This is a genomic window from Algoriphagus marincola DSM 16067, from assembly GCF_000429405.1.
In the GTDB taxonomy this organism is placed as follows: Bacteria; Bacteroidota; Bacteroidia; order Cytophagales; family Cyclobacteriaceae; genus Algoriphagus; species Algoriphagus marincola.
The window spans coordinates 8031-446020 of record NZ_KE386897.1 but is presented as its reverse complement, the minus strand read 5'-3'; the positions used below and the strand labels follow the sequence as shown (position 1 = coordinate 446020).

Annotated in this window: 378 protein-coding genes and 7 tRNA genes; 211 read left to right on the top strand and 174 right to left on the bottom strand. The window is 41.6% G+C overall.

The genetic code is table 11. The annotated features are described in order from the left end of the window. From G457_RS0117095 to G457_RS0117085, 3 genes are all read right to left on the bottom strand, one after another. A partial coding sequence (locus tag G457_RS0117095) for a relaxase/mobilization nuclease domain-containing protein (RefSeq protein ID WP_026947542.1) occupies positions 1–431 on the bottom strand: 431 nt, incomplete at its 3' end. Further along, entirely contained in the window at positions 416–805 is a 390-nt protein-coding gene (locus G457_RS21820; RefSeq protein WP_155847184.1) for a hypothetical protein, read from the bottom strand. The genes G457_RS0117095 and G457_RS21820, both read right to left, overlap by 16 nt. 225 nt (positions 806–1030) lie before the next feature. Further along, positions 1031–1231: a hypothetical protein gene (locus G457_RS0117085; protein WP_248602877.1), complete on the bottom strand. Its 201-nt coding sequence runs from the start codon at positions 1229–1231 to the stop codon at positions 1031–1033. Between the two features lie 190 nt (positions 1232–1421). On the opposite strand from G457_RS0117085, the gene G457_RS21815 reads away from it, so the two are divergent. Further along, a complete protein-coding gene (locus tag G457_RS21815) occupies positions 1422–1721 on the top strand; it encodes a helix-turn-helix domain-containing protein (RefSeq protein ID WP_051260881.1) in 300 nt (99 codons plus the stop codon). Between the two features lie 533 nt (positions 1722–2254). Here the strand turns inward: G457_RS21815 and G457_RS0117075 are convergent. The 8 genes from G457_RS0117075 to G457_RS0117040 form a co-directional block, all read right to left on the bottom strand. Continuing rightward, positions 2255–3001, bottom strand: coding sequence for a hypothetical protein (locus G457_RS0117075; RefSeq protein WP_026947540.1), 747 nt, complete (start codon positions 2999–3001; stop codon positions 2255–2257). A 5-nt stretch (positions 3002–3006) separates the two neighbouring features. Further along, entirely contained in the window at positions 3007–3573 is a 567-nt protein-coding gene (locus G457_RS0117070) for a YdeI/OmpD-associated family protein (protein WP_035484149.1), read from the bottom strand. Positions 3574–3575: 2 nt separating this feature from the next. Beyond that, positions 3576–4541, bottom strand: a complete 966-nt coding sequence (locus tag G457_RS0117065; protein ID WP_026947538.1) for an alpha/beta fold hydrolase — start codon at positions 4539–4541, stop codon at positions 3576–3578. 138 nt (positions 4542–4679) lie between these two features. Beyond that, the gene (locus tag G457_RS21810) at positions 4680–5336 is read right to left on the bottom strand and encodes a VOC family protein (protein ID WP_051260880.1); all 657 of its coding nucleotides are present in this window, start codon (positions 5334–5336) and stop codon (positions 4680–4682) included. 12 nt (positions 5337–5348) lie between these two features. Next, entirely contained in the window at positions 5349–5981 is a 633-nt protein-coding gene (locus G457_RS0117055) for an NAD(P)H-dependent oxidoreductase (protein ID WP_026947537.1), read from the bottom strand. A gap of 13 nt (positions 5982–5994) precedes the next feature. Then, positions 5995–6714 (bottom strand): GNAT family N-acetyltransferase, encoded by a 720-nt coding sequence (locus tag G457_RS22365; RefSeq protein WP_026947536.1) that lies wholly within the window; start codon positions 6712–6714, stop codon positions 5995–5997. A gap of 7 nt (positions 6715–6721) precedes the next feature. Next, entirely contained in the window at positions 6722–7183 is a 462-nt protein-coding gene (locus G457_RS0117045) for a DMT family transporter (protein ID WP_248602876.1), read from the bottom strand. Then, positions 7180–8163, bottom strand: coding sequence for a cyclase family protein (locus tag G457_RS0117040; RefSeq protein ID WP_026947534.1), 984 nt, complete (start codon positions 8161–8163; stop codon positions 7180–7182). Before G457_RS0117040 ends, G457_RS0117045 begins: the two co-directional genes overlap by 4 nt. A gap of 101 nt (positions 8164–8264) precedes the next feature. Here G457_RS0117040 and G457_RS0117035 point away from each other — a divergent pair, with 101 nt between their 5' ends. Both G457_RS0117035 and G457_RS0117030 read left to right on the top strand, forming a co-directional pair. Beyond that, complete coding sequence (locus G457_RS0117035; protein ID WP_026947533.1) at positions 8265–8843, top strand: Crp/Fnr family transcriptional regulator; 579 nt, start codon at positions 8265–8267, stop codon at positions 8841–8843. 36 nt (positions 8844–8879) lie between these two features. Continuing rightward, complete coding sequence (locus G457_RS0117030; RefSeq protein WP_026947532.1) at positions 8880–9452, top strand: Crp/Fnr family transcriptional regulator; 573 nt, start codon at positions 8880–8882, stop codon at positions 9450–9452. Between the two features lies 1 nt (position 9453). Here the strand turns inward: G457_RS0117030 and G457_RS0117025 are convergent, their stop codons facing one another. The 6 genes from G457_RS0117025 to G457_RS0117000 all read right to left on the bottom strand — a co-directional run bounded on the left by G457_RS0117025 (position 9454) and on the right by G457_RS0117000 (position 15682). Further along, the gene (locus tag G457_RS0117025) at positions 9454–10413 is read right to left on the bottom strand and encodes an NAD(P)-dependent alcohol dehydrogenase (protein ID WP_026947531.1); all 960 of its coding nucleotides are present in this window, start codon (positions 10411–10413) and stop codon (positions 9454–9456) included. Positions 10414–10513: 100 nt separating this feature from the next. Further along, positions 10514–10957, bottom strand: coding sequence for a GNAT family N-acetyltransferase (locus G457_RS0117020; RefSeq protein WP_081701476.1), 444 nt, complete (start codon positions 10955–10957; stop codon positions 10514–10516). A gap of 15 nt (positions 10958–10972) precedes the next feature. After that, a complete protein-coding gene (locus tag G457_RS0117015) occupies positions 10973–12055 on the bottom strand; it encodes a serine hydrolase domain-containing protein (RefSeq protein ID WP_026947529.1) in 1083 nt (360 codons plus the stop codon). Positions 12056–12068: 13 nt separating this feature from the next. Continuing rightward, positions 12069–13418, bottom strand: coding sequence for an amidohydrolase family protein (locus G457_RS21800; RefSeq protein ID WP_051260879.1), 1350 nt, complete (start codon positions 13416–13418; stop codon positions 12069–12071). 30 nt (positions 13419–13448) lie between these two features. After that, on the bottom strand, positions 13449–15116 hold the full coding sequence (locus G457_RS0117005; protein WP_026947528.1) for a serine hydrolase domain-containing protein: 1668 nt from the start codon (positions 15114–15116) through the stop codon (positions 13449–13451). Beyond that, a complete protein-coding gene (locus G457_RS0117000; protein WP_248602875.1) occupies positions 15113–15682 on the bottom strand; it encodes a DUF7010 family protein in 570 nt (189 codons plus the stop codon). Before G457_RS0117000 ends, G457_RS0117005 begins: the two co-directional genes overlap by 4 nt. 181 nt (positions 15683–15863) lie before the next feature. On the opposite strand from G457_RS0117000, the gene G457_RS0116995 reads away from it, so the two are divergent. From G457_RS0116995 to G457_RS0116980, 4 genes are all read left to right on the top strand, one after another. Continuing rightward, positions 15864–16556, top strand: a complete 693-nt coding sequence (locus tag G457_RS0116995; protein ID WP_051260878.1) for a DUF4386 domain-containing protein — start codon at positions 15864–15866, stop codon at positions 16554–16556. Positions 16557–16587: 31 nt separating this feature from the next. Continuing rightward, complete coding sequence (locus G457_RS0116990; protein WP_026947525.1) at positions 16588–16881, top strand: Bor family protein; 294 nt, start codon at positions 16588–16590, stop codon at positions 16879–16881. A gap of 329 nt (positions 16882–17210) precedes the next feature. Then, the gene (locus tag G457_RS0116985) at positions 17211–18101 is read left to right on the top strand and encodes a hypothetical protein (RefSeq protein WP_026947524.1); all 891 of its coding nucleotides are present in this window, start codon (positions 17211–17213) and stop codon (positions 18099–18101) included. A 172-nt stretch (positions 18102–18273) separates the two neighbouring features. Beyond that, on the top strand, positions 18274–18621 hold the full coding sequence (locus G457_RS0116980) for a 5-carboxymethyl-2-hydroxymuconate Delta-isomerase (RefSeq protein ID WP_026947523.1): 348 nt from the start codon (positions 18274–18276) through the stop codon (positions 18619–18621). An 8-nt stretch (positions 18622–18629) separates the two neighbouring features. Here the strand turns inward: G457_RS0116980 and G457_RS0116975 are convergent, their stop codons facing one another. Beyond that, on the bottom strand, positions 18630–19325 hold the full coding sequence (locus G457_RS0116975) for a LytR/AlgR family response regulator transcription factor (RefSeq protein WP_026947522.1): 696 nt from the start codon (positions 19323–19325) through the stop codon (positions 18630–18632). Then, positions 19316–20479 (bottom strand): sensor histidine kinase, encoded by a 1164-nt coding sequence (locus tag G457_RS0116970; RefSeq protein ID WP_155847183.1) that lies wholly within the window; start codon positions 20477–20479, stop codon positions 19316–19318. The genes G457_RS0116975 and G457_RS0116970 overlap by 10 nt, the downstream gene beginning before the upstream one ends. Positions 20480–20633: 154 nt before the next feature. Here G457_RS0116970 and G457_RS0116965 point away from each other — a divergent pair, with 154 nt between their 5' ends. Then, the gene (locus tag G457_RS0116965) at positions 20634–21521 is read left to right on the top strand and encodes an ABC transporter ATP-binding protein (RefSeq protein WP_026947520.1); all 888 of its coding nucleotides are present in this window, start codon (positions 20634–20636) and stop codon (positions 21519–21521) included. Continuing rightward, positions 21518–25078, top strand: coding sequence for an ABC transporter permease/M1 family aminopeptidase (locus G457_RS0116960; protein WP_026947519.1), 3561 nt, complete (start codon positions 21518–21520; stop codon positions 25076–25078). Before G457_RS0116965 ends, G457_RS0116960 begins: the two co-directional genes overlap by 4 nt. Positions 25079–25102: 24 nt before the next feature. Here G457_RS0116960 and G457_RS0116955 read toward each other — a convergent pair whose 3' ends face one another. The 9 genes from G457_RS0116955 to G457_RS0116915 form a co-directional block, all read right to left on the bottom strand. After that, complete coding sequence (locus tag G457_RS0116955; protein WP_026947518.1) at positions 25103–25489, bottom strand: hypothetical protein; 387 nt, start codon at positions 25487–25489, stop codon at positions 25103–25105. Positions 25490–25523: 34 nt separating this feature from the next. Beyond that, positions 25524–25976, bottom strand: coding sequence for a GNAT family N-acetyltransferase (locus G457_RS0116950; protein WP_026947517.1), 453 nt, complete (start codon positions 25974–25976; stop codon positions 25524–25526). Positions 25977–26197: 221 nt separating this feature from the next. Beyond that, positions 26198–27868 (bottom strand): serine hydrolase domain-containing protein, encoded by a 1671-nt coding sequence (locus tag G457_RS0116945; protein WP_026947516.1) that lies wholly within the window; start codon positions 27866–27868, stop codon positions 26198–26200. Beyond that, positions 27865–28842, bottom strand: a complete 978-nt coding sequence (locus G457_RS0116940; protein WP_026947515.1) for a TolB family protein — start codon at positions 28840–28842, stop codon at positions 27865–27867. Before G457_RS0116940 ends, G457_RS0116945 begins: the two co-directional genes overlap by 4 nt. Then, on the bottom strand, positions 28823–29227 hold the full coding sequence (locus G457_RS0116935; RefSeq protein ID WP_026947514.1) for a DUF5367 family protein: 405 nt from the start codon (positions 29225–29227) through the stop codon (positions 28823–28825). Before G457_RS0116935 ends, G457_RS0116940 begins: the two co-directional genes overlap by 20 nt. 13 nt (positions 29228–29240) lie before the next feature. Continuing rightward, entirely contained in the window at positions 29241–30083 is an 843-nt protein-coding gene (locus G457_RS0116930) for an NmrA family NAD(P)-binding protein (RefSeq protein WP_026947513.1), read from the bottom strand. A gap of 22 nt (positions 30084–30105) precedes the next feature. Then, positions 30106–30609, bottom strand: coding sequence for an anthrone oxygenase family protein (locus G457_RS0116925; RefSeq protein WP_026947512.1), 504 nt, complete (start codon positions 30607–30609; stop codon positions 30106–30108). Beyond that, positions 30609–30968 carry a hypothetical protein gene (locus G457_RS0116920; RefSeq protein ID WP_026947511.1) on the bottom strand — a complete coding sequence of 120 codons (360 nt, stop codon included), beginning with the start codon at positions 30966–30968 and terminating at the stop codon, positions 30609–30611. Before G457_RS0116920 ends, G457_RS0116925 begins: the two co-directional genes overlap by 1 nt. Positions 30969–31071: 103 nt before the next feature. Then, positions 31072–32058, bottom strand: a complete 987-nt coding sequence (locus tag G457_RS0116915; RefSeq protein ID WP_026947510.1) for an AraC family transcriptional regulator — start codon at positions 32056–32058, stop codon at positions 31072–31074. A 208-nt stretch (positions 32059–32266) separates the two neighbouring features. On the opposite strand from G457_RS0116915, the gene G457_RS0116910 reads away from it, so the two are divergent. Both G457_RS0116910 and G457_RS0116905 read left to right on the top strand, forming a co-directional pair. Further along, positions 32267–32593, top strand: coding sequence for a PadR family transcriptional regulator (locus G457_RS0116910; RefSeq protein ID WP_026947509.1), 327 nt, complete (start codon positions 32267–32269; stop codon positions 32591–32593). Beyond that, complete coding sequence (locus tag G457_RS0116905; protein WP_026947508.1) at positions 32593–35211, top strand: ABC transporter permease; 2619 nt, start codon at positions 32593–32595, stop codon at positions 35209–35211. Before G457_RS0116910 ends, G457_RS0116905 begins: the two co-directional genes overlap by 1 nt. 133 nt (positions 35212–35344) lie before the next feature. Here the strand turns inward: G457_RS0116905 and G457_RS22620 are convergent, their stop codons facing one another. From G457_RS22620 to G457_RS0116845, 9 genes are all read right to left on the bottom strand, one after another. Next, positions 35345–35515 carry a JAB domain-containing protein gene (locus G457_RS22620; RefSeq protein WP_081701475.1) on the bottom strand — a complete coding sequence of 57 codons (171 nt, stop codon included), beginning with the start codon at positions 35513–35515 and terminating at the stop codon, positions 35345–35347. 112 nt (positions 35516–35627) lie between these two features. Beyond that, positions 35628–36587 carry a HipA domain-containing protein gene (locus G457_RS0116890; protein ID WP_026947507.1) on the bottom strand — a complete coding sequence of 320 codons (960 nt, stop codon included), beginning with the start codon at positions 36585–36587 and terminating at the stop codon, positions 35628–35630. A gap of 3 nt (positions 36588–36590) precedes the next feature. Continuing rightward, the gene (locus G457_RS0116885) at positions 36591–36905 is read right to left on the bottom strand and encodes a HipA N-terminal domain-containing protein (RefSeq protein WP_026947506.1); all 315 of its coding nucleotides are present in this window, start codon (positions 36903–36905) and stop codon (positions 36591–36593) included. Continuing rightward, the gene (locus G457_RS0116880; protein WP_026947505.1) at positions 36892–37104 is read right to left on the bottom strand and encodes a helix-turn-helix transcriptional regulator; all 213 of its coding nucleotides are present in this window, start codon (positions 37102–37104) and stop codon (positions 36892–36894) included. Before G457_RS0116880 ends, G457_RS0116885 begins: the two co-directional genes overlap by 14 nt. Before the next feature lie 359 nt (positions 37105–37463). Continuing rightward, on the bottom strand, positions 37464–37934 hold the full coding sequence (locus tag G457_RS0116875; protein ID WP_026947504.1) for a JAB domain-containing protein: 471 nt from the start codon (positions 37932–37934) through the stop codon (positions 37464–37466). Positions 37935–38270: 336 nt separating this feature from the next. Further along, positions 38271–39506 (bottom strand): site-specific integrase, encoded by a 1236-nt coding sequence (locus G457_RS0116865; RefSeq protein ID WP_026947503.1) that lies wholly within the window; start codon positions 39504–39506, stop codon positions 38271–38273. A 382-nt stretch (positions 39507–39888) separates the two neighbouring features. After that, positions 39889–39963: transfer RNA gene (locus G457_RS0116860), tRNA-Pro, on the bottom strand. 454 nt (positions 39964–40417) lie between these two features. Next, entirely contained in the window at positions 40418–40771 is a 354-nt protein-coding gene (locus tag G457_RS0116850) for a DUF4174 domain-containing protein (protein ID WP_248602874.1), read from the bottom strand. 75 nt (positions 40772–40846) lie between these two features. Then, positions 40847–41131, bottom strand: coding sequence for a hypothetical protein (locus G457_RS0116845; protein WP_026947501.1), 285 nt, complete (start codon positions 41129–41131; stop codon positions 40847–40849). A gap of 202 nt (positions 41132–41333) precedes the next feature. On the opposite strand from G457_RS0116845, the gene G457_RS21790 reads away from it, so the two are divergent. The 7 genes from G457_RS21790 to G457_RS0116810 all read left to right on the top strand — a co-directional run bounded on the left by G457_RS21790 (position 41334) and on the right by G457_RS0116810 (position 53263). Continuing rightward, positions 41334–43613 carry a sodium-translocating pyrophosphatase gene (locus tag G457_RS21790; RefSeq protein ID WP_051260875.1) on the top strand — a complete coding sequence of 760 codons (2280 nt, stop codon included), beginning with the start codon at positions 41334–41336 and terminating at the stop codon, positions 43611–43613. Between the two features lie 538 nt (positions 43614–44151). After that, complete coding sequence (locus tag G457_RS0116835; protein WP_026947500.1) at positions 44152–47238, top strand: SusC/RagA family TonB-linked outer membrane protein; 3087 nt, start codon at positions 44152–44154, stop codon at positions 47236–47238. A gap of 20 nt (positions 47239–47258) precedes the next feature. Continuing rightward, positions 47259–48671, top strand: a complete 1413-nt coding sequence (locus G457_RS0116830) for a SusD/RagB family nutrient-binding outer membrane lipoprotein (RefSeq protein WP_026947499.1) — start codon at positions 47259–47261, stop codon at positions 48669–48671. Positions 48672–48732: 61 nt separating this feature from the next. Further along, complete coding sequence (locus G457_RS0116825) at positions 48733–50031, top strand: D-alanyl-D-alanine carboxypeptidase/D-alanyl-D-alanine-endopeptidase (RefSeq protein WP_026947498.1); 1299 nt, start codon at positions 48733–48735, stop codon at positions 50029–50031. Between the two features lie 3 nt (positions 50032–50034). After that, positions 50035–52104 carry a S9 family peptidase gene (locus G457_RS0116820; RefSeq protein ID WP_026947497.1) on the top strand — a complete coding sequence of 690 codons (2070 nt, stop codon included), beginning with the start codon at positions 50035–50037 and terminating at the stop codon, positions 52102–52104. A 2-nt stretch (positions 52105–52106) separates the two neighbouring features. Next, positions 52107–52532 (top strand): DUF1801 domain-containing protein, encoded by a 426-nt coding sequence (locus G457_RS0116815; protein WP_026947496.1) that lies wholly within the window; start codon positions 52107–52109, stop codon positions 52530–52532. Next, complete coding sequence (locus G457_RS0116810) at positions 52529–53263, top strand: DUF1835 domain-containing protein (protein WP_035484146.1); 735 nt, start codon at positions 52529–52531, stop codon at positions 53261–53263. The genes G457_RS0116815 and G457_RS0116810 overlap by 4 nt, the downstream gene beginning before the upstream one ends. 8 nt (positions 53264–53271) lie before the next feature. Here the strand turns inward: G457_RS0116810 and G457_RS0116805 are convergent, their stop codons facing one another. Both G457_RS0116805 and G457_RS0116800 read right to left on the bottom strand, forming a co-directional pair. Further along, positions 53272–53868 carry a hypothetical protein gene (locus G457_RS0116805; protein WP_026947494.1) on the bottom strand — a complete coding sequence of 199 codons (597 nt, stop codon included), beginning with the start codon at positions 53866–53868 and terminating at the stop codon, positions 53272–53274. A 2-nt stretch (positions 53869–53870) separates the two neighbouring features. Beyond that, on the bottom strand, positions 53871–54368 hold the full coding sequence (locus G457_RS0116800) for an RNA polymerase sigma factor (protein ID WP_026947493.1): 498 nt from the start codon (positions 54366–54368) through the stop codon (positions 53871–53873). A 123-nt stretch (positions 54369–54491) separates the two neighbouring features. Between G457_RS0116800 and G457_RS0116795 the strand changes: the two genes are divergently transcribed. From G457_RS0116795 to G457_RS0116775, 5 genes are all read left to right on the top strand, one after another. Then, positions 54492–55478 (top strand): GSCFA domain-containing protein, encoded by a 987-nt coding sequence (locus G457_RS0116795; RefSeq protein ID WP_035484145.1) that lies wholly within the window; start codon positions 54492–54494, stop codon positions 55476–55478. An 88-nt stretch (positions 55479–55566) separates the two neighbouring features. After that, positions 55567–57594 carry a thioredoxin domain-containing protein gene (locus G457_RS0116790; RefSeq protein WP_026947491.1) on the top strand — a complete coding sequence of 676 codons (2028 nt, stop codon included), beginning with the start codon at positions 55567–55569 and terminating at the stop codon, positions 57592–57594. Positions 57595–57598: 4 nt separating this feature from the next. After that, the gene (priA, locus tag G457_RS0116785) at positions 57599–60118 is read left to right on the top strand and encodes a replication restart helicase PriA (protein WP_026947490.1); all 2520 of its coding nucleotides are present in this window, start codon (positions 57599–57601) and stop codon (positions 60116–60118) included. Between the two features lie 76 nt (positions 60119–60194). Then, positions 60195–60461 carry a DUF6364 family protein gene (locus tag G457_RS0116780; protein ID WP_026947489.1) on the top strand — a complete coding sequence of 89 codons (267 nt, stop codon included), beginning with the start codon at positions 60195–60197 and terminating at the stop codon, positions 60459–60461. Continuing rightward, positions 60445–60867, top strand: coding sequence for a type II toxin-antitoxin system VapC family toxin (locus G457_RS0116775; protein WP_026947488.1), 423 nt, complete (start codon positions 60445–60447; stop codon positions 60865–60867). The genes G457_RS0116780 and G457_RS0116775 overlap by 17 nt, the downstream gene beginning before the upstream one ends. Here the strand turns inward: G457_RS0116775 and G457_RS21785 are convergent. Further along, a complete protein-coding gene (locus G457_RS21785) occupies positions 60813–61712 on the bottom strand; it encodes an alpha/beta hydrolase (protein WP_035484206.1) in 900 nt (299 codons plus the stop codon). The genes G457_RS0116775 and G457_RS21785 overlap by 55 nt on opposite strands. A gap of 120 nt (positions 61713–61832) precedes the next feature. On the opposite strand from G457_RS21785, the gene G457_RS0116765 reads away from it, so the two are divergent. The 4 genes from G457_RS0116765 (at position 61833) to G457_RS0116750 (ending at position 66282) form a co-directional block, all read left to right on the top strand. Beyond that, the gene (locus tag G457_RS0116765) at positions 61833–62915 is read left to right on the top strand and encodes an efflux RND transporter periplasmic adaptor subunit (RefSeq protein ID WP_026947487.1); all 1083 of its coding nucleotides are present in this window, start codon (positions 61833–61835) and stop codon (positions 62913–62915) included. 2 nt (positions 62916–62917) lie between these two features. Next, positions 62918–64174 carry an ABC transporter permease gene (locus G457_RS0116760; RefSeq protein WP_026947486.1) on the top strand — a complete coding sequence of 419 codons (1257 nt, stop codon included), beginning with the start codon at positions 62918–62920 and terminating at the stop codon, positions 64172–64174. Further along, entirely contained in the window at positions 64171–64860 is a 690-nt protein-coding gene (locus tag G457_RS0116755) for an ABC transporter ATP-binding protein (protein ID WP_026947485.1), read from the top strand. The genes G457_RS0116760 and G457_RS0116755 overlap by 4 nt, the downstream gene beginning before the upstream one ends. A gap of 219 nt (positions 64861–65079) precedes the next feature. Next, positions 65080–66282 (top strand): serine hydrolase domain-containing protein, encoded by a 1203-nt coding sequence (locus tag G457_RS0116750; protein ID WP_026947484.1) that lies wholly within the window; start codon positions 65080–65082, stop codon positions 66280–66282. Positions 66283–66331: 49 nt separating this feature from the next. Here G457_RS0116750 and G457_RS0116745 read toward each other — a convergent pair whose 3' ends face one another. Next, a complete protein-coding gene (locus G457_RS0116745) occupies positions 66332–67405 on the bottom strand; it encodes an agmatine deiminase family protein (protein WP_051260874.1) in 1074 nt (357 codons plus the stop codon). Positions 67406–67407: 2 nt separating this feature from the next. Continuing rightward, a complete protein-coding gene (locus tag G457_RS0116740) occupies positions 67408–68283 on the bottom strand; it encodes a carbon-nitrogen hydrolase (RefSeq protein ID WP_026947482.1) in 876 nt (291 codons plus the stop codon). 150 nt (positions 68284–68433) lie between these two features. On the opposite strand from G457_RS0116740, the gene G457_RS0116735 reads away from it, so the two are divergent. After that, on the top strand, positions 68434–69351 hold the full coding sequence (locus tag G457_RS0116735) for a nucleoside hydrolase (RefSeq protein WP_162142717.1): 918 nt from the start codon (positions 68434–68436) through the stop codon (positions 69349–69351). Between the two features lie 155 nt (positions 69352–69506). Then, positions 69507–70238 (top strand): hypothetical protein, encoded by a 732-nt coding sequence (locus tag G457_RS21780; RefSeq protein WP_155847181.1) that lies wholly within the window; start codon positions 69507–69509, stop codon positions 70236–70238. A 68-nt stretch (positions 70239–70306) separates the two neighbouring features. On the opposite strand, the gene G457_RS21775 is transcribed toward G457_RS21780, so the two are convergent. Further along, positions 70307–71659, bottom strand: a complete 1353-nt coding sequence (locus G457_RS21775; RefSeq protein WP_051260872.1) for an amidohydrolase family protein — start codon at positions 71657–71659, stop codon at positions 70307–70309. 145 nt (positions 71660–71804) lie between these two features. Between G457_RS21775 and G457_RS0116720 the strand changes: the two genes are divergently transcribed. Next, positions 71805–72824 carry an alpha/beta hydrolase gene (locus G457_RS0116720; RefSeq protein WP_026947480.1) on the top strand — a complete coding sequence of 340 codons (1020 nt, stop codon included), beginning with the start codon at positions 71805–71807 and terminating at the stop codon, positions 72822–72824. A gap of 86 nt (positions 72825–72910) precedes the next feature. After that, positions 72911–74101 carry an esterase gene (locus G457_RS0116715; RefSeq protein ID WP_026947479.1) on the top strand — a complete coding sequence of 397 codons (1191 nt, stop codon included), beginning with the start codon at positions 72911–72913 and terminating at the stop codon, positions 74099–74101. A gap of 172 nt (positions 74102–74273) precedes the next feature. On the opposite strand, the gene G457_RS0116710 is transcribed toward G457_RS0116715, so the two are convergent. Further along, positions 74274–74933, bottom strand: coding sequence for a hypothetical protein (locus G457_RS0116710; protein WP_026947478.1), 660 nt, complete (start codon positions 74931–74933; stop codon positions 74274–74276). A 237-nt stretch (positions 74934–75170) separates the two neighbouring features. On the opposite strand from G457_RS0116710, the gene G457_RS21770 reads away from it, so the two are divergent. The 6 genes from G457_RS21770 to G457_RS0116665 all read left to right on the top strand — a co-directional run bounded on the left by G457_RS21770 (position 75171) and on the right by G457_RS0116665 (position 82576). Then, positions 75171–78251, top strand: coding sequence for a VPS10 domain-containing protein (locus tag G457_RS21770; protein WP_051260871.1), 3081 nt, complete (start codon positions 75171–75173; stop codon positions 78249–78251). 135 nt (positions 78252–78386) lie between these two features. After that, on the top strand, positions 78387–79643 hold the full coding sequence (locus G457_RS0116695; protein ID WP_026947477.1) for a cation:proton antiporter: 1257 nt from the start codon (positions 78387–78389) through the stop codon (positions 79641–79643). Between the two features lie 193 nt (positions 79644–79836). Further along, positions 79837–80451, top strand: a complete 615-nt coding sequence (locus G457_RS0116685) for a hypothetical protein (RefSeq protein ID WP_026947476.1) — start codon at positions 79837–79839, stop codon at positions 80449–80451. A 1-nt stretch (position 80452) separates the two neighbouring features. Further along, a complete protein-coding gene (locus G457_RS0116680; RefSeq protein WP_026947475.1) occupies positions 80453–80746 on the top strand; it encodes a winged helix-turn-helix domain-containing protein in 294 nt (97 codons plus the stop codon). Positions 80747–80807: 61 nt separating this feature from the next. Continuing rightward, positions 80808–81134 carry a hypothetical protein gene (locus G457_RS22360; RefSeq protein ID WP_051260870.1) on the top strand — a complete coding sequence of 109 codons (327 nt, stop codon included), beginning with the start codon at positions 80808–80810 and terminating at the stop codon, positions 81132–81134. A 194-nt stretch (positions 81135–81328) separates the two neighbouring features. After that, a complete protein-coding gene (locus tag G457_RS0116665; RefSeq protein WP_026947473.1) occupies positions 81329–82576 on the top strand; it encodes a DUF4153 domain-containing protein in 1248 nt (415 codons plus the stop codon). A gap of 92 nt (positions 82577–82668) precedes the next feature. On the opposite strand, the gene G457_RS0116660 is transcribed toward G457_RS0116665, so the two are convergent. Beyond that, positions 82669–83334 carry an FAD-binding oxidoreductase gene (locus G457_RS0116660; protein ID WP_026947472.1) on the bottom strand — a complete coding sequence of 222 codons (666 nt, stop codon included), beginning with the start codon at positions 83332–83334 and terminating at the stop codon, positions 82669–82671. Positions 83335–83500: 166 nt separating this feature from the next. Between G457_RS0116660 and G457_RS0116655 the strand changes: the two genes are divergently transcribed. Continuing rightward, on the top strand, positions 83501–84400 hold the full coding sequence (locus G457_RS0116655) for a sugar phosphate isomerase/epimerase family protein (RefSeq protein WP_026947471.1): 900 nt from the start codon (positions 83501–83503) through the stop codon (positions 84398–84400). A 66-nt stretch (positions 84401–84466) separates the two neighbouring features. Here G457_RS0116655 and G457_RS0116650 read toward each other — a convergent pair whose 3' ends face one another. Further along, the gene (locus G457_RS0116650) at positions 84467–85963 is read right to left on the bottom strand and encodes a hypothetical protein (RefSeq protein ID WP_026947470.1); all 1497 of its coding nucleotides are present in this window, start codon (positions 85961–85963) and stop codon (positions 84467–84469) included. 297 nt (positions 85964–86260) lie between these two features. Between G457_RS0116650 and G457_RS22845 the strand changes: the two genes are divergently transcribed. Together G457_RS22845 and G457_RS0116640 are read left to right on the top strand one after the other, a co-directional pair. Next, positions 86261–86446, top strand: coding sequence for a hypothetical protein (locus G457_RS22845; protein ID WP_134202762.1), 186 nt, complete (start codon positions 86261–86263; stop codon positions 86444–86446). Positions 86447–86553: 107 nt separating this feature from the next. Continuing rightward, a complete protein-coding gene (locus tag G457_RS0116640; RefSeq protein ID WP_035484143.1) occupies positions 86554–87327 on the top strand; it encodes a glycerophosphodiester phosphodiesterase in 774 nt (257 codons plus the stop codon). Between the two features lie 76 nt (positions 87328–87403). Here G457_RS0116640 and fahA read toward each other — a convergent pair whose 3' ends face one another. Then, positions 87404–88663: a fumarylacetoacetase gene (fahA, locus tag G457_RS0116635; protein WP_026947468.1), complete on the bottom strand. Its 1260-nt coding sequence runs from the start codon at positions 88661–88663 to the stop codon at positions 87404–87406. 230 nt (positions 88664–88893) lie between these two features. On the opposite strand from fahA, the gene G457_RS0116630 reads away from it, so the two are divergent. From G457_RS0116630 to G457_RS0116610, 4 genes are all read left to right on the top strand, one after another. Then, positions 88894–90780: a CocE/NonD family hydrolase gene (locus G457_RS0116630; protein WP_026947467.1), complete on the top strand. Its 1887-nt coding sequence runs from the start codon at positions 88894–88896 to the stop codon at positions 90778–90780. 189 nt (positions 90781–90969) lie between these two features. Beyond that, positions 90970–93948 (top strand): SusC/RagA family TonB-linked outer membrane protein, encoded by a 2979-nt coding sequence (locus tag G457_RS0116620; RefSeq protein WP_026947466.1) that lies wholly within the window; start codon positions 90970–90972, stop codon positions 93946–93948. A gap of 12 nt (positions 93949–93960) precedes the next feature. Continuing rightward, a complete protein-coding gene (locus tag G457_RS0116615; RefSeq protein ID WP_026947465.1) occupies positions 93961–95340 on the top strand; it encodes a RagB/SusD family nutrient uptake outer membrane protein in 1380 nt (459 codons plus the stop codon). Positions 95341–95465: 125 nt separating this feature from the next. Beyond that, complete coding sequence (locus tag G457_RS0116610) at positions 95466–98099, top strand: valine--tRNA ligase (RefSeq protein ID WP_026947464.1); 2634 nt, start codon at positions 95466–95468, stop codon at positions 98097–98099. 125 nt (positions 98100–98224) lie between these two features. Here the strand turns inward: G457_RS0116610 and G457_RS0116605 are convergent, their stop codons facing one another. Continuing rightward, on the bottom strand, positions 98225–99373 hold the full coding sequence (locus G457_RS0116605; RefSeq protein ID WP_026947463.1) for a DUF4221 family protein: 1149 nt from the start codon (positions 99371–99373) through the stop codon (positions 98225–98227). A gap of 169 nt (positions 99374–99542) precedes the next feature. Between G457_RS0116605 and G457_RS0116595 the strand changes: the two genes are divergently transcribed. Further along, positions 99543–100067 (top strand): hypothetical protein, encoded by a 525-nt coding sequence (locus tag G457_RS0116595; RefSeq protein ID WP_026947462.1) that lies wholly within the window; start codon positions 99543–99545, stop codon positions 100065–100067. 1 nt (position 100068) lies between these two features. On the opposite strand, the gene G457_RS0116590 is transcribed toward G457_RS0116595, so the two are convergent. The 9 genes from G457_RS0116590 to G457_RS0116550 all read right to left on the bottom strand — a co-directional run bounded on the left by G457_RS0116590 (position 100069) and on the right by G457_RS0116550 (position 104406). Further along, the gene (locus G457_RS0116590; protein WP_026947461.1) at positions 100069–100629 is read right to left on the bottom strand and encodes a 1-acyl-sn-glycerol-3-phosphate acyltransferase; all 561 of its coding nucleotides are present in this window, start codon (positions 100627–100629) and stop codon (positions 100069–100071) included. After that, positions 100626–101429, bottom strand: coding sequence for a patatin-like phospholipase family protein (locus G457_RS0116585; RefSeq protein ID WP_026947460.1), 804 nt, complete (start codon positions 101427–101429; stop codon positions 100626–100628). Before G457_RS0116585 ends, G457_RS0116590 begins: the two co-directional genes overlap by 4 nt. Further along, entirely contained in the window at positions 101419–102258 is an 840-nt protein-coding gene (locus G457_RS0116580; RefSeq protein ID WP_026947459.1) for an MBL fold metallo-hydrolase, read from the bottom strand. The genes G457_RS0116585 and G457_RS0116580 overlap by 11 nt, the downstream gene beginning before the upstream one ends. A 47-nt stretch (positions 102259–102305) precedes the next feature. Then, positions 102306–103253 carry an acetyl-CoA carboxylase carboxyltransferase subunit alpha gene (locus tag G457_RS0116575; RefSeq protein ID WP_026947458.1) on the bottom strand — a complete coding sequence of 316 codons (948 nt, stop codon included), beginning with the start codon at positions 103251–103253 and terminating at the stop codon, positions 102306–102308. Positions 103254–103506: 253 nt separating this feature from the next. Then, entirely contained in the window at positions 103507–103725 is a 219-nt protein-coding gene (locus tag G457_RS21760) for a GIY-YIG nuclease family protein (RefSeq protein WP_035484197.1), read from the bottom strand. A gap of 100 nt (positions 103726–103825) precedes the next feature. Beyond that, positions 103826–104083, bottom strand: coding sequence for a GIY-YIG nuclease family protein (locus G457_RS23180; RefSeq protein ID WP_026947456.1), 258 nt, complete (start codon positions 104081–104083; stop codon positions 103826–103828). Between the two features lie 47 nt (positions 104084–104130). Beyond that, positions 104131–104204: transfer RNA gene (locus G457_RS0116560), tRNA-Asp, on the bottom strand. A gap of 27 nt (positions 104205–104231) precedes the next feature. Next, positions 104232–104305, bottom strand: a tRNA-Asp gene (locus tag G457_RS0116555). Positions 104306–104332: 27 nt separating this feature from the next. Beyond that, positions 104333–104406, bottom strand: a tRNA-Asp gene (locus G457_RS0116550). A 241-nt stretch (positions 104407–104647) separates the two neighbouring features. Between G457_RS0116550 and ggt the strand changes: the two genes are divergently transcribed. Further along, a complete protein-coding gene (gene ggt / locus G457_RS0116545) occupies positions 104648–106342 on the top strand; it encodes a gamma-glutamyltransferase (protein WP_026947455.1) in 1695 nt (564 codons plus the stop codon). Between the two features lie 40 nt (positions 106343–106382). Here ggt and galE read toward each other — a convergent pair whose 3' ends face one another. The 3 genes from galE to G457_RS0116530 form a co-directional block, all read right to left on the bottom strand. Further along, a complete protein-coding gene (galE, locus tag G457_RS0116540) occupies positions 106383–107390 on the bottom strand; it encodes a UDP-glucose 4-epimerase GalE (RefSeq protein WP_026947454.1) in 1008 nt (335 codons plus the stop codon). A 61-nt stretch (positions 107391–107451) separates the two neighbouring features. Next, on the bottom strand, positions 107452–110589 hold the full coding sequence (locus G457_RS0116535; RefSeq protein ID WP_081701473.1) for a PKD domain-containing protein: 3138 nt from the start codon (positions 110587–110589) through the stop codon (positions 107452–107454). A gap of 8 nt (positions 110590–110597) precedes the next feature. Beyond that, entirely contained in the window at positions 110598–113732 is a 3135-nt protein-coding gene (locus G457_RS0116530; RefSeq protein WP_026947452.1) for a PKD domain-containing protein, read from the bottom strand. Positions 113733–113896: 164 nt separating this feature from the next. Here G457_RS0116530 and G457_RS0116525 point away from each other — a divergent pair, with 164 nt between their 5' ends. The 4 genes from G457_RS0116525 (at position 113897) to G457_RS0116510 (ending at position 118584) form a co-directional block, all read left to right on the top strand. Continuing rightward, the gene (locus G457_RS0116525) at positions 113897–115516 is read left to right on the top strand and encodes an ABC-F family ATP-binding cassette domain-containing protein (RefSeq protein ID WP_026947451.1); all 1620 of its coding nucleotides are present in this window, start codon (positions 113897–113899) and stop codon (positions 115514–115516) included. 5 nt (positions 115517–115521) lie between these two features. Further along, positions 115522–116919 (top strand): sodium:solute symporter family protein, encoded by a 1398-nt coding sequence (locus tag G457_RS0116520; protein WP_026947450.1) that lies wholly within the window; start codon positions 115522–115524, stop codon positions 116917–116919. Next, positions 116906–118087: a class I SAM-dependent rRNA methyltransferase gene (locus G457_RS0116515; RefSeq protein WP_026947449.1), complete on the top strand. Its 1182-nt coding sequence runs from the start codon at positions 116906–116908 to the stop codon at positions 118085–118087. The genes G457_RS0116520 and G457_RS0116515 overlap by 14 nt, the downstream gene beginning before the upstream one ends. A gap of 62 nt (positions 118088–118149) precedes the next feature. Continuing rightward, positions 118150–118584 (top strand): hypothetical protein, encoded by a 435-nt coding sequence (locus G457_RS0116510; protein ID WP_026947448.1) that lies wholly within the window; start codon positions 118150–118152, stop codon positions 118582–118584. 62 nt (positions 118585–118646) lie between these two features. Here the strand turns inward: G457_RS0116510 and G457_RS0116505 are convergent, their stop codons facing one another. The 4 genes from G457_RS0116505 to lpxK form a co-directional block, all read right to left on the bottom strand. After that, positions 118647–119891, bottom strand: a complete 1245-nt coding sequence (locus G457_RS0116505; RefSeq protein ID WP_026947447.1) for an ABC transporter permease — start codon at positions 119889–119891, stop codon at positions 118647–118649. Between the two features lie 92 nt (positions 119892–119983). Next, positions 119984–120595, bottom strand: coding sequence for a tRNA-(ms[2]io[6]A)-hydroxylase (gene miaE, locus G457_RS0116500; protein ID WP_026947446.1), 612 nt, complete (start codon positions 120593–120595; stop codon positions 119984–119986). Between the two features lie 71 nt (positions 120596–120666). Continuing rightward, complete coding sequence (locus G457_RS0116495) at positions 120667–122640, bottom strand: putative porin (protein ID WP_026947445.1); 1974 nt, start codon at positions 122638–122640, stop codon at positions 120667–120669. Then, entirely contained in the window at positions 122615–123676 is a 1062-nt protein-coding gene (gene lpxK / locus G457_RS0116490; RefSeq protein WP_026947444.1) for a tetraacyldisaccharide 4'-kinase, read from the bottom strand. Before lpxK ends, G457_RS0116495 begins: the two co-directional genes overlap by 26 nt. A 40-nt stretch (positions 123677–123716) precedes the next feature. On the opposite strand from lpxK, the gene G457_RS0116485 reads away from it, so the two are divergent. From G457_RS0116485 to G457_RS0116475, 3 genes are all read left to right on the top strand, one after another. Continuing rightward, complete coding sequence (locus tag G457_RS0116485; RefSeq protein WP_026947443.1) at positions 123717–124817, top strand: Nif3-like dinuclear metal center hexameric protein; 1101 nt, start codon at positions 123717–123719, stop codon at positions 124815–124817. Positions 124818–124820: 3 nt separating this feature from the next. Then, positions 124821–125588, top strand: a complete 768-nt coding sequence (locus tag G457_RS0116480) for a zinc ribbon domain-containing protein (protein ID WP_026947442.1) — start codon at positions 124821–124823, stop codon at positions 125586–125588. Positions 125589–125679: 91 nt separating this feature from the next. Then, on the top strand, positions 125680–126090 hold the full coding sequence (locus G457_RS0116475) for a hypothetical protein (protein WP_026947441.1): 411 nt from the start codon (positions 125680–125682) through the stop codon (positions 126088–126090). Here G457_RS0116475 and G457_RS0116470 read toward each other — a convergent pair. Continuing rightward, positions 126077–126697 carry a histidine phosphatase family protein gene (locus tag G457_RS0116470; protein WP_026947440.1) on the bottom strand — a complete coding sequence of 207 codons (621 nt, stop codon included), beginning with the start codon at positions 126695–126697 and terminating at the stop codon, positions 126077–126079. The genes G457_RS0116475 and G457_RS0116470 overlap by 14 nt on opposite strands. Before the next feature lie 50 nt (positions 126698–126747). Here G457_RS0116470 and G457_RS0116465 point away from each other — a divergent pair, with 50 nt between their 5' ends. The 4 genes from G457_RS0116465 (at position 126748) to G457_RS0116445 (ending at position 133362) form a co-directional block, all read left to right on the top strand. After that, positions 126748–127170, top strand: a complete 423-nt coding sequence (locus G457_RS0116465; protein WP_026947439.1) for a hotdog fold thioesterase — start codon at positions 126748–126750, stop codon at positions 127168–127170. Further along, positions 127167–128375 carry a chorismate-binding protein gene (locus G457_RS0116460; protein ID WP_026947438.1) on the top strand — a complete coding sequence of 403 codons (1209 nt, stop codon included), beginning with the start codon at positions 127167–127169 and terminating at the stop codon, positions 128373–128375. The genes G457_RS0116465 and G457_RS0116460 overlap by 4 nt, the downstream gene beginning before the upstream one ends. A gap of 2 nt (positions 128376–128377) precedes the next feature. After that, the gene (gene menD / locus G457_RS0116455) at positions 128378–130060 is read left to right on the top strand and encodes a 2-succinyl-5-enolpyruvyl-6-hydroxy-3-cyclohexene-1-carboxylic-acid synthase (protein ID WP_248602873.1); all 1683 of its coding nucleotides are present in this window, start codon (positions 128378–128380) and stop codon (positions 130058–130060) included. A 419-nt stretch (positions 130061–130479) separates the two neighbouring features. Beyond that, entirely contained in the window at positions 130480–133362 is a 2883-nt protein-coding gene (locus tag G457_RS0116445) for a two-component regulator propeller domain-containing protein (protein ID WP_026947436.1), read from the top strand. Here the strand turns inward: G457_RS0116445 and G457_RS22355 are convergent. The 6 genes from G457_RS22355 to G457_RS0116415 all read right to left on the bottom strand — a co-directional run bounded on the left by G457_RS22355 (position 133351) and on the right by G457_RS0116415 (position 141125). After that, a complete protein-coding gene (locus G457_RS22355) occupies positions 133351–134151 on the bottom strand; it encodes a helix-turn-helix domain-containing protein (protein ID WP_162142716.1) in 801 nt (266 codons plus the stop codon). The genes G457_RS0116445 and G457_RS22355 overlap by 12 nt on opposite strands. A gap of 198 nt (positions 134152–134349) precedes the next feature. Then, complete coding sequence (locus tag G457_RS0116435; protein WP_026947435.1) at positions 134350–137295, bottom strand: FAD-binding and (Fe-S)-binding domain-containing protein; 2946 nt, start codon at positions 137293–137295, stop codon at positions 134350–134352. Between the two features lie 93 nt (positions 137296–137388). Further along, a complete protein-coding gene (locus tag G457_RS21750; protein WP_051260868.1) occupies positions 137389–137718 on the bottom strand; it encodes a nucleotidyltransferase family protein in 330 nt (109 codons plus the stop codon). 2 nt (positions 137719–137720) lie between these two features. After that, positions 137721–138125, bottom strand: coding sequence for a nucleotidyltransferase substrate binding protein (locus G457_RS0116425; protein ID WP_026947434.1), 405 nt, complete (start codon positions 138123–138125; stop codon positions 137721–137723). Positions 138126–138375: 250 nt separating this feature from the next. Further along, positions 138376–140433, bottom strand: coding sequence for a methionine--tRNA ligase (gene metG / locus G457_RS0116420; RefSeq protein ID WP_407637280.1), 2058 nt, complete (start codon positions 140431–140433; stop codon positions 138376–138378). Positions 140434–140492: 59 nt separating this feature from the next. Next, the gene (locus tag G457_RS0116415) at positions 140493–141125 is read right to left on the bottom strand and encodes a TetR/AcrR family transcriptional regulator (protein WP_026947432.1); all 633 of its coding nucleotides are present in this window, start codon (positions 141123–141125) and stop codon (positions 140493–140495) included. A gap of 113 nt (positions 141126–141238) precedes the next feature. On the opposite strand from G457_RS0116415, the gene ligA reads away from it, so the two are divergent. From ligA to G457_RS21745, 27 genes are all read left to right on the top strand, one after another. Beyond that, positions 141239–143692, top strand: coding sequence for an NAD-dependent DNA ligase LigA (gene ligA, locus G457_RS0116410; protein WP_035484138.1), 2454 nt, complete (start codon positions 141239–141241; stop codon positions 143690–143692). Between the two features lie 100 nt (positions 143693–143792). Continuing rightward, a complete protein-coding gene (locus tag G457_RS22840; protein WP_155847180.1) occupies positions 143793–143963 on the top strand; it encodes a hypothetical protein in 171 nt (56 codons plus the stop codon). Between the two features lie 478 nt (positions 143964–144441). After that, the gene (dapA, locus tag G457_RS0116395; protein ID WP_026947429.1) at positions 144442–145323 is read left to right on the top strand and encodes a 4-hydroxy-tetrahydrodipicolinate synthase; all 882 of its coding nucleotides are present in this window, start codon (positions 144442–144444) and stop codon (positions 145321–145323) included. Further along, on the top strand, positions 145323–146645 hold the full coding sequence (gene xseA / locus G457_RS0116390) for an exodeoxyribonuclease VII large subunit (protein WP_026947428.1): 1323 nt from the start codon (positions 145323–145325) through the stop codon (positions 146643–146645). Before dapA ends, xseA begins: the two co-directional genes overlap by 1 nt. Further along, positions 146632–146814 carry an exodeoxyribonuclease VII small subunit gene (gene xseB / locus G457_RS0116385; RefSeq protein ID WP_026947427.1) on the top strand — a complete coding sequence of 61 codons (183 nt, stop codon included), beginning with the start codon at positions 146632–146634 and terminating at the stop codon, positions 146812–146814. Before xseA ends, xseB begins: the two co-directional genes overlap by 14 nt. 124 nt (positions 146815–146938) lie before the next feature. After that, positions 146939–147640, top strand: coding sequence for a hypothetical protein (locus G457_RS0116380; RefSeq protein WP_248602872.1), 702 nt, complete (start codon positions 146939–146941; stop codon positions 147638–147640). A gap of 118 nt (positions 147641–147758) precedes the next feature. After that, the gene (typA, locus tag G457_RS0116375; protein ID WP_026947425.1) at positions 147759–149564 is read left to right on the top strand and encodes a translational GTPase TypA; all 1806 of its coding nucleotides are present in this window, start codon (positions 147759–147761) and stop codon (positions 149562–149564) included. Positions 149565–150700: 1136 nt separating this feature from the next. Beyond that, complete coding sequence (locus G457_RS0116365) at positions 150701–150967, top strand: tyrosine-type recombinase/integrase (protein WP_282705554.1); 267 nt, start codon at positions 150701–150703, stop codon at positions 150965–150967. A gap of 61 nt (positions 150968–151028) precedes the next feature. Further along, on the top strand, positions 151029–152528 hold the full coding sequence (locus G457_RS0116360) for a DUF4339 domain-containing protein (RefSeq protein ID WP_026947423.1): 1500 nt from the start codon (positions 151029–151031) through the stop codon (positions 152526–152528). Further along, positions 152529–153377, top strand: a complete 849-nt coding sequence (locus tag G457_RS0116355; RefSeq protein WP_026947422.1) for an RES domain-containing protein — start codon at positions 152529–152531, stop codon at positions 153375–153377. It abuts the gene before it with no gap. 177 nt (positions 153378–153554) lie between these two features. Further along, positions 153555–155138: a sulfatase-like hydrolase/transferase gene (locus G457_RS0116350; RefSeq protein ID WP_026947421.1), complete on the top strand. Its 1584-nt coding sequence runs from the start codon at positions 153555–153557 to the stop codon at positions 155136–155138. Between the two features lie 137 nt (positions 155139–155275). Next, positions 155276–155764, top strand: a complete 489-nt coding sequence (locus tag G457_RS0116345; protein WP_026947420.1) for an NUDIX hydrolase — start codon at positions 155276–155278, stop codon at positions 155762–155764. Then, complete coding sequence (locus G457_RS0116340) at positions 155761–156414, top strand: phosphoribosylanthranilate isomerase (protein ID WP_026947419.1); 654 nt, start codon at positions 155761–155763, stop codon at positions 156412–156414. Before G457_RS0116345 ends, G457_RS0116340 begins: the two co-directional genes overlap by 4 nt. Positions 156415–156527: 113 nt before the next feature. Beyond that, positions 156528–157265 (top strand): hypothetical protein, encoded by a 738-nt coding sequence (locus G457_RS0116335; protein WP_026947418.1) that lies wholly within the window; start codon positions 156528–156530, stop codon positions 157263–157265. 33 nt (positions 157266–157298) lie between these two features. Continuing rightward, positions 157299–158744, top strand: a complete 1446-nt coding sequence (locus tag G457_RS0116330) for an ATP-dependent nuclease (RefSeq protein WP_051260867.1) — start codon at positions 157299–157301, stop codon at positions 158742–158744. Between the two features lie 166 nt (positions 158745–158910). Next, positions 158911–159720, top strand: a complete 810-nt coding sequence (locus G457_RS0116325) for an HNH endonuclease (protein ID WP_026947416.1) — start codon at positions 158911–158913, stop codon at positions 159718–159720. Positions 159721–159864: 144 nt separating this feature from the next. Next, positions 159865–160326: a GNAT family N-acetyltransferase gene (locus G457_RS0116320; RefSeq protein WP_051260866.1), complete on the top strand. Its 462-nt coding sequence runs from the start codon at positions 159865–159867 to the stop codon at positions 160324–160326. A 4-nt stretch (positions 160327–160330) separates the two neighbouring features. Then, the gene (locus tag G457_RS0116315) at positions 160331–160864 is read left to right on the top strand and encodes a dihydrofolate reductase family protein (protein ID WP_026947414.1); all 534 of its coding nucleotides are present in this window, start codon (positions 160331–160333) and stop codon (positions 160862–160864) included. A gap of 164 nt (positions 160865–161028) precedes the next feature. Further along, positions 161029–162168, top strand: a complete 1140-nt coding sequence (locus tag G457_RS0116310; protein WP_026947413.1) for an FAD-dependent monooxygenase — start codon at positions 161029–161031, stop codon at positions 162166–162168. A 280-nt stretch (positions 162169–162448) separates the two neighbouring features. Continuing rightward, complete coding sequence (locus tag G457_RS0116305) at positions 162449–162838, top strand: hypothetical protein (RefSeq protein WP_026947412.1); 390 nt, start codon at positions 162449–162451, stop codon at positions 162836–162838. A 57-nt stretch (positions 162839–162895) separates the two neighbouring features. Then, on the top strand, positions 162896–163654 hold the full coding sequence (locus G457_RS0116300) for a type 1 glutamine amidotransferase domain-containing protein (RefSeq protein WP_051260865.1): 759 nt from the start codon (positions 162896–162898) through the stop codon (positions 163652–163654). 11 nt (positions 163655–163665) lie between these two features. After that, positions 163666–164478: an oxidoreductase gene (locus tag G457_RS0116295; protein ID WP_026947410.1), complete on the top strand. Its 813-nt coding sequence runs from the start codon at positions 163666–163668 to the stop codon at positions 164476–164478. Between the two features lie 19 nt (positions 164479–164497). Beyond that, entirely contained in the window at positions 164498–165412 is a 915-nt protein-coding gene (locus tag G457_RS0116290; protein ID WP_026947409.1) for a helix-turn-helix domain-containing protein, read from the top strand. A 140-nt stretch (positions 165413–165552) separates the two neighbouring features. Beyond that, positions 165553–167034, top strand: coding sequence for a nucleoside hydrolase-like domain-containing protein (locus G457_RS0116285; RefSeq protein WP_248602871.1), 1482 nt, complete (start codon positions 165553–165555; stop codon positions 167032–167034). A 160-nt stretch (positions 167035–167194) separates the two neighbouring features. Then, positions 167195–167761 (top strand): class I SAM-dependent methyltransferase, encoded by a 567-nt coding sequence (locus G457_RS0116280; RefSeq protein WP_026947407.1) that lies wholly within the window; start codon positions 167195–167197, stop codon positions 167759–167761. 319 nt (positions 167762–168080) lie between these two features. Beyond that, positions 168081–170240, top strand: coding sequence for a S9 family peptidase (locus G457_RS0116275; RefSeq protein ID WP_026947406.1), 2160 nt, complete (start codon positions 168081–168083; stop codon positions 170238–170240). A gap of 173 nt (positions 170241–170413) precedes the next feature. Next, the gene (locus tag G457_RS21745; protein ID WP_051260864.1) at positions 170414–171169 is read left to right on the top strand and encodes a carbon-nitrogen hydrolase family protein; all 756 of its coding nucleotides are present in this window, start codon (positions 170414–170416) and stop codon (positions 171167–171169) included. A 117-nt stretch (positions 171170–171286) separates the two neighbouring features. Here the strand turns inward: G457_RS21745 and G457_RS0116265 are convergent, their stop codons facing one another. Beyond that, positions 171287–172654 carry a hypothetical protein gene (locus G457_RS0116265; protein WP_211230239.1) on the bottom strand — a complete coding sequence of 456 codons (1368 nt, stop codon included), beginning with the start codon at positions 172652–172654 and terminating at the stop codon, positions 171287–171289. A 271-nt stretch (positions 172655–172925) separates the two neighbouring features. Continuing rightward, positions 172926–173813, bottom strand: coding sequence for a nuclear transport factor 2 family protein (locus G457_RS0116260; RefSeq protein ID WP_026947404.1), 888 nt, complete (start codon positions 173811–173813; stop codon positions 172926–172928). 117 nt (positions 173814–173930) lie between these two features. Between G457_RS0116260 and G457_RS0116255 the strand changes: the two genes are divergently transcribed. The 13 genes from G457_RS0116255 (at position 173931) to G457_RS0116170 (ending at position 188091) form a co-directional block, all read left to right on the top strand. Beyond that, positions 173931–174359: a winged helix-turn-helix transcriptional regulator gene (locus tag G457_RS0116255; protein ID WP_026947403.1), complete on the top strand. Its 429-nt coding sequence runs from the start codon at positions 173931–173933 to the stop codon at positions 174357–174359. Between the two features lie 245 nt (positions 174360–174604). Continuing rightward, the gene (locus G457_RS0116250; RefSeq protein ID WP_246628768.1) at positions 174605–174913 is read left to right on the top strand and encodes a Dabb family protein; all 309 of its coding nucleotides are present in this window, start codon (positions 174605–174607) and stop codon (positions 174911–174913) included. A 49-nt stretch (positions 174914–174962) separates the two neighbouring features. Further along, entirely contained in the window at positions 174963–176282 is a 1320-nt protein-coding gene (locus tag G457_RS0116245) for a S41 family peptidase (RefSeq protein ID WP_026947401.1), read from the top strand. 77 nt (positions 176283–176359) lie between these two features. After that, on the top strand, positions 176360–176920 hold the full coding sequence (gene purN, locus G457_RS0116240) for a phosphoribosylglycinamide formyltransferase (RefSeq protein WP_026947400.1): 561 nt from the start codon (positions 176360–176362) through the stop codon (positions 176918–176920). A 787-nt stretch (positions 176921–177707) separates the two neighbouring features. Next, complete coding sequence (locus tag G457_RS0116225) at positions 177708–179579, top strand: CBS domain-containing protein (protein ID WP_026947397.1); 1872 nt, start codon at positions 177708–177710, stop codon at positions 179577–179579. Continuing rightward, positions 179572–180774 (top strand): succinylglutamate desuccinylase/aspartoacylase family protein, encoded by a 1203-nt coding sequence (locus G457_RS0116220; RefSeq protein WP_051260863.1) that lies wholly within the window; start codon positions 179572–179574, stop codon positions 180772–180774. The genes G457_RS0116225 and G457_RS0116220 overlap by 8 nt, the downstream gene beginning before the upstream one ends. 94 nt (positions 180775–180868) lie before the next feature. Then, entirely contained in the window at positions 180869–182395 is a 1527-nt protein-coding gene (purH, locus tag G457_RS0116215; protein ID WP_026947395.1) for a bifunctional phosphoribosylaminoimidazolecarboxamide formyltransferase/IMP cyclohydrolase, read from the top strand. A 148-nt stretch (positions 182396–182543) separates the two neighbouring features. Further along, positions 182544–182756 (top strand): hypothetical protein, encoded by a 213-nt coding sequence (locus G457_RS21740; protein ID WP_211230238.1) that lies wholly within the window; start codon positions 182544–182546, stop codon positions 182754–182756. A gap of 39 nt (positions 182757–182795) precedes the next feature. After that, positions 182796–183014, top strand: coding sequence for a type II toxin-antitoxin system HicB family antitoxin (locus tag G457_RS0116200; protein ID WP_026947394.1), 219 nt, complete (start codon positions 182796–182798; stop codon positions 183012–183014). 307 nt (positions 183015–183321) lie between these two features. Continuing rightward, positions 183322–184815 carry a cysteine--tRNA ligase gene (gene cysS / locus G457_RS0116190; protein ID WP_026947393.1) on the top strand — a complete coding sequence of 498 codons (1494 nt, stop codon included), beginning with the start codon at positions 183322–183324 and terminating at the stop codon, positions 184813–184815. Further along, positions 184805–185782 (top strand): M28 family peptidase, encoded by a 978-nt coding sequence (locus G457_RS0116185; RefSeq protein ID WP_026947392.1) that lies wholly within the window; start codon positions 184805–184807, stop codon positions 185780–185782. The genes cysS and G457_RS0116185 overlap by 11 nt, the downstream gene beginning before the upstream one ends. 133 nt (positions 185783–185915) lie before the next feature. Continuing rightward, on the top strand, positions 185916–186941 hold the full coding sequence (locus G457_RS0116175) for a LacI family DNA-binding transcriptional regulator (protein WP_026947391.1): 1026 nt from the start codon (positions 185916–185918) through the stop codon (positions 186939–186941). A gap of 1 nt (position 186942) precedes the next feature. Further along, on the top strand, positions 186943–188091 hold the full coding sequence (locus G457_RS0116170; protein WP_026947390.1) for a galactokinase: 1149 nt from the start codon (positions 186943–186945) through the stop codon (positions 188089–188091). A gap of 58 nt (positions 188092–188149) precedes the next feature. Here G457_RS0116170 and G457_RS21735 read toward each other — a convergent pair whose 3' ends face one another. Further along, entirely contained in the window at positions 188150–190471 is a 2322-nt protein-coding gene (locus G457_RS21735) for a glycoside hydrolase family 3 protein (RefSeq protein ID WP_051260862.1), read from the bottom strand. Positions 190472–190736: 265 nt separating this feature from the next. Between G457_RS21735 and G457_RS0116160 the strand changes: the two genes are divergently transcribed. The 4 genes from G457_RS0116160 to trhA all read left to right on the top strand — a co-directional run bounded on the left by G457_RS0116160 (position 190737) and on the right by trhA (position 196492). Next, positions 190737–194183 carry a ThuA domain-containing protein gene (locus tag G457_RS0116160; RefSeq protein WP_026947389.1) on the top strand — a complete coding sequence of 1149 codons (3447 nt, stop codon included), beginning with the start codon at positions 190737–190739 and terminating at the stop codon, positions 194181–194183. 120 nt (positions 194184–194303) lie between these two features. Then, positions 194304–194903: a DUF2911 domain-containing protein gene (locus tag G457_RS0116150; RefSeq protein WP_026947388.1), complete on the top strand. Its 600-nt coding sequence runs from the start codon at positions 194304–194306 to the stop codon at positions 194901–194903. A 93-nt stretch (positions 194904–194996) separates the two neighbouring features. Continuing rightward, on the top strand, positions 194997–195836 hold the full coding sequence (locus G457_RS0116140; protein ID WP_026947387.1) for a sulfurtransferase: 840 nt from the start codon (positions 194997–194999) through the stop codon (positions 195834–195836). Then, positions 195833–196492 carry a PAQR family membrane homeostasis protein TrhA gene (gene trhA / locus G457_RS0116135; RefSeq protein ID WP_051260887.1) on the top strand — a complete coding sequence of 220 codons (660 nt, stop codon included), beginning with the start codon at positions 195833–195835 and terminating at the stop codon, positions 196490–196492. The genes G457_RS0116140 and trhA overlap by 4 nt, the downstream gene beginning before the upstream one ends. 37 nt (positions 196493–196529) lie before the next feature. On the opposite strand, the gene G457_RS0116130 is transcribed toward trhA, so the two are convergent. Then, a complete protein-coding gene (locus tag G457_RS0116130) occupies positions 196530–197561 on the bottom strand; it encodes a proline iminopeptidase-family hydrolase (protein ID WP_026947385.1) in 1032 nt (343 codons plus the stop codon). A gap of 268 nt (positions 197562–197829) precedes the next feature. Between G457_RS0116130 and G457_RS0116120 the strand changes: the two genes are divergently transcribed. Next, positions 197830–198759, top strand: coding sequence for a DMT family transporter (locus G457_RS0116120; RefSeq protein WP_051260886.1), 930 nt, complete (start codon positions 197830–197832; stop codon positions 198757–198759). Between the two features lie 58 nt (positions 198760–198817). Here G457_RS0116120 and G457_RS0116115 read toward each other — a convergent pair whose 3' ends face one another. From G457_RS0116115 to G457_RS0116040, 16 genes are all read right to left on the bottom strand, one after another. After that, a complete protein-coding gene (locus tag G457_RS0116115) occupies positions 198818–200179 on the bottom strand; it encodes a TolC family protein (RefSeq protein WP_051260885.1) in 1362 nt (453 codons plus the stop codon). Beyond that, positions 200166–200840 carry an ABC transporter ATP-binding protein gene (locus G457_RS0116110; RefSeq protein ID WP_026947382.1) on the bottom strand — a complete coding sequence of 225 codons (675 nt, stop codon included), beginning with the start codon at positions 200838–200840 and terminating at the stop codon, positions 200166–200168. The genes G457_RS0116115 and G457_RS0116110 overlap by 14 nt, the downstream gene beginning before the upstream one ends. 133 nt (positions 200841–200973) lie before the next feature. Beyond that, the gene (locus G457_RS0116105; RefSeq protein ID WP_026947381.1) at positions 200974–203385 is read right to left on the bottom strand and encodes an ABC transporter permease; all 2412 of its coding nucleotides are present in this window, start codon (positions 203383–203385) and stop codon (positions 200974–200976) included. A gap of 11 nt (positions 203386–203396) precedes the next feature. Beyond that, positions 203397–205808, bottom strand: coding sequence for an ABC transporter permease (locus tag G457_RS0116100; protein WP_026947380.1), 2412 nt, complete (start codon positions 205806–205808; stop codon positions 203397–203399). Positions 205809–205925: 117 nt separating this feature from the next. Further along, a complete protein-coding gene (locus G457_RS0116095; protein WP_026947379.1) occupies positions 205926–208370 on the bottom strand; it encodes an ABC transporter permease in 2445 nt (814 codons plus the stop codon). A gap of 85 nt (positions 208371–208455) precedes the next feature. Then, positions 208456–210816: an ABC transporter permease gene (locus tag G457_RS0116090; protein WP_026947378.1), complete on the bottom strand. Its 2361-nt coding sequence runs from the start codon at positions 210814–210816 to the stop codon at positions 208456–208458. Positions 210817–211313: 497 nt separating this feature from the next. Then, on the bottom strand, positions 211314–212009 hold the full coding sequence (locus G457_RS0116085) for a head GIN domain-containing protein (protein ID WP_081701468.1): 696 nt from the start codon (positions 212007–212009) through the stop codon (positions 211314–211316). 28 nt (positions 212010–212037) lie between these two features. Next, complete coding sequence (locus G457_RS0116080; RefSeq protein ID WP_026947376.1) at positions 212038–214464, bottom strand: ABC transporter permease; 2427 nt, start codon at positions 214462–214464, stop codon at positions 212038–212040. Between the two features lie 77 nt (positions 214465–214541). After that, a complete protein-coding gene (locus G457_RS0116075) occupies positions 214542–215231 on the bottom strand; it encodes a head GIN domain-containing protein (protein ID WP_026947375.1) in 690 nt (229 codons plus the stop codon). Between the two features lie 180 nt (positions 215232–215411). Further along, positions 215412–217829, bottom strand: coding sequence for an ABC transporter permease (locus G457_RS0116070; protein ID WP_026947374.1), 2418 nt, complete (start codon positions 217827–217829; stop codon positions 215412–215414). 186 nt (positions 217830–218015) lie between these two features. Then, positions 218016–220424: an ABC transporter permease gene (locus G457_RS0116065; protein WP_026947373.1), complete on the bottom strand. Its 2409-nt coding sequence runs from the start codon at positions 220422–220424 to the stop codon at positions 218016–218018. Positions 220425–220447: 23 nt separating this feature from the next. Then, positions 220448–222901, bottom strand: a complete 2454-nt coding sequence (locus G457_RS0116060) for an ABC transporter permease (protein WP_026947372.1) — start codon at positions 222899–222901, stop codon at positions 220448–220450. 148 nt (positions 222902–223049) lie between these two features. Next, positions 223050–225410 carry an ABC transporter permease gene (locus G457_RS0116055; protein ID WP_026947371.1) on the bottom strand — a complete coding sequence of 787 codons (2361 nt, stop codon included), beginning with the start codon at positions 225408–225410 and terminating at the stop codon, positions 223050–223052. Between the two features lie 180 nt (positions 225411–225590). Beyond that, entirely contained in the window at positions 225591–226289 is a 699-nt protein-coding gene (locus tag G457_RS0116050) for an ABC transporter ATP-binding protein (RefSeq protein WP_026947370.1), read from the bottom strand. Positions 226290–226356: 67 nt separating this feature from the next. Then, positions 226357–226725 carry a four helix bundle protein gene (locus G457_RS0116045; RefSeq protein WP_026947369.1) on the bottom strand — a complete coding sequence of 123 codons (369 nt, stop codon included), beginning with the start codon at positions 226723–226725 and terminating at the stop codon, positions 226357–226359. 162 nt (positions 226726–226887) lie between these two features. Next, a complete protein-coding gene (locus G457_RS0116040; RefSeq protein WP_026947368.1) occupies positions 226888–228138 on the bottom strand; it encodes an efflux RND transporter periplasmic adaptor subunit in 1251 nt (416 codons plus the stop codon). 305 nt (positions 228139–228443) lie between these two features. On the opposite strand from G457_RS0116040, the gene G457_RS0116030 reads away from it, so the two are divergent. Continuing rightward, positions 228444–229832, top strand: coding sequence for a sigma-54-dependent transcriptional regulator (locus G457_RS0116030; RefSeq protein WP_026947367.1), 1389 nt, complete (start codon positions 228444–228446; stop codon positions 229830–229832). Beyond that, positions 229822–231174 (top strand): sensor histidine kinase, encoded by a 1353-nt coding sequence (locus tag G457_RS0116025; protein ID WP_026947366.1) that lies wholly within the window; start codon positions 229822–229824, stop codon positions 231172–231174. Before G457_RS0116030 ends, G457_RS0116025 begins: the two co-directional genes overlap by 11 nt. A gap of 99 nt (positions 231175–231273) precedes the next feature. On the opposite strand, the gene G457_RS0116020 is transcribed toward G457_RS0116025, so the two are convergent. The 9 genes from G457_RS0116020 to trxA all read right to left on the bottom strand — a co-directional run bounded on the left by G457_RS0116020 (position 231274) and on the right by trxA (position 239758). Next, entirely contained in the window at positions 231274–231909 is a 636-nt protein-coding gene (locus G457_RS0116020; RefSeq protein WP_026947365.1) for a peroxiredoxin, read from the bottom strand. Positions 231910–232042: 133 nt separating this feature from the next. Beyond that, positions 232043–232300, bottom strand: a complete 258-nt coding sequence (locus G457_RS0116015) for a hypothetical protein (protein WP_026947364.1) — start codon at positions 232298–232300, stop codon at positions 232043–232045. A gap of 232 nt (positions 232301–232532) precedes the next feature. Continuing rightward, positions 232533–234332, bottom strand: a complete 1800-nt coding sequence (locus G457_RS0116010) for a glycoside hydrolase family 2 protein (RefSeq protein ID WP_248602870.1) — start codon at positions 234330–234332, stop codon at positions 232533–232535. Positions 234333–234953: 621 nt separating this feature from the next. Next, positions 234954–235038 (bottom strand) — tRNA-Ser (locus tag G457_RS0116005). A gap of 270 nt (positions 235039–235308) precedes the next feature. Further along, on the bottom strand, positions 235309–235800 hold the full coding sequence (locus G457_RS0116000; protein ID WP_026947362.1) for a DUF6691 family protein: 492 nt from the start codon (positions 235798–235800) through the stop codon (positions 235309–235311). Between the two features lie 10 nt (positions 235801–235810). Next, on the bottom strand, positions 235811–236392 hold the full coding sequence (locus tag G457_RS0115995) for a YeeE/YedE family protein (protein ID WP_026947361.1): 582 nt from the start codon (positions 236390–236392) through the stop codon (positions 235811–235813). A gap of 23 nt (positions 236393–236415) precedes the next feature. After that, positions 236416–237822, bottom strand: coding sequence for a hypothetical protein (locus G457_RS0115990; RefSeq protein ID WP_051260861.1), 1407 nt, complete (start codon positions 237820–237822; stop codon positions 236416–236418). A 107-nt stretch (positions 237823–237929) separates the two neighbouring features. Then, a complete protein-coding gene (locus G457_RS0115985) occupies positions 237930–239351 on the bottom strand; it encodes an MBL fold metallo-hydrolase (protein ID WP_026947359.1) in 1422 nt (473 codons plus the stop codon). Positions 239352–239437: 86 nt separating this feature from the next. Next, on the bottom strand, positions 239438–239758 hold the full coding sequence (trxA, locus tag G457_RS0115980; protein ID WP_026947358.1) for a thioredoxin: 321 nt from the start codon (positions 239756–239758) through the stop codon (positions 239438–239440). Positions 239759–239923: 165 nt separating this feature from the next. Here trxA and G457_RS0115975 point away from each other — a divergent pair, with 165 nt between their 5' ends. After that, positions 239924–242905: a glycosyltransferase family 117 protein gene (locus G457_RS0115975; protein ID WP_026947357.1), complete on the top strand. Its 2982-nt coding sequence runs from the start codon at positions 239924–239926 to the stop codon at positions 242903–242905. 47 nt (positions 242906–242952) lie between these two features. Here the strand turns inward: G457_RS0115975 and G457_RS0115970 are convergent, their stop codons facing one another. The 3 genes from G457_RS0115970 to G457_RS0115960 form a co-directional block, all read right to left on the bottom strand. Continuing rightward, complete coding sequence (locus G457_RS0115970; protein ID WP_026947356.1) at positions 242953–244152, bottom strand: DUF4221 family protein; 1200 nt, start codon at positions 244150–244152, stop codon at positions 242953–242955. A gap of 70 nt (positions 244153–244222) precedes the next feature. Continuing rightward, positions 244223–244420, bottom strand: coding sequence for a hypothetical protein (locus tag G457_RS0115965; protein ID WP_026947355.1), 198 nt, complete (start codon positions 244418–244420; stop codon positions 244223–244225). A gap of 229 nt (positions 244421–244649) precedes the next feature. Beyond that, the gene (locus G457_RS0115960) at positions 244650–245429 is read right to left on the bottom strand and encodes a class I SAM-dependent methyltransferase (protein ID WP_026947354.1); all 780 of its coding nucleotides are present in this window, start codon (positions 245427–245429) and stop codon (positions 244650–244652) included. A gap of 61 nt (positions 245430–245490) precedes the next feature. On the opposite strand from G457_RS0115960, the gene G457_RS0115955 reads away from it, so the two are divergent. Then, positions 245491–246726: a GWxTD domain-containing protein gene (locus G457_RS0115955; RefSeq protein WP_026947353.1), complete on the top strand. Its 1236-nt coding sequence runs from the start codon at positions 245491–245493 to the stop codon at positions 246724–246726. Further along, positions 246699–247475, top strand: a complete 777-nt coding sequence (gene rlmB, locus G457_RS0115950) for a 23S rRNA (guanosine(2251)-2'-O)-methyltransferase RlmB (RefSeq protein WP_026947352.1) — start codon at positions 246699–246701, stop codon at positions 247473–247475. The genes G457_RS0115955 and rlmB overlap by 28 nt, the downstream gene beginning before the upstream one ends. On the opposite strand, the gene G457_RS0115945 is transcribed toward rlmB, so the two are convergent. After that, entirely contained in the window at positions 247472–248545 is a 1074-nt protein-coding gene (locus G457_RS0115945; RefSeq protein WP_026947351.1) for a mannose-1-phosphate guanylyltransferase, read from the bottom strand. The genes rlmB and G457_RS0115945 overlap by 4 nt on opposite strands. Positions 248546–248553: 8 nt before the next feature. Continuing rightward, a complete protein-coding gene (locus G457_RS0115940; protein ID WP_026947350.1) occupies positions 248554–249522 on the bottom strand; it encodes a KpsF/GutQ family sugar-phosphate isomerase in 969 nt (322 codons plus the stop codon). Between the two features lie 89 nt (positions 249523–249611). Here G457_RS0115940 and recQ point away from each other — a divergent pair, with 89 nt between their 5' ends. From recQ to G457_RS0115920, 4 genes are all read left to right on the top strand, one after another. Further along, positions 249612–251792 carry a DNA helicase RecQ gene (gene recQ / locus G457_RS0115935; RefSeq protein WP_026947349.1) on the top strand — a complete coding sequence of 727 codons (2181 nt, stop codon included), beginning with the start codon at positions 249612–249614 and terminating at the stop codon, positions 251790–251792. A 15-nt stretch (positions 251793–251807) separates the two neighbouring features. After that, entirely contained in the window at positions 251808–253097 is a 1290-nt protein-coding gene (gene purD, locus G457_RS0115930) for a phosphoribosylamine--glycine ligase (RefSeq protein WP_026947348.1), read from the top strand. 130 nt (positions 253098–253227) lie between these two features. After that, positions 253228–254538, top strand: a complete 1311-nt coding sequence (gene ricT, locus G457_RS0115925; protein WP_035484132.1) for a PSP1 domain-containing protein — start codon at positions 253228–253230, stop codon at positions 254536–254538. Then, complete coding sequence (locus G457_RS0115920; protein WP_211230237.1) at positions 254531–254980, top strand: gliding motility lipoprotein GldH; 450 nt, start codon at positions 254531–254533, stop codon at positions 254978–254980. The genes ricT and G457_RS0115920 overlap by 8 nt, the downstream gene beginning before the upstream one ends. A 2-nt stretch (positions 254981–254982) precedes the next feature. On the opposite strand, the gene pgi is transcribed toward G457_RS0115920, so the two are convergent. After that, a complete protein-coding gene (gene pgi / locus G457_RS0115915; RefSeq protein WP_026947345.1) occupies positions 254983–256629 on the bottom strand; it encodes a glucose-6-phosphate isomerase in 1647 nt (548 codons plus the stop codon). Between the two features lie 119 nt (positions 256630–256748). On the opposite strand from pgi, the gene G457_RS0115910 reads away from it, so the two are divergent. Beyond that, positions 256749–257798, top strand: a complete 1050-nt coding sequence (locus G457_RS0115910; protein WP_035484131.1) for an endonuclease/exonuclease/phosphatase family protein — start codon at positions 256749–256751, stop codon at positions 257796–257798. 17 nt (positions 257799–257815) lie between these two features. On the opposite strand, the gene G457_RS0115905 is transcribed toward G457_RS0115910, so the two are convergent. The 4 genes from G457_RS0115905 to G457_RS0115885 form a co-directional block, all read right to left on the bottom strand. Beyond that, positions 257816–258799: an MlaD family protein gene (locus tag G457_RS0115905; protein WP_026947343.1), complete on the bottom strand. Its 984-nt coding sequence runs from the start codon at positions 258797–258799 to the stop codon at positions 257816–257818. Next, the gene (locus G457_RS0115900) at positions 258796–259548 is read right to left on the bottom strand and encodes an ABC transporter ATP-binding protein (protein ID WP_026947342.1); all 753 of its coding nucleotides are present in this window, start codon (positions 259546–259548) and stop codon (positions 258796–258798) included. Before G457_RS0115900 ends, G457_RS0115905 begins: the two co-directional genes overlap by 4 nt. A gap of 2 nt (positions 259549–259550) precedes the next feature. Beyond that, entirely contained in the window at positions 259551–260348 is a 798-nt protein-coding gene (locus tag G457_RS0115895) for an MlaE family ABC transporter permease (RefSeq protein WP_026947341.1), read from the bottom strand. A 409-nt stretch (positions 260349–260757) separates the two neighbouring features. Beyond that, on the bottom strand, positions 260758–261120 hold the full coding sequence (locus tag G457_RS0115885; protein ID WP_026947339.1) for a response regulator: 363 nt from the start codon (positions 261118–261120) through the stop codon (positions 260758–260760). 372 nt (positions 261121–261492) lie between these two features. On the opposite strand from G457_RS0115885, the gene G457_RS0115880 reads away from it, so the two are divergent. Further along, a complete protein-coding gene (locus G457_RS0115880) occupies positions 261493–262869 on the top strand; it encodes a TIGR00341 family protein (RefSeq protein WP_051260884.1) in 1377 nt (458 codons plus the stop codon). Positions 262870–262881: 12 nt separating this feature from the next. After that, positions 262882–263337, top strand: a complete 456-nt coding sequence (locus G457_RS0115875) for a YciI family protein (RefSeq protein ID WP_026947337.1) — start codon at positions 262882–262884, stop codon at positions 263335–263337. Positions 263338–263350: 13 nt separating this feature from the next. Here G457_RS0115875 and G457_RS0115870 read toward each other — a convergent pair whose 3' ends face one another. Further along, positions 263351–264265, bottom strand: a complete 915-nt coding sequence (locus G457_RS0115870) for a glutaminase (RefSeq protein WP_026947336.1) — start codon at positions 264263–264265, stop codon at positions 263351–263353. A 501-nt stretch (positions 264266–264766) separates the two neighbouring features. Between G457_RS0115870 and G457_RS0115865 the strand changes: the two genes are divergently transcribed. Beyond that, positions 264767–265894: a 6-bladed beta-propeller gene (locus G457_RS0115865; protein ID WP_026947335.1), complete on the top strand. Its 1128-nt coding sequence runs from the start codon at positions 264767–264769 to the stop codon at positions 265892–265894. A gap of 217 nt (positions 265895–266111) precedes the next feature. Here G457_RS0115865 and ctlX read toward each other — a convergent pair whose 3' ends face one another. Both ctlX and G457_RS0115855 read right to left on the bottom strand, forming a co-directional pair. Beyond that, positions 266112–267041, bottom strand: a complete 930-nt coding sequence (gene ctlX, locus G457_RS0115860; protein ID WP_026947334.1) for a citrulline utilization hydrolase CtlX — start codon at positions 267039–267041, stop codon at positions 266112–266114. A gap of 1 nt (position 267042) precedes the next feature. Further along, the gene (locus tag G457_RS0115855; RefSeq protein ID WP_026947333.1) at positions 267043–267915 is read right to left on the bottom strand and encodes a hypothetical protein; all 873 of its coding nucleotides are present in this window, start codon (positions 267913–267915) and stop codon (positions 267043–267045) included. A 63-nt stretch (positions 267916–267978) separates the two neighbouring features. Here G457_RS0115855 and G457_RS0115850 point away from each other — a divergent pair, with 63 nt between their 5' ends. The 25 genes from G457_RS0115850 to G457_RS0115725 all read left to right on the top strand — a co-directional run bounded on the left by G457_RS0115850 (position 267979) and on the right by G457_RS0115725 (position 293093). Next, a complete protein-coding gene (locus tag G457_RS0115850; protein ID WP_026947332.1) occupies positions 267979–268401 on the top strand; it encodes a hypothetical protein in 423 nt (140 codons plus the stop codon). Positions 268402–268482: 81 nt separating this feature from the next. After that, complete coding sequence (locus tag G457_RS0115845) at positions 268483–269346, top strand: hypothetical protein (RefSeq protein WP_026947331.1); 864 nt, start codon at positions 268483–268485, stop codon at positions 269344–269346. A gap of 203 nt (positions 269347–269549) precedes the next feature. After that, positions 269550–269623, top strand: a tRNA-Asn gene (locus tag G457_RS0115840). 167 nt (positions 269624–269790) lie between these two features. Next, positions 269791–271011 (top strand): site-specific integrase, encoded by a 1221-nt coding sequence (locus tag G457_RS0115835; RefSeq protein WP_035484129.1) that lies wholly within the window; start codon positions 269791–269793, stop codon positions 271009–271011. Positions 271012–271310: 299 nt separating this feature from the next. After that, a complete protein-coding gene (locus G457_RS0115830) occupies positions 271311–271721 on the top strand; it encodes a hypothetical protein (protein WP_026947329.1) in 411 nt (136 codons plus the stop codon). A 1-nt stretch (position 271722) separates the two neighbouring features. Then, a complete protein-coding gene (locus tag G457_RS0115825; RefSeq protein ID WP_026947328.1) occupies positions 271723–272142 on the top strand; it encodes a hypothetical protein in 420 nt (139 codons plus the stop codon). A gap of 10 nt (positions 272143–272152) precedes the next feature. Next, positions 272153–272686: a hypothetical protein gene (locus G457_RS0115820; RefSeq protein ID WP_162142714.1), complete on the top strand. Its 534-nt coding sequence runs from the start codon at positions 272153–272155 to the stop codon at positions 272684–272686. Between the two features lie 110 nt (positions 272687–272796). Next, the gene (locus G457_RS0115815; protein ID WP_026947326.1) at positions 272797–273597 is read left to right on the top strand and encodes a hypothetical protein; all 801 of its coding nucleotides are present in this window, start codon (positions 272797–272799) and stop codon (positions 273595–273597) included. Between the two features lie 158 nt (positions 273598–273755). Next, positions 273756–275324 (top strand): type I restriction-modification system subunit M, encoded by a 1569-nt coding sequence (locus tag G457_RS0115810; protein WP_026947325.1) that lies wholly within the window; start codon positions 273756–273758, stop codon positions 275322–275324. A gap of 1 nt (position 275325) precedes the next feature. After that, on the top strand, positions 275326–276477 hold the full coding sequence (locus G457_RS22350; RefSeq protein WP_051260860.1) for a restriction endonuclease subunit S: 1152 nt from the start codon (positions 275326–275328) through the stop codon (positions 276475–276477). 2 nt (positions 276478–276479) lie between these two features. Continuing rightward, positions 276480–277646, top strand: a complete 1167-nt coding sequence (locus G457_RS0115800; RefSeq protein ID WP_026947324.1) for a pentapeptide repeat-containing protein — start codon at positions 276480–276482, stop codon at positions 277644–277646. A 145-nt stretch (positions 277647–277791) separates the two neighbouring features. Then, on the top strand, positions 277792–278022 hold the full coding sequence (locus G457_RS0115795) for a hypothetical protein (RefSeq protein ID WP_026947323.1): 231 nt from the start codon (positions 277792–277794) through the stop codon (positions 278020–278022). Further along, entirely contained in the window at positions 278019–278309 is a 291-nt protein-coding gene (locus tag G457_RS22345) for a type II toxin-antitoxin system RelE/ParE family toxin (protein ID WP_026947322.1), read from the top strand. Before G457_RS0115795 ends, G457_RS22345 begins: the two co-directional genes overlap by 4 nt. A 117-nt stretch (positions 278310–278426) precedes the next feature. Next, a complete protein-coding gene (locus G457_RS0115785; RefSeq protein ID WP_026947321.1) occupies positions 278427–281297 on the top strand; it encodes a type I restriction endonuclease subunit R in 2871 nt (956 codons plus the stop codon). A 224-nt stretch (positions 281298–281521) separates the two neighbouring features. Next, positions 281522–283540 carry a hypothetical protein gene (locus G457_RS0115780; RefSeq protein WP_026947320.1) on the top strand — a complete coding sequence of 673 codons (2019 nt, stop codon included), beginning with the start codon at positions 281522–281524 and terminating at the stop codon, positions 283538–283540. 195 nt (positions 283541–283735) lie between these two features. Continuing rightward, on the top strand, positions 283736–284152 hold the full coding sequence (locus tag G457_RS0115775) for a hypothetical protein (RefSeq protein ID WP_026947319.1): 417 nt from the start codon (positions 283736–283738) through the stop codon (positions 284150–284152). A 97-nt stretch (positions 284153–284249) separates the two neighbouring features. After that, complete coding sequence (locus G457_RS0115770; RefSeq protein ID WP_026947318.1) at positions 284250–284618, top strand: hypothetical protein; 369 nt, start codon at positions 284250–284252, stop codon at positions 284616–284618. A 455-nt stretch (positions 284619–285073) separates the two neighbouring features. After that, a complete protein-coding gene (locus G457_RS0115765) occupies positions 285074–285967 on the top strand; it encodes an AAA family ATPase (protein ID WP_026947317.1) in 894 nt (297 codons plus the stop codon). Beyond that, positions 285948–286934 carry a DUF3871 family protein gene (locus G457_RS0115760; RefSeq protein WP_026947316.1) on the top strand — a complete coding sequence of 329 codons (987 nt, stop codon included), beginning with the start codon at positions 285948–285950 and terminating at the stop codon, positions 286932–286934. Before G457_RS0115765 ends, G457_RS0115760 begins: the two co-directional genes overlap by 20 nt. Positions 286935–286983: 49 nt before the next feature. Then, a complete protein-coding gene (locus tag G457_RS0115755) occupies positions 286984–287433 on the top strand; it encodes a JAB domain-containing protein (protein WP_026947315.1) in 450 nt (149 codons plus the stop codon). 117 nt (positions 287434–287550) lie between these two features. After that, positions 287551–287613: transfer RNA gene (locus G457_RS0115750), tRNA-Asn, on the top strand. Positions 287614–287677: 64 nt separating this feature from the next. Continuing rightward, on the top strand, positions 287678–288043 hold the full coding sequence (locus G457_RS0115745; protein ID WP_026947314.1) for a DUF3703 domain-containing protein: 366 nt from the start codon (positions 287678–287680) through the stop codon (positions 288041–288043). Next, positions 288040–288423: a hypothetical protein gene (locus G457_RS0115740; protein ID WP_026947313.1), complete on the top strand. Its 384-nt coding sequence runs from the start codon at positions 288040–288042 to the stop codon at positions 288421–288423. The genes G457_RS0115745 and G457_RS0115740 overlap by 4 nt, the downstream gene beginning before the upstream one ends. A gap of 762 nt (positions 288424–289185) precedes the next feature. Then, on the top strand, positions 289186–292386 hold the full coding sequence (locus G457_RS0115730) for a chemotaxis protein CheB (RefSeq protein WP_035484126.1): 3201 nt from the start codon (positions 289186–289188) through the stop codon (positions 292384–292386). A 266-nt stretch (positions 292387–292652) separates the two neighbouring features. Next, positions 292653–293093 carry a hypothetical protein gene (locus G457_RS0115725; protein ID WP_026947311.1) on the top strand — a complete coding sequence of 147 codons (441 nt, stop codon included), beginning with the start codon at positions 292653–292655 and terminating at the stop codon, positions 293091–293093. Positions 293094–293198: 105 nt separating this feature from the next. Here the strand turns inward: G457_RS0115725 and G457_RS0115720 are convergent, their stop codons facing one another. Continuing rightward, on the bottom strand, positions 293199–293588 hold the full coding sequence (locus G457_RS0115720) for a DUF302 domain-containing protein (RefSeq protein ID WP_026947310.1): 390 nt from the start codon (positions 293586–293588) through the stop codon (positions 293199–293201). 777 nt (positions 293589–294365) lie between these two features. Here G457_RS0115720 and G457_RS0115715 point away from each other — a divergent pair. The 4 genes from G457_RS0115715 (at position 294366) to G457_RS0115700 (ending at position 299358) form a co-directional block, all read left to right on the top strand. Continuing rightward, the gene (locus G457_RS0115715) at positions 294366–295721 is read left to right on the top strand and encodes a dihydroorotase (protein WP_026947309.1); all 1356 of its coding nucleotides are present in this window, start codon (positions 294366–294368) and stop codon (positions 295719–295721) included. Further along, entirely contained in the window at positions 295703–296554 is an 852-nt protein-coding gene (locus G457_RS0115710) for a DUF6671 family protein (protein WP_026947308.1), read from the top strand. The genes G457_RS0115715 and G457_RS0115710 overlap by 19 nt, the downstream gene beginning before the upstream one ends. An 86-nt stretch (positions 296555–296640) precedes the next feature. Then, a complete protein-coding gene (locus G457_RS0115705; protein WP_026947307.1) occupies positions 296641–297015 on the top strand; it encodes a hypothetical protein in 375 nt (124 codons plus the stop codon). Positions 297016–297099: 84 nt separating this feature from the next. After that, positions 297100–299358, top strand: a complete 2259-nt coding sequence (locus G457_RS0115700) for a TonB-dependent receptor domain-containing protein (protein WP_026947306.1) — start codon at positions 297100–297102, stop codon at positions 299356–299358. A 50-nt stretch (positions 299359–299408) separates the two neighbouring features. Here G457_RS0115700 and moaCB read toward each other — a convergent pair whose 3' ends face one another. Continuing rightward, entirely contained in the window at positions 299409–300320 is a 912-nt protein-coding gene (moaCB, locus tag G457_RS0115695; RefSeq protein ID WP_026947305.1) for a bifunctional molybdenum cofactor biosynthesis protein MoaC/MoaB, read from the bottom strand. Next, positions 300321–301580, bottom strand: a complete 1260-nt coding sequence (locus G457_RS0115690) for a pyridoxal phosphate-dependent decarboxylase family protein (protein WP_248602869.1) — start codon at positions 301578–301580, stop codon at positions 300321–300323. Positions 301581–301888: 308 nt separating this feature from the next. On the opposite strand from G457_RS0115690, the gene G457_RS0115680 reads away from it, so the two are divergent. The 5 genes from G457_RS0115680 (at position 301889) to madM (ending at position 306829) form a co-directional block, all read left to right on the top strand. Further along, positions 301889–302377: a DoxX family membrane protein gene (locus tag G457_RS0115680; protein WP_026947303.1), complete on the top strand. Its 489-nt coding sequence runs from the start codon at positions 301889–301891 to the stop codon at positions 302375–302377. 13 nt (positions 302378–302390) lie between these two features. Continuing rightward, positions 302391–304019 carry a Gfo/Idh/MocA family protein gene (locus G457_RS0115675; protein ID WP_026947302.1) on the top strand — a complete coding sequence of 543 codons (1629 nt, stop codon included), beginning with the start codon at positions 302391–302393 and terminating at the stop codon, positions 304017–304019. Positions 304020–304230: 211 nt separating this feature from the next. Then, positions 304231–305706: an acyl-CoA synthetase gene (locus tag G457_RS0115670; RefSeq protein WP_026947301.1), complete on the top strand. Its 1476-nt coding sequence runs from the start codon at positions 304231–304233 to the stop codon at positions 305704–305706. Positions 305707–305709: 3 nt separating this feature from the next. Next, positions 305710–306078 carry a malonate transporter subunit MadL gene (gene madL / locus G457_RS0115665; protein ID WP_026947300.1) on the top strand — a complete coding sequence of 123 codons (369 nt, stop codon included), beginning with the start codon at positions 305710–305712 and terminating at the stop codon, positions 306076–306078. Continuing rightward, complete coding sequence (madM, locus tag G457_RS0115660) at positions 306071–306829, top strand: malonate transporter subunit MadM (protein WP_026947299.1); 759 nt, start codon at positions 306071–306073, stop codon at positions 306827–306829. The genes madL and madM overlap by 8 nt, the downstream gene beginning before the upstream one ends. A gap of 55 nt (positions 306830–306884) precedes the next feature. Here madM and G457_RS0115655 read toward each other — a convergent pair whose 3' ends face one another. Together G457_RS0115655 and G457_RS21720 are read right to left on the bottom strand one after the other, a co-directional pair. After that, positions 306885–308258: a hypothetical protein gene (locus tag G457_RS0115655; RefSeq protein WP_026947298.1), complete on the bottom strand. Its 1374-nt coding sequence runs from the start codon at positions 308256–308258 to the stop codon at positions 306885–306887. After that, positions 308251–308931: an RNA polymerase sigma factor gene (locus tag G457_RS21720; RefSeq protein WP_051260859.1), complete on the bottom strand. Its 681-nt coding sequence runs from the start codon at positions 308929–308931 to the stop codon at positions 308251–308253. The genes G457_RS0115655 and G457_RS21720 overlap by 8 nt, the downstream gene beginning before the upstream one ends. Positions 308932–308955: 24 nt before the next feature. Between G457_RS21720 and G457_RS0115645 the strand changes: the two genes are divergently transcribed. The 4 genes from G457_RS0115645 to G457_RS0115625 all read left to right on the top strand — a co-directional run bounded on the left by G457_RS0115645 (position 308956) and on the right by G457_RS0115625 (position 311641). Further along, on the top strand, positions 308956–309588 hold the full coding sequence (locus G457_RS0115645; RefSeq protein WP_026947297.1) for a hypothetical protein: 633 nt from the start codon (positions 308956–308958) through the stop codon (positions 309586–309588). A gap of 4 nt (positions 309589–309592) precedes the next feature. Continuing rightward, positions 309593–310021 (top strand): hypothetical protein, encoded by a 429-nt coding sequence (locus tag G457_RS0115640; RefSeq protein ID WP_026947296.1) that lies wholly within the window; start codon positions 309593–309595, stop codon positions 310019–310021. A gap of 42 nt (positions 310022–310063) precedes the next feature. Further along, positions 310064–310681, top strand: coding sequence for a hypothetical protein (locus G457_RS0115635; protein ID WP_026947295.1), 618 nt, complete (start codon positions 310064–310066; stop codon positions 310679–310681). Positions 310682–310786: 105 nt separating this feature from the next. Next, a complete protein-coding gene (locus tag G457_RS0115625; protein WP_026947294.1) occupies positions 310787–311641 on the top strand; it encodes an N-acetylmuramoyl-L-alanine amidase-like domain-containing protein in 855 nt (284 codons plus the stop codon). A 163-nt stretch (positions 311642–311804) separates the two neighbouring features. On the opposite strand, the gene G457_RS0115620 is transcribed toward G457_RS0115625, so the two are convergent. The 4 genes from G457_RS0115620 to G457_RS0115600 all read right to left on the bottom strand — a co-directional run bounded on the left by G457_RS0115620 (position 311805) and on the right by G457_RS0115600 (position 318049). After that, positions 311805–313451, bottom strand: a complete 1647-nt coding sequence (locus G457_RS0115620; protein WP_035484123.1) for a M1 family metallopeptidase — start codon at positions 313449–313451, stop codon at positions 311805–311807. Positions 313452–313521: 70 nt separating this feature from the next. Then, positions 313522–315711, bottom strand: coding sequence for a S9 family peptidase (locus tag G457_RS0115615; RefSeq protein WP_026947292.1), 2190 nt, complete (start codon positions 315709–315711; stop codon positions 313522–313524). 89 nt (positions 315712–315800) lie between these two features. Continuing rightward, the gene (locus G457_RS0115610; RefSeq protein ID WP_026947291.1) at positions 315801–317252 is read right to left on the bottom strand and encodes a CotH kinase family protein; all 1452 of its coding nucleotides are present in this window, start codon (positions 317250–317252) and stop codon (positions 315801–315803) included. 302 nt (positions 317253–317554) lie between these two features. Further along, positions 317555–318049 (bottom strand): cupin domain-containing protein, encoded by a 495-nt coding sequence (locus tag G457_RS0115600; protein WP_026947290.1) that lies wholly within the window; start codon positions 318047–318049, stop codon positions 317555–317557. Positions 318050–318189: 140 nt separating this feature from the next. Here G457_RS0115600 and G457_RS0115595 point away from each other — a divergent pair, with 140 nt between their 5' ends. The 3 genes from G457_RS0115595 (at position 318190) to G457_RS0115585 (ending at position 320890) form a co-directional block, all read left to right on the top strand. After that, positions 318190–319488 carry an aminotransferase class I/II-fold pyridoxal phosphate-dependent enzyme gene (locus tag G457_RS0115595; RefSeq protein ID WP_248602868.1) on the top strand — a complete coding sequence of 433 codons (1299 nt, stop codon included), beginning with the start codon at positions 318190–318192 and terminating at the stop codon, positions 319486–319488. 10 nt (positions 319489–319498) lie between these two features. Beyond that, positions 319499–320578, top strand: a complete 1080-nt coding sequence (locus G457_RS21715) for a serine hydrolase domain-containing protein (protein WP_081701466.1) — start codon at positions 319499–319501, stop codon at positions 320576–320578. Between the two features lie 120 nt (positions 320579–320698). Next, positions 320699–320890 carry a hypothetical protein gene (locus tag G457_RS0115585; protein WP_026947288.1) on the top strand — a complete coding sequence of 64 codons (192 nt, stop codon included), beginning with the start codon at positions 320699–320701 and terminating at the stop codon, positions 320888–320890. Between the two features lie 74 nt (positions 320891–320964). Here the strand turns inward: G457_RS0115585 and G457_RS0115580 are convergent, their stop codons facing one another. From G457_RS0115580 to G457_RS0115570, 3 genes are all read right to left on the bottom strand, one after another. Continuing rightward, a complete protein-coding gene (locus tag G457_RS0115580) occupies positions 320965–322620 on the bottom strand; it encodes a sulfatase family protein (protein ID WP_051260883.1) in 1656 nt (551 codons plus the stop codon). 62 nt (positions 322621–322682) lie between these two features. Next, positions 322683–324377 (bottom strand): sulfatase family protein, encoded by a 1695-nt coding sequence (locus tag G457_RS0115575; protein ID WP_026947286.1) that lies wholly within the window; start codon positions 324375–324377, stop codon positions 322683–322685. 138 nt (positions 324378–324515) lie between these two features. Further along, positions 324516–326942 (bottom strand): TonB-dependent receptor, encoded by a 2427-nt coding sequence (locus G457_RS0115570; RefSeq protein WP_026947285.1) that lies wholly within the window; start codon positions 326940–326942, stop codon positions 324516–324518. A gap of 218 nt (positions 326943–327160) precedes the next feature. Between G457_RS0115570 and G457_RS0115565 the strand changes: the two genes are divergently transcribed. From G457_RS0115565 to G457_RS0115555, 3 genes are all read left to right on the top strand, one after another. After that, positions 327161–328591 (top strand): sulfatase, encoded by a 1431-nt coding sequence (locus G457_RS0115565; RefSeq protein WP_026947284.1) that lies wholly within the window; start codon positions 327161–327163, stop codon positions 328589–328591. Positions 328592–328593: 2 nt separating this feature from the next. Continuing rightward, positions 328594–330051, top strand: coding sequence for a sulfatase-like hydrolase/transferase (locus G457_RS0115560; protein ID WP_026947283.1), 1458 nt, complete (start codon positions 328594–328596; stop codon positions 330049–330051). Between the two features lie 70 nt (positions 330052–330121). Next, positions 330122–331285 carry a sialidase family protein gene (locus G457_RS0115555; protein ID WP_051260882.1) on the top strand — a complete coding sequence of 388 codons (1164 nt, stop codon included), beginning with the start codon at positions 330122–330124 and terminating at the stop codon, positions 331283–331285. A gap of 53 nt (positions 331286–331338) precedes the next feature. Here G457_RS0115555 and G457_RS0115550 read toward each other — a convergent pair whose 3' ends face one another. The 3 genes from G457_RS0115550 to G457_RS0115540 all read right to left on the bottom strand — a co-directional run bounded on the left by G457_RS0115550 (position 331339) and on the right by G457_RS0115540 (position 334924). Beyond that, positions 331339–332376, bottom strand: coding sequence for a WD40/YVTN/BNR-like repeat-containing protein (locus G457_RS0115550; protein WP_026947281.1), 1038 nt, complete (start codon positions 332374–332376; stop codon positions 331339–331341). 111 nt (positions 332377–332487) lie between these two features. Next, positions 332488–332703 carry a hypothetical protein gene (locus G457_RS0115545; protein WP_026947280.1) on the bottom strand — a complete coding sequence of 72 codons (216 nt, stop codon included), beginning with the start codon at positions 332701–332703 and terminating at the stop codon, positions 332488–332490. A gap of 88 nt (positions 332704–332791) precedes the next feature. Further along, a complete protein-coding gene (locus G457_RS0115540; protein WP_211230236.1) occupies positions 332792–334924 on the bottom strand; it encodes a glycoside hydrolase family 97 protein in 2133 nt (710 codons plus the stop codon). A 118-nt stretch (positions 334925–335042) separates the two neighbouring features. On the opposite strand from G457_RS0115540, the gene G457_RS0115535 reads away from it, so the two are divergent. The 14 genes from G457_RS0115535 to G457_RS0115450 all read left to right on the top strand — a co-directional run bounded on the left by G457_RS0115535 (position 335043) and on the right by G457_RS0115450 (position 353121). Next, positions 335043–336473, top strand: coding sequence for a PhoPQ-activated pathogenicity-related family protein (locus G457_RS0115535; RefSeq protein ID WP_026947278.1), 1431 nt, complete (start codon positions 335043–335045; stop codon positions 336471–336473). Positions 336474–336485: 12 nt separating this feature from the next. Further along, the gene (locus G457_RS0115530; protein WP_026947277.1) at positions 336486–337679 is read left to right on the top strand and encodes an alpha/beta hydrolase family protein; all 1194 of its coding nucleotides are present in this window, start codon (positions 336486–336488) and stop codon (positions 337677–337679) included. A 56-nt stretch (positions 337680–337735) separates the two neighbouring features. After that, on the top strand, positions 337736–338737 hold the full coding sequence (locus G457_RS0115525) for a sialidase family protein (RefSeq protein ID WP_026947276.1): 1002 nt from the start codon (positions 337736–337738) through the stop codon (positions 338735–338737). Continuing rightward, entirely contained in the window at positions 338734–339666 is a 933-nt protein-coding gene (locus G457_RS0115520; protein WP_026947275.1) for a dihydrodipicolinate synthase family protein, read from the top strand. Before G457_RS0115525 ends, G457_RS0115520 begins: the two co-directional genes overlap by 4 nt. Then, positions 339666–341150 (top strand): sodium:solute symporter, encoded by a 1485-nt coding sequence (locus tag G457_RS0115515; protein WP_081701465.1) that lies wholly within the window; start codon positions 339666–339668, stop codon positions 341148–341150. Before G457_RS0115520 ends, G457_RS0115515 begins: the two co-directional genes overlap by 1 nt. Before the next feature lie 98 nt (positions 341151–341248). After that, positions 341249–341875, top strand: a complete 627-nt coding sequence (locus G457_RS0115510) for an ABC transporter ATP-binding protein (protein ID WP_026947273.1) — start codon at positions 341249–341251, stop codon at positions 341873–341875. Between the two features lie 314 nt (positions 341876–342189). Next, entirely contained in the window at positions 342190–342936 is a 747-nt protein-coding gene (locus G457_RS0115505; protein ID WP_208325309.1) for a hypothetical protein, read from the top strand. A gap of 238 nt (positions 342937–343174) precedes the next feature. After that, positions 343175–344641, top strand: coding sequence for a Gfo/Idh/MocA family protein (locus G457_RS0115495; protein WP_026947271.1), 1467 nt, complete (start codon positions 343175–343177; stop codon positions 344639–344641). A 684-nt stretch (positions 344642–345325) separates the two neighbouring features. Continuing rightward, positions 345326–347761 carry an ABC transporter permease gene (locus G457_RS0115485; protein ID WP_026947269.1) on the top strand — a complete coding sequence of 812 codons (2436 nt, stop codon included), beginning with the start codon at positions 345326–345328 and terminating at the stop codon, positions 347759–347761. 121 nt (positions 347762–347882) lie between these two features. Then, positions 347883–349289 (top strand): ADP-ribosylglycohydrolase family protein, encoded by a 1407-nt coding sequence (locus G457_RS0115475; RefSeq protein WP_035484120.1) that lies wholly within the window; start codon positions 347883–347885, stop codon positions 349287–349289. A gap of 10 nt (positions 349290–349299) precedes the next feature. After that, complete coding sequence (locus tag G457_RS0115470) at positions 349300–349497, top strand: hypothetical protein (RefSeq protein ID WP_026947267.1); 198 nt, start codon at positions 349300–349302, stop codon at positions 349495–349497. A gap of 134 nt (positions 349498–349631) precedes the next feature. Continuing rightward, on the top strand, positions 349632–350138 hold the full coding sequence (locus G457_RS0115465; RefSeq protein ID WP_026947266.1) for a heme-binding domain-containing protein: 507 nt from the start codon (positions 349632–349634) through the stop codon (positions 350136–350138). Between the two features lie 51 nt (positions 350139–350189). Next, positions 350190–351194 carry a Gfo/Idh/MocA family protein gene (locus G457_RS0115460; RefSeq protein WP_026947265.1) on the top strand — a complete coding sequence of 335 codons (1005 nt, stop codon included), beginning with the start codon at positions 350190–350192 and terminating at the stop codon, positions 351192–351194. A gap of 526 nt (positions 351195–351720) precedes the next feature. After that, positions 351721–353121, top strand: coding sequence for a DUF6600 domain-containing protein (locus G457_RS0115450; RefSeq protein WP_035484119.1), 1401 nt, complete (start codon positions 351721–351723; stop codon positions 353119–353121). A gap of 56 nt (positions 353122–353177) precedes the next feature. Here the strand turns inward: G457_RS0115450 and G457_RS0115445 are convergent, their stop codons facing one another. Both G457_RS0115445 and G457_RS0115440 read right to left on the bottom strand, forming a co-directional pair. Further along, entirely contained in the window at positions 353178–354251 is a 1074-nt protein-coding gene (locus tag G457_RS0115445) for a hypothetical protein (RefSeq protein WP_026947263.1), read from the bottom strand. Then, positions 354208–355374: a DUF4221 family protein gene (locus tag G457_RS0115440; RefSeq protein WP_026947262.1), complete on the bottom strand. Its 1167-nt coding sequence runs from the start codon at positions 355372–355374 to the stop codon at positions 354208–354210. The genes G457_RS0115445 and G457_RS0115440 overlap by 44 nt, the downstream gene beginning before the upstream one ends. 130 nt (positions 355375–355504) lie before the next feature. On the opposite strand from G457_RS0115440, the gene G457_RS0115435 reads away from it, so the two are divergent. The 11 genes from G457_RS0115435 to G457_RS0115375 all read left to right on the top strand — a co-directional run bounded on the left by G457_RS0115435 (position 355505) and on the right by G457_RS0115375 (position 364233). Beyond that, on the top strand, positions 355505–358645 hold the full coding sequence (locus tag G457_RS0115435; RefSeq protein WP_026947261.1) for a VPS10 domain-containing protein: 3141 nt from the start codon (positions 355505–355507) through the stop codon (positions 358643–358645). 193 nt (positions 358646–358838) lie between these two features. Beyond that, positions 358839–359402: a DUF2975 domain-containing protein gene (locus G457_RS0115430; RefSeq protein WP_026947260.1), complete on the top strand. Its 564-nt coding sequence runs from the start codon at positions 358839–358841 to the stop codon at positions 359400–359402. A 17-nt stretch (positions 359403–359419) separates the two neighbouring features. Then, the gene (locus tag G457_RS0115425) at positions 359420–360178 is read left to right on the top strand and encodes a DUF2975 domain-containing protein (protein ID WP_026947259.1); all 759 of its coding nucleotides are present in this window, start codon (positions 359420–359422) and stop codon (positions 360176–360178) included. 3 nt (positions 360179–360181) lie between these two features. Then, positions 360182–360388: a helix-turn-helix domain-containing protein gene (locus G457_RS0115420; RefSeq protein WP_024283048.1), complete on the top strand. Its 207-nt coding sequence runs from the start codon at positions 360182–360184 to the stop codon at positions 360386–360388. Positions 360389–360912: 524 nt separating this feature from the next. Next, a complete protein-coding gene (vap15, locus tag G457_RS0115410) occupies positions 360913–361143 on the top strand; it encodes a type II toxin-antitoxin system VapB15 family antitoxin (protein ID WP_026947258.1) in 231 nt (76 codons plus the stop codon). Continuing rightward, the gene (locus G457_RS21710) at positions 361124–361438 is read left to right on the top strand and encodes a putative toxin-antitoxin system toxin component, PIN family (RefSeq protein ID WP_211230235.1); all 315 of its coding nucleotides are present in this window, start codon (positions 361124–361126) and stop codon (positions 361436–361438) included. Before vap15 ends, G457_RS21710 begins: the two co-directional genes overlap by 20 nt. 393 nt (positions 361439–361831) lie before the next feature. Further along, the gene (locus G457_RS0115395) at positions 361832–362032 is read left to right on the top strand and encodes a hypothetical protein (protein ID WP_026947257.1); all 201 of its coding nucleotides are present in this window, start codon (positions 361832–361834) and stop codon (positions 362030–362032) included. After that, positions 362019–362327 (top strand): hypothetical protein, encoded by a 309-nt coding sequence (locus G457_RS0115390; protein WP_035484114.1) that lies wholly within the window; start codon positions 362019–362021, stop codon positions 362325–362327. Before G457_RS0115395 ends, G457_RS0115390 begins: the two co-directional genes overlap by 14 nt. A 107-nt stretch (positions 362328–362434) precedes the next feature. Then, complete coding sequence (locus G457_RS0115385) at positions 362435–362788, top strand: hypothetical protein (protein WP_155847178.1); 354 nt, start codon at positions 362435–362437, stop codon at positions 362786–362788. A gap of 30 nt (positions 362789–362818) precedes the next feature. Next, a complete protein-coding gene (locus tag G457_RS21705; protein ID WP_035484112.1) occupies positions 362819–363667 on the top strand; it encodes an alpha/beta hydrolase in 849 nt (282 codons plus the stop codon). 110 nt (positions 363668–363777) lie between these two features. After that, on the top strand, positions 363778–364233 hold the full coding sequence (locus tag G457_RS0115375; RefSeq protein ID WP_026947254.1) for a nucleoside deaminase: 456 nt from the start codon (positions 363778–363780) through the stop codon (positions 364231–364233). Positions 364234–364245: 12 nt separating this feature from the next. Here the strand turns inward: G457_RS0115375 and G457_RS0115370 are convergent, their stop codons facing one another. From G457_RS0115370 to G457_RS0115360, 3 genes are read right to left on the bottom strand one after another with little or no spacing between them, the layout of a single operon-like run. After that, the gene (locus G457_RS0115370) at positions 364246–365232 is read right to left on the bottom strand and encodes an MlaD family protein (RefSeq protein ID WP_026947253.1); all 987 of its coding nucleotides are present in this window, start codon (positions 365230–365232) and stop codon (positions 364246–364248) included. Further along, positions 365229–365975 (bottom strand): ABC transporter ATP-binding protein, encoded by a 747-nt coding sequence (locus tag G457_RS0115365; protein ID WP_026947252.1) that lies wholly within the window; start codon positions 365973–365975, stop codon positions 365229–365231. Before G457_RS0115365 ends, G457_RS0115370 begins: the two co-directional genes overlap by 4 nt. Before the next feature lie 4 nt (positions 365976–365979). After that, positions 365980–366753, bottom strand: coding sequence for an MlaE family ABC transporter permease (locus tag G457_RS0115360; protein ID WP_026947251.1), 774 nt, complete (start codon positions 366751–366753; stop codon positions 365980–365982). Positions 366754–366976: 223 nt separating this feature from the next. Between G457_RS0115360 and G457_RS0115355 the strand changes: the two genes are divergently transcribed. From G457_RS0115355 to G457_RS0115315, 8 genes are all read left to right on the top strand, one after another. Beyond that, positions 366977–367879, top strand: coding sequence for an NAD-dependent epimerase/dehydratase family protein (locus G457_RS0115355; protein WP_026947250.1), 903 nt, complete (start codon positions 366977–366979; stop codon positions 367877–367879). 140 nt (positions 367880–368019) lie between these two features. Next, positions 368020–368907, top strand: coding sequence for a sugar phosphate isomerase/epimerase family protein (locus tag G457_RS0115345; RefSeq protein WP_026947249.1), 888 nt, complete (start codon positions 368020–368022; stop codon positions 368905–368907). Continuing rightward, positions 368904–370067, top strand: coding sequence for a mandelate racemase/muconate lactonizing enzyme family protein (locus tag G457_RS0115340; RefSeq protein WP_026947248.1), 1164 nt, complete (start codon positions 368904–368906; stop codon positions 370065–370067). The genes G457_RS0115345 and G457_RS0115340 overlap by 4 nt, the downstream gene beginning before the upstream one ends. A 5-nt stretch (positions 370068–370072) precedes the next feature. Then, positions 370073–370564: a VOC family protein gene (locus G457_RS0115335; protein ID WP_024283060.1), complete on the top strand. Its 492-nt coding sequence runs from the start codon at positions 370073–370075 to the stop codon at positions 370562–370564. After that, on the top strand, positions 370561–371520 hold the full coding sequence (locus G457_RS0115330) for a 2-hydroxyacid dehydrogenase (RefSeq protein WP_026947247.1): 960 nt from the start codon (positions 370561–370563) through the stop codon (positions 371518–371520). Before G457_RS0115335 ends, G457_RS0115330 begins: the two co-directional genes overlap by 4 nt. A gap of 213 nt (positions 371521–371733) precedes the next feature. Next, a complete protein-coding gene (locus tag G457_RS0115325; protein WP_026947246.1) occupies positions 371734–374403 on the top strand; it encodes a ligand-binding sensor domain-containing protein in 2670 nt (889 codons plus the stop codon). After that, a complete protein-coding gene (locus tag G457_RS0115320) occupies positions 374400–374795 on the top strand; it encodes a response regulator (protein WP_026947245.1) in 396 nt (131 codons plus the stop codon). The genes G457_RS0115325 and G457_RS0115320 overlap by 4 nt, the downstream gene beginning before the upstream one ends. Positions 374796–374921: 126 nt before the next feature. Further along, positions 374922–375827 (top strand): peptidoglycan DD-metalloendopeptidase family protein, encoded by a 906-nt coding sequence (locus G457_RS0115315; RefSeq protein WP_026947244.1) that lies wholly within the window; start codon positions 374922–374924, stop codon positions 375825–375827. 105 nt (positions 375828–375932) lie between these two features. Here G457_RS0115315 and G457_RS0115310 read toward each other — a convergent pair whose 3' ends face one another. From G457_RS0115310 to mce, 5 genes are all read right to left on the bottom strand, one after another. Continuing rightward, positions 375933–377000, bottom strand: coding sequence for a globin family protein (locus tag G457_RS0115310; RefSeq protein ID WP_026947243.1), 1068 nt, complete (start codon positions 376998–377000; stop codon positions 375933–375935). A 7-nt stretch (positions 377001–377007) separates the two neighbouring features. Continuing rightward, positions 377008–377433 (bottom strand): hypothetical protein, encoded by a 426-nt coding sequence (locus G457_RS0115305; RefSeq protein WP_026947242.1) that lies wholly within the window; start codon positions 377431–377433, stop codon positions 377008–377010. Positions 377434–377500: 67 nt separating this feature from the next. After that, positions 377501–378502, bottom strand: a complete 1002-nt coding sequence (locus G457_RS0115300; protein ID WP_026947241.1) for a radical SAM protein — start codon at positions 378500–378502, stop codon at positions 377501–377503. A gap of 115 nt (positions 378503–378617) precedes the next feature. Continuing rightward, positions 378618–379646 carry a thiamine-phosphate kinase gene (thiL, locus tag G457_RS0115295; RefSeq protein WP_026947240.1) on the bottom strand — a complete coding sequence of 343 codons (1029 nt, stop codon included), beginning with the start codon at positions 379644–379646 and terminating at the stop codon, positions 378618–378620. A 95-nt stretch (positions 379647–379741) separates the two neighbouring features. After that, positions 379742–380146: a methylmalonyl-CoA epimerase gene (gene mce, locus G457_RS0115290; protein WP_026947239.1), complete on the bottom strand. Its 405-nt coding sequence runs from the start codon at positions 380144–380146 to the stop codon at positions 379742–379744. Positions 380147–380237: 91 nt separating this feature from the next. On the opposite strand from mce, the gene G457_RS0115285 reads away from it, so the two are divergent. The 8 genes from G457_RS0115285 (at position 380238) to G457_RS0115245 (ending at position 386727) form a co-directional block, all read left to right on the top strand. Continuing rightward, positions 380238–380564: a HesB/IscA family protein gene (locus G457_RS0115285; RefSeq protein WP_026947238.1), complete on the top strand. Its 327-nt coding sequence runs from the start codon at positions 380238–380240 to the stop codon at positions 380562–380564. A gap of 285 nt (positions 380565–380849) precedes the next feature. Next, positions 380850–381944 carry a glycine cleavage system aminomethyltransferase GcvT gene (gcvT, locus tag G457_RS0115275; RefSeq protein ID WP_026947237.1) on the top strand — a complete coding sequence of 365 codons (1095 nt, stop codon included), beginning with the start codon at positions 380850–380852 and terminating at the stop codon, positions 381942–381944. Continuing rightward, positions 381941–382645 carry a 2-phosphosulfolactate phosphatase gene (locus G457_RS0115270; RefSeq protein WP_026947236.1) on the top strand — a complete coding sequence of 235 codons (705 nt, stop codon included), beginning with the start codon at positions 381941–381943 and terminating at the stop codon, positions 382643–382645. Before gcvT ends, G457_RS0115270 begins: the two co-directional genes overlap by 4 nt. Before the next feature lie 226 nt (positions 382646–382871). Then, on the top strand, positions 382872–383348 hold the full coding sequence (locus tag G457_RS0115265) for a hypothetical protein (RefSeq protein WP_026947235.1): 477 nt from the start codon (positions 382872–382874) through the stop codon (positions 383346–383348). 76 nt (positions 383349–383424) lie between these two features. Beyond that, positions 383425–384972, top strand: coding sequence for a M81 family metallopeptidase (locus tag G457_RS0115260; protein ID WP_026947234.1), 1548 nt, complete (start codon positions 383425–383427; stop codon positions 384970–384972). Positions 384973–385029: 57 nt separating this feature from the next. Beyond that, the gene (locus G457_RS0115255) at positions 385030–385968 is read left to right on the top strand and encodes a hypothetical protein (RefSeq protein ID WP_155847177.1); all 939 of its coding nucleotides are present in this window, start codon (positions 385030–385032) and stop codon (positions 385966–385968) included. 213 nt (positions 385969–386181) lie between these two features. Then, entirely contained in the window at positions 386182–386418 is a 237-nt protein-coding gene (locus G457_RS0115250) for a YdcH family protein (protein ID WP_026947232.1), read from the top strand. A gap of 75 nt (positions 386419–386493) precedes the next feature. After that, positions 386494–386727 (top strand): hypothetical protein, encoded by a 234-nt coding sequence (locus tag G457_RS0115245; RefSeq protein WP_026947231.1) that lies wholly within the window; start codon positions 386494–386496, stop codon positions 386725–386727. A 223-nt stretch (positions 386728–386950) separates the two neighbouring features. Here G457_RS0115245 and G457_RS0115240 read toward each other — a convergent pair whose 3' ends face one another. Next, positions 386951–387298, bottom strand: coding sequence for a nucleotide pyrophosphohydrolase (locus G457_RS0115240; protein ID WP_208325326.1), 348 nt, complete (start codon positions 387296–387298; stop codon positions 386951–386953). 82 nt (positions 387299–387380) lie between these two features. Between G457_RS0115240 and G457_RS0115235 the strand changes: the two genes are divergently transcribed. Both G457_RS0115235 and G457_RS0115230 read left to right on the top strand, forming a co-directional pair. Continuing rightward, the gene (locus G457_RS0115235; RefSeq protein ID WP_026947229.1) at positions 387381–388421 is read left to right on the top strand and encodes a zinc-dependent alcohol dehydrogenase family protein; all 1041 of its coding nucleotides are present in this window, start codon (positions 387381–387383) and stop codon (positions 388419–388421) included. Position 388422: 1 nt separating this feature from the next. Continuing rightward, complete coding sequence (locus tag G457_RS0115230) at positions 388423–388809, top strand: iron chaperone (protein ID WP_026947228.1); 387 nt, start codon at positions 388423–388425, stop codon at positions 388807–388809. On the opposite strand, the gene G457_RS0115225 is transcribed toward G457_RS0115230, so the two are convergent. Both G457_RS0115225 and G457_RS0115220 read right to left on the bottom strand, forming a co-directional pair. Next, the gene (locus tag G457_RS0115225; RefSeq protein ID WP_026947227.1) at positions 388792–390036 is read right to left on the bottom strand and encodes an aminotransferase class V-fold PLP-dependent enzyme; all 1245 of its coding nucleotides are present in this window, start codon (positions 390034–390036) and stop codon (positions 388792–388794) included. The two genes, G457_RS0115230 and G457_RS0115225, sit on opposite strands and share 18 nt — an antisense overlap. Positions 390037–390104: 68 nt before the next feature. Continuing rightward, positions 390105–391520 carry an ATP-binding cassette domain-containing protein gene (locus G457_RS0115220; RefSeq protein ID WP_248602867.1) on the bottom strand — a complete coding sequence of 472 codons (1416 nt, stop codon included), beginning with the start codon at positions 391518–391520 and terminating at the stop codon, positions 390105–390107. A gap of 323 nt (positions 391521–391843) precedes the next feature. Between G457_RS0115220 and G457_RS21700 the strand changes: the two genes are divergently transcribed. Then, the gene (locus G457_RS21700) at positions 391844–392944 is read left to right on the top strand and encodes a leishmanolysin-related zinc metalloendopeptidase (protein WP_051260854.1); all 1101 of its coding nucleotides are present in this window, start codon (positions 391844–391846) and stop codon (positions 392942–392944) included. A gap of 51 nt (positions 392945–392995) precedes the next feature. On the opposite strand, the gene dtd is transcribed toward G457_RS21700, so the two are convergent. The 5 genes from dtd to G457_RS0115190 are packed head-to-tail and all read right to left on the bottom strand — an operon-like array spanning position 392996 to position 395782. Then, positions 392996–393448, bottom strand: a complete 453-nt coding sequence (gene dtd / locus G457_RS0115210) for a D-aminoacyl-tRNA deacylase (RefSeq protein WP_026947225.1) — start codon at positions 393446–393448, stop codon at positions 392996–392998. Between the two features lies 1 nt (position 393449). Then, positions 393450–394175, bottom strand: coding sequence for a Rossmann-fold NAD(P)-binding domain-containing protein (locus G457_RS0115205; RefSeq protein ID WP_026947224.1), 726 nt, complete (start codon positions 394173–394175; stop codon positions 393450–393452). Continuing rightward, on the bottom strand, positions 394172–394801 hold the full coding sequence (locus G457_RS0115200) for a thioredoxin family protein (protein WP_026947223.1): 630 nt from the start codon (positions 394799–394801) through the stop codon (positions 394172–394174). Before G457_RS0115200 ends, G457_RS0115205 begins: the two co-directional genes overlap by 4 nt. A 37-nt stretch (positions 394802–394838) precedes the next feature. Continuing rightward, the gene (locus G457_RS0115195; protein ID WP_026947222.1) at positions 394839–395252 is read right to left on the bottom strand and encodes a YkvA family protein; all 414 of its coding nucleotides are present in this window, start codon (positions 395250–395252) and stop codon (positions 394839–394841) included. A 5-nt stretch (positions 395253–395257) separates the two neighbouring features. Then, positions 395258–395782: a DUF7935 family protein gene (locus tag G457_RS0115190; protein ID WP_026947221.1), complete on the bottom strand. Its 525-nt coding sequence runs from the start codon at positions 395780–395782 to the stop codon at positions 395258–395260. Positions 395783–395895: 113 nt separating this feature from the next. On the opposite strand from G457_RS0115190, the gene G457_RS0115185 reads away from it, so the two are divergent. The 3 genes from G457_RS0115185 (at position 395896) to G457_RS0115170 (ending at position 398113) form a co-directional block, all read left to right on the top strand. Continuing rightward, on the top strand, positions 395896–396210 hold the full coding sequence (locus tag G457_RS0115185) for a HesB/IscA family protein (RefSeq protein ID WP_024283086.1): 315 nt from the start codon (positions 395896–395898) through the stop codon (positions 396208–396210). A gap of 34 nt (positions 396211–396244) precedes the next feature. Next, positions 396245–396745, top strand: coding sequence for a DUF6265 family protein (locus G457_RS0115180; protein ID WP_026947220.1), 501 nt, complete (start codon positions 396245–396247; stop codon positions 396743–396745). An 831-nt stretch (positions 396746–397576) separates the two neighbouring features. Continuing rightward, complete coding sequence (locus G457_RS0115170; protein ID WP_026947219.1) at positions 397577–398113, top strand: DUF4136 domain-containing protein; 537 nt, start codon at positions 397577–397579, stop codon at positions 398111–398113. An 11-nt stretch (positions 398114–398124) separates the two neighbouring features. Here G457_RS0115170 and G457_RS0115165 read toward each other — a convergent pair whose 3' ends face one another. From G457_RS0115165 to G457_RS0115145, 5 genes are all read right to left on the bottom strand, one after another. Further along, complete coding sequence (locus G457_RS0115165) at positions 398125–398583, bottom strand: DUF4268 domain-containing protein (RefSeq protein ID WP_026947218.1); 459 nt, start codon at positions 398581–398583, stop codon at positions 398125–398127. 1 nt (position 398584) lies between these two features. Next, on the bottom strand, positions 398585–399448 hold the full coding sequence (locus G457_RS0115160) for a ChaN family lipoprotein (RefSeq protein WP_155847176.1): 864 nt from the start codon (positions 399446–399448) through the stop codon (positions 398585–398587). Further along, positions 399441–399806 carry a dihydroneopterin aldolase gene (folB, locus tag G457_RS0115155; RefSeq protein WP_026947216.1) on the bottom strand — a complete coding sequence of 122 codons (366 nt, stop codon included), beginning with the start codon at positions 399804–399806 and terminating at the stop codon, positions 399441–399443. Before folB ends, G457_RS0115160 begins: the two co-directional genes overlap by 8 nt. Next, positions 399806–400744: a DivIVA domain-containing protein gene (locus tag G457_RS22340; RefSeq protein ID WP_051260853.1), complete on the bottom strand. Its 939-nt coding sequence runs from the start codon at positions 400742–400744 to the stop codon at positions 399806–399808. Before G457_RS22340 ends, folB begins: the two co-directional genes overlap by 1 nt. Positions 400745–400847: 103 nt before the next feature. Then, positions 400848–401771, bottom strand: coding sequence for a WD40 repeat domain-containing protein (locus tag G457_RS0115145; RefSeq protein WP_026947215.1), 924 nt, complete (start codon positions 401769–401771; stop codon positions 400848–400850). Between the two features lie 34 nt (positions 401772–401805). On the opposite strand from G457_RS0115145, the gene G457_RS0115140 reads away from it, so the two are divergent. Both G457_RS0115140 and G457_RS0115135 read left to right on the top strand, forming a co-directional pair. Next, a complete protein-coding gene (locus tag G457_RS0115140) occupies positions 401806–402435 on the top strand; it encodes a 4'-phosphopantetheinyl transferase family protein (RefSeq protein ID WP_026947214.1) in 630 nt (209 codons plus the stop codon). 1 nt (position 402436) lies between these two features. Further along, the gene (locus G457_RS0115135) at positions 402437–403006 is read left to right on the top strand and encodes a redoxin domain-containing protein (protein WP_026947213.1); all 570 of its coding nucleotides are present in this window, start codon (positions 402437–402439) and stop codon (positions 403004–403006) included. Here the strand turns inward: G457_RS0115135 and G457_RS0115130 are convergent, their stop codons facing one another. The 3 genes from G457_RS0115130 to G457_RS0115110 all read right to left on the bottom strand — a co-directional run bounded on the left by G457_RS0115130 (position 403007) and on the right by G457_RS0115110 (position 407386). Next, on the bottom strand, positions 403007–403849 hold the full coding sequence (locus tag G457_RS0115130; protein WP_026947212.1) for a transglutaminase-like domain-containing protein: 843 nt from the start codon (positions 403847–403849) through the stop codon (positions 403007–403009). Positions 403850–404039: 190 nt separating this feature from the next. Then, positions 404040–405665: an acyl-CoA carboxylase subunit beta gene (locus tag G457_RS0115125; protein WP_026947211.1), complete on the bottom strand. Its 1626-nt coding sequence runs from the start codon at positions 405663–405665 to the stop codon at positions 404040–404042. A 920-nt stretch (positions 405666–406585) separates the two neighbouring features. Next, positions 406586–407386, bottom strand: a complete 801-nt coding sequence (locus G457_RS0115110; protein WP_026947209.1) for an N-acetylmuramoyl-L-alanine amidase family protein — start codon at positions 407384–407386, stop codon at positions 406586–406588. A 106-nt stretch (positions 407387–407492) separates the two neighbouring features. On the opposite strand from G457_RS0115110, the gene G457_RS0115105 reads away from it, so the two are divergent. Next, positions 407493–410168 (top strand): putative LPS assembly protein LptD, encoded by a 2676-nt coding sequence (locus tag G457_RS0115105; protein WP_051260852.1) that lies wholly within the window; start codon positions 407493–407495, stop codon positions 410166–410168. A gap of 1325 nt (positions 410169–411493) precedes the next feature. On the opposite strand, the gene kdsB is transcribed toward G457_RS0115105, so the two are convergent. From kdsB to G457_RS0115085, 3 genes are read right to left on the bottom strand one after another with little or no spacing between them, the layout of a single operon-like run. Then, complete coding sequence (kdsB, locus tag G457_RS0115095) at positions 411494–412222, bottom strand: 3-deoxy-manno-octulosonate cytidylyltransferase (protein ID WP_026947206.1); 729 nt, start codon at positions 412220–412222, stop codon at positions 411494–411496. Between the two features lie 12 nt (positions 412223–412234). Further along, positions 412235–414694, bottom strand: a complete 2460-nt coding sequence (locus tag G457_RS0115090) for a GumC family protein (protein ID WP_026947205.1) — start codon at positions 414692–414694, stop codon at positions 412235–412237. Positions 414695–414699: 5 nt separating this feature from the next. Further along, a complete protein-coding gene (locus G457_RS0115085) occupies positions 414700–415530 on the bottom strand; it encodes a polysaccharide biosynthesis/export family protein (RefSeq protein ID WP_026947204.1) in 831 nt (276 codons plus the stop codon). Positions 415531–415809: 279 nt separating this feature from the next. On the opposite strand from G457_RS0115085, the gene G457_RS0115075 reads away from it, so the two are divergent. Beyond that, positions 415810–416742, top strand: a complete 933-nt coding sequence (locus G457_RS0115075; protein ID WP_026947203.1) for a GNAT family N-acetyltransferase — start codon at positions 415810–415812, stop codon at positions 416740–416742. A gap of 1231 nt (positions 416743–417973) precedes the next feature. Further along, on the top strand, positions 417974–419308 hold the full coding sequence (locus G457_RS23085; protein ID WP_026947202.1) for a glycosyltransferase: 1335 nt from the start codon (positions 417974–417976) through the stop codon (positions 419306–419308). 10 nt (positions 419309–419318) lie between these two features. Here G457_RS23085 and G457_RS0115065 read toward each other — a convergent pair whose 3' ends face one another. The 17 genes from G457_RS0115065 to G457_RS0114980 form a co-directional block, all read right to left on the bottom strand. Beyond that, entirely contained in the window at positions 419319–420290 is a 972-nt protein-coding gene (locus G457_RS0115065; RefSeq protein ID WP_035484106.1) for a polysaccharide deacetylase family protein, read from the bottom strand. Between the two features lie 936 nt (positions 420291–421226). Next, positions 421227–422336, bottom strand: coding sequence for a hypothetical protein (locus G457_RS0115055; protein WP_248602866.1), 1110 nt, complete (start codon positions 422334–422336; stop codon positions 421227–421229). Between the two features lie 508 nt (positions 422337–422844). Beyond that, positions 422845–423969 (bottom strand): glycosyltransferase, encoded by a 1125-nt coding sequence (locus tag G457_RS0115050; protein ID WP_026947199.1) that lies wholly within the window; start codon positions 423967–423969, stop codon positions 422845–422847. Further along, positions 423970–425592 (bottom strand): glucosamine inositolphosphorylceramide transferase family protein, encoded by a 1623-nt coding sequence (locus tag G457_RS0115045; RefSeq protein ID WP_026947198.1) that lies wholly within the window; start codon positions 425590–425592, stop codon positions 423970–423972. It abuts the gene before it with no gap. Then, positions 425570–426691 carry a glycosyltransferase family 4 protein gene (locus G457_RS22335; RefSeq protein ID WP_026947197.1) on the bottom strand — a complete coding sequence of 374 codons (1122 nt, stop codon included), beginning with the start codon at positions 426689–426691 and terminating at the stop codon, positions 425570–425572. Before G457_RS22335 ends, G457_RS0115045 begins: the two co-directional genes overlap by 23 nt. Beyond that, positions 426688–427785 (bottom strand): glycosyltransferase family protein, encoded by a 1098-nt coding sequence (locus G457_RS0115035; RefSeq protein WP_026947196.1) that lies wholly within the window; start codon positions 427783–427785, stop codon positions 426688–426690. The genes G457_RS22335 and G457_RS0115035 overlap by 4 nt, the downstream gene beginning before the upstream one ends. Next, positions 427782–428660: a glycosyltransferase family 2 protein gene (locus tag G457_RS22330; RefSeq protein ID WP_051260851.1), complete on the bottom strand. Its 879-nt coding sequence runs from the start codon at positions 428658–428660 to the stop codon at positions 427782–427784. The genes G457_RS0115035 and G457_RS22330 overlap by 4 nt, the downstream gene beginning before the upstream one ends. Then, positions 428660–429559 carry a glycosyltransferase family 2 protein gene (locus G457_RS22325; RefSeq protein ID WP_051260850.1) on the bottom strand — a complete coding sequence of 300 codons (900 nt, stop codon included), beginning with the start codon at positions 429557–429559 and terminating at the stop codon, positions 428660–428662. Before G457_RS22325 ends, G457_RS22330 begins: the two co-directional genes overlap by 1 nt. Continuing rightward, positions 429556–430545 carry a glycosyltransferase family 2 protein gene (locus G457_RS21675; protein ID WP_051260849.1) on the bottom strand — a complete coding sequence of 330 codons (990 nt, stop codon included), beginning with the start codon at positions 430543–430545 and terminating at the stop codon, positions 429556–429558. Before G457_RS21675 ends, G457_RS22325 begins: the two co-directional genes overlap by 4 nt. Before the next feature lie 3 nt (positions 430546–430548). Continuing rightward, on the bottom strand, positions 430549–431367 hold the full coding sequence (locus G457_RS0115015; RefSeq protein ID WP_026947195.1) for an FkbM family methyltransferase: 819 nt from the start codon (positions 431365–431367) through the stop codon (positions 430549–430551). An 82-nt stretch (positions 431368–431449) separates the two neighbouring features. Beyond that, on the bottom strand, positions 431450–432319 hold the full coding sequence (locus G457_RS0115010) for a beta-1,6-N-acetylglucosaminyltransferase (protein WP_026947194.1): 870 nt from the start codon (positions 432317–432319) through the stop codon (positions 431450–431452). Next, positions 432319–433803, bottom strand: a complete 1485-nt coding sequence (locus G457_RS0115005; RefSeq protein ID WP_162142712.1) for a glycosyltransferase — start codon at positions 433801–433803, stop codon at positions 432319–432321. Before G457_RS0115005 ends, G457_RS0115010 begins: the two co-directional genes overlap by 1 nt. A gap of 5 nt (positions 433804–433808) precedes the next feature. Then, positions 433809–434342, bottom strand: a complete 534-nt coding sequence (locus G457_RS0115000) for a class I SAM-dependent methyltransferase (RefSeq protein WP_026947192.1) — start codon at positions 434340–434342, stop codon at positions 433809–433811. Continuing rightward, positions 434326–435588: an ABC transporter ATP-binding protein gene (locus G457_RS22610; RefSeq protein WP_035484104.1), complete on the bottom strand. Its 1263-nt coding sequence runs from the start codon at positions 435586–435588 to the stop codon at positions 434326–434328. Before G457_RS22610 ends, G457_RS0115000 begins: the two co-directional genes overlap by 17 nt. Then, positions 435581–436387 (bottom strand): FkbM family methyltransferase, encoded by an 807-nt coding sequence (locus G457_RS0114990; protein WP_026947191.1) that lies wholly within the window; start codon positions 436385–436387, stop codon positions 435581–435583. Before G457_RS0114990 ends, G457_RS22610 begins: the two co-directional genes overlap by 8 nt. Continuing rightward, positions 436388–436786: a hypothetical protein gene (locus G457_RS23175; protein WP_407637279.1), complete on the bottom strand. Its 399-nt coding sequence runs from the start codon at positions 436784–436786 to the stop codon at positions 436388–436390. Between the two features lie 673 nt (positions 436787–437459). Next, positions 437460–437837 carry an endonuclease domain-containing protein gene (locus tag G457_RS0114980; RefSeq protein ID WP_026947189.1) on the bottom strand — a complete coding sequence of 126 codons (378 nt, stop codon included), beginning with the start codon at positions 437835–437837 and terminating at the stop codon, positions 437460–437462. Positions 437838–437990 lie beyond the last annotated feature (153 nt).

The following is a 437990-nucleotide window of genomic DNA, read 5'->3' as shown; positions in this document are numbered from 1 at the left end:
TCCTTTCTTGCTTTTTCTGATTGATTCTTCCCTAGATTATGGGTTTCAATCCGCTTACCTTCCCGATCAATATTTACCGTGACTAGATGAACATGGGGATGACCTGCATCAAAATGCTGATAAATCAGACAAGGCTGATTTCCAAATCCAATTTTATCCAAATAGGTTTTGCTGATCTCTTCCAGACGATCATCAGTAAACTTTTCACCTGAAGCAAAATTGAGGGAAATATGAACCGCATTGGTTTTTGTTCTTCGATTCAAAGAGGTTAAATCCTGAAACCGATGAACCAATTGAGTTAGGGTAAGCTTTTCTACTCCTGAACTAAAACCCTGATGGGATATCAGTTTGGCAGAAGACTCTTGGCGTTTGGCTTCATTGTATCGAATTAATCCATAAACTGATTTCCCGGTACTTATTCTGACAACCATTTGATCTGAAGTTTTCCCAAGACCTCCTCAATTTTCTTTATCTCAAACTCCAGACTTTTACCAAAATCCAACAGCTTTTTAGCCAAAAGGAATTTCTGAATGGAGCCCGAACTTCCATGAAATTCTTTAACAACCTGATTCAGATTTACTCCTATTTTCTTCAATTCAAATTCAATCGCTATCAGCACTTCCATGGTGTTGGATAGTCCTCTTTCCTGAACCTGAATTCTTATGGGTTGACGCTGCAAAATTCTTCGAATCAATTCACTCATGGAAAGGCTTGGGTCCCGATCAAGAATCTTCTTTAATTCTTGATAACGAGACTCGGATATCCTCCCCTCTACTCTTCGAGGGAAACCTTTCTCAATTTTCATTCTTTTATTTTTTACCATCTTGATTACCTTTTTTAAGTTCTAAAATGCGACTCCGGAGCAGGCCCAAAGGGGGGTTGTTGTAGACAATCCTACATCTTGCTTACTGCACCACAGCGCAGTACTTCCCTTTCAGGGCTTTTTCTCAAAACCTGTCAGGCTTTCAAACAGACTCCTAAAAATCATCTTTCAGATAATTGCTAAAATCGGGCACTAATCAGATCAACATTAGTTTTCAAGATTATAAAGCCAAGTCGCAGCAGCAGCTTTCCAGTCTCTAAGCGGAGACCCAGATTCTGTTCTCCAACCTAAACCTTGATAGTAAAAGAAAAAGACTTCGCTCTCCTCCAACGGATAATCCAATCCGATAAAAAAACGATTCACTTCTTCCAAACTGGGACCAGGACAAGGGGTCCGTAATGTTTCCATGTGTTCATGTATCATAGCATTTGAGTTTTTTGATTGGGTGAACTTCCGAAGAGATAAAAACAAACATTCACCATCACTTATTGACTCAGGTATTTTTTTAAAAAGATTCAGAAAAATCCCCCTACTCCTATTCTACTGGTGAAAAGCCTTCAAAATCATTCTTTTAATTAGAATCCCTAAAATTTAAACTATGGAAATTGAACTGATTACCCTTGCTGATTTGCAATCCCTGAAACAAGAAATCCTATCTGAAATCAGGGAATTGATCAAACAAAAAAATCCAGATTCGAATAAAAAATGGCTCAAATCCAAAGATGTCCAGAGAATTCTTCAAATTTCACCCGGCACTTTACAGACCCTGAGAAACCGAAAATTGATACCCTTCACCCGGCTGGGAGGTGTTATTTATTACAAGCAGGAAGACCTTAAAAAAGTAATGGATAAGAAAGGAGAAGATGAATTTGAATTTTTGAAAAGAGGAAGGTTTTGAATAAGGCTGGTAAAACGCAATATTTCTTTGATTAAAAATAGTAGTTTAAGTTACTCGCCAAGCATTACAACCTGACTTGCATTGAAAAAAAATAGGCGAAAAAAGAAATTGGATTAAATGCCAATTTTCCAAATCTCCCTAATCATTCTTATTCAATTTCCTTTTCGCCCTGGAGGTATTTAATACTTATTTGTTTATTTCATCTATTTTCTAATTCAACCCTCTTGTTTGTAATACTTGATTCAACTTAGGCTTCATCCCAAATTAAAACCGTATTCCATTAAATTATCAGTTTGGCCAATTTGTCAGAAGCTATCCAAATTCCGAGCTACAGGATCTCTGAGGTTTTGGGAAAATACAGAGAGGGTAGTATCCGGTAAAATCTACCATTGGTTTTACAATTCAACCAAAAAAAACATACTCCTTTCGGGGAATGGAGAACAAGTAAAGTCAACCTGATTCAAATGGAAACAGGTTGACTTTAAGAATAAAATTCCTACACCTAGCAATTCCACCCAGATCAAATTGATCTATTAATCCAATGGAATGAAAGTTAACAACGTAAATAAAATATTTGTCGCCATATGTGTGAATAAGGGGTATTTAAATCCAAATGCTATTCTGGTATACCCTGCAATTGTTGCACTAAATAGCTGAGGCAATGTAATTATTGGCAGCAATAAAAGATTAACCATACTTAATTCGAAATTAAATATATGGAGCCAAGCAAAACTAACACATGACAAATAGTAAATAAATTTGAAATTATCTTTCCAAAAACGATCAATTAACTTTTTGACTTTTTCTCTACTAAAAATTATGTAGGTAATTATTATGAATAATATTCCAATTAACACCCTAAACAAAAATGTTTCGTCTACAAGGGATATTCTAGATTTGAAAACAGCTTTTGTTAGTATGTAATAGATAAAAGTTCCTGAAGTTACCGCAAGATAAGTAGGTTTAAATTTCAATGACAACCTGAAAGTGATTTCCTCATATACTGGCAAAATAACTCCTGCAACTAATACTAAAACAAAAGGGCTAAATCTTTCTAACATATTGATTGAAGTAAGATTTTCTGGCTCGTAAATAAATTGGAGTAAGGATGCAATACTAATTGAAAAGCAAATTTTAATAAAGAATAAGCCAATTGTGTCATAGACCTTTTGTTTTACTGTTTTTACTTTTAACGGATTACTGTAAGGACACCTAATGAAGTTTAATAAATCCTTAATAAGAGATAGATAGTATTTTGGTTTTAGTAAAGGGTAGTTCATTTTGTTTACCTAAACTGTTTTGGCTTTAAATTCTTGCTGGCATTTTCCACAATTTCTTGAACTCTTTTTTGCCTTGTCACTTCTCTTTTGGCTGAAACAACCCAGTGCAATAAAATCTTTTTATCGGACTTCGATAGCTTAGAAAAATACTGGATTGCTTCTTTGCAATTGATAAGTTGTTCGTTTAAGTCTTTGGGAATGACCAATGCTTCAACCTGATCTAAATTGGTCCAAGAGCCATTTTGCTTTGCAATTTTGATACAATCATATCCTGCTTTCGTCATTCGGTTATTTTGAATGAGATTAGCCACTTTTGCTTTATTAACATTTGACCAATTACTGGTTGGCTTCCTTTTTGAAAAGTATTGCATGTATCTCTCTTTGTCAATAGTCTTTTTGGTACTATCTATCCAGCCAAAACATAACGCCTCATCCACGGCTTCGCTCCAAGTAATAGAAGGAATACATGAATTTGACTTATAATAAATGAGCCAAACTGACTTCTTGAATTGATGGTTTTCATGTAACCAGTTCCGCCATTCAGTTGGTGTTTTCGGACAAAATGTTTCCATATTTATAACTCGTTCTGCTGTCCAAGCCAGTTTAAAATAGCTTGATTTGTTTCCTCAGGCTTTTCTTGCTGGATCCAATGTCCGCAATCAAGACTTACCTCTTCTAAGTTTGGAACAATCTTTCTAAGATTTTCAGATTTTGGAATCGTATCCTGTTCACCATAGATCATCAAAGTGGGCTGGTAGATTATTGGCTTGATTTCTGCCATTAAATGCCAGTTTCGGTCCATATTTCGGTACCAATTGATAGCACCTGTAAAGCCGGTTGACTCAAAAGTGGATATGAATACGGACAATTCACCTTCTTCCATTATGGGCTCGCCAAGTGGTCTTTCACCTTTTGCAAGATTGATCATTAACATTCCCGGTTGAGGAGGAGCCATAGGTATATTTTTGCGGAATAGGTTAAGGAAAAATCTGGACACATTCTCATCCATGATTTGATCGGCAACCCCATGCTGTCTGTTAAAATGAACAAAGTAAAAGTCCGGCCCAAAAAACTCCTCCATCATTTCAAGCCATGGTTTTTCACCTCGCCCCTGATAAGGCAAAGCCAAATTGATTATTTTGTTTACTCGCTTTGGATGAAGAAGCGCCAAGTTCCAAACAACATTTGCACCCCAATCATGCCCAACAAAGATGGCCTCCTGATATCCATAATAGTCAAGTAAAGCGACCAAATCACTTGTCAGATGCTCGGTATCATAGTCTTCTACTGTAAGTGGACGAGATGAATTCCCATAACCTCTCTGATTAGGAACGATGACATGATACCCAGCTTCAACCAAAGCTGGTATTTGATACCGCCATGAATAGGCAAGTTCCGGGAAGCCGTGACAGAGTACGATGGGATTACCTTTGTTTTCTATACCTGCTTCAAATACTTCCAATTCAATCCCATTTATAGGAATGAAGATTGGCTTTGGAAATTCAACTGAATTTTGATTTTGAATCGGTGTATTTTTCATAAAATTTTATTTTTCGCCTAGTCTTAAACTGTTGTTTATTTATACATCATTCCATAGCATTTTCACGGAGACCAAAACGAACTCCGTTCAAACTGGAACTGTATTTTTATCTAACTCAAATTATTTTCAAGGTTTCAATTAATTGAATTCGAACCAGGTAGACTTATTCCCAACCTGGATTTCAAATCTTACCCTACTAGGTTTTGAAGGTGATTTGGTAGGGTACCAATTGCGTCCCTTCTTAGAAATCACCAAGAGACCTGAGTCCTCACCCATCGCCAAAAAATCAGCATCCTTTGGGCCTTTGGGGAAATAATCCAAACCAGATTTGGCTTTAATTATTTCAGCCATTTCCAATGGAGAATCGGCAACTACCCCAATTTCATTTATCCCAAGAATGCTTTGGGTTGAAAAATTGCCAACCATGTCAATTTGTAGGTCCCTCCGTGAAATGAATTCCAAAATATTCCCATGGGAATCTTCGAAATAGACTGACTTTGCTTTCCAGTTTTCAAAATCTACAATAGGACCAGCATCAGAATTCAGAATTTTAATTCCTCTTTCTTTCAACCATTGAAATGCCAATTCACTTGAATGATTGGGGATAAGAAATGCAAAATGATACTTCGGGGCAGACCTTGTAGTCTCTTTTTCAAAGAGCAGTTCTGAGGAACCTACCCGAAAAACCACTTGATTCTTTTTCCTGGAAAGAAGCTCAAAGCCTAGTGCTTCTCTATAAAACTTCACCGTTTCCTCTAAATTTTCACTTTGCAATACAAGTGTTAAAATCTCCATGCCTTCTTTTCCTCAAATGAGTTCAAATAGCTCTTCGGTGCTTCGCCGAACTTTCTTTCGGAACTGTGCCAAATCGTCCGCTGCTCGAAAACCTACCGGAGCTACTAAGACAGCATGTAATCCCTGCTCATGTAAGCCCAAAATTTCATCATATTTATCCGGCTCAAATCCTTCCATGGGGCAGGCATCCAATTTAAGTTCTCCAGCCGCAATCAACAGATTATTCATAGCCAAATAGACTTGTTTTTCCGACCAAGCTTGTTTCTCTGACTCTCCCATCGAGTCAATATTTTCCTTAATACTTTGTCCATAAGCTTGAATGCCGGGTTTCTTGGATTCATCTACCCCCTCCTGCAAAAGGTGGATATAGGAATCTACCCCTTCATTGAAATTTTGCTTGTAACTACAAAAAACAAATAAATGAGATGCATCCGTGATTTGCGATTGGTCCCAAGACGCTTCCCGAAGCAATTCCTTCACTTTTGGATCTTCAATAATCAAAACCTTATACAGTTGAAGCCCATAGGAGGAGACCGAAAGTCGAACAGCCTCTTTAAGCAATTCCAAATGAGTTGGATCAATTTTTTTGGTTGGGTCAAATTTCTTAGTGGCATAGCGCCAGTTTAAGGTGTTTATCAAGTTCATATTTTTTTCTTTTTTAGTTTTTATAAAATCTGATTTTAAAATCCGACTGAAATCCGTATTTCAAATACAATCCCATCCCCATGGTAGAGGCTTGGAGGACAGCTCTGCTGGCACCATCTTTCTTCAGCTGAGCTAGCGTTGCCTCGAATAAGTGATTTGCCAGACCTTTTCCCCGAAAAGAGGGAATCACTCCAATCGAATAAATCCCAGATATACTCCTGGAATCTTTAAAGATCATGCTGGTTCCAATAGGCCTACCTTCAAATGAGGCAGTGAAAAAACTCACTTTTTCCCCGAGGGCTAACACTGTAATAGGTGGTATTTCATACCCGAAGGCCTCAAAGAACACCCGAGACCAAATCGATGCTTGTTCAGGAGTTTTTACCAATTGCAGTTTGATCGGCGAATCGGATCTGAAGGAAAAAGAAGCCAAATCACGGGACATCCCCACCAAATCGGACGTAGAATGGAAGCCACATTCACCTAGTAGATCATCCTTGTTTTCATCCTCCCAAATTGCCAGACTAAAGGGTTTTCTCAGTGATAGCGATGGGACAGTCAACAGCTTTTGGGAATTCAATGAGCCTTTTATCCATACCTTATTCGGCCAATCTCCCTCAGTTCCGAAACTGGCAAAAACCCCATTCTCTGAAATGAATTTACCGGATAAAAGCCCTCCTATTTTCCATAATTCAGTAAGGTTGAATAGATTTTGATATTTCAACACATTCATTTTACCACTAGGATTTAATTAGTAATACTGAAAGAATCATCAGGGAGATTCCCATCATTCTTTTTAACGTGATGGGCTCAACAGGTAATCCAAACCACCCAAAGTGGCTAGCCAATCCAGCAAAAATCAATTGACCGCTTAAACCAAAGGCGACCGTAGTAGAAATCCCGATTTTTGGAATTACATAGTAAAAAGAAGCAATTGCAAGAAAGCTCAGAACTCCCCCCAAGAACAATAAGTACAATGGAATGGTCTGAATTTTTTCCAGCACAGCCATATTCTCTTTAGTAAGTAGCAATACCAATACACCGAGTGAAGCACTGACTAGGAGACTTATAGAAGATGCTACTAATGCATTGTCTAACCTTACCCCAAGCTGCGCATTTAGACTGCCTTGCAAGACAATCAGAATTCCAACTCCAAAGGCCCCCACCATCAAATGAAGATTTTCCATTTTCAGATCAATCATTGGATAGGTATAGCTATTGGACGCATTGGTGCTGCAGAAGCTCCTCTCAACTTTAGTGAGCTACCGATAAAAGCAAATTCATAAACCTTATCTTGGGCTAAACTCTCCAGATTCATTTGCTCGATAAACATGACACCTTTTTCGGCCAACAAATAAGTATGGACTGGAACCCAATTGTCTTCCCTTTCTGGAGGAAATGCTTCGAAACTTAAATTATCTGCACCCAAAAGCATGATCCCTTGATCTTCCACTAGCCATTTAACTGCGTCTAGGTTGATCCCGGGGTAGTTATCCAGATACTGGTCAGCATGTTCGTAATGCCTAGCTTGCCCGGTTCGAATGAGTACAATGTCTCCTTTCTCCAGTTTCGTTCCTTGCTTTTCGAGCGCTGATTTCAAATCAAAAGAGTTGATTCGATAATTATCAGGCAGCTGTTCTACTCCTTTCAGAGCCAGGACGTCTATTAAAACACCTCTTCCGATTATGGGAGGAATAGTTTCAGCCCCAGTTTTTTTCCAACCCTTGTCACCTAAGTATTCATCAGCTGAAAAGCCATTCCAGATTTTATTATTCAAGCCAAAGTGATTCAATGCATCGATATGGGTTCCCATGTGGGTATACATGGAAATAGCATCGCCGGTATAGCTGACTTTGGAATTCATCGCCTCTCCCATTCCATTGGGATTGTCAATGAGCGTACCTTTGGGAGTGTGGGTCATCCAAAATTGATAGGCTGGATCTCCCAAAGCATGAAAGCTGGGCATTCCAACAAAATACTCCACACTCAAGTCATAGATTTTTCCAGACCCAATCCGGCTCAACACCACTAATCTACTCTGATCGCTCATCAAATTGAGCGTACCTATTTCATCTTCGGGGCCCCAAGGGCTGATTCCAACTTCTTCAGATAACATGACCTGTGAAAGGCCAAAACCTGCCTGAAAGGTTAAGAAATAGGAAATGAACATCCATTTTTTCATGATATTATAATTTTTTGGTTTATAATGACCCTTCAAAGGTCCACCATTTGCAATCCCTGTCGAATGACCTGGATTAAGTCTTTCACTTAACCTAGATCAAGATGAATCCTGAGCTCCTATGGCAAAGTCTGGATAAATATATCTCGCTCTCTGAGTCTGAAAAGGCATTGATCCTATCCAAACTCAGCAACCGCAACTTCAAAAAAGGTCAGTTTTTGGTTTTTGCAGGAGGCAAAAGCAAAGTGACCAATTTCGTCATTGACGGCTCTGTCATGGCCTATTTTACTGATTCCAAAGGCCTCGATCATATCATCCAATTTGCCTTTGAAGGTTGGTGGATCAGTGATTTGAAGAGCTTTATTACCCAGAAAGAGGCTATTTTCAATGTTCAGGCCTTGGAGGAAAGTACGGTTTTGGAACTATCCTATGAAGACCTGGAAGAGCTTTATGCACAAATCCCTTCCTTAGAGCGCTTTTTCCGAATCGTCACCCAAAGGGCTTTTGTGGCCTTTCAAGAGCGAATTTTAGAAACCATCAGTCAATCAGCCGAAGAACGGTACCGGGCATTCCATGATAAATTCAGAAAGTACGAAACCCGAATCCCTCAGAAATTAATTGCCTCCTATCTGGGTGTCACCCCCGAGTTTTTCAGCCGAATGAAAAAGAAAATGGACTGGTGAAATCCCTAAGTTTTTTGAAAACCCTTATTTTGTGTCATGGTTACGCGAAGCTCATCCCTATTTGAAATCCCCCTGACTGATCAGGAGGCTCAAATCATCGACGAATTAATCCCCATCAAGACGTTCAAAAAAGGTACTATCCTTTTGAAAGAAGGCCAAGTGGCCAGAGAATCCTATTTCAATCTCAAAGGATTGGTTCGCCTGTTTTACCTGATCGATGGAGAAGAAAGAACCATCCACTTTTTTGAAGAAGGCCAACCCATTGCTTCCCTTTCCAGCTACCTGAATAAAACGCCGGCCAATCATTATTTGGAATGTGTAGAAGACAGCACGCTGACCATTCTGAGTTACGATAACGAACAGGAATTAATAAAGAAAGTACCAGTTTTTGAATCGGTTTGTCGGGTATCCATAGAGCAGGAGTTTGGGAAAAACCAACAAATGCTCGCTGATTACATGATCAAGTCACCGGAGAAACGCTACTTGGAACTTCAGGAAAATCAACCAGAACTCCTCAACAGGGTTCCCCAGTATATTCTTGCTTCTTATCTTGGAGTAAAACCAGAGTCTCTTAGCAGAATTCGAAAACGGTTGGCCACCAAAGCCTGACCTATGCAACATGAATAGCCACATTCCCTGCTTTTCTTCCTTTTTCCACATAAGTATGGGCGGCAGGGATTTCGTTGAATGAATAAACTCTATCCAAGTAAGGTCTGATTTTTCTTTCCGCCAGCAAAGATTGAATCACTCTCAAGTCAGTCTTTTTTTGCTCAGCAATCCCGACAATGATTTGCTCTTTTTTACCTCCTAAGGTCTGTGTCAGCAAATCCAAATAATCGGATAAGGCGGCATCATTTGACAAATATTTCCCCTCGGGATTAAGTAAATGCTTGATCTCCCGAAAAGAAGTTTTTCCTACCGCATTAATAATCAGATCAAATTTTTCAGAAAGTGACGTAAAGTTCTCTTTATCGTAGCTAATTACCTGATCAGCTCCCCATTTTTTCACCCAACTCGCATTTTTTGAACTGCAGACCCCTATTACGTATGCATCCTTTGCTTTAGCCAATTGAAGCATAGCTGACCCAACCGACCCGGATACTCCATGAATCAATACCTTCATTCCCGGCTTCAGATTTACTTTTTGAAGAAAATGATATGCAGAAAGAAAGCCAATCGGAACCACCGCAGCTTCCTCAAAGCTCAAGCCGTCGGGTATTTTTGCCAAAGGCGACTCAACATCGACTGCTACGTATTCGGCATAAGTCCCTGACTTCATCCCCATGCTTCCAAATACGCGGTCCCCAACCTGAAATTCGACCACTTCCTCTCCGACCATTTCAACTACTCCGGCAAACTCATGACCAAGCAAAGTATTCTTTGGCTTTAAAATCCCGGAATGAAACCGAATAGGAAAAGGAGTTGCGCTACGGACTCTCCAGTCTCCTGCAGTCACGGAAGTGGCGTGGATTTTCACCAAAAGCTCATTGGCTTTTGGCTCAGGTTTTTCCAGTGTATCGGGATTCAACACAGTTGGTTCCCCATATCTTTTGAAAGTAAATGCTTTCATTTTCAAAGAGTTTTGATTTACACTTCAAAAGTAAAATCCACTTCTCTCCCAAAAATTGACTTGGGTTAAGAAGTGGAATTTTGGAAAAAAAATGATTGAATTAATGCTTCAATGCTAAATGCAAAATTGGAAAAGGCTTTCCCTGTGGATCCAATTCAGAACGTCCGATTATTTTAAACCCACAGTGTAAATAGAAGCCCAAAGCCTGCTCGTTCTGCTCATTGACATCTAATTTCTCAACTCCCATTTCACTTATAGCATAATCTAGGCAGAATCTCCCCAGTCCTTTGCCAAAAGCATCCGAATGTAAAAATAACATCGCCAAATTTCCTTCGGCAACCCCTAAGAAACCTAAGATTTGATTATTGGAATCACGAACTACCCGTAGGTCGACCGCATATAAATAAGAATCCAGTATCAATGGTTTGAAGTAAGCAATATCCTCTTCTGACAAAAAATCATGGGTTTTTCTTACAGAATCCTCCCAAATCTCCACTAAAAGTGGAAAGATAGAAGGCTCACATGTTCCTATTGTATAGTTCACTTTACAGGAGTTTTATTAAAATTGGTCTAAAGCCAGTTTGGCAATTTCCCGGGTGATCACTGTAGGAGAGTTACAATCGCAATTACTCAATCCAACAACGTAAATATCCTGCTCTGGAAGATAAACCCCCATGGATTTAAATCCAAAAACACTTCCCCCATGCTCTCTGACCGGAACTCCATCGAAATCTTTGAGATGCCAGCCATATCCGTATGTCAAAGTCTCTCCATTGGATAAAGCCCCTGGAGTAAAGGCCTTTTGCAGGCTTTCCTGCTTCATAAGTACATCTGTATTCAAGGCATTTTGCCAAATCAGTAGATCATCTACAGTAGACATCAACGAGCCTGAGGCATAGGGAATAGTCAAACTCACCCACATTTTATTGGTGTATCCATTTCGATCATGGTAACCATAAGCACGCATTTTCACCAATTCCCGATCGGAAGCATAGCGGGAATTCCTCATACCCAATTTTTGAAAAATTCGCTGCTCAATAAAATCCTCATAGCTCATACCAGAAACTAGCTCCATTACATGACCCAAAACCACATAACCTGAATTATTGTATTCAAATTTTTCCCCCGGAAGAAAATCCACTGGTTCATCCTTGAAAAAATCAACCAACTCCTTTGGACTTTGATCAGTTCTGGCAATCGACATGATTGATCTCATTTTTGTAAAATCCTTGATTCCGGATGTATGATTCAATAAATGTTGAATGGTCAATTTTTCCCCTTGAACAGGAAAATCTGGAATGTACTTTCTCACATCATCTTCTATGCTGAGTTTTCCTTCTTCTGCTAACATCAAGATTCCAACTGCTGTAAACTGCTTGGTCATAGAACCGATCTGGAAAACATTTTCAGGAACCATTGTCACTTCCAATTCCAAATTGGACATACCAAATGCTTTTCGGTATATCGGCTCACCGCCTTTGGCTACCATAAAAACCGCTCCCGGTCCTTCCGAATCAAACATCTCGTTCAGAAGGCTGTCGATTTTTGCCTCTATTGATTGTGCCAGAAGTGGATTAGAAAGGATTGAAACGGATGTAAAAACAGCCAAAAAGGCTAGACTGAATTTTCTGAATGTGTACATTTTTATTTTTGGTTTAGTTTTTAATGTTTTCTGATACAGCATTGATTTCCAAAACCTCTTGTAAGAGGGAGTCCAATGCATTTCGATCCATAAATTTTCCATTTAGGATAACTGCGGCTATTTTCTGGGTGGACTGAATATCCTCTAGAGGATTGGAGTTGAGAAGAACGAGATTCGCGTTTTTCCCTGGAGAAATGCTTCCTTCCAGTGCCTGAGTCCCAAGGTATCGGGCTGGAGTAACTGTTGCTGCTTTCAAAATTTCGAAGGGTTCCATCCCCAAGTCTTGCAAAAGCGCCATTTCTTCATGAAGGGAAAAGCCTGGAACAACTAAGCCGAAGGTATCGGAACCGATCATAAGCGGCACTCCAGCATCGGAGAGTCGAAGGGTGAAATCCTGCATCCATACCAGCCATTCGCTTACTAAAATCTCGGCATCTTTATCGAAAAGCACTTTTCCCTTCAAGTCCCTTCGATATGGATTTTGCTCCGAAAGCCAATAATTCCTATCACCGGGAAGCATGTATTTTGCATATTCCACTTTACCCAACTTTTCGAACTCAGAATCATGGAGGTAATTTACTATCCGCTCGAAAACCTTTAGCGTAGGAACAACGGTAATCCCGCTGGTCTTAATTTCCTCCACCATTTTGGCCAGAAAATCCCCATCATTTCGCTGAGTTTCCCCAAAGAGATAGACAAATTCCTCCACATGCTCGATGGACTTCATTCTCAGGGAGTAGTCTAAATCCATTGCCCGTTGCGCATGTCCGATGACTGGAAGCCCTTCTTTTTCGGCTTCCTCCAAGAGACTCAGGTAGGTATTTTCTGGGAGATTGTCTGCGATTTTCAGGAAATCATATCCCTTTTCGACATGGAGTTGAACCATTTCTCTCGCCTCCTCCTCACTTTGCAGCATGGAGGAATTCAAGTAAGGTCCTGTGGTGAAATATCTGGGACCCAGAACTTCACCTGAATTAATTTTTTCCCGGATAGCCACCTGATCCTGCCAGTCATATTCTGCCATATTCCGGACTGTGGTCACCCCATTGGCCAGCAAAAGATTCAGATCGCGCTCGATACCTCCTAGTTGATTTCTCCAATGAAAGTGCATCTCATGAAATCCTGGAACCAAATACTTTCCCGAAGCATCCACTACTTGGTAATTGCCTGATTTCGGACTATTCGATGCAGCTTGAATACGTTGAATTTTCTGATTTACAATCAGAACTTCTTGGTCTTCCAATACCTGATTAGAGGTCATGCTAATCACATTCACATGATTAATTAGCAGTGTATCAGACTTTTGACCCTGAATAACCTCATTTAGAAAAGGCAATAGTATTCCCAGAATGAATAATTTCATTTTTAAATTGAATAAGGTGTCTTAGAAATTTTAATCTATCCGGGTAAGCATAAGATTTTTAACTCTGCTATTTGACAGCTTAACTTGATTTACATACCCTTTTGTGTCAGTAATAAATTCTACAATATTGACAGGCCAATTTCCTCTAAAAGCATTTGCAGTAATTCTTTCCAAGGATATATCACCATGCCTTGGATGATAGACCATCAATGAATCTCCAACTACTTTAAATTTATACGAAGTTTGTAGCTCCTCACTGTAATACTCTCCTTCAAAATCCTTCAGGTCAGATGCTGAAAAGGAATTTTCCCCAAGAGGAACCCAGATGTTTACTATGCCTTCTTTTGAAATCGACTTGGCACTACTTACTTCTCCATTTTGAATATCAAACCTCAATTTTCGTCCATCAGCGTCTTTTATATTGAATTTTCCATCACCAAAATACTCAAGTATACGTTCAGAAGTTCCGACAATTGCAATGAGTTCTTCTCCCTTTTTTTGAATCTGAAATACCCTCTTTTCGTAGGTATCCCAGTAATATCCTCCAATAAGTTTCGCAAGTTTTGGATCTACACTTTGCTTCACTTGCTGCGGAGATGCTGATTGGCTATTGGATGTTCCATCGATATCCAAAAGAATTTCAGAAACCCCAATGAGTTTTTGTCCCAAATTTGAAGAACTGAAGTTGGAAAGGATCGAAATGCTCAGATTCAAGTCTGGAAAAGTGGCAATCTGAGCTCGAAAACCTCCAATCGATCCGGAATGATGGATTCTCTTTTGGCCCCTATATTTATCTACAAATAATCCAAAGGCATAATTGCCAAGCTGCCCATTGGAATACCTTCCAAGCTCCTTCATTTGCTCAAAAGTATTTTCCCATCCTGGTTTTGGATCATAAAGATTTTTAGCCCAAAGCAGTAGGTCTTCGGTGGTTGAATGGATATTTCCTGCCCCGGTGTAGTTCCAATAGTCCATGGCTCGCTCAAATACGTTCTCCTGACTGTGATAATAGGAAGAGGCATTTCCCGGAACTACCCGTGTATAGTTATCTTCTACATAGGTATGGTTCATACCGAGTGGTTCAAAAACCTCGCTTTTCATCCATTCAGCAAATGACCTCCCGATAAGCCGCTCTACCACCAAAGCCATCAGGACATAACCTGAATTACAATAGCCATATCGTTCCCCAACCGGATAATTCAAGTCTGTTTGCAAAGTCAAAAATCGAAATACATCTTCATTGGTTCGGACATCATCTCCTCTCCAACCAGCTAAACCCAACATGTCATGCACACTTCTTAATCCACTGGTATGATGAATTAAGTGACGAAAATTGATTTTTTGGCCAAAATCAGGCAATTCGGGCAGGTATTTCCGAATATCATCGTCCAGCGAAAGGAGTCCTTTTTCCGCCATTCTGAGAATAGCAATCGCTGTGAATTGCTTGGAAACCGAAGCTATATTATATAGAGTGCTCGGTGTGTTAGGAACCTCAAAATCCAAACTGGCCAAGCCGAAAGCTTTGGAATAAATGATTCTACCGTCTTGCATCACCCCAACCGTTCCCCCAGGCATCCCCGACTGATTCCATTCCTGAAATATGGAATCTAGAAGCAATTCCTTTTCAGAGCTTAACTGTGCAAAGGAAATCCCGCATGCAATGATATAAATAGCGAAACTGAAGACTAGCTTTTTCATTGGGTCTGATTTTTTTTAGATCTGTTCAAATTAGCTCTTCTTCTTTGAAGGATGAGAATGGATATCATATAAATTAATACAATCCATGCGGGGATAAAGGAAAAGCGATCATCTGGAAAACCATATCCCAAAATAAGAATCCCTGCTGTCCTTAAAACTGCATGAAAAATACCTATCCAATGTTTGAGAATCCAAGAAACAGGAACCCACATGGAACCAGTCAAGATTCCTATGGAAATCGGTAAGGAATTGGAATCCATAAGGAAAAAGGGAATTGCTATTCCATAGGATAATATTGACTGAAAGACTGCAAACAAGAAGAGCCTGTCAAATTCATTTGGAGCCTTACTTTGATCCAAAAAATTCTCCCCAGTAAACCTGGAAATGAAGATACCAAAATAAATAATGGAGCCAGTTCCGATAAATAAAATCCAAACTCTCCAGAATTCTGAAACAAAGAGAGAGGAAAGCCCAATCAGAGTCCATACCAACATCCCTGCTAAAGGGGTGGCTAAAAACAATCGGCTTGAGTATTCCAATCGTTGTTCCTCTAATGTTTGCTCCATCTTTATCATTGATTTACAGTTAGTTTCACTCGAATTCCCAAAAGTAAAAGGCTACTGATTGAAAAAAATTGATCTGGGTTAAGAAGTGATTTTTAAATTTTTCAATCCTCTGGACATTCTTAACCTAAGTCAATTTCCCGCCTTTTTTTCCGCCCTAGGTTTGTAAAAAATTTAGGACGAAATGAAAAATCTCATAGATCAAAGCGACCGAAACCTCATTCTCGGGCTGACAGGCGTACTTTATTTAGCTGTGATAGTTTGCGGACTTTTCAGTGAAATGGGAGTTCGGGGAGTTTTATTCCTGCCAGAAGACATACAGCAGACGATGGAAAACATCAAGGGAAACCAAAGTCTCCTTAGACTGGGAGTAGCATCAGACATGCTCATGGTTTTGGCTGATATCGGATTAGCTTGGTGCTTCTTCATCTTATTTCGGAAGAATTTTCCAAAATTATCCTATTTGGCTGCATTCTTAAGACTGGTGCAGGCAGCCCTAATAGGAATCAACTTGATTCATCTTTTACAAATCCCTGCGCTTTTCCAATTTTTTTCTAATCCAACAGAACCTCTTTGGGTAGCCCAAAAAGTTAGCTATCTAATCGAATCTCATCGTCTTGGCTACTTACTCAGCGGAATTCCTTTCGGAATGAGCTGTGTGGTTTTGGGCTATATGATGTACAGATCCGGCTGGTTTTCAAGAATTCTTGGAGTCATGGTATTCATCGCCGGCTTTGCTTATCTAATTGATTCCTTCACCAACATCCTTTTGCCGCAATACGCATCACAAAGTGAAATCCTGGTCTTAGCCACTGCGGTGATCACAGAATTATCCCTTTGCATTTACCTGATAATTAAAGGATTGAATAAAAACTAAACCAACTATTACATACTTAAACACAAGTAAAATGAGAAAAATCGTTTCAACTTTCGCCGTGGTTCTAGCCACAACTTTGCTTCTGAGTTCATGCCACTCTTACACCGTCACCGTAGGAGAAGGTTCACAAACGGGCATAGAGTACAAAGAGAAAAACCATTACCTGATTGAGGGATTGGCTCCTTTGAAAATATCCGATCCCGAAAAAATGGCCCGTGGTGCAAAGAATTATGAGGTAACCACTAAGCATACTTTCGTGGATGGATTGATTCACGTTTTGACGTTCGGGATTTATGCTCCCACTACCACCATTGTGAGAAAGTAAATTACTTGGGATTTATGAATTTATGAGGTATCCGCATTTTATCCTGTGGATACCTTTTTCCTCTCTTTATCCTCTTTGATTAACGTAGAATGCTCCTTGGCTGCACAGGCTTGAAATCCAATGATATGATCTTTTCTGTGGGTAAAATTTATAATTTATAATCAATGAGTTCCTTGTGTTAATGAGGATTGATCTATTCTCATCAAACGAGAAAAAACTGGGGTTAAAATTAAAATTGATTCAAAAGATTAGACTAGACTAGTCCACTTCAAGCATAAATCAGAACCTATACCCTGTAAAAATGCAGAGCTAACTAAATACAATTTCATTTGAAAAACAGTATTCTAAATATCCTATTCATAGCCATTTTAGTATTCATATACGCCTGCAAAACGGAGATCTCAGAAGACAATCAGGCTGATTCTTCTACTGAAGAAAACCTATACTTTGGCTATAAACCACCAGGTTTAATCCCCGAAGTCTTTGTTCCTAAAAATCAATCTGCCGAAGATTGGAAATTGGGAAATCCAGACCAGTTGGACATGAATGAGTTTTATTTCGCTTACACAGGAAATAACCCTTTTGAGGATCCCGTAATTGTATTCCGAAATGAAGGAAGCTATTACCGGGTCAATAAATACAACTTTAAACATAATCCTGGCGATAGTACCATCTTATATTCCAGATGGAACTACATTGAACGCACTGATTCGGGTTGGTCAAAAATGAAAAGTTTGGGACCCATGTTTGAAAGAGATGATTGGGGGATTATGGTGATGTCAGTATCTTCTAAAGGCACTCTAGTTTTTGATGATTATAAGAGTAATGATGTAATCCGAATATCAAGGATTATAAATGGTAAACGTGAAGAACCAAGATTACTTGATGAACACATCAATACAGGAAAATGGACTGCTCATCCATTTATCGCACCAGATGAATCCTTTTTGATATGGGGTAGCGAGCGAGCTGAAGGATACGGATTGTCTGATAATTATATCAGTTTCCGACAGCCGGATGGTTCTTGGGGCCCTGCCATAAATATGGGGGATCAGATAAATTCAGAACTGGTAGAAAATGGTGCTCGATTAACACCTGACGGAAAGTATTTACTTTTTGGAAGATCCGAAGAAAAAGAAGGAGAGGATGGAAAAAAATATTGGGAGACCACCAACTATTGGGTCGATGCCAAAATTATTGAAACTCTCAGACCACAATAGTCTATTAGAAAAATAGAAGCATCCTAGTTTTATTGGTGTTTTATGCTCAATGGTCATTTAAAAGAGGATGCTTATTTTCAACCAATTGGCTATTCATAATAAGCAGATTAGTACAATAAGTATACTGAATAAAAAAAGGTCCATTTTAAAAAAATTAAACACAAAATCAGCTATGCCTCACTTCATTATTGACTGCTCAGAAGAGCTATTGCAAAAGCAATCTGCGGAAAAGATCATGAAAACAGTTTACGAAACTGCGAATTCCTCAGGCCTTTTCCTACCGGAGGACATCAAAGTCAGAATTAGACCTTTCCACTATTTTTATGGATCATTTTCCCCTAAGGAATTTATTCATGTTTTTGCCAATATCATGGAAGGAAGAACAGCTGAGCAAAAAAATACCCTTTCAAAAAATGTGGTGACACAACTCAACAAGCTTTTTCCAGAACTCGCTATTGTATCGATGAATATCAGGGATTTCGAGAAGAAAGGATATTTCAACAAAAATATGATTCCCTAAAATCGGTCTTAATTCAAAAACCCTTGAAGCTTGGTTTTGTATGTCTGACCAATAGGGATCATCACCTTTCCAATCTTGAGCTGGTTGCCTTCCAAAAAGTCAATTTGATTTCGATTGATCAGGTAGGACTTGTGAACCCGAATGAAGGCTGGAGCAGGCAATTTCTCCTCCAGATCTGAAATTTTATCCGGACAAATCAACATGCCCCCAGAATGAAAGACTTTAGTGTAATTCCCCAAGGCTTCCACATAAAGAATCTCTTTCAACTCCAGTTGAACATATTTTTTATCTGATTTCAAGAAAATTTTACTTGGAAAACCCTCTTTTAGCTGATCCTCATCTTGCACTTTGGTAATCCTTAATTTATTGATTGCCTTGATAAACCGGTCCAATCCAAAGGGTTTTAATAAATAGTCAGTGATATCGAGCTCATACCCTTCCAAGGCAAATTCCTGATAAGCTGAAGTAACTATCACTTTTGGAGGATCTGAAATCGACTTGAGCATTTCAAATCCGGTCAACTTGGGCATATTGATATCCAAAAAGAGCAAATCAGCATTTTCTTTCCTAAAAAACTCAAGTGCCTCAAATCCATTGTAGAAATTCCCAACCTTATTCAAGAACGAAAAATTTTCGCAATAGCCTTCAATAATTCGATGTGCAATAGGCTCATCATCCAAAATCACATAATTGATTAGCTCCATAAAATTTCCAAAATCACTTGATGAACTTGTTTGTTTTTACTGATTTGCAAAATATGAGCCTCAGGATAAGCCAACTCCAATCTTCTTTTCAGGTTTTCCAACCCTATTCCCGGTTGATGACTTGTTGAATCGGGATCGAAGTTATTTTCCACTTGAAATCTTAATTTCTCATCGTTTGATTCAAGCAAGATGTTAACAAAAGCCCCTTCAGTTAATTTCTCCACTCCATGCTTAAATGCATTTTCTATAGGGACCAACAAAAGTAGTGGTGAAATCATCCTATTCTCAAGAATGCTCACTTCAAAGCTGATAGTAGGAAGATTCCTATGTCTTAATTTCTGCAATCCCAGAAAGTTTTCCAAATACTCCACCTCTTTAGCTAGAGTTACTTCTTCCTTTCTTCCCTCATAAATTGTGTAGCGCATCATATCTGAAAGCTTCAACACCACTTCCGGAGCTTGATCGGATTTTTCGACACTTAGTCCATACAAATTGTTTAGGGTATTGAAAAGGAAATGGGGATTGATCTGATTTTTTAGCATGGCCAATTCGGCTTGATTCTTTTCAACTTCTAAATCCCTTAGCCTTTTCCACTGCTCAAAAATCCAAAGTAGCAGGAAAAACGGAATGGGAAGTAGTAGCATTAAAATAGCCAGCTCGCGCTGATCAGAAAAGTAGTTTTCGGTGAATCGAATGTACAGAAACAAGCCCCAAATCAAACCATAAACTGGTAGAATGAGCTTTTGGTATTTTTTGAAAAAAGCCGGGGCTACAAATCTTGCCACTCCCACCCAAAACAAAATCAATAAGGCAATAGAAACCGGATTGTCTGGAAAGTCCATCCATCGATCTAGAAGCAGAATTCCTGAAAAGAAAAGTCCCAAATACAAGACCTCGAGTAAGCTTTTACTTCGAAAACGGATCTTTTTTCCATAATAAAATAAAAGGCTGACAAGAATCCACCATGAACCAAGGATCAGGATATTTTCGAGGTATTCCTGTGGATCAATTCGAATCAAGCCCAAATAATGAAGTAAAAGAGTGGCCAGAAGTATCACTCCTAATCCCCATCCCAAGGCTCTATAAATGGCAGCTTTTGCGAACATACTCCTAAGGTAACCATTGCCTGTTTTCCAAAAAATAAAGATGATCAACAGGTCGATTTTAATGACCAACACCACCAACCCCCCTTATCTTCCCAAAAAATCCTCCATTCCATCAGTTCATCCTCATTTCTGACTGCTTTGACATCTTAATTCGGTAGGCTCATGTGATTTATCCAGATTCGTCAAGTCAAAAAAATGAGACATGAACAACTCACTTGAAATACGAAACCTGAGCAAAACCTATTCAAATGGGGTCAAAGCCCTGAATGACATTTGCATCACTATTGAGAATGGAATGTTTGGTCTCTTGGGACCAAATGGAGCAGGGAAATCCAGTTTGATGAGAACCATCGCCATGTTACAAACAGCCGAATCAGGTAAAATTCTCTTCAACGGTTTGGAGGTTTCACAAAATCCCCAGAAAATCCGATCCGTCTTAGGCTATTTACCCCAAGAATTTGGCGTATATCCCGGCATATCGGCCTGGGAACTGATGCAACACATGGCAGTACTCAAAGGAATTGGAAGCCCGTCGGAAAGAGGCAAACAAATTGAACAACTCCTGCATCAAACCAATCTTTTCCAACATCGAAAAAAAGCCGTTTCCTCTTTTTCAGGTGGAATGCGTCAGCGATTTGGCATTGCTCAAGCACTCCTTGGCAATCCCAAAATAATCATCGTCGATGAGCCAACAGCCGGATTGGACCCAGAAGAGCGCAACCGCTTTCTAAATCTTCTGGCAGAAATCGGAGAGCAGGTCATTGTGATCCTTTCTACCCACTTGGTTGATGATGTACAGGAGCTTTGTACGCAGATGGCTATCCTGAATCAGGGCAAAATCCTATCCAAAGGAAATCCTCAAGCCTTAACCAAGAGCCTTACCGGAAAAATATGGGCCAAGAAAATTGAAAAGCCCGACTTACCCCGACATCAATCTGAACTCGATGTGATTTCCTCCAAATTGATCGCAGGGAAAACCAAGATTCATGTTCAAGCTGAAAATTGCCCAGGTCTCGATTTTGAGCCGGTAAGTCCAAGCCTGGAAGATTACTATTTCAGCACTTTAAAAAACCAAAACCAAAAAGCATGAACCAGTTTATTCAATTAATCCGATTCGAATTGCTGATTCAACTCAAAACTTGGACAGCTCCAGTCTTTGCGCTAGCCTATTTTGGTTTTGCCTTTCTGATGGGAGCCCAGGGTACTCCCGCCTCTGAAACAGTGTTTAACTCTGAATATCAACTCTTTTTCAAGATGGGATTGCTTAGCCTAGGAGCGGTTTTTTCCATGATGTTTTTTGTGGTGAAGGCTACTCAACGGGATACTCAATCCCAAATGGAAGAATTGGTATTTGTGACACCAATTTCCAAAATAAGCTTTTTTATAACCCGTTTTTTTGGCACCTGGCTCACTTCCTTGATGGTCATTCTTCCAGCCCTTATTGGATTTCATTTTGGGGTCGCATTCTCAGATCTTGATCCAAGCAGAATCCTAGAATTTCAATTCGGCAGCAGTCTTTCAGTAGCCTTTAAGCTTCTCATCCCCACGGTCACCACACTTGCTGCTTTGCTTTTTACAGTTGGAATTTTGACCAAAAACCCGCTTGCAACCTATGCAATGGCTGTGGCTATCTATGCCGCGTACTTTATCTGCTCCATTTTTCTCAACTCACCCCTGATGGCAAATGCAACACCTGTAGCGAGCGATAATTTGATTTGGGCAGCGGTCCTGGATCCATTCGGACTTTCCGCATTTTTTCATCAGACAAACCTCTGGACAAGTTTTGAAAAAAACCATTTAGGAGTCCAACTGTCAGGCTTTTTTGCCTGGAATAGGCTGATTTGGTTTCTAATTTCAATCAGTCTCTTGACCATGGCCTACCAACGCTTTTCATTTAGAAAGTCGAAGGGGAAACAAAAAGTCAAAAAGGAAGAGATTACTGAAGCGTTAGAGCCAGCTCAAGTAGAAAAACTGATTCCAAAAACAGGTCAATACCGAGCAGTCTTTGCATCTCACCTCCGGTCCTCTCTTCAATTTGTCTTCAAGAGTATTCCGTTCTGGACCATCTTAGCTGCCTGGCTAATCATCGCAGCAACTGAGATCTACTTTAAACTCTTCTCAGGAGGCTCTTACGAAGAAAGCTTTTATCCTGCCACCCAAATTCTCTTAGACAGAGTGCAGCAACCGCTGTTGATCTTCGGGATTATCCTCTTATTGTTTTACAGCGCATCCCTCACTTGGAGGGAAAAAGATAGCCGGATGAGCGACCTAATCCATGCTACTCCTGCCCCAAAAGGACTGCTGTTTTTAGCTAGCTGGACTACCTTGGTAATCCTAATGCTCACCATGATTAGCCTGACCGTTTCTATTGGCTTGATTTTCCAACTGGCCCAACAGCCATTAAGCAGCCATTCCTGGGCCCTACTCTCACTTTTCCTGAGCCCCGGCCTGAGTCTGGTCTATTTCAGTACACTGTTTTTACTGATTCAGCGGTTCATACCACATAAGTACTTGGGAATAGGCCTCTCTGCTATCAGTTTCGGACTTTTTGCAGGTCCCTTGAGTTCTACTGTGGGTTTGTCACATCCGCTATTTCAATTTGGAAATATCCCATTCTTAACTTACAGCGAACTAGCTGGATTTGTCATTCAAGTGAGGCCTTTCTTGCATTTAAGCCTGATTTGGGGAGTATTTACCCTGGCACTTGGGACTTGGCTTTATTCGGTATGGGACCAAACAATTTCTCTTCGAGGTCTAAAAATACTGAGGAATACAAGCACTCGACTGGCACTTCTTTTTTCTACCCTTTTTCTGGGATTTTGGACAGGCATGTATTTGAAAACAGAACGCGAAGAAAGCTTTCCTTCAATGACCAAGCTATTGGATCAACGGGCATGGTATGAGAAAGAATTCAAAAAATATATTGATGCACCTGTTTTGGCCTATGCAGATTTACATTTTGAAATAGATATGAAGCCTTCTCAGGGAGCTTACGAGGCAATCGTGCGTGGAAAACTAGTTAACCCCAGCACACAAGCCGTTCAGGAATTATTGATTCAGGAAAAAGAAAGTTTGCATGATTTAATTCTAGAAAAAACAGAGGACTATGGCTATGTCGAAGAATTAAAGCTGTACCACATTCGCTTTAAAGAGCCAATTTTTCCCGGCGATAGTCTAGGCTTTTCATTTACCGTCAAGCCACAAAAAAACATTCTTGGTTCTCAAAAAGCCCTCGTACCGAACGGATCCTACCTCAATTTCAGGGATTTCGCTCCATTCTTTGGATACTCTGAATCCATGGAAATCAAAGATTATGCAGAACGGAAAAAGCGAAATCTTCCTCCAAAACCCTTAGCCAATCGGATAGACACGCATAGCGGAAGTACTGAAAAAAACCTGTTTAAAGTGACTTTTGAGGCTATTGTGAAAACAGAAAAAGATCAGACTGCCTCGACGTCTGGAAAACTGATTGAAAGAAGAGTGAAGGAAAATCGAAGCATTTACCATTTCAAATCCAAAGAGCCTATACTCCCTGCTCTTGCATTTTTTTCAGGCCATTACCAAAAGGATAGCCTGGATAATGGAAGCAGTCAACTCGAAGTCTACAGCCTTGAAACTCATAGCCGATTCAATTCAAAAACCCTTCAGATTATGAAGGAAGCCTTAATCTATTGCAATGAAAACTTTGGCGAATATCCTTTCAATCACTTGAAATTGGTAGAAATCCCAGGCTTTTGGGGAATTGGTGGCTATGCCCATCCCGGCGTGATCAGCATGACGGAAGACAAATATTTCCTTGTCAAAGAGGGTTCTCCTCAATTTGACCTTCAGACCAAGCGAGCAGTTCATGAAGTCGCGCACCAATGGTTTGGCCACTTATTGGCTCCACGAAATGTGCCGGGAGCCTCGTTATTTGTGGAAGGCTTAGCCAAATATGCGGAAGTGTTGCTTTTGGAAAAAATGATTGGGAAATCAGCTACTTGGTACCTAAGTGACCAAGCCAACAGAACCTATTTTACAGGGAGAGCCATTTCCACAAAGCCAGAAAACAGTCTTGCCGAACAGGAAAATCAAGGCTATTTGGCCTACGGAAAAAGTTTGTCAGCCTTACTTGCTGCTCGAGATTTTTTGGGAGAAAAAGAACTCAACAGCATCATTCGCGAGCTGGTGGATACTTCCCGAAGTCAAGCCAAGCCGGTCGTTGATTCTGAGCTTTTCCTAAAGAAAATGAAGGAAAAAATATCTCCTGATAGACAAAAACTCATAGAAGACTGGTTTGAAAAAATCATCACCTATGACATCCGAATCCTAAAATCTGAAATCGAAAAAACCCCAGAAGGTCAAATAAAACTAAGCCTAGACTATGAGGCTACCAAATTGGAAAGACAACTTGACGGTTCGGAGCGGGAAGTAGCTATGGAAGAGGAAATCAAACTGGCTGCATTTGAAGTACACCCTAAAAAACTGGTCTCTGACCACCAAAACCTTTTCACTCAAAATGTAAAAATCCGATCAGGCAAAGGTCGGTTTACGCTCTCACTGGATCAAATTCCTTCCTGGATAGCATTGGATCCTTGGGGTACTCGCCCAGATCAAAACCGGGAGGATAATTTTATAGAGATTTCTGGCAATGAAGAAAATCGCTGAGTCCACTATGAATTTAAATACCGATTAATCCTCTTTACTTCTCAGTATAATCCCTAACAATACCACGATTGTCATCGTGATTAAAGCAAAAAATTTCTCAGTAGCGGATTGCGCAAGTAGATTCCCCAGGGTATTGAGTAGAAATAGAATAAGGAAAACCCAAAGAGAGACTTTCACCACCTTATGAGGGAGTAATTGCTTAATGAAAGATCCTTTAATTAATAAAACGAAGATTAAGTAAAAAGTGGCCAATAAAGAAATACTTTCGAGGAGATAGGTATTATCCCTAGCCTCTGAACTTCCTCCCCATACAATGTCTTCTGGAATAATCTTTAGAAGAACACTGACATGAAAAAATACCAGTGAGACAAGAATTAGCAATAAAGTTTTAGTGGCAATATTTGGTTTCATTTTTTCTCCTTTTTCTCAAACTATAGAAGGTCAATCAAAGTACTAACTTCATACCCTCATGACTTGCTACAAACCCGAGACTTTCATAAAAACTTTTTGCCTTTGTTCGCTTCTTGTCAGTAGTTAGCTGAAACAAATGAGCCCCTTTTTCCTTTGCTCTGGAAATGGCCCACTTGATCATTTCAGTTCCAAGCCCAGTTCCTCGATGATTTTTATGAATCCTTACCGCTTCCAACTGGACCCGAATACCACCCTGATAAGTCAAATACTGAATAAAAGTCAATTGCATGGTGCCAATAATCTCTCCTTTCAAATTTTCAACTACCATCAATTCTTGATTGGGGTCCAAGCTGATATTTTCGAAAGCATCCTTATACGAGGCAGGAACTGGAAATCGAAAGTCCTCACGGGTGCTTCCAAGGTCATCGTCCGCCAGCATTTCCACAATATACCTTAGGTCCCCCCTTTTTGCTTTTCTTACTTGCATGTCGTTGTTGAAAATAATGTTATCGTTTGATTTATTCGTTCAATTATTTCAATTATTAAAAAGAGTTACTGCAGCAAAATAGAAACCTGTGAAACCATTTGCTATCCCAACCTGTGGAAGCTAGACCATTTTTTGTGTTTCGGAGCAGATCTTAAAATAGGAAAATTCCCTTGAATCATTCCGATTGAACAAAAGCTGTAAACTCAAGGATAAATCAATACCTATTCAAGTTTCAAAAAAGAAACATTTTTAGCTCTGCTACTGGATACTTCAAATCCTGTGAGATCATTGGATGTATTCCTTCTAAAAACCACCTTTAAAAAAGATCCTTTGTTACCGATGAAATAATCCTTTTTGATCGCTTCCAAATAAAATTCTCCAAGCCTGGTGTGTTTTGCGACTAACTGATTCCCAATTATGGAAAATGAGTAATAGGCGTTCAATTCAGGGCTGTAATATCTTCCCGTAAATTCATGTAGTTTGGTGGCATTGTAATTTGCAGGAATATATTTCTCAGAAATGATTTGATACCCATCATCCAGTGTAATAATCATCTCCTCTTCCAAAAAAGAAACTGCAACATAATCCTCAATATCCAATTCAAAACTATGTTCACCGACAGGGACCAATGCAGTTTTACCATTGCTTGTAATAAAGCGTAAGGTATCATTCTCAAATTTAATCTCCCTGGAGTAACTGTCACCCTCATCCCAATAATGGCCTTGATAAGGCTTTAATTTATCAGGTGTAATTGAGATAGGTTCTTGATGGGTCAGCTTATTGGGAATTGTATTTATGGCAATTTTATCATTGGCATATACCTCCAAACAAATATCCATGATATCATAAACCATCCTTGCACCATTAATTTCGCCGTTGATATTTGTAAAAATCACACTGAGATTCAATTCTGGAAAAGTTGCCAAATAAGCCTGATAGCTCGCATCTTGACCACTATGCTCTAGGCGTTTAAAGCCTCTGTAGGTATTGATAAACAAGCCATTAGCATAGGCATAGTTTTCACCATTATTCAAAGGTCTCAAGGTCAGCATTTTATCAAAAACAGCTTGGCTACCTATTCTTTTGGTCTGATAATTAATAGCCCATTTACTCAAATCTGTAATAGTCGTATTCAGATTAGTGGCGCCAACACTGAAATTATTAAAAAGATCTTCCACGTAAATTGAATCAACCTTATAATAAGAAAGACTTTTGTTTTTGACCACCTGTCCTTTTTGATCGACAAATTTTGAATCATTCATTTGCAGGGGTTCAAAAATGCGTTGCTGCGTAAATTCTGCAAAAGACATCTTCGACACCCTAGCCACAATTTCTGCCAACAAGGCATAATTGGCATTACTATACATATGTTTCTCATTAGGCTGGAAATTCAATGTCTCTTGATTGAAAATGATATCTAATACCTGTTCATTGGTGATCACATCATCTAGCGTCCATCCAGAAAGTCGTAAAAGGTTGTACTTATCCTTTAGCCCACTGGTATGATTTAATAAATGACTGATGGTTATTGTATTCTCAAATTCATGCATCTCCGGAAGATAGGCTCTAATATCATCGGCTAAGGAGAGTTTTCCTTCTTCTTCCAATAAAAGGATGGCAAAAGCTGTAAACTGCTTTGAAACTGAGGCCACATGGAACGTGGTGTATTTATGAATTGGTATTTCATAATCAAGATTGGCCAATCCAAAATACTTTTCATAAATCAATTGATTTTCCTTTACAAGTCCGATAGCCACACCAGGTTCATTCTCATGATAATTAGCTAGCAGGCTATCAATTTTAAAAGAAATGGATTCTAAGTCTGAATTTACTTGAGCTTTTGCACAGTGAATACATGCAAATTGTAGAATTATTAAAAACCTGAATTTCATTTTTTTGAATTGTTTTTACTTTGATGCTCCAATTGCTTTTTTAGAGAATTGAATTTTACCCAATAAATATCTCCTCTGATACCATCTCCCCGATGGAAAAACAAATACCTCCCATCAGGGGAAATACTCGGGCACATTTCGTTTAGATGGCTATTGACTGATGGCCCCATGTTCAAGGCTTTAGTCCATTGTCCATTTCTTTTGAAACTGATGTATAAATCACTTTCTCCATGCCCAAGATCACGTTTTGCATCATAAATAAGATAGCTTTCATCAGGGGCTATGTAAGAATGGGCTATATATTTTCCATGAAAGTTGATCGCCTCTCCCATCCTTTCAATCGATCGATATATTCCATTTTTCTTAATTGAACGATAGATTACCCAATCTTCAGGCTTATCCCCTTTTTCTCCTGTGGTAAAGAACAGGTTTTCTTTTAAAGAAGCGGTCAGATACATGATCACTGACTTTTCTATCATTGGACTTTCTAATGGAACCGGATCACTCCATCCATTTGGAGTTCTCGTGCAGTACCATTGATGAAGTCCGTTGGATTTAGCAGAATCAGGCAAGGGCCTTGTGCTGCCAAAATAAAGCCGGGTTCCCTGTGGGTTGATGTGTGGCTCAAAATCCCATCCCGATTCTGCCTTAAAAATCACAGGTTCCGGTTCAGACCAAACCTCATTTTCCAATTTCATCATCCAAATCTCATTTTGGGAATCTGGCTGCCTTTTTGTCCAAAACACTTCATCCATTTCAGGACTGAAAGTGATCGCAAATTCAAAGGCATCAGTTGAAATTGTCCCTTTGCCAAAGACTAAAGCTTTTTCATTTGGAAGGCTGTCACTTAATAAAGTAACCTTCGAATTCTCTATGATTTGCTTTGAACAGGCAAATAGAAATAAGGCGAAAACAGGAATACTCGAGACCCTCTTGAGATTCTTCACAGCAAAATCACCCCATCTTGATTTCATTCTTACTGAGGAATAAAGTAGCTAAGCCTACCAGTACTAAATATTCGACTCCCAAAACCCAAAAACCGGGATCCCCAAAAAAGCTAAGATGATTACCTCCCGCGGGAATAATGAATAATGGAACTGTAATCATTGCATCCAAAATCATGGTTAGAAAGAACATATAGCCACCTAATATCATCCAGTTTATTCGCGGATTGCGTCTGTAATAGATGTAGACCCCCATAAAAACCGCTGGTACTAAAGCCACAGTCAATGCCCAATTTGCCTGGTCATCCAGATTATCCATTATAGGAATGAAATAAGAGCCAATAAAAGCACTGACTCCTATTACCCATACGACCAATGCTGAAATACTAGCTTGTTTAATATTTATTGCCTGCATGATCCTCTCCTGTTTAAATGCTACCGGACACCGTTTGATTCCAAACCCCTGTCAAAGCAGTCTTTTGTACGTATTCTTCAAATGAAGTAGCTCTTCTCCCCAGAACTCTTTCCACATCCTTGGAGACAAGCTGATTAGCAGGATTTCCAAGAACATCTTGAAACAAATAACTGAAAAGCCATACATAAGAATCAGGGAGTCCTGCAGCTTTCATTCCTTCCTTGAATTCTTCAATAGAAATTGGAAGGTATTGTATGTCTTTTCCTGTTCCCTTCTCCATCATTTGAACAACCTGCTGAAATGTCAATCGCTCAGGGCCGGTTACAGTAATGATTTCTCCATTGTAGGAATCATCAAGCAATACTTTTGTAACCACCTCTGCTATGTCATCAGCATCCACAAATGGGATTTCTGCCTCTGGCATTGGTAAGGCTACCTGCCTCGCCAAAATAAAATCCAAGAATGCCCCTTCGCTAAAATTTTGGTTAAACCAAGATGCTCTCACGACAGTATAATTCAAGCCTGAATTCGCAACGATTTCCTCACAGGCTTCCGCTTCCCTTTCACCTTTTCCGGATAGAAGCACCACTTTTTCTAACCCTTCATGCAAGGCAGCCTCTGTTAGGGCTTCAATGGCTTCTTTAGCACCTGGCACCGCTAAGTCAGGATAATAGACGATATAAGCTCGATCTATTCCTTTTAGAGCCGGGGCGAATGTGCTGAAATCATCCCAATCAAATGCAGGAGAGCCTTTTCTTGAGCCCACGAATACATTCTGGCCCAGTTGAAACAATCCTTCTACCACTCGGTGACCAGTCTTACCGGTCCCTCCTATTACTAAAATATTTTTCTTCATAGTTCGTATTTTATTTTTGTGATTAATTCTTCAATTGAAAGTTGAGAGCTATAACAGTCATTAAAAAGGACAGGACTGAAAACAGCATCCGGTAGGTGTGGAACTTGTTCCATCTCAATTCATAATATTCCCTGAATTCGGTAATTTCTTTTGTACTTAGTTTAGCTAAATTCAATAGCTCCAACTCATTATTAAGGGGTATATTACCCATCCCTGTCACACCTATTGTTCCAAGCAGATACGTCAAAGTCGCAGCTACCAGAATCCAAAAACCGTTCGTACCCTGCCCATAAATGCTATAGGTCGAATAGGATAGTGCTGCTATACTCCCGAAAAAGACCAAAAAGAAAGCAGGGTTGATAATTTCCCGATTAATACTTTGCATGGTCTCCAAATAGCTGAGGCTATCCACTTTTTGGGTTCCCGGAATTACCGAAACCGACCAAGCAAAAAATAACCCCGCTGATAGTCCCGTGAGAACCAATGCTACATTGAGTGAAATATTCTGAATCTGAACTTCCATCATTAATTGATTTTTTGTTTTAAAAGCCAGTTTTTTAATTGACTGTATTCTTCCTCCGTCAGTTGATAATCAGTTCCCTTAGGCATGCTCCTTTCAATGAATACCATTTGATAGATTTTACCTGCTCTCCTAGAAATATTCTGTTCTTTAAAGACCATAAATGGGTTCTGTCTTTGATGACAGACATTGCATTTGGTTTGGAGAATTTTCAAGACTTCTCTTTCTATCTGCAGGTCTTCACTGGCAGCATACTGAAAGTTTACCGGTTCCAATTCTTCTAGAGGAATGAAGCTTGACCCTAGAAATAGGACAACTGTCAGAACACTGAAAAACAAAGACTTATATGTGAGATTTTGATTCAACTCAATTAACTATTGATATGAATACAAAGGTATAGGCCATGAGTGTCCTGCTATTGACAAGTTAAGCCAATGATTTAGCACTTTGCGCCAAACTGAAAAATTTCTACTTTTTTTTGAACTCGGAGGGTGAACAGCCTACCCAACGCTTGAATGCTCTATTGAATGTACTTTGCTCGGAAAAGCCTGTCTCATAGGCAATTTCTCCTATACTTCTATTGGAGTTTTTAAGCAGATCCTTGGCAACTTCTTCTTGAGATTTTTGTACCAACTCGCGGAAAGTGATCCCTCTTTCTGATAATCTTCGGTTAAGCGTACGATTACTCATGCCAATGTGACTGGCTATTTGGGACAATGACGGAATGCCACTTGGCAAGGCATTCTTGATAAGTATCTCAACATCAGAGGAAATTTTCCCTATACTAAATTCTATTCCACGCGTCTCTTCTTCCACTCTGTCCACCAAAAATCGATTGATACTTATATCAGCTTTTGCGGTACGCATCTCCAAATCTACCGTTCGGTAGGTAATGGAGTAATAGGGTTTATTGAAAAATATTTTACAGTTGAAGGCTTTTATATAACTCGATAAATCACCCGGTGAGTCATGCTTAAACGTAACTTGCGTAGGAGATAAATCCGTTTCGGTCATTGCCTTGAGCACCACTATCGTTGCAGAAATAGTAGCCTCATTAGAAAGTTCGACTCCTCTTCGATGAGGTTCCCTCAATAAATAGATATGCGAAAGTTCACCATCTCTTTCCATTTTAAAAAAGTACGTGTTCGATAATAATTTGAAATATCGCTCACTTCGCTCAAAGATCTCACCTGCCCAAGAACAAGTCCTCCATGATAAACCCAGGACACCGTAATCTTCAATTTCCATTTTTTGTCCTACTCTTATTGCAAAACCGGGCCCAAGCCTTTCATCAAGTAGTTCATGCAATCCGAAAAAATGGTCTGCCGGTACCGCCTTAATTGAATCAATTACATCAATCGAGGTTGGGAGATTGGTAAAATCCTCCTTGGCCATACCTTCCTCAATAGCACAGTCAATTATTTTTTTATAAAGATTGATAGAGATGTATTTCACTTCAGGATGTGATTGCCTTTTGCAAATAGACAAAAGCAGGAGATAAAATTTAGCTTTTTAAAGATAAAGGAATCCCTGAGAAAGTAGAATCAACAAAAAATCTTGGTAAGCATGAAATTTATTTTATTTATGAAAGACAAAAAGATATTTATTTAACAAATATGAAATAAATGATTACTTTTATATTTGTTAATTAAATCACACCAAAATGAAATCTCATTCAATTGGGGAGTTTGAAGAATTGGTATTACTAATGGTTGCTGCCTTACATGATCAGGCTTATGGGGTATCCATATTGACTGAACTAGAAAAAGAATCAGGTAAATCTATGAATATCAGCGCGGTTCATGTGGCACTGAAGCGAATGGAAGAAAAGGAATTCGTAACGTCCAGATTTGGAGGAATAACAGGTGAAAGAGGTGGAAGACGTAAAAAGTATTATGTTATTACCGCCTTGGGAAAACAGGTCCTAGATCAGCAATTCACCCTCAGAAGTAGTCTCTACAACAGAATCCCAAAAATCTCCTTTGGCTGATGCATCCACCCCGAAAAGCACTTAAATTCCTCCGCTGGTTCTGTCGAGAGGATTATCTCGAAGAAATCGAGGGAGACCTTGTTGAATTATTTGAGGAAAGATATAATTCGTTATCCCCCACTCAAGCAAACCGAAAATTTATCTGGGATGTAATCCGTTCCTTCAGGCTAAGAAATATTAAAAAGGTTGATTTAAGCCATCTAAAAGACTTCATGATGTTCCAACATTACTTAAAGATTGGAGGAAGACAACTCATTAATAATAAGGGCTTTTCAGGAATAAGCATTCTGGGACTTTCCATGGGGATAGCGTGTTGTCTGGCCTTATTTGTTTTTGCCGATTATGAATCAAGTTTTGACAGCTACCATCCATACACCGAAAGAAGCTATCGGGTAGTTCAGCAAACTCAATATGTCGATCAAACCCTATACTGGAACACAACTGCTTATCCACTGGCAGAAGCGTTGCGGGAAGACTTTCCAAATTTAGAACTCGTCACTCAAACTGCAGGACCATTCAACAGTCTATTAAAAGAGGATAAGGAGGGGACGGATAATTACAGTTTTGAATCCAAGTACACCCTCTATGTCGACTCCCACTACCCAAAGGCTTTTGAACTGAACTGGCTTTCGGGTGATAAAAACACCGCATTCAACGCGCCTTATTCCATAGTGCTCACCGAAAGTTTAGCAAAAAAAATATATGGAAGTGCTTTTTCATTTGATACACTACTTGGAAAAAGATTGGTATTGGAAGGAAAAGAAGCCCTAGAAATAACAGGTATCATCGAGGATGCACCAGGGAACAGTACCCTTCAATATGAAGTATTGATTCCATTTGAATTATTTAGACTCAAAAATCCAGCCCCTTCAAGCAATTGGTCAGGAAATTATGGTGGAACTACCTTCATTGTTACATCTGAAAATCAAACTCCTGAAGAAATTGAATACGCTATTCGTATTTGGAAAGGGAAATATCTAAGTGAAGAGGATAACAGCAGAATTCAGTACAAATTACAGCCTCTTGATCAAATGCATACAGAGGCACGGTATGGCAGCAGTCCGGGAAGCTATAATATAAATCGCTCAACATTGATGAATGCCAGGTATGTTGGAATTTGTATTTTGCTTATTGCCATCGGGAATTTTGTCAATTTGGTAACAGCTCGATCAGTCAATAGAGCAAAAGAAGTTGGAATACGAAAATCAATAGGAAGCAGCAGACTCGATCTGTTCCAACAGTTTACTTGGGAAAACAGCTTTATCGTTGTAATCTCGATTATATTCTCCCTCCTTCTTTCATCGATTTTATTCAACCAAGCCAATCAAGTATTTTCCTCCATCAACCTTGAGTTAAACCTAAAATTGAGCCACATTGGAGTAATTTTAATCATAGGGTTTCTAACCGTTTTACTGGGAACATCCTACCCTGCTCTGATTCTTTCAAGATTTAAACCCCTTCAAATTATTAATAACCAAATCCCATTTTCAAAAACCCGGGGTATTTCAAGCAGAAAGGCTATCACAGTTTTTCAATTTATGATTGTCCAGATATTTGTGATTGCCACCATCATTGCTGCTTTCCAGATGGATCTATTCAAACATAAACCACTGGGATTTTCTTCAGAAAGGGTCTTAATGACTCCCGTTCCCCAAGCAGATAATACTGAACTTTTTAAAAACCAATTGCAGCAAAATTCAAACGTTGTGGATGTCACAATTGGCTCAGGCCCTCCCATGGCGGTAAATGGCCTTCAATTAGGTTCCCGTTTTAGAATTCCTGAGATGCCAGAGAATGAGGGCTATGAGACAGAGTTAAAAATTGGAGATGCCAATTATTTGAATTTCTATAACATAGAATTACTTGCAGGTACGAATTTCACAAAAAAGGCTGCCACCCTCAATGAGTTTATAGTCAATGAAAGCTTGATTAAAACTTTTGGCTGGACCCCGGAAGAAGCTATCGGAAGAAAAATCATTACCAATGAAGGAGAAGCTACCATTATCGGGGTGATGAAAGATTTTCACAATAATTCCCTTCAAAACGAAATTTCAGCCTGCATTCTCATAAACTGGGAATACTTTAAGGACAAAGCTTTTATCAAGTTAAATAAAGTGGATTCTCAGTCAATCCAAGATATTAAAGATATGTGGAAAAAGTCCTTTACCGGTTTGGTCTTCTCCTACGAATTTGTGGATGATTCGATTAGCAATGAGTATTTCGTGGAAACCCTCATATTCAATGGCTTTACCATATTTTCAATAGTAGCAATACTAATAGGTATCCTAGGACTAGTTGGATTGATGACCTTTTTGACCACACAAAGAACCAAAGAAGTGGGAATTCGAAAAGTCTTTGGCGCGAGTGTATCTGAGATTATCCTTTTCTTCTCAAAAGAATTCACCGTTCTAATAGGGTTAGCCTTTCTCCTTGCTTTACCCACAACATACTATCTAATGGAATATTGGCTTGAAAACTTCACCTATCGGATCACAATGACTTGGTGGATGTTTATTTGTGGAGGCTTGGCAACTTTACTTATTGCGGCAGTAAGCTCAATCACCCATGCAGTCAGAGCAGCTAATGCCAATCCTATTGTTTCAATTAAAACGGAATGATACACAATTTTTAAGTGGATAAATATTGGCAAGCATATCCCAAAAAAGTTAATTTATCTTCTTGCTTTCTTGGAGAAAAAGAAAAAGACCAAAAGCAAAACAATAACCAAAATGAACAACAAAAAAGGGGAGCCTATAGCACCCCTTCATCAGCAAAGGAATAATAGCCTTCCCGAGTAACGATCACATGGTCCAGCAAAGGCAGATCCAAGGCTCTTCCGATCTCAGTCAGTCGCTTAGTCAATCGCTTGTCCTGCTCGGAGGGAATCAGATTTCCTGAGGGATGGTTATGGGCTACGATCATCAAAAAACAAAACTAAACGTACTCATATTTTGAAAAACCATCTCAGGTTTTAATTTTCCAACTGCCCCCTCCTTTTGGAGTGCAACCCGAAATAATACAAGTATGAACATTTTTAAAATTTTAATTGATTTGATTTCCGTTCAATTAGCTCTATATATTCTTCCTTCATTTTCTCAGGTAGAAAACTTTCCAGAATAAACTGATTCCACTTGGGGATTAGTTTTTTGTATTTCTTAAATATATTCTCGATTACTTTTTGATCCATACCTGCTCTTAGCATGGCAGTTTCAAAATCCTTTTTATTGATTTTTTTCTTTTTGCCATTTAAGGTCAATGCCAGTTCTTCATCATCCCCCTCCACAACTAACTCAGAGGCAACTAAATCATAAGCAGGGCAGAAATCATATTTCAGATTTCTTTTTAGCAATGAGAAATTTTTCAAATGCATGTCATTGTTTCCTGTTAAAAAGCAAAATAGAACCAATTCGTAAAAATCTGTTACTCCCAATCCAGGATTGGAAGCATACTTTAGGATAGCCTTTGCAACCTGCTCATAAGATCCTTTGTATTTATGTTCAGTAAGTCTTTCTGTTAACTGACACATGTCCTCCATGTGCAATTTTTCACCATTATTTCGATCAATTCTTTTGGTGATATAAGCCCGCTGTCCTGACTTCAATTTAATTAATGAGTGTTCTACTGTTTTTATTTTACTTAATTCTGCCAAATGCATCGTTAAATCTTCAATTTCAGGCAGGTTTTGATAATTTTCGGATTGAGGCTTCAATATGTATTCTCCCCATAGCCCAACTATAGTAAAACGCTCGAATTCACCATTTTTTTCATTCAATCCTAGAGATAGCTTTGGCTGTACCCCAGTTACGGTTTTTTGGCTTTTAATTACTTGTTCTGCTAATTGTACTAGTTGATTTTCCGTAAAGTCCAATATTGGAGGGATAAGCTTATCGTAAAACTTCTTGCTACATTTTGGATGGTAACCATTTAAACCAGCAGTAGTATTTAAATCAGAGGGGCTTATCGTTTGGTAACAGTATAGGCATTTGTTCTTCATGTCTTACATTTCTTTAATAGATACCGCACCTATACAATCCTGGCAGGTCTTTAGTAAAACATCCATTCGGTCTCTAGGATCTAACTTCCAATTCTTTTGGGCAATATCGAGTAACCAACCTTCAGGTATTAAGCCATCAAAAAAAGGAAACATCACCTTGCTTGTATAAACTTTATCTGAAAGAGGCAGCGTTAAACTTATTGGTTCAGCTTGATCAGACTGTAGATATGAGGGGTCATATTTAAAATGGAATCCATTTTCGTCTTCCGTTAATATCCCCGAGAACTTATTATACATATATACTTCAGCTTTCTTCATCTCTTTCAGATTGTACAGGACCCAATTCGTGGCCAAATAATTTTAGAACCTGATTTACCTTATCCATTCGCAAACTTTCTTTTCCTTGCTCCAAATCCCTAACAAACCTTAATCCCACACCGGCTTTGAAAGAAAGATCTTCTTGAGTCAGACCAAGAGACTTCCTTCTTTTTTTAACAAATTCACTTAAATTTTTCATGAACCTATACCCTTTTGGGTATAAATATACACTATTATCGATTAAATATACCTTATCGGGTATAATAAAATAAAAAAACCAATAAATACACCCTATCGGGTATAATTCTAACTAATTCGAAACTCCTATACCTGATCAGGTATAATTAGATATATCATAGGTTAATTCTACTGCAAAGACAAACCATCTTCAGTCCAAAAGCAGAAATGCAATCCTACCCCCTTTTTTTGACATCATGGCATTTAAGAATGGGCTTTACCTAGCGGCAAATATGATGATATTGAATTCTATCGATACGAAATAAAAATTATTCAATTCAATGAGTAATATCAATCCAAAATGAACAAAAAAAAGGGAGCTTAAAGCCCCCCTTCATCCGCAAAGGAATAATACCCCTCAGGTGTCACTATGACATGGTCCAGCAAAGGCAGATCCAAGACTCTTCCGATCTCAGTCAGTCGCTTAGTCAATCGCTTGTCCTGCTCGGAGGGAATCAGATTTCCTGAGGGGTGGTTATGGGCTACGATCATCGAAGAAGCATTTGCTTTCAGGGCTGTGGCAAAGACCATTTTGGCATCCACTACCGTTCCTGATGTTCCTCCACTGCTGATGGTACAGATTCCCAAAACTCTGTTGGCCCGGCTGAGCAACATCAGGTGAAAATCCTCCACCAACTCGATCCGATCGTCTTCCCAAAACTCCAAAAATACCTGATACACCTGTCGGGAACAGTTCACCTTCGGTCTGTCACTGGCCTTTATCTTGCTGCTATACCCGATGGTAATTTCAGCTACTGTACCCAAATCGATTTTTTCTCTTAAAGCTTCCATAATTGTTTTTGATTTTGTGAAACATGAATTATGGAATGACCCCAAGCCTGTCCTGAGCAAGGCCAAGAGGCAAAGGAATAAATAATGAGCCGCAGGCGAATGGCTTTATGCCGGAAGCTCTTGGCCGCCTCCGAAGAGACAGGCTTACCTTATTCCGGAATTCAGGTGAATTTTTAAACTTTACCCCTTTAAAAATCTCAAGCCTTGGGTTTGAATGGATATCGGATATGCCATTATCCTTTCAAACCAAGGGCTGATAAAAACTGGCTTTAAGAAAAATCTATTTTCCAATTGAAGAATGAAATTGGGAAAGTGATTTAGAATGAAAACATAGCTTTACATTTTCCTCCCTTTCATGGATAATCGCTCCTTCAATTTCCCCATATCCTCTTTTACTTTTGCTTCAACTACTCGGGCATAGATCTGTGTGGTTGAAAGTTTATTATGCCCTAATAATTTACTTACCGTTTCCATAGGCACTCCATTTTTTAGTGTAACAGTAGTTGCGAAAGTATGCCTAGCCACATGAAAGCTGAGATTTTTATCGATTTCACAAACATCTGCAATCTCTTTCAGGTAGGAATTGAGTTTTTGATTGGAAAGGACCGGTAAAAGCAGACCCTTTGAGGAAGCCCTAGGATGGTCAGAATACTTTTCAATTAAATCCAATGCCTTGGGCAGAACAGGAATCTTTACAGGCGTATTGGTTTTTATCCTTTCGGTATAAAGCCAATAATCTCCTTCAGATTTAACCAAACAATCCTTATTCAAAGAAGCCACATCTATGTAAGCCAATCCTGTATAGCAGGAAAACACAAAAAGGTCACGAACAAGATCAAGCCGTTGATTGGCAAATTCCTTTTCCTCTAGCTTTTTCAATTCATCGCCGTCTAAAAAATCTCGCTCATAGCGTTTAAACTTAAATTGGTATTTCTCAAATGGATTCTTTTCCAATAGGTCCATCTTCACAGCCAGGTTAAGAATTTTCTTAAGCCTTTCCATGTGTTTAAGAATACCATTATGCTGGAGTGGACGCTGATGATCCGTAGGCTGATGTCTTCTGAGAAAATTCTCAAAACCCATGATAAATTTATAATCCACTAACCGAAACGATATGTCCTTTTTGCGAAGTGATTTTTCAAGATACTCCAAAACATACTTTTTGGTTGTTTCATAATTTTTTAAGGTTCCAGGTTTGAGGGTAGACTCCATCATCTCCTGATGATAATCTATCAGTTCCCGCAATGAAAAGTCCTCTTCCTCAATCCCTAGGACTGCAGATTTAAGATCTTCCACAGTAAAGGGAAGATCCCTAACCATCATTTCATGATACTTTGAAATGACAAAAGACTTAATCTCCTCTAATGCATCATTGATTCGCTGACTTTCCAAAGAAGTCCCTTTCACAGTACCTTTTGCACTGTTCCAGGAGTGTTTTGGAATGGACTTTTTCATGCTAAATTCCGATCGCCTACCATCCACAGTCAGACGTAAAAACAGTTGCAAAATCTTCGGGTCTGCTTTTGAATGCCTCCCAACAAATTGAATCCCCAGTGTTTTTCTACTTTTCATAATTTTTTCAATCAAAATTAATTTACAAAACTTCTGATTTTCAGCAGTTTACAACAAGTCATGATTTTTTTTATGATAGTGAGACCCCAAAAGTGCCTTTAAAGGCTTCTAGAGGGGTTAGGAATCTTTACTTTTTCAAGTACTTTTTTCCAGAAACAGCTGAAAACAGGCTATATTTTACTTTAGTTTGATTAACCTATCTACTTGTATTTCATTTAATTAAAGCACTTCTGGTGAGTATCGATTTTTATAGTTCTCGGGTTCACCGATTTACTCACCAGTTTTTTAGCTTGTTTTGATTCCTTTTGGTAAGCCTAAAAATGAAAAAGCCTTGAAAATCAGTGATTTACAAGGCTTTGATTTCTTTTAAAATCCTATTTTGTCGGGGTGACAGGATTTGAACCTGCGACCACACGCCCCCCAGACGTGTACGCTAACCGGACTGCGCCACACCCCGATTTTATGATTTCCGAGACCTAATCGGCTCCCTGAATCGCGAGGCAAATGTAAAATTTTCAGCCAAAATATCCATTTTCAATTCGAAAAATTCCCAAGATTCTAAACCCCAGCATTAACTCTTTTTCTTCAGAAGAACCGAACTCGTAGAAACTTTACAGCAGTGAACACACAAAGTGACATTTTCACTAATCAACTTCGCTTTCCGAATTGCCTCTGCCCCATTATTAAATGGGCCCAAATAATCTCGATCCAAAGAATCAGGAATGTTGCTGCATTCCCTTTCATGAATCTCAAGCATATTGTCTTCATTGGGGGTATTTGACAAATAAAAGAATTTCATAATCGGCTATTGTAAGGGGCTACTTAATTCACTCCGTTAAATCGGCCCCAAAATACGAATCAAAAAAACACAAAAACATCCCCTAAAAAGGGTATTTTTCAACCTTTTTTTGTCAATTTTTCCCGTCTTTTCTCATTTCACTCTGTCTCATCGGCATTGAATCTATCCGTTTAAAAGTTTTCAATAAATCCAAATCCCCTGATTTACCTGAAGATTTTACTCCGCCATCGAGACCTATAAGCATCCAATCTGCCCGAGGATTTTTTGATTTTAACTTCAAAAATGATTCAACTTTTATATCCAATGTATCTGTCGAATAAACCAATTCTTCATTTTGAAATCGCATGATGATCAGTTTCCGTTCTTGAATCTCATCTAACTGAGTCTCGAGAAGTTTTTTATCAATTGCTTCTTCTCCAAAAATCACTAGCAGCCTGTTCTTCCATCTAAAATCTTCTAAGCTCAAAGACGGATTACTACTCAAAACTACCATAAGAAAAACACTCCAAATTAGACTCATGATTATTCAACTTACTAATAGTTAGGATGTTTGAAGAAAATCAAGAAGCAAATCCTCCCACTCATCATCCAGCGAAACTGAAGGTCGACTGACACCTGCCCTTCTATACCAATACTCTGCATTCCAATCATCTCCTTCCTTTCGGTGGAGATAGGCATGGACCTTAGCTGCTGACTTACCCGGCAGTTGGTCCACTTCAGCATGGGCCATATCCCAATTTCCTCTGAAATCCCACCAAAGTGAGCGTAGCTCTGGTGAAAAACTTGGCAGCGGTTGTTCTAAATTTTTGAATTCTTTGACGGTCATTAGGTTGATCGTTTTATTTGATTTTCAATTTTATTTTCCAATCTCTAAAAAAAATAAAGCTTTCGCATCGAAACATTGCCTGTTTTTCAAAAAACACATAACAATAATCACAAAATAGAAAATTTTTTACCTGTTGGCTGGAAAGCTAGAAGTTCTATATTTGCCCAATTATTTAACCAAGCAGTCTAAAGAAAAAAAATAAATGGAAAACTTAATCTACATTTTACCAGCCTTCGGGTTGGTCGGATTAGCATACATGTTTTATCTGAGAACATGGGTGAACAAGCAAGATCAAGGCGAAGAAAACATGAAGAAGCTTGCTGGCTACATAAAAGAAGGTGCAATGGCATTCTTAGCAGCCGAGTACAGAATGTTGGCGGTCTTCGTGGTCATTGCCGGAGCTCTTTTAGGTGTCGTTTCAATGTTGGTTGAAACCACCCACTGGTTCATTGTTGTAGCATTTGTTATAGGAGCCGTTTTCTCAGCTATTGCGGGAAATATCGGGATGCGGATCGCCACAGACGCTAACGTAAGAACCACGCAAGCTGCAAGAACAAGTCTGCCAAAAGCTCTTCAAGTTTCTTTTAGAGGTGGTACTGTCATGGGTCTAGGTGTTGCTGGATTGGCCGTATTCGGTCTTTCACTATTACTTGCCCTTCTCGTCCAATTTTTTATTACCGGTGAGCAGTCATTCTACATGGAAATGACCATCGTTCTCGAAACGCTTGCCGGCTTCTCCCTAGGAGCTGAATCTATTGCCCTTTTTGCACGTGTGGGTGGAGGTATTTACACTAAAGCTGCTGACGTAGGCGCTGATCTTGTAGGTAAAGTGGAAGCTGGAATTCCTGAAGACGATCCTCGTAACCCGGCTACCATTGCAGATAATGTGGGGGATAATGTAGGAGATGTTGCTGGTATGGGCGCTGACCTTTTCGGGTCTTATGTAGCCACCATGTTGGCAGCGATGGTATTGGGTAACTATCTGATCAATGATATCAACAATGGCACAGCTATGAATGACGCCTTTGGCGGAATGGGTCCAATACTATTACCAGTTTTGATTGCTGGCATCGGGATTGTTTTCTCGATCGTAGGGTCTTGGTTCATCAAGATCAGTGACAACAATGCCAAGGAGCCGCAGGTGCAGGCTGCATTAAACAGAGGAAACTGGGGATCAATCATCTTAACAGGTATTGCTTCTTATTTCATCATTGACTGGATGCTACCTGCAGAAATGCAAATGACATTCTTCGGTAAAGGTTTGCAAACTGTAACCTCGTTCAACGTTTTTGCTGCCGTATTGATCGGTTTGGCTGTGGGAGGTTTGATTAGCTACTTTACTGAGTATTACACTGGTATGGGTAAGAAGCCTGTAATGACCATCATTCAAAATTCATCTACCGGAGCTGCAACAAATATCATCGCAGGCCTTTCTCAAGGTATGATGTCCACTTTTGCTCCAGTATTGCTTTTCGCTGCTGCCATCTGGGGAGCCTATGCTTTTGCAGGTTTCTATGGAGTAGCCATTGCTGCATCTGCTATGATGGCTACCACTGCGATGCAGTTGGCTATCGATGCGTTCGGACCTATTGCTGATAATGCAGGTGGTATTGCGGAAATGAGCGAATTGCCAAAAGAAGTACGTGAGCGTACTGATATTTTGGATTCTGTTGGTAACACGACTGCTGCTATTGGAAAAGGTTTTGCAATTGCTTCTGCAGCCTTGACTGCCCTTGCCCTATTTGCAGCTTATGTAACATTTACAGGTATCGATGGCATCAACATTTTCAAAGCACCTGTTCTTGCAGCGCTTTTTGTTGGAGCGATGATTCCAGTAGTATTCTCTGCCTTGGCCATGAGTTCCGTTGGGAAGGCTGCCATGGCGATGGTGAAAGAAGTAAGACGTCAATTCAAAGAGATACCCGGTATCATGGAAGGCAAAGCCGAACCTGAGTATGACAAGTGTGTGGAGATCTCAACGACGGCATCTTTGAAGGAAATGATGCTTCCAGGATTATTGACAATTGTATCTCCGATCTTGATTGCCTTTTTGACACAGTTGTTTACTGGAGACACCCTATTGGCTGCTGAGGTTCTCGGCGGATATATGGCGGGTGTTACAGTTTCCGGTGTGATGTGGGCTATCTTCCAAAACAATGCCGGTGGTGCTTGGGACAACGCCAAGAAATCATTTGAAGCAGGTGTGATGATCGACGGAGAAATGACCTATAAAGGATCAGAAGCGCACAAAGCAGCTGTAACTGGCGACACTGTCGGAGATCCATTCAAAGATACGTCAGGTCCATCCATGAATATCTTGATTAAGTTGACCTGTTTGGTTGGATTGGTAATTGCACCGCTTCTATCTTCACATGATTCTCATGGTGAAATGGCAGATGCCAAAGTAATCGAGGTTAAAAAAGAAATTAAGGTTGAGGAAGGGAAAGAAATTGTCACTGTGACCGAGAAAATCGTCAAATAAACCCTCCTTGATTAATCATAAAAAAAGATCGCCGTTAAATACGGCGATTTTTTTTGCCTAAATTTTAATTACTGCAAAAAACAGCAACTCTATTTTTTACCTGAAAATCAAAGAAAACTCACTTTTAAAAGAAATTTCAGGCCAAATCTTCGGATTTTAACCATTTTGTTTAGTAAATTAAAATCTGTTCTACAAAATAGGTTTCCTAAGTCAGGATAAAAGACAAGAAATCTGCCAGTTTTATTGCAGTATTTGCTGCTTTTTAGAAATTATATTTGGTGATTTGCCTGTTTTGTATTTTAAAAATTGCATAAAAAAGCAAATTAATGTTTCACTAACCCTAAACTACATGCACGTGAAATCGAGCACAACGCTAGCAACACTCAATCGGATGATTGTAAAATGTGCGAGATTCCATCTGACCTCTCAAAAACAAATTATAAACAGATGAAATCGAGCTTGACGAAAAACCCAAAACCTTGGATGATTGCCAAATGCGAGATTCCATATGTCCTTTTTAAAACCAAATTTTAATCATATGAAAAACTACTACAAGTTCATGTTGCTTTTCTTGCTGAGTTGCTCGACCGTGGGACTATCCATGGCCCAGCAGACAGTCACAGGAAAAGTTACTACACAAGAAGACGGTCTACCCCTACCGGGGGTCAGCGTCGTGGTGGACGGTACGACCAACGGTACCGTTTCAGACATCGATGGAAACTACTCCATCTCGGTTCCCAATTCCGATGCGGTTTTGGTATTCTCCTTTATTGGATTTGAGACTCAGCGAGTATCTGTCGGAAATACCAGTGTGATCAATGTCATCATGAAAACAGAGGAATCTCAGCTTGATGAAGTCATTGTCACGGCCTTCGGTATTTCTCAAGATAAAAAAGCACTTGGCTATGCTGCTCAAAGTATTGATTCAGAAGCAATCACCAAGACCAGACAACAAAATGTGGTTAACGCCCTTCAAGGCCAAGTAGCCGGTGTGCAAGTCACTAATTCCGGTGGTGCTCCTGGCCAATCTGCCCGAATCATCATCCGAGGAATTAACTCATTGGACCCTTCAGCAGACAATCAACCTCTATTCGTAGTGGATGGTGTGCCAGTAGATAACTCTACGGTAGAGTCAGGAGGTACACCTCGTGGTATGTCAAACCGTATTGCTGACATCAACCCGAATGATATTGAGTCCATGTCTGTACTAAAAGGTGCAGCCGCTACAGCGCTTTACGGTGTACGAGCGGCAAATGGGGCAGTCATCATTACCACTAAGAAAGGTAAAGCAGGTCAGGTTCGAGTTGATTTCAATTCCTCTCTAGGTTTTGATCGACTAGTGAAAAAGCCTCGACTTCAAGACGAATATGGACAAGGCTTTAGCGGTGAAAGAAACGATTCTAGTTTCTGGCCTTCTTGGGGTGCTAATATTGCCGAAGAAAATGACCCGGATTACGTTTATCAAAACAACTGGGAAAGAGCTTTTGATACTGGTATCCAGTTTGATAACTCCATTTCTGTATCCGGAGGTAATGAAAAAGCGACTTTCTACGGTTCATTCGGTAGACTTGATCAAAACGGCATCATTCCTTTCTCCAACTGGGATCGTACCAGTGCCAAACTCTCCGGCACGATTAAAGTGAGCGAGAAGTTCAACTTCTCAGGTTCAATGAATTATATCAACTCTGGAGGTAATCGAGTACCTCACGATCGTTTCCTGGAGAGAATGATGTACTGGTCAGAAACGACAGATGTCCGAGACTACATCAACGAGGACGGTACCATGCGTACTTATGGCAACACCAATCCAATTTACGATGCCCGATTTGCAACTTATGAAGATAATGTGAACCGAATCATTGGAAACATCAATTTGAACTACAGCCCTACTGAGTGGATGACATTGTCTTACCGATTGGGAGTGGATAATTATTCGGATTCCAGAACTGAAATCACTCCAGGTCCAAAAGGAATCGATGGAGAGCGAGCATTGAGCTCTACAGGCTTCATCGAGGAGACGCGAATCAACAGCCGTGATATTACCTCCAATTTCTACATTACCTTGCAAAAGCAGTGGAATAGCGACTGGAATACCACGCTAAGATTAGGAAATGATATTTTCGAGCGTAAGTTTGACAGAGTTACTGCTACTGGAACAAATTTCGTAATTCCAGATTTCTTCAATCTAAATAATACCACACAGATTTTCGCTTCTCAGGGAAAGAGCATTCGTCGATTGGTAGGTTTGTACGGTGACTTGATGGTCGATTACAAAAACTTCCTATTCTTGAACGTGACCGGAAGAAATGACATCTCCTCCACTCTACCGAAGAATAATAACTCCTTCTTTTACCCTTCAGTTAACTTGGGGTATGTATTTAGCGAGAATTTTGACTTGCCATCATGGGTGACCTTCGGAAAGCTAAGAGCATCTTGGGCGCAAGTGGGTAAAGACACCAATCCGCATATTCTAGGATCATTCTTTGTGTCTCCAAGTGTATTCCCACTGAATGGACAGGTTGGTTTCTCCCGAAACTCTGTATTCGGTGATCCAAATCTCCGTCCTGAGTTGACGACGTCCTTGGAGTTCGGTGCACAGTTTGCCTTTTTCAATAACAAAGCAAACTTGGATGTAACCTACTATAAGACAAACTCCAAAGATCAGATTATTCCAGTGCCGATTTCTGATGCTACAGGATTCTCCTCTTACATCACAAACGCGGGAGAAATCGAAAACCGTGGATGGGAATTTGTCATCGGAGGTACACCGATCGAAAGAGGCGATTTCAGATGGGATGTTTCAGCTAACCTAACTACCAATGCGAATGAAATCGTGGCGATTAGAGAAGGAATCGAGCAAATTGTCGTAGGTTCCCAATTTGGATATGCGGGAGCCACAGTAACCATGATTCTTGAAGAAGGAGAAGCTTATGGAAATATCTTTGGTAGCAGCTATGTAAGACCTGGGGCACCTGAGGGAGCAACAGAACTTGACAGAGGCCTTACACAATTGATCGGAGCTAATGGCTTTCCAGTTAGAAATGGAAACCAACTGGTTTTAGGTAATGCAGTTCCTAAGTTTTTTGGAGGTTTGAGAAATGATTTCAGCTACAAAGGTTTCGAGTTTTCATTCTTGATTGATTTCCGCTCCGGACTTCAGCAGTATGATCAGTTTGGCAACTTCCTATCTGCCTTTGGCAAGCAAGAAGATTCTGAAAGAAGAAACGACTTCGTGGTATTCCCTGGAGTCTTGGCTGATGGTTCCCAGAACACTCAAGAGGTTTGGTTGGGTCAAGGCGTAGGTCCTGACGGCGTAAATTATGGTGCAGGTTACTGGAGAAATCACTATCGAGGTGTATCCGAAAACTTCGTGAAAGACGCGGATTTCATCAAGCTAAGAAATATCACTTTGGCTTATAATCTCCAGCCTAATGTTTTGGGAAGAACACCTTTCAGAACAGCTAGAATATCGCTTGCGGCAAACAACATCATCCTTTCTACCCCATGGGATGGATTCGATCCTGAATCTTTCTCTGCAGGTGCTGGAGGAAATGCCGTTGGATTTACCGGTCTGGGATTCCCAGGAGTACAGAGCTACTTTGTGACTTTGAATTTGGGACTGTAACACTTTAAAAAACGACAGATATGAAATTCAAAAATAAATTATATACCATACTGGGTGCCGGAATTTTACTTACAGCTTCAGCCTGTGAGTCCTTCTTGGATGTCAATGAAAATCCAAATAATCCCGAAGACGCCCCTATCTCTGGTCTGATGACCAACAGTACTTATGAAACTGCGCTCAATGTGCAGCGAATCGGAAGTGCTACTAGCAACTATGTGCAATACCTTGCTTCGCCAAACCCAGCTACCTCATCCGATACGATGGATCCGGTGAACTTCAGTGGTACTTGGTTTAGCCTATACAATGTGATGACGGATGTCAATGAAATCATTCGCAAGGCAGAGGAATCAGGAGCAAATCATTACCTCGGTGCAGGTCAAATTTTGATGGCCCTCAACTTGGGAATGACCGTGGATATTTTCGGAGATGTTCCATTCTCTGAAAGTTTCAACTTCGAAACAGTGACCCCAGCATATGATAGCGATGAGCAATTGTACCAGCAGGTTCTTTCTCTTTTAGATCAGGGCATTGCCAACCTTCAAGGCGAGACGGCGATCTCAATTGGTGCAGACGACTTTATCTTTGGTGGTGATATCGACAAATGGATCAGATTTGGAAACTCACTGAAAGCCCGATTCCTTTTGCATACCAAAGAAACCTCTACCTACAACGCCAATGAGGTTTTAGCAGCTGTTTCGGCAGGATTCCAGTCGAATGATGATGATGCTGCTGTTACTTTCTTTGAGCAGCGATTCAACCCATGGGCGCAGGTTGCGATCAACAATTCCAATTTACTTCTTGGAGGATGGATTTCAGAGCAATTCGTTCAGGCACTGGATGGAACCAGCTATCCTACCGTGGATCCTAGACTTCCTTTGATGATCGGAACTACAGACGAGGGTGAATTCATCGGTACAGTCAATGGAGCTGGCCGAGGAGATGCTCCGGAGCAAGGAGCTAGATCCACCTTGATCCCTGGCCAATTCTATACTTCCACCACTTCTCCCCTTTTGATCGCTACTTACGCTGAATTGAAATTCATCGAAGCAGAAGCAGCTTTGGCATCTGACCCGGCAAGAGCCTATGCGGCTTACCTGGCAGGAATCGAAGCCCATATGGATATGTTGGGTGTATCAGAAGAGGACAAAGTAGCCTACCTAGCTGATGAAAGTGTCAGCGTGGGAGCAGGGTCCTTGACCATGGATCAGATCATGAAAGAGAAGTGGGTTGCCATGTTCTTGCATCCTGAAACCTGGAATGACGCTCGTCGATTCGATTATGCCTACAAGGATATGACTCTTCCAGAAAACCTAAATCCAGAATTAAACGGAAACTATATCCGAAGACTGGCCTACCCTGATAGTGAGGTTAGCCGCAATGGAAATAACGTTCCAAATGTGACCTTGCTGGATAGAATCTGGTGGGATCAATAAGTATTTGACCATTAACCTAAGTCTCCTGCCCAAAAGCAGGAGACTTTTTTTATTTTACATCATGAAGAAGATCTATTTCATTGCTCTCATAGCACTATGCTCCTGCACGGTCCAAAAAATCAACAAAACCCTGACTAAGTCGGATGTTTTTAAAAAAGGACACTTGGGATTTATGCTCACGGATCCGGCAAAGGAAAAACCTCTAGTCGCCATTAATGAGGATAAATACTTTATTCCTGCCTCCAATACCAAGCTCTTTACCTTCTACACCTCCTACACTGTATTGGGTGATGAAAAGGTAAATGGACTCAACTACTTGGAGCGTGGAGACTCCTTGATCTTTTGGGGAACAGGAGACCCGAGTTTACTCCATCCTGATTTGCAGGATAGCACTGTCATAGGTTTTCTTCGAAAATCAGATAAGAAACTTTTCCTAATTGACAACTTTGACCAAGTGGATGCTTTTGGTCCAGGCTGGTCCTGGGATTGGTATAACGCCTACTATGCCACCGAGCGCTCGGCTTTTCCGATTTATGGCAATGTCGTACGATTCTCCAAGGACTCTACCCAATCTGGCTTTGATACTTATCCCTCCTATTTTGAAGATAAACTGATTCCAGCCTCAGGACCTCCCAGCTACCTTACTTTTCGCCGTGATCGGTTCAAAAATGAATACCAATATTTCACACCAGAATCTGAGAAAAACTTTGAGCGGGATATCCCATTTGTCACCTCGGCAGAATTTGCCGCTCAGCTTTTGAGCGAAAAATTAGATAAAAAAGTCAGCCTCATTTCTGGCGAAAACTACTTGAAGCTTGATCCTAAAAAACTCCAAAGCGCTCCAGCCGATAGCATCTATGCGCAAATGATGAAAATCAGCGATAACTTTCTTGCTGAGCAACTGATGCTTTTGGTCTCTGACCAACTCAACAATCGCTTAAGCACTCGGGAAGCAATTGATTATGCCAAGGAGAATTTATTGAATGACCTTCCCGACGAACCCATGTGGTATGATGGCTCGGGGCTTTCTTCCCGAAATATGTTTACTCCACGGTCAATTATTGCCCTTTTGGGCAAAATCAGAGCAGAAGTGCCTTTGGAAAAAATCAAAGCCTACTTCCCTGCGGGTGGAGAATCCGGAACTATCCGAAACTGGTATCCTGCCGATGAGGGACAACCTCCTTACATCTATGCCAAAACGGGAACGCTTAGTATGTCCAATGCACTGAGCGGCTATTTGATCACCAAAAGCGGAAAGATTCTTCACTTTTCCTGCCTGATGAATAACTATCAGATTCCCTCCAGCCAATTGAAAACGGAATTACAAAAGGTGCTTTACATGATTCACGAAAAATATTGATCCATGAAAAAATTATTCGGTTTATTAGTTCTTCTTTTCGTTTTTTATTCCCAGCTATTCGCCCAGTCCTTCACTATGGAAGAGATAGGAAAATTCACCTTTCCCTCTGAACTCACCTCAGATCGATCAGGCACTCAACTCGCCTGGGCTATGTATGAGCAGGGAATGCGAAATGTGTATTATGCAAAAGCCCCCGATTTCAATCCTGAGAAACTCACTTCCTTTGACAAGGATGATGGGCAGGAAATCACCGGCTTGCGTTTCTCCCAGGATGGAAATTGGTTGATATTCGTACGAGGCGGAGATCACGGTGGCTACCTATACTCCTCCACTGTGAATGTGGACAATCTTCCTTCGCTTCCGAAAGTGGAAATCTGGAAAATCAACCTAACCACTCAAGCAATAAGTATCATCGGTGAGGGCGATGATTTGGTGGTAGGCCCTGGTTCTACTTTGGCTTTTTTGAAAAGTGGGAAAGTCTTTACCATCGATCTAGCAAAAGATTTGGAGCCCTCCCAATTATTTGACATTAAAGGATCCGTCAACTCCATGGAATATTCTCCTGACGGAAAAAGCCTAGCATTCACGGTCAACCGAGGAGGTAATCAGCTGCTAGGCATTTATCGGGATGCCGAGAATCCCATTCAGTTTATCGCACCTTCATTTCACCGCTATTCCCAACCGAAATGGTCACCCGATGGCAGTAAACTCGCCTTTATCAAAACTCTTGGTGGAACAGGTGCGGCTTTTCCGCTTTTGGAGCCAAGACATGCTCCTTGGGAAATCTGGCATGCATATGTAGCCACCGGAGAAGCCAAAATGCTTTGGAAAGCTCCTGAGACTTTGAGAGGGTCTTATCGCTCTTTCTTTTTCTCTTATCCCAATGAAAATGAGCTGGTTTTCGAGTCCTACCATGATGGTTGGCAGCATCTCTATGCCTTGGATTTGCAAAGGAAAAAAGAAACTCTGCTCACCCCAGGTGATTACATGGTGGAGCAAATCAAGCTAAGTCCGGATGGCAATCGAGTGATCTTTTCAGCAAACTATGGCCCGAGTGAAGCGGACAAGGATCGCAGGCATATTGGTTCGGTAGATTTAAAGAGTAAACAACTGAACTGGGAAACTACCGGAGAAGGAATAGAAGCCTATCCGGTCGCTTTGGCAAATGGAAACTTGGCATACTTCTCCGCTACAGCACAAAGACCTCATTTGGTTACGGTTAAAAAAGAAGATAAAACTCAAGTACTTCAATCCAATCTAATCCATACTGATTTCCCACAAAACAAACTAGTGGCCCCAAAACAGGTCAAATTCACCGCTGCAGATGGGACGACTATCTATGGGCAGCTCTTTGAAAAAGAAGGCGGTTCTTCTCAAAAGCCAGGAGTAGTTTTCGTCCATGGAGGTCCTCAGCGACAGATGCTTTTAGGTTGGAGTTATATGGATTATTACACCAATACCTATGCGCTGAATCAGTATCTGGCTGAAATGGGTTTTGTGGTCCTTTCAGTGAATTTCCGCTTGGGAATTGGTTATGGCTATGAATTTCACAGACCTGCATACGGCTACTATCAAGGGGCAGTGGAATACCAGGATGTGAAGGCCGGAGGAGAATTCTTAGCTAATTTACCTCAAGTCGATGGGGATAAAATCGGAATCTATGGAGGAAGCTACGGAGGCTATCTCACGGCTTTGGCTCTGGCTCGGGATTCGGACTTGTTCAAAGTGGGCGTGGATATCCACGGAGTACATGACTTGGATGGAAGATACGATCTGCCTGAAGGCTATGAGATAGCTCCTGATTATGAAAAAGCAAAAGAAATAGCTTGGAACTCCTCTCCGATCTCAGATTTGGATACTTGGACCAGCCCGGTTCTTTTCATCCACTCCGATGATGACCGCAATGTCAACGTATCCCAAACCACCAATTTGATCAGACGCTTTGATGAATTGAAAAAGCCCTACGAATTCATCCTAATCCCCGGGGATACCCACCATTGGATGAAATGGGAAAATATGATTCGGGTTTCTAATGAAACTGCTAACTTTCTCCAAAACCACCTAATGGACTAGCCATGGCAGAAAACAAAACCCAACCTACCGATGCCTCAGTGGATGATTTTCTCAATCAGGTAGAATCGCTCAAAAAACGGGAAGATGCATTCCGACTCAAGCAAATCATAGAAGAAGTCACGGGAGAAAAGCCTATAATGTGGGGACCTTCTATCGTAGGCTTCGGACAATACCACTACAAATATGAAAGCGGTCGAGAAGGTGACTTCCTCATCGTTGGCTTTTCTCCGCGCAAAACTTCCCTTTCCTTGTACTTATTGGGCTGCATGGAAACTAGTTTCGAAGAGCTTTTCTCAAAGCTTGGCAAACACAAGACTGGTTCCTCTTGCCTGTATATCAACAAATTGATCGATGTAGATGAGCAAGTTTTACGGGAGCTGATCAAAAAATCCTATGGCTATATGAAGTCAAAATATCCAACCGAATGACTTTTCACATTCTGAATGGAGACTCCTTAGCTGAGCAATTCCCAAAAGAAATACCGGGTGAGAAAATCATGTTCAGGGAATGCCTGATCGATGGACCAGTTTATGCACATTCGGAAGATGAGTTTTGGAAGATCCGAAAAGCGTTTCTAGAAAAGCACTATGGAGAAAAAGACTACATTTCCTTTTCTAAAGCTGAGATCCTAAGGATTACTCAAATCCCCCGAGGAGCAAGGGTTTATCTTTGGTTTGAGGAAGATCTCTTCTGTCAGCTCAATCTTTGGAAAGCCATAACTCTTTTGCCTGATTCTCTTGAAGAAGCTCATCTGGTGCTTCCCGGTAATTCTTCCCCCTACTCCTTCGCACACCTGACTTCCAAACAGTTGATTGATCAATTGAACCAAGCAACCGTTTTGGATTCATCAGATTTTGAAGCCTTCGGCAAGCTTTGGGCATACTTCCAAAAAGAAGAACCTGACAAAGCGCTTGAAATTTCGGAATCTTTGCCTGAAAAGTTTTCATTCTTAGTTCCTGCGATTCAGGCTTGGAAAGCGATGATTCCATCGAAAGACTCAGAGGGGCTTCCTTTCGAAACTTTGAAAGAAATTCAAGCTGCTTATCCAGATTGGGGCTTTGGAAAGACGTTTCAGGAATTTCAGAGAAGGCTTCCAATCTATGGTTTTGGAGACTTGCAGGTGCATCGGTTTTGGGAAGGGATAAAAAAAGGGGACTAGCCCCTTTTTCACTCTTCAATCCCTTCGATTACTTCCTGCGCTTTGTCCAAGGCTCGGGTATACTTTTTTACTGTCCATCTTCCAAAGAAGAAGACACAAATCACCCCTATTGGCACATAAATCATCCAGAAATTTGGATTGGACACCATATCCACTTTGCCCATTAACTCAGCAAGCGGGGGTAAAACAGTCATGGCAAAAAGTCCGGAGAGCACTACTGTCACTATTTGGAAATCACGGTAAAACTGCTTGTCTTTTTTGAACTTTTTAAGCAGCTCCATCGGACTATTATCACTGATGTTGAGCCGGCTAAATCGATAGAGCATCACCAAACTGATAATCGGTAAGACGATCATCAAAACTGTGTTGAATACCGCGAATAGTTGATTGGCAAATATCTCTAGCTTGTCGATCTGAAAGACAAAGAATCCTGCATAAGTAAAGCAAATCACTGCTCCCAATATTTCTGGAAAATAGATGGTTCCCAGACTGTTATGATATTTCTTTTTAGTCATTTTCATGAGTTCTTCTTTTTTGATTTTTTCTTGATTTTCTACTTTTCCACTGAGTTCACCCCAGATTGATTTCATTTCCTCGAGTTCCATGATTAGTGGGCTTTAGTGGTTTGTACTCCTTTTCTTAGCTTTTCCTTGATTCGCGATAGTCGTGTTCCCACATTGCTGGAAGTGATGCCGACGATCTCGGATATTTCCTCATGACTTTTTCCCTCCAGAAAGAGAAAAACAATTCCTCGGTCCAGCAATCCCAACTTTCGGATTTCCGCATAAAGCTGTCGGATTTGCTCTTCCTTTTGAGAATCAGTCTCATCCATCAAGTCAAACTCCATCCCTTCCATGGGTACTGCAGCTACCCGTTTTTTGGAGCGGTTGAGATGAGTGATCGCCGTATTCATCCCAACTCGATACAGCCAAGTGCTAGGCTTCGCAGCTTTTTTGAATTGATCAAAAGATTTCCAAGTCTGATAGACCACCTCTTGATACAAATCCTGCTGCTCTTCCCGATCCCGGGTATAAATCGTCGCGATCTTATAGATCAATGCTTGATTTTCCTGAATGAGTTGAATGAATTCGTCCTCGCGCTTCATGAATTAGCTTTTGATCTATTAGTCTGGACTTCACATAAAAAATCACACATCTTTCGAATTATTTTTTAAAAATCTAATGAATAATATTTAAAAGGACCTCCGGAGAATCTGTAAATTCGATGTATGAACTGGTTTACTTCATTCGAAATACCTCCTGCATCCGCTCCGATTTCTCATCAATCTAAAATCCTCAGCATGGGATCCTGCTTTGCAAAAGTAGTAGGAAGCAAACTGGAAAGCTGCAAATTTGACGTTTTAACCAATCCTTTTGGTACCATATTCCATCCCACTAGTTTATCCCAAATCCTCAATCATGCTCAGTTTGAAGATTCGATAGATGAATCAGGGATTTTGGAGCGTGAAGGATTGTTTTTTCATTACTCAGCCCATTCGGATTTGGTAGGAAAAAGCAAAGCTGATCTAAATCAAAAATGGAATTCAAAAATCAAGGAAACCCATGAGTATCTTTCTTCAGGCACCCACTTGATTTTGACCTTTGGTACAGCCTGGATTTACGAGCACCAGGATTTTGGATCGGTTGCCAATTGCCATAAGCAGCCGCAAAAGATTTTCGAGAAAAAACTTTCCTCCATGCAAAAAATGCTCTTGGACTTGGAAATTACTCTTGGAAATATCTCTCGGAGCAATCCAAACTTAAAATTCATTCTCACGGTCAGCCCTGTGCGGCATATCAAAGACGGGATTCCAGAGAATCAATTGAGTAAAAGTATCCTTTGTGTGCTTTGCCATGAGCTGGAAAAAAAACTAGAATCTGTCAGCTATTTCCCCGCATACGAAATTATGATGGATGAATTGCGGGACTATCGATTTTACAAGGAGGATAGAATTCATCCCACGGCAGAAGCAGAAAACTACATCTGGAAGCGATTCTCAGAGACCTATTTTCTAAAAGAAACCCAAATCAAGATTTCCGAGATTCAAAAAATCCAACGGGAATTGGCTCATCGTCCCCTGAACCCCGAAAGTGACTCACATCTCAAATTTCTTCAAAACCTAAGGTCCAAACTGGAACAAATGGGTACGGAATTCGACTTTTCAAAAGAGTTAGAGGATACTAATCAGGCGCTCGAAAGGCTTATTAATCCTTGATAACTTTACGAATTCCTCAAATAATCCAAGAGATTTAAAACCCTTGAAGGCCAATCTTTCAACTTTACCACCTTTCAACTTTCCAACTATGCCAAACCGCCTCGCTAATTCCCAATCCCCCTACCTTCTCCAACACGCCAACAACCCCGTCGATTGGTTTCCTTGGGGTCCGGAAGCACTCGAAAAAGCCAAAAAGGAGAACAAACCTATTCTAGTTTCCATCGGCTATTCCGCTTGCCATTGGTGTCATGTGATGGAACATGAGAGTTTTGAAGATGAGCTGACGGCCGAACTGATGAATGAGCATTTTGTCTGCATCAAAATCGATCGGGAGGAGCGGCCCGACTTGGATAATATCTACATGGATGCCGTGCAGGCCATGGGATTGCAGGGAGGATGGCCCTTGAATGTTTTTCTGATGCCCAACCAAAAACCCTTTTACGGAGGTACCTACTTCAAAAATGAGCAGTGGACACGCTTGCTTGCCAATATCGCAGATGCTTTTAAAAAGCACGAGGATCAGTTGGCGGAAAGTGCCGAAGGATTTGGGCGCTCCCTCAGCCGCTCTGAGATAGAAAAGTACGTAATCAAGGAATCAGAGGAGGATTTTAGTGCGGATGACTTAAGCGAAGTGATCACCAAACTCAGCGCGCAGTTTGACAAGGAATGGGGTGGTATGAACCGCATCCCCAAATTTCCCATGCCGGCAATTTGGGATTTTGCCTTGGACTATGCCATCACCTCCAAAAGGGATGAGCTAAAGGAAGCGGTCTTCTTTACCCTCAAAAAAATCGGAATGGGAGGTATTTATGACCATTTGAGAGGTGGTTTCGCACGCTACTCGGTAGATGGAGAATGGTTTGCCCCACACTTCGAGAAGATGCTCTATGACAATGGGCAACTTTTAAAGCTTTTTGCCAAAGCCTATCAAGTGAGCGGAGACCCATTTTTCTTAGAAAAAGTGAATGAAACGGTCGATTGGCTGGAGGCTGAGATGCTGACTAGCGAAGGAGGTTTCGAAGCAGCCCAAGATGCAGATAGCGAAGGAGTGGAAGGTAAATTCTATACCTGGCGCTATTCCGAATTAGAAAAACTTGTGGGCGATGAGATGCCTTGGCTTCGAAAGCTTTACAATTTGAAAATCCACGGAAATTGGGAAGACGGAGTCAACATCCTTTTTCAAACCTCCTCCTATCGGGAAGTAGCGGAGGAATTCAACATGAGCGAAGCGGAATTGCTCGAAAAATTGAAAGCAATTAAGACTACCCTTTTAGAAAATCGAAATCAGCGCATTTTCCCTGGAAAAGATGATAAGATTCTAGCCGGTTGGAATGGCTTGATGAGCACTGGTTTGATTCAGGCTTATATCGCCACTGGTGAAAGGCGGATGCTGGATTTAGCTTTGAACAATCTGAAATTCATTCAGGAAAAACTGATGGTGGATGGTGTATTATTTCGAAGCTATAAAAATGGACAAGCCTACACTCCTGGATTCTTGGAAGATTACGCAGCCGTCATTGAAGCTGCGCTAAAGGCTTTCGAAGTAAGCGGAAAAAGTGATTTACTGGACTTTGCTAGAACTTTGACGAACTTTAGCTTGGAAAACTTCTATGACGAAAAGGAGGGCTTTTTCTATTTCAATAACCCCAAGGCCGAAAAACTCATCGCCAACAAAAAGGAACTTTTTGACAATGTGATTCCTGCCTCCAATTCCATCATGGCCAGAAATCTCCATCGATTGGCACTATTCACTTATGAGAAAAAATATGGAGAGTTTGCCGAGGCTATGCTTCGAAAGATGAAGGAGCTCATTCTCAAAGAGCCTGGTTTCCTGTGTAATTGGGCAAGTTTACTCTTGGAAACGGTGGTTCCGACGGCAGAGATTGGAATCGTAGGAAAGGGTGCAGAATCCTTGGCATTGGAACTTTTGGAAAAACAGCCCAGCAATATTGCATTGGCTTGGTCAGAAAAATCGACAGAAACTGCCCCGATTTTGAAAGGAAAAACTCCGGATTCGACCGGAAATGCCTTAATTTATGTTTGTTTCGATCATGCCTGCCGAAGACCGGTAAGCCGTGTAGATGAAGCTTTATCGCAAATCCCTTATTTGAACTGACCTAGTGCTGAGCCTTTTTGGAGAAAATGAGATCACCCAAAATGAATCGGGTTTTTCCTTTGCGGACATCATTTTGCCGGTACCCATTCCCAGGATGTTTACCTACAAAATACCCCGAAATCTCTCCTCGGAGATCCAAATCGGTGCACGGGTAATCGTCCAGTTTGGAAGAAAAAAGATTCTAACCGGAATCATCGGAAAGGTTCACAATAAAGCTCCTCAAGCCTACGAGGCCAAGCCTATTTTGGAAGTCCTGGATGAGCGCCCCTCTGTCAATCCCCTTCAGATCCGATTTTGGGCTTGGATGGCCGATTACTATTGCTGCCATATCGGGGAAGTAATGCATGCAGCGCTCCCTTCGGGGCTTCGACTTTCCAGTGAATCAAAGATTCAATCCAATCCGGATTTTGACCGGGAAAACGCTGCCTATCCCCTTGATGAGCGGGAGGAGAAAATCCTCGATGCCCTCGAAAATCAGAAGGAGCTAACTTATGAGGATTGCGAGAAAATCCTTGGAATCAAAACGGTCACACCGATTTTGAAAAGCTTGGTGGCCAAAGAAGCTATTCTGATTTTTGAAAAAGTTCAGGAAAAATACACACCGAAAATCGAAACCCGCATTCGTCTTCGAGAGGATTTGGCTCAGGACAAGAAGGCTTTGGAGGTAATCTTTGAGCAGCTTTCCGGAAAGGAAAAGCAGGAATCCATCCTTTTAAAATACCTGCGGGATGTACCGGTTTTCCAAAAACCTGAACTCAATGAAACGGGACTGGACAAGGCCACGATCTTGGAAGAAGGAGATTCGGAAAGTTCGCTTAAGACCCTGATCAAAAATGGAATATTTGAAAGCTTCAAAGTCACCGTCAACCGCCTCCAAGAGGTAGAACCGGAGCGGGTTCCAGCCCAATTATCTCCTTCTCAGCAGGAGGCTGTAAGTCAAATCAAGAGTCATTTTGAAGAGAAACAGACGGTACTTCTGCATGGGATTACCGGAAGCGGAAAAACAGAAATCTACATCCAACTCATTCAGGAAGTCCTTGAGAGCGGTTCACAAGTTCTACTTTTACTTCCAGAAATTGCTTTAACCACACAGATTGTCAGCAGGTTACAGGAAGTTTTTGGTTCCAAAATGGGAGTCTATCATTCCAAGTATTCCGACAATGAGCGGGTCGAAGTGTGGAATGGGGTTTTGAGCGGACGTTTTTCCTTTGTGGTAGGTGTCCGATCCTCCATCTTTCTACCTTTTGACTCTTTAGGGATGATCATCGTGGATGAGGAGCATGAGGCTAGTTATAAGCAATTTGACCCGGCTCCCCGCTTTCAGGCTCGGGATGCGGCCATTATGCTTTCCTACTTTCATCAGGCTAAGACCTTATTGGGTTCGGCTACTCCTTCCTTTGAATCTTTTTACAATGCCTCGCAAGGGAAATATGGATACGTCGAACTGAAGTATCGTTTTGGTGAAGCCGAACTCCCCGATTATTTTTTGGCAGACTTAGGAGCTGATCGAAGGAAAAATCTTTTGAAACTCGATTCCACAAGACTTTTGAGGGAGAAGATTCAGGAAGCACTGGACAAAAATGAGCAGATATTGATTTTCCAGAACCGAAGAGGATATTCTCCCTATGTGCAATGCGAAGATTGCGGCTGGACTGCGGAATGTGTACAGTGCGACGTCAGTCTGACCTACCATCAATTTACCGAAGAGCTGCGCTGCCATTATTGTGGCTACAAGGAGAAAGTTCCTACCTCCTGCCCTGCTTGTGGCAGCACACAACTTTCTACCAAGGGAATGGGAACCGAGCGGATTGAGGAATCGCTGACCTTACTTTTTCCTGAAGCTCGATTAGGCCGTATGGATTTGGATACGACCCGGAATAAATATGGCTACCAGCGAATTTTAGATGAATTTGGATCGGGACAGATCGATATTTTGGTAGGCACACAGATGATTACCAAAGGCCTGGACTTTGGAAGAGTGACGGTGGTGGGAATTTGGGATGGAGATCGAATCTTGAATTTTCCGGATTTCAGAGCAGGAGAACGGGCCTTTCAGCAGATCACCCAAGTCGCTGGACGAGCCGGTCGAAGAGCCGAAAAGGGAAAAGTCATCATCCAAACCCGCAACCCGGATCAGGATATTTTCGCAAAAGTGATTGCAGGGGATTATGGCTCATTTTTCCAACAGGAAATGGTGGAGAGGCGGAAGTTTTTCTACCCTCCCTATGTCAAACTGGTGAAAATCACGACCCGACATGCAGACTTCAAAACTGCGGAAAAAGCTGCCATCGCCCTTCATCGGGAAATGGCCCAAATTGCTGTCAAAAAGATTGTCTTGGGGCCTGAAAAGGCCATTATTGGAAGAGTCAAAAACCAGTACCAATTCGAAAGCTTAATCAAACTTGATCGATCTGGTGCTACCCAAACCACCTTTAAGGAAAAACTTGCAGAGATCACAGAAGAGCTTCAATCCCGACCAGAGTTCCGGTCCGTTCGCTGGATAGTGGATGTGGACCCGAGTTAGGATGACAACTAACTGAAAATGAACTTTTTGTAGAAAATCTAAATTATGCGTATAATTATAAATAAATACGCATTAAATGAAGAAGCGCCTAAATATTACCATTGACGAAAAGCTGCTTGAGAAAATCAAACAGTATGCAGCCAAAGAAGAAACCAGTATTTCAAGTTTGGTAGAAGAGCATTTTGAAAAGCTAGTTAGCCGGAAAACAGGACTTCCCGAAGGAATGTCCCTAGTTGAGTACATGCAGTCACTGCCAAAATTTGATTTTCCCGAGGATTTCGACTACAAAGAAGAGTACTACAAAGCTAAAGCTAAAAAATGGGGCTATGAAGATCTTCTTTGATGTAAATGTAGTACTTGATATTGCAATTAAGAGGACAGATAAACCTGAAGTTTTTGGGAAAATTACGAGAAGCTTAGAGACAGGAAAAATTACCGGATTTATCACAACAGGTCTTATTCAAACTGCCTCTTATTTCCTTTTAAAATACCTAGACTATGAAAAAACTAAGGAAATATTAAAAGTAATAGTCCCTCTTTTTCAATTTGTAGAAGGTGATGGCAATGATGTCTTAAATGCTCTTCGCATGAATTCAAAAGATATTGAGGACACTATTTTTTACCAAATTGCTTTTTCAAATCAGATAGAAGCCATCGTTACTTCCGACCGGGATTTTCTCAAGCTCTCCAATACTTATTTACCCGTGGTCTCTCCTGAGGAACTCGTACGCATGCTTTCCTCAGACTGAGATTGAATAAAACCTAAAACATCATCGTAGCCTTTGCTCCATGTCCAGAAGTATTGCGTGACCATGGGAATATGCTTGGTTTTAGGATAAAAAGAATAGGTCAAGTCCACTCCTTTTTCCTCAGCTGCCTCCCGAAATCGCTCCACTGTCAATCGAATACCCGGGTAGGTCTTTTCTCCCTCCATCAATAATAGCGGCACTTCATTTTCATCCAAAAAATAAACTGGAGAGTAAGCTTTCCAAACTTCCGGATTGTCTGTAAAAGCGTCATAATTATCTGTGCCATTGGGTCTGTCCCGCATCTGCTCTAGAAACCAATACCAATCCAAACCCGCCGGATCATTCAGGATGGCACCTTTGATAGGATTGGATCTGCCGAGTTCTTCCCAAGGCTCCTTTTTGATGGCTGCTAGAGCCGCCAAATGACCACCTGCCGAATGGCCCGAAACAAAGATTTGATCAGGATCTCCACCAAAGTCGGAAATATTCTTTTCTACCCATTCTACTGCTAAAACTGTCGCTTTTTCCATATCGTCTACCTGATAATCAGGCGCCAAAGGATAATCAATAATTACCGTCACCACATCTCTTCGAGCCAGTCGATTTCCCATAAAATCATAAATCTCCTTCCGCCCCTTATTCCAACTTCCCCCATGGATAAATATCAAAACAGGAAGATTCGAGGCTTTTCTGGGTGAAAAGACATTCAACTCTTTGGCAGGTAGGTCATAGGAATTATCAGCTTCGATGTAGGGAATATTCTTTTCCCGAACCACACCTTTGAAAGCGCATGACTGAATAGCGAAAAGAAAAACTGCCAAGAAAAGCGGAGAATATTTTTCCATCCTTGAAGAACCGTGATTAGAATCCTTTGTTTGATTTGAATTTGTGAGTAAGTTGACAATTATCATGAAAATCCTGCTAAAAACAGGTTTCTTTTGGTAGATATTCTTTTCAAAACAAACATGAGCCGTTCGAAACTTCTAAGCATCCTGGCATTTTGGGGTCTTTTCTCCTGTATGCCGTCCGAGGAAGAAACCACTACCCCTTTCATTAGCGACATTACCGAATCTGTCTATGCTTCAGGCAATATCAAAGCCTTAAATCAATATGAAGCTTTTGCCAACGGAACAGGGCCTATTCAAGAAATTTTTGTCAAGGAAGGTGACTTGGTAGAAGTTGGGACACCTATTCTGGCGGTGTATAATGAACGGGAGCGATTAAGCAGAGAAAATGCCGAATTGGCTCAGGCATTTGCTGATTACCAACAGAATCAAAGTAAGCTCCGCGATCTACAGTTGGCCATTGATTTTGCCAAAAGTAGGTTGCAAAATGACTCCCTACTCTACGCCCGTCAGCAAAATCTCTGGAAGCAAAATATCGGAACCATCGTAGAATTGGAGCAACGGAAACTGGCCTACGAAAACTCCAAAAACAACTATCAGTCGGCACTGCTTCGATATCAGGATGTGGAGCGTGAGATTCAGTTTAACTCCCGAAGTGCCGCCAAGTCTGCTGCCATCAGCCGGGCCTTAGAAAGTGACTTCGTGCTGAAAAGCCAAATTAATGGTCGAGTCTATTCTCTTCCCAAGGAAAAAGGGGAAATGGTGGGACCGCAAACAGTAGTGGCAGTCATTGGTGATGCTGAAAAATTTATCATGGAGTTACAAGTGGATGAATATGACATTGCCAAGGTAAAGCTCGATCAGGAAGTAGTGGTGAGTATGGATAGCTACGCAGGCGAAGTTTTTGAAGGAAAGGTGACGAAAATCTATCCCTTGATGGACACCAAATCCAAGAGTTTTCAGGTAGAGGCTACATTCACCAATACCCCAGCTTCCTTATACCCTAATCTGAGTCTAGAAGCAAATATTCTGACTTCTGCTGTTGAAAATGCGCTAGTTATTCCTAGAAGTTACCTGATTGGCGATTCAGAGGTGATTCTCTCTGATGGAGATACGGTCGCTGTTAAAGTGGGGATCCGAAACTTCCAGTATGCCCAAATTCTGGAAGGAATTACCGAAACCACCGAAATCATCAAGCCATGAAGATGAAGTGGTCACTGATTTTTGAAATTTCCACCGCTTTGATGCTGGCGAGATTCAAACAGACCGCTATTGCAGCAGTTGGCGTACTTTTCAGCATCACCATGTTTGTGGCCTTGCTGGGATTTATGAATGGATTGAATACTATGCTCGATGGATTAGTGCTCAATCGTACACCGCACATCCGCTTTTACAATGAAATCAAACCCAACCCCAATCAACCTATTGATCAGAAGGGAGAGTTTGCCGATGGCTGGAATGTGATCCGATCCATCAAGCCTTCTACCAGTCGCTTAGCCATTCACAATGCCAGTAAAATCATTCAGGATTTGGAGGAGGATTCAAGGGTTTTGGGGGTCAGCCGAAAGATTTCCTCGCAGGTTTTTTTCAATGTCGGCACCATCGATCTCACTGGCTTGGTCAATGGTATCGATGTGGAAAAAGAAACCCAACTTTTTGCGTTTTCAGACTATGTAACGGCTGGAAATCTGGAGGAATTGGTTCAAAACAATACCATTATACTCGGTAAAGGACTGGCAGATCGCATGCTCGCTGATATCGGTGATGTGATTCAGGTTACCACCTCCCAAGGCAATCGAATCCAATTGAAGGTAGTGGGCTACTATCAATCCGGATTGGGAGACTATGACAATGCCAATAGCTTTGCCTCCATCGCCACTGTACAAAAAATGCTGGGTGAGCCTCCCTCCTTTATCACCGATATCCAGGTAAAACTCAAAAACTTAGATCTCGCCCCTTCCATGGCACGGGAACTAGAGTCCATTTACGGAATCGATGCAGACGATATTCAGACGGTGAATGCTCAATTTGAAACAGGCACACAGATTCGTTCCCTGATCAGTTATGCAGTTGGCATTACCCTCTTGGTCGTTTCCGGTTTTGGGATTTACAATATTCTCAATATGATGATCTATGAAAAGCTGGACACGATCGCCATTTTGAAGGCTATTGGTTTTAGCGGTTCAGATGTCAACCGGATTTTCATCACCATCGCCTTGACTATTGGATTGGTAGGCGGGACTTTGGGATTGCTCTTTGGTTTTTTGGCCTGTCTGGGGATCGATCAGGTTCCTTTTGAGACAGAGGCTCTCCCGACGATCAAAACCTTCCCGGTGGACTACAATCCGCAGTATTACCTTATCGGAGGAATATTTAGCATTATCACCACCTATCTGGCCGGGTATTTTCCGGCCAAAAAAGCCAGTGGAGTAGATCCTGTAGATATCATCAGAGGAAAATGAGCAAGACTAAAAAGACGGTTCTACAAGCCGAAAATATCGACAAATACTTTTACAGCCCAGTGAAGAATCAGGTACTCAAGCAGGTCTCCTTCACCATCAATCGGGGAGAATTCGTGTCGGTTGTCGGCAAATCAGGCTGTGGCAAATCTACGCTGCTCTACATCCTATCTACCATGGACACGGATTATCAAGGCAAGCTGCACCTGGATCAGGAATTAATCAGCGACAAAAACCATGACCACTTGGCACGTATCCGAAATGAGAAAATCGGATTTGTGTTTCAGTTTCATTATTTGCTGAATGAGTTTTCAACTTTGGAAAATGTCATGATTCCAGGCTTAAAACTAGGTAAGTACTCCCGAGAAGAGTTGGAGCATCGCGCGATGGAAAAGCTAAAAATATTCGAAATGGAAGACCATGCGCTGAAAAAGGCCAATCAGCTTTCCGGAGGCCAAAAGCAACGCGTAGCCATTGCCCGTGCGCTAATCAATGACCCCTTGCTAATCATGGGCGATGAACCTACCGGTAATTTGGACAAGAAAAACTCCGATATTGTCTTTAATAAGTTTAAAGAACTGGCTGAAGAATTCAACCAAACCATGCTGATCGTCACCCATGATCCGGAATTTGCAGCGGGAACCCATCGAATTATTGAGATGGAGGATGGACGAGTTATCAAATCGTAAATACCACTAATTTTAAATTAACTATGAAATCGAGCATGATGTGGCCATTACACTTTGATATGACTATCAAGATGCGAGATTCCATCTGACCTCTAAAAAACAAATTATAAACAGATGAAATCGAGCATGACCCAAAGCGAAACACAGTGGTATGCCCCGATGGATCGGGGAATGCTTGCGAAGATTCCATGTGGCCATTAAAAATCAAATTATAAACACATGAAAAAATTAACCCTTTTTGTTCTTTTCTTAGCCATCAGCGCTTCCGCCCTACTAGCGCAAAGTCAATTATCACAGGAACGACTCAAACGCTATGATCAATTCTTAGAAACCGAAATTAATGCAGGGAAAATCCCCGGTGCAGTCGTCCTGATTTATAAAGATGGAGAAAAAGCTTATGAAAAAGCTTTTGGAATGAGCGATATAGAAGCTCAAAAACCCATGCAAAGCGATCAAATTTTTTACATTCAGTCTATGACCAAGCCTATTGCTACCGTGGCTTTGATGATGTTATATGAGGAGGGGAAATTTTTCTTGACAGACCCAGTCGAAAATTATATTCCAGAATTCAAAAACCTTCAAGTTCTGAAAGATCCTGAGGATGGAAAAAATGGAGAAACAGTACCAGCAAAACAAAAGATCACGATTTCACAAATTCTAAGTCACACTGCTGGCTTTTCTCACGGATTGGGATCTACACAACAAGAAATTGATGTAAGGGATGCACTCTATGCTCAGCCACATGCAACTATTGAATCCCGGGTAAAAGCACTTGCCAGTATTCCATTAATTGGGCAACCGGGGGAGCAGTGGTATTATTCTGCTTCTCCAGACATAGCAGCTAGGATGGTGGAAATTTTCTCAGGGAAGCCATTTGATCAATTCTTAAAGGAAAGACTTTTCGATCCTTTGGGCATGAAGGATACGGGCTACAACCTTAACGATGAACAGGCAAAACGCATGGTGTCCCTTCATGGGTATTCCAAGGAAGGGGTACTTATCAAAATGCCAAATCAAACCAAAACTTCTGGAAATAGGGTTTTTGGAGGTACTCATGGGCTATTTTCTACAGCGCAAGATTACTCCATTTTTGCCAGAATGCTTCTCAATGGTGGAGAATGGAATGGTAAACAATATCTTAGTCCAAAAACAATTGAACTGATGACCCAAAATCATATTGACGGACTTAGCTACAACCCAGGATATGGCTTTGGCTTAGGTTTTGGGCTATTGGTCGATCTGGCAGATGCTGACCTAATAGGGTCTGAGGGACAATATTTTTGGAATGGAGCTTATTGCACTTACTTTTTTATAGATCCTAAGGAAAACATAGTATCCTTTCTCATGACCCAAAACAGTCAATTCACTAGCTTTTATGGTGATAAAATGAGACAAATGGTCTACCAAGCTATTATTGAGTAAACCAAAAGGCCCTTGAATATCAAGGGCCTTTTTAGCTTATAATATATTTCTAAACAGCCGGTTCCTGCTGACTTAGACAGTGAAAACTCCCCAATCCCCAGATGATATCCGTACTATCGATTCCAATAACTCGTCTTTCCGGAAAGCAATCATTCAGGATATCAAGAGCTTTCTGATCCTTTTTATCCCGAAAAGTCGGCACCACCACCACTTCATTCCCTATGTAGAAATTGGCATAGGAAGCAGGAAGCCGCTGATCTTCCCAGATCACGGGACTAGGCATGGGAAGCTCTACAATATTCAACTGCTTGCCGTTTTCCAGACGCATCTTCTTTAGCATTTCAAGGTTTTCGGCCAGAATCTCGTGGTTTTCGTCGGATTTGTTTTCCTCCACCACGGTCACCACGGTATCTTCATTTACGAATCGGGTGATGTCGTCGATATGCCCATCCGTATCATCCCCGATGATGCCATCTCCAACCCATAAAATATGCTTCACTCCATAATAGTCACAGAGGTATTTTTCGATTTGAGCTTGGCTGAGGTGTGGGTTACGGTTCTCATTCAGGAGACAAGCCGTCGATGTCAAAAGTGTTCCTTTCCCATTGAATTCCACCGAACCGCCCTCCATGACAATTCCCGGCTTGAAGCAGGGAAGGTTCAATTCTTCTGCTATTCGGATGGGAATCTGATTATCCAGATCGTAAGGAGGATACTTATCTCCCCAGGCATTGTAATTCCACTTGACGATGGCTTTTTTCTGTTCTGATTTGGGATTGATCAGAAAGGCAGGTCCATGGTCTCTACACCAAGCATCATTCGTTGGGAAAAAGTGAAAGAATATCTTGCTCAGGTCCGCTCCGGCTTTTTCCAGATGTGCCAAAGCAAAGGCTTTCATGGCTTCATCAGCCACATTGATATTCACTTTTTGGCCTTTGGCTACTTCGGTGATAAACTGGGAATAGGGTGCAAAAATCGTCTCGATTTTTCCCGGCCAGCTTGCCTCCTTATGCGGCCAAGACAACCACATGGACTCCTGAGGAGCGAATTCCGCCGGGAAATAATAACCCAATTCGGCAGGAGTTGCTGCGCCGGTTTTCGCCAATTCAAATACATCAGCCATCTTTATTCCTCGTCTAGGTAACGCTTGGTAATCGGTTCGTAACTATCAATGCGGCGATCTCGGAGAAAAGGCCAATGCGTACGGTATCGATCCGACCCAGTCAGATCCAGTTCTTCCACATGCACTTCCTCCTCCAGATGAGGGGCTTTGTACACCACCCGACCAAAAGAGTTGGCTACAAAAGACCCTCCCCAAAACTGCATCTCACCTTCTACGCCTGTACGGTTAACAGATACCACCGGAACTCCATTAGCGACGGCATGGGAGCGCTGAATTGTTTGCCAAGCGCCATATTGCTCATCATTGGTGAGTTGGTCCTGATCCTTATGCCAACCGATGGCCGTAGGATACACCAAAAAGTCTGCGCCTTTCAAAGCAGTAATACGAGCCGCCTCCGGATACCACTGATCCCAGCAGATCAGCACGCCGATCTTGCCAAATTTGGTTGGGAAAACCTTATAACCCAAATCGCCCGGGGTGAAGTAAAACTTCTCAAAATAGCCCGGATCGTCAGGGATATGCATTTTTCGATATTTGCCAAGGTAAGTTCCGTCAGCATCTAGAACTGCTGTGGTATTGTGATAAAGCCCTTCCGCACGCTTTTCAAAAAGGGAAGCGACAATCACTACGCCTAGTTCTTTGGCCAAAGCACCCAGGGAATCTGTAGAAGGTCCAGGAATAGCTTCCGCTAATTTGAAGTTTTCATAATCCTCCACATCGCAGAAGTAGAGCGATCTAAAAAGTTCTTGCAGGACAACCACTTGAGCGCCTTTTTGGGCGGCAGTACGGATTCCTGCGATGGTTTTCTTCATATTTTCGGCCACATCCCCAGAGCAACTGAGCTGAACGAGACCTACTTTGACGTTTTTATTTGACACGGCTGAAGGGTTTAATTTCTGCTGTAAAGGTACGGGAGTGAAAAGGGAATGGCAAATAGGATTTGGAATTGGAAAATTGAAAAATTGAAAAATTTAAAGATTTTCGCATTTTGGATGAAAGTTCAGAAGGAGAAATTAAGAACAAATCGAATGAATCAATTAGTAGTATTTTTAAGCATTTATTTCTATATAAACTTTAATTATCAAGAGATAAATAAGATCCCCTTAATTATCGATGCTGACACAGCTAATGAAGTAGATGATTTGTTTGCTTTGGTCGGAGCTATGAGCTCAGAAAAATTAGAAATCAGAGGAATCAGTTCTGCTCAATTTCACATTTCTCCATTAGCGAGTGATTCGACTGTCTTGGAAAGCCAAGAAATCAATGAGCGCTTGGTAGAACTGGCAAACCGAAAAGATATTCCTCTTCCCATTGGTTCGAATTTTCCACTTCGATCCAAATCAGAAGCACAGCGATCGCCGGCCTCTGATTTTATCATTCAGGAGGCTATGGCAATGAAAGGGAATGAAAAATTGAATTTGGTCATTTTGGGAAGCTGTACCAATGTTGCTTCTGCCATTTTACAGGAGCCCCGAATCATTCCTAAAATCAAGGTTCACTACTTAGGAATCTGGCATGATCCTGAAAAAAACACATTTGACAAGAAGGAATTCAACTCAGGAAACGATACGCTTGCGGTTAATATTCTCTTAGATACGCCTAATTTGGATCTGACGATTATGTCCGCTACCACTAGTCAGCATTTAGTTTTTGAAAAGGAAATAGTGGATCAACACCTCAAGGGTAAATCCGAATTAGGGGACTATTTGGTAGATCGATGGGAGAGTTACCATCGCTGGTGGACACAGGAAGATCCCGAAAAAAAGCGCTGGATCATGTGGGATGTGGCGATCATTGAGGCGCTGATTCACCCTGAATGGGCAAAAGCCGAGGAGTTTTGGACACCTGAGGAAAACACCCGTCGGAAAGTGAAAATATATACCTCGATTGAAACAGAATTAATGGAAGAAGATTTTTGGAAACGATTAAATGAAACTATTGAATAAGGTAGGTTAATTATAATTCAAAGTGTTCTATGCAGTTAAGGTTTTCTTTACTCCTAATTTTTCTATTTTTATCATTTTCGGTTATTGGCCAAACCGAAGAAACCTTTCTTAAAATTCCTGAAAGAAAAGCAAATGCAGAAAGGGGTTCAGAGTTTATGCACCGAATCAAATCTCTGCCTCTTTCTGAGCGAGAAGAAGAAATCTATAAGGCCTTATCCTCAGGTAATTTGCCTGATTTTTTAAGAAAACCGGTCATATTGAAGGGGAGTTTTAAAGATGCATTAGGAGAGGAGCATGAAGTGATTTACCAGGCTATGCCCGACTATTTAGCGGTAGGTTCAAATGAAGATTATTGCCGAATCCCCATGAATCCACATACAGCTCAAAAACTTGCCGATTTATTTGGAGGATCGTTGATTACTGCAAAAATCAGCGATCATATTTACGATCATGCCACCATCAAATTGGCTCCATTTTTTTACAAACCAGTGGCCAATCAAAATGAAAGCGTAGAAAAATTTGTCGAACACAACAACCAGATCGAATTGCAAAAAAAGGAAGCAGGTGGGCAAAACGGACAACTCATTGCCGGAATCAAAAAGGACATTATTCTATCCCATCAACTCAGTGACTTATCCAATAAAGTTATCATCTATGGATGGCATCAATTGGATGGAAAACCCATACAGCCAGTCTATGCGGGGCACGTTGAGTGGTATGTGGATTACAGCCATGGAATTCGGCTGGTCAGTCAACTAGTCAAAGTTGATGGAAAGGAAATTCCAATTTCCCGGATTTTGAGTGATCCGATTTTATTTAAGCTCATAAGTGATGAAGAAGAACCGGTGCTCCAAACCAGATATCTTGAAAAAAATAGTCAGCAATAATCTGAAGATAACACTTGAACCAAACTTCTTTTGATTTTTCACAAAGGGAAGTCATCTCAAGACCCAAATTACTCCAAAGGCCCCAGCTTCCCCTTAGCGGCATTTTTCAGATCATGCGAGGAATAAAACTTCCCTCCTTTGATCACCGTGTGTACACTGCGGGTTCGATTAATATCTTCGATAGGATTTCCCCGAATGACCATTATATCCGCCCATTTGCCAGGGCTGATGCTACCCGCTTTGTCAGCTATTCCAAGAGCCTCCGCATTTTGTTGAGTGGCTAAATAAATCACCTCTCCAGCAGGAATCCCGATCTCGACCATTGCTGCCATTTCCCGATGAATGAAAAAACCACCTATCCCTCCACCCAGGTAATTATCCAAAAGTAAGGGTCTATCGGTACCTACGGTAATTAAGCCACCGGCATCATAAAAGCGCTTGAGTGTTTGCTGCTTCACCGGATAGATCAAAGCACAAAGCTCATTAAAGGCAGAAGCTGTTTTGGATCGAATAATATCACGGGTATAGGGCGTGAAATATTCATTCTCAATCGCGAAGTCAAAGAAAATGGGCGAATCAACCATGCCAATTGCTCCATAGGTAGCCAATGTGGCGTCAAAGTAAACCCCATTATCGATATACAATTGAATAATCTCATCCAACCTTGGATCTGAGGGATCTAGAGACTTTAAACTTTGATAGGCGTCTACCGAATCCGCTAATAATCTTCCACCCAAAAAATGTTCGACACGATCAATTCCCATTTCAATGGCTTCCTGAGGATTGACGGAGTTTCGGTAGCCGGAATTCAAATGCCCGGTGACAGTCAGTCCATGCTTGTGAGCCTGATCGATCAATACTTTGAGTTGCTCTGCATTTACACCCTTGGCTTTAAAACCATAAGCTCCCCGCCTAGCCCACTCATCGACTCGTTGCCTAATTTGAGACTCTGAAATATCCGGGTTCCAATCGGGTGCTGCTGTGCCAAAGTATGGACCCGAGTGGAGTATTCTAGGCCCAGGGATTTGTCCTGCATCGATTTTTTGCTGCAAATCCCACATTTTCTCCGGTTCAATTTCACCTGCGGGAAAGGTGCTGGTGACTCCATTTGCCAGAAAAATCTTTGGCATCGCTACCGTATCATCATAGGCCTTCCCCTCATAGCTTACCCGATAGTGGGCATGCAGGTCGATTAGACCCGGCAGAATATAATCCTCATCTGAAAGCTTCTTGACCTGCCAGTTGGTGATATTTTCGCTGCCCGTTCCAAATAAGCCGTTGACCACATAAATGGCCGAATTCTTTTTAAAGGCCTTAGTCTCGGTATCATAAACCCAGCCTCCGGTGATTATCTGATATTGGGAAAAAGCTGGGAATGTGGTGAAAATCAGAAAAAGCGAAAGGAAAAGAGGTTTTTTCATTTGTGAAATTAAAAATATTAGACGATTGAATTTAAGTAAATCTTTATCAAAAAAGCGAATATCAGTATAAATCCATATTTATAAATACCCTTTGCCAATCTCCCGATAAAACCTACTTTTAATCAACCTTAAACCCATTAAAACCATGAAAAAACTACTTTTACTCACCGCTCTAGTGATGATGAGTTTCTCCTTTGTAAATGCTCAAAAAGGAACTAAAGAACGAATCAAAATCCATAGTCAAGCTTTAGAAGGCAACCTCATTGGCGATCCTGCCGAACGAGATGTAACTGTCTACCTCCCTCCCTCCTATGCCTCCAATCCTAACCAACGTTTTCCCGTGCTATACATGCTCCACGGGTTCACTGATACCGATTCCCAGTGGTTTGGTTGGGAAGATCATTGGATCAACTTGCAGGATGTAATCGAGGAATCCATAGCGGAGGGACTTTCCAAAGAAATGATTGTGGTTATGCCCAATGCCTACAACACATTCAAAGGCAGCATGTATGCAAGCTCAGCCACGATCGGCGACTGGGAAACTTTCGTCACCCAGGAATTAGTCAGCTACGTGGACGAAAACTACCGAACCATCCCGGATAGAAATAGCAGAGGACTTGCCGGTCACTCCATGGGAGGCTATGGCACCTTGCGATTAGGTATGGAAAATCCGGATATCTATGCTGCTATTTATGCCTTGAGTCCTTGCTGTATGGATGGAGCAGCGTCAACCAATCCAGAATTGATGAAAAAACTCGAAAGTCTTACTCCGGATCAATTGGCAGAAACTTCCTTTTTCGAAATAGCGGCTTTGGCTACTTCAGCGGCTTTTGCTCCAAATCCACAAAATCCACCACTCTATCTTGACCTTCCTGCAAAAGATGGGGAGCCCCAGCAAGAGGTCATCAATAAAATAATCGCAAACCGTACCCTTAACTTTGTAGATCAGTACATTATGAATCTGAAAAAATTCAAGGCAATCGGGATGGATGCTGGACTCCAGGATCGAGGAATCAGCGAGGCTACAAAAAAGCTGCACGAGCTGCTGGAATCTTTCGAGGTTCCTCATTTCTATGAAAGTTATGAAGGGGATCACCTCAATCGGATTGCCGAACGCATCAAAACCAAAGCTTTACCTTTCTTTTCAGAAAGCCTCCTCTTCTAAATAGGTCTATTTCCCAAAAAAGACGTCTAGGTTTTCTGAAATTGAATTCCTATTTTTCCAAAATGAAACAATAGACTTAGAAATCCATGAAAAAATTACTTCTTCTCTCCAATTTCCTTTTTGTGCTTGCCTTGAGTTCGACCGCTCAGGAAGCCTTATTTAATGCGCAGCAAATCGTTTCTCCGGAAACCCATGAGGACAATTCAGTTACATTCCGCCTTTTTGCTCCCAATGCTGAAACTGTGGAAATAACCGGTGATTTCCTTCCAACAACCAAGGTGGAGACGCCCATGGGAGAAATGGACGGTCCTGGTAAAGTAGAATTGAGCAAAGATGAAAACGGCCTCTGGAGCTACACTTCCGAAACACTAGGCCCTGAGCTTTACAATTATGCATTTTTGATTGACGGGTTCCGGACAACCGACCCCAACAATCCATTCTTAATCCGTGATGTCGCAAGCTCTACGAATATTTTTATCATCGGAGGCGGACATGCCGAACTCTACAAAACCAATGACATCCCCCACGGCTCTGTCACCAGGAGATGGTATGATTCCCCGGGACTGGATATGGATAGAAGAATCACGATTTATACACCGCCGGGTTATGAAAAATCATCTGCAGAATATCCTGTACTTTATCTATTACATGGAGCAGGTGGAGACGAGGAAGCCTGGATATCCTTGGGCCGTACTGCCCAAATCATGGATAACCTGATTGCCCAGGGAAAAGCCAAACCCATGATCGTCGTGATGCCAAATGGTAATGTGATTCAGGACGGAGCTCCCGGGGAGGGAAGCAGAAATTATTACAAGCCACAATTCATGATCCCCAAAACAATGGATGGAACCTATGAAGGAGCTTTTGAGGATATTATCAATTTTGTGGAAAGCAATTATCGGGTAAAAGCGAATAAAGAAAATCGCGCTATTGCAGGCCTTTCAATGGGAGGTTTCCACACGCTTCATATTTCCAGATACTATCCAAATACTTTTGATTATATCGGCCTTTTCTCGGCAGCCATTATGCCACGGGAAGATGCTACTGGAAAGGTTTACAGCGATTTTGATCAAACCCTGCAAGTCCAAATGGAAAATGGCTACAAACTCTACTGGATCGCTATCGGAAAAACCGACTTTCTATACGATGCCAATACTGCTTATCGAGCCAAACTGGACGGAATGAATATGCCTTACGAATATGTAGAATCTGAAGGAGGACATACTTGGAGAAATTGGCGAGTCTATTTAAGTCAATTTGCTCCACAGCTTTTTTAAAAAAAATCAAACAACCACCAACGCAAAAAACGCTGCCTCAAAAAAGGCAGCGTTTTTTATTGGAAGGTCAAGCACTAAATAAGCTTCTTGTTATAATCACTAGAGTTTCCAACCACAAATTTTAAATGTAGTAATTTCTATTTGGGAGAATATCAATCCTTAATGCCCTTTATCATTCAACCTCTTCCGCTCCCGGAGGAAGCTTTTGGACAATTCTGAATTGCCCTTTGGTCACTTTTACTTCCTTGCCATCTTTCGTTTTGAATGTACCGGCAAACTGACCTTCCACCGTACCAATAAACTGGCTAAAAGTCCCATTCATAAAGTTGTAAGTCGTCTGCTTTCCGTCAAATGTGATGATTTTGACGGTGGCAGAAGATTCTGGAATTCGCTCCTCCTCCAAAAAGCCATAATCATGTGCAGAATAAGCGTAATACTTGGTTCCCACTTTCTTCACAAATCCCATCATAAAAAGATTGTTTCCAAAAGTACCATTACCAGGACCCAAATCATGCCCGGCCTCATACGTTCCGGTACCCAAAGGTATCCAGTTGAAGCCAGCAAAATTAAAATCATTACTTGGTCCCCACATATTGACAGAGATCGATTTGTCCGTATTCAGCGTGTTGAGAATTTCCGCATAATTACTCACTTCCACCCCGTCGATTTCCATTACATAGCGACTTTCATCTCCCGAAAGTGTAAAGGGAAAATTCAAGTCATTCGTCAACTGCTGATTATCATCTGGCTCCATATCTTCCCCCTCCGTACAGGAGATCATTACAAACCCAAATGCAAGAATCCAAATCCAGTTAAAAAGCCTTTTTTTCATTTTTTGTCATAGTTAAATCCTTGTCAAAATTGATTGAAAAGCAGTTTATTGCCTATACGGCATTTGCCCTAAATTCAGATTTTAAATACAGTCCTTACCTTTTAGGAGAAAAATTATTAGAATTAGCTTTGGCTTAGATTTGAGCCTTGGACATATTTAGAAGCCACCATTCCTCAAAAAGAATTTGTACTCTGACACAGGCTGCTTAATTTCCAGCTTAAGTAGAAATATTCTCATATGAAAAATAAATACCTCTTACTCCTGCTTTGTCTAGGCTTTTCGATGACAAGTCAAAGCCAAGAACTAACAAGCGAACTACTTAACGGGCTAAAACTCCGAAATATCGGACCTGCGACGATGAGTGGGCGAATAGTAGATCTTGCCGTACTCGAATCTGATCCTTACACCTTCTATGCTGCCACTGCGACAGGAGGCGTTTGGAAGACGACAAACAATGGGGTCACTTTTGAACCTGTATTTGAAAATGAAGGAACTCACTCAGTGGGTGCCATCGCTCTTCATCAAAAATATCCCAATATCGTATGGGTCGGCACCGGAGAGCGAGCCAATCGCCAAAGCTCTTCCTGGGGAGATGGTGTCTACAAGTCACATGATGGCGGTAAGACTTGGGAAAATGTAGGATTAAAAGACTCGCATCATATCGGTCGAATCGTACTTCATCCCACGGATACCTTGGTCGCATACGTCGCTGCTATCGGGCATCTTTGGGGACCCAATGAGGAACGAGGTCTTTACCAAACCAAGGATGGAGGCAAAACCTGGGAGCGAATCATTTATGTGAATGAAGATACCGGTGTCACAGACGTGGCCATGGACCCTTCAGACCCAAACATCCTCTATGCAGCCACCTATCAAAGAAGAAGAAGACCTTATGGATTTCATGGTGGAGGACCTGGAAGTGGACTTCACAAGTCTACCGATGGAGGCAAAACCTGGAAAGAACTGAAAAACGGACTACCTGAAGGGGATTATGGCCGAATTGGGATCTCCATCTATCGAAGCAATCCTGAAGTAGTCTACATTTCCTTGGAGCAAGGCTTTCAATACAACGCCTCCACAGCCTACAATGAGCGTCGGGCAGGATTATACCGGAGCAAAGACAAAGGAGAAAGCTGGGAACTTATGAGTGATTGGAATCCAAGACCAATGTACGCTTCCCAGCCATTGGTGGATCCCAGCGATGAGTCTCGCATTTACATGATGAATCAGTATAGCTATTCTACCGATAGCGGTCGAACATTCATCGCTCCTCGCCAAACCCTCCATGGAGACGATCGGATTCTTTGGGTTAATCCCGAGGATTCCAGACATGTCATCAAAGGAGATGATGGAGGTATCGGAATATCGTATGATCGAGGTATCAAATGGCTATTTATTAGCAATTTACCAGTCAGTCAGTACTATCGAATAGCCGTTGACAATGCCAAACCTTACAATGTGTATGGAGGCCTTCAGGACAATGGAAGCTGGGTAGGCCCAAGCGAAACTTACCGAGCTGACGGAATTATCAATGAGGACTGGAGACGACTGGGAGGCGGAGATGGTTTCTTAAACCTAGTCGATCGAAATGACCCGAATGTAGTCTATACCGAATCACAATACTTGGGACTTTCCCGACTCGATATGAAGACGGGACAACGTCAGGATATCCGTCCAGGCGACCCTCAAGGAAAAATCAGTGCCCGCAGAAATTGGGATGCCTGGGGTCCTGGGATCCCGGAACCGGAACTTGGCAATGCCATGGCGCCTGCCAACTGGGACGGTCCGTTTTTCCTCTCACATCATGATCCCAATACGATCTATGCCGGCACCAATGTCCTTTGGAAAAGTACCGACAATGGAGCGACCTGGACTTCACTGGGAGATTTGACAACCAAAGTAAATCGTAGAGAACTCCTCATTATGGGACAAAGACCTGATGAAAACACAGCTTCATTGGATGATGGAATCCCCTACTACCCCACCCTAACCGCTGTGGCTGAAGATTTATTCAAACCCGGTGTGCTGTATGCAGGAACAGATGACGGATTGCTTCAAGTCTCTTGGGATGATGGACAGACTTGGAATGATGTAACTTCCCAACTTGCGGGATTACCCAAAGAAACTTGGATCAATACCATCGAAACATCCAGCCACCAAGCAGGAAGGGCCTACGTCGCCATCAATAACTACCGGAATGATGACTTCAATAATTACATCTACCAAACCGATGATTATGGCAAAACCTGGAAATCCATCGAAGGAAATCTACCAGAAAACCGAGTAGCCAGAACCCTTCGAGAAGATCCTAAAAACCCTAATCTACTCTATTTGGGAACAGAGCTTGGCCTATTCATTAGTATCGATCTGGGAAAGAATTGGGTGGAACTCAAAAGCAATATGCCTTTTCTCCCATTCAATGACTTAGTGATTCATCCACGAGATAATGATTTGGTTTTGGGTACACATGGACGGGGAGTTTGGATTCTTGACCATGTAAATGCACTTCAGGAAATGACTCCTGAGGTCCTAAGGCAGGATGCCGTACTCTTCTCCATTGCTGAGGCGGAAATCATCAATTACACTCGCGATGGAGCGCATACAGGAGATATGTACTACCGAGGCGAAAATCCTGATTTCGGAGCAGCTATTGATTTCTATCTTCGAGAATCAGTTTCCTCTGATGCGATCAAACTGACGATTTTTGATGCGAATGGAAAAATGGTGGATGAAGTCAAAGCACCAACTAAAGCAGGATTGCATCGGGTGATGTGGAACCTCCGATACCAAACAGAGGCATCAGGCACGGGACGAGGTAGAATCTCAGGCCCTTTTGTCAACCCAGGACTTTACACTGCCAAACTGGAAGTCAATGGAAAATCACAGGAGCAAAAATTTCAAGTCAGCGATGATCCGAGATTGAATATTCCGATAGATATCCGAAAGGAATGGACCGCCTCCCAAATGGAGGTTTTGGCTCTTTATGCTGAGGTAGCTGAGGATCAAACAGCCATCAATAAACTGGATGACCAACTCGAAAAATTGGAAAAGGACGGAATTTCTTATGATAAAAGTACTGCTGCACCCCTAAAGGAAATCAGCAGAAAATACGGAGAATTGAGTCGGAGAATCCGATCGCTGTACTCTGAAATTGGTGACTATATCGGACCTTGGACAGCAGATCAAAAGTCCCAGTTTGACTACTACCAATTGATGAAGAATAAACTACGAGAAGAACAAGAGGATGTAATCCAAAATACCGTTCCAAGAATCAACCGCGGACTTAAGAAGGAAAACAGGTTAACAGTTTCTCAATAGGTCCCAAAATTGAGAGTTTTCACAAAGCACTGACATTTGACAGGTCAGTGCTTTTTTTGTTTGCATCTTTCTCACCGAAATATAAAGTCCATTCAAGAATTGCTTGTATTTTGGAATTCTTAAATCTAGATCGACATGAACATTTTCAATATCATCACGATTTTGACCATTCTTTCAGCTGGTTTTGCCTTTATCAATACCAAATTCTTGAAGCTTCCCTTCACGATAGGCTTGATGATCATCGCCATCGTTTTCACCATTGCGGTGTATATACTGGGATCTTTTAATCCCTTCATCTTAGAGGAAGCCAATTTACTGATCAACTCCATCGATTTTGAAACTGTCTTGCTAGATGTGATGCTGAGTTTTTTACTTTTTGCGGGAGCCCTTCACACCAAACTAGATGCCCTCAAAAGACAAAAAGGCCCCATTGCGTTATTCGCCACCATCGGTGTAGTCATCTCCACTTTTTTGATAGGGACGCTGATGTACTATTTATTTCTGGCATTCAGCTATCCCATTGATTACATCTACTGCTTGTTATTTGGGGCCTTGATTTCCCCTACTGACCCGATTGCGGTTTTAGGGATTTTGAAGGAAGCTAATGCACCAAAAAAACTAGAAACCAAGATCGTCGGCGAGTCACTTTTCAATGATGGAGTGGGTGTTGTTGTCTTTATTGTGATTTTCAAAATCGCCCAACAAGGCTTGGACTCGATGTCATTTGGAGATGTCGGACTGCTGTTCGTTGAGGAAGTTATCGGAGGGATAGCTCTTGGGTTGATTGCCGGTTGGTTGGCTTTCAGACTGATGAAAGCCATCGATAATTTTGAGACCGAAGTGATGATCACCCTCGCTTTAGTGATGGGAATATCGGCTTTAGCGCATTATTTGCATGTTTCAGGGCCTCTCGCAGTGGTCGTGGCGGGAATCTTCATTGGCAACAAGTCCCCTGAAATCGCTTGGTCGCCCAATACTCAAAACTATGTAGATAAATTCTGGGAGCTAATCGACGTTTTACTCAATGCACTACTATTTGTATTGATCGGCTTAGAATTGTTAATCGTTTCGCTGGATAGCACCTATGTGATTTTTGGAGTATTTGGAATCGTGATTTCGCTTCTGTCAAGATTTGTTGCCCTTTCTGGACCAGTTTCCCTATTTCAAAAGAAGTTGGACTTTATCCCAAAAACGAATCTGATTATGACATGGGGAGGAATCCGGGGTGGCATTTCCATAGCCTTGGCGCTTTCACTCGAGCCGCAGATGGGACGAGAATTATTTTTGACCATTACTTACCTCATTGTGATTTTCTCCATCATCGTTCAAGGATTATCCATCGGGCCCTTGGTCAAAAAAGTCATTTCCAAATCTGGAGTAAACAATGCTTAACAGAGATTTTTATAGAATACAATCAATTGATAATTTGCAATTTGATTACTTAAAAATAAAGTAATCAAGAAGCTTTTCCCAAAAACAGAGCAAACTATGCGGGGAGAAGTCCAGCTTCGATTTCAAAAAAATCATGTAGCCAAATATTTTTTTGTAAAATTTCATTTACTTTGCATTACAAAGTACTTTTAAAATGAAAAAACCTGAACAAGAATTAGCCGAAATCAAGTCCATGATGGAGCGAAGTACGCGTTTCCTTTCTTTGAGTGGACTATCGGGTGTATTAGCTGGAATTTATGCATTGATTGGTGGCGGGTTCGCCTGGTATTGGCTTTACTTTCCACAGAGCCAATGGGGGGATTCAAGCCAATTATTGAGCAGTTCTTCCTTGTTGCCCCGATTATTACTCTTGGCGATTTCGGTCCTTTTATTGGCTATTGGTTCTGCTTTGCTTCTCAGCAAGCGAAAAAGCAAACAAAAAGCCCAGGTGTTTTGGAACAGTGCTAGCAAGCGTTTTATGCAAGCGCTGTTTATACCCGTCTTGGTTGGTGGGCTTTTCACCTTTGCGCTGATTCATGAATCAGCTTTCCAATTGATTCCTGCCAACCTATTGATTTTTTATGGTTTGGGACTCTTCGCTGCCTCTAATTTTACCTTAGGGGAAATACAGAAACTAGGCTTTTTTCAGTTGATTTTGGGAATAATGTCAGCTTTCTTTCCTGATTATGGCTTGTGGTTTTGGATTTCCGGCTTCGGAATCTTACACGTGATATACGGCGCTTTGATGTATCAAAAATACGATCGCTAAGGTGAAGGGGAATTACGATAAAGCATTTGAAAATGTCGTCAGACTGCGTGTCATGTCCATCCTGATGGTCAATGAGCAATATGACTTCAATTCCTTCAAAGAGATCCTGGAGGTGACGGATGGAAACCTCGCTTCTCACCTACGATACTTGGAAAACCAAGACTATGTAGCAGTAGAAAAGACCTTTGTGGGCAGAAAGCCGCAAACCAATTATTCGGCTACAGCATCAGGAAAAAAAGCCTTTCAGGATCATTTGGATTTTCTGGAGCAATTGATCAAAGAAAACAAAAACTAAAAAAATTTATCCATTCACTTTGAAATACAAAGTACTTTCATTTAAAATAAAATCTAAAATCATGAACACAAATCAAGCCCCCTTTCTTCCTCGCAACCTAAAAGACTTATTACTCCCAGCTGTACTAGGTGCAAGCCTTCCTTTGGCCTGGTTGGCTTTCATTATCCTTATGAAAGAAGATCTATTCGAATCTTGGATGTATTATCCTCTAGTCATCATCCCTTTGGGTGGGGCTGGTGGTGGCTTTTTCTTGTATTTGATGGGATTTCATTGGTTTCCCGAAGGAAATAAAAAATTAATAGCGGTGATATTCAGTATCATTTTCTATTTCTTTTCACTTTGGATAAGTGCCGTAACTGCCTTTGCCATTCCAGGACATTGGAATTGAAAATCATGCATATAGATATCCGAAATCTGACCACTACCCTAATTCGTTTTGCTCGCCACGCTGGAAGCCGGAAGAATGAAGATCGAAGCAACAACCATCTAAACTTCAAGACGAATTTTAAGCCGTATCAATTTCATACTGCCAGAAAAGCAGAAACTCAGAATCATTAAATTTAATCTAAAGCAGCACCTAATATGAAAAAAGAAATCCTATCCCATCTCGACCAGGCAGAAGAGTTGGAAAAACTTTATAGAAAGAATAAATCTGAATTCAAAAAAGCATTCTTGGACATCTATCCAAGTATTCAAAACCAATCTCCGGTTTCGGATTTTTGGAAAGCACGGCTCCAAACTCCATCGGATAGCATTCAATGGGGAGAAAAATCAGAATGGATATTTTTAATTGTAGCATCTTTAGCAGCTGGAATTTATGCTAAGCTCCCAGCTATTTTCCCCATCAATGAGGATTTCTTTTATCCCAAAAATCTTGGACTGATGGTTTTCCCTTTTGTTTCAGTCTATTTTGCTTGGAAAAATAAGCTTTCACAGAAAAGCAACATCATTCTTACCCTATCTTTTCTCGCTTCGCTGCTTTATATCAACCTTCTACCTGATAATGAAAGTAGTGACACGCTGGTTCTGGCCTGTATTCATTTACCTATTCTTCTGTGGGGACTATTGGGATTTGCATTTGGAGGAGAAAATTGGAAAAGTTCTGAAAGCCGATTGGGCTTCCTTCGATTCAATGGTGATGCCATTATCATGGGTGGATTATTGGTCCTTTCGGGAGGAATCCTTTCGGCAATTACGATTGGACTCTTTAGCCTGATTGGTTTGAGAATTGAGGAATTTTATATGGAATACATTGCCGTTTTCGGATTGGCTGCTATCCCTTTAATTGCCACCCACCTGACCCAAACCAATCCCCAATTGGTCAATAAAGTCCCACCGATTATTGCCCGAATCTTCAGTCCACTTGTATTGGTAATGCTCTTGGTTTATCTGGGAGCAATCGTATATGCAGGCAAAGACCCTTACAATGACCGGGAGTTTCTATTGCTCTTTAATTTGCTTTTGATTGGCGTGATGGCATTGATTTTTTTCTCGATTGCAGAGAATAGCCAAGGAAAAAATCAAGCTTCCCAAAACTGGCTTTTGCTGCTTTTAGCCTTAGCTACTTTGCTTGTAAATGCTGTTGCCTTGTCAGCCATCATATTCCGGATCAACGAATGGGGATTCACCCCTAACCGCACGGCGATTTTGGGAATTAATATACTTATGATGGTACATTTGATTTGGGTAGGAAAAGACCTCTTTTTGACTGTTAGATCCAGGAAAAGCATTAATCAGTTCGGCCAAACTATCTCCTATTTCTTGCCGGCTTATCTGGTGTGGGCTGGATTGGTAACTTTCCTCTTCCCAAATGTATTTGGTAACGGGTAAAAAGTCTACCCATAAAAAAATTTGGCGAATTCGATCCCTCATTATTATTTGGGGGATTACTGAATTCGCTCAATTTTAATATTGATCAAAAATCACTTCTCAAATACAATCGCCTCCGGATTGGCTCCCAGCTCTTCCAGCGCTTTGCTGACTGCTTTGATCATAGGTTCGGGTCCACAGACATAGAATTCCTGCTTGAAATCAGAAACATGTTTCTGTAAAAATTCTTTGTCAATTCGACCATGGGCATGACCTTCTTTTTCTTCTTGATCCAAGATGGAAATGAAATTTTCCCCAAGGGTATTTTCAAACCAATCTTCCAGAATCACATCCTTGGAAGTTTTATTTGCGAAAAGCAAACTATTTCCGTCTACTTTTCCCTGAGCTTTCAAACTTTTGAAAATCGCTATAAAAGGCGTGACCCCGGCTCCACCGGCAATGAAAATACCTTTCCCTTGGTACTGAATTGCTCCCCATGATTCATCGACCAAAAGTTCATCGCCCACTTTGAGACTGTCAATCTCCTTGGTCACTCCATCGTGATCGTGGTAGGATTTGATGACGAATTCTAGATGATCGTCCTCAGGAAGACAGGTAAAAGTGAATGGTCTCTTTTCTTCTGTCCAGCCTTCCTTATTGATTGCTACCTCGCAAGCCTGACCTGGCTCAAAAGAATAGCCGTTTGGCTTTTCTACTTTAAACTGCTTCACATCATGCGTAAGCTTCTGAATATCTACTATTTTGGCTTTATCTGGCATAAAAATTTAAAGGTTAGTTCTATTATAGAAAAGGATTTGAGTACAAATTGTTCCATCGAATCTAACAATCAGGGATATACTCTACTCATTTCCTTCCTTCCATTTATCCAAAAAAGGGATCATTTTCATGTATATGAATTAACTTAGGGTCAAATTAAAAATCACTATGAAGACACTCCTATCAAACCTTGGAATTGCTGGTCTTTTGGCTTTAAGCCTAGGATGCAGCCCCCAATCCAATGAACAAACCGAATCAAACGAAGAGACAAGTATGGAATCAACAAACTTCGGAGGCTTGGCCCTTTACACCCTTCGAGATGCAATGGGCACTGATCCGAAAGGCACACTCCAGAAAGTAGCAGATGCAGGCTATGCCTACGTAGAGGCTGCAGGCTATGCAGATGGAAAGTTTTATGGAATGGAACCGGCTGAGTTCAAAAGCTATCTTGAATCTATCGGCTTGGATGCCAGAAGTACGCACATGGGTGGCGTGACTCTGGAAAATGCCGATGAGCAAATTGCAGCCACTAAAGCAGCTGGATTTGAATACTTTGTGATTCCAGTTCCTCCAATGGGTATGTTTACTTTTGGTCCTGATGGAATGGGAATGAAAGGAACACCAGAAGAATTGGTGAGTATTCTGACGCAAATCGGTGAGAAATGCTTTGCTGCTGGACTCAAGCTTCTATATCACAACCATGACTTTGAGTTTAAGCCCATGGAAGATGGCACGATCCTAACAGATTATATTCTAGAAAACACAGACCCTGCTCACGTCAACTATCAGATGGACCTTTTTTGGGTAACTAAGTCAGGTGCTGACCCATTGGCTTACTTTGAGAAGTATCCGGGTAGATTCAAAGCTTGGCATGTAAAGGATATGAGTGAAGCGGGAGAATTCGCACCTGTTGGCACCGGCACAATTGATTTCGCTCGAATTTTGGCGGAAAAGGACCAATCGGGAATGGAATATTACCTAGTTGAGCAAGACAATACTTTTGATCTTGATCCACTTGAAGCCATTAGAATCAGTCATGATGGATTGAAAAAGTTTGGATTTAACTAATCGAAAAAACTACGAGAAAAGGCCACCTTGTTTGATTTCAAGGTGGCCTTTTTCATTAATATTCAATCATTTCAATAGCAGCGTCAAATTTCTATGGGTAGAATTATGGCCGATGTATCCATAGCCATTGGTGGTCCTGGCCCAGGCTGTAAGCACAAAGCTGTAGGCACATGTTTGAGGTGGACGCCAATTACCACTAGATGGTATCAATAGATTCGTATGACCTGCCCAATTACCTTTCGAGAGACCATAACTTTCACTGAAAATTCCAGTGGCTTGATTTTCACCGTAGGTGGCTCTGAATTGAATTGCACGAAGGTTTCCTTGTGGATCGTGTGCTGTAATTCTAAAATTCAATCCATCGGGTGCAGGTCCAATTGTTTCGATCGCACAGGCAGACACCTCACTCCTTCCGTGTTTGATACTTTCTATGTTTACTCCCGGTAGATGATTATCGATGTAAATATTGACCGTATCCGTCGCAGCAACCGTTCTTCCTTTGTAAAATATCACAGTGATTTTGTGAATTCCTGGAAGCAAAGCTATGGTAGGAAATTGGATCAATAAGTCATCGATGGAGTAATCTATTGCAGGATTTGCCAATTGATAATAGCCCAAAGCTGAAGCGGAAAAGGTCTGGAGCACATAAGAAGATCCATTCCACCGATAATTGGACCAATTGCTAAGTAACTTCTGAGCAGAGCCGGTAGGTGGGTCAATGAGAACCCGGTATTTTCTTGCTCCCTGCGCCCAAAGCTGCTGTAGTTTGGTACGATTGCCAATCACATTCAATGTCCCTCCAAAGGCAGCATTTTGAACGTGAGTGTAATAGCCTGCATCTGTAGTCGCCCTCCCTGTAGATTGATTGATATTCGATTTTGGAATCAAGCCAATGCCTCCAATCACAGGGCCAGCTAATTTTTCAGGGATTCCAGGTTTTCTGGACAAAATAATCTGTCTCAGCTTTTTGAAATCCTTGAAAAAATTCCCTGGGAAATCTGTCGTAAAACCAGGTCTAGTGGATTTGACCCGAAAACCGAAATAGGAATAAGGCGGACTCAAGGGCCATGAAAGGGCGATATTGATTTCTTTTAGATCAATTTTAAACTTCCAAATACGATGGGATGCTGAGGATGCCTCGCTTGAGCCAAATTCTTGAACCACTTCCGAACTACTAGGGTCATTCAAAATACCTGTCCACCTCGCTGGCCCGAGGTAATACTGCCGCGCAAGTTTATTCGGCTGGCCTGGGTAAAGGGCATAGTTGATGTCATAATTAGCAGTGATGGCCCGGTCTCTATTTCTGTCAAAAGAAAGCCAGAAATAATCACCGGTACCAGAATCATTACCTGTGTCCTGAACTACATCAATTGCCATGTAGAGAAATTGTGCATCGTTCTTTGCCAAAACTTCTCCTCGGGAGAATTTCAGCTTTCCTGCACCATCCCAAGCACCACCGGAGAGCGGACTATTGATGTCGATCGGAGTGACAGCCCAGGTACTTTTTAGTGGAAGCGCAAAAAGGATGGGCGATGTGATGGTTAAATTTTTGATTTTTGCCATGATAATATGGGGGTTAAAATAAGGGAAAGAAAAGGTGTCCAAGTGGACATGTTCGAATCAATATCCCGAAGCTCTACCTGAAGGTGGTGAGTGGGAACCGTAAACAATCTAGCCAGGAAGGCTATTTATTAGTTTGAAAATCAGTGTATTAAAAGGTAATTATTTTTAAAGCAAAAAGAAAGAATTCGAAAGTTTTTAACTTTACTATCTATAAAAAACGACATATCAAATTGATTTTATACAAAGAAAAGTCCTCCTAAAAGTATCTTCAAACAAGAAAACTGGCTAAGGATTTTTTTGAAATTGATTTACTCCCAAGCGCTTTTGTTAATTTCAACTGTAAACCGTCGATTCAAGAAATCCATGCAAGGCAATACCACTTTGATCATCGTAGTCGTAGTTTTGGCCCTCCACTTCTTGGTTGGTATTGGATGGCTACTCTACAAAATGGCAGGACCAAAAAAACCTGATAATGATTCTTGATTCCAAGGCTGATCCTGAATGAAGTTTCTATGAACTTTTTTAAAAAATTGCCATAATTCCTAGAAAGGGAATAATTTCCGCTTTCGAAATCCAAAATCAATCCTAAAATGCAAGCATTTCTAATCTCACTGGCTCTCTGTTTTCTAAGTCTCAGCCTCAGTGCACAGAGCTCTTTTATCCAAAATAAAGTCATAGCCCACCGCGGTGCTTGGAAAAAGAATGAGCTTCCGCAAAATTCAATCGCCTCCCTAAGAGAAGCCATTCGGCTGGGTTGCGAAGGATCTGAATTTGATGTATGGATGACAGCGGATGAAGTGTTGGTAATCAATCATGATGCAGACTTTCAGGGATTGGACATAGAGCATGAAACCTATGAGACCTTACTGAGCAAAAAACTCCCAAACGGAGAAAAAATACCCACTCTTGAAGAATACCTTGGAGAAGGAATGAAGCAAAAGAAGACGAAACTGATTTTGGAATTTAAGCCCTCAGAAATTAGCACTGAAAGAAGTGAGCGAGTGGGAGAATTGGCCGTGCTTACGGTTCAGAAACTTCAGGCGCAAGATTGGGTAGAGTATATCACCTTTAGCTATGAAGGTGGCTTGAAAGCCATCGCTACCGACCCTAGCGCAAAGGTGGCCTACTTGACCGGAGACAAATCGCCTGCAGAACTCAAGGAAGCAGGGTTTTATGGCTTTGATTACAACTTTAGAATTCTTCAACTGAAGCCAAACTGGATTGAGGAAGCCCGCCAACTGGGACTTACCACCAATTCTTGGACCGTTAATGACCCGGAGGTGATGCAATTTCTGCTTGATAAAAAAATAGACTTTATCACCACAGATGAGCCAGAGACACTTTTGAAAATGGTGGGAAAATAAATTTTGACTCGAAATAAAAATCCCGAGAAAGGTTCAGAGCACATCTCAGGATTTTATTTATTTCTTTTTGAAGTTATTATTTGGCTGGAAGGAGCTTAGATCGAACTTCTCCAAAGCCAACTCGCACACCATCTTTTTCAGCATAGCCCTTGAGGATCACCGTATCTCCATCTTCAATGAATTTTCGCTCTTCGCCAGTATCCAGTTTGACCGGTTTGCTTCCTTTCCAGCTGAGCTCCAGCATAGAACCAAAAGAATCCTCTGTAGGTCCAGAAATTGTACCCGATGCCATCATATCTCCCACATTGATATTGCAGCCATTGACGGTATGATGCGCCAACTGCTGTGCAATATTCCAGTACATGTATTTGAAATTGGATCGGCAGACTCGACTGGCTTGTTTTACTCCATCAGGCTGAATGTATGCTTCCAGATTGATATCAAAGCTATGCGGCGTTTCACATTTCAAGTAAGGCAAAACCTCCGGATCTTGGGTTGGGCCGTCTACTCGGAATTGATCCAAAGCTTCCATGGTAACTACCCATGGTGAAATGGAGGAGGCGAAGCTTTTCCCCAAGAATGGACCCAATGGAACGTATTCCCAAGCCTGAATATCCCTTGCAGACCAGTCATTAAACAAGACAAATCCGAAAATATAGTCTTCCGCTTCTTCTGTAGATATTGAGTCCCCAAGCTTGGTAGATTTTCCCGTGATGAATGCTAATTCCAACTCAAAATCCATTCTTCTGCTCGGACCAAAAGAAGGGCTCTCCATATCTGGATCCTTGAATTGGCCTTTTGGGCGATGAATATTTACACCTGAAGGAATGATGGATGAAGCTCTTCCATGATAGCCTACGGGTAGATGCTTCCAATTTGGCAACAGTGCATTTTCTGGATCACGAAACATCTTTCCTACATTGGTAGCATGCTCCATGGAGCTATAGAAATCCGTGTAATCTCCGATTTTGACAGGCAAAAGCATTTCGGCTTCTTTTCGGTTGACCATTACTTTTCCACGGATGGAATGGTCACGAAGCTTTTCATTATCAGCCAGAAGCAATTCTTGTACGCGCTCTCTGATTTTTTTGGTTTGAGTTTTACCCAAGGCAATCAAATCATTAAGTGCTTCGCTTAAAAAGATACCTTCTGGGAGAAAAAGATCCGAAAAGAATCCTTCCTGATCCAAAATGCTCAAGTCAACAATCTTATCACCAATTGCAATTCCAACCCTAGGACTTAGCCTTTTATTCTTGAAAATGCCAAATGGCAGATTATAGATGGTAAAATCGGAATTTTTGGGAATCTCCACCCACGTTTTTAGCTCGTTCATCATTTATTGGCTACTGATCAAAAATTTGTGAGGGCAAATTTAAGCCTTCTCAATGAATACAAAAGATAATTACCATTTCATTGAAAAGAGTTTAAAGAAACTAAATCCCTAACTCTTACTTTCTTTAATTAACCTTATTTCCTAAAAACCCTAAGAAATACCTCTTATCATTATTTTTTTAGAATTATCAGATTGTAAAGGGTAATTTAATGCAAATAAATTTTAGCAGCACCATGAACAGAATAATACCCAAGACACTATTTACTGTCCTGATTTTTCTTTTCTCTATCCAGGTTTTTGGACAAGAAAAATCCATTTTGGACCAATTGGAGGAGATCGCGATCGTCGATCAGAAAGTAATGATGCCAATGCGAGACGGAATCCGCCTAGCTACTGACATCTACAGACCCAAAACTGATGAGCCTGTCCCGATCGTATTCTCAAGGACTCCTTATAATTTTAACACCTATGGAGATGGTGAACTTCGTACCCGAACTATGCAATCTGCCCTTTCCTGGGTCAAAAAAGGATATGCCTATGTCGTTCAGAATGAAAGAGGGCGCTTTTTCTCTGAAGGTGAATGGGATATTCTCGGCACACCGCTGACAGATAGCTATGATGCTTTTGACTGGATGTCTGAGCAAAGTTGGAGCAATGGGAAGATTGGTCTCCTTGGCTGTTCCTCCACTGCTGAATGGCAAATGGCTGCTGCTTCTTTAGATCATCCTGCATTAGCAGCTTTGGTCCCACAAGGATTTGGTGCTGGAGTTGGTAAAATTGGAGACTTTGTAGAGCAAGGCAACTGGTACCGAGGAGGTGCTGGGCAGATGCTGTTTACAGCTTGGCTTTATGGAACACAACATGACCCAATGGCTCCAAGACTTCAGCGAGGAATCGCTCAGGAGGACTTATTGAGATTGCAGCGCTTCTATGACATGGCTCCGGAATACCCAAGAGTGGACTGGAAAGAAGGCTTGGCACATTTGCCCGTTCAGGACATTATCAAAAATGTAAATGGACCAAAAGGCATCTATGAAGAAATGATTACACGAAAGCCTAATGATGCACGCTGGTATCAGGGTGGACTATATCATGACGATATGCCTTTTGACAAACCAAGTATGTGGTTTGTGTCTTGGTATGACGTGTCCTCTTCACCAAACATCGCGCTATACAATCACGCCAGAGAGAATGCTATCAGCCAACTAGCTAGAGACAACCAGTATTTGGTTATCGCCCCTGTTTTGCATTGCTCTTACACCAGAGCAACTGAAAACACCATCGTAGGTGAGCGAAGTGTAGGGGATGCCCGCTGGAACTATGATGAGGTGATTACAGCTTGGTTTGACAAGTGGCTAAAAGGAGAAGAAAGCAATACCATCAGTGAGCTTCCAAAAGTAACCTACTACACCATGGGCTCGAACAAGTGGCAGTCCTCAGATGTATGGCCTCCCAAAGAAGCTGTGATGACCAATTTCTACCTGGACTCAGAAGGTAATGCCAATACAAGAAATGGAGATGGAAAACTGGTTGCAAAGGCGCCTAAAAAAGAAAATCAAGATACTTTCACCTATGATCCGATGGACCCTGTTCCCTCCTATGGTGGAAATGTATGCTGTACGGGTAATGCAGTCCAAGGCGGTGCATTTGACCAGTCTGAAATGGAGCTAAGGGATGATATACTCGTCTACACCTCAGAGCCTCTAGAAGAAGGAGTAGAAGTTTCGGGTTTCATCGAGTCGTATTTGTATCTGAGTTCAGATGCCAAGGATACAGATGTCACCATCAAAGTCATCGACGTTCATCCGGATGGAAAAGCCTACAACCTGGACGAAACTATTCAGAGGGTTCGATACCGTGAAGGCTATGACAAAGAAGTCTGGATGGAGGATGGAAAAGTCTATGAGATCAAAATGACTCCTATGAGTACGTCCAATTATTTTGATAAAGGACATCGAATCCGTATCGAAGTGACCAGCTCAAACTTCCCACGTTTTGACAGAAATATGAATACTGGTGGAAATAATTACGACGAAACAGAGGGAGTAGTAGCAACCAACTCTATTCATCATGGAGGGAAGTTCCAAAGTAGAATAGTACTACCAATGATAAAAAAGTAATAGCGGTTTTCAATATAGAGGGGCGAGGCCCCTCTTTTCTTTTAAAAAATCCTTTTCTGCCAAAGAATATTTACAAAATATCATTTCTACTTTCCTTTCATAATATTTTTTAACAATAAGTTGAAAATTAATCGAGGAATCCATTCCCTTTTTGTAATTTCAGATTAGATAATTAAATATTTAAACCTTATGAACAAATTTTACAAACTAAGCCTTCCCCTGCTTTTTCTGTGGCTCTCCACAGGGATGGCATGGGCACAGATATCCGTCTCGGGTACTGTGACAGACGAGCGGACCTCGGAGCCGCTCATCGGTGCAAGTATCCTGATCAAGGGCACGACCACTGGAACTATCACGGACATTGATGGTAACTTTTCACTAAGCATCCAAAATGCCGATGGAGCAACTCTTGTTGTTTCTTCTATTGGATACTTGACAAAAGAGATCAATGTATCCTCCTCTATGAGCAATCTGAATATTCAGTTGAATCAGGATGCAACTAATTTGGAGGAAGTGGTAGTGACGGGTCTTGCATCTTCTGTAAAAAGAAGTAATCTCGCCAATGCAGTTTCTACCGTTTCTGCCAAAGACCTCACTGGAACAACGACTATCCAAACTACTGACGGGGCCCTCTATGGTAAAGTAGCCGGTGCTACTATCCGATCAAACGGCGGTGCTCCAGGTGGTGGTATGTCGATCCAGCTTCGAGGTATCTCCAGTCTCTCTGGTGCATCTCAGCCACTAATTATTGTGGATGGTGTTTATATTTCCAATGCCACCCAACGAACCGGTCGAGCATCTGTAACAGGAGCAGGCGGAAGTAATCAGGATGACGGAGCTAACCGTCTCGCTGATTTGAATCCAGCTGATATCGAGACAATTGAGGTTTTGAAAGGTCCATCCGCAGCAGCGATCTACGGTACCCGTGCTAATGCAGGTGTAATCATCATTACTACCAAAAGAGGTGCTGAAGGAAGAACTACCGTATCCCTTTCTCAGGATATCGGTTTTGCCGAGCCATTAAGACTACTAGGTGTAGACGACTGGAGTGAAGAGAAAATCAATTTCTTCTTCCCTGAAGCAAGAAGACCGCTTGAGCTTGAAAGATTCAGAGCTGCACAATCTTCTGGTAATTTTATCGACTATGAAGACTTCTTTTACAACAATCAAGCTACACTTCTAAATACTCGAGTGAATGTGTCGGGTGGTAATGAGAAGACCAAATTCTTCGTATCAGGTAACATTTCTGACGAAGAAGGTACTGTTCGAAATACCGGTTTTCAGCGTTATTCCGTAAGAGCAAACATTGATCACAAGATCAGTAATGCCATTCGTCTTGGAGTATCTTCCAACTACATTCAGTCTAACACAGACAGAGGATTCACTGGAAACCAGAACAATACCGGGGCATCTATCGGATACAGTATTGCTTATGTACCTAATTATTTTGATCTGAGAAGGAATGCCGATGGTACCTACCCTGTCAACCCTTACTTCTCAGACAATCCGGTGGCAGTAACAGACAATGCGGTAAACAACTCAGAAGTAAATCGTTTCATCCAAGCATTCACCTTGGATATTGATCTTTTGAAAACTGAGAACAGTTTTCTTACTGCCAACATTGCCGGTGGATTAGATTTCTTACAAAACAGAACACTCATCTATCTTCCTGAATTTTTGCAGTTCCAAAGAGCGCAGGCTAATCCAGGTGATGTATTGAAAGGAAAGCAAGAAAGCTTCAACACCAACTTCCAAGCGGCTTTGGTATATAACTGGAACCTTGGAAGAGTCAATATGAACTCTCAAGCAGGTCTAGTAAGACTAGATTTTAACAATAGTGCTCTATTCAATAGAGGTAGAGGCTTGGTACCAGGCCAAACCAACTTGGGTCAGGCTGCCATCCAAGAAATCAATCAGGAATTCAACTCTGAAGTACAAGAAGCTGGTATTTTCTTGCAGCAGGAAGCAAACTTCGAAGACAAACTGATCGGTACAGTGGGTATCCGTTGGGATAAGTCTACGTTGAACGGTAATCCAAATGAGTATTATGCATTCCCTAGAGCTTCCTTGGCAGTAAACTTGGCTAATTTCGACTTCTGGAGTTCTTCAGTTTTCAATCAAGTAAAACCAAGAATTGCTTATGGTGAAACTGCCGGACCGGTAGGATTCGGAGCAACATTTACTCCACTAGGCGGCACCAACATTGGAGGCCTTCTTGGATCTGTTGTTTCTACTCAAATCGGAAACACACAAATCCGACCTGAAACAGCGACAGAACTGGAATTCGGTGTAGATGTGGGTATGTTCAATAACCGACTTAGCTTGGAAGCAACCTACTACATCAAAAATACTCAGAACAACATTCAAAGCTTGAGACTTTCTCCGGCTACCGGTGTGAATACCACTCCAAGTAATGAGGCAGAGCTTCAAAACAAGGGGATAGAAATCGCACTTTCCGGTAATATTGTAGAGAATCCAAATTTCAAATGGTTCTCCAGAGTACTTTTCTGGCAAAATCGTATTGAAATGACTCGCCTAGGTATTCCAACTTATACTGCTGGCGCATTTGGTGCTGGTCTAGGTACTTTCTTGTATGCTGAAGGCTACTCTCCTACGACCATTGTAGGTACTCCTGCTGATCCCAATGTGCCGGGTGGATTTACCATTTGGGGTAACTCTCAGCCAGACTTCAACCTATCCTTCTTCAATAGTTTCAATATCTACAAAGGACTTGAACTTTCCATCTTGACAGATTGGAGACAAGGTGGTGACAACATCAACTTGACTTCATTCTTGACCGATAGTGGTGGTACTACGAATGGTTGGTTTGATGATGATAATGGAGATGGAATTCCAAATGGACGTCAGCGTGAGCCAGAGCCTTACAATAATGCTGGACGCTGGGTACAAGATGCGACTTTTGTCAAAATCCGTGAAATCGGTTTGTATTACACCATCCCAAGAGCTACGATTCAGGAATGGTTTGGAAGCGCAGTTCAGAATATCCGAGTAGGTGGCTCTGTCAACAATGCTTTCCTATTCACCGACTACGAAGGCTACGATCCTGAGACTTCCACTTTCGGAGCTCAAGCAGTAGCAAACAATGTGGATATCGCGCCTTACCCTACACCACGTCGCGTATTCTTCCACTTAACTATCGACTTTTAAACCCGCAACAACATGAAAAACACACTTAAAAATATCAGTAAAGTGATTGCAGTTGCAGGTGTACTTGCAGCATGTAATCCCCTACAACTAGACGAGATACAAGATCCAAACAACCCATCGGTAGGATCTGTATCAGACAATGCAACACGGGAACAAATACAATTCTTGATCACAGGACTCGAATCAAGACACAGAGGTTATGTCACCAACGTTTCGCAAGCTTGGAATACCTTTGGTCGGGAGATTTGGTACCTTAATGCTTCCGATCCTAGATTCCAGACTGACTGGCTAGGGCAAAATGGCCGAACCCCAGATCGATCTTATTTCGGTTTTGGTAACACGGGTGGTGGCTCTTATGCTTCTCCTTATCAGGCCATCAATCAAGCCAATGTCTTGGTAACTGCTTCGGAGAATACCGAGAATATATCTGCTTCTGCCAGAAGTGCGGTAAGCGGTTTTGCTAAAACAATCCAAGGATATCAATACATGATTCCAGCCAACTTCGTCTATGAAAATGGAATCCGAATTGATGTATCTGATCCTTTGAACCCAGGTCCCTTCGTACCTTATGGACAGGCATTGGATGCAATCAAGGCCATTTTGGATGAAGGTGATGCAGCCTTAGGTTCTGCAGGTTCTGGAGCATTTCCATTCACCTTGACTAGAGGCTTTGATGGATTCAGTACTATCGAAGGTCTTCGCCAAGTAAATCGTGCTATCACTGCAAGACTTAATGCTTATCGTCAGGATTGGCAGGGAGTTCTGACAGCTTTGAACGCATCGTTTATGGACCTCAATGGTGATTTGAACGCCGGTCCTTCCCATCCTTATGGAGCGGCACCCGATATTTTCAACCCATTATTTTATGTGCCTAATGCTGCCGTCAATACCATCATCGTGGTACATCCATCTGTTTTGGAAGATGCCACTCCAGGTGACTTGAGAGTAGCTTCCAAGTTCTTGGAGCGAGATACCCCTGTAACGGTTTCTACAGATGCAGGTACTTTGGTAGGAACTCACCAAGATGCACGTTGGGCTTCTAACACCGCTTCAATTCCATTCATCAGAAATGAGGAATTGATTCTCTTAAAAGCCGAAGCGCATGCTAACTTAAATCAATCATCAGAAGCTGTGGAAGCAATCAATATCATCCGAAATGCCGCAGGCCTCGGAGATTACTCAGGAGCTACCACACAAGCAGCCTTGATTGATGAAATCTTGTATCAGAGACGCTATTCGCTTTGGGCAGAGCCTTGGGGACACCGATGGATCGATGCCCGTCGCTACAATAGATTGAGTGAAATTCCAACCGACTTCGACGGAGGAACAATCTTTACCCAATTCCCTCATCCTCAGGCTGAATTGAGCTGGGAGGAATATGTAGGAAATTAATCCTCGAATTAATTGACTTAAAAGACCGGCAATTTTGTCGGTCTTTTTCTTTTTCAGCAATAGCAAAGCTACAAGGCCTTTTCCCCTTTTTCCACTATTTTTGCCAATCAAAAAAAATCACCAGAATGTCTATTGCCAGCAAATACGATCCTAGTAACACCGAATCCAAGTGGTATCAGTATTGGATGGAGCACAAACTTTTTGCTTCCAAAATTGATCCTAACAAGGAACCCTACACCATCGTAATCCCTCCTCCTAATGTGACTGGCGTATTGCATATGGGTCATATGCTGAACAATACGATTCAGGATGTCTTGATTCGACGTGCCCGCATGCAAGGCAAAAATGCTTGCTGGGTACCGGGTACCGACCATGCCTCTATCGCTACCGAAACCAAGGTAGTGCAACTGCTAAAAGAAAAAGGGATCGAAAAGAAGGACCTATCACGTGAGGAATTTCTCAAGCACGCCTGGGAGTGGAAAGAAAAGTATGGAGGAATTATCCTTGAGCAGCTAAAGAAACTGGGAGCTTCCTGTGATTGGGATCGTACTGCCTTTACCATGGATGAAGGCTTGAGCGATGCCGTGATTTCTGTTTTTGTGGATTTGTATAAAAAAGGAAAAATCTACCGAGGCATCCGTATGGTCAACTGGGACCCAAAAGGCCAAACTGCCCTATCGGATGATGAAGTGATCACCAAAGAAATTGCTTCCAAACTCTACTACATTAACTATCAAATCGAAGGGACAATAGATCAGTTTTTGACCATCGCTACTACTCGTCCGGAAACCATCATGGCCGATGTCGCCATTTGCATCAATCCTAATGACCCTCGATTCACTCATTTGAAAGGTAAAAAAGCCATCATACCACTGATCAATCGTCCCATCCCTATCATCGAGGACGAGTACGTGGACATGGAATTTGGGACAGGTTGCCTCAAGGTGACTCCTGCTCATGATATCAATGATTATGAGTTGGGAATCAAGCATAAACTGGAAGTCATCGACATTCTCAATGACAATGGAACCCTTAATGAGAAAGCTCAAATTCTCGTGGGTGAAGACCGATTTATCGCCCGAAAGAAAATCGGAAAGTTATTAGAGGAGGCAGGACAACTTGAAAAAATCGAGGACTACAAATCTAACGTAGGACATTCCGAAAGAACGGATGCCGTAATCGAACCAAAGCTCTCTTTGCAGTGGTTCCTCAAAATGGATGAAATCACCAAGCCGGCCTTCAGCTCGGTAATGGAGGATGTCATCCAACTCCATCCACCCAAGTTCAAAAACATGTACCGGGTCTGGATGGAAAACGTTCGTGATTGGTGTATTTCCCGCCAACTCTGGTGGGGACATCAGATTCCTGCCTACCATCTTCCTAATGGGGAATTTGTGGTTGCCAAAACGAAAGAAGAAGCACTAAAAATCGCCCAAGCTGAACATGATTCAAATTACACACTGGCAGACCTGAAGCAAGATGAAGATGTATTGGATACTTGGTTTAGCTCTTGGCTGTGGCCGATTTCTGTATTTGACACAGATGTCTTTACCACTGGCAAGCCAAACGAAGAACTGAAATACTACTACCCAACCAATGACCTGGTGACTGCTCCAGAAATTCTATTCTTCTGGGTAGCAAGAATGATCATCGCCGGCTATGAATACATGGGTGAAAAGCCCTTCAAAAATGTGTACCTGACTGGAATCGTACGGGATAAACTGGGCCGAAAAATGTCCAAGTCTCTGGGTAATTCCCCGGATCCACTGGAGCTGATCGCGCAGTACGGTGCGGATGGGGTCCGAACAGGGATGCTTTTCTCCTCCCCTGCCGGAAACGATCTTCCATACGATGATAAGCTCGTGGAGCAGGGAAGAAATTTTGCCAACAAAATCTGGAATGCCTTCCGATTGGTGAAAGGGTGGGAAATTGATTCCGATTTGGACGGTGGTGCGAATACTTCATCAATCCATTGGTTTGAAAACCGCTTCAATCAAGCTTTGGCAGAGATCAATGATCACTTTGAGAAATTCAGAATTTCCGATGCCCTGATGGCTACCTATAAATTGGTATGGGGAGACTTCTGCTCCTGGTATCTGGAAATGATCAAGCCAGAATATCAGAAGCCTATTGATCAGGCGACTTACAACAAGACCATTGAGATTTTCGAGGATATTCTAAAGATTCTTCATCCTTTCATGCCTTTCATTTCGGAGGAAATATGGCATCAGATTCAAGATAGGAAAGTGGAAGAATCCTTGATTTTGGCAAAATGGCCCGAAGCAAAACCATTCGACTCTAAAATCACAGAGGAAGCCAACCAAGTATTCGAGGTGGTTTCTCAAGTCAGAAATTTGAGAGCTTCCAAAGGGATGTCTCCCAAAGAAGCTTTGGACCTGAGCGTCAATACCAAGCGGCCGGAATTGTATCAGCGATTTGAATCCGTAATTGTCAAACTGGCCAATTTATCTTCCTTGAATTTCGCAGCCAAAGTAGAAAATGCGATGAGCTTCGTGGTCAAAGCAGACGAATGCTTCGTTCCAATGGGAGACTCCATCAATGTGGAAGAGGAAAAAGCCAATCTTCAAAAGGAGCTAGAATACACCAAAGGCTTTTTGAACTCGGTGATGAAAAAGCTATCCAATGAGCGATTTGTGGCTGGTGCTCCGGCCCAAGTGGTAGAGAATGAAAAGAAAAAACAGGCAGATGCAGAGGCGAAAATAAAAGCCTTGGAGGAAAGTCTAGCCAAATTAGGTTAATCTTTGAGGTCTTTAAGACCTCGAAGATTTTAAGCAAATATGAAAAAGAAAATCCAGTGCCGTCAGGTTCTGGATTTTTTTTAGGTTTAATAGATGTCAAATTTAGGATAGGATACAAGAGAGTTTTACTCCACACTAAGCCTCACAAACCCTACTTCATCCTCGATATTCTCGAAAATCCAGATTTGACCATCTTTCACAAAATGTCGTTTGGGCTCCTGAATTAACTCCGGGATAAGGGCCTCTTTGATTAAATTAAGATCCTTGCTGAAGACGCTTAAGTAAACATCTGCTCGAGTGGGGATGTATCTCCCATATTCGGTCTTTTCTTCCCCAAAGTAGTTTTTGTGAGAGAAGCGATAAAACTTTTCTTCATCTGGGCTCCAAAATAATGGCCCATAGGTGATATCAGATTCTGCATTCCTCACGATTTCTTCGATTTCACCCGTTTGACCATCTACTTGACTAGGTGGCAAGTAGGCTCGCCTGGCTCCTAGCAAAGGAGTATCCCATGTTTTGACCGTAATGCTATCTGTTTCTAAATCAAAAACCTGAACCTCATTATAGGTATTTGTTGACAGAAATATTTTGCTACCCACTCTGGTAGAATAAACTCCTGGACCATAGCTACCCGCCATATTTCCATCATAGACAATATCTACTTTATATTCTTTTATTTTCTCAAGTTGAGGCAAATCGATCTCCCTGAATTCTCCAGATTCTAGGTTAAAATCAATCATCAAATACTTACTTTCTTCCCATTTGATAAATAAACCGATCGTCCGTAAAGGATTTTCCGGGTCTATAAAAAATTGATTTGGATAAATATCTGAACTGCTCAAAAGATCAGAAGCTATTTTTTCAAGCTCCAGATCTCGGACTAATTGTCCATTTTGGTCGAAAATTTTATAAAACCGATAGTTCCAAAAAAGGATATTCTCGTCCTCATTGATCAAAAAACCAGAGGTGTATGGAGGAACGGAATTGGGTCCATCTTTGTCAAATTGTAACACCTTTTTCAACTTCAATTCATCTAAATCAATCCATTCGGCAATTGCGTCCTCTCGATTGAAATTGATCAAATAGCGTCTATCAGGGTTTAGTTTCGACAACCAAAGATTTTCTTGAAGGTAAATAAACTCCTCTCCCGCATCCACCATTACCGTGTCCAGAGAAACTGTAAAGCTGTCCGAAAGCTCAGTTTTTTCCCCATCATTCCCACCACATGAAGCCAAAAACAAGCTTATCAAAATAACGAATATTCCATTGCGCATAATCGAAGAGTAAATGTTTAAAATTAAATCCTTGATCAACTTACACACTATTCTCTTCTTTTTTGATTTTGAAAAAGGATTTTTTTGTTAAAATATTTAAACAGCAAAGTCCTTTTGAACAGGTATTTATAAAAAATACCATGTAAATTATGATCAAATCTTTTTAACAATGGAAAAACCCAATAACCCAAATTATCACAACGCAGCCAAGGATTTAGCAGGCCTCATTTATGGGGTAGCACTGGATGGAGTGGTCACTAGAAACGAATATGCAGCACTAAAAGAATGGTGTAATGAGCACGAAGGCCTGTGCAGCTATGGACCATTTGAAAAACTCTATTCTAAAATCAGGCCACTGATCGATTCTGGTAAAATCTCAGTGGAAGAACTCGACGAAATCGAAGAAACTCTGGATCAATTTCTTGAGAGTATTGGAAGTGAAAAACGAATCGATAAGCCTGATCAGATTTTTATCAATGGGATGTTCAAAGGAATACTTTCCAGCGGGGACATCAACGATCAGGAGGTTTACAAACTCAAAACATTCCTAGAACTCGAAGAGAACAGGAAGATTCAAGAGGAGTACACCGGTCTCTATGAATTGATCAAAAAAGTATGGGCTGATGGTAAAGTTGACGATCAGGAGTTTCGAATTCTCAAAGACTATCTGAATCTACTGATCAAAAGCCACTAGGCTATATTATCCCCTTATCAGGGTGCTTGGGTGTGACAGTTCTACCAAAGGCTTTCAGCTCTTCAACTTGCCCGTCTACGTCTCCATTTGGATAAATCACTGGACCTATTCCAGCTTCTTTCTTTTTGTAGTCTAGATATCCTACTACTACAGGTACTCCTGCACCTAATGCAATGTGGTAGAAACCAGTTTTCCATCGCTTGACTGCTTTTCTTGTTCCTTCAGGGGTAACCATGATCACCAAGTCATCTGAATTTTTGAGCATTTGGGTCATGGCTTCGGTGTAGGTTTGCTTCTTTCCACCCGGGATTCGCTTTCGATCAATCGCAATGCCTCCCAAGCCCTTCAAGAGCCAACCTAATGGCCCAACCATAATTTCCTTTTTAATGGTATATTTCACAGGAATATCCATCAAAAAGAAGGCGGCCCGAGCGTACAATAAATCCCAATTGGATGTATGAGGAATAGCGATCAATACGGCCTTCTTCACACCTTCAGGCCAAGCTTTTTTCATTGTCCAGCCTGTAATCCAAAAAACAAATCTTGAGAGCAACTTCATCATGCTGATAGGGATTTTTCACCAGTATTTTTCAATTCCAAAATGGAAGGATTTTCTTCGATGTATCGAAGTGTTTCTACATAGCCTGCCTGAAATAAATCGGAAGCTTTTTTGATATCAAAGACACCAAACTTCCCCAGTCCAGGAGCCTCGATAAAATAATCACACTTTGCCTGACGGCTGTATACGTTGTAATTCATCGACATAATGACCGATCGCTCAATCAATCGCTTCATATTTTTAATATCGCTTTCTTCAGGAAGGTGATTGCAGTTGACCCCAATCACAAAATCACATGTCCCATCCAAAGGCTCCACTGGAAGATTATTCAATACTCCGCCATCAATTAGGAATCGGTTTCCGATCACAATTGGCTCAAACATCCCGGGAATACAACTGGAAGCCATCACTGGAGCAATGAGCTCTCCTTCTGAAAAATAAACTACTTTTCCTTTTTTGATATCTGTGGCAGCTACAGTCAGCGGAGTTTTGAGTTGGGAAAAATCATTATGCTTCAAATAAGTTCGAAAAAGTCCTTCAATACTGCTCATTTTCAGAATACCTTTCCAAGAAATGGCAGGTCGAAGAAACTTAAAATAATTTGTCTCCACGATAATCTTGAGAATTTCCGTAGGTGAATACCCTTCGCAATACATGGCTCCTGCAATTGCTCCTGCTGACGTGCCACTGACATGAGTAGGGAATATTCCTGCTTCATTCAGTCCTTGAAGTACTCCTAGGTGAGAAATTCCACGCACTCCCCCTCCAGAAAGGGCAACACCGATTTTTAAATTAGATTTCATCGAGTCGGAAAGTTTGATCTACACGTACCCCTTTTTCAGTACGCTTTAGTGTACAGCATTCATTCACTGCATCATGTTCAAAGAATAGGATATAATCGTTGTCAACTGCCTCCTCGAGGAACCTAGCCTTTTCATCCATGGTCAACAAAGGACGGGTATCGTAGCCCATCACATAGGGAATCGGAATATGTCCTACTGAAGGGAGCAAATCTGCCACAAACACAATAGTTTTTCCTTTATAACTGAGTTTTGGAAGCATTTGCTTGTCTGTATGACCATCAACAGTGATAAAGTCAAATCCCGGGAAAAGGGTCTTTTCTTTCAAATCCACAAAATCCAGCTGATTCAATTCCTGCATAGGAAGGATATTATCCTTGAGGAAAGAAGCCTTTTCCCGCGGATTGGGTTCGGTCGCCCACTTCCAATGATCCGGGTTGCTCCAGTAAGTCGCACGAGGAAAAGTCATTTCATATTGGCCATGAGAACCATATTTGACACCACCTCCACAGTGGTCAAAGTGCAGGTGTGTCAGAAAATTATCAGTAATCTGATGAAAACCTACTCCAAGGGCTTTCAGGGATTTTTCTAAAGAGTCATCCCCATGCAGGCAATAATGGGAGAAAAACTTGGCATCCTGTTTATCACCTATTCCATTATCGATAAGCACAACTCTGTCCCCATCAACTACGAGAAGGCAGCGCATAGCCCATGTACAGAGGTTATTTTCATCTGCAGGATTTGTACGGGACCAGAGAACCTTAGGCACTACACCAAACATAGCCCCTCCGTCCAGTTTGAAAAATCCGGTATTGACAGTGTACAGTTCCATAGTATTTCAAAATAAAATCCCGAACCGGAAAGTTCGGGATGGAAGATTTATTCGACGACCACACCCATCGAGCAAAACTTCTCGATTCGTTGATCGATTCGTTTTTCGGGTTTTTGTTTATCGAGTTCTTTTAAGGTTTTTAAGATAGTGTCTTTGATCGTTTCGGACATGGTTATCAAGTCGCGATGTGCACCACCTAGGGGCTCAGGAATAATTTCATCAATTAATCCATTTCCCTTCATATCGTTTGCAGTAAGCTTCAATGCCTCTGCTGCTTGCTCTTTATAATCCCAAGACCTCCACAAAATAGAAGAGCATGATTCCGGAGAAATAACTGAGTACCAAGTATTTTCTAGCATAAAGACCCGGTCTCCGATGGCGATTCCAAGTGCGCCACCTGATGCACCCTCACCGATAATGATACAAATGACGGGTACTTTCAGCATAAACATCTCCTTGAGATTTCTTGCAATCGCTTCTCCCTGACCTCTTTCTTCAGCCTCAAGTCCTGGAAATGCTCCAGGTGTATCAATTAGCGTAACGATCGGCTTACCAAATTTCTCAGCCATTTTCATTAAGCGTAGTGCCTTTCTATAGCCCTCTGGATTGGCCATCCCAAAGTTTCGTTCCTGTCTTTGCTTGGTATTTCTTCCTTTCTGCTGACCGATAAACATCACCGTCCGGCCATCAATATCTCCCAAACCACCAATCATCGCTTTGTCATCTTTGACACTGCGATCTCCATGCAGCTCAATAAAGTCATTGGTGATCTCATAGATATAATCAAGCGCGTAAGGTCGATCTGCATGGCGACTAAGCTGAACTCGCTGCCATCTAGTCAGATTCTCGAATGTTTCCTTTTTCAAATTTTGGATCTTTTCTTCCAGGGATTCAATATCGGCACTTAAATCGATATTTCTACCCTTGGCCAAATCCTTCATTTCCTGGAGTTTTTGCTCTAAATCAGCAATTGGTTTTTCGAATTCTAATACCATTTGATTGGTTTTTATCAAAAACAAAGATAATGAATATCCTGCAGCGGCAAATTCTTTCATGGAAATTGAAAAGTATCCCTCTGAAATACTATTCAGATAACCTTAGAATCCTACTTATCGGTTGAAAAAACAAAAAAGCCCCAAATTTTGGGGCTTTGATGCGGAACGGACGGGACTCGAACCCGTGACCTTCCCGATTCTCGGGACAGACATTCTAAATCGTGGAGTTATTTTGGATAAGTTTTATTAAAAACTATTTGCTTTTTTGAGCCTTAAGAAACCGCTCTCTTAACAAAGCTTCTTTTTTGGAAGAAAATTTCTCAATATACTTTGAAGACCAAGGTTGCTTTCTTGCAGTGTATCCTTTATGCGGTCTGTTATGCTTTTCAAGTCGAGAATATGGATCGGCAGAGCTCCCAATATAAAATGAGCTATCAAGATCAGATTGAATCACGTAAACATAATATTCCATAAGCTCTTGAACAAAACAAAAAAGCCCCAAATTTTGGGGCTTCGATGCGGAACGGACGGGACTCGAACCCGCGACCTTCCCGATTCTCGGGACAGACATTCTAAATCGTGGAGTTATTTTGGATAAGTTTTATTATTAACTGTTTGCTTTTTTGAGCCTTAAGAAACCGCTCTCTTAACAAAGCTTCTTTTTTGGAAGAAAATTTCTCAATATACTTTAAAGACCAAGGTTGCTTTCTTGCAGTGTATCCTTTATGCGGCCTGTTATGCTTTTCAAGTCGAGAATATGGATCGGCAGAGCTCCCAATATAAAATGAGCTATCAAGATCAGATTGAATCACGTAAACATAATATTCCATAAGCTCTTGAACAAAACAAAAAAGCCCCAAATTTTGGGGCTTTGATGCGGAACGGACGGGACTCGAACCCGCGACCTCCTGCGTGACAGGCAGGCATTCTAACCAGCTGAACTACCGCTCCAGGAAGATTGATCAATAATAAAATATGCGGAACGGACGGGACTCGAACCCGCGACCTCCTGCGTGACAGGCAGGCATTCTAACCAGCTGAACTACCGCTCCAGGAAGATTGATCAATAATAAAATATGCGGAACGGACGGGACTCGAACCCGCGACCTCCTGCGTGACAGGCAGGCATTCTAACCAGCTGAACTACCGCTCCAATAACATTTTTTAATCCAGAGTTCTTATAACCTTGGCTTAAAGTGATGCAAATGTATCGCTTTGATTTTTCATTACAAAAACCAAGGCGAAAAAAAACACCTGCAATTTGTTATCTCCTTATTTATCAGCAAAATAATTTTCTTCAAAAATACCCTTTGAGCTTTTGCATCCTTCCATTTACAAGAAAACTATTGGACATACCCTTTCAATCATCTAAACTTGATCTAAATATTCATACAATGAAAAGACTTATTCTCTTGGCTTTAGGCCTATTGTTATTTTCAAATATTAAAGCCCAAGACCGTGTAACAGGTAAAAACTTCGCCACGCGGTCAGAAATTCTTGCTCAAAACGGAATGGTGGCTACCAGCCAACCCCTAGCGACACAAGCCGCCCTTGACATTCTTAAAAAAGGTGGAAGCGCTGTCGATGCGGCTATTGCTGCTAATGCCATGTTGGGCCTAGTTGAGCCGCATGCCTGTGGAATCGGTGGGGATGTATTTGCCATCGTTTGGAATGCCAAAGAAAAAAAGCTCTATGGGCTAAACGGCAGTGGTCGGGCTCCAGCAAGTTTGACCATGGAAGTCTTTAAAGAAAAAGGTCTACAATACGCCCCCTTCTTAGGACCTCTCCCAGTCTCAGTGCCCGGAGCTGTAGATGGATGGTTCGAACTTCACGAAAAGTTTGGAAAACTTAGCATGCAAGAAATCCTTCAACCGGCAATTGATTATGGAAATAATGGATTTCCAGTTTCAGAAATCATTGCTTGGCAAATGAATGATGACTGGCCTCGAATGAAGGATATTCCCGGATTCAAAGCTACTTACATGCCAAATGGCCAAACTACTCCCCATAAAGGAGATATTTTCAAAAATCCCGACTTGGCAAGGACCTATGATATGATTGCCAAAGGTGGAAGAGAAGCCTTTTATGAAGGGGAAATTGCGAGGACCATCGATCGGTTTATGAAGGATAATGACGGGTATTTGAGCTATGAAGATCTAAAAAACCATACATCTGAATGGGTTGACCCAGTAAGCACTAACTATCGCGGCTATGATGTCTGGGAACTGCCTCCGAACGGTCAAGGAATCGCCGCTCTTCAAATGCTGAATATTCTGGAGGGCTTTGATATCCAATCCATGGGATTTGGAAGTGCGGAGTATCTCCATGTACTTACAGAAGCTAAAAAACTTGCCTACGAAGACCGTGCAAAATACTATGCAGATCCTGCTTTTAATAATATTCCTGTCGAACACTTGATTTCCAAAGAATATGCAGCTGAGCGCAGAAAACTAATCGACCTGAACCAAGCTTCCAGAGAATACCCTGCTGGAAATATAGAAAAAGGAAACACCACCTATTTGACAGTGGCAGATTCAGAGGGTAATATGGTTTCATTTATCCAAAGTATCTATGATGAATTTGGCTCAGGCATGGTTCCTGACGGTCTTGGGTTTGTCCTCCAAAACCGAGGTCAAATGTTCAATGTTCAAGACCCTGATCACTGGAATTCGTTGGCCCGTGGAAAGCGACCTTTTCACACCATTATTCCAGCTTTTGTCACTAAAGATGGAGAGCCTTTTATGAGTTTTGGATTGATGGGAGGTGCGGTGCAGCCTCAGGGTCATGCCCAAATTTTGGTAAATATCATCGATTTCGGAATGAATATTCAGGAAGCGGGAGATGCTCCCCGCATGCGCCATACAGGCTCCTCCCAACCCACCGGATCGAAAATGACTTCAGGAGGCTCGCTTAATTTGGAAAGTGGTTTTTCTTATGAGGTAATTCGAAAATTGGAAGAAATGGGCCATCGGATTGAATTCAGCGTTGGAGCCTTTGGAGGCTATCAGGCTATCAAATTTGATCCCGTAAGGAAAGTTTATTATGGAGCCTCAGAATCCAGAAAAGACGGACAAGCTGCAGGATATTAAAAATGAATGCCCTTTGAACTGTAATCAAAGGGCTTTGGTTTTAGAGTCCTTTTTGCCAGTTCCAACTGTCACGCATGGAATCAGCAAGTGAGTATTTTGGGTACCAACCAAGCACTTCATTTATTTTCTTGGTATCAGCCCAGATTTTCACCACATCACCAGGTCTTCTAGGACCAATTTCATAGTTCAACTTGACATTGGTGACTTCTTCAAAAGTTTTGATGACCTGCAAGACAGTGTCTCCCTTCCCAGTACCCACATTAAACACATCATAGAAATTGTTCTGTTTTTCATCCAGGTAAGCTAAGGCTTTGACATGGGCATCGGCAAGATCCATCACGTGAATGAAGTCTCTTACACAGGAGCCATCAGGAGTATCGTAATCATCTCCAAATACGGTCAATTTTTCGCGAATACCGGCTGCTGTTTGCGTTACAAATGGGACAAGATTATTTGGCTTCCCTTGAGGGAGTTCGCCGATTTTACCACTTGGATGAGCTCCCACAGGATTGAAATAGCGGAGCGAGATGACTCGAATACCTGGCTTGCTTTTCACAAAATCTACTAACATATCCTCGCATACTTTTTTGGTATTTCCATAGGGACTTTCAGCATCCTTTCGAGGAGTAGCTTCTGTGACAGGAAGCACGTCTGGCTGGCCATACACAGTGCAGGATGAAGAAAAGACCAAATCCTGGATTTTATGATCCCGCATAAATTCCATAATCTCTATGAGGGAAACCAGATTGTTTCGGTAGTATTTTAAGGGGAGTTCTGTACTTTCTCCCACTGCTTTGAAAGCGGCAAAATGAATCACCCCACTCAGTTGATGGTCTTTGGCCACCTGATCCAGGAGACTCCTATCAGCACAATCTCCTCGATAACAGGCAATTTTTTTACCCGTAATCTCTTCTAATCTTTCTAAGACTTGCTCTTTGGAATTGGAGAAGTCATCTATAATAATCGGTTCGAATCCCGAATTGATCAACTCTACTGCTGTATGGGAGCCAATATATCCTGCTCCACCTGTAATTAAAATTTTCTTCATATTTCAAAAATTGCTTAACAAAAGTATCAAATACTAAGAGAAAGCATGGATAAAAATGTAATTATTGAATCAAAGTAAATGACCCACGAATTTGATCCGTCTGAAGGCCCGACTCTAAAGCATATTCATAATTGAGATAGTAGATATACACTCCTACAGGCATGGATTCGCCTTTGAAAAGCCCATTCCAGCCTTCAACTCCAGAAAACAGCAATTGTCCCCATCGATCAAAAATTAACAGCTCATAAGAGATACTACAGTTGGAAACTGGCTGGTATGGACCATCTTGTGGATCAAACCCAGTTGGCATGCGGACAGCCGGGCGAGCATCTGGAACGATACCTACCCCGCTGACTTCACAGCCATTTGCATCTATTATCCTGACACCATATTCTCCCGATGAGAGCGACTCAAGAATATCTGAATTCCCGCCTTGTTCCCAAATTATCTGATAAGGGGCTGTTCCTCCTGTAGGAATCACTCTGATTGCTCCATCTACTCCGCCCGGACATCCCGGGCTAAGTTGTTCAAAACTGATTTCCAAAGCTTCTGGAGCCTCCATTATTCCTTGAACGGGGAAGGTACAGCCATTATCATCTTGGACAAGTAAATTGAATTCTCCTTCAGCAATCCCCGAAACAGTTAAGATCCCAGAATTCCATTCGCTTTGATTTCCTAAAGCAGTAAAAGGAGCCGTTCCTCCTACCATTTCTAAGAAAACCTGTCCGTCTCCACTAGTCTTGCATAGGGGCCTACTTTGGGTGATGGAAAGTAATTCTATGGGAGCAGGGTCCTGAATTTCAACTTCAAATGGGAAATCGCCGCAACCTTGTAAATCCCGAACAAGCACTTGGTAGCTTCCTGAGGGAAGGCCTTCAGCATTGCTATCGTTGAGATCCGGATCATGGGACCATTCAAATTCGAAAAGTCCAGAACCTCCGGATATTGCCAAATCGATCTGACCGTCAGAATCACCTGGACAAGATGGGCTGATTATTGAACCAATTTCCACAGATAAATCAGGGAATTGATCCACGGTCAAAACTTCAGAGGTTCCAAAACATGTACCTCCACCCGGCAATCGCTCCTCGTAAAACAAAGTTCTAGTCGGAGCATTTGGATCCCATTCCACCTGAATAGACTCCGAAATCGTATTACCAATGATGCTTCCTCCAGTAATAAACCATTCATACTCTTTTCCTGCTTGTGGAAAAGGAACCACATAATCAAAAGGTCCGGTATTGGTTCCGCAAAGTCCTAATAGCCCTTCCGGTAAATCAGGAGTAATGGATTCATCCAAAGATATTTCTAGATCTAAAGTTTGGCCTTGACACCCGTTTTCACCTACAGTTATTGCTCGAACATAGGCAGCAGGGTTGGCAACACCCCAATCAACTACTATTTCCAGATCATTTACTTCAGAAAAGGTTCCCCCTTCTACCTCCCAAATCACATCAAAAACGCCCTCTTCATCTTCCAAAAAGTACCGCACTCCCGCCGTTTCTGGACAAAGAGAAGTGGGACCAGAAAGCTCTGCTCCAATATCTTCCACAGTCACCTCAAAATTGAATTCTGTTTCGCTGCCGCAAGAGCCATCTCCTGTGGATGCAAAAACAGTTACTTCATAATCTCCTGGCTCGGTGAAGGTATGATTGACGGCTTTTCCATCCTTTAAATCTGAATCATCTCCAAAGTCCCAGGAAAAATCAACAAAGCGGGAATCGTCCGGAAATATTTCCCATAAACCCTCTTGATCCAAGCAAGCGACCCGATCTCCCACCACTTCAAAATCATAGATGGTTTCGGTTTCAAACTGTACATTTTCCAAACTGGCCCCTATCGCAAAACCATAGGACTCAATCGACCCGGAGCCATAAACATATCCAATGAAGCCCTCTGGATTTGAAAGCGTATTCACCCCAAAGGGAACTTTGATTCGAGCATAGGAAAAATCACTATTCAAAACAGGTTGAAATTGATTTCCTACGGCTTGCCCGTTTAAAATGGTTTGATTGGCGGCATCACTTTCTACGAGAATCGTAACGAAATGCTCAATATCTTGATTAAAGCCACCGATTAGCTTTCCTGTGGAAAAGGTAATACTCTCCAGTTGCTGCGAATTGGGACTAAGAAGAAAAAGCGTTGGATCACCCAAAGGAGCCACCCCAAATTCATTACAAGCCCCACTTTTTGCAATTACGGCAACCGAGCTGGGCTTTGAGGTTTCGATCAACGCCAACTCATCCTTGGCAAATTCAAAACGGGTAAACTCGCGTGCATCAAGGGTAGCTCTTAATACTCCATTTACCCGAATTTCAGTATCATTCTCAGAAGCCAAAACTTTGACAATTTCTCCCGAAGTCCGACCTGCTAGTGGAACGTGTATATACTCTTTGCCCCAACTTTCGAGTGGGTAAGCTTGCTGAAAAATATGATCTCCACTGGTACCACAATCTCCCGCACTTGAGGTCTTATTCCCACCAAATACTGCCAAAAGCTTGCAGGAATCTGAGGTGGCATTTAGTACTCGAACACGTGACCCGGTCAGATCTCCGTTGGCTTTGATTTGATAGCTTTCACCTGCATTCAGAGTGAATTGAATCGGTGCTCCTGCTGGAATGGTATTGACAGTTGGAGCTGTAGGAATTACTTCAACTTGCGTATCATTCTCGATGGCTACCACCAGAAGAGTGCTTTCGAAATTTTGATTACTTCCGGGATCCAAACTCGGATCAACCACATCATAGTGCGCCATGACCAAATACTCACTGCTCAGAGCGGTAGTTGGTAGAATAACCGTTCCGTCTGTACTGTATTCTCGCCCATTGATGGCATGAACAGTCAAATCTCCTGAGCTAGTAACTTTAAACGGTTTGAAATCTACAGCTCCACTTCCCCTGTGAATGACTCCTTCCCCATCTCCGTCAAATTCGCGAATCAGTTGCTCCCCAGGCTCTAAGTCGAAAGTAATGCTTTGTCTTGGAGTCTGGATAGTTCCGGCTGCTTCCTCTACCGCTGTAATGATTACGACTACACGATCGGGCTGAGAGTTCCGACGATTATTATCCATAAAGCCAATGTAAAACTCCCGACCGATGGTGCTGATTTGGGCATGGGATAAAAATGGCAAAAGCATAAGCAACAAGGCTATCAACCTTTTGCCTACACTCATCTTTCTCTCCCACACTCGTCTAATCATAGTCAAATTTACCTAACCAAAAGGAAACCACCACGCTTTTCAAGTGTTTGGACTTGATCTTCAAGAGGGAATAAATAGCGCGCCAAATAGGAGTAATTTCCGGTAGGAGCTTCTTGCCCATTTTCAAGAAAACCATCCCAACCTAAAGACCCTTGATACACTAATTGTCCCCAGCGATTATAGATCCATAGTTCAAATTCTACCTCGCAATTAGAAATACCTTCGAAAAGAGAGCCATCTTCCGGATTATACCCGGTTGGCATTCTTACCTGCGGGGCAGTTTCTACCACCTCTCCATTCCCCAAACTGACACAACCTTGACTATCGATCACAGATACATTATAGGTTCCTTTTGAGAGACCTGTCAGTAGTTCTCCACTCCCTTGACCGTCCCAGTCATACACATATGGGGCCTGGCCTCCAGCCGGGAAGGCAAATAGTTCTCCATTGCTCCCACCCGGGCAGGAAGGCTTTTCCAGCCTTACCTCAACCTCTAGAGCAGGTGGGGAGGTGATTTCAAAGGAAATTGGTAAGACGCAACCATTTGCATCTACCACTTCCCAATCATAAAGTCCTTGTGGTAAATCATTCAATTGAAGATTTCCCGAAAAAGTATTTACCCCTTCATAATCAATAGTATATGGAGAAACACCTCCTGTAATACTTAAAGAAATTGAGCCATCAGGTTTTCCAAAACAAGACACACCTACGGGGTTTTGAGATTGAAGCTCAAGAGGTAAGGGTTCAACTATTTCAATATTTTCGATTAATCTTTCACAGCCTAGTTGATCGGTGATTTTCACCGTGTAGGTACCAACTGATAAATTGCCTGCCCGCTCCTGTTGTAGATTGCCGTCATGGGACCATTGGATTTCATAGGGCCCTACTCCTCCTTGGATTTCAAGGTCAATAGCCCCTGTTTCAAAACCCGAACAACTCACCGGAATAAGCTCTTCGATTGAAACCAAAAATTCAGATTCAACTCGCACATCAAGGGTTCCTGATTCACCCTCGCAAAGGGAATCGATTAAACTTCTAACAGTATATGAAACCTCACCTGTGATATCCGGTTGATCCCAGCTAACCTCAATTTCAGGACTTCCTTGCCCACTGATGATTTGTCCTCCCGTCACTGTCCAGGTGTAGGATCTTCCTGTAGGTCCGTTTGGTACGGTGTAGGTTTGTAAAGCAGCAGGATCAAAACAAACTTGATCTGGTCCTTCAGCTAGTATCGCGTCTATTCGTTGATTGATTACAACAGGATATGTAATTGGCTCTCCGGGACAGCCATTAAGGGAAATAGGCGTCACTGTTAGGCTTGCATTATCATTAGCTACACCCCATCTGACGACAGCGGAAAGATCATTGATTTCCGTCAACTCTCCCCCATCGACTTCAAACTCAACCCGTTCTACATTTTCAAAATTTTCAAAGGTGTAAAGCAGCTCCTCCACTTCGGGGCAGGCGGATTCAGAACCGACTACCTCTCCAGAGGAATCCAATACCGTCACAGTGAAGGTTACTTCCTCTTGTTGATCACAGGAATTAGGACTCAAAGCTGCTAAAACAGTCACTTCATACTCACCAGACTGGGTAAAAGTATGATTTACCTCTTGACCCTCTTGCAAATTACTTCCATCCCCAAAGTCCCAGACGAAATAGCTGAAATCAGGATTTTCAGAGTTGATGATCCAATCTCCAGTTTGATTCAGACAAGCCACATTATCTCCTGAGACGTCAAATTCGTAATTTGCCTGAGTTTCGAAGTTTAGATTATCCAAAGCTGCCCCAGCCGCATATCCATAAGACTCCAGTTCGCCAAATCCATAGGCATAGGCAGCAAATCCATCTGGATTCGTCAGGCGGTGTACTCCTTGAGAAATATTGATTCTAGCATACAAAAAATTAGGATCTCCTGGCAAGGGAAAGAACCTTCCACCTACGTTTTGTCCATCCAATATGGTACCGTCCTGCGTTCCGGCTCGAACCACCACATTTACATAATGATTCACAATGGAAGGCAAGTCCAAAGAGATGAATGTTAATTGCTTCAAAAATTGTTCGCTGGGACTGTAAGTGATCATAAATGGATCTCCTGTAGTCGATCCAGGTGCAGTCGGTTCGTTACAGGCTTGGCTTTTTGAAAAAACCGAAACTGATGCAGGCTTGCTCGTCTCTATCTTACCATGCTCATTGATCCCAAATTCAAGCGGCAACCATTCTCCTTGGTCAATAGTCCCTTCCAAGGCCCCATTTACTCGTACTTCTGTTCCATCTTCAGCAGCTAGGACTTTGACTAGCTCACCCGAAGTCCGGCCAGATAGGGCTACATGCACAAAGGAACTACCCCAAGTATTGACAGGATAAGCTTGCTGAAAGAGGTGATCATTTGCCTCCCCACAATTCCCAACTGAAGTCCATTTATTTCCTCCAAATACAGCGATCTTTTTACATTCATTGGCATCGGCACCAATCACTCGTACCCGAGAACCCGTCAAATCAGCTTTTGCTTTAAGCTGATAGCTTTGTCCCCGATTCAGCCGGATGGTATAGGGAGCTCCAGCAGGGCCACCACCAATATTGCCGACAGAAGGGGTGATTTCTACTTCCGTGTCATTTTCAGTAGCGATGACCAAAAGCGTACTTTCATCATTGATATTTCCGTTGAAATTGACATTGGCAGTGAGCGTTTCATAGTGGGAGGTGATAAAATAATCTGTACCCAAGGCTGAAACTGGTAAAATGACTGTTCCGTCCGCACTTCGAAAACGTTCATTGTAGGCATGGACTGCAATTTTCCCTGTGCTGGAAATATAAATCCCCTTATTCTGGGTGACAGCTGAACTACGGTGTAGCAAATCCAAGTCCTCCGAAGGAACACGAAGCGTGTATTGTTGCCCTGCATTCAAAGAGAAATTGGCCGTCCTGCCAAGGTATTCAATACTTCCATCGGCATCTTCATTAGCCGTGATGATCAAGACTGCAAAATCCGGCGCACCTGAACCTCCATTACTCGGGGGGATCCTGTTATTGTCCATAAAGCCTACCCAAAACTCCGTTCCAACTGTGGAAACCTGAGCTTTAACAGCATAAGACACAGAAAAAATTAAAATAAATATAGTGAGTTGGTAAAGTCTTCCCATCCGGCTTCAGCAGCATAAATTCCCGGTCAATATAAGCATAGAGACTGAAAAATGTTATCTGCTTCTTGTAAGCACTGAAATGGATTGATTAGCGGAGGAGAATAAATAGTCAAGGAAATAATTATTCCTATCTTTGCGCCTTCAAAAAAAACACAATTAGTACCATGATTTCTGTAGATAATCTTTCCCTCAAGTTTGGAAAACGAACCCTCTTCGAAGATGTAAATCTAAAATTTACACCTGGAAACTGCTATGGGGTCATCGGAGCCAATGGAGCCGGGAAATCCACTTTTTTGAAAATCCTTTCCGGTGAAATCGACAGTACCTCAGGAAGTATTCATATCACCCCCGGCCAACGGATGGCTGTTTTGAAGCAAAATCACTTCGAATTCGATGAGATAGAGGTACTGAAGACCGTGTTGATGGGTCACAAAAAACTCTACGCCATCATGGAGGAGAAAGATGCGATCTACATGAAGCCAGACTTTTCGGAAGAAGATGGCATTCGTGCATCAGAACTCGAAGCCGAATTTGCGGAAATGGATGGTTGGAATGCAGAATCTGATGCCGCAGCACTACTTTCTGGTCTAGGCATATCCGAAGACCTACATTATCAGCCTCTGAAAGCGCTGGCGGGTAATCAAAAAGTTCGGGTTTTGCTCGCACAAGCCCTTTTCGGCAATCCAGATATCCTGATTCTTGATGAACCGACCAACGACTTGGATGCAGAAACCATCGCTTGGCTGGAAGACTTCTTGATCAATTTTAAGAACCTGGTCATTGTCGTGTCTCACGACAGACACTTCCTGGATGAGGTCTCAACGCACATCGTAGATATTGATTTTGGTAAGATTAAAATCTTCTCAGGAAACTATACTTTCTGGTACGAATCGTCACAGCTTGCACTCAAGCAACGATCTGATCAAAACAAAAAAGCGGAGGAAAAACGAAAGGAACTTCAGGAATTTATTGCAAGATTCTCAGCGAATGTAGCCAAGTCCAAACAAGCCACTGCCAGAAAGAAAATGCTTGAAAAACTGAACGTGGACGACATAGAGCCAAGTTCTAGAAAATACCCGGGCATCATTTTCAAGCCTGAGCGTGAAGCGGGAGATCAGATTTTCATGTCTGAGGGTTTAGAGTTGGTGGAAGATGGAACGACCTATTTCACAGATGTAAATCTAATGGTGGACAAAGGCGATAAAATCGCTTTCATCTCCAAAACCAAGCAAGCGGTCAACAAATTCTTTGAGACCATCATGGAAGAGCAAAAGCCTACCAAAGGCACTTTCAAATGGGGGGTCACGATCAATAAAGCCTACTTACCCAATGAAAATTCCAAGTATTTTAATTCTGACCTGAACCTCATCGACTGGCTGCGGCAATATTCCAGCAATCAGGAAGAAGCTTATGTCAGAACCTTTTTAGGTCGAATGCTTTTCACAGGTGAGGAGACTTTGAAGAAATGTACAGTGCTCTCAGGAGGTGAAAAAGTCCGCTGCATGATTTCCAAAATGATGCTTCAAAATCCAAACTTCCTGGTTTTGGATGAACCTACCAATCACCTTGACCTAGAATCCATCACCGCATTTAACAATGCCGTGGTTGAATTTAACGGGACAGTCTTCATCTCCTCCTATGACCATGCGTTTGTGCAGTCCACGGTCAATAGAGTAGTAGAATTCACTCCAAATGGTGTGATTGACAGACGGACTAGCTATGATGATTACTTGGAAAGTGAGGAAATAAAAGCCTTGCGGGAAAAGATGTACGCTAAAGGCTAGTCGGGTTGCTACTGACGGCCATCATCGTTTATTTGGCAATCACCGTAGGGATCGGTATCTGGTCCTCACGGCTTGTCAAAAACTCGGGGGATTTTGTCCTAGCAGGCAGGTCTCTACCCCTCTTCCTTTCGGCTTCCGCCCTATTCGCCACTTGGTTTGGGTCAGAAACAATTTTTGGAGCATCCTCGGTCTACCTAGAAGAAGGACTTCTTGGCGTAATCGAAGATCCTTTTGGAGGAGCTCTCTGTTTGATTCTTTTTGGAGCTTTTTACTTAAAGCCCATGTATCGGATGAATGTCCTGACCATCGGGGACGTCTTTGGAAGAATCTACGGAAGGAAAGTAGAACTGACAGCATCCATTTTTATGATTCCGGCGTACTTCGGGTACGTTGCTGCCCAATTGGTCGCTTTGAGTTTAGTCTTAGGTGCAGTCACCGACCTTAGTTTATTACAGGGAATCTTAATAGCCGCTGGAGTAGTAGTCCTTTACACCTTTCTAGGAGGAATGTGGGCTATTTCCATCACTGATTTTATTCAGACCACAGTCATTGTTATTGGTTTACTTTGGGTGGCAATTATGGTAGCAAAGCAGGCAGGAGGATTTAAGGCTGTTATCGATCAAGCGCCTGAAGGTAGTTTTCGATTCATCCCTGATGCCAATCCTACAGCTTGGCTCAATTACCTAGGAGCTTGGATGATTTTGGGCTTAGGTTCCATACCCAGTCAGGATATTTACCAGCGGGTGATGTCTGCCAAAAGTCAGAAAGTAGCAGTACAGTCCACCTATTTGGCCGGAATATTCTATTTGTCATTTGGTTTGCTCCCATTATTTATTGCCTTGGGTGCTCGTGTGCTTTATCCCGAACTATCCCTAGACAATAATCAAATGCTCCTACCGAGAATGATTCTCGAGCACGGCGGATTACCCATCCAAATTGTCTTTTTTGGGGCCCTTATATCGGCCATTATGAGTACGACTAGTTCTGGCCTGCTAGCTCCCTCTGCTATCATTTCAGAAAATATCATCAAACCCTATTTTGGACAAAATTTATCAGATAAACACTTCCTTTGGATACTGAGAATCAATGTGGTTTTAGTCGCAATCATCGCTACCATTATGGCTAGTTGGAAATCAAATATTTACGATCTGGTTGCTGGAGCTTCCATTTTGATGTTGGTTTCCCTGTTTGTACCCCTCACAGCAGGATTTTATTGGAAAAAAGCCTCTCGAGGCGGAGCATTTTTGTCTATGATTGCAGGAATGCTTACTTACCTTTTCATGAATTTCATTCCTTCCGATGTAGCCGCCCATCTGTTTGGGTTGGCAGGCAGTATTTTGGGAATGGTCATCGGAAGTTTTCTATTTCCCAAATCAAAAAATCAATCCCATGAACTATCCTAAAATCATCCTCAAAAAAGGAAAAGAAATATCTCTAAAAAGAAGGCATCATTGGGTATTCTCAGGCGCTATTGCCGAGCAAGAAAGCGATTTGGGAAACGGAGCGCTTGTCAGTGTCTATTCAAGAGGAGGAGAATTCTTAGGAATCGGACACTTTTCCAATGGTTCCATTATGGTGAGGATGATTTCCTTCGAAAAATCAGAAATTGATCAGAATTTTTGGGATGAAAAAATTCAGTCTGCTTTTCAACTACGAAACAGCTTGGGCTTGGCAGATAGCAGCCATACCAATGTGTACCGTTTGATTCACGGGGAAGGTGATTTATTACCCGGCTTGATTATAGACTTTTACAATGGCACGGCCGTGATTCAATGCCATCAAATTGGGATGCACCAGCATCTTGAAAATATCAGCATCGCGCTGCAGAATTGCTTTGGAGAAAAGCTAAAAGCTATTTTCGATAAGAGCTCCGAAACGCTGCCCAAGCATTTTGGAATCCATGAAAACAAATGGGTTTATGGTAGCCCAGATACAGATTTGGTTCAAGAATACGGAGCCACCTACCGGATTGATTGGGATAAAGGTCAGAAAACAGGCTTTTTCATCGATCAGCGAGAAAACAGAAAACTTTTGGCGGATTATTCCAAAGAAAAGAAAGTCTTAAACACATTCTGTTATTCCGGTGGTTTTTCAGTTTTGGCTCTTCTAGAAGGTGCAGAAGAAGTTCATTCGGTGGATATTTCTGCCAAAGCCATCGAGCTCACAGAAGAAAACATCAAGCTCAATCCTGAGATCAAAGGCAGGCACGAATCCAAAGTGGCCGATGTAGTCAAATACATCCGTGAAATAGGAGACGATTATGATATTATCGTTTTGGATCCTCCGGCTTTTGCCAAAAACATCAAAGCCCGGCATAATGCGGTACAAGCATACAAGAGACTGAATGCAGAAGCTCTCAAACGAATTAAAAAAGGGGGAATTCTATTTACTTTTTCTTGCTCTCAGGTAGTGGACAAAAACCTTTTTGCGCATACAGTCACAGCAGCTGCCATGGAAACTGGCAGGAGAACTAGAATACTTCATCAGCTTTCGCAACCTGCAGATCATCCAATCAATATTTTCCACCCTGAGACAGAGTACCTCAAAGGCTTAGTGCTATTTGTCGACTAATTTTCGGTCTTTTTGGAAACCTTTTTCCATTTTCAGCTATTTTCACACAAACAAATCGAACTATGTACACAGGATTACAAAATGCACACTCCGGACTGGCTTACTTAGTGCTCATCGCACTGATAGTCGTGATCTTCTTAATGCTTATCGGCTCACTCAGTGGACGTGAGTTTACAGAAAAAGACAGAAAAATAGCACTGATTGCATTCATTCTTTCCCATGTCCAATTACTCCTTGGCTTGATTCTTTACTTTGTGAGTCCAGTAGGACTATCGCTTCTACAAGGCGGAGGAGCTATGTCTGATCCTGCTGCTAGATTGACGGCTTTGGAGCATCCACTTATCAACATCGTGGCGATTGTGCTAATTACTATCGGCTACAGCCGTGCTAAAAAGGCTCAAACATCCCGAGCAAAATTCAGAAGTATTTACATGCTTTACGCTGTGGGTTTGGTGCTTATTCTCAGCAGAATACCTTGGGGCGCTTGGTTGGGATAGTTTTATTAAAAAAATTAATGTCAAAAAACCCGCTGGAATTAGGTTTCCAGCGGGTTTTTTGATTATTCGTATCGAAGTGATTCGATTGGATCCAATTTACTTGCTTTGAAAGCGGGGAAATATCCCGAGAGCAAGCCAACAACCACACAAATCACGAATGCCACAAACATCCAAAGCCACGGCACCAAGAAACCTCCTGGGCCAATGAAGTTGGCGATGACATTTCCGATGGTAATCCCCAGTAAAACGCCTACCACTCCACCAAAAAGGCAAATCACAATTGCCTCGATCAAAAACTGTTGACGGATCCGAAGTGGAGTTGCGCCCAAAGCTTTCCGGATACCAATTTCACGAGTTCGCTCGGTAACTGAAACGAGCATGATATTCATAAGACCAATTGATGCACCCAAAAGGGTGATAAACCCGATTCCAAAACCTCCAATTCGCAAGTAACCTGCTACTTCCTCCAAGCTCTCAGCCACAGACTCACTTTTTGTCAGTTCAAAAGAATCCTCTTCAGTTACTCTGTCTTGACGGATTTTTCTCATAATCCCAATCGCCTGACCCATTTCATACTCCAATCTATCCGGTCCAGAAGCTACGGAAGTAGCCTGATATCGGAAGGTACCACGTTGATCCAGTCGAGAAGCATTTTCCACAGGAATCAATATCTGACGATCAGCTCCTTGATCATTACCTACACCTCCTTGCTCTTCCAATACCCCGATTACGGTATAAGGTCGGCCATAAACGGTTATCTTTTCATTGACTGGATTCTCGTTTGACTCAAATAGTATCTCCTTGATCTCCTTTCCAATGATGCAGACATTGTTTCCATAGCGGATCTCGACATTTGAAAAGTTTCGCCCGGCATCCAACTTTATGGCTTTGATAGCAAGGTAATTATCATCTGCTCCTACTACGCGGACATTTGGATCAGACTTTTTAGAGTCCCTTTTAACCTCAGCGGAACCCGACACTCGGGTGAAGACTGTGGAAATCCCATAGGCAGAATATTCATTCTTGAACTCCATGAATTCCTTGTAGGTAATGATCGGATAGGTCTTCTCCTTCTCCCCTTCTTGGATGGCTCTACCCCCGGAAAAACCCCTATTTCGCAGGTCAAAAGTATTGGCACCTAAACCTGAGAAACTCTCGGCAATCTGTGCTTTGATTCCGTCAATGGCTGTCAACATTCCAACCAAGGAAGAAATCCCAATGGCAATGATGGCACCAGTCAAAATTGTCCGCAGGATATTCACCTGCACTGACTTGGTCGCCTCACGCATATTTTCGATCAAATTCATATTCTGTCCGCTTTTAGAACAATTTCTTTATTCAAAATTTATTTCTGCCAATAAGTATAAGCATTTCACGAAGATACTTCCTAAAATATTGCTTAATGCATTCGATCACCTCGGAGCTCCATATTTTTCATTACCTCAGCCTCGAATTCAAGCCATTCCTTCCAACGCTTATTTACTTTTTCAGAATCTTGGTATTTTCTGGCTAAATCAATAAAGGTCACATAATGGCCAGCCTCCGAGATCATCAATTCATAGTAAAATTTCCGAAGCTCCTCATCCTCAATATTTTTGGACAGAAGCTTGAATCTTTCACAGCTTCTTGCCTCAATGAGTGCATTCATGAGTAATCCTTCTGTCAGCTGATCTTTTCTGCTCCCTCCTTTGCGAACAAAGTCATAAAGCTTCGCCACATATTCATCTTTTCGTTGCTTCCCAAATCGCAAACCTCTTTTGCGAAGCTGCTCCATGACCCGCTCAAAATGTCCCCACTCCTCCGCTACGATCGGAGTCAAAGTATCAACAAGTTCATCCAAATCATTGTATCGGATGATCAAGGAAATGCAGGAGGAAGCCGCCTTTTGCTCGCAATAAGCATGATCAACCAAAATATCTTCAATCTGCATCTCAGCTATTCCCACCCATCGGGGATCTGTAGGTAGCTGGAGATTCAGCATTTTTTCTTTCGTACTTTCTTGCCAACTCATCAGTCAACCAATCTTTTTCTTCAAACGTCTTTTAATCAAACACCAATTTTTCCATCGGGTTCAGGACACCATCAATCGAATAAATACCATGTGATTCCCAAATCAATAAAGGATCGAATTCCAGTGTAGTCAGGCGTTACAAAATACCCCTCTCGACTCATCATTCCCGAATTCAAATGATTGTATTTCAGCAAAACTCGAGTTCTGTTGATTCGGAAATTCAAAAACACGTCAACCACCGGATAGGCATACACATCAAAGGTGTTTTGGAGGTAAAACTGCTGATGAGATGGCCAATAGGCATCCGCAAAATAAGAAGAGTGATAGCGAATATCCAATCCAAACTGCAGGAATACATTTTCATCAAATGCAGGACTATCGAAGTAAAAACGGGTATTTGCAAATAACTCAGGAATTCGAAATGCCTCAGCTGCCCCTCCAGATACACTTGTGAAAATCACTTCAGCATCCCACTGGAATTTTTTACCTACCCGGATAGCTGATTTTACACTTGGCATCAGCATAAATGCCTCTCCGCTCGCCTGAACAGGCAACCTGTTTTCATCAAAATAGATGTAATTGTTTACTCGGTTGATAGTCAAGCCCGGTCTTATTTTAGCTTTGCCGATATCTAGTTTTAGCGTCCCGGTAACTTGGTCCACGCCAACATTGTCGAAATCATTGTCCCAGTTGAAGTGATTACCGGCATATCGCTGCTGCATGGAACTGGGTTTGTAAAGCGCCTTGGTATATTCCACATCCAGCCAGGGAGATTGAAAAACTCCATGAATCCGAAAGGCACCGGGAAGTAGGTATTCCCCATCAGCACTTAATGACCACTTCTCGGAAAGTTTGCCGATAAGTTGCCCGCCGATAAATACCTCATTGAAGGTATTGTCGCTTTCGAAAGCAGGGTTTTGCATTCTACCATTTCGGAGCTTTGCATAGGCATTATAGAAAAAGCCTCCGAAGGTTCCTTTTAATCCAAATTCATTTTTCCACTCTGAAAAATCATGGATATTTCTCGTGGTGTCGGACTCCAGTAATCTAGCAGAGGGATAAAAAAGAGAGTCAGTCGAATTCAGCAAGGCATCAAACCTGATATCCTGACTCTTTCTGTCGAAAACGTGATAGATCTGAAGGCCATCCCTTACTTTATACTCGTGATAGAAATGGTAATCCTGTCTCAGGTCTCTCGCTTGGGAGTTTCGCAACCAAACTTTGGCATCTTCATAAGTGAAATAAACTGAGGTAGAATCCTCTTCAGGAGGAATAATTCCACCAATCTCGTTTACTACATGCCTCATCCTTGAGAAATTCCCTAGAAGCCAATATCGGCCATTTTCAGAACGATAATTGGTGTGCAGCGAGTAGGATGTCTGCTCCACCATATTGTCATCCCTCGCAATTGGATTTAGCGTTTTTCGGGATCGAATAGTATGGAACTCAAATCCAATATTCCATCGCGGATTCACATTGCGGGCAAACTCCAAATCCAACATATTTCGATTCCCTCCACCAAAAAAAGCTGACATATTGGTAAAGGGAGATTTGGTATCGAAGTACTTTCGGGTTTCGGGATTATGATAGTAGATGTCGTATGCATGAAATCCAGATCGAGTACCAATTTGATCAGGTATTTCATAAAAAATAGGCTTGGCAGCGGAGCCGATATTTCCCAAGTCCTGATATTTCCAGCCCCCTTTTGCACGAGGGTCATAATTATGAAAATTGGTCAATGAAGTATCTTGGGGATAAAGCGTCAAACTGTTTCGCTTGATATCTTTTTCATAGAAAAACAAGGCAGTGGTAGGCCCAAAAACCATCCGGGTACTATCGTCCAAAAGAGTTCTCCTACCCGTTTGCTCCTCTCCTTCAACTTCTCCCTGCTGCAAAGCTTCCTGCTGCACTCGCTGATTTGGGTTTTGAACCTGCCGTCCATTTTGGGGAATAGGGCGCTGCGCAAAGGAATGCTGAATCAATCCTAAAAAAAAGAATATAAATACTGCGAGTATGGATTTATTCACCTTTGTGGTCTTTTCCAAAGACTTTTTGTTGGATTAGTTGTAATAGCGCTGTCGCTTCCTCTTGCTCAAACTGGGCCTCTATTGGTAGGACAAAAATCGGAATTTCTCCCAAAAATCCTTTCTTAAGCTGTGATTTAACTTTTACCCCATCTTTCTCTGTCGTCAAAAAGACCAAATTCTTACTTCCATGAGCTGATGCCTTTTGCTTGAGCAACTCATAATCCTTTTCAGAATAAGCATGATGATCCGGAAAATCTACCACATCCAACACTTGATAATTCTGCTCACAATAAGCCCTCAATGCACTGGAATCAGCCAAACCACTGAAAAGAATCACACGTGGAAAAAAAGCCTCTTGATGGATTAAAGCTAGAGGCTTTCCATAATCGATGGAAGAAAAGAATACAGGTGTAGTATCACCCGAATAAGAATTAATTTGCCTCCTCATCTCATCTTCTTGCTGAAAAGTCCGAGAGCTTGGACATTTCGTCACCACGATTGCATCAGCCCTTTTGGCACCTTGGCGACTTTCCCGAAGTCTTCCTGTCGGCAGGAGAAAATCCTTAAAAAAAGGATCATACCAAGTAGTCAAAAGGATATAAAACTGTGCGTGAATAGCTCTATGCTGAAAGGCATCATCTAAAATCAGTAAACTTGGGACCTTATGCTCTTTCAAGATTTCTTCAACCCCTAAAACACGATTCTCAGATACAAAAACCTGAATATCCTGTCCGTACTTTTGGTGTATTTGGTAGGGTTCATCACCTACTTCTGCCACTTTTGAGTCGGGGTTGACTTTTCGAAAACCTTTTGTTACCCTTTCATAACCTCTTGACAAGGTGGCTACGGCATGATCGGAGCGAAAGCTTCGAATCAAAAATTCCACCATAGGAGTTTTGCCGGTCCCTCCCACTCTTAGGTTACCAACGACAACCGCCGGAATCTTGGAATCAGTGCTATTGAAAAGACCCCAGTCATAAAACGCATTGCGTAGACGGGTGATGCCATCGTAGAGAATAGAAAAAGGAAACAAAAGAAAAAGCAACCCTCGCATCTAGAAGAATTCTTATTTTTGATCAAAGAAACAAAAAACCATGGAATACAAAATCCGAGACATCATTTCATTTTTAGATCAACTTGCACCTCCAGCCTACCAGGAGTCCTACGACAATGCACAGCTGATAGCAGGAGATCCCAATCAGCCTGTCAAAGGCATACTTTGTTCTTTGGATTGCACGGAGGAGGTAATAGACGAGGCTATCCAACTCGGAGTAAATTTGGTGGTGGCCCATCATCCGATTGTCTTCAAAGGTCTGAAAAGCCTCACGGGGAAAAACTACGTGGAGCGAACTGTCATCAAAGCAATAAAAAACGATGTCGCGATTTTCGCCATTCATACCAATCTCGACCATGTCTCCAATGGAGTAAACAAGCGGATCGCAGATCGTCTTTCACTTCTCAATCCGAAGATTCTTCAACCCAAAAAGGGGAATTTAAGCAAGCTTACTTTTTTTGTGCCTGAAGACTCAAAAAACCAAGTGCTAGGCGCTGTCTACCAAGCCGGTGCAGGACAGATTGGGGAATACAAAGACTGTTCCTTTCAAGTCAATGGAATGGGAACTTTTACTCCATCCGATGCCGCCAATCCATACTCAGGAAAAGCCGGGGTTCCATCCTACGAACCTGAAGTGCGAGCGGAAGTAATTCTACCCAAATATTTGAGTCAAAAGGTGGTGTCTGCGATGAAAAAAAGCCATCCTTATGAAGAAGTGGCCTTCTACCTTCAAGACCTTGAAAACGAAAATCAGGAGGTAGGTGCTGGAATGATAGGGGAATTGGAATCGCCAATGGATGAGCTAGACTTTTTGGACTATCTCAAAGAGCGAATGAACCTTCAGGTAGTGAGGCACACGGCACTTCGCTGGAAACCTATCAAAAAAGTAGCTGTTTGTGGCGGGGCAGGAATATTCCTTTTGGGAGATGCTAAAAGACATGGTGCGGATGCTTTTGTGACCGCAGACGTTAAATACCATGAGTTTTTTGATGCAGAGGGCCAGCTCATGCTTTGCGATATCGGGCACTATGAAAGCGAAATTTTTACAAAAGAGTTACTATCAGAACTATTGTCGCAAAATTTTCCTAATATTGCACTCTATTTGACGAAAGTAGTTACAAATCCCACATCCTACCGATAGTACATGGAAAGTACAGTAGCACAAAAACTCGACGCTATACACAATTTACAGCTGATAGATTCTAAACTGGATGCGATCATCAAAGTACGGGGAGCACTGCCTGAGGAGGTTCAGGATCTCGAAGATGAAATCGCCGGTTATGAGACCAGACTTGAAAAATTCCGAAATGAAATTGAAGCCTACGAACAGGACATCAAGAATTTCAAGGAAAGCATTAAAGAGTCTGAAAAACTGATTAAGAAATATCAGGAGCAGCAGATGAATGTTCGCAATAACCGCGAATATGATGCTATCACTAAGGAATTGGAGCTTCAGGATCTTGAAATTCAAGTTTCGAAAAAGAAGATCGCAGAAGCAGGCGCAAAAATTGACCAGAAAAAATTAGATCTTGATGATTTGAATGCTGTCATGAAGGACAGACAGAAAGATCTTGATCAAAAGAAAGACGAATTGTCTACAATTGTCTCCGAAAGTGAGGCAGAAGAAGATAAGTTGAGATCAGAAAGAGAAAAATCCATTAAAAAAGTGGATGACAGACTCTACAGATCTTATGAAAAAATCAGAGCTAATGCGAGAAATGGTCTTGCAGTAGTGATGGTGAAGCGTGGAGCTTGTGGCGGTTGTTTCAATACCGTTCCACCACAGCGTCAGGCAGATATTCGCGAAAAGAAGAAACTCATCGTGTGTGAGCACTGCGGAAGAATCTTGGCAGGCGTCGAAGACGAAATCGTCGAAGAAAAGCCAAAAAAGAAGCGTACCGTAAAAGCTTAATAACATTCAAACCCCGGGATATTTTCTCGGGGTTTATTTTTTGCCTTCAAACAAATTTGCTTTCCGAGGACTTTAATGTTTATATTAAGGCATGAGAAAGTTTCTGGCAGTCATATTATTCACTTTTGTAGGACTACAGGTTCAAGCGATTCAACCAGAATCCAAAACTTTTTTGGTCATCTTCCAATCTCAGGAACTCAAACAGCATAAAATAGCACTGAATCAGATAGAAGAGCAATTTTCTTCTTTTGATACCAAAAGCTACGAAGGCAACTCTGAACTTGCCCTTTTCATTGAAATTCCTTCCTGTGATTTTGACGAATGCTTTCTTGGCGACTTTTTAGTAGAAGTTTCAGGAAAAAAATCTTTAAAACTTGAAGACATTGCATTTCGAGTTTATGATTTGACCAAGAATGAATCAGTTTTTGAGAATTTTCTGAGTGAGCAAACACAAATCAAAGAGTCAAAAGCCAAAGGCCGTAAATTGCTTACAGAGCTTTAAGATGAGCTCGGTCATTTGCTTTTCGTAGCACAAATCTATCCTCTCCAAGTTGCTCCAGTAAATAAAGACACAGATTGCTGTGCTCAAATTGATCCATGTAGCGCAGGTCGTACTGAAAAATCAAACTCAAAAATATACGCATGGCTCTACCATGCATGCAAACCAGAATTGTTTCTCCCGGACCCGAAATTATTTTATCTATCCCCCGCTGCAGCCTTACCGCTACTTGATTGGGACTTTCTCCTCCGGCTATCGCATAGTCTAAATTTCCTTCCTGCCACTGATGCAGCATATGCAGGTAATACTCATTTTCCTGCGGAGTCATCGGAGTTCCTTCATATTCACCCCATGAAATCTCATTCAATTCCGCTAAAGCTGTGGTGGGAATTCCTCTATCCACAAATTGCTGAATGGACTGGCGAGTTCGAATGAGAGAAGTATGGTAGATCTGATCAAACTCGACATCCTTGTATGCTTCAAAAAATGCAGCTGCTTGAGATCTACCGGTTTCATTGATAGGTGCGTCTATCCCACTTCCTTGTACTACCCCTTTGAGATTGAAATCGGTCTGCCCATGTCTGACTAAGTAAATTTTTTTTCGCTGCATTTTCTATATTTTTGTCAAAGTTCAAATAAAATCAATTCCCAATAGAATTCATGGTTTTTAAAACAAAGCCTTCCTTGCAACAGCTCAACCAAAGCGGTCAAAACACCATGGTGAGCCATCTGGATATTGTTTTTACAGAAATTGGGGATGACTTCATATGTGCAACCATGCCCGTAGATAGCAGAACCAAACAACCGATGGGCTTGTTACACGGGGGAGCGAATGTAGTGCTAGCAGAGACGCTGGGAAGCGTAGCTGCTTCCTTAACCATTGATTTGAAAAGTCAAACTTGTGTTGGATTGGAAATCAACGCAAACCACCTCAAATCTGTCCGTTCAGGAAGAGTAAAAGGCATTGCAAAAGCCATACATTTAGGAAAAAGTACCCAAGTTTGGGAAATAAAAATCTACAACGAACAAGAGGCCCTTTGCTGCGTAAGCAGAATTACAATGGCTATTTTAGATAAAAAATGATTGAATCCTTAGCAGCCAAATCCATTTCCCAGTACGAGGCTCTTCAGCAAATTCTTCATGCAGGATTCCAATTCGGTGGTTCTTTTGCTTTATGGAAAAGACCAAAAAGTAATGAGTTGGAAATGGTTTTCGATGATTCGAAGCTGGCAAGAAAAGTCAACATTTCTCTCGAAGATGTGCCTTCCGGCTTTATAGTTCATCCTTTTGAAGATCAAGCCGATCATTCGGCCTTTTTTATAGAATCCAAGGAGTATTTTAAAGTTCCTTTTGCAAAAGATCAAAGCGAAACCAACCTACCCGAATGGATTCAAAAGTTTGCTGAACAAGGAGATAAATCTCTTCAATTTGCCAAAAAGTATTTCCCTAAAATCACGGTACAAGAACTCAAAAAAGACGGAGGAGATAAAGAACACTTTCTAGAGCTAGTTCGAAAAAGCATAGAAGCTGTCAAAATGGGATCCATGGAGAAAGTGGTTCCTGCGCGAACCAAAACCTTGGTAATAACAGAAGATTTTGACTTGGGAAAAAGCTTGCTCAATCTAATCCACACCTATCCCAATTCATTTGTGAATTTCTTCCACCTACCCGACGTAGGTACTTGGATGGGAGCTAGCCCTGAGATATTAATCGAGACCAGTGGAGATCATTTTTATACCATGTCCCTTGCTGGCACTCAAGTAGCCCAAGGAGAAAACCCTTTAAAATCAGCCGCCTGGACCCAGAAGGAAATCGAGGAACAAGCACTTGTCAGTCGATACATTGTAGATTGTTTTAAGAAAATCAGACTTCGCGAATACGAAGAACATGGTCCAAAAACGGTCATGGCCGGAAATCTTTTGCATCTTCGATCTGATTTTCGGGTGAATATGAAAGAGACCAACTTTCCTCAGCTCGGATCAGTCATGCTACAACTCCTCCACCCTACTTCAGCCGTCTGCGGGATGCCGAGAAAAGAGGCGCATGAGTTTCTAAAAGCGAATGAAGGTTTTGACAGGAAGTTTTTTGCTGGCTTCATCGGACCGGTCAACATTGAGAATAAAACATCCATCTATGTCAATCTACGGACGGCCTCGCTAAGTCAGGACACTATTACTCTCTATGCAGGTGCTGGAGTGACCGAAGATTCCGATCCAGACAAGGAATGGGAAGAGACCGAGGTGAAATGTAATATCATCGGAAAATTCATTCAAACAGTCAACAATTGACCATGCAAGCCATCGTAGATTTAGTCGCCATTTGTGCGAAAAAAGGCATTCGGCATGCAATTCTTTCTCCTGGTTCCCGCTGTGCCCCTTTGACTCTTGCTTTTGCGAGGAATCCGGAAATCCAGACACGAACAATTTCTGATGAGCGATCCGCGGCATTTATCGCATTGGGAATGGCTCAGCAACTGATGCAACCTGTAGTTTTGGTCTGCACTTCAGGTTCCGCTTCTTTAAACTATTTCCCGGCTGTTTCTGAGGCATTCTTTCAAGAAATCCCCTTACTTATTCTTACTGCTGATAGACCGCCGGAGTGGATCGATCAGTGGGATGGACAGACGATTCATCAAACCAAAGTCTACGGAAAGCATGTAAAGGAAAGTTTTGACTTTCCAGATAGCTTTCAGCACCAAGATCAACTTTGGTTTGCCCAGCGCATAGTCAATGAGGCTATCAATTTGAGCATCAGTGGTCCTAAGGGGCCTGTTCATATCAACATTCCGCTTCGAGAGCCATTTTATCCCAAAAAAGGAGAATCTTTCTATGCGTCCGCCGACCTTCCAATTATTCAAGTCCGAGAAGGTAAAAGAAACCTTTCCCATGAGGACCTTGATGACCTCAAGTCCAAACTAAATGCTTTCAAAAAAATACTAATCGTACCGGGTCAACAGAATCCAGACCCCACTATTTCTGAACTTCTTCAGAAACTTAGCGAAGTACAGCACCTGGTAGTGGTTGCGGATACGATTTCTAATCATCAGATTTCGGGCTCCGTCACTCTGCATGATCATTGGATAGGAAACGAGCCCATCAGTAAGGATTTAGTACCAGACTTGGTTATCAGTTTCGGGAAATCAGTGATTTCTAAATCATTAAAGCTTTTTCTTCGAAAGAATGAAGTCGAGCATTGGCATATTCAAGCTCATCAAGGGCTCCGTGACCCTTTTCAGGGTCTGACTGAGTTCCTTGATTGCGATGCTATATTCTTTTTAAAATGGCTTTCGGAACAAGGCTTTTCGAGCGACAAAGCCTTTCAAGAAAAATGGTCAGGCTTGGAGGAAAAAGTCAGAAATCATTTATTCCACTTTCTTGACCAAGAGGAATTTGGTGAATATCCTGCTTTCAAAAGAGTTTTAGAATATATTCCTGCAAACTCACAAATTCAGGTAGCCAATTCCATGGCGGTCAGATACTTGAACTTTTTGGGAAAAAGACCTCAAGAAATCTATTGCAACAGAGGCACGAGCGGAATTGATGGCAGCAATAGTACTGCAGTTGGAGCAGCTTGGGTCAATGATGGCTTTGTTACTTTGATTACTGGAGACTTAGCCTTCTTCTACGATCGTAATGCCTTTTGGAACAATTATCCTACTCCCAACTTGCGGATCATCTTACTGAATAATCACGCAGGCGGAATTTTCAGGCTAATTGAAGGCCCATCGCAGCAACCGGAGTTGGAGGAATACTTTGAGACCGAGCAAACACTCAATGCTTCCTATTTGGCCATGGAACAAGGGTTTGATTATGCATTAGCCCGTGATTCCGAGGAATTGGAAGCTTACCTCCAAGATTTTTACCTAGAGAGCTCACAACCGAAAATCCTTGAGATAGAAAGTATCAGTAGGGAAAATGCACAGATTATCAGCCGAATAAAAAAACGTATTGCTCAGGAGCTTTTAAGAAGTTGAGATCAAGTTCAGAGCTTTTCTTTCATCCAATTTCTCTATCTTTAATTTCCCAAACCCTGCGAACAAAATTTAAATTGTTTTGATTGGATCAAAGAATTAAGATCACATACTTGATTCTTTGGTGATGCATGATTTATCCCTGGGTGTTTTATTCCAAAGTAGCTTTGCGAAAATTCAGAGGTTTTTTTTGATTAAGATAAAATCCAAAATGAAAAAAAGCATTTTCAAGCCAATACCAAACCCACACAATAACACATCAAATAGCTAAAATAATTTTCACAGAACCATCACAGCCTATTCCAAAACCAACCTTATTTTGATTAAAATGGCATATTTTGGATCAAATGAGATAGACTCAACTCAACTTTATATACATCATGCCATTTTTTTTTAACTTTAACCAAAACCCAAAATAACAGATGATCATTCGGCTTATCATTATCCTTCTGATAGGTTCTATATCGGCAGCTCAGGCTCAGGTACCCGGTCTCCCTTTTTCGAAATACTATTCTTCCAACGACTATCAGGGAGGTATCCAAAACTTTGCTTTTACCCAGAGCACATCGGGGATGATTTACGTGGCCAATAACTTTGGACTCCTGGAATATGATGGTACTGAATGGAGGCGGTACTCTTTGCCGAATAGCACCAAAATACGGGATGTAGCCATTGATGAGTTTGGGACTATATATGTATCCGGACAAGCAGAATTTGGATATTTCAAAGCAAATTCTCAAGGAAGGCTCCAATACCAGTCACTATTGGAAAAGTTGCCAACTGAGAAGCAAAATCTAGAAGAGATTTGGAAGATCTTGTTCATCCGGGACAAGGTGGTTTTCTGTACACTGGAGGAGATCTTTATTTTCAATAAAAAACTGGATTTAGAGGAAGTTCTGGAAGCAGAGTCAGAGTTTGAGAGTTTTCACTTTGCAAACAATAACCTGGTAGTCAATCAACGTGGCAAAGGTTTACTTTCCTTAGAGACTGGAAAATTGGTCTCAATGGATAATAGTGAGCTTTTTGGTGATAAAGTAGTCGTAAGCTTTATCTCCCTTGCTGGGAACCGACACTTAGTTTTCACTCAAAACGAGGGGATTTTTGAAATCAGTCCTGGGCAAGTCAAATCATGGCCAATTAATCTACCATCTGAAACTCAGATAAACCGTGCGCTTAGGCTTAGAAATGGAAACATAGCCCTTGGTACGCAGCGACATGGGATTTTTATAGTAGACCAGAATGGCCGCATACTACTCCGCATGAACAAAGAAAAAGGGTTGAGAAATAATTCAATTCTATCGCTTTTTGAAGACACCGTCGGAAATCTCTGGATAGGTCACAACAATGGGATCACCTTACTAGAATTGAGTCTGCCTTTCCGCTTGATTGATCAGTTTTCAGGTCTTCCAGGAACAGGATATGACGCCTACCTGAAAGATGATAAACTCTACTTTGGTACCAATTATGGCCTTTTTTCAAAAGAAGAAAGCTCAGAAGACGAAACGGAGATTGAGCCTATTCCAGGTGGTACAGGGCAAGTTTATCAGATTTCGCAGATCCAAAATCTCTTGCTTTCGGCACAAAATAATGGTGCATTTAGTGTAAACAATCGGAATATATCATCCCTTGGAGGGCCAAATGGAATTTGGAATTTTCAAAGCCTGAAAGATCATCCAAATCTTATCATAAGCGGTAGCTACAATGGCCTTCTACTGTTTGAGCTTACCAATGGATCAGCTCGATTCCTTCGGAAAATCAAGGGTTTTGATGAATCGTCCCGACTGATCGAACAGGACAGCAATGGAGATATTTGGATGGCGCATGGCTACAAAGGAGTCTATCGACTTCGCCTTAATGAAGCTTTGGATTCCGTAGAGTCTAAATATTATGGAATAGAATCTGGATTGCCTACCACCTTGCTAAACAGTGTGTGGAAGCTCAATAATCAGGTTGTTTATTCGACGGAGTATGGTATTTATCGATATAATTCGGATTCAGATCGATTCGAGAAAGATCCCAATTTTGAGCCTTATTTCGATTATGATTTTTTAGCCACTAGCATGGTAGAAGATCCGGCAGGTAATATCTTTTATATCGGCAGTGACGAAGTAGGAGTCTTAGAAAAGCAAATCAATGGAACCTATCAAAAGAATCATCAGATTTTCAATAAGATCAGGCCTTTCTTAAATGATGATTTGCAGAATATATCGCTCATTCGGCCAAATGAAGTTCTATTTGCTGCCAATGAGGGATTCATTTGGTATAAACTTGATAGGAACTACCGAGTATCGACGGTATTCCCCACCATGATTCGATCGGTTTATCTTACGGGAATATCAGACTCCATTATTTCAGAAGGAAATTACTGGCTCAACGACACCTTAAATTCAAATGAGGCAAATGAGGAAATTACAACGGTCCCTTATGAAATGGCTCATTTTAGATTTGAAGCAAGCAATCCTATTCCAAACAATGAAAACACCACTCAATATCAGTTTTGGCTGGAGGGCTTTGAGGATGACTTTAGCGAATGGTCTACCAGAAGGGATAGGTCCTACACCAACTTGAGAGAAGGCAACTATATTCTTCACGTTCGTAGTAAAAATATCTATGATCAAGTCGGTCAGGAGGATCAGTTTACATTCAAAGTATTGCCACCATGGTATCGATCGACACTTGCATACCTAATTTATGCAATATTGACGATCACCCTGCTTTACTTACTCTTCCGTATAGCTGATCGAAAATTGAAAAAAACAACCGCGAAGATTCAAGCCGCTCAATCCAAAGTCATCGAGCAAAAGGAAAGTGATTTGCAGGATTCTCAAAAAGAAATCGAACGCCTCAAAACTGAAAAACTAAAATCTGAAATTCAGGGAAAAAATAAAGAATTGGCCTCAGCTACGATGCACTTGATCAATAAAAATGGCTTTATCGTTCAGACAAAATCACATCTCAACAGCATCATCAAAAAGAGTAAAAATCAAGAGGTCAAAAACGAGATCAAAAAGATCATTTCCAGCATTGAAAAAAACATTGCCGGTGACAAAGACTGGGAACAGTTTGAAATGCATTTCGACGAGGTACACGGGGATTTTATGTCTCGATTCAAGTCAAGATTCCCTGATCTTAGTCCACAGGAAATCAAATTGAGTGCATATTTGAGGATGAATCTTTCATCGAAGGAAATAGCCAATCTGATGAATATCACGATTCGCGGAGTCGAGATTGCCCGATATAGACTTCGGAAAAAAATTCAATTGGAGCGTTCTGAAAACCTTCAGGAATTCATCCTAAAATTCTGATACTTTGATTTGAGAATCGGGGGAAGACTTACCCCCGATTTTTGTTATAAAATAAATCATAAGCCCTATTTGTCCGATTTCTCCCAACGTAAGGGGAATCAAGCCCAGAAAAGCTGCAATTCCGGAAAACAAAAAAACTCCAGCTACTATGGTAAGCACTCCAACGATCAAAGGGATGAAGGAATAGCGATTTTTGAAGGAAGTAAAGGACATTCCCAACAAAATATAAAAAAATCCAAAAGAACTGATCTTAACCATGTAATAATCTCCCAGGTTGAAATAGTCAGTTTGTAAAGCAAGGATATCGACTAGACCCCAAATAAGATTAGCCCCTATCATTGCCCAGGCTGCAATTTTCAAAAAGGAATTTGAAAAAAAACCGGCTAGCCTGACCCAAGCAAACATAAATAATACGTAGCCAAAATAAGTGAAGACTTTAATCAGTGAGAAAGCTGTGCGACTGATGGCTTCTTTACCTTCTAAAAACTCTATCTCATATCCTATTTCAAAAATCGAGAGAAAGAAATAGATAATACCTGCTGCAATCCCCAAATAGACCAAGGTACTATTTTGAAACTTACTTTCATTTTGGGATCTTTCTTCTATACCTGAAAAATCCAAAGCCTCAAATAAAGCTTTTACGGTGTACGACCTTGGAGTAACTTCTCCTGCCTCGATGCGCTGAATAGTACGCACATTCAAATTACATTTTTCAACTAACTCCTCTTGTGTGAGCCCTTTGGCTTTTCTCAATTCTGAGATTTTCTTGCCTAATTCTGGTTGCTTCATTGTGAATTGTATTTTTGGTTTGACCATGGCAAGTTGTTTTGAATAGAGAAACTTTAGGACGAAAATGGGGCGGAATTGACCCGACATTTTCCCGACATTTGGGTAAAAATAGCCTTTATGCCTTTTTTAGCCATTTAAAAAAGCCAAAATCAACTTGGCTAAATAATCCGAAGCAAGGAGGAAGATTTTAATTTCTGTTTAGTTTTTCAATGCTTTCCACAAAATCTCAACCGGATGCATTGCCTTTCGTCCGGTGCCATCTGCTATCTGATGACGGCAAGAAGTACCTGGAGCGGCGATGATGGTTTCGGCTTCTGTGTTTCTCACTGCAGGGAAAAGTACCAACTCCCCTACCTGCTGTGAAACCTCATAATGCTCAGTTTCATAGCCAAAGCTACCGGCCATTCCACAACAGCCACTTGGGATCGTTTCGACGCTGTAGTTTACTGGAAGGGAAAGTATCTTCTGCGTCCAAGTCAAAGAAGAAAGCGCCTTTTGATGACAGTGACCATGAAGCTTTATTTTTTGGGTTTGAGCGGTAAAGGAAGAAGAATTGATATTCCCGGCAGCTACTTCCTTGCCCAAAAATTCATCAATCAAATGCACATGAAACTTCAATTTCTTCGCAGCATTGACCAATTCTTTGCTGACGATTCTAGGATATTCATCCCGAAAACTTAAAATAGCAGAAGGTTCCAAACCAATTAAAGGCGTATTCCCATCTACCAAATCAGCAAAAATTCGCACATTGGCCTCCGCATGCTTCTTTGCTTTCTGCAAAAGGCCTTTAGAAAGAGCAGATCGACCACTTTCCTGATGATCCACAATTTTAACTTCGTATCCCAGTTTTTTCAAAAGGGAAATAGCTTTTGTACCTATTTCAGTGTCATTGTGATTGGTAAACTCATCCACAAAGAAATAAACCGACTTGATTTTATTTGAAGGTCCTGGAAGGGAAGCGTAGTGCTTTTTGTACCACTTTCGAAGGCTGATACCGCTGATTTCGGGTAGGTTTCGCTTGGGAGCAACACCCAGGACAGATTTCATCAATCCTCCTGTCAAGGAGTTTCTCAAAAAAAAGTTGGCAATTCCCGGCACCTTCGATCCCAATTCATTCAACTCATTGATATAAGCAAAAGCTTTGGAGCGAAGCGGAACTCCGTGTGTCTTCTGGTATTGATATAGAAATTCGGCCTTCATACTGGACATATCCACGTTAGATGGACATTCTGCAGTACAGCCCTTACAGCTGAGGCAAAGATCTAAAGCTTCTTTGATCTCAGGATGGTCAAAAGCGTTCTCTTTTTTATCCAGCGTCAGAAACTCCCGAAGTGTGTTTGCTCTACCTCTAACTGTGTCCTTTTCATTCCGGGTCGCCATATAACTCGGGCACATCGTTCCTCCCGATCCCGGAAGTTTGCGACAGTCTCCCGAACCATTACATTTCTCAGCCATTCGGAGGATTCCTCCCACATTCGAAAAGTCAATAGCCGTTTGATGCACAGGTGTTTTCATACCAGTCTCATAGCGGAGAAATTGATTCATGGGAGCAGCATCCACGATTTTGCCCGGATTGAAAATATTTTTCGGATCCCAAGTGAATTTAATCTTGCGAAACAGTTCATAATTCTTTTCCCCAACCATCAGCGGGATAAAGGCTGCCCGAACCCGTCCATCTCCATGTTCGCCGGAAAGCGAACCTTGGTATTTCTTCACCAAATCAGCGGAAGCACGGGAAATTTTGTAAAAATCCTCTACTCCTTCCTGCGTCTTCAAATCCAAAACCGGACGAAGATGAATCTCCCCAGCCCCAGCGTGGGCATAGTGCACCGGCTTTTGATTGAAGGCAACCATCATCTCATCAAACTCGGCGATGTAATCCGCCAGGTCATCGATATCAACGGCCGTATCTTCAATGCATGCCACCGCTTTAGGGTCTCCGGGGATATTTGCCAACAAACCCAAACCGGCCGCTCGGAGTGCCCACGCAGAAGCCACCTTTTCAGGTTCGATGATGGGATAGGCATAGCCTAGATTGGCTTTCTTTAGATCAGCGATCAAGGCTTCCCCTTTTGTAATAGCTTCCTCCAGTGTTTTACCCCGAAACTCAATCATCAAAATTGCTTCAGGGTCACCCTCAACGAAGTACCTGTTTTTGGAATATTCGATACTCTCCTTGGTACAGTCCAAGATGATTTTATCCATCAGCTCTACCGCAGTAGCAGGATGCTTCATCGCTACTTGAGCAGACTTCATACTTTCATGAATACTTTCAAAATGAGCTGCAACCACAATGTCCACCGGGTCAGGAAGTGGGTCTAAAGCAATTTTGATTTCGGTTGTGAAAGCCAAGGTTCCCTCAGATCCGGCCAGGAGTTTACAGAAATTAAATTTTTCCTTTCCTTCGAAAAGCTCCGCTTTGAGCAATGCATCTACTGCATAGCCTGTATTCCGGCGATGGATGGACTTCTTGGGGAATTGGGAATGGATTTCTTCCCGAACCTCAGGATTATTTAATTCATCAAAAATCTGCCGATAGAGACTTCCTTCCAGATCTTTTTGCCCACACTTTCGGTCAAAATCGTCTTGAGAAATTTCTCCGAAGACGACTTTTTTTCCATCGCTGAGAATCGTGTTCAGGGAAATTACCTTGTCCCGAGTCACCCCATAGACAATGGAAGTAGTTCCCGAGGAATTATTCCCCACCATACCGCCAATCATAGCTCGGTTGGCTGTGGAAGTAATCGGACTGAAAAACAGACCGTGAGGCTTGAGAAAACGGTTCAACTCATCCCGAACGACTCCCGGCTGCACGCGAACCCAGCGCTCTTCTTTGTTGAATTCAAGAATTTGGGTAAAGTGCTTCGACACATCTACCACGATGCCATTTCCCACACATTGCCCAGCCAGCGAAGTTCCTGCAGTTCGGGGAATCAGTGAGGTACCGTTTTCTGAAGCAAATTGGATGAGCTTCTGTATATCAGACTCAGTTTTTGGAAAGGCAACGGCAAGCGGCATCTCTCGATAGACAGAAGCATCGGTAGCATAAAGCGTCCGACTCAGTCTATCAAATTGCAGGCTACCTTCAAGTTGAGTAGCTAGTTTTTCTAATTGAGGTACTAGGTTGGGTTGGTCTGAAAGCATGGGGTAAAAATAGCTTTCTTAGTCAGATAAAGGAAATAAAAAAATCAATGTGCAAAGGGCAATGATTAATGCCCCACTTCCCAATACAAATGTTTACTTTTCTTCAAAAACATTGCTGTAATGAGTTGAATAAAACACCTTCCCAACTCGTTGAATGTGTTCTCTCAAATTCTCATTTTTGATATCTTTCCAAACCTGGAGATCGACATTTAAGGGGAAATCACTGGAATTGATTTCCATCCAAATTTCACCCAAGGTCTTGCGGTCGAGATCGTCCATAATCACCAAATCCAAATCGCTTCGCTCAGTGTAGTTCCCTTTGGCCCGTGAACCATAGACTTTGATCTTGGTAAGGGTAGGATAATCCTTAAAAATTTTCTTTAGGATTTCGTAGGATTTTTCGCTTAGACCAAAGTTTTCCATCACTATTTCTTTGAAAGGTTCTTTACCAAAGAGGCTAACAATGGTGTGTAAACAGACTGAATTTCAGGAATAACTGACTCAAAGGTTTCCAAATCATAACTATGACTTAGTAAATTCCTGTCGTTAATCATTTCCAGCCATACCTCAACCTGATCTATATATTTTGCCTGAAAGGCTTCCTTTACAACTACTTTTGGAGAAATTCGATCCAAAATTAAGCCATCAAACTCCATTTTATCCTTCAGCGTCTTCCAACCTAATTCCAAAGTATACTCAAACCGCTGGATGATGCCCTCTTTTTCCAGTTGGGAAAGTTCTTCTAAATCCATCAGTTTCACCTCCGAAAGCAGACTAACTGCCTTCTGAAAGTTATCCAAACGTTGAATCCAACGAATATCCTTTTCCATAAATTGTGAATTTATATTTCAATTTACCATAAATACTTTGGTACAAAAAAAACTAAACGATTGAATAGGGATAACTTATTCTAGGTAATTAAATCAATAAAATTAATTTATACTAAAAACACCAAATGGAAATGGCATTTAAGAATAATTCAACTAGATAGAGCTAAAAATCATTTAATTCTTGATATATGAAATAAATCCCGCTATTTGATATACAAGCGGGATTTAAATTCACCTATTCCAAGTAGAATCAGCTAATCGTCGACCCACTTGCGGTTCCCTCATGCGGGGTCAGAAGCTTTAGCTTTCCATCTTTGTCCTCCGCCATCAAGATCATTCCCTCTGAGTCGATCCCCATCATTTTTCGCGGTGCCAGGTTGATCAACATGGTCACTTGCTTGCCAATCAAAAACTCCGGCTCAAAATGCTCAGAAACCCCACTCAACACGGTGCGTTGACCGATTCCGGTATCTACTTTCAACTTAAGAAGTTTTTTGGATTTGGGCATTTTTTCGGCTTCCAAAACGGTCACCACCCGCATATCTAATTTGGCGAAGTCATCATAGGTAATAATCTCCTTCATTGGAGCAACAGGTGCATTTGCAGCTTCATTCATTTTCTTGGCGTCTAATAATTTTTGTACTTGTTTTTCAACGGTTTCATCTTCGATTTTTTCAAAAAGCAATCCGGATTGCCCGATTTCCTGACCCTCGACAAGCAAGTCACCTTTACCGGCTTTGGTCCAGTTAGCATCTTCCAAATGGAAAATATCAAACAACTTGGCTGCTGTAAATGGTAAGAAAGGCTCAGAAACAATGGCCAAGTTCGAAGCAATATTCAAGGCAATATTGAGAATGGTTGCCGTCCTTGCCTCATCGGTTTTGATTGTCTTCCAAGGTTCGGTATCTGCGAGATATTTATTTCCCAATCGCGCCAAATCCATCATAATTCCCAAGGCTTCCCGGAAGCGGAATCTATCCATGGAACTCATGATTTTGGCAGGAAATTCAGCCAATTGATCCAATACTTCCTGGTCATACCCGGTCAATTCTCCTCTTTCAGGAACCTTCCCTTCAAAATATTTATGTGTCAGGACTACCGCCCGATTGATAAAGTTGCCGTATATGGCTACCAATTCGGAATTATTTCTTGCCTGAAAATCCTTCCAGGTAAAGTCATTGTCCTTGGTCTCTGGTGCATTGGCAGTCAAGACATAGCGCAAAACATCCTGCTTTCCCGGAAATTCTTCGAGATATTCATGAAGCCAAACGGCCCAGTTTCGGGAAGTGGAAATTTTATCTCCTTCCAAATTGAGGAATTCATTCGCTGGCACATTATCCGGCAGGATAAAATCCCCGTGGGTCTTCAGAATAGCCGGGAAAATGATGCAGTGAAACACAATGTTATCCTTCCCAATGAAGTGCAGGAGTTGCGTCTCTTCATCTTTCCAATAGGGCTCCCAGTCTTTTCCTTGCTCTGCAGCCCACTCCTTGGTAGAAGAGATGTAGCCGATTGGCGCATCAAACCACACATAAAGCACCTTACCTTCTGCGTCTTGTAGCGGAACTTTAATTCCCCAATCCAAATCGCGAGTCATGGAACGTGCCTGCAAGCCATCTCCAGCTTCTAGCCAAGAGCGGCATTGTCCCAAGACATTATTTTTCCAATCCTGTGCATGGTCCTCGAGAATCCACTTTTTCAAGAAATTCTGATAGCGTGCCAAGTCCAAAAACCAATGTTTGGTTTCTTTCAACACAGGCGTTCGACCACTGAGTTTGGAACGGGGATTAATTAGTTCTGTAGGGCTGAGTGAAGAGCCACATTTCTCACACTGATCACCATAGGCATGCTCAAAACCACATTTTGGACAGGTTCCCTCGATGTATCGATCAGCCAAAAACTGACCTGCTTCCTCATCGTAATACTGTTCGGTACTTTGCTCCAAAAACTCTCCTTTTTCGTAAAGATCCTTGAAAAATCCCTGAGCAGTCTCATGATGGATTTTGGCGGAAGTTCGGGAATAATGATCGAAGCTGATTCCAAATTCTTCGAAGCTCTTTTTCATCATCTCATGGTAAAAATCCACCACTTCCTGAGGCGTTTTTCCTTCTTTTTTGGCTTTGATGGTGATAGCAACCCCATGCTCATCCGAACCACCTACAAAAAGTACATCCTTGCCCTGAGACCTTAAGTAGCGCGCATAGATGTCTGAAGGAACATAACAACCAGCTAAATGACCAATATGAATGGGGCCATTGGCATAAGGCAAAGCTGCGGTAAGGGTATGACGTTTGAAGGATTTATTCATCAGGTGATAAGCTATATTCGTTTTTCAGGGGGCAAAGATAGGGAAAAGCTAGTACCTAATCAGGCATTATCAAATTCCTGTCGGGCTTCTTCTGAAAGAATACCCTGATAAATGATGGTAATAGCCTGATCAAAAATATCAGAGGGAGGAATCTGAAGGTCCTTTTGGATGGAGGAAGGGAATTTGGCTCGAAAACTTGGATCCAGAAGTGACTGCACCGCCGAGGCATAGAGCATGACCACCAAGCCTACATTCAAATTAGGACGAACTTGGCCACTTTGAATCCCTTCCTGAATCAATCGCTGAAAGCGCTCATAGGCAGATTCCTGAATGTATAGAATCAGATCCTCCCAAACTTCAGGGGCATGTTCACGAAGATCCTCAAACAGCTCAGGATTGATGGGAGCCAAATAGTTCGCGATGACAGAGAGGCTGGATTTTAGCTTCAATGGGAAAGCGATGTATCGATTATCCACGATTGCCTCCACTTTAGCGGTCATTCGGGTTTTTAGCTTTTCAAAAGCAGCCGCCAGCAGTTCGGTTTTGGAAGAGAAAAAGCGATAGAGAGTCTTCTTGCTAATCCCCAAAGACTGACAAATATCATCCATGGTCGTGCTGCGAAAGCCCTTTTCCAAAAAAAGCTTATACGCCGCATCGATAATCTTGGCTTCCTGGTTAATTTTTTGAGTCATAGAGGCTTTATTTCGAAAACAAGTGACAAAGGTATTACCCTCCTGAAACTTTTCCACCTTACAACTTTACAAGCATCCAACTTCCAGTTAATTTAGCCATCATTTCAACTATTATGACACAGCAAGAAGCCCAAAAACGCATCGCTCAACTCAGCAAGGAAATCAATCACCACAACCATCTCTACTACCAGGAGAGCCGGATCGAAATCTCGGATTATGAATTCGATCAATTGCTGGAGGAACTGATCCGTTTGGAAACTGAGTTTCCGGAGCTTCTTCGAGAAGATAGCCCGAGTCAGCGTGTGGGGGGGACCATTACGAAGGAATTTCAGACTGTCACCCATGAATACAAAATGCTTTCCCTCGGAAATACCTACACGATTGAAGAGCTAGAGGCTTTCGATGAGCGGGTCGAAAAAGGATTGGGTAGGTCTGATTACGAGTATTTTTGTGAGCTCAAATTCGATGGAGTTGCGATCAGTTTGGTCTATGAAAATGGCACCTTGGCACGTGCTGTCACCCGAGGAGATGGGACTAAAGGAGATGATGTCACTGCCAATGTGAAGACGATTCGAAATATCCCTTTAAGTATTGAAGGTGAGAATGTTCCGGATAAATTCGAGGTTCGAGGAGAGATCTTTCTTCCCCGAAAGGAATTTGATAAAATCAATGCTGAGCGGGAGAAAAATGGCGAAGCCTTACTGGCAAATCCTAGAAATGCTGCCTCGGGAACTGTAAAAATGCAGGACAGCAGCGTGGTGGCCAAGCGTCGTCTCAACTGCTACTTTTATCAATTGTTGGGAGATGAATTACCAGCAGCTACCCATTCGGAAGCTATTCACCTGATCGAAAAGTGGGGGTTCAACGTCTCCCCTACTTACCGGAAAGCCAAAACGCTCCAAGAGGTCTTGGATTATATCGAAGACTGGAGAGAAAAACGTCATGAACTACCGCTAGATACGGATGGCGTGGTCCTAAAAATCAATGACTATCAACAGCGGGAAGAATTGGGCTTCACCGCCAAAAACCCCCGATGGGCCATCGCCTACAAATACAAGGCGGAGAGTGCTGAGACGGAATTGCTTTCCATCACCTATCAGGTGGGTCGAACCGGTGCTATTACCCCGGTAGCAAATCTCTCTCCTGTCAGCCTTGCAGGCACAACCGTCAAGCGGGCATCCCTCCACAATGCCAATGAAATCGAGCGCTTGGGAATTTATGAAGGGGATTTTGTCTCGGTGGAAAAGGGCGGGGAAATCATTCCAAAAATTACGGCAGTCAATCTGGCAAAAAGAAAAGCAGGTGCTAGTCCTATTCAGTATATTGACACCTGTCCGGAATGCGGGACTAAACTGGAGCGAAAGGAGGGTGAGGCCAAGCATTTCTGTCCCAATGCAGCAGGCTGTCCACCACAAGTTTTGGGAAGGATCGAGCATTTTGTCAGCAAGCGGGCCATGGACATTGACTCCATGGGTACTGAGCGGATTCGGGCTTTGATTGATCAGGGATTCATCCGAAGTTATGCTGATATCTACGATCTCGAGGCTAAAGAAAAGGATCTCCTAGGCTTGGAAATGAGTCAAGACCAATACGAAAAAGAAGGAAGCGGCTTATTGTATATCAGCTTGGAAAAAGCGCTTTTCGCTCTGACAGAAAGCATTTCTTTCAAGCAAATCCAAGAGTACTTGACCGAGGCTGCGGAACTTCCACTCTTTGACACCCTTCGAGGATTTCAGGAGCAAATCCGAATGTGGAAAAAGAAAGTCTCCTCTAACGTGGGGATGGTGGATTACCTCATCCATGCATTGAAGGAGCATGCCGATTTGCCCAAATTGGAAGACTTCGTGCCGGTAGCCGTTGTTTTGGATATCTTTTTGGGAAGACGGTCCGACTTCGAGTCCATTTTGGAAGCCAGCAAAAAAGAAGGGACAGTTCACGGGATTTTGCTCAAACTAGAGGTAGATATTCCTGATGAGGTGAGGGAACGAATTAAAAAACTAAAGGCAAACACCTTCCAGGAAGGGGTTATTTCCAATATGCTGGATGGGATCAAAGCTTCTAAAGAACAGCCTTTTGAAAAAGTCCTATTCGCTTTGGGAATTAGAAATATCGGTGAAAATACTGCCCAGCTTTTGGCCAGACACTTTGGAAGTATCCAAAAGCTCCAAGAGGCATCAAGCGAACAGCTGCTGGATATCATTGGTGTGGGCGAAACCTTGGTTCAAAGTATTCAGGACTTTTTTGCACAGGAGGAGAACTTGGAGCATATTGAGCGATTGAAGGCACAAGGGCTACATTTTGAGATTCAGGAAGATGAAAATCAGCCCAAAAGTCAGGCATTGGCAGGGAAGCGAATTTTAGCTTCGGGAAAGCTGGAGAATTTCAAACGGGATGAAATAAAAGATTTTGTACAAGCGCACGGAGGACAATACATCAGTGCCGTGAGCAAAAATCTGGACTTCATCATCGAGGGAGAAGGAATGGGGCCTAGCAAAAAAGAAAAGGCAGAGAAACTTGGGGTGCCAATGATTTCTGAGGAGGAATTTTTGAGGATGGTGGAAGGTTGAGGATTCCATTCTCTCACCGCGAATTACAATTGTAATATACCTCACTCCGTTCGTGCCTGCCTAAAGGCCGTGGAGGGAAATATTCTGGAAAAATGAAGGCTTGAAAAAAAGAGTGCTGAAGGCACGACTTGTACAAGCCCAGTATGAGCAAAGCGAAATGCTGGGTAAAAAGACACAAAACCATCCCAGCGCTGGCCCATTATTTAAAAAAAGAAATGAATATCCAGTCCCAGCAAGAGAAAGTAAAGCCTTGAAAAAATACCGTGCGTGATGACACGAAAGGCGGCGAGAGTCATTTTTGCCAGCAAGACGGAGACGAATTAAAAACGCAGTCAGGAGACTGCCTTTTTGTAGTCCAAGCCCGTCCGGCAGGCGGGCTTGAACTATATAAGTAAAATATTATAACATATGATTTCTGGAGGAAAAAGACGCCGCAGGCGTCAAACTTTTCAATAGCCCCGGGTTTCAACCCGGGGTATATGATTTACCATATTACCAGAGCGCTGGCCCATTATCAATAAACAGAATTCTAAACTCCATGCCAGCAAGAGTGAGATGAATCATTGTAGCAGTTAGCAGAAGCCTTTTTGCAGTCCAAGCCTGTCTGGCCGGAAGGCAGATCAGGAGACCTGCATGTTCAGCAGGCGGGCTTGAACTATCTAGGAGCCGAGCTACAAGCCTATATTTCGCAAAGCATTTTTTATCAACGGAACTCAAAAAGCCTATAGACCCTTATCTTTGCATCTAATATGCAAAACAACAAGAACTCTAAATTTTACGGAACTGGTGTGGCATTGGTCACTCCTTTTACAAAAAATGAAAATATTGACCTGAAGGCGCTTGCCAAGCTAATCGATCATTGCATCGATGGAGGTGCGGATTACTTGGTGGTTTTGGGTACCACCGGGGAAGTAGCCACGCTTTCTGCAACAGAAAAACGACAGGTATTACAAGCAGCTGTCTCCTTCGTAGATCAGCGTGTACCCATTGTGTATGGCCTTGGCGGAAATAATACCTCAGGGATCCTGGAGGAGATTGAAAACACTGATTTTCAAGGAGTCGATGCAGTTCTCTCTGTCAGTCCCTACTACAATAAACCTTCGCAGTCGGGCATTCAGGCTCATTATGAAGCAATCGCAGACAAGTGCCCTGTGCCAGTCATTCTTTACAATGTTCCAGGTCGGACCGGTTCGAATCTTACAGCTCAAACCACCCTGAATCTGGCCAAGCATGAGAATATCATCGGGATCAAGGAAGCTTCTGGTGATCTTACGCAATGCATGGAAATCGCTGCCAACAAACCGGAAGATTTCCTCTTGATATCTGGCGATGATATGCTTACCGTTCCTATGCAAAGTATCGGAGGAGTGGGCGTGATTTCAGTCTTGGCAAATGCCTTTCCAGCAACTTTCCGGAAACTCACCCAAGGAGGGTTTACCGAAAAGCAGGAGGCTGTATACTCCCTTCTAGAAATCAATCCACTCATGTATGCTGAAGGCAATCCGGTAGGTTTGAAGGTGATTTTGAATGAAATGGGTCTGTGTAGCGAAGAAGTCCGACTTCCTTTAGTCGAGGCTAGCGAGGAACTCAAACAAAAAATCAAAGCAGCGCTGGAAAAGATCGATTATTAATGACCAATGCACTCTCCATTTCCGAACTCGGGCAACTCGTCAAATCCACCCTTGAAAATGAGTTGACCCCCACCTATTGGGTGATTGGAGAGATTGCAGACTTTCGGGTAGCTGCTGCGGGCCATGCTTATTTTGAATTGGTAGAAAAAAGCGGGAATCAGGTGCTAGCCAAAATGCGTTCCAACTGCTGGGCTTTCACCTACCGCTCCATTGCTTCCCGGTTTGAAAGCCTTACTGGAAGTGGTATCAAAAACGGGATGAAAGTCCTCGCTCAGGTGCAGGTGACTTTTCACCCTGTTTATGGATTTAGCCTGAATGTCAAGGATATAGACGCTTCTTTTTCTTTGGGCGAACGAGCCCGTATCAGACAGGAAACCATCGATCGCTTGACTCGGGAAGGAATACTTCGCCTCAATGCCCGGCACAATCTTCCTAAAGTCATTCAGCGAATCGGCATTATCTCCAGTCCTACTGCAGCCGGATATGGTGATTTTGTCAATCAATTGGAGCAAAACAGCCAAGCCTACAAAATCTATCATCGCCTCTTTCCATCCCTGATGCAGGGAAATGAGGCTGCCGCAAGTATCCGAGCAGCAATCGAAGTGGCTGAATCCCAAAAAGACAAGCTTGGTCTAGACGCCCTGATCATTATCCGCGGAGGGGGAGCTCAGCTGGACTTGGATTGCTTTGATGATTATCAACTTGCACTCAAGATTGCCAATAGTAGCTTACCCATCATTACAGGAATCGGGCATGAACGGGATGAAACAGTAGCAGATTTGGTAGCCCACTCCCAACTCAAAACGCCTACTGCAGTGGCGGAATTTATCCTTTCCAGTTTTCGGATTTTCGAGGAAAGTATGATGCTGCTCGTCACGAGGATTGATCGGATCACAAATCAGCAGCTTAAACTTTCCCAAAATCAATTGGGTGTGCTATCGCAACGGATTCAGTCCCTTGTTTTGTCTCAAATCCGATTAGAAAATGAGCGAATAGAAGGCCGAAAAGAGCGGGTCATCCGGGCAGCCCATTTGCAAACGAAGAATCAACTGGAGTTTTTAAACTCCTTGCAAAAATCCATTCAAAGCCTAAGCAATCAGCACATTCTAAACAATTCACAGCGATTGGAAAGCTTGGAAAAGATGCTGGAGCAACTGGATCCGCAGTCCATTCTAAAAAGAGGTTACACAAGAACTGAAATAGACGGAACCCCCATACACTTGACAAAGGCGAAAGTGGGAGACCGACTTCGAACCATCTCGGAAAATCAAGATATAGAAAGTACCATTACCCAAATAAAGGAGGCAAATGAAAACGTATAAGGAATCTGTAGAAAGACTGGAACTAATCCTCAGCCAATTGGAAGAAGGAAAAAAAAGTGTGGACGAACTTTCAGAGTTGGTCAGGGAAGCTTCTGAACTTGTCAAAACCTGCAAGGAAAAACTTCGGGCCACGGAGGAAGATATTCAAAAGGCTTTTCAAGAGCCTTGATTTTCACCCCTTCGAACAATAAAATTTGAGACTTTTGAGTTTTTAAGGATATCCAAGCAAAGACATTGGCATATTTGTTGCCAAATTTGCAGCACAGAGATTTTCCAGATAAAACGTGATGAATTTGAGCCGCCAACTTCTTTTTTTACTTCCAGTATTGCTAGCTTCTACCCTTCTGACAGAAGCCCAGAATTTTTATAAAGAGCGAATTTCAAGAAATAATATATTGACGATTGGAGCAGGTCCTTCTTTCGCGTATTTGGACAATGGTGGGCAGTACCGTTCATTAGATTTTGAGATCAAGCCTTCTGTAGCCGTCTCTTTGACCCGCAAAATCACCTCTACCATGGACGTGCGGGCAACTTTAGGCATGCAATCCATCAGCAGTGGCGGCAACCCTCCTACTGCATTGCGAGATCAATGGTTTGCCAATTTCTCTTCCTTCACCGTTAGAGGCTCTGCTTTCTATTTTGATGTGATTCCAAGCTTTAACCTCATTCGCTTTTCCAACCATATGCATCGCTCCAAAGTCAATTTATATGGCGGTGCAGGATTGGGAGTGCTTCATGCATTTACGGAGCAGACCAAATCTTTCAGTCCGGATGAAACCCCTACCAAGCATCAAACCACCACTGGCTATGTGCCGATAAGAGCTGGCTTAAGCTTTAAAATCGGTCCCTATTCAGACATTGCCGGAGAAGGAACCATGCTTTGGACATTCACAGACAACCTAGACGGCAATGTAGGATCCAATCGCTATGGAGATCATCTATTCCAAGCTCAAATCGTCTATCGCCGCTTTTTCCGTCCGAAGGAAATGGATTAAAGCAAGGAATTCAAAGTACACTTCCCAAGGATTAATTTTTTCCGATCAGGAACTTCACAGGGAGATAACCTTGATCCCACCTTTTTTCCCTACCTTTGCGGCTTGAAAAACGCAGATCATGCAGAATATCAGAAATATCGCGATTATCGCACACGTTGACCACGGCAAGACTACCCTAGTCGACAAAATCATCCACGCATCCAAAATCTTCCGGGAAAATCAGCAGTTTGACGATTTGATCCTGGACAACAATGACTTGGAGCGTGAAAGAGGAATTACCATCCTATCCAAAAACGTATCCGTACGCTACAAAGACACCAAAATCAACATCATTGACACCCCTGGTCACGCCGACTTCGGAGGCGAGGTGGAGCGTGTCTTGAAGATGGCTGACGGGGTAATCCTCCTTGTAGATGCCTTCGAAGGACCGATGCCACAGACACGATTTGTATTGGGTAAGGCACTCTCTCTTGGCCTGACCCCTATCGTAGTGGTCAATAAAGTGGATAAGGAAAACTGTCGCCCGGACGAGGTGCATGAAGCGGTATTCGACCTGATGTTTAACTTGGATGCTACCGAGGAGCAATTGGAATTCCATACGCTTTATGGTTCGGCCAAGCAAAACTGGATGGGTCCTGACTGGAAAAATCCGACAGACTCTATCCTTCCGCTTTTGGATGCGATTTTGGAATATATTCCAGAGCCAAAGATCGAAGAAGGAAGCCTTCAGATGCAGATCACCTCATTGGATTACTCCAACTTTGTAGGTCGTATCGCGATCGGAAGAGTAAAGAGAGGAAGCGTCACCGAAAACCAACAAATTGCCCTTTGCAAAGCTGATGGCAGCATCAAGAAAATGCGCGTCAAAGAGCTTCATACATTTGAAGGATTGGGTAAAAATAAAGTACAGTCCGTACAGGCTGGAGATATCTGTGCGATTACCGGATTAGAAGATTTTGAAATCGGCGACACCGTAGCTGATGTAGAAAAGCCCGAACCGCTTCCCCGAATTGCGATTGATGAGCCTACCATGAACATGCTCTTCACGATCAACAACTCCCCTTTCTTCGGAAAAGAAGGAAAGTTTGTGACTTCCCGTCACCTACGGGATCGATTGATGAAGGAAATGGAGAAAAACCTCGCCCTAAGGGTAGAACCTACCGATTCAGAGGATAAATTCTTGGTCTATGGCCGGGGAATTCTTCACTTGTCCGTTTTGATCGAGACTATGCGTAGAGAAGGCTATGAACTACAAGTAGGGCAGCCTCAGGTGATTTATAAAGAAATTGACGGAGTACAGTGCGAGCCGATCGAGACCTTGGTGGTGGATGTACCTCAAGAAACTGCCGGAAAAGTCATCGAACTGGCTACGCAGCGAAAAGGCGAATTGCTGATCATGGAGCCTAAAGGTGATTTGCAGCATTTGGAGTTCAAGATCCCTTCCAGAGGATTGATCGGACTGCGAAATAATGTATTGACAGCCACGCAGGGAGAAGCGATCATGAACCACCGATTCTCTGCCTATGAGCCCTTCAAAGGGAATATCCCTGGAAGAATCAATGGTTCGCTTATTTCCATGGAAGGCGGGCCTTGTACAGCCTATGCCATAGACAAGCTTCAGGATCGCGGCGTATTCTTTGTCGAGCCGGGAGAAGACCTGTACACCGGACAGGTGATTGGTGAGCACTCGAGAGACAATGACATCGTAGTCAATGTGCAAAAAGGAAAGAAACTGACCAATATGCGCGCCTCGGGGTCTGATGACAATACCCGAATTGCCCCTCCTAAGCGATTTTCCTTAGAAGAGTCCATGGAATACATCCAAAAGGATGAGTACCTGGAGATCACGCCCAAAAGCATCCGAATGCGAAAAATCTATTTGGATGAGAATGAGCGGAATAGAATGGCTAAGAAAGAAGCGTAAGTGAGTATCTAGTATTTGGTAGCTAGTATCAGGTAGCACTACCGGTTCGTGGAGACACGAACCTAGGTAGAAGTATCAAATACTTTGCATCAAGTACGAAGTACAAAGTACCAAGACGACCCCAAAGGTTTTTTTAGACCTTTGGGGTCTTTTTTTGACCTTTGGGTTTTCCAAGAACCTCGAAGGTCTTTCAAATCACCTCAGCCCACGTGAATGTCTTCACTCAAAGCAGAAATCTCATCCTCACAGCCCACGTGAGTGTCTTCACTCACGTGATTTAACTTAAATCCACTCCTTCTCCCCGATGAATGCACCATTCACAGCCATGAATACCGCCCACGTGAGTGTACGCACTCACAGATAGGAAAACTTGGAAGTTAGCAGACATCACTTCTAAAAAAGCAGGTCTGGACCGAGGCTAAAAAGTAGCTAGTATCAGGTAGTACTACCGGTTCGTGAAGACACGAACCGAGGCTAAGAGATTAGAGGCAAGAAACAAGAAATAAGACTCATCGCCCCTGTGAGTGTCCTCACTCACAGATCGGAAAACCACAGCCCACGTGAGTGTCTTCACTCACGTGATTTAACTTAAATCAACTCCTTCTCCCCGATGAATGCACCATTCACAGCCATGAATACCGCCCACGTGAGTGTACTCACTCACAGATAGGAAAACTTGGAAGTTAGCAGACATCACTTCGAAAAAAGCAGGTCTGGACCGAGGCTAAAAAGTAGCTAGTATCAGGTAGTACTACCGGTTCGTGAAGACACGAACCGAGGCTAAGAGATTAGAGTCAAGAGACAAGAAATAAGACTCCTTTGCCCTTTTGGTTTTCTCATTCACAGCTCTGAATTCTACAGCCCACGTGAGTGTCTTCACTCACGTGATTTAACTTAAATCCACTCCATCTCCCCGATGAGTGTCCCATTCACAGCTATGAATACTCAACTTTAGGAAATATCCCTAAGCAAAAAGCTTTACAAAAAATATTTTTTTAGGTAAAAATTCTGACTATTCCGAAAAATCCGTATTTTGAAAGTGTAATTTCTTTTTTGATTTTTCTTTTTAAACCAGATGATCGGTCAATTTCAAAAATCCAGTATCCGTATCCAAAAACTTTGGCACAGAGGAAGCTATCAGAACTTCGAGCTGTGGAGCGGTCATGCGGAGGGCTGTTGAGAAAGCAAAAATTGGGAAGAAAATGGGGATTCATACGCTTAGACACAGTTTTGCCACCCATTTATTGGAAGGCGGAACAGATATTCGATTTATCCAAAAGCTCTTGGGTCATAGTTCGATTAAGACCACGACGGTGTACACGCATGTAAGCCAGCGAAAAAAGGATCAGATCGAGAGTCCCTTGGACCGGCTGATGCGTGAGGATAAATCAAAAAAGGAATAAAAAATTACATATCATTGAGGATATTTACTAGTTACCTGCCATTTGAAAAAACGAGAACTCTATGAATAAAGAATTTTACTATCTAGACGGAAAGGAACAAAAAGGTCCTTATTCGATTGACCAATTAAAAGAACTTAATCTCAAGTCTGACACCTTGATTTGGGAAGAAAGTTTTGACAATTGGAAACCCCTGAGAGATGTCGAAGAATTAAAAGTTCTATTACGGAAAACCCCTCCACCGCCTCCAATAATTGACACCAATGTTTCCTCGAAAAAAGAACCAACCACAGACAACGAGAAAGTTATACTTGGTGACAGCAATGTAAAATTGTGGACAACATTAAAAGTCCTCTTTTTTAGCATTGTTGCAATTGGATTGGCTGCTTTGGTTGGATATAGCTTGCATAAATCGAAAAAGACAGAACTTAAAAACCAGATTTACTCTAAAATTGACAGAATATTTGATGGCAAAACTGTAATCCTCGATGGTCAAAATAGTTTGGCTGTTGGAGAACTTATAGAAACAGGATACGACCCAAATGGAACTAAGAAAAAAGATGATGATGATATCTTTTCAGGACTTTTTACGGAATGGTGGGAAAGAGAAAAGCTCTACACAATATTCGAAGCGTCAAGTGGTGGATTCACCATAAAGCAGTTGACCAGACAAAATGAAGACGGTTTCGATATTGAAACAATATACTCTGAAGATATGGGTTACAAAAAGCCGACTAGAACCTATGTACCACCAAGCTACATGGATTTGGGTTATGGTGAACGATATAAAACAGGTGGTGGCTATTGGCGAGACAATTACAGGTTGTCAGTTCGAGAGTGCTACCGGGAAGCATACAACTACTTTACTGAAGATGACAGACACTCACCAGGCGCCTATACTCCAGGCAAGTATGTTGATATTACCAATTTTCCTGACATAAGAAATGAATATTTCTACATGAGTAACACTCAACCAAAACAATATTCTTCTTCAGGTATTTTTTCTTCTCAATGGGAAAGTAGCGGAGACCATGGGGCTAACATTAATACTGAGGATTGGGCTGTTTATCATAAAACTTATGGAAAGCATTATGAACTCACTGAGAATGAAAGCGCTATTCAGAAGGATTTATTCACCAAATTAGGTATTTCTCTAGGCTCTGTGCTGTTATTAATTTTCATTCTATTGCTATCGAAACCAAAATTCTTTAGAAACCTAGCTCTATTTGGTAAGCGTTGGGAAAATCAATCTTACAACGACCAAATCCTGTATTTCGACCACTCATTTTTTGGAAAGAATAAATTCATTGAAATAATCAACGATAATGTATCTAGGGGACAATTAAAAATTACTGATGGTGGTTCAACCTTAAACCTTTCTTATCCAAATAAAGAATTATTCTATAAAATAGAAAGCATTGAAAAAAACCGCTTGACACTTGTATCGCAAAAAGACAACAATCAGATTGAATTTTTGAGAGTAGGCTCAAATGAAAAGGATTCTAGTAGTCCAATGGATGCCATTAAAACAGATAATGAACCTACAAGCGAATCTACCGAATAAATGGAACTTGAAAACCTTGAAAACGCAATAGCAAAACTTGAAAGTATTGATTCAAGTTCTGAATATGCATATGAAAAAGCTTTACTAGCTTTTATATCCATAAAGCAGTTGCCTATTTTGATTTATACTCTACCAGCAGGAACATTTTTATTCAGGACAAGAACACACAACAATGAAGATTTCTTTCATTCGGTAGATGAGATAAACTTACCTCCCAGTCAATTCATTAAAGATTTCGCTCGTTGTAACAGACCGTTTCAATCTGTTTTTTATGCTTCTGAAAATAGACCAACTTCATTCATGGAATTGGTAGAGTATTGGGCGGAAACTAAGAATTTTGGAGAAACGCTTGATGTAACAATTGGAAGATGGGAGTTACTTAATCCTTTGGACTTAATATTAGTAACAAGCCCAAATCCTAAAAATAGAATCTCTGAATTTGATAAGTATCACGGTACAGCTTTAGACGGATTTTTGGAAGAACAACAGGGTGAAGCAAGAGAAGCTGCAACGAGGTTTTTTGAATACATGTTCTCAAAATACCGCAAGCCAGCTAAGAATGACTTACTCACTTATATCATTACAACAGCTTACTCCAATCTAGCTATTCTTCATGGGAACGGTAATGTTCATGGGATTTATTATCCAAGTGTTCTATTTGGTCAACAGGGAGTGAATATTGCCATAAATCAAGAATTTTCAAGAGATAATAATCTTCGACTTACACATGTTGTAAAAAACACATTTCGAATTGATGAAAATGAACTTGGAAAACATTCATTCACAGAAACAAATCGAATAATGACAGAGAATATTGATTGGGAAAACAAAGTAATTAATTGGGAATAAAATGGAATAACGGCAGGTAACAATGTATATAAAAAATAGGCGAAACAGTAATAAAATCAAGGTTTTGGCTCATATCAAACTTTGTTCTTAACTGACAGTTTCGTGCTTCGAAATCGCCTACTTTTCATATACTAACCGTTGTGTTTCATGCAAGATTAAATATAAAATGGTAATAATATGAAAAGAAAAGCTCTCCATTTAACGTTAATCGGACTCTTTCTGGTTATAGGATATTTTGAATCAAACGCCCAAAGTTTTAATCGAGCGATTATGACGGTCGAGAATTTTGAACCCTCGATTCCTCACCCTGAACAAGATAAAGACATAACTCAAAAACTAGCTGAGCTTGAGAAAAAAACGGGTAAGAAACCAAATATAGTATGGATCATTATTGATGATTTGGGGTATGGAGAACCTGGCGCTTATGGAGGTGGAGCTGCTATTGGTGCCGCGACACCAGCAATGGATAAACTGGCTGCTGAAGGTTTAAAATTGACCTCCTGTTATTCCCAACAAACCTGTACCCCAACACGGTCAGCCATTTTAACAGGAAGGCTTCCTGTTCGCACGGGATTAACGCGTCCTATATTGGCAGGCGATAAGATAACTAAGAATCCATGGGCCGATGAAGTAAGCCTACCCAAACTACTGAGCGACAACGGCTATTATACCCTGCTTACAGGAAAATGGCATGTGGGTGAAGCTGAAGGCATGCGCCCGCACGATGTAGGTTTTGATGAATACTACGGCTATTATCCGGCCCAAAAAGAGATTACTCAAGGAATTGACCCAAGACGTTTCCCTGATTTGGTGCTTAATGAAGAACTTATTAAAGCGTTTGAAACTATTCGTCCAGCTAATCACTTGACGCATGGCTTTAAAGACGGGACAACCAACGAACTGGAGGAAATCAAAAGCCTGGGAGACATGGGACGTGCTGACCATAAATTGGCCGATTTTACCATTTCTAAGATTAAAGAATTGTCTGGATCGGATAAGCCCTTCTTTATTGAGCATTGCTTTATGAAAGTGCATGCCGATAATTTTGACAACCCTGATTATCCAGGGCTTAGTGCTGCCAAATACCCCTATAAAAATGCTGTTGTTGAAGTAGACATGCATATTGGTCGAATTCTTAAAGCATTGGAAGAAGCAGGTGAATTAGAAAACACTTTTGTCTTCGTCACTTCAGACAACGGCCCGCAAATGGATGCCTGGCCAGATGGTGGATATACTCCGTTTAGAGGAGCTAAAGGAACAACATTCGAAGGTGGTGTTCGCGTACCGGGTATTGCCTATTGGAAAGGAATGATAAGCCCTGGAAGAGCAAGTGATGATGTTTTTGATTTAATGGATCTGTTCGGCACTAGCCTACGCCTTGCAGGCATTTCTCAAGACGAACTCCCTGATGACAGATATTATGATTTTATTGACCAATCAAGTTTCCTGTTTCACGATAATGGAAAGGGGAATCGGGAATCGGTTTATTTTTGGTGGGGTACTGAACTGATGGGCATTCGAATGCGAGAATACAAAGAACACATTAAAGTCATTATCCCACAAGCACCTCATATGTGGATTGACTATGCAACTATTCAGGATGTTGGCCTAGCGCCTTGGCTGTTCAATTTATACATAGACCCAAAAGAAGAAATGCCTGTAGGGCATCGTAGGAATGCCTGGTTAGCTTCTTTAGGTGCACAGTTGAAATCGCATGCGGCAACATTCAAAAAGTATCCACCAAAAAACATTGGGCTGTAATTGGAATCAACTAGAGTTGAAATAACACCTGAAAACAAAGCACGAAAACACAACAATGTGTATGGTGCATAGCACCCTGTGGGATGCTACGACACCATACACAAACCGTTATGCCTCACCCAAAAAAAAGACATTGAATGAATAAAATTCCGATAGGACTTAAGAGAGTTGCGACACTCTGCATTCTGAGACATAAGGACAAATTCCTGTTGCTCAAAAGACTTAAAGAGCCAAACAAAGACAATTTTACACCAGTTGGCGGCAAACTTGACCCTTTTGAAAGTCCTTTAAAGTCAGCCATACGTGAGACTTTTGAAGAAACAGGAATTAAAGTTGATACAATGAAGTATTGTGGGATTTTGACAGAAACCTCTCCGACAGAATACAATTGGACAGGCTATGTATATATCGCAGATATTGATATTGTTGAACCACCAAATTGTAACGAAGGGACTTTGATGTGGATTGGCTTTGAAGACTTATTGAAAGTGCCAACGCCAAAAACTGATTGGTATATTTACAAGTATATTCTTGACAACAAACCTTTTGCATTTAGTGCGGAATATGACGGCAAACTTAACCTTTTGTCAATGACAGAAGAAATTGAAAATAAAGTAATTATATGACAAGACCAAGAGTTAAAATTTGCTGTATAAGCAGTATTGAAGAAGCAAAATTAGCCGTTGAATACGGTGCTTCTGCATTAGGTTTGGTTGGTCATATGCCAAGTGGCCCAGGTGTAATTGGAGATGAACTCATTTATCAAATTGCCAAGGCAGTACCACCACCTATTTCAACTTTTTTGCTAACGAGTGAAACAAAACCACAAAACATAATCCAGCATTATAAGAGAGTAAATACTACGACAATTCAGATTGTTGACGAATTGGAAAAACAAGAGTATCAATCACTGCGAGACGAATTGCCAAATGTGAAATTGGTTCAAGTAATTCACGTTATTGACGAAAATTCTGTAAAGGAAGCAATCGAAGTATCTAAGTATGTGGATGCTATTTTATTAGACAGTGGAAATCCAAACTTGTCTATTAAGGAATTAGGCGGAACAGGACGAACTCATAATTGGGAATTGAGCCGAGAAATAAGAAAAGCAATTCCAATTCCTTTGTTCCTTGCAGGCGGACTAAACAAAAACAACGTAAGACAAGCAATCGAAACAGTTCAACCTTTTGGGCTTGACCTTTGTAGTAGTGTTCGGACAGAAGGACAACTTGACCGACAAAAATTAAAAGACTTTTTCAATGCAATTGGGCACTGAAAAATACGACAAAAAGAAGGGCGAAGGCATAACACTGTATATGCGATAATGCTCCCTAAACGGTCGCACTACGCATATACTAAACGTTGGCATTCATATAAAACAGAACAACAATGATTAAAACAAAATTTCTTGTAATAATAGCTTCGGTATTATTTTTTCAAAATTCGTACTCTCAAAAAACAGACTTTTCTAAGTATGCCATTGCAATGTCAGAGATTACAACTTTCGCTGACAATCCAGGGTTCAAGGATGAAGTAACTCTAGAAAATTCATCTAAAGAAATAAAATGGGTAACTGGAGAAGATGGGTATAGTTACACTCAAGACATTGAATACATAAGAGTGTTTGGTTACAAGGTCTTATTTGAATCAAATAATAATTTGATAATTGGTGTTTATTATGACTCTGAAGGTACGGCTACGTATTCATACTTATTCAACGTAACAACTACAGAAAACAAATTAGTTCTTAATCAAGTCATAGGTGGCGGTGATAGATGCCACAATGCAGTAATTTTGGATGAGGTTGAATTAGAGAATAATATTTTATCATACTCAACTTTGATCACACCATTTAAGTTAATGACTTGGTTCTCAAAACCTGATAAAGAAACGAGTTTTGATGATTGTATGGTTTGTTGTATAGGATTTGCAAATTTTAAATATGACTTGATAAATCAAACATTGAATTTTGAAAGCATAAGAGTCATAAAAGAAACTCTCCAAGAAGGTACAGCTATTAAAAAGACTTATGATGATTTTGTTAAAGAACGACCTTTAAACCTTAGTTTATTATTAACTCAAGAGGAATTGAAAGAATTTATCAAAGCTTGTTTAAAAAATCACTAAGAAAATACGAAATGCCAACAAAACCTATACGCAATGCCCTTCGGGACACTGCGCATAGCTAAACCGTTAGCTGCAACCGTAAGACAGACAAAACAACAAATGAGTTATTCAAAAATAGAAATATTAGGACTTAGAGGTTTTAGCGACAAGCAAACATTAAATTTCGGTCAACCAAATGGTAATTTGGGTAGCGGGCTGACCGTTATTGTTGGCCCCAATAATTCTGGTAAATCAACAATATATGAGGCTTTTAGAGCAATTTCACAAAATAGTCCTCCAAGTTTTACAGAAGGAAGGCGAAATAAAATCGCTGGAGATAAAATTGAAATTACAATAAGTAAAAAGGACAATACTTCATTAACCTTAAAAACTGAAACGAGTGGCGGTAGCGAAACAAAATTTGAACAAAATGGACTGAAAGAAAATGAAGTGAAATTTTTCACACTACCTTCAAGACGTACGTTTGCTCCTTTCTTTGGAAAAAGTATTTGGAATAGAGAACAATATATTTCTAATTCACCTCTTCCAGCGGTTAGAGGAACGCAACTTGACAATTTTTCTTACCGACTATTTACAATCCAACAAAACCAAGCTGAATTTAATACAGTATTGAGTAAAGTGCTTGGGCAAATACCAAATTGGTATATTGAACAAGCAGACAATGGACAGTATTATTTGAAATTCAATTATAATGGTTCTTTTCACAACAGTGATGGTAGCGGAGAGGGCCTTTTAAGTGTTTTTACAATTGTTGATACACTTTACGATAGTAAACCTGGTGATTTAATTTTCATTGACGAACCTGAGCTTTCGCTGCATCCGTCATTACAGAAGAAACTTAATAATTTGCTTGTAGAATATGCAGCGGACAGACAAATAATCATCTCAACTCATTCACCGTATTTTATCAGTTGGCAATCCCTTCAAAATGGAGGAAGAATCTCAAGAACAGTAAAAGAGATAAATGGGGCAAAAATATATGAACTAGGAGAACAGACAGCCAAACAAATTCTCACACTAATTCATAATTTGAACAATCCTCACATCTTTGGATTAGACGCAAGAGAAATATTTTTTCTTGACGACAATATTATTTTAGTCGAAGGACAGGAAGATGTGGTTTTTACCGACAGAATTCTGACCATTAAAAATAGAAAATTGAATGGTACTTTTTATGGATGGGGCGTTGGTGGTGCATCTAATACAGACAAAGTTGCCCAAATGCTAACTGACCTAGGTTTTAAAAAAGTTGCTATCATCCTAGACAATAATATGGCTCATTTAAAACAAGGACTAGAATCTCAATTTAAAGGCTATAAAATTTTCTGCATTCCCACTGACGACATAAGGGAAAAAAAAGCAACCCCAGCAAAAAATACTGTGATAGGTTTAATAGATGTGAGTGGAAAGGTAATAAATGAAGAGTATCAAGCTGATATTGACAAATTGATAGACAACATTAATGACTACATGAATTGATAAAAACGGCAGCAGCTAACACGGGTTTTGCGTCAGGCGGGGTGACGTGCAAACTTGGAGCTTTGTGCTTCGTATCAAGATCAGTGATGATTGACATTTTTGTGCTCCGAAACCCGCCCGAACGCAAAGCCCGAAAACGTTACCTGCAAGCTGAAAAAACGACAATATGAAAACATTCCTATTTGCGTGGAATCCGAAAAAATGGAATTGGACAACTCTTGAACAGAGCATTGACCAAATCGAACAAACAGGTCGAGCTACAGAAAAATGGAGTGTAATAAGTCATAAAAAAATTCAACCAGGAGACAGAGCATTCTTAATGCGACTTGGCGAAGAACCAAAAGGAATAATGGCTGCGGGTTTTGTTGCGACACCACCATTTTTATCAAAACATTGGAGCGGAGAAGATAAATTAGTGAATCGTGTAATGATTGACTTTGAAGTAATTTTAAATCCCGAAAAAGAACCGCTATTGAGTCTTGATATCTTAAATCAAGGCAACTTGGCAAAAGTAAATTGGACACCGCAATCTTCAGGAATTGAGATTAATCCAGATTTAACGGACGAATTAGAAGCCGTATGGTTTGACTTTTTGACAACTCAAGAAATCAGACATAACCCTTTCAAAGAAACTGAAAAGGACGAACAGAAAGTTTACACAGAAGGAACACCAAATCAAGTATTAGTAACTAAATATGAACGAAATCCATTCGCAAGAAAAACTTGTATTGAGCATTACGGACTTTCTTGTTCAGTTTGCGAATTTAACTTTGAAAAAGAATACGGAGAATTAGGTAAAGACTTTATTCACGTTCACCATTTAAGACAAGTCGCTGACATTGGAAAAGAATATAAAATCGACCCAATTAAGGATTTGAGACCTGTTTGTCCGAACTGCCACGCAATGATTCATAAACGAAAAGAACCATATACGATTGACGAACTGAAAGAAAAAATGAAAAAAGCCAGCAGGTAACAATGTATATAAAAAATAGGCGAAATAGTAGTAAAATCAAGGGTTTTAGCTCGTATCAAAGTTCGGGTTTAACTGAAAGTTTGGTGCTTCGAAATCGCCTACTTTTCATATACTAACCGTTGTGGCTAATACAAAAGAACGACAATGGAAAAAGTTGATATTATAATTCAACTATCAAAAGATAACTACCCTTTTGATTTATTGCTTTTAGCAGACGAATCCATAGAAGCAATAAACAAGTATATCAATGACTGCAGTGTGTTCGAAATTTTACTGAATAACAAAATGATAGGTATTATGGCAGTAATGATTAATAATGACAATACTATTGAATTGAAGAATATTGCCATTTCAAAAAGGCATCAAAGGAATGGTTTTGGAAAACAAGCAATCAATTTGCTAGAAAACTTTTACAGAGAAAAAGGTGTGAAAATCATTTATGTAGGCACTGGTGACGCATCTCACAGTCAGCAAAGATTCTATCAGAATTTAGGATTTAAAAAATATGCAATAAAAGAAGATTTTTTCTTAAATAATTATCAAAGTGCAATTTTTGAAAACGGGATTCAATTAAAGGATATGGTAATGTTTAACAAACAAAATTGATTCTATGAAAAAGATAATTTATTACGTAGCAAGTTCTTTAGACGGATATATTGCAGGAGAAAATGATGACATAAGCAAGTTCATTTTGCAAGGCGCAGGTGTTGAAAAATATCAGTCAGACCTTGCGAACTTCTCAACAGTTATTATGGGACGAAAAACTTATGAATTTGGATTTAAATATGGACTTGAACCAGGACAACCTGCCTATCCAAATATGGAACATTACATATTTTCCAATTCACTAAAAGTTGATAACCTATCCAAAACTGTAAAAATTGAAAATCTTAGTATTGATAAAGTAAATAAAATACGACAAAATGCTAAGACAGACATTTATTTGTGTGGTGGCGGACAGTTTGCAGGTTGGCTATTAGAAAACGGACTGATAGACCAATTAAAACTTAAATTAAACCCAATAGTGCTTGGAAAAGGAACTAAATTATTTGGTACTTCAACTGCAAATGAATATTGGGAACTGATTGAAAAAGAATCCTTTTCAGACGGACTTCAAATATTGACTTACGACAAGAAAAAATAAAAAAGTACTAGCCACAACAATGGGTATAAAACATAGGGCGGGCAGTGGTTTCCGCAAGTTTCGGGTTTTTAGCAAGCTTAGTCTCAGTAGACAGGTAAGGAGCTCCGAAATGCCCTACGTTTCATACCCGAGACCGTTGGCAGTAACTTAAAAAAATGACATAAATGAAGATAACAATAATTGGTGGTGGAATTGCTGGTTTAACGACTGCATTATCCCTCAATAAATTAGGGTTTGACTGCGAAGTATTTGAACGAGCAAAACAGCTGAATGAAGTTGGGGCAGGAATTTGGATGCAACCGAACGCCCTTAAAGTTTTAGATTGGTTAGGGTTGGGTGAGCTTGTTAGAGAAAGTGGCACATTGTTAGACCAAGTAGACATAACAAACTCTCAATTAATCCCGATTAAAAAAACAAAACAAGAAGTAGTTCAAGACGAAAAAGGCAACAAAATTGTTGCTATACATAGGGCAACTTTACAAAAAATACTTTATGAAGCCATCCCTAAGGGTATCGTAAATTTAGGATACGAATTCAAATCATTAGAGCAAAATGAAAATCAGGTAAAAATTTCATTTGGTGGTAGGGAGATTATGTCTGATTTAGTAATAGGTGCAGATGGAATAAACTCAAAGGTCAGAGATAATATATTCTCTAATAGTTCAAAAAGATTTTCAGGTCAAACTTGTTGGCGAGGAATTTCGGACATTAGGCTACCTGATGAATTTCAAAACGCAGGAATTGAAAGCTGGGGGAAAAAGATACGTTTTGGATTTTCTCAAGTAACAGAAAATCAAGTCTATTGGTTTGCAGTGAAGAATGCTTCACAAAATGGTACCGACAATATCCTTACAATTAAAGCAGAATTAAAAAATTATTTCAGTGACTTTAATTCTCTAGTCTTAAACATTATAGAACATACCAACGGGGAGAAAATCATAAGAAACGACATTTCAGACCTAAAAAGGTTGGATAAGTGGCACAAAGATAAAGTAGTATTGGTAGGAGATGCAGCACATGCTACAACACCTAATATGGGACAAGGTGCAGGCCAAGGCATGGAAGATGCATATTATTTAGCTAACATCTTGGCGAAACACAACCAAATAGAACAAGCCTTAAGTTTATTTGAATCAAATAGACGAGAAAAAGTAGATTACGTGGTTAATAATTCTTGGATATTTGGGCAGATGGCGCATAATGGTTTCGGTCAGATAGTAATGAAAATTATTATGAAATTGACACCAGATAAGGTAATGAAACAACAAATGAATAAATTATATTCTATTCAGGAGAAGTTTTAAAAAAAGCTACTGCCAACACAGCATATAGCTTATGGCGGGTGAACGGCTGCCAGCAAGGTTTTCGCTTCGTAGCCAGCTTTAGTTTCGGGGGACAGGAAAGTGCTTCGAAACCGCCACAAGCCATATGCAAACCGTTAGGCAAAATGAGAACCAAGATTCAATTCTTTCCAAACAACCAATTCTGTAATATCATTTAGCCTTTCCGCAATATCATTAAGTGTGATGAAGAGCCAAGTTGCAATTTTGTGATGTATTTAAAAATCATCATCAAATTGAAACTATGAAAAGACTTCTCATCATCGCAGCAATTGTTAATTTGGGAGTTGCTGTCATTCACACATTTATCGGAGAAAGTGATATTATCTCACCGCTTTTGGTCACAGACGCTCCAGATACAGTTAGGTGGACACTTCATTCTGCGTGGCACATGATTTCGATAGTGCTCTATCTATCCTCTTTCTCATTGTTATACGTCAGTAGAAAGGATAAAAGCAACCCAATCAGTAAGATTTTGCCAAACTATATTGGTATTCAATACATCGGTTTGGCTATGGTATTTGTGGTAACAAGTATGATATACGGTATCTTCTTTCCACAAATCGTCATGCTGGCACCCATTGGCATCCTAGCTCTACTGGCGGGGAGAATGGCCAATAATAAATCCCAATAAGTTAAAAATAACGGGTTTTACAACCCATCTAAATCATCAACTAAAAAAACAAATACAATGGAAAATCAAGTAATAAGAAGAACTAAGCCATATAAATACCAGCAGAAAAAGGTTCTGTATTTAGTTTCAAACCCAGCGACTCTAAAGGGGTTCCCTGTAGGATTCTTTGCAGAGGAATTGACCAGACCATTCTACGATTTTATAGAATCAGGCTTCAAAGTCGACCTGGCTTCACCTAACGGTGGAAAAGTAGAATTTGACGGATTCTCTGATCCTGCTAATGAAGGAACCATTTATCCAAATGATTTAGTAACGCTAGGTTTTAGCAACCATAAAGAGTTTGGAAAACTAATGGAAAACACCCCTTCTATCAGCGATTTGAATGTTTCCGATTATGATGCCGTATGTGTTGCTGGTGGTGGTGGGCCGTTGGTGACCTTTAAAGACGACACCAACCTTCATAAATTCATTGCGGACTTTTATGAGCAAGGAAAAGTAGTAGGTATGCTCTGCCACGGAACAAGCCTATTGCTGTGGACAAAGTTGTCTGACGGCACCTTACTAGCCGATGGGAAAACATGGACTGGATACTGTGATGCTGAAGAAGAAATGAACAACCAGGCTGCTGGTGGTATCAAAATCAATGAATATACGATTGAAACAGAAGCCAAGAAAAATCCAAATACCAACTATGAAGCAAAAGCACCTTTAACACCTTTTGCCATAAGAGATGGAAGATTAATCACAGGACAGCAGCAACACAGTAGTGCATTGTTTTCTGAATTGGTTATTGAAGCTTTGACAGAATCAGAATAATCCAACTAAAAATGCAAAAAGTAGCAATAATAACAGGAGCAAGTTCAGGAATGGGTAAATCTACCGCCTTTGAACTGCAACAAAAAGGGTATAAAGTTTATGGTATGGCCAGACGTACCGAAAAAATGAACGACCTTAAAGAAAATGGGATGGGAGTCGTATCGCTCGACTTAACCAAAGACGAAACTATTGTAGATGCGGTAAATACGGTTTTAGAAAAAGAAGGTAGAATAGATGTCCTGGTCAATAATGCAGGCTATGGTTCTTATGGTTCAGTAGAAGAAGTGCCTATTGAAGAAGCTAAACGTCAGTTTGAAGTCAATATCTTCGGTTTGGCACGAATCACTCAATTGGTTTTGCCTACTATGAGAAAGCAAAAATCTGGCAGAATTGTCAATATTTCTTCCATGGGTGGAAAAATGTACACGCCATTTGGTGCATGGTATCACGCAACAAAATATGCCTTGGAAGGTTGGAGCGATTGTTTGCGCATTGAAGTAAAGCAATTTGGGATTGACGTAGCGATTGTAGAACCGGGTGGAATACAAACAGAATGGGGCGATATTGCCATGGAAAACTTACATAAAGTAAGCGGCAATGGTCCTTACGCTGACATGGTGAAGAAGGTCATAGATTCTTCAGACAAGAACAATGATAAACTAACACCAGTTGATGTATTGGGTAAAGAAATAGCTAAAGCCGCTTCCGAGAAAAAGCCTAAAACAAGATACCTGAAAGGCTATTTAGCAAAACCACTTGTAGGTATGCGTAAATGGTTGGGCGATAGTATGTTTGATAAAATACTTTTGAGCCAACTAAAATAAACCGTTGAAATGTTAAACTATGGCTAGAGAATTTATCATAAACTCGATCAGTCAAGCCCATCAATCGATGGGCTTACCTGCCCCAAAGCACCCTTTGGTCACAGTGGTTCAAACGAGAGACTTTAACACCCAAAAGGATTTCAATGGTGTCAAAATCATTAATAATCTATATCAGATTACCCTCAAGCAACTTGGATGTGGCAATTTATTCTATGGGAAAAATTCATACGATTACGAGGAAGGCACGTTGGTGTTTACCTCTCCCGGTCAGGTGACTATGTTTGAGGGTGAAATGCCAACAGAAGATGAGTCCAAAGCAGGCTGGATACTGGCTTTTCATCCAGACTTGATTAGAAAATCCAACCTTGCTGATAAAATGAGTCAGTATTCATTTTTTAACTACGAGGTAAATGAAGCTCTGCACCTTTCAGCCGAAGAATTAAAAACCATTGAAGGTTTACTCGATAAAATCGTCATTGAATACAGTCAGAACTTGGACAAGCACAGCCAGAACCTGATCATTTCTAATATTGAATTGTTGCTTGATTACTGTACTAGATTTTACGATCGTCAATTTTACACACGTTCCAATTTGAATCTTGACTATGTTTCAAAATTTGAGAAGCTTTTGAAGAGGTATTATGAAAAGGAAGATGTTTTGGAAATGGGAATGCCAAATGTAAAATACTTGGCTAGCCAGCTAAACTTCTCTTCAAGCTACTTAAGCGATTTGTTAAAGAAAGAAACCGGCAAAACTGCTCAAGAACACATTCACCTTTTTGTAATAGAGAAGGCAAAAAATCAACTTCTAAGTTCTAAAAATTCAATTAGTCAAATTGCTTACTCTTTGGGCTTTCAATATCCGCAGCATTTTAGCAATCTATTCAAATCAAAAACTGGGCTTAGCCCCAGTGAGTATAGAAATTTGAATTAAAATACTGTGCCTAACAAGGTACAAGAGCAATAACGGTTTAGGTGCAAACTTGAACCGTTTTTTGTTTAAATTAAGTAAATTGCTATTTGAAATTTAAGAGCATGAATCCGATACTGTTCTTATACAAACCGTTAGCGGAAATGAAAACGACATCATTAACATCAAGTGAAAAATCAATAAAAAAGAAAATGAAAACACTCACAATTCTTTGTATCACTACATTTTCAATTTTCTATTCTCAAACAGTACACTCTCAAAGCATCACCAAAAATAGAGTGATTATTCTCTCTGATATTGAAGCAGACCCAGACGATGCCCAGTCGTTTGTTCGTTTACTCTTATACGCCAACCAAATAGACATCAAAGGAATGATTGCTACGACCTCTTGTTGGCAAAAAAGCAGGGTGGCACCTGAATCCATAAAGAAAATTGTAAAGGCTTATGGAAACGTACAAGCCAATCTGAATAAGCACGAACCGGGCTTCCCTACTGAAAACGAACTTTTACTGACAATAAAACAAGGATTGGCAAAATACGGTATGCTCGGGGTCGGTAAGGGACAGGATTCAGAAGGTTCTGACTGGATAATAAAAATTCTTGAAGACAATGACCCAAGACCCCTACACATATCCGTATGGGGTGGGGCAAATACTTTGGCTCAGGCATTATTCAAATTAAAAGAAACGAAAAATGCCACGGAATTGAAACGGCTCATTGCAAAATTAAAGGTTTACACTATTTCCGACCAAGATGACAGCGGTATTTGGATAAGAAATAATTTTCCAGACTTACACTATGTAGTAAGCCCTGGTGATGATTACGGCAGTGCAACATGGATTGCGATAAACAATCAAATAAAAGGCATCAGTAATGAAGAAATCAGTAATAAATGGTTAGCACAAAATATACAACAAGCACACGGACCCCTTGGAGCAGCTTATCCAGATGTAGCTTGGGGTATGGAAGGCGATACCCCTGCATTTTTAAATCTAATACCAAATGGGCTGAACAATCCTGAAAACCCTAATTGGGGCGGTTGGGGTGGTCGTTATGAATTATACAAGCCCGATTTTGCAAAGTATAAAAAAGGAAGTTCAGGTGTTCCTTTTGAGCCAGAAACAAGACCTATATGGACAAATGCAACAGACAACTACCGCCATTTCATACCAAATGATTTCGGACGAGTAATTAAATTAGATACCACTCAGTACAACGACAATAAAGCTTCGCTATGGCGTTGGCGTGAAGATTTTCAAAACGACTTTGCAGCACGTATGGATTGGTGTGTAGCGGAATATAAAAATGCAAACCATCCACCTGTGCCAGTAATCAATCAGAAAGATGAAATTACCGTGAAATCGGGTCAGGGATTTGGCATTGATGCGTCAGATACTTATGACCCTGATGGCGACAGTTTTAGTTATTTATGGTTTGACTATCCCGAGGCTGGTACTTATAAAAAAGCCATCAAAGTTTCTCCTGAAAATTATAATAATATTTGGATAACGGCACCCGATGTGGAGAAAAAAGAAACTGTACATATTATTCTGAAAATTACAGACAAAGGAACACCTCAGTTATCAAGATACAAAAGAATCATTGTAACTATATTGCCGAAATAGAATCACTTCCGCTAACATCGTATTGGCAATAGTGGGGGTGACAGTTGTAAACTCAACATTTGTAATTCTATTGGGCATTTGTGCAAATGTTAGGCTGACGTTTTTCAAATGCCCCACCATCGCCAATACGTAGCCGTTGTGCTAAATGTAAAAAGACCGAATGACAGTAACCTATGACAAATACTATCAGACAGCAAACTTATTCGGAGAACCTTACCCAGAATTGATTGAGTTTTTTGCTGAATTTCCAATAAAAGGTAAGGTGCTTGACCTAGGCTGCGGACAAGGAAGAGATGCAATCGCTTTGGCGCGACTTGGCTACTCTGTGACAGGCATTGACAACTCGCGAGTCGGAATCGACCAAATGAATGAAATCGGACTAAAAGAAAAATTGGATTTGGTTGGACAAGTCGGAGACATTTACGCTTTTGACCGTTTTAGTGAGTTTGAATTTGTTCTTTTGGACAGTATGTTTCACTTCGCAAAGAAAGACAAGGAAAAAGAAATTAGACTGATTAAGAAAATCGTCTCGGATCTAAGAAAAGGAAGTCTTATGGTTGTTTGCATTCAAGACATAAAGGAAAAGGCCCAAATCCTCAACAAAGCAATTGACTTTGAAAGAAAACGAAAACGTCTTATTGAAAAGGTCTTCAAATACATTTTTGAAGACAAGGACAGCGGACATAAATCTGAAACTGATTATCGAATGATAGTAATTGAAAAATAAAGAAAAACACCAAGCACAACATCGGCTTCCATGAATAATCAAAAGTTCATTTTTTAGCAATATTTCTTTGTTTTGCCTGCCCGTCCGGTCAGGCGGGGCTATATTTGGTCTTCCTGAGGCGGACAGGCTTGATTGGCTACTTTTTGGCCTGCCTTCAATAGACAGGACTGATTGGAAGAAGTCAAGAATGGGTAAGAAGCTCCCCTAAGGATGGATTCCCCACCTCCGGTCGGCAGGTCCACTAGCCTTATTATTATTCCATCTCATTTAGCTATTTTGAGCCGAATAAGAAATTTTACCCGAATTACTAAATAAACACATGCAACAGATTTCTTTTTGGCGAATATGGTTCATGGTAGGTTTTCTGATAGCGATTTTTACAAGCCTCCAAGCGCAGGAAGCCGAGCTCACACTGGATGACCTATTTGCAAGGCCAAAACTGACAGGAACAAGCCCTTCTCAACCTGTCTGGGCACCGAACAGCGAGTACTTTGCCTTTTCATGGAGCGAACCAGGAAACTCTGGGCGTGGCCTCTGGGTATCCATGAGCGATGGGGAAGGATTACGCCTTATTTCCAATACGAAATCCCCGTCAGTACGCGATATAGCCTGGACCGACGCAAATACCATCCTCAGCCTGCGAGGTGACCAGCTATGGCAGACATCAGTCAGCAAAGGAGTTGACCTTCAGTTGATGCCCGTCGAGGCAGGTGCGAGTAATCTTTCGATATCGCCAAGCGGTAAGCAAGCGGCGTATATACAGAACGGTGACCTGTGGCTTGCTGACCTCTCTTCCAAACAGAATCGCCAACTCACCGAGATCGGCATCGCCCCTCTCTCTAGCTTACCAAAGGGACGTTACAGCCGTGCGGAACGTGAAATCGGTCCGGGCATCTGGAGTGGACCAACCTACAAATGGTCCCCGGATGGCATGACCATCGCGATTCATGTGGTGGACCGAAGAGAAATGCGAAAGGTGCCCTTCCCGGATTACCTCGATGCCGAAACCAATCCCAACGAGGTACGTCGAAGTTATCCCGGTGATCCAAACGAAATTCGAAGGGTTGGCCTACTCGATGTAGCAAGTGGCAACATCAGATACCTCGATTTGCCGGACCCGCATGCGAATCAGGTCATCGACTTCAACTGGTCACCGGATGGGGCTTTGCTAGTGGATATCGCATCCGATACGGCGGTTGAACGGATGTTGTTCGTCGTTTCACCTGGAGAAAGCCAAGTGAAAGGGATTTGGAGAGGCGTTCGGGAAAGCCGCATGTACACATCCTTTGGATCTTCTTGGCATCCGGATGGGCAGCAGGTCGTTTTCTTAAGTGATTTGGGTGATCGCTATGGACTTTATACGATCGACTTCTTATCTTCTAAGGACCGCCCGCAGCTCCTTACCGATCCATCCTATGATGTGCTCTCCTCCCCCATTATTGCTGGGGATGCACTTTTTTATGCCGGCAACGGCGTGAATCCCTACGAACAACACGTGTATCGATTGAAAATGTCCGATGGTGAACCCGAGCAGTTGACGCAGCTTGCTGGACAGAATATTGGCTATCCTTCACCGGATGGCAAGCACTTGGTGTTTATGCACAGCAACGATACCTCACCACCCGAGCTATACGTGGCAGGAAGCGAGGATGGTACTACTAAGAAAATCACCCATTCACCCTTACCCGCCTTCACGGAGCGAACCTGGACTGCTGCGGAATACGTTAGTTTCCCCAGTTTGGTAGATGACTATACGTTGCTTGCCCGGATTCTGAAACCCACCAAAATGCAGCCCGGCAAGAAGTATCCAGTGCTCTTTGGGCCCGTGTATTCGAATACTGCGAGAAACCGCTGGGCTGGCAACTACAGTCTCGTACAGCAGCTGTTGGTAAAGAAGGGGTACATCATCGTGCAGGTAGATTCACGGGGTAGTAATGGATATGGGAGGGCATTCCGTGAAGAGTTCCTACTGGGCTTTGCTGATCAGGACATTGAGGATTATGCGAGTGCTGTTGCCTACATGGAGTCCCTGGATTATGTCGATCCCGATCGCATCGGCATCTGGGGCAGCAGTTACGGGGGTACACTATCCGTTTATTCGCTGTTGATGAAGCCGGGCTTATTCCAAGTGGGTGTAGCTGCTGCGGCGGCTGTGGACCCGATGTTTTTTGGTACGGACGATGTGGCTATAGTACGTACCCCACAGACAGATCCGGAGATCTTCGAAAGAAAAGCCCTCAAGTATGCAGCAAATCTGCAAGATAAACTCCTGTTTATCCACGGTATGCAGGACCATGTGGTACCCTTTAAGACTGTAGCCGTGCTAGCGGAAGAACTGATCAAACAGGGCAAAGACTTCGATTTTGCCTTTGCACCAGGAGCAACGCATGGATGGAGCCGTGAGCAGCATTACGATCGCTACCTGTTTGGTAAGCTAATCGAATACTTTGACCGGCACCTAGCCGAGCCGTCAAAGTAAATACCTGACAGCCGGCAGGCAGGGATTGCATCCCGACCGACATGACGGGACAGGCTGTGGCATTTAAAAATCAAATGATAAAAAGATGAAATCGAGCATGACGTACCCTTCACACCGAGGTATGACTATAATTTCGAGATTTCATGTGACCGCTAAAAACAAATTATAAACACATGAAAGTCTGCATTGCACAAACGAAATCCGAAAAAGGAAATATCCAAAGGAATATTGAAAGCCATTTGGAGTTGATCAAGCGTGCAATCCAATTAAAAGCTGATTTGATCATCTTTCCTGAATTGTCTATTACAAACTACGAACCCGAATTAGCCGAGGAATTAGCGACAGACATCAAAAGCACTATTTTTGATCCATTTCAAGAGCTTTCCAATAAAAATAAAATAGCTATTGGAATCGGAATGCCAACAAAAGCAACCGAGGGAATCAATATCAGTATGTTGATTTTTCGACCCAATAAAGAAAGGACAACTTATGCCAAGCAACTATTGCATGCGGACGAGCTCCCTTATTTTGCAAGGGGCAAATACCAAACTTTCTTTACCATGGATAGAGTAAAAATCGCTGTGGGAATCTGCTATGAGACATTGCAAAAAGAACATTTCTTAAATGCCAAAAATCAAGGAGCCGATATTTACATTGCCAGTGTAGCCAAACCAAAAGGCGGAATTGAAAAAGCATACCAACACTTTCCTGGCATTGCAAAGGAGTTCAAGACGCCCATATTGATGTCAAACTGTGTGGGGCATTGTGATAACTTTTTGAGCGCTGGACAAAGTGCTATTTGGAACAAAAAAGGTGAGTTAATTGATCAACTTGACGCCACTAATCAAGGACTTTTGATTTTTGACACGAAAACAGAGCAAACTGAAAAAGAAATAATAGCCACCAAAAACATGGTATCAAATGAATAATCAAAAGTTCATTTTCTAGCACTTTTTGCTAGCTGACTTTTGAGTGGACAATAATTTATTTTCAAAAGGAAGAAAGAATTAATTGTCGTTCTTTATTCCTTCTCTTCGAATGAAAGATCAATCATTCCCAACAAAATTTGCTCTCCCGAAGAACCGTTGATTCACGAAATTATTGAGATTGGAGCCAAAGCGGTAATTAAATCCAAATCTCGTATCGATGGTATAGGCAGAGGGCAGAGTGACTCTCCCACTCAAAATATCCTGTTCGGTAAAATCTCCAGATGCAAGGTAAATCTGGTCCTTTACATAGTTGCCCTCTGCTCGTACATAAAAAGAAAAGTTACCGGTCACCCGGACTTCAGCGCTGATATTCAAACCGGTGGTCCAAAAGCTAAAATCATCCAAATAGTTTCTGAAACGGTAGCCAACTTGAAGATTTCCCCATCGCTGAGTTAATCCTAGACTGGCTCTCAGACTTTGGAGCGCTCTGGTCTCTTGATTTGCACCATAAATCGTTTCTTCGACATAGGTATTATTCCTCACCTCAATCCCATAGTTCAATCGCAGAAACCTAGAATTTTGCTCTGATTCCGGATAGAAATTGTACTCAATTGCCGGTCTGAAGCTGACTTGAAACTGGTAATTGAAGCGAGTGTTCTGCCGACCATCCAAATCGTATCCGTAAGACCATTGAGGCGAAATAGACTTTACCAACTGATGTCCAAATCCAAATTCTGATACATCAAAATCACTCTCAACTTCGTCGATAATGGGGTTGCCATTTTCATCAAGAACCGGGTTTCCATTCCCGTCGACTCTGGGTTCCTTCTGAACCGTTGTTCTTAGCCTTTCATTTATTCTGCCGGATATATTGATCTTCCAATCATCTGTGATCCGGTTGACATTGATATCTGCACCAAAATTGATGTCTCTGCTTAATTCCTCTAATTCAATATTAGCATCACTGCCAATATTAAAAACCCAGTAATCCCATGGATCTACCATTTCCAGTTCAGTGTCTTCGAGAACGCTTGGGCTAGTCTTCATATTGATATCAACTATCTCCCCTGCCTTGGTCTTTGCCACGTACGGAGCCAAACCTAATTTGATATATCGGGTCAATTTTTCACGTACTTCAAAGTCGGTATCCGTCTGTTTATTATTTACATAAAGAGTATCAGTTCTACCTGCATGAAGGTTTTGTTGACCTATGAAAATAAGTTGGTATTGTCGTCCTCCTCCACCAGATTCATTATTATTGATAAGCACAAACACATCAGCCAGTTGATTATCCCTGTAGAAGTCCACTGCCGTAATTTCTGTTCTAATAAAATCCATATCACAGCCTCCATCTCTTCGTTCACAGCCATCGATAAAGACCCGAAGTTTATTGGGAGGGGTGGTATTACCGATCAAGGTTTGACTAATTGCATAAGGAGTTAAGGAAAAGATTATCAGGACCAATAATAGTGGTGTTTTTCTCATTAGATCAAGGAGTAATTAATATGGACCGTATCCTTAAGGTCAGGCTTGGATACCAGCGGTCGCGACTATATTACCAATCTGAAGTGAGAATAAGTACACATTTCCCACAAAAGTGCAAAGGAAATGATTGTCGGTATATGAGGACAATAAATCCAAGGAATGACTTTGATAGAACTGTCGAGTTTATAATCAGCTTTTACTTCTAAACACAAAAAATCCAGAATGAATCGCTGAATTCATTCTGGATTTTATTAAAAATTCCTGAGGCTGACTAAAATCCAAGCATTCCGTTTGTATGTGCCAACCCTTCTGTGGGGATTTCTTGAATCACATCCCAATGCTCTACAATCTTGTCGTTTTTCATTCTAAATAGATCATAAAAAACGTGTTTCTTGCCCCCATTCCATTCGCCTTCACTCACCGTAAGTACAAAATTTCCCTCTCCCAATACTTTGTGGATTTTGGTGTACTTAAACATATTTCCCTGTGAACTGAGATATTCTACCGCTTCCACTATGCCAGTCAATCCATCTTTGATTTGTGGGTTGTGCTGATGATACTCTTCGGAACTGATGTACTCACCAATCTTCTCTGGATTTTTACCCATCAGAACATCTTCTACAAGCGAAATAGCCAATTTCTTATTCGCTTCAGTCTTGTCTAAATCTTCAGAAATAGTTGGTCCGTCAGTTTGGCTCCTACCACTTGCTGTTTCTTTGACCAAGACTGTCATTGCATCCCAATGCTCGGCCACTTTGCCGTTTTCAACCACGCGGATGATATCAAAAGCCACCATTTCATCTGCTCCAAAAGGCTTGGCATTTTTCCAGATGTTGTGCATAAAAACAAAGTCTCCGTCCTGGAACATCCGCACGTTTTCGGCATAAGTCCCATTTTCTTTCAAAACAGGCAATAACCCAATAAAAGGCTCTAATCCAGTCGGCACGTATGGATTATGCTGAATGTAATCGGCATTTGCAAGTTGGCGCATGGTCTCAGCGTCTTGCTTGGCAACAGCTCCTAAGAAGGTGCCTACAATTTCTTTGTTATTCATTGTTTTTTCTGTTGAAGAATCATCCTCGTCTATTGATTTACTTTGACTCATGCCACAGGAAGCGAGGATACCTGCCAGCAGAAATACAGTGATTGCTTTTTTCATTTGATCTGAATTAATTACTTTTGATTTGCAAGTAAAAGTATATAATTACTTTCAATTTGCAAGCAATAATGAAAATAAATTTCATTTTGCAAGTAATTTTCAAAAAAGCCATATCAGATGCGACAGGATTTCAGATGTGATTGTCCCTTTACTTCAGCCTTGGACATTCTAGGAGACAAGTGGATATTGGTGATCATCAAGCAAATGCTGATTGAAGGCAAAGAAACTTTCAAAGACTTTGCCGAAAGTGAGGAAGCAATTGCCACCAATATTCTATCCGCAAAACTCAAATTTTTGGAGGAAGTGGGAATCATCATCAAAACAAAACGACCGGGAAATAAAAAGACCAATCTATACTTATTGACAGAAAAGGGATTGGCTTTGACGCCTATCCTTGTAGAACTTGCTACTTGGAGCGATAGCCATTTACGAGACCTCCACCCTACTATTGTGAACGGAGAATCCATGGAGTCACTTCGCAATGATAAAACAGCATTTGCAAAAGCCCTGGATAAAAAATATAGGGAAAAGCTAGCTGGGAATTGATCTCGGTAAGTTTTCAACAGACTTCATATCAAATTGCAATATTCAGAGTCTACTTATTGTGAATTGCCTAAACTTTCACTTCTGATTCTCAAAATTGAATTATACTATTGAATATCAAATTCTGCAGAAAGCCTATCTTTAGCCATTCAACAAGCCTAAGCATGATACAGCGAAGAAATTTCTTAAAAACTATTTCCGCAGCCTCTGCAGCTGCTTTCTTACCTATTAACTCAATTGGACAAAACATGAAAAAACAACCGATGATCCACCAAGTTTATTTTTGGTTACATGATGAAAATGACACCCAAGAATTCCTAACAGCGGCAGTTCCTATGCTGGGAAAATGCAAAACTGTAGGAAGATTCATCGCCGGTACCCCTGCTGATACCGAAAAAAGAGAGGTGGTTGATCATTCATGGCAAGTATCCTGCACGCTCTTTTTCGATAGCCTCGAGGACCAATTAGCCTATCAAAAAGACCCCTTGCACTTGGAGTTTATTGATAAATATTCTTCCATGTGGAAAACCGTAAAAGTGTACGACATCGCGATCTAATGACATCCGCCTCAAAGGATATTTCGTAAATACCATAAAATCAATAGATATGAGGAAAATAAGATGGATTATTGGGTTAATGGTCTTGGTTATTTGGTCCTGTCGGACTACTGATGACCCAACTCCAAACCCGCAGTCTGATGTGGTGAAGGATGCTATATTCTCGACCATGCAGGAATGGTATTTCTGGAATATGGAGCTTCCTGGAGAAATTAATACCGCACAGTACGCGAGCAATGAGCTGTTGTTGGAAGATATTATTTACAAGCCGCTAGACCGCTTTTCATATATTACCACGCAAGAGGCGTTTCAGAATGCCTTTGTAGGAAGAAATGCGGGACATGGTTTCGGCTTTGCTTTTGACCAAGATGAGCGTCTGTTCCTGACCTTTGTATTCGACGAAGCACCAGCTGGGAAAGATGGCTGGCAGCGAGGATGGGAAATCATCGAGATCAACGGAAAACCTCTTGCCGACTACAAAACTTCCTCTGGCGGATACAATTTCGATTTAGGTCCTCCAGACCCAGGGATCAGCAATACCTTTACCTTCCGACTTCCGGATGGCAGCACGACTACTCGGACGAATACCAAAGCTGAATATCAATCCAATTCGGTACTCTACCAGAATGTCTACCCCATAGGAAATAAAAAAGTAGGGTACTGGGTCTATCAAAGCTTCAAAGCCACGGCTGGGCTTACTCCAACCCGAAGTCAGGAGGTGGAAAACTCCATGAACTACTTCACCGGCGAGGGGATTGATGAATTGATCATCGACCTGCGATACAATGGCGGGGGCTCGGTAGCTGTCGCCGAACAAATCCTCAATTACTTAATCCAGTCCTCGAACTCCGGGAAAGTGATGTACACCAATAAGCTGAACGAGGATAAATCAGAGCTAAATCAATCAGAGAATTTCTCCAAAATCGGTTCGCTGAACCTATCTCGAGTAATTTTCATTACGAGCCGTGGTTCCGCCTCCGCTTCCGAATTGGTGATCAATGCACTGGATCCCTACATGGATTTGGTCTTGATTGGAGATAATACCTTCGGCAAACCTGTGGGCTCTTTTCCCCTATCCCGATACAACCGCACCTTGGCTGAAAACGATGTTGAATTAGTACCCATCACTTTTGCCACTGCAAATGCAGAGGGTAAGGCTGAATATTTCGAAGGATTCCCTGCTACATTCTCCGTCAGTGATAGTCCGAATATTCCTTGGGGTGACACGAGAGATTCCCGACTGAATGCTGCCCTTCAATTTGTTCTAGATGGCATCATCAATGGTCGTTTACAGCAAGATTTCTACCGTCCATCTTGGGAGATGATCGACTCTTTTCATGGATTACAGCAGGAATTCCCCGCTTATTAATTTCAAAAAGATTTCAAAGGCCGCTCTTTTTCTAAAGCGGCCTTTCTTAATTTAGCCCTGCAAATAAAAACAGCACTGTGCAAAGATTAGCCATTCTCGCTTCCGGTAGCGGCTCCAATGCCGAGAAAATCATGGAGTACTTTCAAAAAAGTAAAAAAGCTTCTGTGGCCTTGATTGCTTCCAATAAAACAGATGCCTTTGTTCTGGAGCGAGCTAAAAAATTTCAGGTACCCACCTTTACTTTTTCAAGAAAGGAAATGCAGGAAGGAAAGCTGCTGGAGAAATTGAAACAAGAAAAGATCGATTGGGTGATTTTGGCAGGTTTTCTTCTGAAAATCCCGGAAGACTTGATTCGGGCTTTTCCTGATCGAATGGTGAATATCCATCCTGCCCTCCTACCCAACTACGGGGGAAAAGGAATGTATGGAATGCATGTGCACGAAGCGGTCAAAGCAGCTGGAGATGAATCAACAGGTATCACGATTCATCTGGTCAATGAAAACTACGACGATGGAAAAATCATCTTTCAGTCAGCCACAGCCATAGATCCGACTGACACTCCAGAGGATATCGCCCAAAAAGTGCATGCCCTTGAGCATCGATACTTCCCTGAGGTGATTGAGAGTCTGATCAAATAAAAGATCAAGTACTGTAAAAACCCCTCTAATTATCAGCAAAACAAAAATATACTTCTTGATCTGCCTAATCGTGACGATAAGTGTTTTATCCTTCTGGTCACTGGCTCACCTTTGCTGTCGCTTCCCTTGGATACCAAAGGTAAAATCCCAATGGGAACTCCAATCACCTGGATGGGAATCATTGCTCTTCCTTTATCGATTTATTGGGGAGTGGAAAGCCTAAGAAAGCCTGGGACTTTATTTCATACTTTTCTTGCTGCTTTATTAAAATTGCTGATTCTTTTAGCGATTCTTTGGGTGCCAATTTCCTTTTTAATCGTTGGCAATCTTTCTTTTGAGGGTCCGGGGCAAACAATGTAATGGTTTTGGAGGTTAAGCCATGGAATCGGAATCGGATCCATTTTGACACTGATTACCTATTGGGTCTCTTTGCTTTTCAAAAAAAGATAAGGATTCTCTCATGCACTTTTCGCTATGAAATTAAGACCTCTAAAAATTGGGGACTTGACCCTCAGACCCAAAATGTATCTGTCACTTTCAGGGGCTCTACTTATTTTTGGATTGGGTATAGGAGTTACAGTCGCCTCACCGGGCAATTCTAAACTTGCCTTGATATTATGTTCTCTGATAAGTTTAGCAATTGTATTCTTTGTTATTTTTAGAAAGTAAGATTACCAACGAAAATCATTATCAGGCCTTGAATTTTTTAAAATCATTTTTGATCTTGAGTACAGGGAGATAAAACCCTTCTAAAAGAAAATAGCTTCACTTTTCAATCACCTAATTTATGGGCGATCAGCAGGTCAGTTTAGAAAATAATGCTCAGGCAAGAAACCTTTTTATCAATCATCTTCTAGAGGACCTGCAAGCATTGGAACTACTCGTCAAGAAAGACCTGCTGGAAAAAGGAGTCACTCGAATAGGAGCGGAACAGGAGTTTTGCTTGATCAATGAACATTACCGTCCCTCCAATCAAGCAGCTGCTGTGTTGGAGGATGTACAGGACGAACATTTCACAACCGAATTAGCCAAGTATAATCTGGAGATCAATCTGGATCCAATCCTTTTCGAGGGGAATTGCTTCGAGGAGATGGAATCTCAGTTGCTAGAATTACTAGAAAAAGCCAAAAAAAGCAGTGCGAAATTTGAAGAACGAGTTCTGCTCACTGGAATCCTTCCAACGATATCCATGGACGAAATCAGTCTCGAATACATGACTGAAAACCCACGCTACTTGGCATTGAATACCCTGATGCGGAAAGCCCGAGGAGGAAATTTCCGGATGAGTTTTATGGGTGCCGATGAGCTTTCCATTGTCCATGACTCGGTCATGTTTGAAGCCTGCAATACGAGTTTTCAAATGCACCTTCAGATACAGCCTGATGATTTTGAATCTGCATACAACTGGGCTCAGGCGATTTCAGGGCCTGTTTTGGCTGTCTGTGTCAACTCGCCACTACTTTTGGGAAAGGAGCTTTGGAACGAAACAAGAATCGCACTTTTCCAGCAAAGTATCGATACTCGGAAAGTTTCTAAAGCACATATTACCAAGCAGGCGCGAGTTTCATTCGGTAACTCCTGGGAAAAGGGAAACATCGTAGATTATTTCAAAAAACAGCTTTCTAGCTACCGAATTCTACTCATCAAAGAAATCGAGCAACATGCTTTGGAAGAATTGGAAGCAGGCAGAATCCCCAAACTCAAAGCGCTCAATCTGCAAAATGGCACCATCTATCGCTGGAACAGACCCTGCTATGGCGTTTTGAATGGAAAACCTCATCTACGGATCGAAAATCGCTACATACCCTCGGGTCCCACAGCTAGGGACGAGATCGCAAACTTTGCCTTTTGGGCTGGTTTGATGCAGGGAAGACCAAAGGAATATGATAATCTACCCGAGCAAATGGAGTTTGAAGAAGCAAAATCCAATTTTGTAAGGGCAGCACGCTATGGAAATGAAACCTGCCTAAACTGGATGGGTAAAAGCATCCCTGCAAGCGAATTAATCCTAAATGAATTACTACCCTTGGCAGCTGCTGGCCTGCAGAAAATGGGACTTGCCCAAGATAGTATAGACAAGTATCTGGGAATCATCCGATACCGATGCCAAAAGCAAACAGGATCACAATGGATGATCAAAAACTTCAGACATCTCAAAAAGAAGTACAAAACCGATGATGCTATTGTAGCCTTGACTCAAGCCATCTACGAGAATCAACAAGATGAAACGCCGGTTCACCAATGGCCGGAAACCCATCAATTTGAAGCTTTTGAAACTAAAGCCGGGAATGTTGGACATATAATGACCACAACGCTTGTAACTGCCGATTCCTTGGATTCAGCCAAGTTGACGCTGGAATTTATGCATTGGAATAGGATTCATCACCTGCCCGTTGTGGACAATAAAGAGCGCTTGGTAGGGATCATTACTTATAGTCATCTTCGGCAGTTTTGGGATAAAATCCACGATAACTCCTCGGAGCTATTTGCCCAGGATATCATGGTAAAGGAGGTAATTGTTGCAAAGCCCTCCACACCAATCAAGGATGCCATTACACTGATGAAAGAAAAAGAAATTGGATGCCTACCGGTAGTTCAAAATGGCTATCTCGTCGGAATTATCACTACTAAGGATTTGGAAAACATCAAAAGTGTCTGAGCTAAGCCCGCCTATTCATACCGATTTTGACTTTGATCGCATCATAGACCAAATAGAGGGAGAATTGCCTGGGCCACACCTGATCTTCTTTGCCGGAATTCACGGAAATGAACCTTCGGGAGTTTGGGCCTTAAGGAATGTCCTTCAAAGAATTCGAAAGGAAAAAATCCCCATAAGAGGAAAAGTAACAGCTCTAGCCGGAAATCTCCGGGCACTCCAAAAGGGCAAGCGATTTGAAGAGAAAGACCTCAATCGACTTTGGACCAAAAAAAATATTGCAGCACTTTCAAAAGACAACTTCCAACCTGAAAATGAAGATGAAATTGAATTAGCGGAGCTATTTGCCCTGATTCAGGAGGTTATTCAAAACCAATCAGGTCCCTTGTATTTTTTCGACCTACACACGACTTCCAGTCAGTCCATCCCTTTTATACCGGTCAATGACAGCCTGATTAATCGTGCTTTTGCGCAGCAGTATCCCCTACCGCTTATTTTGGGCATTGAGGAATATATCGAAGGACCGGTGCTTTCCTATATCAATGAATTGGGTTTTGTATCCTTTGGTTTTGAAGGAGGTCAGCATACAGACCCTATTTCTGTCCAAAATCATGAACGATTCATTCAGCTTTCTCTTGCTTTTGCAGGAAGTTGTGACTCCAAAAACATGAAGGTTGAGGAGAGTTTGAAGGTCTGGAAGGAGGAATATGGTTATTTCCAGGATTTCTATGAGATCTTTTTCCGATTTGAGGTTGAGCCTGAGAGTGAATTCAAAATGAATCCAGGGTTTAAAAGTTTTCAGGAGGTGACAAAGGGAGAAAAACTTGCAATTTCTGGGGGTAAAGAAGTGCATTCACCTAAGAACACACAGATTTTTATGCCGCTTTATCAAGCTCAAGGTAGGGATGGATTTTTCCTGATTCGGAAAACACCCCAGTTATTTTTAAGCCTATCTGCCTTTCTTCGGAAAAGAAAACTAGACCGACTCATCACTTGGCTACCAGGAGTGCAATGGGCATCTCCGGAAAAAGATGCGATGCGTGTGGATTTACGTATTGCAAAATTTCTGGCCAAGCCTATCCTACACCTTTTCGGGTACCGAGCCATGCAAAAAAGCGATCATTATCTGATCATTTGGAATAGGGAATGGAGATCCCGATTTAAGGATTATCAAGAAGAGGACTGGTATCAAGTCTGATTCCCTTTGTACTAATCGAGATTTCTCACAGAGCTTTTGCCCATTTTTCCTACCTTTGCCCCTTCATTGAAATCCAAACCTATCCATTCAAAAAATGGCTGTCAAAAAAATCGAATCTGCCCTCATTTCAGTCTTTTACAAAGACAATCTTGAACCTATCATCGCCCGTCTGAAAAAACATGGAGTGAAAATCTACTCCACAGGCGGCACCCAAAAATTCATAGAAGAACAAGGAGCTGAAGTCATTCCGGTTGAAGAGTTGACCTCCTACCCTTCCATTTTTGGAGGAAGAGTGAAAACCCTCCACCCAAAGGTATTCGGTGGGATTTTGTATCGAAGGGAAAATGAAGGCGATGTATCCCAAGCAGATGAATTTGACATTCCGGCCATCGACTTGGTCATCGTGGATTTGTATCCTTTTGAGGAAACGGTAGCTTCCGGAGCTTCTGAGGCAGATATCATCGAAAAAATCGACATCGGAGGAATTTCTTTGATCCGAGCCGCTGCCAAAAACTTCAAAGATGTAACCATCATTGCTTCCAAAAATCAATATGCTGAATTGGAGGCAAAATTGACTGAGCAAGATGGAGGAACTACTTTGGAAGATAGAAGATACTTTGCCGCACAGGCTTTTCAAGTTTCTTCCAATTACGACACCCATATTTTCAACTATTTCAACCAAAGCGAAAATATTCCAGCCTTGAAGGTTTCGGAAAGCAAAGCTAAAGCACTCCGCTATGGAGAAAACCCACATCAAGCGGCTCATTTTTATGGTGATTTGGAGAACCTTTTCGATCAACTGAACGGAAAAGAGCTTTCTTACAATAACTTGGTCGATGTCGATGCTGCTGTCAATCTAATTGCTGAATTCCCTGACCAAACAGCCTTCGCTATTTTGAAGCACACCAATGCCTGCGGTTGTGCCACGGCAGATTCTGTGAAAGAAGCTTATCAAAAAGCCTTTGCGGCTGATACCACTTCTGCTTTTGGTGGCGTATTGGTCACCAATAAAACCGTCGACAAAGCCGCAGCTGAAGAAATGCATTCCTTGTTTTTTGAGGTATTGATTGCTCCTGAGTTTACAGAGGAAGCATTGGAAGTTTTAAAAGGCAAAAAGAACCGAATCCTTCTTCGCCAAAAAATGGCTTTGCCTGGCACCAAAATGATCAAGACCTTGCTTAATGGAGTTATCGAGCAGGACAAGGATTTGGCTACAGAAAGCAAGGAGGATTTTAAGGTAGTCACCAAAGTTGCTCCTTCCGATAAAGAATTAGACGCTTTGGTTTTCGCAGCTAAAGTTTGCAAGCACACCAAATCCAATACCATTGTGTTGAGCAACGATTCTCAGCTTTTCGCTTCCGGTGTAGGACAAACTTCACGAGTTGACGCATTGAAACAGGCAATTATCAAAGCGAGAGAATTTGGCTTTGACTTGAAGGGTGCGGTGATGGCATCGGATGCTTTCTTCCCTTTCCCGGATTGTGTGGAGATTGCCCATGAAGCTGGAATCACGGCGGTGGTACAGCCGGGTGGATCCATTAAGGACCAAGACAGCATCGACTTCTGCGATTCTCATGGCATGAGCATGGTAATGACGGGAGTGAGACACTTCAAGCATTAATGGACTGACTTTTGAGGTTTCAAAAACCTCGAAGGTCTTCTTTCAAAATTTCAAAGACCTCCGGTTCCATTGGGATCGGAGGTTTTTTTGTTGGGGAAACCGATTTCAAAAATGAATACCAAATTCAAAAAATAGATTAATTTAGGATATGGGTAAGTATGAAATACTTATTGCCAAAATCCTCTCAGGAAGCTCAGATAATAATATTAGCTTTCCAGAATTAAGAAATTTGATTTTGATTTTTGGTTTTTCGGAAAGGATCAAAGGCAGTCACCACATATTTAGCAAAGATGGTGTGGAAGAGATCCTTAATCTTCAAGAAAAAAATAGTAAGGCAAAACCTTATCAGATAAACAAGTAAGATTAATTATATTGAAATATCAATTAAGTGTAAAAAAAAGTGAAGACTGACCCACGATACGAAATTATTATTTACTGGAGCGAGGCTGACGAATCATTCATTGCTGAAGTTCCAGAACTTGCTGGCTGTGCTGCCGATGGAGCTAGTTATTTAGAAGCTCTTCAAAATGTTGAGATTGTAATTCAAGAATGGATTGAAACAGCAAATGAAATTGGGAGGCCCATCCCGAAGCCTAAAGGTAAATTGATGTTTGCCTAAAAGGATAATCAAGACTTGATTGGAGGTGCTATAAAAATCTATTTTTTCGTAGACAAAGATCAAGAAGTCTACCTAAGCCACATTTTTGACAAAAGTGAATTTGACAACCTCCCAAAAGAAAAGCTTCTTGAACTATTGAAGAAATCAGGGCTAGAAAATATATATTTTTGAAACCCTTAAATAAAACATGCTAAGATTCCTCCCTTACTTCAATCTACCCTATTTTTCAGCTATTTTGCGCTATCATTGAAACCAGACTACCTACTCATCGTGTTTCATCATTCGTAATTCGTACTTTTGAAGACTTATGAAGTCGCATCAACTCAAACTTTACAATACCCTTAGCAGGGAAAAAGAAGAATTTCAAGCCATCAACCCGCCATTTGTAGGCATGTATGTCTGCGGTCCCACCGTCTACGGTGATGCCCATTTAGGACATGCCCGGCCCGCAGTCACCTTTGATACGGTCAATCGCTATTTGACTCATCTAGGCTATCGTGTGCGCTACGTTCGGAACATTACCGATGTAGGTCATCTGACTGGTGATGCGGATGAAGGTGAGGATAAAATCGCCAAAAAAGCCAAACTGGAGCAACTCGAACCCATGGAGGTAGCTCAGCAGTATACGGACACCTACCATCGGGACATGGCTGCGTTGAATACCTGGAAGCCGAGCATTGAGCCTCGGGCAACCGGACATATTCCCGAACAAATAGCCTTAGTAGAAGCCATTCTTAAAGAAGGTTTGGCATACGAGGTCAACGGATCGGTCTATTTTGATGTGCTTAAATACAATCAATCCTATAAATACGGGAAGCTTTCTGGCCGTGTCCTAGAAGAACTGATGAGTGGAAGCCGGGACTTGGACGGTCAGGGAGAAAAGCGGAATGCTGTAGATTTTGCCCTTTGGAAAAATGCAGCACCCGAGCACTTAATGAAATGGGAGTCACCTTGGGGAATCGGTTTTCCGGGCTGGCATCTCGAATGTACCGCGATGAGCTCCAAATATCTGGGCAATCAGTTTGATATTCACGGTGGTGGAATGGACCTGATGTTTCCGCATCATGAATGCGAAATTGCTCAGGGAAATGCCTGCAATCATCAGGACCCTGCCCGCTACTGGATGCATAATAACATGATTACCATCAATGGGCAAAAGATGGGGAAATCTTTGGGCAATTTCATCACGCTGCAAGAGCTTTTCAGCGGCAGTCATGACTTGCTCGAGCAAGCTTACAGCCCAATGACTATTCGCTATTTCATGCTGACAGCTCATTACCGCTCCACTTTGGACTTTTCCAATGAGGCACTGAAAGCAGCTCAAAAAGGTTACAAAAAGCTGATCAATGGACTTCGAATTGCCAGAATACTTGAATTCCAGCCTGAAAACGGAGTGGAATTGGACGAAAAGCAAATCCAGCAAATCGAATCCAGTATTGCAAATGCCTACAGAGCCATGGATGATGACTTCAACACAGCTCAAGCCATCGGCCACTTATTCAACCTACTGAAAAAGATCAACTCCATTTTCACGGGTCAGTTGAAAGCAGCAGCTCTAGGAGAAGTAGTTTTCCAAAAACTCAAGGAAACTTTCATCACATTCGTGGTGGACATTCTGGGTCTTATGGAAGAAAAAAGTGAAGTACAAGAACCTATGCTTGATCTTCTTTTGAAGCTCTATGGAGAGGCTAAAACAGCGAGAGATTACCAAAAAGTAGATGAAATCCGTGCTGGATTAAAATCTATGGGATTTGTAGTCAAAGACATGAAAGACAAGATAGACTGGGCATATGAAGAATAAAATCTGGATTTTGCTTTTGTTGGCATTTGCCTGGGCTTGTTCATCTGAAAAAACTACCGAAACCAAAGTTCCCGAGGTGGTAGTCAAGCCCTACCCTACCTTTAGTGCTGATTCGGCTTATGCCTTTATTGAAAAGCAGGTAAGTTTTGGACCCCGGGTTCCTGGCACCACGGGACATGCTAATACCAAAGCTTGGATTATCGATCAGCTTGAGTCTTGGAATTGGTCAGTTCAAACGCAGGACTTTCAAGCGAAAACCTATGATGGACTCACTTGGGACCTCAGCAATATTATTGCATCCTATAATCCTCAGGCTACCAAACGAATCCTGCTGGCAGCTCACTGGGATACGCGCAGAATCGCTGATAAAGACACTGAGCGGATCGATGAACCTATCGATGGTGCAAACGATGGAGGTTCAGGTGTCGGGGTCCTGATGGAAATAGCCCGAGTAATCGGTTCCGGTGATCTCAAACCGGATGTGGGAATCGACATTATCCTATTTGACGGAGAGGACGATGGAGAGCCAGAAACAGCTCGTATAAGAGACAATTCTCAAGTTTGGTGGTGTTTGGGTTCACAGCATTGGTCACAAAATAAGCACACTCCAAACTACTCAGCATACTACGGTATTTTGGTGGATTTGGTGGGTGCTAAAGGAGCTCGATTCTACCGAGAAGGCTACTCCAGACGATACGCCTCCGGCATTCTCAAAAAAGTATGGGATCATGCTTCTAAATTGGGACATTCGGCATTTTTCATCAATCAAGACTCTCCGGAAATCTTGGATGATCACCTTTTTGTCAATGAATATGCGCAGATTCCCATGATCGACATTATTGAGTTTTCTCCACAGTATGGATTTGGGCATTATCATCACACCCATCAGGATAATCTGGACTTGATCGATAAAAAACCACTTCAAGCCGTGGGTGAGACGGTTTTATTCACTGTTTTCCAAGAATAGTAGTTTTCTGCTAAATCTTTGCAATATTGCTAATGTAAAAGGATTTGAATTGCCGAAATTCAAACATTTCGTAAGGGAATCGAGTATTCTTTTCAATTTGCTGTATTATTTGATTTTCTAAAAAAGAGTTATCATGAAAAAAGGGCATCAGGTCACAATGAAAGAAATCGCCAAGAAATTGGGGGTTTCTGTATCTACTGTTTCTAGAGCATTGAAGGACTCCCCTGAGCTCCATGAAGAGACCAAGCGGAAGATCGTAGAAATGGCGAAGGAGATGAATTACCAGCCCAATTTATTGGCACAAAGTCTTCGAATCAGCCGTACCAAAACCCTGGGGGTCATCGTACCAGAGATTACCTCGCACTTTTTTGCATCCTGTATTAGCGGTATTCAAGATCACGCCAATTCAAGAGGGTATAATGTGATGATTTGCCAATCCAATGAATCCATTGATCAGGAAATTGCCAACATCAAAACCTTGGTAGCTTCACAAGTAGACGCCTTATTGATTTCACTTAGCCGCGAAACCAACCATTACGAGCATCTTTTTGAGCTTTATAACCGTGAAATCCCATTTGTGCTATTTGATAGAGTGCAAGAGGATATCCCTGTTTCAAAAGTAACATTCAATGATGCCGGAGGAGCTTATCAAGTAAGCAACCATTTGCTAGAGACAGGTTGTCGCTCCATTGTGTATGTTTCAGGTCCTGAGGATCTATACATTTCCAAAAAACGAAAAGAAGGATACCTCAAAGCACTTAAAGAGTATGGAATGGAGGAAAATCCTGATTTCATCAAAGTATCGGATCTGACAGAAAGCGGTAATATCCAGATAGCCAAAGAAATAGCTGAAATGGATCCTTTGCCAGACGCTGTTTTTTGCATGATAGATCCAGTTGCGGTAGATGTACTCACCTACTGGAAAAGCATTGGCTTGAAAGTTCCGGAGCAGATAGCATTGGCAGGTTTCACTAATAATCCTACCTCGGCTGTAGTGGAGCCACCCCTGACCACTGTTTCCCAACCTGGATACGAGATGGGTAAGCTTGCTGTCAGTCACCTTTTGGATCAGTTGGACGGTTTGGCTTCTGATGATCCAATTTCCATCGTTTTGGACACGACACTTGTTCCAAGAAAGTCTTCCCAAAAATCAATTTGATTTGACCTCAGAATTAAAGGCTCATTTCCATCAATATTTCGGAGGAAATCCAATCATTGCTTTTGCCCCGGGACGAATCAACCTCATCGGAGAGCATACCGACTACCAAGAAGGCTTTGTATTCCCAGCAGCAGTTCAATTTGGAATTTGGACAGGAGTTCAGAAAAATGAACTTCCATTTTGTCGCTTGTACTCCATGGATTTTGAAGAGGAATTCACCTTTGACTGGAAGAGCTTTTCACCCAAAAAAGGGCATTGGAGCACTTATGTGATGGGATTTTTAGCTCAGTTGAAACAAGCTGGTTATCCCTTTGAAGGTTTTGATATGGTGATTGGGGGAAATATACCCCTAGGAGCAGGTCTATCTTCTTCCGCAGCTTTATCCGTCTCGATCGGAACAGCACTTTCTCAACTTTTCGGGTTAAAGTTCAATCCACTTTCCATTTCTAAATACGCTCAAAACTCAGAACATCAATTCGCAGGGGTCAATTGTGGGATTATGGATCCTTACGCTTCAGCTTTTGGAAAAAAAAACCATGCCCTCTTATTAGACTGCAGAAGCAATCAGCATCAGGAAATCCCAATTGATCTTGGTGAATACTCCCTACTTCTTGTCAATAGCAATGTGAAGCACTCTCTTGCAGACTCGGCATACAATCAACGGAGAGCAGCTTGTGAAGAAAGCGTTCAATTACTCCGAGCGCATTTCCCTTATATTCAAACTTTGAGGGACTTGAAAAATGAGAATCTGAATGAGGTCGAGAAACTGCTCCCCTCTTCTCTTTTCCCAAAGGCCAAACATGTGATCACCGAATGCGAAAGAGTACAGCTAGCCGCTAATTACCTAAAACAAGGTGATTTGAAAGCATTTGGAAAGCTAATGAATGAGTCTCATCGAAGCCTTAGCAGAGACTATGAGGTTTCCTGTCCCGAGCTGGATTTCTTGGCAGAAAAAGCTTGGGAATTTCCGGGTGTTTTAGGGGCTAGAATGATGGGTGGTGGTTTTGGAGGATGCACCATCAACCTGATCCCAATTGAGCAGATCTCTACTTTTCAAAATAAAATCGAGCAATCTTATGTAGAGAACTTCGGTGTAGCCCCAACATTTATTCAGGTAAAAATCAGTGAAGGAGCCAAAATAATGTCCTAGTGCATAAAAAGTCCAATCCGAATGTTTCGGACTGGACTCTTACTGTAGTTATATACTATCAGTTTTTCTTATACTTCTTTACTCGATCGTCCTGAATGACTCCTGACCAATTCATCCCAAAGGCAAAATCGTATGCATTGCCGAGTGCATCTACATGTACTTCCATATCATGAGGAACATCCTCCTGCTGAGTTTCCACGGTAGCCATCGAAGCGGGAAGCTGAATCGGCAACAGCGCTGAGGGCTCAGATTTACCTATCAACAAATCAAAAATCACTTGATCCTGTACTCCAAAATGGAAGAAAATACCATTTACCTGATTTTCAAATTCGGCCAATACCATTGGGTTGGCGGCATTGACAACTACTATAACAGGCTTTTCCCCAATCGATGCTCGGGTGTCCAAAATGGTTTTTAAGTCCTGGTGATTGGCTGTTTCCACCAGCTTTCCATTGTAGCTTCTATTAGTGATGTCTGGATCGACTACTGGATCTCCAGCAGCCAAACTTTCCTCTCGTGCGAGGGTAGCGACATAAGGTTCATATTGAAGGGAAATCGGCACGTAGCCATTACCTCCATTTGCTCTGTCCTCCTTGTCATAGCCGGTCCCTGACTCAGGACTGCTTACAAAAACCAGGGCCAGATCAGCTTCCTCAGGGGAGTCCACCAAATCTACATACTTGGAGGCGATACTGAGATTGACAGGATCCACCCATTTTGCTTCACTTTTTACACCCCACCAATTAGTCGTGGATGGGATATACTTTTTGGGGATAAAAACCTTTTTCTTTTCCTTCAAAGGAAGAATCTCTACCTCATTTTTAAGAAGTATTACTGACTTTGTTTGAGCCTCGTATCCTTCTTTCATCAAATCAGGATTACCCACAAAACCCTGACTTGCCTGCGGATCTAGGTAGGGATTTTCGAAGAGTCCAGCATTAAAAATATTCCGTAGCAAACGAACAGCAGATTGCTCAATTCGCACTCTTGTAGCTTCAGGACCAAGTTCCTTCTCCATCAGATCAAATGCTTCCAAGACAGGTATTTTATCATTATTTCCTCCAAACTGATCTGCTCCAGCCATCAACACCTGAAAGTGCCGCTCTGCGATGGTCTTTTCTTCCAAACCCCAAGGTTTGCCTGCAAAAACCTCCACGCCAGGCCCTTCATTACCTGTCACTCCCCAGTCGGTACAAACGACTCCTTCATACCCATATGTATTGCGAAGCAGGTCAGTGATCAGATATTTCGAATAACCATTGGCCACACTATCTTGGCCTACCGAGATGGTGTAGTAGGGCATCACAGCCATCGCAGTTTTGGTGGGGCCATTCAGCTTAAAAGCTCCCTCTGTAAAAGGAATCAAATGTTCCTCAAAATTATTTCCTGGGTAAACGGCAAATTTACCATAGGCGAAATGACCATCCCGACCGCCTTCTTCCGGTCCACCACTTGGCCAGTGTTTGACCATGGCATTGACACTATGAAATCCCCATCCATTTCTGATCTCTGAGGCTCCTTTGGAAGTCTGAAAACCATCCACATAAGCTCTAGCCATATCTGCCGAAAGCTGGGAATCTTCGCCGAATGTTCCTTTGATCCGATTCCAGCGGGGTTCAGTACCCAAATCTATCTGAGGAGATAAGGCCGTAGAAATCCCCAAAGCCCGATACTCCATCGAAGCTACTTCACCAAAACGCTCTACCAATTTGGGATCAAACGTTGCAGCAAGGCCTAAAGCTTCAGGCCACATGGAAATCTGTCCACCAGAACCGGCATTATATTCAGTACTGGCTACAGGACCATGACGGGGGTCAGAACTATTATTCGATGGAATCCCTAGACCCAATCCTTCCACAAAAGCTTGTACCTGATTATTCCATTCTGCGGCCACCTCGGGACTCTCAACCCGAGTAAGCAAGACATGTCGCAGGTTATCCTTTTCTAGAAATTTCCTTTGCTGATCAGAAATACTGAAAGAAGGCATACCACTTTCGCTAAATGGCTTTCCTCCATAGGTACCTGCACCAAAACCTTGAGGATTAGCGGGTATTGATTGATGCGAGCTGTAAAGCATGAGTCCTGCAATCTGCTCTTTAGACATAAGGGAGGCAAGGTCCTTGGCACGCTGATCTGAATCAAGCCGCCAGTCTTCATAGGGATCCAATCCACCACTTTTATTTAAATCTTTAAAGATCAAACCACCATCCTCAAACAAATCAATACCAGAGGTTTTAGAAAAGCCCAAAGTGGGCCCTTGACTTTGATTGATTAGAATGATATCCTCGCCGATCGGGACTTCTACCACCTCATTTTGTATACAACCGAAGCCCAGTAAGCTAAAGGATAAAAGGCTATATTTTTTCAGGAATTCAATCATGACGTATGTTGTTCAATATGTTTTTTGTTTAGGAGATTATACAATATTCAATAATTATTGTTTCATAATGAAAAAATAGAACGATTTATCACTAAAAATCACCGAATTTCAGTTATTTAGCTCTTCAATTTTCAAAATTGTCTATTTTGACAAAAATATCCGATTACATGAAATCGACACGATTTAAATCATCAATAAACAAACACAGAAATGATTATTTTAATCGTTGAAGATTCCATCTGCCCGAAAAAACCAAAATAAACTGATGAATTTTAACAAAAACCTAAGAAACCTATTCACCCTATTCACCCTAATAGTGGTCGGCGGAATTCTCTTTAGCTCTTGCTCCAGAAAGCGAGAGGGTGCGCCAAAAGTATTGGTCTTCCACAAGACCGCAGGATTCTATCATGAGTCTATCCCTGACGGGGTCGCAGCTATTCAAAAACTGGGATCTGAGAATGGATTTGAGGTAGATGCTACCGATAATTCTGAAGACATCAATGAAGAGAACCTTGAAAAATACGCTGCAGTCATCTGGTTGAGTACTACTGGCGATGTTTTGAATCACTATCAGGAAGCTGATTTTGAGCGGTACATTCAGTCCGGAGGTGGCTATGTGGGTATCCATGCAGCAGCAGACACCGAGTATGAGTGGGGCTGGTACAATAAATTGGTGGGAGGATATTTTGCTGACCATCCAGGTATCAATGATCCACATCCTAATGTTCAGCCGGGTGTCATTTCAAAAACTGCTGAAAAACATCCATCTGTGGACTTTTTGCCTGAGTCATGGGAGCGTACAGATGAGTGGTATTCTTATAAAAAAGTCAATCCTGACACGAAAAAACTTCTAATGCTTGACGAATCATCCTATCAGGGTGGCTTGGATATGGGCGATCACCCCATCGCTTGGTATCATGAATTCGATGGCGGAAGAGCATTCTACACAGGAGGGGGACATACCAAGGAATCTTACCAAGAGGAAAATTTCTTGAAGCATCTACTTGCTGGCATTCAGTATGCCATTGGTGAAAATATGGCCCTTGATTATTCTCAGGCTTCCCAAAAGCGTACTCCTGAAGAAAACCGCTTTTCTAAAACCATGCTTGCTGTAGGTGAATTTACCGAACCCACTGAATTGACGGTTTTACCTAGCCTGGATATTTTGATTTCGCAGCGAAGAGGGGAAATCTTATTCTGGAATGAGGCAGAGCAAAGCCTTCAGGAAGTAGCCAAACTGGATGTTTATTGGCAAAGTGGCGTACGTGGAGTCAATGCGGAAGAAGGATTGATGGGTATCCAAAAAGATCCAAATTACGCCTCTAACAATTTCGTATTTGTATACTATTCTCCTGCAGGAGACGAAGAGATTAATAGACTTTCCCGCTTTGTATTCAAAGATGGCGTTTGGGATATGGATTCCGAAACAGTCATTTTGGACGTGCCATCAGATCGATACATCTGTTGTCATACAGGTGGTTCCATTGCCTTTGACAAGGATGGAAACCTCTTCCTTTCATTGGGCGACAATTCCACTCCTTTCAACCAAAATGATTCTCGCTACACGCTCAATGGCTATGCTCCCCTTGATCCACGAGATGGACGCAAGCAATGGGATGCCAGAAGAAGTTCAGGTAATGCCAATGACCTAAGAGGTAAGATCCTAAGAATCAAAGTAGCCGAAGATGGAAGCTATACCATCCCTGAAGGAAACCTTTATGCTCCAGGAACAGAGGGAACTAGACCTGAAATCTACGTACAGGGAAACAGAAACCCTTATCGTATTTCAGTAGATCAGAAAAATGGATTCCTATATTGGGGTGAAGTAGGACCGGATGCGCGTGCTGACTCCATGGGAATTAAAGGTCCTAAAGGCTATGATGAAGTCAATCAAGCTAGAAAAGCAGGTAATTTTGGATGGCCATACTTTGTGGGAAACAACTACGCTTATACCGAATTTAATTACGAATCAGGACAAAGCGGACCTGCTTTCGATCCAACAAAGCCAGTGAATAACTCTCCTCACAATACGGGAATTACTGAATTGCCTGCTGCCCAACCAGCCTTTATTTGGTATCCTTATGACAAATCCCCTGACTTCCCCCAAGTAGGGACGGGAGGAAGAAATGCCATGGCTGGTCCTGTGTATTACTCGGACATGTATCCTGCCGATACAAGATTCCCGGATTACTTTGATGGAAAACTCTTCATCTATGATTGGATTCGAGGCTGGGTGAAAGTTGTCACCATGGAAGAAAACGGTGACTTCTCCAAAATGGAGCCATTCATGCCAGGAACCAAATTCAATTCCCTAATTGATATGGAAATGGGGCCTGATGGCAAAATGTACATTTTGGAATATGGTACGGGATGGTTCAGTAAAAATGTAGACTCCGGACTTGCTAGAATTGATTTCAATGGAGGAAACCGAGCTCCAATTGTCACAGCAGTCACTGCCGATAAGGAATCCGGAGTATTACCATTGACTGTGACGTTCACTGCTGAGGCAGAAGATCCAGAAGGTGATCCCATCTCCTATACTTGGAATCTTGGAAACGGAAAAACCGAAACAAGTTCAGGACCTATCTTAACCACAACATTTGAACAAATCGGTGAGTATGAAGTAACGGTAAGCGCCTCAGACCCTTCCGGTTTGGCGGGTGAAAGTCCAAAAGCTGTTGTATATGCTGGTAACAGTGCTCCTGAAGTAAGCATTACTGTTCAAGGAAATCAATCATTCTATTTCCCAGGCAAGCGAGTTGCATACCAAGTCAGTGTGACGGATGAAGATCATGCTACCGATGATATGAGCCAGCTATATGTTGCTGCGGATTACATTGAAGGATTTGATCAGGCTGAAGCAGATATGGGTCACAAGGTGATGAGTGAAGCAATGACAGGAAAAGCCCTCGTCCAATCGCTCACTTGTAAAACTTGTCACAAGGAAAATGAAAAGTCTATTGGCCCTGCATACACAGCAGTAGCTGCTAAATATAGAACTCGAGATCGTGGTTACTTGATGGATAAGATTAAAAATGGAGGCGGAGGCATTTGGGGTGAAACCGTAATGCCTGCTAATCCAGATCTAAAAGAATCAGATTTGAATGCTTTGATCGCCTATATCTTCTCACTCAAAGGAGAGCAGAAGCCAAGCCTACCTGCCACCGGAACACTCGATCCGACTATGGGTAAGACTCCGTCCCCAATGGGAGCCTTGATGATCAATGCATCCTATACAGATGCAGGCGGCACTGATGTTAAGCCAATGACAGGAAGTAATTCCTTATACTTGATCTCAAACTCTGTAGATCCTGGCCTTGCCAGTGACCTGAATGGCTATGCAGCTATGGCCTTTGGAGGTAGAAACCTGTTGACTGTTCCTTCCGAGGCGGGTCATTTTGCACTTCCTGCACTAGATATGAATGGCATCGGATCAGTTACCTTCACTGTGGCTTCCCAAGAACCGATAACCACACCTGTGGACTTTGAGATCCGACACGGAAGTCCTACTGGAGAACTCATCGGATCAGGAACTTACACCCAAGGACCAGTGGTGAAAGACCCGAATATGCCAGTCATGTATGGACAGGCTACAATACCAATGAATAAAAACTCAGGTGCTGAAAAACAGCCTATCTATATTTTGAGTAAGCCTCAAAATTCAGATCTAGGAACCTTTATCATTGCGGGTATTACATTCAACCCAAATTGATTTAAATGATCTGCAAAGAAGCCGGGCCGCGAGGTCCGGCTTCTTTTTTTGTCCCAATTCGAACTTCTCGATTAAATTTGGGTTTATTTCAAAATCAAAAAACCCATAATCCCAAATAAAATGAAACACATCAAACTCTTTACTCTTACAGCTTTTTTGGCTTTTGCATTCGCCTTTTCTGCTCTAGCCCAATTACAAACTCCTGCCTTGAGCCCTGCAGCGACCGTATCTCAGGTAGTTGGGTTTACTAAAATTAGTATTGATTACTCTTCACCTGCTGTCCGTGGCAGACAGATTTTTGGAGAGATTGAAAAATATGGTGTGACTTGGAGAGCAGGAGCTAATCTTCAGACTACCATCGAATTTAGCACTGATGTTTCAATAGCTGGTAAAAACGTTCGAGCTGGAAAGTATTCCATCTTTATGACCCCTGCCGAAACTGGAGATTGGACCGTACACATCAATAGCAAGGGTGTGTGGATTTACAATTACATGAAAGACGGAAAAATCGATGAGGAAGCTTTGGCTAAGGATGACCTAGTCTCTTTCAAAGCTACTACCGAAAGAGGTGGAAATACCGAGCGTTTGGTCTACACAATCTCTGCCAATGACAACAAAACCGCTTTGGTTTCTATGGCGTGGGAAGCAATCAAAATTACCTTCCCTGTAGATACGCAAGTAGACCAGAAAATGGAGCAGTTCCAGAATCAGATCAAATAAGGAGTTTTAATTCCGATCAAAATCCCATCTAAAAGATGGGATTTTTTATTTTCATTAAGGGTATTTTTAGCTTTACAAAAAAAGAAAAAGTCCATGTCTCCTATCCTTTCCCCTGCCGAGCTAACATTCCTTTTCACCAATCCAAACTTCATATTGGTTGATGCTAGAAATAGCGCCAACCCAAAGAAAATTTTTGAAGAAAGCCATTTGAAAGGAGCACGCTTTGTAGATCCAAATTTGGAATTAGCGGATATCAAAGAAAATCTGGCTGAAGGAGGTCGACATCCACTTCCAGAGGTGAAGGAGTTTTGTAAGGTTTTGGGAAAATTGGGAATTAGTCCGGATTCCCATGTGGTAGTTTATGATGATCAAAATGGAGCAAATTCAGCAGCTAGATTTTGGTGGATGCTTAGAGCCCTTGGTCATACCAAGATTCAAGTTCTGGAAGGGGGAATTCAAGCAGCAATTGCTGAGAATTTCCCTTTAGAAAAAGGAACATCTTCCAATAATCCAGTCGATTCCTATCCAGCATCCGAATGGACCCTTCCAATTGCCTCTATGGATGAAGTAGCTCAGAAAGCTGGAAATCCAGACTTCATGGTGATCGACGTTCGTTCAGCAGAAAGATATCGAGGAGAGCAGGAGCCCATCGATTTGATAGCAGGTCATATTCCAGGTGCCATTAATATTCCTTTGACAGAAAACATGGATGATAAGGGGCGTTTTCTTTCAAAAGACGCTTTGTACCAGAAATATTCGCCATTGCTTGAAAATAATGATCAAATCATTGTACACTGTGGATCGGGAGTATCCGCTTGCCATACTCTCCTTGCCATGGATTATGCAGGTTTGGAAATTCCTTCTCTATATGTAGGTTCCTGGAGTGAATGGAGCCGAAACAATATGCCTATTGGAAAAACCAGCCAACCGTGACCAATAAAAACACTACCCCCCGAGTCAAACGTCCACAAAGTCCATCAGAAGAATTGGCTAATACCTTTTCTCATGGGCTTGGCTTACTTTTAGGTCTAGTTGGAATTCCATTCTTGGTCAAAAAATCACTAGAGACTCAGGATATCAAGTTCACCATTGGAGCAATTGTTTTTAGCTTGGGAATCCTAATGGTCTACGCCTTTTCTACAGCTTATCATGCTGCAAAGAACCCTATTAAAAAGAATCGACTTCAAATACTCGATCATGTATCGATTTACTTTTTGATCGCAGGTTCCTATACCCCCATGGTTTTGGCTATTCTGACCACTGACAAATCGATCATTTTCCTTTCCATCATTTGGGGGACGGTATTGGTAGGCACCTTTTTCAAAATATTTTTTACCGGAAGGTTCAAGACCCTATCAGTCATTCTTTACCTGACTATGGGATGGTTAGCGGTCTTTTTTTTCAATGATCTGCTGGAAAAGCTTTCAATGGAAACTCTTTTCTGGATCGGAGCAGGAGGCTTAAGTTATACGATTGGGGTATTTTTCTATGTAAAAAGTGAACGACTGTTTTTTCATGCGATTTGGCATGTATTTGTTTTGGGAGGGACAGTCAGTCACTTCATCGCCGTCTGGAATATTTTGAACTAAAAAAAGGCCCTGATTAATTTCAGAGCCTTTTTGCCTTTTAAAATTCTCCCGAATTAACATCCTTGATAAACTTGATCACGCCCGGGAAAAAGTGCTCCGGATCGTCATATTGACTCAGATGACTGCCATTCGGACAAAGTAAAAATCTACCGTTTGCAACCTCTTTCGACATCCATTCCATATGATTTGGATCCATGGTGTCGTGGGTTCCTCCTACTACCAAGGTGGGCACCGTGATTTCTTTCAACTGATCCCGAACATCCCAGCCTTCTAGACTCGCACCCGGAGTAATTCCGAATTCACTGTGGCCTTGCATGTAGACATATACGTTTGGGTTGACCTGTTCCAAGGTCTGATTAACATCTGCCGGCCATTCATCTAAGGGCATGCGTAGGACATGCTGAGGATAATGATGCTCCATCAAGAGTTCCATGTAACGGGGATTTTCGAAGTCCTGATTTTTTTCGATTTCCATCAATTCAGCAAAAACCTCATCTGGCATCTGTGGTCCCAAGACCTCCTTGGCATATTTTTCATACTCATCCAGACTCGACATCATATTGCAAATAATGAGACCTTTGAGTTTATCCTGATGACGAAAAGCATACTCCATCGATAGCATTCCACCCCAGGATTGTCCCAATAGATAGAAATTATCTTTATCAAGCCCCAAAGCTTGCCGAACCTGCTCTACTTCATCGACAAATCGCTCAATAGTCCATAGCGAAGAATCATCGGGCTGATCCGAATGAGCCGATCCCAATTGATCGTACCAGATAAACTCAATTCCTTCCTGCGGGAAATACTCCTTAAAATTACCATACTGCAAATAGGACATGCCCGGTCCTCCATGAAGCAAAAGCACCTTCATATCGGGGTTATCCCCTACTCGCTTTGTAAATACCTCGTACTCTCCCAAAGGTGTACTAATCGGAATCATTTTTACCCCATCCTCACTCATTGTCATTTCAGCAGTGTTTTCCAGCTCAGAATCTTCACTTGCCGTTTCTGACTTGCAGGAAAGGAAAAGAAAGCTGATTAAAGCAAATGCTATCCAGTAGTTTTTCATTGGTGAATGTGATTTAATTGATCTTGGAAGGCTTTTTATCTGAGCCTAAATCACTTGGTTCTATTTCAAATGTAAAATCGCTTTCTATGAGCGAAATTTGAGTTTCCATGTTGAATTTAGCTTAAGAATTCGGTTTATCAATAAGCCTATTCGTATTCCTGACCGACTTAATTTAGTCTCGATTCTCTTTCATTTTTTATTTATGAATTTTGGGGCCCTAGAATCAAAAATCGAAAACCCTCAATATATTCGCCTGAATTTAACTTATATGACACAGGCAACCGCTTATCAGAAAATCCCCGGCATCCTGATGGCACTTTGTTCGGCCATATTTTGGGGTATTTCCGGCACCTGTGCACAGTTTCTTTTTGAGGAAAAAAACCTGGATCCTGCCTGGCTGGTTACTTGGCGATTGATCATCGGAGGGAGCATTTTGATTTTGTTTTCGCTGTCCCAAGAGCGGAAGTCTGCGTTTTCAGTTTGGAAAAAACCTATCCATATTCTTCAAATTTTGCTCTTTGGGATTGTAGGCATGGTAGCCGTTCAGTTTACCTACTTCTACAGTATCTCCCTTTCCAATTCAGCCACCGCTACCATTCTTCAATACATTGGGCCTGTATTCGTGGTAGCTTTTTATGCTGTAAAAAATAGAACATGGCCCATCACAACAGAGTACTTAGCTTTAATTCTAGCGCTTTCAGGGATTTTCTTATTGGTTACTCACGGATCCTTTGATTTGCTTGTCATATCAAAAGATGCCCTTCTTTGGGGTATTTTGTCAGCCTTAGCCTTGGCTTTTTACACCATCCAACCAGTGGGACTTCTTAGGCTATTTTCGCCAGCGGCCATCACAGGCTGGGGAATGCTTATTGGAGGGATTACTTTTTCGATTTTCACCCAACCATGGAGTCTTTCCGGACTTTGGGATGGAGAAACCTTACTCGCCTTTGCCTACATCATTTTATTCGGAACCGTACTTTCATTCTACTTCTTCTTAAGATCAGTTTCCATTATCGGAGCGACCACAGCGAGTCTACTTTGTAGCGTAGAACCCCTATCTGCAGCTTTGACGGCAGTATTTTGGCTTAAAGTGAACTTTTTAGGAATTGATTGGATAGGAACCATCCTGATTTTAATCACAGTTGCACTTCTCACTTGGAATAAAAAAGAAAAAAAAACCAAGCCCATGGAAATATAGGCTTGGTAAAGGAGCGCAAATTAGAATCTGAATAAACGCCAATTCCTATTTATATCAATTATTCGGTAGCAGGGTTTTCGGTAGGCCGAATCTCTAAAGTTCCTAAGGCAAATCGCATTTGCACTTCTTGGAAAAACAGGGTGTAAATCGCCTGAGCTTGGTCTGCTCTCGCTGCCACTAGTGTCTGATTTCCAGTCGCCAAATCAACAAAATTTGACAAACCAAGTCTAAACCGCTCATCTACAGCCACTTTTGCCTCCTCTGCCGCTTTGACTTGTACCGCTGTATTTGCACGTCGCTTGAGTGCAGCTTGATAATTTTGCTGCGCCAATTGAATATCCTGGAAAATCCTGCGATCCAGTGCCTGCTCCTGCAACTCCTGATTTTCATAGGCCATTTTGGCACGGGTCACATCCAATCTAGTCTGCCAATTAGAAAAAATAGGAATATTGATACTGAGACCCAGTGTTCTTTGAGGGTAAATACGCCAAAGCTGTTCGGTAAACCCACGCTCATCCAATGAGGTAAAGAAAGTGTTGTAATTGAAGAATGCAGATACTCTGGGATAAAACATAGACTTGGCGGCCTGCATATCTTTTTTGAAGGAATTGGAAAGTAATTGTTGCTGTTGAAAATCCCGTCGGTTAGCCATAGCCATTTCGTAGAGCGTATTGAGGGGTTGGCTTCCAAATTCACTTCCACGTTCCCGTGGATTGACCGGTTCCAATCTTGCTGTGACGCCTGCTTCGAGCTGCAGGTATTCTGCTAAAGCCCAGCGGTCATTTTCCAATTGAATCTCAGCATCTACCAAGACCGATTCCAATCTTGCTACCTCAGATTGCTGATTGTACAAATCAGAAACAGTTCGGATCCCTGCATCCACAAAACCTGTAATTTGACGAAGCTGTTCCTGCTGATTTTCTAGGTTTTCTCTCGCAATTCGTACCAATTCCTCATCAAGCAATACCTGAAGGTAGCGTTGTGCGACATCAAATATGACTTGCTGCTTAGCTCTTTCCAAGCCCTTTTCTCCTGCCTCATAGGCCAACTTGGCGGACTGCGTATCCAAAATTCTCCTACCGGCATTGAATACCGGCATATTGACATTGAGACCTCCTGAGACAATATTATTCGTCACATTGGTCACAACGATTTCGCCTTCCACTTGCTGAAATTGCTGTCCTGACTGACTCAAGACATTCGAATTAATCCCGACACTTGGAAGGTGTGAAAGCATCGCTACTTGCTTTTCCTTTTGCAAGATCTCCAGATTATTCTCTTGGATGCGATACTCCAGATTGGCTTTCATTCCAAGCTCCACTGCCTTTGGAAAGTCCAAAAGCAAAGTATCCTGAGAAAACCCTGTCAAGGGAGTCAATACGAACCAAATGAATACAATGATTTGATTAAATTTTCTCATCACTTTCGATTTTTCCATCCAATAGATTGATAAGCCTAGAACCATAATCAGCATTCTCGCGAGCATGAGTGGCCTGAATGATCGTCGTTCCCTCTCGGTGCAATTCCTGAAAGACTTCCATGATTTCCTTTGCCTGAGCAGAATGAAGATTACCCGTTGGTTCGTCGGCCAGCAAAACCCGAGGTCTTCCTGCGATGGCTCTTGCGATACCTACCAACTGCTGCTGCCCACCACTGAGTTGTGCGGGAAATAGATCCTTTTTGGCTACCATGTTGAAACGGTCCAAAAGCTCTGCAATGATACTTTTCCGCTCGGAAGAGGAGACTTTCCGGTAGAGCAAGGGGGTTTCAATGTTTTCATAGACCGTCAATTCGTCGATCAGATGATAGGCTTGGAAGATATAGCCAAACTCACTCTTATGAAGACTGGAGCGCTCACGCTCTTTCATGGAGCGGATATTCTTTTCCCCGAAAAAGTAGTCACCCTCATATTCTTCATCCAGCAGACCAAGGATATTTAGAAGGGTGGATTTTCCGGCACCGGAGGGACCCATCAAGGTTAGAAACTCACCCTCCTTTATTTCCAGATGAATACCCTTCAACAGAAAAATCCGCTGAAAACGGGACTCGATGTACTTATCTATTTCTTTTAACTGAATCATTATCGCAATTTATTTACATAGAAGTATTCCACTTCCATGCCATAAAAAATGCCTCTGAAAAAGCTTCAGAGGCATTTTTTTTAATTTTAACTTGTCAAAGTCTCGAACATTTTTGTCCGCCAGCGAACAATAACTATTCATCTTTTAAAACTTCGGCAGGATTGGATGTGGAAGCCAAATATGAATGTACACCCACAATCAGTAAACAAAGTGTCAACAACATTCCTCCACCCAAGAAAAACTGAAAATAAGGCATGGCTATCCGGTAGGCATAGCTTTGCAGAAATTGCTTTGCTAGCCAATAGGCAGGAGCCGAAGCCAAAAGAAATGCGATTCCTGTCAAGATCACATATTCCTTACTGATCAAAGCCAGTAATTGGGGAATACTAGCACCTAATATCTTTCTCAAACTGATCTCTTTAAGCCGTTGAGAAATGGTAAAACTAGAAAGCCCAAAGAGCCCCATTCCTGAAATGACAATGGCAAGAATGCTGGAAAAAGAAAGAATCTTCTGAATTCGTACATCTTCCTCATAAAACTGGGCGATCTCCTCATCCAAAAAGCGAAAATCCACTTCTTCGTAGGGATAAACACCCAAAAATGACTCTTTCAGACTCTGAAGAGCAGATTCTAAATTGATTCCTTTTCCTAGTTTGATCGAAATCACATTGTAATAATCCGGATTTTGAAGAAATACCATGGGCATAATTTCTTCTTTCAATGATCTGGAATTGAAATCCTTCATAATACCCACTACAGATTTCGGCCCTCCACCAATTGTGATCGAACTTCCTAAGATTTCCTGAGGGCTACTAATTCCGGCCTCTTTCATAAAGCTTTCATTGACCAAAACTTCTGTTCGGTTTTGTGTTAGATTTCTTCCTGAAAGGATTTCCACTCCATTGACTTTCACAAAAGAGGAATCTACATTTTTCACCTGAGTAAAGAACTCTGCCTCAGTAGTATCAACAGGCACACTCACATCAGAGGTCCAGATTCCGGAAGAAGAAATCGCATCTCCTCCCAAACTCGCTCCTTCAACAAAACTCATTTGGGACACTTGATCCTGATACAAAGAAGCTTTTTCAAAACCAGCCATAAATGGCAAGTAGGCATACACGACGGCATCCTTGTCAAAGCCCACAGGCTGACTGCTGATATATTTCAATTGAGAACCGATCACCATCACCAAAATCAAAAATACCATGGAAACGGTAAATTGTAGGACCGTCAAATTCTTTCGTAAAAAGACTCCAAAAGAAAATTTTGAAGAACCCATTTTTTCGGCCTTTAGTGCTCGCTGAGGCTGATAATTTGCCAAAATCAAGGCCGGATAAACCCCTGAAATCAAGGTCAATACAATTCCAAAAAAGAAGAGAAAGACCAGATTGTATGCTGCTAAATAAGGCAATGAAAAGCCCTCAGGAAGATAGCTTTGAAAGGTCTTCATAATCAAATCAGAGAACAAAAGACCGAGGAGGGTGGCGCCCAAAACCAATAAATAAGTTTCAGCCAAAAACTGAAACATAAGCTGTAACTTGTTTCCACCGAGTGTTTTACGGATTCCTACTTCTTTGGCCCGACCAATAGCTTGGGCGGTTTCCAAATTGATAAAATTCAGACAGGCCAAAATCAGGATGATAGCACCGATGATCAATAAGCCTTTAATCAATTGTTTGGATGCTCCTGCTTCATTGATCAATCCATAGGAAAAATGCAGTTCGGATAAAGCTTCTACATCAAATGTGGTACTACCCTCCTCTTCATCCGCATAGTATTTTCCTGCAATTCCTTTGAGCCCCTGCTTTAGGCTAGCTGCGGTCGTTCCCAAACTAGACTTGAAAAAAAGCTGACTGCTTGAGTTGATATTGGTCCAGGAGTGGAGTCCGTACCAGTCTTCTTTTTCATTTTTTGCAATGGTAGAAAAGGAGATAAAATCCTGAAAAATAAAATCCGTATTCTCTTGGTAGTCTTCCACAACCCCGACTACGGTTGCCATAATGGTGTCCGCATCCACAAAGCGGAGTTCTTTCCCGATAATTTGATCAATTGACTGATTGGGAAAATAGGTCTGCAGACTTTTTTCAGAAATGACCACTTGATTGGGTTCCTTCAGGGCAGTTTCGGGATTTCCGGCAAGCCAAGTCCTTGGGAAAATCTTAAAAAAACCAGGATCAGCAAAAGTGATATAATCTTTCCTTCCAAAATTTTTATTTTCATCAGGGATACTTGCATGAGTTTCACCCAAGTTATAAATCCTACCTACCTGTTCTATTCCTGCTAATTCCTGATCAAGAACCTCTCCTAAAGGACCGGGGGCAGCAGGATAGCTGTACTTCATTTCACCATAATCATTCTCGGTGACAATACGATAGATCCGATCTCCATCCGGATGGAAATTATCAAAACTGTAAGCATGCCAGACGATATTAAAGATCAAAAAGCAGATTGCAATCCCCAGTGAAAGACCCAAAATATGGATTGTAGTTCTGACCTTATTGCGAAGGAGGTTTCTCCAGGCGATTTTGAAGTAGTTCTTGAGCATGGTTTTGTTGGTTATTCTGATTTCAAAATTTTAGCCGGATTGACAAAAACGGTTTGAATCGTCAATACCAACGCTGTACTAAAGAAAATGAGCAAAATAGACAGTACCGGCAGGGTATAAAACCACCAGCCTAAATCGATTCTTACCGGAAACTCCTGAAGCCATTCTGTAAAAAGAAAATAGGCCAAAGGAATACCCAATAAAAAACAAGCACCTAGCCAATAGAGATAATCCTTAGAAATCATTATTAGAATCGAAGAGGCAGAAGCTCCCAAGATTTTTCTGATACTTACTTCCTTCAGTCTGCTTAGCAAAACCTGTGAAGTCACACCGAATATTCCCATGATAGCAATGAAAATGGCCACCAAAGAAGCCAAAGCAAAGAGTTTCTGAAATTGGAGCTCGGCTTTGTACTGCTTATCGAAAAACTCGTCAAGGAAAAAATACTCAAAAGGCGATTGAGGGAAATTAGCCTGGAAGGAGCTTTCAAATTTTTGCAAAAGATTTTCCACTTCATCCAGTGACTTTACTTTCAGAATATAATAATTCAGGTCACCAGGAGAATAATTTAGAACAATGGGGTCCAAGGGAGAATTGACTGCCTCCTGATAGTAATCTTCCACCACTCCCACAATTCTTGCTTCACCTCTTCCGGAAATCAAACTTTTTCCCAAAGCATCTTCTGGATTATCCAGTCCAAGACCGGCAAGAGCCATCTGATTGATAATTGCTTCCTCTCCTTCTCCAATGGGATTAAATTGCCTACCCGCTAAGATTTTAAGATCAAAAAGTTTGAAGTACTCCTCTCCTACACTCAACATGCTATACATGACCCCACTCTTTTCCTTTCCCTCCAGATGAAAATCCTCCGTTTTCCAGTATATTTCATTTCCGGGAATCTCATTAGCTGCAGCAATGGATTGAACCTCTGGCAAGGCTCCTATAGTGGTTTTCATTTTTTCTTGATAATTGCCACTCCCATCCACGAACAGCATGGGGGATCGAACGACTATTCTATTATCAAGCTCCAAACCTAAATCTCTGCTTCGCATGAAATCGATCTGCTTGTAGGTAGTTATTATCCCTGCTAGAATAACCAGACAAAAAACTAATTGAACAACCAAAAGTGGACTACCAAATGCCTGTCGAAAAGAAAGTTTGCTTTCTCCCTTGATGGCTTTGTGGGCTGAGAATGAAGTCAAAAGCAAAGCTGGGTAAATACCTGAAATAAATGACCCAAGTACCCAAAAGGATAGAATCCATCCTAGATAATTACTCAGCTGTAAGCTTTCTATTGGCAAACCCAAGTCCAAAACCTGATTGACCCAGTCACCAAAGCCAAAAATCAAAAAGCAGGCTACGATGATTGCAATAAAATGACTGAGATAAGACTCCATGAGAAACAACCTAATCAGTTGTGTCCTTGAGCTTCCAGATACTTTTCTGACTCCTATTTCTTTGCTTCTGTTTTGAGCTTTGGAAGTGGCGATATTCATGGAATTCAGATATACCATGACCAACACAAAAAAGCCGATCCAAACGAAATAGCTAAGTTTTTTACCATCTACTCCCTGATTGTACTCCCCGGAATAGGCAAGACTGTTATGGATATCATTTACGGCAATTAAATCCACATCCCATTCCGTACCGCTGGCTTGTAGCTGTTCTCCATGGTGGGCCTGAAGACTTGCATTCAGTTGATCTGTAAGACTCTCCACGTTCGCCCCCGGTGCCAACTTCAAATAGGTATACTGATTGAGCCAGTCATAGGAATTGTCGATTTCGGAACCAATAAAATGATGGAGCGTAGTGTATGAAATCATCAATTCGGGCCTAAGGTGTCGATTGGTGGGTAAATCCTGATAGACCCCTGCTACCTCAAATTCAACCGTTCCGTCGAAATTCGTACTGTTTATATCCAGGTTTTGTCCCACGGGGTCTTTGTCCCCAAAAATCTTTTTGGAAATACGCTCAGAGAGATAGACTTGAAGCGGCTGCCCCATTCCTTCTTCACTTCCTTGGGTCAGATTGATATCGAAAAATTCGAAATAGGCTTGATCGGTGATGAAAATTTGGTCTTCTCTTACGAAAGAATCACCCTGCCCTGCAATGACCTCTCCCATGATAATTACCCTGGAAAACTCCTCCACTTCTGCCAAATCTTCTTTGAAAATCATCCCCATGGCTGGAGCAGTGCGGGCGCTTTTGTCCATTTCCTTACCAGCGATTCGAGAATTTAGATTGACTCGATACAATTGTTCTGTCTGAGGCAAATCCTTATCAAAACTCTTTGAAAAATTTACATACAAAGCAATCAAGAAAACTGCGAAAAAACCGATCGTCAGGCCTCCTAGATTGATCATCGTGTCCACTCTACTTTTTAACAGATTTCTCCAGGCGATTTTTAAGTCATTTTTCCACATGGGCTTGAAAGTTTTATAGCGCTAAGGTTAGACAGTCTCGATACTTGATTTTACAATCTTTATTCCTCTTCTACTTGATACTTGGTACTTTGTACTTTGTACTTTGTACTTCCTACATCATTCATCCTTCAGCGTCTTTACCGGATTGACCTGAGTCGCTCTAAAGGACTGGAGATAGACTATCAGTAGCGTGAAGCCGATTCCCCCCAAGCCCAACAGTGTGAAACTGATCCAAGATGGCCAGGCTTTGATGGCAAACTGCGCTATCCAGCTTTGCATCAAATACATACTCAACGGCAAGGAAATCAGCAATCCAGCCAGGGTAATCAGAAGATACTCTTTCCCAAACATCCAAGAAATACTCCAGCCGGATGCTCCCAAGACTTTTCGAATTCCAATCTCCTTTGTTCTCCCAGCGATCGAAAGTGCCACCATTGCCAAAAGCCCCATGGATGCAATCAAAATCGCGATGCAGGAAGCGATAAATACCATTTTACCCAAACGCTCGTCTGCTCGATACTGAGATTCTACTGATTCGTCTAGAAATGTGAATTCGAAACTTTCACCCGGAAACACCCGATTCCACTCCTGCTCCAAGGCTGCCTTAAAGGAATCAAAATCTGAAGAACTAGCTTTCACCAATACTCGCGGATTGGTATTTGAGCGGATCATCAGATTGCTGATCCCACTAAAAACCGCCTCGGGAGTTTTGGCAAAGAGTATGGGCTCGATGGGTTGATACAAAGATGCATGATGAAAGTCCTTGACTACCCCTACAATCTGATGCGGAGCAAAACGGGTATTTGGTAAAAGTTCCTGCGTCGGGTCCTCCCAGTTAAAAGCTTCGGCAAATGCTTCATTGATCAAAAATGCACTGCTGTCCGCACCTATTTGGGGATTCAAAGCTCTTCCATCCACGATCTCCAAACCAAGAGCATCCAAGTAATCACCCCCAATAAAATTTACATAGAAATTAAATTGAGTTCCATCTTCCAAAGGAAAAGCCACCTCCCAGAATGCCTGATCTCCGTAGGTTCCAACAGTGATTCCTGCAGATGCTACCTCAGAGCGTGCAGCCAAGGCTTTTTGGTAGGTATCTGCTTGTTGAAAACTTCCTTTCAAAGAAGTCACAAAACTGGTTGACGGCACATCTGGAATATCAATCACCAAGACCTGATCGGTATCAAAACCTAGATCATAATTTCGGATCGTATTCATCTGATTGACCATAATCAGCGTAGCTGCGATCAGAAGAAAGGATATAAAAAACTGAAAGCCAACCAGTCCTTTCCGAAGGTTTTGCTTTCCAAATCGGATAGAAAGAGAACCTTTCAATACTCGAATCGGTCGCATACTGGAAAGATAAAATGCCGGATATGCACCTGCTAATGCAGTAATTAAAAGGACCAAACCAATCAAGATGGCAATCTGCGCCAAGCCATAATTCAAGTCTAGTTGCTTTTCAAAAAGGGTGTTGAAAGTCGGCAAAAGAAGTTCGGCTAGGATCACCCCTACAATGGCTGATACTAGGGTGATCAGGAATGCTTCTGTCAAAAACTGGAAAGTCAATTGGAAATAATTAGCTCCCATCGTTTTTCGAACGCCCACCTCCTTAGCTCTGGTAGTTGCACGGCCAATTGCCATGGTGGTAAAGTTGATGCAAGCAATCAAGAGTACCAGAAAGGCTATGCCGGATAAAATCCAAAGCAAAGATTTTCGGGTGGTCTCCAAGCCTCCGTCACCCTGACTTTCAGAAAAGTGCATTCCGGCAATGGGATGAAAAGTAAAGTAAAACTCGCCGGGAGCATAATCCTCTCCTAAAGCAGATTTCATAACCGCATCCATTCGCTCATGAATTACATTGACATCTTCCGGGTTTCGAAGTTTGGCGATATTCTGTCCCCATACGCTGTACCAAGAGGTCATTCCCTCAGGGTCAGAGAAAAAGTCCATATTGGCAATAGGCATCAAGATTTCAAATTGAATAGAGGAATTGGCAGGAATATCTTTCAAAAGCCCTGATACCTGATACTCTTGGAAATCCTCTCCCATCTTGAGGCTTATACTTTTGCCGACGGGATTTTCACTTCCGAAATACTTTTCTGCGGTAGCTTCAGTGATGACGATTTCATACTTATCCCTCAGTTGTTGACTGATGTCCCCTTGGATCAATTCGAAGCCAAACATTTCCAGGAAATCCGGATGAACCAGCGAAAAGCTTTGATTTTCTTTGCTCTCATCAGGAAGTTTTGCCTGCACACCAGCAGTGATGTATCCGGTTATTTTTTCGATCTGAGGAAATTCTTCCCTGAAAGTAGACTCCACAATCATGGGTGAGGAGAAAGACTCAATCATCTCTCCATCCACTTTCTCATGACTTTGAATTCGATAGATTTTATCGCTCTCCGGATGAAATGAATCAAAACTCATTTCAAACTGAACAAAGAAGAAAACCAAAATCCCAACACCCAAAGCGATGGATAATCCAATCAAATTGATTCCCGTGTGAAACTTATGCTTCAGTAGATTTCTTAGAGCTATTTTAAAGTAGTTTTTCCACATACCGTTAGAAGGTTTTTAAGATTCACTTTTCACAATTTACTTCTTACCAATTACTTCGTACTTCCTTCTTCCTACTCCCCTATCGCTACTCACTCTTGAGGATTTGTGCAGGATTCACAAGGGAAGCTTTGATTGCTTGAGAACTTACCGTGAGTAGGGCAATGAGCATAGTCAGGCCTCCTGTCCAGATAAATACTCCCCAATTCAAGCTGGTGCGATAAGCAAACGTATTCAGCCAGTCACTCATAAAATACCAGGTTATAGGAATCCCGATTAGTATGGAAATCAGCACCAATCGAGTAAACTCTGTAGAGACTAAAGTCACCAAACTAGCTACAGAGGCTCCCATTACTTTACGCACAGATATTTCCTTTTTTCTTCGCTCGGCTATAAAAGTGGCTAAGCCAAATAATCCCATACAAGAAATAATCACAGCCAATCCAGTGAAAATACTAGTGAGGTTGGCAGTACGCTCTTGAGCCTGAAACTTTCGTGCATGCTCCTGATCCACAAAACTGTATTCAAAAGGAGATTCTGGATTGAACTTGTTAAAAACAGCTTCTGCCTCAGCCAGATTTCTTGAGAGATCCTCTCCGTCTGCAAAGCGAATATGGATAAAATTCAAATCCCGCTCGGGACCAATGACCACGATAGGCTTTACTTCTTCAAATGGAGAGTCCATAATAAAATCTTTGACTACTCCCACCACAGTAAAATTATAGCCATCATCCTCGATCACCTGACCAATGGGGTCTTCAAAACCCATAATCGCTACTGTTTTTTCATTGATCAATACTGAAAGACTATCCATAGCATATGTGTAAATATCTATATCTCTTCCCGCGATCAGTTCCATTCCTGCTGTTTTCACCAAGTCCGCATCTGATCCCATTCGGCTGATACTAGGTTTGAAGCCAGGGTCTTTGCCCTGCCAATTCATTTCATTCGAATCGCTATAAATATTGGTTAGAGGAGAAAACGTATAGCTAACTGAAGTCACTCCAGGCAAGGCTAACAACTCGTTTCTGAGTGCGGCCTTATTATTCCTTATGTTTTGGGTCACAGGGTGAAAAATCAAATTATCCTTGTTCAACCCAATGTCCCGATTCTGAACGAAATTCATTTGATCTCTAACGATCCAGACGCTGGAAATCAAAATTACAACCACAGCAAACTGAAAGACCACCAAAACTTCTCTTGGCTTCACACCAAAACTCCTTGATTTATTCATTTGGGACTTAAGTGCAATTGCTGGACGATACGAGCTCATCAAAAATGCAGGGTAGCTTCCAGCCAAAATCCCAATCACCAAAACATAAGCCATAGATATCATCCAGAAAAATGGCTGGGTCATCGGGTTTTGCAAATCCCTACCAATGAGTCCATTAAACCACGGGAATGCCAGGGAAACCAAAACTAAGGCCACCAAATATGCAGCAACAGCAATCAAGGTGGATTCTGCTAAAAATTGCCCAATAAGCATCTCGCGACCAGCACCAGAAAGTTTTCGGATGCCAACTTCTTTGGATCGCTTATCGCTTTGGGCGGTGCTAAGATTGACAAAATTGATTCCAGCGATCAGTAAAACCAAAACTGAAACAATTCCAAACATTTTGATCAGTTCGATTTTACCACCAACAGACTTCCCATTTTCAAATTTGGAATACAAATGAAGATCGGCAACGGGAAAAAGGAAGTCGGAGATATCATCGTATTCAGAGTTTTTGGCAGTAAAACCTTGAAACTTCTCGTTAAAATCCGGCAATGAAGAACCTTCTTTCAGCATCGCGAATGTGCGCATGGAGTTATTGCCCCAAAAGTCCCCCAGCCAGCCCATTTGATCCAGTTTTTTCATAGAAAAAAATGTGGTGAATGGAAAATTAGTGTTCTCAGGCAGGTCCTTGATAATTGCTTTTACCTCCAGATCCATTTGTTTCTCAACAGTGACTGTTTCACCCATAGCAGACTCATTGCCAAATAACTTACGAGCCACAGACTCGGTCAACACCACGCTTTCAGGCTCTTCCATAGCACTTACAGGATCACCAGCTATCACTTCGAAACTGAACATCTTGAAAAAACCGGGATCGGTAAAGGTTGATTCTTCATAGAAACTAGTTTCCCCCACAGTCAATAATTGAGGATCCCATTCTGTAATTCGGGCCACTTCCTCTACTTCTGGATATTGATCAATTAGTGTTGGGGCATAAGGAGCCGGGGTATAATCCCAAGTGAATATTTCCCCCTGCATTTCAGAATTTCTCCAAACTGCATAAACGCGACCTGAATTTTCATGGTATCGATCTACCGAAAGTTCAAATTGAACCCAGATCAAGATCAGGATGGAAGCTGCCATGCCAATACCCAGTCCAAAAATATTGATCAGCGCATATCCCTTACTCCTTTGGATATTTCGCCAGGCTATTTTAAAGTAGTTTTTCCACATAATGTTGGAAGGTTTATAAGTTTGAAGGTTGGAAAGTTTGATAGGATATGGTGAAAACTATTTATTCCATTTTCTGGTCCAACCTTCTTATTTCTAACCTCTTGATTCTATTTTCTTGTTTCTAATCTCTTGCTTCTAATCTCTATACTCTATTGCTTCTTTCTATTTACTATTTACCACTTACTTCCCACTCCCAACTTCCTTCGCCCCACTTCCCTCTCCCAGCTTCCTACTCCCCACTCCCAACTTCCTTCTCCCCACTTCTCTCTTATCTATTCCACTTTCGTACCAGTCAAAAACCCTGTAAACAGCTTGTATTCTGCATTTTTAGAAAATCCAAGAAAGATTCCACGGACAATTTTGTTCGCTATCGGGCAGAAAGAATGATTTTACCCAGTCCAGCTTTAGCCTTTGAAATAATCACCTTGAATGAAACAGAAAGACATAAAAAAACCTGCAACAAATTCTTGCAGGTTTTTAGGGGGATTATAGTCAGCTTATCGCTTTCGTATTCTGCTAGATCCTGAAGTTCGAATCTCTCCCAGTCTTGGCGAACCGGAATACACTACATCTCCGGAGCCAGAGGATCGTACTGAGATTTCTCCCAAATCCCCAACATGCGTATCACCTGAACCTGACTTGGTAACATACAAACTACCTATTGCTAGCCTTTCTCCTTTGAAATCTCCTGAACCGGACTGCTTGATTTCAGCTGATTCTACTTCTCCATCAGCAATCCTTATCTCAGCTGAGCCGGAAATAGAAGCCGTTAACTGACCTGCTATGAGCTCCTTCATGGAAATATCTCCTGAACCTGATAGCCCAATTGAAAACTGGTCTGCTCTTACCGGGGTGTCAACTTTCATATCTCCTGAACCTGATACACTTACTCCTTCCAAATTGCGGTAGGTGACATAAAACTTAAGCTTTACATTGCTGTAGCTACCTCGTTCTAGTCCGAGGTTCAATTCATCACCCTTTATTTCAGTTTTCACCTTACTCAGGTCGACACCCCTTACCTCAATTCGGACCTCCTCACGATTTCCTTCTGTCAGGATCACCTCCCAACTTCCACCGGAACTGACTTTGGAAAAGCTTCCCAAATCACGGGTTTCGGTCTGCTGAGCCTGTACACAAGATACCATGGCCAAAAGGGCAAATGCCGAGATAAACAGTTTTAGATTAGTTCTCATAGCTATAGATTTTAATAGTGGATTATACTTATTCGTTTTTAATACTTTTTACGGGGTTGGCCCAAGCAGCACGGATCGTTTGACTGGTAACTGTCACTGCCGCTATCAGTCCTGCTATCAATCCAGCCCACAGGAAAGTAGTCCAAGATATGCCAATACGATAGGCAAAATCCTCCAGCCAACTACTCATTCCGAAATAAGAAAGCGGAATAGCAATCAAAAAACCAATTCCTACCAGCTTCAGGAAATCTTTTCCCAAAAGGACTAGAATATTGGAGGTCTCAGCTCCCATGACTTTTCGGATACCGATTTCTCGGGTTCTTTGTTCGGTGGCAAAAGTTACCAATCCTAAGAGACCCAATACTGAAATCACAATTGCAAGGACTGAAAAGAAAGTAAAGATTGTTTTGACTCTTGCCTCAGCTTCGTATTGACGATTAAATCCTTCATCGATAAAGTTTGGTTCGAAGGGATAGTCAGGTCGGAATTCCGCCCACTCTCCTCGCAAATAAGACAAAACCTGCTCCCGCTGATTTGCATCGAATTTGATGCTGACCTGATTATTTCTATCCTGAGAAATCAAAAATACGATGGGTACAATCGGCTGATGAAGGCTTTCGAAGTGAAAATCTTCCATCACACCAGTCACAAATCCTCGCCTTCCTCCATAGAGAAATTGCTTTCCGATCGCCTCCTCAGAAGAGGTCCATCCAATCTCCCGAATTGCCGCTTCATTCAAAATAAATGCTTCAGTGGAATCACTGGCACGTAGATAATCGAAATCTCTTCCCGCTGCCAGTGGAATCCCGTAAGTATCCAGAAAATTATGAGCCACATGGATATCTGCAATCCGGACATTTAATTGGGTCAACTCTCCTCCCACTTCAGCTGTTGCGCCTTGGGAATCCAGCAATCGACCGGAAGGAACCCGACTGGATAAACTCACCTCCTGAATGCCCGGGTGATTCTCCAACCTATCTTTGATGATCAGGTAGTTTTCATTGATTTGATTGGAGCTAGGAAGAACTACAATATCTTCTTTGTCAAATCCCAAATCCTTATTCTGCATAAAGCTCAACTGCCCTATCACTACCAAAACAGCGACAATAAGCATGACCGAAATGGCAAACTGACCCACGACCAAAACAGCTCGGAAGTTTTCATGACCTTTTCCAGCTTTGAATGCACCTTTGAGAACTTTTGCAGGTGAAAAACCAGATAAAAACAAAGCAGGGTAGCTTCCTGATATCAATCCCACAAAAAGCACAATACCTGCAATCCAAAGGAAATACTCCGGATTGGAAATGAAATTTAGGGAAAGTGGACTTTCTAAAAAGTTGGAGAAAGTCGGCAAAAATAAATATACAAAGCCGACGGCGATTATCATGGAAATAAAGGTCATGACGAAGCTTTCTCCCATAAATTGCCTAATCAAAACCAGCTTGTCGGCACCCATTACTTTTCGCAGACCTACCTCCATGGATCGGAGCGATGAGCGAGCAGTACTTAGGTTCATAAAGTTGATACAGGCAATCAAAAGAATGAATAGAGCCACTGCGGCATAGATGTAGACATAGTCAATATTTCCATTTGCGCCAATTTCCGAATCCAGATTAGAGTACAAGTGAATATCCTGAATGGGCCAAAGGAAAAGCTTGGTGGTTTGGGACATAGGGATACCTGAGCTGGTCTCTCCCATATGTCTATCAATCATGGAAGGAAGCTTATCTTCGAATGCCTGATAATCTACACCTGAAGCGAGTTTGAGGTAAGTTGAAAAATTATTAGATCCATAATTTCCCATAAATGCTTCCTGTCCTCCATAAAATTGGATGACCGGTATCATGGAAGCAAGGAAATTCACATGGAAGTGGGAGTTTTCAGGGATATCCTTGATCACACCCCGCACCTGCATGGTAAACTGCATCCCTTGAATTTCTACCAACAAATCCTTACCTACAGCACTTTGATCACCAAAATACCTTTGAGCTGTCTCTTCAGTAAGGATAAGTCCATCCGCCTGGGTCAGAGCATCTCGCGACTCTCCTTCTAAAAGCTCCCATCCGAAAACATCGAAAACCTCTGGGTCGGCGAAGAAAAAGTCCTCTTCCACAAATGAATCCTCCCCATTTTTTATCAATGGATCGGCATTCATCAATCGGGCTGAAGCCTCCACATCCTCTGGAAAATCAGATTGAATCAGCGGGCCAAAAGGAGGTGCTGCATGACCCAAATGAAGGCTTTCCTCTCCACTAGGGTTGAACCAAGCCCGAGATACCCGGTAAAGGCGATCGACATCCTGATGATAGTTGTCATAGCTCAATTCGTAGCGAACATAGAGCAGAATCACCAAACTGACTGCCATCCCAATTGCTAAGCCAAAGAGATTTATAAAAACATACAATGGATGCTTTTTGGCGTTCCTAAATACGATTTTGAAGTAATTCTTGAACATAAGAGGCTGGGGTTTAGAAAAAATGCCGACAAGTACGTACTCACCGGCATTTGACTTTCATAAGGCTGGGTTTAATATTATTGCTTGATCACACGAGCAGATCCTGAGACACCTACATTCAATTCTGGATTTCCTTTGTAATACACATTTCCCGAGCCAGAGGCACCTACTTTCAATGACTTGCACTCTCCGACATAGGATTTTCCTGAGCCAGATTTGCCAACATTGATTTGCTCAGCTACTAGGCCGGGTCCACTGAAATCTCCTGATCCTGACTGTCCGATCAATAATTTCTTGGTTTCTCCACCTTCAATTTTTACATCTCCAGAGCCACTGATCCCTACATTAATGGTCTCAGCAAAGACATTTCTCATCTGAACTAAGCCTGATCCGGATACTCCAAGATTCAATTTCTTAGTATCCACATCGTCCTCGACTGTAATACTTCCCGAACCAGAAGAACCCAGTCCAGTCAATTCCCGGACAGTTACATAAAAGTCAAGATCTACATTGCGATAATTTCCTTTCTCGAGCTTAAGCTTAAGCTTCCCGTCTTTTACCTCTGTGATGACTTTGTTGAGAGCGATATTACCGGATTCTATGGTCACCTCATCCCGATCACCAATGGAGACATACACATTCCAGTTTCCACCGGATTCAATACTCGTAAAAGCTCCCGGAGTACGTGTTTCCGTACCTTGAGCATTAGCAGAAAAACCTAAAAGAAAAAGGAGCAGAACTGCAGCGGTTGTTTTGATTAGATTCATAACATGTGTTGGTTTATAATTATTAATTCAGAGATGGTGCCAAGAGCAAAAAGTGCATTTACAAGCTCTTTGAGCGGGTTAATTAATATTGATTGTCCGATCTGCCTAAAATATGACCGCGAGCGGACGATCAATTAGGGATTATATCGATCTGAGCAAAGCAAGTAAATAAATGAAGCTTTACTCGTTTTTTAAGTAATCTACCGGATTGGAGGCGGCTGTTTTAAAGCTTTGATAACTCACTGTAAGCCAAGCAATAAAAATTGCCATGAGTCCTGACCCCAAAACCAGCATCCAGCCTATCGAAGTTTTAAATGCGAAATTCTGCAACCAGAAAGTGTCCATGACATAGTATGCCAAGGGACCTGCAAAAATAAATGCCACCAATACCAGGATGGTAAAATCCTTGCTCAGTAGAGTAATTAAATTAGGCATACTGGCCCCCAAGGCTTTTCTAATACTGATTTCCTTCGCTCTTTGCTCTGTGGTAAAAGCAGCTAGGCCAAATAAACCCAAACACGCAATGCTGATAGCCAAAACCGTAAATACAAGAATTATATTGCCCATATTTTTCTCCGACCTATAAAGCGAATCAAAGTTGGAGTCCACAAAAGAGTATTCGAAAGCTGCTCCATCAGCATACTTAGCCCAAAGATTTTCAATAATTTTAACCCGGTCAGTGACATCACCCGGATTCAATCGAATAGCCATTTCATAAAAGTAATCTGGCTCAATCCCCATAATCAATGGTTCTATTTTTAGCTTTAGGTTATCGTAATTAAAATCCTTAATCACCCCGATCACTGTTCTCTCTTCAATTTCTTCCCCATTGAAATAACCCGAGATTTTTTGAGAACCATCCAATCCAGTCCAGCCTATCTGCTTGAATGCACTTTCGTTGATAATCAAGGCTGTGCTGTCTGAGGGAAAGTCTTTAGAGAAAAACCTTCCTTCCAGCATTTCATAGCCCATGGCATCCAAATGATCATGGTCAACCCAATTCATCGTAAATAAGTAGTCTTGCTCGGTGTCAATGGCCCGATAAACGGAATTCCAGTCAATCTTGGGAGGAAGATTATTGGCATAGGAGGCAGCGATGAAGCCTGTATTGGCCAACAGTTCTTGCTTGAAAGCTTCCGCATTATTCCCCAGAGATCGGGTATGTAGCAGATTAATTACGTTTTCTTTATCAAAACCAAGGTTGACTTCCTGCATGTAAATAAGTTGCTTGTACACAACCAAGCTACTTATAATCAGACTTATAGACACAAAAAATTGAAAAACAACTAGTCCATTTCTAAACCCAGAACGTCTGGTTCCCTTTCTCACCTTCCCCTTAAGCACCTCTGACGGTGAAAAGGACGTCAGATAAAAGGCTGGGTAAGAACCTGCCAATAGGCCTACGAAAGCCAAAAAAGCAAAAAAGCCAAGAAGCAGAACAGGATTTAAGAATACGGTCCAACTCAAGTCCTTTCCTGATAGCGCATTGAAAGGCTGAAGTGCTATTAAAATTAGTACCAATGCAACGAAGCCAGAAAGAAAACTGTAAATCATAGATTCGGTAAGAAATTGTCCAATGAGAGGAAATCTACTTGCTCCTATGGTCTTCCTAACTCCTACTTCCTTCGCACGATTTGCAGATTTGGCAGTGGCTAAATTCATGAAATTGATACAGGCGATCAGGATTATAAAAATTGAGATCGCCCCAAAAATGTATAGATACTGGATATTTCCAGGTGTTGTGGGTTCCTCAGCAAGTTCGGAATGCAAATGAATATCCTTCACTGGCATAAAGCCATATCCAACATTATTTCCCTGAGCTCTCAGTTCATCCATTGAAAAGCCAAGGTATTGCTCGATCTCCGGCCCAAAATATTTTTCAATGAATCCATCCAGAGAACCTTGAACATTACTCATGTCCACCTCCGGAAATGTTCTGAAGTAGGTATATAGGTTATTGCTGGACCAATTTTCATTTTTCAAATACTCCCAGCTGTCACCGGACACAATCATGTCATAGGTAAGATGAGAATTGGACGGAGGATTGCTAATTACTCCCGTTACCTCGGTAGCAGTTTTTTCAGACCCGCGTAAGAGTACTTTGCCAATCGGATCTTCCTCTCCAAAATATTTTCTGGCATTTTCTTCGGTAATCACTAATTTATTTGGACCATCCAAGACAGTGGCAGGATCACCCTGTAGCAACTCAAAGCCAAAAAAGTCAAAGAAGTTTTTTTCAGCAACTAAAACATTGCTTTCAGTGAAAGTAAGATCCTCATACTGAATGGGGACAGTTTCCCATAGCCCCACTCTTAAGGTACTTTCTACCTCCGGAACCTCCTCAGCCATCGCCGGTCCTATGGGTGCACCTGTCAAGGCCATATCGAACTCATTCCCATTTAGTTTCCCTGTAAAATCGATCCGGTACAAATTTTCAATTTGTGGATGAAATTTGTCATAACTCAGTTCGTCTGCCACAAACACTACAATCAACATACTGGCAGCTATTCCTAGGCTTAGCCCAAAAATGTTGATCAACGAATAAATCTTGTTGTTACGAAGATTCCTAAAGATGATTTTCAAATAGTTTTTCAACATAGCTGGCGCGGGTTCGAATTTTATGAAAAGATGGAGTTGGTTTAGTCTCTATAGCGGAGATGCAGATTTTAAAAAGAAGGTTGCAAGCCTAATTCCAAAAATAAAAATGCCCTTCAATGTTAATTGAAGGGCTTTTTAGAATATCAATACAAGTTTAAAACTGTCCGTTTTCAGCTAGTTCGGACACTATTCCGCACGAATGGCGTCAACGGGATTGGACCAGGCGGCTTTTAGAGCCTGAAAACCAACTGTGAGCAAAGCGATGAAGATAGTCACACAGGCACCAAATAGGAAGGTCCAAACTGACAAGCCAGCCTGATAGGGAAAATCCGCTTGCCAGGTTTTCATCCCATACCAAGCCAGGGGAAAAGCTAAAATTATCGCTAGCAAAAGAAGAATCACAAAATCACTGATAATCAACTTTATTACGCTGGGACTGCTGGCACCGAGTACTTTTCGAATACCGATCTCTTTGGTCCGTTGCTCCACAGCATAGGCTGCCAAGCCAAATAAACCAAGGCAAGAAATCAAAATGGCTAAAATTCCCGCTGTGGAAAAAGCTTTGCTTAATTGTTGATCTTCAGCGTATTGCGAAGCAAACTGCTCATCCATAAAGTAATATTCAAAGGGATTTCCAGGGAAAATTTCTTCAAATGTCGCTTGCAGAGAAGTTAAATTAGCTTCCAGATTTATCGGCTCCACAATCATTGAAAAATAAGCCTGTCCTTCATTGGGGAGCAGGATCATGGGTAATATTTTCTCCTTCAGTGACAGGTGATGATAATCAGCCACTACCCCCACAATCTCATAGACGTCCTCACCCCATTTGATACTTTGACCCGATGCATCCTCAGCTCCATCAAAACCCAATGTTTCAGCAGCCGATTCATTAATCATCAGCTTTCTGCTGGCATACCAGCCTTGATTAGCTTCCCCTGAAGTAAAGCTTCTCCCAGACTTGATGTCAATTTCAAAGACTTCCAAAAATTTTTCATCGATAATTCCCATGGCATAACTCTGATCTCGGTCCTCCGGCCGAGGCACCATGGGCGTAATTCCAGCTGCGGAAAAATTATAAGATCGACCAGGAAGTACATTGGAGGAGGCTGATCCTTTTACAAAAGCAAAATTATCGAGTTGATTTTTAAAGCTTACCAGCTTCTCCTTCGCATTTTCTCCCAATTCGTCAGGGCCTGAAATAACCAATAATTGATCTAGATTCATTCCCAAGTCCCTATTTTGCATGAAGGAAAGCTGATCCTGAATGACCAAGGTAGAGATGATCATTCCCATGGATATGACAAATTGGAAAACCACCAAGGATTTACGTAGCCATTGTCCACTTTCAGGTTTGAGGTTGACTTGTGATTTTCTATCAAATTTTCCTGAAAGCACCACCACATAAAAACCCGAAATCAGCGAGCAGGTAAGGATAATAGCAGCGAGCAAAAGCCAAAAAAACGGCAGATTAAAAGCTCCAAGCCAGATGGACTTACCTAAAACCGCTACGACTAAGGGCTCCATCAGAAAAACACCAATCAAAGCCAAAAGTGCTGAAATAAGAAAGAGAACCAGGGTTTCCAATACAAATTGCTGTGCAAGCTGCCAGGTATTTGCACCAAGCACTTTTCGCATTTTGATCTCCTTGAGACGTGTCAGAATACTCGCTGCAGAAAGATTGAGGTAATTGACATAAGCAATGGCCAAAATCAGAACCGCCATAGCTCCAAAAACAAAGACACCTGCCCTACTTCCAAAAGTAGGAAGCGGATCATCGATAGATCTACCCAAATGCCATTCGCTGAGGGGTTGTAGGTGCACAGTGATCCCGTCAAAACCAGGAAACCGCTTGAAGTAGTCAGTCATTTGCTTGGCAAGTTCCTCTCCATCGGTGCCTGGATTGGTTAGCAAATAGAGGTTAGCAAATCCAGAATCTATTCCATTCGGATCGGCCCAACTGTTTCCATTTCGATTTGCTTCATTTTCCAGATAATGAATGGAAAGAAAAACCTCTGCACGAAGGTCTGAACGCATTGGAATTTCATCCAGCACCCCAGAAATGGTGTAGTCCGATTTGCCAAAATTGTTGCTTAGCGTGAAGCTTTTACCCAGCGCGTCCTCCTCCCCAAATAATTTTTTGGCAAGTTCTTGGGAAATGACGGCAGTTTGAGGGTCAGATAAATCTGCATTTCCACGCTTCATTGGAAATGAGAAAGTCTGGAAAAAGTCACCTTCTACAAAACTGATGTCTGCTTCCTTGATCGCAATATTAGCTTCCCGATTAGAAATTAATCCCCCAGCGATAAAACCCGCCGCTCTAGTCACATGATCCAAATCAGCAAATTGATCCTCTAGAATATTTGCAAAGCCCGGTGGAAGAAAAATTTCAGCCTCCCCATTTCCTTCCACTACCACCACACGATAGATATTCTCTTTTTTATCATGAAAGTCATTGTAGGTCAATTCAGTGGCTACGTAGGCAAACAGCACTAAAAAAGTGAGCAATCCCAGGGTTAGTCCCAGCAGGTTTACGGCAGAAAAAACCCGTCTCTTCAATAGGCTTCGAATTGAGATTTTTAGATAGTTGAAGATCATAAGTTCAGGATTAAGAGAAAGGATTACTCGCTTTTAAGTGATTTGACCGGGTTACTTGATGCAGCTTTAAAGGCTTGAAGGCTGATGGTGACAAAGGCTATAAATGCCACGAAAAGACCGGCCAGTAGAAAAATGGAAGGACCCAAATTCACTTTATATTCATAATCTTCCAACCATTTTGTCATACTCCACCAAGCCAGTGGGCTTGCCAATAGGAATGCAATCAAAACAAGTTTTGAAAACTCCTTGGAGAGCAATACAACTATTCCTGAGGACGTAGCTCCCAAGACTTTCCTTATCCCAATTTCTTTGGTCCTTTGCTCTGCAGTAAAGGCAGTCAAAGCAAAAAGCCCGAGACAGGCAATAAAAATGGCGAAACCGGCAAAAACCCCAAACACCTTACCCAACCGTGTCTCAGCATGATACATTTTGCTGAATTGCTCATCCATAAATTCGTAAGTCAAAGGCTGACCGGGTGCCATATCTTTCCATGACTCCTCAATTAGTTGGATGACATTCTGAGTATTTTCAGCTCTGAATTTAAAGGATACCGGCCCTCCAGGAACTTCATTGTAAAGAAGCATAACAGGAGATACAGACTCTTTCATAGATTGAAAATTGAAGTCCTTCACCACTCCTACCACTGTACGGATTTGGTAAATCTCTTGATTCCCGTCTCCCAATATCTGAGAATACACTTTTTGCCCGATGGGATCACCCTCGAAATTAAACTTTTTCACCGCGGTCTCATTCAGAATCACTGCGCTACTGTCAGAGGGAAAATCAAGAGAAAAGTTTCTTCCAGAGACTAATTCCATACCTAAGGTTGGAATATAGTTTTCGTCGACTCGCCAGTTTTGAATACTTACTGTGCTTTCCATATCAGCCAGATCCCGGCCCTCCACAAGCCATGGACTATCACTTCTATAAGATCCTGCTACTGGCAAATATCCACTGATCGTTGCCATTTCAATGCTGTTATCAGCTAAGACCCGATCCTTAAAACCTACAAGCCCATCATCCAACGCATAGGTATTAAAAACCGTGATCAACTGATCTTTCTCGAATCCTATCTCCCGGTTTTGTATAAAGCTCAACTGATTATTTACAGTGATCGTAGCAATGATCAAGATCACCGAAATAGCGAACTGAAAAACCACCAAAGTACTTCGGATAGTACCACTTTTCATCCCCATTCGGATTTTTCCTTTCAGGATACTTACAGGTTTAAAGGCTGAGAGGAAAAAAGCAGGATAGCTGCCAGCGATAAGCCCTGTAACAAGTGCACCGAGAACGATGGCTGCATAAAAACTTGCAGATTCAACAGGCATTACGAGGCTTCTTTCTGCCAAATCATTGAAGAATGGTAGCATAAGAGTAGCCAAAGGAATCGCAATCAAAAATGCTATGGAACTAAGCAGGATAGATTCCATTAAAAACTGTCGAATCAAATGAATACGAAATGAACCCATGACCTTCCTAATCCCTACTTCTTTGGCTCTACTAGCAGATTTGGCGGTAGAAAGGTTCATGAAATTGATACAGGCAATCAGCAGGATAAATAAACCTATAGCTACAAAAATGTACACATACTGCTCACTGAAATTTGCCTCAAACTCGCCTTCCAAATCACTCTTCAAGTGAATATCATGTAATGGTTGGAGAATGTATTCCAATGAGCTGCCTTGTGCAATCAAGTCATCAAAGGAAGTACCTTCACCAAAAAAGAGCGCGAGTTGGGGCTCCATGTATTTTTTGAGCATTGGGAAGAATTTTTCTTCGATGGCTTCAGGCGAAGACCCTTCATAGGCCTTGAAATAGGTCTGAAAATTATTGCTGAACCAAATTTCACCTTGGGCCTCTTGTAATCCTTCAGCACTCAATAAAAAATCAAAATGAAAATGGCTTGCCTCAGGCAAATCTTTGTAAACACCGGTGATTCTGAATTCCAATTCATTATCTAGTATCAGCGATTCTCCGACTGCTTCCTGATTTGGGAAGTACTTTTCAGCCATGGATTCACTGATAGCAACAGTAGCTGGTTCATCCAGAATTCCTTCTTGGGTTCCGCTGACCATTTCAAGATCAAAAACCTTGAAAAAATCCTTACTGGCCCATATTACTCTTCTCTCCAGTAGGTTTTCCGAATCATTTGGTCTTTTGACCAAATAGGGTCCCTGCTCACGAAAATGTACGGCGGCTTCCACTTCGGGAATTTCCTCCGGCAAAGCTCTGACCAAAGCTGCTGGAGTATATAAGTTATGGGAGGACCTCCCACCAAAAACAGTCTTGTTTGTGATTCTATAAATCCTGTCTCCATCCTTAAAATGCTTATCATAGGACGATTCATTGATCACGAAAAGGGCAATCACCATACAAACGGCAACTCCCACCGAAAGACCAAAGATGTTGATGAAAGAATAGAAACCTTGCTTGCGAAGATTTCTCAGTGAGATTTTAAAATAATTCTTGAGCATTGCTGTTTCCTTTTATTTGTAATCCTAGAACCTCTTTATATTCAGGATTTGTGCCACCCAAAAAAGGCCTCCTGATATGTAGAAGGCCTTTTTTACTATTTCACATATTTGTAGTTCGAACAAAAATGTCCGCTTGCGGTCAAAACAATTACTCACTTTTCAGAGAATTCACTGGGTTATTTCGTGCGGCCTGAAATGCCTGGTAACCAACAGTCAATAAAGCTATCAAAACAAGAAGCAGGCTAGAACCGGCAAATATCCACCAACTTAGATTTGTCTGAAAGGCATAGCTCTCTAACCAAGAATCTGCGAGGTACCAAGCCAGCGGCATGGCTATAAGAATTGATATCAATACTAAAAAGACAAAATCTTTGGACACAAGTGTCATTATCCCTACCGTGGAAGCTCCCAGTACCTTCCGAACCCCAATTTCTTTCCGACGCTTTTCTGCTGTGAAAGCTGCCAAGCCAAAAAGCCCCAAACAAGAAAGAAAGATGGCTGTAACGCCAAAGTAATTGGCTAATTGAGCGGTGCGTTGCTCTGCTTGATAGAGATTTTGATAATCTTCATCCAAAAACTTGTAAGCTAAAGGCTTTCCGGTAAAGCTCTGAAAAAGTTCATCAATTGAAGCAATGGTTTCTACCTGATTTCCAGGCTGAATCCGCACCATGATTTTTTGTGCAAAATTGGGATCAAATTTGAGGAAAGCCGGTTTGATAGTTTCTTTTAGCGATTCAAAATGGAAGTCCCGGACCACACCGATCACTTCCTTATCTTCTCCCCAAAGATTCACGATTTGACCTATGGGATTCTGAAACCCAATGGTTTTTACAGCAGCCTCATTCAGGATGATTTTTTGGGATTCCTCTCCAAATTCCGGAGAAAAGGCCCTCCCAGCCAACATTTCGAAGCCCATCGTTTCGATCAGCCCCATATTGACTGTGATATTTTCAAACTTGATTTGATCATCAGAATCCTTCCCCTCCCAAGTCAACCCAATCGTAGAGCTCCCCAAACCGACCAAGGGATGAGATAGACTGGAGGCATTTTCAACACCTGAAAGGCTTTTGGTCTGCTCTAAAAAGGAAGGAAGATTTTTAGGATTGATGCCAGAGGAGTTGATCTCTAAAAGATGAGCCTGATTGTATCCAAGGTTCTGATTTTGGATGAAATTCAACTGCTTGCTTACTACCAAAATCCCAATGATTAAAAGCAAGGAAATCGAAAATTGAAATACAACAAGCCCCTTTCTCGCCAGAAGCTCTCCAAAACTCCCTTTGACTTGAGTTTTCAAAACTTGAACAGGCTTGAACCGAGACAGATAGATTGCCGGATAAGCTCCAGCCATTAATCCTGTGATGATCCAAACTCCTCCCAAAAGAAGAATAAAACCCAGATCAAAACGGAGATTTAGACTTTTTGAAGTAAGTTGATTAAAAAAGGGTTGTAAAAGGTAAGCGCCAAGCACTGCCAAAACCAAGGCAAAAAAAGTCAAGAGCAAGGATTCTGTCATAAACTGCCCAAAAAGACTTGAAGTGCTGGCTCCCATGGACTTTTTCACACCAATCTCCTTCATGCGACTCATGGACCTGGCGGTGGCCAAGTTCATGAAATTGATACAGGCGATGAGTAAAATAAAAACGGCAATGGCAGAAAATAGACGGACGTAACTGATCTTTCCCCCCACCACTTTTCCTTGCTCGTAAGTTCCATGCAGGTAAGTATCTCCATAATTCTGTATCATCACGGATACATTGGACTCAGCTTCCTTCTTTTTGATGAAATCTGTAATCTGTTCATTAAAGAGCTCTGGATCGACACCCTCTTTCAAAAGGATATCTGTCCCAGAATTAAAATTATCCCAATGGGCTCCATCTCCAAGCATCTGCAGGAAAAAAGGAAATGCGAGTAAGTACTCAGGCTGACGGGTTTCCAGGTTCGACTGGTCCTTGTATACTCCAGTGACTTCCACCTCATTTTCGAAATCAAAAACCTGCCAATGCAATGATTTTCCCAGCGCTAGTTGGGGAGATCCAAACAATTTGATGGCCAAAGATTCGGATAAAATCACCGAATTGATTCCTGTTAAAGCTTTTTCCTGATTTCCGACCAGAAAAGGAACATCGAAGATCTCTAGATAATCCTGATCCACAAAAAACCCTGCAGCCTCCAAGACTACCTCTCCCTGCTCAAAGGTCATCCCTTCTATGAAAGGTGAAATTGCAGAGGCTTTTTCCACTTGAGCCAATTCCGCCTTCATGGCTTCCGCCATTCTAGCCGGAGTGAAAGGCATAGTTACTAGCCCATTGGCATTGTCATGATTGGTCAGGACCGTGTAGATCCGATCAATGTTGGCATGCTGCCGATTGACAGCCAACTCATCCTTAACCCAAAGCATGATCAAAATCATAGTTGTCAACCCAATGGCCAATCCAGATAGATTGATGGCAAAGATGTGTTTGTGTTTGAGGAAGCTTCGGAGGGATAATTTGATCTGATGAGGGAGCATGGGGGATTATTTAAAAATTGTAAAATTGTAAAATTGAAAGATTCATATGGCAAAACCACATGCGTTCTAATTGAGTACTAATAAGCTAGAGACTGTACCATAACCAATTTTTTCCAAATCAGTAAAAAGCACCGATATCTAATTTTACAATTTTCCAATCTTTCAATTTTACAATAGGTCTCACACATGAAACTGCTCCCGGATATTCTCGGTCACAACTTTTCCATCAAACAAATTGATGATTCTGTGGGCGTAGTTGGCATCGTGGGGTGAGTGAGTTACCATGACGATGGTCGTTCCCTCATTATTCAGTTCTTCCAAAAGACGCATCACTTCTTCCCCATTTTTAGAATCCAAGTTACCCGTTGGCTCATCCGCCAATATCACGGATGGCTTGGCGACAATAGCCCTTGCAATCGCCACTCGCTGCTGCTGACCACCTGAAAGCTGCTGCGGAAAGTGATTTCTTCGGTGCATGATATTCATACGGGTCAAGACTTCTTCTACCCGCTTTTTGCGCTCATCAGCTGGTATTTTAAGATAAAGTAAAGGCAACTCCACGTTTTCAAATACTGTTAATTCATCGATCAGATTAAAGCTTTGGAAAACGAATCCGATATTTCCTTTTCTGAGTGAGGAACGCTGCCTCTCGGAGTAATTGGCGACCTCTTGATCCAGGAAGTAATACTCTCCTTCATCAGGATTATCCAAGAGTCCGATGATATTGAGCAAGGTAGACTTTCCGCAACCCGAAGGTCCCATGATAGCTACAAATTCGCCTTTTTTGATTTCGATCTGAATACCGTCCAAAGCGGTAGTTTCTACTTCCTCCGTGGTGTAGAGTTTTCGAAGGTTGTTGGTTTTGATGACGTGTTCCATGGTGTTGAGATTTGTCCGATGTCCGATGTCGGTTGTCCGAAGTCTATAAACCGGAGTTTTAATGGTTTTATTTAATTTTTGATTTAAAAGACTGAAGCATATTCATTAGATGAAAGGCTTCTTGATATAGTTGCTTGAATGCTTCTGTATTGATGTAATTTCTTCTCTTTGCTTTGTGTAAACAAGTCACCACCTCTGCCAAGGATCTGACTGCATAGCTAATAAATTTCTTAAACTCTGGATTTGACTGAGAAATAGAACCCTCCGAAATATTCAGAGCTATCGAATCACCCGCCCGTCGTGCTTGAGAAATGAGGTTGAATGTTTCATCTTTTGGAAAAGATTTTGACTCTTCAAAAATCATTTCACCAAAGTCCATCGCCTTTTGCCAAATCAACAGATTTTCAAATTTGAAATGTGCCTTATATTTTTCCATGACTCTTACTGATTTAAAGGTTTATGCATCAATTTAGGATTTACCACCTATTTTTTTAACTACTTAAACCTTTTACTCAAATCAATCTTCATCATACTTTTTTTACCCAAATTATAATCGTGAACTAGCATCCGACATCGGACATCTGACACCCGACAATAATTACTTCATCTCCAGCACCTCATTATCCCCGAAATTCTCATATCCGGAAACGATGACTTTTTCACCTTCCACCAATCCCTCCAGCACTTCATAGTATTCCGGATTTTTTCTGCCTAGGCGGATATTTCGCTTTTCGGCATTTCCTGTTGCCGGATTGATGACAAAGACCCAATTGCCACCCGTATCTTTGAAAAAGCCTCCAGTGGCCAGCAATAAGCTTTGCTCGCTTTGACCCAATTCAAGGCGGATCCGAACACTCTGTCCCCTTCGAATTCCTTGAGGATTTTCTCCAGTGAATACCATGTCTACTTCAAAGCGACCATTGGTGATCGTAGGATAGATCTTGGATATTTCCAGCTCGTACTCCTGACCACTCAGGGTAAACTTACCCCGAAGACCTCTGCCGATTCTCGGAAGGTAAAGTTCATCGATCGGCACCCGAACTTTAAATTCATCCAATACATCAATCTGCCCGTATCGTTGCCCGGGATTGATCGCCTGACCTACTTCGATCTGCTCCATGGCCAATTGCCCGGCAATAGGAGCTGTGATAATAAGATTATTTAAAATCTTTCCAACGCCTTGCAAGGAGGCTTGCATCCGGTTCTCCGAATTACGGAGCTGATTCAATTGAATCGATCTGGCTATCGAGTCATTCTTATAAGACTCATAGGTCAGCCTTCTCCTTTTCAGATTGTATTCATATTGCTCCTTCACTTCCTCAAACTCACGGTCTGAGACCAGTTTTTTCTCATGCAATTCCTTGAATCGCTTGTACTGAGGCTCCAAAAGCGAGATTTGATAATCGATTTCAGCCAATTGACCTTGTTGGCTCAAGTCATTTTGATCCAAAAGCAAGCGAGTCTGCCGGAGATTATTGATTTGCTCGTAAAGCATGGTCTCCCGCTGCATCACGTCAAGCTGTAAATTAGAATTGGTCAAAGCCAAAATGGTATCTCCCCGATCGACGGTGGCTCCTGACTCTCGAATCACCTCTGCTACCATCCCTCCTTCTACTGCATCCAAGTAAAAAGTCTGTGCCGGCTCAATCTGACCTGAAACCAAAATATAATCGGTGAATTCCCCCGTTTTGACGGTGGTGATACTCAATCGATCCTGTTCCACATTCATCGTAGACCTGTGATCGGCAAAGCCCAATTGATAAATGATTCCAGCGACCAAAAGCGCAGCTCCGATGATATAGGCAATTCGCCTAGGAGTCCATGTTTTCTTTTCTAATTTTCTATCCATTGTGTGTTGGCCTTTTTGAGGCTGTCCATCTTATGCCAAAGGTTATGCCATGGAAAAATCTTGGCTTAGAAGCTTTTTGATGGGTTTTTGAGGAAAAAGGCAAATTCCAACTCGAACATTTTCGTCCGCCAGCGAACAATCCCTTTCAAAAGCGAAGCGAATAGATTTTCAATTCAAAAAGTCGATATTGAGAAAAAATGGCCAAAATTGTTCGGATTCGCCCATTTTCAGAATTTTGATCAAAAGTGAAATTTTCGGCAAGCTTTTAGAACTTTATACCGCCTACCACAAAAACCACAAGATGTATGGAAGAGCAACGAATCGGTAAAATTCTCATTGTAGATGACAACGAAGACCTGCTAAAGGCTGCCAAGATTTTTCTTAAAAGACACTTTGCCCAAGTAGATACCGAAACCAACCCTGATCTTTTACCAATTCTCACACATAATGAAAATTATGATGTGATTTTATTGGATATGAATTTCACAAAGGACGTGAGCTCGGGACAGGAAGGCTTCTATTGGCTGGATCGAATCTTGGAACTTGACCCATCTGCTGTCGTGGTCTTAATCACAGCCTACGGTGATGTCAATCTTGCCGTCAAAGCCATCAAAGAAGGCGCGACGGACTTTGTCTTGAAGCCTTGGGAAAATGAGCGGCTACTTGCTACACTGAATTCTGCCCTTCAACTTCGCCAGAAAAAACTTGAGGTCAACCTCCTAAAAGATCAGAAAACTACCCTTCAACAGGATATTGACAATAAATTCAAGGATATCATCGGCCAAAGCCCGGCCATGCAAAAAGTCTTCGAAACGATCGAACGGGTGGCTACTACCGATGCCAATGTGTTGATTCTTGGAGAAAACGGAACGGGAAAAGAGTTGATTGCCAGAGCTATTCACCGAAACTCCCGAAGAAGTCGAGAAGCTTTTGTAGGAGTGGATTTGGGTTCTATCACCCAAACGCTATTTGAATCAGAGCTTTTTGGGCATAAAAAAGGGTCTTTCACCGATGCCAAGGAGGACCGGGCAGGGCGTTTTGAGCAGGCTCATAAAGGAACTCTATTTTTGGATGAGATCGGTAACCTTCCCCTACCCCTTCAAGCTAAGCTTTTGGCAGCTCTCCAAAATCGACAAGTTACCCGTGTGGGTGCAAATAAGCCTGTGGAAGTCAATATCCGCCTGATTTCGGCTACCAATATGCCCATTCACAATATGGTGTATGATAATAGCTTCCGACAGGATTTACTCTATCGAATCAATACCATCGAAATCCAACTTCCCCCACTTCGGGAAAGAGTAGAGGATATCCCATTGTTGGCGGACCACTTCATTAATTTTTATTCAAAAAAATACAACAAAGACATCCGAAAAGCCTCTGAACCCCTAATCAAGAGGATGACGAAGTATCATTGGCCGGGAAATATCCGGGAACTGCAGCATAGTATCGAGCGCGCGGTCATCATGAGCAATCACAATGTGCTTCAGCCCGAGGATTTGTTTTTGCAAAAAATGGGACAGCCCGAGAAATCCGAAGAAAATGTGAGTTTGGAGCACCTGAATATTGAAGATGTGGAGCGAATCCTCATCCGAAAAGCACTGCAAAAGCACAACGGACATATCACACGAGCGGCTGAGGAACTGGGTTTGACGCGATCCTCGCTTTACAGAAGATTGGAAAAATATGGTCTATAGGCGATTTTCCGTGGGGATCACCTTCCGGATCCTTCTCATTACTACCTGTATTTTTTTGGGACTTTGGCTCTACTTTAGTCAAGGCCTGCTGCTTGCTCCCGCAATTTTGGGAATTATGGTAGCAGGAATCGTCGGTGAGATGATTTATTACGTAAACTCGATCAACCAAAAATTAGCACGCTTCCTTGACTCCATCCGGTTTGCTGATTTTTCAAGCTCCTTTACCTCAGATAGCAAAATGGGGAACTCCTTTCGAGAGGTTAATATGGCTTTCAATGAGGTGATGGAAGTCTTCAAGCAAACCCGTGCTGAAAAAGAGGAGCAGATGCTTTTCCTGCAAGTAATCATTCAACACATCAATACAGGAATCATTTCTTTCAATGCTGAAGGCAAAATCGGTGTCATCAATAATGCCGCCAAGCACTTGCTTCAGATCCCTCAGTTTCGGGATATCAGTGATTTGGGAAAGCTTTCCACAAAGCTTTTGAAGGAAGTCATGGAGATCAAACCCGGTCAACGAATCTCCCATAAGGTCAATTCAAACCTACATTTAATCATCCAAACCACTGCTTTGAAGATGGGCGGTCAAAGCTGGACTTTGCTTTCACTCCAAAATATCAATGCAGAATTACAATCCAATGAGCTGGAAGCCTGGCAAAATCTTACCAAGGTGCTCCGCCACGAGATTATGAATTCCATCACGCCCATTTCCAGCCTAGTCGAATCCCTTCGAACCATACTAGATGAAGACAGCTATGTGCAAAAAGAGGGAATGCTGATCAAAAAGGATGGATTCCAGGATATCCAAGAGGGATTGGATACCATCTCCAACCGAAGTAAAGGGCTTGTGAATTTTGTCAATGCTTATCGGGATTACACCAATATCCCCATTCCTGAAAAGGAACTGGTTCGGGTTCAGGATCTTTTTGAAAATGTGCTCAGCCTCATGAAAGAAGAGCTCAAGTCTCAGAATGTTTTTGTCAAAACAGAGCTTCATCCCAAAGAGCTGGAAATACAATGTGATCGGGATCAGATATCGATGATATTGATCAATCTGATAAAAAATGCCTCTGAGTCCATGCAGAAACTTGCCGACAGACAGATCATCCTTCGGGGTGTTTCACAAGGAGATATGGGTATCCGGATTGAAGTCGAAGATCATGGACCGGGTATTGTGCCAGAGGCTTTGGAACGAATATTTGTGCCTTTTTACACCACCAAAAAGACCGGGTCAGGAATTGGCTTGGCAATTTCCCGTCAAATAATGAATCTGCATCGGGGCAGTTTGATCGTAGAGTCTGAGCAAGACAAGCGAACGGTTTTTAGTCTAATCTTCAAGTAGCCGGTTTCTCAATAAAATCTAATAGCGAAAAACCCGCAACAAAAAAGGCAGCTCTATCTTAAGTGCTGCCTTTCCAATAAGATCCAATTGCTGACGGAATTATTTGTTCGGTTGTGGAGTCATTCTCAAATAAGGCTTGATTACTCGATGACCTTTCGGGAATTTAGCTGGAATGTCTTCCGTCTTGATCGCAGGTGAAACGACCACATCCTCCCCTTCTTTCCAGTCAGCTGGAGTTGCCACGCTGTAATTTGCTGTCAACTGCAAGGAATCAATCACACGGAGCAGTTCATCAAAGTTTCGCCCTGTGCTTGCAGGATAGGTGATGGTCAATTTGATTTTCTTATCCGGGCCGATGACAAAAACCGAACGAACTGTGAAACTCTCATTCGCATTTGGGTGAATCATATCATAGAGCGTGGATACTTTCTTGTCTTCATCGGCAATAATGGGAAAGTTCACAGCCGTATTTTGAGTTTCGTTGATATCACCAATCCAACTTTTATGACTTTCCAAACCATCCACACTTAAAGCAATCACTTTTACATTTCGCTTGGAGAACTCATCTCTCAATCTTGAGACAGCTCCCAATTCCGTGGTACAAATTGGCGTAAAATCAGCTGGGTGAGAGAATAGCACTCCCCAACTGTCACCTAGATATTCATGGAAGTTAATGGTACCTTCCGTACTTTCTGCTGTAAAATTCGGAGCTTCATCTCCTAGTCGTAATGCCATAATTATTTTTATTTAAAGTCTATAGATTTTATAGGGTAATAGACAAAAGTTAGATCGAAAAAGTTTGTAAGAATTGCATTTTTTTTAAAATGGATGAAAACAGGCGAAGCTTTGGGACAAAACTCAATGAATATTAGTCTCCTTTCTCCTCCCTTCCTTCTTGCTTCTCTTCTTTTATTTTGAAAATTCTTTTCCGAAACACAAGAAAAACGATCAGGATGATCCCAGGAATGATAATGTAGATAACCAGATCTGAAGTATCATTTAGATCAATGGGACCGCTTGGCTTTGGAATTCCTGGCTGATTTTGCGAATAAGCAAGAAGAGGCAGAAAGAAAAAAAGAGATAAAAGATACTTCGCTATTTCTTGAGTTTTTTGTTTGACAGGCATAGATTTTTAGATTGCTTTCTTATTAGTTTAGTGAAATTCTAAGCCAAAAAGAAGTAATCTGCCTCTTGATTTTAAAATATCCAGATGACTAAAGAAGTTCAAGCTACTCCATTTAGGCAAAAAAATTAAGGACTTGATTCAATCTAGTTCAATCCCCCTCAACAGATTTGGATGATAGCCTTTCAAAGGCTCGGACATAAGAATTCATACCTTCCTACCAGTCATCCATCATTCACTTATAGAGCTTTTCATGCATATTTTTCAGCTCTTCTACTGGGATTTTTATGATCTGACGGTCATAGGTCATCAATCCATTGGTTTCTATTTCCACGTCGGTGGTCTGAGTGTAAATTGCAGCAGCCAAACCTCTAGGAATGTATCCAGCCAAATCCTTAATCATTCCGGAATATCTTGCCTTTAACTCCCCAACCGAAGAAAAACTCTGATACCCCCAATTATCTTTTTGCTGCCAGGTATGTCCCTCTATCGGAAGGCCCAAGCCTCCAAATTCCCCCAAAACCATGATCGATTTTTCACCAAATATGTTCGGATCGGGCATTACTGGATCAGGATAATTGTGCAAGTCAAGAATATCTCCGACCACCGAAGCACCTTCCATTTCAAAGTTGCCTCCAGAAGCCGAGTTAATCAATCTACTCGGATCCAACTTTCGTGTCAGATTAACTATTTCACTGGTTTTGAATTGGCCCCAAGCTTCGTTGAATGGAACCCATACCACGATGGATGGGAAAAACTTAAACTCATTGATGATTTCCTGCCATTCCGTCTTGAAAATTGCTTCGGATTCAGGTGTTCTTACCTTTTCAACTCCCTCCCGAATGATACCAGGACGGACTTCCCAACGATTTCCCATGTCCCCACTAGGCATGTCCTGCCAGACCAGCATACCCAATCTGTCTGCATGAAAATACCATCGGGCAGGTTCAACTTTGACATGCTTTCTGATCATATTGAATCCCATTTCCTTGGTTTTTTCAATATCAAAAAGCAAGGCTTCATCCGTGGGTGCGGTGTATAATCCATCTGGCCACCATCCCTGATCCAAAGGACCATATTGAAAAAGTGGCTTGCCATTCAAAAAAATCCGCTGAAAGCCATCCGGTGTTTTTGACATTCGGACATCCCTGTATGCGGCATAAGATTTTACTTCCTCGATTAGCTCATTTCCTTCAAATAATCTAAGGGATACTTGATACAAAAATGGAGAATCAGGTGACCAAGCCTTGGGAGCTGCCAACTTTACCGGCAAAGGTGTGTTGGGCTTGCCCCGAAAGGAACCAACAGCTTGCTCTCCGTCAAAAACAATCACTTCCACTTCCTGCTCGGCTTTAGCTTGTATGACTTCAGGATAAAAAACTTGGAGTCCCCCTTCCCAATCAGTATTGGAGTAGATACCTGAAATATAGCTTTCCGGCACATTCTCCAACCAAACCGTTTGCCAAATTCCCGTGACTGGTGTGTACCAGATTCCTTTGGGCTCTTTGACTTGTTTTCCTCGGGGTTGAGGCCCTGAATCACTGGGATCCCAAACGCGGACCCGGATTTTCTGGGTTTTGCCGGAATTCAATTGAGAAGTGATATCGAAGGAAAAAGAATCGTATCCGCCCTGATGGGTTCCTACTGGCTGATCATTTACCCAAACCTCTGTTTCCCAGTCAGAAGCCCCAAAATGCAATAAAATCCTTTTGTTTTTGGTCGAAAGAGTCAAATCAAAAGACTTTTCATACCAGAGTTCATTTTCAGGACCTACTTCTTTTTGAACTCCTGATAAAAAAGATTCCACCGGAAAAGGAACCGTGATTTTGTCTGTAAAACTAGTCTCTGGTAGTACTCCCTTTGGTAAGATGGAATAATCCCATAGTCCATTTAGATTTTGCCATTCCGTTCTTACCAGTTGTGGCCTTGGATATTCTGGAAGCGGCGCTTTGGAGTCAACTTTTGAAGTCCAGGGAGTGGTCAGGCGTGCAGACTGAGAATACACGAGAAAGGAACCCAAAAGAAAAAAAGTCATTAATAAGATTCGCATAGGTATAGAGATAATGTAGAGACATACATTTAAGGTTTGTAATACCTAAGTTGCAAAAAACAATTATCTTTCCCTCACCACCAATCAGAAATAGCCATGGCTATTTCTCTTGATCTATCCTACCCATCCCGCTCTATCGGGATCCTGTTGCTTTATTTTCAATAGCTCCTCTACAATCAGCAAATCACAAATATCTTGAACATAAGGTTGCTTCAAGCGAATGAATGATTTTTAGCGAGAGGCCGGATTGCAGGGTAGACCCAATGACTCGAAATAAAAAACAGACTTTCCGGGATTGACTAAGGGGATCCCTTTTATGGGGAGTGACAAAAGAAAAGCCTACTCAATCGTTCGATTTGGGCTTCCTGCAATCCCATACGCTCAAGCAAGGTTGGTGTTTTAAATGCAAAAAGCCCTTTCGCGATGCGAAAAGGCTTTTCCTTGCAGAGGAGGAGGTATTGCTCATACGCGCAGGCATGCCGCACAGCCCCTCGCGAATCTCCTTTCAGTCGATTTCAAAACCAGGGGTTCTCATCCCTCCACACCATTTCCAATATTATAGAAACAAAAAAACCAGTCCATTTTATTTGAACTGGTTTTCTAATGCAGAGGAGGAGGGATTCGAACCCCCGGTACCTCGCGGTACAACGGTTTTCAAGACCGCCGCAATCGACCACTCTGCCACTCCTCTATTAGATTGAGATGTTTCCAAAATCGCCGCTCCACGATAGCTATCGGGACGACCACTCTGCCACTCCTCTATTCAACCGAGACAAATATCTCTGTTTCGGTTTGCAAAAGTAAGACCTTTCTCAATTTTGCAAAAGGCTTTCCCATATTTTTAGCAAGGAATTTTCAAGTTTAATTCCACAGCTACATCTGAAGGAAAGCTATCTTATTGACTGCTTGAATGTAAGAAGGCCGCTGCTTACTAAACAACGGCCTCTAATTCTTTGCTGGTTTAATTCGGAAGCTTATCGGCAAACTTTCCGTAAACCCAAGTTCCAGCCAAGGCAGAAATCAAAGTAACCAAAATCACGGTATATCCACTACCTATCTGAGCAAACAATGGCCCTGGACATGCTCCGGTCAAGGCCCAGCCTAATCCGAAGATAAATCCTCCGATCACCTGCCCTTTTCTAAATTCCTTATTTGGAATATTGATAGTCTCACCATGGATGGTTTTTATATTAAAACGCTTGATGATTTGAATCGAGATAATCCCCGTCACCACTGCTGATCCTATCACTCCATACATGTGGAAGGACTGAAGTCTGAACATTTCCTGAATTCGAAACCAGGAAATAATCTCTGCTTTGACAAAGACAATTCCGAAAAGAACACCCAAAATCAAGTATTTCAGCAATTCTAGTCCTTTATCTTCGTGCTTTCGCAAGTTGGGAGCCTCACAATGAGGATCCTGTATCGTTGTTGGCTTTTCTGCTACTTTCATCATTTATCTATTAAAATCCTACCAATTTCATTAAAGGCTCAAGCAAAACGTGCGTCATCAAGAAACCACCGATCATAAAGAAAACTGTGGCTAGCACTGACTGCCATTGCAGGGAGCTGATCCCCATGATTGCATGGCCTGAAGTACATCCACCCGCATAGCGTGTTCCAAAACCTACCATAAAGCCACCGATTACGAAGAAAAGAAGCCCTTTGGCAGTAAATAGATTCTCCCAAGAGAAAATGTCAGCTGGCAATAAGTTACCAAAATCAGTAACACCTAATGCCTTCAAATCTGCCTGAGTTGCTTCTGAGACAATAATTGAATCAGGGTTGGCTAGGAAGTTGGTTGCTACAAAGCCTCCTATCAACACACCAAGTACAAAGAGAAGATTCCACATTTCCTTCTTCCAGTTGTAAGAAAAGAAGGGTATACCTGCTGGTACACAGGCCGCGCAGACGTGTCTAAGTGAAGAGGAAATACCAAAGGTTTTATTTCCTAAGATCAATAGCGCCGGCACTGTCAGTCCGATCAAAGGACCAGCCACATACCAGGGCCAGGGTTGAGTAATCCATTCCATAAGTTGATTCATATTTATTTATTCGTTTTTCTAATTTAAAATCTATAATCCAATATTATTGAGGTATTTACCATATTCACCCGATTGATTACGTATTCAATAGGCGTGATTTGATTGGCATATTGCCTTTTCCCCACCACCAATAATTGCAAGTCCAATCCCTTGAAGAATCCATCAAACCGATAATCGATCAATCCGCTGAAGTGATAATAGTTTGGAATCCCATATTTATTCAACCTTACATCTTCAAAATCAGCAGTATCCGTATGGGAAGCCCCTACGCTTACTTTTAATTTGTCATGGATAAAGGTATGATCATACTGCACCATAAAGGAGTTCCCCCCACCTAGGCCTTCAAATCGCTCTCGCTGAAGGCTTACAAAGAACTGCTCTCTTCCCCATTCCCTTGGAAATAGAAAACGTCCGTGGTCGGATATTCCCAAGTAATTGAAAGTAAGAAGTGCATGTGGCCACTTCAACCCTGCCCTTAACCCCATTCCAAATGACTTTTCATTTGGGAGAATGTAAGCTTTTTCTGGTTCTGGATTTCCTCCATTTCCAAGAGCTGTTTGAGCAAAACCTTGAACACCCCAAACCCAGTCAGTAGTTCCAGAGCTTTTTGCAGAACCAGTGGCTTGCAAAAAGGAAATTCCAAAGACACCTTCAGCAAGGTAATTCCAAGATTGGATATGTAATGAATTATTCAAATACTCCACTCCAAATATCCCTATCCCCTTGGATTCGATATGATGCTTGTAAGAGTCATCAGATCCCAGTGGATTTCTTCCTGTGCTGTAGAATCCAAAGGACTCCTCTACCGGCAACCACTCTAAGGATCCTCGGGAGATCACATGAGAAAACCAAGCTCCATTGAAATGGAATTTACCTGGAGTATAATCTACAGACAGTCCACTAAATAAATTTGGACGCAATCTATTGTCGGAAGCATTCAAAAGGGGGCTTTCAAAATGGTGCCTCCCTACCCAAACTGAAAGATCTTCTTTCTGATACGAGAGGAACAACTCTTCCAGACGATCCATATCCTTGTTATTTGCTGGGTGATGGACATCATAAAGTAGGATTTCATAGCGATTTCCTACTCCGGTAATCGGATCTAGCTTTTGAATATTATTTTCATAATGCCTGAAAACAAAGAATCCACTGAAACCCAATCCAAAACCTTTCCATCTTGGACTGAAGTAACCTAAGCCTGCGCCCGTTCCCCAGGTGCTGTAATCCATCAAGTCCCCTTGATTGACGGTACTCATAAAGAAAGAACGTAAGTGGAATTCGAATGAACCCTCACGAAGGACTTTTCCGAATAATTTCTGATCTGAAGGAGTCTCTACCTCCTCTGCATGACCATGCTGAGCTGCCACATCAATAACTCCAAATCCTATACTAACTAGGCTCAGCAAAAGCACTGCAAAATTGCGTTTCATTCTTGACATAAAATTGTGACTTTGATCACATCAGATCGGGTGATATCAAAAATGGCAAGCCTTTCGGCCTGCCATTTTGGGATTAAGCAACTTTTCTAAACTTATCTTTAGAGTAAAGTAGTTGGGCAGACATAGTCAGAAACTTTCAATTTGCCTGACTCTTTGATCGCGGTAAAACCGCCTGCCACATCAATCAAATTATCATATCCTCTCGCCTTCAAAATTGAATTGAAGATCATGGAGCGGTAGCCTCCTGCACAGTGTACATAGTAGGTTTCATCCTTCTTCACTTTCAGCATGGAATCATTGATATAGTCCAATGGCGCATTTTCAGCATCAATTACATGCTCTGACATGAATTCAGAGTTCTTTCTCACATCCAGAATGTGGATACCGGGATCCCCTTCCTTGATTTTCGCCAATTCGTCTACAGAGATAGATGTGATGGAATCTACTTCATGACCACTTTCTTTCCATGCTTTGAAGCCTCCCTGTAGGTATCCAATGGCAAAGTCATATCCTACTCGTGCCAATCTGGTAATTACCTCCTCTTCACGACCTTCTTCTGCGACTACTAGAATTTCTTGCTTTAGGTCTGGGATCATTGCTCCCACCCATACGGCAAAGCTTCCGTCGATTCCGATATTGATGGAATTTGGGATAAATCCTTTGGCAAAGACCTGCGCATCACGAGTATCCAAAATCATCGCTCCCGTCTCATTTGCAGCAGCTTCAAATTCATTTGGACTCAATGGTCTGATACCTCGCTCCAATACCTCATCAATGCTGTCATAGCCTTGAATATTCATCAGAACGTTTTGAGGGAAATAAGCCGGAGGAGGAGTCAATCCAGTCAATACTTCTTTGATAAACTTTTCTTTTGTCATCTCTTGAAGCGCATAATTGGTCTTCTTTTGATTGCCCAAAGTATCCGAAGTCTCCTTACTCATATTTTTACCACAAGCAGATCCTGCACCATGTGCCGGATAGACGATCAAGTCATCTGAAAGAGGCATAATTTTATTTCTCAAGGAGTCATAAAGATGAGCTGCCAGTTTCTCCTGCGTCAAATCTTTTACGACTTTCTGAGCTAAGTCCGGACGGCCAACATCTCCGATAAATAAGGTATCACCTGTAAATAAAGCTTCCTCTTTACCATCTTCATTGATAAGAAGGTAGCAAACGGACTCCATTGTATGTCCTGGAGTGTGAATAACTTTGATTTTGGCCTTTCCTAGTTCAAAAACCTGATTGTCCTCAGCCACAATGGCGTCAAAACCCATTTTCATTCCTGTAGGACCGTATACGATCTTGGCACCTGTCTTTTCGGCCAAGTCTTGGTGACCAGAAACAAAGTCTGCATGGAAGTGAGTCTCCAATACATACTTGATTTTTGCGCCTCGGCGCTCAGCTTTTTCAATGTAAGGTTGTACCTCTCTTAGTGGGTCAATTACGGCTGCTTCGCCGTCTGACTCGATGTAGTAGGCTCCTTGAGCCAGGCATCCGGTATAGATTTGTTCGATCTTCATAGGTTCTGTTTATTATGTTTCTATCAAATAATAATCAAATTTAAGAAGTGATTAAAGCCTTTTAAATGACTTTTGTCACATCAGAATCAAGCATTTACCATCAATTGGGATTCGATGACTTTAACCAATTGATGAGCAGGCACCACACCTGACTCTCTCCAAAGGACTTTTCCCTTTTGGAATAAGATCAAAGTTGGCACTCCTCGTACTTGGAAAGTGGAAGCAGCTAAAGGATTTCTATCCACATCTACTTTGACAATTTTGATCCGGTCACCCAATTGACGGGAAGTATCTTCGAGAATCGGCTGCATCATTTTGCAGGGACCGCACCAAGTGGCAAAGAAGTCTACTAAAACAGGAGTGTCCCCGTTTATCAGTTCCTGAAAGGTTTTTGGTTGTGCGCTCATAAGACTGCTTGTTTTTAAATTACTCTACAAAAGTAAAGGCAGGTCAAAAGCAAATCAGTAATATTTATCACAGGAGCAGTTCCTCATCATTTTTTTAAAAAGTGCTAAAAAAAATTCTCTTGGGAATAAATTTCCTATTTTCGTCCGTCTAAAATTACCGTATTGATGCTCAATTTTAAGCAACTCAACAACATCACCGGCTGGGTGGTGTTTGTGATAGCGACATTAGTCTATATTCTTTCAGTAGAACAAACGGCCAGTTTTTGGGATCCGGGAGAATTCATCGCCGTTTCCTATAAGCTCCAAGTACCCCACCCTCCCGGTGCACCTTTCTTTTTGTTGGTGTATCGGATGTTTAGCTTTATGGCTTTTGGCAATGAACTGGAGATCGCCTATTGGATGAATGTGGGATCAGCAGTTTTCTCCGGATTGACCATTTTATTTTTGTTTTGGTCCATCACTCTTTTTGGAAGAAAGCTCTTCGGGGTCGTTCCGGGTGAAGAAAGCAAAGGACAGACCATCAGCCTTTTGGGAGCGGGGATCGTTGGTTCCCTGATTTACACTTTCTCAGATAGCTTTTGGTTTTCGGCTGTTGAGGCGGAAGTTTATGCCATGTCATCCTTCTTTACGGCCATTGTCATTTGGGCTTTCCTCAAGTGGGATGTCATCAAGGACCCTAGAGAGGAAAATAAGTGGATGATCTTCATTGCTTATTTGGTAGGTCTTTCCATCGGTGTTCACTTGCTCAATTTGGTAGCTTTGCCCGCATTGGCACTGATTTATTATTTCAAAAAATATCCTAATCCAAATCTCAAAGGTGCTGCAATCGCATTTGTGCTCGGAGGGGTAGCTTTGGTCATCATCAATAACATCATTATCCCAGGCCTTCCAAGTCTAGCCGGCTCGACGGAGATATTTTTCGTCAATAGCCTTGGTCTACCTTTCGGGTCAGGAATTATTTTCTTTATCGCAGCATTCTTCACTGCCTTGTATTTCGGCTATCGCTATTCCTATAAAAAAGAAATGGCAGGACTGAACACCATCCTGCTTTCCTTAATCTTTATTTTGATCGGTTACAGTTCCTACACGCTGATCGTTATTCGGGCAAATCAAGATCCTGTTATCAACGAAAACGCTCCCAAGGACATCATTAGCTATGTTTCTTACCTGAAGCGTGAGCAATATGGCTACAGACCCCTACTCCATGGGCAGTATTTCACCGCCAAACTTACCGATCAGGTAGAAGGTGACCCCATTTACCGAAAGGGTAAAGACAAATATGAAATCGCTGACTATCAACTCGTAAATACTTACGAAAAAGAGAAAACCACTATTCTCCCACGAGTCTATTCGACGCAGGAAAACCACAAGCGGATTTACCGACAAAAATTAGGACTTCGGGAAGGACAGGATCCGACCTTTGGAGACAATCTGCGCTTTATGTTCAGTCATCAGTTGGGACATATGTATTGGCGCTATTTTATGTGGAATTTCTCCGGTAGGGAAAGTGATTTTACTGATGCTCCTTGGATCGGAATTACTGACGCCTTTTCGGATAAGTTTCCGGATTATATCAAAGAAAATAAGGGGCACAACAATTACCTGATGCTTCCCCTCCTATTGGGAATCATCGGCTTGTTTTTCCAAGCCAAAGTTGATCCAAAATCCTTTTATGTGAATCTAATGCTCTTCCTGATGATGGGAGTGGTCTTGGTACTTTACCTCAATTCACCCCCTGTCGAACCTCGGGAGCGAGACTACATTTATGTGGGTAGTTTCTATGCCTTCGCCATTTGGGCTGGAATGGGTGTCTTGGCTATTGCTCATGGACTGGGGAAAGTCACCAAAAACCTGGCAACAGCCGGAATCATTGCTACTCTCCTGACTCTACCGGTAGCGGGTCTTATGGCTGCCGAAAACTGGAATGATCACAATAGAAAAGGACGCTATTTCTCAGTAGATGCAGCGAGGAACTTTCTTGCATCCTGTGCTCCAAATGCTATCCTTTTCACGGGTGGCGACAATGATACCTTCCCGCTTTGGTATGTACAGGAAGTGGAAGGTTTCCGTACGGATGTAAGGGTGATTGTACTCAGCTATTTTGATACGGACTGGTACGTAGATCAGATGACTCGACCAGCCAATGAATCTGAGCCACTTCCCTTCTCGCTTTCTCCTGAGCGCTACCAAAAAGGAACCAATGATGTCTTGTATGTCATGGAGCGGGAAGGTCTCGATGCGATTTCAGCTCGAGAATACATCAAATTGCTTAACTCCGGCTCTAATCTGCTCAAAATGCAGACGGGAGGAAAAAGCGAGATCAATATGGTGCCGTCCAGAAACCTGATTTTGGAAGTGGACAGTGCGGCTGTGTTCCAAAAAGGAATCATTCCCGAGGAATTCGAACAGCTTTTTACCCCGCAAATCAACTTGCAGATCAAAGGTCAGTATGTGACCAAAGGAACCATGATGTTGATCGACTTAATCGCTACCAATAATTGGGAGCGACCGATCTACTTCAACAATACCTCCCTAGCCACTATTGGAATCAATGTATCCGATCACGTGGTGATGGAAGGATTGACTTACCGACTGCTACCCATCCGCAAGCCATCGTTCATTCGGGAAGAATTGGTGAATGCTGACTTAGCCTATGAAAATTTCATGGAGAAGTTTGCCTTCCGTGGGATGGACAATCCAGACGCTTACTTAGATGAAGAGTATCGTAGATTCGCCTCCAATCATCGAAGTGCTGTCAACAGCATTGCTATGGCACTACTCGACCGGGACCAAATTGACCGGGCAGCGGAGGTGCTAAATAAAGGGCTCGAAGTCATGCCGGATGAAGCTATCCCTTACGACCTTTCCAGTGGACAGTCTGTACCGCTTTTCTTTGAAGTAGGTGAGGATGACAAGGCTTTGGATATCGTGGATAAGGTTTCCAAGCGCTCATTGGATATGATCGAGTTTTATCTGGAAGAAAACCGGGATTATGACCGGGATATGATGATCTCGATCGAAATGATTCGCTACTTCATCCCACTTTTGGAAGAGCGAGGATACACCGAAAAGGCAGAAGAATTACAACTCAGAATGGACTCCTTACTAGGTCCTCAAGAATCGGGAGGTTTACGTCCGACGAGATAAAAAAGAAAGGCTGGGTGGCCAATCCAGCCTTTTAAATAGCCTAATTTTCAATTTTTCCTACGAATCCGAAGCAAACCCAATTCAATCGAGTTTTCTTCATTAATTAGAGACTCCTTTGACCAAAATGCCATTCCTTCTGAATAAACGAAGCTATCCTCCAACCAATATTCTTCTGGTAACTCTATTTCATCAACCACAGCAAACCCTTCATCAAATACCATGATATATCCCGGCTTGGTCAGGGCACTGCTTGGATTGGAATCAATTTGTAATCTTGGCTGACTCCCCCAATGCGTACGAAGATAAAAACCAGAGCTAGAATCAAATATTACGCTGTTAAACCAAGTACCTAGTAGTCGAAATTCTTGAGGTGGCAAGGAAAAATCCTGCATATTTTGAGAAAATTTACTCTTGCCCCCATATATTGACCGATCACCTGTTCTTAGATCAAAAGTGTAGATATTTGATTCAAAAATAAATCCATATATGATTTTTCCTTTATGATAGGAATAGTTTGGCATTCTTTCAATTACCTCCCCATTCCTTTCATATATAACCCTTGAGTGACTTATTGGTAAAAAATCTACTTCGCCTTCTAAATTAATCCTGCCAAAAATTGAATGTGGATCTTTTGACTTAAACTTCCTCTCTTTAACTGATTCATTCAAAAAATGAAGAATGAATGACCTCTTATCTTTTTCATATACGATCCGTGCATCATTATAATTATAAAAATAACCCAAAGGCTGTCCAGATTCTGAATCAGATACCCTCAAGTCCAATTTTTTGATCACTTTAGCATCAGAGGAAACAATTTTGAGAGAAATGGAAGTATCAAGAATGGCGATCGAATCAGGGGATATAACTTTCAACTGATAGACTCTTTCGATGCCATTTGGACCATCAGATTCGAGATTAATTCTGTGGCTGAATTTCTTCTCCGTCAAGTTAAACACATCGATAGAATTTAAAGCATGATTATGACCAAAAAGCCAATCGGTATTTTCCTTAGTGTAGATATCTCTTTTGGCATAATAGGTAAGTGTTAATGAATCACCTAGTAGGTTCACTTTTTCAAAATCATATTCGATTTCAATTTTAGAAACTTTATTATCTTCTAAATAATTTTGTTCAAAGACTCCACAGGAATAAAGCAAAAATAGGCAAAGTGAGTATACAGTAAATCTCCAATAATAGATACTTCCTATGTCTTTAATCACACTAGAGAGCTTGTCTTTAATCTTCATACTATTTGATATTGATACACAAAAAAGACTACCTCAATATTGGTAGTCTTTGATTCAATTCCAGTTTAAATTAATTGCAATTGTAGCAAATGCAGGAATAACCATCCGACGCGGTATCGCAGTAGTTGTAAGTACCGCTTGGACATCTATCTCCATTTTTACATTTTTTCCCCTCATCTCCCCCCAATCCTTGAGCCTGAATACCTGGATCATTGAACATGAATACCATTCCGATAGCCATCATTCCTCCAATCAATAATTTTTTCATTTCAATCAAATTTTAAGGTTTAACATTTAGATTTGGACGAAAGAAAGAAAGAAAGAAAGAAGCAAGTTTTTAGTTTAATTTTTTTCAAATTTTCGTGCTAATCTGAAGAGCGGTTCCCTTAACAGAGTCATCTTTAGTTTGTCAATTTGGCTCTGATCGAAAAATTAATAACAGGCTAAATTCGCCATCCAAAATACATCTCTGTTATAATTGTCATTATCCATGAGAATTATAATTTCTTCCATAGCACATAAAACAAATCCAGTCCCTCTGAAGCATTTTCTACAAGCGGATAGTCTTCATGGGTGATTTGCACGACTGAATCCCCTTGCTCCTGATGCAGTTTATTTCGGTTCATCCGATTAAGGATCTCATAGGGAATCCGCAGAATCCAAGCGGGAAGTCTATGCTGTAAGTCCAGCACATCGAATCGCATGATTTTCTGAACCGACTTCCGATTGGCCTCATGATAATTCCATACTTTTTCATTGCCACCGATTCCTTTGGCTTCCACCCGGTCAAAAATACTCCCTGCCAAATCTATAAGCTCCTGCGGGACATATTCCCGGACATGCCAAGGATTTCGGGACAGGGTGTGTGTATTATTCGGAGTAGAAATAATTGCCTTTCCACCGGGCTTTAGCATCCGGTAGATTTCCTGAAGAAAAAGCCGGTCATCCTGAATATGCTCAATCACCTGAAAGCTCACAATTGTATCGAAGCTTTCATCCCCAAAGCCTTCAAAAGGCGGTATCACAGCCTGTCGAAAATCCACTCCCGGAAAGCGCTGACGTAGGTCTGAGATCACCTCTCCGATCTTATCAATCCCAACATAAGAGGTTGCCAGAGGTAATAAAGTCTCCACTCCTCGTCCTTCTCCACAGCCTATTTCGAGCAAATCTCCCTTAATCCAGGGCTTGGCTGCAATGTATGCTTTGAGTAGTCGTTGATGAATAGGATTGTCGCTCACCAACTTATCTGAGGCGATTTCCGTTGTGTAGGTAGCCATGTAAAATTTTACTATTTTGGCAAAAGTAAGTTTAATTTTTAAAACCCTAGAATTTGAACCCATGATGCAGAAAAACCTCCTCGTTCGGATATTTTTTCTACTGATTATCTCTCACCCATTTCAATCGCTAGCGCAAAAGTCCCTCAGCAATATCAACCAAGCTCTTCGATATTCCCGCTATTCCCGTTTAGGCTTGAAAATCATTCCCGTACAGATTAGTGAGACGCAATTCAAAGTGCAGTTTATCGCTGAGAAAATTGAAGAAAATCCCGAATACAATGCCTACAGCTTTTCCTATGCGCTTTTGGATAGCTATGACATCCCCATTGAGCCAGAGGATACGCAGCTTTTTGGTCCAGCTGATTTGGTCTATGACACAGATCGGCATTGGGTTTTTGAGAAAACTATCGCAATCGAAGAGGAAAAAGAGCAACTCATGGTGCTTTTTACGGCTTTAGACACACGACAAGGCGATGAATATCATTACCATATTGATCTGAAAAGCGCATTTGTTGAATCCCATCCTACCTTCGGAGCATACTATGCAAATGAAGTCCCTTTTGACCAAAATTACCTGAATGCCGGAGAGGCCCTACTTTTCAAAACCACCCAAGGGCCTACTCTTCATTCATTTTTTTATCCAATGAATTTCGATGTACCCTACCCTCCTATGGAAACTAAACCAGCACCAGTGCCAAGGGAATTGGAAGTAGTGGATCAGGGAGATTTTTTGGAAAACATCCCCAAGCAACTCGACCAATTAGGATATTACTTCTTTCAGCAGGACACAGCTGAGGCTTCAGGCCTTTTGCTTAAAACTACCCACGAAGCATTTCCGAAAGTGAAAGATTGGGATGAAATGGTAGAGATGGTTACTTACATTTCGACGAGAAAGGAACACGAAGATTTACTCGCAGCTTCCGACAAAAAGAAAGCCCTTGACGAATATTGGCTCAAACTGACTCGAAACCCAGAAACAGCCAAAGAATTGATCCGGGAGTACTTTCGTCAGGTAGAGTTTGCGAATATTCTCTTCACTGATTTCAAGGAAGGGTGGAAAACTGACAAAGGAATGGTCTATATCATCATGGGGCCTCCACAGGAGGTGACCTTCTCGCTAGATCGGGAAATCTGGAGCTATCAGGGAATCGGTGAAAGTTCGAAAATTCGCTTTACCTTTGCCCGGGTAAAAAATATACTCACCCCACACTATTACACCCTGAACCGATCCCGAGCATATCAGCCGGTTTGGTTCAAAAATATATCCCAATGGAGAAGCGGAAAGATGGCTTTTTGATCGAAAAAGGCGAACACGATAAAGATTTTATTTTTGGTACACGAGCTGTGATGGAGGCAATCCATGCAGGGAGGGAAATCGACAAGATACTCGTTCAGAAAGAGTCCAACAATGACCTGATCAAAGAGCTACTGAAAGAAAGTAAGCAGGCAGGAATCCCGATCGTAAGAGTACCCGAGGCTAAGTTAAACCGCATCACCCGGAAAAACCATCAGGGAGTAATTGCTCATCTCTCTTCGATCACCTACGCATCCCTGGATCATGTGATAGACAATTGCTATGCAGTAGGAAAGTCTCCCCTGCTTTTGGTATTGGATCAAATTACTGATGTTCGAAACTTTGGAGCGATCGCCCGGACAGCCGAATGTGCTGGAGTTGATGCTTTGGTTATTCCTGAGAAAGGTAGCGCTCAAATCAATGCTGAGGCCGTCAAAACATCAGCCGGTGCTTTGAATTTCCTTCCAGTAGCACGAGTTAAAAACCTTTTCTTTGCTTGCCGCGACCTTCAAAAGATGGGACTTTCGCTAGTAGCCGTCACAGAAAAGTCTGAAAAGGAGATGTATGAAGCGGATTTTTCAGGACCTGTTGCCATGATTCTTGGTTCGGAAGAAAATGGTATTTCAGAAGAGATTCTGAATATCGTAGATGAGCGAGTCAAAATACCGATGATTGGGAATATTGACAGCTTGAACGTGTCCGTATCTGCGGGAGTAGCGATTTACGAGGTTATCCGTCAGCGAAAAGGCTAAACGAAATCTTCGCCTTTTTTTCGGGCATTACTTACAAACTGACGGAAGCGCTTTTCCCCATCAAGCGGACAAATCAACAGCACATTATCTGTATCGCTAACTAGATAATTTTCAAGACCTTCGACTACAATGAGCTTTCCTGAGTCAGACTTGATGTAGCTCTTTTTAGTCCCGTAAAGCATGACATTGCCTTCGATAACATTTTCGTCCTCATCCTGCTCTCGAACCTCATGCAGGCTTTGCCAGGAACCCAGATCTGACCAAGAAAAATCCCCAAGAATCACATAGACATCAGAAGATTTTTCCATCAAACCATAGTCTACCGAGATGTTTTTAAACTGCAAGTAGGCCTTGGTGATAAAGTCTGCTTCACGATCGGAGCCAAAGTGCTCCTCCCCTTCCTGAAAAATCTCAGCCAAATCCGGCATGTGTTTTTCCATAGCTTGAATAAGGCTCGCACACTTCCAAATAAATATTCCGGAGTTCCAGACAAAATCACCACTATCAATAAATGCTTTGGCCAATTTGATATTCGGCTTTTCGGTGAAAGTCTTGACTTTAAGGGCATCTTTTCCACTGCCTTCCACATATTGGATATACCCATAACCTGTCTCAGGCCTGTTGGGCTTAATTCCTAAAGTCACCAATCTTCCCGGTTCATTAGCCGCCACTAGTGCTTTTTTGATAGATTTGAAAAACTTATTCTCCTGCTGAATCAAGTGATCCGACGGAGTGATAATCATCGTGGCATTGGGATCAATGGAATGGATTTTATAGCCTGCATAGGCGATGCAAGGCGCAGTATTTTTTCGGTTAGGCTCGCTAAGAATCTGATAATCCTGAAGTTCGGGCAATTGTTCCTTAACTAAGTCAACGTATTTCCGATAGGTAATCACAAAAAACTGCTCTGGACTCGCCAACTGTCTAAATCGATCGTAGGTCATCTGAAGGAGTGTCCTTCCAGTACCCAAAATATCCAAAAATTGCTTTGGCCGCTTTCTGCGGCTATAAGGCCAAAAACGGGAACCTATTCCCCCGGCCATGATGACTATGTAGGGTTTATTGTGCATGAATCATTTTAGACGATTCCTTCTTTCATTAGTTCGTGAATATGAACAAATCCTGCGATTTTTTCCCCATCTAAAGCTACCAGCTGTGTAATATTGTGTGCTTTCATGACATTCAAGGCCCGAATAGCATACTCTTCTTTTGCAATCGTCTTGGGACTTTGAGTCATGATGTCAGAAGCCTTGAGAGACTGAATATTCAAGGTTTTTTGAAGCATTCTTCGAAGATCTCCGTCGGTAATTATACCTACCAGTTTTCCTTGAGAATCCTCTACCGCAGTAGCACCTAGTCTTTTCCCGGATATTTCTACAATCACCTCCGGAATGCCGGCATCCTCGCTTACTACCGGAATTTCGTCCTGACGAATGACATCTTCTACTTTTAAATAAAGCTGCTTTCCTAAGGCTCCACCCGGATGATATTCAGCAAAATCGTCCGAGGTAAAGCCTTTGGCCTCAAGAAGACAAACTGCCAAAGCATCACCCAAGGCCAAATGGGCAGTGGTACTACTAGTTGGAGCCAAATTGAGAGGGCATGCCTCTTCCTCTATAGTTGCGTTCAATACAAATGTGGCCTGCTCGGCGAGGTAGCTTTGAGTGTTGCTCACCAAGGCGACTAGAATAGAACCTCTTTTCTTCAATAGAGGAACCAAGACTTTGATCTCAGGCGTATTGCCGCTTTTGGAAATGCAGATTACCACATCTTCTCGCTGCACCATCCCCAAGTCTCCATGAATGGCATCAGCAGCATGCATAAAAAGTGCCGGAGTCCCAGTTGAATTCAACGTCGCAACAATCTTATTGGCAATGATGGCGCTTTTCCCCACTCCCGTGATTACTACGCGACCTTTGGATTCTAAAATAGCGGAAACACAGGCCTCGAAGTCCTCATCAAGCAATGAAATCAAGTTTTTGATCGAATCTGCCTCATTTTGCAAAACTCTCGTGGCAGTATTTCTAATATTTTTCGCTAAATTCAATTTTACCTGCGTTAATCACTAATTTTGAACAAAGGTATAAAACTAATCGATCAATCCCGTTTTCAGATTACTGTAAAGCACCCGTTCCTGTGGAAGAAAAAGTCAAATCGGATTTAAAAGAAATATTTGGTTTTAGCCAATTCAGAGGCAATCAAGAACCAATTGTAGATAACCTCCTGAAGGATCGTAATACCTTCGTCATCATGCCTACCGGAGCTGGTAAGTCACTTTGCTATCAGCTGCCTGCCGTGGTCCGTGATGGTACTGCTATCGTGATTTCTCCACTGATAGCCTTGATGAAAAACCAGGTGGATCAGTTGAATGCAATTGGTATCAATGCACACTTTCTGAACTCGACACTCAGTAAGTCAGAGTCCAATCGAGTTAAATCGGAGGTTTTGGCTGAAAAGACCAAATTACTCTATGTCGCTCCTGAATCCCTCACCAAGGAGGAAAATGTAGAATTCCTAAAATCAGCTAAGATCAGTTTTGTGGCCATTGATGAGGCACACTGTATCTCCGAGTGGGGACATGATTTCCGCCCAGAATACCGGAGAATCAAATCCATTGTCTATCAAATCGCCCCCAACCTTCCCATCATTGCACTGACCGCTACTGCTACTCCAAAAGTACAGCAGGATATTCAGCGAAATCTGCAGATGGAAAGTGCTGATATCTTCAAGTCCTCATTTAATCGGACAAATCTTTTTTATGAAGTACGTCCAAAATCAAAGAATGAGACAAAAAAGCAGCTGATCAAATTCATCAAGTCGCATAAAGGAAAATCAGGCATTATCTACTGCCTAAGTAGAAAGAAAGTAGAGGAAATTGCAGATCTCCTTCGTGTGAATCAAATCAATGCAGCCCCATATCATGCTGGATTGGATGGAGCTGTACGGATCAAAAATCAAGATGATTTTCTAAATGAAGAGGTCGATGTAATCGTAGCGACCATTGCTTTTGGAATGGGGATTGACAAGCCCGATGTACGCTATGTCATCCATTATGATGTACCCAAATCACTTGAGGGCTATTATCAGGAAACAGGTAGAGCAGGAAGAGATGGCCTGGAAGGTCACTGCTTGATGTTTTACCGATATGAGGATATCGTCAAGCTTGATAAATTCAACAAGGATAAAGCCGTCACGGAGCGTGAAAATGCCCGAATTCTTCTTCAAGAAATGGCGGCATACGCAGAGACGGGCGTTTGTAGAAGGAAATTCATCCTAAACTACTTCGGAGAAACCCTTAATGAAGACTGCGGATATTGTGACAATTGTAAGCGAGACCGCGAAACTTTCGAGGGAATGGAATTCCTTCAAATCGCATTGGAAGCTGCCATTCAGACTAAAGAGCGATTTGGCTTGGAACACTTAGTGGATGTGATCACCGGTCAAATGAATGACTACATTCAAAGCTACAAGCATGATAAGCTGGCCGTTTACGGAAAAGGCTCTGAAGAAACCGCAAAGACCTGGACCTCCATTTTAAGACAAGCCTTGGTTTTCAATTTCCTAGAAAAAGACATTGAAAATTACGGAACCTTAAAGGTTTCCGAGAAAGGAAAGGCATTCCTAGAGGCTCCTTACTCGGTAGATTTCTTCAAAGACCATGATTTCGAGCGAGAAATGGAAAACGAGCAGCCTGAAGTCGAGGTGAGTTCAGGAGGAGTAGCCTATGATGAAAAGCTCTTTGAGCTTCTCAAGGCAGAAAGAAAAAAAGTAGCCCGTGCCAAAGGACTACCTCCTTACGTCATTTTCCAGGATCCTTCTTTAGAGGAAATGGCTACCATCTACCCTACTACCCGCGATGAACTCGCACAGATTAACGGGGTTGGTATGGGAAAAGTAGCTAAATTTGGTGGGCCCTTTCTCAAACTCATCGCCAACTATGTAGAAGAGAATGAGATTGAGACGGCTTCAGAAGTGGTGGTAAAAACTGCCGGTTCCCGGTCCAAAGTGAAAATCTCCATCATCCAACAAATCGACCGTAAAATCGACTTGGATGAGATTGCTGAAAACCTCAACCTCAGTATGAACGAACTGCTTCAAGAGATTGAACAGATCATCTACTCAGGCACCAAGTTGAATATCGATTATTACATCGAGCATATCATGGACGAGGAGCGCGAGGAGATTCTCCATGATTATTTTATGAGCGCAGAAAGCGATCATATAAAACCTGCCCTTGAAGAACTTGAGGATGAGGACTTTGCAGAAGACGAACTGCGGGTCTATCGAATCAAATTTATTTCAGAGCACGCCAATTAAATTAGACATTACTCAATGAATATACTCTTGCTAGGAAGCGGAGGCCGGGAACACGCCTTCGCATGGAAAATTACACAAAGTCCAAAATGTGATCAACTTTTCGTAGCACCCGGAAATGCCGGGACTGCCCAAATCGCCACCAATCTTTCCATGGGAATTGCTGATTTTGAAAAAATCAAAGAGGCCGTCCTTCATCATAAAATTAACCTGCTGGTAGTAGGCCCCGAGGAGCCCTTGGTCAAAGGTCTGGTAGACTTCTTAGCTCAAGATGAGAAAACCCGAAATCTACCGGTCGTAGGCCCCTCCAAACTGGGAGCCACTCTCGAAGGAAGCAAGGACTTTTCCAAGCGATTTATGCAAAGGCACCGAATTCCTACCGCTGCCTACGAAACCTTTGACGCCAATCAAATTGAAGAAGGTCTGGCATATCTGGAAAAACAAAACCTTCCTATCGTATTAAAGGCCGATGGATTAGCTGCCGGAAAAGGGGTATTAATTTGCCAAACATTGGAAGAGGCTAAGGACTCCTTGAAGGAGATGCTGCTTGACCAAAAATTTGGCGAAGCTTCTGCAAAAGTTGTCGTGGAGGAGTTTTTGACAGGAATCGAACTCTCTGTATTTGTGGCGACAGATGGTAAAAGCTATCGAATTCTGCCGGAGGCCAAAGACTACAAAAGAATTGGGGAAGGTGACACAGGACTGAATACGGGAGGCATGGGTGCTGTGAGCCCCGTGATCTTTGCCGATCAGGAATTTATGTCTCTGGTGGAGGATCAAATCGTTAAACCCACGATTGCAGGCTTGGCAATCGAAGATATTCCATACAAAGGCTTCCTTTTCATCGGATTGATGAATAAGGCAGGCAAACCCTATGTAATCGAATACAATGTACGGATGGGCGATCCCGAAACGGAAGCTGTCCTACCCCGTATCGAAAGTGACTTTCTGGATTTACTTTGGGCTATAGGCACTGAAAACTTGAAAGACTATAGCTTAGAGATTTCACCTGACTATGCGACCACGGTAGTGATGGTAAGCGGTGGATATCCGGGAAGCTATCAAAAAGGGCATCCAATTAGCCTTCCCGACGATGCTCAGAATGCAATTATTTTCCATGCTGGTACAGGCAGGAAAGAAACTGGTGAACTAACCAATCAAGGTGGAAGAGTCATTGCTGTCACGGGAAGAGGAAAAGATTTAGAAGAATCCCTTCAAAACACCTTCCAAGCGGTCAGTAAGATCTCATGGAAGGATCATTACTTCAGAAAAGATATCGGGCAGGATATCTTAAAATTGATCAAGTAAACCCAAAACTAATCGGAGTTTAAAAACTCTGTATACATATATGTCAGGATGTAGTAGCTGCTCCACCTCCTCAGGAGGTACCGGCGGCTGTCAAAATAACGGCAGCTGCGGCACGAGCGATTGTAATAAGATGAATTCTTTCGACTGGCTTGCCCACATGGGCATCCCGACCGTCGATAATTTTGATATAGTGGAGGTAAAGTTCAAAGGTGGTAGAAAGGAATACTTTCGAAACGTGGATTACCTTGATCTTCACACCGGCGACCCGGTAGTCGTGGATGTCCCGAGTGGACACCACATTGGCTATGTGTCCCTACAAGGTGAACTGGTACGACTTCAAATGCAAAAAAGGAAGATTCGGGACGATGACAACATCACCCGAATCTATCGAGTTGCTAATGAAAAAGACATCGAGAAATGGGAAGAAGCCAAAAATAGGGAGGTTCCCTCTCTTTATCGGTGCCGACAAATCATCCAAGAACTAGGCTTGAAAATGAAACTCTCCGATGTTGAGTTTCAGGCAGACAACAGCAAGGCTACTTTCTATTATTCCGCAGACGAGCGGGTTGATTTTAGAGAGTTGATCAAATTACTGGCTGGAGAATTCAAAATCCGGGTAGAAATGCGCCAAATCAGCCTTCGACAAGAAGCCGGAAGACTAGGTGGCATCGGAGTTTGTGGTCGGGAGCTTTGTTGCTCGACTTGGTTGGTTGATTTCAAAAACGTCAGTACCTCGGCAGCCAGATATCAGCGATTAAGTTTGAACCCGGCCAAATTAAGCGGACAATGTGGCCGCTTAAAATGCTGCCTCAACTATGAGCTTGACACCTACATTGAAGCTATCAAACACATCCCAAATGTAGAACGTCCGCTACAGACCGAACAAGGTCCTGCCAAGTTGCAGAAGACGGATATTTTCAGGAGAATGATGTGGTTTAGCTACAACAATGATAATGATTGGCACAGTATCACCTGTGATCGGGTAAATGAGATTTTGGAATTAAATGAGCAGGGTAAAAAGGTCTTTAACCTTCAGGTAAATGAATCTACAGAACTCGAGGATATGGCTGCTAAAAGCACCCTAGAGCTTGAGCTTTTGGATAAGAAGTTTGCCAAAAAGAAAAAGAAGAAGAAAAGCCGTAATCGCCCAAGAAACCAAAATCAATCAGGCGCCAATCCGAATCCTCAAAAGGAAGCTTCCAAACCGCAGAATACTCCTCAAAATAAAGGGAATCAACCTGCTGGACAAGCTGGACAAGGTCGTAGAAAAAATCCTAGGAGAAAGCCAAAACCTAGACCGGATAATAACAATCAAGCGAATACTGCTCCAAAAGCTCAGCAAAAATCACCTGAGAATGGAGGAAATAGCGGAAATTCTAAACGAAAATTTCCGCCTAGGAAAAATCAAAAGCCAAATGATAAAGGGAACAACAATGAGTAACCGCATCCTTGCTGGGCTGATTCTTCTTTTGGCTTTTACATCTTGCGTGGATAAGCGAGTCTATGAGGATTTTCAAAAGTTACCCAGCCAAGGTTGGTCTGCACAGGACAGTTTGATTTTTGAAATTGGTGAGTTGCCTGAGAGCTTTGGGCCAAATCTGATCGGAGTCAGGTTTAAGGAGGATTATCCCTACGCCAATATTTACGTCAGATTGATCACTCAAGACTCTTCCTTACAGACTTTGGAGAATCAATTGATCAATCTAACGCTATTTGACATAGATGGAGAACCGATGGGTGAAGGCTTTGGCAGTACTTACACCCTCTATGATACCCTTCCTTTCAAAATCCAGTCAGGGACAAATCAAGTCATTCTGCTTCAGTATATGCGTGAAGCAGAACTCAAAGGAATAGAAGCTATTGGACTGAAGATCCTGAAGTAATTTCAGGATCTCATTTTTTTGTAGGCATTGATGAGGCCATTAGTCGAGCCATCATGTGAGCTGACTTCTGCATCGGATTGTAATTCAGGCAAAATACTACTAGCCAAGACTTTTCCAAGCTCTACCCCCCACTGATCAAAACTGAAGATATTCCAAATGACACCCTGAACGAAAATCTTATGCTCATACATGGCAATGAGCATTCCTAGATTGTAGGGCGTGATTTTCTTGACCAAGATCGAGTTGGTAGGTCTATTTCCTTCGAAAACCCGATGTGCTGCCACCCTGTCAATTTCCTCCACTGATTTGCCAGCTTTATTCATTTCTGACCGGACTTGCTCAAGAGACTTTCCATTCATCAATGCCTCCGTTTGTGCAAAAAAGTTGGAAAGTAGCTTCACATGATGATCACCGATCGGATTATGTGAAATCGCAGGGGCAATAAAATCACAAGGAATCAGGTGCGTACCCTGGTGAATGAGCTGATAGAAAGCATGCTGACCATTGGTCCCAGGCTCTCCCCAAATGATAGGCCCTGTCGAATAGGATACGCGCTCTCCATCTCTCGAGACATATTTACCGTTGCTTTCCATGTTTCCTTGCTGGAAATAGGCAGCAAAACGATGTAAATACTGATCATAAGGCAAAATCGCTTCCGAAGTGGCACCAAGGAAATTTGTGTTCCAAATCCCGATCATCGCCAAAATCACCGGAATATTTCGATCAAACATGGAATTGCGGAAATGCTCATCCATGCTATGGGCCCCGGCTAGCAGCTTTTCAAAGTTGTCAAAGCCTATCGCACAGGCAATCGGCAAACCAATGGCGGACCAAAGTGAGTACCTACCTCCTACCCAATCCCAAAACTCAAACATGTTTTCAGGATCAATTCCAAAGGCCTCAACGCCTTTTTGATTGGTAGAAAGAGCTACAAAATGCTTTGCTACGGCTTTCTCATCTTTAGCATGATCCAGAAACCAATTCCTTGCAGTATGAGCATTGGTCATGGTCTCCTGTGTGGTGAAGGTCTTCGAAGCGATGAAAAAGAGAGTAGTCTCAGGATCTACTTTTCGAAGCGTCTCTGCGATATGAGTACCATCAACATTGGAAACGAAAAAGATTTCAAGGTTTTCAGATTGGTAGGGCTTCAAAGCCTCCGTCACCATGACAGGACCAAGGTCTGAGCCACCGATTCCGATATTTACCAGGCTTTTGATAGGTTTTCCGGTGTAGCCCAACCACTCTCCTTTTTGGATTTTAGTGGAAAAGACTTTCATCTTCTCCAATACTCGGTTGATTTCCGGCATCACATCTTCTCCATCCACATAAACTGGATGACCTTTTTGATTTCTAAGGGCAGTGTGGAGTACAGCCCGGCCTTCCGTACCATTGATGGCCTCACCAGTAAACATGGACTCAATAGCCTTGTGTAATTCACACTCTCGAGCTAAATCTAAAAGAGTATCAAAAATCTCCTCATTCAGTCGATTTTTAGAGTAATCAACAAGAGTGTCTTCTAGAGAAACACTAAATCGTTCAAACCTTTCAGGTTCCTGAAAAAGCTCTGAAATGGAAAGATTTTTATATTTTTCGGATAAGTCTTTAAGTCTTTTCCAAGCGTCGGCCTGAGTTGGGTTAATCTGTCTCATGATAGGTTTGATAGCAAGTGACAAAAATAAGAGATATCCTTTTGGAATGAAGGAAAAATAGGAATAGACTTAAATTCTAATTTAAAAAACACTTTTTCATCAGATTGATTCGACACTCTATGATTGACCTTCTCCTTAAGATTTTTAGTTTGCTTATCATCTTGCTGACTTTTTTGCCGCTACTCAAGTCTGTGAAATGGTGGATTCGTGTCTTTGATTACCCAAGGCTTCAAAAGTTGGTTTTACACTTACTCTTGATCATCTTATGGGTTGCCTCGAATAATGATCCTTCTTTTGAAACATGGATTTGGGTAGGATCTTTGACTCTTTCTGCAATCTATTTGACCTATCAAGTATGGCCTTTTACATTTTTTGGTAAAAAGATGATTGAATCCGTGAAATTTGATGAAAATAGCGGTTTACACGTCCTAGTTGCCAATGTGTATCAGGATAATAATCAACACCTTAAGATTTTGAACCTCATTCAAAAACAAGATCCTGATATCGTTTTTTTGGTGGAGACAAATCAAAACTGGGCCGATTCTCTAGAAAAGCTGGATCAGATTTATGATTATTCAATCAAAATCCCTCAGGAAAACACCTATGGCTTACTTTTCTACAGTAAGCTACCCATTGTACGGAAAGAAATTCACTACCTGGTAGATCCTGATATTCCATCCTTAGAACTGGATTTGGAGCTCAAAAATGGACAGCTAATCACTATCTATGCAATTCATCCTACTCCTCCCGTACCGGGTGAAAACGAGGAAAGCACTGATCGGGACGCCGAAATTCTGATAGTAGGCAAAAAATCAAAAAAGAATCCAAAGCCTTCCTTGGTAATCGGGGATTTGAATGATGTGGCATGGAGCTATACCACTGAATTATTTCTCAAAATCTCCGAAATGGCCGACCCTAGACGGGGAAGAGGAACTTTCAATACTTTCCACGCGAAAATCCCGTTTTTACGCTGGCCTCTAGATCATGTATTCCTGAGTAAGCATTTTGGCTTAGCTGCATTGGAAGTTCTTCCGGGGATAGGATCGGACCATTTCCCCATCAAGCTAAAAGCTGTGCTTACAAAAAGCAATGACACAGAAGTACTTTCGGCGAATGGGGATGAAAAAAAAGAAGCCCGTCAGAAAATATCTAACGGGCGAAACTCTTAAAATAATATTTTAGCTTATCAATTGCCTTCTGCTTCCTTCGCTTCTGCTTTGGCTTTTCGCTTGAATCCCTTTCTGAAAGGCCAGGTATATTCCAATGCCTCCATGCCTCTGTTCAAGTTATAGGTAGCAGAATCTGTGTTTTCCAGCGTACTTTTCAAAGTCTGAGCAAACTCAGGATCATTAAGCAATAGTCCTAATGCATTATCCTTATCATTTAACTTCTCAGAAATTTCAGTCAATTTCTGCGTTAAAACCTCCGTGTTTTCCGCTGAAGTCTTGAAGCTTTCAAGTGTAGCGCGAAGATCCTTCGCTATCTGCTGATCTGTGGCTAGATCGTTGAAAAGATTTCCCTCTTGGTTGATCTTAGAAGTGAAATCATTCAAGCCTGCGAGCATCTGATTACTGGTTCGGCTAGCCCTATCCAGATTGGAAAGAATAGAACGGAAATTCTCAGCCAAAGTACTGTCCGTCATCACAGCACCGACAATTCCCTCTCCTTGGGCCAATTTCCCAGTTAAGAGTTTAAGGTCATTTGTGATCTCAACCAAGTTTTGATTGTTTTCCTGCAGGGTCTCCATCATCTTATCGGTATCGAGCGGCATCACTGCCTCCAGTCTGTCTCCATCCTCGACAGGCGGAGCAAGGGTCGTACCTCCATAGATGACAATAATCTTATTTCCAATCAATCCATCAGAACTGATCGTGGCTTTGGAGTCTTTGCGAATGAATTCAGCTACAGCCTCTTCCACATTCATTTCGATTTCCACTTGGGAATCCCCGTAGAAATTGATTTTACGAACAGTACCGATTTTCACCCCTGAAAACCAAATGTTATTTCCTGTCTGAAGTCCTCCGATATCGTCAAATACAGCCTTGAGGCCGATCGATTTGACAAACTTTTTCTGCTGACCTCCTAAGGTCAATACGCCAGTTACCAAAATGGCGATACCCAGAAAAACAAAGATTCCGACGATTACGGAGCGTTTATTTTCGCCTCTCATGTTTCTGTAAAATTATAATCGTAAAATGATTTAATACGCTGGTCAGTGGCTCGAGGAAAAACCTCATCGAAGGTTCCTTCTGCTCTAAACTGACCGTCAAGCAATACTGCCATTCGGTCTCCCGTCATTTTAGCACAGGTCAAGTCATGCGTGATCACAATGGAAGTGGTCTTGTATCTCTCCCGCACCTCATTGATGAGGTTATTGATCTCCACACAGGTGATCGGATCCAAACCAGCTGTCGGCTCATCATAAAGCATGATTTCAGGATTGAGAATAAGCGTTCGGGCAACACCGATTCGCTTCTTCTGTCCTCCAGAGAGCTCAGATGGCATCTGATTGATGGTCTGCGGAAGTCCTACAGCATCCAGGAGTTCCTCGATACGGTAGGTGATTTCCTTCTTCGTCAGATTCTTGATATTTCTGACCAATGGAAACTCCATATTTTCGCGCACGGTCATGGAGTCATACAAGGCTGAGTTTTGGAATGAAAATCCAATTTTAAGCCTAAATGCATTCAGGTCCCTTTTGCTCAAGGTAGATACTTCTTTACCAAGAACCTCCATGGTCCCTTCATCTTGCCGCAGCAATCCCACCATGATTTTGATCAAAACGGATTTACCCGTACCGGATCTGCCTAATACAACCACGTTTTCCTCACGGAAAAGATCCAAGTCAACCCCTTTGAGGACATCCAGGTCACCAAAGCTTTTATGCAAATTGCGGATATGTACTACTCTTTCTGACATGCTTACATTCCTCTTATTGCGTTTACAATCTGAAGAGCAAGCAACTCTTCAATAAAGATCAAGAACATGGATATTACCACCGCTGAATTGGCTGCACGCCCTACTCCCTCAGTACCTTTGGATGAATTATATCCCTTGTAGCAGCCTACAATACCAATGGTGAAGCCGAAAAGGAGTGATTTGAGTACGGAAGACCAGATATCAAGAAAAGAAACAGATTCGAAGACCTGCACGAAAAAGGTGGATAAACTCACCAGTTCATTGGCGTTTACATTGAGAAAGGAACCTATCAATGCCACAAAATCAGTGTACATCACCAAAATCGGGATCATGAAGGTAGTTGCCAAAACTCGGGTAACTACCAGAAACTTGAATGGATTGGTCGCCGAAACTTCCATCGCGTCAATCTGCTCTGTCACTTTCATGGAGCCAATTTCCGCTCCGATACTCGAACCGACCTTACCCGCAGCAATCAAAGCGGTTACCAATGGCCCCATGGCACGCACCACTGCAATAGAAATCAATGATGGCAACCAAGAAGTCGCACCAAACTCAGAAAGAGAGGGTCGAGACTGATTAGTAAATACAATCCCTACGATGAAACCTGTGAGGGAAATCAAGGGAAGAGACTCCACTCCAATGCGATAACACTGATGGATAACCTCTTTGAATTCGTACGGAGGAAGGAAAACCTCTTGCCAAAAACGCTTGACAAAGTTCCAGGCATCTGCTAAACCCTTGAAAAACTTGTCAATCTTTTTTGAAATAAATGGTTTTCGGTCGCTTGCTTCTCCAGCCATAGGAAGCTTAATCTATAAGTTTTTACAAAAATACCCGCTAGGAGTAGTGCAAAGAAAACAAAAATCTAACCAAGGGGCGTAAGAATGTTTGGTTTTTTATGAAGGGCGAATAGACTTGACAATAATTAACATCGAAGAAGAATCCATTGTCTTTCACTTTCAGAAATTGTTTGCTAAGGTGAAAGTTTCTAGAACCATTATCAGTAAAGCCCAAACTGATGTCAAATTCCAAAGATTAAAGACGGCTTTGATGATCTTCCTATCGGCTAATAAAATCACTAATTCGAGGATGATTATAGGGATAGAAAGAAGGCAAAACTCTGCTCAAAAAGGATGGATATTCGACAAGAATTTAAGGTGAGTTTTGGATGAAAAGAATAGCGTGAAAAGGATCAAATTATTTTTCAAATCAACCGCCAATCATAGACAAAATTTCCTGCCATTTTTCCTCCGAAAGAGGCTTTTCGAAAAGGCCTTTTACCTGAGGAAAATCTGCTGTTTTTAATCGATCTTCAGAAGTGGCATGTCCAGTCAAAAACACAATTGGAGCCTGAGAAAGGCTAGCGATTTTAGATAAGATTTCCCAGCCTGTTTCCTCCTCCAAATTGAGATCTGAAATGATCAAATCCACTTGATTATTTTGGAGCCAAGTCATGGCTTCAGTAGGGGCGAGGAAAGCGTTAAATTCCCAAGAAGGAGCGTACATCATGAGTTGTTTTTTAAAAAGTAAATGCTGAATCCGATCATCATCTATCAAAATAAGCTTGGGCATTCTTTGTGGTATTTTATGAAAAAAGAGAAGATCCGCAGATCCGAACTGAGTAGGGACAAAATTATTCTGAATTTTTTAAGGAAAAAGAGAAATCAACATAATTTTTCATTTTTAGATTTATCTAAACAATTTAGATTAGGGTAATTTTGAATAGTCTAAAAGTGTTTTAAAATATTTGAATTCAACTATTTAAGACATCTGATCAAAAGTGAAAATTGAATTAAAAAATTGAAGTAATTCTCAAAAAACTGATTTACATTGATTGAAACTAATGATATCCATGTCAAGGATCAGGCCAAAATTCGAATAAAAAATATCCTGATAGATTTCTCCTATAAACCGTATTTTGTGCTCGAATTTAAATTGAAACACATGGAGCAAGTAGCGCCAAAACCTAAGAAACGAAACCAACTAATCCGCTTTTTGATCTATCTCAGAAATAGATTTGACCTGCAGGAAGGTAAGGAAGACGAGCTAGAAACGATCGAGTATATCCGTAAAAACGTAGAGTTTAAAGGAGCTAATTTATGGATCCTGATCTTCGCTATTTTTGTGGCTTCCGTAGGTCTCAATGTCAACTCCACTGCGGTGGTTATTGGAGCTATGCTTATCTCCCCTTTGATGGGTCCGATCATGGGTATCGGTATGGCTGCAGGCATCAATGATTTCGAGCTTTTGAAGCGCTCCCTTCGCAACCTGGGAGTGGCTGTTTTTATCTCCATTTTGACCTCTACCATTTACTTCCTTTTCACTCCACTGGATGATGCCCAGTCCGAACTTTTGGCACGGACAGAACCCACCATTTGGGATGTGCTGATTGCACTCTTTGGCGGGCTCGCCGGGATCATTGCCGGCTCCCGAAAAGAGAAGAGCAATGCCATTCCCGGAGTTGCCATTGCCACTGCCCTTATGCCTCCACTCTGTACAGCAGGCTATGGCTTGGCCACCTTGAACTTTTACTACTTCTTTGGAGCCTTTTACCTATTCTTTATTAATTCGGTATTCATCAGTCTTTCCACCTATCTGATTGTTCGCTTTATGCGCTATCCCAAAAAGGAATTTCTGGACGAGAAAAAAGAGAAGCGGGTTCAAACCTATATTACTGTATTTACGCTTTTGACCATTATACCTAGTGTCTACCTAGCATACGGCATTGTAGTGCGTACCATTTGGCAGGAACAGGCTAGACGTTTTGTAGAAGTAGAGATGAAATTCCCAAGAACGCAGGTCCTCAATGCGGAATATGAATTTTCTACCAACCCTAGAACGATCGAAGTGATGCTGATCGGTGAAGAGCTCAATCAGGATATTTTGGATATTGCTACTGCAAAGTCAACTGAATACAATCTTGAAAATACAGAGGTAATCATCAAGCAAAGTGGCAACTCCCCCACTGACATGAATGTCCTGAGATCAGATATTCTCAAAGACCTGTATGAGCGAAATGAGGAAATCATTCGAAACAAAGATGAACGGATTGCCCTTCTGGAAAAGGAGGTCGCAAACTATGGGCAGATTCGGGCTTTGGGGCCAGAAATAGCTCAAGAGGCTAAAGTTAATCATCCCAATTTGCGTAAATTCACCTTAAATCGAACTGTATTAAGTGATTTGGATTCTGCAAAAACTGATACCTTGCTGATGGCTTTTGCGCAATTTGGAAGGAAACCATCCAAAGCCGAAACCGACAAACTTCTAGCCTGGCTGAAAGTCCGTACAAAATCAGATACCGTTGCACTTATACTCCAATAAACTGTCTTCATTATGAAAAAGCTAACTATCGCCTGCTTCCTTATAGTTGGTTCAGCTATTGGCGCTATTGCGCAAAACAGCCAATATGATGAGAAACTTGCCCAAGAACTCGGAGCTGATGACTATGGAATGAAAAAATATGTCATTGCCTTTCTATACCGGGGAGAGCGAGTTCAGGAATATAGCCCTGAGAAACGAGCAGAACTTCAGCGAGGACATTTGGACAATATCACCAAGTTGGCGGAAGAAGGAAAAATGGTTCTTGCAGGTCCTTTTTTCGGAAATGAAGAACTGAGAGGCCTCTTTTTCTTCAATGTAGCATCCATCGAAGAAGCTCAGCAACTCACCGAGACCGATCCGGCGATTCAGGCAGGCATTTTGAAAATGGATCTAAAAGAATGGTACGGTTCGGCTGCTCTTCCCTTACTCCTCGAAATGCATAGCAAAATTGCCAAAGAGGATATCTAGGATAAATGAAAGCTTAAAATAGTGAGAAGGATAATTTATCGGTGAGCAACTCCAAAGCACGGATGGCTTTAACCGAGTTTCCTTTTTCATTTAACTCAGGACTCCACACGGCTATGCTGAACTTATGGGGCATGACTGCGGCCACGCCTCCTCCTACCCCACTTTTGCCGGGCATCCCTACCCGATAGGCAAATTCCCCCGCCTCATCATAAAAACCGCAGGTGAGCATAATCGCATTGACACGGCGGGCATGGCTTTCCGAGAGGATTTGCCTATTTGCAAAAATCGAATAGCCATCATTGGCAAGAAAAGAGAAGGATTTGGCCAAGTCCACACAATTCATTTCCATCGCACAGTGGGAAAAATACACGTCCAATACCTCCTCGACCGGATTATCGAAGTTTTTATAAGATTTGAGAAAATATGCCAAAGCAGTATTTCGCTCCCCGTGATTTTTTTCAGAATCCTTGACAGCTTGATTGATTGCCACGCAGTTTTTACCCGATATCTCATTGATAAAATCCGTGATTTGTTTTGTGGGTTGTTCATATTTGCTGCAAAGCGCATCAGTGATGACTAGCGCTCCAGCATTGATAAAAGGATTTCGAGGGATCCCTTTTTCATACTCCAGCTGCGCAATGGAATTGAAAGGATTACCGCTAGGCTCCACATTGACGCGATACCAAAGCTGTGTATTAAATTTATGAAAAACCATCGTCAGGGTATGCACTTTACTGATACTTTGAATCGAAAAAGTCATTTGATAGTCACCCACCCCAAAAACGTTTCCATTCAGGTCTACCAAAGCTATTCCAAACTGCTCTGGATGAATATCAGCCAACTCCGGGATGTAAGTAGCAACTTTACCCCGTAGATTTTCTTGCTGAACTTGATGGTAAACCTCTTCGATGATTTCTTGATAATCCATGAAAGCAAAATTGGGAATATCCTAAGGAAATGGAAGTATTAGTCACTATATTTTATCCTAGCCACTTTTAGCGTTAGTTTACGGTAGACAGGTTTCCAACTTTAAATTATATCCACCTGAGTGAGGACACTCACGTGGGCGGAAGTGAGAAAAACTCAGGTGGGCATAGAAAAGTGCCCCAGAATCTTAGCGGTAATCCTTTTTTTTTAGTTATAAATATTTAAGTTTAATCAATCAAAAAATATCATTAAGAAAAAAACACCTTACTTTAATTGTCAGTATTTCAGGTTTTGATTCTCAAGCTCAAGTAGTTTCAAGTGGCTAAATGATGAAAAAAGAATGGTGATCAGAATTCTCCTACCAAAAAAGACGTAGACCTGAGGATACAAAATGCAATGTATCCGACCAAACCTCCTGCGATAGCCCCATTCTTACCTGAGTTGACCTTTATTGAGGGAATGGTTTGAAATTTTGGTTTTAAAATCAAGCACCCATAAGATCATGCGGAAGCTTTTGTTTTTTATTTTGATTCTTTTCTCTTGCCAAGCAAAGGATGATTTTGATAAAGATTTCATTCAAATTGATTTATCTTCAGCAAAAGAATCAGTCAACAATTTATCGGATTTTTTTAGCTCGATCGAATATGTAATGCTAGAGGATTCAGATGAAAATCCCCTTGTCCAACCATATAAAATTGTCTCTTTTGACAGTCTCATCTTTGTGGAAGACCAGGAGCTAGACAACTTACTGATCTATAACCGGAGCGGCGACTTTCTTTTTGCGCTAAAAAGTTCCGGTAGCGGACCTAATGAGTTTAATCAAATTGAAGATTATCAGGTATCTGAAAACTCCATTATCATCAAGGACAATATCCTTATGAAATTTATTGAATTTGACTTTTCAGGAAATTTTGTCCAAGAGTCTAAGCATCAATTATTGTCAATGAATTTTGCAAAGGGCAACAGTCATGAGATTCATTTTTTTAACAACGTTATTCAGAATGAACCCTACAATTTTCTTACGATCAGTGACTCAGATAGTATTTACTTCTCCCCTATCGAAAAGGGATTCGAAGGTATAGTTTTTGTTCACCAAAGCGGCTTTACACGAAATAGGAAAACCAGCGAGAATTTTCTGAGTTTACCCTTCTCTTATGATGTTTTTAATTTTGGTTCTGAAGGAGAACTTAAAAAGAGAATACGGTTCAATTTGAATAGTCTAGGGCTTTCTGATGAAGAAAGATTACTATTCGAAAATCAAAGTCAGGAACCTTCCCAGAGTGAATTCTCATTGATGATTCGCTCCTTTTATCCAGTCGGGGAAAATTTCTTTTTTAACTATACCTCGAATCTTCAGAATTCATATTTAGGCCTTTTAGATTCTAATTATTCAGTGTCCAAAATCGGAAAAAACCTGATAAATGATTTGGATGGAGTTCCATTGATTTTAGTGCCTTGGAGCTATCATGAGGATGGTCTAATCCTCAAATTACCCAGTCGAAGATTTGCTAGCTGCGTATCGAAGCGTAGCCCAGTTGAGGAAATCAAATCCAACTTAGCCTCATTTGTAAATGCTCATCACGATGAGCTCAATTCAGATCGACATGTACTAGTTTTTTTGAATCGATGAGGTTAGAATAAAAGGTGATTTTTTCGAAAAAGGGTTTATCGCCGCTGTGAGTGCCTGCCTTCGGTAGATAGGTCCCCACTCCCCGCCGCGGTGAGTGCCTGCCTTCGTTAGACAGGTCTCTGCCGCTGTGAGTGTCTCCACTCACAGCAGATTCTTTGACGAAATATACACGTAAGTGAAGACACTCATGTGGGTATTGCTCTTTATTCCAAACCTCTCAAATTCTCGGCAAAAAGATCTCAGCCAACATACAACGAGCCGAACCCCCTCCCAACTTCTCAATCGTTGGTATCTGAGGGCTGATAATGGTCGTATATTTTTCGATCAATTGAATCTGCCCGACATTCAGTGAATCGTAAGCCGCTTGCGACATCACCGTGAATTTTTCTCCTCCATCATTACATACCTCAAGCATATTTCCAGCAAAATGAAACTTCTGCTTGGCTGTAATCGGAATGACTTTTTTCCCGGATTGAGTCAGGCTCTGCTGCACTTTCAGCTTGTCAGAAGCCTTATTGATACTTTCTAAGCAAACCACTGCCAAATCACTTCCAACATGCATCATGACATTGGTGTGATAGATTGGCACTACCTTTCCTCCAGCCTCCTGAACCGCATCAAAGGCTATTACCTTGTATCCTATCAACTTGGAGAGGTAATCCAAAGGTACCGGATGGGTTCGCTCAGAAAGACAGGCATAAATGATTTTTTGATCATGATCCATCACCATACTGCCCGTCCCTTCGAGATACTGCCCATCCTGCTCAAAAAAGCTTAAATCAATAATTTCTTTTACCTGAAATCCTGAATTCATCAGCAGCTCAATCAGGTCCTTGCGACGCTCTAGACGGCGATTAGGCGAAAACATAGGATAGAGAATGATTTTCCCATCAGGATGTGTTGAAAACCAATTATTGGGAAATACAGCATCTGTTTTCACAGGCTTTTCCGTATCCTCGACGACCACCACATTCACTCCCTGATCCCGTAGCAGCGCCACAAATCCATCAAATTCCTTCCGAGCCAATTCTCTAATCTCTTCCGGTGCACGCTCATCCCGCTGCTGGTAAATATTATTCTCCGCCGTATCGGTATTGAAACCAAAATTGGCTGGACGAATCATGACTATAGTTTGGCTGCTTTGCATTTTAACGGGTAGATGGATAACAGTAAAGAACGGGTACGATAGAGAATCGTTTTTCTGAAAGGGTGTAGAAAGTAGCTCCCGATGGACCGAAACCAATGGCTTCACCCTGAGGCTCAGGATTGTAAGGAAGTTCGATTGGATCTCTTTTCAAAACATCCAATAAATCTTCCCCTTCTTCCCGCTCCCAATAAAATATAGACTCGTAATTTTTAATCAGAATCTTGCTGCCATCAGCGGAAATGTCCCCTGCGGTAGACATGGTAAAAGGCAGGTTGAAATGGTCTTTCATCTCAGTTTCTCCAGCCTTCTCAAAAGCATCCTGATCAAAGCTATAAAGAGAATTCTTATCATCCCGCTTGGAGAGTATATAAATCCTGCCATCAAGTGGATCCACCATCATCGTTTCAGCATCCCGTGCACCTTTGGGATAGGTTAGAATCGCTGCTTCCACTGCCACTTTACCGGATTGAATTCGGTTGGGTTCGGGAAAGCGATAAACAATGACCTCGTCATGCTTTGCCAGGTTATCCCCAATTTCACCCACATAGACGTAAGATTGCCCATTAGGCCCTGGACCGACGGCTATCTCTTCCCAGTCACGATTTTCTACTCCCTCCAATTCCAATTTTCCCAATTCATTTCCTAAAGAGTCCAAAAGGTACACTGCTACCTCTCCTCCACTATCAGTATGGACATACATCAAATTGGGGTGTTTTCTGGAAAAGGCCAAACCACTAATTTCTTCCAAAAGCGGATTGGAAATAGTAGCGACCGCCTGACCTTCAGCAAAAGGAAGAGGAGATTTTTCAGACTGCTGCGCAAAAAGGGAAAAAGGCAAACAAGCCAAAACAAGAGTATAAATAATCTTTCGCATATTCAAAAATAGGGATTCATATGGGCAATGTTTTGAAATACTGGTAAATTGATAGGAAAATTCATGGACACACTACTCAAAAAACTGAACTTTAAGGAAGGGATGAAAATCCGGGTTTGGAACTGTCCTTCTGAGCTTTCCAGTCTTCAAGCAGATTGGGAAGCCCAAAATTTGATAGCGAAAGACTCTGAGGAGGTGGATTTCCTGCTAGGCTTTGTATTGGATGAACAAGGGATCATGGATCTTTTTGGCAAAATGAAGCCCCACTTGGAGGGGGATAAAATCCTTTGGATAGCCTACCCAAAGAAAAGCTCCAAGCGCTATCAGGCTTCCATCAACCGGGATAAGGGTTGGAAAACCTTGGGAGAAAACAGTTATGAAGGAGTTCGGCAGATTTCCATCAACGAGGACTGGTCGGCCTTGCGCTGGAGAAATGTGCAGTATATCAAAAAAATGACCCGAAAATTCAGTGCCAAGGATCAGTGAAGAAACACCCTTTGTGACCAAAGTCCCTAAAGGATCTCTGCAAATTCTCCTTTTTAGTTTTGATTTTAAATTAACTCACCCTTGATCAAAAACTTCTTTCAGTGGCAAATCAGGATTTTCGACCAACTCGATGAGCATTGGGAGAGTCCCCGAGTCAGTAAAATGATCAGCAATCTCGTGGTGGCCTTCTTTGTAGGCGGCCTGATCATTGGTTTGCTCAATTACCTAGACATACCAAATCCACTGACTGGTGTATCTGCCTTTTTTGCGATCGAACTCGCATTTACCGTTTTACTGATTTTCGAGATTCTCGGCTTGATCTTTCTGATCCCTCACTCGGTAGCTGATTCCGTAGGAAAGCAATTTGAGATTATTTCTCTGCTGCTGCTTCGGGATGCCTTCAAGGAATTTGGGCACTACCTGGGAGAAATTCACTGGGATGTGGACTTCCTTTGGGAATTGGGACCGATTGTTTCTGATGCTTTTGGAGCTATTCTGATCTTTTTGATCACGGGCCTTTTCTACCGAGCACAGCGACACATTCAGATCACCGGCAACTACGAAGAGCAATCCGGCTTTTCCAAAATCAAGAAATTGATCTCCACTTACTTGGCACTAACTTTCTTGGGTTTGGGTATTTATGATCTTTTTACCGCTTACCAAAATAACCATTTCAATTACAGCCTGGAGCTCTTTTACACCCTTTTGATTTTTGCTGATGTCTTTATTTTGCTTTTTTCCCTGCGCTATACCACCAAATACTTAAACCTTTTCCGGTACAGTTCTTTTGCCTTGGCGACGATCTTCCTTCGACTGACACTATCTGCACCTGCATATTTCAATGTTTTGCTGGCCGTAATTGCCGGTTTGATGGTCTTGGGAGTGACCTTTATCTACAATGGGATGCTTGACAAGCGAAAAGGAAAAATAAAAGAGGATATTTAAGTGACTGAGGGCGAAGTGGAAAGAAAAATTTATAAAATTTAGCTAAGATTTTTTTGAAGGGGTATTTGGAAAAAATGACTTAGCCCTCTACATTTGCATCACGTTATCCGAAAGGGATGACAGAAAACAAAATTCCTCCTTAGCTCATCCCGTCCCGATAGCCATCGGGATTATCGGGAGGTTAGAGCGGAAAACCAAAAAATTCCTCCTTAGCTCAGCTGGTTAGAGCACATGACTGTTAATCATGGGGTCCTTGGTTCGAGCCCAAGAGGGGGAGCTTCAGAAAAGCCTCTAGAGCATATCTAGGGGCTTTTTTCGTTTTCAGGCAAATCAGAAGCTTTGACGTTTTGTGTCAAAAACACGCCAAAACAGAACTGTTTCGACAAGTTGCCTGCAAAAAAACTGCAAATTTTTCTGAGGTGCGAAGCCATAAATCAAACGTTTATGGCAACACTCAAAATCACGCTTGACGAGCGTAGAACAAAGAAAAACGGAACCTACCCAGTAGTTATCCGAATCACACATCAATCAAAAAGCCGGGATATTCCTACCGGATTAACTGCAAATTCCAAGACCTTCTCAAAAGCAACTGGTTCGTTTCGGAAAGATGACGAAGCAAATGCCCTGCTTTTTAGCTTGTTGGAGTGCTATTCTACCCGACTGAAAGAGCTGCGAAAGTCAGGGATTGACCATCTGTCTGCACAGGAGCTCAAGAACAAACTTCTCTCCTTTCAGGCCAGAGACGAAATCACAATCAAGGGTTTTTGGGAGAAGGAAATCGAGCACCTCAGGTCTGTCAATCGGCATGGGAGCGCAGCGATCTACCAGAACACACTTCAGGTTTTTCAGCAACTGACCTCGTTAAAGATTCCGTTTGAAGAGTTCGGTTACAAAGAGCTTTTGGATTTGGAGCGTAAACTTTTTGCTGGAAAACGAAACGTAAACACCGTCGGAGTGTATATGCGCACCTTCCGGGCTATCTGCAATAAGGCCATCCATCAGGATGTGGCTTCCCGAGACTGGTATCCCTTCAAAAACTACAAGATCCGAAAGGCCAAGACCACACCCCGAGTTTTGTCACTTGAGGAAATGAAAGCTTTTTTCCAAATCAAACTACCCAAAACAGATACCCGATATCGGTACTGGTGCATGGGCAAGCTGATGTTTTTGCTACGAGGGATCAATCTCAATGATTTGCTTCTTTTGAAGCCGGAAAACGTACGGGGTGATCGCCTGATCTACCAACGGGGAAAAACCGGAAAATCCTACAGCATACAGATTCTTCCAGAAATCCAATTTCTACTGGATCAGTTCTACTCCAACCACCTACTTCTGGGACAGTTTTCTAAAGTCCAGATGGAAGACCCTATCAAATTCACGCATGTGATGGGTCAGAAGCGAAAACTGATCAACAAAAGACTGAAAGAGCTGGGTAAGGAAATCGGTACGGTGGAGGAAATCACGACGTATGTTTTCCGTTACAGTTACGCCAACATCGCCAAACAACTCGGTTTCTCGAAAGACCTGATCGCTGAGGCACTGGGGCATGAATATGGCAACTCTGTGACTGGGATCTACCTGGAACTCTTCGACCAGGAAACGCTAGATCACATGAATGAGCGGATTTGCAAAAAAGTCCACGAACCCCCATCAAAGACCCCATGATCTTTTGCGCCGTGAATTCTCGTACACTATGTTTGAAATGTTGCTTTAGGAAGTTCTAGAAACCTATGAGTGCCCAAACTACTAGCCGCCATGTACTTTGTGAGCTTACAGCAACATCAGTCGGGAAAACTGACTCGGCGGAGGTGGATGTCCTTGGTCGAGGAAAAAAATTTTCAAATTTATTAACTTTTTCGTTCCTGAGAAACAGATACTTACGAATCTGTTCGTTTAGGTGACCTAAAGAGGTATTGCAGGATTTTTGTCTTTGTGCTTTATTCGCAGAAAAAACCTTTTAGAATATGAAAAAAACACTCTCCGCACTCCTGTTTGCTACAATACTTCTCTATGGATGCAATGAAGATGAAAACCCTAAAAGTGGTGATTTTTATGTTGAAGCATCTATTACTCCCGCTTTGGAGGATCAACGCTGGTTCATTGGAAATGACACCTATGGTAACGTAGTTAATGGAGGCGATTTATTAAAAACAGATCCACTAAGAGTCAACTCCGGCGACAACATTTCCCTAGTCACAGGCATAATTGAAGCCACAGATCAATGCCATACGGTAACACTAGACTTTTATTATTCAGGTAGACGATTTGAGTCAAGAGTTTTTGAAATGGAGGGGTTTCTTGGGGTTAACCTGTTTCAAGGATCAGACTGTAAAGACGGGTACGAAAAACCTTTTAACGTAATTATTCCAGACTAATATGAATCCACTGAGAAATCTCCTTTACTTAGGCTTGTGCCTCGTTATCCTCTTAAATGTATCGTGCACAGATGAATCAACTCCAGAAGGAGGAGAGCTAGTCTTCGAACTCAGCTTTTCCAAAGATGTAGATGATCCTGAAGCATTGGTCTCTATCATTATGTTCAACTTCGAAGGTGGACTTTATAAGATTGACTCAGGCAAATCTCTGAAAACCGACAGCTTCTCTGTTAAAAAAAACCAAAACGTAGTTTTCGGTATTGATGGATCGAACCACTGGGGATGTATACCCACAACACTGAAAGCCATTTACCGTGGAAACGTTATTTACCAAAAAGACTATCAAGTAGGTTTGGACTGTGAAGGGGTTCGATTTGACATTGACGCCATCATAACTGGAAACGTAATTATCCCAGGCTAGTATGAACCTCGTGAAAAAGCAATTTTGTATTTGGTTAATACTGATACTTTTCCTGTCAGTTTCCTGCTCTGAGAATCAGGAACCATTCAACGAAAATTACTTCTTTGAGGCAGAAGTGGAGGGAAACGTGTTTCGACAGGAGTTTTCAGAAAACTTAACTCTAGACGAACTTCCCCTTGTCTTTGAAAGGGACCGCTCGGTTTCAATAGGGCAAATAAACTCCATGATCGACACCAACTGTCTAAGCAGCTGCATTTCTCCATTTTACATCAACATGGTCTTTGATGGCAGAGTTGGCACTCGAGAAGTGGAGGTTTTGGAACAACTCCAAGTTCCTATCGGCAGCTTTACCACTGATTATTGGTATGGGAGCACCAATGTAACCCCTGAACCATCCAAAATAAGTGTGACAATTACAGGAGCTGATGAGTCCAAGCGAGTCATTGCAGGAACCTTTGAAGGAGAAGCTTACAAAAACCAAACACAAACTCCTGTCAAGATCCCTATCAAAGGAACGTTTAAAGCCGGGTATCGAATCCTTTAAGCACCAGCCCTCCCAAAAAGAGGGCTTTTGTAGTTTTAATAAAACAACTAATTTTAGGTATTAGAGCTTTTTCTGTGAATCCGTCGAGGTAACTCTACCAAAACAACAGCATGAATCAAAATCTGCAAAAACTAGCTTCGGGACTAACGAGGATCAAAAAAATATTCAACAAAAAATCAAGCTTCACGGGTAAAACTTGGGTATTAATCGATGAAAGCCAAAGAGGTGTTTTTGAGATTGAGTTTTTCAGGGATGGAAGAATGCTTTATATACTTGGTAGCAATGTTACCTGGGGAAAGTGGGATATTTCGCCAAGTTCCGATCGTTTAATTCTCGACTGGGGAGAAAAATCTTTAATCTACAATGTAAAGTTCGCTGACGATTCAATCATGACAGTACAAAGCCCAGGTAGCGAAGTAGTTGAAGTTTTTGTGAACCGAAAAAAAATACCTGATCTGATTGCAGACTTCTACATTTCAAAACTTTGGAAAAAACACAAACTCCATAGAAATGATATTAAAAGAGAGTTTGGTTCGAAATCTTCATCATCTTTAGACTACAGAGACTATAATTCTTTGTACGATCCAGATCGAAAAAGAAAACAGAAGCCATCAAACAAAACCCGAACTTCAACCTCTTTTGATCATCTCGCAGGTTTTCGAACGAGGAGAGGAGAAGAAAAAACCTCTCAAGAACTGAAGCCTCAATCTGCTCCAATAAAACCGCTTTCAAGAATTAAAACTGGAGTATCACCAGTCATTAACCTGTACAGGGACTTTTTCAATATTATGTTTTCCGAGATTACCGATTCACCATCAAAAAAACACAAACAAAATCAGACAGACACAATTGTACTGGGAATTGTTGGTCTAGTCAGTCTTGGCTTAATCATTTGGAGTTTTTTTTGGTAACATTCCACCCCAGCCCTTTCCCTTTCCACCGAAAACGCTATTTTTAAGCAACCAAACATTTTTTGGAAACCCTAACTGTCCAGGCACTGCGTACAACCTTTTTTCATTCGCAATCTGGGACAGCACCAAAAAGGTTTTCAGAAAACTCAAAACAGCTTATGTCTGAAGATCAAAAACGCCAACTGGAAAGCCAGCTCTGGGGGATTGCCAATCTCCTTCGTGGAAAAATCTCTGCCGATGACTACCGGGATTACATCCTCGGCTTCATATTTTACAAATACCTTTCTGAGAAGCAGCACCTGTATGCCAACACCCTTCTGGAAACGGAGGCGGTAAAAGACTACAAACAGCTCAAAGACCCGAATCTGCTAGAAGCCATCAAGGAAGAATCTCTGGAAACGCTCGGTTACTTCCTTTATCCGCACGAACTCTTCGATGCAATCGCAGCTCGCGGTAATGCAGACACAGAAGCAGAATCAAACTACATCCTCGAAGATCTCAAAGCAATCCTCAACCATATCGAGCAAAGCACGATGGGCACTGCTTCGGAGGAGGACTTTAACGCCTTGTTCGAAGACCTGGATCTCAACTCGACCAAACTCGGGAGAACGGTAGCTGCCCGAAACAGCATCATAGCTCAGATATTAAACTACCTGAATAAAATCGACTTCAAACTGGAAGACATTGAGTCGGATGTATTGGGTGATGCCTACGAATACCTGATCGGTAAGTTCGCAGCGGGTGCGGGAAAAACAGCCGGGGAGTTTTATACCCCGCAGCAGGTCTCCAAGATTCTGGCAAAACTGGTCACCACTGGCAAAACACGCATTCGCTCCGTGTATGATCCCACTTGTGGTTCGGGTTCCCTCCTACTCCGGGTAGCCAAAGAGGTGGAGGTTTCGGAGTTTTTCGGTCAGGAGCTTAACCGAACCACCTACAACCTAGCCCGGATGAATATGATCCTGCATGATGTGCATTATCGAAACTTCGACATCCGGCAGGAAGATACTCTGGAGCATCCGCAACATAGTGAAGAACGTTTTGAAGCCATTGTCGCCAACCCACCCTTCTCTGCACACTGGAAGAGCAATACCAATCCACTTTTTGAAACGGACGAACGCTTCGCACGATACGGAAGACTAGCACCAAAAACCAAGGCAGATTTCGCTTTTCTACAGCACATGCTTTTCCAGCTCAGTGACAACGGGATCATGGCTTCTGTTTTCCCACATGGGGTGCTATTCCGAGGAGCTGCCGAGGGAGCCATCCGGGAATATCTGATCAAGGAGATGAACGCAATCGATGCGGTAATTGGACTTCCTGCCAATATCTTCTACGGCACCTCCATCCCGACCTGCATTCTGGTCCTGAAAAAGTGTCGGGAGCAGGACGACAACGTGGTCTTTATCGACGCCAGTGGAGACGACCACTTTATTAAGGTGGGCAATCAAAACGAACTCAGGGACGAGGATGTAGAACTAATCGTCAACACCTATCGCAATAGGGAGACCATCGAGAAATACAGCTATGTGGCGACCCTGGCTGAAATCGCTGAAAACGACTACAACCTGAATATCCCCCGCTATGTGGACACTTTCGAGGAGGAGGAACCAGTTGATCTGGAGGCTGTGGCCGAGGATCTCAGAAACTTAGACTCCGAACTGAAGTCCAACGAAGTATCACTGATCGGCTTCTGCAAGCAACTTGGAATCTCAACCCCTTTCTAAAATGAGTGAGAAAAGAAATGTACCGCAGTTGAGGTTCCCTGGGTTTACTAATAGTTGGGAATACTCCAAAGCAGGAGATCTTTTTAGCGTTTCTGCAGGTGGGGACATCCCTAAAGAGAATGTTAGCCAAGAGCAAACGGATGAATTTCCGTATCCCATTTTTGCAAATGCGGCAGAAGGAAAAGGGCTTTATGGTTACTCTGACGTTTTTAAAATAGAACCGCCTGCTATTACCATTGCAGGAAGAGGTGTGAATGTTGGTATTTCCCATGTTAGAACTTCTCGTTTCTATCCAATTGTGAGACTTCTTGTCCTTAAGCCAAAAAAGGAAGGAGTTGCTGATTTGAAGTTTTTTGAAAGGGTTTTTAACAACCTGAATATTTTCATCGAAAGTACGGGCGTTCCTCAACTAACTGCACCTCAAATATCCTCTTATGGGTTAGCTTTCCCCTCCCTCCCCGAACAGCAGAAGATCGCCGAGTTTCTGACAGCCGTGGACCATCGGATCGAGCTACTTCAGGCCAAGAAGGAAAAGCTGGAAGCCTACAAAAAGGGCGTGATGCAAAAGATTTTCCCTTCGACAGGCTCAGGGCAGGCTCCACAGCTCCGCTTCAAAGCCGACGACGGATCTGAGTTCCCGGACTGGGAGGAGAGGAAGTTGGGGGAGGTTCTTGATTATGAGCAACCTACTAAATATCTGGTTTCCTCAACGGAGTACAACGACTCTTACCCAACTCCAGTACTTACAGCTGGAAAAACCTTTTTGCTTGGATACACAGATGAAACAACGGGAATTTTTACTGAAAACCTTCCAACGATAATCTTTGACGACTTCACCACAGCATTTCAGTACGTAGACTTTCCCTTCAAGGCAAAGTCATCTGCAATGAAAATGCTCGTCCCACGAGAACCATCAGTCATCATGAAGTACGTTTACGAAGCTATGCTACAAATCAAATTTGTTCCCGGAGACCACAAGCGACATTGGATATCCGAATTCCAAGAGTTTGAGATTCCGTACCCAAGTGAAGCTGAGCAGAAAAAAATCGTCCAGTTTCTGACAAGCATGGACTCTACGATCAATAACCTAAATCAACAGATAACCCAAACGCAGACCTGGAAAAAGGGGCTGCTGCAAAAGATGTTTGTGTGAAAATGAAGGTAACTACAATAAAAGACGAAAACGAATTTGAAAGAATGATCTTAACAGATCCTGATTTCAAGGGGCAAGTTGGTTCTGAAACCACTCAGGTCGTTTTTGACTTCGAGTTGGTTTTGGATAAATCCTTGAGTTCTGGTACTGTACCAATCAGATACAGGTATTTTAACTGCGTTTTTAAAAAAAATCTAACACTTAGCACATCTGCAAGCTCCATTAAGTTTGAACGTTGTAAATTCGAGGGCGAGTTTCTCTGTGAAAACACTTCCTATAAGGTAAAAGTACGGCTATTAAACTGTGATTTTTTGGGCAAGACTAATTTCAAAAACTCGAAATTCCATGACCTCGCTGACTTCTGGAGAAGTACCTTCAACCAGGAAGTCATATTCTACAAAACAGACTTTTTGGGGACGGTCGTTTTCTCGGCAACAACATTTGAAAAAAACGTACTCTTTACTTACACCCTAATCGAAAAATTGATCCTTTTCCGGGGAACAGTGATCAAACAAGGGATCGATCTCTCGACATCAATCATCAGTGGATCGGTAGGAACTTTCGGGTTATCACTTTGGGACTTCAAAGCAAAAAAAGGAAGACTTACCGATCAGGAATTTGAAACTGCTGTTTCTAAGTCAGGTGAAATCCCTATCAAGAACAAGCGGGAAACCTTCCGAATTCTCAAACAAGCCAACATCCAGCAAAACAACGTAATCGAGTCTATCCCATATCAAGCACTTGAGAAAAAAACACTTTTGACTGAATTGCTGGACTCACTCCAAAAACCAGAAAACTTCAAGGAATGGTGGAGGAGTTTCTGGGATCTGATTGTCCTAGGTTTGAACTGGATGTCCAACAGTTTTGGTAAAGCACCAATGCAAGGTGTGATTTTCACACTGTGTTGTGGTATCCTTTTCTTTTACCTCAACATCACACAGACGAACAAGTACGAAATGGCTCTTCACTTAAGCTGGGATGTTTTTGTTGACGAGATTCCTAACTACTTAAAGTTTATACTTCCCACACATGGACTAGATTATCTCGGTTCAGAGTTTTACGAGAAATACTCCGTCTCTAACTGGTATTACGTGTGGGATATCGTGGGACGAATCTTCGTCGGTTTCGGAATCTACCAGACGATCCAGGCTTTCAGGAAGTTTCGGTAAAGCAACCCCCACTGTTTATTAACCGCATAACCAAACTTTTTTGGTTTAAATCTTCATCGACAAGAACCCATTCACAGAAACTTTGAAACTACCTTGGCGTTGACTATCTTAACAAAACCAACAAAAAGCGAACATTTCTAACGCCATGTCTACTGTAGAACTGAAATCACGCCTGATCAAACTCGTGGAGGAAATGCAAAATGAGGAGCTATTGGAGCTGCTCGTAGACTTTCTCTCCAAGCAAAACCAAACAGCTGGAGCGATGTGGGATGATCTCAGTGATGCACAAAAACAAGAAGTGATGAATAGCTATGAGGAGTCTGAAAGACAGGGAAATCTCGTAGAAAAAGAAAAACTTTTCCGCTTTCTGAAGTGAAAGTCGTCATCACCCAAACCGCACTTAAGCGATTCCACACCATCGTGGATTTTTTAGTGGAAGAATGGGGAGAATCAGTTGCCCGACAGTTTGAAAAACGCACCGCCAGTTTCTTGGAGCTTTTGGAGGACTTTCCGGAAATCGGTACAGTGGTCAATAAGACCAAGAAGATCCGTGGATTTCAACTCACCAAACAGACCCGAATCTACTACCGGATCAAAGGCGAGCAGATTTTAGTCCTTACCTTTTTTGATGTTCGGCAGGACCCTGATCGTATTGGCTTCTAAATTTTGTGATTTCGTTTATGAAATTTGTAGCAGAACGGGGAAATTAGCATCTTAGTCCAAACCAAACCAGACAGACTTCAATAAGCTAGATGCTTAGTCCGCTTTTTTAATTTTTACATGACCACACAACCGGAACAGACCTTAGAGAATAATCTTGTAGCACAGCTGGTCAGCTTGGGATACAAGAAAGTAGAAATCAAGGACGAGAAAGACTTACTTGCCAATCTGAAGCTTCAGCTGGAAAAACACAACAAAGTCAAGCTAAATGATCGGGAGTTTACCCAAATCCTGAATGCAATCAACAAAGGGAATGTCTTTGAGCGTGCTAAGATTCTACGGGATCGGGTTCCTTACCAGGATGATTCCGGCGAATTCCGAACAGTCGAGTTGATCAATCAGATCCACTGGTGTCAGAATCAGTTTCAAGTCACACAGCAGGTCACTATTGAAGGGAAATACCGAAACCGATACGATGTCACCATTCTGATAAACGGTTTGCCACTGGTACAAATTGAGCTGAAACGAAGAGGCTTAGAGCTCAAAGAAGCTTTCAAACAGACCCTTCGATACGGGGTGCATTCCTTCGGAGCAGGTCAGGGACTCTTTCAGTTTATCCAATTCTTCGTCATCAGCAACGGAGTCAATACGAAGTATTACGCCAACTGCAATATCAAGGATCGCGACTTCAAACAGACTTTTTACTGGACTGATACGAATAATAAGCTGATCACACAGTTAGTCGCTTTTACTGATATTTTCCTGGAGCCATGCCACCTGTCCAAAATGGTCACCAAGTACGTGGTGCTCAATGAGTCCAACAAGAGCCTGATGGTGCTTCGCCCCTATCAGTACTATGCCACAGAAGCCATTGTCAACCGGGTAAAAACGACCACCAAATTCGGCTACATCTGGCACACGACGGGTTCGGGCAAGACACTGACTTCATTTAAAACAGCTCAGATACTCACCAATCTTCCCGAAGTGTACAAGGTGGTTTTCGTGGTGGATCGAAAAGATCTGGACACCCAAACTATCAACGAATTCAACGCCTTCAGTAAAGGAAGCATCGACGGTACCAACGATACCAAAACCCTTGTAAAGCAGCTGGCTGGTGACAACAAACTTATAGTTACAACCATTCAAAAACTTAATACTGCCATATCCACGGCTCGGCACTTGGAAAAAATCAAACACCTGCAAGAGAAACGGATCGTTTTCATTTTCGACGAATGCCACCGAAGCCAGTTTGGAAAGACACACGAAGAGATCAAAAACTTTTTCGATGTTTCCCAGATGTTCGGGTTTACTGGGACACCGATTTTCGAGGAAAACGCAGGTTCCAACGCTTATGGAAAGCGAACGACCAAAATGCTTTTCGGAGACTGTCTTCACAAGTATGTGATTACCGATGCGATCCGTGATGACAATGTATTGAAGTTCTCGGTGGAGTACATCAGCACCTTTAAGAAAAAGGAACACATCTTTGACATCAACGTGGAGGATATCGATGAGGAAGAAGTGATGAATGCTCCCCAACGATTGGAGAATATCGTGGACTACATTCTCGAAAACCACAATCGAAAGACTCATAGCCGGGAGTTTACTTCGATTTTCTGTGTACCTAGTGTTCCTGTTCTCATAGAGTATTATCAGATCTTTCACAGGAAAAGACGGGAAGGCGAACAAAACCTCCGAATTGCAACCATTTTTTCATACGGTTCAAATGTGGATCTATTGGGAGACGGAGGTTTTGAAGATGACTGGGAGGAAAGTGAATTTGGGATTGCAGCGGACAAAGATCGTGAGGAGTACCAGAGTCTGGGTAGAAAGCACCCCAGGGAATATCTCGATGACTTTATCGGTCACTACAATACCGAATTCGGAACGAACTACTCGACAAAGGATAGTAAGCTTTTTTACCAGTACTACAAAGACGTAGCAGCTCGGGTAAAGAAGAAGGAAATCGACATCCTGCTGGTGGTGAATATGTTCCTGACAGGATTTGACAGCAAAACCCTTAACACGCTGTACGTGGACAAGAACCTGAAGTATCACGGATTGATTCAGGCCTATTCCCGTACCAACCGGATCAAGGGAGAACTCAAATCCCAGGGAAATATCGTCTGCTTCCGAAACCTAAAAAAAGCCACGGACGATGCAATCACCCTATTTTCCAACATCGCTGCCAAGGACGAAATCATTATGCAGCCCCTGGAGGATTACATCGGGAAGTTCAACGAGGCTTTCATCAAATTACTTCAGATCGCTCCGACGGTCAACAGTGTGAATGATCTGCCCAGTGAGGTGGAGGAAATGGAGTTTATCAAAGCTTTCCGCGAGCTCATGCGTCTGAAAAACGTGATGGCCACCTACACCGAGTTTTCATTCGAGGACCTGTCCATGCCTGAGCAGAGCTTTGAGGATTACAAAAGCAAGTACCTCGATCTGTACGACAAGGCAAAAGGTGACCACCAAAAAGAGAAGGTTTCGATACTCTCCGATGTGGACTTCGAGCTAGAACTGATCCACCGGGACGAGATCAATGTGAGTTATATCCTGAAACTTCTCGCGAAGCTGAAAGACGCACCTGAAGAAGAAAAAGAAAAGCAAGAAAAAGCCATCATCGACCTGATGGTAGGAGAAACCCAACTGCGAAGCAAGCGGGAACTGGTGGAAAAATTCATTCGTGAAAACCTGCCAAAAATCGAGGACTCCGAACAGATACCGGAGGAGTTTGAGAACTTCTGGACTCAGGAACGCATCGAAGCTGTAAAGCGAATGAGCGAGGAAGAAGGTTTGGATGCAGACCAACTCGAAGAGATCATAGCCAAGTACATTTACACCGAAAAAGAACCACTCCGAGACGAAGTGGTTTCGATCATGAAAGAGAAGCCCAGCCTCTCCAAACGAAAGACCACAGCCGAGCGCGTGATCGGCAAAATCGTGGACTTCGTGGAGACTTTTATTAGTGGGATAGCGGCGGCTTAACGGCATCACAGTTCTGAGAAACTCGATCAAAACTGAAGAATTTCTGAGAAGCGTGGCGAGAAATACAAAAACAACGAATCAGTTCTGAGAAACGAGGTAAAACCCTGAAAAACAGCGACAAATTTCTCAGAAACGTGATCATAAGGTGAGAAAATTTTTTCGTTTGAACGTTTGGAAAGTACTTTTTTAGCCACCTACCTTTGGTGAAAACTCAACCAACAAAAATGAAAAAAAGTCTACAACAACCTCTCGATTTTATCAGCAACTGGGACCTTATTGACTCGATATATTCGGATCTTGATACCCGAAAAGTGACTGTTGTGTTACACAATAAGACCAAAGGAGGAAAGCACGTTCGATTTGGTGACGCATTTAACTACCTACCTAACGGGATCATCCATAAATCAGATACTGGTATGGGAGCTACCACATGTGAATGTGTAAGTCTCCGAAATTCCATCATCGTTGAGCCACTTAGAGCAACTGCTTATTTAAAATATAAAGCTCAAGGCGGTGTATTTGTGGGGACACCACCCCCAAGTTCCGGAATCCAACCAGCAACCGAGGAAGAATTAAGGACCTACCTCGAACAACCAGGCTTCAAGAAAATATTTTGTGTGTCTGATAGCCTGCCATTCGTTATGTCACTTATACCAGATGAAAGAAAAAGCGAGTTTTTTCTTTTGATCGACGAAACAGATACCCACCAACTTGATTCATCATTCCGGTTGGCATTACACATAGCAATGGAGATCTACAAAGCCCATCCTGCAAATATGAGGGGTACAGTAACGGCTACTCCATTGAATTTCTCTGACCCGGAATTGCACGCAGAAAGTATCATCGAGGTGATCTACAATTCCCAAAACCCGCAGATCGTAAGAATTCTAAATACTCCCAGTGCAACAAACAGCCTTACAAAACTGATAATCAAACACTTTGAAGACACTCCTCACAACAAACTTGTTGTCGCACTAAACTCCATTGGTGGCATAAAACAACTCATCAGAAGTATCTTAAAGCACCCCTTCAATAAGTTGAAGAACGATGATATCAAGGTACTATGCAGTTCCAAAAGGGCGAAGGATGTGGGGGAACATTATCATGAACTCAGCTCTGATATTCTTCCCGGCAAATTGGTGTTTATAACGGCAGCATATTTTTCAGGCTATGATCTCTCAGAAATCTTCAGACTGGTAGTGGTAATTGATCCTCGTTTTCCAAACCTTGCGTTGTCTGAACATCGATATAAACAAATTGCAGGTCGCGCCAGAAATGGATTGATCGAAGGTCTGATCATCTACCAGCGATTAGAAGAATCTTGGTATGAAGAAAAGTCCATAACTGATTTGCTCGAAATATCGCAATCCCTGATGAACAGTTTTGGTTGCCTGACTTTGAATTTAGATCGAAACCCTCACTTAAAACAGCGCAAACTGAGGACATTAAAGGGTGTAGTTTCGACAAATGAAGTCCACGGAAGAAATATGCTATTCTGGTACGAAAAAGAAGGAGCGTTTAGGATTGCTTACCTTTCTATCGACTCTATTCTTGAGCTCAACAGACTCCAAAAAACGGTTTTCAGAAATATGCACGGTTTAGTCCATGCTCTTAAAAGGCTTGGGTATGAAGTGATAGACAGCTTTGATGATGTCGAATGTTCCGAGGTCCAAAATACCAACAACGAATGGTTCGAAACCTCTCTTCAGAAGATTCGGGATGCGCTCTATTCAAATGTCAACCCTACGACTTCTAGCGTCGCTTCCAAAGGAGAAAACATCTTCGAATCAGAGGTCTTCAAGGTGTTCGGAGAATACAGGTATTATGTCGACCCAGAGTACTTAACACAGTTGATCCTGAAGGCTTGCAACAAAAAAAATGGCTGGAAAACAGGCCTTAAATCGTTGAAGCTTGAACTCTTCTTCGCAACACAATCCCCAGACGGAAACTTCAACCACATCATCAATCAGTGCTTTCCGAAAGGAGGTAGTTACTCCCATACAAGAATCCTGGAGATCTGGGACAAAATCAAAACAACAACGCCTGAAATTGGGATGTTAATGGACGACCCTGTTTTTCTTTTAAACCGGGTTTTTAAAACAGTCCGAAGAAAGAGCGCATTAGATGGTGTGAGGCAATTTTACATAACCACTACGCGGAAAATTGACGAGAGAAAGGTTCTACGTTACAAAGACGAGGTATCCAACCTTAGGTTTTCGGCGCTTGATTATGAACTAGCTTAAGATGTTGCATAGAGGTTGTGTAGCGAAGTATATAAGAAAAAATCTGTGGACCTCGCTGCAAAACGCTCCTTATAACCGTGAAGTACGTGAAAAAGACACCTAATCCACTTCAAAAATCTTTGCTCAAAACAATGGCAAGAGACGTTCTCTGTCGGAACATTTTGAGTGGAACCTCTCCTTTCCCCCATTTACATTATGAAAACAAACTACCTAGTCATTTTCCTATCGAAAAACTGCTCGATCAATGGCGACACTCAAGCTACCTTTGAAAACCAACAAGACGCAGAGGCGTATATGAACCTGCTCCTAACAAAAATCGACTCCTCCATAACCAGGGCATTTTACAGGGATGCAATCCAGCTTCTGGAGGTTGAGTTTTATGTTACGTCCGAAATTTCCGACTCCATTAGCTTTTCGAGCCTTCTTTCTGCATTACCCCTCCTGCAGTTTGATCTTGAAAGAATCAAAGACGTGTTGGACAACATGGTCATAGAATACCTAGACGATCTGCTTTTGGGAGGAAAAAACCTCCCCAAGACATCGTCGCAAGAAGAAAACACTTCAGCCACTCCTGCTTTTCCCCCTTACTGGGGAGTGGAAGCTACAGCCTAATAGAGCATCAAAATCTTAGCGATATTGCTAGATAGGGGTGTACAATGCCCCCACTTTTTCGTAAATTATAGTATACACCACACCACTCAAACTACTTATGAACATCTACTACGCCCTCTTCCTTACTGACAATTTCAACTACGAGAAAACACAGCTACCTGGAGGTTTTATAAGCATCCAACTTGCTGCTGATTATCTAGATCGCCTGATCAATGAGCTAAATAGTGAGGGGTACGATTTTCGAAGATCAAACAGATTTGTCAGCTATGCAAACCTTGCTGAGATAGAGATCAAACAGACCGACCAATGTCATTGGGAAAGAGGAAATCTTCCTGAAGAATTCGCTTCGAACTTCCAAAACGATCTCCAACTGATCAGGAAATTCATTCAGGAAAGCGATGAACGAAACGATCAGTATCTTCAAGAGCTCGAAGATATGGCAATCCAAAACGTCATCACTGTTTAGAAATCTCATTCAGGAAACACTTCCGGAGAATCTGAGAAAAAGAGCCAACCATCTCTCTACCCCGACCAAATTCGTTTCGTTTCCTGTCACAAAAACCGGATAGTCTTACACCAATTAGATAGCTATCGCAGTATTGAGGGTATGTCAACTGGCTACCCTCATCGTTTTTTAGGTAGGTTCCTGGTGGAAGCAATCGATGAAGAACAGAAACACAGAAATCCGTGGTAAAAAAGCAGCGGCCAACCCCATCAGCCGCTGTCCCCGGAAAATCAAAACATATGAAGCAACACCTAGGTGACACCACCTCTTCTTTGGATTCGAGAGCAGGTACTACCCTAGAAACATCCCCCGGCCTCTAAAAACTTGGGGCTCTCCCCCCGGGTCAAGCGAAAACACTTTTCCTACCCATATTCCTACCCCCTGCAAAATCCAGTCTAAACTTAAACGATTTAAACATGACGGATTTACGTGTATCAAAACGTTCCCAAGCACGCATCAGAATTGCGATGCAGGGTCCAAGTGGGGCTGGAAAAACTTACTCCTCCCTCTTGCTTGCTTTCGGTCTTACTGGCAACTGGTCAAAGATCGCGGTCATTGACACTGAGAACCAGAGTGCTGATCTGTATGCACATCTTGGCCAGTACAATGTAATCTCTGTGGGTTCGCCTCAGACCCCTGAGAAGTATGTGGAGGCGATTGAAATCTGTGAAAAAGCAGGGATGGAAGCGATCATCATTGACAGCATCTCACACGAATGGGAAACGCTGCTGGATATTCATTCCAACATGCCAGGTAACAGCTTCTCCAACTGGGCAAAAATCACTCCCCGGCACAACGCACTACTGAACAAGATTCTGTCTTGCTCTGCTCATGTGATTGCCACTGTTCGTACCAAGCAAGACTATGTCCTGACTGATAAGAACGGAAAAATGGTACCTGAGAAGGTGGGACTGAAGGGAGTGCAAAGGGACGGGCTGGAATATGATTTCACCATCGTCTTTGACGTCAACATCAGACACCAAGCTTCTGCTTCCAAAGACAGAACGGGGATGTTTGTCGATGTTCCTGACTTCGTGATCGGAGTAGAAACAGGTCGTAAAATCGCTGATTGGTGCATGGAAGGGGCTTCAGCATCTCAAAAACAGAGTAGCTTTTCTCTGACTGAGCAGTTTGAAGAAAGTTTGACCTTCCATGATTCTATCACAAACTGTCAGACCATGGATGAGCTCATCAAACTATTCAATGCGAACCCTTCTTTGCAACAGGTTTATCGAGACGAGTTCATTGCTCAGAAAAACAAACTCATCAACCAACCAAACTTCAGACAAAATGGAACTGCTGCGCATTGATCAGACCCCAAGCCTACAAAGAATTGAGCCCGTTACCCATGTGAGTACGGGCTCTTCTTTTATCGAGGCAAACACAGAAGCTGTAAGCTTTGCAGAAATGAGAGATCGACATGTCATTCCGGTATTCTTGAAAGACAACGAACCTGCAATATCTCATTGCGAGTTTATCGAAACGGTTTCTCAGGCGACACAGGATGCGTTTGGACTGGCCACGTTTCCCAGAGCTGATATACGTGTATCCCATCCAGTCAAAGGAAGGGTTTACGAAGCACGTCACAAGAAGGCGCAGGAGTTGCTCCCGCATGAGAAAACGATCTATTTTGAGCGTATGGCTTTCATGATCTCGATTCCTGATATCCGTGATGAGGTTTCTGGGAACCTGCTTGAGCTGACTATCGGCGGTGTGAAAGCTTTCCACTTGGACAATCTCAACTCCTGCAAGGGTGGCCTAGAGCACTTTAAGGTCTTTATCGGATTCAAAAACCGAGTCTGTACCAATCTGTGTGTTTCCACCGACGGTGTGAGAACAGATTTGAAAGTGAGAACTTTGGAAGAGCTGTATCAGGGAGTATTCGATCTGATTGGAAGCTTTGACTCCGTCGACTTTCTGAGAACGTTAAACAGTCTCACAGAATACGAGCTGGAAGAACGTCAATTTGCTCAGATCATAGGACGGTGCAGAATGTATCAGTTTCTCCCGACGGTTCCGAGAAAGGAGATCCCGGAGCTGCTGATCAACGACACGCAAGTTTCACGGATTGCGGAACATTTCTACCACGACCCGAACTTCTCTGGTTCTGAGAACGGAGTTATCGATTTGTGGAGATTCTTCAATTTGTTCACAGGAGCAAATAAGCAGTCCTACATAGACAAGTATGTCGAGCGTGGTGTGAACGGTTACGAGTTCACCGAGAGAATCAGGCAGAGTCTAGATGGCTCTTACCCGGAGTTTTGGTACTTAAGTTAAACAGCACAGGCCCACCGTTCACAGCGGTGGGTTTTTCATTTCTCACATCATGAAGAACTTTCTATACGAACTGAAACTAAGTTACAACAGAACGGGAGAGTACAAGAAGTACGATCCTATTAGAACAAGCAGAGACGTACACCAAGTGTTGCGTCAGGTTTTCGATCCCGAGTTGATCGAAGCACGAGAAGAGTTTATCATCCTATACGTGAATCGTGCGAACAACTTGATCGGATATTATAAAGCCTTTCAGGGAGGTGTGGCCTCGGTGGTAGCGGACACAAAACTGATGCTTTCCATGGGGCTGAAATCTTTGGCTTCTGGGATGATTATTGCGCACAACCATCCGTCTGGAAACCTCACCCCTTCGGACCAGGACATTCGGCTTACAAACCGAGTGAAGGAAGCCTGCAAGTTGGTTGACATCGAACTGATGGATCATTTGATTCTGACAGCCGATGGAGACTATTACAGCTTTGCAGATGAGGGTAAACTCTGATTTCTGATGCGTTGGAATTCCTGTTTTGAAGCACTACTTTTGAGACAAAAGAGGCTTTGCATCGCAAAAAAACTGCAAATCACTCTCCCTCTAGGACTCAACTACTTGATTTTCAGTAGCTCAGCTGGTTAGAGCACATGACTGTTAATCATGGGGTCCTTGGTTCGAGCCCAAGAGGGGGAGCAACTTATAATGATAAAACGGTTATACTATTTTAGTGTAGCCGTTTTTTTATTTTAGGGTAATGAAACTAAACATAACAATTCCTAAAAGTCTGAAGCCCTTCTTTTATAAAGAACTAGAGTTGGCGGAGTCATGTTTATCCAATAATGACTTAAAAGCGAGTTGGCGTCATCTTGAACGCGCACACATCCTTGGGCAACCCTATCCGTACCACCACACATTGGTTCATTTGAAGATGCTACGGTTCGGAATCAAAATAAAAGACAGTAGAGAAATATTGGGCCAAATACCCAGATTGCTTGTAGGTGGAATTAAGTCTTTTATTGGCGAAATACCAGTTGGAAATACAGGTGGAGCAAACGTACCCCCCTTAAGGCCCATGGAAATTCCAAAAGATTTACAACTAATCGTCTCAGAATACAGATGAAACAGCTAGGTCCGAAGAAAATCAAGGCAATTATACTTTTAGTCGCTGTCGTCATTATCCATCTTTTATTGGATTTGTATTATCGTCCAATGGCGTATTCTAAAAATATAAATGACTTCGGACTAAAAGATTCCTTCACTCAAATCAGTTCAGTGATTGGTATATCCTTACTCATGGTTCTGTTTGAAAAAGAGAACTTCACGAAAGGAAAATCAGGTAGAGTTTTTTTGACTCTAGTACCTGTAGTGGCTATGATTAGCTATGAGTTTGTTCAGTTGCTATTACCTCCATTAAGGTTCGATACACAAGACCTCATTTTTACGCTTGTGGGGGGCGTTTTTACATGGTTTATTCAAGGAGTTTTGGGTAAGACTCATTAAAACCAAATACTTCTGATCGACTAAATCTTGTCTACTTTATTCAGTTTTGAATAAAGATTTGTGCTGCAACTTTCGTCAACAAGGGGAGCCAATTTAAAAAAGAGGTCAGAGATGACCTCTTTTTTTGTTTAAATCCCTTTCAATTTAATTCCACCAGAGATTTTTCGGTTGCAACTTTAAATGTGGTCTTGTCCCCTTTCTTGAAATTGGAACAGGAAGCCCGAATTATAAGATGGGGGCTTTAGAGGTGATTTTGAGTTTGGTCTGTGATTAAAAATCAAATAAAAAGACAAGAAGCTTATTTATTTTTGAATTCCTCCAAAAATTTAAACAGCAAATAATGAGTCACTTACAAGACTGATTACGGTAGTTTTAAATGGTTGTTTTTTGTTTATAAACATCCAAAACCATCATTAAATAGTATTTTTTTGATTCAGGGATTTATTTTGAAAGCTTTAAAAAGCTGTCAATATCCAATTTTGATATAGGCTTAAATTTTGAGAAATCATAAGGTGTTTTCACAAATATGAATTTTTAAATTACTGATAATAAGGGTTTTATAAAGTGAAAAAAGTCACGTTTTTATTAATTTATTTAGTGTACCTTACAAAGGTTCAATTCAAAAACATAAATCAGTTACTAAAGAAATTACCCAACTTTAGAAACTTAAAACTACTTCTAAGGCAAAAGCAGCAAGAGCCTAATATGATGGTAGCGGATCCAAGTTGTAATTTATTTTGAACTTACCAAAATCACAGCACCATGAAAAAAGGCGGACAGAATTTTGAAAAAGAGCCCTACATTATTGCAATAGGGGCATCTGCGGGAGGAATGGAGGCTATTCACCTCCTATTTGACCATACTCCAGAGGATGGGGTGGCTTATGTGATTATTCAGCATCTTTCACCAGATCATAAAAGTTTCATGTCAGAGCTTCTTGCGAAGCATAGCAAACTTAAAATCACGGTTGCCGAAAATGAGATGTTTGTGGAAACAAATCATGTTTACCTGATGCCGCAGGGAAAGAACATGACCATCAAAAATCGGAGATTGTTCCTTACTGATCTCAAGCCTTATCAACCTAATAAATCCATTGACGTTTTTTTTGATTCCCTAGCGGAGAGCCACAAGGACAAAAGCATTGCCGTGATCCTTTCCGGAACAGGTACTGATGGCACCAAAGGTATTGCAGCTATCAAAAGAAACGGCGGCTTTGTGATTGTTCAAGATCCTCAAAGCGCAAAGTTTAATGGCATGCCATTGAGTGCCATTGACACGGGCCATGTAGATGCAATCCTTACTCCAGATTTGATTCCAGAGGAAATTATTACCCACTTAAAGAGTCAGGATTTGGAAGATCATATTTCTGGTAATGCCAATGAAGACCTTGAGTCAGACTTATTGAAAATTCTTGAACTGATCCAAAAAAACACTCCCTTAGATTTTTCAGACTATAAGCGACCAACAATAGTAAGAAGGATCATTTTGAGAATGGCTAAAAATAAGATAGCCTCCTTAAAGGAATATGTGTCTTTTTTAGAAACCCATCCTTCTGAAATTTCAAATTTGGCAAAAGAATTCCTGATCAGTGTGACCAAGTTTTTCAGGGATAAAGAGGCGTTTGAGGTGATCCAGAAAAAAGTCATCCCAGAGATCATTGACAATAAATTGCAGGTTGACACATTTAAGGTTTGGGTAGTGGGGTGTGCAACAGGGGAAGAGGCGTATTCCCTCGCAATTCTTATCTCGGAGTGTCTTTCTGAACGGAAGAAGAATCTGGAGGTAAAGATTTTTGCGAGTGATATTGATAAAGCTGCACTTCAACATGCCTCTAAAGGTATTTATCCTGCAAGAATCGAAAATGACATTTCACAAGAAAGGTTAAGCAAGTTTTTTACAAAGCAAGGTGATCATTACCGAGTGAGAGATAACCTTAGAAAAATGCTCATTTTCGCTGATCATGATATTGTCAAGCAGCCTCCTTATGGTAAGATTGATTTGATTAGCTGCAGGAATCTCTTGATCTACATCAATCCTATCCTACAGAAGAAAATCCTTACCTCACTTCACTTTTGCCTCAATTTGGGAGGATACCTCTTTTTGGGGCCAAGTGAAAGTCTGGGAGAGGCAAAGAAGTCTTTTATAGAGGTAAATAAGAAATGGAGAATCTTTAAAAGTATTGAAGTAGCCCGGAATTTCAGAGATACTACTTACAGCACACCTGGCTTGGAAAGGCAATTAGAAAGCATAAACCAAGTCTCTGCCACACCGAAAAATACCGAAAAAGGTAACCGGCTGGATCTTTTTAATCATTCAATACTGGAACTGTCCGGTTTTGAAGCAGCAATTTGGATTAACAGGAACCTCCAAATAGTTCAGACTTTGGGTGATTATGAAAAATACCTGCTTCCCAAACTTTTCAATTTCAACTTGTTGGAGATGTTGCCTGAGGAACTCTCCATTGCCACCTCCACTACCATCCATCAAGCATTGAAAAACAATAAAGAGGCTGGTGTTAAAAAAGTAATTTTCAATAGGGATGACAAATCTCACTCTGTTAATGTTTTTGTAAAGCCTTTTTTGACTAACGATGATGCTGTTTCAGGCTACTTTTTGGTTCTTTTTAGTGATGATAAATCAAAACAGGTATTTCGGCCCGAAACTGTTGATTTTGAAAAGGAAGCACAGGTTATTGAATATGTAGATAATCTCAAAGAAGAGCTTTCAGAAACAAAGCAAAAACTGACCGAGGCAAATAATGCCTTGGAAGAATCCAATGATAATATTTCTTCCTACAATGAAGAGCTCATTTCGAGTAATGAAGAAATGCAAAGCATCAATGAGGAACTTCAGTCTGTCAATGAAGAATTGCAAACCGTCAACAACGAATACCAACTCAAAATAAAAGAGTTGGCGGAATTGAATGATGAATTGAATAATTACTTTAAGTCAACCATCAGTGCGCAACTTTATGTAGACCATGACCTTATCCTAAGGAAATTCACCCCATCTGCGATTAGGCAGATCAATCTAAAAGAGAGCGATATAGGCAGGAAAATAAGCGATATTACTACCAATATTCGTTTTTCTACGGTGATCACAGATATCCAAAAAGTAATTACTTCTTCGGAGGTAATTGAAAAGGAGGTTCAAACCCTGGATGGAAGATGGTATCAAATGATGGGCATTCCCTATGTGAAACAACAGGATAATAGGATCGATGGTGTGATAATTACCTTTAATGATATCACCGAACTAAAAAAGGTTCAGGATAAACTTTCAAGAATCAATGAGGAGCATAAGACCTTTATTTATTCAGTTTCTCATGATTTAAGAGGGCCATTAGCCAATTTGAAGGCATTTATTTCACTCTTAAAAGAGGAAATAAAGCAGGAATCTAAAGGTCTGTTGGAGTTGGTAAATATGACTGAGAAATCAATTGTAAGCCTAAATAACATTGTGCGAGAACTCACAGACGTCGTTAAAATCGAAACTGAAATAGATGTTCCGGAGTGGGTTGACTTGAAAGAATTGCTAACTGATATTGAATCAGTCTTGAAGGATAGATTTGTCAATTTAACTTCCAAAATCAATTATGATTTAAAGGAATCTAAAGTTCAATTTTCAAAAAAGAATTTAAGGAGTATTCTGTTTAATATTTTGAGCAACGCCTTGAAATATAGATCACCCAAACGGGATCTAGTGGTTAATATTCGAACAGAAAAATCAGAAGGTCATATAATTTTGACGATTCAGGATAATGGATTGGGGATTAAAGAAAGTGAAAGAAGTAAGATTTTTGGAGTATTTCACCGCGCACATGACCATGTCGAAGGAATAGGAGTAGGCTTGTATTTGGTGAAGAAAATAATCACCAACGCAGGAGGCGACATTCAAGTCGAAAGTGAGGTAGGTAAAGGCTCAAGTTTCAAGATTTACTTCCCAAAAAGTGAGGAATTGTAAAGAGTTACACTCCTAGGTTGGGAGCTTTAGAGATTAATTTGAATCGTTTTCAAGTGGACAGCTGATTCTTGATTTTACTGTTTTTCTGGAAAAATTGACTTTCTATTTCCATGTTTGACAGTCCTAATTCAGCTAGTCAGAATCCCACACGTGCGGGATTAATCATGTCCCGTACCTATGGGATTGTTTCGAGTTCCGCACTTTTCTAACAATCTCCAACACTTTCCCTCCAAAACCCTTATTTTTAATCCTCTAATCCTTCGACTATGAAAAAACCGCTTTTGATCGTCTTATCGCTAGTACTTCTACTTCTGGCCCCTAAAACCAATTTCGCCCAAACCATCCTGGAAAAGGAAACCATTACCGACCTCAACAAAACACCCAACTACGTTTTCGGAGTCAAAGACGAGGATGGCTTAAAAAACGCCCTGTCGGTCTATGATACCTTTATGGAAAATGGCATGAACATCGAAAACTTTGAAATCGTGGTCAAGGGCCCGGTCGTCAAAACAATGGTCAAAGGCTCCGAACTCGAAAAGTATTTTGAGCAATACCAAGGGAAAGTCCGGGTAAGCATTTGTAGTATAGCCATGAAGAGACTTGGCGTTTCCGAGGAGGAACTGTTTTCGGGATTGGATGTGGTCGAAACCTACACGATCCGTATCCTTCAGCTGCAGGCTTTGGGGTATAATTCGATCTCGTATTGAGGAAAAAGCTTCAAATTAGATAGCGATTGGCTAAGGTTAATTTTCGATTCTATTCTATTTAATGCAAAAGAAAGGCCCTCAGAATTTTATCTGAAGGCCTTCCTTCTACAATCCTTCCAACATCCCAACTAGCTTAGCTCTCACTTCTCCGGCAAGCGGCTCGATCTCGGGATTGTCGACCACAGACATCGCAGCGGCGGGGTCCATCATACTTACTTCGTAATCATCCCCTCCCAAACTTCGAATCGTAACATTGCAGGGCAAAAGCGTGCTCACATGGGGTTCGGTAGTCAAAACCTTATCGGCAAAAACCGGATTACAAGCCCCCAGAATCAGAAACGGAGGGTAATCTTTGTCCAATTTCTTTTTCATCGTGGCCTGAATATCGATTTCGGTCAAAACACCGAAACCAACCTCCTTGAGTCCAGCCTCCACCTTGCTACGAAGGCTTGCTAAGTCTTTTGATTTTAGAGTTTTGGATTGATAATAGTTCATGTCTTAAGGGTTAGATTGTTGTCTTTAATTGAAAATCTAAATTCAATTGTTAAGCTAATCAGATAAGTCTTGAATTACAGTAACTTCCGTTACATAGTATCTTGTTAAGACTTTCCTCAGTCTCAAAGATCAATTAATTCTATAAGCAACTTAATATAGAATCGAGATGTGAATAAGTCATACTAGAATTTCTGGAGATTAGAATCCGGATGGGTGAGCCTTTCCGGATTTTCGGTTTTGAAACACTTTGCATGCCGTTAAGAAAATGACTTAGTCCCGAGCCTGTCTTCCGCCAGGCAGGCTTTTCTCGGGAATCCAGTCATTTTTAGGGATTCAAAGCGGTTCAAAATTCCACTGTCTGTTTATATCAAGCCATAGAAAATTGATAGCAGCGGAAAGAAAAGAGCGAGGCTCAGGGCTTTTTGGTTACTTTTTGGCCGCCAAAAAGTGACAAGGAAAAAGGAGAAAAAAACGGAGGAAGTTGCTCAGAAAGCTAGATCTCCCGAGCAGCTAATTTATTTAAGTAAAAAAGGTAATTAATTCTATCCTAATCCATTTTATTCATCAACTATTTCTTAAAGCTAATTAAATCGCCAAAACCTCTATTTTTCAACTTATTGAAAGAAACTATAAATCTCTCAACTTGCCCAACAACAGAATAGCACCTTCTCCTTCTCCTTCTCCTTCTCCCCTTTTTTCTCCCATTCTTAATCCTCATGTTGTATCTTGCAGGCATTCTAAGCAAATCATTTCTTTCATCCCAAAATCCCAATATCCTTGAAGCCTACTTACCTGATCCAGCAAGCTACCCTAGTGAATGAAGGCAAGACATTTGTCGCTGATGTCTTGATCGAAAACGAGAAAATCCAAAAAATCGGATCAATTCCAGCCCAAGAAGGCTACCATCTAATTGATGGCAAAGGCAAGGTCCTTCTGCCGGGTGCGATAGACGGACAGGTTCACTTCCGGGATCCGGGACTGACCCACAAGGCTGATATTCACAGCGAAAGTAAGGCAGCAGTAGCGGGAGGCGTGACCTCTTTTATAGACATGCCCAATACCCGCCCTAATACGCTGAACATGGAGCTTCTGGAAGAAAAATACCAAATCGCTTCGCAAAAGTCAGTGGCCAATTATGGATTCTTGCTCGGCATCAACGGCGAAAATCTCGAAGAAGCCATCACATGGGATACCCGAAAACTCCTAGCGCTCACCGATGATGGGCTTTACTTTTCTGGAAAAGGAAATATCCTTGCAGACCGTCCGGATATGCTGGAGAAAATTTTTGCAGCAAATAAGGGAATTCTAGCCATTCACTCGGAAAAAGAGGAAATCGTAGAAAAAAATGAGGAGGCTTATCGGGAGAAATATGGGGATGATGTTCCGGTAAAATTTCACCCGTTGATTCGAAGTGAACAAGCATGCTACGAAGCTACAGAAAGAGCCATTGCTTTAGCTAAAAAACATGACGCCAAGCTTCACATTCTCCACCTGAGCACTGCCAAAGAAACCAGCCTTTTTCGAAATGATATTCCTTTGAAGGATAAAAAAATCACGACCGAAGTATCGGTTCATCACCTTTGGTTTAGCGATGCGGATTACGAAGAAAAAGGAACCCTGATCAAGTGGAATCCTGCCATCAAAACCCAAAAAGATGCGGATGGATTACTTCAGGCCCTGATAGATGATCGAATCGACTTGATCACCACGGATCATGCCCCACATGCTTTGGAAGAAAAGCTCAAGCCTTATTTTCAATCCATGTCGGGAGCTCCATTGGTGCAGCATTCCTTGGCCTGTATGCTGGAATTTTTTAAGAGAGGAAAAATCAGTTTGGAGAAAATTGTAGAGAAAATGTGCCACAATCCGGCCATCCTTTACAAAATCAAAAAACGTGGATACATTCGGGAAGGCTATTTCGCAGATCTCGTCTTGGTGAATATGGATAGCCCATGGACGGTGAGCAAAGAGAATACCTTGTACAAGTGTGGCTGGTCACCTCTGGAAGGAACTCAATTTCAGACTCAAGTAGAAAAGACCTTTGTCAACGGAAATCTGGTTTTCGATCAGGGTGATTTTCAGGAAGATTCAAGAGGAAAAGCGCTGGAAGTTGAATGGGAAAAGAAGGAGTAAAAGCCCTTTTCGATGGTCGCAAACTAGTCATCGCTACCAAACATCGAAAAGAAGCGGTCTTAGGGCCGTATTTGGAAAAAGAACTGGGAGTTGAAATACTAATTCCTGAAGGCTTGGACACGGATTTGCTAGGTACCTTTTCCGGAGAAATCGAACGAAAAGAGGACCCTATCACCACAGCAGCGCAAAAATGTGAATGGGCTATGGATATCACCGGTATGGACTTAGCTTTGGCAAGCGAAGGTTCATTTGGAGCTCATCCAGCAGCTTTTTTTCTTCCAGCAGATGAAGAACACCTGCTTCTGATTGACAAAAAACTGGGTTTAAAAATCCATGCACGTCATCTTAGTACCAAAACCAATTTTAACGCTCAGGAATTTGAGTCGAAAGAGGAGCTTTGGGAATTTGCCGAGAAAGCCCTTTTCCCCAATCATGGATTGATTTTGAAAGGGGAAAAAGGTGAAATTTTTAAAGGAATTGTCGATTGGAAAGAGCTACAGGAAAAGGCTCAAAGACTACTCAATCAGTACGCTAAAGCCAAAGTGGAAACGGATATGCGGGCCCTATTTAATCCCAGCAGAATGAAGGTCATCGAGGAAACTGCATTCCAATTAATCAAGCAAATCAACTCCTGCTGCCCTGCTTGTAGCAAGCCTGGGTTTTGGGTAAGCGAGCGAGAGTCAGGCCTCCCCTGCTCATGGTGCGGATCGCCTACGGAATCTACCCTAGCCCATCACTATAGCTGCGACTATTGTCAACATAGCGAGCGAAGACTTTTTCCAAATGGAAAGGAAGAAGAAGATCCCATGTATTGCAATAGATGCAACCCATAATTAGCCTTTGAAATCCCCTTAAAAAATTGAAATGCGTGATTAAAATCACCTTTTGAGTCAGAAAGAGGGAACAAATTTGTGGTCTAATGGCGAAGGCTATCACCCATATTCTACTCATTTCGCTAGTCCTGCTAAATGGAATGGGCTATACCCTTATTCAGGCTCATTTTTATTGGGACCGGGAGGAGATTACAGCCTTGTATTGTATCAACAAGGACAAGCCTGAAATGGAATGTGATGGTAAATGTGAGCTTTCCAAGAGGCTTTCCGAGGCCAAGGACTTGCCTGCCAATTCGGAGGAAATCACACTAGAAGAACTTCAGCTCAATTTCATCTCACAAAATTTGATTGAGCTCCCCGATCGCAAAATCATTCACTTTTTAGAGAATAAGCTAAAAAGTAGCATGGAATTATACCAGCATATTAATTCGGAGGACTTTTTTCACCCACCTCAAGGCTAAGATTTCATATATCATTTTTCACCCATTCACCCTTCATTTCTATGAATTGAAGCATGGGATTCTATTATCAAAAAACTTAGTCTAATGAAAACTCATTTGATTCAATTATCGGGCATACTCAGTATGCTCTTACTTACCTCATTTGCCTTTGGGCAGCAAAAAATTAATTTCCAACTCCTTGACTCAGATCAGCAGTTTCCTATCGTAGGGGTCAGCTACAGCTATGGCTCCCAATCGGGTATCAGTGACGCAGAAGGAAGACTTTATTTGACATGGGAAGAAAAAACCATTCTTTATCTAAATCATGTAAGCTATGGAAGGTGGTTTTTAAGCCCTGAAAAGATACTTGATGCAGCAAAAACCGGATTTTCCTACCGAAAAGAAACAACAATCGGATTACAACCTGTCTCTGTAATTTCCATCAAAATGACCGATGAAAAAGATAAAAAGATTGTTCTCTCTGATCAGGAAAGATTGCACCATGATGCCGGTGCGATCCTAATGCTTAATCCAGTTGTCTCGGGTATCCGAAAGGGTAGCAATTTCGCCTTTGACCCGGTGATGCGTGGATTCAAATATGACCAGCTTAATGTGGTCGTAAATGGTATTCAGACAGCCAATGCAGCATGCCCCAACCGGATGGATCCCCCGACTTCTCAGGTTGCCTTAAACCGCATTAAGCAGGTCGAAATCCTGAAAGGTCCGCATGCTTTACGCTACGGAATAGGCCTAGGCGGCACTATCAATTACATCCCGGAAAAGCCAAATTTCGGATCCAACCCTGGAACCTATGGCCAAATTTCCTCCCTCTATGAATCCAATGGCAATATCTGGCGAAATGAAGGCCGTGTAGGGTTCCAAGGTTCTAATTATGATATAGGAGTTTTAGGAAGTTATTCCTCAGGCTCAGATTATCAGGCTGGGAACGGGGAAATGATACCAGGTAATTTCAAGCGGGGAACCGTTGGTATTTATGGGGATTTGCAGGTAAGTAAGCGTGATTTGCTTCAAGTATCCCTAAATAGAAATTTTGCACGTGATGTGGATTTTCCATCCCTGGCGATGGATCTTCGCACTGATGATACCTGGATGGGAAGTGTCTTCCATACCCGCACCATAGAAGGTCAAAAACTAGTTTCCTGGACTAATTCCGCCTATTTTTCCCGGGTCGATCACTTGATGGATAATCTTCTCCGCGATCTAAATCCCCGAATGGTCAATGCCTCTACTCCTGCCATTACCCAAAATTGGGGGCTCCGAACAGAAGGAACTTGGACTTTTGAGCAAGGAAAGCTTTATGCGGGAATTGATCACCGATCGGAATCTGCAGAGGGAAGTCGTACCCGAGAAATGCTTATGGGCCCAATGGCAGGAAGAGTGTTCACTGACAATGTCTGGCAAGACTCGAATATTCAGAAAACCGGGCTATTTGCCAATTATATGTTCACCCTAGGATCCTCTACCCTCAATGCTTCTACCCGATTGGAGGTAAACCAAGCACAAGCCTTGGATCCAGCCGAAGAATTTATCCAACTGAATCCAGATACTAAAAACACCCAAGTCAATCTAGGAATCAGTTTGGGTTGGCAAAATAGCTTGGGAAAAGCTTGGTCCTTGGGTGTTTGGGCAGCTAGTGTGCAGCGAAGCGGAAGCCTTTTGGAGCGCTACATTAATTTTCTACCTGTGGGACTGGATCCTTGGGAAATGGTTGGCGATCCTCAAATCAATCCTGAAACAAATAATCAGATTGACTTGGTAGTGGGTTTTGAAAGAGAGAAAGTCTTTGCAGAAGTGACCTTATTCGGTTCCTACTTGACTAATTACATTTCCTCTGTCAAAACAGATCTAAATCCACGTCTTCCAAGTAGCCCTGGTGTTCGTCGCTTCGTTAATTTGGATGAAGCTTTAAAAGCTGGGGTTGAGGTATCATTTAGACACCAAATCATTCCCAATCTATCTCATTCCTTGGATCTAGCCTATACCTATGGCAAGGATTTGGGCTTAGATGCTCCACTTCCCGAGATCGCCCCCTTGGATGTAAGGTATCGGATGATGGGACAGTTTGTAGAGGGAAAATTGCAGACAGGGTTAAACTTCCGTTTTGTCAGTCAGCAAAATCGAGTATCTGAAGTATTTGGAGAAGGAAAAACACCCGGATTCAGTTTGGTAGACTGGGATATCAGCTATCCCCTATTTCCAAATCTACTTCTCAAAGGAGGTGTTCAAAATATCCTGGATGAGACTTACTATGAACACTTGACTCGCCCTATAGGCATGGACAAAACACCAATGTACTCACCTGGAAGAAACTTCTTCCTGATGCTGAGCTTTAAGTTTCCTTAAGTAGTCACGAGACCTTCCAGGTTTTTTAAACCTGGAAGGTCTTTAAATTCTCAATCATGCCGCGACCCTTCTATTACTTTGAAGATATGAAGGATGGCTGGGAAAACGGCATCCATGGATTCGGCAGCGCCCTTGGTAGATCCTGGTAAGCCCAATACGAGCGTATTTCCAATCAAACCAGCTATTGAACGCGAAAGCATGGCATAAGGCGTCCGCTGCTGACCATAGTCCCGGATCGCTTCCTCTATGCCCGGCACTCTTCTTTCCAAAATCGTTTCCAAGGATTCAGGCGTCACGTCTCTCGGTGACAGGCCTGTACCACCTGTAAAAATCAAAAGATCAATTCCATCCTTCGAGGAATCCTTCGCAAGACTTTGAATCTGCTGAGAATCATCCGGAATCACTGTTTTTTCCAAGACCTTGACACCATATTTTTCCAGTCGTTCACGAATCGCCTCCCCTGCTCGGTCCTCTCCTTTTCCTTGGGAAATAGAATCAGAGCAAACCACCACCCGGGCGGAAATAGTTCTTTCTGAACTTGGCGTCCGATCGGATTTTCCACCTTTCTTTTCCACTAGCTTGATCTGCTCAATGCTTACTTCCTTATCGATCGGCTTGAGCATATCATACATAGTCAAAGCCACTACGGAGGCTGCATGCATCGCTTCCACCTCTACTCCAGTCTTGTAAATAGTATGGATTTCTACCAAAACTTTCACCTCCATCTCCTCGATCTCATAGCTGACCGAGGTAAACTCCACAGGAAGTGGATGACAATCAGGAATCATGTCTGCCGTACGCTTAGCCGCAAAAAGTCCAGCCACACGAGCACATTCCAATACATCCCCTTTGGGAACGGTTCTTTGCTTGATAGCCTGAATGGTTTCGGATTTACTGACTTTGACGATAGCCTGAGCGATCGCTTTCCGAAGGGTACTGCTTTTAGGGGTAATATCGACCATCTATTTGGGATTTGGATACCCGCAAGATACCATATCCTGAATAAAATCTTTCAAATGCTCGATCTCCACATGATCCATTAGGACAATTTTGTACCACTGGTTTGTTTCATCGTGGCTTTGTGGAACTAGGTTGTATTTGTGGGCAAGTTCCTCAGGAACACACTCAGACCGGATGGTCACGATATTCATCTCAGGCTCTCGGAAATAGGTTACGCCCAACTGATCGAGCTGCTTGCAAAGCCAGTTGGTACGCATCTTAATCACTGAGATTTTCTCATACCATTTATGCGGCCCATAGGTGGTCAAAATCACCCATACTGCTACAGCATTGGCTCCGGATCGACTACCACAGAGCGTCAAATCCATTCCCTCCACATACTTAGCCTCTGAAGTGAGTACATTTTCGATCAGGCCTTTGCGGCACACAAAAATACCCGTTCCATAGGGCGCCTGTAGCATTTTATGCGCATCGATAGTGATGGATGAAATATTCGGATTGGTGAAATTGATTTGGTTTTCAAAGTCTCCAAAAGGATACACAAAGCCCCCATAAGCGCCGTCAATATGCAGTCTAAATGGTAGTTGATACTCTTTTAAAACATCAGTAAAAACTGTAGGATCATCAACTGATCCAAACATCGTGGTACCCATATTGGCTACTACGATGAAAAATTTCTTGCCTTTTTCGATACTTGCTCGAATACCCTCGCGGACCGCCTCAGAGCTAACATCTCTGGTCTCCTGATCTACCGGTATTTTCTCCCAATCCAGCATCAGCAAGTTAGCGGATTTAGGAATAGAATAGTGGGTATCCTCCGAAGCCAAAATGACAATTTCTTCGAGTTTGGCTCCTTGCTTTTTCATGAATTCATTGCGATAAATCCACATGGCCTGAGCATTTGCTTCAGTACCTCCAGGAGAGATATATCCGTCAAATTGATCCTCCTCGATTTTGAACAGGTCGACTGCCATCATTTTCAATACTTCCTGCTCGATAGCCTGAGTACCCTTAAAGGCGAATTCGGAAGTACCATATGTATGACAACCAATATGATTGGGATTAGCGATATAAGTACTGAGCACGGGCATTTCCCGAAGAAAAAGAGACTCATTGGTAAATACCTTTTCATCCAAGCGGGATGCAGGATAGCCCAAATTGGCATCTTTTGAAAAGTCTACATTGTCCTTCAAAGCCTGCTGAACCCGATTCAATCGCTGCTCAGCATTCAGCTTTTTCCAATATTTCATTTCAATCATCATGATTTCTGCTCTTTTGTACGAAACAAAGTTAGGCCTGCTATTTGGGAATAATATTGACTTTCATCAGGTTTTGGAAAAGGCTTTCATCCAGTAGTCCAAAAAATTTTCTTTCAGTTCTACGGTGCTGGTTTTTCCCCGCAAAGCTTCAAAATCACGTCTACTTTATTTTTAATATTTGGAGTAAATTAAACTGGAAATCAATCAGTTGCCGATACTAGAAAAAGGGAAACATCATTTCATCAACTGACTTTCCTCATACTATTTCAGTGTATAACACCCTAATATCGGTCAACAAAACCCAGAAAAAAATGTCGGCATCTCAACCCTTATCATCAGCACAAACCATCGCTTTGGTATTGTTGCGCCTATTTGTGGGATGGCATTTCCTCTATGAAGGAGTCATCAAACTTTACACCCCGTCTTGGACAGCCAAAGGCTATTTGCTCAGTGCGACTTACCTGGAATCTTTTTTCCATTGGCTAGGCAGTGATTCCATGATTTCGTTAGTAGACACCTTGAATGTTGCCACATTGATTTTGGTAGGTGCGGCCCTTATTCTTGGATTTTGCACCAAGCTCGCCAGTATCTTGGGGATCGGGCTATTACTTCTCTACTATTTGGCACATCCACCCTTTCCGGGACATCCTCAAGGAATCACCGAAGGCAGCTATTGGATCATCAATAAAAACCTTATTGAGGCAGTTGCCCTAGTGGTGGTTTACCTATTTCCTACCTCGATGAGCTTTGGATTGGAAAGACTATTCCATAAAAAAGAAATCAAAACTCAATCCACTTAAACCCAAAGAAATCATGTCAACAGATAAAAAACTATTTGGTGGATTTTCAAGAAGAGACTGGCTAAAAAGTGTGGCAGGTCTCCCAATCTTGGGCTCTGTTTGGGCAGCCGGATGGGATACTACCGAAAAATCAAAACTTGAAAAAGAACTGCTCTTAGAAAGGCTAAACATCAAAGCCAGTCCACCCCCACCCTCGGGATCCATGGAAGGAAACCCGGTAAGGATTGGATTAATAGGCTTTGGGATACGCGGAGAGCAATTGATGCGGGCCTTGGGGTTTGCTACCAATGAATGGTTGGAAGCAATGGCAATATCCAGTCAGGAGGACCCAAACGACAAAAGACTAGAAGACTTCAAAGCTCAGGAAAACCTCAATGTCAAATTGGTTGGAGTCTGTGATATTTTCGATGTACGGGCTGAGGATGCGCTTCGCTCCTTCAATACATCTGATAATCCCTGCAAAAGATACCCCACTTATTTGGACATGATTCATAGCGGAGATGTAGACGCTGTAATCATTGCTACTCCAGATCATTGGCATGCTCCTATGGCACAGGCAGCCATCGAAGCGGGAGTTCATGTCTATGTAGAAAAGCCCATGACCCATACGGTTTCGGAGACTTATTTACTACGCGAGGCCGTCAGAAGAAATCCAGGGGCTGTACTCGCTGTTGGACATCAGCATCGACAAACATTAAGCTTTCTGACTGCCCAAGATGCTATTTCTAAAAACACCCTGGGACACATATCACTTGTCGTCACCAATACCAATCGAAACGACGACAACGGTGCCTGGCAATACAGGATTCACCCAGATGCTTCTCCAGAAACCATTGATTGGAATGCCTTTTTGGGAAGTGCCCCTTTTGTTCCATTTAACAAGGAGCATTTCTTTCGCTGGAGAAAATGGTGGGCCTATGGTTCTGGATTATCCGGAGACCTATTGACCCATGACTATGACCGGATTAATTGTGTTTTGAATATGGGAATTCCAAAATATGTAACTGCGTCCGGAGGAGTTTATACTCATAGAGACGGAAGGAATGTACCGGACGTCATGCAAGTGAATATGGACTTTCCTGAGTTTAGCACCGGATCCAGTCAGGAGAGTGGAAAAGAAAAAGGAATGAGCCTAGTTTACAGTGCAACCTTGGGGAATCAATTCGATCGCGGTACCGTACTCATGGGGCATGATGCCAGTATGGAACTTGGAAATATCCTGACTATTTACGCTGATCCTCGATCCACCCAATACAAAGAAATGATTCAAGATGGAAGGATTGACCCGGCAGTTCCGATCTACCAATACGACCCAAGCGCAAATGGAGTGGATGCGGTGACTTCAGCCACTGCCAAGTATTTTGCCAACAAAGGGTTGCTGTGGACTTACCGAGATGGAAAGCGGGTTGACTCAACCTTCCTTCATATCCGGGAATGGCTCAGCTGTATTAGAAATGGTGGAAATCCAAGTTGTGGAATAGATGAAGGCTTTGAGGAAGCCATTACGGCTCATATGGCAGGCTTATCTTACAAAACTGGAAGAAGAATGGAGTGGGATGAGGAGACTGAAAAAATCATCACCCTCCCGGAAGAAGAATTGGATGCCATTCTTCTTGATAACTCAGTAAGCTATGTCAGCTAGTCAATTTTAATTAGTCGTTTAGGACTTACAATAAGCCGCCAACCCTAGAGGCTGAACTAACATTCAGCCTCTTTTTATTGCTCACATTTTACGAGGACGGTTGGTTTATTTCGAAAATTGCCCCGATTTTGAAGCCCTCCTTTCAAATTGAGTCCTGATAACCCAAGGAATTTTGGAATGGAATAATCATCTTTAAAAAGCCTACTCTCACATGATTCCACTAATTGAAAAAGCCTTTCAATTTCCTTCACGAATAGCTGTTTTAGATCAAGAGCAGCACTACTCCTACCAACACTTATTGGATAAAAGCGCAGCAATCGCCACGAATCTTCTCGCTACACAGAAGGATTTGAATCAAGAAAGGGTAGCTTTTATTATCCCTCCTTCTTTTGACTACTTGGCTATTCAGTGGGGTATTTGGCGGGCAGGCGGGATTGCAGTGCCACTCTGCACCTCCTACCCTCTACCTTCCTTAGAGTATGTCATTGATGACACTAAAGCCAGTTTTTTGATTGTAGCTCCGGAGTTTGAAGACTTGCTATCTCCATTGAGAGCTCGGGAAGATTTAACATATCTATCAAGCCAAGAATTTGTAAACCAGCCAACCACTCATCTTCCTGATATTGACCCCGCAAGAGGCGCTATGATTTTATACACCAGTGGCACCACGAGTTTACCCAAGGGAGTGTTAAGTTCACACCAGACCATCACCGCCCAAATCAAAAGCCTGGTTCAGGCTTGGAAATGGTCAGAAAATGATCACATTTTATCCATTCTGCCTTTGCACCATGTACATGGAATCATCAATGTTAATTCCTGCGCTTTATGGTCAGGTGCAAAAGTTCAGTTTTCACCTCAGTTTGATCCTGCAAAAGTCTTTGACATCTTCAGTGAAGGTAAGGTCAATGTATTTATGGCTGTGCCGACGATCTACTTCAAATTGATCGCTTTCTATGAAACTCTATCAGGCTCCAAGCAGGAAGAAATCCAAAAAGCACTGAAAAAATTTAGATTCATGGTCTCTGGCTCAGCTGCTTTGCCGGTTTCTGTCATGGAAAAATGGAAGGAAATTTCAGGGCACACTTTATTGGAGCGATATGGAATGACGGAAATAGGCATGGCGATAAGCAATCCCTATAATGGAGAGCGAAGACCAGGTCATATAGGACAAGCCCTCCCGGGCGTATTTGTGAGACTTTGTGACGAATATGGTAAAGAGGTTTCCCCCGGTAAATCAGGGGAAATCCAAGTCAAGGGAAACACGGTGTTTTCTGAATATTGGGGGAAGCCGGAAGCCACCGCCAAAGCCTTTACCAAAGATGGATGGTTTAAGACCGGAGACATTGCTATTGTGGAAGATGGCTACTTTCGAATCCTAGGGAGAGATTCGGTGGATATCATCAAGTCTGGAGGATACAAAATCTCTGCTCTGGAGATAGAAGAAAAAATCCGCGCACATGAGGCAATCAAAGATTGCGGAGTGGTAGGAATCCAAGATGAAGAATGGGGTGAGAAAGTAGTAGCCGCACTAGTTACGGATCAGAATATTGATATTTCAGAATTGAAAAATTGGCTTCGAGCCCAGCTCCCTTCCTACAAAATCCCTAAAGAATTTATCTTCCTGAAAGAATTGCCAAGAAACGCACTTGGTAAAGTGACGAAAAATGAACTCAAAAAACTATTCTAAATCATGACTATTTACGGAGTAGCTCTGCTTGCCCTTGCCTTTATCCTCGGACAATGGGTGGGAGTACTTTTGGGGGATTGGCTAGGAATCCAGGCAAATGTTGGTGGTGTGGGCTTTGCCATGATTTTCTTAATGCTAGGCAAGGAATGGTTGGTCCAAAAAAACAGAATGAGCCCCGCAATGACCGAAGGCATTGCTTTTTGGAGCAAAATGTATATCCCCGTTGTCATCGCCATGGCAGCTAGTTTGAATGTAAAATCCGCAGTTTCTTCTGGAAGTTTGGCACTGATTGCAGGAATAATTCCCGTTATGGCTGGTTTCCTCATCTTTCCTTGGATTATGAAAAAATTCAATCGCCCGCCACATGGATAAGCTACTTGAACTCATCGAAAAAAACGGGCTGATTTTTGGTTTCGTGGTCATTGGATTTGTTTTTATCATTGGAGATTTTCTTTCAAAAAACCTTTTCCGTTCTAAAGTCCCTGGTTCCGCGGTTTCTATCTTTCTAGGTCTTGTTTTAGGCTACTTGGGAGGGGTTTGGACTGAGGGAGAAAAAGGAATCTCTGACCTTTCACTTTTTGCCGGAGTGGGTATTTTGGGTGGCTCGATGTTTCGGGATTTTACGATAGTGGCCACAGCATTGGGAGCAAATCTGGAGCTTATTCGAAAGGCAGGTTGGTTGGGTTTAGTTTCCTTATTGATGGGCATAGTCTTGTTTTTTTTCCTGGGGGTTGGACTTGCCTTTGCTTGGGGTATTCGGGATGCTGCCAGTTTGTGTACCATTGGTGCAGGTGCTTGTACCTACATCGTCGGCCCGATCACTGGTGCAGCTGTTGGCGCTTCATCGGAGGTAATTGCCTTGAGTATTGCTATCGGCGTTGTAAAAACCATCGCTGTTACGATTTTCACCCCAATTGCAGCTAAAAAAATCGGACTCTATAGTCCAGAGTCGGCCATGGCATTCGGAGGAATCATGGGCACTTCGAGTGGGGTAGCTGCAGGATTAGCTGCAACAGACCCCAAACTAGTTCCCTATGGTGCCGTAACTGCCACTTTCTACACAGGAGTTGGTTGCCTACTTTGTCCCTCTCTTTTCTATCTAATTCTTACCTTATTTTTCTAAAACAAATGATTTAATAGATAGACCAAGGCTTTTCCAACTTAATCACCTGGAGAAATTATTTACCCAAGAAAACATTTACTCCTATCCCTACTTCCAAGCCTTGCATCCTGTCCTTTAACAGACCAGGCCGAGAAATCGGAAGCCAATAGTGACTTCTCAAGAAAAATCCAAGGCGTTTGGACATCAGGTAATTGGTACCAATGCCCATCCTCAAATGGCTAAGATTGAATTCGCTGGAAGTAGTGCTCCCCAATTGATATTCCACCTCGGAGAAATTTTCAAACTCATAGATAAATTCCTGCTTAGTCAAATAATTTCCCATCAAACCAAAACTACTTTCGAAGCTAAACCCACCATAATACAAACTTCTCCATCTAAGTTCTAGTGGAAAAAACCACTGATGATTGGTAAAATATATTTCATCCAAGGAATTAATATCGGAAGGAATATTGGGAAGCTCATTTACTACTGAAGATGGCAGGGAGAGGATTTCTTCATCGTCCAGTTCGCCTTCGACATTATTTCGAATAGCTCCAAGGTAAACACCCCAGCCACTTTCCCATTCGAGACCCAAATGAATGTTTTGTTGGAAGGGGGTATAGTATTCCACCAAATTGCTAATCGGGAAAAGCAAGGACCCACCCAATTCGAGATGAAGCATTGGCTTGCTTTTGACTGATATAGGTGCCTGATTGAGATTGCTGGTATCTCCTTCTACGAATTCCTTTTCGGATTTGAAAACATATTTTTCTTGAGGAGCAACCGATGGAGCAGCCATACTTCTTCGTACTGGAGTGGAATTGGCTTGCTGCTGAGAATTCAAGCCGGGCATCATAGGATTTCCCGTCTGCACTATTAATTTCCCAATGGAAATTTGGCTTGAATCTTCCTGATATAATTTAGGCGCAAACTCGACTTCTTCTGAAATTGAAGTAGAATCTGTGACATTCTTTTGATCAGAAATCCCTTTTTCTTTTTTTCCAAATTCAAAATCATTTTTGCTCTGCGCTGTGGATGAATTCAACGTTTCAGAAACTGAATTTTGAAAATCACCTTTATCGAAAGAACCTAAACCAAAGGCTGACTGATAGCTTTGAACTTCATTCAGATACACCTTTTTGTAAACAAAAACTGTATCGACCACATAAACCGTATCTCTTCTAAATACCGTGTCTGTAGCAGTAAGTACAGGGTTGGCCTCCATCTGAGCGATCTCCTGTGAAGTTTTTTCACCCCACTGATGCCATGCGAGGGAAGTGAGAAAGAGTACCGATGCAAATAAGTACGGCATGCTCCAATGCTTCCAAAATGGAATAGCCGGAGGATTCAGAAGCGGAGCAAAACTCTGCCACGCCTGATCGGCCTCATTACCGGAAACCTCCTCTAGTTTAGCTTTTATTTTCTCTTCAAAATTATCTCGCTTATCCATGATTTTGCTGCTTGATAATGTGCTGATTTGCCAATGCTTTTTGCAGTTTTGCCTTGGCCTTAGAATAATTTGACTTGGAAGTACCTTCGGAGATTCCGAGTTCCTCAGCGATTTCACGATGATTGTAGCCTTCTACGGCGTAGAGAGAGAAAACCATCCGATATGCCGGTGGCAACTCTTGCACAAGCATCAGAATTTCATCTGCACTGATTTTTTCCAGAATCTCTTCATCGAAAATCATAGCACTCTCCTCTCCTTCGTAGTCCGTGTATCGATCCTGATAGCGCTTGAGTCGGCGATAGTGATCAATCGAGGCATTCACCATGATTCTCCGGATCCAACCCCCAAAGCTGAGTTCGGGCGAATACTGATCCAATTGCCTGAAAACCTTCAGCATACCCTCATTGACCACTGATTGGGCTTCGTCCAAATCACGCGTGTAGCGTTTGCTAACGGAGATTGCTAAAGGGTAGGCAAGCTTGAAAAGCCTTTCCTGGGCTTTTCGCTTACCATTTTGGCAGTCTCGGATCAAATCTTGTAAATCCTGTGAGTTGGGTAGATTCATTTCAAGGGTATCACGATCAAACGTATATAAAGAGTTGCCTCCCCTTCTCAAAAAAATATTTTCTACCTCAGGCAACTGTTTGAATTGATCCCATCGTAATGGAAGCAAAACAAACTAATTGCACATACTACCATGAAAAAAGTCTTTTTGTTTATCGCATTCCTCAGTTTATCATTGACAAGCCTAAAAGCTCAGGAAGATCCAGAGACACTCTTCGATGGCAAGCTTTCATTCTCCAATTTGGGTGTATTTGTAGACCCAGGATTTCAGGCGACCCAGGTGGCAGGTGAAAACACCGGCTACTTCCTTTTCCGAGGAGGGCTTACCTTCGGCGACAAAATAAGTATAGGTGGATTTTACGGTCAAATGATCAACGATATCCGACCAGCCTCATTCGAAAACATTCTTCCGGCACGAGCCCATGTGGACTCTTACCAGGCAGGAGGTTTTATCGAGTACACGCTTCAGGCTTCAAAAATGGTACACTTTACCTTTCCACTAGCATTTGGAATCATGGAGCTCGAAGTAGATGAGGAAGGAAGAGATTTTGACTATGAGGAAACCAAGACCCTCTTTGTAGAGCCAGGCGCTCAGGTGGAGGTGAACCTACATCGCTTTGCACGTCTGCATGCAGGGCTGGGCTACCGGGTGATGACCGGATCCATCGAAGATTTCCCAGGAGTCCCTGAGGCAGGCAATGCCCTGACTTTCCAGATCGGACTAAAAATGGGCGTATTCAATTTCAAACAACTTAAAAACCAATAAAACTATGAACCGACTACCAATTGTTCTATTCTGTCTAGCCCTAATTTCCTGTGACCTGGATGGAAATAGCAGTTCCAGCACCTCAGATATTGGAGCAGAGCAACTTCGCAATGATCTGAATATTACCTCAGGACTAAGAATCGTACAATATATCGACGACGGAGAAGATGAAACGGATGAAGTTGATGATTTTCTTTTCCGCTTTTCTACAGACGGTACTGTCACCGCCACCCGAGGAAATGAAGTCATTGAAGGATCCTATCGTGTTTTCAGAGACGATGGGCAGACTGAGTTGGAATTGGACTTTCCTCCCACTTCCATTCTGGATGACTTGGATGATGACTGGTACTTCCGAGGAAAGGCCAACAATCGTCTCACCTTTGAAGACGATGACGATGATGGCGATTTTGAAAGGCTCGTATTTGAATTCTAAACCACAAAATTCCTATTAAACCTAATTTTAAACTACCTCAAAATGAAAAACCAACTAGTAGTTTTAGCCCTTTTCCTGCTTTCTGTCACTAATCCTGTTTTCACAGTAGCACAAAGCAATGATGAACCTCAGACGCTTTTCCAAAAAGGCGAACCGATCAATACTGAAAACCTCGGTGTATTTGTCGCTCCTTCATTTGGATTCACCCAAATGGACGGTGCTGGTGCTACCCTATTCAATCTGCGAGCAGGTGTCAGCATCAAAGATCAAATTTCATTTGGTGCCTATTTCAGCACTTCCATGAATGATATGGTGCCCCAAAGCGAAACAGTTCCTAATGTGTATATGGACTATTGGACTGTCGGTGGATTTGCAGAATACACCTGGAATGCCAGCAAACTAGTTCACTTGACTTTTCCGCTATACATCGGGTATGGTGAAGTGCAGATGGATAATGAAATCGGTGAGGCAGGATTGGGAGAAGCCAATTTCTTCCAGGTAGAGCCTTCAGCCCTGATTGAAATCAACCTCCACCGACTAGTCTCACTTAATGCCGGTGCTGGCTATCGAATCGTTGGAAATATGGAATATCGGAATTTCAACCAATCCGATCTCTCTGGACTGACCGGATATATAGGACTGAAATTTAATATATTCTAAGATTTGAATAGAATTGATAAAAGCGGCTTTTGGCCGCTTTTTTCTTTTCATCGAATTGATTTAAAAATGAAGGACCAAATTGAAGCAAAAGCCTAAATTTGAACTATGCACAAAATCAAAGAATTCAAAACCTTCATTCTGGTATCTTTACTTTTCATTCCTTTCTCAATACAAGGCCAAACCGTCTGCACACCCGAATCCCGAGCAAGACTGGAGAAGGCTCTTGAACTCCTGCCCACTTTAGATGCCAATTCCTCCAAAAACGAATTAGTCGTGGAAATCGGGAAAAGCTTTATGGGCACTCCCTACGTAGAAAAAACCTTGGAAATCCCCGGGCCGGAACGATTGGTCATTGACCTGCAGGGAGTCGACTGCACAACTTATCTGGAAACGGTGGTCACCTTGGCAAGAATGGCCAAAGAAGGAAAAAACGATTTTGAGACTTTTGAAAAGGAGCTCGAAACGCTACGTTATCGAAATGGCAAAAACGAGGGTTATACATCAAGACTTCACTATTTCTCAGACTGGATTGCCGTCAATCAGGAAAAAGGAATTTTGACAGATATCTCTGAGCAAATCGGAGGGATTCTCTATGAAAACAATCCGACCTTTATGACTGAAAACCCACAGTTTTATCCCCAACTTAGCGATCGGGAAAATGTCGAGCGTTTACAAAATATTGAAGCTTCTATCCGGCTTCGGGAGTATTTTTTCATCCCCAAAGATCAAATCAGTGCCCATGAAAGCCAAATCCAATCCGGTGATTTAATCGCCATCACTACCTCTATTTCCAATCTGGATATGGTACACGTGGGATTTGCCGTTGAGCAGAACGGTCGAATCCATTTGATGCATGCGAGTTCGGCCAATCAGGAGGTAGAAATCTCCGAAAAGCCCCTGCATGATTATTTGGCCGGGAATAGAAGCCAATCCGGAATTATGGTGGCAAGACTTAAGTAAATTGCCCTTTGACAGAATTTACGCTATTTCCACGAAGACATTTTTTGACTGTGTTTCAATTTCCTGAGATTAATTTTAAAAACCTACACTAAATTCCACACTTCCTACTCCTTTCTTCAAGCTCCCATCTTCCTATTTCCACCTGCCCACTTCCTTCTCCCATTTACCTCATTTTTGAAACTCCAACGTAATAATCTGGATCCAAAACCAGTTCCTCCTGCCTTTTGACGGAAATCTCCTGCCAACTAGTTCTGGGTTGCAATCGGATTTTCTCCTCTCCCAAAGTCACGTCCACCGGCATGTCAAATGCAGGCACACAGCTCGTCCAGCGATAGTTCAGCGTTTTATCATCTGAATAATAGTATTCCAAAACAGGGATGGATGTCTCTCGCAGATATTGATCAAAAAAGGGCTTAAGATCTTTCCCTACCTGCTGTGAAATGTAATTTTCTACTTGTCGAGTCGATACGGTTTGATGATAAAACTCCTCATTTAAACCTCGAAGAATGTTACGCCACTTTTCATCATCCCCAATGATTTCTCGAAGGGTGTTGAGCATATTACCTCCCTTGTAATACATATCTCCCGAGCCCCTGCGATTCACCCCATAAATCCCAATAATCGGACTTTGATTGGCAATATTCATCCGGGTTCCTCGCACATATTCCTGACCTGCCTCTTTTCCAAAATGGTAGTCCAAAAAGAGACTTTCCGAGTAATTGGTAAAACTCTCATGAATCCACATATCGGCCACATCCCGGTAGGTAATATTATTCGCAAACCATTCATGACCAGCCTCATGGATGATGATAAAGTCAAATTTCAATCCCCAGCCTGTTCCACTGAGATCACGGCCCAAATAGCCATTTTGATAGCCATTGCCATATGTGACGGCGCTTTGATGCTCCATCCCCAAGTAAGGCACTTCGATGAGTTTGAATCCATCTTCATAGAATGGATAGGGACCAAACCAATGCTCAAAAGCCTCCATCATTTTTCTGGCGTCTTGAAATTGCTTTTCGGCTTTTTTTAGATTTTCCCGAAGGACATAATAATCCATCGTCAATCTTCCCTTTTCACCTTCATACTCTTCCCCAAAGTGCACGTAGTCTCCAATACTGATATTGACTCCATAGTCATTGATGGGGTTGGAGACAAACCAATGGTAGGTTTTTTTATCTCCATTTTCTTCCACCTTTCGAAGCCGGCCATTGGACACATCCATCAGATCTTTGGGAACAGTGACCGAAATCAGCATGCTGTCCACTTCATCAGCAGGATGGTCTTTGGTCGGCCACCAGATACTAGAACCAATCCCCTGATTGGAATTGGCAATAAAATGCTTTCCATTTGAGTCTTTTTGCCAGGTAATCCCCCCATCCCAAGGGGGACGGACGGCTACCTTGGGTTTTCCTTCATAAAAAATCTCCAGCTCATTGAAGGCTCCTTTTTCCTGACTTTTCTGAAGTGAAATAAAATGCGCAGCGCCTTCCCGCCTAAAGGAAAGCTCCACCCCATCCTGCTTGACTGCAGTGATATTCAATGGCTGCTGCAAATCAATTTGAAGTGTTTGTGCAGGCTCCTTGACTTGATAGCGTACTAGATTTTTTCCCTGAATGGATTGTGTTTCGGGAAAAACCTCCACCGAAAGATGATAGTAATTCAAGTCCCACCAAGCTCGCTCTGGAGTAATACTCCCTCTTAAGGTATCTGCTCGGGTAATGACATCCTGCGCAATAGCAGTACTAAATAACCCAAAGAACAAAGGCATACAGCCGATCAATCTCAAAAAGTCTTTCCTTATAGACATAAACTAATTCCTAATTCCTAATTCCTAATTCCTAATTCCTAATTCCTAATTCCTAATTCCTAATTCCTAATTAAATTCCTCCTGGAGGACAATGTTTCTTCAAGAAATCCGTGTACAATTTTCGCAAGTGAGCATTGGTTCCTTCTCCTTCGGAGATAGAATGCGAGCGATTCGGATAGGGCATAAACTGAAATACTTTTCCATGCTTGATCAGTTCATTGACCAGCATATCCGCATTGGCGTAGTGTACATTATCGTCAGCAGTGCCGTGGATGTAGAGGAGGTTTCCTTCCAAGTTTTTGGCATGGGTGATAGGTGAACCGGCAATAAAATCCTCTAGGTTTTCCTGAGGCAATCCCATGTAGCGCTCCTGATAGATATTATCATAGGTCAACTGATTCGCTACGGCGGCAATGGAAATACCGGTTTTGTAGATTTCAGGATATTGGAAAAGTAAGTTTAGGGTTGCAGAACCTCCACCGGACCATCCCCAGACGGCAATACGGTCCGGATCTACATAGTCCCATTCCAAAATCTGTTTGGCAGCTTCAGCTTGATCTGAAATATTCAATCGCCCGATCTTTCGGTAAATACTCTTTCGCCAAGCCCGACCTTTGGGAGCAGGTGTTCCGCGATTGTCCAGAGAAATATAGATATAGCCATCCTCGGCCATATCTCCATCATAAAGGCGATTTCTACCTACACCATAGGTATCTTTGACATTGGCTCCCCAAGGCTCTGTATAGACATAAAATACGACCGGATATTTTTTCGTAGGATCAAAATTGGTTGGCTTGACCATCCAACCGTCCATTTCGGTTCCATCATCCAAAGTCAGAGTAAAAAACTCCATACCCGTATCATCAGGCTTGTTTACTGAAACTCCCATCTGCTCCCCCATCGATAGGAAATCATGATCAGGAAGTGAAATCCAATCTGCAATGGGTCGAGTGTGATGATTTTGACCACGATAGAGGGCAAACTTACCAGAGGGTGAAATCTGATAATCGTGTGTCCCTTCCCAAACCGGAGGAGTAAGCTTTTCAGCTTCTCCACTACCGTCCCAACGCGTTCGGTAAAGGTATTTTTGAGTGGCATTTTCGGGTGAAGCATGGAAATAAACCCAGCCTTCAGCCTCGTCCACATGAAGTAGATTAATCACGTCATATTCGCCAGGGGTGACAAGCTGCTCTTTTCCATCCAAGCCAACTCGATAGACATGTCGCCAGCCATCTTTTTCTGAGAGCCAGACAAACTCCTTTCCTTCGCTTACCCAAGGAAAGCGATGACGATAGGTCAAGGCGTAAACATTATCCCAAGTGGACATCACATCAATCCAAGCCTCATCTTTCTCTTCATAAATAACTCTTGCCTGATTTTTTGGAACATCCACGACATAGATCTTCGAATGATTCTGCTTCCGATTGAGCTGTTGTATGAACAATAAGTCCGGATTGTTCCACTCCATCCTTGGCAAGTAATGCTGTGCTGGATCACCCGGAATATCCAACCAAGTAGTTTTTTGACTGGAAAGATCAACCACGCCAATTTTTGCAGGAGATGGAGACTCCCCAACTTTAGGATATTCCACAGGAATGATCTGAGAGTAGACCGAATCCGTGTTGTTAATCATGTAAAAGTCTCGAATCTGATTAGCATCCAGCTGCCAAAAAGAAATCTTTTTACTATCCGGACTCCATTGAAAACCATCTCTACAGGCAAACTCCTCCTCATAGGCCCAATCAAAGGTGCCATTGATCAGTTTGCGATTTCCATCGGTGGTTAATGCGGTGATTTTTCCCGATTCCAAATCCTCCACATACAGGTTGTATGCGCTGACGTAGGCGGCCTTTTGGCCATCAGGAGAAATCTTAGCGAAGCGAAGTGAGGACTCCGGCAAACCCTTCCCAATTTGCTGCAGCTTCTTACTATCCAAGTCCAAAACCCAATAATCTCCTTGGGTATCCAATCGCCAAACTCGCTTGGTATTGGTGTAGATCAAAACCTTATCTCGATCCTGGGAAAAAGAAAAGTCCCGAATCGTCAAAGGCTTTCTTTCCAGAGTTTGAAGCCAAGAAGATGGAATAAAAGTTTCTGGAGTATTTTCTGGCAAACTATACTTTAAAATGCTGTTGTTTTCAGCAACAAAGTAAGTATTCCCATCCAAAGACCATTGCTTAGTTTGGGCTTTTGATAGGTTGATAAGAAAGCAAAGATTAAGGAAAAGGATCCCTATTAGGAGGAGGATTGATTTTTTCATAGGGGAAAATAAGCCTAAAAATCAATTCTCTCAAGAATCTAGCAAATTATAGAATCCTGTTCAATGAAATTTGCTTCAGGTCGTACCTCTCACATACTGCCGATCTCTGAATCCATCCAGCTGATGCGATTTGTTAAAAATGATTTCAAATTTGAGATTGATTCCTCGTAATTGACCCCAATTCCCTGATCCCATTTCTCATAATTCCGCTCAATAGCACCATTTTGGATCAATTGATTTACACTGGAATCTACGATTCCTTGAATTTTGGATTCACTTAACGGTCCCTTTCTGAAGAAAGCCCATCGTTCCTTTAGCTCTTGTTTGAAAGTTTCATCCTCAAGCAATTTAGACCACCAAAAAGGAACCATCCAGGGATCTTCACCTACATAATTATTGTAATTAATCACCCAATCATTAGCAGGAATCCTTCCACCTTCATCAAACCCAATATTGAAATCCCAAACGGGGCCCATAGCCAATTTTCCATCCCGATCTTTGGTGAGGAATGTACTAATCCGATATGCATCGACATTCCGGCATAGTTCATTGATAATAAAATAATCTAAAAATGAATTTAATTCTATGTATTCCAGATAAGCGGGAGCTTGACCAGGTATTGGTTCCTCTAGAAGTGATTGTTCAAATTGGTTGATATAATTTTGAATAAAGTTCTTTTGGTCTGCAGTAAGGTCCTCCGCTTTTGGATACTCATAGTTAAAATAAGTCTCTTTAAATAGCATAGGATGGTAGGGCGCTCCAAAAGGAGAAAAGTCCAATAGCTGACCGGAAATTCCAAAATCACTTCGAAAAGAATTGAATTCCGTGTAGCGGGCATCATCCTCCCAATTACCCATGAAATAGGACAAGGGCTTACCGTCATGTTCTGAACCAGCATCCGTTTTATCTATTTTGAGAATATATCCTCCTGAAATATTTTCAGATGACGGTTTCAAAGATTCAATATCGATTCGTTCTGAATCTCTTTTCAGCTTCTCGCAGAAATAATATACACCCAAATATTCTCCGTTGACTTCTAGCTCAACAAACAAACCCCTGCTGGCATACTTTCCGATTTCTAAAGAAAGGCGATAAGCTACATGGTTAAAAATCAAGGATCTATCCCAAGCAAACTTTTCTTGGAGGTTGACCACATGTCCTATCAATCGCCAATCCTCTTCCTCAGGCAATCCAAAAAAAGAAACATTTACATCCTCACCACTTTCATCTATGGTTTCAAAGTTGAAAGACTTTTTATCTGACAATCGAAAAGATGTTTTCCCCCGATATTCAATATCAATGCGTTGCTCTTGAATGAGTTTCTTTTGTTGATAAATTTTCATCCTCGCAGGAACGCCAGGCTCATAGGGAATTTCTCCATCTGTAGAAATTACTAAGTATGGGATTTTAGAATCTCCCATATCGATGGCGAATACCTGTCCATCATCGGATTTGGGTATAAGAACCTCGGTTGGCTCTTTGCAGGAGATGAAAGAAAGAAAAAGGATGAATAATATAGGGCTAAATTTAATTCTCAGCATTTGTAACGATTGATAGTAGGACAGCCCGACTAAAAAGTCGGCATTTAAATTAATCAAAAATAACTCTTCTTTTTCTACTAGGCTGCCTTATTTCAATTCAAACTTAGATTGATTGGTCTTATGATCACCCAAAAAGAGTAAACTTTCCTAAAGATGAAATTTGATAATCATAAGTACCTTCCCTATTCAGAGGAAAAAGTGTCTTCGCCTACATTCAATAGAGTTCATCATGGGCATTTTTGGGCAGCTTTTTATTGAAAAAAGTGATAATAGTAAAATTCTCGAAAATGCAGATCTAAATCTCAACGACCAAAATCATCCTGCAATCTGACAATATCGGCCTCGTCGGAAGGGTGATCTGAGTCGGTATGCTGCCAGATCTCAGCTACTACTCCCCAATCATCCAAGCCGATCAGTCGATGACGCTCCCCCTGCTGCAATTTGATTTTATCACCTTTAGCTAAGGTAGTTGTATCACCTTCCTCATCAGTCAAACTTGTGGCCACAGCAACTTTCCCCTCGATACAGCGCCAGATTTCAGCACGTCGAAAATGATACTGCCAACTCAATCTTTTTCCGGGAGCTACCAGCAAAATCTTTGGACTGAGTTTGCCAGAAATATTAATAGAATCAAAATCTTCTTCCGAAAAAAAATGGCTTGCAAATTCCTTCGCTTTACTTTCATCAATCACCAAAAATCCACCCCAGGGTCTATGAAGATCCTGTTTGACCACTTCAAAACCCAATTGGGATAGAAATGAATTAAACTGGAAAAATATTTCCTCTTTGGTTTTCATAAATTAGAATTTAAAAGTGTGACGATTCAAAAATAGAAACAGCTTTTAAAATCCCTTCATATTTTTTGAGTAAAAGAATGCTATGTGAAAATATGATTCATAAAAATTAGTGTACTTTCAAGCTAAAATCAATGAATTCAATGCTTTCTCAAATCGGAAAATCAGCTTCCAAAAAAGCCATGCGCGTAGATCTTGAAATCTACTATGAAGCCATGGAAAACCTTTATCACCCGGAGGATAATCCTGAAGGAACTTTTCCGATGAATATTGCAGAAAATCATCTTTGCTGGGATCAGCTTCGGGAAAGAATCCAACAGGTAACCCGCGATAATGATATTCCCGAATGGGTGGCGAGTTATACGGACCCGGCCGGAGCTCCTAGCTTCCGGGAAGCCACTGCAGGATTTTTGGGTAAGTTTTTATTTCACTGCCCTGTAGATCCCAAAACGATTGCCTTTTCGGGAGGTGCTACTTCGGTAATAGAGATGACTAGTTTTTTGATTGCCGAACCGGGAGAAACAGCCGTAATTCCCGCACCAAGCTATCCGGTTTACACCGGCGATATTGGCACACTTCCCGGTGTGAAGCGATATGATTTGCAGCTGCCGGGAGATTTCAGCAAAAGCGAGTATGATTTTGATTTAGAACTTTTGGATAGGACAAAAATTGAGATTGAACAGGCTAGAAGTACTTTTCGAATGCTCATTCTGACAAGTCCTGATAATCCAACAGGTAGAATCTATCGAGAGTCTGATCTGAGAAAAATCGCTGAGTGGTGCATGGATAATGAGGTCCATCTGATTGTCAATGAAATCTATGGACTTTCACAACTGGATATCACACACCCTGATCTCAAATCTGAGTATGAGCAACCTACGCAGTTTGTTTCTTTTGGCAAAATCATGGAAGAGTTCAAAAGCCCTTTCCTGCATTTCTGGTATTCCTTTTCTAAAGATTTTGGGGTATCGGGATTTCGAATAGGCCTGCTTCATTCACACAATATGGATTTGATCCAAGCCTATCGAAATGCCGGTTTGGGTCATTCTATTTCCAATTACACACAATGGGTGATGCAGGAAGTCCTGAATGATCATACCTTTCTTTCATCCTATTTCAATGATTTTCAAAAGCTGCTTACTGAAGCCTATCTGGCTTTTACAAGAGGATTGAAAAAGCTTGAAATTCAATACAATCCTTCTAGGGGGAGCCTATTCGTTTGGATGGATCTTTCCGAGTTTTTGGAAAAAAGTGAAGATGGAGAAGAGAAGCTTTGGCTGGAAATCTATCAGCAATCGGGCATTTTACTGACTCCTACCCATGGTTTTGGGCATTCTCAGAAAGGATGGTATCGGGCGGTGATTACAAGCATTCACCCATCAGAAATGAAAGTTGCGTTAGGAAGGCTGGGAAAATTCGTTCAAAAAAGGAGAAATACTTAACTGCCCAACAATGAGATTTTATTTCAGTTTATCCCTTTGTTTTTTATTGGTATCCTCCGCCTTTGGCCAAGATTTTCAGTCTATTCTTGAAAAAGAACTCAATGAAAACCTACCTGGAATAACAGTCTGTATTCAATCCGATGATGAGCAGTTCTCTTGGTCTGGAGCAGCTGGTTTTGCAGATCAGGAGTCCAAATCACCATTACGACCCGATCAGACATTCCGCATTGCCAGCGTTACTAAAACCTATGTGGCAGCCGGGATTCTAAGATTAATGGAAGAAGGTAAATTAAACTTGGAAGACCCGATTTCAAAGCATATCGATCCCGAGCTTTCCAAGATCCTGTATGAAGACTATATGCTTGATCAGATTACGATTCGGCAGACCCTAAGGCATTCTGCAGGTTTTTTTGACCACACCAATGCTCCTGACTTTTTCAAAACCATTCTGGAAAAACCTGACCATCAATGGAGCAGAACAAGTCAAATCAAACTTGGAGTAGAACAGGGTGATCCTGTAGGTACTCCAGGAGATCAGTTTAGCTACTCGGATATGGGTTATGTGATTTTGGGAGAAATCATCGAAAAATACACCAATAAATCCCTGGATGCTGGTCTCAAAGAGCTTTTGGGCCTCGAGAAGTTGGGACTGGAAAGAACAGATTTCGAAGGGGAGGATGAGCTAACAGATCAACTTAGAATTCATCAGTATTTTCAGGGAATGGACACCTATGAGTGGAGTCCAACGATGGATTATTTTGGAGGTGGTGGTTTCCTTTCGACGACCTGTGAGTTGGTGGATTTTTTCAAGGTGCTATTTCAAGGAAAAGTCTTCGAAAACCCTGAGACCCTAGATATCATGTTAGAACCAGTTACTTATTCAGAAAAAGCCAGAATGGATTATCAAATGGGAATGTATCAGGTAGAGATCAATGGAATGAAAGCCTACACCCATTCCGGATTTTGGGGGACTCAAGTCCTTTATTTTCCTGAGAAAAAAATCTTTATGGCAGCCAACTATTCCAGTGCCTGGCGAGGCGGAGCTGTTGCACCGGTTTTCGAAAAACTACTGGAAGAAATGACAAATTAAATACGTCCTAAGCGTTCAATTTACTGTCCGAAAACAGAACAATCGAAGCCACTTTAATTTTACATTCAACTCATAAATAAGCAATTACCCATTTGGCATTTGGCTTGTTGATTATTTATCATGATAAACTTTCTCCTTTGGTTAATCCTATTTGTGATTTGCTGGCCGATTGCAATCATCGCCTTGATCTTGTATCCAATCGTGTGGTTACTTCTACTTCCTTTCCGACTTTTGGGATTGGCTGTGGACATTTCCTTTGATTTGGTGAGGAATATCTTTCAGCTTCCTTTCAGATTGCTCGGGGTGAAGTAAAAAAGCCTTGATCCTTGTCTTATTGCGGATTCAGATTGATCATCCTTTTAACGCTTCAGAACCAGTGGTCAACATTATCGGGATTCGATCTCTTTTCTTCTCTGTTTAATGGCTTCGGCTCGCTCCTTATTTATTCCCCACACTTTCCCAGCCTCAGCATCTTTCAGAAGCTGATCGATATATCCTTGACTTAATTCATTCGAATCCTTGTATTTTGCCCGAAGGGCATCCAGACGCTGATGCAAATCTGCTTTGATCCCTTCATAACCAGGGTCGTCATAGACGTTTTTCAATTCCAAGGGATCCTTTTTTCGATCGATCAACTCCCACTCATCCTCCACAAAGTAATAGTGAATCAGTTTGTAATCTTTTGTCACAATGGCATAATGCCGATTGACCATATGCTCTGCCGGATATTCATAATAATGGTAGTAGACTGCATCCCGGGTCCATTGTTCTTCATTCCCGGAAAGTAAAGGAATCATACTTTCACCTTGCATTTCATCTGAGGCCGGTATTCCTGCAGCCTCCAAAAAGGTCTGAGCAAAATCCAGATTTTGTACCAAAGCATCTGATCTCGTCCCAGGTTTCACTTTGCCTGGCCAAGCCACCAAAAGTGGGGTTTTGAAGCTTTCATCATATACAAATCGCTTGTCATACCAGCCATGCTCACCCAAGTAAAAGCCCTGATCGGAAGTATATACAATGATCGTATTCTCCATCAAATCATTAGCTTCCAAATAATCTAAAAGCCTACCTACATTTTCATCTACTGCTTTAATAGTCCCAAGGTAATCCTGCATGTAGCGCTGATATTTCCATCGCATCAGCTCCTCATCAGTCATTTTTGGATATTTCTCAATAAAATCGGCACTGATCGGGTCAAAATACTTTTTAAAGTTCTCAGCCTGGGATGGAGTGAACCGCTTCATTTGATTGATAAATCGGATGGTATCATATCCTCCGACATCTGCGATTCCCAGTTGCTTAAGTACCTCCGGCTTGAGTTTATTGTCCCCTGACCAACCCATGTGATCCAAGATATTCATTTCAGCCTCAGAAGCGGGTGATGTACGTCCAGAGTAATCGTCAAATAGCGTAGCCGGCTCGGGAAAGCTCCTTTTTGTGAATTCTTCCATATGACGCTCTGCCATCAGCCAAGGCCGATGAGGTGACTTGTGCAGATACATGAGAAGGAAGGGGTCTTCGGGATTTCTTTCTTTTTCCAACCAATCCAAAGTCATATCTGTGACGATATCGGTTACATAGCCTTCCACCTGAATTCTCCCCTCATTTTTGGTGATAAAATCAGGATTGTAATAAGAACCCTGTCCCGGTAAGATTTTGAATTGATCAAAGCCTTTGGGATTATTGCCAAAATGAAGCTTTCCAAACATAGCTGTCTGATAACCAGCATCCTGAAAGAGTTGCGGAAAAGTCACATTGGTGGTATCAAAAGGAAAGTGATTGTCAATTTTTCCATTGAGATGAGAATGCTTTCCAGTCAAAATCGTCGCCCGACTCGGAGCACAAATCGAATTGGTCACAGAAGCTTGGGTAAAAAGCATCCCCATTTCTGCAATGCGGTCAATATTTGGCGTCTCAATCAAATGATCACTATAGGCCGAAATCGCCTGATAGGCATGATCATCCGACATGATAAAAATGATATTGGGACGTTCTTGACTTGCATTTTGCTCCCCAGATTGACAGGCAGTCAACAGACCCATTCCTGTGAAGAGTCCGAGTGCAGCTAGTGATTTTTTCATAAGTATAAGTTGATTTTCCCGGCTTATTCCTGCTCTGAACTGAGCTTTCTATCCTTGAATATTTTATCCAAGAGATCCGTGTTTTTCCCTCCTGCGTAGGAATTGTTTTTCTGAAGGTAATCTAGGTATTCTTGCAGGTAGCGCTGAGAAATCTGAGAATTGTCTCCATACTTTTCGCGCAAGCCATCCAATTTCTGATGCAGCTCTTCTCTGATCTCGGCATAATCAGGATCATCATAGACATTTTTCAACTCCATGGGATCATTAATCCGGTCGATCAATTCCCACTCATCGGTATCGAAGTAATAATGAGTCAACTTATACTCCTTGGTCACAATGGCATAATGACGCTTAACCATATGCACGGAAGGATATTCATAATAGTGATAATAAACCGCATCCCGAGTCCATTCTCCTTCTCCTGTCAAGAGCGGTAAAAGGCTTTCACCTTGCATATCAGACGGGGCCTCTATTCCTGCAGCTGCCAAAAATGTCTGCGCAAAATCCAGGTTTTGAACCATCTCATCCGATTTTGACCCTGCAGCTACTTTTCCAGGCCAGGCCACCAAAAGCGGGGTTTTGAAACTTTCATCATACACAAAACGCTTATCAAACCAACCATGCTCTCCCAAATAGAATCCCTGATCTGAGGTGTAAACGATAATGGTATTTTCCATCAAGCCATTTGCCTCGAGGTAGTCAATCACTCGACCTACATTTTCATCCACTGCCTTGATCGTCCCCAAATAGTCCTGCATGTAGCGCTGATATCGCCACTTCATCTTATCCTCTTCGGTCATGGTAGGATAGGCTTTCTTGAAATCTTCAATAACCTTATTGTAAGACTCATCCCAAACGGCGCGCTGTTCAGCATTCATTCGCCCTACCTCACCTTCAAAGGCTGCCTTATCCCAACCAGAAGTTGGCTCCAAACCCAATTCATCCATCACTTCAGGAGTAATTTTTGAGTCCCCTGCCCAGTGCATGTCATGGAGTAAATTCATCTCCGCTTCTTTGGCAGCACGGCCACGGCCTGAATAATCATCAAAAAGAGTAGCTGGCTCAGGAAAGGTTCGCTGAGTAAACTCTGCCACATGTCTGCCTGCAGGTAGCCATTCCCGATGCGGGGCTTTATGCAGATAAAAAAGCAAGAAGGGATCTTCGGCCTTTCGCTCATTTTGTAGCCAGTCTAAGGTCATATCCGTGATAATATCTGTGACATAGCCCTCGACTTGAACTCTACCTTCATCCTTTGTAATAAATTCAGGATTGTAATATTTTCCCTGACCTGGCAAGATTTTAAACTGATCAAAGCCTTTGGGATTGTTGCCAAAATGAAGCTTTCCAAACATGGCTGTCTGATAGCCCGCATCTTGAAAGAGCTGGGGAAAAGTCACATTGGTAGTATCAAAAGGAAAATGATTATCCACCTTTCCATTGATATGAGAGTGCTTTCCTGTCAAAATCGTAGCTCTACTCGGCGCACAGATTGAATTGGTTACCGTGGCATTGGTAAAGAGCATTCCCATTTTTGCGATCCGATCAATATTGGGAGTCTCTATCAAGTGATCACTGTAGGCGGAAATGGCCTGATAGGCATGATCATCGGACATGATGAAGATAATATTGGGAGGGCTTTGAACGGATTCTTTTTCCTGACAAGAAATGGACAATACCAATAAACAAAGGATAAAAATCGAAATGGAATAGGATTTCATAGGCTGGACTTATTGAATTTTCTAGATATGAAAGTAAAGAAATCCCTAGAAAAATGAACCCTCTGTAATTAATTTGTCCAAAAAGCAAAAAGCCACCCTGAAAAATCAGAATGGCTCTTTAAGAAATTTTTGTTGCATTTAGAACTTCAGTCCGAATGTGAGATAGAATGTTCTTCCATCTGCAGGCATAATTCCCGGACCTGGATATCCACCTGCTCTGCGAGTGAAATACCGTTCATCAGTTAGATTATTCACTCCAGCTTTCAAGGTATGCTGCTTCCAAATATTCCAGGATGCTGAAAGATCTTGTACTTGATAGGAAGGGATCAATCCGACGGTAGCTGCTGCATTAGGAGCAAGTGTATTTGAAGCGTCAGAATATGCTTCTCCTATATCGCTCAACTGCCAAGTCATGGAAAATTTGCCCAAGCTGTAAGTTGCTCCGTAGCGATTAATTTTTCTTGGTGCATTCTCAACCTGGTTTCCTTTAAGGTTCCTTTCTACAACTTGCCCATCATTGACAGTTTTGATCTCAAAGTTTCCATAGGTTGCATCAACGAAGGCTAAGGATGCAAATAAATGAAGGTAGCCAAATCGAGAGCTCTCAAAAATCGCTGTGATAGGATCAAACTCCACATATCCCTCGAAGCCTTGGCTGATGGAATTTCCCAAATTTGTACGGAATTGAAAAATACTTCCATCCTCCCTTGCCTGAGCGATAGTCCCAATTCTGTCTTCATAATTAAGGCGGAAATAACTCACATCGAAATTAAGAGAAGGGAAAATAGAACCTCTTAACCCTAGGTCAAAGTTATACCCTTTTGAATCCTGCAAATTGGGATCGATCACATCAGTAGTCGCAGGAGGGGTAAGATCAGAAATCAATACAGGCCGATACGCTTGAGAAAAGTTGGTATAAAACTCAGTATTCTTGCCTAGATGATACTCAGCACCCAAACCCAATAATGCGAAAGTCCTTGTCCGCTCAATGGGATCCAAAAACTGGGGGACTCCATTGACTAGATTGAATTGACCTTGATTTTCAGAACGGATATTTTCTAGACGCATGCCCGCTGTGAAAAGAAACTTCTCATCTAGACGAAACACATTCTCTGCAAAAGCAGCAATGTTACTGTTGGTGTAATCCAACTTTCTACTGTAGTCTCCATTTGGCACGGAAAAATCCATATCCGCAGCACTTGTACCAACCCCTCTTTGATTTCGATCAATATTTCCATTGAAATAGCGAAGGCCTGTCATGAGAGTCTGTTCTTGGCCAAACAATTCATAGGTCGAACTTAGACGGATTTCTGAACCATAGGTGGTGTAAAAATCCCGATCAACTTGACGATTACCTAAATCATCTTCCTGATTAATTGGACGCATGAACCCCACACTATTCCTCTCTGCAAAGGTACCGAACACCTTCCAACTCACCTTTGTGTTTTGAGAAAACAGGTATTCTGCGGAAATCGAAGGAATAAACCAAGGTGTATTGAACCAATTTCGACTGCGTGTGCTTTGTTGGGAATCATCTTCAAACTGAGCATCAGTCAGACCACCTGGCTGCTGAGTCTCAGTGGTCATGTAGGTCATTTCATAACCTAATTTTAGTCGATTACTGGCCGCATAGTTGATTTCCAAATGAGCATGGTCTGTATTGAAAAAACCATTTTCTCTCCATCCATCCCCTCTTCTTTTTTGATAATAGGCAGTGTAATTCCATTTCCCTTCAGTTCCTCCGATGTAATTAAAGGAACTAAATAGCCCATTGCTTCCCACGGTATTAATTGATTCGGCTGTAAAACGAGTAGACTTATCTGGTTTTCTGAGCACAAAGTTCATCAGACCTCCAAATTGGGGACCATATTGCAAAGAAGATGCACCTCTGACAATCTCAATCTGCTCTACTACTTCCAATGGAGGAGTAAAATAGGCTTCTGGATAACCCATCGGATCAGGAGTAATATCATAGCCATTCATTCTCACATTAAATTCCCATGAACGATTTGGACTCAATCCTCTAGAAGCAACTCCTAGTTGGATCCCCGATCCGTCATTTTCCCAAATTGAGATCCCTGGTGTCCTCCCAAAGACCTGCCGACTATTATTCATCGCCAGATTAGCATCAATTTCAGCGATTCGAATCACTTCATTTTTTTTACCGGCATTGATTCTGAAATCAGAAACTTCAGGTAATCTACCCTGGCCTAAAATTCCACGACTTGCTGAAACACTAAATTCAGAAAGTAATAAATCATCCTGCTCTAGAAGGATATCGAGTTCCTTGACCTCTCCTGCTTCTATTGAAAACTCCTGAGACCAATTTTGAAAACCAATTAAGCTGACTGATAATTGATAGGTTCCTTGAGGAAAATCCTTCAATTCATACATTCCTTTCAAATCTGACTGAACTCCCCGTACTGTACCCTTTAGATAGATAGAAGCACCCTCAATAGGATTTCCATTTTCGTCAGAAACCTTACCTTTCAAAATATTCTTCTGCGCAAAACCTTCTACTGAGAATAATATTGCAAATATTAAGAACCCGTATACAAATTTCATTTACTAATTTTATTTGGATTGATTTAAAATAGAGCCGCAAACATACGCTAGCTGATTTTATGGAGCAATACTTATTTGGAAAAAATCCAAATAAAATTAGTAGCTATCATATAACACTCAGAAAATGAAATCAATACATTTTTTCGGATCACCTATCTCCCCTTTCTAGAAAAAGAGCTTTTAAAAATGATGTATATTAAAATAATATCTTAAAGCCTATGAAGAGCCTGGTTCTGACACTTATATTTCTCATCCCTTTATTTTCATCAGCCCAAAAAAAACCAAGTAATGTTTTACTGATAATCGCAGATGACCTTACAACCACTGCATTGGGGTCCTACGGAAACGAGATGGTGAAAACTCCAGCTCTAGACCAACTGGCAGAGGAGAGTTTTATTTTCGAGCGGGCTTATTCTCAATATCCGGTCTGCGGTCCTTCCCGGGCTTCTCTAATGTTTGGCTATTATCCAACTGCCACTCAGACTTATGGCTATGTGAGCGGAAGGGAGAATGTTGGTGATGAAAAGCTTTCTTTAGCTCAGTTTTTTAAGGAAAAAGGTTACTACACCGCCCGAGTAAGTAAAATCTTTCACATGGGCGTGCCTATTGATATTGAGACCGGATCTGACGGGCAGGATGATCCAGCATCATGGACCGAAAAATTCAACTCCCAAGGACCCGAATGGAAGTCTGAGGGGTTTGCCGAATTGGTTCAGAATAACCCCGATGAAAGCATCGAAAAAAAAGGTGGCAATGTAATGACCACCGTGCAAGCGGAAGGGGGTGATCTAGTACAATCGGATGGAAAAACGGCTCAAAAAGCTATTGAACTGATTAAAAAACACAAAAACAAACCATTCTTCCTGGCAGTAGGCCTGGTTAGACCACATGTTCCCTTTGTGGCTCCAAAGGAATATTTTGCTCCTTATCCCTGGCAGCAAATTGTCCCTCCTCCAGTAGTTGAAGGAGATTGGGAGGACATCCCGGAAAAAGGAATCAACTATGTGACTACCCAAAACTCTGAGATGAGTTTTTCGCAAAAACAAAAGGCCATTGCAGCCTACTACGCCTCAGTCAGTTTTATGGATGCCCAAGTTGGAAAAATCTTGGCAACATTAAAGGAGGAAGGTTTGGATGACAACACGGTCGTAATTTTCACTTCAGACCATGGATTTCACTTGGGAGAACATGACTTTTGGATGAAAGTGTCCCTAAAAGAAGAATCTGTCAAAGTCCCGCTAATGCTTCGTGTTCCTGGCATGACTACAGGAAATTCAGAGGCCCTAGTCGAGTTAATTGATTTATATCCAACACTTTTGGATTTGACAGGATTCGAAATACCTACTGGGCTTCAAGGGAAAAGCTTAGCTCCCATCCTGAAAGGAAAAGAGGAATCTGTTCGAGATTTTGCATTTTCGGTAACTCAAGGAGGTAATACCTACTTGATTCGGGGTGATCGATGGGCTTACATTCAGTTTGGTGAAAATGGAGAGGAAGGCATGGAGTTGTTTGATATGCACCAAGACCCTGGACAATTTACCAATCTGGCAAATTTGGAAGCATTTCAACCCATAGTTTTGGAGATGCAGAAAATATTAGCCAAAAAAATTACCGAAGTTCGAAAAAATGATCTAGCCATAACTTATTAGACATGAAGCAACTCTACACGATCCTTTTCTTTTCCATGCTTTTTGCCTGTCAGGAAAAAAAGCCAGCAAAATCTCCCAACGTTCTATTCCTCTTTGCTGACGATCAGCGAGCGGATGCCTTGGGTATTTATGGAAACTCCTACATTCAGACTCCTACGATTGATCAACTGGCTCGGGAAGGCAGCCGCTTTACCAATGCTTACGTCATGGGTGGAAATCACGGGGCCATCTGTATGGCCAGCCGGGCAATGCTTTTTTCAGGAAAGAATCTTTTCAGAGTTTACGACAAACTCCAAGGCGAACACACCATGACTATGGATTTTGCAGCGGCGGGATACAAAACCTTCGGAACCGGTAAATGGCACAACGAAAGGGAAGCCTTTGAAGCGAGTTTTCAGGAAGCTAAAAACGTGTATCTAGGTGGGATGGCCAATCATTACGACCTGCCGCTCCGGGATTTTGATGAAACCGGAAAGCTTGGCGAACCGGCTCGAAAAGGCTATTCTACGGAGCTTTTTGCTCAGGCTGCCATTGATTTTATCCAGAATCATAGTCAGTCCAATCCTGATCAGCCATTTTTCGCTTATGTGGCATTTACAGTGCCTCATGATCCCTATTCCCCGGAGGCAACATACATCAATCAGTACCCGGATGGCTCACTTCCTTTACCTGGAAACTACATGCCCTACCATCCTTTTGAGTTTGATCATTTGACAGTTCGTGATGAAAATCTGACCGGCTGGCCTCGAAAACCCGAAGTGATCCAGATGATACTTTCGGACTATTATGCCTTGATCACGCATTTGGATACACAAATACAAAGAATCCTGAATACACTCAAAGAAACCGGACAGTACGAAAATACCATTATTGTCTATGCTGCTGATAACGGCCTTGCTGCAGGTAGTCATGGCTTACTTGGAAAGCAAAATCTCTATGAGCACAGTTCAAAAATCCCTCTTATCATCAAAGGACCCGGTGTATCTGCTGATCAGGAATTGGATGCTTTTGCTTATATCCATGATCTATATCCAACCTTGGCTGATTTGGCCGGTTTGCCTCAGCCAAAAGATATCGACGGCAAGAGTTTGGTTCCGGTAATTAGCGGTGATCAGGAAGATGTGAGGGAAGCTTTGTTTACCTCCTACCGAAATACCGTACGGGCTGTAAGAGATAAAAAATTCAAGCTAATTCGCTATCCGGAGCGGGACTATACCCAATTATTTGATTTGGAGAGGGATCCTCTGGAACTGAACAATCTCGCTGAAAATCCAACTTTCGCAGCCAAAAAAGAGGAGATGTTTCAATTAATGAGTCAATGGCAAGAGACGTTTCAAGATACTGTTGCACTTACAGCCAAGATCATCAAGCCCATGGCCTACGACCCGGACACACTCCAAAGAAAGCCTGACCAGTGGCAACCTGAATACACGCTTAAGCGCTATTTCGAAGAGGATTAATTGCTTTTTCAAGCTTCTTCATTAATGGGGATTGTTTATTTTGGCAGCCGAAACCCAAAATACCCAAATCTTGAAGAAGTTTGTTTTTTATTGCCTGTTCCAATTTTCAGGCCTGCTCCTTTTTGCACAAGACTCTATCGTATTCGAAGCAGGTCAGGAAGGCCATGCGACCTACCGAATTCCAGCGATTATTGACTTACCGAATGGGGAACTTTTGGCTTTTGCCGAAGGCAGGGTGAACGGCTCGGATGATTTTGGAGATGTGAATCTGGTGATGAAAAAAAGCTTGGACGGTGGCTATACCTGGTCTCCTATTCAGACCTTAGTGGATTACGATAGCCTCCAAGCCGGGAATCCAGCTCCAGTGGTGGATTTATTTGACCCCAAGTATCCTGAAGGAGTGGTTTTTCTCTTTTACAATACCGGAAACAATCACGAATACGATGTACGAATGAATCGGGGAGTCCGAGAAGTTTGGCTCATCAAATCCTATGACCTGGGTAAAACCTGGACCAAACCAGAAAACATCACTAAAAAAGTACATCGCCCCAATAACCGGGAATTCAATCCAAATTACACTTTTTCAGAAGATTGGCGGCACTATGCCAATACCCCTGGCCATGCTTTCCAATTTCAAAACGGACCCCACAAAGGTAGAATTTATGTTGCAGCCAATCACTCTGAAGGTGGTCCAAAAGACGATTGGTCAGACTATCAGGCACATGGTTTTTATACGGATGATAAAGGGAATAGCTATGGGATTTCGGAATCTGTAAAATTTGGCGGATCCAATGAATCCATTGCAGCTGAACTATCCAATGGTCGTATGATTATGAGTTCGAGAAATCAGAAAGGTGACATCCGACAGCGCATCATTTCCTACTCTTCCGATGGTGGTCAGACTTGGGAGGAAAGCTATTTTGAGGCTCAACTCCCTGACCCGGTTTGTCAGGCTTCCATTTTGGATTTGGGAGAAAAAGAAGGAAAAACCATCCTCGCTCATTCCAATGCGGCAGATGAAAAAGAGCGGAATTATCTGACCGTCAAAATCAGCTATGATGAAGGAAAGACTTGGGACCATGTGATTCCGATTGACTTCACTTCAGATCCAAAAAAACTCCCTTGGACGGCGTACTCTGATTTGGTCCGATTAGATGAAAAAACGCTTGGAATTCTCTACGAAAGGGATAATTATCGACAGATAGTTTTTAAATCAGTGAAATGGATGGATTGAAGCTACCCCTTCTCAAATTCAAAGCCATTATTAAAATAAGTATTTATAAACCACTATTTTTTTGATACAAAAATCAACTCATCAATAAGGTTTCCTACAGGAAACACGGCCTTTCCGGGACTTAATTGTTGAGATGAAAAGTTATATCCTACTTCATAGGGGCATATTTCTTTTTGAGACCAGGTTTTTCCGGAATCACTTGAAGTCACCCACCTTCTGATGCAGGTGTTTGGATTCAGACATCCATCAATTAATAATATTCCCAGATATTCTTCTCCCCGATGACTTACTATTAGAAGAGGATGATCTACTACTTTTTGAACTTCGCCAGTTGATCTATCTATTCTTAGAGTTTGTTGATCCCGATAAATGAAAAAAAGATTTTCATCTCCAGCATAAAATAAAATATCAGTTGGTTCACCTATTGAAGGCAATAAAGCCCACGTCTCACCGGCATCATAGGTAATATATTGCGGTCCGGCCCAATCCAATAAATAGCCTGTTTGTGAGTCTTTCCAAACAAAATTTCGAAGATTATTATTCACTACAATATCCTCAACCTCAGACCAAGTTTTGCCCCCATCGTCAGTTTTAAAAACTTGATACTTTCCATCAACTTGATCAGGGAAAAATTGAACTCCAAAAGCAAATCCTTTTTCAGGCGAAATGAAGGAGATTTCATCCATTCTCACATTAGAAACGGTCCATTTTTCCCAATTTTCTCCTCCATCTCTGGTATGCATAAAATTGGTCACCACCTCTTCATTTACTAGATCTAAACTATCCAGAGCTATCCATATAAAATCCTCATCTAATACTGCCAATTCCCTTAAATTGAGAGAATTTAAGCTTTCTGTTATGGGAGAAAAATTTCTTCCTCCATCCTCAGATTTGAGAAGCGAATTACTCAAAAAAAAGCCTTGACGTTCATCCAAAAAATGATAATCCCAATATTGTCCAAAGTAATTAGGGCCTATTTCGATGACATCCCAGCTTACCAAAGGAAGGCCGATAGGCTCAATACCTTCCTCTCTATCACAAGATGAAAAAAGAACAAAAACAAACCCGAGAACTAAATTCAGCCTAATCATAATTAATTTAATAACGATTACTAAAAATAGAGGTTTAAATCAATAAAATAATACTAGTGTCTTTTGGATATCAAAAAACTAATCCAAAGGTTTGTATCCAAAATAACCCTGCTATTTCGCATAGCGGGCTTTCCGAACTTCTTCAACCTCTTTTGTTATCTCTTCTAAACTAGGTACTTCATCTGAATTTTTCCTGAAGTTCTTTAATAAATCAGAAAACTCATTTTGAGATGGTTCCTTTCTAATCCTTATCAAATCTAAATTTGCCAAATCTTTTAATAGCGCTTTAGCTTTAGGATTCAGAATATCGATTCTTATAGTTTCCATTTTTCAAACTTTCTTAAATATACAAATTATTCAAATTGGACTTGCTTTAAGTCTCTTTGCCAGTGACTCCACCGACCACTCCTATCACTCACCTCAATTTTTTAAGGCCCTTCAACTCCTCCATACTCGCTTCCCGAATTCGGATAGCATAGCCTCCACCCGGAGCAGAAAATTGCTTCAAGACTGAATTAGTATCAACGACAACTCTTCGAATTTCGTAGGACTGAGGATTGGTTTTATAGTGCGCATCAGCTTTATCTGAATAGATTTCAGCAAGGTAGGTTTTGTCTGCATCCAGAAAATCAAATTTGATCTCCCCTGTTCTACCTTCGAATCCATTGACATTTCCAATAAACCACTCTCCGGTATCCTTGGCCTTTCGGGCAATCGTTAAATAGTAACCCGGTTCGGCTTCTAGATAAAGGCTCTTTTCCCAATCCAAAGCCACATCCTTGATAAACTGAAAAGCATCTGGAAAACGCATGTAATTTTCAGGATAGTCCGCAGCCATTTGCAAAGGAGAATACATAGTCACGTAAAGTGCCAACTGATTAGCCAAAGTGCTATTGACATGGGAACCATTGAATACGTCCATTTCAAATACTCCGGGCGTGTAATCCATCGGTCCACCTATCTGTCTTGTGAAAGGCAAAATGGTCACGTGATTTGCCTTATTTCCTCCGAATGCCTGATATTCTGTTCCTCTTGCCGATTCATTTGCGATTAGATTTGGCCAGGTTCGGGCCACGCCAGTCGGACGTACTGCCTCATGCGCATTGACCATGATCTGATATTCGGCTGCTTTTTCTACCGCATACTGATAGTGATTCACCAGCCATTGACTGTAGTGATACTCTCCTCGGGGAATCATATCTCCTACATAGCCACTCTTCACTGAGGGATATCCATAGTCCTTCATTAATTGATACGCTTCATCTAGATGGCGCTCGTAATTCCGAACGGAAGAAGAGGTCTCATGGTGCATGATCATTTTCACGCCTTTTTCTTTAGCATAAGCTGTAATCCCATCCAAGTCAAAATCAGGATATGGGGTCACAAAGTCAAACACATAGTCTTTGGAATTACCAAACCAATCTTCCCAACCAATATTCCAGCCCTCCACTAATACCCCATCAAACCCATGTTCCGCAGCAAAATCGATGTATTTCTTCACATTTTCAGTGGTAGCCCCATGTCTCCCGTTTGGTTTGACAGTAGAAAAATCAGTCACTCCCAACTTCACCGCCTTCAGTTCGTCTGTGTAGGACCAAGAGCTTTGCCCGGTGATCATTTCCCACCATACCCCGACATATTTCATAGGCTTAATCCAGGAAGTGTCCTCAATTTTGGAAGGTTCATTGAGGTTGTAAGTGATGCGTGAAGCCAAAATATCCGCGGCCTGATCACCGACGATTATTGTACGCCAAGGGGTATGGGCAGGAGTGTACAAATAGCCTTTATCACCTTGCGCATCCGGTGTAAGATGAGATTGAAAAACCATCTTCTTATCGTCTAATTCCAAATGCATCGCCGGATAATCGATCAATGCTGCTTCGTGAATATTTATGTAAAGGCCATCGGTAGTTTTCATCATAAGCGATGTCTGAACGCCCGTCTCGGAAAAAGGAGTTTGAGATGCATTTGGAGTGATAGCGGTTTCCATCAAACCTCGAATTTCTGAGAGCTTGGATTCGGTATAGTCGTATTCCTGCGTATCATAATCTCCAGGTATCCAAAATGCCATATGATCTCCAGCCATAGCAAACTGACTCATCTCCTCAGAAATCACAAAATGCCCCATATTTTCCTGAACCGGAAACTCATATCGAAAACCCAATCCTGTATCAAAAAGCCGAAATCGAATATTCATTTTTCGCTGAGATGCTTGATGCAGTAATTCCACCAAGAGCTCCTGATGATGATTGCGAATCTCACTTTCCTCTCCCCAGACAGGAGTCCAGGTTTCATCAAAAGTACTTTCCGAAGAATTGATGATTTGAAATCCCTGGATCAAATCGATCGAGTCATTTTTTAAATCAAAGCCCAATCGGCTTGATTTGATCACAGGTTTATTCTTGAAGTTCAGCTGATAGGTTGGGGCTCCGGCTGCATCAAGGGAAAAAGCTAGCTGCATTTCTCCATTTGGAGATTTGATCTCCTGCCCAAAAACTGTCCCGAAACTAAATAAGAATAGGACTAAATAACTGGCTCTCAAATTCATAATCATCAATTTCATTATATTCAATCGAGCGAATTAGCTCTTCTCTTGTTGACTGAATTTAAAATTATTAGTTTTTACCTATTATTCACTAGTAACAATAGCCCCAAACCCAGAAAAAATGCAAACAAAATCTTATTTCTTAGTCCTAATAATTGCCTTTGGTATTTTCGCTTGCAAAGGCCCTGTAGAAAAATCACCAGAAGAAGAACCTAGCCAAATCGACTTGCTCGAGGCCTATGTTCAATCGGAATCATCTGACTTTTCCTATGAAATAGTGCATTCCGTCCCTGGAGAAGAAATGGATTTTCACGTTCTGAAAATGTACTCCCAAAAGTGGCTCAGCGATTCATTGGTGGATGAAACCCTCTGGTGGCATTGGGTTTCGATCCTGGTTCCTAAAAACACTCCCCATCAAACCGGAATGCTCTGGATCGGTGGTGGAAGCAGGGAAACTGAGATGCCTCAGGAGCCTGATGCCCTACTAAAAGCAGCAGCATCTCAGACCAATTCCATCGTCGCTCAAATCCACAATGTCCCTTTTCAACCTATCACTTTTGCGGGAGATCCGGAAGGCGAGCGATATGAAGATGCCATCATTGCTTATGGCTGGAGGAAGTTTTTGGAAGGCGGAGCCAAAGACGAAGATGCTATCTGGCTAGCTCGATTTCCCATGACCAAAGCCGTCAAACTAGCTATGGATGCTATTCAAGAAGTAGTCAAAGAAAACTACCAGAAGGATTTGAACAATTTTTTTGTAGCTGGAGCTTCTAAGCGGGGATGGACTACCTGGACTACAGCTGCTACCGATAACAGGGTGGTAGCTATTGCACCGGTTGTGATCGATATGCTCAATCTGGAGCCTTCCTTTATGCATCATTGGCGGAACTATGGATTCTGGGCACCTGCCGTGGATAATTATGTGCAAGAGGGAATTATGGAGTGGATGGGAACACCGGAGTTTGATCGCTTGCTGGAGATTACAGAACCTTACTCTTTTATCGATGAGTTAGACCTGCCGAAACTTCTGATCAATGCAGCAGGAGATCAGTTTTTCCAACCTGATAGTTGGGAGTTTTATTGGAATGAGCTGCAAGGTGAAAAGCACGTGCAGTACGTCCCAAATTTCGGACATGACTTGAGCGAATCGGATGCGCTACCAAACCTGATTTCCTTTTACAATTCAGTTTTAGATAATGAAAAGCGACCGGATTATTCTTGGCGAATAGAAGGAAACACCATTCATGTCAAAGTCAATCCCGAGCAGATGCCTGTTTCTGTCAAATTATGGTCGGCATACAATCCGCTTTCCAGAGATTTCAGAGTGGATGAATTTGGTCCTAACTGGGTAGCAGAAGAAATCGCCATGCCGGCAGAAGGAGAGCTTGAGGTCAATATGCAGATCCCGGATGAGGGGTTTAGAGGGTATTTTGTGGAATTAACCTTTGCTGGAGAGACACCACTCAAAGTGACTTCCGGAATTGAAATTTTACCAACAGAATATCCATTTGAGCCTTTTGTGCCTTCAAGAGTAGCAGAAGAAGCAAATTAACGGTCAGAAATTATGCAAACTCGGCTCAAATTACTGGCTGTTTTTTTAACCATTTTACTCCCATCAAAGATGGCACTTTCTCAAGTCAATTACGATGAAAGCAAGGTTCCACCTCTTCACCTTCCTTCCATTTTCATCAGCGAAAAAGGAAAAGTCATCAATTCAAAAGAGGAATGGGAAAGTATTCGAAAACCGGAAATTTTCAGGCTTTTTGAATCTGAAGTTTATGGTCAAATACCAAAAGACTTCGATCAAGTCAGCTTTGAAGTGAATGAAAGATTGGATCATGAATTCAATTCCATTGCCAAGCTTGAAGAGGTAGATATCAAAATCCAGCTTGGTGATCGCTCCCATAGCATGCGGCTAAATCTCTTGCTACCCAAGAAATCCAATGGCCCCTATCCCATTATTTTGCTGATCAACCATCGAGACCCAGAAGAGGATGGATCTTTGGCAGAGGAAGGATATTGGCCGGTAGCTGAATTGATCGAAAGGGGTTTTGCCACAGCCTCTTTTCATGCAGAAACGGTGGCACCGGATGACACGATTCGATACATGAATGGTATTTTGAATAACCTTTATCCAGAGCAAAAAGAACAAAGTGATGGACTGAAAGCTTTGGGAGCTTGGGGATGGGGAGCAATGAGAGCCATGGATTACTTCGAGCAGCATCAGGTTATCGATTCAAAAAAATCCATTCTGGTGGGGCACTCCAGATCAGGAAAAGCAGCTCTTTGGGCTTCTGCCAATGACCCTCGATGGGCGATTACCTACTCCAATGAATCCGGCTGCGGAGGAGCGGCTTTGTCAAAAAGGAAATTTGGAGAAACCGTGGAAATCATCAATAATCGATTCACCCATTGGTTTGCAGAGAATTTCCGGAAGTACAATGGTGCTGAAGAATCGCTTCCACTCGACCAGCACATGTTGCCAGCACTGATCGCTCCGAGGGCCGTTTACTACGCTAGTGCAAAAGCCGATGAATGGGCCGATCCAAAAGGCGAGTATCTTGCGTTGCAGATCGGTAGTGAAGTCTTTTCTCAGATTTATGCAAAGGAGAGTCCTTTTAAAACAACCTGGGAAGAACTGAACGGCCCGGTTTCCTCCAACACTTTGGGCTACCATATTCGTGAGGGCGAACATAATTTGACCTGGGAAGACTGGGAGATTTTCCTGGCATTCGCCAAAAAATCTCTAGGAATCTAAATCAACCGTTTTCCCCAACACCTATTCAAAACTTTCCATCTCAAGCCCCTTGTACTATGGCCATATTGATTCAATTGATTGGAATGCTCTTTCAAATCACCAGTTCCGATTCTGAAAAAATAAACCCCAAAATCATCAGCCAGGAGTTTATCTATGAAAATGCACCCTTTCCTTCCTGCCATGCCTCAACCTTGATCGAAACGGAGGATGGTATTTTAGCGTCTTGGTTTGGGGGCACCTATGAGCGTCACCCGGATGTCAGTATTTATACCTCTTTGAGAGATCAAAAAGGATGGTCCACACCTACTTTGGTGGCCGATGGAATTGAAAACGAGGTATTTAGAAATCCAACCTGGAATCCTGTTCTCTTTCAAAAACCGGATGGTGAAGTTTTACTCTTTTATAAAGAAGGGCCAAATCCTCGCGAATGGTGGGGACTCTATAAAAAGTCAAACGATGGAGGGAAGTCCTGGTCCAAAGCTATTCAAACTCCTCCTGGATTTTTGGGCCCTGTGAAAAATAAGAGCGTGACTCTTTCAAATGGAAATTTAATGCATCCATCCAGTTTTGAGACCAATGGAATCTGGACTACTCACCTGGAATTCACTGATGCCAATCTTGAAAACTGGTACAAGATTGAAGTTCCCGGTCCTTTTCAGGCCATACAGCCCACGGTGCTTTTTCATGGAGATCAAAAGCTTCAAATCCTTACCCGAACACAGGAAGGTGTGATTGCCACAGCTTGGTCTGAAGACAATGGGAAAACCTGGACGGAACTCAGTTCAAGTGGTTTGGTACACAATGGTTCGGGTATCGATGCCATAACCTTAGAAAACGGGTATCATTTATTGCTTTGCAACCCCATTCCGAAAGGTAGAAATAAACTCAGCCTTTTGGGATCAGCTGATGGCCTCAATTGGGAGGAGATTTTGGTTTTGGAAGATGAAAAGTCTGGAGAGTTTAGCTATCCGGCCATCATTCAAGCCAAAGACGGAAGCATCCATTTGACCTATACCTATCAGCGAGAAAAAATCAAATACGTACACCTCAGCCTATGAACCAAAAACTCACTTTTACTGGGATAATTCCCCCCTTGGTGACTCCACTTTTGCCGGATTTTACCTTGGATAGCTTTTCGCTGGAAAAAATACTAAACCATGTAATCGATGCAGGAGTACATGGTGTCTTCATTTTAGGAACAACCGGAGAATCACCCTCTTTGCAGCAAAAGATCAAGATTCAGATGATCCGAGAAACCTGTAAACTCGTGAATCACAGAATTCCTGTTTTGGTGGGGATTACTGACTGCTCTATGGGAAATAGCTTGGAGCTAGCAGAAATGGCCAAAAACTATGGTGCAGATGCCTTGGTGGCTGCCCCTCCTTTTTATATGAATATCAGTCAGGAAGATCTGGAAAAGTATTACAGGGACCTGGCCAATCGCACAGAGTTACCGCTTTTGCTTTACAATATTCCCTCTCATGCTAAGACCAATTTGAATATTGAGACGGTAATCAGACTGTCTACGCACCCTAATATCCTTGGAATCAAAGACAGTACGGACAGCAAAGAATATCTGACTCAATTAAGTGAGGCATTCAGAACAGACCCTGACTTCATCCTACTGATGGGACCGGAAGAGCGATTGCTTGATGCACTTCAGTATGGCTTTTCAGGTGGAGTGAGTGGTGGTGCCAATGCCTTTCCTGAAGTCTATGTTAAATGCTATGAAAGCTTCATCCAAGGCAAGGTAGAAGAAGCCCAGGAATACCAAAACCTCATATGGGAAATCAGCCAAGAGCTTTACCACCATGTATCCCATCCCTCCTCCTATCTCAAAGGACTGAAAGAATGCATGAAACTTTCGCACTTGTCCGGTGGAATTTTATCCCCTCCCCAAAGGAGCTTCACAGAAGAGGAAAGGCAGACCTTCCACAAGAAGTTTGAAAGAATCAAGTCCAAAATCCACAAATTTCTGGAGGAATAATGGCTGAGCTGCCGATTTGGGACACCCTGATTTTTATTCTTTACCTATTGCTGATTTTAGGTTTTGGCGTTTCTTTTTCATTTCGAAAGCGTACCGCTAAAGACTTTACCACCGGAGGTGGAAGGCTACCTGCCTGGGCAATTGGCATGTCAATTTTTGCAACCTTCGTGAGTAGTATCAGCTTTTTAGCTTTACCCGGCAATGCTTATCTAAGCAATTGGAATGGCTTTGTTTTTAGTCTTTCCATTCCCATAGCAGCCTGGATATCAGTTCGATATTTTGTTCCTCACTATAGGAGTATTTCAAGTGATTCGGCATATTTCTATTTGGAGGAGCGCTTTGGACCGTGGGCGAGGATTTATGCATCCACTTGCTATTTGCTCACCCAGCTCGCCCGCATGGGAGCTATTCTTTACCTGCTTGCCTTACCAATGCACTTCCTGTTTGGATGGAGTATCGCCTGGGTGATCGCTATGACTGGACTGATCGTAGTCATTTATGCCATGCTGGGAGGGATTGAAGCGGTGATATGGACCGATGCAATCCAAGGCTTGATTTTAATTGGAGGAGCAATTATTTGTCTCGGAATAATTTTCTGGAAAATTCCAGGAGGTGCTTCCAAGCTCTTTGAAGTAGCAGATGCCAATGAAAAATTCAGTCTAGGAAGCTTTGAATGGGATTTTGGAAGCTCTACATTTTGGATGATCTTGGTTTATGGCCTATTTATCAACCTTCAAAATTTCGGGATCGATCAAAGCTACGTCCAGCGATACATTTCTGCCAAAAGCGATCAAGATGCCAAGCGATCCACCTGGCTCGGAAGTCTGCTTTATATTCCAGTTTCTGCTCTTTTCTTTTTGATTGGAACCGCTCTCTTTGGATTCTATCAGACTCAGCCTTATTTATTACCTGAGGGCATTCAGGCGGATAGCGTCTTTCCCCACTTCATTGTATCGGAGTTGCCTATTGGCTTAACGGGATTATTGATTGCCTCCATTTTCGCTGCCGGTATGAGTACGCTTTCCACCAGTATCAATAGCTCAGCAACGGTAATTCTCTCCGATCATGTCAAAAAATACCTAAATCCCAATCTACCCGCCAAGTCCGACCTCAACGTACTCCGGATTTCTTCCCTGGCTATGGGACTTTTGGCAATTCTTGTGGGCTTGGCCTTCAATGGGGTCAGCAGTGCCTTGGATGCATGGTGGGCCTTGGCTTCAATTTTTAGCGGAGGAATTCTCGGATTGTTTTTGCTAGGCATTATTGTCCGAAGGACCAGAAGCAATCAAGCAGCAATCGCTGTTTTGACAGGAGTTATTGTCATCTCATGGATGAGTTTGCCTGCTATTCTAAGCTTAGCGGGTAGGACAAGCCCTTGGGGTCAGCCCCTTCATTCTAATATGACTATTGTGATGGGAACCTTAACGATTTTTGTGGTTGGATTTGTTTTGAGTTCGATTTTTGGAAGAGTAAATAAGAGCTAGAAAAATGACACCTTTTTATCAATTCACATTTTTTAATACCCTCCTATTCTGACAATTTCCTACTTTAAATTTTCAAAAATCGAAGGCTAATCACACTTATGCTTGAAATCTCTCAATTCAAAAAAGACTATTCAACGGGCTTTAAGCTTCAAATTGAAGACTTGAAACTAGGTGTGGGAATTCATTTGATCAAAGGCGAAAATGGCTCTGGAAAATCCACACTGCTCAAAGCCATCGCTGGAATTCATGATTTCGAAGGAGATATTATTTGGGATGGTGTCTCCATAAAAAGTAGTCCTATACCTTACAGGAAAAAGATTAACTACTCAGATGCTGAACCTCATTTTCCAAATTTTCTCAGCTTAGATGAGCTAATCCGATTCACTCTTAAAACTAAGGGAGGCTCAAAAACCCAAGTGGAGTCTCTCAAAAGAGAATTCCGAATCGGAGATTTTTCCAAAAACCCTATTTCCTCCTATTCTAGTGGAATGCTAAAAAAAGCCGGATTAATTCTAGCCTTTCTGGGTGATCCAGGTTTGATTATTTTGGATGAACCCTTTACAACCATTGATTTGGAGGCACAAGATCATTTACGGAATTTGATTTTGAGTGCCCGGAAATCAGGAGTAACTTTTTTGATTACCGGGCATCTGGTCAATTTCGAATCACTTCTTGAATATGATTCCATTCTGAAAATTTTTGATGGCAAAATCACCTTGGGCTAATGCGGGAGATTTATATAAAATCATTTGTTGCTCCATTTTACAAAGCCTTTATGGGGTTTTTTGTGCTAGTGCTCCTGATAGTTGGCGTCTTTATGGAATACAAACAGCATATCCTAGTGGCCGATCGATTACTCCAAAGTGATTTTGGATATATCGTTTTATTACTCGCATTTGTGACCTATTCTTTTTTTCAAATTCGCTTCCTACTTCGACTTCTAAACGATCCAAAGTATCGAATTTTTCAAAATTTAGCCTTCCTATCAAAAAAGGATTTCTTGAGGTTCTATTTCATTCAGTGGGTATCAAACAACCTTATGATCTGGATTTATGGATTGTTTTTAACCTTTATAAGCTTGGGTTTGGACGCTTCCCTCAAAGTCCTTGTGCTTTGGATCACGCTCTTCCTGATTTTCGCGATAGGCCTTGTACTTCTATACCAAAAAGTTCAAAAACCTATTCCTGAACACATCATTGCTCAATCCAAATTATTCCCCATTGTCCCCTACCCATTTTGGTTTGTGACGCATCTGAAAGCGGATAGACCTTTGCTCCTTCTCGCGATCAAAGCCCTTTCTGTTTTGCTTTTGAATGGCTTTCTAGTTTCATTCTCTTCGGGTAGCTACGATTTGCGTTGGCTCCAGTTTGGACTTCTTTGTTCAGCCTATATTCATATCCCGATTTGGATCGATAAGGTAGATTTTGATCAAGATCAACTCGCCTATTTTAGAAACTTCCCGAGATCACTATTCACCAAAACTCGTGATCACCTGATCAACGCAGCGCTACTTCTCTTTCCGGAAGTACTTATTTTACTTATCAAATTTGGATGGCTAGGATTGAGCCTAGATTTGGTAACAATATGTGGATTTTGGCTGGTATTGAATCTTGCACTCTTTGGCCTGATCCAGTGGAGAAGTTTTCAAATGGGCTGGGTAAGGATGGCTTTGATAGCATTTTTCGCAATTTTCCTACTGACGATTTATAGTATTCCAGTTATAGTAATTATTGTTTTTGTAACCATCTTCTTTTTGGGAAGGATTCGCTCCCCTCAATGTCTTTGACTTGGTATTACATCTCACTAGCAACAAAATCTCTTGATGAATCGCGGCTTTTACACCAAAAGCCTTTTTCTAGGAATAGAATTCACTATTTTAGAATTGATAATTACCGAAAACCATGAAATCGAGTATTTCGTCAGCCCAACAATGCATCCCAAATCGATGATAATCGGATTCAAAATTGCTTGTAAGCAACGATTTTCGAGGTTCCATTTGACCATTAAAAAACAACAATAATCCAATGAAAAAACCCAAAAAACTATCTTCAGAACAGACTCGACGGGATTTCATCAAAAATGCCGCCATCGCTTCTTCTTTTTTCATTGTACCAAGAAATGTATTGGGAGGGGTGGGCTTTACAGCTCCTTCTGACCAGTTGAATTTGGCTGCGATAGGCGCAGGTGGAAAAGGTGCAAGTGATATTGAATTGGCATCCGTAGGTGGAAGAGAGCGGGTGGTAGCGCTCTGTGATGTAGATTTCGCTGGATCTGCCAAGCGTTCTGTAGACAATTTCCCCAGTGCAAAACTCTATGCAGACTACCGGGAGATGCTGGACAAGGAAAAGGACATTGATGCGGTGACGATATCCACCCCTGACCATGTACACGGCCCTGCTGCCAAGTATGCCATGGAGCGCGGAAAGCATGTCTACGTCCAAAAGCCCATGACCCACAACATCCGGGAGGCCAGAATGCTTACCGAAATGGCAAGATCTCAAAAGGTGGTTACCCAAATGGGTAATCAGGGTGGGTCCAATCCGCTTTTGAAACTCGTTCAACAATGGGTAGACGAAGATAGAATCGGTGCAATAAGCAAGGTTCAGGTTTGGACCAATCGTCCTGTATGGCCTCAGGGTGGAGCTTTTCCAAAGGCAGAGCCAGGAGCAAAGCCTGATGCTTTAGAATGGGACCTTTGGCTAGGACCAGCACCGGAAATTCCTTTCACCCCAAATCTTCATCCATTCAACTGGAGAGGCTGGTGGGATTATGGAACCGGCGCACTGGGCGACGTAGGATGTCACTTGATCGATATTCCGTTCCGAACTTTGGGACTTCACTATCCAAAAGATGCCGAATGTAGCGTAGGATCCGTTTTCAGTCAGATGTGGACACCTGATTACCATCCGGAGGGTTGCCCAGCTTCCTCCTTTATAACCTTACATTTTGACGCTACTGCCAAAAGCAAATCACCCATCGAAATGGCCTGGATGGATGGAGGTATCAGACCGGCACACCCTGACATCATTCCGGCCAACGATGACATCGGAGGTGCTAATTCTGCCAACGGAGTGCTTATCATAGGAGAAAAGGGAATCATCTCTACCAATATCAACGATTCGTCTCCACTTATGCCCAAGCTTTATCTCAATGACGGCACGAAAGAGGAAGGACCTCAGTCTGAGGAAGGATTCGAAAGAGAATATGGCCATCAGAGACTTTGGGTAGAGGCTTGTAAGGCTGGTTTCAACTCACCGGAGCATCAAGGTTTGACATCTTCCTTTGACTATGCCGGCCCAATGACAGAGACCGTTTTGATGGGTAATTTGGCAATAAGAAGCTATATGCTCAGAAGAGAAAACGCTCAGGGTCGCCAAGAATTCTTCGCCCGCAAAAAGCTACTTTGGGATGGAGAAAACATGCGAATCACCAATCTTGAGGAAGCCAATCAGTTTGTCGGTAGACAATATCGCAAGGGATTTGAGGTGTAAACTCTGACTTAAAGTAATTGCATAAACCGTGGGCCAAAAACTCACGGTTTTTTTGTTGTCATTTTCTCAATTGCGTGCAAAATAAAAATTACTAGGTTTTATTTTTTGTCTAAAGTTTTACTTCCGCTTTCCCCAAAAAAATCAGACCACTCATGGTTGGTGTTACTGTGTTTTCTCAGATTAATAAAATTACTAAAGAATTACTTTCAAAAAACTGGAATAGTCAGAGGAGATCACAAGCATCCTCCCAATAATTAGTGAGTGCGGTGGGTCGACGCAGCAGCGGGGGGCGCGTCGGCAATGCGGGCGGAAGCATTGCTGCGTCTTGACCTTTTGGTTCTTTTGGGTCAAGCCAAAAGAACTAATAAAAAAAAGATGATGAATTCGACACGATTAAAATAATCATTAAAAACACAGGGAAATGCTCCGATATATCGGAGTTAATCGTCACCCCGAAGGCTTTCGGGACCATCTGACCTCTAAAAAACAAATTATAATCAGATGAAAATGAGGGGGAGTGTTGCCATCCAACAACAATGGATTTTTAATATTTTCCCATTTTCGGACAATTTTGATCGAATAAAAAGAGCTTGAGAACCTCAATTCTTCCATTAGGCCTAAAAAATGGATATTTTTTCTGGCAAGACTTTGGTCAAAAAGTTTGTAGGTATTTAGAATTAAGGCATGCTTAGACATTACATCAAGACCAGCATTCGAGGAATCAAATTCCATCCATTTTATTCCATCGTAAGCATTTTTGGATTGAGTGTTGGCTTGGCTTCTTGCCTATTAATCTTCAGTTTTTGGTCCTACGAAAAAAGCTACGATAAATTTCACAGCCACTCAGATCAAATCTATCGAGTCTCTGAATTGAAGAGTCTGGAAAATGAGGTCATTAGTGCTTCTGCAAGCACCTATTCTCGCGTGGGCGAAAAAATACGAAATGATTTTGCTGGAGCAGAGGCTGTCCTTCGAATACATCCTCTGGCACAAAACACCAGTATTCAGTTTGAAGAAACGATCTTCCAGCAAGATGGAATCCTTGGAGTAGAAAACGGTTTTTTTGACTTTTTTGACTTTGAGTTTATAGCTGGATCCGCCAGTAATTGGAAGAACACCCCACAATCCGTGATTTTGACGGAGTCACTTGCTCTCAAACTATTCGGAAAAACAGATCCCGTGGGCAAACCTATCATTATCAACGGAGCTTATGGGGCCTATGGAGCGGATGGCTACGAAGAATTCAAAAACTATACCGTCGCAGGGATAATCCAAGACATTCCCGGAAATACCCATTTGGAGTTTTCGGCCTTGATTTCTCTTAACCTTTACAACAATCCAGATCAGGAATTTTCCAATTGGGGCAACAGTCTCTACACCTATGTCAAACTGCCAAAAAATGGGAATCAGGCGGATTTAGACGAAGCCTTGGGCCAAATTGCTACAGAAACCTTTCCCGATTCAGGGCTTCAGTTTTATTCCCTTGGCTTAGAGGACATTCACCTTAAATCCAGTCTGCTCAATGAGTTCAAAAGCAATGGAAGCGAGCAGGCCTTGTACCTGTTGGCCGCCTTGGCAGTTTTAATTTTGGTGATCGCAGGTTGCAATTATGTCAACTTTGCTACGGCAAGAGCCATTCAGCGGCACAAGGAAATCGGATTGAGGAAGATATTTTGGGCCCGGAAGTACCAACTCTTCGAACAGCTTTTTACAGAGGCAATATTCGTAAATTTAATCGCAACAGTGTTGGCTTTTTTGTTAATCGCCTTAGTCAACCCATTCCTTTTTTCACTTACAAATATCGACCTACTCCATGAGATGATTTTCAATCTTGGAATCGGCTACCAATTGGCAATCATTGCTGCCGCCGTCCTCTTTTCTGGTCTTTACCCGGCCTGGTTAGTTTCCAAAAGCTCCTATCAATCCCTTTCCTCCAAGTCACAGAGTCAATTAAAAATCCAGCGCCCCATCGTTGTTTTCCAATTTGCGATATCAATTTTCGTCATCGGATTCACCCTTTTGATCTCAGCCCAACTACGTTTTATGCAGGAAAGCAATGCTGGTTTGGAGCTGGAAAAAACACTGGTCCTGAATGGACCAAGTGTAGAAAATTCAGAATTTGATTTAGGACAGCGACTTGGGAGCTTTCAAAGTTCGCTAAAGACTGACAGCCGAATCAAAGGTGTAAGTGCTGCAAATTTCATTCCCGGCAAGTTGATTTCGGGTAATGCCGAGGGATATGTAAGGAGACTTTCCGTCCCTGAAGAAGAGGCCAACAACTATTCATTCACACAAATAGATGAGGATTTTATCCCCGAATTTAAATTAGAAATCCTGGCTGGAAGAGGCTTTAATAACGCTTCCAGTGGGCAAGAAACCGTCATCATCAATGAGGAAGCTTCCAAACTTTTAGGATTCGAATCCCCAGAGGATGCCATCGGCCAACGGATTCATTACAGGAGAAACAGTACCCCAGAGATCATCGGCGTTATCAAGAATTTTCACCAGTTTTCACTTCGTGAAGCATATCAACCCATCATTTTTGAGAAGGGAAAGCAGCCGGACTCTTACCTCTATCTAAAATTCAACTCTTCTTCGGAAACAGCGCTATTAAGCGACTTGAAAGCCTCTTGGGAGCAAGCCTTTCCCGGCAACCCCTTTAATTATTTTTACTTGGATGAGTTTTACAATCAGCAATACCAGCAAGATCAGAATTTCTTCCAAGTGTTCCAGATTTTCTCAGGGTTGGCAATTCTAGTCGCCTCTTTGGGCTTTTTCGGGCTTACTTTCTTTTTGGCTACTACTAAAGTAAAGGAGATAGGAATTAGAAAAACACTCGGTGCAGAGTTTAAAGACGTGGTAGCAATTTTAGGAAAGGGAACGGTTCCTTCTTTGCTAATTGCAGGATTGATTAGTATTCCATGTATTTATTTTTTGGGAAATAGCTGGCTTCAAGATTATGCTTTCCGAATAGCTATTGGCTGGTGGGTTCTACTTTTGCCACTGATCCTATTTGGTCTATTGACACTTTTCATCATTCAGATTCAAGCTCTGAGAAGTTATCGCGCTAACCCCATCGATGCCTTACAGGAGGGCGGAAATGGAACCCTTTCAAGGTAGAGATCAAAACTTGAAGGTTTTTGGAAAGGCTTTAATGGGTTTCGGGGAATCCTTTGGCCATTTTTCAACAGATTTACTATTGATTTTTTTACTTTAGTCATCTAAAGATCAAATCATACCCATGCTAAAATCTCCCAAAACAACCGTCTGGATTTCTTTGACTTTTTCAATCTTTATTTTGATTGCTTGTTCGAATCCACAGGAAAAGGAAAACGTCATTTCAAACCCAAACCTAAGCTACGAGAAATACACCCCTTCTCCCACTGATCAAATCATTTCCAGAAGTAAATATACCGGCCAGCTTTATGGCTTTTGGCTAGGCCAATGCATTGCCAACTGGACCGGACTGATCACTGAAATGGATAAAATCGGTGGTGAAGGAAAAGATGGCAAGGGCGCAGGGTTTTACACTCGGGAAAATTGGGGAGGCCTTGACCAACCTGCAATTTGGGAAGACACCGTTCCAGAATATGGCAGGAAGATTGACTTTGTTTTGCTTGGAGAGGATAGTATTTGGGGAGCGGATGATGATACCGATATCGAGTATATGTATCAGTACCTTACTTTTCAGCATCAAACTACTCAGCTGAGCCCTGAGCAGATTCGAGACGGCTGGTTGAAGCATATCTACTCGGATGAAAACACACCCTTTATCGGAAAAGACGGAAAATCCCCCGAAAACTACCTCTGGGTATCCAATCAACGGGCGCACGATCTGATGCGGGAAGGAATGCTCCCACCTGCTACTGGTTCACCTGAAAGCAATCCCGAGTATGAAATGATTGATGCCCAGCTCACTACTGAGATCTTTGGCCTTTTTGCACCCGGAAGACCGGATATTGCCCTCGAAATCGCATCTCTTCCTATTCAAACTACCGCAAGAAAAAATGCCGAATGGGCCTCCCAATTCTATGTAGTAATGCACTCCTTGGCTGCTACGGTGGATACTACCCTGTCCCTCAAAGACCAAGTCTTTGGGCTCGCAAAAGCTGCAAGAGCCTATTTACCAGCAGAATCTGAGGTAGCCAGCATGTATGACTTTGTCTGGGAAAGTTATCAGCAAGGCAGACCATGGGAAGAAACCCGAGATAGCCTGCACACACTTTACCAGATCCAAAAAAAGGACGGATACGAATGGTATTACAAAGACCCTGTTTGCAATGGATGCTTTGCCTCAGGCATCAACTTTGGAGCAGGTTTGGTCAGCCTTTTCTATGGAGAAGGAGATTTAAAGGAAACAATCAAAATCGGGACTTTGGCCGGCTGGGATTCGGATAATCCAACTGCTACCTGGGGAGGATTGATCGGTTTTTTAATAGGAAAAGAAGGAGTAGAAAAAGCCTTTGGTCAAAAGCTCTCCAATCGATTTTATATTCATCGGACCCGTGGTGGATTCCCCAATGATGGAGTGGACACCTTCGAAAATATGGCCGAAACAGGAATCATGATCGTTGACCGGGTGGTACAGGAGCGTATGAATGGAGGAGTAGACCTTGAGAATAATCGCTACCTAATTCCAAAAATTTAAATTTATAGAAATGCAAAAGAAAACACTTCGATGGCTGATTCAGTCGGTATCTGGATTGCTTTTGACGGGTACTGGACTTTCCATGTGCATCGATGCTGGACTCAACAAACTATCTGGCGAACCTTGGTTTTGGTACGGAACTGCGGGACTGATAGTATTTCAGGCTGGTTTGAGTTTGGTGATTGATGGAGTTCGCTTTAGGAAATAGAGAATTAAGCGAATTTTAAGATATAAAGCATATTTTATCAAAAATTTAGGATGAAATTAGGGTAAGTATTAAGTCCATCATTAGTAAACCTCAAGGAAAAAACCCTGTCTAATCCTTAACTAACCCTCCCAGCCATGTTGAAAAAAATCACAATCGCTTTTCTAGCGCTCCTTGTTCTAATCCAGTTTATCCCTGTGGAAAAAAATGAAAGTAATGACATGGAGTTTGATATCTCAAAAAGTTACCAAATCGGAGATAATGTCGCCACTATCCTCAAAGGTGCATGTAATGACTGCCATACCAACCTGACTCGCTATCCTTGGTATTCAAACATTCAACCTGTCAAATATTTTTTGGCAGACCATGTGAATGATGGCAAAAGGCATTTGAATTTTTCCGAATTCACCAAGCTTCCTCTCGCTGTGCAAAACCACAAGTTTGAAGAAGTAATTGAAATGGTAGAAGAGAAAGAAATGCCCCTGGAGTCCTACACCTATTTTGGACTGCACCCTGAAGCCAACTTAACCGAAGAAGAGCGTCTGGCATTGATCAACTGGGCAAAGGATCAAATGGCTTATTTAGCAGCCACGTACCCTGCCGATAGCCTAGTCAGAAAAAGGAGGACCCCACCAAGTCAATAAAAAACGCAATAAAATGGCCCGAATTTACCGGGTCATTTTTATTTTGAGCCTATGAAGAAAATTAAAGAAGAGGAAGTTCGATGGGGGATCATCGGGGTTGGGAATGTATGCGAAGTCAAATCGGCCCCCGCCATGAATTTGATCCAAAACAGCCGCTTGGTAGCTGTCATGCGAAGGAATGAGGAGAAGGTAAAAGACTACGCAAATCGACATCAAGTCCCCAAATGGTATACCCATGCCGAGGAGCTGATAAATGATCCGGAGGTCAATGCCATCTACATCGCCACGCCTCCAAATATGCACCTACCCTACACCGAACTGGCTGCCAAGGCTGGAAAACCCGTGTATGTAGAAAAACCCATGGCTCGAACCTACGCTGAATGCCTGAGCATGATCCAAGCTTGTGAAAAAGCGCAGGTTCCACTATATGTGGCCTACTATCGAAGAGCATTACCACATTTTGTCAAAATCAAGGAGCTTCTTGAGCGAGGAGAAATTGGGTCTGTACGCAACGTTCATATTCAGATGCGGCAGGAGCCCGAACCCGAAATCATCGCGCAATTAGAGAATAATTGGCGGGTAGATCTGGAGATTGCCGGAGGAGGATATTTTTATGATCTCGCCTCGCATCAACTGGATTTGCTTCAATTCTTTTTTGGGAAGGTCATACAGGCTTCCGGATTTCAAAGTAATCAAGCTGGTCTCTACGAGGCAGAAGACACGGTCGTTGGAAGCTATGTATTTGAAAATGGCGTCATGGGAACAGGTAATTGGAGTTTTGCCAGCGCCAAAGAAAATCAGATCGATCAAATCACCATTGATGGCAGTCTAGGCCAAATCCGATTTGAGACCTTTGGAAAAGGAGAATTCCACCTTAAAAAGGATGGTGACACCGAAAAGCATTTTCAATTTGATTTACCCAAACACATTCAGCAGCCTCTGATTCAATTGATTGTGGACGATTTACTAGGAAAAAACCAGAGTCCCAGTACGGGTCAAACCGCCTCATCGACCAATTGGGTCTTGGAGATGTTGACAGGAGGAAATGGGAAGTAGGGAGTGGGAAGTGGGAAGTGGGAAGTGGAAAGTAAGAAGAGGGAGGCGGGAAGTAAATGGTGAATGGTAAGTGGTATTTTGTTCTTTAGTGGCTAAGGAAATCCTATTGAACTTTGAACACCAAACCTTGAACTTTTTAAACCCTGATTTGAAAAAAATCAAATTTTTTAAGTAAAAATTAAGATAGGCCAAAAAACCCGAAAACGGCCCTTTTCCGTTTAGATTTTTAAATAAAGGAATCGCCTTCCTGGATTTTTTCAAATTGACTAAATCCAATTAATTAATTTTTTTATGAATGTGTATTAATTCAATCATTATTTTTTGTCTATATATTTTTTAAAATCGAACCTTAATTAATTTTTTTACGAATAAGAGAATAAAATCAAACGGATTTTCTTAAAGATTTGAAAACTGGCCTGATTTTAGTTTTAGTAGGTATGCAACCTTTTTCCAAATAATTGCATCTGGAAAATAGAAGCAACCACTAAACCTGCCCCGATTATTTGTCAACCTAAACCAACACAGCATGAAAACCTCACTTCTCACCCGATGGATCACTGGCCTGATGATGGGCGTATTCTCCCTGAGTCTTTTGGCCTCCACCCCTAGCAAAGCTGAAGCCTACCATGGCATTTCCTTTCAGGTATTTTATGATGAACTGATGCCCTATGGAGACTGGGTACGCGATGCAAGACATGGCTTTATCTGGCTCCCTGCTGTAGGCCCTGACTTCCATCCTTACGGTACGAATGGACACTGGGCAATGACTGAGTTTGGTAATACTTGGGTATCCTACTACGACTGGGGATGGGCACCATTTCACTACGGTCGCTGGTACTTTGATGACTACTACAGAAGCTGGGCTTGGATTCCAGGCTATGAATGGGGTCCTGCTTGGGTGAGTTGGAGAACAGGCGGTGGCTACTACGGATGGGCACCCTTAGGGCCCAGGGTATCTGTAAGTGTGCAAATTGGGATTCCCAGCTTTCATTGGGTATTTCTGCCGCAGCGAAGAATCTACGATCGCTATGCTTGGAGATACTATGCTCCTCACCGTACCCGGATCAAGATCATCAATAGAACCACCGTCATCAACAATACCGTGGTCTACAACAACAATACCTATGTAGCGGGTCCGAGCAGTAGGGAAATCCGACGGGTGACTGGAAGAAATGTGCCAGTATACCGCCTAGAGAATAGCGCAAGACCGGGTCGAGTGGCAGTTTCCAATAATCGGGTAAGCATGTATCGACCTGAGCTATCTGAGCGAAACGGAAGAACAGTGCAGGCTAGACCTTCCAGAGTATTGGAATCCAATGAAGCTAGAAGCAGAAGATCTGTAACTGCCACAAGCCCAAGTAGAAGCCGTACGATGGAAAGCTCTCCGAGAGTCAGAACCGAATCAAATACCGGCTCTCGAACTCAAGCTGCCTCGCCTAGCCGAAGCTCGAGCAGAAGTATACAGCCTGGCAGATCAAGCTCTCCAAGCAAAAACTTCGAGACTAGACCCTACGAAGCTCTGAGACAGAATGGTCGCTCTACCCGAGTTCAATCCAGTCCAAGCAGCCGGGAAGGTTCAGTAAGACCGGACAATTCCGCTAGAAGCCGAAGCGGGTCATCTAGCAGAGTACAACCTGCTACCCGAAGCTCTTCGGTAACGAAGGCTCCGGCGCCAAGCAGACAGCGGAATGTGCAAGCTGCTCCTCAGCGTTCCAACACTCGAGTACAGGCTCCAAGCAGCGGAAATACCCGGGTAGAGGCTCCAAAAAGCAGCAGCAGAGCCCAAACTCCTACTCGAAGTAGTTCGCGGGTACAATCCTCGAGTAAGAGCAATTCCAAAGTAGCTACTCCGAGCAGAAGCAGTTCTAGCAGAAAGGCCCCGACTCGATCCAGCAGTAGCTCAAGGGGAAATTCAAGAAACAACTAAGCAATAAACGCTGTAAAAGCCATCTCAAGATTTGGGATGGCTTTTTTATGTCTTAATTAATTGATGATTTTTAACTCTGGAAAAAAATCTAAAACAGGATTGGTAATGAGTTTATAGCCCACTTCGCTTTGAGCAATTGAATAAATATTCCCAAAATCATCAAAGTTTAGAAAACCTTTTGGTAGCACTTTCTCATAAGTTTTACCCTTATAATTGGCAAGTAGAAGGCACTTCTCAAACTTTCCATCAGGATCAGCTCTAAAAACACGAGACAACTCGAAGTAATAATCATCCAAAAAAACAATATCTAACGGGTAATCTTCTACAAACTTAATCCTATCTACCATTGGAAGGGAAAGGAAATTATCAGGCTTTTCTTTCTTGAAAAATTCTCTTTGAGATAAACCTGTCAAAGGAATTGTATCCAATTGGTAGCTATTTAGGTCAAGTCTGTAATATTCTGGACTTTTTACTGAGTTTAGATAAACATAGGACTCATTAAAGTCGATTTGGGAATAATCAGGAAGTACTATTTCAGTTAATTTTTCGAGATCATTGGTTTCATTTTCAACGAACCCTAAAATCCATTTCTCAGAATGAGACTGACGTCCCAAAAATAGGATCTCTCCACTACTTGTAAATGAGAGACTCTTGAACTCAGTAAATACTAAATTTTGAAGCTGAATAACCTCTTTTTGATGGTTCTTAAACGAATAGATCACCAACTCATTGGGCTGCCTCAAAAAGAACAAATCATCGGAATCTAACAGCGGTGGTGAAAAAAATCGCTTCCAAGTTATGGATAAACCAATTGTGTCAGGCTTTAAAAAAGGCAAATATTTAAATTCTTCGCTTTCTGGCAAGGAATACAATAAGCCTGCACGTCCGAGCGTATGAAAAAATGAAACCTGATCGTTTTGCTCGAACTGAACCCACTCAGAAAATCCATTCGCATAAAATAATGCAGAGTCATAAGCCGATCCAATTTCCAGGGTATCCCGAATTGGCTTGAATACTTTTTCATCAACTTTTAAATCTTTACTGGATTCACAAGCAATAATCCCTAACAAAAAAATGTGTAGAAACTTAATTCTCATATAGGAAAACATCAAATACGACTTGATCTTCATTTATTTCTGATGAATAAAAGTTGGTCCGAGGCAGATAAAGACCTTTCTCCCCAACAAATGCCATGTATTGGTTATATGTTTTGGCGGGAAATTTTTGCTCTCCCAAAAATTCAAGATTATGATCATAAACAAGTACCGAAAACTCATTTGCCAGAACAGAGTTTGAACTGACCAAGTTATCAGGGTCAAAATCTCCTCCAATATTCGCGAATCGATAATACAATTCTCGATAAGGGTCAAAAATAAATGAAGGATAATGGGTGTTAGTTAATACAATTCTAGAAACATCTTGATTGGTCAAAGCGGTATTTTCAAGAGTTAGATCTGATTTGAATCGACTTTTGCTGGGGACCCGTTTCAAAAAGTTAAACTGAGCATCATAGACATATATGGAATCCAATGCCGGCCATGAAACTAGAATTTCACCCTCATCATTTCTGACCTTTGAATGAAAAATAAAAGATTCCGGCCAAGTCTTTTGAAGGTAGGAAAAAGGATAATCAAACGCAGAAGAATACGACATGGAATCAGTTTCTAGGTCTAGAAAAAAACTGGATGGAACCTCTTCAAAAAAACTGGATGGGCTTCTAGGACTTCTTAAAGAGAGATGATTAAAGACTAATTCATTATCAACCACCAAAGTTCTCATTGAATTAGTGGAAGGATGGTTTAAAATTTGATCAAAAACTGTCTCTTGCTTTAATTTTGGTCGAAAAACATGATAAACCCCGCTATCGAAACTTAGTATTGCATTGTTTTTCAACATCATGTAAGAAAACAAAAAAACACTATCCTGATTATGAAAAGTAAGGCCCTGCATTCTATCCAATTGGTAAGGCCCTTCTTTTGGCAAATCAATACGCTTAAAAACTACGCCCTTCTCTAAATCATAAAAATCAACTGAAAAATTATTTTCGTTTAAGATAATCAGAGACTCCTTTTTTTGGACTTTTCCGTAATCAAAAAACCGGTAATCAAAGGAAGAAACACTATCAATTACTAGGAGAAGAGAATCATTTTTTACTAAAAAATTAGAATTTATAATTTCTATATTATCCTTTTTGTAATTACAAGAAAAAATAAATGCTATCGCGAAGACATTTTGGACGAAGACGTTTTTCAAATTTCTAAAGGAAATGAAATGATTGTTGCGAAAGATAAACTAAGAAACCATTTTTTTTTAGAAAGCAAAACTTTATTGCTCAGAATATTGAAAGCAAATTCCTTATCTTGAAATAAAAAACCACCAAATCATGAAGAATAGCATCTTTTTGTTCTTGCTCCTTTTCACTTTTGAGGTAGTAGGCCAAGTCAACTTTGATCAAAATCTCCCCATCAAATACCGAAATATCGGCCCATATCGGGGAGGCCGCTCGGTCACTGCCACCGGTGTCGTCAATGATCCTTTGACCTACTACTTTGGCACCACTGGAGGTGGGCTCTGGAAAACCAACGATGCAGGACAACACTGGGAGAATATCTCCGATGGATTTTTTACAACAGGTTCAGTAGGTGCGGTGGCCGTAGCCGAAAGCAATCCCAATATCGTCTATGTTGGCATGGGAGAGCATGCACCCCGAGGAGTCATGACCTCTTACGGTGACGGAGTTTTTAAGTCCACCGATGCGGGCAAAACATGGAAAAAACTAGGTCTAGAGCAAACCCAACATATCTCACGAATCCAAATCCACCCCACTAATCCTGACATTGTTTATGTAGCAGCGCAAGGAGCTTTGTATGCTCCCAATGAAGTAAGAGGTGTATATAAATCTACGGACGGAGGCGAAACTTGGGAAAAAGTCCTTTTTGTGGACAACATGACTGGAGCCGTGGAGCTATCCATGGACATGAATACCCCTGAAGTACTTTATGCCGCCATGTGGGAACACCAGCGTTTTCCTTGGCAAGTGAAATCAGGCGGTCCGGGTTCGGGTTTGTACAAGTCCACAGATTCCGGCGAGACCTGGAAGAAAATTGAAAATGGTCTTCCCAAGGAAAAAGGGAAAATGGCCGTTTCCGTTTCCCGTGCTAATCCAAACAAGGTCTATGCCTTGATTGAAAGCGATACCTACAAAGACTTGGGCGGTTTGTTTGTATCGAATGACGCAGGAGAAAGCTGGTCCTTGGTCAACAAGGACAATCGACTGACTCAACGCGCTTGGTATTACATAGAAGTTTTTGCTGATCCGAATGATGAAAATACCGTCTGGGTGCAAAGTGCTCCAATGCTGAAGTCCTTTGACGGAGGAAAAACCTTTGAAGCCATAGACGGAGCACATGGAGACTACCACGATCTTTGGATCAATCCCAAAAACTCCAAAAATATGATTTTGGCAGATGATGGAGGCGGTTCCATCACTTTCAATGGTGGAGAAACCTGGTCCACTCAAAATAATATGCCTACGGCGCAGTTTTATCGAATCAATACGGACAACCAATTTCCTTATCGAATCTACGGAGGGCAACAGGATAATACTTCCGTGGTCATTTCCAGTATGGCTTTGGGCCGGGGCGGAATCGGAGAAGAGCATTGGAATTACTCTGCAGGCGGGGAAAGCGCCTTCTTGGCCTTTGATCCGGATGATCCGAGGTATGTCTTGGGTGGAAGCTATCAGGGAACGATCGAGGTCTTGGACATGCAGACTCAGGGCTCGACCAATATCATGGCCGCACCCATTCAATACCTCGGAATGAGTGCCGAGGATATGAAATACCGATTCAACTGGAACGCTCCGATAATTTGGTCTCAGCATGAACCGAACACCTTTTATCATGGAGCCCAAGTGTTGCTGAAAACTCAGGATTGGGGACAAACCTGGACAGAAGTATCACCCGATCTGACTCGAAATGAAAAAGAAAAGCAGGGAACTCCGGGCGTACCCTATACCAATGAAGCGGTGGGCGCTGAAAATTATGGGACTTTGGCCTATGTAATCGAAAGCCCTCATGAGGCTGGAGTGATTTGGACTGGAAGCGATGACGGTTTGGTGCATTTGACCCAAGACAATGGAGCCACCTGGACCAATGTCACACCGAAAGGCATGCAGGAAACCTTGGTGAATGCCATCGACGTCTCACCCCACGATCCGGCGACGGCCTACATTGCTACAACCCGTTACAAATTCAATGATTATACCCCAGCCATCTACAAAACCACCGACTATGGAAAGACCTGGACCAATATTTCAAAAGGAATACCTTATGGTGCCTTTACCCGGGTAGTTCGGGAAGATACCGAAAAAGCGGGGCTGCTTTATGCAGGCACCGAACAGGGAATGTACATCTCCCGAGATGGAGGAGCCAATTGGGAATCCTTCCAATTGAACCTACCCATCACCCCGATCACTGACTTAAAAGTGGCCCATGATGATTTGATTGTGGCGACTTCGGGAAGATCTTTTTGGATTTTGGACGAACTGAATGTGGTGCGGGAAGTAAAAGCAGATGTAGATCAGATCACCCTCTACACCCCTGAAGATGCCCTTTTAGCTAATTGGTACTCTTCTATGAACGGGGGAAACCTGGATGATTTTACTGGAACCCATCCTTTTCAGGGATTGAATCCAGCGAATGGCATGGTAATTCACTACTCACTCCCAGAATCGGTAACAGATTCAACCGAATTGACCTTGGAGATTTTGGATGCTCAAGGGGATTTGGTGAGAAAAATCTCTTCCAAAAGAGACCCGGAAGCCAAAACCTGGGCTGGTGGTCCTCCATTAGAACCGATCATTTCCACCCGAAAAGGACTGAATCGATTTGTCTGGGATTTGCGCTATCCGATTATGCCTGGAATTCCGGGTGCTTACATCGAGTCGAGTTACCGTGGTCATAAGGCCATCCCTGGATCCTACACAGTTCGCCTAAGCGGAATGGGTGTAAGTTCGGAGGCAAAAGCCGAAATCAAAGATCTTCCTGATTACAAGCTAAGTCCTTCAGATTATCAAGCCTATCATGCTTGGATGAGTCAACTTGAGGGAGAGGTGACCTCCATGCACGAGATGGTCAATACGGCCAAGAACTATCAGGACCAACTTTCAGACTTGCTGAAGAAATTGGAAGGAAAAAGCAGGTATTCGGACCTGAAAACTGAAGGCGAAAAACTACTCAGTGAGCTCAAGGCATGGGATGAGGATATGATCCAACGAAGATCCACCGCCTATGACGACGTGGAAAACTTCCCGAATAAGTTTACTGCCAATTTCCTCTTTATGCTGAACCATGGAGAAAGCAGCATCCCGAAAATCAATGAAGGGACCAAAACTGAATATGCTCGTCTGATGGAAGAGTGGAAACCGCTGAAAGCGGAAGGCGAGCGATTGATTCAGACTGCCATTCCGGCCTTTAATCAGATGGCGAAGGAAAAGGGTGTTGGAGTTTTGTTTGTGGATTGAGTTTAAAACCGATTGCAAATCGGTGAGGATACTTGGGGGTAGTTTGAAACTACCCCCAGTTTAGGATGATTCTAAACATAGATTAGGAAAGAGCTTAGAAGCCTTTCTTTTTTACAAATATTTTTTTTCAATTATTATTTATTGTTTTTCAATAAATTTTTACTGATTTTTGGAAAGTCAAATCCATACATCTATGAACTCTCTCAAAACTCAATGGAAAGAAAAATGGGTCAATCAGCCCTCGCTGATGCTGATCACCGTAGTCATTTGGTCCATCTTTATCGGACTTTGCATACAAGCAGGTGCCGTTTTGTTCACCTTTATTTACAGCTGGTTTAATCCTATCGTCGCCCAAAATCTTTTCGATGGACTCAATTTGTATTCCCTCAAGGAGGCAAATCCATGGTACTATGCCGGGGTAATTTCTTTTGTCTTGTTTGTCCTTGGACTAAAGGCCTATCTCTTTTATCTGATGATCCGGATTTTTCTCAAAATCGACTTGGTTCATCCATTTAGTCAGGAAGTTTCCAAGCTGATTGCTACAGTCAGTTATACCGCATTCCAAATTGGAATAGGGATTATTTTAGCCACTGCCTGTTTCAAATGGCTTGGAAAAAAAGGCTTCGAACTTGACCAAGTCTATTCGCTGATGGGTGGAGCTTATGAATTCCTCCTGATGGCAGCAATCCTGATCGCCGTCAGTCAGATATTCAAACGGGGAGTGGAATTACAGGCTGAGAATGATTTGACTGTTTAAACTTAAAATTCAATAAAATGAAATTAACTAAGATCTTACTCTTAACAACCTATATCAGCCTGGTTATCGGTATTATAGCCTTTGTAATTTTTGGATTTTTCTTTGTGAAAATGGGATTCAACGATCCAAAGTTTGACCATGGGAGCCTAGAAGGTGTAATATCAAAAAGTAAAACAAGTACTTTTAAGTTACCCATGAATATGGAAGTCAACTATTTCCTAAGAATAAAGGATAGCGAAGTTCTAGTAGACAGCTACTTTTTCAAAATCAAAAAGAAATATATCTCTAAATCCTTTTTATCTGAGGCCGAACTTCCAGAAACTGATTATCCAACGCCCATAAAAGAAAACATTTATTCCATGCCAGCATCTGATAGTTTCCTGTATGTCAAAACTGATTATTCTACGGTTGAAACTTCTCTCATTATTTTGACATCCTACTTTATTCTATCATTTGTTTTGCTGCTTGGAGGAATATCTCTCATCATCCAATTCCTAAGAAACTGCGATAGCGGTGATTTTTTTATATCTCAAAACGGAACCTACCTGAGAGTAATTTCCTACCTAGCCATCATCTACGTCTTGATCGATTATGGAAGCCAGTGGCTGATCTTCCAAAACATGAACTCTAAAATCGAAGATTCTTTTTCCGTCTCTTTAAATCCCGATTTAGAGTTTAATTGGAAATACCTCATATTTTCCCTCTTTTTGGTCATTATTGCTCAAGCCTTTACCGAAGGTACCAAGCTGAAAGAAGAGCATTCTCTAACTATCTAAGCCATGCCAATAATCGTCAACCTGGATGTCATGATGGCCAAGCGGAAAATGTCCCTTAACGAGCTTTCGGAAAAAGTGGACATTACCCTCTCTAATCTATCCATCCTCAAAACCGGCAAAGCCAAAGCCGTTAGATTCAGTACATTGGAGGCTATTTGTCAGGCCTTAGACTGTCAGCCGGGAGATATTTTGGAGTTTAGGGAAGAGTGACAGGAGTAGCAAGTATCAAGATTATAAATTAGATCCAAGACGCTTGTCTTCTTCAATTGAGATTGAATTCCATTATCAGAAATCAGCCCAACTTTCAACTTTTTATCCAATGGTTTTCCTGTTTTTTCGAAAGAAAAACATCTATCCTTTTTCAAAAAAGGTATCTGCTTCTGCAAATCCCCAAGCTGAACAATATCCCTTACTACCCCATCTGAGTGTAGTTTGACGGTGGACTAGGCGTAGTTTGAAACTACGCCTTTCTATCCAGTAGAATTTGTAATTCACAAAAGCTTCTTAGCCCAGTACTTTTATAAATAAAACCAGCCTAACCATGTCTTGAGTGTAATTTGAATGTTTGGCTTAGCGCGAAAAACTACAACTTCTTATTTCGAGGGATTGACAATTAGCTCCATCCTCTCCAATGTTCAAACTGTTCATTACTTTAAACATTTTTTCAAAATCAAGCTACTGGAACATTTGACAAAGGAAATTTCGTTAACTTCATAATACCTAAATCACTTCACATGAAGACAGCAGCAACACTTAATTTGACCTTCGAACAGATTCTTTCTCTTGTCAATCAGCTTCCCAATCAAGAAAAGTTGAAGCTTGCTAGAGAACTTGAAAAAGAGTTAATTGATAAAAAGCTCTCCCGTCTACTTCAAACATTCAATACTGATGAAATTGACCCCCAAACTCTAACCGAGGAAGTAGAAACGGTAAGGCAGGAAATCTATGAAAGAAAAAAGCTATAAAGTCATTTTTGATACTAATGTCTGGATTAGTTTTTTGATTGGAAAGAGGCTCTCTATTCTCAGAAAGGCTATTTCTACAAAGCAAATTGTATTAATTACTACCTCACAATTGCTCCTTGAGATAGAGGTCGTCACAAAAAGAGAAAAACTCAAAAAGTATTTCCCTGAAAACAGCGTGAAGGAATTACTTCAACTTTTAGAAAAAATCGCTGAAAATGTTGAAATAAAACCCAAAAACTTCCAAAGTCGTGATCCAAAAGATAATTTCCTTTTGGATTTGATTGAATTCTCTTAGGCGGATTTTTTGGTTTCAGGTGATAAAGATTTACTTGAGCTTAATCCATTTAAATCGGCAAAAATAATATCCCCCTCAGAATTTGAAGAATTTCTTAAAAGCTAGTTCTCAAATATCTTGAAGTAAAACAAAATGTGTTCTCACTGATTTTTGAACTACCTTGTAAAGAAAAGCCCCTCTTGGTAGTAGAACAAAGGCTTAAACTCGGTACAGATTGAGTCTACGCCTTTCCATCGCCACAACCAAATAATTTAAAAAAAGCTTCAAAGCAAAAGCTTTTTCAAAAAGAAAGCTCCTAATTCTTTTGTCAATACCATAGAGCGCACAGCTGAACAATATCCCATACTACCTGTTGGATTAGTAAACATCTTTTAAACTAAACCACAAAAAACCATGAGTAAAGCATCAGAAAATTCAAAGAGTTGGGAAGAGCTAGCGATCGGTCTGTACGACAAACTGACCGGGAGAAATGCTATCATCGAATACAACTTTGACTCATTCAAGTTGGGAGTTCCCAAAGAAGCAGGTTCAGAAGAACTAACCGAATGGACGATGAGCGGAAAAATAAGCGTAACTACCTATGAAAGAAAATAAGCAGCTTATCATCCATGCTGACTTTTCTATGGAAAATAGGAATGGAGACAGGGTATCCATTAAAAATGATCAAAACAGTAATTTGGTCTGCAATGTGAATTCTACCTCCCTTCCTATTTTGCCTTTTTCCTACCTCAAAAAGCTTTATCAAAAACGCTCCACAACAAAAAATCTGCATCAAGACATACTTTTTTATTTGAACAATACGCATGTCCTCACTTCTAGTGAAGGCAGTATTGCTATCCACAAGCCGATCATTGTTTTCAGGTTATTACTGAAAAGTATTTTTTCCTAAAATCAGGGATTTAGGATAGATTTGAATCAATATTAAAATTGCATTTTTCTGATTTAGGGTTTAACTTTTATACCAATCATCTAATTGAATCTCATATGATTGGGAAAATGATTACTTCACACCTAAAGGCTATCATTGGAGTCTTTCTCCTTTTCTGTTTGTCCGCTTGTTCCAAAGAAGGAATTCAAGTTGAATTGACGGAGATTAAAAATAATCTGGTGCTTTTTGCGGTAGAAAACCATACGGACCAGGACATTTATTCCATCGAGTTCGAAATCACCTACTATTCTACTGACAAATCGTTGCTGAAAATTGATACCGTCTCTTACTCGAAGACCACGGATGTGAGTGGAAATATTGTTCCTTTTGTCAAGGCTGGAGGGGAAACCACCATTACCTATTCGATGCCACAAGAGACAAGTTCTGCCACAGCAAAAGTCCTAGAATTCAAAACAGAATAAATTCCCAGCAGAATTCTGCATATTTACCCTATGCCGACTTTTCTAAAATCGAATCTGACTTTAGTTTTACTCCTTTTATCCTTTCATTTTTCTATTGCTCAGGAAATAGTAGTCTATAAAAAAATCGATACACTATCCCTAAACCTAGAGGTCTACCGACCTCAGGCAGAATCTACGGAAAATGGTTTTCCTGCCATGGTTTTCTTCTTCGGAGGCGGATGGACAGGAGGATCTATTTCCCAATTTGAACCCCAAGCAAAATACTTTTCAGAAAGAGGTATTGTATGCTTTTTGGTAGACTATCGAGTCAAGTCACGGAATCAAAGCAGTCCATTTGAATCGCTGATGGACGCCAAGTCAGCCATGCGGTTTATTCGAAGTCATGCAGATGAATTTCAGATCGATCCGGATAAAATTATTGCTTCAGGAGGATCAGCCGGGGGACATTTGGCGGCAGCCACAGCCCTGATTGATGGCTACAACGATCCCAGCGATGATTTGAGCATCAGCTGTAAACCAAGTACCCTAGTTCTCTTTAACCCTGTCATCGACAATGGTCCGGGGGGATATGGATTTGAACGGATTGGCGGTGCGTATAAAGATTTTTCTCCCCTCCACAATATCCAAGAAGGAGCTCCTCCTACCATCATTTTTCTGGGGACAAATGATGATTTGATTCCTGTGGAGACAATGGAATACTATCAAACCATCATGGAAAGAGTGGGGAGCAGATGTGAACTCCATCTATACGAAGGTCAGCCTCACGGCTTTTTCAACTATCGGAATTTTGAGTTTTATGAATCGACCCTCAGAAAAACAGATGATTTTCTGCAGTCTTTGGGTTATCTGGAAAAGCAATCAGCGATTTTGATCAAATAAAAAGCTTCGCTTGGGGCCTATTTCAAATATTAAATTCACCATTTATTTTCTATAAAATCAAGGTATTTTAGTTGAATTTCAGTTAATTGAATTTCGGTTCAATAATTTAAATGACCCAAGGAGCAAAAGATAAATGGATTGAGGCAGCCATCCAAGAAGCCAAAAAAGGATTTTCCGAAGGAGGAATTCCCATTGGGTCCGTCCTTGTCTACCAAGATAAAATCTTGGGAAAAGGCTACAACAAGCGCGTACAGCAGAATAGTGTTACCCTACACGGAGAAATGGATGCCCTTGAAAATGCCGGAAGACAGCCTGCAAGTGTTTACCGAGAATCCGTGCTTTATACGACTCTTTCTCCCTGCCCAATGTGCACAGGTGCTATTCTATTGTATGGAATTCCTAAAGTAGTGATCGGAGAAAACCGAACATTCATGGGATCTGAACAACTTTTGAAAGAAAATGGCGTCGAAGTCGTGGTGCTCGATGATGCTTCCTGCGTACAGATGATGGAAGCGTTTATTGCCAAAAACCCAAGTCTTTGGAATGGGGACATTGGAAAACCCTAAGCCAATGTTCATTCAATTACTTTCTTTTTGAGCCTTCTTTTCTTCTTTTTCCAGCTTTTTGAAATAGCCTCGGAACAAAAAGTTGGAACGCATGGCTTCCATATTGGTATTGAATCGCTCAGTGCTCGACTCGAGATTTATCAGAGTCTGCATCAAGGTGGCGCGAAATAGCGAATCTTCCATGATCAATCCTGCTGTCCCCTCTCCTGCTTGAACTCCATTGATCAACTGATTGAAGTTTTGAAGCACTGCCTGTGTCTCAGAAGTGGTGGCCTCCAGTTGCTCCAAACTTCGCTCAAACCTAGCTGTCATAACTGTATCGGAAATCAAAGTCCCAGCTAATCCTTCCCCATTTTCTATATTTTCCAAGAGTTCTTTACCTGATACTGCCATCTGAGTGGCCTGATCTCCCGCTCTTCGAAAAGAGCGAATAGCATCCTTCAGCTCCAATAAAATCGTCGTATCTGAAAGTGTATTCCATAGGTTCTCGTTTTGGTTAAGCTTCTCTGAGATTTCTGAGAGATTCATCAGGGTATTTTGAAGATAATCCCCTGAACTATTCAGTTGGCGCAGCATATCTTCTGTTCCGATTTGCTCCAAAGGTATCAAGACATCCCCCTCTTCTATAGGCAGAGATTCCCCTTCTTGGGGATGAATTTGAAGTATTTTATTACCTATCAATCCATCCGTATTGATGGTAGTTCGTGCATTTTTGAGAATAAATGGAGCCATTTTATTCCTCACCAGAAGTTCGACCTGAATGGTATTTTCATCCACCACATCGATATTACTGACAGTACCCACATTCATTCCCTTGTATAAGACATTATTCCCAGGCAAAAGACCATTTACATCCTGCATTTCTACATAAACATGCATGGACCTGCCCAAAATATTCTGATTCCTTCCGATCATATATAGCGAAAAGACCAAAAACAATAAGCCTGCAAGGACAATTGCACCTAGCTTGGCATTGGATATTTTTTTATCTGTACTCATAGTCCTTCGAAGAAATCACCCACTTTGGGGTCTTGGTTTTTGATAAGGTTTTCGAATGTGCCTTCCGCATAATTCTTCCCCTCTATCAGCATAATTATGCGGTTGGCTGTCATTCGGATACAATTCATATCATGAGATATGATAATGGAGGCTGTGTTATATTTTTCCTGAATTCGATTCATCAGTTCACTGATCTCTCTACCAGTGATGGGATCTAATCCAGTGGTCGGTTCATCGTACAAGATCACCTTCGGCTTGAGAATGATCGTTCGAGCCAAGGCTATTCGCTTTCGCATTCCACCAGATAACTCAGCCGGCATCATATCAATAGTATGCAAAAGCCCCACATCCTCCAGAGCCTCTTTGACTGCAGATTCGGCCTTTAGCTCCCGCTCTTCCTTGGTCCAGTGGCGGCGGAGAGGGAATTCCAGATTTTGTCTAATCGTCATCGAATCGTAGAGAGCATTGCTTTGAAACAAAAAGCCCACATCTGCTCGAAGCAAATCCATTTCATCCTGGTCTAGCAAACTGATATCCTGATCAAGAATGCTAATAGTTCCGCTATCCGGTTCGATCAATCGAATGATGCATTTGATCAAAACTGATTTTCCGGACCCTGACTTACCCAATATCACCAAATTTTCCCCTTCGGAAAGCTGAAGGGAAAAGTCTCTCAGCACATGATTCTGTCCAAAAGACTTGTTCAAACGGTCCACCTCGATTATTGCTTTGTCCTTTATCATGGCATCAGGTTAGACCAAGAACATCCGCAACTTGCACTGCAATCAAATCCAGAATAAACACCAATAGAGATGCGACAATCACTGCAGTAGTGGCCGACCTTCCGACACCTTCGGTTCCTTTTTGGGAATTATAACCCTTGTAGCAACCGACAATTCCTATAGCAAAACCGAAGAAAATGGTCTTGACCATCGCAGGTACAAAATCTCCGTAAATCAAGGCTTTATAAGCCTGATACCAATACAATGACCAACTCACATCTCCTTTGAGATTGGCTCCCAAATACCCTCCATAGAGTGAAATCGCAATAGCCAAACTCGATAAAATCGGTACCATCACAGTCGAGGCCAAAACCCGAGTCACCACCAAATACTTGAATGGGTTCGTCCCCGAGACTTCCATGGCATCAATCTGCTCAGTCACCCGCATGGAGCCTAGCTCCGCCCCTATTCCCGAGCCGATTTTTCCCGCACAAATCAAGGCAGTGATGACAGGCGCTATTTCCCTGACCAAAGAAACCGAAACCATGGATGGCAGTAAGGCATCTGCCCCAAACTCCACCAAGGTAGGTCGTGACTGAATCGTCAAAACCAAACCCATAATGAAGGCTGTAATTCCGACAAGGGTAAATGTTTTGTAACCGATGTGATAGCTTTGGTTTACAAACTCCTCCCACTCCTGTTTAGGCTTGGTCACCTCACGGAAAAATCGCCCCGTAAACCGGGCTATTTCACCAACTTCCCTGAAAAAGGGAGTATCTAATTTATCCAGTAGAGACATAGACTTTTTTCTATGTACCAAATTCTCCAATCTTCCTGACAAATAGTCTTGCCAAGATCAAGTCATTTTATGATAAAAATCAGGTAATAGAGCCACCAAAATCCAAATAGCTCTAAAATGCCTGCTATCGATCAAAAAGATATGGTTTCACTTGGCAAAATGGCTGGTGTTAAAAAGTCAGGAAAAATTATCTTTGATTACATTCAATTGAAACCAGAAAAAAATGAGCCCAAAAAGAATCTTCTTCACCGGCGGATCCGGAAAAGCCGGAAAGCATGTCATTCCCTATCTCCTTGATCAGGGTCATCGCGTCATGAATGTGGACCTAAAACCACTAGATCATCCCGGAGTGGATAATCTCATAGCAGATATTGCCGATTCAGGCCAAATGTTCAATGCCATGAGTAGCTATGCGGGTTTTGATGAATTGGAGCCGGGAACCGGTGTTCCCAAGTTCGATGCGGTGGTCCATTTTGCGGCGGTAGCCAGAATCCTGATCAATCCCGATAATGAAACCTTCCGAGTGAATGCTGTTGGAACTTATAATGTCATCGAGGCAGCAGTCAAACTGGGTATAAAAAAAATCATCATTGCTTCCTCGGAGACAACTTACGGAATTTGTTTCTCTGATGGGAAGACCAATCCCAATTACTTGCCCCTAGACGAAGAATACGATGTAGACCCGATGGATAGCTATGGACTGTCCAAGGTAGTCAATGAGCAGACTGCCCGAGCATTTCAGCGTAGATCAGGTTTCGATATCTATGCTTTACGTATCGGAAATGTGATCGAGCCTCATGAATATGAAGAACTTTTCCCCCACTATTTCAAGCATCCAGAAGTGAGAAGAAGAAATGCTTTCTGCTACATCGATGCCCGAGATTTGGGGCAGATTGTGGATTTGTGCATCCAAAAAGATGGTTTGGGCTTTGAGATTTTCAATGCCGGAAATGATCACAATGGGGCAATTATCCCTAGCAAAGAGCTTGCTGATCGTTTCTTCCCCGGAGTCCCTCTGAAATGGGAAATGGAAGAGCATGAAGCATTATTTTCAAATCGAAAAATCAGAGAGGTTTTGGGATTCAAAGAGCAGCACAACTGGAGAAAGTATGTGAAAGGGGAATAGAAAACGCTTTCTTCACCCCTTACCAATCATCCTTAAAATTTCGTCTCTTATACGATTAAAGCCTTGATTCAATCGCTTGGAATCCCTTTTTCAAAATTTTCGACTAACTTAAAGCGAAACACACCAAAACCTCTTTTTTTATGCAAATAGCCATTCATAACTGGATGCGGGCAGAATCCTTAGAAAGCACCCTTCAGCGGATTTCTGCTCTTGGATATACCCATCTCGAAATTCAAGGAGCTCCCGAAAGCTACGATAGCAGCCAAGTCAAGGAGCTTTTAGAAAAATATAATATCAAGTGTTGGGGTTCTGTGACCCTAATGCTCGAAGAGCGAAATCTACTAGCCAAGGATCCCGATCAGCGAAAACGATCTGTGCAATATGTCTTGGATCTCGCTCAACTGGTTGCCGACTTGGGAGGAAAGGTGATTTCCTTTGTGCCTGCCACGGTAGGCAAAATCATCCCCGATGCCCGTCCGGAGGAAGAATGGGAATGGGCTGTGGAAGGAGTAAAAGAAGTTTATGAATTCACAGAAGCAAATGGTCTCACCATTGGAATTGAGCCGATCAATCGATTTGAGACCTATTTCATCAATCGCGGCGCGCAGGCTTTGGCACTCGCAGAGGCAGTCGGGCCCAATTGTGGCGTCTGTTTGGATACTTTTCACATGAATATCGAAGAAGTTGATATGTTTGAAACGATCCGGCAGGTAGGTTCAAGATTAGTCAATTTCCACGTGGCTGACAATAACCGGATGGCTCCAGGGATGGGTAAGTTAAATTGGGAAAAAATTATGGCTACGCTCAAAGAAATCGATTATGACAAGGTGCTTTCTGTAGAATTTTGCCCACCTATTGATCGTACTCCGGCCAATCCATACCCAAACTCCATCGATGAAGCACCGGAAGGTCTGAGTCCCGAGCAGCTGAAATTCCTACAAGACCACGGCAGTACAGCGGTCACTGAGGATTTTTATACCATGCTGACCAAAAGATCTATCGAACAACTCAAACCTTTCCTTCAATGAAGATAGCAAATATTGAAGCATACTGGCTTCGCTGCCCCATTCCAAAGGAAAAGCAACACCGCTCCGACTACGGTCTGCTGACTAATTTTGATATGACCTTGGTGGTAGTGACCACAGACACAGGCCTTCAGGGTTTTGGCGAGGCCAAAGCTGCTGTCGGCTCCTCGGGTTCTTGCGCCAGCATTGTGAGCTGCGTGGAAAATGAGTTAAAACCTGCTCTCATCGGACAAGACGCCAGCCAAATCAACCGAATCTGGGAAATCGTCTACAACGGTACCCGAGATCATTACGCGCTTTCCCGAGGTCGAAAATTCCCCATCTTAGGTAGAAGAGGATTGACCATTTCCGCTCTGAGTGGCATTGATACGGCGCTTTGGGACATCAAAGGAAAAGCCTTGGGAGTACCCGTGGTAGAACTTCTCGGAGGAAGCTGCCGAGACAAAATGCCTGCATATGCCAGCGGTGGCTGGGCAGGTTCTGATGCGATTGGGGAGCAATTGAAAGGATATACTGAAAAAGGATTTTCAGGAGTGAAAATGCGTGTGGGCGTTATGGATGAAACGGTGGCCGAAAGCATCAAGCGGGTTCGCGCGGCAAGAGAAGCGCTACCCGACCATATCAAATTGATGACTGATGCACATGGCACCTTTAGTGTTCCGGAAGCGAAACAGTTTTGCCGAGGAGTAGAAGATTGCAATTTGTATTGGTTTGAAGAGCCCATCAGTCCGGACAATCGAATCGGAACAGCCGAAGTCAGGGCAAGCACTCACATCCCTATTGCGGCTGGTGAAAGCGAGTACACGGCTTTCGATGTCAGGGATTTGATAGCCGAAAAAGCCTTGGACGTCATACAGCCGGATTGTGCCATTATCGGAGGGATTACTGAAGCCATGCGCGTATCTCAACTGGCTCATACCTATCAACTGGAACTCGCACCTCATTGCTGGGGATCTGCATTTTCATTTATGGCTGGACTTTCGGTAGCTTTTGCTTCACCTTCGGCCAATGTGATCGAGTTTTCATTAGGAGGAAATCCGATGATGTATGACCTGGTCAAAGAAAAGATCAGTGTGGATGAAAAAGGGATGCTTTCCCAACCTACCCAACCCGGTTTGGGCCTCACACCAAATTGGGATTTTGTAAAAGAATTCAAACAATAAAAATCATGGCAAAAGCAATCAATATCAATCACGTAGCCTTGGTAGTCACGAATCTGGAAGAAGCTTGTCAATTCTATGAAAAAGAATTGGGCTTGGAAGCTATTCCTGCCTTTCTTTTTGACTATCCCACGGCCTTTTTCAAGATCAACGAGGACCAGCAATTACACCTGACCGAATGGGAAGATGTTTTTTCATTTAGGGGACATATTTGTCTACAGGTGGATGATATCAATGCCATTTATTGGCGGATGAAAGAATTGGGGGTCATCGATATCAAGCCATGGGGTCATGTGCGTCAGCTTCCCGATGGACCGATTCAAATGTTTGTCAGAGACCCATCCGGAAATTTGCTCGAACTTTCTTCTGCTCCGGATGCCAAAATCGATCCCAAAATATTTGAGGATGAGCTTTTCAAGCCGGGCATTTATGTATCGGGGAGAAATGATTTTCGAGGGTACAAAACGAAGGACGCGACGCTTTATCACAAAAATAAATGAGCCAGAGAATCCTTCTTTTGGAAACCCTCGCAGAAGAAGCGATGGAGCTATTAAACGCATCGGAAGATGTGGAAATAGTCTTTGCTTTGGATGAATCCAGTCTACAAAAGGCATTAGAAAAACCGGATTTCCAGGCTATCATCACTAGAGGCAAAGGGCAAGTGAGGAGTCAATTGATGGACCAAATCCCTGGCCTGCAAGTAATTGCCCGAGCGGGAGTTGGGCTGGACAACATCGATGTCGATGAGGCAAGCAAAAGAAATATAAAAGTTGTCAATGCCCCGAACAGCAATGCCAATACCATTGCAGAGCATACCATTAGCCTCATGCTGAATCTCCAACGGAACCTTTTCAATGCTTTCAATATGGTCAAAGAGGGTCGATGGAAGGAGCGTGGAAATTATGTCGGGGATGAACTACATGGAAAAACCCTCGGAGTTTTAGGAATGGGAAATATTGGTAAGAAAGTAGCCCGAATAGCCGAAGCGCTAGGCATGGAAGTTTGCTATTGGAGTGCCTACCGTGAGCCTGTCTCCTATGCTATGATGACTTTTGATGAGATTTTGAAAAAATCAGATGTCATCTCCGTTCATCTACCTTTGACGAGTGACACAGAAAATCTAATAAGCCAAGAAGCTTTTGATCAGATGAAGGAAGGAGCTATTCTCATCAATACGGCAAGAGGAAAAATCATAGACCAGGAATCTTTGATCAATGCTTTGAACTCCGGGAAACTAGGTGGCTTTGGGGCTGATGTTTTAGCAGACGAGCCACCAAAAGCAGACGAGCCGCTGGTCACCCACCCCAATACTTTAATCACTGCTCATGTCGGTAGTTTGACCAAGACGACCTACACCAAAATGTGTGCAATGACCGTCGAAAACACCCTCGCGATTTTGAAAGGAAAAGATCCGATGGAGAATTGCATATTCAATCAACAAAGCTTAAAGGGATAAAAAAATTCTGAACCTATAGAATACGTTCTAAAACTTAAAATTTAACAATCATATTTTTTATTAAGTCCTACATCGTCTTTATCCCAAAAAAAAAACCTAATTTTCTGCCGTGAATTCACACTGTTTCCAATAATTTTTTGGAAAAAATATTGGATTACAAATGAAAATTAAAAATCAGTCTTTGAAGAGCATTTTATTGAGGATTACCAAATTTTGAAATTAGAAGTTTATCTTATTTCTCTCTCCATTTTCTTCACCTCTTTTATTGGGGCATCAGAAAGTCATGCTCAATCCACAAATCTCTGGACTGATTCCTCTTCCCAAAAGAAAAATTATGTCATGGAAATCTGGGACAATTCCAATGGACTTCCTCAGAATGCAGTTTTTGCAATGAAAAAGGACAAGTCCGGATTTCTTTGGGTCTCCACTGAAGAGGGTTTGGTCAGGCTCGACGGGATATCTTCCAAAGTATTTGACAGGGAAAACTACCCTATCATGAAGGAGCAGACCTATTATACTTTTTACAAAAGCGAAAATGGTATTTGGGCTTCGGGAGATAGAAGTATTGCCTTTCTCAATAAAAGCATTCTCAAGGTCATTGATTGTAGCAGCATTTCGCAATTTTCTAGGATTAGAGCGGTTTTCGAAGATCAAGAGGGCAAACTACTGATCGGCAACTCCCAAGGAGAAATCTATCGATTTGAAAATGAGCAATTTGTTCCACTAGAGTTCTGGAAACCAGTGGTTAATCTTGAAATTCAAGACTTTTTCCAGATTAGCCAATCAGAGCTACTGGTAGGGACTACTAGTGGTCTTTACAAAATAAATATTGAGAAGAATACAACAAAGGAGGTAGCTCCAAGTAGCTTCTCTGCGATGAAGGTATTCGGCAACTCCAACCATACTTATGTCTTTTCGCCCCAAGAGGGGATTTTTAGAATTAATGAGGAGCTTCAATTAGAAGAAGCTATTCCAATCCAAGAGGTCAAGGATATTGATTTCAATAGCCTGACTCTGGATACAGAGAATCGGATTTGGGCTGGTTCACTAGAAGGAGGCTTGATTTTTATCGAAAATGGTGAAGTTAACCGCTTTAATTATCCCGAACTGAATAATTACCCTATCAGAGGGATAATCAAAGATGGAAGCACCCTTTATCTCGGCACATTAGGAAAAGGACTGGCCATCGTAAAACCAGCAAGGGTCAAACAGCCCAATTTCGAAGAGCTTCAAAAGAAAAATATTAAGGCTCTGATTCAAGGCAGCGATAGCAGTATTTGGATAGGAACGCGCTCAGACGGTTTATTTCGAATAGTTGGAAATAAAATTGATTCTTGGAAAGAGGAAGACGGTTTGCTAACTAATGGCATCACTACCCTTGCAACAAAAGAGGACAAGGTTTATATAGGTTCGAGCCAAGGAGTCTCAATCTTGGATATTGGGACAGGTAAATTCTCAGCCTTTTTCACCAAAGAAAATGGTCTGAAGAATAATTATGTCCAGGCTGTTTACAAAGATTCAAAAAATACGATCTGGATCCTGACTAGGAATGGTGGGCTTTATTATATCGAGGAAAATGGAACAATTCAGCAAGCAGATCTACCCGCCGAATTTGAAAGGACCCGGTTTGTTTCCATCCTAGAAAGCAAAAATGGAGATATGATTGTCGGTTCAATGAGTCGAGGGGTATTTCGGATAAGAGATGGTGTTTTCATCGAAAATCAGCCTCTTCCTTTGACTCCTAGTGAAGACATCATCTATTGTATTCATGAGGATAAAGATGGAACTCTATTTTTTGGAACGCATGGTGGATTAATCATGCTCAGAGATGGTCAATTCAAATCTCTCAAAAAGCAGAATGGACTTCAAACCCAAGCTGTCTATAGTTTCACGGATGATGGAAAAAACGGCTACTGGATAACCAATAATTTTGGAGCCCAGTTTTTTTCCTACCAAGAGTTCAATCTATTCAAAGAAAGTACCGACGATTCATTTTTCATAGGATCCACCCTTTACGATCAAAGTGTGGGAATGCCCAATTCAGAGGCAAATGGTCTTATTTTCCCAGCAGTAGCTAGAGATTTTAAAGGTAGAATTTGGGTTCCTACCGTGGAAGGGGTAGGCATCATTGACCCAAGTTTGCAATCAGGAATGGAAAAAGAAGAGATCGTTTTTCAATGGGATGAACTTCAATATGGAGATAAAAAGGAAACGATCAATGAAGAAATAACGATTCCAGAAGGGATACGCATGTTTCAGGTATCTTTTAGCCTGATTGATTTCAAAAACCCTTCACAATATTCCGTTTTTTACCTGATCGAAAGCAAATCAGATAACTGGCTCCCTCTAAAAGATCAACGGTTTCTGTATTTCAATGGTCTCAAACCGGGAAATTACACCTTGAAAGTAAAAATACTCCGCTATGGACAGCAAGAAGCAATCTATTCCTTACCTATCAGAGTGTCCACTTCTTTTTTTGAAACCTTATTTTTCAAAATAAGCCTGGGACTTGCAGTCATACTTTTGATTTACCTTGCACTCAAATTTTACTTGGGTTTAAGGTTAAAAAATCAATTGGAAGCAAAAGTTTCCAAACGTACTTTGGAACTCAGCCAAACAAACGAGAAACTTAAAGAGGCTGTAAAAGAAATAGAAAAGCAAAAAGAGGTATTGCATGAACTTACCTGGAATCAATCTCATTTATTGAGAGCTCCTTTGTCCAAGGCTATTGGAATCAACCAATTGCTATTAAACTATTCAAAATACCAAAAGGTGGAAAAGAGTAAAGAAGAGTTAGAGCAGGAGCTATTGTCTTCATTGAAGCAGGTGGATGAAATACTGAAAGATACTTTCAACAAATCCGAAAACTTGAAAAAGTCGTGATAAATAACCTCCAAAAAGTCTTAATCATTGACGATGATGCGGGGATTCTTTTCCTTCATGAAATAATTGTCAGAGAAGCAGGTTTACATCCCAAACCGCGTAAATTTTCGAACGCTGAAGAAGCGTTGGAATTATTGAAGGCGGAGGATAAACCAGGTAATTTTGCACTTATTTTTCTGGATATAAATATGCCTATAATGGACGGTTGGGAGTTTTTAGAGGAGCTTTCATCGACTATTCGAGAAAGCGACATTAAAGTAATTATGGTCACTTCTTCACTCGATAAACGAGATCGGGAAAGGTCTAAGCGTTTCAAAATGGTAATTGATTTTTGGGAAAAACCAATGGATGAAGCGCAGGTAAAGTCTCTGATAAAAAAGTTAGAGAATTAATCGACTGACCGTCTTGAAGTTGACACTTTTTTACCCATCAATGGATTAAATTTTTGCGGATTTTTTAGAAAATCAGCTATTTTAACTAATCTATAAATTCAGATTATTTAAGTTCCCATTTTCTTAATGTCCATTTTACAACACTTCAAATTCACCGCAATACTTCTTGCCCTTTTCTCAGCAGGACTTCTCCAAGCTCAGGTTCAAATAGTCGCTGATCAGGATATGGAGAAAAATCTCACGCTAATCGCCTACAATACAAGTGAAATCCCCTACACGATTCAAATCGAGTTTGTAAGCCTTGAAAACCTAAAATCTCTCGAAGGAGATTTGATCTTCAAAGTTGCTCGCCCGGGCAAAACCAACCTTGTAAACCTACAATCGATCTATATCAATGAAAAAACGAGCTTCAACTATCGCACCCAACTATTCAAAGGCGAATATTTACCAAATGCTGACTCAGACTTTCCCTATTTAGTCCCTATTGAGAAGGGAGTGACCTTCAGCATGCGCAGAATCATCCCGAAAGCAAATCCTGCGATTCCAGTCGAAAATCTTCCCTACACCGGTGTCTTGTTTTTTACCGATAGCCCTACCCAAATCTGCGCCCCGAGGAAGGGGATTGTTTCGGAAATGAGAATGGACCTAGCTACCACTTCAGAAGAAATAGCCGACTTCGAATCAGAAAATTTTATCGAAATCTATCATCAAGACGGCACCTTTAGCCGCCTAAGCGGACTAAAAGAAGGTTCTGAAAAGGTTTCAATAGGTGAAATGGTGATTCCCGGCCAAATCATCGCTGAACTTTCCGATCCGACAAATGGCTCCGAATATCAAATAAAAATGATCCAAAGTCGATGGGATTTTAATGAAAATGGAATGCAATGGATCAATTTTCCTGTAAATCTCGAAACAGCAAATGCCCAGCTGAAAAGCGATGAGACAGCAGATGATTTGACCTCCACCCATTCGGAGAAATTGATCATCAAAGAAATGGATAAAAAAGAGCTAAAAAAGTATCGAAAGAAGTAAAAGAAAAGGGATAGCCCGAAAGCTACCCCTTCATCCCCAAAAAAGTCGCCTAACCCAGGGGACTTGGACTTCACATCACCCCATTTTGTGCGAAGCCCAGTTTTTTTATGCTTGAATGATCGCGTCTCGTAATCCTTCGCTGTTAAGCAATGCGCCGAATTCTCCAATGATAGACTCAGGAACATTATTTTCTAAGGCGCCCTCAACGACTGCCTGAACAAACAGATCATAATCCTCAGCTGTGATCAATCCTGTCATTCTGGAATTGACCGTTGGATCATGTGCATCCCGCATATTTAAGCCATTGTACTCAATATTTGTCGATCCGATATTGGCTGCAAGAAAATCGGAAAATCCTCCAACCAAGGTCGTAAAACCACTTGTATCACCGGCCTCTACCTCATTCAAGAGAACCGTGAAATAAGGCTGTAGATCATCATACTTTCCACCTTCATTGGTTGCTATGACCAAAACGGTAGAAGTTACCACTGCTCTCAATGGAAGATAACCCGCTTCGATCAGCGTGCCGGGATTGTCAGGATCCTCTACCAGACCAGAACCTCCTAAGCGTGTATACAAGTCCAAATTTTCACCATCAGGCCGCTGTACGATAGGCTCACGAACAGACTCCAAAAGATCTCCAACCGGACCCAATACCTCCGGACTGGTGATTCCAGCTTCAGCGGCACCTGCCACGACCGCTTGAATAAACAAGTCGTAATCGGCATCATTGATCAGCCCATTCATTCTTGGATTGGTCGAATTATGTGCTTCAGCCATATTCAATCCCGTATACTGGAAATTCTGTGCACCGGTTGCCTCTGCCAAAAAAATGGTAAAATCCACTACCAAAGTGGTAAATCCCGACAATTCATTTCTACCGACCTCATTCAATAAAACAGAGAAATAGGGTTGTAAATCATTGTAGGTCCCCCCTTCATTGGTCGCAATCTCCAAGACCGTATTTGTCACTACTGTGCGGAGATTCAAAAAACCCTGCTCCACCATTTGACCTGGATTGTCAGGATCTGGGACCATCGTCTCTCCACCCAGCTGTGTGGCATAGAAAGAGGTGTCCATCATGGGAGGTGTGGGTTCATCTTCTCCGCAGGCGAAAAAGACAAAAACACCGAATACCCAAAGCTTGCTAAAAGATAAATTCTTGAGTTTCATAGTTGTTTTATTTAGTAAAGATGGATTGAAATAGACTTCCTAATTGATATGTGAAGCTGTCCTTTGGAATGGCAGGGCAGCTACTGGCCAATTCTTCAGCGCTTGGACGATAGAGACTAGCTTGTAGACTGAGTTTTGAACCTAGCTCAGCGACTAAATCGTCGCCACTTACTTGCTTGCGGTCATAAAGAAGGATGAAATGACCTTGGTCTAGATTAGTCCGGAAGGCACGGATATATGATCTTTCAAGAAACTCGTTTTTGATTTCATTCACTGAAAGCGAATCGAGCTGATTGCCCACTTCAATTTTACCCATAGACCAATTGGGCCCCTCGGGAACAGCTTTTCCTGTGACCATATAGATATGTACTGCCAAAATCAAGACTAGCAAAAAGAGGATAGAACCAAGGGAAAGAATTATTTTTTTGATCATGACTTTATCTGTTTTGCTGAAATACGAACTGAGTTCAAGAATTGGATTTACTGAGTTTCCATTTTTTTTAATTTTTAATGCAGGCAAGGCAACTCAGGCAGTGTAAAGCAGGCTGAATACGGACCTTTTGAAGCCTTTCGTAAGTCCAATCTTTCAAGTGAAAAAGGCGATAGTTAACTCGGCCATCTTTTGCAGAAATATGATTTTCACAATTGTACACATTGCCTTCCCAATCGATGGTTAATGAGTCTTTGCAAGGCAAAGGCTGATCATCATGTCTTCCGATTTTTGTCTGCAGCTCTTGGAAAAACTTAGTCTTATCACCTTCATCTGAAAGGCAATTCATCATTCTTCCCACGGGTGAATACATCTTTTCTTGAAAGTCACTGAATCGGATACACCATTTCGATTTCCACTCTTCGAAATGCACCTCGCATAACTTGGAATTAGGAACTTTTAGATGCTTCCAAATGAGCTTTAGCTCTAAATCCGAAACCGCTGAACCATATCCCAGGCGGTTGAGATAGCGAACCACCGATAAAAAAGTCTTAAAGGTTTTAGGACCGCGTAATTGATCCATTTGAACCTCATCTAGTGTTGGTACATAAACGGATAAAGCCACTTGATGCTCTTGAAGAAAGCGCGGTAAGGCTTGAAAGTAACCCGGGTCCTTCATGGCTGTCACATGAGTATGAAGTACCAATCTGGTTTGAGGACTTTTCTGACGGATTTGTTTCACGATCCACCGAAAATATGGGGACATTTCTGGTGCACCTCCTTTGAAAGAAATCTCTTCAAACTGCTCCTCTTCGATCAGTCTAATCACTTGATGTACAACCTCATGACGCATAAATTCCGAGCTCTCCGGATTTGCATCATGTGGACAAAAACTGCAAGAGTGATTGCAGACTTTTCCCAAAAAAAGCTGAAGCTTCCGAAACGACTGAGGAGCTGGAATCGCGTGATGGGAAAGGAAAGAATCGATTTTGCCGAGCTCTTGTCCATCTCCTTTCGAAGAGGGAAAAAAATCGAAATCTTTCTTCTGAGTTGTGACCAATCGTTTTTCCATGATTTCCTTATTTGAAAGGAAGTACGAAGAGGATCTGCTGATTGGATCATTTAGAAATAAAAAAAGCCCAGATGATCACACGGATCTCCTGGGCTTAATTCAAAAAGATGCTTTTTCAGAAGTGTTTCCAGCCTTGGGCTTTGATTGCTACCGCTGTTCCACTTTTGGTCACTAAAAACTTCCCTTCTTCTGCCTTGGAAATATGACCAATAAAATGGATGTCGGGATGCTTTTCGAGTTTTTCAAAATCCTTCTGATCAATGGTGAAAAGCAATTCATAATCTTCTCCCCCATTCAGCACACAGGTGATAGGATCTAGATTCAGCTCTACCGCTGTGTCAAAAGTCTGCTTATCAATCGGTAATTTGTCTTCATAGATAGTGGCTCCGACATTGGAAGATTTACAGATATGAAAAATCTCTGAAGCCAAGCCATCGGAAATATCCATCATAGAGGTAGGCACTACCCCCAACTCCCGAAGTTCATGAATAATATCCATTCGGGCATCCGGTTTGAGCTGTCGACCGGTGACAATGGTGTACTTCTCAAGGTCAGGTCTCATATCTGGATTGGCCAGAAATACCTGCTTCTCACGCTCTAAGATTTGCAATCCTACCAAAGCGCCTCCCAAATCTCCTGTCACGCAAAGAATATCATTCTCCTTGGCTCCGTTTCTGTAGGTAATCTGTCCCTTTTGAGCTTCTCCTATTGCAGTAATGGAGATCACCAATCCGCTTCGGGAGGCAGTCGTATCTCCACCAACCAAGTCAACCCCATAATGCTCACACGCTGCCCGAATACCAGAGTACAAGGCATCAACCGCTTCTACTGAAAATCGATTGGACAAGGCAATACTTACGGTAATCTGCTTTGGAATCGCATTCATGGCCGCAATATCCGAGACATTGACGGCCACGGCTTTGAAACCTACATGTGGCAAAGGAGCATAAGCCAAGTCAAAATGCACCCCTTCCAAAAGCAAGTCGGTTGTCACTACTTTGACGTGATCGGCTGCATCTATCACAGCAGCATCATCCCCAATTCCCTTCAGCGTTGAATCATTTTGAAGTTTTACCTTTTCGTTCAAATGGTCGATCAGGCCAAACTCACCCAAATCACTTATTTCTGTTCTTTTTTCTGACATATCTTATTGTACCAAGTACTAAACCCAAAGTACCAAGAAGCATATTTTGACTTGGAATCTTTAAACTTGGACTTTTTACTATTTACGATTACTACTTATAAATTTTTCTCCTGACAAAGCTCCACCAAAACCCCGTTTGTGCTTCGTGGATGCAAAAATACCACTAATTTATTGTCTGCCCCCTCTTTGGGCGTTTCATTCAGGATTTCAAAGCCCTCGGTCTTTAATCGTTCCATTTCTGCATAGATATCTTCCACGTCAAAAGCGATGTGATGAATACCTTCTGATTTTCTTTCCAAATACTTGGCAATCGGGCTATCCGGGCGGGTGGCTTGAAGAAGTTCTAACTTGGTCTCTCCTACCTGGAAAAAGGAGGTTTCTACCCCTTCTCCTGCTACTGTCTCAGTTTTGAAGTGTTTCTTTCCCAATAATTTATGAAAAAGCTCATTGGATTTTTCCAAATCAGAAACAGCAATGCCGATATGCTCTATTTTTCTCATTTTTATAATTCTTATATTTGTAATCGAATCTTTTGGAGCCAAGGCTTGTTTATGCTCCTGAACCGAAACTATTACGCAAAGTTAAGAATATATGATCATCGTTTCTGATAAGGCCAAAGAACGCATCCTCGAGCTTAAAAGAGAGGAAGGGCGTACCGAAAATGAAAACATCCGAGTTTCCGTCAAAGGCGGCGGCTGTTCCGGACTGATGTATGATTTGGGATTTGATGCCAATTTGGTGGATTCCGATCATGTCTTTGAAGACAAGGGTATCAAAATCATCGTAGATCGAAAGAGCCTTCTTTACCTTGCCGGGACCACGCTTGAATTTAGCGATGGGCTGAATGGAAAAGGCTTCCAATTTGTGAACCCCAATGCCAGCAGAACTTGCGGATGCGGGGAAAGCTTCTCGGTCTAAGCAGCAGATTGAATAATTCTAAAGCAGCCTTCGGGTTGCTTTTTTATTTTCCTGAATATCAAGAGCCAACTGAATTAGGTTTGAATTGATTTGGATATATCAAAAATTTTGGGTTCTACTTTTTCACCGGACATCTGACACCGTACAACCAGTCCACAAAGGCGGTTCCAGCCAAAATGAGAAGAAAAATCACCAATTGGTTTAAAATCATATTTTCTACAAATCCCTTCTCCAAAATCCCTTCCAATCCTTACCTTTGGGCGACAGAAAAATAGCCCAATAATCATGGAAGAAACCATCAAAAAAATCCAATTGAATGACCTACACCTTGCCCTTGGTGGCAAAATGGTCCCATTTGCAGGTTTTAATATGCCTGTTCGCTACAGTTCAGACAAGGAAGAACATCTCTGCGTAAGAAATGGAGTTGGAGTGTTTGATGTTTCCCACATGGGTGAATTCTTGGTAGAGGGACCAAATGCCTTGGCACTGATCCAGAAAGTCTGCTCCAATGATGCCTCCAAACTAGTTGAAGGCCAGGCTCAATATTCCTGCTTTCCCAATGAAACCGGGGGAATCGTCGATGATCTAATCGTATACAAGTATTCCGACGAGAAATACATGCTAGTGGTGAATGCTTCCAATATCGAGAAAGATTGGAATTGGGTAAATCAACATAACACCATGGGAGCCGAGCTGAAAAATATCTCAGATGAGCTTTCTCTTTTTGCCGTGCAAGGTCCGAAAGCCATTGAAGCCGTACAATCGCTGACACCAGTCAATCTTTCAGAAGTGAAATTCTACCATTTTACTGTGGGTGAATTTGCCGGAGTTGCTGATGTGATAATTTCAGGAACTGGCTACACCGGTGCGGGAGGCTTTGAGATTTACGTAAAAAACGAGGATGCTGAAAAGGTGTGGAATGCCATTTTCGAAGCAGGGAAAGACTTTGACATCAAGCCTATCGGATTAGGAGCTCGCGATACTTTGCGGATGGAAATGGGTTATTGCCTCTACGGAAACGATATTGATGACACTACCTCTCCTATCGAAGCGGGCTTGGGCTGGATCACCAAGTTCACCAAGGATTTTATCAACTCCGAAGCCCTAAAAGCTCAAAAAGAGGCTGGAGTGACCAGAAAGCTAGTGGGCTTTGTCATGCAGGAGCGGGGAATTCCTCGGGGACATTATCCAATCGTGGATGCTTCCGGCGAACTGATCGGCGAAGTTACAAGCGGAACCATGTCTCCTTCTATGGAAGCAGGTATTGGTTTGGGCTATGTCAAGACAGAATTCAGCAAAGCAGGAACTGAAATTTTTATCCAAATCCGAAATAAAAGCTTGAAAGCTCAGGTAGAAAAACTTCCTCTTTTGAAAGGATGAATCAATTAGAAGTTTGCTTCAGTCCAGAATTAATCCACCTCCACAACTTGGAGGGAAAAATCGTAGTAGTGGTAGATATCTTCCGGGCTACTTCGACCATGGTGGCTGCATTGGGCAATGGAATCGAAGAGATCGAGACCTTTGCAGATTTGGAAACCTGCCGGACAATGAAGCAAAAGGGTTATTTAATTGCAGGAGAGCGAAATGGTCAAACCGTCGAGGGCTTTGACCTCGGGAATTCACCGGTTGCTCTTCTGGACAACAGCTTTTCTGGTCAGAAATTGGCCATGACAACCACCAATGGGACTCTGGCAATTTCCAAATCTGAAGGGGCAGCTGAAATTCTTATCGGGGCCTTTCCAAATCTTTCAGCCACTGTCAAGTACATTCAAGACCAAAAGAAGGATGTTCTCATTCATTGTGCCGGTTGGAAAGGCCGATTCAACTTAGAAGACTCCCTCTATGCCGGGGCTTTGGCTAAAGCCTTGGAATCCACACATGAAAGCAGTGATGATGGAGCCATGGCAATGAAAAGTCTCTTCGAGAAAGAAGGACATCAACTTAAAAAATACCTTGGCCAAGCCTCCCATGCCAAGCGACTACAAAACCACGGAATCGAAAAAGACATTGATTTTTGCCTGACTTTGGATTTATACGATTTGGTGGGAAAGGTTGAGGGACAGGTTTTGAGGGCAATTTAAATGTACCTAACCTAATTCTGACATAAGCCTAGATTTCTTTTCTCAACTGACTGGAAGCTGGAAGAATGAGGAGCGAAGCTTGCGAAATTCAGAGCTCAAAGATCAACCCAGATCTACGCATTTTACTTCTTAATAGAAGTAGAAATAGCAAGTTGGAAATTCGCCTAAACTTAGATTTTATTTTTCGAGAATTTTTACTTATTTAGGTGATCAAATCAACATAGTTATGATCGGATTTCTTTGGAGTTTTTTCTGCCTTATTTTCTTCATAGCTTTCATTTTCTTTTTCTTTAAGGTTTTTACTTTGGGGATGAAGCAGCTATCCTACAAACAAAGAATTTTAGCTTCTCCACCACTTTTAATTGGGGTTTTAAGTTTGTTTGCAGCACTTGCCTCTACCAATCAAGAAACAATGACCATAACTCCACCAGATGGGTACATAACTAAAGTAAAAAGCATTCCTTACTCAAAAACCAACGATCTGTATGTCTATTACTTTGCCCATCAAGAGACAGGGGAAATTCTTCCTCACGAGTCTGAAGCTTATTTAGGTGGGTTTACTTTAGGTCGAAGATGGAAGCATTTCGGAGTTATTCAAAAAGGAGATAGCCTAGAAGTCACAGGCTCAATGAGATATTCGCTTATGGGATTAGAGTTTTATAGCCCAGGAACAGAACCTTTAATGGTAGCAATTGAGGAATAAAAAAAGCAATCATTCTAATTTTTTTTTAAAGGAGGCAAAATTGAGGTATTTTCAGCAATCATTATTCAAAACCAGCATGAGATACTTGTTTATTGCCTTACTTTCTATTTCTCTATTTGCCTGTAAAAATCCCACTACTCAAGCTGAAAAGCCCCGAGTTGGCATTGCAGGCTTAGCCATCGAATCCAGTACTTTTTCTCCGGCCAGATCCACAGCCGAATCCTTCAAAGCCCGTATCGGTGAGGACATTTTCAATTATTATCCCTTTCTATCAGCCGATTCAGAAAATAGAGCCAGAGCCGAGTGGTTTCCAACCCTTCGAGGTCATGCCATACCCGGTGGGATGGTTACACGAAAAGCTTATGATTCTCTGGTGAATCTGACCCTCGAAATGCTTCGCGAAAACCTCCCCTACGACGGCTTATTTTTTGACATTCATGGCGCCATGAGCGTAGAAGGCTTGGATGATCCCGAAGGAGATTTTATCATCAAAGTTCGTGAAGTGGTAGGTAATGAAACCCTGATTTCCACCTCCATGGATCTGCACGGGAATGTTTCCAAGCGATTAGCTGAAAATACAGACCTAATCACCTGCTATCGGATGGCCCCACATGAGGATGCCTTGGAATCCAAGCAACGAGCTTTGGAGAATCTTCTGGACAGGTTGGAAAACGGTAAAGGAAAGCCAGCCTATAAAGCCTGGATTCCAGTCCCCATCCTGCTTCCCGGAGAAAAAACAAGTACCCGAATCGAACCAGGAAAATCCCTTTATGCCAAAGTTGATCCAGAAACCAAGAAAGAAGGCGTCATCGATGCAGCTATTTGGATCGGCTACGCTTGGGCTGATGAGCCTCGCAATCATGCCGTAGTCATGGTCACAGGAGATGATGAAAAGGAAGTGAAAGAAAGTGCCGAATATTTAGCACAGAGTTTTTGGGATGTTCGACATGAATTTGATTTTGTGGCTCCGGTAGCCTATCTCGATGAGAGCTTGGAAATGGCCCTGAATAGTGACAAAAAGCCTTTTGTAATCTCGGACATGGGAGACAATCCCACCGCCGGAGGTGCAGGTGATGTAACATGGACCTTAAACGAACTGCTTCAAAGATCTGAATTTCAATCCGAATCTGGTCCTGAATTGATTTATGCTTCCATTCCAGGTCCCGACTTAATAGCTAAGGCTAAGGAGGCCGAAATAGGCTCTTTGATAGAAGGATTTGTGGGTGCGATGGTAGATGATCGATTTGCTCCCCCCCTTTTGCTAAAGGGGAAATTACTGGCCCTGAAAGAAGGAGATCCCGACGCCAAAACAGAAATCGTCCTTCAAGTGGGTTCGATCAAAGTGATCGTTACCGAAAAGAGAAAGCCTTATCATCATGAAAAAGACTTTACCGACCTCGGTTTGGAGCCAAAAGGCACCGATATTTTGGTAGTAAAAATTGGGTACTTGGTACCTGAGCTATATGATCTCCGCGGTGACTGGATTATGGCCTTGACACCGGGCGGAGTAGATCAGGATTTGGAAAGACTTGGACACAAACGCATCATCCGTCCCATGTATCCCTTGGATAAGGATATGGAAGACCCTGACTTGTCAGTTAGATGGATATCCAGCAAAAATTAACTCTTTAAATTAAATTATTTTCAGTTTATTTGGGAGCAATTTCAACGAAAATAAAAATTGAGACTCACCTATTATTTTATCATTCTACTGCTCACTATGAGTGTTTCCTGCCAGTCACCGCAACAAAAAGTCTTTCTTGAAGGATACGAAGTAAAATTGAACGGAGACGACCAATGTCGTCGTTTTTTTAAGACACAAGCAATTTCAGAGGAATTGGTCCAAACAAGTGTAGATGCGCTTGAATTAGTCTTTGAAGAAGGAAAATTAACTCAAAAATTCTTCTGGTCTTATGGTGATCGAGATGAGGTAGAACTTACTTTAGAGGAAAAAGGAATGGCTTATATTCCGGTTGTTCCTCATGATTTATATATTTTCAAAACTAGTGACACTGGTAGCAGCTACCTCGGTGGCGACCTCCCAACTAGCTTTAAGTTACCAAAGTTTGAAGAGCGCCCATCTTTTCAATTCCTCGGAACGCTTTCATCCGAAACAGTAGGTCTCGAATGGTTGCCTTTTGATCTTCATTTAGCAGTCCCAATCTATGGAAACTTTTACCGTTTATTTATGGATTATTCAGACCCCCTAAATCCAAAAGTTTGGAATCCTGAGGAATACTTAGAGACCGGCTATGAAGATGAGTGGGTCAAGCATGACACAAAGCTTATTTTTGAGCAGAAATTCATGGAAACAGAAAAAATGGCTGAAATGCCAGAGATTCATCAAGGAAGCTCAGCTAGTCCAGGTCATTTGGGAATCCCACAGTGGATTCAAGGCCCTGATATACCAGACTGTCCTAAAACAAATAAAACCATGAAGTTTGTGGCCCAATTTTCATACGGTTTAGACGTAAAGCTTGCCAAAACCAATCTGGATTTACCAACAGAAGGCTATTATGCAGATCTACTAAACCTAATGAATTTCTGGAGTGACGGGGACTTGTATATTTTCATGAATCCTGAATCTAAAATGGTTTGCTATATCATACAACATACTTAATCAAAAAAAGTAATTGCTTTCTGCTGTCTAATACTTTATGCAACATTTTGGAGTCTTAGTTTAATATTCTAAAAAATCTCAAACAAAAAAGTCTGTTTTAAGAATATTGATTTCTGCTCTTAAAAGCCAACAATAGTCTTTTGACTAAGTGATTTTAGTCATCAAAGTTCGGTGAGATTTAGCCTATTCTTGTAGAAACAAAACCCGAAAAACATGTTTAAAAAGCACCCACTACAAGAAGAATTCCCTGAGTTTGAAGCAAAAATCCACGACTTGAAAACGGAAAATGAGCACTTCAAAAAGTTGTTTGAGGAATACGATGAGGTGGATCATGAAATCTACCGCGTAGAGTCAGATGCTGTGCCGGCTTCTGATGAGACGGCTAATCAACTTCGAATCAAGCGATTACATCTAAAAGATGAGATTTATAAGTTTTTGAAAGAAAACTAAGAAAAAAGGCTATCTCCTAATTAGTTTCTTTGTAAGTCTGTGAATTAAATAATCTTCGAAGATCAGAATAAGGGGATGACAGAGCAATCCAAAATAAACTTTTTTTTTGTCATTTTGCGATTAAATGCAGTTTTTATCGAAAACTTGTATGGTGTGGGCGCGGTAGGCTGGCGCAGCCCTGCCTTTGCCGGCAGGCAGGAGCGGGCCAGCGTCCGGCCTTGTGCGGATGGAGCTTTGCTGCGTCTTGAACTTTTGGTTCTTTTGGTTCAAGCCAAAAGAACAACAAGAAAAAAGAAAATGATTAATTGAAGCTGCAAGCGATTGATATATCTAAAACTGACTTTATATTTTAAAGAATTGAACTTCGGAATAAATGAGATTTCTAGTAGCGCTTGATAACTTACAGTCTCGACATCGAATGTCAATCTCGGTATCCAACGTAGGACATTTCGACTACCTGCCTTTTGTGGTAAGATTCTTACCAGAGTACTAGCAATTGCTCAATGTGACAAGCTTTCCTTTTGAGACAGCCTCATTTCAATTTCTCATTTTTTTGATGCCGGTCTTTATCCCGGATATTCTTCTTTTCGAAGTTTTTGCGAAGGGCTTCTGTCAAATCGACTCCCGTCTGATTAGCCAGACAGATCAATACCCAAAGTACATCAGCCATTTCATCTCCCAGGTCTTTTCCTTTGTCCGATTCTTTGAATGACTGCTCCCCATAAGTACGAGCCATAAGCCTGGCCAACTCCCCCACCTCTTCCATCAGTATGGTCATATTGGTTAGTTCATTGAAATAGCGAACACCCACCGTTTTGATCCACTGATCTACTTTTTCTTGGGCTTCAGCCAAGGTGATTTCTTGCTTAATTAAGTCCATAAAGAAATAATTTCGAATTTCATTCCGAAAGTAACTAAGAAAAAACAGAAGGGATTAGCTACTTTTCAGAAAAATCGGAAATATGAAGGCATTGGTCTACGAACAATTTCAAACTAGTCCAAAAATTCAGAAAGTTAAAGATCCCACCCCTGAGAAAAATGGCGTGGTGATCGAAGTCAAAGCAACTGGACTTTGTAGGTCTGATTGGCATGGATGGATGGGGCATGATGAAGATATTGAATTACCGCACGTTCCGGGTCATGAGTTTGCAGGGATTGTTTCGGCTGTAGGTAAGAATGTAAAAAAATGGAAAATCGGAGATCGGGTGACTGTTCCTTTTGTTTGCGCCTGTGGAATCTGTCCTACCTGTGCCTCAGGAAACCAACAAGTTTGTGATGATCAGTTTCAGCCAGGTTTTACCCATTGGGGATCGTTTGCTGAGTACGTCAGAACCGACCGGGCAGATACCAATTTGGTAGCTCTTCCGGATTCGATGGCATTTGAAACTGCAGCTAGCCTAGGTTGCCGCTTCGCCACTTCCTTTCGTGCGGTAGTAGATCAGGGAAAGGTATCTGGAGGACAATGGGTGGCTGTCTTTGGATGCGGAGGAGTGGGACTATCCGCTATCATGATTGTCAAAGCTTTGGGGGCACAAGTGATTGCGATTGATATTTCCGAGAAACAATTGCAAATAGCAAAAAAGCTTGGCACGGATGTTCTTTTAAACCCATTGACTGAATCAGCAATCCCAACAGCAATTCTAGAAATTACCCATGGCGGCGCTCATGTTTCTTTGGATTGTTTGGGTAAAAGTCAATTGGCTTATGATTCGGTGGCTAGCCTGAGAAAAAGAGGAAAACATATCCAAGTTGGTCTCCTTTTGGATTCAGAAAAAGACACTGCACTACCCATGAATTTGGTTATTGCCAAGGAACTGGAGATTTTAGGCAGTCATGGCATGCAAGCTTGGAGGTATCAGGAGATGATGGACATGATCTCAACTGGAAAGCTAAAACCTGAGTTATTAATCGGAAAAACCATTTCGCTCGAAGAAGCCACAAAAGCTCTCCCTGAAATGAATAAATTTGAAAATCAAGGAATTACCATCATCAATCAATTCTAAAATGGGTCCAAAAGCCGAAAGCATAGAAGAGTATTTCAGCTGGTTTCCAATCGAAAAGCAGGAAAAACTCCAACAAATAAGACAAACACTTAAAGAGGTTCTCCCTGAAGCAAAAGAGGTCATCAGCTATCACATGCCTGCATTCAAAACCTCAGAAATCCTTGTTTACTATGCAGCTATGAAAAATCACCTGGGCTTTTACCCCACTGCTTCCGGAGTGAAAGCTTTTGCTGAGGAACTGAAGGATTACCCAACTTCAAAGGGAGTTGTACAGCTTCCTTATGAAGGAGATTTGCCTTTAGGACTTATCCAAAAAATAGCACTTTATCGCAAGGAAGAAGCTCTTCAAAAAGTAGCTGCAAAAGCCAAATCAACTAAGTCTCTTTAACTCCTGAATCAGGAGATCCAACTCAGACTCGGAATTGTAAATATGAGTGGAAACCCGAATAGCATTTAATCCTGCTTCATGAACTCCACGAATCCGGATCTTATTTTGTCCAAGGGCTTTCGCAATGTCCCGATAATCAGTGTTAGGAATCCGAAAAGTCACTACAGAAATCCGAGACTCTCGTTGTTCGGGAGTGAGTATTTCCAATGTATCTAGCTGACTTAACGACTGATAGAGGTAGTCATTTAGCTCCCGAATTCTTGCTTCTGTCCTAGCCTTTCCTATTTCCTGATGAAAATCCACCGCAGCTACCACCCCTTCATGCATGGGAGTACTTTGAGTGCCATAATCATAGCGATGGGCAGAATCGGTATAGCCACCGAAATGTGCTTCTTTTTCGTTCAAAACCCAACTTTTCTCGGACTTAGCTCCAACATAAAAGGCTTGTAAGGTATCAAGCAGTTCTTCTCGCACAAACAGAAAGCCCGTACCATTGGGCCCGAGCATCCATTTATGAAAGCAACCTGCATAAAAGTCGCAACCCAGATCTTTGAGATTTAAGTCGAAAGTACCGGCACCATGCGCACCGTCAATGGCCGTCCAAATCCCTTTTTCTCTGGCAAATTCAGAAATCTCGCGAACGGGAAAGACAGTACCAGTCGTGCAAGTCACATGGGGAATGGCTATAGCTTTGGTACGAGAAGAGATTAGGTTTTTGATCGTTTCAAAATTTTCCTCTTGGGTTTGCTTAGGCTCAAACACTCGCAACACAATACCGTCCAAATGAATACGATTAAGCCAAGGTATCGCATTCCCAGCATGCTCATGTGTAGTCACAATTACTTCATCACCTGCTTGCAAAGGAAGGCCCTGTGCCATAATATTGATCCCCTCTGTAGTGTTATGGGTCAAGGATATCTCAGTTGGCTTTACCCCAAAAAACTCAGCAATTTTCTCCCTTCCAGATCCGGGATTCCCGTAATTCCCGGTGCGATTGGTTTTTTCAAATGAATCTTGAACCGCCTTGAGCACAGGAAAAGGAGAAGGTCCAAATGTCCCGTTATTCAAATAGATACGATCTTTTTCCAAAGGGAATTGAAGGCGAATCTGCTCCCAGGATTGTTGGTTTAGAGGCATGGATAAACCAGGAAACTCCAAGCTATTCCAGGCTGCAGGAGCCATCCAAGCCAGACCCATTTTTTGAAGGAAACTTCTTCTCGAGTTCATACGATGATTTTGAAAAAATAAAATACATCTTTTAATTCAAAAACCAGTTCGATCTTTTGAATTCGGAGCTAAGGTTTTTCTGATGGTAATTCGAAAATCTGATCCACAGCAACTGGCACATCCTCAGGATAGTGGCTGACAAAAATCAAACTGATACCTGAGAGTTCACAGAGCTTTTGAACAGTCTGAGTAAAAAGCTTCCGTTGGGCGAGATCCAGACCTTGTGAAGCTTCGTCCAAAATCAATAATCTTGGCTTTTTGATCAAGGCACGGGCGAGAAGTGCCCACCGCTGTTGGTCCAATGAAATTCTTTGAATGGGATGCTCGGCCACATTTTCCAATTCAAATACTTTCATCCAATTTAAAGCCAGTTCTTCCTCTTCAGCATTGACTTTTTTGAACAAACCCATGGTATCAAATAAACCACTCAAAATTACTTTTCTACAGGTTTGATTGGATGGAAAAAAACGTACTAGTTCGGGAGCGACAAATCCGGTAGGTTTCTTGATATCCCAAATAGATTCTCCAGTTCCTCTTTTTCGGCCAAATAACCAAATATTTTGAGAATAGGCTTGAGGGTTTTCACCGATCAATAAAGAAATCAAGGTAGATTTTCCGGATCCATTTACCCCTTTTAAAAGCCAACGTTCTCCAGCCTGAATTTCCCAGTTGACCGCATCCAAGATGATCTTTTCCTGGTAGCTGATGGTCACCTTTTCCAAAACTACCAAAGGATCATCACTAGCATTTTTTTGAGGCAATAAACTTTGAAACAGTTCCCAATCCCAAGCTTTTTCACCGATGTGATTTGACATGGGTGAAAAATCCGCTGAATGCCAGATCTTGGTAATTCCATGTTGATCCAGAAGACCAATTTTCTGAATACCTGAAGGAATATCCTGAGGATTGCAAGTAATCAAAATTTGCACTCCTTCCTTTTGAATGGCATTAATTATCTCCCCAAAAGCCGCCCGACTTTCTATATCTAGTCCTGTGGTTGGATGATCCATCAAGAAAATATCGGGTTGACGCATCAATCCTGCTGCAATAGCCAAGCGCCTAGTTTCTCCATTGGAAAGTTTCAGGAGTGATTCCTCACGTAGGTCCTTCAAGTACAGTAATTCAAGTACCTTTTCCAGAGTCCAAGGTCCCTCTTGCCTGGACTGAACAGTTGACAAATATTTTTCTACTGTTTCTGTTTCTTCTGATTCAGCCGAATTGAAGCGTTGCTGAAAGTAAAAGTTCTGTTGATTGAATTTATTTCTGAATTCATAGCGCTGGGATACATAGGCCATAAGGTCACGAAAACTGGCCACCTCCTTTTGCTGTCTTTTTACACTTAAATATTGATCAGCAAAAGGTCTAGTGACAGTTCCTGACTTGACAACTGTATTCCCGCGGAGGGTTTCCAGAAAGGCCGTTTGGAGCCAACCAGCTTCGCTTAGGATAGCCCAACTTTCACCTGAATCCCAAAAAAAATCCAAATCTGAAAAAGCGGTTTTTCCTTTAAAAATTATTTGTCCAGTGGATATTTTTATGAGAGGTGCAGTCAATTAAATCGAATATTTAAAGCAAAAAGGAATAGGGAAATTGATATTGAATTAACGAAAAAAACCAAAAATTCAAATTCATCCCGAATACCAGTAGAATTATTAAATGCAACATTTTTGCATTTATAATGATACTAAATCAATATTTAAATTAAAATAATCACATTTTTTCCTTTTTAATTTTTAATAATAATTTTCAGGTTTTATATTGACCTAAGTTTTAAACTTTATCTTTTACTAATTCTAACAACTATCTTATGCTTAAATTTTCCAAAATGCGAGAGATTCCTTCTGGTTTCAATCGCTTCTTTAAACCACTACCTGGGAGGTCCTCTTTAGGTTTTACCTTAGCTACCGCAGCTGGACTTCTGACTTTCACAGCATGTTCTGAATTAAGTCAGGATACCGTCGTTCAAACACAAGCGGTGGATCAGAGTCGAACCTTTGAGTTACCCCAACAACCAGAAGGAGAACCTGTAGTCATCACCGTACCTAAGGCTGACGAATCTCTTGCTGATGCTAATGCAAGGACGAGAGGCGGTGGGTCTGAACGTGTCCGTTTTAATATACAATTAGAATTTTTGACACCAGTGACTGCCGCACAAGAACAAGTCTTTAGGGAGTCGGCTGCCAGATGGGAGCAAATCATTATCAAAGATGTACCCAACATTTCAGGTCCAATTCCTGGTGCTTTTGGGGGCTTTGTTATCCCTGCAGGAGAGCAAGTGGATGACATAGTTATCGAAGTTGTACTTACAAATATTGATGGACCAGGTAATATCTTAGGAGCTGCAGGGCCTAATTTCATTCGATTTGCAGATAATTTACCTCTTTCAGGATTCATGTTCTTTGATACCTCAGACTTAGCAGTTTTGGAAGCATTTAATCTTTTTGATGAAGTAATTATTCATGAAATGGGGCATGTATTAGGTATCGGTACTGTTTGGGATTTGACTTTTGATGGGGTAAACTTTGAAAGGCAACTTATAGCAGGCACTCCAGAAAACCCATTCTTTACGGGTAGATTTGGAAATATCCACTGGAGAGCAGCGGGTGGAGAGAATGCCCTTCCTATAGAAGGTGCAGCAGCAGGACCAGGTACAGCATTTTCTCATTGGAGTGAAGACATCCTCGATAATGAGTTAATGACAGGATTCTTAAACCTAGGTGTCAATCCACTCAGCCGAATTACCGCTGGTTCACTTAGAGATCTTGGATATGGCGTAGCGTTAGTAGGAGATCCTTATTCTGTAAGAGATCAAATAGTTGCTCGATTGAATACAGAGGCAGGTGAAGGTATTCACATCGCTGAGCGAGAGATTCTATACAAGCCAAAAGGTTATATTAAGGTAGAATAGCTTAAATCAAATCTTCATAAAGTGCCCTTAATTCGATTTTGGGCACTTTTTTTATACCCTATTTTTTGTATCAATGGTAATAGTCACAGGCCCATCATTAATTAGTGCCACTTTCATATCGGCCCCGAACTCACCGGTTCCAATCTTTTTACCCAATTCGATTTCAAGAGCTTGGATCATCTTTTCGTAAAGTGGAATCGCTACAGGAGGCTTGGCCGCTTTAATGTAAGAAGGACGGTTTCCTTTTTTGGTACTCGCATGTAAAGTAAACTGGGAAATCAATAAAATATCCCCACCTACATCCAGCAAACTTCGATTCATCACTTCCTGATCATCAGGGAAAATTCTAAGATTGACGATTTTCTTCGAAAGCCATTCGATATCTTCTTCTGTATCTGCATCCTCAATCCCCAACAAAACCATCAAACCTAATCCAATTTCAGATTTGATTTTACCTTCTATTTTGACGGAAGCTTCGGATACCCGCTGGATTACTGATATCATCTTATTTTTTGGCTGTTAGGTCCTGCATTTCACCCGAACTGATTCGCTCAAGCCCTTTTCTTTTTGGATCTAAATCCACGATGACCATGGACTTTGCTACCTGATAGTCATAGATAGGACGGAAGTTTTTGAAGAGCTTTAACCAGACCAAGGGCTTCATCAGAATGGTAGCCACTTGCTCCCCAAAACGAAATTCGGAGCGATTTCCTAATAGAAGGGAAGGCTGATAAATCTTCAAGCGATCAAACCCAATTTTTTCTAGATCCTGCTCAGTTTGTCCTTTGACTTTATTATAAAAAATAGAAGAATCTGCATCTGCCCCGGTAGCCGATACATAATGAAAGGATTTGGCTCCCAAGCTTTTTACCCAATTTGCAAAGCCGATTACCAAATCATGATCAATCTCAAAGAAACGTTCCTTTGAACCTGCATTTTTGATGGTAGTCCCCAAAGAACAAAAAGCTGAAATTTCACAGTTTTCATTCTCAATGGCCTTTACTAATTCTTGATATTCCCCACCTAGGCTTTTAGAATTGATTTCATTCTGCCAGTCCCAATCCTGAATCTTTGAAAGGTCACCTGAAATTTGAATGAGCTTTGGATCCTTTAAGGCAAGCGTCCTTCGACCTACGCTGATGATGTAATCGAAGGAATTGCTTTTCAGTAATTGATGCAACAATTGCATTCCGATAAGCCCGGAAGTACCAGAAATAAGGGCTATGTTCATATTCCAAAAGCATTTTCAAAGCAAGCTTCCATTTCTTTTTCCAAGGTTTGATTCTTGTCCTTGGCATACCAAAAATGTACTTCTTCGATGTATTCCTGAAAAGACTTCCCATCAGGATTATTCTTAAAAGCTTTCTGCTTTTCGATCAAATACTGTGGTTTGGGTCCCCAAGTAAAAAAAACTCGCTGCAATCCAGGGCTCAAAGCGACCAATTTTGGTATGGATCGAGCTCCGTTTGTAAGGTGAGCATCCATGATATCTACGTTTTCATCCCGAAGGATCAATCTTACCTGAATATTTGGGTTGAATTCTGCAAGTTTATAGATGTAAGGAATGTTTTGACCGGCATCTCCACACCAAGCCTCCGTGATAATCAGCCAAATCTGAGGAGGAAGTTTCTTAACCTTTTCTACCATTCGCTCTGAAACTTTGGCGATTTTATCCCATTTGCGCATTCGTTGAATGGCAATACGAGTGTAATCGATATAAGCCTGGGATTGATTCTCTCCTGTCGTTTTCCCTTGAGCAAAAAGTCTATCAGCCAGATCTTTATACTCTTGATAAGTCATCGCCCCGGCAATGGTATCGGCGGTGATTGTTTGCGTTTTAGTCACTTGTTCCAGCATAGATGGGTGGATGGATTTGTGAGACTAACAGCAGGATTTACAGCTGAGTTCGTTCCCAGTCCAAAAACTCCTCCACTTCATCTTTGAGCTTTGCAAAGACAGCCAAAATCACCGAAAGATCATCAGCAAAGCCAAAAACTCCCAGAAAATCCGGGATGATATCTATAGGAGATAAAAAATAAACCAAGGCCAATACAACCAAGCCTAAGGTTGAGCTCGAGAGCTTTTTGACACCGGAGAAATGAGCCTTGAGCATACGAATAAAAATGGAAATCGGCTCCACTAACTTCTTGACACGGGGATTCCCCCCAAAGTCTACCAGCTTTTGCTTTACTCCAGCAATCAATTCTTTGATCTTTCCTTCTTTTTGGGCCAAGCCTTCTACCTGCTTGCCAAATAGAGCTTTTGCTTGATCGAGTAGCTGATGGGCTTTATCGCTGATTTTTGACATGGCTATTAGAAATAAATATTGATCTCTGACTTGACCTGTTTTAAAGCAAAAGCAATAGCGTCATTTTTTCGTTCCAAGGACAAAGCGAATATGGCTTTGGCCAAATCCATACCCTTTGATTGCTCTTCTCCTAGGCCTTGTCGACTTAGGTTGATAATGGTCGTGACTTCCTCGATCGCTCTTTTGACAGCTTCCCAGGTTTCCTCTGAGAAATAAACCTGTTGGGAATAATTATGGCTAAACTCCTCCCGCACTTCAGACAAAAGCACGGAATGCAACTCTGCAGCAGTCATCCCTGAGGCATTGGCACGTCGGACCAGATTATTTGGAGTGATACGCTCCAGCAACAGGCATAAGCGCTCAGCAGCCTGAAGTCTTACTGGTAGAATAGTCTGCGAGTTTTGGGTTTTCAACTCAATGAGCATTTTCTCACGCTCTTTGGAGATAAACGACACGATGACTAAGTACATGCCATATAGCACCACTCCTGCAGGGAGTACAATTTTGAGTAATTCTACTAAATAGTCCATAAATCAGATCTAGAATGTCCGAATATCCTAAAATTATCCGGCCTTATAAACGTATCCTTGTGTAAATTTGTAAAGTCTTCGAACCAATTTCCTGCCAAAAACATTCGAAATACATGCTCACCCCGATAAGTATTAGCGAAAAAGCAGAAGCTGAAATCAAAAACATCATTCAGCACAAAAATATTCCTTTGGATTACTTCCTCCGAGTGGGAGTCAAAGGCGGCGGATGTGGGGGTATGTCCTATGCTTTGGGCTTTGACAAACCCAAAGAAGAAGATCAAAAATTCGAAATCAATGGCATACCCGTTTTAATCGAAAAACGTCATTACATGTTTCTAATGGGAATGCAGATTGACTTTTTTGAAGGAGATGAAGCTCGGGGATTCACTTTTGTCAATCCAGACCTGCCAAAAAGACACGATCAATAGCTTTTATTTGTAAATTCATGGCAAGACCCAAGCCATGAAGAAATACCATTTTATTCTTTCATTCCTCTGCATCCTTTGCTTTGCAGCCAATGCTCAAGAGGTAAAAAGACTTGAGGATGGACAGTCTCCCGGAAAGGGAAACCTTTCTCAGGTAAGTTGGCTAGAAGGATTTTGGTCAGGTCCCGGCTTGGGTGGTGACTGTGAGGAGGTTTGGCTTCCTGCAAGAGACGGCCAAATGATGGGCACTTTTCGTTTTTTTGATCAAGGAAAGCTCATTTTTAGTGAATTGTTTTTCCTAAGTGAAGAAAATGAATCTATGACCTTGAAGCTAAAGCACTTCAGCGCAGATTTGACAGCTTGGGAAGATAAAGATGAATGGGTAGAATTCCGCCTAATTGAAATTGAGGATCAGACGATTTGGTTGGATGGATTGACGATGAAGAGGGAAGGCGAAAACTTGACTGTTTGGGTGGAATTGGAAAGTGGGGACCAATCGAGCATTGCTGCTTTTGAATACACAAAGAGGGATTTTTAATAAATCTTGAAGTCTTAGATTTAGTGGGAAAGTATATTTTGGTTATTTGGGTTAAATATTATTTCCAATTTAAAATTCTCCCACTTTCTGCGCTCCTAGAAATCTAATTAAAAATCTCCTACTCTTAAATTAATGAGAAGACAACCAAGATCTTCATTTATCAATTCTGAAACTAAGGAAATACTTTAATCTGAGGATTTTGATGTATTGAAATCTAATTGTTTTGTAGAGAGAAACCAGTTTGAGAAAATTTCACTTCGCAAAAAAGTAATGACTTGATTTGATCCTCATCTCTTTCTAACCTTTCCAGAGATATCCGACTCTTTTCCTTCTTCGATACTTTTGAAGACCAAAAGTATCCAAAAGTCTTGGCCCCGATCTTTTCTTTCCGCTGGAAGCATTTTCTGTTTACTTTTAATTGGTGCACAGCGGAATTTTGTCCTGCTTTGCTAACCTAAAAATGACTGGATTCCCGAGACAAGCTCGGGACTAAGTCATTTTCTTAATAGGTTAGCCAAGCACTCCAAAACCGAAAATCTCGCAGGGCCCCTATCGCCGAAAATTTCCAGTTCAAATCATAATCTTTACCAAACTATTTGTCCCTGAATTTAGTAGCGATCACCCTTAAGGATTTCTCGTCAATTTTATAGTAGACCCCAAAAAAACGTTTTTAATGAACTGATTCAATTTTGAAGCTCCAAAGTAAGACCAAATGGGCCATGGTTTAGTAAAAAAAAAAGACTCCTAAATTTAATCTTCCTCTGGAGAACTGAAATACCGAACTATTTCGATACTTTAACGTAATAATTTCGTCCATTACATTGAAAAATCATGAAAAGACTTTGCGTTTTTGTACTTGCTGTTTTTTCTTTTGCCTCCTGCAGAGTCTCGGATTCGGCTATTTCAGATGTTCGAAAAAACACCGAATCAATATTAGTTCATGATTTAGTGAGCAAGTCTGAGGGATTAATTGGGAAAAATACTTTTAAGCTTGTAGCACAAAATGAGGCTTCAAAAGATATAGTTCAATTGAATCGGATTTTCGAAAAAAAACTGATTCAAAATGGATTTTCGCTGGTTGAGGAAAACCCCGATTTATTAATACAAAGCGTTGTTGCTTCAGTTAACTTTGAACATGAGATAGTTCGTACAGGTGGTGGAATTAGTCCCGAAGGAAATTATTCTCCAACTAATTCCGAATTAAAAAAATCAGGACAATATGGAAAGGTGATTTTTTTGATTCAGGATGCCAAAACCAATGAAGTGCTTTGGATGGGGACAGGCACAGGAGTTTTAACAGCTAATGAAGTATTGAATTCTAAAGAAATCAAATCTACTTTGGATCAGCTAATGGCAAATAAAAACTAGCTATCAAGGCCCTAATAATCCTCGAAACCCGGCTTTACCAGATCCCAAAACTCATCTAAAGCTATCATCCTGGGTTTAAGAAAACTGATAATTTCAGGCCATTCTTCTTCATTTAGCACATTGACTCCCAGTTTGACTTTTTCGATCTTGGAAATCACCTGACCAAATTCATTGGGTTCATGCAGTATCCAATCCCAGGCTTCTCCGGTATTTTGCTCCAAGATTTTGCGAAGCTGTCCAAACTGCTCAAAAAACAGCTCCTGAAGCTCCTCATCCCGATGGGTAATTTCAATTCCGATTGATGCGAAGCCTCGCTCAGCTTTCATCCGAAAATAAATTTCCTTCACCCCTGTCTTGTAATTTTGCCAGTTGACCCGGCGGCCTTGGGCATTGGGAATGGGACGCATGTAAGCACCAAAAGCCGTCCAGAAGCTTTTTCGGATTTGGGAGAGTTCCGATTTGGTGTACATCTTAGTAAGACTTATGCGAGTCCTTGGGCAATACGATTATAAAGTCTCCTCCTGAGGCATTGGACTCATCCAAACTATCCAGTTGATCTTGCTCTACTGTATGGATATTGATGATTTTTTTGTCCGGGAAACTTCTTTTGACATACCATAGAATCCCCTCTCCTTCTTTGCTATGGTAGGAGCCATTGACATGGTAGATTTGTTTTCCCTGCTTTAAGGATTCAAAAAGTGATTCTCCCATCGTAGCATCTTTGAGTGCCTGGGCCTGAATCATATAATCTGAATTACCTGGTGCCCCGTGCATCATTCCTCGCATAGCCTCATAGCCCGGCAGCGTCATATCAATTGCGACTGGAAGTATAGCGAAATAGGCTTTGGCTTCATCGCTCAAGGAATCCAAAGTTTCAATACCTCCCCTGCTGACCAGCGATGCATAGCGCCTTGGTACATTTGAGGCGATGAATGGGATTTGATTTTCTTTAGCAAAAAGCATCAAGGGTTTGTAATCAGTGAGGTAATTATTCCAGAGCTTGGCCTCCGTCTCAAAGTTCTTATCCGTGATTTTTCCGGCCATCCACTCGTCGATCAAAAGCTGATCATCTCGCTCAAAAAACTCGGAGGCAAACACAAGGCGATCATTTTCCTCTGAAAGTGATTTAAAAACTTGTAGCTGTAGCCAATGAGCAAGGCTATTATTATGTAGCTCTCCAAAGAATACAAGATCAGCATTTTTTGACTCCTTCGCCATCTTTTCGAAACTTATAGCTTTGCCTTTGGAATCAAATATCTGATATGGAATTCCCTGTCCCATTAAGGACTGGAGGGACAAAATGAAAATCGTAAGAGCAAAAATGGAATTACGCATAATCTTCCGGGTATTGAATTTGAACAGCTGAATACTTCACCAATCCACCTAGAGCAGGACCATGTTTTTTCAATGTCAGTCGAATCTCCTTGGTTTTTGGATAGGCCTCCAAAATATCTTGCACGATCAGGTGTCCCAGATGCTCGAGAAGCTTCACTTTGACATCCATTCTTCCTTTGATGATTCGATAAAGTACGGAGTAATCAACGGTGGCTTTTAAATCATCATGCAGCATCGCATCCCGAAATTCGGTCTCTAATTCGAGATCTAATGTGAAGCGATTTCCGAGAATAGACTCCTCCGGATAGGCTCCATGATAGGCATGGAATTCAATTCCTTCCAGTGATACTTTTCCCATTAGTCGAATTGGTCAAAAAATGATCCTGATTGATTTGCATCGTCTTTTGGCTGCGGCTTAGGCGGAGCTTGCTGATTTTTGATCTCCACTTTTTTAGGCTCTTCTTCCTCATCCTGCACATCCTCAGATAGATCCGAGACTTCTTCCTCTACATCCGTTTCAGGCTGTACATCCGGGGTGCTATCGTGGATTTCGATTTCGATTTCCTCCTCGATGATTTCCATTTCCTCCAATGGATCTTCTACCACTTCCTCTTCTACTTTCACTTGAGTGTTGCCCATTGATTGGGAAAGCTGTTCAGATAAAGATTCAAGATTGGCAAATGTAAAAGCCTGCGAGCGACTCAGTTCATCCACTGCCCGAGCGTGAGCCTTGGCGTCGATCCGATTGAAATGTGCGTCAGAAAGATCAATCTGATTCAGCATATCCTGCGATATTCTGCGAAGACTTTTGACCAAAAGTTCCCGCTGCTCGACCAAGCTTTCGTAGCTTCTGACCAAGCCTTGCATGCTTTCTCTGAGTTCCACGATCGTGTCTTTAGCTTTGCTCTCAGCAGCTGCGATGATGACTGCCGCATCCGCATCGGCCTTTTTCTTTGCTTCGCCGATGATCTTATCTGCGTAATCATTCGCATTCTTTGCGCTGACATTTGCCTCTTCGATGATTTGATCGGCTGCTGCATTTGCCTCTTCGATAATACTAGCTCCTGTGTCCTCAGCGGTCTTCAAAGTCCTGAAAAGCGAATCCTCTACATCCTTCAGGCGCTTGGCTTCTGCTTCTGTCTGTTGAAGTTTACTTTTCAATTCAAGATTTTCCTGATTGAGCTGCTCATAAGCTTGACTCACTTGCTCTAGAAATTCCTCTACTTGTTTTTTTTCGTAACCTCGGAAGCCAGTTTCGAAGGATTTCTTGCGTATTTCGGTAGGTGATATTTTCATTTTTTTAATGTCTTTTTTATCGGCAAAATCCACTTAAGTACCATTTAGGTAGAGTGGAATTTCTTTAAACATCCACTTTGGGAGAATGTATTTTAAGGGCACTTCATATTTCTTGTTCTAATCCAAGATTCCAAATGGAAATGGTCCGATCATCAGAAATGGAGATAATATCATTCGAGTAACTACTCCAGATGACCTTATTGACTGAGGTTCCGTGCCCGGCATTCCGTGCCTTATCGATGACTTTCAATAATTTTCTTTCTTCAGGACTCCATATTTTGATGGATTTATCCATAGAGCAAGTCACCAAAAGCTGTCCATCCTCCCGAAAATCCAGGAAATTAATCGCATACATATGAGCTACTACATCCTCCTCTAATTCGTAGGGATCAGTTTTCCAAAACTTCAAATGGGCATCTCTAGAACCACTGACCAAGTAGCTTTCATCCGGAGAATAACCCAAGGCAAAAACCGAATTGACATGGCTTTTTAAATTGGCAATCGGCTTGAAATCCTCTGCTAAGTCCAAAATCTTAACACTGTGATCAGAAAGCCCGAGAGCAAGATGCATTTTTTCAACGGCCACATCCATCACACGAATACTCTTCGAACTCAGCTTGATATGCTTCTTCACAGCGCGGGAAGAAATATCGACTATAGTTAAAACTCCATCTCCATCTCCTACAAGAATTTGGTCACCGACCACAGTAATATGGAAAATGGCAAATTCCGTCATTTTCAGGGACCAAATCTCTTTGTTTTCGTTCAGATCAATGACGTGAATTCCCTCAAAATTATGTCCTATGATTAAGTAATTTCGCTGATGATCGATCGCAAGCGAATAGACAGAATGCGGAAGTTTGGCGATGAGTTTACCGTCCTTAGGATTGTCCAAGTCCCACTCTACCACCATTCCATCACCTGCACCAGTATAAAAGTACCGAGGATCGGATCCTTCGGTCAAAGCATAGATACAGTCATTGTGCCCGGTGAGACTGTGTAATTTATAAACTTGGATTTTTGACATATATTGGCTTCTAATAGGAATGCCCTTTCGGCCTATGCAAACAAAAATAGAAAAAATTGATTCCCAATCGGTCTTGGTTCTAAAGAATATTCAGGACCAAGCTATGGATCAATTGGATTTCCTCAGCTTCCGCGAAAAGCTATCTTATGCCAATATTTCTCATCATGAAAAACGGAAAGAATGGGCATCTTCCCGAATGGCCATCAAGGAAGCCATGGACGCTCTAAACATCCCTTATCCGGGCTTTTTCAAAGACGAGCATGGCAAATCCCAAGTCATGAAAGGAGGAGGCCAAGTGAGCTTAAGTCATACTCAAGGCTATGCAGGAGCAATTTTTCACCGAGATCTTCCCGTAGGTATTGATATGGATTTGGTCAGGGAAAAAATCCTCCGGATCGGCTTTCGATTCTTAGATCAAAAGGAACTGGATTTCCTGGAAAAGGACCCCGTCCACTACACCATGGCCTGGTCTGCCAAAGAATCCATTTTCAAGTGTCAGGGGAAAAAAGGAGTTTCTTTCAGGGAAAACATTCTATTGGAACCTTTCGAGCCGGATGCGCAACTCATCAAGGGAAAAATTCGAGGAACGGAATTTGCGGATCACCATTATCAAGTTCGGGTGGAAAAAATCCAGGACGTCATTCTCACTTACACCATTTGGTAGCATGAACCTTAAAATACTTTTCGCTTTTTCCTTTTTTATCATTTCTCAGACCATAGTCGCACAGAGTCTAGGAGACATTTCGCTTCAAGATGCAGTGACAGGCAAGACACAAACCATCGCAGACCTTACCGATCAGAAAGGATTGGTTTTGATCTATTTTGACCTGAATTGTCCTTTTACCAAAATGTATGAGGGAAGGATCAAGGCACTTCGGACTAAATTCAGTAATCAAGGCTTCCGCTTCGCTTTGATTCATTCCGACTCAAAGGCATCTGCAGAAGAACTTAAAAACTACATCGATTCCTCCGGCATGAATATGCCATTCTTTTTACAATCAGGAACTGAGGCGAATCAAGGATTGGGAGTAGTGAAAATCCCAGAAGCTTTTTTGATCAGCAAACAGGAAGACATCCCTACCGTCATTTACCATGGCGCGATCGATAATAATCCCCAAGCGGAAAATGCAGTCAGCGAGCGCTTTCTCGAGCGTGCCATCAATCAGTTTTTGGGAGGAAATATGCCCAGTCCTGCTCAAGTTCGGGCGACAGGCTGTAACCTGAGAAGTTTCTAATCAGATTTCAAGAATCTGAAGAAGCTCTTGGATTTCCAGCACCTTTTCTGCTTCACCTAATTTTTCAAAAGCAAAGGCTAGATTTCTAAGAGACCTCATCACGATCTGATGGGAATCAGTGGGCTCAAAAAACTCTTCTTTGGGTGCGATTTTCAAATGCTCTAAATAATTGTAGATATCCTGCCTTCTAAAAATCAAACCCTTGTTGAAAGCATTGATATAAAAAGTGATATCAGCAGAATTGTATGTCAATACAAATAGATTGGGAAGGTTAACTCCGTAAACTGGCAGACCCAATTTCTGAGCGACTAGCATGTAGATCGCACAAAGAGAAATAGGGTTTCCTTTTTTAGTATCCAAAACCGATGAAAGCATGGAGTTGGCCGGAGAGTGAAAGTTTTTGGTATTGGCAGAAAATCTCAGAGAATTGAACAAGACATTGTTGATGATCCGGATTTGGTCATAAGGACCCAAATCTGACTTAAAAGCTGTCCACACTTCAAAGTAAATCTGATGCATGTCCGCGTTAAGCTTTTCAAACTCCAAGTCAGGATATTGATAGGTGTTGATGATCCAAAGTCCTGTCAGCAAGTCCTTATCTTCAGACTTTTTCCATTCTTCCAGCCTTTCTTTCAGTTGCAAAAACTGAAGCTCATGCACCAGAAACTCAATCTCCCGCTGTATACCCGGATCAAAGCTATTTTCCCATTTCTTTTCCAAAAAAGGGATGATTTCAGCTCCCAAAGAAATAATTCGATCACGGACGTGGTTTTTCACTTCCTGATCGCTATCATCCAAGAGGGTGACCAAAGCATTTAATTCAGAAGTACTGAGTTCGCTCATTGATTTAATTTAAAAAAAATATATGAAGGATTGAGTTTGTGAGGTGAAATTTCTAAGGTGAATTCTGAAAGGTAAATGGTAAAAAGTAAGTGGAATTTGTGATGGATTTCTCACCCAAGACAAATTAACCACTTACTACTCACATAAAGCTATTCAAAATTTAATTTTAGCTGAATTTGAAATAGTCAAATTAAGTCTGAATGACCCCGACATTAAACCGCTCTGTGATGGGAGCATGATTGGCAGCGGCTATTCCCATGGAAATGACCTGTCGGGTTTCCCGAGGATCAATCACTCCATCTACCCAGAGTCTAGCTGCGGCATAGAAGGGACTGAGTTCCTCATTGTATTTATTGGTGATTTCTTCCAAAAGTGCCTTTTCATCCTCAGGACTGATTTCTTTACCGGCCTTTTTCAAAGATGAAACCTTAATCTGAAGCAGGGTCTTAGCTGCCGAAGCTCCTGACATCACGGCCATTTGGGCGGTAGGCCAAGAGTAAATTAAGCGTGGATCATAGGCCTTTCCACACATGGCATAATTACCTGCTCCATAGGAATTTCCAAGAACGATGGTGAATTTCGGAACCACTGAATTGGACATGGCATTGACCATTTTGGCTCCGTCCTTAATGATACCTCCGTGTTCGGCTTTGGACCCTACCATAAATCCACTCACGTCTTGAAGAAAAACCAAAGGAATCTTCCGCTGATTGCAATTCATAATAAAGCGCGCTGCCTTGTCGGCAGAATCTGAGTAGATCACTCCTCCCATTTGCATCTCGCCTTTGGCATTTTTGACCACCTTGCGCTGATTCGCAATGATTCCAACAGCCCATCCATCGATTCGGGCAGTTCCGCAGATCAGGGTTTTTCCGTAGTCCTTTTTGTATTCATCGATTTCTCCACCATCAACCAGTCCTCTGAGCACCTCAAGCATATCGTATGGCTTGACTCGGTCGATTGGGAATTTTGAGAGCATTTCATCAGCAGAAATCGCGGGTTCCTTCGCCTCCACCCGATCAAAGCCTGCTTTCTCGGAGGCACCCATTTTATCAAAAATCCGCTTGATAGCATCTAAGCAATCCTGATCCGTGTCAAATTTATTATCTGTCACACCTGATATTTCGCAATGCGTGGTAGCCCCACCAAGGGTTTCATTGTCTACAGATTCCCCGATGGCTGCCCTTACCAGATATGAGCCTGCAAGGAAGATAGTACCCGTTTTATCTACGATCAGGGCCTCGTCCGACATGATGGGTAGGTAAGCCCCTCCAGCCACGCAACTCCCCATGATGGCAGCAACTTGCACGATCCCCATGGCAGACATTTTAGCATTGTTGCGAAACTGCCGTCCAAAGTGCTCCTTATCGGGAAATATTTCATTTTGCATGGGTAAAAAGACACCTGCGCTATCCACCAAATAAATGATGGGCAGATGATTCTCCATGGCAATTTCTTGGGCTCGAAGATTTTTCTTGGCAGTCATCGGGAACCAAGCTCCGGCTTTCACAGTGGCATCATTCGCAACGATCATACACATACGACCGCTCACAAATCCAATTCCTGTGACGACCCCTGCAGAAGGGCATCCCCCCTCCTCCTCATACATTCCATCTGCTGCGAAAGCTCCGACTTCTAAAAAATCCGAACCTTCATCTCTCAAGTAATCAATCCGCTCCCTTGCCGTCAGTTTTCCTTTATCATGTTCTTTGGAGATACGTTTGTCACCGCCACCTTTTTTGACTACTTGGTACTTTTCTGACAACTCAGTCAGGAGTGTTTCCAGACTTTTGTTTTTTGATTCGGTTGAATTCATGGAGTTATTTGGGTTTATACATTTTCAAACTCGAATCTACAAAAGGAAGTTTGGTTTTCAGAAAAAGAAAGCGCTTAAAGTGATCTGATTACAATATGTATTGGTGAAGATCGATTTAGGTCTCCAGTAAAGAAATACACCTTCGGTGAAATACGCTTGCAGCGAAATAGGCTTCGCGAAATATACCAAGGTGAAATAGGCTTTCAGCGAAATAGGCTACGCGAAATATGCTTGCAGCGAAATACGCTTTGCGGCTACCTGCCGTGGCAGGAAATATACCTCTCTTCGTTCGGTGAAACAGGCCATTATTTCTTGGCGCAGCCATATCTTCTTTATCTGCGAAGCTATCTTTTAAAAAATCTTCTCTGGGTCCAAAAGACACCCTTCACTTCGGTCAGAAAGATATAGTCGGCTTCGCCTCCTAAGATACACCTCTCTTCGTTCGGTGAAATATTTTATCGGAACAAAGAGTCCTGAAGGCACTAAATGTTTTAGCCTAGGGTTTCAACCCTAGGTATAGGATTTAAATTATTCCCCCAGCGCTGGCCCTGGATCTCAAAATGGGAACTAATACTAAATGCCAGCAAGAGGACGAAAAATTATGAAAAGAATAAATAGAAATACGCTTCGCGAAATATACCTTCGATGAAATAGGCTGCGCGAAATACCACGTTTTTACATTATTTCAAGTCAAACAAGGCCTTTGATGATCTTCTTACCTTTCGAACGTTTTAATGGCAAATGATGAATGTCGGAGTCTAGGTTCTCTTCCCACTTCGTGCTTCCAACTTCCCCCTTCCAACCCCGAATTCAACACTTGATCTTTGAGATCGCTTCTCCCGATTCTCGGGATCGCGATGACGGTCCCTTCGTGCTTCCTTCTTCCAGCTTCCTACTTCAAACTCCCCTCTTCCAGCTCCTCACCTTCCCTCAATCTGATTTTTATAGTCACGGATGGATCGGAAAATTGCCGAAGCCATATACTCCTGACCCTGCTTACTCATCAGAAATCTTTCCTCATTGGAATTAGACAAAAAGCCTAGTTCAATCAGTACAGAAGGCATGGAGGGGGTCCAAAGCACATAGAATGGTCCCTGCTTCACTCCTCGGCTTCTTCGGCCTACTCGATCTTTAAACTGTTTCTCAACTTGATCGGCAAGGGAAAGCGAATTTTCGAAGAAAGCCTGAGACATCAAGTTGAACATGATGTAAGACTCGGGAGATGATGGGTCAAAACCCTCATATTTTTCTTCATAGCCATCCTCCAGCATCATCACAGAGTTTTCCCGCTTGATGATATCAAAGTTGGATTCGAAGTGCTTCATCCCCATGATAAAAGTCTCTGTTCCGTAAGCTGATTTATTCGCAGCAGAATTGGAGTGAATCGAAACAAAAAGGTCAGCCTTGTTCTTGTTGGCGATGACAGGTCTTTCTTTCAGCGAAGGAAAACTATCATCCTTGCGGGTATAGATCACCTCCACATCAGGAAGGTTTTCTTCAATATACTTTCCTACCAGTAGCGTAACTGCAAGATTGATATCCTTCTCTCGGGAGCGTGAACCTAGATTTCCAGGATCTCTTCCACCGTGACCGGCATCTAAGACGATCTTTTTCATCCGGAAAGCAGGCATCATGGTTTCATTGGGAATAAAACCACCGAAAAGAAAAGGTATCAGTAATAGAAGAGAATTAACAAATTTTTGGGTTTTGAATCTTCTCATGAGGGCAATAAAATTAACTTTACGCGTAATTTCGTACATACTAGTTAAGGAACGAGCGACTGTGCAGCATTTCAAACTCCTATTGAGTTTATTTTCAGTTTTACTAATGCCATTTTTGGCCTTAGCACAAGAGACTACGGAGAGGCAAGAACGAAGGCTTGCTGTGCCGGATACTCTGCAGTTTCCCGAAAGATCTGTGCTCGATTCACTGAAAATTCCTGCGGACTCAATTCCTACCAATGATACGACAAATATTGTGCCTCAGAGCGCGATCATGAGCGAAATCAACTATTTTGCTGAGGATAGTATAGTCACGGACTTCGAAACCAATAAGGTCTATCTTTATAGAGGTGCCTGGTTTGAATACGGGGAAATGCGACTGGATGCAGACCGCATCGTCATCGATTGGAAAAACAACGAACTCTATGCCAGTGGAGTCACCGATAGCTTGGGAAATATTGAAGGCAATCCCTTTTTCAAAGACCAAGGTCAGGTCTATGAAATCCGAAAGGAGATGCGCTACAACTTCAAAACCCAAAAAGCCATCATCAAAGATGTGGTCACGGAGCAGCAAGACGGTATTCTTCGAGGAGAAACCATCAAAAAGACAGATGATGGAAGTATTTATCTGGACCATGGTTACTATACCACCTGCAAGCTCACCGAACCGCATTGGCATATTTCTTCCAACAAACTCAAGTCCATTGAGGGAAAACAAGTCGTCTCCGGACCTTTCAACCTGTATTTCAATGGTATTCCTACCCCACTAGGCCTTCCATTCGGCATTATTCCAAATACTCCTGAAGAAAAAGCCTCCGGAATCATTTTCCCAAGCTATGGAGAGGAACAGGTACGAGGTCTATTCCTTCGTGACTTTGGATATTACTTCGCCTTTAATGATTTTATCCACGCCCGGGTCACAGGAGATATCTATTCCAAAGGAGGCTGGGGTGCCAAAGCCCAATCAGTCTATAAAAAACGCTATCGTTTTAGCGGATCCTTCAATGTGGATTTTCAGAAATTTCAGTCACCTGAAACCGAACTCAACCCAGTTGACTACAACACCTTCCGCGTAACATGGTCTCATACCCCTGAAAGCCGTGGAACAGGTCGCTTTTCTGCTTCCGTGAATGCAGGAAGTACTTCCTATTTCAACAATGTGATCAATCCGACCAACTTCCAAAATAACGTCACCTCGGATTTACAATCGAACATCAACTATACCAAGCAGTTTTCGGGCACACCTTTTTCCATGTCTGCTTCTGCCCAGCATTCCCAGTCAGTTTCCACGGGAGAAGTGAGGCTCAGACTACCTTCTTTCAACGTTTCGATGAACCGGCAGAATCCCTTTCGGAATGTGAAATTTGAGCCACTGAAGACACTAAATATTGCCTGGAACTTTGACCTTCAAAACTCCATCAGCAACCGGATTCAGTCCCCTACTCCCATTGATCCAGAATTGGGAGGCACGACCACTCCTGAGCTAATTCCTTTTACTCCAGAGAATTTCAGCTTGTTGTTGAAAAACGCGAATAATGGTGCTCAACACCGAATTCCTGTTAGCACCAACTTTACCTTATTTAAGTATTTCACCGGAACCGCCTCAGCCAATATCACGGAGCTTTGGTATTTGCAGCGATTGAATTTTTTCTACAATCCCGAATCGGAGCGAGTGGATCAGATTGTTGAAGATGGATTCAACCGGGTGACTTTTTACAATACCTCCTTCAGCATGCAGACCAACGTCTATGGCTTTTATAATTTCAAAAGAGGAAAGCTGCAGACGATCCGACACCATATTCAGCCCACCTTTGGCTTTAGCTACACGCCGGATTTCACCACAGATAATTTCGGTTACTTTCAGGAGGTTCAAACCAATGCGGCCGGAGATACCAGACTATACAATAGGCACCAGGGATTTGTATACGGGGGAGCGCCTGCTGGAGAATCAAGGGCTTTGACCATGGGAATCCGATCTGTTTTGGAAGGAAAAATCATGACCAATGAGGACTCTACTGCCGAAAACAGCACCAAAAAGATTCCCTTGATCGAAAACTTTGACATCAACACTTCCTACAATTTTGCTGCGGACTCATTTCAGCTGGCACCTGTGCGGATCAGTGCCCGAACCAGCTTTTTTGATCGAAGGGTTTCTGTCAATATGAGTGCTACCGTGGATCCCTATGCCACTTCAGCCTTTGATAATGGAACCGGAACAGAGACTATTCGGAGGATTAATCAATTTGCCTGGAAAAATGGACAGGGGCTTGGAACCATCCGAAATGCATCCTTTAACCTCAATGCCTCCATCAACCCTAGCAATGCCCAAAACCCGGGTGAGGTGCGGGATGAGCTGACCAATCAGTTTATGCAGCAAGGTGGAATCATGAATGAATTTGTAGAAAGCCAAATCAATCAAATCGTCACTGATCCAAGCCAGTATATCGATTGGAATATTCCCTGGAATCTATCAATCGGCTATAATCTTGCCTACAGCAAACCAACAAGTGGAAGTAGCAATGTGACTTCGGCCGTGCAGCTATCCGGAGATGTGTCCATCTCTGAAAAGTGGAAAATAAACTTCAATACAGGTATTAACCTGGTGGATCAGGTGATCACGCAGTCCATGATTGGAATTGCCCGCGATTTGCATTGCTGGCAGATGAATGTCAATTGGATTCCTTTTGGACGCTTCACTTCTTACAATATCGACATCCGGGTCAAGTCAAGTATTTTGCAGGATCTAAAAGTTTCGCGTCGCCGATCTTTCTTTGATCAATAAGAATTTGAATTGACGAAGTACGATTTACGAAATACGGTGTTTTTTTATATCAATTGAAGCAAAAAGAAGCCTCTGGATGGAAACTCTCGCTCTGCCGTTTAAATGTCGAATGATGAATGTTGAATGTCGAATGTCGAAGTCCAGGTTCGATTCTAGTTTAGAGTAAATATCGAAATACGCTTTCAGCTAAATATTCCTTCGGTGAAATACGCTTTCAGCGAAATAGGCTATGCGCCTGTCTGCCGTGGCAGGAAATAAACCTCCCTTCGGTAGATGAAATAAAGAGCGCTGTAGTGCCTGTCCGCCGAGGTGGACGCGATTTGTTTTAGCCTAGGGTAAGGAGGAACTGCCTGCCCCGATTTTCGGGGACGTAACCCTAGGTAATGAAATCAACCCATTCCCCCAGTGCTGGGCCTTGATTTTTGGTTTGGAAACGGGAATTAGGTCCCAGCAAGATGGAAACGTATATAAAAAAGCAGTCCGAAGAATGCCTTGCTTTAGGCACAGGCCTACCTGAGGTAGGTAAATCATGAGACCTGCCCGTCCGACAGGCGGGCCTGCGCCATATTGCGCCTTTTTGGAGGACGTAAAACCTTGAATAAATGCAGTGCGTGATGACCTGTCTACCGAAGGGAGGCACGAACGGCGGCAAATTTTAATTCAATATTAACCCGTCAGAGGAATCTCAAATCGTTATTTCTCTGTCACTTTTTGAAAGGCAAAAAGTAACCAAAAACCTTTTGGCCCGGTCTTTTCTTCAAATCGCTTCTTATAAACCGGAAAAATGAAATCTCGTTACGATTTGATTTTTGAAGGACTCTGAAATCTAAAAATGGGCGGATTCCCGAAACAAGCCTGTCTGACTAAGGCAGGTTCGGGACTAGCCCATTTTCTTAACAATTTCCTCGCCTTACAAAAACCGAAAATCCCGAAGACCATCCCAAATACTCTAATCAATTTATCCTCCTTATGGTTGGAGAGATCATATATTCAGATTTGTCCAAAAACAATCAACTATAAAGACTAATATTAGCGAAAATAGACCCTGAAAGGGTCCAACCTTGAATAGCCCGGGGTTTCAACCCCGGGTAAAGAAACCAACCATTTCACCAGCGCTGGCGCAGAATTCTGAAAGGGAAAGGGAATAAATATGCCAGCAAGACGAAGCGGCATTATTAATATGCTGTCAGGAGACTGCTATATTACAAGTACAAGCCTACCTGAGGTAGGTAAATCCTGAGACCTGCCCGTCCGACAGGCGGGTTTGCGCCATTTAGGGACTGCCTTGATTTTTTTATTTGGAACCGGGTATTTGTGAAAAAGCTTTAAACTTGATTTTTCCTCAAGAAATTCCTTGCCCGCTCTAAATCCTCTGCTGTATCAATAGCTATGGCCTGATGGGAAGTTTCTACCATGCGTATTTTCACCCCATGTTCTAGAATTCTGAGCTGCTCCAACATTTCCAATTGTTCCAATTCCCCTTTGGGCCAGGTAGTGAATTCTAGCAAGAGCTCCCTTCGATAGGCATAGATCCCCACGTGCTTTTTGTAAGAAAAATCCCCACTACCCTCTCGGTCAAAAGGGATGGGAGATCTTGAAAAATAAAGTGCATCGCTATTCTGATCCAAAACCACTTTGACCGCATTGGGATTGACGGCCTCAGAGGGAGAAATATTGAAATATAGGGATGCCATTTTTACTGATGAATCAGTAAAAACTGCCACTAGATCCTGAAGAGACTTGGCATCCTGAAAGGGTTCGTCCCCCTGCACATTGACAATCAAATCAGCATCAACTCGGCCCAGTGCCTCTGCTATCCGGTCCGAACCACTTTCATGTTCTTTTTGGCTGCGAAAAACCTTCCCTCCGACAGCCAGCACCTGCTCCTCAATCAATTCGTGATCACATACCACCCAAACTTCATCAAAAACTCCGGTAGCTAGGGTACTGAGATAAGTTCTTTGGATAACTGATTTTCCTTCCAGATCCTGCACCAATTTTTGAGGCAGTCTAGAGGAAGCAAAGCGAGCGGGAATAAGGGCTGCGGTTTTCAAAAGTCTTTCTTCTTATCGCGTCCTAAACAATTTCTTGAGCTTCTTACCCAAGGAATCTTTTTGCTTTTTTATCCTATCTTTTTTCGTCTCTACATCCTCCCCATAATAATTATACATGTATTTATTATTCTGAGAATAGAGATAGGTATTGCCATACCCATAATTGTACCCTTCGTAGTGATATCCGGAATTGATGATGCCATTGAAAACACCATAAACATTCGTAACCTGCTTATTATTGAAGAGGTCATTGATCATGACCAGGTGATCCTTCACGGTGTAATTCTGCCTTACTACGTAAAGATTAACATCGAAAAGACGCATCAAGTCGATTGTCTCAGAAACCAAACCCATCGGAGGAGTATCGAAGACAACGATGTCAAAATTTTCATCCAGATAATTTAGAAAGTCCTTGAGCCTCTGAGTCTGTAGAAGTTCTGCTGGATTAGGTGGGATAACCCCAGAAGGCACGAAAAAGAGGTTTTCTTGCTGACTAGGGATTACTATTTCTGATGCCTCCACTTTTCCAATCAAATAAGTAGATAAACCAACCTTATCAGAATGATTAAAGTACTTAGCCAGTTTAGGACGGCGCAAATCCCCACCAACTACCACGGTTTTCTTTGATCCCAAAGCCATCGCAGAGGCCAGATTGAGGGAGGTAAAGGTCTTGCCCTCACCCGACACCGAGGAAGTCACCAGAATTCTTTTTGTATTCTTACCGCTAGCTAGATAAGTAATAGCCGATCTTAGGGAACGGAATGATTCCGCCACAGCTGACTTTGGGTGTTCTAATACGACTTTATTAGTATCCTTGGTCGAATATCCAATTACTCCCAACTGAGGAATCATAAAGTGCTTTTTCAGGTCCCGCTGATCTTTGATGCTATCATCAAACATGTCCCGGACTACAATGAATCCGAATGGAAGTAATAAGCCAAGGGCAATTGCTAAAGCATAGTCTTGTTGCTTCTTTGGAAATACGAGTGTTCCACGTTTGGCGGCATCCAAGATGGCATTGTCAGACACATTGGAAGCCCTTGCGATTCCCGCTTCAGCCCGCTTTTCTAATAAGTAGGTATAGAGCGATTCCCGAAGTTTGAACTCTCTGAAAATCCCCGTGTATTGAGATTCAGATTCTGGAAGGGTCGCAAATTCAGCATCGTATCCTTCGATTTCCAACTGAATATTTCGCTGCTTTTTACGGGTATTATCAATCAGATTGACCACATTTTCAAAAAGTGCATCCTGGATTTTTTCCATTTGCACATCGATCTTGATCACTTCCGGGTGATTTTCGTTGACAGTAGCCAAAAGCTTTCTACGCTCCTGAGAAAGGGTGACGAGATTTTGAATTAAGCCATTTAAAAGCGGGTCAGGTACTCCAATGACTGATGGAGCAATGACATCTGAAAAGTCTTTACTTTTCATTTCCATATACCGCCTGATTTCTTCGAAATAATTGAGTTGGTATTCTAATTCCGCATTGGTTTCATCCAAAGAATTCATTTTCCCCAATATATTGGAAAACTCAGCAGAGACATCCAACAACTTGTTTTCGACTTTGAAATTCTGAAGCTCCCGTTCCTTTTGTTTGAGGGAATCTTCCAAAAACCCTAACTGCTCCTCAATAAAAGCGATGGTATTTTCCTGAATCTTATTCTTTTCATTCAGATCATACTCGATATAAGACTCCATCAAGGCATTGATATAGTCTCGACCCTTCTCCACCACCTTTGTGGTAGTTGTAAGATTCAATACAGAGCTAAACTGATTTTCAAGAACCACATTCACTTTCTTGGCCCATTGTTCCTCCAAAGAAGCTGGATTAACCAATTTAAATAAAACCACATCTCCAACCCTTCCAGGATTTACAAGGTGAACGGTAAACTTGGAACGGGCTGTTTCGATCTCTTGACCAAAAGTGTAAGTCTTGTTGAAAATACTTTCATCTCCTGCTGCCTGGGCAGGATTGAAGTCTAAAATACTTCCCTCTGGTGGGACTAGTTTAAAATTCTCATCGGATAAAATCTGCAACTCCACCTGTGCATCTGTCACCTGCAGATGATCCCAATCCACTACAATTCGAATAGGAGAACGGTCATAAAGCTCAATATCCTTAATCGTAGTTTTTGCAAAATACTCTACATCAAAATGAAGTTTTTTTAGTGCCTCACGGGCCAAATTTTTTGAGCGTAGACGAAGAATGTCATTTTCCAGATTGATACCCGAATTAAAGATATTGGAGCGGTCCAAAATTCTGGCTTCAGGCGAATTATTGGTCTTGATCACCATGGATCCACGAACCTCGTATTCATCTACCGTATAGCGGTGGAAGAGAAAAGTTGCAATTAAAAAAATTAGAGTAAAAAGCACATACCAAGGCCAATAGCGGATGTATTTAGCCACGACGTAGCGTATTTCCAGCGCTTTTTCTTCGTTATCTAATTGGCTGAGATCAAGCTTCTCCATTTGAATTAATTCCCTCCTGTTACTAAGTTAATGATTAACAAAGTGGATGCCAGCAATCCTGCAAAAAGTGCTAGTGAAGCGGTCAAATTATCTGCGGTGCCAATCTGTCGAATTTTCATCGGCTCCATGTAAAGGATGTCATTGGGTTGGATGAAATAGAAAGGACTGGCCAGCAAGGCCCGGTCATTCAAATTGATTTGATGAATTTTCACTCCCCCATCGTATTGCCGAATGATAAAAAGCTGATTCTTTTTTCCTAAAAGGGTTGTTTCACCTGAATTGGCTAAAGCATCAAAAATTGTAGCCCTGTTTTTGAAAATCACCTGAACCCCTACGCTATTGAATTCTCCTAAAGTGGTGTAGCGGATACCTGCTATTCGTAAGCGTACATAAACCTCCTCTTTGAAGTACTCATTGATTGCCTTTTGAACTTTCTGTTTTGCTTGCTCTTCCGTAAGTCCGGCGATTTCGATTTTCCCCAATTTGGGAACCTCCACCATACCGTCTTTATCTATTGCAAAACCTCTAAAGTAGAGTGGATCTGAGCCACCTCCACCCCCCATTCCTCCACCCATACCTCCCATTCCACCACCTTGCTGTCCTCCCATAAAGGTAAAGGCCTCAGTAAGTTCCTCATCCGATGTGGCAAAATCGATCTCTACCATATCGTATGGCTGAAGGATATACTCATAATCTACTTCTGCAAAGGGAATGAATTCATTCAAATCGTAGGAGGTGGAATCCGAAAGATTTTGAAGATAGGTAATGCGCTTATTGCTAATGCAGCTACTCGAAAAAAGAATAAGAAGGAAGTAAATAGGTAATAGTCTTCTCATAAACAGATGAATGCCCAGAAGATTCAAATATAGATAAATTGTCGATTTAACTCGCTGCAAGACCAAAAAGGTATTTAGAAACTGGCGAATCAAGGGATTCCATATTTGAACTGTTTTCCTTCAAGGTCGAACCTGATTTGGATCCAAAAAAAATTAAACCTCTATGCCTGGAGTCTCGATTGAGGATAGACCAAGTATTTTTCATAAAAATGATGGCTAAAATAAAATATTCAGCCAGCTTAAAATGATAAGTTTAATCCAATTGAGCTATTTTCAAGCATGCAAATTCGCAGAGCTTCATCAGAAGACATTCCTGGAATTATTTCCTTGCTCAAAAGCTCCCTTGGAGAATCCTTACTTCCCAAGTCAGTAGAGTTTTGGAATTGGAAGCACCTACAAAACCCATTTGGTGAATCACCAGTCTTGCTGGCTTGCGAAGCTGATGAAATTATTGGAGTGAGGGCATTTCTTCGGTGGGAGTATCGAGAAGGAAATCAGAAATACCAAGCCCTGAGAGCGGTGGATACGGCTGTACATCCAAACTATCAAGGAAAGGGACTCTTCACCAAACTCACTACCCAATTGATCGATGAGGTGAAAAAAGAAGGATTTGACCTGATTTTTAATACCCCAAATGAAAAAAGTCTTCCCGGCTATCTGAAAATGGGTTGGGAGAAATGGGGCAAACTACCTTTAAAAGTAAAGCTCAAAGTTCCTAACAAATCTGAAAAGGCTTCAAAAACAAAAAACTGGGAAGAAATAGCAGGTTTGATCGCAAGGCTTGAAAACAGTCCTCCGTGGACAGAAGGAGTGCGAACAAGCCTAGTTCCGGGATATATTCATTGGCGCTACCGGGATTGTCCGATTGTCGATTATCAGTCTGCAAGTGATGGAGAAACCTATTTGATGATCTATCGACTGAAAGAAGGAAAAAAAGGTATGGAACTTCGGATCGTCGATTTATTCCATCACTCGGATTTTGGGAAAAAGCAAAGGGAACTTTTAAGAAAAGAATTCAATCAAATCTGTAAGAATTCAGGAACCATTTGGGTAAGTTTTTCAGGTTTAAACTATGACTCGGATATATTAAACCTTGGCCTAGTTCCTATTTTAGATCGAGGTCCATTGGTCACTCTTCGGAGGGTTAGAGAGGATCTCAATCCAAAGGATTTGAACTGGAAGTGGAGTTTGGGGGATTTGGAGCTTTTTTGATTATTTGGCTCTTGTAAAAAAATATACCTTCAGTGAAATATGCGTGCAGCGAAATACGCTTCGTGCCTGCCTGCCGTGGCAGGAAGTACACCTCACTGCGTTCGGTGAGATAGGCCATTATTTCTTGGCGCAGCCATATCTTTCTTTTTCTGCGCAGCTATCTTTTAAAAAATCTTCTCTGAGTTCAAAAAGATACCCTTAACTTCGTTCAGAAAGATATAGTCAGCTTCGCCTCCTAAGATACACCTCTCTTCGGTCGGTGAAATAAACTGGATAAATGCCTATTTGAACAAAGAGTGCTGAAGGCACACAAATACAGAGATAAAATACGGTTATTTTCTTCCTCAAAGCCACAAAGAAAAATTCGAAAAAATGAAAGAGACGCTGAAGGCGTCGAACTGTGAATAGCCCCGGGTACAACCCGGGGAAAAAGAATATGCCAGATTAACCAGCGCTGGCCCATAATCCTAATATGGAAATGAATACTCTGTGCCAGCAAGAGGACGTAAAACCTTGAATAAATGCTGTGCGTGGAGACCTGTCTACCGAAGGCAGGCACAAACGGGGGCAAAAGAAACGGCCTTAGAATCTTTATAGCTTCTATGCAAATTTTACCCTTTACTACTTTTGAAGGCCAAAAGTAGCCAAAAGCCTTCGACGCAAAAAAGCCTGCCTGAGGCAGACAGGCTTCAACGCTCAAGGCCGAACGCTGGCCCGCTTTTGCGTCAACCCACCGCGCCCAAAAAACAATAACCTCGGAAAATGAACCATTAAGGAGTGCTGAAGGCACGAAATATACTAGCCGGGGTTTCCAACCCCCGGATTGGAATGAATAGCGAAGTTTTTAGCGCTGGACCTTGATCTCAAAATGGAAACGGATACTAAGTGCCAGCAAGAGGACGTAAAACCTTGAATAAATGCCGTGCGTGATGACCTGTCTACCGATGGCAGGCACGAACGGCGGCGAGACCGATTGGAATCAATAGGACATTTTTGGTTTGTCCGGATTGCAAATCTTTGGATAAGGAGTTCGGGATTTTTCTACCTCACCCCAACCCTCTCCTCAAGGAGAGGGAGATAGTTCCGTGAAGCTCAAAAGCTATTTTAATTGATTTAGATTCATTTGGGTTATCAATCTCGATATATCAAGAATCCATCCTTGGAATCTATGGAGCACTATACCTTTTAACCCCATTTATTTTATTCTAAGGTCGCCTTTCCTTAGGTTTGCATGCAAGCTAAAACCAAAGTGACCCAAAAAATCAAAATCCTCCACTTGATCAAATCCCTTGGACGGGGAGGAGCTGAAAAATTGATCCCGGAAACAGCACTCGTCCATGATCAAAGTTGCTTTGAGTTTCACTGCCTTTATTTTTATCATCAAAAAGAAAATATAGTCGATGAACTGGAAAGGGCCGGAATCCAAGTTCACCTGATCCCATCCGGAAACCTGGGCTTATTTTTCCAAATTGGAAAAGTCAAAAAGTTTATCGAAGACAATGGCTTTCAAATTATTCATGCACACCTTCCCTGGGCTGGAATCTTGGCTAGAGCAGTTGGAAGCCGAGTTTCTATTCCTATCGTTTACACAGAACACAATACTTGGGACCGGTACAATAAAGTTTCTTATTGGGGAAATCGACTGACCTTCAAAAAGCAGGATGTAGCAATTGCCGTATCCAATGAAGTTGCCCTTTCCATGCAGCTAAACTCCATGTGGGACCCCTATCGCAGAGGAGAAAAGCCAAGCGTTCGGGTCGTGCAGAATGGAGTGAATACGGAAGTCTTTAGGAGAGTTGAACCAAGTACAACGTACAAAGTACCAAATACTAAGTATTTAGAAGCAATCCCGATAGCTATCGGGAGCAAGATCGTAGATCCTGGAGACAGTAGTTTGGAGAATGGAGGCTTTGGAATTGATGATGGGAAAAAAAATACAGAAGAGATTGCTCAATTTCTTTCCCCCGATTCATTAAAAGTCCATTTAGGCATTCCTGAAGGGGTAAAAGTGATTGGAAAGGTGGCTGTTTTTCGTTCGCAAAAGAGGCTTTGGTTGTGGGTGGAACTAGCCCTTCGAATTTTAAAAAAACGAAATGACGTTCATTTCCTTCTTGTCGGTGATGGGGAATGGCGAGCTAGACTTGAAAAGCAAATAGAAGAATCCGGCAAGGCACAGCACTTTCATTTAGTCGGCGTTCAAAAGGAGGTCATTCCTTATCTGAACCTGATGGATATCTACCTGAGCAGTTCGGAATTTGAAGGATTACCCATTGCCATGCTGGAGGCCATGGCCTGTGAAGTACCCGTTGTAGCTACGCGAGCAGGAGGAATCGGTGAGGTGATTCAGCATGGAGTGCAGGGTTTTTTGTCTGGAATTGACGATTGGGAGGAGCTGCAAGGCTATTGCCTGCAATTACTTGAGGATGATGTATTGCATATAAAAATGGCTAAGGCAGCCAGAGAGCAAGTAGAAAAGTATTTTAGTATGAAAAGGATGGTAGCTGATTTGGAAAGGATTTATTTAGAGGTAATTAACAAGAATTTTAAGCCTGAAAAAGGAATTTAAACCGCTCTATTTAAGCTTTCGCCAATATGGTCTCCCCTACCCCTTGCATGGATTTAGATTGAAAACCGTAGCTATCTTTCAACTGATGGAAAGTTTCAATAATGAGTTTTAATTCCTTCATGCTGTTTTCGGGACTATTTCCAAAGTTGTGGGGATGCCACCATAAATGATAGAATTCTCCATTTTTTGCTGCCCAGTCCATTTCACCAAGAATGCGGTTGAGCCGAGCCTGATTGATCAAAGGTACTCCGGAGGCGTAAGGTCTGAGGATTCTAGAGGCAGGAATGATCACAGGTTCATTCGGAAATCGTAAAATATCCTCTTTCCTAAAAGTTGATTTCTCTCCCGTAGGAATAAAGCAATCCGCAGAACGGAACCATTTTTTACTCAGACTTTCGTGTTGGGTTTCCTGCCAGAACCAATTCTTGGGATTTCCCCTTACGAATTCATAGCCTTCCTCTAGGCAAATCGGCAGGTACAACTCATTGATATGATTTCTAGGAAAAACTAAGGAACGAAGCTTTACTCCAAACTTCTCTTGGGCTATTCTTTGGGTAGCCGTCAAATCACATCGAAACTGATCTGGACTTTGTCCCCTCACCAAAGTATAGTAATGTGCATAGGAATGAGAACCCAATTCCTGATAGGGTGTATCCAAGATTTTTTGGATCAATTCAGGTGCAAAGTGAACTTCTGGTCGAATCCCATGATCTTTTGCCCATTGGTAAGCGGATAGTTTCTTGTCTCGATAGGAAGGCAAATTATCCGGCGCATAATGCTTCCATTCCTCTTCATTTTCGGCAAATAGCATCCCTACTGTGGCCCAGGTAACTGCTATTTCATTTTTACCAAAAAGATCCAGCATTTCAGGGACAATCTTTCTCGTATTGGAAAAGTATTCCGGCCGGTAGTTGGCTCCAACCTTATCAAAAATTCCCCAAAGGAGTTCGAAGTCCAGCGAGATCGTAAAAGTTCCGGGCATGGTGGTGTTTGCAATTAACAATGAAGATAGGGAAATATAAGAAATACACCTTGAGGGATTTAAATTTACGAAGTACGATTTACGAAATACGGCGATTTTAATGTGGAATGGAGAATGTGGAATGTGGAATGGAGAATGTGGAATGTGGAATTTATAAGCACCCATGATACTAAACAGGATGGTGATTTTTTTTCTCAATAATAAGAAATACACCTGTGGTGAAATACACTTTGAGAAATACACCTCCCTTGGGTCGGTGAAATAAAGTTGGCTTTGCCTTCTAAGATACACCTCTATTCGTTCGATGAAATATCTACGAAGTACGAGTTACGAAATACGAGGATTTTAATGTGGAATGAGGAATGAGGAATGAGGAATTTTAGAACCATTTATAATACTCGACAGGGCGATGATCTATTCTCTCACTAATAAGAAATACACCTGTGGTGAAATACACTTTGAGAAATACACCTCCCTTGGGTCGATGAAATAAAGTTGGCTTTGCCTTCTAAGATACACGTCTCTTCGTTCGATGAAATAAACTGGATAAATGTATGTTTGAACAAAGAGTGCTGAAGGCACACAAAGACAGAGACGAAGTACGGTTTTTTTCTTCCTCAAATCCACAAAGAAAAATTCGAAAAAATGAAAGAGACGCTGAAGGCGTCGAACTGTGAATAGCCCCGGGTACAACCCGGGGAAAAAGAATATGCCAGATTAACCAGCGCTGGGCCTTGATCTCAAAATGGAAACGAATATTTTATGCCAGCAAGAGGTTCGTAAATCCATATTTGAATCGGAGGATAATTGAGATTTCTCGGATTGCAAATCCCAAGATATGGGTTCGGCAGCAGAAATATTCCTTGGAATACAAATCCTAGGATAGGAGTTCGGTTATTGGGAAAATAACCTTCGAGGTCTGGAAGACCTCAAAGGTTAGGTAGCGGCTTCGGCGAGCTCCCGCTTCCTCCGCTCCTCCTCTACGATCCGATTATAAATAGCTGCCCGCTTCTTGATTCGGTTTGTTTTTTCCCAGTCCATAAAGGCCACGATCACAAAAAGCATGTAATACATAATCTGGGACTTCTGCCGGATGATGATTCCCAGATTCGACATCACAAAGGTCATAGAGATGGAAATAGAGATAAACACCACCGCCGACATCTTCACCATGGCCGGAGCAATGCGAATGTAATCAATAAAGCTCTTCTTAAAGATCCTGGAGAACATATAGATATAAAGAGCATTTTCAAAGGAAATAGCAATCCCCAATACATTCGGAGAATCTATAAATAAAGGCCGAAACCAAAAGGTAAAAAGCTTCATCGGAAGGCTGTAGCTCGTCATATCTACCGCCGAACCAGCAGATTGCAAACGCTGCGCATTTAAAGCCGTCTCTTCCTCAAAACTTGAAACCACATTATTCGGGTCAAAGCCTAGAAATACCAATAATTGATCGTATACCAAAATACTCATTCCAATTCCTGCCAAGGCTGCCAAATACTTCTGATAGAGGGGTACTTTCTCTCTACCCAAAATAAAACCTACTCCCATCCCAATCAGCACCGCGAACAAGATATGAGGTCGGATCATGTAGCATATAAATCCACCTAAAACTATCTGAAAAACCCTTTTCCCCGGCCAGGAAAGTCCGTAAGTCAAAAGTGCTAATCCTGTAAAAATATAAGCTCCTTTTCCCAAGGAAGCGGTCCAAAAGTGCATATTGGGCAAAAACATAAAAATGGTAATGGCATCCCAACCCTCAAACTTTGGATTGAATCGCAAATTCTCCTTCATCAAGCAGTAGAAATAGACAAAGCCCCAAAACCCCACCCAAGTGGAGAAGAACATCATCATATCATAATTGAAGCCTAACCACTTGGCAAAAGGATAATTAATCCATTCGATAAACAAAGTTCCGGGCTCAAAGGCATCAAACCAATTTTTGTAGTGTCGATAACTCCAGAAATAGACAAAGGAATCTGATCGATTAAACTGGGCATAAGTCCAATACACCAATCCAAAAAACATATGGTACCAGTACATTTGGTTTAAAAGTCCTGCTTTTAGCCATTTATGCTCCTTTTGAAGGTTATTCAGAACAGGCTGTGAAGCAAAGAAGAGCAAAAGGATTAGGAGTACTGCGCCGAGCAAGGGAATCGATGTTAGTTTATTTCAAATATAAAAGACTTAGAGTTTAAATGTTAAGGGTTAAAGGTTAAGAGTTAAAAGGTTTTGGGTTTTGGGTTGTACGTTTTGGGTTGAGGAGTTGAGGAACTGTGGAATTGAGGAATTGACGAATTGACGAATTGATTAATTGTTGTTCAGGGTTCAGCGTTCAATGTTTAGTATTAATAGTATTATGACCTGTGACTTTATAAAATGAGTGAATGGGACATAGGTTGTGTACGTCATTGCGAGGAGCCTTTTATCTAGGGTAGTATTCAAGATTATTTTTGCGACGAAGCAATCTCAAAATTAAATCATTGATGACCAATAAAGATTGATTCCTTCTTTGGTCACTTAGATGACAACCTGTAATGATTAAGAGGACCTAGTTTTTGTCTAATAAAGACTTATAAAACTGCTCGAATTGGAGGGTGACTTGAGGGAGGGAGTAGTGGATGGTGACGAGATGGTGAGCTTGATCGAGGATTTTTTGTTTGGAATCATTATCTAGAGAAATTACTTCTTGAATGGCATGAATAAAAGCTTGGGAATCATTGGAAGGAACACACCAACCGGTTTCCCCACTCTTAACTAACTCTGGAACCCCTCCCACATCAAAAGCCACTACCGGAACTCGATTAATCATTGCCTCCATTACTACTCCAGGAACTCCTTCTACCAAACTGGGCAAAATCATCAAGTCCGATCCAGCTAATATCTTACTTAAATAAGATTTTTGATAACCCAAAAACAAGACAGAATCTTGAATTCCTAAATCAAAAACCAATTGTTCTAACTTAGGTCGTTCAGGACCCTCGCCGACAATTATCAATTTTAGATTCGGATAATCATTCCTAAGCTCCTTGATCAATCGAATACTGAACTCAAAGTTTTTCTCCGGACTCAAGCGTCCAACTTGAACCAAAACAAAATCATCTAATCTGATACCAAAGGTAGATTCTAAAAATATACGGCCTGTATTGCTCTCTACTGATTCAATGGGAATTCCTCTTCGGATTACTCCACATTTATCTTTTGGCAGATTAAGCAAACCTCTGATATCTTGATTTGCAACCTCTCCTACCGAACAAAAGTAATCTACCCGTTTGGCAAGTAACTGATAAATAAATTTGATCCAAGACCTATTCCCCACCCAATGGCTCATGATGGAGATATTTCGATAAACTAGCTTAGGTTTTTTATTTCCAATGAGTGCCAAAACCGCATATTTCCAGGTATCTGATCCATTGGCTTGGATAATATCAGGGTAACTTGCTCGAATTACCTTCCTGAGACTTCGGACTAATTTTAAATCTATTTTTTTATTTGGATCTCCACCCAAATCTATGTTCTCTGAATCCCTCAGAAAAAGCTCCTCTGACGGATTTACAGAATAAAGCCCAATCCATGACACTTCATGTCCTAGGTTTACCAATTCCTGAGAAAGCAAAAAAGCCGATATCTCGGCTCCTCGTGACTTTCTTGATGTGACTAGTTGAAGAATTTTCATTTACCGCTTAAATGTATCCATTACCTTCCAATCCTCATTAAAATTCAGGGTATGAGTTCCTTCCCATCCTTCTTCCCAATCGGCATCCAAAATTTGATCTGTCACTTCTTCGAAATTCTCAGTATCCCAATTCACTATTTTTTGGATGCGAATTTGATGCCCGTAATGCTTGGCTGAATCCTGTGCAGGTCTATACCATTGACCATTTTCTTCAAATAAACTCCCAGCAGGTCTACTGGATTTGACATCAGAAACTATCGGATTTTGGGGATGAGAGATCCACTTGCCATCCCGGAAATCAGTTGAATAGTAGAAAAACAATTCATCGAATGAAGAGGAACCGGGGTGTTCTTTTTGGTTGGCAAAAAGCCAATACAATCCGTCTTTTTTACAAATCGTAGGATCATACAATTCCTTTCCATGAAACTGAGATTGAATCCATTTCCATTGGTAAGGAAACTTAACTGCCTGATAAAACCGTAATTCCTTCTTTGAAGCACTTTCTACCAGCATCCAAAACTCCCCATCCTCTTCCCAAACAAATGGATAAGAAAGATGAAAAGACTCTTCCAAAACAGGCTGAAAATTGCATAAACCCTCATTAGTGATTTCGGAACATGAAATAAAGCCCTTCCTATTCTTGTAGTCAAACTGCTCTACAAAAAGCCAATTCTTGCTACCCTTTTTTATCAAAAAAGGGTCTGCTAGGTAGGTTCCTTTTGGGTTTTCGATAGGAATTGGGTTTCCTTTTTTTTGATCAAAAAGCCAAATTTTCCATACCTCCTTCTTAAGTCCCTCTTTTGTTTTTCGAAGTACATTTCTCCAGGCCCAGATAGTGGCTAATTGAAGGATTTTCCAGTTCCCTGGCGGCTTCCTTAGTCGAGTATCCGAAACTTTATAATTGGATTCCCTTTCATTAATCTCCTCTCTCCATGCCTCTACTCCTATTCTATTGATTCTAGCCAATTGCCTTGGAATGAAAAACAGGCTTTTCCAGTAAACCTTGTTCGCATTTCTATGGACAGAAAGTGGATCGGTACGGCTCCAAGATCGATAAATCACTTGTCCATCATCCAGTTTATCTGAGAGAATCTGAAGCACGGAACCTGTTTCCTGCCAACCCAACATCACCTCCCAAAAGCAAGGCGGGCCTCCCCGATTTACCAGATTGTCCCCATGGTGATAGGACCAAATTCCCAATCTTGGAATAGCCAAAATTTCCCCTTTAAGAATTCTAAATCCCAAACGGATCAAAATATCGGGATTCCTATTTCTTACGATCTCTAAATCTTCTTTCGAGAACTTGTCCGAAAACTTTGCCTGAATGGGATGAATAGGAATGACTTCTGCTTGAAAACCGGGAATCAAGTGAAGATCTTTTCTTTCGAAGGCATTAGAACTCAACTTAAATAAAGTTCGATCAAGCTTAGAAAACGCCCGATAAAGAAAGGGTGAACGTCCACCTGAAGCTTTTGGACTTTGATTCAAAAGTACAAAGTCTATAGCAGCTAAATTCTCCTTGAGAATGATCCGAATCATCTCCCAAGCCCAAGCAGGAACCCGTAAAGAATCTAAAAGTAGACCAACTTGTAATTTGGGCCTACTTCCTGCAGTACTCTTCATATGCCCATTTTAGCACAGCCTCATACTCCTCTGCAATCACTTGTATATCAAATCGCTGAATAGCTTCCTTTCTAGCTTCTTTACCTAATAGTTCCATTCCCTTTGGCTCTTCAATTGCCCGGAGCATGTGATTTGCTAGCATCTCAACATTCCTAACGGGAAAAGTAAGTGCATTTTTATTCGGTATTACCGCTTCCAAATTCATCGGGATATCTGATGCTATAATTGGAATCCCAGCCATCATCGCTTCCACCAAAGCACCGGAAAAGCCTTCATACCAAGAAGGAAATACAAAGCAATCCGATTCGTAAAGTTTATCTGTCACATTGGAAATTGCTCCCGGTAAACTGATTGAATCATTAAGATTTAAATTCTGGATCAACTTTTCCAAAACAGGCCGATGTACCCCTTCTCCATAGATTATCAATCTTGAATTTGGATATTTACTATGAACTTTTGCAAAGGCTTTGATCAATTCTTCAAAGCCCTTGATTTGAAGCAATCGTCCATAGGATAAAAAAATAAAGCCAGGAGATGCTGGCTTTTTCCATTGTCTTTCAGGAATCTGACGTCCACGATAAACCACTTTGGTTTTCTTAATTGGCACACCCAATGTTTTGACATGGGATTGAGCAATACTGTAAGAATTAGAAATATATGCTTTTGGAATTCCAGAAGTCAGCCGATCTAAGGTCCAGAAGAATTTAAACTTTTGTAGGTTTAGAAAAGATTTATTTTCAAGAATAAAATCATTGTAACTATCACTGACAAAAGTTCCTATTAAAGGAACTTTTGTTTTTAATGAAACAATCCTAGAAATTAAATTACTTCTTAAAAGGGAAGAAACAAGCAAATCGGGTTTTTCATCCTTTACCAATTTACCAAGCTTTCTAATTCCGGACAGGAAATCATACTTCCCTTTTAAATCCAAAAATACAAGAGGAACCTTAGCTTCCTCATAGAGGTATTTTAAGTCATGCCTTGGGTAAAAATAAACAACCCTAAAACTCAAATTTGTTGAAACCAAAGGAAGAATTTGCAACAAACTCTTTTCGGTTCCGGCATTAATTAAGGTATCTTGGATAAATAAGATTTTCAATTTTTTAAAATAGAACTCAACCGTTCTACACTAGATTCAAGGCTAAATTGAACTGCTGCATTTTTTGAATTTAAATAATCCTCCTCTTTAATATTTCGAAGATACTTATATACCGATTGTGCAATAATCAATTCATCTAAATCTTGATTGATTAGTAAACCACAATAAAACTCATTAATGACCTTGGTAATTGTCCAATCTAGATTACTTGCAACAACTAAACAACTTGCCCCAAGATATTCACCGAATTTAATTGGAGAAGAAACTCTGTTGACTAAATGATTTTGTCGAATTAAAAAGCCAAGCTTACAATCTTTCAAGTGTTCAAAAACTTCCTTACTATCTTTAGCCGAAACTTTTATAAAATTAGATTTTGGAATTTTTTGAGTTAAAACATCTACTCTTTTATCTCTTGAGATGACTTTAAACCTTAAAGTTGGATCTATAGAATACAGGTGAAACCAAATTTTTTCGAGTTTTGAAAGCCATTGCCAAGGTGCACCGGAACCAGAATAAACCAAATATTCCTTTTTTGAAAGTTCAATACTTTCTTCAAAAATTGGAACAGTACTTGAGATTGAAAAAAAATTACTGGCTTCGAAAATTTGGGAGAGATATTCTCCCATCGAGTCTGAAACTGTAACAATTCGATTGGGATAATCGCGTAATGAGAAAGACTTCCAAAATATTTTTATGCGAAGTTTTGTCCAAAAAGAATTTGAATGCAATAATTTTTCTTCAGGAATACCATTTATGAACCAAAGAGATTTTTTAATCGAATTCTTTGGAGTAAAAAAAATACTTGAAGTACCTACAAGAGCAATAAACTCAGACTTTCTTTCGGTAATGATCTTCGAAACAAAGGATCTACATTGAAAAATAGAAAAAATCTTTGCTTCAATTATATAAACTTGACTAATTCCAAAGTCTTTAATAAATACTTCAAAAGGCTTATGGTCCTTATTGTGGTATTTTTCATTAGGTAATAGCCAAATAAAATCAATCTCATCACAAACCCTTTGGTAGGCTAAAATAATTAGCCTTAGTCTAGAACGCTGTAGAGGACCCCTATATAAAATTAAACCTCTTTTCATCGATATTCCGACAAAGGATATACTTTTCTGGAAAGAAACGGAATTTGAGAAATAATTAACCTTACAAGAGTGTCCAACCTTAGACAATCAATTTTGTATGCTTTGTAAAGAAATTCCTTAGCTTTACTATAATTCCCCAAGCGCAGATTACAAACTCCAATAATTTGCAAATAAACTCTTTTTTCTTTCAAATTTTTATCAAAATAATCCGCATGCTTCTCTAGAAGTAACCGAGTTGAATACTCCATATTCTTCATATTCTTACTTCCTCCTACAGGTTTATCGTGATAAAGCAAAGAAACAAAACTTAATTGTTTTGGTATAATATTTTCGTAATTAATTCTCCGAAATAATTCGGAGTTTTCACCAAATGTAAAACGAGAATCATAACCTTTAAGTTTATTAAATAAACACCTTGAAATTATAAAAGCGCCAGAAAGAAATTTTATTTTTTTTTCTTTACTTGGAATGAAAACCAAATCTTCAACATATCCCTCTCTAATTCTTTTAAATCCGGCTAACAAAACCAACTCATTTGGAAAAACTTTCAACGATTCAAAAAAATTCCTTAAAGCAGTTTTACTAAGCTCATCATCAGAATCTAAAAAAATTAACCAATTACTTTTAGCTGCAAGAACCCCTCTATTTCTTGCTGTACTGACTCCGGAATTTTCTTGAAAGATATAGGAAACTCTTTTATCCTCGATGAAAGAATAGACAATTTTTTCAGAATCATCAGTACTACCATCGTTAACAAAGATTAACTCCCAGTTTTTAAAAGACTGATTTTGAATGGAAAGAAATACCCTTTTTAAAGTATGACTGCTATTGTATATAGGAATAATTATTGAAAAGAAAGGATTTTGTGATTCCATTAAGCTAATACTCTCCCAATCAAAAATAAAGAATGTGAAAAGCTTTTAAGCACCCAGTTCTGCCAATAAAATCCTCTTTGAGTTAATAAAGGAAAAAAATTCCTCAAACCGTAAATTATCCCAACTGATACTCCCCTGACAATAAAAAATAACTTTTTGTGAAGATCCAGCCGTCCGTGTCTTATTTGAAAATCTCTTCCTTTACCAATCATCCTCTTAATATGCCATTTGATATGATATTTATATGGAGCCACATAATGATAAATTTTCCAATATGGATCAAACCAAATTTCTCCACCCGATTGCCTTATCCTATCTTGCACCACATTTTCCTCTCCATACCCAACAACATCTCCTCTCATTCCAATTTCTTCCGGGAACAATCCAACATTTTTTAGCCATTGCTTCGAAAAAGCACAAATTCCACCAGGAACAGCAACATTATTTGAAATTGGGCCAACATCTAATCTTAATAAAGGACTTTCAACAACAGATTTAGGTATCCAAGGCACTAAACCAAGAGACCACCATGGGAGAAACCTCCCACCAATACCAGCAAATCTAAAGTTACTAATAAGAAAGTAAAACCTTTGTAAAAAATTGGAACTTACTTTGGAATCGTCATCTAAAAAAACTACCCAATCTGCTTTTGCTTCATATATCCCTCGATTCCTTGCAATACTAAGTCCAATTCTAGGCTCGTAAAAATAGCTGATATTTAACTTGGCTTCGAAAAGAACAACAATTTCTTTTGATCTATCTTTAGATCCATTATCTATAACCAATATTTCAAAATCAACTTCATTAAACCTATTTTCGACAAGTGAAGAAAGGCAAGAAAAAAGAAGTTTCTCTCGATTATGAGTACAAATAATAATTGAAAAAACAGGATTAATCAATTAATGATAAGAGTTTTAACGTCTCTTTTTATCAATTTCAAAAACTGCATCAAAGAAAACTTTCCCGTTTTCGTAGATATATATATATAAATATAAGACCTACTACACAATACAAGATTTTTTGACAGATAGTGAAATAAAAATTGGATGTATACACTCGAAAATTCATCTTTTATAGCAGAAGGTATTTCATAATAAATCTTTTCCATTATTAAATTCAAATCAAAAAAATCAAGCTTTGATAATTGACCACCTTCACAAAATTTATTAAATAAGAACAATTCACTATAAGAAAGATTAACCCCAAAAAAAACCAAATAATTATTACGAACTAATTGAAGTCTTCGGTTAAAATCATAGTCCAATTTTCTCGTTATTTGCTGTTCATGAATCCTATATTTAACACCAATTTTAGTTAAATTAGCCATTTTACCATACTGGATCAGTCTGGTCCAAAGCCGATAGTCTTCACAAAGAAAAAAATCATACTCATATTTCAAATGATAATCTTTTAATATTTTAGATCGAATCATCATTGTAGAATGGTAAAAAACATTCGAAAAAATCAAACCAGCTCTTATCTCTTGGTCTAATTGCGGAGGGTATTTATGTTGTTTTAAAGGAATCCTCTCTATAGCCATTCCGCATGCTACAAAATCTTTCTTCTCTTCTAAAAAATTTACTTGATTTTTTAACCGATTAGAACAAGCAATGTCATCTGCATCCATTCTTGCAATATAATCACCGGTTGCCTTTTCTAAACCAAAATTTAATGCAGCTATTAGTCCCTTGTTATTTTCAAATCTAAAAAATATTAATTTTGAGTCTTTAAATTTTGAAATCTTATCTTTTGTATCATCAATAGAACCATCGTCTATAACAATAATCTCAAAATCCTGAAAAGACTGATCAAGTATACTTCTTATTGAATCTGAAATATACTTACCGCCATTGAAAACAGGTAATATTACAGATACCTTAGGCATATCTTAACGAAAACCAATAATTAATTCACCATGATATTCAATTCGGAATTTCCATTCAGTAAGTTTTTTTAAAATTAATTCTTTACCGTATTGAGAATGGGGTTCTACACTTATGCATGAGACATAAGACATTAATATATCTAAGTCTTTATCATTTTCAAAAATTGCTTCTTCTGAACCTTCAATATCGATTTTAATATAATCTGGGGTTTTAAATTCATCAGAAGATAAAATTTTAGAAAGTGAAATCCCCTTAACAATTTTACCTTTATTATCAGAATTACTAACCTTCATTGCCCAAGCTGATTGAGAATTATCTAAAAATAAAATCTCTTCTTTCCACCACAATGCTTTATTTAAAATGGTTGTTTTTTCATTTCCAAGATTCATCTTGGCAATTTGAATGTTATCTATTGACGGCTCCAAAACCAATGATCGCATTCCCGGAAAATACCAATGCATATAGCAAGAAGTAACACCAATATTTCCTCCCGCATCAATCATAAGCTTTGGGCAAATATTAGTAGATTTGAAATACTTAATAATAGGTAACAGTTCATTATCAAAAAAATGTTGACGAACAACTAATGCGTCAGTAGTAAAGGGACGAAAAAACAACGATTTGTTAAAAAAATTTGGTAAACCGTTAATTTTGACTAGCCCTTTTTCGGAAACCATTGAAAATCCATGCTTTTCAACAAATTCAAAAAGAATTAATGATGACCTAAAAGCATGAAGAAGTTGAAATAAGAGCTTATATATTATAAATATAATCAAACCAACCAAACCAAAAATTTTAAGAATTTTTAAAGATTTACGCATATACGAAAGCTATAAATTAGTACCAACTAAATCACATATTAATAACTTGGAATAAATAACAAATGAAATATTAATTAAAAAATCATAAATCAAAATTAATTCTAAACTTATCATTTTTAATTGAAAATTTTCTTCCAAAAAGAAAAGAGGACTTAAAAAGTCCTCTCAATTCAAGTTCATCAATTTCTTTTGGACTCTTTTGATTACAAGACCAATCCATAAACCGAAATTTATCATCACAAATTATAAGTTTATCAATCTCATAATTAATCATCAGCATAGTATGAATAACAATTTCCTCAGGAAGCGTAACATACTTTAAACGATTAAAAAATAAAGGATAATTCCGAATATTTTTTAAGAGAGAATGAACACCAGTACGGTGAAGCATAAAATAAAATTCACCTCCATAAAAGGTTTTTCTTTTGTCAATTTGAGAAAAAATCATCATGATAAATCCATGAAAAACTCTAATGAACCAATTCCTACTAAAGGAACTAAGAATAATTCGTTTACCTTTCCAAAAAAACTTAATCTTTTTTAATCTGTCTATACCACCATAATTCCATGTCCCAACAGGAAAAATATTTAAAGTAATAAAATTAGTCGGAATGTATCTAGATAAAACATAATTAATAAACTCAGGTTTTTTTAATGGAAGATCTTGACCACTAAGATGAATAAAATAATCAAAATTTACATCTTTATTTTCGAAAGCCAAAGTTAATCCATTTATTAAAGCCTTTACACATTGATAACTTCCCCAGTAAGAATACTCTCTATCAACCCAAAAAATATTTTTCAAATCCGATAAAGCTTCATAAAAAGGGTCACTATCAACATTACGATCAATATGGACAAAAAAATAATTGTTAGCATCTTGCAGAGCATCAATTAATAATCTCACTTGAGAAGGAAATTTATAACATAAAATTATATATGCTATTTTCATTATCCTCTTAGCTTAGAAAAAATAGTTCGAATTTCTCCTCTTTTTATTAAAATATAAAAATTATTAAAGGATTTGAAATTAAATTTTGAAAATAATCTATATAAATACCAAAAAACCGACCTTTCATAAGCCCTTATTGTTAATTGATATTCAGCATTTCTTTTTTTATAGAATAATAACTCACGATATGACATTAAAGAAACATTTGCTTGCAATTTTGAATGCTGCCTATACTCAAGTAAAGCAATTTCAGATTTAACTGCAAACTTAAACCTTCTAATAAGTCTAATAAAAAGATTATGATCTTCTGGGGAAAATTCATTAGTTAAGTATCCTCCAACATCTTTGTAAGCATCAACATAATACATTGATGATCCATGAATAAAATTTCTTTTTTCTAAATCCTTAACACGATCATTATTAAAAACAGGGAAATTTGATAGAAAATATTCACCTCTTTTTTGACCCTTCCATTCTCCAGGAATTCCTTCATAAACAAATTGAGCTCTATCTCCAAATAAAGCAAAATCTGTGTAGCAAATTACTGCACTTGGGTTTTTTAAAAGAGATACAAAACACTCTTCAACGTAATTTGAGAAAATTCTATTGTCAGCACCCAAAAAAAACACTAATTCTGTATTTATAAATTTAAAGGCATTTGAAAAATTCCTAACAATACCCAAATTCTCATCATTTCTAATGTAATTAATAAATTTATACTTATTAGAATAATACAAACCTAAATCTTGAGTCTCATCATTTGAATAATCATCTAAAATAATAATTTGATCAGGCATATATGTTTGCCTTAAAACAGAGTTTACACATTCGTTTAAAAATTGACCGTAATTATAGGATGCAATTACACAAGTTATTTTTTTTGATTGAAAAGTTGTCTCATTCAAAACAGTGATTCTGTTCAACTCAAATTCAGATCGACCATTTCCTTGATGACAACTTACAGCTCCTTTAAACTTTTTTCTAACTTCAGAAACGACTTTGGAGTTAAAATTTCCATGAGGATAGCCAAACCAACGAAAGCCTTTGGGATCCAATTCAAGCAAATATGGATTAATCTTTAATTCTTCTTGAATCATTTCCAAATCAAAACAATTCAATAAATCAGGATGAGAGTTAGTATGCCACTGAAGCCGACCTCCATTCTTAACCAAATTAAGTAATTCAATTTCATTTGCAAACATAGCTAACGGTTCAGGACTGTCAAAAGAATTATCCTTTCCGATATAGTCTCCAGTAATAAAAAGTTCAAAAGGGTAATTAAATTTTTTAAGTATAGGCAAAGCATATTTAAAAACCCCATCATATATTCCATCAAATGTAATTACTACATTCGAGTCATCATCTGGGTCATATTCATCGAGAAAGACAACTTTTTTATCAGATAATTGAAGCATCTGACGATAAAAAGAGTCAACAGTAACCCACCACATTGACTTTTTAGTCAAACCAATTTTATGATACATTAATATCATTTTTGATAAACTTCTAAGATATGAGAATATTCTCTATAAGAATAATAATATTCATTAATAAGCAAATACGGGAACCTTGATTTATACCATTCATCTATATGAACAGATACTAGGACTCCATTTTTTTTCAAAAGTTGATCTATAATCAAATAGATTAAAGAATTTGAATTACCAATATATTGAGAATATAACACCCCAGTTATTATAATTAAATCAAACTTAATTTCAACTTTATTTGGAAGATCGAAAAGATCACAACTTAAAAACTCTATGCGCGGGGAGCCAATATTTTCTTTAGCAAAAGATATTGCATTTTCAGAAATATCAACTCCCAAAATTTTTTCTCCAGGAAGCTCCTTCGTTATAAAACCCTCGCCACATCCTATATCCAAAACATTTACGTACTCCCTATTTGGAATTTCAGATAACAAAATCTTTTTTCTAATCAAGTCATCTTTATTTTTCTCATATCCCCATGGATCAGAAACTTTATACCAATCTTCTAGGTCTTTTTTATTCTGAAATTTCATCTATAGAAAAATTATGATCTACAATAATTAACCCCCAGTTCGAGTCGACTGTTTTTCCAGATTTATAATAATCTGATTCTACTATATTTAACTCACAAATATTCAAAACATAATCTTCTATACCATAATTTGATCTAATAAATGCATTAACTTGGTAGCTTCCTGCAACAACAGATAAATCATTTATATCGCATCTTATAATTCCATTCCTAGGAAAATTTACAATTTGATTCTTAAATTCAGAAGATAAACTAATTAACTTTATCTCGTTATGCGCCCAAATACTCATTCCAATTTCAACTATTTTTACACTTTTCAAAGACTTGTAATTGATATAGATTGAAATATTATTACCAGATTGGACAGTATTTGAACCATAAATCTCTAAACCTGTCAAAATTACATTACCAAATCCCTCTCTATCTTTTCTATCATTTAACTTGACATATGGTTTATTTTGATTAGCATTCAAATATTCTTTTATAATTAAATCTTTATTACCGTTGGACTGAACTTTTCCATAGTTCAACAAAATCACATTGTTGCATAAATTCTGAACAGCTGCCAAATTATGACTCACAAACAACACCGTCCTTCCCTGATTCTTGCTTACATCCTCCATTTTCCCCAAGCACTTTCTTTGGAATTCATAGTCTCCTACCGCCAAGACCTCGTCAATAATCAAAATCTCGGGGTCTAGATGAGCTGCTACTGAAAACCCCAAGCGAACTTTCATCCCAGAAGAATAAAACTTCACCGGAGTATCGATAAATTTCTCCACGCCAGAAAAATCAATTATTTCATCCAGTTTGGAATCAATCTCTCGACGGGTCATGCCCAAGATAGTCCCGTTCATGTAGATGTTTTCTCTCCCACTGAGTTCGGGATGAAAACCTGTCCCTACTTCCAATAAGGAAGCAACTCGGCCTTGAATTTCAATTTTACCGGAAGTAGGTTCAGTGATTTGGGAAAGAATTTTGAGCAAAGTTGACTTTCCTGCACCGTTTTTTCCAATGATTCCTAAGACTTCTCCTTTTTTGACTTCAAAGGAAACATCCTTTAGTGCCCAAAATATTGATTCATCCTCTTGGTTAAATCGATTTAGATCATTTAGGCGCTTTAGATTTTTCCAAGGCGATTTAATCACATTCGCGATCTGACCCGCAAGAGTTTTCGGTTGCTTCTCTTTCACTCCTAGACGGTAGCGTTTGGAGAGGTTACTGACTTTGATTACCGACTTAGACATTATCAGAAATCAGGGTATGTTTCAAATCTTTTCTAACCGCAACAAAATTTGCAAGGACAAAATTTTCCATTTTCCATGAATAGGGTCTAAAATCAATCCAATTGGGAAATATCTTCCCCACTTCAAATCCATGATTTTCAAAGAACTTATAAAAATCAGCAAGTAAAAATCTTGACTCTAAAGCCAAAGGACCATATTCAAATTGAACCATTTTAATCTGTCCTTTTTCAAACATTTCTTTAAATCCAAGCAAGACCTTAGACTCAAACCCCTCTGTATCGATCTTCAAAAGATCTATGGAATTAATCGAGTTATTTTTACAAAATTCATCCCCAGAAATTGAATCTACTTCTATTTTTATCCCATTATTTCCCATAAAGTGGCTATAACCAGAAGAAAAAGTTGATTGTTCTGGAAAAAAATTAAAAATCAATTTTCCAGAATCATCCGAAAGAGCGTTGCAAAAACAGTTTATTTTAGAAGTTACTTTTGTAGCCTCTTTTAGCTTATTAAAAGTCTGGGGTACAGGTTCGAACGCATAAATGCTTCCTTCAGGATTTATTCTATTTAATTCCAAGGTCCATTTCCCCACATTTGCTCCTACATCAAAGACTACTTTTATTTCCGAATGGTTCAGATTCTCCAAAAACCAAAACTCTCCGCTTAAATTACTATCATTTATTTTATTATTAAGTGCATTTAAAAGGCTTTGAGCGGTTGAAAAAAGAAATCTTCCTACAACATTCCTCCTTTGAGAAGCTAAAATCCAGAAAACCCTTTTTTTGAGATATTTAAGCATTTAATTCAAATTCAACCTTTCCAATGCAAATTGATATATTTTATAATCCAAATGATTAGCAGTTTTGAAATCATCAATTTCTTTTTGAGAAAGTTTGGACAATTCTGTTATTGAATTGGTTTGATTGACATGAGGAATCTCAAAGTTGACACTACGCCCAATCAATTTGCCTAATTTCTCGATAGAGCTTTTATTTTTTTCAAGAATTCCTACAAAAAAATACGATCTCAAGACCTTTTTATAGTTTGTCTCATCGCATTCCAAAACTCTAGCAAAAAAATTTGTTTCAGATTTAATATATTCATTCAAAGTATAGCCGTTTACCCAATTATGCCCTTTTCTCACACCAAACTTATATAAAGACAATCTGTGGCTGAGCGGGTCTCTTAAAAAGGTCACGCATTTCAAAGAATGAGAAGTAATAGGGTCTCCAATTCTTTTTGTAAACCGATTTCGAGAATGATGATAATGCCCCGCTAGGATTTGAAAAGACTTAAGCCCTCCCAGACTCGGTGGATTATTTTCAAATTGGGTTTGGGCTCGATCCCAATCATCAGGATCAGGATATTGTAAATCGTGGGGAGGATAATCCCTAACCAAATGAAACCACTTTCTTAAAACGATATTTAAACTTGTCCCACCACATTTTGGAATGTGGTTGAAGATAAAAACCGGATTCTCCCCTACTTCTGCAGGATAAGGATTGAGTTTATAATGAAAGTAGGCTCTTGAATACAGGTACTTATCCTTAAGGTATTGATAAGGTTTGCTCTTACGTATTTTTAGAAATTTATTAGCCATTTAAATTATTCAAGACCCCATCGACTCATTGTATCAAGGAATTGTGAATGATGAATGAGTAATTATGAATTGGGTCTAACCTTGAACCTCGAACTTAGAACGTTGAGGGTTAAAGGTTAAGCGTTAAGCGTTAAAGGTTGGTGAACTTTGAACGTTGAACCTAGAACTTCGAATCTCTACGCTACATTGGCAAAAGTCCGTTCCATTTTTTTACCCCCCGAGCCCCCCTTTAAGGGGGATTGGGGAGACTCTAATCCCTTTCAAGGGAGACCTAGGGTGAGGTCAAACCTTTCGAAATTCGACCAATTACACTTTGAAAATTATCTAACACCTCTTCATTTCGAAATCGGATTACTTTTAACCCAAATTCCTCCAAAACACTAGTCCTCCCAGAGTCATACTCTTTTTGATTCAATTGATCATGGATACTACCATCTACTTCAATCACTAGCTTTTTCTGATGACAATAGAAATCCACGATGTATTTGTCTATAGGATGCTGCCTTCGAAATTTGAATCCTTCCAGAGATTTATTTTTAAGGAAGTTCCATAAAACCTTTTCCGCTGGAGTCATTTGCTTCCTAAGTTCTTTAGCTCTTTTATGGATTTCGGGGGAAGCTCCGTAAAAAAGATTTTCTGAGTAGGACATTTATTTACTCCTTTGTTTCTACCCTCTAAATCCCTCCCGAATCTAGTTTCCCGAATCAAGTTCGGGACAGGCAGGGACAGGCTCTTGAGGGGGACTTAGGCACCGGTTTCAATTTCAATAGGGTATTTAAACAAATATTTTCTTGGAAACGAA

What these genes read in the sequence shown, in the direction of transcription:
- G457_RS21820 (WP_155847184.1), bottom strand. Translation starts at nt 805, where the DNA reads ATGAAAATTGAGAAAGGTTTCCCTCGAAGAGTAGAGGGGAGGATATCC.
- G457_RS0117085 (WP_248602877.1), bottom strand. Translation starts at nt 1,231, where the DNA reads ATGGAAACATTACGGACCCCTTGTCCTGGTCCCAGTTTGGAAGAAGTG.
- G457_RS21815 (WP_051260881.1), top strand. Translation starts at nt 1,422, where the DNA reads ATGGAAATTGAACTGATTACCCTTGCTGATTTGCAATCCCTGAAACAA.
- G457_RS0117075 (WP_026947540.1), bottom strand. Translation starts at nt 3,001, where the DNA reads ATGAACTACCCTTTACTAAAACCAAAATACTATCTATCTCTTATTAAG.
- G457_RS0117070 (WP_035484149.1), bottom strand. Translation starts at nt 3,573, where the DNA reads ATGGAAACATTTTGTCCGAAAACACCAACTGAATGGCGGAACTGGTTA.
- G457_RS0117065 (WP_026947538.1), bottom strand. Translation starts at nt 4,541, where the DNA reads ATGAAAAATACACCGATTCAAAATCAAAATTCAGTTGAATTTCCAAAG.
- G457_RS21810 (WP_051260880.1), bottom strand. Translation starts at nt 5,336, where the DNA reads ATGGAGATTTTAACACTTGTATTGCAAAGTGAAAATTTAGAGGAAACG.
- G457_RS0117055 (WP_026947537.1), bottom strand. Translation starts at nt 5,981, where the DNA reads ATGAACTTGATAAACACCTTAAACTGGCGCTATGCCACTAAGAAATTT.
- G457_RS22365 (WP_026947536.1), bottom strand. Translation starts at nt 6,714, where the DNA reads ATGAATGTGTTGAAATATCAAAATCTATTCAACCTTACTGAATTATGG.
- G457_RS0117045 (WP_248602876.1), bottom strand. Translation starts at nt 7,183, where the DNA reads ATGATTGATCTGAAAATGGAAAATCTTCATTTGATGGTGGGGGCCTTT.
- G457_RS0117040 (WP_026947534.1), bottom strand. Translation starts at nt 8,163, where the DNA reads ATGAAAAAATGGATGTTCATTTCCTATTTCTTAACCTTTCAGGCAGGT.
- G457_RS0117035 (WP_026947533.1), top strand. Translation starts at nt 8,265, where the DNA reads ATGAATCCTGAGCTCCTATGGCAAAGTCTGGATAAATATATCTCGCTC.
- G457_RS0117030 (WP_026947532.1), top strand. Translation starts at nt 8,880, where the DNA reads ATGGTTACGCGAAGCTCATCCCTATTTGAAATCCCCCTGACTGATCAG.
- G457_RS0117025 (WP_026947531.1), bottom strand. Translation starts at nt 10,413, where the DNA reads ATGAAAGCATTTACTTTCAAAAGATATGGGGAACCAACTGTGTTGAAT.
- G457_RS0117015 (WP_026947529.1), bottom strand. Translation starts at nt 12,055, where the DNA reads ATGTACACATTCAGAAAATTCAGTCTAGCCTTTTTGGCTGTTTTTACA.
- G457_RS21800 (WP_051260879.1), bottom strand. Translation starts at nt 13,418, where the DNA reads ATGAAATTATTCATTCTGGGAATACTATTGCCTTTTCTAAATGAGGTT.
- G457_RS0117005 (WP_026947528.1), bottom strand. Translation starts at nt 15,116, where the DNA reads ATGAAAAAGCTAGTCTTCAGTTTCGCTATTTATATCATTGCATGCGGG.
- G457_RS0117000 (WP_248602875.1), bottom strand. Translation starts at nt 15,682, where the DNA reads ATGGAGCAAACATTAGAGGAACAACGATTGGAATACTCAAGCCGATTG.
- G457_RS0116995 (WP_051260878.1), top strand. Translation starts at nt 15,864, where the DNA reads ATGAAAAATCTCATAGATCAAAGCGACCGAAACCTCATTCTCGGGCTG.
- G457_RS0116990 (WP_026947525.1), top strand. Translation starts at nt 16,588, where the DNA reads ATGAGAAAAATCGTTTCAACTTTCGCCGTGGTTCTAGCCACAACTTTG.
- G457_RS0116980 (WP_026947523.1), top strand. Translation starts at nt 18,274, where the DNA reads ATGCCTCACTTCATTATTGACTGCTCAGAAGAGCTATTGCAAAAGCAA.
- G457_RS0116975 (WP_026947522.1), bottom strand. Translation starts at nt 19,325, where the DNA reads ATGGAGCTAATCAATTATGTGATTTTGGATGATGAGCCTATTGCACAT.
- G457_RS0116965 (WP_026947520.1), top strand. Translation starts at nt 20,634, where the DNA reads ATGAACAACTCACTTGAAATACGAAACCTGAGCAAAACCTATTCAAAT.
- G457_RS0116960 (WP_026947519.1), top strand. Translation starts at nt 21,518, where the DNA reads ATGAACCAGTTTATTCAATTAATCCGATTCGAATTGCTGATTCAACTC.
- G457_RS0116955 (WP_026947518.1), bottom strand. Translation starts at nt 25,489, where the DNA reads ATGAAACCAAATATTGCCACTAAAACTTTATTGCTAATTCTTGTCTCA.
- G457_RS0116950 (WP_026947517.1), bottom strand. Translation starts at nt 25,976, where the DNA reads ATGCAAGTAAGAAAAGCAAAAAGGGGGGACCTAAGGTATATTGTGGAA.
- G457_RS0116945 (WP_026947516.1), bottom strand. Translation starts at nt 27,868, where the DNA reads ATGAAATTCAGGTTTTTAATAATTCTACAATTTGCATGTATTCACTGT.
- G457_RS0116940 (WP_026947515.1), bottom strand. Translation starts at nt 28,842, where the DNA reads ATGAAATCAAGATGGGGTGATTTTGCTGTGAAGAATCTCAAGAGGGTC.
- G457_RS0116935 (WP_026947514.1), bottom strand. Translation starts at nt 29,227, where the DNA reads ATGCAGGCAATAAATATTAAACAAGCTAGTATTTCAGCATTGGTCGTA.
- G457_RS0116930 (WP_026947513.1), bottom strand. Translation starts at nt 30,083, where the DNA reads ATGAAGAAAAATATTTTAGTAATAGGAGGGACCGGTAAGACTGGTCAC.
- G457_RS0116925 (WP_026947512.1), bottom strand. Translation starts at nt 30,609, where the DNA reads ATGATGGAAGTTCAGATTCAGAATATTTCACTCAATGTAGCATTGGTT.
- G457_RS0116910 (WP_026947509.1), top strand. Translation starts at nt 32,267, where the DNA reads ATGAAATCTCATTCAATTGGGGAGTTTGAAGAATTGGTATTACTAATG.
- G457_RS0116905 (WP_026947508.1), top strand. Translation starts at nt 32,593, where the DNA reads ATGCATCCACCCCGAAAAGCACTTAAATTCCTCCGCTGGTTCTGTCGA.
- G457_RS22620 (WP_081701475.1), bottom strand. Translation starts at nt 35,515, where the DNA reads ATGATCGTAGCCCATAACCATCCCTCAGGAAATCTGATTCCCTCCGAG.
- G457_RS0116890 (WP_026947507.1), bottom strand. Translation starts at nt 36,587, where the DNA reads ATGAAGAACAAATGCCTATACTGTTACCAAACGATAAGCCCCTCTGAT.
- G457_RS0116885 (WP_026947506.1), bottom strand. Translation starts at nt 36,905, where the DNA reads ATGAAGAAAGCTGAAGTATATATGTATAATAAGTTCTCGGGGATATTA.
- G457_RS0116880 (WP_026947505.1), bottom strand. Translation starts at nt 37,104, where the DNA reads ATGAAAAATTTAAGTGAATTTGTTAAAAAAAGAAGGAAGTCTCTTGGT.
- G457_RS0116875 (WP_026947504.1), bottom strand. Translation starts at nt 37,934, where the DNA reads ATGGAAGCTTTAAGAGAAAAAATCGATTTGGGTACAGTAGCTGAAATT.
- G457_RS0116865 (WP_026947503.1), bottom strand. Translation starts at nt 39,506, where the DNA reads ATGAAAAGTAGAAAAACACTGGGGATTCAATTTGTTGGGAGGCATTCA.
- G457_RS0116845 (WP_026947501.1), bottom strand. Translation starts at nt 41,131, where the DNA reads ATGACCGTCAAAGAATTCAAAAATTTAGAACAACCGCTGCCAAGTTTT.
- G457_RS21790 (WP_051260875.1), top strand. Translation starts at nt 41,334, where the DNA reads ATGGAAAACTTAATCTACATTTTACCAGCCTTCGGGTTGGTCGGATTA.
- G457_RS0116835 (WP_026947500.1), top strand. Translation starts at nt 44,152, where the DNA reads ATGAAAAACTACTACAAGTTCATGTTGCTTTTCTTGCTGAGTTGCTCG.
- G457_RS0116830 (WP_026947499.1), top strand. Translation starts at nt 47,259, where the DNA reads ATGAAATTCAAAAATAAATTATATACCATACTGGGTGCCGGAATTTTA.
- G457_RS0116825 (WP_026947498.1), top strand. Translation starts at nt 48,733, where the DNA reads ATGAAGAAGATCTATTTCATTGCTCTCATAGCACTATGCTCCTGCACG.
- G457_RS0116820 (WP_026947497.1), top strand. Translation starts at nt 50,035, where the DNA reads ATGAAAAAATTATTCGGTTTATTAGTTCTTCTTTTCGTTTTTTATTCC.
- G457_RS0116815 (WP_026947496.1), top strand. Translation starts at nt 52,107, where the DNA reads ATGGCAGAAAACAAAACCCAACCTACCGATGCCTCAGTGGATGATTTT.
- G457_RS0116810 (WP_035484146.1), top strand. Translation starts at nt 52,529, where the DNA reads ATGACTTTTCACATTCTGAATGGAGACTCCTTAGCTGAGCAATTCCCA.
- G457_RS0116805 (WP_026947494.1), bottom strand. Translation starts at nt 53,868, where the DNA reads ATGGAACTCGAGGAAATGAAATCAATCTGGGGTGAACTCAGTGGAAAA.
- G457_RS0116800 (WP_026947493.1), bottom strand. Translation starts at nt 54,368, where the DNA reads ATGAAGCGCGAGGACGAATTCATTCAACTCATTCAGGAAAATCAAGCA.
- G457_RS0116795 (WP_035484145.1), top strand. Translation starts at nt 54,492, where the DNA reads ATGAACTGGTTTACTTCATTCGAAATACCTCCTGCATCCGCTCCGATT.
- G457_RS0116790 (WP_026947491.1), top strand. Translation starts at nt 55,567, where the DNA reads ATGCCAAACCGCCTCGCTAATTCCCAATCCCCCTACCTTCTCCAACAC.
- G457_RS0116780 (WP_026947489.1), top strand. Translation starts at nt 60,195, where the DNA reads ATGAAGAAGCGCCTAAATATTACCATTGACGAAAAGCTGCTTGAGAAA.
- G457_RS0116775 (WP_026947488.1), top strand. Translation starts at nt 60,445, where the DNA reads ATGAAGATCTTCTTTGATGTAAATGTAGTACTTGATATTGCAATTAAG.
- G457_RS21785 (WP_035484206.1), bottom strand. Translation starts at nt 61,712, where the DNA reads ATGGAAAAATATTCTCCGCTTTTCTTGGCAGTTTTTCTTTTCGCTATT.
- G457_RS0116765 (WP_026947487.1), top strand. Translation starts at nt 61,833, where the DNA reads ATGAGCCGTTCGAAACTTCTAAGCATCCTGGCATTTTGGGGTCTTTTC.
- G457_RS0116760 (WP_026947486.1), top strand. Translation starts at nt 62,918, where the DNA reads ATGAAGTGGTCACTGATTTTTGAAATTTCCACCGCTTTGATGCTGGCG.
- G457_RS0116755 (WP_026947485.1), top strand. Translation starts at nt 64,171, where the DNA reads ATGAGCAAGACTAAAAAGACGGTTCTACAAGCCGAAAATATCGACAAA.
- G457_RS0116750 (WP_026947484.1), top strand. Translation starts at nt 65,080, where the DNA reads ATGAAAAAATTAACCCTTTTTGTTCTTTTCTTAGCCATCAGCGCTTCC.
- G457_RS0116745 (WP_051260874.1), bottom strand. Translation starts at nt 67,405, where the DNA reads ATGGCTGATGTATTTGAATTGGCGAAAACCGGCGCAGCAACTCCTGCC.
- G457_RS0116735 (WP_162142717.1), top strand. Translation starts at nt 68,434, where the DNA reads ATGAATCAATTAGTAGTATTTTTAAGCATTTATTTCTATATAAACTTT.
- G457_RS21780 (WP_155847181.1), top strand. Translation starts at nt 69,507, where the DNA reads ATGCACCGAATCAAATCTCTGCCTCTTTCTGAGCGAGAAGAAGAAATC.
- G457_RS21775 (WP_051260872.1), bottom strand. Translation starts at nt 71,659, where the DNA reads ATGAAAAAACCTCTTTTCCTTTCGCTTTTTCTGATTTTCACCACATTC.
- G457_RS0116720 (WP_026947480.1), top strand. Translation starts at nt 71,805, where the DNA reads ATGAAAAAACTACTTTTACTCACCGCTCTAGTGATGATGAGTTTCTCC.
- G457_RS0116715 (WP_026947479.1), top strand. Translation starts at nt 72,911, where the DNA reads ATGAAAAAATTACTTCTTCTCTCCAATTTCCTTTTTGTGCTTGCCTTG.
- G457_RS0116710 (WP_026947478.1), bottom strand. Translation starts at nt 74,933, where the DNA reads ATGAAAAAAAGGCTTTTTAACTGGATTTGGATTCTTGCATTTGGGTTT.
- G457_RS21770 (WP_051260871.1), top strand. Translation starts at nt 75,171, where the DNA reads ATGAAAAATAAATACCTCTTACTCCTGCTTTGTCTAGGCTTTTCGATG.
- G457_RS0116695 (WP_026947477.1), top strand. Translation starts at nt 78,387, where the DNA reads ATGAACATTTTCAATATCATCACGATTTTGACCATTCTTTCAGCTGGT.
- G457_RS0116685 (WP_026947476.1), top strand. Translation starts at nt 79,837, where the DNA reads ATGAAAAAACCTGAACAAGAATTAGCCGAAATCAAGTCCATGATGGAG.
- G457_RS22360 (WP_051260870.1), top strand. Translation starts at nt 80,808, where the DNA reads ATGAACACAAATCAAGCCCCCTTTCTTCCTCGCAACCTAAAAGACTTA.
- G457_RS0116665 (WP_026947473.1), top strand. Translation starts at nt 81,329, where the DNA reads ATGAAAAAAGAAATCCTATCCCATCTCGACCAGGCAGAAGAGTTGGAA.
- G457_RS0116660 (WP_026947472.1), bottom strand. Translation starts at nt 83,334, where the DNA reads ATGCCAGATAAAGCCAAAATAGTAGATATTCAGAAGCTTACGCATGAT.
- G457_RS0116655 (WP_026947471.1), top strand. Translation starts at nt 83,501, where the DNA reads ATGAAGACACTCCTATCAAACCTTGGAATTGCTGGTCTTTTGGCTTTA.
- G457_RS0116650 (WP_026947470.1), bottom strand. Translation starts at nt 85,963, where the DNA reads ATGGCAAAAATCAAAAATTTAACCATCACATCGCCCATCCTTTTTGCG.
- G457_RS0116640 (WP_035484143.1), top strand. Translation starts at nt 86,554, where the DNA reads ATGCAAGCATTTCTAATCTCACTGGCTCTCTGTTTTCTAAGTCTCAGC.
- fahA (WP_026947468.1), bottom strand. Translation starts at nt 88,663, where the DNA reads ATGATGAACGAGCTAAAAACGTGGGTGGAGATTCCCAAAAATTCCGAT.
- G457_RS0116630 (WP_026947467.1), top strand. Translation starts at nt 88,894, where the DNA reads ATGAACAGAATAATACCCAAGACACTATTTACTGTCCTGATTTTTCTT.
- G457_RS0116620 (WP_026947466.1), top strand. Translation starts at nt 90,970, where the DNA reads ATGAACAAATTTTACAAACTAAGCCTTCCCCTGCTTTTTCTGTGGCTC.
- G457_RS0116615 (WP_026947465.1), top strand. Translation starts at nt 93,961, where the DNA reads ATGAAAAACACACTTAAAAATATCAGTAAAGTGATTGCAGTTGCAGGT.
- G457_RS0116610 (WP_026947464.1), top strand. Translation starts at nt 95,466, where the DNA reads ATGTCTATTGCCAGCAAATACGATCCTAGTAACACCGAATCCAAGTGG.
- G457_RS0116605 (WP_026947463.1), bottom strand. Translation starts at nt 99,373, where the DNA reads ATGCGCAATGGAATATTCGTTATTTTGATAAGCTTGTTTTTGGCTTCA.
- G457_RS0116595 (WP_026947462.1), top strand. Translation starts at nt 99,543, where the DNA reads ATGGAAAAACCCAATAACCCAAATTATCACAACGCAGCCAAGGATTTA.
- G457_RS0116590 (WP_026947461.1), bottom strand. Translation starts at nt 100,629, where the DNA reads ATGATGAAGTTGCTCTCAAGATTTGTTTTTTGGATTACAGGCTGGACA.
- G457_RS0116585 (WP_026947460.1), bottom strand. Translation starts at nt 101,429, where the DNA reads ATGAAATCTAATTTAAAAATCGGTGTTGCCCTTTCTGGAGGGGGAGTG.
- G457_RS0116580 (WP_026947459.1), bottom strand. Translation starts at nt 102,258, where the DNA reads ATGGAACTGTACACTGTCAATACCGGATTTTTCAAACTGGACGGAGGG.
- G457_RS0116575 (WP_026947458.1), bottom strand. Translation starts at nt 103,253, where the DNA reads ATGGTATTAGAATTCGAAAAACCAATTGCTGATTTAGAGCAAAAACTC.
- G457_RS21760 (WP_035484197.1), bottom strand. Translation starts at nt 103,725, where the DNA reads ATGGAATATTATGTTTACGTGATTCAATCTGATCTTGATAGCTCATTT.
- G457_RS23180 (WP_026947456.1), bottom strand. Translation starts at nt 104,083, where the DNA reads ATGGAATATTATGTTTACGTGATTCAATCTGATCTTGATAGCTCATTT.
- ggt (WP_026947455.1), top strand. Translation starts at nt 104,648, where the DNA reads ATGAAAAGACTTATTCTCTTGGCTTTAGGCCTATTGTTATTTTCAAAT.
- galE (WP_026947454.1), bottom strand. Translation starts at nt 107,390, where the DNA reads ATGAAGAAAATTTTAATTACAGGTGGAGCAGGATATATTGGCTCCCAT.
- G457_RS0116535 (WP_081701473.1), bottom strand. Translation starts at nt 110,589, where the DNA reads ATGATTAGACGAGTGTGGGAGAGAAAGATGAGTGTAGGCAAAAGGTTG.
- G457_RS0116530 (WP_026947452.1), bottom strand. Translation starts at nt 113,732, where the DNA reads ATGGGAAGACTTTACCAACTCACTATATTTATTTTAATTTTTTCTGTG.
- G457_RS0116525 (WP_026947451.1), top strand. Translation starts at nt 113,897, where the DNA reads ATGATTTCTGTAGATAATCTTTCCCTCAAGTTTGGAAAACGAACCCTC.
- G457_RS0116515 (WP_026947449.1), top strand. Translation starts at nt 116,906, where the DNA reads ATGAACTATCCTAAAATCATCCTCAAAAAAGGAAAAGAAATATCTCTA.
- G457_RS0116510 (WP_026947448.1), top strand. Translation starts at nt 118,150, where the DNA reads ATGTACACAGGATTACAAAATGCACACTCCGGACTGGCTTACTTAGTG.
- G457_RS0116505 (WP_026947447.1), bottom strand. Translation starts at nt 119,891, where the DNA reads ATGAATTTGATCGAAAATATGCGTGAGGCGACCAAGTCAGTGCAGGTG.
- miaE (WP_026947446.1), bottom strand. Translation starts at nt 120,595, where the DNA reads ATGAGTTGGCAAGAAAGTACGAAAGAAAAAATGCTGAATCTCCAGCTA.
- lpxK (WP_026947444.1), bottom strand. Translation starts at nt 123,676, where the DNA reads ATGCGAGGGTTGCTTTTTCTTTTGTTTCCTTTTTCTATTCTCTACGAT.
- G457_RS0116485 (WP_026947443.1), top strand. Translation starts at nt 123,717, where the DNA reads ATGGAATACAAAATCCGAGACATCATTTCATTTTTAGATCAACTTGCA.
- G457_RS0116480 (WP_026947442.1), top strand. Translation starts at nt 124,821, where the DNA reads ATGGAAAGTACAGTAGCACAAAAACTCGACGCTATACACAATTTACAG.
- G457_RS0116475 (WP_026947441.1), top strand. Translation starts at nt 125,680, where the DNA reads ATGAGAAAGTTTCTGGCAGTCATATTATTCACTTTTGTAGGACTACAG.
- G457_RS0116470 (WP_026947440.1), bottom strand. Translation starts at nt 126,697, where the DNA reads ATGCAGCGAAAAAAAATTTACTTAGTCAGACATGGGCAGACCGATTTC.
- G457_RS0116465 (WP_026947439.1), top strand. Translation starts at nt 126,748, where the DNA reads ATGGTTTTTAAAACAAAGCCTTCCTTGCAACAGCTCAACCAAAGCGGT.
- G457_RS0116460 (WP_026947438.1), top strand. Translation starts at nt 127,167, where the DNA reads ATGATTGAATCCTTAGCAGCCAAATCCATTTCCCAGTACGAGGCTCTT.
- menD (WP_248602873.1), top strand. Translation starts at nt 128,378, where the DNA reads ATGCAAGCCATCGTAGATTTAGTCGCCATTTGTGCGAAAAAAGGCATT.
- G457_RS0116445 (WP_026947436.1), top strand. Translation starts at nt 130,480, where the DNA reads ATGATCATTCGGCTTATCATTATCCTTCTGATAGGTTCTATATCGGCA.
- G457_RS22355 (WP_162142716.1), bottom strand. Translation starts at nt 134,151, where the DNA reads ATGAAGCAACCAGAATTAGGCAAGAAAATCTCAGAATTGAGAAAAGCC.
- G457_RS0116435 (WP_026947435.1), bottom strand. Translation starts at nt 137,295, where the DNA reads ATGCTTTCAGACCAACCCAACCTAGTACCTCAATTAGAAAAACTAGCT.
- G457_RS21750 (WP_051260868.1), bottom strand. Translation starts at nt 137,718, where the DNA reads ATGGAAAACTTTGGTCTAAGCGAAAAATCCTACGAAATCCTAAAGAAA.
- G457_RS0116425 (WP_026947434.1), bottom strand. Translation starts at nt 138,125, where the DNA reads ATGGAAAAGGATATTCGTTGGATTCAACGTTTGGATAACTTTCAGAAG.
- metG (WP_407637280.1), bottom strand. Translation starts at nt 140,433, where the DNA reads ATGAATAAATCCTTCAAACGTCATACCCTTACCGCAGCTTTGCCTTAT.
- G457_RS0116415 (WP_026947432.1), bottom strand. Translation starts at nt 141,125, where the DNA reads ATGACTCAAAAAATTAACCAGGAAGCCAAGATTATCGATGCGGCGTAT.
- ligA (WP_035484138.1), top strand. Translation starts at nt 141,239, where the DNA reads ATGACACAGCAAGAAGCCCAAAAACGCATCGCTCAACTCAGCAAGGAA.
- dapA (WP_026947429.1), top strand. Translation starts at nt 144,442, where the DNA reads ATGCAAAACAACAAGAACTCTAAATTTTACGGAACTGGTGTGGCATTG.
- xseA (WP_026947428.1), top strand. Translation starts at nt 145,323, where the DNA reads ATGACCAATGCACTCTCCATTTCCGAACTCGGGCAACTCGTCAAATCC.
- xseB (WP_026947427.1), top strand. Translation starts at nt 146,632, where the DNA reads ATGAAAACGTATAAGGAATCTGTAGAAAGACTGGAACTAATCCTCAGC.
- typA (WP_026947425.1), top strand. Translation starts at nt 147,759, where the DNA reads ATGCAGAATATCAGAAATATCGCGATTATCGCACACGTTGACCACGGC.
- G457_RS0116360 (WP_026947423.1), top strand. Translation starts at nt 151,029, where the DNA reads ATGAATAAAGAATTTTACTATCTAGACGGAAAGGAACAAAAAGGTCCT.
- G457_RS0116355 (WP_026947422.1), top strand. Translation starts at nt 152,529, where the DNA reads ATGGAACTTGAAAACCTTGAAAACGCAATAGCAAAACTTGAAAGTATT.
- G457_RS0116350 (WP_026947421.1), top strand. Translation starts at nt 153,555, where the DNA reads ATGAAAAGAAAAGCTCTCCATTTAACGTTAATCGGACTCTTTCTGGTT.
- G457_RS0116345 (WP_026947420.1), top strand. Translation starts at nt 155,276, where the DNA reads ATGAATAAAATTCCGATAGGACTTAAGAGAGTTGCGACACTCTGCATT.
- G457_RS0116340 (WP_026947419.1), top strand. Translation starts at nt 155,761, where the DNA reads ATGACAAGACCAAGAGTTAAAATTTGCTGTATAAGCAGTATTGAAGAA.
- G457_RS0116335 (WP_026947418.1), top strand. Translation starts at nt 156,528, where the DNA reads ATGATTAAAACAAAATTTCTTGTAATAATAGCTTCGGTATTATTTTTT.
- G457_RS0116330 (WP_051260867.1), top strand. Translation starts at nt 157,299, where the DNA reads ATGCCCTTCGGGACACTGCGCATAGCTAAACCGTTAGCTGCAACCGTA.
- G457_RS0116325 (WP_026947416.1), top strand. Translation starts at nt 158,911, where the DNA reads ATGAAAACATTCCTATTTGCGTGGAATCCGAAAAAATGGAATTGGACA.
- G457_RS0116320 (WP_051260866.1), top strand. Translation starts at nt 159,865, where the DNA reads ATGGAAAAAGTTGATATTATAATTCAACTATCAAAAGATAACTACCCT.
- G457_RS0116315 (WP_026947414.1), top strand. Translation starts at nt 160,331, where the DNA reads ATGAAAAAGATAATTTATTACGTAGCAAGTTCTTTAGACGGATATATT.
- G457_RS0116310 (WP_026947413.1), top strand. Translation starts at nt 161,029, where the DNA reads ATGAAGATAACAATAATTGGTGGTGGAATTGCTGGTTTAACGACTGCA.
- G457_RS0116305 (WP_026947412.1), top strand. Translation starts at nt 162,449, where the DNA reads ATGAAAAGACTTCTCATCATCGCAGCAATTGTTAATTTGGGAGTTGCT.
- G457_RS0116300 (WP_051260865.1), top strand. Translation starts at nt 162,896, where the DNA reads ATGGAAAATCAAGTAATAAGAAGAACTAAGCCATATAAATACCAGCAG.
- G457_RS0116295 (WP_026947410.1), top strand. Translation starts at nt 163,666, where the DNA reads ATGCAAAAAGTAGCAATAATAACAGGAGCAAGTTCAGGAATGGGTAAA.
- G457_RS0116290 (WP_026947409.1), top strand. Translation starts at nt 164,498, where the DNA reads ATGGCTAGAGAATTTATCATAAACTCGATCAGTCAAGCCCATCAATCG.
- G457_RS0116285 (WP_248602871.1), top strand. Translation starts at nt 165,553, where the DNA reads ATGAAAACGACATCATTAACATCAAGTGAAAAATCAATAAAAAAGAAA.
- G457_RS0116280 (WP_026947407.1), top strand. Translation starts at nt 167,195, where the DNA reads ATGACAGTAACCTATGACAAATACTATCAGACAGCAAACTTATTCGGA.
- G457_RS0116275 (WP_026947406.1), top strand. Translation starts at nt 168,081, where the DNA reads ATGCAACAGATTTCTTTTTGGCGAATATGGTTCATGGTAGGTTTTCTG.
- G457_RS21745 (WP_051260864.1), top strand. Translation starts at nt 170,414, where the DNA reads ATGAAAGTCTGCATTGCACAAACGAAATCCGAAAAAGGAAATATCCAA.
- G457_RS0116265 (WP_211230239.1), bottom strand. Translation starts at nt 172,654, where the DNA reads ATGAGAAAAACACCACTATTATTGGTCCTGATAATCTTTTCCTTAACT.
- G457_RS0116260 (WP_026947404.1), bottom strand. Translation starts at nt 173,813, where the DNA reads ATGAAAAAAGCAATCACTGTATTTCTGCTGGCAGGTATCCTCGCTTCC.
- G457_RS0116255 (WP_026947403.1), top strand. Translation starts at nt 173,931, where the DNA reads ATGCGACAGGATTTCAGATGTGATTGTCCCTTTACTTCAGCCTTGGAC.
- G457_RS0116250 (WP_246628768.1), top strand. Translation starts at nt 174,605, where the DNA reads ATGAAAAAACAACCGATGATCCACCAAGTTTATTTTTGGTTACATGAT.
- G457_RS0116245 (WP_026947401.1), top strand. Translation starts at nt 174,963, where the DNA reads ATGAGGAAAATAAGATGGATTATTGGGTTAATGGTCTTGGTTATTTGG.
- G457_RS0116225 (WP_026947397.1), top strand. Translation starts at nt 177,708, where the DNA reads ATGGGCGATCAGCAGGTCAGTTTAGAAAATAATGCTCAGGCAAGAAAC.
- purH (WP_026947395.1), top strand. Translation starts at nt 180,869, where the DNA reads ATGGCTGTCAAAAAAATCGAATCTGCCCTCATTTCAGTCTTTTACAAA.
- G457_RS21740 (WP_211230238.1), top strand. Translation starts at nt 182,544, where the DNA reads ATGGGTAAGTATGAAATACTTATTGCCAAAATCCTCTCAGGAAGCTCA.
- cysS (WP_026947393.1), top strand. Translation starts at nt 183,322, where the DNA reads ATGAAGTCGCATCAACTCAAACTTTACAATACCCTTAGCAGGGAAAAA.
- G457_RS0116185 (WP_026947392.1), top strand. Translation starts at nt 184,805, where the DNA reads ATGAAGAATAAAATCTGGATTTTGCTTTTGTTGGCATTTGCCTGGGCT.
- G457_RS0116175 (WP_026947391.1), top strand. Translation starts at nt 185,916, where the DNA reads ATGAAAAAAGGGCATCAGGTCACAATGAAAGAAATCGCCAAGAAATTG.
- G457_RS21735 (WP_051260862.1), bottom strand. Translation starts at nt 190,471, where the DNA reads ATGATTGAATTCCTGAAAAAATATAGCCTTTTATCCTTTAGCTTACTG.
- G457_RS0116160 (WP_026947389.1), top strand. Translation starts at nt 190,737, where the DNA reads ATGAATTTTAACAAAAACCTAAGAAACCTATTCACCCTATTCACCCTA.
- G457_RS0116150 (WP_026947388.1), top strand. Translation starts at nt 194,304, where the DNA reads ATGAAACACATCAAACTCTTTACTCTTACAGCTTTTTTGGCTTTTGCA.
- G457_RS0116140 (WP_026947387.1), top strand. Translation starts at nt 194,997, where the DNA reads ATGTCTCCTATCCTTTCCCCTGCCGAGCTAACATTCCTTTTCACCAAT.
- G457_RS0116130 (WP_026947385.1), bottom strand. Translation starts at nt 197,561, where the DNA reads ATGAAAAACTACTGGATAGCATTTGCTTTAATCAGCTTTCTTTTCCTT.
- G457_RS0116120 (WP_051260886.1), top strand. Translation starts at nt 197,830, where the DNA reads ATGACACAGGCAACCGCTTATCAGAAAATCCCCGGCATCCTGATGGCA.
- G457_RS0116115 (WP_051260885.1), bottom strand. Translation starts at nt 200,179, where the DNA reads ATGAGAAAATTTAATCAAATCATTGTATTCATTTGGTTCGTATTGACT.
- G457_RS0116110 (WP_026947382.1), bottom strand. Translation starts at nt 200,840, where the DNA reads ATGATTCAGTTAAAAGAAATAGATAAGTACATCGAGTCCCGTTTTCAG.
- G457_RS0116105 (WP_026947381.1), bottom strand. Translation starts at nt 203,385, where the DNA reads ATGCTCAAGAACTACTTCAAAATCGCCTGGAGAAACCTCCTTCGCAAT.
- G457_RS0116100 (WP_026947380.1), bottom strand. Translation starts at nt 205,808, where the DNA reads ATGTGGAAAAATGACTTAAAAATCGCCTGGAGAAATCTGTTAAAAAGT.
- G457_RS0116095 (WP_026947379.1), bottom strand. Translation starts at nt 208,370, where the DNA reads ATGTGGAAAAACTACTTTAAAATAGCTCTAAGAAATCTACTGAAGCAT.
- G457_RS0116090 (WP_026947378.1), bottom strand. Translation starts at nt 210,816, where the DNA reads ATGTGGAAAAACTACTTTAAAATAGCCTGGCGAAATATCCAAAGGAGT.
- G457_RS0116085 (WP_081701468.1), bottom strand. Translation starts at nt 212,009, where the DNA reads ATGAGAACTAATCTAAAACTGTTTATCTCGGCATTTGCCCTTTTGGCC.
- G457_RS0116080 (WP_026947376.1), bottom strand. Translation starts at nt 214,464, where the DNA reads ATGTTCAAGAATTACTTCAAAATCGTATTTAGGAACGCCAAAAAGCAT.
- G457_RS0116075 (WP_026947375.1), bottom strand. Translation starts at nt 215,231, where the DNA reads ATGAATCTAATCAAAACAACCGCTGCAGTTCTGCTCCTTTTTCTTTTA.
- G457_RS0116070 (WP_026947374.1), bottom strand. Translation starts at nt 217,829, where the DNA reads ATGTTGAAAAACTATTTGAAAATCATCTTTAGGAATCTTCGTAACAAC.
- G457_RS0116065 (WP_026947373.1), bottom strand. Translation starts at nt 220,424, where the DNA reads ATGATCTTCAACTATCTAAAAATCTCAATTCGAAGCCTATTGAAGAGA.
- G457_RS0116060 (WP_026947372.1), bottom strand. Translation starts at nt 222,901, where the DNA reads ATGCTCAAGAATTATTTTAAAATCTCACTGAGAAATCTTCGCAAGCAA.
- G457_RS0116055 (WP_026947371.1), bottom strand. Translation starts at nt 225,410, where the DNA reads ATGCTCCCTCATCAGATCAAATTATCCCTCCGAAGCTTCCTCAAACAC.
- G457_RS0116050 (WP_026947370.1), bottom strand. Translation starts at nt 226,289, where the DNA reads ATGGAACACGTCATCAAAACCAACAACCTTCGAAAACTCTACACCACG.
- G457_RS0116045 (WP_026947369.1), bottom strand. Translation starts at nt 226,725, where the DNA reads ATGGAAAAATATAAGGCACATTTCAAATTTGAAAATCTGTTGATTTGG.
- G457_RS0116040 (WP_026947368.1), bottom strand. Translation starts at nt 228,138, where the DNA reads ATGGATAGAAAATTAGAAAAGAAAACATGGACTCCTAGGCGAATTGCC.
- G457_RS0116030 (WP_026947367.1), top strand. Translation starts at nt 228,444, where the DNA reads ATGGAAGAGCAACGAATCGGTAAAATTCTCATTGTAGATGACAACGAA.
- G457_RS0116025 (WP_026947366.1), top strand. Translation starts at nt 229,822, where the DNA reads ATGGTCTATAGGCGATTTTCCGTGGGGATCACCTTCCGGATCCTTCTC.
- G457_RS0116020 (WP_026947365.1), bottom strand. Translation starts at nt 231,909, where the DNA reads ATGGCATTACGACTAGGAGATGAAGCTCCGAATTTTACAGCAGAAAGT.
- G457_RS0116015 (WP_026947364.1), bottom strand. Translation starts at nt 232,300, where the DNA reads ATGCCTGTCAAACAAAAAACTCAAGAAATAGCGAAGTATCTTTTATCT.
- G457_RS0116010 (WP_248602870.1), bottom strand. Translation starts at nt 234,332, where the DNA reads ATGACTTTTTTTCTTTTGGGTTCCTTTCTCGTGTATTCTCAGTCTGCA.
- G457_RS0116000 (WP_026947362.1), bottom strand. Translation starts at nt 235,800, where the DNA reads ATGAAAGTAGCAGAAAAGCCAACAACGATACAGGATCCTCATTGTGAG.
- G457_RS0115995 (WP_026947361.1), bottom strand. Translation starts at nt 236,392, where the DNA reads ATGAATCAACTTATGGAATGGATTACTCAACCCTGGCCCTGGTATGTG.
- G457_RS0115990 (WP_051260861.1), bottom strand. Translation starts at nt 237,822, where the DNA reads ATGAAACGCAATTTTGCAGTGCTTTTGCTGAGCCTAGTTAGTATAGGA.
- G457_RS0115985 (WP_026947359.1), bottom strand. Translation starts at nt 239,351, where the DNA reads ATGAAGATCGAACAAATCTATACCGGATGCCTGGCTCAAGGAGCCTAC.
- trxA (WP_026947358.1), bottom strand. Translation starts at nt 239,758, where the DNA reads ATGAGCGCACAACCAAAAACCTTTCAGGAACTGATAAACGGGGACACT.
- G457_RS0115975 (WP_026947357.1), top strand. Translation starts at nt 239,924, where the DNA reads ATGCTCAATTTTAAGCAACTCAACAACATCACCGGCTGGGTGGTGTTT.
- G457_RS0115970 (WP_026947356.1), bottom strand. Translation starts at nt 244,152, where the DNA reads ATGAAGATTAAAGACAAGCTCTCTAGTGTGATTAAAGACATAGGAAGT.
- G457_RS0115965 (WP_026947355.1), bottom strand. Translation starts at nt 244,420, where the DNA reads ATGAAAAAATTATTGATTGGAGGAATGATGGCTATCGGAATGGTATTC.
- G457_RS0115960 (WP_026947354.1), bottom strand. Translation starts at nt 245,429, where the DNA reads ATGGCTACCTACACAACGGAAATCGCCTCAGATAAGTTGGTGAGCGAC.
- G457_RS0115955 (WP_026947353.1), top strand. Translation starts at nt 245,491, where the DNA reads ATGATGCAGAAAAACCTCCTCGTTCGGATATTTTTTCTACTGATTATC.
- rlmB (WP_026947352.1), top strand. Translation starts at nt 246,699, where the DNA reads ATGGAGAAGCGGAAAGATGGCTTTTTGATCGAAAAAGGCGAACACGAT.
- G457_RS0115945 (WP_026947351.1), bottom strand. Translation starts at nt 248,545, where the DNA reads ATGCACAATAAACCCTACATAGTCATCATGGCCGGGGGAATAGGTTCC.
- purD (WP_026947348.1), top strand. Translation starts at nt 251,808, where the DNA reads ATGAATATACTCTTGCTAGGAAGCGGAGGCCGGGAACACGCCTTCGCA.
- ricT (WP_035484132.1), top strand. Translation starts at nt 253,228, where the DNA reads ATGAATTCTTTCGACTGGCTTGCCCACATGGGCATCCCGACCGTCGAT.
- G457_RS0115920 (WP_211230237.1), top strand. Translation starts at nt 254,531, where the DNA reads ATGAGTAACCGCATCCTTGCTGGGCTGATTCTTCTTTTGGCTTTTACA.
- pgi (WP_026947345.1), bottom strand. Translation starts at nt 256,629, where the DNA reads ATGAGACAGATTAACCCAACTCAGGCCGACGCTTGGAAAAGACTTAAA.
- G457_RS0115910 (WP_035484131.1), top strand. Translation starts at nt 256,749, where the DNA reads ATGATTGACCTTCTCCTTAAGATTTTTAGTTTGCTTATCATCTTGCTG.
- G457_RS0115905 (WP_026947343.1), bottom strand. Translation starts at nt 258,799, where the DNA reads ATGAGAGGCGAAAATAAACGCTCCGTAATCGTCGGAATCTTTGTTTTT.
- G457_RS0115900 (WP_026947342.1), bottom strand. Translation starts at nt 259,548, where the DNA reads ATGTCAGAAAGAGTAGTACATATCCGCAATTTGCATAAAAGCTTTGGT.
- G457_RS0115895 (WP_026947341.1), bottom strand. Translation starts at nt 260,348, where the DNA reads ATGGCTGGAGAAGCAAGCGACCGAAAACCATTTATTTCAAAAAAGATT.
- G457_RS0115885 (WP_026947339.1), bottom strand. Translation starts at nt 261,120, where the DNA reads ATGCCCAAGCTTATTTTGATAGATGATGATCGGATTCAGCATTTACTT.
- G457_RS0115880 (WP_051260884.1), top strand. Translation starts at nt 261,493, where the DNA reads ATGGAGCAAGTAGCGCCAAAACCTAAGAAACGAAACCAACTAATCCGC.
- G457_RS0115875 (WP_026947337.1), top strand. Translation starts at nt 262,882, where the DNA reads ATGAAAAAGCTAACTATCGCCTGCTTCCTTATAGTTGGTTCAGCTATT.
- G457_RS0115870 (WP_026947336.1), bottom strand. Translation starts at nt 264,265, where the DNA reads ATGGATTATCAAGAAATCATCGAAGAGGTTTACCATCAAGTTCAGCAA.
- G457_RS0115865 (WP_026947335.1), top strand. Translation starts at nt 264,767, where the DNA reads ATGCGGAAGCTTTTGTTTTTTATTTTGATTCTTTTCTCTTGCCAAGCA.
- ctlX (WP_026947334.1), bottom strand. Translation starts at nt 267,041, where the DNA reads ATGCAAAGCAGCCAAACTATAGTCATGATTCGTCCAGCCAATTTTGGT.
- G457_RS0115855 (WP_026947333.1), bottom strand. Translation starts at nt 267,915, where the DNA reads ATGCGAAAGATTATTTATACTCTTGTTTTGGCTTGTTTGCCTTTTTCC.
- G457_RS0115850 (WP_026947332.1), top strand. Translation starts at nt 267,979, where the DNA reads ATGGACACACTACTCAAAAAACTGAACTTTAAGGAAGGGATGAAAATC.
- G457_RS0115835 (WP_035484129.1), top strand. Translation starts at nt 269,791, where the DNA reads ATGGCAACACTCAAAATCACGCTTGACGAGCGTAGAACAAAGAAAAAC.
- G457_RS0115830 (WP_026947329.1), top strand. Translation starts at nt 271,311, where the DNA reads ATGAAAAAAACACTCTCCGCACTCCTGTTTGCTACAATACTTCTCTAT.
- G457_RS0115825 (WP_026947328.1), top strand. Translation starts at nt 271,723, where the DNA reads ATGAATCCACTGAGAAATCTCCTTTACTTAGGCTTGTGCCTCGTTATC.
- G457_RS0115815 (WP_026947326.1), top strand. Translation starts at nt 272,797, where the DNA reads ATGAATCAAAATCTGCAAAAACTAGCTTCGGGACTAACGAGGATCAAA.
- G457_RS0115810 (WP_026947325.1), top strand. Translation starts at nt 273,756, where the DNA reads ATGTCTGAAGATCAAAAACGCCAACTGGAAAGCCAGCTCTGGGGGATT.
- G457_RS22350 (WP_051260860.1), top strand. Translation starts at nt 275,326, where the DNA reads ATGAGTGAGAAAAGAAATGTACCGCAGTTGAGGTTCCCTGGGTTTACT.
- G457_RS0115800 (WP_026947324.1), top strand. Translation starts at nt 276,480, where the DNA reads ATGAAGGTAACTACAATAAAAGACGAAAACGAATTTGAAAGAATGATC.
- G457_RS0115795 (WP_026947323.1), top strand. Translation starts at nt 277,792, where the DNA reads ATGTCTACTGTAGAACTGAAATCACGCCTGATCAAACTCGTGGAGGAA.
- G457_RS0115785 (WP_026947321.1), top strand. Translation starts at nt 278,427, where the DNA reads ATGACCACACAACCGGAACAGACCTTAGAGAATAATCTTGTAGCACAG.
- G457_RS0115780 (WP_026947320.1), top strand. Translation starts at nt 281,522, where the DNA reads ATGAAAAAAAGTCTACAACAACCTCTCGATTTTATCAGCAACTGGGAC.
- G457_RS0115775 (WP_026947319.1), top strand. Translation starts at nt 283,736, where the DNA reads ATGAAAACAAACTACCTAGTCATTTTCCTATCGAAAAACTGCTCGATC.
- G457_RS0115770 (WP_026947318.1), top strand. Translation starts at nt 284,250, where the DNA reads ATGAACATCTACTACGCCCTCTTCCTTACTGACAATTTCAACTACGAG.
- G457_RS0115765 (WP_026947317.1), top strand. Translation starts at nt 285,074, where the DNA reads ATGACGGATTTACGTGTATCAAAACGTTCCCAAGCACGCATCAGAATT.
- G457_RS0115760 (WP_026947316.1), top strand. Translation starts at nt 285,948, where the DNA reads ATGGAACTGCTGCGCATTGATCAGACCCCAAGCCTACAAAGAATTGAG.
- G457_RS0115755 (WP_026947315.1), top strand. Translation starts at nt 286,984, where the DNA reads ATGAAGAACTTTCTATACGAACTGAAACTAAGTTACAACAGAACGGGA.
- G457_RS0115745 (WP_026947314.1), top strand. Translation starts at nt 287,678, where the DNA reads ATGAAACTAAACATAACAATTCCTAAAAGTCTGAAGCCCTTCTTTTAT.
- G457_RS0115740 (WP_026947313.1), top strand. Translation starts at nt 288,040, where the DNA reads ATGAAACAGCTAGGTCCGAAGAAAATCAAGGCAATTATACTTTTAGTC.
- G457_RS0115730 (WP_035484126.1), top strand. Translation starts at nt 289,186, where the DNA reads ATGAAAAAAGGCGGACAGAATTTTGAAAAAGAGCCCTACATTATTGCA.
- G457_RS0115725 (WP_026947311.1), top strand. Translation starts at nt 292,653, where the DNA reads ATGAAAAAACCGCTTTTGATCGTCTTATCGCTAGTACTTCTACTTCTG.
- G457_RS0115720 (WP_026947310.1), bottom strand. Translation starts at nt 293,588, where the DNA reads ATGAACTATTATCAATCCAAAACTCTAAAATCAAAAGACTTAGCAAGC.
- G457_RS0115710 (WP_026947308.1), top strand. Translation starts at nt 295,703, where the DNA reads ATGGGAAAAGAAGGAGTAAAAGCCCTTTTCGATGGTCGCAAACTAGTC.
- G457_RS0115705 (WP_026947307.1), top strand. Translation starts at nt 296,641, where the DNA reads ATGGCGAAGGCTATCACCCATATTCTACTCATTTCGCTAGTCCTGCTA.
- G457_RS0115700 (WP_026947306.1), top strand. Translation starts at nt 297,100, where the DNA reads ATGAAAACTCATTTGATTCAATTATCGGGCATACTCAGTATGCTCTTA.
- moaCB (WP_026947305.1), bottom strand. Translation starts at nt 300,320, where the DNA reads ATGGTCGATATTACCCCTAAAAGCAGTACCCTTCGGAAAGCGATCGCT.
- G457_RS0115690 (WP_248602869.1), bottom strand. Translation starts at nt 301,580, where the DNA reads ATGATGATTGAAATGAAATATTGGAAAAAGCTGAATGCTGAGCAGCGA.
- G457_RS0115680 (WP_026947303.1), top strand. Translation starts at nt 301,889, where the DNA reads ATGTCGGCATCTCAACCCTTATCATCAGCACAAACCATCGCTTTGGTA.
- G457_RS0115675 (WP_026947302.1), top strand. Translation starts at nt 302,391, where the DNA reads ATGTCAACAGATAAAAAACTATTTGGTGGATTTTCAAGAAGAGACTGG.
- G457_RS0115670 (WP_026947301.1), top strand. Translation starts at nt 304,231, where the DNA reads ATGATTCCACTAATTGAAAAAGCCTTTCAATTTCCTTCACGAATAGCT.
- madL (WP_026947300.1), top strand. Translation starts at nt 305,710, where the DNA reads ATGACTATTTACGGAGTAGCTCTGCTTGCCCTTGCCTTTATCCTCGGA.
- madM (WP_026947299.1), top strand. Translation starts at nt 306,071, where the DNA reads ATGGATAAGCTACTTGAACTCATCGAAAAAAACGGGCTGATTTTTGGT.
- G457_RS0115655 (WP_026947298.1), bottom strand. Translation starts at nt 308,258, where the DNA reads ATGGATAAGCGAGATAATTTTGAAGAGAAAATAAAAGCTAAACTAGAG.
- G457_RS0115645 (WP_026947297.1), top strand. Translation starts at nt 308,956, where the DNA reads ATGAAAAAAGTCTTTTTGTTTATCGCATTCCTCAGTTTATCATTGACA.
- G457_RS0115640 (WP_026947296.1), top strand. Translation starts at nt 309,593, where the DNA reads ATGAACCGACTACCAATTGTTCTATTCTGTCTAGCCCTAATTTCCTGT.
- G457_RS0115635 (WP_026947295.1), top strand. Translation starts at nt 310,064, where the DNA reads ATGAAAAACCAACTAGTAGTTTTAGCCCTTTTCCTGCTTTCTGTCACT.
- G457_RS0115625 (WP_026947294.1), top strand. Translation starts at nt 310,787, where the DNA reads ATGCACAAAATCAAAGAATTCAAAACCTTCATTCTGGTATCTTTACTT.
- G457_RS0115620 (WP_035484123.1), bottom strand. Translation starts at nt 313,451, where the DNA reads ATGTCTATAAGGAAAGACTTTTTGAGATTGATCGGCTGTATGCCTTTG.
- G457_RS0115615 (WP_026947292.1), bottom strand. Translation starts at nt 315,711, where the DNA reads ATGAAAAAATCAATCCTCCTCCTAATAGGGATCCTTTTCCTTAATCTT.
- G457_RS0115610 (WP_026947291.1), bottom strand. Translation starts at nt 317,252, where the DNA reads ATGCTGAGAATTAAATTTAGCCCTATATTATTCATCCTTTTTCTTTCT.
- G457_RS0115600 (WP_026947290.1), bottom strand. Translation starts at nt 318,049, where the DNA reads ATGAAAACCAAAGAGGAAATATTTTTCCAGTTTAATTCATTTCTATCC.
- G457_RS0115595 (WP_248602868.1), top strand. Translation starts at nt 318,190, where the DNA reads ATGCTTTCTCAAATCGGAAAATCAGCTTCCAAAAAAGCCATGCGCGTA.
- G457_RS21715 (WP_081701466.1), top strand. Translation starts at nt 319,499, where the DNA reads ATGAGATTTTATTTCAGTTTATCCCTTTGTTTTTTATTGGTATCCTCC.
- G457_RS0115585 (WP_026947288.1), top strand. Translation starts at nt 320,699, where the DNA reads ATGATAAACTTTCTCCTTTGGTTAATCCTATTTGTGATTTGCTGGCCG.
- G457_RS0115580 (WP_051260883.1), bottom strand. Translation starts at nt 322,620, where the DNA reads ATGGGTCTGTTGACTGCCTGTCAATCTGGGGAGCAAAATGCAAGTCAA.
- G457_RS0115575 (WP_026947286.1), bottom strand. Translation starts at nt 324,377, where the DNA reads ATGAAATCCTATTCCATTTCGATTTTTATCCTTTGTTTATTGGTATTG.
- G457_RS0115570 (WP_026947285.1), bottom strand. Translation starts at nt 326,942, where the DNA reads ATGAAATTTGTATACGGGTTCTTAATATTTGCAATATTATTCTCAGTA.
- G457_RS0115565 (WP_026947284.1), top strand. Translation starts at nt 327,161, where the DNA reads ATGAAGAGCCTGGTTCTGACACTTATATTTCTCATCCCTTTATTTTCA.
- G457_RS0115560 (WP_026947283.1), top strand. Translation starts at nt 328,594, where the DNA reads ATGAAGCAACTCTACACGATCCTTTTCTTTTCCATGCTTTTTGCCTGT.
- G457_RS0115550 (WP_026947281.1), bottom strand. Translation starts at nt 332,376, where the DNA reads ATGATTAGGCTGAATTTAGTTCTCGGGTTTGTTTTTGTTCTTTTTTCA.
- G457_RS0115545 (WP_026947280.1), bottom strand. Translation starts at nt 332,703, where the DNA reads ATGGAAACTATAAGAATCGATATTCTGAATCCTAAAGCTAAAGCGCTA.
- G457_RS0115540 (WP_211230236.1), bottom strand. Translation starts at nt 334,924, where the DNA reads ATGAATTTGAGAGCCAGTTATTTAGTCCTATTCTTATTTAGTTTCGGG.
- G457_RS0115535 (WP_026947278.1), top strand. Translation starts at nt 335,043, where the DNA reads ATGCAAACAAAATCTTATTTCTTAGTCCTAATAATTGCCTTTGGTATT.
- G457_RS0115530 (WP_026947277.1), top strand. Translation starts at nt 336,486, where the DNA reads ATGCAAACTCGGCTCAAATTACTGGCTGTTTTTTTAACCATTTTACTC.
- G457_RS0115525 (WP_026947276.1), top strand. Translation starts at nt 337,736, where the DNA reads ATGGCCATATTGATTCAATTGATTGGAATGCTCTTTCAAATCACCAGT.
- G457_RS0115520 (WP_026947275.1), top strand. Translation starts at nt 338,734, where the DNA reads ATGAACCAAAAACTCACTTTTACTGGGATAATTCCCCCCTTGGTGACT.
- G457_RS0115515 (WP_081701465.1), top strand. Translation starts at nt 339,666, where the DNA reads ATGGCTGAGCTGCCGATTTGGGACACCCTGATTTTTATTCTTTACCTA.
- G457_RS0115510 (WP_026947273.1), top strand. Translation starts at nt 341,249, where the DNA reads ATGCTTGAAATCTCTCAATTCAAAAAAGACTATTCAACGGGCTTTAAG.
- G457_RS0115505 (WP_208325309.1), top strand. Translation starts at nt 342,190, where the DNA reads ATGATCTGGATTTATGGATTGTTTTTAACCTTTATAAGCTTGGGTTTG.
- G457_RS0115495 (WP_026947271.1), top strand. Translation starts at nt 343,175, where the DNA reads ATGAAAAAACCCAAAAAACTATCTTCAGAACAGACTCGACGGGATTTC.
- G457_RS0115485 (WP_026947269.1), top strand. Translation starts at nt 345,326, where the DNA reads ATGCTTAGACATTACATCAAGACCAGCATTCGAGGAATCAAATTCCAT.
- G457_RS0115475 (WP_035484120.1), top strand. Translation starts at nt 347,883, where the DNA reads ATGCTAAAATCTCCCAAAACAACCGTCTGGATTTCTTTGACTTTTTCA.
- G457_RS0115470 (WP_026947267.1), top strand. Translation starts at nt 349,300, where the DNA reads ATGCAAAAGAAAACACTTCGATGGCTGATTCAGTCGGTATCTGGATTG.
- G457_RS0115465 (WP_026947266.1), top strand. Translation starts at nt 349,632, where the DNA reads ATGTTGAAAAAAATCACAATCGCTTTTCTAGCGCTCCTTGTTCTAATC.
- G457_RS0115460 (WP_026947265.1), top strand. Translation starts at nt 350,190, where the DNA reads ATGAAGAAAATTAAAGAAGAGGAAGTTCGATGGGGGATCATCGGGGTT.
- G457_RS0115450 (WP_035484119.1), top strand. Translation starts at nt 351,721, where the DNA reads ATGAAAACCTCACTTCTCACCCGATGGATCACTGGCCTGATGATGGGC.
- G457_RS0115445 (WP_026947263.1), bottom strand. Translation starts at nt 354,251, where the DNA reads ATGAAGATCAAGTCGTATTTGATGTTTTCCTATATGAGAATTAAGTTT.
- G457_RS0115435 (WP_026947261.1), top strand. Translation starts at nt 355,505, where the DNA reads ATGAAGAATAGCATCTTTTTGTTCTTGCTCCTTTTCACTTTTGAGGTA.
- G457_RS0115430 (WP_026947260.1), top strand. Translation starts at nt 358,839, where the DNA reads ATGAACTCTCTCAAAACTCAATGGAAAGAAAAATGGGTCAATCAGCCC.
- G457_RS0115425 (WP_026947259.1), top strand. Translation starts at nt 359,420, where the DNA reads ATGAAATTAACTAAGATCTTACTCTTAACAACCTATATCAGCCTGGTT.
- G457_RS0115420 (WP_024283048.1), top strand. Translation starts at nt 360,182, where the DNA reads ATGCCAATAATCGTCAACCTGGATGTCATGATGGCCAAGCGGAAAATG.
- vap15 (WP_026947258.1), top strand. Translation starts at nt 360,913, where the DNA reads ATGAAGACAGCAGCAACACTTAATTTGACCTTCGAACAGATTCTTTCT.
- G457_RS21710 (WP_211230235.1), top strand. Translation starts at nt 361,124, where the DNA reads ATGAAAGAAAAAAGCTATAAAGTCATTTTTGATACTAATGTCTGGATT.
- G457_RS0115395 (WP_026947257.1), top strand. Translation starts at nt 361,832, where the DNA reads ATGAGTAAAGCATCAGAAAATTCAAAGAGTTGGGAAGAGCTAGCGATC.
- G457_RS0115390 (WP_035484114.1), top strand. Translation starts at nt 362,019, where the DNA reads ATGAAAGAAAATAAGCAGCTTATCATCCATGCTGACTTTTCTATGGAA.
- G457_RS0115385 (WP_155847178.1), top strand. Translation starts at nt 362,435, where the DNA reads ATGATTACTTCACACCTAAAGGCTATCATTGGAGTCTTTCTCCTTTTC.
- G457_RS21705 (WP_035484112.1), top strand. Translation starts at nt 362,819, where the DNA reads ATGCCGACTTTTCTAAAATCGAATCTGACTTTAGTTTTACTCCTTTTA.
- G457_RS0115375 (WP_026947254.1), top strand. Translation starts at nt 363,778, where the DNA reads ATGACCCAAGGAGCAAAAGATAAATGGATTGAGGCAGCCATCCAAGAA.
- G457_RS0115370 (WP_026947253.1), bottom strand. Translation starts at nt 365,232, where the DNA reads ATGAGTACAGATAAAAAAATATCCAATGCCAAGCTAGGTGCAATTGTC.
- G457_RS0115365 (WP_026947252.1), bottom strand. Translation starts at nt 365,975, where the DNA reads ATGATAAAGGACAAAGCAATAATCGAGGTGGACCGTTTGAACAAGTCT.
- G457_RS0115360 (WP_026947251.1), bottom strand. Translation starts at nt 366,753, where the DNA reads ATGTCTCTACTGGATAAATTAGATACTCCCTTTTTCAGGGAAGTTGGT.
- G457_RS0115355 (WP_026947250.1), top strand. Translation starts at nt 366,977, where the DNA reads ATGAGCCCAAAAAGAATCTTCTTCACCGGCGGATCCGGAAAAGCCGGA.
- G457_RS0115345 (WP_026947249.1), top strand. Translation starts at nt 368,020, where the DNA reads ATGCAAATAGCCATTCATAACTGGATGCGGGCAGAATCCTTAGAAAGC.
- G457_RS0115340 (WP_026947248.1), top strand. Translation starts at nt 368,904, where the DNA reads ATGAAGATAGCAAATATTGAAGCATACTGGCTTCGCTGCCCCATTCCA.
- G457_RS0115335 (WP_024283060.1), top strand. Translation starts at nt 370,073, where the DNA reads ATGGCAAAAGCAATCAATATCAATCACGTAGCCTTGGTAGTCACGAAT.
- G457_RS0115330 (WP_026947247.1), top strand. Translation starts at nt 370,561, where the DNA reads ATGAGCCAGAGAATCCTTCTTTTGGAAACCCTCGCAGAAGAAGCGATG.
- G457_RS0115315 (WP_026947244.1), top strand. Translation starts at nt 374,922, where the DNA reads ATGTCCATTTTACAACACTTCAAATTCACCGCAATACTTCTTGCCCTT.
- G457_RS0115310 (WP_026947243.1), bottom strand. Translation starts at nt 377,000, where the DNA reads ATGAAACTCAAGAATTTATCTTTTAGCAAGCTTTGGGTATTCGGTGTT.
- G457_RS0115305 (WP_026947242.1), bottom strand. Translation starts at nt 377,433, where the DNA reads ATGATCAAAAAAATAATTCTTTCCCTTGGTTCTATCCTCTTTTTGCTA.
- G457_RS0115300 (WP_026947241.1), bottom strand. Translation starts at nt 378,502, where the DNA reads ATGGAAAAACGATTGGTCACAACTCAGAAGAAAGATTTCGATTTTTTT.
- thiL (WP_026947240.1), bottom strand. Translation starts at nt 379,646, where the DNA reads ATGTCAGAAAAAAGAACAGAAATAAGTGATTTGGGTGAGTTTGGCCTG.
- mce (WP_026947239.1), bottom strand. Translation starts at nt 380,146, where the DNA reads ATGAGAAAAATAGAGCATATCGGCATTGCTGTTTCTGATTTGGAAAAA.
- G457_RS0115285 (WP_026947238.1), top strand. Translation starts at nt 380,238, where the DNA reads ATGATCATCGTTTCTGATAAGGCCAAAGAACGCATCCTCGAGCTTAAA.
- gcvT (WP_026947237.1), top strand. Translation starts at nt 380,850, where the DNA reads ATGGAAGAAACCATCAAAAAAATCCAATTGAATGACCTACACCTTGCC.
- G457_RS0115270 (WP_026947236.1), top strand. Translation starts at nt 381,941, where the DNA reads ATGAATCAATTAGAAGTTTGCTTCAGTCCAGAATTAATCCACCTCCAC.
- G457_RS0115265 (WP_026947235.1), top strand. Translation starts at nt 382,872, where the DNA reads ATGATCGGATTTCTTTGGAGTTTTTTCTGCCTTATTTTCTTCATAGCT.
- G457_RS0115260 (WP_026947234.1), top strand. Translation starts at nt 383,425, where the DNA reads ATGAGATACTTGTTTATTGCCTTACTTTCTATTTCTCTATTTGCCTGT.
- G457_RS0115250 (WP_026947232.1), top strand. Translation starts at nt 386,182, where the DNA reads ATGTTTAAAAAGCACCCACTACAAGAAGAATTCCCTGAGTTTGAAGCA.
- G457_RS0115245 (WP_026947231.1), top strand. Translation starts at nt 386,494, where the DNA reads ATGACAGAGCAATCCAAAATAAACTTTTTTTTTGTCATTTTGCGATTA.
- G457_RS0115240 (WP_208325326.1), bottom strand. Translation starts at nt 387,298, where the DNA reads ATGGACTTAATTAAGCAAGAAATCACCTTGGCTGAAGCCCAAGAAAAA.
- G457_RS0115235 (WP_026947229.1), top strand. Translation starts at nt 387,381, where the DNA reads ATGAAGGCATTGGTCTACGAACAATTTCAAACTAGTCCAAAAATTCAG.
- G457_RS0115230 (WP_026947228.1), top strand. Translation starts at nt 388,423, where the DNA reads ATGGGTCCAAAAGCCGAAAGCATAGAAGAGTATTTCAGCTGGTTTCCA.
- G457_RS0115225 (WP_026947227.1), bottom strand. Translation starts at nt 390,036, where the DNA reads ATGAACTCGAGAAGAAGTTTCCTTCAAAAAATGGGTCTGGCTTGGATG.
- G457_RS21700 (WP_051260854.1), top strand. Translation starts at nt 391,844, where the DNA reads ATGCTTAAATTTTCCAAAATGCGAGAGATTCCTTCTGGTTTCAATCGC.
- dtd (WP_026947225.1), bottom strand. Translation starts at nt 393,448, where the DNA reads ATGATATCAGTAATCCAGCGGGTATCCGAAGCTTCCGTCAAAATAGAA.
- G457_RS0115205 (WP_026947224.1), bottom strand. Translation starts at nt 394,175, where the DNA reads ATGAACATAGCCCTTATTTCTGGTACTTCCGGGCTTATCGGAATGCAA.
- G457_RS0115200 (WP_026947223.1), bottom strand. Translation starts at nt 394,801, where the DNA reads ATGCTGGAACAAGTGACTAAAACGCAAACAATCACCGCCGATACCATT.
- G457_RS0115195 (WP_026947222.1), bottom strand. Translation starts at nt 395,252, where the DNA reads ATGTCAAAAATCAGCGATAAAGCCCATCAGCTACTCGATCAAGCAAAA.
- G457_RS0115190 (WP_026947221.1), bottom strand. Translation starts at nt 395,782, where the DNA reads ATGGACTATTTAGTAGAATTACTCAAAATTGTACTCCCTGCAGGAGTG.
- G457_RS0115185 (WP_024283086.1), top strand. Translation starts at nt 395,896, where the DNA reads ATGCTCACCCCGATAAGTATTAGCGAAAAAGCAGAAGCTGAAATCAAA.
- G457_RS0115180 (WP_026947220.1), top strand. Translation starts at nt 396,245, where the DNA reads ATGAAGAAATACCATTTTATTCTTTCATTCCTCTGCATCCTTTGCTTT.
- G457_RS0115170 (WP_026947219.1), top strand. Translation starts at nt 397,577, where the DNA reads ATGAAAAGACTTTGCGTTTTTGTACTTGCTGTTTTTTCTTTTGCCTCC.
- G457_RS0115165 (WP_026947218.1), bottom strand. Translation starts at nt 398,583, where the DNA reads ATGTACACCAAATCGGAACTCTCCCAAATCCGAAAAAGCTTCTGGACG.
- G457_RS0115160 (WP_155847176.1), bottom strand. Translation starts at nt 399,448, where the DNA reads ATGCGTAATTCCATTTTTGCTCTTACGATTTTCATTTTGTCCCTCCAG.
- folB (WP_026947216.1), bottom strand. Translation starts at nt 399,806, where the DNA reads ATGGGAAAAGTATCACTGGAAGGAATTGAATTCCATGCCTATCATGGA.
- G457_RS22340 (WP_051260853.1), bottom strand. Translation starts at nt 400,744, where the DNA reads ATGAAAATATCACCTACCGAAATACGCAAGAAATCCTTCGAAACTGGC.
- G457_RS0115145 (WP_026947215.1), bottom strand. Translation starts at nt 401,771, where the DNA reads ATGTCAAAAATCCAAGTTTATAAATTACACAGTCTCACCGGGCACAAT.
- G457_RS0115140 (WP_026947214.1), top strand. Translation starts at nt 401,806, where the DNA reads ATGCAAACAAAAATAGAAAAAATTGATTCCCAATCGGTCTTGGTTCTA.
- G457_RS0115135 (WP_026947213.1), top strand. Translation starts at nt 402,437, where the DNA reads ATGAACCTTAAAATACTTTTCGCTTTTTCCTTTTTTATCATTTCTCAG.
- G457_RS0115130 (WP_026947212.1), bottom strand. Translation starts at nt 403,849, where the DNA reads ATGAGCGAACTCAGTACTTCTGAATTAAATGCTTTGGTCACCCTCTTG.
- G457_RS0115125 (WP_026947211.1), bottom strand. Translation starts at nt 405,665, where the DNA reads ATGAATTCAACCGAATCAAAAAACAAAAGTCTGGAAACACTCCTGACT.
- G457_RS0115110 (WP_026947209.1), bottom strand. Translation starts at nt 407,386, where the DNA reads ATGAGAAGATTCAAAACCCAAAAATTTGTTAATTCTCTTCTATTACTG.
- G457_RS0115105 (WP_051260852.1), top strand. Translation starts at nt 407,493, where the DNA reads ATGCCATTTTTGGCCTTAGCACAAGAGACTACGGAGAGGCAAGAACGA.
- G457_RS0115090 (WP_026947205.1), bottom strand. Translation starts at nt 414,694, where the DNA reads ATGGAGAAGCTTGATCTCAGCCAATTAGATAACGAAGAAAAAGCGCTG.
- G457_RS0115085 (WP_026947204.1), bottom strand. Translation starts at nt 415,530, where the DNA reads ATGAGAAGACTATTACCTATTTACTTCCTTCTTATTCTTTTTTCGAGT.
- G457_RS0115075 (WP_026947203.1), top strand. Translation starts at nt 415,810, where the DNA reads ATGCAAATTCGCAGAGCTTCATCAGAAGACATTCCTGGAATTATTTCC.
- G457_RS23085 (WP_026947202.1), top strand. Translation starts at nt 417,974, where the DNA reads ATGCAAGCTAAAACCAAAGTGACCCAAAAAATCAAAATCCTCCACTTG.
- G457_RS0115065 (WP_035484106.1), bottom strand. Translation starts at nt 420,290, where the DNA reads ATGCCCGGAACTTTTACGATCTCGCTGGACTTCGAACTCCTTTGGGGA.
- G457_RS0115055 (WP_248602866.1), bottom strand. Translation starts at nt 422,336, where the DNA reads ATGTACTGGTACCATATGTTTTTTGGATTGGTGTATTGGACTTATGCC.
- G457_RS0115050 (WP_026947199.1), bottom strand. Translation starts at nt 423,969, where the DNA reads ATGAAAATTCTTCAACTAGTCACATCAAGAAAGTCACGAGGAGCCGAG.
- G457_RS0115045 (WP_026947198.1), bottom strand. Translation starts at nt 425,592, where the DNA reads ATGAAGAGTACTGCAGGAAGTAGGCCCAAATTACAAGTTGGTCTACTT.
- G457_RS0115035 (WP_026947196.1), bottom strand. Translation starts at nt 427,785, where the DNA reads ATGAAAAGAGGTTTAATTTTATATAGGGGTCCTCTACAGCGTTCTAGA.
- G457_RS22330 (WP_051260851.1), bottom strand. Translation starts at nt 428,660, where the DNA reads ATGGAATCACAAAATCCTTTCTTTTCAATAATTATTCCTATATACAAT.
- G457_RS21675 (WP_051260849.1), bottom strand. Translation starts at nt 430,545, where the DNA reads ATGCCTAAGGTATCTGTAATATTACCTGTTTTCAATGGCGGTAAGTAT.
- G457_RS0115015 (WP_026947195.1), bottom strand. Translation starts at nt 431,367, where the DNA reads ATGCGTAAATCTTTAAAAATTCTTAAAATTTTTGGTTTGGTTGGTTTG.
- G457_RS0115010 (WP_026947194.1), bottom strand. Translation starts at nt 432,319, where the DNA reads ATGAAAATAGCATATATAATTTTATGTTATAAATTTCCTTCTCAAGTG.
- G457_RS0115005 (WP_162142712.1), bottom strand. Translation starts at nt 433,803, where the DNA reads ATGTATCATAAAATTGGTTTGACTAAAAAGTCAATGTGGTGGGTTACT.
- G457_RS0115000 (WP_026947192.1), bottom strand. Translation starts at nt 434,342, where the DNA reads ATGAAATTTCAGAATAAAAAAGACCTAGAAGATTGGTATAAAGTTTCT.
- G457_RS22610 (WP_035484104.1), bottom strand. Translation starts at nt 435,588, where the DNA reads ATGTCTAAGTCGGTAATCAAAGTCAGTAACCTCTCCAAACGCTACCGT.
- G457_RS0114990 (WP_026947191.1), bottom strand. Translation starts at nt 436,387, where the DNA reads ATGCTTAAATATCTCAAAAAAAGGGTTTTCTGGATTTTAGCTTCTCAA.
- G457_RS0114980 (WP_026947189.1), bottom strand. Translation starts at nt 437,837, where the DNA reads ATGTCCTACTCAGAAAATCTTTTTTACGGAGCTTCCCCCGAAATCCAT.